This window comes from Maribacter sp. IgM3_T14_3, from assembly GCF_049603095.1.
Classification (GTDB): Bacteria; Bacteroidota; Bacteroidia; order Flavobacteriales; family Flavobacteriaceae; genus Maribacter.
Window position 1 is genome coordinate 2909996 of the sequence record NZ_CP187138.1, and the last position, 461373, is coordinate 3371368.

Below are 461373 nucleotides of genomic sequence, written 5' to 3' on the forward strand. Positions count from 1 at the left end.
TAGGATTTAATCCCGTAAAAGAGTAGTGTGCCCAGAACATAGGACCAACGGGTGAAGCGTCACTTTCATAATGATCTAAAACAGTAGGTAGCCCGTAAAAAGTAGTGTCTTTTGCGATTGCTCCATCTCTAGCCCAACCTTGATCATAAACTTCTTTGGAAATAGGATGCGTTGGAGATGCCGCTGCCAGAATGTACATGATTAAAGCTTCATTGTAACCGCCAACTGGGAAATTCATATCCCACTCATATTCTGGAGACCAGTGCCAATACAATACATTTTCGCCTTTTGTATACCAATTCCATTCTACTTCTTCCCATAGTTTTTGTATATGTTGCGCTAAGGCTTGCTCTCGATCATTTCCGTCCTTGAAGTATTCTTTGACGGTCAATAATCCTTCAATAAGAAAAGCGGTTTCTACAAGGTCTCCACCATTATCTTTTTTACTGAATGGCGTCATTTTACCATCAGGTGTAAGCCAGTGTGGCCACGCACCATGAAAACGATCGGCATTTTCAAGAAAAGCTACTGCTTTTTCAAGTCTTTCAAGACCCATTTCGCGTGTAATAAAATCTCTTTCAATACCTACTAAAATTGCCATGACACCAAAGCCTGATCCACCAATGGTAATTATATTTTTTTCGTGAGTTGGGTAAATATCATCTAAATGAATTCTTTCTCGTGCCAGACCAGATGTAGGTTCGGCACCTTCCCAGAAATAATTAAACGTTTGTTTTTGAACGGAATCCAACAATTGTTCATCCGTAATTCTAATTCTTTCTACATTCTCGCTTTGGTCTCTAAGTTTGGACTTAGAGGATTGACCATTACAACCAACTAACAAAGTCGCAATGGTCATTGAAATTAAAAATAACCTCATAAAAATCTACTACATTAACTGAATTAAACTAAACTATTATTGTGCTTAAATACCTGCTTGTCTTATATCTTGTATTTCTTGTTGGCTCAAAGCTTTATTGTATAACCTAAGCTCATCTATGAAACTCAAATCAAAACCATGACCCCATTCTGTAAATCGTGGGGCACCTGAACCGATGGATAAAATATCGCACCCTGTCCAATCTACTCCCGTAAAATCGCCTTGTGATACAATTTCACCATCAAAATAGACGACACATTCAGTACCTGAGATGGTAAATGCCAAGTGTACCCATTCTGTAGCAGTAGGGTCTAACGCAGCTGCATCGCCACCATCGAACCAAGATTCACCTTCGCCATTACCTACATTCAATTTGAATACCTGTCGTGTGGCGTCACCTTCCCTAAAGAATCGGAATCCGTTGATACGTTTGTTCTGTACATCAGGATACCCAGCATTATCAAAATCTTCAGGACCCATTACTAAAATGGAACCTCTTGTTGGGTCTGCATTCAATTTATACCATAAAGTGGCACTGAATTCCTCTGTGGTAAGCGCTCCGGATTCATTCGTTGGAAATGTCAGATAAGAATCTGTTGCACCGGCATAGGCATTATCGCCTTCTACACTTTCACCGGCATAACCTGGTGTACCTACAACGGTAGCGTTAATGTTTCTAAAACGTTCGTTGTAACTGCCGTCAAAAGGCATATAAAACATTTCACCGTCAAAAGTAGGAGGGTATGAAGAAACGAATTCGCCTGAATCGTCAGCCATTATTTGTTGAACTTCTTCTTGAGAAATTGATCTGTTAAAAATACGAAGTTCGTCCATTAAGCTTTCATCTGACAAATGGCCCCATGCTGTAAAATTAGGTGCGCCCGACATGATGGAAAGTACATTAACATCTGTCCAATCAATACCAGTAAAATCACCTTCTTTAGCGATTTGCCCGTCTATATAAACTACCGCTTCAGAACCAGAAATGGTAAATGCGAAGTTTACCCATTCTCCAGTAGTAGGATCTACATCTGCAGCCTCGCCACCATCGAACCAAGTACCATCTGCACCAGTACCTGCATTCAGCTTAAAGCGTTGCATACCATTTGCATTTTCACGGAAAAATCTAAATCCTTTAGAAAGGTCATTGTCTGCGCCGTCAATCAATGGCGGACTCAAGGTCAATACACCGGCACGGTCTGGGGTGCTGTTTATTTTCATCCAGAAAATTGCACTGAATTCGGCATTTTTAAAACGCTCGGAATCTAATGTCAAATACGTATCGGTAGCACCTTGGTACGAGCCATCGCCTGCAATATTATCTTCGCTTATGGACGGACTTCCAAATTCTTCAGCTTCTTCAAAACTGATCAAATCAACATACGCACCATCAAAAGGCATGTATAAAATTTCACCTGGGTATTTAGAAACATAGGCAGGTTCTTTTGTAAAGTTGACCATACCGTTCGTTGTTTTACCATCTAGGTCAGTTGCGCTAACGGTTAGTACATGTTCACCATCTGCAAGTTGGTCGTAAACCAAATCATCTACTACCAATCTTCTGTAATCCAAAAAATCAGCATAGCTTTTGATAGTACTTCCATCTAAAGCAACATTAACCGAAGCCAACTCAATATCATCTTGAGCTTCAAATTTTATGGTAATGGTTGCTAGTTCTTCATTCACTTTTACTGCTAAACCTTCTGTAGGTGAAGTAATGGTGATACTAGGAGCCGTTTCATCTGCACCAGGGTCAACTTCAGTAAGTGAGTCGATACCGTCTTCGCAGGCAACCAAAAGAAAGGCAGCCAACAAAAAAGTAATTATGTTTTTAAAATGTTTCATTGTAGTTCGTTTTTAGTTAGCTATTTCACCCAATATTGGAAACTCGTCGATCTGATCTTGATGGTAGGTTACAAAAGCCTTGTCTTCGGTAAATGTTCTACCATCAAAACTTAATTCATCGTATCTACCCAACCTAACCATATCAAAAAAGCGTTTTCCCCATTCCATTGAAAGCTCGGCATATTTTTCATCTACGATCTGGTCAAGTGTTACGCCGCTTAAAGGTGCCATATTTGCCCTTGTGCGTACTTGGTTTACGGCTTCATCTGCTGTCATTACAGAATTATTGGCACCTTGCACCAATGCTTCGGCGTACATCAACAAAGTTTCTGAGTAACGAAAGACAATATTATTCTTATTACTACCATATTCGGTACGACCGGGTATTAGTTGATTTGTTGGTAAATAGTGCTTGCCGCTTGAAAATATAGACCGCACGGTAGATGTATTTTCATCACCATCTCTTGTAGTTGGTGTTACAAATGATGGTAGCGTTTCTGCAGTGTAGGCAGTTGTAGTTATTAAGCTGTCAATACCTTTTTGGCTAAAGAAAACAGAAGTTTCTAAACGCTCGGTTTCACCTCTGTCAAGCATAAATTCAACATATTTTAAGCTAGGCTCAAAAAATCCCCATCCATTACTGGAGCCATCAACTTCTGGATTCCATGAGTTGGGACCATAAGGAGCATATAAATGACTAACCCTGTCGCCTTCACCATTTCCGAAATCAGAGTATTGAAATTCGAATAAGTTTTCATCGCTAAGTTTACCCGGAGTTTTAAATAGCTCATAATAGTCAGGAAACAACGTGAATTTACCCGAAGCAATAATTTCACCTGCAGCGTCTGCAACGGCTTGGTAATTCTCCAATTCTTGATTAGCTTCCGCCTTTATCATCAAAGCAGTGTATTTAGTTACTCCGCCAGGTAAATCTGTACGTTCGTTTGGTCTTAGGTCAAGTAAGAATGGTATTGCTTCATCCATCTGATCAGAAATGTGTTGCATTACTTCATCTTTACTTGGTACCGATGTTACATCTGCAAAATCATTAAGATTTGATGAAGTAGGAATAAATACCGAACCATATACCTGTGATAATTGAAATAGTAACACAGCTCTCAACACTTTTGCTTCTGCGATATATTGATTACCCAAGGCGATACCTTCATCATCTGCAAACTCCATATATCTTTCTATCTGTTCCATACCCGTATGGGCACCAATGATATCTCCGTAATAGGTTTCCCATAAGGTTCTAGAACCAAAGAAGGAGTTGTCGTATACATAGCGATCTTGATTTTTTAGACCTTGTTGGTCACCCGCAGCATTAACATCATCACCTCTTGTTGCAACCACTAAAGGCTGTTCCCAACCTCTATCGGCTACAGATTGATATACACCAATCAAGGATAAAATCATATCATCTGTCTGAGAGAAATCTGTTCCTCCTGCAAAATTATTGTTCAATTCTGGTTGGTCCAAATCGTCTGAACAACCAATAAGTATAGTGCCTAGAAAGGCTAAAAGCACTGTTAGTTTGTTAACTTTTATATAATCCATAGCTGTATTTTTAAATTTTAATATTTACACCAACTGTGTACACACCTGGTATTGGATAGGTTTGGGTATCTCTACCATCGGAAACTTCGGGTGTAAAACCGTTGTAGTTGAAGAATGTCAACGGACGTTCTGCAGTGATGTAGAACCTAATATCAGGATTGAATTTTCCATTTAACTTAGGTAGCGTATACCCTAAGGTTACATTCTGTAGTCTAACAAAATCTCCTTTTTCAACAAAGAAGCTGCTTAAGAACTGGTTGCTCCAAGGGTTTCTAATACCTCTGGCAGATGGGTAGCTGTTTGTACTACCGGCACCGTTCCATCTATTTACTGCAAAATCCCTATCAATATTGGCATCTGGAGTCTGACGGATAGCAAAACGCTTTTGGTTTGCGATTACATTTCCACCTTGCCCAATTACATTTAGATTAAAATCCCACGCCTTATAATTCATTCCTAGGTTAAACCCGAAAGAATAAGTGGGAAGGTAAGAACCGAGATCCACTCTATCTTGGGCGTCAATTACCATATCCCCATTTTGATCTACAAACTTTAAATCGCCAGGGGCAACGGTCAGTCCGTCTGCAATGGCAGCTTGTGCAGCAGGGTCAGATTGAATTTCTTCATCAGTTTGGTATACTCCGTCAACTTTTAATCCGAAGAACGGACTAATAGTACCACCTACAACCGTACGTTGTGCAGTGTCACCGCCGGAAGTAAGATTCTCCTGCCCCGCTAAATCAAGTACCTCATTATCTAAAGTAGAGAAGTTACCACCTACACTAAAGCTAAAATTATCGGATACTTTCTGATTCCAATTGGCTACAATTTCAAAACCGGAGTTTCTAATAACACCAACATTTTGTCTAGTTTCACCAGGAACCAATAATCTAGATACCGGTATTACGGCGTCACGAGTTTCTCGAACATAGTAGTCAGAATCTATGGTTAATTTATTATCGAATAACCTAGCAGTTAAACCTACGTTGGTTTCTGCAGTTACTTCCCATTTTAGGGCTTCAAAATCACTACTGGTTACAAGACCAGGATAACGAACATCGCCAAATACACCATCAACCGCATCAGACGTAATTCCGCCAGTACTAGAGTCTACATTGGCATTACCCAGTTCACCCCAGCTAGCTCTAAGCTTTAAAAAGTCTATAACGTTGCTGTTCTCTAAAAATGATTCCTCAGAAACTACCCAGCCCACACCAACAGTTGGGAAATAACCCCATTTTTCTTGGTATTTACTAGTGCCATCAGCTCTAAATGTACCATAAAGAAGGTATTTACTGTCAAAATTATAAGCAATACGACCAAAATAAGAGAAGAAGTATTGTCTAACACCGTCATCACCAACACCATCTACATCAATTGAATTTGCAAGGTCCAAGAAATAAGATTCATCACCAATTCCTGGTCCGTTAGGAAAATTAAGACCTTTAGCTTCTAATTGTTCATAAGAGCGATCCCTATAGGAAGTACCTACCAATGCAGTTAGATTGTGTTTGCCGTAACTATCATTATAGGTTAAAGTGTTATCCCAAGTTTGCTCAGAAAATGTTGCATTTCTTTTTACCAATTCTGCATTTTCCCTAAAAGCGTTACCATTACCGAAAAAATAAGGTAAACGTACTTCTCTCGTTTCAGTGGTTTCGAAATTGTGGTAAAAAGCAGTTTTTAGTGTTAATTTATCCGGAACTAATTGGTAGTTTAAATCTACCGTGGTTAAGGTGTTTCTAATCTTGTCTCTGTTTTCGGTATTCTCCATTACAGGAAACGGATTCTGTGTGCCTCTATAACCCAAATCTTGTGCGTTAGCATAAGGTCTAGGATATGCTTCTGTTTTTGAAGGGTCAAGAACAGGCATTGTAGGGGTAGCATAATATGCCAATGCAAAGGCGGTGCTTTCTGGTCTGTATGTTGTTCCGTTACTGAAAAGTGTTGAAACTCCAATATTTAAACGATCGGTAATATCTACATTGATTTTAGATCGGATGTTGAATCGCTCGTAATCATTTTTCATATTTAAGATACCTTCTTGCTCAAAGTAGTTTAAACCTAAAGAATATGTTACAGATTCCGTACCTCCGGCAACACCTATACTATGGTTTTGCTGTAATGCGTGACGCAAAATAAGATCGTACCAATCTGTATTTACATCTGGTACATTAGGGTTGATTCTGCTTCTACCATAACGCTGAATAGCATTTTCTATAGATTGGGCCTCTGCATCAGAACCAGATTCTCTTGCAAGAGTTGCAAACTGTTCTGAATTAGATAGTTTAACAACGTTTTGCGCTATCTGTACACCTTGGTAACCATTATAGGTGATTTCTGGTTTCTGGTTTATTTTACCAGATTTGGTTTCTATCAGTACCACACCGTTTGCGGCACGAACACCATAAATTGCTGAAGCTGACGCATCTTTAAGTACAGAGATGGTTTCTATGTCTTCCGTATTTAAAAAATCGATATCATCGAAGAAAGTACCATCCACTACGTATAGTGGGTTAGAGGCACCGCCCACATAAGAGCCGATACCACGAACACGAATTGTTGGTCCCGTACCCGGTGCACCGCTACTCACTACTTGGAGTCCCGCTACTTTACCTTGTAATGATTGCATGGCGGCACTAGTAGGAGTTCTAGTGATATCCTCAGTTTTAATAGTAGCAATAGATCCCGTAAGATCCGCTTTTTTCTGAGTACCATAACCAACGACTACAACCTCGTCTAAAGCTTGAGAATCTTCAGATAAAGATATATCCATTGTTGTTTGCCCGTTTACAGCGATTTCTTGAGTAGAATAACCGATGTAGCTAATTACAAGTGTACCATTGTTAGGGACATTGTTTAGTGCATATAAACCGTCAAAATCAGTTTGGGTTCCTGTTGTAGTACCTTTTACTATGATACTAGCACCTGGTAATGGCTGCCCATTATCGTCGGTAACAGTTCCCGAAACGGAAATCTCATTTTGCGCAAAAACCGCCAAATGGGTCATTAAAATGCAGAATGTTAAAAATTTGATTCCTATTTTCATAATCATTTAAAAATTGAGTTGTAAAATTATCAAGTTGTTAATTTCAGTAGCAAGTTATTAAAACAACCAACCGTTAAATTTTATTGAACTACATAAAAAGTACATCATAAGTGTTTATAGCTTGTAAAGCTTTAAATACAGGGTTTTGCAGTAGTGGTTATGTTAATTAAAAAGTAAAAATTAACGTAGTGATGTAGTAGTGATGTAGATAATTAACGTATTTTTAATATGTGAAGTAGTATTAAAAACGGAAAAAGCCTGCTCTATTTAAATTTAATGAGATAGTTAGATAGGTTTTGAGAGCTATCAATGTTCAATTTTTTACGAAGACGGTACCTATGTATTTCTACGCCTCTTATTGAAATACCCATTAATGGAGCAATCTCTTTTGTAGCATGATTCATTTTAAGATATGCACTTAACCGTAAATCTTTTGGGGTGAGTTTTGGGTATTTCTTTAAAAGATTTTCAAAAAAGTCTTCATGCAATTCTTTAAAACTTACTTCAAAATATTTCCAGTCTTGATCTTCGTTCAAGGAACTATCTAATTTTTTAGAAAGGGTTTTAAACCGCTGTTTATTGGAAAATGAATCTTGATTTGAGGCAATTAGGTCTTTTAGTTCAATAATTAGTTCATTTTTCTTAGCCACGCTCATTGTGGTACGCGCTAGTTCAGTTTGTTTTCTTTTAATTTCTTTCTCTAATTTCTCTTTCTCAATAATTGCTAAACGTTCTTCTTGCTCTCGTTGTAATTTTATTTTTAAGAGGTTGTGTTTTTTGGTTAATTTTTGTCTGTTATACCATCTTACTAGCAGAATACTTGCAATAATTAATAGGATATACCCCAATAGACTCCAATTAGAAAAATACCAAGGACGTAGTATTTCAAACTCAATAGTTTTAGATTTTGATAAATCATTACCTATGCTTACTGTGTGTACTTCTAATGAATAAGTTCCAAAAGGAAGGTTTTGAAGATTGATTGTGCCGTTACTTAGGAAACCAGATTGTTCTATTTTCCCAGAAAGTTCATAGTAGTAGGTGTACTGTTTATAGCTACCTGCAGAAACGTCTATTCTAATATTTTTAGACTTATTGAAAGCTATTTTAGTTTCTTTCTTATTTAGAATATGGGTTTCTTTATCATCTTTAAAGGAGCTTAATCTAGGTACTGGTAATTCAACATTTTTTAATTCTTCCTCAAATTTGTGAAGATTAAGTTTTCCGAAGCCATCGGTAAGTGTGAAGTAAAATATAGAATCATTGTAATTAACAATTGTTTCGGTTTCTAAAGCTAATCTTTTTCTAAGCTGAGCTTCATCTAATGTAAAGTGACTAGAATCAAGATTGGTATGGATAATTTTCTTTTGATTGTCACTATCAAAGAACCAGTAGTTGGTATCATCGTAATTCACTAGTTCCATATTCTTATAATCTTCAAATTCCTTGAATTCTAAGATTAAATGTGATATAGGGTCATATTTATACCAATTGCCCTCACTTGACAGTATGATTTGGTTTTTAATATTGTACAATTTAATATTGTAGGTATTGGGAATCTCACCTGTTTTTATTTCTTTAAGCTCTAAAACTTTGTTGTGTAAGTCATTCATTTTAATTTTGAAAAGACCTTTATAAGGATGAGCGGCCCAAATGGTATTTGCATTTTCAAAGCAAAGTTGTTTTACAGGGAAGTTAATGCCTGTTACTCGGCTGGTTTGCCAATTTCCATATGCATCCTTTTTATAATTTGCCAAACCTGTGTAGGTACCTTGAATATAAATGGATTGGGTTTCAGGAACTTTTACTATTTGGTAGCCACCAGAAATATCGGATACTTTATTTAGAACACCATTTTTTAAAATGAAGGTTCCTGTATTGTGTCCACAAAAGAGATCCCCTTCTATAATTTGCAAATCCCAAACATGACCTTGAGAGCCTGGTACAAACTTTAATTCGTTGTCTTTAAAATAATAAATACCCGTGTTACTGCCTAAAAAGATATCGCCTTCATAATCCACCATGTCATAAACCGTACCTAAAATGCCAGAATGTTCTGTATAATAGGTAATAAAATTGTTAAGTTGAATTTTATCTATACCGTTGTCCAAACCTAACCATAGTTGCTGTTTAAATTGAAGCATAGATAACACTGTATTATTTTGTATCCCTAATTCCTTGTTCAGGTTTTGAAAGGTATTCGAACTAATATTATAAGTGTATACTCCGTTTTTAATAGTGCCAAATGCAAGGGTGTTTTTGTCTAGCGATAAAACCTTATTTAATTGATGTTCTTTTAACTCATTATTAATTGAATCGTCTAATGGCTCTACTTGTCCGTTCTTAAGTAAAAAGCATCCACTAAGTTTGGTGCCAATAATTAAATTCTCTCCAAAAGCAACCATATCAACTATGGTCTTTCCTTCTAAAATTTCTTGTGATTCAAAAGGGGTAAGCTCATTGTTTTTAATCGAAAATAACCTTTGCTGCTCACCTGCCACAATGATTTGGTTTTTATACCTTGCAATATTGGTAACAACAAAAAGAGTGTTTAAAACTGTAATTTTATTATTATTATAAATATACACAGTTGAAAAAGATCTAAATATTATGGAATCTTCTAATTGAATCAATTGCCAAAACTCTTCATTTGTAAATTTGTGATTTTCGATTAAGTGTGTTAAAGAGGTGTACTCTAACGAGCCAAAATAATTCATTTCCCAAAAACCGAATTCTTCATAAGAACCGGTAAATATTTTACCATCCGCAAAGGCTACAGAACGAATTATGGTTTTGTTGGGTAGTTTGTTTAGTGTCCAGGTTTCTCCGTTAAAATGGAGCAGTCCAATATTATTGGCAACATAAAGTTCACCGTTATCGTCTATAGCTATTCCCCAGTTTTTGCTTGCAGCATTATATTCATAACTACTGTAATTCTGTATAGGAGGAGACAAGTTTTGCCCTATAATCCATTGTGGGAAAACAAAGAAGATGATTATTAAGAATAAACCTGATTTCATTTTTTGAATAGGTATATTAATTTTACTTTCATGATAAAGATAGTTGAATCATACGGCTGGCAAAACTCTGAACCTAGAATACAAGTTTTGTATGTATATATTATTTTAACGAAGTATCATTTATTTGAACTTTAAATCAATAATCTTTTAACAATTCTTTGTGATTTTTTCTTATTAAATCCCAAACTGTTTTAGCTTTCAATTCTGATAGTTGAATTTGGATGCCATTTAGAGTACCTGTTTCTAAATTATGTTTTTCTAAATCTTTAACCTCTTGGTTAGATAGAATTCCATCATCACGCAATTTTCCTAATATCGCTGGGTAAGTATAGTATTATTTTCTTTTCCATCCTTTATTTGAACTTTGATAACGGTTAGTATATGGTTTGTTGCGTGTTTAAATAGCTAATTTAATTAATAAAACCTAAAAGATAATTGAGTTCTATTTTTCTTAATTAAACTAAAACTAGCAATAAATTATATACTTTGTGTGTGCCCAGCATGGGCATCTTTAAACTATTAGAAAGATAGTTTATTCATCTAGAGGGTGCAAGTCCCTTATGGGCAGGGGTAACGCCTTGAACCATTAGTAAGCTGCAAGGTTGCTAGTTGTGAGACTAGGACTGAAGGAAGCAGGACTACAAAACTCGGTACTGACGAACAGAAACCGTATACGAGGCATAATTACTTGGGTAAGCAATCACATCATTGTTACGCCCTAAAGAGTACAAAAATGGTAGTTATGTAGATACGGCAGGGATCGAGAGAAAGAAGATGTTCTTACCTGGGGAGGTCTCTACAACCACGAGTTTGGTTATGTAGAGAAGTCAGCAGAAGTCATAGTAGCTAGAGGCTGATACTTTAGTGAAGGACAGAACGATAATTGTTTTTAATGAACAAAGGAGTTGTTTTATGTTACGGATAGTTTTCTAGTAAAATAGCAGCCTTTGATTAAGCGAGACAGCAAATCAAATTAGTAGTATTGATTAAACAAGTAACAAGTAAAAAGAATCTAAACGACGCCTATGCGCGAGTGTATCGCAACAAGGGATCTGCAGGTGTGGATAAAGTTCACATTAATGAGTTAAAATCTACACTACAGGGCTACGCAAAGCAGTATATCTCACAAATAGAAAGAAAGACCTATCAGGTGTCTCCTATACTAGGCGTTGAAATCCCCAAGAGCAATGGTAAGAAACGATTACTCGGTATTCCTACGGTTGTTGACAGAGTGTTTCAACAGGCATTACACCAAGTACTGCAACCTATATTTGAGCCATGTTTTCAATCGCACAGTTACGGATTCAGACCACAGCGTAATGCGCATCAAGCCATTGCACAAAGTCTTTTAAATGTCAACTCGGGTTTTCAGCATATAGTAGATATAGATTTAAAGAGTTTCTTTGATGAAGTAGAACACTATATACTTTTAGAGTTGATAGACAAAAAGGTGAAGTGCAAAGCCACGATGCGGCTATTGCGTTCATTTCTTAGAGCGCCTATACTAATTAACGGTAAGCTACAAAAGCGAAGAAAAGGCGTCCCGCAAGGTTCTCCTTTAAGTCCGCTTCTTTCTAATATCCTACTCAATGAGTTAGATAAAGAATTAGAGAAACGTGGGCATCGCTATGTAAGATATGCTGACGATTTCAGTATTTATGTTCAAAGTAAAATGGCTGCAAAACGGGTAGGTAATGGTATCTACAAGTTTCTGCGAGACAAACTCCACCTTCCTATAAACAGAGCGAAGAGCGGTGTTCGAAAACCTTTAGACTTCCAAGTATTAGGATATGGCTTTGTGCCAACGTATAAGAAAGGAGAGAAAGGGAAATACCAACTTGTGGTAAAAGCGTCCAAATGGGTAGGGTTTAGGTCTAAACTTAAATATCTAACCAAGAAAACGATTCCCGTAAGCTTTGACGAGCGCATCAATCTGTTAATACGTGGTTGGATAAATTACTTTAAAGCTGCATCCATTCAAGCAAAGCTTAAAAAGCTGGAAGAATGGCTAAGAAACCGATTGCGGTACTGTATATGGCACCATTGGAAGAAACCAGAACGGAAGCGGAAAAACCTAATCCGTTTAGGTGTAAACCAAAACACCGCCTATGCTTGGAGTCGCACAAGAATGGGAGGATGGGCAGTAGCTCAAAGCCCTATTTTAGGGACTACAATTACCATTAAAAGGTTAAAAATGAGAGGGTATGTTAGTTTAATAGAATACTACAAACGAGATGTATAATTATTGAACCGCCGTATACGAGACCCGTATGTACGGTGGTGTGAGAGGCGCAATCCGTTCCTAATTAGGGGCGGAGCCGTCTACTCGATTAGCACACGTTTTACTTTATATTATAACTATAAGCATAGAATTCTTCATCTTTTGTGAATCCGATTCTTTCATATATTTTTTGAGCAGTATAATTATCTTTTGCAGTTCCTAAATCGACCCTTATAGCGCCAACTTTTTTAGCTAATTCAAAAGTTTTATTTATTAGTTTTTCAGCAATTCCTTTTTTTCGATATTCCGACTTAACAAATAAATCGTTTAACGTAATAGTTTTTCCAAGCGATACTGAACTAAATGAGTAATAATTTAACACAAAACCTAATGAAACATTTTCGGAATTTAGTGCTAGATATATTGTAGCTTCATTGTTTTCAATTCTCTTTTTTAAATAATCGTTGTACTTAATTTTATTGGCAGGTTTCTTATAAAAAATCATATACTGATTAAAAAGTTCCGTTACAATATCTAATTGTTCAATATTAGCTTCAACTATTTTTATATCCATTCTGTTTTTCTTTGAGTCAATTCTGATTTTTGATTATCTCCTGTATTAATTGTATTTGCAGGTTCAAATAGCATAACTTGAACTTCGTTTTTAACTACAGGTCTATGTTCAATACCTCTAGGTATAATTATAAATTCACCTTCTTTTATCTTTTCTTTCATAAACCCCAAATTTTATATTTAGCGGACTTAGTAAATATTCACAGATTTTTCGTTTTAACTGAAATGCCTGATGTTTTTTATATATTGCAATTATCTCGTTTTTTATTCACTTAATAAGTTGAGAATTTAAAATTAATTAGGTTCATAACCTTCAACTATAGTTACCCAACCTTCTGTAATATCTTGCCTTAGTTCTTTCACATCTTTACTGCTTTCTTCATAGTACCATTTGTTTGCGAAATTGAGATTGTCAAATTCATATATTACGATATGATTTAGCTTAGACGAACCTTCAATAGGTTTCACAATATTAGCAACTATAACTTTCTGGTTATACTTTGATCTCTTATCAGAAGCCTTAGATAGTTTAGATAATTTGCCAATTTTGTCTTGATTTGTGATGTTGTAATTAAATATTATATATGCTGGCATATAGCTTTATTTTTATAGATTTTTTTTGTTGATTTTGAGTTAATTAAGATGGTTTTTATTTTGGGCTTTGTTTTTAAATCTTTGTTAAGAGACATAGTTTATACAAGTTAAAGATTAAGGTTTACACTAAATGAGTTTCTGACCTTGTAACTTGTTATTTATTTCTACTATAAAGGCTAAATTTTATATTTAGTGGACTTTTTTAATATACAAAGACCTTTTGATATTAGAACGAACGCCCTATGTTTTTTATACATCTTAAGTTAGCATTCCAGAAAATTATTTTTTATTGAATTTACTAAAATACATATACCAATTCCATTCCCAAGTTTTTCCATTATCCGCTGAAAAGGCTTGGCTCCAAATAGGGTTTTCTTTATCTCTTACATCCCAACGAAAGACAACAAATATTTCTTTACCATTAAAATTGTCTTTTGTAAAAAAATGAGCAATATCGTTTTCAAAAGAGCCAAAAACTCCTGGCTGTAATATACCTTCATTAGAGTCAGCCCAATAGATGCACCATAATCTTGTTTTGGGATTAAAAAGCCTTACAGACATTCCTTCGAATGGCTTACCATCAAAAGTAGCAAGGTAATTGTCAATGTTACCAATTCCATTTAATATTTTATACATTTCTTGAGAGGATTCAAACTCAACCCATTCGGTGCAAGCTTCTAATTTTGTTTTTAATTTTCGGTTATGAAGTTTCCATTTACCTTCATAAAAATCAAAATCGTGTTCAGAAGAAGTTGAAGAAGCCGTGATTATTAACTCTCCTTTTTGGTCAAATTGTAACTCTGGTATTTTTAATGTTTCATCTTGATTCATATTATTTTGTGCATTAAGAATAGTAAAATTTATCAATGAAATTATGATTAAGAAGTATCTCATTATTTAATATTTAAATTAAGAAGAATTGTTTTTATTTCTTTGTTAAAAGGAATTACTATATCAATAGAATTTTCAATGCATGAAATAATTGATTCTCTTGGTCCTAATTTCCATTCATCACTTCCGTAAAAGGAATCTTGACTTATTTTTTTTTCTTCTATATTGTGATAATGACGCACAAGGAAATAGCTATCTTGATTTGTAATAGAATTTCCATAAGCCAAAACACAGATATTCCAGCGTTTATGCATAGGTATTGATTTTTCATTGATAATTTCATGAAATAATTTTCCTGAATTTTCTTTTAAATGATACGTGCGAATCTCAATTATTCCCTTCTTTATATTTTTCATTATACAAATGTAGAATCAAGGAATGACAACCCTATGTCAGTGAAAAATAATTATTTTAAAAAATAGTCATATACTCTTGAATAGAATAGGAATGTTCCTTTTTGAATGGAAAAGAAGTGAGTTTTAAATGCAAAATTTGATTTAATTTAAAATCTCGATAATCTTTGCGAAGCCAGCACCAAGCAATTAGATGCCATTGATTAGTGTAAAAAATGATACCGATTGGTTCTATTTCTCTTTGTGTTTTCTTTTTATTATTATCGGTGTATTCTATTTTTAAAATTAATTTTTCAATAATTGCCTTTTGTATAGTAGATAAATAATCATTTTCTTTTTGCTCATTTTCTGGATTATATATCTCTACTTTATTTGAAAAATTTTGAAATTTTTCAAAATCATTACTTTTCAATACAGATTTAATTTTTTTAATAGCCGAATCAGAATTTTTTGTTATTGATTTATCTGTAAATTTATGTGCAAGGGTTTGAAGTAGTAATAACGCATTAGCTTCCTCAATAGTAAATAACAATGGAGGAAGAAAATAACCTTGCATAATATAATAACCTTTATTAGGTTCAAGAATAACAGGAATACCTATCTCATTTAATGCTTTTATGTCTCTATAGATAGTACGAATACTCAAATTATATTTATCGGATAATTGCTCTGCACTTACAAATTTCTTGTATTGCATTGTCCATAAAATACTCATTAATCTGTCTATTCGATTCATTTTTTTCTTTAGGTTTTTTGAATTTGCGTATCGGTCATCAAACTAGCAGCCATTTGTTAGTAATTGGTTCTTCAGAGACTGGTTTTCTTTTAGGAAACCCCGTTGCTTAATAGACATATGCCATCTAACACATATACAAAAGTAAATTATGCTTTTTAGCAACAATGTTGTGGCCAGTTTTTATTAGTTTTAATATTTTATGAATTCCATCAAACTACCGTCAGGATCTCTAAAATAAAAACTTACACCTTCTCCTTTAACACCAAACCTTTTCACGGGTCCAACTTAGATTTCAATTGAATATTCTTTTAAATGCTTTTTTAGCTTTTCGATTGATTTTTTCCAGATAAAGCATAAATCACTTCCTCCTGGCATTACTTTAATTCTTGCAACTGGCGTTCCGTTAATATTTGGTCCGTGACAATTCAATTGAGTTTCACCAAATCTATATAAAAAACCATTTCCAATAGGCATTATTTCTGCACCCAATACTTTTGAATAAAATTCATTAGAACGTTCCCAGTGTGAAACGTTTATTAAACAATGGTCTAATTTAATATCTTTCATATTCTAATTTATAAATGTTACTTGCTATTTTTTAATACCTTATTTATTTTTCCTATTAAAAACCAATGAATTATCCATAAGATTAAGCCAACAAATCCTGAAATTTGCCCTGCCATATTTGGAATTAATGAAAAGATTTGAGCTACAGACCAACCGATTCCTAATGTCAAACCAAAATCTCCAAATTTCTTTAGATTTTCGTTTGATTTCATTTCATTTTTCAAAGAATTTGAAATGTCTATTATAATAAAAAAATCTTCAATGAAATTGAAAGGAATTAAATACATATACCAAACACTTTTAGGTTTTCGTGTCCTGTTTTCAATTTTTATCAAGTTAAGGGTTGTTTGTAAAGATTTACAATAAAATGCTATTGCTGTAAAAAAAATTATAATTAAGATTATACTTGGAATCAATCCTAAATTTTCAAATTCACTTAGTCCTCCAGGGATTTGACCTTTTTCAAAATAAGGATTTATTGCTATTAATAGCAATAAAGCTGTTATTACTATTTTTATTATTACGTTCATTATATGTATTTATTTGTTAAATATTGTTGTTTCGTTTTTAAGCTTAAAGGGTTAGGATTTGTCACGTAATCTATTGTAATTCCATCTATGGTGGCTAATAAAATTTCAGCTTCATTATGCGAATTTTCTCTAAATTCATTTTCCAACAAGGTGGAAAATAGATTTACCAATTCATTTTTTTGATTGTCAAGTAATGCAATAACTTTAGAAGGAGTTTGCGGATGGATTACTAATAGCAGGCATAGTCTTATAATTCCTGTATTGCTTTGAAGGCTAGCAAAAAAGGAATTGAAAAAAGTGTTAAAATTTAGTTCTTGAATTTCCATCATTTCTGATGTCATTTTCGTAATAGTGTTTTCAATGGTGACGGTTAATAACTCTTCTTTATTCTTAAAATGGGTATAGGTTAATCCTTTTGATACACCTGCTTGTTTTGCAATTTTATCTATTGACGTTTCGGTATATCCATTCTTTGCAAAAAGAGTTAATGCTGAGAGTAATATTTTTTCTTTGTTATTCATATGACTGACTGTTCAGTCACAAATGTAATAATTTTTATTTAAAAAAGGATTTTAATCGGAAAAAGCGCTGAATTCAAGGTTCTAACGCAACAAACGTTGCTTTTTTTTAAGTTAGTCTAAGCTACAAATTTCAGTTCAAAATCCATTATTTCTTTAGGAGTTTTGTAGCCTATAATTTTTCGAGGTCTGTTATTGAGTTTTTCTTGAATAAGAAGGAGTTTGTTTTCATTAATTTCATTGAAGTCCGTTCCTTTTGGGAGAAACCTTCTTATGAGTCCATTTGTATTTTCATTTGTACCTCTTTCCCATGAAGAATAGGGGTGAGCAAAATAAATTTTCATACCTGTTTTTTGAGTTATAATTTCATGTCTAGCCATTTCAGTTCCGTTGTCGTAAGTCATAGATTTTTTAAATAAGGGATTGAGTTGATTTAATTTTTCGGAGAACATTTTAGCCACTTCATTAGCGTTTTTAGCTTTTAATTTGATGATTAATGTGTATCTGGATTTGCGTTCGACTATGGTTCCGATAGCAGATTTGTGATTTTTCCCAATCACTAGATCACCTTCCCAATGACCAACTTCTTGTCTTAGTTCAATGTGCTTAGGTCTACTGTCAATACTGACTTGATTAAGTATTTTACTACCTGTGTTACGTCTTTTTTTAGGTTTTCTACGTCTTGATTTATGGCGGACTAATAATTGGATTAGTTTTTTATTTAAACGCGCTTGAGTTTGTAAATAAATGAATCTATAAATGGACTCATGAGAAATAGACATAATAGAATCGTTAGGGTATTTATCTTTTAATCTACCTGAAATTTGTTCAGGAGTCCAATCATTAAGTAATCCTTTAAACATATAAAATCGGAGTTTTTTATGGGTTGATATTTTATCCGTATTTCTTTTATTTAGGTAATCATCTTTAGCATTCCAGTGGGCTAAATCAGCGCTGTATTTATCGGTTTTATTCTCTACCCATTTGTTGACTTCTCTAGAGATTGTTGAGCGAGATCTTTTGAGTGTTTTAGCAATGTATGCTTTGGTCTTATTTTCATTTAAAAGCGTCTCAATTTGGACTCTTTCTTTAAGGGTAAGTCTAGTGTTTTTTTTACGTACCATAATAACAAATCTATTAATTTAGATTTGTTGCGTTGAGTTCTTGAGTACGCAAATAGTCATTTTTAATCTCGACTAACGTCAAATTTAGTTATTGAAAATCAGGATGTTGAAAAATCGAGATCTTCTGGTTTTATGTCAAATTTATTGATTTGTTTTTTAATTCTTTTGACGAGTCCCATTTTTCTTTTTTGATCTAGGAATAAATAGTCAGTAGGTGGTTGATAGGCTTGTTTTTTTGTGACCATATTCCAAATGATAACAGCCAGTTTTCTAGCGGTTGCACTCACGGCTACTTGTCTTCCTTTTTTGAAAGCGATTTTTCTAAAGAAATTGGATAAATGAGTGTCTTTTAGATTTCCGATTGCATTTGCAGCTTGCCTGAGTGCTGTTTTTATTCGATTACTTCCTTTTGGTGTGCGATGACTTAATACTTTTCCTCCAGATATTTTATTATTCGGTGCAAGTCGCATCCAAGAGGTGAAATGTTTTGCAGTAGGGAATTTATTAAATCCTTCAGAACCAATTTCGCTAATTATAGTGAGTACTGTTGCGTGGCTTAGACCTTCTATTTGCATTAGGTCTATGCCTCCAAAATATTGAAAAGCCAATTGGTTTAACTCAATTTTTGGGGCATTTTTATTTATGCGCTTATAAGGTTTTGCTTTGGTTTTTAGTTTTTTTTTAATCGGGTCAAGATTGATTTGTTTTTTAAGGAACCTGTCAATTTGTTTATCACAATCTGCTATTTTCTTTTGATAAAATTGGTAGCTTTCAAATTCTTGTTTGAGTCCAAAAAGAAAGTCCTGTCTGTTATTGCCTTTTAGAGCCTTGGCAATTTCTTCTTCTGATTTTCGACAATTATAGTGCCTGTGTTTCGCTAAAGAATTTGGGTCTAAATTTCCTTTGCAGATGTCTTCAATAATTTTCAGCCCGGTAAGCCCACATACATCCTTTACTACTACGTCTAAACGCATATTAAGTAGTTTTAGGTACTTCTGCATTTTGTTGGAAGCTTCGGCAGCTAATTGTAACCAGTTTGTTCTTTGTCTGCAATAGGTTCTTAGGATTTCCGTAGTTTCATCTGGTAAAAAGCTGCTACTCAATAGTCCAAGAGCGTGTAGTTTTTGTATCCATCGTGCATCTTTTACGTCAGTTTTTTTGCCTTTGGCATTTTTAGTAAATTTTCCATTGGCAAGAATAATGTCAAATCCATTTTTAGCGAGTTCAGCATATAAGTTCTGCCAGTAACTTCCAGTAGATTCCATAGCAACAGAGTTGATGCCATTCCCTAAAAGCCAATTACAGATGTCCTGAAGGTCTTCTGCATACACTCCAAATTCTTTTACATCACTGAGGTCTTGTCCAATGGCGACAAAGTGACTTCTACTTCCCACATCAATTCCAGCACAGTGAAGATTGATGATGTCCAGTTCCATTTTTTTGTTCATACCAAAATTATTTAGGTTTATAAAAATGGCTCAAAAGAAGTACTGTATAAATTCTAAAATATCTCGATCGGACTTGCATAAGATGCAGTACCACTGGAATTATCACATCAAACTCAACCTAAAGGCAAGAATGATAGTACTTCAATCAGAATGTTGACCGAGTTTACCCAAAAGGTAACACCAGTTGAAAAATCGACCTTGTAGTGAGCCTATATAAAAATAAAAAAAAGATAGGATTTTGCGATTCGTTAGCTCGAGGAATTAATCGGATTCTGATGTGGGGAATGTTTGCTAACGGTTTTGTGTCGAGTAGACAAGGGGAATTTCACCCCAAGCCTCTCACAGAACCGTACGTGATAGTCTCCCATCATACGGCTCTTCTTATTCAATTTAATACCTTTAATTGGAATATCCAACGTGCCAATGGTAAAACAGACTCGGATATTGCTTCCGAACCGTGTCCAACCATTTGTAGGCTTTGGTTAGATTGTTCCTATACCGTTTGTAGCGATATCTTGCCCATCTTACCAGTTTTATACGTAATATATAAAACACTTTGGACAAGCTATAGCCTCGGTATTTGCCAAAGTAACGAATCCACCCTCGAAGTTTTGGATTCAAGTGATGTGCAATGCCAACAATACTGTCGCATCGCATTCTTGGGATTTCCATTTTCCTGATCTGCTCAAATAACCGTGATCTTGACTGGATACTGATTGCGCAATCAAATCCTAAGAACAGCCTGCCTGTTTTCTTCGATTTTGAAGTGCGTGGCTGAAAAGTATAGCCCAAAAAGTCAAATTGGACTCTTTGGTACTTTTGTTGCCTTCTAAAATCCTTACAATACACAATCTTCGTTTTATCGGGATGTAATGTCAATCCACAATTCCCCACCCTTTCTTTAATTTGCTGTAAGCTTTGCTCTGCTTGACTTTGTGTCCAGCAATGAATGATTATATCATCCGCATAACGTACAAATTCAATGGAAGGACTAGATCTCCCAAGCCAAACATCTAAGGTGTAATGTAGAAAAAGATTAGCCAATAGTGGGCTGATCACCCCACCTTGCGGTGTGCCGTTGGTTCTTGCTATAATTTCACCTTTTCGGTTTTGTAGTGGAGCTTTGAGCCATCTTTCAATGTATCTCAGCACCCACTTTTCTTCCACGTGTTTGCCCAGCGCTTTAAGCAGCTTTTCATGGTCAATGTCATCAAAGAAATTCTTGATGTCCAAGTCGATCACCCAATCATATTTCCAACAGTTTTTACGAACCTGCTCGAGTGCTTGATGGGCACTACGTTTTGGTCGGTAACCATAGGATTGTGGGTGAAAGATCTTTTCCAGCCTTTCCTCTATTTGATTCTTTATAACCGTTTGAGCTACTCTGTCGCTAATGGTAGGAATCCCCAATTGACGGACGGAACCGTTTTTCTTTGGGATTTCGACTTGAAGGACCGGTGGCGGGAAGTAACTGCCCGATGCTAGGCGGTTCCAGACTTTGTATAGGTGTCGATGTCTTTGTAGGTCATACTGCGACATACTCAGATCATCTACTCCTGCACTCTTTCCTTTACGCTTTACCTGAAGGTAAGCTTCCCAGACCATTTCTTTGGTAATTGGTAATGATTTTGTCTTCTCAAATTCAATCATCCTCTTGCGAGTTGTAAAAATTGATAAAACTGAATAAGTCAGTCCCTTCGCTCCATTTCCATTACAGAAAATTCATAGCTACTACAGACTGATCCGTCCCTGCACCAAGCATCGCTATTCTGCCTCTAGTTTGTGCTATTGTACATTTCGCTTCACATCTTGACACAGGTTCCCGAGTTCCGTAAATAAGCCCGAATAATGGTCATGCCTCCTAAATGACGCCTGCCGCCCAGCCAATAAGCAGATGACCGCCGGACTTGTAATGTTTGTCATACTTCAAACACTTTTGACAGAAGGTTGCACTTTCTCGACACTTCATCAGAGGTTTATTTGCATTCATCTCCATTATTCATACCTGACCAGCTCTTGGCATAGCCTTTTCCATAACGCTCAATACCTTGGCTCTTTACCAAAGCACCTTATGGTGGTTTGATGCTCTCCCCTGCAGGACAACATCGGTGGGTCGGTTCCACCATCTTATAAACAGTTGCGTAACGATTTTCAGCCGTTCGTTACTCTCGGCACACATAAGAATAGTAGCGGATTTTGAAACGCTAACTTTTCGGTTAAACACAGACCTTTTTTATATTTACTTACTTTCGTTTTAGCGATTAAACCGCTATTATTTTTATACATTGTGTGTACCCAGCATGGGCATCTTTTGATTTACTGAAAGGTAAATAATTAATCTAGAGGGTGCAAGTCCCTTATGGGCAGGGGTAACGCCCTGAACCATTAGTAAGCTGAAAGGTTGCTAGTTGTGAGACTAGGACTGAAGGAAGCAGGACTACAAAACTCGGTACTGACGAACAGAAACCGTATATGAGGCATAATTAATTGGGTAAGCAACCACATCATTGTTACGCCCTAAAGAGTACAAAAATGGTAGTTATGTAGATACGGCAGGGATCGAGAGAAAGAAGATGTTCTTACCTGGGGAGGTCTCTACAACCACGAGTTTGGTTATGTAGAGAAGTCAGCAGAAGTCATAGTACTCACGAGAAACGAGTTGCAGCATATCTGCATAGGTCTCACAAGTGAGGAAGGACTGAAAGTAATCCTTTCTGAAATGCCAGATGGAGCATTAATTTTCGTTATTGGGTGACCGATTCCCTAGAAAATTTGTAGCCATTTGATAAAGTAAGAAATAGTTTTGATTGGTGTAAAGAGCAATTGGAAAGATGGGTTACTAACCGCCGTATACGAGACCCGTATGTACGGTGGTGCGAGAGGCGCACTCCGTTCCTAATTAGGGGCGGAGCCGTCTACTCGATGTGTGCTGTGTAAGCTAAAATAAAGATGGAGGTAGGTCCTCCGATGAGGGTTTTTAGGAAAACTCATCAAACCACTTTTATGATGCATCTGAGGCAACAAATATGTATGAAGCGATAGAAGAAAAGGCTATATAAAAAATAGTCAGGTAAGAATAGAAGAGATGAGCGAAAGCGAACCTTTCGAAGAAGTGGCGAAAAGACCAGTCGTTGTCAAAACTTGGTTTATATCGAGGAATCAGGGATAAGTATAGCGGCAACCTAATTACTGGCTATACGGCAACCGTCATAAAGGAGGCATGACTTCTATTCAGGCTTTATTGTGGAACCACAGGAAGCTTATATACTATGCTAAAAGGAAAACACAAGCAGGAAATGCCTGTAAGTTGATTACTGATGAGTATATAGGTGGCGGATGAAGTTGTAGTAGTGTTGAAACTTCTGTAATGGAGGTGGAGCGAAGGACTTTAGTTATACCGTTATTATTTAAGAACAACTTAAAAATTAAGGATGATTTTTAAAGAACAAACAAAGTCGGTGCCCATTACCAAAGAGATGGTGTGGGAATCTTACAAGAAGGTAAAAAGTAATGGAGGGAGTGCAGGTATAGACCAGCAAAGTCTATCAGATTTCGATAGGGTACGTTCGAAAGAACTGTACAAGTTATGGAACAGACTGGCCTCAGGAAGTTATTTTGCACCAGCAGTAAAACGGGTTACTATACCCAAAGGGAGGAAGACCCGCCCTTTGGGTATTCCAACGGTGAGCGATAGGATAGCTCAACAAGTGATAAAGGCATATCTCGAGCCAAGGCTGGAATCCATATTTTCAGAAAACTCTTATGGATACCGCCCTAACAGAAGTGCACATACAGCGATTGAAATTGTACGTCTAAACGTACTACGATACAGCTGGGTGATAGATTTAGATATACAAGAATTCTTTGAGAATGTAGACCATAGCCTTCTTATGAAAGCTTTAGAGCGACATGTTTCAGAGAAATGGGTGTTGCTTTACATCAGACGGTGGCTGGAAGCACCAGTAAAACTTGAAGATGGAACGCTTAAAATGTCCAAGGGAAAAGGAACCCCTCAAGGAGGGGTAATCAGTCCATTGCTATCTAATCTCTATATGCATTACTGTGTAGATAAATGGTTAGAGAAAAACTACCCATTGTTAAAGATGGTGCGTTATGCTGATGACTTGATAGTTCATTGCAGAAGCCATGAGGAAGCTGTTCATACCCTAGCAGCACTAAAATCACGTCTGAGGGAATGCGGTTTGACTGCACATCCTGAAAAGACCAAAATAGTGTACTGCAAGAAAGATGGTAGAAATCTCAAAGGGTATCCTGTACAGTTTGATTTTCTGGGATTCAGTTTTCAGCCTATCAGGTTCAGATTGAAAAAGGGCGGAAGCTTTCTACAGTTTGACTGTAAAATGAGCCGAAAGTCCAAGATTCGAATCACGGGAGAACTCCGTAAGCTTGCTTTTCATAATAAAACACAACGCGCAATACAGGATTTAGCAAATCTGCTAAACCCAAAGATTCGAGGTTGGATTTGGTATTATGGAAAGATAAGTCGGAGGAGCTTGCAGCCCGTATTCTATTACCTGCACAATCGTATGATCAGATGGATATTGAACAAGTACAAAAGGTTCAAAGGAAGCAAGATCAAAGCCGTAAGATGGCTTAGGTTTATTACAAAGTCATATCCAAACATGTTCTATCATTGGGAACTGGGGTACAAACTAGTCTAAACTATTTAGGCTTTACCGACTGTATAACAAGAGCCGTATGAATCGAGAGGTTCACGTACGGTTCTGTGAGAGGTTTAGGGGTGAAATTCCCCTTTACCTACTCGACTGTATGCAGTTTTATTTTATTCCTTTTTTTTTAAGAAGTCTCCATCAATGATTAATAATTTAACTCCGTCTTTCGCAATTGAACGATGAGAACTTAATTCATCAGAAACGACATAAGTCATTCCTTTTGTCAAAATTACTCTTTCTCCATTTTTTAGTTCACTAATAAAAGTTCCTTCTAAACATTGCACAATATGTCCTTTTTCACACCAATGATCAGCAAAGTAATCTTTAGAATACTCAACAATCCGAATCCGTAATCCATTAAATTGAGTCGTTTGCCAATATGCAATTCCAGTTTCTCCTTTATGTTCAGTTTTGGGGATTTTATTCCAATCAATTGATTGGAAAGGAATGTTTTTATTAATCATTTCGTTTTACCTTTTTATATTTTTGAATACTTCTCGTCAATTGCATACAACGGTCTTGTGGTCGAGTAGACAAGGGGAATTTCACCCCAAGCCTCTCACAGAACCGTACGTGATAGTCTCCCATCATACGGCTCTTCTGACTTGATACACAAAGATAGCTCATCCTCTTTCAAGTTGGCAGGTTGTGTATTAAACCAGCTCATCCCTTTGCTCCATTTCCATTACAGAAACTTCATCACTACTACGAATGAGTCCGCCACTACATATACTTTTGGTATTCTACCTCTAGGTTGTGCCTATTGTGTATTTCCCTTAGCACGTATATGCAGCTTCCCAAGTTCCATAACTAAGCCCGAATAAAGTTCTTGCCACCTGAATGACGCCAGCCCCACAGAAAATAAATAGGTTACCCCTGTGATTAATGTTCTTTCAAACACTAGTTTTAACTCCGTATCATACTTCGTAGCTTTTGACTGGATGTACCTACTTCTCGACACCTCTTCAGTGGTTCACTTTCGTTCAACTCCTTTATTCATACCTGCCAACCTCGTGGGTTGGATTCTCCTAAACGCTCAGTACCAAGGCTGTTAACCAAAGCACCTTTAGGTGGTTTAGAGCCATCGCCTATACAACGACTCTGATGGATCTACCATCATCTTAATTACAGCATGCAGCACAGTTTATTACCATGACTGCTTCTTGGCACACTATGAAACGTAGCGTATAAATAAACGCTAACTTTTCGGATTTAACACGAGCCGAATTTTTTATTTTTATGTTTAATTTTCTTTTTTAAATATAACCAAATAAAAAATTTGGCGTACTTTGTAAATATACAAAAACCTCTCGGAAAGCCTATAATAGCTATGTTTTATACACGTCTTAAGTTTGATTCTCAGTAAATTGTTTATATAATTAGAAAGAACAAAAGAGAGAATTAAGGTTACTATATACGGTGAAGCTTCAGACTTCGACAACATTGATAATCCTCTCTCTTTTACTACTTAAATCACGTTCAGTTCTGTGAGACTTTAGATCTCGTTTTCAAGTTGTTGTGAGCAGAAGTAGCCGGTTCTTTCATAAAACATTTCTTATGAATAAATATAAAGAAACTTTTGGAGTTGACATTAGTAAAGATGTCTTTGATGTACATGGTAGTAACAAAGGTCACGACCAGTATAAGAACGATGAAACGGGGTTCAAGAAATACCTTAAGGAATTACCCAAAGGTTCATTGGTCGTTATGGAAGCTACCGGTTATTATCATTACAGACTTGCACAGTTTCTTTACAAAAATGGAGTAATAGTTTCAGTAGTAAACCCATTATCTATAAAGCGGTTCATTCAAATGAAACTTGCCAAGGTAAAAACGGACAAGAGCGATGCCAAGGCTATATGTGAGTATGCCCTTATCAACGAGGTTCCTATTTACAATGCTTTGACGGATACCCAGAGTGAGTGTCTACAGTTGTTCCGGTTATTGGATACCTATTTAAAGCAACGAACGGCAACCAAGAACAAGATACATGGTGAAGCAGTTTTAGGTATACCCTCAAAGTTTGTTTATCGTTCCTTGATACGTAACAAGAAACAGCTCAATAAAGAGGTAGCCGCTATCGAATCAAAGATTTTGTCATTGGTGAAAGAGGATCAACAAGAACAATTGACCTTATTGATGTCAATACCAGGTATAGGGCAGAAGACCGCCTTGTTCCTGATAGTTGTAACGGATGGTTTTAGCAAATTCGAAACAGCATCACAGCTTTGTAGTTACGTTGGTATTACCCCAACGATACGAGAGTCTGGGAGCAGTGTAAGAGGTCGTGCGCGAATAAGTAAGGTCGGCAATAGAAAGCTTCGTAATCTACTGTTTCTATGTTCTTTTAATGCGTGTAAACACAACAAGGCTTGCAAGGAAGTTTATGAGCGAATCGTGAACAAGGGTAAGAGCAAGAAATTGGCATTGATAGCAGTTGCTAACAAACTACTCAAACAGTCTTTTGCTATTGCAAAATCTGGTAGACCATATGATGAAACTTACGTTTCCATACTGCCAAGATAAATAGAAGATAGATTGAATAAAAAAAGCTCAAAGAATCTGTTTTTTGAATCTATGAGCGTGGAATAATAATGTCTCAAATTAAGGAAGAATTTGTTTGTTTTTTACCTCAGTTCTTTGTTATGTGCTGGCTTTTATTTTTTCTTGATTTTCGATATAGTCTTTCCGATAGATTTTGTCGGTTTGTCCATATCATTTATAGCAAAGTCAATCGCTTCTTGAATTAATGAACTCACTCTGGGGTTTCTGTAATCATTTCGTTTCTTAACATCAATATGTCTTATTAATTTTCCTGTTCCAGTCAACAATTGGTTAGGGTCTTTTAAAAGTGTTCCTTTATTAAATCCCAAATTGAAGTGATTCGTATAAATTGGCAACATACAAAATGCGTCCGATAGCTTTTCAGAGATTGAAAAAACTGCTGTCAATGCGTGAGTATGATACAGGAGTTCGTTACAGTGAGGGTATAACTCCAAAATATATTGTCGCAAATCGATAAACAACTCTATTACTTCTTGGTCTTTTAAGTCCAAAAAGAGTTGAAAGTCTGGATGAATTGGGCGTGAGTTTTTCATCTTGCTGAATTGTCGTATTGCATTCCACAAATCAAGTTTCCTTCTGTATCTAAAAACTTGGCAATCCAACCAACATATGGAATAGGTGTTTTTGGCATTAATATTTTTCCGCCATTGTTTTTTACCTTTTCGATTATATCGTCAATATTTTCAACTCCAAAAGAGCATTCCAAGCCAATAATTTTTTCGGGAACTGGTGAATATTTTCTTGATTGCAAAGCTCCAATTAATTCTCCGTTTTCGGTCTTGTCGGCTTTGATTTGCAAAAAGTCGTTTTGACCATAAGAATTGAAACCCCAATCAAAAACTCCATCATAAAAACTCTTTGCTCTTTCGATGTCGTCAATATGAATCGCAAAATGTGTCAATTTGTTTTTCATATCCTTGATTTTAATTGTTACTGTGTCGTTTTTTTTAGATCCATTGTTATGTGCTGGCTTTTTTTATTTAACCATTTTCCTTTTCAAATTCTTCTATTTCTCTGTAAAATTCAATGGCTTTTTCAACGGATTTTCCGCCTGAACCTGCTATTAAAATTCTAAACCATTTTTTATTTAAGTTTTCGGGTTTGTGATTTTTATACAACCAAAAGGAAAAATAAACAAAACTACCTGTTAGGATTATTTGAAAGATAATATAAGGTAATCCTACGTTTTGTGGAAACCAATTGTCACTCAAATAAAATGTTGTAAAAAAGGGAAATTGTAAACACATAATTTTAGCGTGGTCAATTATGGAAAGTTGAAGTTTTGATAATTGCTTCTGAATTTCCATTATGCTACCATCGTAATTTATATTTTTTGTCCAAGCAAGATGTTTAATATAGTCTGCAAACCCTTTTATATTTATCAAAGCGATTGCTGAAACTGAAACAATAAAATAATTACTTGCCGAAGAATAATTTGAAATAGCATAAAACAAGGCGTAGCCTAAGATGAGAAGATAAAATACAAAAGCTACTATTCCTGCCGTTTTTAATTTAACCAAGCCGTTTAAAGTAGATTCTGCCTTTCTGCCAATAGTCTCTTTTAAAAGTAATTTATTAATTGTCAATGTTTTTTCTATTTTGACATTTTGCTCTTTCCAAATATTTATAAGTTCTATATTTTCCATTTTATTGAATTTTAAGTTGATTGAATTCCTTTTTTAGTATGCTTTTAATTCTGCCAATTTTAGTTGCAACATTGGTTTCTGTAATTCCGATGATTTCTGAAATTTCCTTGTAACTTTTTTCTTCGAGGTATAGCAACATTAGGGCTTTGTTCAAATCATTTAATTCTGAAATTATATGATTCAATATTCCCAAGTTGGTTTCTTTTTCATCAGATATTTCTTTGTCGGAAAAATCGAAAATATCTGTTGTAATCGGGTTTGAAATCCGTTTTCTACTGCTTTCTTTCCTGTAGAACGAAATAGCTACATTCAAGGAAATTCGGTATATCCATGTTGAACATTTAAATTTTTCGTTGTAGCTGTCAAATGATTTCCACAATTGCAAAATAATTTCTTGAACGAGGTCTTTTCTGTCTTCATTGTTCCGACAATATGAGTTTGCCACTTTAAATAGAATACCTTTATTGTTCTCAACAATAACAAGAAAATTGGCTGTTCTATTTTTGTCCATCATTCGGTTTGTGCGTTTGAGAACCTAATTTTAATACATAGGTTGTACTGTCTGTCTTTATTGGGGCTTTTGGTTCTGCACTATAATAATTTCTCGTTATTGAAATGCTACAACCTGTTGCGAGTATTGTAAAAGCTGTAACGACAACGATAATTAATCTGATGTTTTTGTGTTCCATTTTAGTTAGATTTTATTAAGAAGTATTCGTCTTTTCTTAATTATTCGCACAATGGTTCTCAAAATCACACTTTTTTGAAGAAATTATTTTCAGTCAAGAATTCAGCTCAAACTTTTAGTGAAGTTCAGAGAAGAAGGTTGATGTTATTCCTGAAGGATTTTCTACCGCTTGCACATAACGTGATTGTGTCGAGTAGACAAGGGGAATTTCACCCCGAGCCTCTCACAGAACCGTACGTGATAGTCTCCCATCATACGGCTCTTCTAACTTAACTTTCAAAGATAGCTCATCCTCTTTCAAGTTGGCAAATTGTACGTTAAATTAGCTAATCCCTTCGCTCCAGTTTCATTACAAAACTTTCATTACTACTACGGATTAGTCCGCCCCTATACCAAGCATTGCTATTCTGCCTCTAGTTTGCGCTATTGTACATTTCGCTTCACATCTTGACACAGGTTCCCGAGTTCCGTAAATAAGCCCGAATAATGGTCATGCCTCCTAAATGACGCCTGCCGCCCAGCCAATAAGCAGATGACCGCCGGACTTGTAATGTTTGTCATACTTCAAACACTTTTGACAGAAGGTTGCACTTTCTCGACACTTCATCAGAGGTTCATTTGCATTCATCTCCATTATTCATACCTGACCACGCTCTTGACGCAGCCTTTTCCATAACGCTCAATACCTTGGCTCTTTACCAAAGCACCTTATGGGGGTTTGATGCTCTCTCCTGCAAGACAACATCAGTGGGTCGGTTCCACCATCTTATAAACAGTTCGCAATGAAATATATCAGCCGTTCATTGCTTTCTCGGCACACGTATGGTTAGTTGCGTGGTTAAGCACCTAATTTAGCAAATAAATAACAGATAGAAAATTCCAGCGGAATTTTCGTAAGTCGGCAGTGACCTAGCAATTAATTATACACGTCGTTGTGCCACGTTTTTTAATATTTAACATCCATTGTAAAACCAAGCCCCATACCTTTAAGTACCTTTTTCATTTTTGCTTCTTTTGAACTACGTTCGTAAGTTCCTCCTGTTAATAATCCTACAGAAATTATCAATGCTTCTGTTGGTTTTACTTCGCCCTCACTATCAATCCATTCTAGTGTTGCTATAACATCTTCTGAAAGTACAATATCATAATCTCGTAAATCAGTTGAAATCATACCAGTTTGTTTAGGTTCAACAGATATTAAAATATTCTTTTTTATGATATTTTCAGTAGGTTTACCATTTTCTATTCTGTACATATTTAATCTAAATATCGCTTTTGCACTAAACCTATTGTATGAGATATGGAAATTAAAAGACTCAACAATTATTGGGTTTCGTCCTGAGTTCATTCGTATACCCATTTCCTTCCCTAATTGTTCATAATAAAAAACATGACCAATAAAGGTTGATTTTGTTTTATTACCTAAAACTTTTCTTTTCCAATTTTTAGCAGTTACTACAACTTCGTTTAATTCAGATATTTCCTCATCTAAATTTATAAGAATTTCATCTTTCTTGTTTAAAAGGTTTTTAACCGTGAAAGTTTTTGCCTTATATCCAATCATTGAAATTCTAATTGTGTCATTTATGTTTGATTCAGATATTTTAAATTCAAATAAACCATTCTTATTGCTAACAGTACCAACTCCTTTATTTAATATTCCAATATTTACATAGTCGAGCTGTTCTTTCGTTTTTGAGTCCTGAACTATGCCAGAAACAATAAGTTCTTTAGGTTTTTCAGTACTGTATTTATAAGGCTCATCAGTTATATCTTTATTTTCCAAAAGTTGCTTATAAAACGTATCAAATCCATTTACTTGTTTTAAGTGCTTTTTATAAAATAACACTGTACTTTCCATTATTTCGTTAGAGATTTTAATTTGTTCTTCGTTAGTTTTTAGTGCCCAAGCAATACTACCAAAATCTGCATGTTTACTATTCAGAAAGCGAAGGTATCGTTTTGAGGAATTAACCTTTTTAAAGTAATGATATTCTCCAGTTGGGATGAATTCATCTAGTCTATCTCCTGCTTCGATATGGAAAAAAGATGCAGTTATCTTTTCAGGATTTATAACATTTGCATCATATATTTTCGTGAGAAAATCATCATCCTCATCTGTATCTCCGTAATAAAAAGTATCAGAACCATCTAAAGAGACCATGGCTTTAAATTCAGGATGATTATCTAGCATAATAACGCCACTCATGCTTCCCCAACTTAATCCAAGAAGTCCAATGTTATTGAAATCAATATTAAGTTCATTTTCAGCGTTTAATGTTTTTAGAGCAAATTCTGCGTCATAGACCTGTTCCATAGTATTGGCTAAACCATTGGTCATATCGCCAGGATAGATGCCTATTGAGGAAATAGATACCACTATAAATCCATTTTCGGCTAAGCGTTCTAATAAACGAAAGTTTTCCCAACCCATACCATTATAGCCTGCCATGTATATCACTAAAGGAAATTTCCCATTGGCAGGTTCTATTTTTTCAAAGCTACTAGTCTTAACTTTTAATAAACGCTGACCATCTTTAGCTTCTACTCCAAAACTAGAAGCTAAATAAAGTATTAATTCGTCTGAATATCCTGTGTAATCATTCTCATTTTGATATTTATTAGCTCTTTCTTCGTGCAGTCTGAATAAATCCTCAAAGCGTAATTGTGTATTTGATTTCTCATTTGAAGGATACCAAATATCCAAGTCGAGTGGTCGGTAATGAAGTTTGTCGGTTTCGGTCGTATTTGGTTTGTAAACTCTTGATGAATCTACTAATTCTATTGTTTTAAATCCAGCGTGATAGGTTGTTTGTCCATAGTTAATTCCAAAAATTAGAAGAGTTGCAATTATAGTGAATTTGATTTTTTTCATAAATTGAGATGGATATTGAAGTCAAACGTATAATAATTTGATGAAAAAAAAGTTAATTAAATCTATAGTTCAAGTTAAATTAAACACAAAATAAGTCAGCCTATTTCAGGACGATGCGGTTTTTTGTCAAATGTGGCACAACGTCGCGGCGTCGAGTAGACAAGGGGAATTTCACCCCAAGCCTCTCACAGAACCGTACGTGATAGTCTCCCATCATACGGCTCTTGTTATACAAATCTAAATTAACGTTTTCACTTTGTATATCCCATTTTCCAATGGTAAAATAGATTAGGAAACTGTTCCTGAATTCTAAAGAACCATTTGTATGCAAGTTTTATACTAGTCTTATAACGTTTATACCTTTTTCTTGCCCATTTCACTAAACGATTGTTTAATAGTTTGAAGACTCCGTGTAGCATAGACTTCCTGAATTTCGCGTAGTAATTGATCCATCCCCTAATCATGGGATTGAGGATTTTGGCAATACCTACGATACTATTAGAGGTCATTCTATGCACTTTAAGTTCTGCTAACTTAGCTGCAATACGTTTTCTCGAACTTATACTAATGCTACAATCGAAGCCTAGAAATAGCCCACTTCGCTTTTTAGATTTGGAAGTTCTAGGTTGAAAAGAATAGCCTAGAAAATCAAATTTAACGTTGTGGTATTTTCCTTTTCTACGATAGTCCTTACAGTACACAATTTTGGTCTTTTCTGGATGTAACTCCAAACCTATTCGGTGCATTCTGTTTTGGATAGCCTTTAGTGTTCGTTCAGCATGTTTTTGACTTTTACAGTTTACGATAACATCGTCGGCATAACGTGTGTAACTTACTGTTCTGTCAGTCTGTTCTAACCATCTGTCAAAACCGTAATGTAGAAAGAGATTCGACAATAAGGGGCTTATAACACCACCCTGCGGAGTTCCTTTTCCTTGTTTTACGAGCAGTTTTCCAGATTTGGTCATTACTGGGCATGCCAGCCAACGTGCTATATAGAATTTGACCCATCTTTCGGGTACATGTCTCTCTATAGCAAGCATCAGTTTGTCATGATTGATGTTATCAAAGAAACCTTTAATGTCCAGATCGATTACCCAGTCTGTTTTCCAGCAGTTTTTCCTGACCTGTTCAAGTGCTTGATGCGCACTCTTTTTAGGTCTGTAACCAAATGAATTTTGACTGAAATTCTTTCTCTAAACGAGGTTCTAAAAACCTCTTGACCACCATTTGTCCAATTCGGTCACCTACAGTAGGTATTCCCAGTTTTCGGACTTTCCCGTCCTTTTTGGGGATCTCCACTTCTTTGACCGGAGGGGGGAAATAGCTTCCCGATGCCATACGGTTCCAAAGCTTATACAGGTTTCCGGACAGGTCGGTATCAAATTGTTCGATACTGACCAAGTCTATACCCGCGCTTCCTTTGTTGGCTCGCACTCTCTTGTAAGCTTGCCATATCATGGCTTTGCTTATAGGTATTGATTTTGTTTCATCGCATAAAGTCATCCTCGAATAGTGAGTTGTTAAATGTAATGCAACTGTATAACCTAACCCCTTTGCTCCATTCCCATTACAGAAACTTCAACGCTACTACGGGTTGGTCCGTCCCTGAAAATAACTTTGGTATTCTACCTCTAGGTTGATCCTATTGTGTATTTCCCTTAGCATTTATAGTCAGGTTCCCGAGTTCCGTAACTAAGCCTGGATAAAATTCATGCCCCCTGAATGACGCCTGCCGTATAGCCAATAAATAGGTAATCGCTATACTCTTTAACTCCGTATCATACTTCGTAGCTTTTGACAGGGTGTACCTACTTCTCGACACCTCAAAAGGGGTTCACTTTCGTTCATCTCTTTTATCAATACCTGACCAGTTCTTGACTAGCCGTTTCCTAAACGCTCAATACCATTGATCTTAACAACAGCACCTTTAGGTGGTTTAACGCCTTCTCCTATAAGACGACATTGGTGGGTCGGTTCCACCATCTTAATTACAGTTCACAACGAGTAATTTGCCGCTCGTTGCTTGCTCGGCACACTATGGTTAGTACGGGAATTATAATTACTGAATTTCCGATTAAGCACTTAGCCAAAACTTTTTATTTTGTTTTACCTTTTCATTTTAAAGCCAAATCAAAAAGATTTGGCGGACTTGGTTATAATTACAGAACTTTGGATTAAGCACCAAAACCCGTATTAATTATAGCCATTGTGCCTGTTGCACAAGTTAGGAAAAAATCGGGTTGTGATCATTGCCAATAGGGAGAACGATCGTAACTTTAGGTATGCAGGGAAAAAAGGAGTACCAGGAAAAGCTTTTTGCACAATTTCAACTGAGCGAACGCATCCCCAAGAACAATTTTTACAGGCGTTTGAAAGGCGTCCTGGATTTGGAATTTCTTTATATGCTTACCCGTCCCTATTATGGTGAGAGCGACCAGAAGAGCATCGACCCCGTAGTGTTCTTCAAGTTATGTCTGGTAGGCTACTTGGAGAACATCATCAGCGACCGTAAGCTTATCGACCATTGTTCCATGCGCTTGGATATTCTATATTTCATAGGCTACGATATCGACGAGGAGCTGCCATGGCATTCTACCATAAGCCGTACCCGCCAACTTTACCCGGAGTCGGTATTCGAGGAAGTGTTCACCAAAGTCCTTGCCATGTGTGTCGAGAAGGGGATGGTCGCGGGTCATACCCAGGCGATCGACAGTGCGCCCGTGAAAGCGAACGCTTCTATGGATACCTTGGAGCTCAAGGTGCCGGAAGATGAACTTGACGAGCACCTTAGAAAGGTACGTGCCCTTAGTTCGATGGATAGAGAAGTGCCCCACCGTAAGAGTAAAGGCGACAGGTCGGATAAAGGACAACGAAGTGTTACCGCCAACGATAATGAGCTCTCCGCGATAAAAGGACGCAACAAGAAGTGGGCGAAGGACCAGGACCAAAGGCCTGGTGCCGGCAACAAGGGAGCCAAGTATACCAGTAACAAAACACATTACAGCCCTACCGACCCCGATGCCAGGATAAGCGTAAAGCCGGGCAAGGCAAGAAAGCTGAACTACCTTAGCCAGTTGAGTGTAGATACGGCACATCATGTGATAACGGATATTAGAGCGTACCATGCCGATGGCAAGGACAACCAGCAATTACAGGATATAGTACAACGCTTACAGAGGCGGCTATGGCAACAAGGCTTCGTTTTTGAAAACTGCGTAGCCGATACGGGCTATAGTAGCGGGGAGAATTATGCATTTTTAGAAAACCAGGGGTTAAAGAGTTTCATTCCTCCCCACGGTACTTACAAAGGCGGGCCAACAGACTTCATTTATAATGAAACAGCAGATCATTATATATGCCCAAAGGGCAAGGTTATTCCCTTTACCAAGGAATTTTTAGATTACCGCACTAAGACCAAGAAGAAAGAGTATCGTGCTAGAAAACAGGTTTGTATCGATTGCCCAATGCGTAGCGGTTGCCTAGGTAAAAGCGCACAAGAGAAGAAGTTCAGTGTCACGTATTATAGAGCTGAGTATCAGAGAAACATAGTCAGGGTCAACAGTAAACAAGGCAGGTATATGAAGGGCAAACGCCAGAGCACGGTAGAACCGGTATTTGGCACCTTGACCCAGTTCATGGGCATGCGCAAGATAAATACCATCGGGATCAAACAGGCGAACAAGGTAATGCACCTATCGGCCATTGCCTATAATCTGAAAAAGTACCTGAAATTCGACCAAAAACTTGTGGAAAGTGGGGTAGGAACACCCGCTTTTGCAACACTTGTCAAAAGTGCCATTAAATTGCTGTTCGGTCCTTCTTTAAACCGTCCAAAATTAGCTTTCCCTTTCTGAGCGAACAAAAAAAAGCCCCGTAAAGAGGCTTGTATAAATCCGTTTCTTTTAGGAATTAATGACTTGTGCAACGGTTACCATTGTTAGCATTAGTGATTTTCGTTCTGCTTGGCACGTTTTGCTTGCGTTCAGATTGGTTGTATTCATAAACTAGCTAAGAAGTCCATCTGCGCAACCATTGCGTTTGAGTATATTCCATCTTCTTTTAGCTTAATCAATCTACGTTAATCTGTATCACTTCATCACAATCGTCATCTTCACATAAGATTAAATCATTTATTGTTAGATTATCAACTTCAATTCCGCTGCAGCATTCACGCTCAATGAAAGTTGATGAAATTTCCATATTGAATTCTTGATTATTTATTCTTATTGTAATTGGGTCGTTCTCGTACAAGTAGATGATTACTTCGTTGCTAAAAGTATTGATGCTATAATCGGCATTTTCGTTATTCTGGATTATTTCAATTTCTGTATTGGGTTCAATTTCAAAAATGTTCTCGCCGTTTTCAAAAAAAGTCAACTTAACATCGTCCCCGCCAAAACAATCAATAAGGGAACAATCTATTCCGCTATTTTGATTATTCGAACAAGATGAAACTAAAGTTAAAATCAATAAGTAGAGAATATTTTTTTTCATCATTAATGCTAACGTTCAGTAGTCGAGTAGACAAGGGGAATTTCACCCCAAGCCTCTCACAGAACCGTACGTGATAGTCTCCCATCATACGGCTCTTCTGACTTGATACACAAAGATAGCTCATCCTCTTTCAAGTTGGCAGGTTGTGTATTAAACCAGCTCATCCCTTTGCTCCATTTCCATTACAGAAACTTCATCACTACTACGAATGAGTCCGCCACTACATATACTTTTGGTATTCTACCTCTAGGTTGTGCCTATTGTGTATTTCCCTTAGCACGTATATGCAGCTTCCCAAGTTCCATAACTAAGCCCGAATAAAGTTCTTGCCACCTGAATGACGCCAGCCCCACAGAAAATAAATAGGTTACCCCTGTGATTAATGTTCTTTCAAACACTAGTTTTAACTCCGTATCATACTTCGTAGCTTTTGACTGGATGTACCTACTTCTCGACACCTCTTCAGTGGTTCACTTTCGTTCAACTCCTTTATTCATACCTGCCAACCTCGTGGGTTGGATTCTCCTAAACGCTCAGTACCAAGGCTGTTAACCAAAGCACCTTTAGGTGGTTTAGAGCCATCGCCTATACAACGACTCTGATGGATCTACCATCATCTTAATTACAGCATGCAGCACAGTTTATTACCATGACTGCTTCTTGGCACACTAAGAAACGTAGGGCAGGTGATAAGCACTTTCGTTTCGGTTTATTACTTAGCTAAATATAAATATTTTGCTTTTATCTTTTTGTTCTAAATGCCAAATATTTATATTTAGCGGACTTTGTAAATAAACACAGACCTTTCGATTAAGCCACAAATGCCCTATGTTTTTTATACACTGTTGAACTAATCCTCGTGCCTCGGAAGCTTTTAGTTTGATTATAAAAATACATTATCTTAATGAGTTCATTAAAATCTTAGCATGATGTATTTAAAAAAAGTCAAAGACGATTTTAGAGGTCGCCTTATCAGAAGTCCCCAGATTTAAAGAACTAGCCCTTACTTTAGAAAAGAGTTTTGCCATTAATGGTAAAGCTATCAGTACACTGCGCAACTACCTGCGCTGTCTTGCACACCTGGCCATTTATTACAAATGTAGTCCAGAGGCCCTTAATGAGGAGCAAATAAACGACTATCTCTACCATTGCCAGAACCTGCACAAGACCCCTTCGGAGAGCTTTTTTAAACATACCATCTATGGGCTTCGTGCTGCCTATAAGGTTATGGGGATGGATAAAAAACGCATCAGACTTCCACAGATAAAAAGACAGAAAGACCTTCCTTTGGTACTTAACAAAAAAGAGGTTCGTGAATTATTAAAGGCTCCCAAATACTTAAAACATCGTTTGATATTAGCGATGCTCTACGGCTGTGGTCTGCGCAGCTATGAACTCTGTAATCTCTTACAAGCAGATATAGATTTTGATAGAAAGACTGTGTTTGTGAAAAAACAAAAAGGAAAGGTAGACCGTTATCTTCCCTTGAGTCCCCACCTTGCCCGTGGCCTGAAAACGTATTTCAGGACAGAAAACCCCGTAAAATATGTTTTCAATAGTCAGGTTACCAAAGACGGGGAGGCAGGCCCTCTTACCACAAGGGGCATCCAATGGGTTATCAAGGAATGCCGCTCTAAAGTAAACACCCAAAAGAAATTTACCGCACATACCCTTCGCCATTCCTATGCGACCCACTTACTGGAAGATGGGATGAATATCATGAGTCTAAAGGAACTGCTAGGCCACGCTCATATTGAAACTACCATTGTGTATTTACAGGTGTCCAATATGGGTAGCTCTATGAAGTTTAGTCCACTAGATACTTTATTTACACCCTAGTGCATCCTACATATAAGGTGGCAGATGTGCTGAATTTAGAAGTAGACCATCTGCAGGATATTACTCATAATAGTTGGAACGCGCGAGGGCTGCACGCCATACGTAAATGTCGTACTAAAGCCCTTGGCGGACATTTAGACTGGTGTATGGAGTGTAACAAGCTGCATTTACAATTTAATTCTTGTCGCAACAGGCATTGTCCTACCTGCCAAGGTCATAAGCAGCAAGAGTGGATAGCAGCCAGATCGCAAGAGCTTCTTGCTGTGCCCTATTTTCATGTAGTCTTCACATTACCAGACAGTCTTAATCCTGTGGCACTGCGCAACCCTCAGGTATTGTATAAGATTTTGTTTGATACCGTTTGGGAAACACTCACTGCCTTTGGGAACAATCCCAAGCATCTGGGCGCAAAATTGGGTATGATAGCTGTCTTGCACACCTGGGGACAGAATTTACAATTGCACCCACATTTACATTGCATAGTACCCAAGGGAGGGGTCTCAAAAGCTGGGTTTTGGAAAAAGGGAAAAGGGAAGGATAATTTTCTGTTTTCGGTAAAAGCAATAAGCAAAAAATACCGAGGACTTTTTGTGGCAAAATTACGCAAGGCATTACCAGAATTACCGCAATCCTTATATGATACACTATTCAAAAACGAGTGGGTGGTCTATGCCAAGCCTCCTTTTTGAAGGCCGGAACATGTCATTGAATATTTGGGTAGGTACACGCATAAAATAGCGATTAGCAACCACCGAATATTGAATATCAATAATGAAAAAAGCGAAGTAACTTTTAGCTTAAAAGACTATCGTAAAGGTGGCCAAAAAACAACAATGACCCTCACGAACAAGGAATTTATACGGCGTTTTCAACTCCATATACTCCCTAAAGGATTTACCCGAATACGCCATTATGGGTTTTTGAGTAGTAGTTGGAAAAAGGAGAAACTAACGCTCTTACAACTGCAAGTAGCGGATAAGGATTTATTACATATTGAAACACTTGTAAGACCAGAGAAATCGCTGCACAGGATTTGCCCTAGCTGTAAAAAAGGGGAATTAATCACCCTTTTAACCTTTGATAGCCGTGGCCCACCACAGGATTACCAAAAGACCATAAAACGTAAACTATTGAAATTCAATGTGTAAGAATGGTGCTGAAAAGTGCCCTAGCATACTACTGCCCAAAACGAAGGAAAAACAGGTAAAACCACGCAAATACTCAAAAGGAGTATGGGTTTTACAGCAAAAATTTCTTCATTATGTGGTTTTCTGCAAAAAAGAAAACTGTAGCACCATATAACAATGACCTGCTTCCTTGCCAAGGTCTAGACAAACTTCACGAATTACCCCTTATTTACAAACCCCGGATCAGTCAACAAGTCATATAGCGCTAGCCTATCGGCGCGCCATATGCTTAGTTATTAGCCATTGTTTTAATTATTTTTTTTCTGATGAAATGAATTTGTAAACTAATCCTGCCAAAGCTGCACCCACAATTGGAGCAACCCAAAACAACCATAATTGACCCATTGCATGTGCTTCAGCAAAAATCGCGACTGCTGTACTTCTTGCTGGGTTTACAGATGTATTAGTTACAGGAATACTAATCAGGTGAATTAATGTTAAAGCTAAACCAATTGCCATTCCTCCAAAACCTGGAGAAGCATTCTTGTGAGTTGCACCAAGAATTACGATTAAGAACATAAATGTCATAACGGTTTCTGTTACTAGTGCTCCTATCACACCAAAGTTTACTCCATATACATTGGCATCATAAAAGTTTGTTGCAAAAGCACCAGGTGCTGACCCAACTCCAGAAAAATCGGCTGAGCTACTAATTATTAAGTATAAAATAGCCGCCCCCAAAGCTCCTCCTAATACTTGAGAACCAATGTAAGGCAGTAAATCTTTCTTGTCAAATCTTCCACCAATCCATAATCCTACAGATACTGCCGGGTTAAAATGACCTCCAGAAATGTGTCCTAAAGCATAGGCTCCTGTCAATACTGTAAGTCCAAAAGCAAGAGATACTCCTACAAGTCCTATTCCTATATCAGGAACTCCTGCAGCTAAAACTGCACTTCCACATCCTCCTAATACTAACCACATTGTACCGATAAATTCTGCTACTAATTTTTTCATAATTTTCTATTTAGTTTTAATTGTTTATGTATTTATATTGTTTGTTTTTTAATAATGGCTAACGTTCAGTATAAGAAATCGTAGGGCAGTTAATAAGCACTTACGTTTCGGTTTATTACTTAGCTAAATATAAATATTTTGCTTTTATCTTTTCTTTTATAAATGCCATATTTTATATTTAGCGGACTTTGTAAATACTCACAGACCTTTCGGCAAGCACAAACGCCCTATGTTTTTTATACATTGTTATTAGCTACCGTATTTTTCTATCAGTTTTGGTAATTTTCCTTTCAAGAATTCAATCTGTTGTTCAATTCCATTTGGTGTATCGTGATTGTGGGTTGTAACAATAATCAGTTCTTTATTTGGAATCATAATTATAAATTGTCCGCCATAACCCATTCCGTAATCAACTTTATTTCCTCTAAATTCAGATTTGTACCAACAAAACCCATGCTTGGAATTTTGTAAACCCCATTCTGTTTTAGATTTTTCATTTTCATCAAATAATTTTTGAATCCATTTCTCTGATACTATTTGCTCTCCATTCCAAACACCATTTTTTTCTAATAGTTGACCTATTTTCATTAAATCAATTGGTTTCATTTTAAGACCAAGTCCGCTACCATCATAATACCCTTTATTCCTTTTTTGCCAATCCACTAGGTTTGTATTCAAGGGTTGGAATAGAACTTCATTTGCAAATTCCAAAGTTGTCTTTCCTGTGGTTTTACTTATAATTACTGATAATAAATGTGTAGCTCCAGAATTGTAATTATAATTTTCGCCAGGTTCATTTTCCAAATCCTTTTTTAGAACAAAAGAAACAGGGTCTTCGCTATTCAGCCAATCCTCGTGTTCTAAATACCCTTTCCAAGATAGACCAGATGTTTGATTTAAGATGTGCCTAATTGTAATAGCTTTCTTTTTATTGTCCGCTAAATTTTTAAACTCGTTCGGGAAATACTTTTCTATGGGTTCATCTACGCTCTTAATGTATTCTTTGTCAATTGCTATACCAATAAGAATGCTAATAATTCCCTTTGTCAAAGATTGAACATCACAAAGACTATCATTCGTTTTTCCATTATAATATTCTTGAAAGACAATTGTTCCATTTTTAGAAATCAGAGTAGAGAATATGTTATCTTCTTTTGGCAAGATTTCTTCAGATAATTCTGTTTCTTTAGATTTCTCTTGTTTGATTTCTTTGCAGGAAATAACTCCAAATATTAGGGTTATTAATAAAAAATGAAGCTTGTTCTTTGTTGTCATTCAGTTATTTGTTTATATGGTAGCTAACGGTCTTGTGTCGAGTAGACAAGGGGAATTTCACCCCGAGCCTCTCACAGAACCGTACGTGATAGTCTCCCATCATACGGCTCTTCTAACTTAACTTTCAAAGATAGCTCATCCTCTTTCAAGTTGGCAAATTGTACGTTAAATTAGCTAATCCCTTCGCTCCAGTTTCATTACAAAACTTTCATTACTACTACGGATTAGTCCGCCCCTATACCAAGCATTGCTATTCTGCCTCTAGTTTGCGCTATTGTGCATTTCACTTTGCATCTTAGTACAGGTTCCCGAGTTCCGTAAATAAGCCCGAATAATGGTCATGCCTCCTAAATGACGCCTGCCGCCCAGCCAATAAGCAGATGACCGCCGGACTTGTAATGTTTGTCATACTTCAAACACTTTTGACAGAAGGTTGCACTTTCTCGACACTTCATCAGAGGTTCATTTGCATTCATCTCCATTATTCATACCTGACCACGCTCTTGACGCAGCCTTTTCCATAACGCTCAATACCTTGGCTCTTTACCAAAGCACCTTATGGGGGTTTGATGCTCTCTCCTGCAAGACAACATCAGTGGGTCGGTTCCACCATCTTATAAACAGTTCGCAATGAAATATATCAGCCGTTCATTGCTTTCTCGGCACACATATGAAAAGTAGCGGATTTCTAGCACTAACTTTTCGGTTTATAACTGACCTTTATTTTTATTATTTATCTTTTGTTTAAGCACTAAAATCGCTATTTTTTATATACGTGTTAAACGACCATCTTCTTTCAGCTTTTCAACTAAAGCGTCTGACTCCGCATACCGCTCTAATGATTTTAAACTTTGCGCATAATGATACAAATCATCTGAGTTCATTTGATCGCCTTGCAATTGATATAATTTCTCATACCAACCCGCTGCAGTCGAATAATCGGCATTCTTATAATTCGCTTGTGCCAGATTTTTGTAGATTTCATCTTCTGTGAAACCCTTCTTTACAAGTTCTTCGTACGAACTAATGGCATCTGCGTATTCGAATTGATTAAATCGGTCGCTGGCCTTTGTCATCTCTTTTTCTTGGGCAGCAGCGCAGAAAGTGATACTCGCACAAGAAATGGTTATTATGGTTTTATAAATACTATTCATTATGGTTAGGTTTTAAAAGAATCTTGGTGCTATTATATTTTTATATCTTGATTTGAATTCATAACGTAACATAAATTCGAAAGATCCATCGTTAAAGGAGGTATTACCCAATTCCGTGGTTTCCTTATCATACGCTAAGCCTAACATAAATTGATCTGAAATCTGAAAGCCAACAAGTGCGCTTAGGGCTGCATCCCATCTATAGGCTACTCCTAAGGTGACTTTCTCCCGTAACATAAAATTCGCTGATAGATCTATTTGAAGTGGTGCTCCACTTACTGCTTTTAACAACCCAGCAGGCTTAAACTTTAAATTCGGGTTCAAATCAAACACGTAACCCGTAATCAAATAAATATTCAAGCGCTCTTGGGCCAATGAACTACTTGTTCCTGAAGTATCGAAGTGCTCTGTCTCTAAAAAATTAGGAACAGATAAGCCCGCATAGAACTTCTCCGTATGATAATAAACTCCTGCTCCGAAATTAGGAGAGAACTTCTTGTCAATATTAGACAAGCCAAAAGTACCTGCTTCATTACTATAATTCTGCAACTGATTAAAATCAATATTCAGCAAGTGCCCTCCAGCTTTTAAACCAAAGGATAACTTACCCGTATCTGAAGTTGGTATCGTATAAGAAAAAGCTGCATCAAAATACGTATCTTGATTCGTGCCATTACCAATCTCATCATTAACAATCGACAGACCAAGACCTACTCTTCTTGAAACTGGTGAATGCACATTTAAAGTCTGAGTCGTTGGTGCACCATCTAAACCTACCCATTGCGAGCGATGTAAACCAGTGATGCTTAAAACACCCCTCGAACCAGCGTAAGCCGGATTTACCGAAACTGTATTATACATATATTGCGTGTACTGCGCATCTTGCTGGGCCATTAGGCCTCCGAAAGAGGCCATTAGCAACAATACTGTTATTCTTATATTTTTCATGTCTTTAATTGTATTGGGGGATTGGTTAATGCTTATCGGTTAATGTATAAGTAGCCATTCTTAGTTCTACCTTCTTGATCGTTACTATACTCGATGATATAGAAGTAGATACCTACTGGTAGCTCCTTATTCTGTTGAATGGTTACTCTACCATTTGAGATTCCTCGGAACGCCCTGCTCGCATTGTCATAACCTTGCGTCTCGAAGACCAATATGCCCCAACGGTTGTATACCTTGACCGTGTTATCAGGGTAAGATTCTATATTATTAATCTTAAACACACCATCATTGATTCCCGGACCGATAAGATCGCTTTCGATCTCAATATCACACACAACACCTGCTGGTGGGGTACCGCCGATTGCACTACAAGGCTCTAACGGATTCGTACCATCAATTATTTCCTGACCATCGGAAATTCCGTCACCATCGGTGTCTTCGTTTTTGGGGTCGGTGCCTAAATCAGCTTCCTCCTGATTGGTTAAGCCATCTTGGTCGCAATCGCTCGAACTAAGTGGCGTTCCTCCAATTGAATCACAATCATCTAATGGGTTTGTATTATCTATAAATTCTTGCCCATCAAAAATACCGTCGCCATCAGAATCAGGATCATTAGGGTCTGTTCCTAAAGTAAGCTCTTCATCATTAGTCAATCCATCTTGATCACAATCACTTGTTCCAAGTGGCGTACCACCTAAAGCATCACAATCGTCTAAAGGATCTGTGCCATCAATTATCTCCTGACCATTACTTATTCCATCACCGTCACAGTCTAAGGATAACCAGCCAGCACTTGCTGTTGCGTCTTGATTGGTAACGACCAAACTACACTCATCCAATGGATCCGTTCCGTCAGTAACTTCCTGACCGTTGGTTACCCCATCGCCATCACAGTCAGCAGCGTTCCAGGCAGCACTTTGGTGCTACACTTGCACTTGCCAGTACGAAAGAACAAGGGTCTTGTCCGTCGGTTCCATCCGTTGCTTCTACGTTATTCGGCACACCATCACCATCACAATCACTTGTTGAGGTTACGGTCTCACTTATACTTGCAGTTAGGTAAGAACAATCATCCAATGGATCCGTTCCGTCAGTAACTTCCTGACCGTTGGTTACCCCATCGCCATCACAATCAGCAGCGTTCCAGGCAGCACTTGGTGCTACACTTGCACTTGCCAGTACGAAAGAACAAGGGTCTTGTCCGTCGGTTCCATCCGTTGCTTCTACGTTATTCGGCACACCATCACCATCACAATCACTTGTTGAGGTTACGGTCTCACTTATACTTGCAGTTAGGTAAGAACAATCATCCAATGGATCCGTTCCGTCAGTAACTTCCTGACCGTTGGTTACCCCATCACCATCACAATCAGCAGCGTTCCAGGCAGCACTTGGTGCTACACTTGCACTTGCCAGTACGAAAGAACAAGGGTCTTGTCCGTCGGTTCCATCCGTTGCTTCTACGTTATTCGGTACACCATCACCATCACAATCACTTGTTGAGGTTACGGTCTCACTTATACTTGCAGTTAGGTAAGAACAATCATCCAATGGATCCGTTCCGTCAGTAACTTCCTGACCATTGGTTACCCCATCGCCATCACAGTCAGCAGCGTTCGGGCAGCATTTGGTGCTACACTTGCACTTGCCAGTACGAAAGAACAAGGGTCTTGTCCGTCGGTTCCATCCGTTGCTTCTACGTTATTCGGCACACCATCACCATCACAATCACTTGTTGAGGTTACGGTCTCACTTATACTTGCAGTTAGGTAAGAACAATCATCCAATGGATCCGTTCCGTCAGTAACTTCCTGACCGTTGGTTACCCCATCGCCATCACAATCAGCAGCGTTCCAGGCAGCACTTGGTGCTACACTTGCACTTGCCAGTACGAAAGAACAAGGGTCTTGTCCGTCGGTTCCATCCGTTGCTTCTACGTTATTCGGCACACCATCACCATCACAATCACTTGTTGAGGTTACGGTCTCACTTATACTTGCAGTTAGGTAAGAACAATCATCCAATGGATTCGTTCCGTCAAATTGTGCAATCATCCAATGTCCGTTCCGTGTCAGTAACTTCCTGACCGTTGGTTACCCCATCGCCATCACAGTCAGCAGCGTTCCAGGCAGCACTTGGTGCTACACTTGCACTTGCCAGTACGAAAGAACAAGGGTCTTGTCCGTCGGTTCCATCCGTTGCTTCTACGTTATTCGGCACACCATCACCATCACAATCACTTGTTGAGGTTACGGTCTCACTTATACTTGCAGTTAGGTAAGAACAATCATCCAATGGATCCGTTCCGTCAGTAACTTCCTGACCGTTGGTTACCCCATCGCCATCACAGTCAGCAGCGTTCCAGGCAGCACTTGGTGCTACACTTGCACTTGCCAGTACGAAAGAACAAGGGTCTTGTCCGTCGGTTCCATCCGTTGCTTCTACGTTATTCGGCACACCATCACCATCACAATCACTTGTTGAGGTTACGGTCTCACTTATACTTGCAGTTAGGTAAGAACAATCATCAATGGATCCGTTCCCTTCGACCGTTGGTTACCCCATCGCCATCACAGTCAGCAGCGTTCCAGGCAGCATCATTGTCCGTCGGTTCCATCCGTTGCTTCTACGTTATTCCACATCACCATCACAATCACTTGTTGAGGTTACGGTCTCACTTATACTTGCAGCAATCATCCAATGGATCGTTCCGTCAGTAACTTCCTGACCGTTGGTTACCCCATCGTCACGAAAGAACGTTCGCAGGGTACACTTGCACTTGCCAGTACGAAAGAACAAGGGTCTTGTCGGTTCCATCCGTTGCTTCTACGTTATTCGGCACACCATCACCATCACAATCACTTGTTGAGGTTACGGTCTCACTTATACTTGCAGTTAGGTAAGAACAATCATCCAATGGATCCGTTCCGTCAGTAACTTCCTGACCGTTGGTTACCCCATCGCCATCACAGTCAGCAGCGTTCCAAAGCATTTGGTGCTACACTTGCACTTGCCAGTACGAAAGAACAAGGGTCTTGTCCGTCGGTTCCATCCGTTGCTTCTACGTTATTCGGCACACCATCACCATCACAATCACTTGTTGAGGTTACGGTCTCACTTATACTTGCAGTTAGGTAAGAACAATCATCCACCGTCAGTAACTTCCTGACCGTTGGTTACCCCATCGCCATCACAATCAGCAGCGTTCCAGGCAGCACTTGGTGCTACACTTGCACTTGCCAGTACGAAAGAACAAGGGTCTTGTCCGTCGGTTCCATCCGTTGCTTCTACGTTATTCGGCACACCATCACCATCACAATCACTTGTTGAGGTTACGGTCTCACTTATACTTGCAGTTAGGTAAGAACAATCATCCAATGGATCCGTTCCGTCACTTCCTGACCGTTGGTTACCCCATCGCCATCACAGTCAGCAGCGTTCCAGGCAGCACTTGGTGCTACACTTGCACTTGCCAGTACGAAAGAACAAGGGTCTTGTCCGTCGGTTCCATCCGTTGCTTCTACGTTATTCGGCACACCATCACCATCACAATCACTTGTTGAGGTTACGGTCTCACTTATACTTGCAGTTAGGTAAGAACAATCATCCAATGGATCCGTTCCGTCAGTAACTTCCTGACCGTTGGTTACCCCATCGCCATCACAGTCAGCAGCGTTCCAGGCAGTCACTTGCCAGTACGAAAGAACAGGGTTTGTCCGTCGGTTCCATCCGTTGCTTCTACGTTATTCGGCACACCATCACATCTCACTTGTTGGTTACGGTCTCACTTGCCAGTACGAAAGAACAATGGGTCCGTTGTCCGTCGGTTCCATCAGCAGCGTTTGCTTTGCCACGTTATTCGGTCATCACGTTATCACCATCACACAATCACTTGTTGAGGTTACGGTCTCACTTATACTTGCAGTTAGGTAAGAACAATCATCCAATGGATCCGTTCCGTCAGTAACTTCCTGACCGTTGGTTACCCCATCGCCATCACAGTCAGCAGCGTTCCAGGCAGCATTTGGTGCTACACTTGCACTTGCCAGTACGAAAGAACAAGGGTCTTGTCCGTCGGTTCCATCCGTTGCTTCTACGTTATTCGGCACACCATCACCATCACAATCACTTGTTGAGGTTACGGTCTCACTTATACTTGCAGTTAGGTAAGAACAATCATCCAATGGATCCGTTCCGTCAGTAACTTCCTGACCGTTGGTTACCCCATCGCCATCACAATCAGCAGCGTTCCAGGCAGCACTTGGTGCTACACTTGCACTTGCCAGTACGAAAGAACAAGGGTCTTGTCCGTCGGTTCCATCCGTTGCTTCTACGTTATTCGGCACACCATCACCATCACAATCACTTGTTGAGGTTACGGTCTCACTTATACTTGCAGTTAGGTAAGAACAATCATCCAATGGATCCGTTCCGTCAGTAACTTCCTGACCGTTGGTTACCCCATCGCCATCACAGTCAGCAGCGTTCCAGGCAGCACTTGGTGCTACACTTGCACTTGCCAGTACGAAAGAACAAGGGTCTTGTCCGTCGGTTCCATCCGTTGCTTCTACGTTATTCGGCACACCATCACCATCACAATCACTTGTTGAGGTTACGGTCTCACTTATACTTGCAGTTAGGTAAGAACAATCATCCAATGGATCCGTTCCGTCAGTAACTTCCTGACCATTGGTTACCCCATCGCCATCACAGTCAGCAGCGTTCCAGGCAGCACTTGGTGTTGCATCTTGGTTTGCCACTATTAAACTACAGGCATTCGTTGAGTCTGTACCATCAATCAATTCTTGTGCGTGCGTAACTCCATCACCATCACAATCAGTAGTCGCTTGTGGTATCCAGTTTGGATCAGCACTTGGCTGACACGGATCTGAAGGAAAAGTGTCTAGTGCATCACAAATATTATCACCATCACTATCGGTACAGGCTGGAGTGGTTATCTCTAATGTTGCTGTTGCGCAAACTGTACCATTACAAACCTTATAGTCAATCGTAACTGTTGAGTTATTTTCCGCTGCTGTAGGTGTATAAGTTATTTCACCCGTTGCTGGGTTAATTGAAATTGTGCCCGTCGCAGTTCCTGTTCCTTCATCGGTTAAGCTAATACCAGCACCTGGAATAAAATCATCATTGAACAACACATTGGCTGTTTTTGGCACGCCTACATCTGCTGTAGTCGCATCATCAACTGCCGTTGCTACCGTTGGATTTGGATCTGTAGTATCAGGGTTACCATCATCATCATCATCTTGATCACAACCATCTGGTACGCCATCGGCATCGTTATCTAAAGTATCATCAAAACCTTCGCAGATATCCGCGGAGTTGATTACGCCATCGCCGTCACAATCACTTGTGCCTAGTGGCGTTCCGCCTATTGAAAAACAATCATTTAAGGGGTCTGTACCATCGGTGTTTACTTCTTGGCCGTCATTGATGCCATCACCATCGGTATCGGCAACTGCAGGATCTGTACCCAAGGCAGTTTCTTCATCAACGGTTAAACCATCGGCATCACAGTCACTAGAACCTGATGCTGCCCAAAGGGAATCTGTATCAGGAGCGCAAGGGTCCGAAACTGCACTATCACAGCCATCTGGAATACCATCGCCATCGGTATCTAAAGGCTGTACATCGTCATTAAGTCCGTTTGCATCTACATCTGGACCATTATCTACGGTACCATCATTGTTAGTATCTGCGTCAAAAACATTATTTAGTCCGTCTGCATCTGCGTCAGCACCATTATCAACAGCACCATCACCGTTCACATCTACATCTGCCCCGTCAACAATACCATCACTATCAATATCACAGTTAGCATCGTCTGGGTCTAAATCGTCTGGTAACCCATCACCATCGGCATCTGCTAAGTTATCTATGGTATCGTACTCGTCTATAATACCATCGCCGTCAGAATCTGTGGCACCTGCATTACTAGGGTGGTCTATATCTTGATTGTCGTTTACACCATCACCATCACTATCTGTTCCATTATTTGGAGTGCCGTCGCCGTCTGGGTCTGCATCTGCGCCATCTGGTACACCATCACCATCGGTATCTGGGTTGTTTGGGTTTGGATCTAGGGCATCGGGTAGACCGTCACCATCACTATCTATACTATCATCTACAGGATCGTTTACATCTGGTATACCGTCTCCATCAGAATCCGGTAAGGTTTCTGGGGTACCTGTACAGTCTGATTCATCGTCCCCGTCAAAAAGGTCGTTGATACCGTCACCGTCACAATCACCACCATTATCAAGGATGCCATCACCATTTACATCGGCATCTGCACCATCTGGGATGCCATCACCATCGGTGTCGGTATTTTCATCGTTAGGGTCACAATCATTCGGAAGTCCATCTAGGTCATCATCTTCAAAAACATAAGAAAACTGACTGGAAAAGGATTGGCAAAAAGCCACATCTATTAAAGCCGAGTAGGTACCCGATTTTGTAGGAATGAAAGTATCTTGGTTAGCTCCTACAATCTCTACCCCATCTCTGTACCATGTTACATTAGATGGTGGTACACTACTTATCACAGAGAGTTCATCAAAGCAATAATCTTGGTAGGGGTTGGCCTCTAAGTAAGGTGCGTTTCCGAAACCAGAGAAGTAACCCCCAAAGCCCGCATTTCCCGAGCCACCAAAGATACTTACCGCTAGAGGTCCTGTACTCTCTATAGTGTAGTTACCATCAGTATCTATGGGAATTCGGTAGGTTGCCCATATGTTACTGCCTGTAACAGCTTGCTCGGAAATAGCTGTAACGGTACCATTTATAGACAAGGCAGCCCCTGCTATAGTGGTAATCATAAAACTAGAATTTGCATAAGAAGTGCCAGCTATGACCCTTGGGCTAGAAAGTTCGTCTAGCACATTACTATTAAAACAGGATAGTGGTGGCACAAAATTTAATCCATCTGTATTCCCACCAGAAGCTCCTTTTAGTGAATGATGTATGTATGTAGCAGTATTTGTTTGTATATACATATTCCCATTGACACTAAATTCAGTACCAGGAATGGTAAGATAATCGCCATTGTTAACGGTGCCGTATAGCGTTCCATTAACGGTAACTTGGGTGCCATCTGCAGTACCCGTAACGAATACCTTTTCCGTAGTCCCTCCGTTTCCTTGAATAATAACGTATTCTGTACCTAACAAAGCTATAGGTACTAATTGGTCAATACCAAGGTCCAAACCAGAAGTGGTCGTGTAGTGTGAACCACCTGTGGTTACTGCAATAGGTTTAGAAGCGGTAACATCTGCGCCTAAAAACCCTACTCTGTTTATGGCACTAATATTAGCGTTTGCAGCTAAAACATAACTTTCACCTTCATTTAAGGTAATTTGTAAGCTATCGTCTGTAATTCCGCTAGTGTTTGTGCCCAAGCTAAAAACCGTAGCAGGGTCATAATCTGTAATATCGACGACGGTACCATCTTCGGTAGCCATGATGCAAAGAATGCCATTGGCCTTGTCATCAGAAGATATATTCTCTGGACCAGCCCATTTAAAATGCGTTCCTAAAGCAGATTCTGCCTTAGAGGTTAAACTAGCCCCTTGAGAACCACTTTGTACTTTAAAATTTACATGGAAGTCATTCGTAGATACAAATTTTAAGCCTGCTGTGGTGAGCACCGTACCTAAATCGCTTGCAGGAATTGCAGAAACCCCATTATCATTGGTAGCGAGACTTAGAACATACGGAGAACCCTTGCTAAATTCATATTCCCCAGGAGTACCATTGTTACCTGCTCCGTAAGCAGTACCCGAACCATCTGTTATGGTTACGGTTATGGTTCCTGTTTCTGCGGTAGATAAGTGGACTTCTTGGTTTTGCCACCAATTGGTGTTATAAGCTCCGCCATACATTGGAGGTAGATAGTGGGTTTTGCCTAATTGTGCGCTTGTAATTTGCGTACCAAAAAGAACTAATGAAAATAGTAAAAACTGAAACAATTTATTTTTAAAACAGAAAGACTGTTTTGGGAATTGGGAGAATTTTGATGAAATCATAATGGTATGTATTTAAATTATCCATATTGCCGTGAAGCAGTATGTTTGTAAGAAATCACGTATTGTAAGTCCAATTATTCTAATCCCTTAAAACTAATTATTGAGTTTGTTCACAATGTTTTTTTGACGTATTTCTACAATGCAAATATTTTTAAATTTGTTTTCAAAATCCAAAAAAATGTTGTAAAGTACTTAAAAGTGTAGACGAATTAACTTACTTTTGTGGCTAATCGTGTGCTCTGTTAAAGTTATTTATTTATATATATAATAGAATATTAACAAGAATTAGCTTATGAATAACACTCTTTAAGTTGCTCATGTAGGATAAGGGGGTTTTTGGTAACTCGCTCGATAAGCACTTTGTAAACGAATTAGAAACTTAGTCTAAAAACTAAATTAGGTGTAAACCCCAATGAAAAACGAGTTAGCTCTCGTAATTCTGTAGTTACATTCCCTTCGTCATCAAAATCATTCATAAGTTCAAATTCTTTTCTGAGTTCATTTTGCCTTCCGTACACATTTAACAAGGACACACCCAATCGCCAATTTATCTTACTTTCCTTTTTGTTTTGATTGAAATCGTAAAGCGCAGAAACATCTAACCGATGGTAATTTTTTAAACGTTGATTGTTTAGCGTTTCAAAAGTAATTTCTACAGCATCGTTTTCTATTCGTGTACTAGCGGCCGTAAAGGGTATTCCAGTTCTGAAATTGGATCCCATTGAAAGTTGGAAATCGTTATGAGTAAAAGGTTGAGACCAAGTTAAAGAATTGGTTATATCATTATTGCCTTTAAAACTTTTGCCTTCATTTAAATAATCGAATACAAAATCAGTTTTCGAATAAGTGTAGCTTAACGGGAGAAGATCACCACTCAGAGATTGTGAATGTTTTACACTGTTGTAAATAAGTAATATGGCAAGCTTATTTTAAAAAATTAATTATGGCATCCAAAGCTTCATCTGCATTTTTATGTATAAAATTACCTTGATAACCAATGGTTGTGCTAAGATGGGTGTGCCTATATAATTTCTGCAACATTTGCGGTGAAACCTTATCGCCAGCAATATTTCCAAAACTATGACGGGCAATATGATTGGTGATTTTTTTGTCGATTTCTGCAAGATTAGCAATCGTCGTCAGATTAGAATTAAGTCTCTTAATCGAGGTTTTAATCCTTGAATAGATTGCTCTAGAGTCTTTTGTAGGCACTGTTTTAAGCTCAGGAAAAATATAATCAGTGTTAGTTTTTTTTTCCTTAATATAGTACGATAAAATAGTAACTACTGGTTCTGGGATTTTTAAGGAATCTGCCTTTTTATTTTTACTCATTTGATAATACAGTCTGTTGTCAACAATATCACTCCATCGCATTCTTAAAACATCTTAAATCCGTATACCTGCAAGGTAGAATGAGAATAGGAATACGTTTCTAGTGTGCCACTCAGAAGTTCTTTGGTCCAAATCAAGCTCCTCGATTTTACGAATTTCATTCTCATCCAATCCTATTTTAATCGTTTGTGGGTATTTGATTTTTATTTTGTCTCGTCCAAAGGGATAGAACTTCCTATCTACTATTTTTTTACTAATAGCATTATTATAGAAAAGTCTTATCATGACGAACACGTTCATGATTGACCGTTCGGATAATCCAGAAGTGGTGTGAAGATAGATTTTAAGTTTTTTCAATAAATTTTCGTCAATATCTTCAAACTCTAAGTTGCGATTTTTTGCAAATTCCTTAATTCTGTTAATCTTACTTCTGTCAGAAATGGCTCTATTGTAGTTGTTGGCCTCAAATAAATCTTTGACGTGTTCATCTGCAAGTTCGAAAAATGATTGCCTTTTAGTATTTGTTCGGATCGAATCGATTATTTGTTTTGCCGTATAATTCTGTTTCGAAGTTTCCATTTCAAAAATGATATCTTCAATTTCATCATATTTCTTTCTGATCAGTCTATTCAATTGCTTATGCCTCGAATGAGAAACTTTTAATTTTCCTCCCTGTTCATCCCAAAATTTGGGTTCTATTTTTTGTCCTAAATAGTAGTAACTTCTTTTTCGGTTTACTGTCAAACGTAAAGCTAGTCTATAATCTCTCTTGCCGGTCGAATCTGTTTTTGAATGAAGAACTGTTTTTAAAGTTGCCATAGTTGAACCATTTTTCATAAAGATAAACATTCGGGGTAACACATGGGTAACACATTTTACGATATCAAATAGATTTAAACAACACTATGTAAATTTTTAAGTGTCTATAAATCAATTATTTAATAAGATATGGTTCGTTTTGGTTTAGTTTGATATATATAAAGTCTGAACTTAGGATCTAGTGCCGCAAGGTGTGAGAGTTCGAGTCTCTCCGCCTGTACAACGAGAAGCCTCTTGAGAAATCAAGGGGCTTTTTTTATGGAGAATTTTTATTAAATGTTATTTTACGGAGAGATGAGAAGTTTATCCTGAGCGTAGTCGAAGGGAGTCTCTCCGCCTGTACAACGAGAAGCCTCTTGAGAAATCAAGGGGCTTTTTTTATGGGGTAAATTTGATCAACCCTCGACTTTACTAAATAATACACCCATTATTCCTTAGCCTTGTAAGTTTTCTTTATTATTTACTTCTAATGCAATGGTAATGCTAACAGTATAGAAATAACATAATATGGGCTTTGAAAAAGTAACATTTACAAATTCAGAAGGAAAACAACTTGATGCAAGGTTGGAAATACCCAATAATCAAGAGGCACACAGTTATGCGATTTTTGCGCATTGTTTTACCTGTAATAAAAACTTTTCTGCTGTTCGTAATATCTCAAGAGCATTAGTAAATAAAGGTATTGCTGTGCTTCGGTTCGATTTTACTGGTTTAGGTGGAAGTGAAGGTGAATTTGAAGAAACTAATTTTTCATCCAATGTTTCAGATTTAATACACGCTGCGAAATTTTTAAAAGATAAGTATAAGGCTCCATCTTTATTGGTAGGGCATTCATTGGGTGGTGCAGCCGTTATTTTTGCGGCTGCTGAATTAGATTCTGTCATGGCTGTTGCAACTGTTGGGGCACCATCTTCTCCATCTCATGTACAGCATTTATTCAAGTCTAGTGTAGAGGAAATTAAGGAAACAGGTAAAGCCGTGGTTAATATTGGGGGTAGAGATTTTACCATTAATAAAGATTTTATAGATTATATTGAGTCTAAACCTTTGGAGTCTGTACTTAAGAACATGAGAAAACCTTTCTTGGTTATTCATTCGCCACAAGATGCAATAGTGGGTATCGAAAATGCGAAAGAATTATACAGCTATGCGCACCACCCAAAGAGTTTTGTGTCTATAGATAAGGCAGATCATTTATTGATGAATAGTGCAGATTCTACTTATGTGGGTAATGTAATATCTGGTTGGGCAGAACGTTATTTAAATATTCCGAAGAAAGAGGTTTTAAAGACTTCTCATCAAGTGGCGGTAAGCATAGGTAATGAAGGCTTTACTTCTGAAATTGTTTCGGGTAATCATTTGTTAATAGCTGATGAGCCAATAGATTTTGGCGGAAATGATTTCGGGCCATCACCCTATGACTATTTGGCTTCTGGTTTAGGTGCTTGTACGGCAATGACCTTAAGAATGTATGCGACCCGTAAAAAGTGGGATTTACAAAAAGTAATTGTGCATGTAGATCATGGGAAAGAACATGCGGCAGACTCAGAAAATGTTTCTTCTGAGGGGAAAAAAATTGATACTTTTAAAAGAGAAATAGAAATATTCGGAAATTTAGATGATAAACAGCGGCAAAGGTTGTTAGAAATAGCAGATAAATGTCCCGTTCATAAAACGCTTTCTGAAGGCGCTTTAATTAGTACAGAATTAGTATAAGACGATTTAAAAATTAAAACTATGAAACAAGCAATTTGGAACGATAAAGTAATTGCAGAAAGTGATGCAACTGTTGTAATTGAAGGGAATCATTATTTTCCGCCGAACGATATTAAAAAAGAGTTTTTTAAAAGTACAGAAACGCATACTATGTGCCCCTGGAAAGGAGTTGCTTCATATTACGATGTAGAAGTAAATGGCAAAGTAAATAAAGATGCGGCATGGTATTACCCAGAAGTTTCAGAATTAGCAAAGGGTATTAAAGGATATGTTGCTTTTTGGAAAGGTGTTGAAGTGAAATAGCATATCAATTATAGATTTAAAAAGGGTCAGCTATTAACTGACCCTTTTTTTGTGTTTATTAATGATATGATAATCTATCTAAAATTCTTTGATAGTTTTAAACCAAGTTTATCTATACCTATAACAAAATTAATACTCGCATTAAATACCTTATATTTAAATCCAACAAATTTTGATGTTCTATAAATGATATTGAAATCTTTATTTACTTTATTTTTTCTTTTTACCCTTAGTCTTTCGGCACAAGAGCTACCACCTATTCAAAATTATACCTCAATAGAATATAACGCAGGTAATCAGAATTGGGGAATAGGTCAATCTGAAAATCAAACTTTATATATTGCTAATAATGGTGGTTTACTAGAATTTAATGGCACATCTTGGCGGTTGTATCAGGCTCCGTTCGGAACACCTGTTAAATCTGTAGTTTCTATAAAAGATAAGGTGTATACCGGTAGTTATATGGAGTTCGGTTACTGGAGTAGCAATCAATCTGGTATTTTAAACTACAACTCTCTCTCATCAAAATTGCCAATCCCACTTATTGAAGATGAAGATTTTTGGAATATTACTGCATATAAAGATTGGGTGCTGTTTCAATCTTTAGATAGAATATATATTTATAATTCTAACTCCGATTCTTTTGAGATTATAGAAGCAAAAACTACAAGCGCAAAAATCTTTGAAATACGGGGTAAAATATTTTTTCAAATAAAAAATGAAGGGTTTTTCACTCTCGAAAATGGTAAACCAGTTTTAGTATCAGATAATGCTATTTTTCTTAATGTTGTTATCGTTGGGGCATATTCTTTGGGTGATAGAATGCTAGTAATAACTGATCAAGGAGAGTTCTATTATTTAAATGAGGGCAATGTTGAAAAATGGAATATCGCCGCAGATGTTAATTTATTTTCAACAAAAATATACAGCAGCTTACTTTTAGACGATGGTTCATTTGTATTAGGAACAATTTCAAAAGGTATTTATCATTTTAATAAAAATGGGGATTTAATAAGGCATATTAATCAAGAAAAGGGACTGAGCAATAATACAGTATTATCCATATATCAAGATTTTGACCATAATCTTTGGCTTGGGTTGGACAATGGATTAAGCGTATTGAATTTAGATTCTCCATTTAAAGAGTACACTGACCATTTGGGCGCAGTAGGTGTAGTCTATACCGCTAAAAAAATGGCTGGTAAATTATATTTAGGAACAAATCAAGGATTGTTTCTTAAAAACAATGCTGGTGATACAGATTTTAAATTGGTAGCGGGTACAGAGGGACAGGTGTGGATGTTGAAAGAGATTGATGATACTTTATTCTGTGGTCATCATAATGGCACTTATGTAATCGAGGATGATAAAGCTACCAACATTTCAAAATATCCAGGTACATGGGATATTCAACCTTTAAAATCAAATAAAGAACTTTTGATTCAAGGTAATTATGAGGGCCTAAGTGTGCTAGAACGAAAAAATGGTACTTGGAATTATAGAAATAATATTGAAGGATTCGACAGCTCTAGTAGGTTTTTTGAATTTGTAGACGACCACCAAGTGCTAATAAATCACGATTTCAAGGGAATTTTTGATCTTACCTTAGACAGTGCTTACACTAAGGTTTTGAATATGAATCAAATTGAATCTAAAGGTATCGGTTCGAGCTTATTAAAGTATCATGACGATATTGTTTATGCCACTATTAATGGAGTGTTTAAATACTTGCCTAAAGAACGCACTTTCAAAAATGATTTATTACTCACTACCAATTTTTTCACCGCTAATGATAGCATCGTTGGTATACTTCAATCTACCAATAGTGCAGAAAGGCTATGGGGCTTTGCAAATGATAATATTATAAGCTTATCTACAGGACTTTTAAGTGAAAAACCATTAAGAACGGAGGTTTCAATTCCGAAATTTTTTAGACGCAGTATGGGCGTTCTAGGTTTTGAATCTGTTGTCCATTTAGAAAATGAACTTTATTTAATTGGTATGTCAAATGGTTATGTCACTTTAGATTTAGGTAAAATTACACAAAGGGAATATCAAATCGGTTTAAACGATGTGTCAATAAAATCATACGATACACCTAAAGTATCTGTTATGCTGCAAAATGATGACGAGTTTGAATATTCTCAAAATAATTTAGGCTTTAATTATAACGTTATTGAATACGATAAGTATACAGAGGTTTATTATCAATATAGGTTAGATGGGCTTTATGGTGATTGGAGTAATTGGTCTACCTCTACTGAGATTTCTTTTGATAATTTACCTTATGGTAATTATGATTTTCAGGTAAGGGGAAAAGTTGGTAATGAACTTACAAGTAATATAGAAACGTATAGTTTTATAATTCAACGACCTTGGTATATTTCATATTTGGCAATTATAAGTTATATAATTTTAGGTGTTTTACTTTCAATTCTGATTCATAGAATTTATAAAAATTATTATAAAAAACAGCAAGCACAACTTATAAAGGATAATAGCAAACGTTTAAAGCGTAAAAAGTTAAAAAATCAGAGAAAGATAGTTCAGATAAAAAATGATCAATTACAGGAGCTTATAGATAGTAAAAACAGAGAATTAGCAATCTCTACGATGAGTATTATTAAGAAGAATGAATTTTTAAATGCTATTAAAGACAAGTTAAAGTCTAGTGGTGGTATTCCAGAAATAAAAGCAGTTATTAAAACAATCGATAGAAATATTAATAATGTTGACGATTGGAAGTTTTTTGAGAATGCATTTAATAATGCAGATAAAGATTTTTTGAAAAAGGTAAGAGATAAGCATCCAGAATTATCAGCAAATGATTTGCGATTATGTGCATACCTGAGATTAAATCTATCTTCTAAAGAAATTGCTCCACTTTTAAATATTTCGGTAAGAAGTGTAGAAGTGAAAAGATATCGTCTACGTAAAAAAATGAATCTTTCTCGTGAAGCTGGTTTAACCGACTATATCATTAACCTTTAAGTTCCACTACACCTATTTCATTTACCACAACATTACCACAACATTCTTAAATTTTAACACTAGTTAATAAATTGCAGTCCGTTATTAATACATTTAGGCAACGCCTATATTTTATTACGATAATCTCTTTTATTGTATCATATTTTTGAATTGTATGTTTTTTGTAGGGGTAATAATTTAGAAATTCACAATGTTCTGATTTATATTGCAATAACGATTATTCTTATCAGAACACAACAAAGAGAATGTGTAATGTTAAGGGTGGTTTCTAAATCAAATAATTAACTCTAACAAAAAATTAAAGTATGAAAAAATTAAAGTACATCATGGTATCGCTATTTGCAGTTTTAATGAGCTGTGATGGAGATGACATCGATATTCCAGCATCGGTACTACCTTCTAATCTTACGGTAAGTGCTCAAAATATGGGTGGTGGTCTCGTAAATTTTACGGCATCTGCTACAAATGCAAATTATTATCATTTTGATTTTGGTGATGGTACTTCTGCATTAGATACTTCTGGTGAAGCATCAAAAACTTATGATATGATTGGTGACAATACTTATACCGTTACTGTAACTGCTGGTTCTACCGAAGGAAAGAAAATTTCAGAGACTTTAGATGTATCTGTATCTATTGCCTTTTCTGATCCTGAAACGGTTGCATTTTTAACCAACGATAGTTCTAAAACTTGGTTTTTGGCGGCAGCACAACCCGGGCATTTAGGATTAGGTCCTGCAAGAGAAGGTATTGATGGTGATTGGTGGTACCCAAAATGGTATTCAGCTTCAGCATTTGAAAAGTGTGGGTCTGATGACTCTGATTGTTTATGTGATGATGAACTTACATTTTCTGTAGATGCTACAGGTGTATTATCTTATACATTGGATAATATGGGGCAAACTTATTTTAATGTAGGACATAAAGCAGTCGTAGGCGGTGCTGCGGATACTGATTTCTGTTATGATTTTGATACTACTGGGTCAAAGTCGGTAGTTCTTTCAGAAGTTGCAGGGAATGTGCCTGAAGATCAAACTACGGGAATTCAAATGAGTTTTTCAGATGGTGGATTCATGGGGTATTATGTAGGATCATCTACGTATGAAATACTTTCTATTAGCGATACCGAATTATATGTTAGAACTTATGATACTGAAAATGCTGATTTGGCATGGTATCATAAATTTATCGCTACAGCAGCTGTTGAGGGTGGCGATGAAAGTTTAGAAACCATTTATACCAACTTAGTTTGGTCAGATGAGTTTGATGTTGACGGTGCTCCAAACCCTGCTAATTGGGGTTATGATCTTGGCGCTGGTGGCTGGGGTAACGGTGAGGCACAAGAGTATACTGATGCTGCTGATAATGTTATTGTAGAAGATGGAGTATTGAAAATTACTGCTAGAGGTTCTGGTGCAGTTGGTGGAGCTGTTCATTATTATGATGATATTACTTTGGTTGCTTCTGGTGGAGAAACTTTATCGGTACAGGATTTTGAAAGTACCGCACCGGTGTTTACAGATTTTGGTGGTGCTTCAACTGCTGTAATTGATAACCCTGATGCATCGGGTGTGAATACTTCTGGTACAGTAGCAGAATCAACAAAGAATAGTGGAGCCGAAGTATGGGCAGGTTCATTCTTTGATATCGCCGCTCCTTTAGATTTAGCAACATATTCAAGTATGGCTATTAATACTTGGTCTCCTGCAACAGGTGCCGTTGTTAGATTAAAAATTGAAAATCAAGCAAATTCAGATGAATTTTTCGAAGTAGACGCAACTACATCAGTAGCAGAATCTTGGGAGACATTATCTTTTGACCTTAGTGGTGCTCCGGCATTTAATTACGATAGAGTGGTGCTTTTCTTTGATTTCGGAGTAAGTCCTTCAGGAGGTGCAGCATATACGTCTGCTAGAATCAAATCTGAGAATCTATTTGAGTTTGCATATGGTAGAGTTGAAATAAGAGCTAAACTGCCGTCAGCAGGTGGTACATGGCCTGCATTATGGGCATTAGGAGCTAATTTCGATGAAGTTGGATGGCCTGCAACTGGTGAAATTGATATTATGGAGCACGTTGGTAATAATAACAATACGGTAAGTAGTGCTTTGCATTATCCTGGTAACTCTGGTGGTAATGCGGTTGTAGGCACAACACCAGTTGAAACTGCCACTTCTGAATTCCATAACTATACAGTTGAATGGACACCTGACAGCATCAAGTTTGTTGTAGATGATCAACTGATTCATAATAGTTTTGTGAACAATGCTACTACCCCATTTAATAGTGATTTCTTCTTGATTATGAATGTGGCAATGGGCGGTACACTTGGTGGTGCTATAGACCCAGCATTTACAGAAGATACCATGGAAGTGGATTATGTAAGGGTTTACCAATAAAATAGTTATAGATTAAAAAGAAGCCGTCAAATTTATTTTTGACGGCTTCTTTTGTTTATAGCATATAATGTTAGTAGTAAAATAATTTACTGAACTGGAGTTAATTGTGATGTAAGAGAAGATTTAAGTTAATTCAGCATAGAAACTTGACAATATCCATGTTTTGCACATATCTACTTTAGATAACCTTTGCATTATATAATTGTTAATTATTTAAAGAATGAAAAATAGTAAGGTCTATCCAACTATATGGCAAACAATGCCATTTTCACTTGATGTTCTGGATATTTGGAAAAGAAGGAAAAAGGCAAAATCAAGATTAATCAAGTGATTATATTTAATGATGTAATCGTATAACTTTATAAAATGAAAAATGCCCCTTTTAAAAGGGGCATTTTTTTGAAGTAATTTTTTTCAATAAGGGTTTGGTATTAAAAGGTTAGACAATCCCTATTAGGGCTAAAAAAGCTCCTACTACAACTACTGCTAAAAATGCATGCATTGCAATAACAAGCACGGATAGATAAGTTTCTACTCCGGTTTTAAATGATAAATCGTTCATAACATTACCTACTTTAAAGTTACACTACTAAAGTTAGTTGAATTGGGCAACATTTCAATACAAAATGTTGTATAAATTTACAAATACGATGTAAAACCTTACAAATTTGTGGTTTGAGGTAGTGCCTAAATGTAATTCACCCATAAAAATGGCAACTCGTCGATTTCGATTTGTTGCAAATTCTACTAGTTAACGAATGTAATCTTGTTTTTAAAGTATGTTATTGATTCGAATTATATAATCACCCCAAGCCAATCTGCTATACCTGCCAATGGTACCGCTAAAAGTATTACGACTAAACAGGTAATCATTAATTTAAGAAATCCGTTGAGTATTTTAACTCCTGGTGTTAGTTCTCTTTCCATAATCTTTGTTCTATTGTTCTGTACTCAATATAGGTTTATCTAGTATAAATAACTGTTGTATAGGCTTGTAAAATCGATTAACGTAAGTAAAACTCCTGTGTACAGTATAATTAACGAATGTTAATAGGTATAAAATGTCGTTGAAAAATATGAGAAATAGAGTGTGGGTAGATAAATTACTAAGTGTAGAGTTTATCCAATTACTGAATTAAGTACGGTCATTATACGGTCTGTGGCACCAGATTTATTTTTGATATATCCGGTATTTATGTGTCCGGTTTTTACTCTAAAATCATCATTGGTAAAACAATTATTAGTGACTTCTGTAAACTCATTGGTGTTTTCAATAGAAATAACACCTTTTAGATCAACTAATTCTTCCACTTCTGCAAATCCGTGATATTTCGGACCAATGATTACCGGTATGCCGAAAACTGCTGGCTCTAAGGTATTGTGCAGACCTGTCGAAAAGCCGCCGCCAACATAAGCCATATCTGCATAGCTGTAAATTTTGGTTAAAAGCCCAATGGTGTCAATAATTAGCACTTCGCTATCTTCTACATCACTATTCTCGAGCGTTGTAAAACGTACAACCTTCTTGTCTAAAGATTGAATTATTTCTTGAATATGATTGTCCTTAATAGTATGTGGTGCGATAACAAATTTAATAGGGTAGGTGGTCTTATTAATATACTCTATAATCAACTTCTCATCTTCAGGCCAAGTACTACCCGCAACCAGACAAAACTTACCATCTTTAAAACGTGTCATGAAATCTAATTCGTTGTTGCGTTCTACAATTTCATTTACCCTATCAAAACGAGTGTCACCCGCAATGGTAACATTGGTATGTCCAACGGAATTTAATAGTGTTTTTGATTTTTCATTCTGCACAAAAAAATGTGAGAACTTATTAAGTGATCGACGCATAAAAGCACCATACCATTTAAAGTAAATTTGGTTTTCTTTAAATAATACTGAAATTAAAAAGGTCGGGATACTAGATTTTTTTAAGGCAGATAAATAGTTAGGCCAAATTTCGTACTTTATAAAAATGGCAATATCCGGGTGTGCGGCTGTCAAAAAGGAATTTACTTTGCTCTTCGTATCCATAGGTAGGTAACAGATAACATCAGCTATTTTACTGTTCTTTTTCACTTCATAACCAGAAGGAGAAAAAAAGGTTAGGACTATTTTATACGAAGGATAATCAATTTTTATTTTTTCTAAAACGGGTAATCCTTGCTCGTATTCACCTAATGAGGCTGCATGAATCCAAATAACGTTGTCATCTATTGAAACAGATTTTTTAATTAAGGAGATTGTCTCTTTCCTGCCATTTACAAATAGCGAGAGTTTAGAATTCACCAATGCCAATACCTTTAAAATAGTAGATGCGCATATGACGATAAGGTTATAAAGAAAGTACAAACTGATGCTTTTGGGCTAAATTACGTTTCTTTCCATAAAATTAGTGTCGCCCGTTTCGTATTTTTGTATGACTTCATGTAATTACAACAGATGAAAAAGATACAAATGGTAGACCTTGGCGGTCAATACCAAGAAATTAAAGAACAAGTAAATTCTTCTATAGCTCAAATATTAGAAACCTCGGCATATATAAATGGTCCTGAAGTTCATGCTTTTCAAAAAGAACTAGAAGATTATCTTCAAGTTAAGCATGTTATACCATGTGCTAATGGTACCGATGCTTTGCAAATTGCAATGATGGGTTTGGGTTTAAAGCCAGGCGATGAAGTTATTACTGCAGATTTTACTTTTGCTGCAACAGTAGAGGTTATTGCGTTGTTACAGTTGACTCCGGTTTTGGTAGATGTTTATCCAGATACTTTCAATATTAATATTGAAGCTATAGAAAAAGCGATAACTCCAAAAACAAAAGCAATTGTACCGGTTCATCTTTTCGGCCAATGCGCCAATATGGATGCTATACTTGACCTGGCTAAAAAACACGATTTGTTTGTTATTGAAGATAATGCTCAGGCAATAGGGGCTAAATATTTATCAAAAGATGGTACAAAGCATATGGCAGGTAGTATGGGGCATGTTGGTGCTACGTCATTTTTTCCTTCTAAAAATTTAGGATGTTATGGTGATGGTGGTGCAATTTTCACCAATGATGATGATTTGGCACATACCTTACGTGGGATTGTTAATCATGGTATGTACGAGCGTTATCATCATGACGTGGTTGGTGTAAATTCTAGACTAGATTCTATACAGGCTGCAGTTTTACGTGCAAAACTACCTAAGTTAGATGGTTATTGTGAGGCAAGAAGAAATGCTGCAAGGGCATATTCTAAAGCTTTTGAGGGGCAAGAACATATTATGACTCCTGTAACGGTTAATAATTGTCAAGGTATTTGCGATGTGTGCGATTGTCATGTCTTTCATCAATATACATTGAGAATCACAAATGGAAAAAGAGACGAACTAGGACAATTTTTAGCTAAAAATGAAGTTCCTTTTGGTGTCTACTATCCAATTCCGTTGCATAAACAAAAAGCTTATGTAGATGACCGTTACAATGAAGCTGATTTTCCTGTAACGAATCAATTAGTCAAAGAGGTGTTGTCTTTACCTATGCATACAGAATTAGATGAAGAACAGATTAACTATATAACGGAGTTAATTATCGGATTTGTTAACGGGTAGTGATGTAGTTTTTTAAATTTGGTAACGTACAAACAGCATTATAAATGAAAGTATTAGTAACAGGCGGATTAGGTTTTATCGGTTCTCACACAGTAGTGGAGCTTCAAAACAAAGGGTTCGAAGTAATCATTATAGATGATTGCTCTAACTCTGACGAAAATGTGCTTGAAGGCATAAAAGCTATTACAGGTAAGAAACCGCTTTACGAGAAGATAGATTTAAAAGAGAAGCATAAGGTAGAAGACTTTTTTCAACGCTATCAAGATGTTGTTGGTGTTATACACTTTGCAGCTTCTAAGGCAGTTGGTGAAAGTGTTGAAAAGCCATTGCTGTACTATGAGAACAATATTGGTACGCTAGTTTATATTTTAAAAGAGCTCTGTAAAAAGAACAAGGCTAGTTTTATTTTTAGTTCTTCTTGCACAGTATATGGACAAGCAGATAAAATGCCGATTACCGAAGATGCACCTATTAAAGTTGCTGAGTCGCCTTATGGTAATACCAAACAGATGGGCGAAGAGATCATTGCAGATACCTGTAAAGTAACGCCTAGTTTAAATGCAATTGCATTACGTTATTTTAACCCTATGGGTGCACACCCGAGTGGTGAAATTGGTGAATTGCCAATAGGTGTACCTCAGAATTTGGTGCCATTTATTACTCAGACCGGTATCGGACTCAGAAATCAATTATCTGTTTTTGGTGATGATTATCCTACGCCAGATGGTACCTGTATTAGAGATTATATTTATGTGGTAGATTTAGCCAAAGCTCACGTAATAGCATTAGAGCGTTTATTGGGCGGTAAAAACGAATCTAATTATGAGGTATTTAATGTTGGTACAGGTACTGGTAGCTCTGTGCTAGAAGCTATACATAGTTTTGAAAAAGTATCTGGCAGAAAATTAAACTATAAAATAGTTGATAGAAGACCTGGTGATATTACAACTGCTTATGCCGATACTACTAAAGCCAATAAAGTGTTAGGCTGGAAAGCAGAATATACTTTAGAAGAAGCCATGAATTACGCGTGGATCTGGGAACAGAAAATACGTGACTGATTTTTTCAGGTTTAACGATATAAATAAGGGGAAATATAGCTATATTTCCCCTTATTCAATTTAAAGACCACCTCTTATGAAAAAATCATTATTTCTTCTTATGCTTCTGTCTTTTTCAGTAGTCACAGCTCAAAATACATACCTTCAGTGCGGTAAAATTGTAGATGTTGAATCGGGTAAAATAATGTCTGAGAAAACAATCATTATTTCAGGTAATAAGATTACAGAAATTAAAAATGGTTATGTAGCTGGTGGTGAGAAAGATCAGGTCGTAGATTTAAAATCTAAGACCGTTTTGCCAGGTTTTATAGATATGCATGTTCATATTGAAAGCGAATCTAGTCCGTCAAGATATTTAGAGGCATTTACTATGAACGAAGCTGATATTGCATTTGAATCGACGGTATATGCCAAAAGAACATTAATGGCAGGCTTCACAACTGTACGTGATTTAGGTGGATCGGGAGTGAATATTGCCCTGAAGAAAGCAATTAATAAAGGTACTGTAGTTGGTCCACGTATTTTTACAGCCGGTAAAGCACTTGCAACTACAGGTGGTCATGCAGATCCAACTAACGGTAGAAGTAGTGAGTTAATGGGTGATCCAGGACCAAAAGACGGAGTGGTTAATTCTCCTGAAGATGGTAGAAAAGCTGTTCGTCAACGTTATAAAGAAGGCGCAGATGTTATTAAAATAACGGCTACTGGTGGTGTATTAAGTGTTGCGAAGAATGGTCAGAATCCTCAATTTACGATTGAAGAAATAAAAGCTATTACTGAAACAGCTAATGATTATGGTATGCTTACTGCAGCTCATGCCCATGGTGATGAAGGTATGCAAAGAGCAATTTTAGGAGGAATCAAAACTATTGAGCATGGTACATTGATGTCAGAGGAAACAATGGAACTAATGATAAAGCATAATACCTTTATGGTGCCTACAATATCTGCAGGTCAAGAAGCGGCTAGATTGGCAAAAATACCGAACTACTTACCACCGGTAGTAGCTAAGAAAGCGTTAGAAATCGGACCTAAATTAAATGCTACATTCGCAAAGGCGTATAAAAAAGGGGTAAGTATCGCTTTTGGTACTGATTCTGGGGTATCACCTCACGGAGATAATGCGAAAGAGTTTATTTATATGCACAAAGCAGGCATGCCAATAATAGAGGCTTTGCGCTCTGCTACAATTACCAATGCGATGCTTTTGGGTGAAAAGGAATTAGGTCAAATTAAAGAAGGGTACATAGCTGATATTGTTGCTGTAAATGAAAACCCTTTAGATAATGTAGAAACGCTTATCGATGTTGTTTTTGTAATGAAAGAGGGTGTAGTGTACAAACAATAGTATACAATAAGAGGATGTTATTTTTTAAGGATAAATCAATTGCATGAAGTTGAATGTTGACAATAGTGAGCAATTGATGCAAGTAGTGAAAAGTGATTTGCTATTTGATAAGCTAGTACAGCAGGTCGAGAAAGATTTTGATCTTGCAAATGTTTCATTGAAAATACCTGATGCATTAGAGTATACAGCTTTTATTGCACTAGTTCGTGAGAAGGTGTATTATTTAATGATGGAACATTTTGCTGACTATCTAAATTTAATGTACATCATAGATATTCCAGAAATTGAATTTCAGAATATTGAAATCACCGATACTGTTGACGTGGCTGACCAGGTAACATTATTAATATTGAAAAGAGAGTATAAAAAGGTATGGTACCGTAATCGATTTTAATAATGCTCTTTTATACTTTTATGTACACTCCTCTTTTATCCATAATATAACCAACAAGCCAGCAGGTAAACATAATCCATAAGGCAAATAGCAGTGAGCCAAAATAATCGCCTGCTGAAGCAATGAATATGTTATCTGCTGTCCAATTATAAGCGTTTGTGCCTTTCATAGTTATCTCTGCCAAACTGATGATGAACAGTTCTGATAATAAGTAAATGAATAGCGTGTTTCTGCCAAACACTTCAAAGAAATAAGTCCATTTTCCGGGTTTAGACATATCTAATAGATAGATTAAAACAGCTATTATAAAAATGTCAATACCGCTAGTCAATAGTACAAATGAACTCGACCAAAGTTTTTTGTTGAAAGGGAATATTATATCCCAAGCAAAACCGGCAATTATCAAAATACCGGCTGCCATAATAAGTTTAGCAATAGTCTCAAAATTTTGCCCATTCTTTTGAATAAATTTACCTGTAAAATAGCCTGCGATTACATTTACAATCGAAGGTAATGTGCTTAACAATCCTTCTGGGTCAAAAGCTATGCCGCCATTACCATGATACATATGATCTGCACCGATAAGAAATTTATCAAGTTTTAATACTGCATTGCCTGTCAAGGTTAAGTCGCCGTATACTACTAGTATAATATGATAAGCTACTAAAGCTAAAGCGCTAAAAATTAGAACAGATTTGGTTTTAAAATAATGAAGAAGAATTGATGCAAACAAGTAACACAGGGCAATGCGCTGTAATACTCCGAAAATTCTAGTTTCGGCAATCGGCTTAAGTCCGCCATCTTCAAAAAACGGAAACCAGTACATTAAAAATCCTAATAAGAAAATAATCGAAAAACGTTTAAAGACCTTTTTTAAAAATACCCCACTGCCTTCGCTTTGGTATTTTTTCATACTAAAACTCATGGCATTACCGACAACAAATAAAAATGTTGGGAAAACTAAATCAGTTAGTGTAAATCCGTTCCAAACGGCATGTTTTAAAATTCCAAAACTAGTATCTCCATTTCCGGGGGAGTTCACAATAATCATTAGAGCGACATCCATCCCTCTAAAGACATCTAATGAAAGAAATCTATTTTTTAATTTAATCATGCTGGTTGGTTTGGTATAGAGAAAGGTAGTAAAATTTAGAAATAGACACGTACAAATGGCATTATTGAATTGCCATAAATACTTTTGTTGTCATTATACAAAAGGTCGTACCGTAGACCTAGGGTTACATTTCTAGTGCTATAACCCGCCCCTATAAAAAATGCTGGCAGCCAATAATTGTCTTCTATATTAATAGTTTGGGTGGCAAGAGTTCTATTAATTCTAAGTTGTTCAAATTCGGCTGATAATTGAATTTGTGGTATGGGGTTAAATAGGGAAAGTACACTACCGCCGTATGCTAAGAATTTATCGTCAGCAAATTTTGCATAATTCAAACTTAAACTTGCGCCTGTAGCAAATTTCTCATTAAATTGATAGATAGCGCTTGGCGAAATGGAGCCATTGAAACCATTATTTGTGAAACCTAAGCCAATACTTCCGCCAAATCTTACGTTATTCCAAAAATCAGAAGCATTATTTGAAGATTGAGCGAATGAAAGAGTAACAGTAAGTGTTGCTAGCCCTGTTAAAATTAGTTTTTTTAAGCTCATATGATAATTTTGTTTTAAAGTTTCATTTTTTTCAATAATACATGGCATTCTATCGTTAGATATTGTAAATGTTGTATTTTTGTTAGAAATTTATTCTAAAGATACAGAAAGTAATTCATGGATAAATATTCCTTTTTAAATACCGCTCATACCTCTTTTTTTTCAGAGTTATACGATAAGTATTTAGTGAATCCGGATAGTGTAGAGCCAAGTTGGAGAGCCTTTTTTCAAGGATTTGACTTTGGTATGGAGAGTTCATTAGATGAACTTGAAATTGATGAGAATCGAACTACAGTTTTAGTAAACGGCAATAAAAGTGAAATGCCAGAATCTCTACAGAAAGAGTTTCAGGTAATTCGTTTAATTGATGGTTATAGAAGCCGAGGACACTTATTTACGAAAACAAATCCGGTACGTGAGCGAAGACATTATGAACCTTCATTAGAAATTGAAAATTTTGGACTTTTAACGTCTGATCTTGAAACAGTATTTAATGCCGGTGATATAATTGGTATAGGTCCAAGTTCCCTTAAAGAGATTGTTAGACATTTACAAAGTATCTATTGCGATGCTATTGGTGTAGAATATATGTTTATTCGAAAGCCAGAACGTGTTAAATGGATTCAAGATTGGATCAATGTCAACGATAATCACCCGAACTATGATGCCGACCGTAAAAAACATATTCTTAAGAAGCTAAATCATGCGATCTCTTTTGAATCTTTTCTACATACTAAATATGTAGGTCAAAAAAGGTTTTCATTAGAAGGTAACGAATCGTTGATTCCGGCTCTAGATGTAATTGTAGAACGCGCAGCTGAAATGGGCGTTAAGCAATTTGTTATGGGTATGGCGCACCGTGGTAGGTTAAATGTACTTACCAATATATTCGGTAAATCTGCGAAAGACATATTTAGCGAGTTCGACGGTAAAGATTACGAACAAGAGATTTTTGATGGTGACGTTAAATATCACTTAGGTTGGACGTCTGATAGAAAGTCTGATAACGGTAATAAGATTAAAATGAATATCGCTCCCAATCCTTCTCACTTAGAGACGGTTGGTGCAGTGGTTGAAGGTATTGCAAGAGCAAAGCAAGATGCTCATTATCAAGATGATTTTTCAAAAGTATTACCTATAGTAGTACATGGCGATGCTGCTATTGCAGGTCAAGGTTTGGTATATGAACTTGTTCAAATGGCAGGTCTTGATGGCTATAAAACTGGCGGTACCATACATATTGTAGTAAACAACCAAATAGGTTTTACTACAAACTATTTAGATGCTAGAACATCTACCTATTGTACCGATGTTGCCAAGGTTACTTTGAGTCCGGTATTACATGTAAATGCAGATGATGCCGAGGCAGTAGTGCACGCATCTCTTTTTGCGTTAGAATATAGAATGCGTTTTTCTAGCGATGTGTTTATTGACTTGTTAGGTTATAGAAAATATGGGCATAATGAAGGTGATGAGCCAAGATTTACGCAGCCTAAATTATACAAGGCTATCGCCAAACACAAGAACCCAAGAGATATTTATGCTGAAAGGTTAATCAAAGAAGGTGTTATAGATGACACCTATGTTGGGCTACTAGAAAAACAGTATAAAGACTCACTTGAAGAGAAATTAGAAGATTCACGAAAAGAAGATAAAACTGTAATTACCCCGTTCATGGCAGATGAATGGAAAGGTTTTGACAATGTTCGTGAGTGGGAAATGATGGAGCCTGTAAATACCACATTTGCTAAAGCCAAATTAGATAAGATTGCCAAAGTAATAACTGCGTTGCCTAAGGGTAAAAAGTTTTTGCGTAAAGTTGAGAAATTGGTCAATGATCGCTACAATATGTATTTTGAAGCCGATAATCTTGACTGGGCAATGGGAGAGCTTTTAGCATATGGTGCCTTATTGGAAGAAGGTTTTGCCGTTCGTATGTCTGGACAAGATGTGGAACGTGGTACTTTCTCTCACCGTCATGCGGTTATGAAAGTTGAAGAAAGTGAAGAAGAAGTTATTTTGTTGAATCAGTTATCTGAACAGCAAGCAAAATTTCAAATCTATAACTCACTTTTATCAGAATATGGTGTTGTTGGTTTCGATTATGGTTACGCTATGGCGAGCCCTAATACCTTAACTATTTGGGAAGCACAATTTGGCGATTTCAGTAATGGAGCGCAAATTATGATCGACCAATATATTTCGGCAGCCGAAGATAAATGGAAGCTTCAGAACGGATTGGTAATGTTATTGCCACATGGTTATGAAGGTCAAGGTGCTGAGCACTCTTCTGCTAGAATGGAGCGTTACTTACAATTATGTGCAAAAGATAATATGTACATCGCAGATGTAACTACACCTGCACAAATGTTTCATATTCTTCGTAGACAAATGAAGGCGAATTTTAGAAAGCCATTAATCATCTTTACACCGAAGAGTTTATTAAGACACCCAAAGGCTGTATCTAAAATATCAGATTTAACCAATGGAGGTTTCCAAGAAGTTATAGATGATGAAAGTGCAGATCCTAAAAAAGTAAAAAGTTTAGTATTCTGTACAGGTAAATTCTATTATGATCTTTTAGCTGTTCAAGAAGAGCAAAAAAGAGATGATGTTGCCCTGGTTAGGGTAGAACAATTATTTCCGGTGCCTGAAGAGAAAATGAAGGCGGCAATGGCGAAATATAAGAATGCAGATGATATCGTATGGGCACAAGAAGAACCTAGAAATATGGGTGCTTGGAGTCATATGTTGATGCATTTTAGTGAAATTCAGAAATTCAGGGTTGCATCTAGACGTTTTTATGCGGCACCTGCAGCTGGTAGTTCTGTTCGATCTAAAGCACGTCACCAACAAGTTATCGATTACGTCTTTGATAAAACAAAAGACAACATGTCAAAACCAAAAAATAAATAACATATCAAATTATAGAAAGAATGATTCTAGAAATGAAGGTCCCATCGCCGGGAGAGTCTATCACAGAGGTGGAAATAGCGGAATGGTTAGTTGAAGATGGGGATTATGTAGAAAAAGATCAGGCAATTGCCGAAGTAGATTCTGATAAAGCTACTTTAGAGTTGCCTGCAGAAGCTAGTGGTATTATTACATTAAAAGCAGAAGTAGGCGATGCCGTTGCGGTAGGTGCTGTAGTGTGTTTAATTGATACTAGTGCGACTAAACCAGGTGGGTCAGATGATGCGCCAGCTGCTGCTAAAGAAGAAGTTGCAAGCGCCAAAAAGGAAGTTGTTGCTGAAAAAGCGCCACAACCTGCAAAAGCTAAAGAAACGTATGCGTCTGGTGTACCTTCGCCAGCTGCAAAGAAAATATTAGATGAAAAAGGTATTGATAGTAATGCTATTTCAGGTTCTGGTCGCGATGGTAGAATTACCAAAGAAGATGCGGTAAGTGCTGTGCCTTCAATGGGGTCACCAACCGGGGGCAATCGTGGGGAGTCTCGCTCAAAACTATCGATGTTGCGTAGAAAAGTTGCTGAAAGATTAGTTTCTGCAAAGAACGAAACGGCAATGTTAACCACTTTTAACGAAGTGGATATGAGTGCCATTTTCGCTCTTAGAAATAAGTATAAAGATGATTTCAAGAATAAGCACGGTGTAGGTCTTGGCTTTATGTCTTTCTTTACAAAAGCGGTAGTTAGAGCTTTAGAGATGTATCCAGCTGTTAATTCTATGATTGACGGTAAAGAAATGGTTTCTTATGATTTCTGTGATATTAGTATTGCAGTATCTGGACCAAAGGGATTAATGGTACCTGTAATAAGAAATGCTGAAAACTTAACCTTTAGAGGTGTTGAAGCTGAGGTAAAAAGATTGGCGATTAGAGCTCGTGAAGGTGAAATTACTGTTGATGAAATGACAGGTGGTACTTTTACTATTACCAATGGTGGTGTATTCGGTTCTATGTTGTCTACACCAATTATCAATCCGCCTCAGAGCGCAATCTTAGGTATGCATAATATAGTTGACAGACCGATTGCTCGTGACGGAGCTATTGCAATTGCACCTATAATGTATGTTGCTGTTTCTTATGACCACAGAATTATTGATGGTAAAGAATCTGTAGGTTTCTTGGTAGCCATCAAAGAAGCTTTAGAAAATCCTGAAGAGTTGTTGATGGATAATAATATTAAGAAAGCTTTAGAGATGTAATTTTTCTTAAGATTTATATATAAAGTAAAGCGTTGGTTAATCTCAACGCTTTTTCTTTTTTAAATAAATACATTTCTTATTGTAATCTATAATCGCTTTTGATTTTTTTAAAATATCAGCGCCAATAATACCATCGACGGGTTCGGCTTTGTGTGCGGTAAGTGCTTCATTAACATGTTTTAGATCGAAAAGAACTATTTCAAGTTTTTTATATTTCCAAGAGTTTAGTTCGATCTTGTTTTTTTTCGACACAAGAGTTTCCATATTCGTTGCCCCAGCTCCTGCAGCCTTTATTAAAGACTCTTCAGATATTAATTTAAAATGGTCAATTCGATCAATACCTACACAGGTATTAGAAGCGCCAGTATCTAATATAAATCTACCGGGTACTGAATTTATCTCTGCATATATTTCAAAATGGTCGGTAGCTGTCAATACCAAAGGGATGCGAACGTAATCTTTATCCTTCAAAAACTTTTTGAGGGTATTCATAATTCATTTTTTTCAAAGATAAGTCTATTTTTGCGGCATGATAATAACCGATACGCATACCCATTTATATAGTGAAGCTTTCGATGAAGACCGAAAAGAAACAATTCAAAAAGCAATCAATTTAGGCGTAGAAAGATTTTTTATTCCTGCCATCGATTCTACCTATACCGAACGCATGTTAGCTTTAGAGAAAAATTTTCCTGGGCATATGTTTTTAATGACGGGCTTGCATCCCACGCATGTGAAAGAAAATTTTGGAGAAGAATTGGCGCACGTTGAAGAAATGTTGGGTAAGCATACCTATTATGCAATAGGTGAGATTGGTATTGATTTGTATTGGGAGAAGAAGTATTTAAATGAGCAGCAATTAGCTTTTAGAACGCAGATACAACTCGCAAAAAAAAATAAATTACCAATAGTTATTCATTGCCGCGATGCTTTCGATGAAGTTTTTGAAATCTTGGAAGAGGAAAAAGGAGATGATTTAAGAGGGATTTTTCATTGCTTTACAGGTACCTTAGAGCAGGCTAAAAAAGCTATAGGCTATAATTTGAAGTTAGGCATTGGGGGAGTGGTTACTTTTAAAAATGGTAAAATCGATACCTTTTTAAATGAAATCGACTTAAACCATATTGTGTTAGAAACAGATTCACCATATTTGGCGCCTACACCTTATAGAGGTAAAAGAAATGAAAGCGCCTATATTATTAATGTTCTTGAGAAGTTGGCAGATATTCATGGGGTCTCAAATGAACAGATCGCTTTAGAGACGACAAAGAACTCGAAAGAAGTTTTTGGTATATAGTAATGAGTTTAAATAGGAAGTTTTGAGCATAGAAAAGAAAAATATATTACTGATATATACCGGTGGTACTATAGGTATGATGAAAGATTATACCTCGGGTGCCTTAAAAGCTTTTGATTTTACTCAGTTATCGAAAAATATACCAGAACTAAATCAATTGGACTGTACTATATCTAGTTTTTCGTTTGATGAGCCCATTGATTCTTCGAATATGAACTCAACACATTGGGTTTCTATTGCTGATATTATTGCTGAAAGATATAGTGATTATGACGGTTTTGTGGTATTACATGGTAGCGATACTATGAGTTATACGGCATCAGCCTTAAGTTTTTTACTTGAAAATCTTTCGAAACCTGTCATATTAACTGGTTCGCAATTGCCAATAGGAGATTTAAGAACAGATGCTAAAGAAAATTTAATTACTGCTATACAAATTGCCGCTTTACATAAAAAAGGGAAGCCGGTTATACAAGAGGTCGGACTTTATTTTGAATATAAATTGTACCGAGGAAATAGAACTACTAAAATAAATGCAGAGCATTTTCAAGCTTTTGCCTCTTTAAATTATCCTCATTTGATAGAATCTGGAGTGCATTTGACAATTTTTAAGGAGTATTTATTGCCTCAAAAAAGAAAATTAACGTTAAAATCTCATCGAAATATGGATGATAATGTGGCAATTTTAAAAATTTTTCCAGGAATTAACAGAAATATTATTGATGCAATTTTAAATGCAGCCGATTTAAAAGCGCTCGTTTTGGAGACGTATGGTTCAGGAAATGCGCCGATGGAAGAATGGTTTTTAGAGAAATTAAATAATGCCATAAATAAAGGAATACATATTATTAATGTAACTCAGTGTTCTGGTGGTGCCGTTATGATGGGGCACTATGAAACAAGTTCCAGGCTTAAGAAAATGCAAGTGATTAATGGTAAGGATATTACAACTGAGGCTGCCATTACTAAGGCAATGTACTTGCTCGGTAGCGGTGTGTCGCATGAGCTATTTAAAACAGTTTTTGAAACTTCGTTAAGAGGAGAAATGCTATAAATTTAACAGCATTTTAATTTCGATAACTAAGATTTTTTTTGTTATTTGCCCACCCTTAAAAAGGGTAACTTAGAGAGGTGGCCGAGTGGTCGAAGGCGCACGCCTGGAAAGTGTGTATACCCCAAAAGGGTATCGAGGGTTCGAATCCCTTCCTCTCTGCAAGTAAGTTTTACTTTTTTTATATTGTTTTTTTTTTATCTTTAACCCTATTAACTAACTAATTTAAGTTCGAAAAAATGAAAAAATTATTCCCAAGCCTAGCAATTGCTGGGGCATTTGTAGCAGGTACAAATATGGCAAGCGCTAAAGTAGCCGCAGTAGCTTTATTACTTCAAGACGCAACTCCAGAAGCAGAGAGAGGTTTTACTCAACTATTAAAAGAAATGTTTATTACTGGTGGTGCCGGCTTTATGGGTATCGTTCTTTTATGTTTGATTCTTGGTCTTGCAGTTGCAATTGAAAGAATTATCTATTTAAACATGGCAAGTACTAATACTGCTAAGTTGAAACAACAAGTTGAAGACGCATTGGCATCTGGTGGTGTTGAAGCTGCAAAAGAAGTTTGTAGAAATACAAAAGGTCCTGTTGCTTCTATTTACTATCAAGGTTTAGATAGAGCTGGTGAGAGCATCGAATCTGCTGAAAAAGCGGTAGTTGCATATGGTGGTGTTCAAATGGGTCAATTAGAAAAAAACGTTTCTTGGTTGTCTTTATTTATCGCTATTGCTCCAATGCTTGGGTTCATGGGTACGGTAATCGGTATGATTGCGGCCTTCCAAAAGATTGCTGCTGTTGGTAACTTAAGTGCATCTCTTATTGCAGGTGATATTCAGGTAGCATTATTAACAACTGTATTCGGTCTTATTACGGCTATTATACTTCAAATTTTTTATAACTATATCATCGCTAAAATTGATAGCATCGTTAATGATATGGAAGACTCTTCGATTACTTTAATCGATATGTTGGTAGATCACAAAAAATAAGTATCACTTTTAATACCTAAAAATTATGCAAAAAATTATTAAAATAGCATTAATTGCTATAGGTGTATTAAGTGCTATACTATGGTATTTATTGCCAAGTTCAGATATGCCGGCAGCTGAGGCTGCTTCAAGTGGAGCTTTGAACACAATGTTTATTATTACTTATCTTTTATTAGGGATAGCTGTTGTAGTAAGTTTAGTGTTTACTCTAAAAAACTTATTTGCAAACCCACAGGGTCTTAAAAAGACTTTGTTCGTAGTAGGAGGTTTTTTATTGGTAGTTGGAATTTCTTATGTCTTAGCAAGCGGAACGGATGTTGATCCAGAGTTTGCAGCTATGACGGATGAGAGTACAGTTAAGAATATTGGTATGGGATTAAATGTGTTTTTTATCCTTACTATAATCGCTGTTCTTTCTTTAGTAATACCATCTGTTAAAAATATGTTTAGTAAATAATAAAATAAAAAACTATGGCTAGAAGAGCAGGAGCACCAGAAGTTAGTGCGGGTTCAATGGCGGACATAGCTTTCCTTTTACTTATCTTTTTCTTGGTAACAACTACTATTGAAACTGATGCAGGATTGGATCGTATGCTTCCACCAATGGAGCCACCAACTGAAGCGCCACCAATCATTAAAGAAAAGAACATCTTTACGGTAAATATTAACCGTAACGGTCAGTTGTTAGTTGAAAACGAAATTCTATCAATTAACGATTTGCGTGAAAAAGCGATGGCCTTTTTAGATAATGGAGGAGCGGCTTCAGGTAGCCCAGATTATTGCAGTTATTGTAAAGGTAAGCGTAACGCCGATTCTTCTGATAATCCGACTAAGGCAATTATCTCTTTGAAAAATGATCGTGAAACTAAGTACAGTACTTACATTACAGTTCAGAATGAATTGGTAGGGGCTTATAACGATCTTAGAAATAGAGAGGCTAAAAGATTATACGGTAAAGATTATGTTGCGATGGAAGCCGAGTATTTGAATCCTGAAACTGAAGATTCTGTTAAAGAGGAGTTGAAAGATAAGGTAACAAGAATACAAGGTTTGTTTCCACAGAAATTATCTGAGGCTGAAACTTCAAGTGAATAATTAATAAATTAAAAGTAACACTATGTCAAAATTTGCAAAGAAAAAAGATGGAGAGGTACCAGCGGTATCAACAGCTTCCCTTCCTGACATTGTATTTATGCTTTTGTTTTTCTTTATGACGGTAACCGTTATGAAAGATAGTTCCTTGAAAGTTGAAAACGTACTTCCGAACGCTAGTGAAGTAAAGAAATTGGAAAAGAAGGATCGTGTTATCTATATTTATGTTGGTAAGCCAACTAAAGAATATGAGAAAACTTTTGGTACAGAACCAAAGATTCAATTGAACGATAAATTCGCTAGTCCGTCAGAAGTCGGTGATTATATTTTGATGGAAAGAGCTAAAAAGCCTCAAGAAATTCAAAATGTATTGACCACAGCGCTTAAGGTTGATAAGAACGCTAATATGGGATTGATATCCGATATTAAACAAGAGTTAAGAAAAGTAAACGCTTTAAAGGTAAATTATACTACCTATGAAGGTGATGCTTTCAATAATCTACAATAGTTAGTTAAGTAGAATATTACATTTTCAAAACGCTTCAAATTTATTTGAAGCGTTTTTTATTTCATTAACTTTACTTTATGCGTTTTGTAATTCTATTTCTTTTAATCATATTTCAGTCTAATGCTCAAGTAGCAACTGACAGTATTAGTGATACACGTTACTTTGAAGATCAGTTCTACTTAGGTCTTTCATATAATTTTATATTGAATCATCCCGAGGGCTCTAACCAACGTAATTTATCATACGGTCTACAAGCTGGGGTTATTAAAGATATCCCCTTAAATACTACTGGAACTAAAGCTATAGGTATTGGTGCTGGTTTAGCTTTAAATAGTTATTATTCAAACTTAGTTGCCGATATTTCTGGTGATGATATTTCTTATAGTATAAACGATGATATAACTAGAAGTAAATTAGAGACACATCTAGTAGAGTTTCCTTTAGAGTTTAGATGGCGAAATTCTACTGCAGAAGATTATAAATTCTGGCGCGTATATGGTGGTATTAAAGCTGCTTATGTTTTAGGTGCTAGGTCAAAATACGACTTAGGTGATATTAGTGAAGGATTCAAAAATACAGACCTAACTAAATTTCAATACGGGCTTACCTTAAGTTTTGGTTATAATACTTTTAATCTTCATGCATACTATGCGCTAACCGAACTGTTTAACGGTAAGGCTTCTGTCAATGGTGAAGTTCTTCAATACAGACCTTTACGAATAGGTCTTATTTTTTACATATTATAGCCAGAATCTAACTGTTAGCAACTGCGATAATATGCCTATAAAAAGTCCCACAACAAGTTCCATTGGAGTGTGAGCCTTCAGATTTAATCTTGCACTTATAATGCCCCCCGTAAATAGTATAAATACGCTTATCGCAATTATAAGGTTTATTTCAAAATGAATACTTAGGTTAATTAGGTACATAAGCAGCCCGCTTACCCCTACTGCATGTAAACTAGTTTTAAAATTTAATAATACCAGTAAAATACACGCAATAGTGGCACCTAAGAGTCCTGTAAAGTAAAAATAGAGCTCACTTACATAATTGTTCGGAATAACCTTATATAAGATTAGTAGAAGTATAGAAGCGTGTATATATAAAGGGTATTTTCTTTCTTTGACGGTTTCTAGCGAGATGGAATGTACCAATCCCAAGTTTTTTAATATTAGAAATGTTACAATTGGTATAATAACGGTCAATATAAAAATGGGTAAAATACTGGCGCTTTGTATTTCTAATGGCGTATATTTTGGCGTAATTAGAAAGTAGGCGACCGTACCGCCAATAGGCATAAAAAGTGGGTGTAATAAATAAGAGATGAAATTAGAGAAAACCTTCATTAGATTTCTTTTCTCATACGTGCAACCGGTATATTTAACTGCTCTCTATACTTTGCTACGGTTCTTCTAGCAATAGGATATCCTTTTTCTTTTAAAATAGCCGCAAGTTTATCATCGGTAAGTGGCTTCTTTTTTGTCTCGTTCTGTATAACAGTCTCTAAAATCTTCTTTATTTCTTTTGTCGAGACATCTTCACCTTGTTCGTTTTTCATCGATTCTGAGAAATACTCTTTTATCAACTTTGTGCCGTAAGGTGTATCTACATATTTACTATTTGCCACCCTAGATACGGTTGAAACATCCATACCTATTTCATCAGCTATATCTTTCAGGATCATAGGGCGTAAATTACGCTCATCACCAGTTAAAAAATATTCTTTTTGATATTGCATTATAGAGTTCATTGTAATGAACAATGTTTGCTGGCGTTGTCTTATGGCATCTATAAACCACTTTGCAGCATCTAATTTCTGCTTAATGAACATGACAGTATCTTTTTGAGATTTAGATTTGTCTTTGGCTTCTTTGTAGCCTTTAAGCATATTGCTATATTCTCTAGATACATGCAGTTCTGGTGCATTTCTGCCGTTCAGGGTTAGTTCTAGTTCTCCCTCGGTAATTCTAATAGCGAAATCGGGCACCACATGTTCTGTCATTCTGTTGTTGCCAGAATAAGAACCACCTGGTTTCGGGTTCAATCTCTCTATTTCGCCAATAGCGTTTTTTAATTCTGCTTCGGTAATATTGTGTTTTTGAATTAACTTTTGATAATGCTTTTTGGTAAAGTGTTCGAAAGACTTCTTAAGTATTTCGGTCGCAAGTTCTATGCTTGGTGTAATATCTTTTCGCTCTAATTGAATAATTAAACACTCTTCTAAGGATCGAGCTCCGACCCCAGGTGGATCTAAATCTTGAACGATAGATAGTATTTTGGTAATAGTAGCTTCATCTGTATACACGTTTTGGGTAAATGCCAAATCGTCCATAATATCTGTAATTGGTCTACGGATGTAGCCACTTTCGTCTACACTGCCAACAAGAAACTCGGCGATATTCCACTCATCATCGGTAAGATAAAACGTGTTCAGTTGATTTATTAAATATTGATTAAAAGAAATACCTGCGGCATAAGGCACGCTTTTTTCTTCATCATCTGAACTATAGTTATTTGCCTTGGTACGGTAATCAGGTATTTCGTCATCACTTAAATAATCATCAATATTGATGTCTTCGGTATTGATGGTTTCATTATCTGATGCGTCATCGTAAACATCATCATAGTCGTCAGAAGTGGTTTCTAAATCTTCTTTACCGGTCTCTAAAGCCGGATTCTCCTCTAATTCTTGTTTCAGACGTTGTTCAAATGCCTGCGTGGGCAATTGAATCAGCTTCATCAATTGAATTTGCTGTGGAGATAACTTTTGAGATAATTTAAATGATAGGTGTTGTTTCAGCATTAGTTTATTCTAGTACTTGTAAAAGTAACTAAATCCGCTTAGAATTCGGCATTCTGTGGTGTTCTTGGAAACGGAATTACATCTCTAATGTTACCCATGCCAGTTGCAAAAAGAACTAAACGTTCAAAACCTAGTCCAAACCCACTATGTTCTGCAGTACCAAACTTTCTTAAATCTAAGTACCACCATAATTCCTTTTCGTCGATACCCAATTCTTTGATTTTCTCTTTTAAGACATCTAATCGCTCTTCTCTTTGAGAACCACCAACGATTTCGCCAATACCAGGAAATAAAATGTCCATAGCCCTAACAGTTTTACCATCTTCATTTAAACGCATATAGAACGCTTTAATTTTCGCAGGATAATCAAATAAGATTACCGGACATTTAAAATGCTTTTCTACTAGGTAACGCTCGTGCTCACTTTGTAAATCGGTACCCCATTCTTCAATAGGGTAGGTGAATTGCTTCTTTTTATTAGGCTTGCAATTTTTAAGAATTTCAATGGCCTCGGTATAGCTAACTCTTTTAAAGTTGTTGTCTACTACAAATTTTAATTTTTCGATCAACGCCATATCGCTGCGTTGTGCCTGTGGCTTGCTTTTCTCTTCGTCCAATAATCTATTTTCTAAAAACTCTAGATCTTCTTGACAATGGGTCAATGTATATGAAATAACATTTTTAATGAAATCTTCTGCCAGATCCATGTTCGCATCTAAATCGAAGAAAGCCATTTCTGGCTCTATCATCCAAAATTCTGCTAAATGTCTAGAGGTGTTAGAATTCTCGGCTCTAAATGTTGGTCCGAATGTATATACTTTACCTAATGCCATAGCATAAGCTTCAGCCTCCAACTGACCAGACACGGTAAGGTTTGTCTCTTTTCCGAAGAAATCTTCTTTATAATTTACATGACCATCTTCTGTCAATGGCGGATTTTTTTCATCTAACGTAGTAACGCGAAACATTTCGCCTGCACCCTCAGCATCAGACCCAGTGATAATAGGTGCATGAAAATAGTTGAATCCGTTTTCTCTAAAATAGTTATGAATGGCAAAAGATAGGGTAGACCTAACCCGCATAATTGCTGCAAATGTGTTCGTTCTAATTCTTAAATGTGCCTTTTCTCTTAAGAACTCTAAAGAGTGTTTCTTTGGTTGAATAGGATATTCTTCTGGGTCTGCAACACCCAATACTTCTAAAGCACTAACTTGTATTTCTACAGATTGTCCGTGTCCTTGACTTTCAACAAGTGTACCGGTAACTTTTAGAGCGGCACCTGTGTTTACTTTCTTTAATAATTCTTCATCGAAATTTTCAAAATCAACCACGCATTGAATAGTGCCTAAAGTTGAACCATCATTAAGAGCAATAAATCTGTTGCTTCTAAAAGTACGTACCCAACCTTTAATAGTTATTTCTTGTAGTAAGTTTTTACTTGCTAGTAATTCTTTTATTGTAGCTAAACGCATGATGTTGAATTGAAAATTAAAGTCCCAAAGATAGGATTTTGTTAAAAAATAATGAGCTTATAAAGCTATATAAACAAGGCAAAATGATTTTAATTAGTTGTTATTTTCATCTTGTGGTAAAATGTCTATTTGTGGCTTTTTTAGTGTTTGTTTGTTTGCAATACTTTTTTCTAATGATAAAAGTAACGATGGCAATAAAATTAAGTTGGCCAACATTGCTAGCAATAATGTAGCAGAAACTAAAGAACCTAAGGCTACTGTACCACCAAAATTAGATATTACAAATACAGAGAAACCGAAAAATAAAACGATAGAGGTGTAGAACATACTAACCCCTGTTTCTCTTAGGGCATTATATACTGATTTTTCTATGCGCCAGTTATTTGCAGTGAGTTCTTGCCTATACTTAGCGAGAAAGTGTATGGTGTCATCGACCGATATCCCAAAGGCAATGCTAAATACCAAAATAGTAGAAGGTTTAATGGGCACGCCTACAAACCCCATAATACCTGCCGTAATAACTAACGGTAGTAAATTTGGTATGAGTGAAATAATGATCATTCTAAAAGACCTGAATAAATACGCCATGAACAAAGCAATTAATGCGATTGCCAATGCAAGTGACATAATTAGGTTTTTTACTAGATACTTGGTCCCTTTTAAGAATAACAAGGCACTACCCGTCATGTAAACGGTATAACGTTCGGCAGGAAATATTTTATCGATGTTCTCTAGTAAACGAGTCTCGATTTCTTCCATTCGGCTGGTGTTAACATCTCGCATGAAAGTGGTTATTCTTGCAGTTTGCCCTGTGCTATCAACAAAAGCTTTTAGCAAATCTCCATTATCAGATGATTTACGTGCAACATCCATTATAAAAGTATTCTCTTGACTGGTAGGTAATTGGTAGTATTTAGGAATACCATTGTAAAACGCCTGCTTTGAATACTTTACTAAATTAACTACAGATACCGGAGTAGAAAGTTCGGGAATCTCTTCTATGACCTCACTAAACTGATTCATGCGTTTAAGCGTTGCAGGTTTTAAAACACCTTTCGGAGTTTTAGTGTCTACAACTATTTCAACAGGCATAATACCTTTAAATTCTTTTTCAAAGAATCGAATATCATGAAAGAAATCAGCATTTTTAGGCATGTCTTCTATAGGGCTTCCTGAAATTCTTATTTGGTAGATACCAATGATGCTAATAACCAATAATGAAATTGAAACTATATAAACGGTAATTCTTCGGTGTCGTACAATTCGTTCCATCCAAAGAACAAAAGCATCGATCCACTTTTTGTTCAAATGCTTTAAATGCTTTGTTTTTGGCAGTGGCATAAAGCTATATATAATAGGGATAATCAGTAGTGACAAAACAAAAATTCCAATAATATTTATTGAGGCCACAATACCAAATTCTTTTAAAAGGGTACTATCGGTAATAATAAATGTAGCAAAACCTGAAGCAGTAGTAATATTTGTCATCAAGGTGGCATTCCCAATTTTAGAAATTACACGTTGTAGAGAAAGTGCTTGATTACCATGTTTTTTGACCTCTTGCTGATATTTATTAATTAAGAATATACAGTTTGGTATACCGATAACAATTATTAAAGGTGGAATCAATGCAGTTAATACAGTAATCTCGTATTGCAGTAATCCGAGTAAACCAAAAGCCCACATAACTCCAATAATAACCACACACATTGAAATGAACGTTGCTCGTACACTTCTAAAGAAAAAGAAGAAAATTAATGACGTCACCCCTAGGGCAGCTAATATAAATTTACCGATCTCATCAATAATGTTTTGAGAGTTCATCGTTCTCACATAGGGCATGCCAGATATGTGAACATCTAAATTGGTTTCGTCCTCAAAATTTTCAATAAGTTTATTTACATCTTGTAGAATAAAGTCTTTTCTTACCGCAGTATTAACTATGTCCTTGTCTAAATTGACTATAGTACGTATAGTTTTACTTTCTTTATTATAAATAATATTATCGTAAAAAGGGAGGTTGTTAAATAAATGGTTGGTAATGCTATCTATTTCCTTTTTTGTTTTTAGCTCTCCATTTATTAAGGGGCGCATTTTAAACTGTTGTAACTCATTGTCTTTGACCAATTCTTTAAGATTATCGGTCGAAATAACGAATTCTACTTCAGGAAAAGCCGCAAGTTGCTTGCTCAGCTTGTTCCAACGATTAAAATTTGCAGGTGTAAATAAGGCGCTATCATGTATTGCAAATACTACGGCATTACCTTCTTCGCCAAATTTGCTAAGAAAATCTTGGTATTGCTGATTTACGGGGTGGTCGTCTGGTAGCAAGTTTGTTTGCGAGCTCGAAAATCGCATGTATTGCCATTGCCAGCCCATGAAAATGGTGAAACCGGCAATCAATAGTAAAATTAAGATTCTATTGCGGAGAATTATGTTTGCCGTTTTAGGCCAAAATCCTTTCGTAAGTTTAGCTACCATAACTGTTTTTGCAGGCGTCAAAGGTAACTATTAGCTACATCTGTTCCTAAATTGAAAAGTTTAAATTTTTACAATAAAATAAAGCTACCGTATAGGGTAGCTTTACTTAGGTGTTTTTGACTTAAGTTACTTATATTTTCATGATCTCTGCTTCTTTTTTCATCAAAAAGTCATCGATTTTTTTAGTAAAAGCATCGGTTAGAACTTGTACATCTGCAGTGGCATTCTTTTGAAGGTCTTCAGAGATATCCAAATCTTTTATTTCTTTATTTGCATCTTGTCTTGCACTACGTACACCAACTTTTGCATGTTCAGATTCTGCCTTTGCCTGTTTGGTAAGTTGAATTCTGCGTTCTTCTGTTAGTGGTGGTACGTTGATGATGATCATATCACCATTGTTCATAGGGTTAAAACCTAGATTGGCATTCATAATCGCTTTTTCAATTTCTTGAAGCATGTTCTTTTCCCATGGTTGAACAGAAATCGTTCTACCGTCTGGTGTGTTCACATTGGCGACCTGAGATAATGGTGTTTGCGACCCATAATAGTCAACCATAACAGATGACAACATTGCAGGGCTGGCTTTACCGGCCCTAATTTTTAAAAATTCACGTTCTAAATGCGCTATAGCGGCATCCATGCCTTCTTTTGTAGCGTCTAAAACAAATTGTACTTCTTCGTTCATATAATAAGTATATAGCTATCGCAATATCATAAACTATACCGAAAGTTATACGTTTACGGTCGTACCAATAGTTTGGCCGTCAACAATTTTCAGTAAGTTTCCTTTTTTGTTCATATCAAAAACTACTATAGGTAGTTCGTTTTCTTGACTTAAGGTAAAAGCCGTAGTGTCCATAACTTTTAACCCTTTTGTAAGTACTTCTTGAAAAGATATCGTGTCAAATTTCGTTGCACTTTTGTCTTTTTCTGGGTCTGCAGTATAAATACCATCAACGCGTGTACCTTTGAGAATTACATCAGCTTCAATCTCAATAGCTCTTAAAACCGCTGCGGAATCGGTAGTGAAATAAGGGTTACCTGTACCACCGCCAAAAATTACTACTCTACCTTTCTCCAAATGCCTCATTGCACGTCTTCGAATAAAAGGCTCTGCAACTTCGTTGATTTTGATTGCAGATTGCAATCTTGTTTGTACACCGTTCATTTCTAATGCACTTTGTAATGCCAAGCCGTTTATAACTGTAGCCAGCATTCCCATATGATCGCCTTGTACTCTGTCCATACCTGTTGCGGCACCAGCTAATCCTCTAAAGATGTTTCCGCCGCCAATTACTATGGCAACCTCAATTCCTTTTTCTACTACTTCTTTTATCTCTTCAGCATATTCGTTTAGACGGTTAGAATCTATACCGTATTGCTTTTCGCCCATTAAGGCTTCACCGCTTAATTTAAGAAGAATTCTTTTGTAGTGCATCTAAATATTTATTTGCCACCAAAAATAATGAAAATATTTGATGGGCGTGGTCAAATTTTAAACAAGCAAAACATAATTCTATAAGTTTGGGTGGTGACATATTATCTATCTTTGGTAACCATTATTTTTAAATATGTGCATATGAGGTTTTTTATGAAAAAAAATGTATTAGTTATTGCTACTGCTTTGATATTAAGTGCCTGTGGTGCAGGTAAGGCTTTAGTTTCAGTTGAGAATGTGCCGATAGTTGCGGCTATAGATTTGGTGAATGTAGTAGATGATAGAGTTCAGGTCGATTTGAACCCTGGGGCTTTTAATACATCTACTGTTATTTTTAGTATTCCGAAGACAGTGCCCGGAACCTATAGTTCTGATAATTACGGAAAGTATATTCAAGATTTTAAGGCTCTTGATTATAAAGGAAATCCGCTACAGTTTACAAAAATTGATGAGAATTCTTGGAGTATTACCAATGGAACTCAACTTGATAAAGTTCAGTATTGGGTAAATGATACGTATGATACCGAGAATGAAGTTGATGATGCAGTATTTTCTCCTGCAGGTACAAATATTGCCGTCGGTAGTAATTTTATGCTTAATCTACACGGATTCGTTGGTTATTTTGATGGATTTAAAGAAGTGCCTTATTCAATTCTGATAAAAAAACCTGTAGATTTAATTTCGACAACCACACTTTCTAAAGTACCAAATAGAAAACCAGATCCTCTGTGGGATGGTTTTGTAGCTAAGCGTTATTTTGAGGTCATCGATAACCCAATTATGTATGCGAAGCCGAATACTGAGACTTTTGAGATTAATGGAATAACGGTAACGTTAAGTCTTTTTTCTCCGAATAATGTGTACAAGGCTGCTGATTTGAAAGAAAAAATGGTGTCTATGATGGGTGCTCAAAAAAAGTTTTTGGGTGATGTTGATAGTACAAAAGAATACAACATATTATTATATCTGTCTGATGTTAATATACCAGATGCTCAAGGTTTCGGTGCATTAGAACATCATACTTCTACTGTTGTAGTGTTGCCAGAAGCAATGGATGTTGGTCGTCTTGAACAAGCAATGGTAGATGTGGTATCACACGAATTTTTTCATATTGTAACACCGTTATCGGTGCATTCAAAAGAGATTCAATATTTCGATTTCAATAATCCAAAAATGTCTGAACATTTATGGATGTATGAGGGTACAACAGAATATTTTGCGAACCTTTTTCAAATTCAACAGGGTCTTATTTCTGAAGAAGAATTTTATGAGCGTATGCTTACCAAAATAAATAATTCTTTATTCTATGATGATAGTATGTCATTTACGGTAATGAGCAAGAATATATTGGATCAGCCTTATGAGCCAAATTACGCTAATGTATATGAGAAAGGTGCGCTCATTAATATGTGTGTCGATATCATATTACAAGAAAAAAGTAATGGCGAAAAAAGTATGCTTTGGCTAATGAAAGAATTGTCAAAGAAATATGGGACCGATGTACCTTTTGAAGATAATTCTTTGTTCAATGAAATAGTTGCAATGACCTACCCAGAAGTGGGTGAGTTTTTTAATACACACGTAATAGGTGAAACTCCAATTGATTATAAAGAGTATTTTAAAAAGGTTGGTTTAGCAATACAAGATGTAGAAGAACCTACCGGATACTTTTTTGACGGACAAGTACCTTATATGGATGTTGATGTACAAAACGATAGTGTAGTCTATATTAGAAAGAATATAGAGTTAAATTCATTTTTCAATAATTTAAAATTGAAGGGTGGTGATATTTTTAGGGTGATTAATGGGCAAGAGATAAACTTAGAAAGTTTGCGCCCAGTTATAGGTGAAAGCTTTGGGTGGACACCAGAAACACCAATTACTATGACTGTAGAAAGAGATGGTGAAATGATTTCAGTTGAAGGTACTGTTGGTCAGCCTGTAAAAAAGGTTAAGAAAATAGTAGCTTTAGAAGGTGTAAACGAAGCAACTGATAAGTTGCGCAATGCCTGGTTGAAGAATTAGAGTTATTCTTTAATTTATAACAATAAAAAAACCGTCTACTTTTTACAGTAAGACGGTTTTTTATTGAGTTAGTTGAATTGTAATTAACCTAATGCAACTCTTTTGAAACCAACAACCTCTAAGCTAGAGTCTACTGACTTTACGTATTGAGCAACACTTTGTTTGCTGTCTTTAATGAAATCTTGGTTAACCAAGGTATTATCTTTAAAGAAGCGATTTAATTTACCTTTAGCAATATTATCAAGCATTGCTTCTGGCTTACCTTCTTGACGTAATACATCTTTTGCAATTTCGATCTCTTTGTCAATAATCGATTGGTCTACACCAGCTTCGTTTAAAGCGACAGGGTTCATTGCAGCAGCTTGCATAGAAACATCTTTAGCAACTTCATCAGCACCGGCTACGGCAGCTGAAAGTCCTGTTAGAACAGCTATTTTATTTCCTGCGTGAATATATGATCCAACGAAAGGAGCGCTTAATGTTTCATAACCACCTATTTCGATTTTCTCACCAATAACACCAGTTTGCTCAGTAAGTTTTTCTTGAACTGTCATTCCTTTGTATTCAGCAGCTAAGAATGCATCTTTAGAATCAAAGTTGATTGCTAGGTCTGCTAATTCTGTAGCTAGTGTTACAAAAGTTTCGTTTTTAGCAACGAAATCTGTTTCACAGTTCAAAGAGATAATAACACCTTTAGTGTTATCGCTATTTACTTTTGCGATTGCTGCACCTTCAGAAGAATCTCTGTCGGCTCTTTTTGCTGCAACTTTTTGACCTTTTTTACGAAGAACTTCGATTGCAATTTCAAAATCACCATCAGCCTCAACTAATGCGTTTTTGCAATCCATCATTCCTGCACCAGTAGTCTTTCTTAATCTGTTAACTTCTGCGGCTGTAATCTTTGCCATTTTATTTTACTTTTAGTATACCTGTTTTACGAGGTTGTTCTTAGATTTATTTTAAAACTGTAGTATCTTATTCTACACCACCTTTGGTGTTGTCTTGCCACTCTTTAAGCTCGTCCCATTTACCATCTGCAGCCATTTTAGCTTGCTTTGGCCATGATGTTGGATCTAAATGTGACATTCTAGAACTTGCTTCAGTTAAGATTTCTTTAATCTTATCAGCATCTCCTTTAGAAAGGTCAGCGAAAGTAGCGATACCTGCAGCAACTAAGGCTTCAGCAGCTTTTGGTCCGATACCTTCAACTTTTGTTAAATCGTCAGCTTTTACATCTTTAGCAACAGCTTCCTTGGTAGCTTCAACATTTACTTCAACGTTTGGTACATTAGCAACCATTGGTGCTGGTTTAGTATCAACTTTCGCTGGAGTTGGTTCTGGCTTTTCAGCTGTTAATTTTTTCTTTGGAGCTTTATCTTTTTTCTCTGATTTACCTTCTGGCGCATCACCTTTTTCAGCCTTACGATCAGCAAGACCTTCAGCAACTGCGTTGGTAACCTCTGTCATAATGATGTCAATAGACTTAGAAGCATCATCATTAGAAGGTATAAGGTAATCTACATCTCTAGGGTCACAGTTGGTATCTACCATTGCGAAAATAGGAATGTTTAATTTTTGAGCTTCTTTAACTGCAATGTGCTCTCTCATTGTATCAACGATGAACAATGCACCTGGTAAACGTGTCATTTCAGAAATAGAACCTAAGTTCTTTTCTAATTTTGCACGTAAACGGTCAACTTGTAATCTTTCTTTTTTAGAAAGGGTAAGGAAGGTACCGTCTTTTTTCATACGATCGATAGAAGCCATTTTCTTAACAGCTTTACGAATAGTAACGAAGTTTGTTAACATACCACCTGGCCATCTTTCTGTGATGTAAGGCATGTTTACTGCTGCTGCTTTTTCAGCAACGATATCTTTTGCTTGTTTTTTGGTAGCTACGAAAAGTATCTTTCTACCTGATGCTGCAATTTTGCTAAGAGCCTCATTGGTCTCGTCTAATTTTGCAACTGTTTTGTAAAGGTTGATTACGTGAATACCATTACGCTCCATGTAGATGTAAGGAGCCATGTTCGGATTCCACTTTCTTGTTAGGTGACCAAAATGTACACCTGCTTCTAATAATTGTTTTACTTCGACTCTCGCCATTTTAAATTTAGTTTACGTTCTTATGAATTAGCAATGATAAAGTGGTATTTGCATAAGCAAAAGCCTTCATCATTTAGATGCTAAACTAATCTTACCCTTAATTTTAAGTGATTAAAGGATTTTTAATTGTCCCCAAAAGGACTTTCAATGAACTTGTTAATACTCTGGATTTTCCAGTTTGATAAAATATAAAAATAGGCACCCAAAAAGGGTGCCTGATAATCTTGTAACTCGAATTAACGTTTCGAGAATTGGAATTTTTTACGTGCTTTCTTCTGACCGAATTTCTTACGTTCAACCATTCTTGGATCTCTAGTTAAAAGACCTTCTGGCTTCAAGATAATTCTGTTCTCAGCATCAATCTCACACATTGCTCTAGATAAAGCAAGACGAATAGCCTCTGCTTGACCAGTAATACCACCACCGTAAACATTTACTTTTACGTTGTAAGTATCTAAGCTTTCAGTTAATGTGAAAGGTTGTTTTACTTTATATTGAAGTGTTGCAGTTGGAAAGTATACACTTAAATCTTTATTGTTAATAGTGATGTCACCATTACCATCAGAAAGATAAACTCTCGCTACAGCGGTCTTTCTACGACCAATTTTATGAATTACTTCCATCTTATTTAATATCTTTTAAATTAACAACAGTAGGCTTTTGAGCTTCCTGACCGTGCGCTGTACCTGCGTAAACTTTTAGGTTTCTGAAAAGTTCAGCACCTAATCTGTTTTTTGGTAACATACCTTTGATCGCTTTTTCAAGAATACCTTCTGGATTTTTATCCAATAATTGTTTTACGGTAGTAGAACGTTGACCACCTGGGTAGCCAGTATATCTCAAGTAGGTTTTATCAGACCACTTGTTTCCAGAAAGAACAATTTTCTCTGCGTTGATAATAACAACATTATCACCACAATCTACGTGAGGGGTGAAACTTGGTTTATGCTTTCCTCTTAACAAATAGGCGACTTTAGAAGCCATGCGTCCTAATGTTTCTCCTTCGGCATCTACCAATAACCACTCTTTGTTGACAGTTGTTCTGTTGGCCGAAACGGTCTTATAACTTAATGTATCCACTACTGCTATTTTTAACTATTATTTTAATCAATCCCTAGAAAGGGGCTGCAAATCTACGATTATTAACTTGAATTGCAAATACTTGTTTCTTTATTTTTTACATTTTTTAAATAAATGTAATTTCCAACTGCGTAATGTAAATAGAGATACTGTTAAACTTATCGCTTTTATTGGTATTTCTGTAACAATACTATTTTTTTGCCGTCCCTTCATTTATAAAACAATCAATCGAACAGCGAACTATTATGAATAAATACTTGATCAATAGTATCTTATTTCTTTTGTTAACCACTACTGCAATTGCTCAAAAAGACTCGGTAAAGGTACAAAGGGAATATAATACCGTGCAACTTTCGGTTGGGGAAGAAATTACTATTGACGGTCTTCTGTCTGAGATTAGTTGGGATAATGTGGCTTGGCAAGATGATTTTACTGTTTTTGAACCAAATAATGGCGAAAAAGCAAGTCAACGCACAAAATTTAAAATAACCTATGATGCGAAGTTTTTATATGTGGGTATTCGTTGTTTCGATAGTATACCCGAGAAAATAGAACAACGACTTGCTCGTAGAGATAATTTTTCTGGCGATTGGATAGAAGTTAATATTGACAGTTACAATGATAAGCGCACAGGTTTTTCTTTTAATGTTTCAGCAGCGGGCGTAAAGGGTGATGAATTTATTTCTCAGAATGGTGATTTTTGGGATGCCAGCTGGAACCCAATTTGGTACACTGCCACCAATATCGATGAAGAAGGATGGACCGCAGAAATGAAAATTCCGTTTAGTCAATTAAAGTTTGGTGCTGCTGAAGAACAATTATGGGGACTTCAAATTCATAGACGATATTTTAGAGGCGAAGAACGCTCTATTTGGCAGCCCATTTCTTTAGAAGCGCCGGGTTGGGTTAGTGAATTTGGTAAGTTAACAGGTTTAAAGAATATTGAGCCTCAAAAACAATTAGAGATTCAGCCGTTTGTAGTAAATCAGTTCGATAAGTACCCTGCTCAAGAAGGTAACCCTTTTCGAGATGGTAAAGATTATATTTTAAATGCAGGTTTAGATGCTAAAATAGGATTGACGAATGACTTAACATTGGATTTAACGGTAAATCCAGATTTCGGACAGGTTGATGCTGATCCGGGAGCAATCGCTTTAGACGGATTTCAAATATTTTTCGAAGAACGAAGACCATTTTTTATTGAAAACAAAAATATATTCGACTACGAGTTTGCCGATGGTAACGACAATGTTTTTTATAGTAGACGAATAGGTAGAAGTCCGCAAGGGTTTGCCGATGTTACGCAAGACGAGTTTGTTGATCAACCGACCAATTCTACCATTCTGGGCGCCGCAAAATTTTCTGGTAAAACAAAGAACGGATGGTCTTTGGGGCTGTTAGAAAGTATTACTGGTAAAATGTACGCAGATATTGAAGATATTACTGGTAACAAAAGATCAGAAATAGTAGAGCCGTTAACCAACTATATAGTGGGTAGAGTGCAAAAAGATTTTAATGAACGTAATTCTTTTGTTGGCGGAATATTTACTGCTACCAATAGAAATTTACCCGAAAATCTTGAGTTTTTAAGAAGTGGAGCGTATACCGGTGGTTTAGACTTTAAGCATAATTGGAAGAATAGAAATTATTATGTTGAAGGTAATGTGGTCGGTAGCCACGTTACAGGTAGTGAAGAAGCAATAACGAGAACACAAACTAGCATCACTCATTTATTTCAAAGAGTAGATGCTGGTCATGTTTCTGTTAATACTGATAGAACATCATTAACAGGTACTGGTGGCAAAATAGAAATAGGTAAAGCTGGTGGTGGAAATTGGAGATACGATGGCGGGGTCATTTGGCGATCACCCGAGTTGGAACTGAACGATATCGGATTTTTAAGACAGGCAGATGAAATAAAACAAACCGCATCTTTAAGTAGACTATTTATAAAACCTACTAATTTTTATCGTAAAGCCAATATAGAATTAAGTCAAAATTCTACTTATGATTTTGAGGGTAATTACAATAGAATACAATATCAGTTTGAAGGCTTTATAAATTATAAAAATAATTGGTGGACAGAAGTAGGTGCTGCCCATAAGCCTCGTATATTTTCAAATACGGTACTTCGTGGCGGACCACGATGGCGCTGGTCAGACGAGAATTTTGCGTATCTATTTTTTGGTTCTGATAGTAGAAAGAAATTAAGTTTTACCTTAGGTTATGTAAATAGTCAGGCAGCCGAAAATAACTTCTCGTTAGCGCGTTATGTCTTTAGATTATACTATCAACCTTTTGATGCTTTTAACCTGTCTATTTCTTCAGAGTTTGAAGAGAATCCGAATAAGACACAGTATGTTACCGAAACTAGTTTTAATGGCGATGCGAGATATATTACCGGTAATATTGATCAAAAAACGTTCAGTACATCCATCCGTTTTAATTATAGTATAAACCCGAATTTATCTATTCAGTATTATGGCGAACCATTTATTTCCGGAGGTACATATACCGATTTTAATTATGTAAATAATCCTATTGCAGAGAAACTGAATGAACGAGTAAGCTTATTTTCAGATAATCAAATTTCGCAATCTGCTAGTACTGATAATTATTTGATTGATGAGGATTTTGATGGTACTGTCGATTATCAGATTGATAATCCGGATTTTTCATATGTTCAATTTAGATCGAACTTAGTTTTAAGATGGGAATATGTGCCTGGGTCAGAAATCTTTTTGGTTTGGTCGCAAGGTGTAGTAGGGGCAGGTAGCCCTAGTGAAACATTAGGTAGAAATTTAGATCAACAAATTTTGGGTCAGAAGAAAGATAATACGTTTTTATTGAAAGCAACGTATCGGTTTATACTGTAAGTACTTGTTTTTTAAAGATCACTGTTTGATTAGAAATGAAATAATAAGTTGATTTGTTCGTTTTTATGGGTGTACAACAAAAAAACTAAAACAATGTATAAACATATTTTACTTAGTCTAGCAATGGCATTCGCCTTAGTATCTTGTAGCTCAGACAAAGAAGATTCCACATCTGAAGACGAAATTAATAGCACTGCTATTTTAGGCACTTGGGTTGCTACTGAACTTATAATCGATAATGAAACCGCTAGTGATGACGTTAAGTTTGGGAAACAAATTTTAGATTTCCTATCTAATAAAGAGTGCTATATTATTACATTACAATTTAATGAGGATCTAAGTGCTACAGCTTCTAATTCTGCTAATTATGTAGAAGTTAATGCTACAGCAGATGGTTTAGATATACCTTGCCCAACAGAGACAGATACAAATGAAAGTACCTATGTCTTTGACGGAAAAACCGTAACTACGATAGATGAAAATGGCGAAGAGTTAGTCATTGGCGTAACCATTGAAGGAAATGTTATGACTGTTGATGCAGCAGATCTTGATATTCCTAATTTCTCTGAAGACGGACAATTGATTTTTGTGAAGCGATAAACAAGCTTAAATTATATTCAAAGAATTGACCCTTGCATTTATTGTGAGGGTTTTTTATTGCTTATAAAATTTAGCTTTTACATTTTGATGTTCTGATTGTATGGTAATCATGTAAAGCCCTTTTTCGAGATTGAAAACGGGAATGTTAAGCGAGTTTCTTTTAATGTCCCATTGGTGGTAGATAATTTGGGTTCCGTAGCTATCTCTAATGCTAATAGCGGCATTCGAATCATTTTTGAGTCCTAAGACATTAATGACATTCGTTGCAGGGTTAGGAAACAATTTTATGGTACTTTCCGCATCTTGGGCAAACAACTGCGTTGCGCTAAAGATGATAAAAAGTGATATGATAAAAAGACGTTTCATAAAATATAGCGTACCTCATAGTAGAAGTACGCTATATGCTAACGTTCGTAAAATACCTTTTCGTCTTTTTTTAAATAAACTTTAACAAAGCTTGAATTAATGCGCAACCAACCAGTTATCGCCAACCCCTACTTCAACATCTAAAGGAACTGCAATTTTATATGCATTTTCCATTTCAGATTTAATGAGTGTTTGTAATTCTTCTAATTCTGGTTTGTAGATATCGAATACCAATTCATCATGTACTTGTAAAAGCATTTTAGACTTGTAATTGCCTTCTTCTAGTTTGTTATGAATATTGATCATGGCGATTTTTATGATATCTGCAGCACTACCTTGAATAGGTGCGTTTACGGCATTTCGCTCGGCAGCGCCACGAACTATGGCGTTACTTCCGTTGATGTCTTTTAAATATCTTCTTCTGCCTAAAACAGTTTGTACATAGCCATTATCACGAGCAAAATCTACTTGCTCGCTCATGTAATTTCTTAATTTAGGGTAGGTCTTATAATACGTATCTATTAGCTCTTTTGCTTCTGAGCGTGATAAGTCTGTTTGGTTACTTAGGCCAAAAGCAGAAACACCATAGATAATACCAAAGTTTACGGTCTTGGCATTACTACGTTGTTCTCTAGTTACTTTTTCTAACGGAACATTAAATACTTTTGATGCCGTAGAGGCGTGAATATCCTCTCCATTTTTGAAAGCTTCTATCATGGTAGTTTCTTCACTTAACGCTGCAATAATACGCAGCTCTATTTGCGAATAATCTGCCGCTAACAAAGTGTAATTTTCATCTCTTGGTATAAAAGCTTTTCTTACTTGTCGACCGCGTTCTGTTCTAATGGGTATGTTCTGTAAGTTAGGGTTATTACTACTTAAACGACCTGTTGCGGCAACTGTTTGCATATAATCTGTATGTACTCTGCCAGTAGTTGGTTCTACCTGTTCAGGTAATGCATCTACGTATGTACTTTTTAATTTTGCAAGACCTCTATAGTCCAATACATTCTGAATGATCTCGTGATCTTTAGCTAAATACGATAACACATCTTCCGCGGTGGAGTACTGACCAGTTTTTGTCTTTTTAGGCTTGGCTACTAATTTTAGTTTGTCAAAAAGTATTTCGCCTAATTGCTTGGGTGAACCTATGTTGAATTCCTCACCCGCCACTTCGTAGATTTTCTTTTCTAGATTGGCGATATCAGTGTTTAAATCTTCTGAAAGTGAATTTAAGAATTCTTCATCCAAATTAATACCTTCTAGCTCCATGTCTGCCAATACACGTAATAACGGAATTTCAATATCTTGAAATAACTTTTCTGTATTTGCCTGTTTTAATTCTGGTCTAAAATGTTGCGCAAGTTGATAGGTGATATCTGCATCTTCCACCGCATATTCCGTTTGTTTTTCTAACGGAACATCGCGCATGTTCAATTGATTCTTGCCTTTTTTACCTATAAGTTCTGTGATGGAAACGGGAGTATAATTTAAATACGTCTCTGCTAACACATCCATATTATGACGCATATCTGGATTAATTAGATAGTGTGCCAACATGGTATCGAACAAAGGTCCTTTTACATCAATGTTGTATTTGTCTAAAACTTTAATATCATACTTGAGGTTTTGACCTATTTTTTCAATTTGCTCTGCTTCAAAGAATGGGCGTAGCTCTTCTAAAAGTGATTGTACTTCTTCTTTCTTGTCTGTAAAGGGAATGTAATATCCTTTTGTAGCTTCCCAAGAAAAAGCAATACCAACTAATTCTGCTGTCAAAGGATCTAAACCTGTAGTTTCGGTGTCAAAACAAACAGAGGTTTGCTGCATTAAGCTTTTAAGAAATAACTTCAATGCCATACCTGGTGCTACACTTTGGTACGAGTGTGCTACATCGGCAATGGTCTGCCGGCTCGAGTAGTCTTTTACCGTAGCTCCAGAATCTGCGGGACTCCCAAATAAAGAGAACTGACCAGATCCTGCATCTTGAATTTCTTTTTTTGCCACAGGTGCACTTGGGGTTTGTGCTGGGGTTTCTTCAACTTCTGAAGAGAATAATTTTATAAACTGATCTTTTAATCTTCTAAACTCAAGTTCTTCGAAAATTTTCTGAACTTCTTCGGCATTCGGTTCAGACAATTCATAATCGCTGGCGTTAAATGTAACATCGACATCTAAACAAATTGTCGCCAGTTTTTTAGATAGAAGTCCCAACTCTTTATTGGCTTCTACCTTTTCTCGCATTTTACCTTTAAGCTTATCGGTATTTGCAAAGAGATTTTCCATGGAATCAAAATCTTCAATAAATTTCTTTGCTGTTTTGTCACCAACGCCTGGTAATCCAGGGATGTTATCACTAGCATCGCCCATCATGCCTAGATAGTCAATAACCTGCTCAGGCCTTACCACTCCAAAACGTTTTTGAATTTCAGGAATACCCCATATTTCAATTCCGTTACCCATTCTTGCTGGGCGGTACATAAAAATGTTTTCAGAAACCAATTGTCCAAAATCCTTATCTGGCGTAACCATAAAAACTTTGTACTCTTCTTTCTCCGCTTGTTTCGCTAAAGTACCGATAATGTCATCTGCTTCCCATCCTTCTTTGACGACTACAGGTATATGCATCGCCTTTAATATATCTTGTATATAAGGTATTGCTATACGAATGGCATCGGGAGTTTCGGATCTGTTGGCTTTATATTCTGGGAAGAGATCAGTACGTTCTGCACTTCCACCTTTATCAAAACAAACGGCTAAATGGTCGGGTTTTTCACGACGAATAACATCGAATAAAGAATTCATGAACCCCATAATCGCTGAGGTATCCATGCCTTGAGAATTTATTCTTGGGTTTTTTATAAGTGCGTAGTAACCACGAAAAATTAGTGCGTATGCATCTAGCAAAAAGAGTCTTTTTTGATCTGCCATTTTTAAATATTGATTGTAAAAGGTTAAAAGTACAAATTGATACGGAAACATTAAGCGAGATTGCCTTATTGCTTAGAAGTATTGTTATTCAAATTTATTTTTCAGGAGATTCATAATCCCCATATATTCTAAAATATTTATAAACGTAATAATCAATACTTTCATCTTGGTCGTTTTCAAATTCTTTGTACCTTATTTCAAGATTACCTCTATCTATAAGGTTTACTTCAAAGAGTTCCATAATCAATTCAGAATTGTCAGATGTATTTGTGAGTTTAAAAATAACCTTGTTCCCTGGCATTACTTTCCACTCTCCATTATGGCTAGTTTTTGCATCAATTTCACAGAAATCAGTTCCCCCAGAATTATTTTCGATTTCATAATAATCTTCAAAGTATAGACTGCCATCTTCGAAAAGAATAAATTCTGTTTGACTTTCACATATCCCAGTTGATAAATATTCATCTGAAGAACCATCCTTGAAAAAAACAATTCTTTTAGATCCGACCCATTTTCCAGCTATCTGCTCAGAAAAAGTATACTCTTCTTCAATAGTGCATCCAGAAAATAAAATCAACATAGCGGCTAGAAATGAATAAACTATTTTCATTATAAGTATTTTAGAAATGGTTTGAGGAATAATAATCAGCTTCTTTTTCCTGAAGTAGATCATAATAATTAACCCTGAATAGTGTCTGTATGTTATATAATCCTCCATTTAAAGGGGCATTCAAATCTGTATAAAAGACTTTATTGTATTGTTTAAAAAAATTACTGTTTTCTTCTAACCTTTTAATAGGCTCTTTAAGATAGGCATTGATAAAAAATGCACTGGTATATTGATAAACATGAATAATTTCATGTGCAATAACCGCTTCTATATCAATATTGATATTACGTTTAAATTGGATGGTATTAAATAACGCAGAACCGTAAGTTTCTAGTTCGTTAAATTCTTGTGGGTTTATACTTTTAAAAATGAAATGTCCTGAATATAATGTTCTTTTAAAATGAAATTTTGAGGTTGCAAATCCATATGCATTACCGTAAAGTGCAAAGGGTAAAATTCTATAGCGCAGTTTTTTTTCTCGCTTAAAATCATATTCCAGATAATTAAAGCCGAAATCCATGTGCCATCGTTCCCAAAAGTTTCGGTTCGAAGCTGCGTTATAAATAATAGAGTTGCCTGCAGAATTCAAAATTTTAGAGGGCCATAAATAGGCGTAGTTATCAGTTCTATGAAATTGCCTTACCAATCTTTTGCTTTCAAAGGTTAAATAACCTCCTAAAGCACCTTGATACATACCTTTGAGAAAAACCTTGGAACCCTTCTCATCAGATTTCTTATTGATCAATGCTCCAACGCCGCCTATGATAGCTTTTGAGCCTATATTGTAAAAAGCTGCTTGTGAATCGTTTCTTTGTGGATATAAATATCCTGAAATCAATAAAATTATAATTATCCTCATGGTTGGTTTTGAGGAAAAGCAGAAATCAAAAACTACGCCATTTGTAAGATTTTTAATAAAAGTTTTTAACTTTTTAAATAACTACCTGATGGGTTGTTGATGTGACCTTCTTTAGTGTAGGTTCTATAACTGAATCCTGGGTGAATACAGTAGCCGCCAGTTTCTCCTTTTTTATTGATTGCGATAAACCCAATTTGAAAATCTTGTTTGTCCTTATTTTTTGCGATGATGCGTTTTACCCCTTCTTCACATGCTTCTTGTGGCGATTTGCCTTGTCGCATTAATTCAACAATTAAGAAACTTCCAACGGTTCTAACCACTTCTTCGCCAACGCCTGTTGCTGTAGCTCCACCAACTTCATTGTCAACGAAAAGTCCGGCACCAATAATAGGCGAATCGCCAACTCTACCAGCCATTTTATATGCCATTCCGCTAGTGGTACAAGCACCTGCAATATCTCCATCGGCATCGATTGCTAGCATACCAATAGTATCGTGATTTTCAATGTTTATGATAGGCTTATACTGCGATGTTTTTTTCCACTCTTCCCAAGCTTGTTTTGATTCTTTAGTTAACAGATTTGTTTTCTCAAAACCCTGCTCGTATGCAAATTGTTCGGCTCCTTTGCCTGCTAGCATTACATGTGGAGTTTCCTCCATCACTTTTCTGGCAACCGAAATTGGGTTTGCTATATTTTGCATGGCAAGTACAGCGCCACAATTGCCATCTTTGTCCATAATACAGGCGTCTAAAGTAACATTGCCATCTCTATCTGGTCTGCCGCCATTACCAACTGTACTGTTGTTTAAATCGTTTTCTTCGACCATAACACCTTGGTGAACGGCATCAAGAGCATTGCCGCCTTTTTCTAAAACTTCCCATGCTTTGGCAGTCGCATTTCCAAAATCCCATGTGCAAATTGCTATCGGTATAATACCAGCTTTGCTGCTTATTTTTTCTGTAGTTTCATCTTTGAATGAAGCTAATAATGGTACCGATACTATACCTGCAGCTGCGGTAGTAGAATTTCTTAGAAACTTTCTTCTTTTCATGGGTTTGGTTCTTTACTTTTAATGACCTTAAATATAGCAATATGATAGTAGAAGTTTGTGCTAATTCTTTAGAATCTGCCTTGGTTGCCGAACGTGCTGGTGCAGACCGTATTGAGTTATGTTTAGAATTGGCAGTAGGCGGATTAACTCCTTCTTACGGATTGTTGAAGGCTGTGAAAGAACAGGTAACTATTCCGGTTCATGTGTTGATTAGACCACGTAGCGGAGATTTTACTTATACGATTAATGAATTGAATATCATGCTTTCTGATATTGAATTATGTGTTGAATTGGGTTTTGATGGAATTGTATCGGGAGTTCTTTTGAATGATTTTTCTTTGGATGTTGTACAAACCCAAAAGCTGAAGACTGCGGCTGGCAATTTAAAATTCACCTTTCATAGGGCGTTCGATTGGATTTTGAATCCGTCGGAAGCTTTAGAACAACTTGAAGCAATGCAAGTAGATTATATATTATCATCTGGTCAACAGAAATCTGCTCCGCTAGGTATTGATTTCTTATCCGAATTAAAAAGTAAAACCAAGACTGTTCAAATTATGCCTGGTTCAGGTGTTAATGCCAGCAATGTTGCCAGTTTTAAAGAAATGGGTTTTAGTGCGGTTCATTTATCTGGTACAGCTATGATGCAAACATTGGCTAAGAAACCGTTAATTTCTATGAATTCAGAAGGCTTTTTAAGTGATGATCATATTGCCGTAACGCAATTAAAAAATATTAAGGAAGTGATTGCCGAGGTTAAATAAAATGCAAATGAGCACGCATACCGCTGTTATACAGATATCTTTGTTAAAAATTATTTCATGATACGTTGGGTTCTTTTTGTTATAGCTTATGTTGCTTTAAGTTTTTATGTGCTTCAAGCCTTAAAAACAATTACTAAACAACCGTGGTGGTCTTGGATCTATATTGCAATCTCTCTGGTTGTCATGATCAATTTTATATATCAATTCTCTATTGGTGAAGAAACAGGTCGTGTTTTAAGTATACCTAAAAGTTATGCTTTCGGGTTTTTGTTGACCATGTTGACTTTCAATATCATCACCATTATTTTCTTGTTTTCTGAAGATATGTATCGCCTTATTTCTGGTTTGTATCAAAAATTATTTGGAGAAGAAAAGCAATTCGGATTACCTGCTAGAAGACGATTTTTAAGTTTAATAGCTTTAGGTATTGCTGCCGTACCTTTTGGGGCACTACTATACGGAATGTACAAAGGGAAATATAATTTCAAAGTCTTGAAATACGATTTAGAGTTCGATGATCTTCCCGATAGTTTTGATGGGTATAGAATCACTCAAATTTCAGATATACACAGCGGTAGTTTTGATGATAGAAAGATGATAGAATATGGTGTTGACTTAATCAATAAGCAAAAAAGTGATGTTTTGTTGTTTACTGGTGATATGGTCAATAATATGACTTCTGAAATGTTGCCTTGGGCAGATTTGTTCAGTACCCTCGAAGCTAAAGATGGAAAGTTTTCAGTTTTAGGAAATCATGATTACGGTGACTACATCCCTTGGGATACAGAAGAACTAAAACATCAGAATTTAGAAGACCTAAAAACGTTGCAAAAAGAAATGGGTTTTGATCTGCTGCTTAATGAGCATAGGTACTTGCAAAAAGGAGATGATAAAATTGCATTGGTTGGAGTTGAGAATTGGGGTAAAGGCGGATTCAAAAAAGCCGGTGATCTTAAAAAAGCGGCTTCAAAGATTAATGCCGATGATTTTAAAATATTAATGAGCCATGATCCATCGCACTGGGAAATGGAAGTGATTCAAGATGCCTATCATTATCATTTAACCTTAAGCGGTCATACACACGGTATGCAGTTTGGTATCGAAATACCTGGGTGGATTAAGTGGAGCCCTGTAAAATGGAGATATCCTTATTGGGCAGGTATCTATAAAGAAATGGGTCAATTTATTAATGTAAACAGAGGTTTCGGATTTTTAGGATACCCGGGCAGAGTAGGAATTTGGCCTGAAATCACCGTAATAACACTCAAGAAAAAGGCGTTAACATGATTTTAACCCTTTTACACAATTACAATTGGGTTGCTAGGAGTAGTATTTTAACAATTTTTATTACATTTGGCTAACATAGAAAAGCATTTTATATGTCCAAATTTGGTGAGCTAATAGATTTAAAGGTACCCGTTCTTCTGGATTTTTATGCAGAGTGGAACGAACAGTCGACCGCAATGCATCCAGTACTAAGAGATGTGGCTGCAGCTTTAGGTGATAGAGGTAAGGTAATTAAGATTGATGTGGACAAGAATAAAGAGCTTTCTCAAGCTTTGCGAGTTAAAGGTCTACCTACGCTTATGATTTATAAAAAAGGTGAAATGGTATGGCGCCAAAGTGGTGAGCAAGATGCTAATACTCTTATTGGTATTCTTAAAGAATACATCTAAACTTCAGTTATTTTTAAAATAAAAAAAGCTTTGAGTGCAAACTCAAAGCTTTTTCTTGTGCCTTATTTTAAATAACGACTATTATTCTATGATGTCTGTTTTGGTGTTGTCTGGTAAAATAGAATCAGATACCGGCATAGTGTCTATCATATCTGGGTCAGCCTGTAATGCATCTTCTGGCATGCCCATATCATCTTCATCTTTATAGAAGTGTTGAAATTTATCGATGTACTCGTTAAATATTAGCGTTTCTTTCTCTGCAATATCTTCGCTATCATTAGTGATAATGATGTCTATATTACGTCTGTAAGCCTCCATGTCTGCAATAATATCATCAATATTGCTGTATTGTTCATCTAAACTTGTAGAAGCATAATATTCTAATCGCTCTTGATACTTCTTTTTAAGTTTTTCGAACAATGCACGTGCTTTTTGACTTTCACCAACCTTATAATAACCATCTATAAATGGTTCTATTAAAGTGTAATACCCAAATTTATCAACAGGCATATTTGTTAATGATATTTCAATAATATCTTTCGCCTTGTCGATTTTGTTCTCCTTGATCAATTGTTCTGTTAAACGAGCCAAGTTACCTCTGAAAGACACACTCTGTATACGTGTTTGTGTATCGTGGTAAATATCGCCGCCAGCGTTACCCCAATCCCATCCTTTTACGATGTCGTACATTAGATCGGTATCGATACGGCCTAGTTCAAAAGCGTTTGGTCTTTCTGTACGAATAGGTACTAGTTTGTAGGCTAAACCATCTAATTGTAGGTAATCTTTCATCCAAAGGTATTCAGCATCGTCAAAACTACCGCCTGAGAAGTATAATGGACGTTTCCAGTCATTGTTCGCTAGAATGTCAAGCATCATCATACTCTTTTTCGTAATTGCACCTGGTAGCTCAATATCTATGTACTCTACTATAAGATCGGCGTCTTTTTCTTTCACCAAACCGCTGCTTAAAACATTTTGCTTGTTTACAGGCACCCTAATTTTATTGGTAGGATAGTAGACCATATTTTGAATCTCTTCTGGGTACTGACTTAAATCGGCACCATTCTGTTCAAGTAGATATTTATATTTTGTTCTAGGTTTGTCACTATCGATCCAATTGATAAAATCTTTAATTGGCCACCTGTTTTCAGTAATACCTTGGTGATACAGTACATCTCTTGAGCCCCATCTATATTTTACATGCGAAATCTGTGAAGGTATCGGCGCACTTTCATATGCGGCAACCTTCATTTGATCTACATACCAATCTGTTTCAAAAAGACTGGTACATACTATACGTACATCTGTTCTGTAGTTTTCAATTTCTTGTGCATACCAAATAGGGAAAGTATCATTATCGCCAATAGTAAATAAGATAGCGCCTGCATCTTTTTGGCAAGAGTCTAAATATGCTTTTGCAGATGAATTTGCAGTGAATCTGCCAGATCTATCATGGTCGTCCCAGTTTTGAACCGCCATTACCGTTGGTACAGCTAATAGGGTAATTACAACCACTGCCGGAGCCAATATTTTAGGAGTAATCCAATCTTTAAAGCTATCGTAAAGTCCGTACACTCCTAAGCCTATCCAAAGAGCAAATATGTAGAACGATCCAACTAATGAATAATCACGCTCGCGAGGTTGAAAAATTCCCGGATTGGTATAAAATTGAATAGCTAAACCTGTAAAAAGAAAGAAAATCAATAATACCCAAAACTGTTTTTTGTCTTTTGAAAGTTGAAAAACGATGCCGATGATACCTAAAATAAGAGGTAAGAAGAAATAGGTATTTCTTCCTGGATTATTTTGTATGTCGCTTGGTAGGTTTTCTTGACTGCCTAATCGCATACTGTCAATTGCATTTATGCCGCTTAGCCAGTTTCCATTTTCATTATATCGACCTTGAACGTCATTTTGCTTGCCAACAAAATTCCACATAAAGTAGCGTAAGTACATATAGTTGAATTGAAATTCTACCATGTATTTAACGTTGTCCCATAAGGTCGGTGGCTGTACTTCTATATACTCATCGAAACGCTTTAAAAAGCTGATGTATTGATCTGCTCCAATTTCACCATTTGCAAACCCTGTTTTCACCTGTTCTGCAGCTTGTCTTAATTCTTGATTCGGCTGAGTAATTTTAAAATCTAAAGCGCCAAAATAGCGCATGTAGTTCTCTGCGTTTTGCGAACTCCACATTCTAGGTAATAGACCTTGGTGTTTTGGATTAGGACCTTGAACGGCATCAACATATTTATTTACAATAATATATTTACCAAGTGTATAATCTTTCTCATACTTTGGCTTACCGTCTTGTTTTTCACCTGCCTCGGCAAACATATCTGAATAATACGTACCATATACCGGGCTATCAACACCAGGGTATTGTTCCCTGTTATAATATGCTAAAAGTGCACGTGCATCTTCTGGATTGTTCTCGTTGATAACAACTTTCGCATTTGCTCTAATTGGCAGCATTAACCATGACGAAAAGCCTAAGAATAAAAACATCAAACACAAAACAATTGTATTGCCGGTTCTATAATTATTTTTGCGAGTATAGTTTAAACCGAAGTAAAAAGTAGCGATAAACACCAGACCAATAATTATGGATCCAGAGTTAAATGGTAGACCTATACTATTAATAAAAAATACTTCACCCCAACCGAAAAGTTGAAGAATATAGGTAAGTGAAAATTTATAGACCAGCATTAAAATTGCAATAACAATAATATTCGCTAGTAAAAAGTTCTTTACAGTTGTCTTTTTGTAGGTTTTAAAGTAGTATAATAATCCGATTGATGGTATGGCTAAAAAGCCCATAAATTGAATGCCAAAGGTTAGACCAACTACGAAAGAGATCAATACGATCCATCTATTGCCGCGCGGGTCATCTAGATTATCGGTCCATTTTAAGCCCATCCAAAGTAATAAAGCCATTATAAAACTCGCCATGGCATACACTTCTGTTTCTACGGCATTGAACCAAAAACTATCAGAATAGGTAAATGCAAGCGAGCCGACTAAAGCACTACCGAAAACTGCAATTGCCTTACTATTTGTAAACGGACCATCTTTATCGATTAATTTTCTGGTGATGTTCGTAATCGTCCAGAACATAAATAAAATGGTAAATGCACTTGAAACTCCAGATACAAGGTTGACCATCATGGCTACCTGACTAGGTTCTAGAGCGAACATGGCAAAGAATGCACCTATCATTTGTAGTAGAGGTGCTCCTGGTGGGTGACCCACTTGAAGCTTGGCAGCTGTTGCTATATACTCCCCTGCATCCCAAAAACTATTGGTTGGTTCAACGGTAATATAGTATGTAATAAGTGCTATGAAAAATACGGACCATCCTAATATGGTGTCCCACTTGTGGTAGTTCTTTGAAAACATGAAGCTTGGGTTAAACCTAAGTGGCGAATTTACTAATTAATATAGAAAGGAATGAACTATTTTTATAAACCTTTAACATGGGTAAAGAAGATTTTTTTCATTTTTACTTTAAAAAATGTTTGGTGAAACAAAACTTTGTTTTAAATTTGCAGCCTCTTAAAAAGGTATTGGCCCATGGTGTAATGGTAACACTTCGGTTTTTGGTACCGTCATTCAAGGTTCGAGTCCTTGTGGGCCAACTAAGAGAACAAAAAAAATCCTGATATCATTTTGATATCGGGATTTTTGTTTTTATGACCTATGTCATTTTAAAAGTCTTTTTAATATTAGTTCTTTGCCATACATACGTAGGTAAAGACTTAATGTGAAGAAATGGTTAATTGTGCGTAAGTATTTTTGTACATTTAAACCGATAACGTTACAAATTCATCGGAAAAGAAACCATTTCGATTATGTTATTATTTACTTTAGTACCCTAAATAACTTAACCCTATGAAACTCTCTCCAAAAGTTTTAAAGATTTTATTAGTCGTTGTTTTACTAGGCTTTGGCATAGGATTCTATATGCAGGATCTAAAACACGAAGAAAGCACTGCTCATGCCTATAGGGCAAATCGCTATAATTTAGATCGCTTCAATAAAATCATGGAGTATAACAACAAAATGAATTCAACTAATTGGAGGGTGTTAAAAGATAGTATCGACCAACAATTAGATACTTTGATGATTCTTCGCTTTCGTAAAGAAGTGGATAGCTTAGGTGATTTAGAGCCTCAAGCGCATAGTGATCAGGTTGAGATGCAGGCTTCTTTTTTACCTCAATAAATTATTCACTTATTTGGCCATGCTATTTGGCTATAACTTAGAGATATTTTAAATACTGTCTTCAGCATTATTCTGTGGTGGTTTTTCGTTTTCTTGTTCTAATAGTTCTTGGGATTCGGATTCTCTAAGGGCATCTTCTGCTAAATTTCTTTCAGTGATCTCTTCGTCTATTTCGTCAAGCATAGTTCCCATTTTGCGTTTGTCTCGAATCATTGCCCATGTCATTACTAAGCTGGTGGCAATAATTACAAATAATAGAATGCCCGAGTCAAAACCTTCAATTTGTGCTTCCATTGGTATTGCGTAGAATAATAATACCGTTATTAATCCTCTTGGTGCTATAAATAATTGCGGAAGCATATCTTTACCAACAAAAACAATTAGTACTAAAAAGCGTATAATGTAGATAGAGGCTATAATCAGTAAGCTGACAATGGCTACGTTAATGCTTAGTAGTGATGACAATATAATAGTAATCCCAAAAATTACAAAGAAGAAAGTGCGTACTACAAATGCTGTTTCTAGGGTAACAATGTGCAGTTCATGATAGATTTGTTGCATCCGTTCTTTCTCTAAAAATATTTTAGTTTTTCCGGGGAAGAACAGATTTACATTTTTTACAATTAAACCAAAAACAAGAATAATGATTAAAGATGATAGGTGCATTTTCTTGCCAATGGCGTATAGTAAAAGCAAAACAGAAATAAGTAGGAATAATTTAGCTTGACTTTTTATGCGTTGAAAAACGAGTATGATAGCGTAACTGGCGACCAATGCGATTACAATGGTTATAATTATATTAATTCCGAAACCAGCTGCACCGGTGTCTTCTGTAGGGTTCAATTTGCCAGTTAAAAAGTAGAACATCATTATGCCCATAATGTCTGAAAAGGTACTCTCGTAGATATGGAATTCTTTTTTCTCTTCGCTCAGTCCGCCTACGCTAGGTATAATTATAGCGCTAGATAATATGGATAACGGTGTAGCGTAAAGCCAAGCAGATTGCATGGTCATATTGGGTATAAATTGATAAAGTATTAAAGCGGCTATGTATGCAGAAGCTACAAGTCCTATTAGTGCGATGGCCATAGATTTAAGTATTGGCCATAATTTTTCTCTTTTCAGTTCAAGTTCTAAGGCGGCTTCTAAAACAATCATTATAAGACCTACCGTTCCTAATATTTCTAAAGAACCCTTAAAGTCGGGTATTTCTGGTATAAAGAATTCGAGTCCGATTTTAATAAGTATACCTAAAACAATAAGCATGAGTACGGCAGGTATGTTAGTCTTTTTAGATATGCCGTTAAAGAAAAAAGATAGCACAACTATTAAAGAGGCTCCTATAATAAGGTTGTAAGATGAAAGAATTTCCATTATGTAGTTTTTGGTTGGTGTTTGGATAAAAATAAGATAATTTTTAAAATAGGTTGTTTTTTCTTTCGCTACTATTTTATTTGATTCTTTTAATAGTGAATGAATTAGGTGTAAATAGGCTATTGTAGGAAATTAAAATTGTTGTATATTTGCAAAGCTGAAAGGATATAAAAGTATTCATGAGGGGACAATTAGTCCCCTCTTTTATTACTTATTATTTATGCTAAAGGAAAAAGTAAAAGAATTATTGGAACAAGGTCTTCAAGAAGACCCCTCTCTATTTTTAATCGAATTCGCAATGGGTGCTGATAATGGCATTCATGTTGTAATAGACGGTGACCAGGGGGTTACGGTTAACGATTGTATAAAAATAAGTAGGGCTATTGAAAATAATATAAATCGTGAAGAGTACGATTTTTCTCTTGAGGTAGCATCCGCTGGTGCAGCAGCGCCATTGGTAATGCCGCGTCAATATTTAAAGAATATTGGCAGAAAGCTTGAAGTTCGTACGAACGATGATAAGTTTGAGGGAGATTTGACCGAAGTAAAAGATGACTCTATTATTTTAGAGTGGAAAGCCAGAGTACCTAAACCCGTAGGAAAAGGTAAGGTAACGGTTCAGAAAAAAGAAGAAGTAAATTTTTCAGATATTATTAAAGCGAAAGTTGTATTAAAATTTTAATTGTAATTACCAATGGAGAATATTGCGTTAATTGAATCTTTCTCAGAGTTTAAGGACGATAAGTTCATAGATAGGGTGACATTGATGGCCATTTTGGAAGATGTTTTTAGAAATGCGCTGAAAAAGAAGTTTGGTTCAGATGATAACTTCGATATAATTATCAACCCAGATAAAGGGGATTTAGAAATTTGGAGGAACCGTATTGTTGTTAACGATGGTGAGGTCGAAGAGCCAAATGAAGAAATTTCATTAACTGCAGCTCGTAAAATTGAGCCAGATTTTGAAGTTGGTGAAGATGTGTCTGAAGAAGTTAAATTGATCGATCTTGGAAGAAGGGCTATTTTGGCATTACGTCAAAATCTTATTTCTAAGATTCATGAGCATGATAATACAACGATATATAAGCACTTTAAAGATTTAGAGGGCGAGATTTATACGGCAGAGGTACATCATATTCGTCATAAGGCGATTATTTTGTTAGATGACGAGGGTAACGAGATTATTTTACCAAAAGACAGACAAATACCTTCTGATTTTTTCAGAAAAGGAGATAATGTAAGAGGTATTATTGAAAGTGTAGAATTGAAAGGTGCAAAACCTACCATTATAATGTCTAGAAGTTCACCTAAATTCTTGGAGCAATTATTCTTTCAAGAAATTCCAGAGGTTTTCGATGGTTTAATTACTGTTAAGAAAGTAGTAAGAATACCAGGTGAAAAGGCTAAGGTTGCTGTAGACTCTTATGATGATCGTATTGATCCAGTTGGTGCCTGTGTGGGTATGAAAGGATCAAGAATTCATGGTATTGTTCGTGAATTAGGTAATGAAAATATCGATGTTATTAATTGGACGGCTAACCCACAATTGTTAGTGACCAGAGCATTGAGTCCTGCAAGAGTTTCTTCGGTTAAGTTAAACGAAGAGAAGAAAACGGCACAAGTTTACTTAAAGCCTGAAGAGGTGTCTAAGGCAATTGGTAGAGGTGGGCACAATATTAGATTAGCTGGTCAATTGACTGGTTATGAGATAGATGTATTCCGTGAAGGAGTCGAGGAAGATGTTGAATTAACAGAATTCTCTGATGAAATAGATGCTTGGATTATTGAAGAATTCAAGAAGATCGGTTTTGATACCGCTCGTAGCGTCTTAGAACAAGATGTTGCCGATTTGGTGAAACGTACAGATTTAGAAGAGGAAACAATTTTAGAAGTTGTGCGTATCCTAAAAGAAGAATTAGAAGATTAGCTATATATTAGCACTTAAATAAAAGAACGGGAATCAGTATTTATGGCAGACAATGCGAAAATAAGGCTTAATAAAGTTCTTCGTGAACTTAATATTTCCTTGGATAGGGCAGTGGATTTTCTTAACGGAAAAGGACATGATGTGGAAGCGAGGCCTACCACAAAAATTTCCGATGATGTTTATCAGGTTTTGCTTGACGAATTCCAGACGGATAAGAGTAAAAAAGTGGCATCAAAGGAAGTTGGTGAGGAGAAACGTAAGGAAAAAGAGGCAATTCGAGTTCGATTAGAAAAAGAACAAGAAGATCGTCGCTTGTCCCGTGAGCGAAGAAACTCTGAAACTGATGATAAAACTTTGGTTAGTAAAGTTGAACTTGCCGGACCTAAAATGGTGGGTAAAATTGACCTGAATCCTAAGAAAAAGGTTGAAGAAGCTCCTGTTAAGGAAACTCCGAAAGTAGAGGTAAAGGCAGTGCCTACGGTTGAAGAAAAAACTGCTCCTGTAGTAGAGATTAAAGAAACCCGAAAGGTTGTTTTACCAGGTCCAAAGATAATATCTCAAGGGGTTAAAAAGCCTGAGGTATCTAAAGAGCAGCCAAAAGCTGAGACTCCGAAAGTAGAGGCGCCAAAAGCTGAGGAAGTTAAAAAGGTAGAGGTTAAAGCTGAAAAGCCTAAAGAACCTGTAGTAGAAGTTGCTCCTGAACCAGAAGCACCGACAACTATAGAAACTCAATACAAAAAGTTGACTGGTCCTAAAATTGCTGGTGAGAAAATCGATCTTAGCAAGTTTGAGAAGCCTAAGAAAAAGAAAGAAGAGAAAAAACCGGCCGATAAAGCTGGTATTGATCGTAAAAAGAGACGTAGAAGAATTGTAACTAAGAATCCTTCAGGTCCTGGGCAAACTAGAGGTCCGGGTTCGGGTACTGGTTCAGCTCCTCGTACTGGTAATGCGGTTGATAGAAATAAAGGTAGAGGAAGATTTGCACCAGTTGCAAAGGTTGAGCCTACTGAAGAAGATGTACAAAAACAAGTACGTGAAACCCTAGAGAAACTGCAAGGTAAATCAAAGAAGGGTAAGGGTGCTAAGTATAGAAGAAGCAAAAGAGATCAACACCGTGAGCAAACAGAAAAAGATCTTGAGCAACAAGAATTAGAGAACAAGGTTCTTAAAGTAACTGAGTTCGTTACTGCAACTGAAGTTGCAACGATGATGGGTGTTTCTACTACAGAGATTATTTCTGCCTGTATGTCTTTAGGTATTATGGTAACTATGAATCAGCGTTTAGATGCTGAAACATTGTCTATCGTTGCTGAAGAATTTGGTTATGAGGTAGATTTCGTTACTGCAGATATTGAAGAAAGTATCGTTGAAGAGAAAGATGCTCCTGAAGATTTAAAACATAGAGCTCCTATTGTAACGGTAATGGGTCACGTGGATCATGGTAAAACATCTTTATTGGATTACATTCGTGAAGAAAATGTTATTGCAGGTGAAAGTGGTGGTATTACACAGCACATTGGTGCATACGGTGTTACTTTAGAAAAAGGAGAGCGGATCGCTTTCTTAGATACACCTGGTCACGAGGCGTTTACCGCGATGCGAGCTAGGGGAGCTCAAGTTACCGATATTGCAATTATTGTAGTTGCTGCCGATGATGATATTATGCCGCAAACGAAAGAGGCAATTAGCCATGCGCAAGCTGCTGGTGTGCCAATTATATTTGCGATAAATAAAATTGATAAGTCTACAGCTAACCCCGATAAGATTAAAGAAGGTTTAGCTCAAATGAACTTGTTAGTAGAAGATTGGGGTGGTAAAATACAATCACACGATATTTCTGCCAAAACTGGTTTAGGTGTAAAAGAGTTATTAGAAAAAGTATTGCTTGAGGCTGAGTTGTTAGAGTTAAAAGCAAATCCTAATAAAAAAGCTACAGGTACGGTTGTAGAAGCTTTCTTAGATAAAGGTAAAGGATATGTTTCTACTGTTTTAGTACAGTCTGGAACACTTAAAATTGGAGATTATGTATTGGCTGGTACCACTAGTGGTAAGATTAAGGCAATGCAAGATGAAAGAGGTAATATCGTAAAAGAAGCCGGACCGTCTACGCCAATATCTATATTAGGTCTTGATGGTGCTTCACAAGCTGGTGATAAGTTCTACGTTTTAGAAGATGAACGTGAGGCTAAGCAAATTGCTTCAAGAAGATCTCAATTACAACGTGAGCAGTCTGTTAGAACGCAACGTCATATTACACTTGATGAAATCGGACGTAGAATCGCCTTGGGTGATTTCAAAGAACTTAACATTATTCTTAAAGGTGATGTTGATGGTTCTGTTGAAGCGCTTACAGATTCTTTCCAGAAATTATCTACCGATGAAATTCAAGTAAATATTATTCATAAAGCAGTTGGTCCTATTACAGAATCAGATGTCCTGTTAGCTTCTGCTTCAGATGCAGTTATTATTGGTTTTAATGTAAGACCAATGGGTAATGCTAAAGCGATTGCTGAGAAAGAGGAAATTGATATACGTATGTATTCTATTATATATGCTGCGATTAATGATCTTAAAGATGCAATGGAAGGTATGTTGTCTCCTGAAATGAAAGAAGAGATTTCTGGTACAGCTGAGATAAGAGAAACATTCAAGATTTCCAAAATTGGTACTATTGCAGGTTGTATGGTTACTAGTGGAAAAATCTTTAGAAATTCTAATATTCGATTAATACGTGATGGTGTTGTAATATACACTGGTACATTATCTTCATTGAAACGATTTAAAGATGATGTTAGAGAAGTTGCAAAAGGATATGACTGTGGACTTCAAGTTAAAAACTACAATGATATCATTGAAGGTGATATTGTAGAGGCTTTCCAAGAAGTTGCTGTAAAGAAGAAGTTAAAATCTAAATAGATTCTAAAAGGTGATATTTATATCCCTCATGAAAATAAGCAAAAAAAAATCGACCTATTTGGTCGATTTTTTTGGTTTTAATAACATAGCGTCAGGGTACTTTATTCTTACCTCTTTAAACTTTCGTTCTGCATCTAATTTAGAAGTAAACCTACCTACTCTAACTCTGTATGTTGGTGAGTCGAAATCTATTTTCGAAGACAAATCAGGAAAATCCTCTTCTACATTTGCTTTTATGGCTTGTGCTTTAGCGTAGTTTCCGAAACCAACCTGTATTCTGTAATATTCATTATTGCTTAGAGAAGATTTATAGATTTCTAGCAATTGGTCAATTTTCGGGTTTTGTTCAATGTTAACATTTGCACCTTGCGCATAGCTAAAGTGAGCAAAACAAGCAAAAACTACGATGGTACTTAGAATTTTCATAACCTATTTTTAATTTTATTTCCGTTACACACAAAGGTAATTTATTAAGGATCAAACAAATAAATCAGGGTCTATTTAGAATATTTCTAAATTGTAAATTATAGATACATTAACATTTTGCGAATAAAGTCTATGTCGTATTTTTGTATTCGATTTAGGCATTTGGTGGATTATAATTGGTTTCATCTATGACCAAAATCATGCCAAGATTCCGATAGAAATATTCGATATATGAAAAAGGTTCCAAACCGAAATCAGTTTTCTAAAATTTTAGGTTTATCCCTAATAGCTTTTTTGCTTTTTGTAAGTCCGTTAACAGCGCAGGATGAACCTGCTGCCGAAGCTGCAACTACTGAGGTAGCGGCTGGTGCAGGAGACGCTAAAAATGGTAAGGCATTGTTTAATCAGAACTGTGCTGCCTGTCATGCGTTGAATCGTAAGATGACCGGGCCTGCATTAGAAAATGTAGAAAGTAGGCTAAGTGAAGATGAAGGCTTAGGTAAAGAATGGTTGTACGCTTGGATTAAGAATAGTCCTGGTGTTATTAAATCAGGAGATGCTTATGCTAACAAAATTTATGCAGAGTACAACCAGGCTGCAATGACAGCTTTTCCAACGTTAACTAATAGTGATATTGACGATATATTAGCGTATACCGCTGCTGCTCCGGCTGCTGCACCTGCCGCTGTTGCAGGTGATGTTCAGACTGCTGCTACAACTGGTGGTTCTGCTGGTGTTTCTAACGAAATCATTTTAGGTGCTTTGGTGCTTGTATTCGGTTTGTTGGTGGTTATGTTGTTGTTAGTGAATAAAACTTTACAAAGTATAGCTCAGGCAAACGGTATTGTTGTTGAGAAAGACAAAGCGGCAAAAAGAACTCCAATTTGGAAAGCTTTTGCACAAAATCAATTTTTGGTTTTGGTAACTGCAATCGTCTTATTGTTAGGTAGTGCTTATTTTGCTTATGGTTGGATGATGCAAGTTGGTGTTGACCAAGGTTACGCGCCTATTCAACCAATTCATTACTCACATAAAATTCATGCAGGTGATAATAAGATCGAGTGTAAGTACTGTCACTCTTCGGCAAGAGTTTCTAAGCATTCAGGTATTCCGTCTCTAAACGTATGTATGAATTGTCATAAATCAATTTATGAGTATACCGGTAATCCAGAAGGTCCTTCGCAAGAAGATTTGGAAAATGGTTATACTAACGAATTCTATACAGGTGAGATTAAGAAATTATACAAGGCAGTTGGTTGGGACGAAGAAGGTCAGAAATATACTGGCGAAAGTCAACCTGTAGAATGGGTTAGGATTCATAACCTTCCTGATTTTGCTTATTTCAATCACTCTCAGCACGTTTCTGTTGCGGGTGTTGAATGTCAAACTTGTCACGGTCCTGTAGAAGAAATGGAAATTATGTATCAATACTCTCCATTAACAATGGGGTGGTGTATTGACTGTCATAGAGAAACAAACGTGAAAGTTGAAGGTAACGAGTATTACGAGAAAATTCATGCTGAGCTATCTAAGAAGTACGGTGTAGAGAATTTAACAGCTGCTCAATTGGGTGGACTGGAATGTGGTAAATGTCACTATTAATAATAATTTAAAGAAGCTAATTACAGATAATACGTATGGCATCAAACAAAAAATATTGGAAGAACGAGGCGGAGTTAAATCCTAACGATTCCATTGTTGAGGCGCTAAAGCAGAACGAATTTGTAGAGCAGATTCCTGTGGATGATTTCTTGGGTGACAAGGAAACTTTGTCTAATACAAGTACAAATCGTAGAGATTTCTTGAAGTATGTTGGGTTTAGTACCGCAGCAGCTTCATTGGCAGCATGTGAAGGTCCGGTTGTAAAATCGATTCCTTATGTGGTATTGCCAGAAAATATAGTGCCTGGTGTTGCTAATTATTATGCAACAACTATTGCTAACGGATTTGATTTTGCAAGTATCTTAATCAAAACACGTGAAGGTCGTCCTATTAAAGTTGAGAATAATACCTTGGCTAAAATTGGTGGTTCGGCAAATGCAAGGGTTCAAGGTTCTGTTCTTTCGTTATATGATAGTACAAGATTACAAGGGCCAATGGCTAATGGTGAACCTGTTGAATGGGATGTGTTGAATGCAGCGGTAAAAGCTAAAATGGGTGGACTTAAGGGTTCGGCTAAAAAAATAGCTGTACTGACGCAAACATATGCAAGTCCGTCTACTGATAGGCTTATGGCTGATTTGGTAGCGGCTAACGAAAATGTTGTTCATGTTACTTATGACGCAATTTCTGAAGATGCTGCTTTAACGGCATTCGAAAATAAATATGGTGAGCGTGCTTTAGCGGATTATGATTTCGAAAAAGCGGGTCTTATAGTTTCTTTTGGAGCTGACTTTATTGCCGATTGGCAAGGAGGTGGTTACGATGCAGGATATTCTAGAGGTCGTGTACCAAAGAATGGCAAAATGTCAAGACACTTGCAGTTAGAGGCGAATATGTCTTTAACCGGTGCAAATGCAGATAAGCGTGTGGCTATGAAGCCAAGTGCTCAAAAGGTTGTTCTGGCTAAATTATATGGGAAACTAATGGGTACTTCAGTGGGTGGTAACACTTCTGAGTATGATGTGTTGGTTGATTCTATAGCTACAGAAATAAAGAAAGCGGGTTCAAGTGCAGTTGTTGTAACTGGTTTAGATGATGTTAATGCTCAAGCTGTTGTTTTAGCAATTAACAAAATGTTAGCTAGTAAGGCATTCGATGTTGCTGCGCCTAAATATATAAGAAAAGGTAATGTTAAAGCGGTTAATGCTTTAATTGCCGATATGAAAGCAGGTAGAGTTGGTGCTTTGTTAATGGATGGGGTAAATCCTGTGTATTCTTTGCCAAATGCTGCAGATTTCAAAGAAGGGTTGTCTAAAGTAGATCTTACCGTAGCATTTTCTACGAACTGGAACGAAACTACAGAAGCTGTTCAGTACGTAGGTTCTACGAATCACTACCTGGAATCTTGGGGTGATATTGAAATTAAAAAGGGGCATTATAGTTTAATGCAACCTACTATTAAAGAATTATTTGATACAAAGCAGTTCCAAACAGTAGTTTTAGAATTACTAGGAAGCGAGCAAACGTATTACGATTATATAAAAGATACTTGGTCAAGCGCTGTTTTAAATGGAGCTAGTTGGAATCAAGCATTACAAGACGGTGTTTTCAGTTCAGACACTATGGTAGTTAACGCTGAGGGTACTGCTCAGAATGTAGTGGCTGCAGAGCTTGAGCCTACCGAAGTTGTATCGAATACTTCAATGGCTTCGGCTGTTCGTAGTTTGGCAAATACGACTAGTGATGGAATGGAGCTTACCTTGTATTCAAAAGTTGGTATGGGTGATGGACAGCAAGCAAGTAACCCTTGGTTGCAAGAATTCCCCGATCCAATTTCAAGAGTATCTTGGGATAACTATGTAACTATTTCTAAAGCAGATGCCGTTGAGTTAGGTGTAGAGAACGTAAATGTTGCTAATGGCGGTATGGACGGTAGCTATGTGAAACTTACAGTTAATGGTGTTAGTTTAGAGAAGGTTCCGGTTGTAGTTCAACCAGGTCAAGCAAAAGGTACTGTAGGTCTTTCTTTTGGTTACGGTAAGAAGGTAGGATTGAAAGAGGATATGCAAACTGGGGTTAACGCCTTTGCTTTGTATGATGGTTTCAATGCTAATCAATCTGTAAGTGTAGAAAAAGTTGCAGGTAACCATGAGTTTGCTTGTATTCAATTACATAAAACCCTAATGGGTAGAGGAGATATTATTAAGGAAACTACCTTAGAGATATTCAATACTAAAAATCATGCTGAGTGGAATGAGGTTCCTATGGTTTCTTTAGATCACCAAGAGGTTCCTGCGACATCTGTTGATTTGTGGGACAGCTTTGATCGTACCATCGGGCATCATTTTAATATGTCGATCGATTTGAATGCTTGTACCGGTTGTGGTTCATGTGTTATCGCTTGTCATGCTGAAAATAACGTACCAGTTGTTGGTAAGGCAGAAGTTAGAAAATCAAGAGATATGCACTGGTTGCGTATCGATAGATATTATTCTTCAGAAGAAACTTTTGAAGGTGATAATGAGAAGAAAGATGGTTTTGATGGCTTATTTGGTGATGCTGGTTCATTAGGCGGTTTTGGGGAGTTAGAAGATCCTTCCGCGAATCCTCAAGTTGCTTTTCAACCTGTAATGTGTCAACACTGTAACCATGCACCTTGTGAAACTGTTTGTCCAGTAGCGGCAACATCACATGGTAGACAAGGTCAGAATCAAATGGCTTATAACAGATGTGTAGGTACAAGATATTGTGCAAACAACTGTCCATATAAAGTGCGTAGATTTAACTGGTTCTTGTATAATAACAATGATGAGTTCGATTTCCATATGAATAACGATTTGGGTAAAATGGTATTGAATCCAGATGTAAATGTTCGTTCTAGAGGTGTTATCGAGAAATGTTCTATGTGTATTCAAAAAACACAAAAAACTATTCTTGATGCTAAAAGAGATGGGCGTGTTATTGTTGACGGAGAATTCCAAACAGCTTGTTCTTCTGCATGTAGTAATGGAGCCATTGTATTTGGTGATATTAATGATGAGAAGAGTAAAGTAGCAGAATTAAAAGCGAATGACCGTATGTACCACTTATTGGAACATGTAGGTACTCAACCAAATGTTTTCTATCACGTTAAGGTTAGAAACACCAACGAAGCATAAACAATAGAAGAAAGTAATTATAACAAAAGTCTATGGCGTCGCATTACGAAGCACCTATACGTAAACCCCTAGTTATTGGAAATAAAGGCTACCACGATGTAACTGTGGATATTGCCGCTCCAGTAGAAGGCAGAGCAAACAAGCACTGGTGGATAGTTTTTTCCATTGCCTTAGTGGCATTTCTTTGGGGAGTAGGTTGTATTATTTATACGGTCTCTACCGGTATCGGTACTTGGGGTCTTAACAAAACTGTTAACTGGGCATGGGATATTACCAACTTCGTTTGGTGGGTAGGTATCGGCCACGCTGGTACACTTATCTCAGCTGTATTATTATTGTTCCGTCAAAAATGGAGAATGGCAATTAACCGTTCTGCAGAAGCGATGACAATTTTCTCGGTAGTTCAAGCAGGTTTGTTTCCGATTATTCACATGGGTCGTCCTTGGTTAGCCTACTGGGTACTGCCAATTCCGAATCAATTTGGTTCTTTGTGGGTAAACTTTAACTCACCGCTTCTTTGGGATGTATTTGCGATATCAACGTATTTATCGGTTTCATTGGTATTCTGGTGGACGGGGTTACTTCCTGATTTTGCAATGATTCGTGATAGAGCTGTGTTACCTTTTCAAAAGAAAATATATAGCTTATTAAGTTTTGGTTGGAGTGGTCGTGCTAAAGATTGGCAACGATTTGAAGAGGTATCTTTGGTACTTGCAGGTCTTGCAACGCCATTGGTATTATCGGTACACACCATTGTATCTTTTGACTTTGCTACTTCGGTAATTCCAGGTTGGCATACAACTATCTTTCCACCATATTTCGTTGCAGGGGCTATCTTCTCTGGTTTCGCGATGGTGAACACATTATTGATTATAATGAGAAAGGTGTGTCATTTAGAGAACTATATCACTGTACAGCATATAGAATTAATGAACATCGTTATCATGCTTACAGGTTCTATTGTAGGTTGTGCCTATATTACAGAGTTGTTCATGGCTTGGTATTCTGGTGTTGAATATGAGCAATATGCATTCTTGAACAGAGCAACCGGACCTTACTGGTGGGCATATTGGTCAATGATGACTTGCAACGTATTCTCTCCACAGTTCATGTGGTTCAAAAAACTAAGAACTAGTATCATGTTCTCTTTCTTTATTTCTATTGTTGTAAACATAGGAATGTGGTTCGAAAGATTCGTGATTATCGTAACCTCTTTACATAGAGATTACCTTCCATCTTCTTGGACAATGTTCTCGCCAACATTTGTTGATATCGGTATCTTTATTGGTACTATAGGTTTCTTCTTTGTATTGTTCTTACTATATGCTAGAACATTTCCTGTAATTGCTCAGGCGGAAGTCAAGTCTATCTTGAAGGCATCAGGTGAAAAGTATAAGACATTAAGAGATTCTGGTAAACCGATGTATCAAATTACAAAGTTAAAGGCAGAAGTTAGAGAGTCGATTACCGACGATGTTTTAATGGGTGAAGTAGTTCCTACTGTTGGAGATAAAATAGGAGTGTCAGATTTATTAAGTGCAGTAGGTACTTTTGATGCAACTACACAAGTAGCAGATAATTTGAAGAAAGTAAAAGGTATCGGACCTCAAATGGAAGCTACCTTAAATGAAATAGGAATTTACACTTTTGCTCAAGTTGCTAGAATGACAGAGAGTGAATACAACTTGTTAGATTCTATTACCGGTTCTTTTCCAGGAAGAGCACAACGTGATGACTGGGCAGGACAAGCAGCAATTTTATTAAATAACAAAAGATAAATATGGCATCTAAAGTTATACACGCTTTTTACGATGATGATGATGTGCTAATGCTTGCCGTTAAAAGGGTCAAAGCAGCAAAGCTTCATATTGAAGAGGTATATTGTCCTTTTCCTGTACACGGGTTAGACAAAGCAATGGGGTTAGCTCCAACTAGATTAGCGATAACTGCATTTTTATATGGTTGTGTAGGTATTACTGTGGCAACTGTTATGATGAACTATATCATGATAGAAGATTGGCCTCAAGACATTGGTGGTAAACCAAGCTTTAGCTACCTTGAGAACATGCCGGCATTTGTGCCTATTATGTTCGAATTAACGGTTTTCTTCGCAGCTCACTTAATGGTGATTACGTTCTACTTAAGAAGTAGATTATGGCCATTTAAAGAAGCAGAGAATCCAGATGTAAGAACCACGGATGATCATTTTTTAATGGAGATTGAGATCCATGACAACGAGCAAGAATTAAGGGATTTATTAATCGATACTGGTGCAGTAGAAATTAATGTTTCAGAAAAAAACAGTCATTAAATATGAACAGTTTTAAGAAATTAGCAATACTATTCGGTTTAGCGATCGTAGTGACTTCATGTCAGAGTAAAGGTTCTCGTAACTATCAATACATGCCTAATATGTATGAGTCAGTTGGTTATGAAACTTATGGTGAGGCAGATTTTTTGCCTAATCAATCAGAGGCTATGTTGCCACCTGCGAATACTATTAATAGAGGATGGTTGCCTTACGAAATCGAGAATTCACCAGAAGGTAAAGAATTGTCAAGATTACAATTCAGTCCTTTAGATTCAATGAATGTTGAAAAGAACATGGCAAAAGGTGGACAGTTATATACTATTTACTGTGCAATTTGCCACGGTGATAAAGGTGACGGGCAAGGTACACTTGTAAAAAGGGAAAAGATTTTAGGAGTTCCTAGTTACGCTGACCCAGTAAGAAACGTGACCGTAGGATCTACATATTACACAATCCATTACGGATTGAATTCCATGGGTTCTTATGCATCTCAAATGAATACAGAAGAGATGTGGCAAGTATCTGAATATGTAATGAAACTGAAACAAGATTTAACCAAATAATAGGTAAACAATACTATGTATACGTTTTCAAATAGACTTAAAATAGCTTCCATTGTTCTAATGATTGTTGGTGCATTAGGAATCATTGGCGGATTTGTTATGGCTCCTGGAACTATAGCAGAGGCAAAAGAAATGGTAGCAAGTCATGACGAAGGTCATGGTGATGCCCATGCAGCTGAAGCTGAACATGCAACTAAAGAAGATGATCATGCTGTTGCTGAAACACATGGTGAAGATCACGATTCTTCTCATGATCAGCATTTGTTAGATCAATTAAAGAACAGACCTTGGGCGGCATTATATGTTGCGGCGTTCTTCTTTTTTATGATATCATTAGGGGTATTGGCGTTTTACGCTATACAACGTGCTGCACAAGCAGGTTGGTCTCCATTGTTGTTCAGAGTAATGGAAGGTATTACCGCTTACTTGGTTCCTGGTGGAATTATTGTATTCGTAATATTGCTTCTTTCAGTTCTTCACATGAATCATTTGTTCATTTGGATGGATGAAAGTGTAGTGGCACATGATGCATTACTTAAAGGTAAAGCGGGATATTTGAATCCTACGTTCTTTTTAATAAGAGCAGCTATATTTTTAGCAGGTTGGATCGGTTATAGAGAATACTCTAGAAAATTATCAATAGCTCAAGATGCTTCTGATGATGATTCAAACTTTAAATTGAACTTTAGAATATCAGCTGGTTTCTTAGTATTCTATCTGATATCTGAGTCTATCATGTCTTGGGATTGGATTATGAGTGTAGAGCCACATTGGTTCAGTACATTGTTTGGATGGTATATCTTTGCAAGTATGTTCGTATCAGGTATTACGGTTATTGCAATGGTAACTATCTATTTGAAATCTAAAGGTCATTTGCCAGACGTTAACAACAGCCATATTCATGATTTAGCTAAATTCATGTTCGGTATTAGTATCTTTTGGACATACCTATGGTTCTCTCAATTTATGCTAATTTGGTATTCTAACATACCTGAAGAAGTTACGTATTACGTAACTAGAATTGCAGACTATAGATTGCCTTTCTTTGGCATGGTAGCTATGAACTTCTTGTTCCCAGTTCTATTATTAATGAATAGTGACTACAAGAGAATCAATTGGTTCGTAATTTTAACAGGTATTGTAATTCTTGCAGGTCACTATATGGATATTTTTAATGCTATAATGCCATCTACGGTTGGTAAGAATTGGTATATCGGTATTCCTGAAATAGGTTCTGTATTGTTTTTTGCAGGCTTATTTATATTTTGGATTTTTAGAGCGATTTCAACACAACCGCTACAACCAAAAAGAAATCCTTTTATTGAAGAAAGTAGACACTTTCATTACTAGTAACTAAGTAAAGTATAACATTTATATATACAATGACGACATTATTAACTTTAGCTGTACTTTTTCTTGTAGCCATTGCCATTTGGCAATTGACTAAAATATTCGAATTATCTCAGCTTAAAACTGAACAGCACCAAATAGCATCGGATAGCGATAATAAGAATAACGGATACATGTTATTCGCATTCTTGGTATTCATATACGCAATTACAATTTTTAGTTTCTGGCAGTACGGTAAATTTTTATTACCTGAAGCTGGATCTGCGCATGGTGAGGAGTATGATAGTTTGATGTTGGTGTCAATGGTTATTATATTTATAGTACAGACACTGACACAGGCATTACTACACTACTTCGGTTATAAGTATTCTGGTAAAAAAGGTCAGAAAGCTTTGTTTTATGCTGATAATGACCGTTTAGAGTTTATCTGGACCATTATTCCTGTAATTGTTTTAGCTGGTTTGATTCTATGGGGATTATATACGTGGACAACCATTATGGATGTCAATGATGAAGATGATCCTTTAATCGTAGAGCTTTACGCACAACAATTTAAATGGACTGCTAGATACGGTGGCGGAGATAATGTTTTAGGTGGTGCGAACGTAAGAATGATCGATATCGATAAAGCAAATATTTTAGGTTTAGATGAAGCTGATACCTATGGTCATGACGATGTTATTGTAAATGAGTTACATTTACCAGTTGGTAGAAAAGTGAACTTTAAAATGCGTTCTCAAGATGTATTGCACTCAGCTTATATGCCACACTTTAGAGCACAGATGAACTGTGTTCCAGGTATGATTACTGAGTTTTCATTTACTCCTATATACACGACAGAGGAAATGAGAATGAATGAAGATGTAGTAGACAAGGTGAAAAGAACGAATAAGATACGAGCAGAGAAAGCTGTTAGTACTGGAGAGGCAATTGACCCTTGGGAATTTGATTATATCTTACTTTGCAATAAGATTTGTGGTAAATCTCATTACAATATGCAAATGAAGATAATTGTAGAAACTGAAGAAGAGTATAATGAATGGATGAAAGGTCAATCAACATTTGCTGAGACGGTAATGAAAGATGAGGCCAGCCCTGCATTCAATACTGTAGATGCAGTTTCAATAGGAGAGTAATTTTTATTCTCAATTAGACAAAGCTATAATAAGAAAATTAATAAAAACCAGATTACGATTATGTCAGCAACAGCACATGCACATGTAGATGATCATGCACACGACGATCATGGACATCATCATAAAGAAACTTTTGTAACGAAGTATATCTTTAGCCAAGATCATAAAATGATCGGAAAACAATACTTTATTTTAGGTGTATTGGTTATGGGATTCATCGGTATTGCAATGTCTTTATTATTTAGAATGCAATTGGCTTGGCCAGGTGAGGCTTTTCCAATATTTGAAGCTCTTTTAGGAAAATGGGCGCCAGGTGGGGTTATGGATGCTGATGTTTATTTAGCATTGGTAACTATGCACGGTACCATTATGGTATTCTTTGTTCTTACCGCTGGTTTAAGTGGTACGTTCAGTAACTTATTGATTCCATTACAGATTGGTGCTCGAGATATGGCATCAGGCTTCTTGAACATGGTTTCCTTTTGGTTATTTGCATTAGCTTCTTTAATTATGATTACATCATTATTTGTAGAAGCAGGACCGGCAGCAGCTGGTTGGACGATTTATCCTCCATTAAGTGCACTACCAATGGCACAACCAGGTTCTGGTTTAGGTATGACTTTATGGTTAAGTTCAATGGCAATATTTATTGCTTCATCTCTTTTAGGGTCTTTGAACTATATTGTAACGGTTATTAACTTAAGAACTAAAGGAATGTCTATGACAAGATTGCCATTAACAATTTGGGCTTTCTTTGTAACGGCGATTATAGGTGTTGTATCTTTCCCGGTTCTATTATCTGCAGCATTATTATTGATTATGGATAGAAGTTTTGGTACTTCTTTCTTCCTTTCTGATATATTTATTCAAGGTGAGGTATTACATTATCAAGGTGGTTCTCCGGTTTTATACGAGCACCTGTTTTGGTTCTTAGGGCATCCTGAAGTTTATATCGTGATTTTACCTGCAATGGGATTAGTATCTGAGATTATGGCTACTAGTGCACGTAAACCAATTTTTGGTTACCGTGCTATGATTGCTTCTATATTGGCAATTGCTTTTCTTTCAACCATTGTTTGGGGTCACCATATGTTTATTTCTGGTATGAATCCATTTTTAGGATCTGTATTTACATTTACAACTTTGTTAATTGCGATACCTTCAGCGGTAAAGGCATTTAACTGGATAACAACGCTATGGAAAGGTAATTTACAGTTAAATCCTGCCATGTTGTTTTCCATAGGTTTTGTTTCCACTTTTATTACTGGTGGTTTAACAGGAATTATATTAGGTGATAGTACCTTAGATATTAACGTACATGATACATACTTTGTAATTGCTCACTTCCACTTAGTAATGGGTATTTCAGCACTATATGGTTTATTTGCAGGTGTATACCATTGGTTTCCTGTAATGTTCGAAGGAAAGCTATTGAATAAGAACTTAGGTTATGTCCATTTTTGGGTAACTGCAGTTTGTGCGTATGGTGTATTCTTCCCAATGCATTTTGTCGGTATGGCAGGTGTACCTAGAAGATATTATGAAAATACTGCTTTTCCAATGTTTGACGAACTTACAGATATACAAGTATTAATGACAGTATTTGCTATCATTGCAGGTGCTGCTCAATTAATCTTCGTCGCAAACTTTATCTACAGTGTATTCTATGGTAAGGTAGGTCCTGTTAACCCATGGAAATCTAATACATTAGAATGGACAGCTGAACAAAAGCATATTCACGGAAACTGGGCAGGTGCTATTCCTGAAGTTCATAGATGGTCTTATGATTATAGTAAAGTGGATGAGAATGGAGAGTATTACATTCCAGGTCAAGATTATATTCCTCAACATATTCCATTACAGGAAAACGAAGAAGAAATGAGCCATTAAAAGTTCATGATTTATATAAAAGCCCAACTAGGAATAGTTGGGCTTTTTTTTGCAATCTTCTTAAGATATTACTAAGTTGTTTTATTATTACATAAAATTAAATACCTTCAATTTTTTAAATAGAAGTTTAGATTATGAAAAAGTTCGCCCTACTTATTATTGTATTGATTATATCATCTAGTGCATATTCGCAACGTAAACCCAAAATAAAGGGTAATAAAAATGTGGTTGAAGTACGTGAGGATTTATAGCCTTTCAGCGCTATTGAATTGGTTGATGATCTAGATATTGTTATTCAAAAATCAACTAATGATGGCTATGCATTAGAAGTGGATGATAACCTAATAGATGTTCTAAAATTTAATATTGATGATGGTGTTTTGAAAATTTCATCATTCTATAATATCACATCGAAGAAAAAACTAGAAATAACCATTTTCTTTCAAGAGCTAAGTAGTATTAAAATGCTAAATGGTAAAATTAGTATGAAAGACGTTATTTCTACTGATAGGCTAATAGTGCAAACTTTTGGTACATCTAGATTAGAATTAAACGCAACTGCAGACATTATGGATATTACGATGGAAGAAATAAGTTCAGGTGATTTTAATTTAGCCAGTGACTCTTTAAATATCACGTTGAAAGATAGAATAGATGTAAAATTATATACCACTGGTGCTAGCAATAATATTTATATGTATAAAAATGCATCTGCCAAAATGGAAGGTACAGCCGATTTTTTAATGGCAAAACTATATGGTAATAGTTCTCTAAAGGCATCTGATCTTCAAGCTAACGATGTTTTGTTGGTTACTGAAGATGCACCAGATGTAGAAGTTAGGGCATTAAATACATTACAACTAAGTTCTAAGGGTGGTACTAGAACCAAGCTATATGGTGAGCCACAGATTACCATTTTAGATTTTCTAGATACCTCGCGATTAGAAAAAGAGCGGAACTAATTTGTTATAGGTGCGGTCATTAAGTGGTCTGGTATTCCGAAACCATCGACTAGGCTATCTAAATGCGGCCTCAGTTCTGTACATAAACGCTCCACACGTTGTCGTATCGCTTTTGACTTTGTTCCACTAATGTAGCCTTGTTCTAAATACCACGAAGCATCTTTCCTTATTTCTTGAAGTGCATATAGTGTACCTAGTTTTTCAAATAGTTCTTTATACTCTGGGTCGGTAATTGTGTTTGTATGCGCTATAAAAGACTTATATGCCAACTCTGCGCTATAAGCCTTGCCAAGTGTCATTAAATGGGTCTGAACCTTTAAGAATGCTTGATAAGAGGGTATTCCTTTTTTGATATATCCTCTAATACGCATGGCAATCGTATAAGTCAATCTTTTTGTTCTGTGCTCAAAGGCATGAATATGAAATTTAGGATTGTACAAATGGTCTTTGTCTGTCTTATTGGTATATAGCGGATTTATGGTAGAAAGCTTGTCGCTCAATTGCGAACTCAATAATTTTAAAACAGTTGAAAAGCCTGCACTGTTGAATTCAGCTTTAAAATCTGAAAGTACACCTTTGGCAGCTAACTGCAGTAAAACGTTATTATCGCCTTCAAACGTGGTGAATATATCTACATCGCCTTTTAAATCTGCAATTCTGTTTTCTAAAAGATAACCTTTGCCGCCACAGGCTTCACGGCATTCTTGAATAGTATCGTTTGCATACCAAGTAATGATAGATTTTAAACCAGCTACTTGTGTTTCTATCTGTCTTTTGTCTGGTAGCGTTTCATCGCAATAAAGTGCCATCATTTTATCTAATGTTACATGATAAACGTATGCACTGGCAACTAGAGGTGTTAATCGTAATTGATGTGATGGGTAATCCATCAATAGATCTTCTTGTATTTTTACACTGTCATTGAATTGCCTTCTTTTTAAAGCATGCTTAATAGCTACTGTTAAAGCATATTTCGCCCCGCCTAAACCTGCTCTAGCAACACATATTCTACCACCTACTAAAGTGCCCAGCATGGTAAAGAATCGTTTATTCGGGTTTTTAATTTCTGAATAGTATTCTCCATTACCTAAAATTGTACCATACTTATTTAGCAAATTTTCTTTTGGTACCTCAACTTGGTTAAACCAAATCTTACCATTATCAACGCCGTTCAGTCCGAGCTTATAGCCGTTATCTTCGACTTTTATACCCGGTAGTAATTCATGTTGTTCATTTCTAAGAGGAACAAGAATTGCATGAACTCCTTCATTTTTTCCATTGATAATGAGTTGGGCAAAAACAGACGCCATTTTAGAATGTATAGCATTGCCGATATATTCTTTGTTGTCATTTTTTCCAGGAGTATGTATGACAATAGTTTCAGTTTTCTTATTGTAAGTTGCTGTAGTTTTTATTCCGCGTACATTGGATCCGTGTCCGGTTTCTGTCATAGCAAAGCATCCTAATAGTTCTGCTTTTCCTGTTGCGGTTAAATAGTGGTCATGGTGTTTTTTGGTGCCCAGTTTTTGAATACTTCCTCCAAACAACCCAAATTGTACACCGAATTTTATAGCTAAACTCCCGTCTACCCACATCATATTTTCGAAAATGGTAGCATAACCCTCCATGTCATTAGTACCGCCATAGTCGTTTGGGTAAGCCATTGCACCATAACCTTTATCCGCTAGAAATTCTACTTGTTTTAGTACATGATTTCTAAACTCTTCTTTGTTACGTCGAACTTCCCATGAAAATATAGGGTCATTTAAAACTGACCTGAAAGAATCTATAACTTTAGCATGTTCACCTTTTAAAATTGAGTCTATAGCTTGCGCCGAATATTGAGAAGATTTTTTTTCTAAATCGATATGAACCTCAAATAAATGATTGTAATGATTGGGTTGAATGCCTAGGTTTATTTCAATCTTTTTAATTTGATCATTGAACAAGATGTTATTATGATAATGCGATGCTACTTTTTGGCTGAATGCGGTTAGCGGATATGTTTCATGTTCTACCAACTTTACATTGCTATTAATGATCAACTGTTTCCAAAACTTAAACAACTCGTTCTTTGGCGGATTTTTGACATTCATCCACCCTTTAAGTTGTTTTTTATCATCATTCGATAAGGTGCTATCTTCAGAAATGGCATTATCAACCACATTTATTTCTGATGCCGACAGCAGGTCATCTGACCATATAATATAAAAGACCGGAATATATTGTAAAACCTGTGCAGTGTAATTTTCTTTTGTCATGCTATGAAATTACAAATTTTAGTTAGAATACTCATGAGATTTTAATGCTTCATTTAAGTAGATATATAAATTTAATTACCTGATATGTTAGCTGTAAAGTTATCTCGTGTTTGTCTATCTTTGTTAGTGTATGAACGAGTATTTAGACCCATCTGCTGATGGTTTCTCTAATGAGGAACTGGACATTGAAAGAGCATTAAGACCCATAAATTTTGACGATTTTACGGGTCAAGAACAGGTGCTTGAAAACCTTAAGGTTTTTGTTGAAGCTGCAAATAGAAGAGGTGAGGCGTTGGATCATACCTTGTTTCATGGCCCCCCGGGTTTGGGGAAGACCACCTTGGCAAATATTCTTGCCAATGAGCTTGGTGTAGGTATAAAGATTACTTCTGGACCTGTTTTGGATAAACCCGGCGATTTAGCCGGATTATTAACCAACTTAGACGAGCGAGATGTTTTGTTTATTGATGAGATACACCGATTAAGCCCAATTGTAGAAGAATATTTGTATTCTGCAATGGAAGATTATAAGATTGATATTATGATAGAGTCTGGCCCAAATGCCAGGTCTGTGCAGATTAATTTGAATCCGTTTACTTTGATTGGTGCCACCACCCGTTCTGGATTATTGACTGCGCCTATGCGTGCTCGATTTGGTATTCAAAGTAGGTTGCAATATTATTCTACCGAATTACTTTCTACCATTGTTGAGCGTAGTGCAGAAATTTTACGCGTGCCTATTTCTCAAGATGCAGCCATAGAAATTGCTGGTAGAAGTAGAGGTACGCCTAGAATATGTAATGCGCTATTAAGAAGAGTACGTGATTTCGCAGAAATTAAGGGTAATGGGTCGATTGATATGGAAATTTCAAAATTCAGCTTAAAGGCATTGAATGTAGATGCACATGGGCTAGATGAAATGGACAACAAAATTCTAACGACTATTATTGATAAATTTAAAGGTGGTCCTGTCGGCATTAGTACCTTGGCAACAGCTGTATCTGAAAGTGCAGAAACTATTGAAGAAGTTTATGAGCCCTTTTTAATTCAGCAAGGGTTTATTATGAGAACTCCTCGTGGTCGTGAAGTAACCGAATTGGCTTACAAACACTTAGGAAGGATAAAAGGAGGAATTCAACCCGGCTTATTTTGAGTATAGACATAAAATCTAAATGGACAAATAGTATTAAAACCGAAGCTAAACGCCTCGGTTTTTTATCATGCGGTATATCCAAAGCAGATTTTTTAGAGGTAGAAGCTCCTCGTTTAGAAAAGTGGTTGAATAATAATATGAATGGCGAAATGAGCTATATGGCGAATCATTTCGATAAAAGATTAGACCCGAGATTATTAGTTGAAGGTTCGAAATCTGTAATTTCTCTACTATTAAATTACTATCCGGAGGAAACCCAAATTGATGATTCTTACAAGATTTCTAAATACGCATACGGTCAAGATTATCATCATATTATAAAAACTAAATTAAGACAGTTACAAGAATTTATTACCGAAGAAATTGGCGAAGTCGATGGTCGTGCTTTTGTAGATTCTGCCCCGGTTTTAGATAAGGCTTGGGCGGCGAAAAGTGGCTTAGGGTGGGTCGGTAAAAATAGCAATCTACTAACACAACAAGTGGGTTCTTTTTACTTTATAGCTGAGCTAATAGTTGATTTAGAACTCGAATATGACCATGCAGTAACCGATCATTGTGGTACTTGTACCGCTTGTATAGATGCCTGCCCAACTCAGGCAATTGTTGATCCTTACGTGGTTGATGGTAGTAAGTGCATTTCTTATTTTACGATTGAATTAAAAAATGAATTGCCCAATGAGATGAAGGGCTCTTTTGATGATTGGATGTTCGGCTGCGATGTTTGCCAAGATGTGTGCCCTTGGAATCGCTTTTCGAAACCTCATAGTGAACCGTTATTTAACCCTAATCCAGAATTGCTCAGTATGACCAAAAAAGACTGGGAAGAAATAACGGTTGATGTCTTTCAAAAAGTATTTAAGAAATCTGCAGTGAAGAGAACTAAGTTCGACGGACTCGCAAGAAATATTGAATTTCTGAAATAATTGAATCTTCTCAATCGTTTTCGTTCGTTTTTCTGAATACTAATGTGTTAGAACAGCCCTAATTATATTATATTGGTAGTCGCTCAATATTATGTTTTTCGAAATAATAACATGTGTTTTGTGAGAATCTATTAAAATGTATCACCAATTAAATAACAGATCCCGTTCATGAAGTTCAATAAACCAAGTCTTAGTTTCTGGCAGATATTTAATATGAATGTTGGTTTTTTAGGAATCCAATATAGTTTTGGATTGCAGCAAACCGCCATTAACCCTATTTTTTTATATCTAGGTGCACCTGAAGATATGCTTCCTATTTTAAACATCGCTGGTCCGATAACTGGGTTAATTGTTCAGCCAATAATTGGAGCTATTTCAGATAAAACATGGTCAGAACGTTGGGGTAGAAGAAAGCCTTTTTTCTTAATTGGGGCGATTTTGGGTAGTTTATGTTTGTTCGCTTTCCCAACCAGTCCCGTTTTATGGTTTGCAGTTGGCTTACTATGGATTCTTGATGTGGGTAACAACATGGCAATGGAGCCTTATAGAGCATTTGTAGGAGATAAACTTCCTGAGAAACAATTAAGTTTAGGCTATCAAATGCAAAGCTTATTCGTAGGTGCAGGTATACTTTTAGCAAATGGATCTATAGTACTATTTCAATATTTATTTGGCGGAGAATCGGTAGAAGTTGCGGGTACTATACCTACTTGGTTGTATTATTCATTTTATATTGGTGCAATTCTCTCGATAACTACCATCCTGTGGTCTGTATTAAAAACATCAGAAATACCGCCTAGTTCACAAGAGCTTGTTGGAATTAATGCCGCGAAAGCCAAACCCTTGGCAGAGCGTATTGCATTGCCATTTAAAGAAATAGCAGAAGCGATAAGTGACATGCCGAAATTTTTATGGAAGCTAGGCGCGGTTTACTTGTTTCAATGGTATGCATTATTTATCTATTGGCAGTATACGACCCCTTTGTTTAAATTGACAATGGGTTATTCTACCGGCGAGGCAGCTTCGCAGTCTGCTCAAATGAGTTTGACCTATAACATTGTTACCATGGTCGTTGCTTTGGCATTGGTGCCTTTATCACTTAAGTATGGAGGTAAAAAAATATATGCGCTGAGTTTGCTGGGTACTGCAATATCACTATTTATAATACCTTTTATTTCTGATCCTATAATGGTTTTAATACCTATGGTTCTCTTTGGTGTTGGTTGGGCAGCTATGATGGGTATACCATATACCATGGTTTCTAAAGTGGTGCCGCAAGATAGACGTGGTGTATACATGGGTATTTTGAATATGATGATTGTTATTCCAATGGGTATTGAGACACTAACATTCGGACCAATCTATAAATATCTACTAGGCGGTAACGCCATTAATGCAATGTTATTTGCGGGTGCATTCTTCGCTATCGCTGCATTTTTTGCAATGCGTTTGAATGTTTCTAGTAATGAAGAGGTAGTTGATTTATAATGGTATAATCTTCTTTGAGATGGTTGTAACAGAGCAATTTATTTTGTTTATATAAATAGTGTTCCTCTTAATGCTTTCTTATAGATTACCTTTAAATTTGTTTTTTTAAAATAGAAGAGTATGAGCAATGAAAAGCTAAGAAGGGAAGCACTTATTTATCATGCAAAACCACAGCCTGGTAAGATAAAAATTGTACCCACTAAACCATATAGTACACAACGTGATCTTGCTTTGGCTTACTCGCCTGGTGTGGCAGAGCCATGTTTAGAAATAGCGAAGGATAAAGAAAACGTATACAAATACACCTCTAAAGGTAATTTAGTTGCCATTATTTCTAATGGTACGGCAGTATTAGGCTTGGGTAACATCGGTCCGGAGGCATCAAAACCTGTAATGGAAGGTAAAGGTCTTCTTTTTAAGATTTTTGCCGATATCGATGGTATTGACATTGAAATCGATACGGAAGATGTAGATAAGTTTGTTGAAACTGTAAAGATGATTGCGCCAACATTCGGTGGTATTAATCTTGAAGATATAAAGGCTCCTGAAGCCTTTGAAATCGAGCGTAGGTTAAAAGAGGAATTAGATATTCCTGTAATGCATGATGATCAACACGGTACGGCGATAATTTCTGCCGCTGCTTTGTTAAATGCATTAGAGATTTCTAAAAAGAAAATGGAAGATGTACGCATCGTTATTAGTGGCGCGGGCGCTGCAGCGGTTTCATGTACTAAATTATATAAAGCATTTGGGGCAAAGGCAGAGAATATAGTCATGCTTGATAGTAAAGGTGTTATTAGAAAAGATGCCGATAATTTATCGCCTGCCAAAATAGAATTTGCTACCGATAGAAAAATTGATACGTTAGATGAAGCCATGGTCGATGCCGATGTATTCGTTGGTCTGTCTATCGCAAATGTGGTAACTCCGAGTATGTTACTTTCCATGGCCGAAAACCCTATCGTTTTTGCAATGGCAAATCCTGATCCAGAAATAGCATACGATTTAGCGGTCGCTACCAGAAAAGATATTATAATGGCAACGGGAAGATCTGATCATCCTAACCAAGTAAATAATGTACTTGGTTTTCCATTTATATTTAGGGGTGCTTTAGATGTAAGGGCTACAGCAATTAATGAGCCTATGAAAATGGCAGCTGTAAAAGCTTTGGCAGATCTAACAAGACAGCCTGTACCTGAGCAAGTGAATATAGCTTATGGCGAAACGAGATTGACTTTTGGTAAAGATTATATTATACCAAAACCTTTTGATCAGCGATTAATATACGAAATACCACCTGCTGTGGCTAAAGCTGCAATGGATAGTGGTGTTGCGAAGATGCCAATTGAAGATTGGGATAAATATAGAGAAGAACTTATGCTTCGTTCAGGTAACGATAACAAAGTTGTTCGATTATTGCATAGTAGAGCACGAAGTAATGCAAAGAGAATAGTATTTGCCGAGGCCGATCATTTAGATGTTTTGAAAGCGGCACAAATAGTTCACGAAGAGGGTATTGCTATTCCTATTCTTTTGGGTAGAAAAGATATTATTCTTGAATTGAAAAAAGAGCTGGAATTCGATGCCGATCTTGTTATCATCGATCCTATCTCTGAGGAGTTCGATGAGCGCCATATTCGTTACGCTACTAAATATTGGGAAAGTCGTAAGAGAAGCGGCGTAACATTTTACAGTTCAAAAATAAAAATGCGCGAGCGTAATTATTTTGGTGCCATGATGGTTCTTGAAGGTGATGCAGACGGAATGATCTCTGGTTACTCAAGAGCTTACCCTACTGTCGTAAAACCAATTTTAGAAGTAATCGGTAGAGCAGCGGGTGTGAAAAAAGTAGCGACCGTAAATATTATGATTACCGATAGAGGTCCGTTATTTTTAGCGGATACTTCAATAAATATTGAGCCTAATGCAGAAGAGTTGGCAGATATTGCTCAAATGACTGCAAATGTTGCTTCGAACTTTGGGTTTAACCCAGTTTTAGCGATGTTAAGCTATGCAAATTTTGGTTCATCAACGCATCCTAATGCAAGAAAGGTAAGAGAAGCTGTTCGTATTTTGCATGAAACAAAGCCCGATTTAGTGGTCGATGGTGAAATACAAACAGATTTCGCTTTGAACAAAGAATTGCATCAAAGTAAATTTCCATTTTCAAAACTTGCAGGAAAAACGGTAAATACATTGATTTTTCCTAATTTAGAATCTGCCAACATCACGTATAAATTGCTTAAAGAGCTGAACAAATCAGATTCTATTGGTCCTATCATGGTAGGGTTAAGAAAGGCTGTTCATATTATGCAATTAGGTGCTAGTGTTGACGAAATAGTAAACATGGCGGCTGTAGCTGTAATTGATGCCCAAGAGCGCGAAAAGCGTAAAAAGGCGAAAGGTTCGATATAAAATTTAATTAAATAATAACTCAATTAGGGAAATTGGTAGACATACTTCTTTCCCTTTTTAATTTTAAAAAATCATGATACATCACTTAAGAGGAAAACTAGTAGAGAAAAACCCAACTCATGTTATTATCGAATGTGGTGGTGTGGGCTATTTTGTAAATATTTCTTTGAATACTTTTTCGAAGCTGCCAGAACAAGAAAATATTTCTGTTTTTACGCACCTACAAGTGAAAGAAGATTCGCACACATTGTTTGGTTTTGTTGAAAAATCTGAACGTGAAATATTCCGATTATTACTATCTGTTTCGGGCATTGGATCAAGTATAGCCAGAACCATGCTTTCTTCTATGTCTCCGTCTCAAGTAAGAGACGCCATTGCTAACGGAGATGTGGCAACAATACAAGCCGTAAAAGGTATCGGGGCGAAAACAGCACAACGTGTAATTTTGGATCTTAGAGACAAAGTCTTAAAAGTTTACGATATAGACGAACTTTCACTAAGTATAAACAATACAAATAAAGATGAAGCGTTATCTGCTTTAGAAGTTCTAGGCTTCGCACGTAAACAATCAGAGAGGGTTGTCGATAAAGTGCTTAGTCAAGATGCTTCCTTAAGTGTCGAGAATATAATTAAACTCGCGCTCAAAAATTTGTAATAAGTTTGAAAAACGGGGCAACTAAATTTCTTAATATTTTTTTAAAGCACATACTTCTATTCTGTATGTTTTTTGGTTCCATAACATTTGTTGTGGCACAAGACACAGAAGAGCAGGAAATTGATTCTGTAAAAACAGGTTTCGATCTGGGGAGGATTCTTATTAAGAATCCAGAAAGTATTGTTTCAAAGTATATTTATGACCCTAAACTTGATCGTTATATCTATAATGAGAGTGTCGGCGATTTTAATATCGGTTATCCTGTAATTCTTACACCAGATCAATACTTTAAATTGGTTAGGGAAGAAGGTATAAAATCTTATTTCAAAGAAAAATCTGATGCTTATTCGGGTAAGAAAGAAGGTAGTGAAGAAGCTCGTAAAAACTTACTTCCAAATTTCTATGTCAATAATGATTTCTTTTCTACCATTTTTGGTGGTAATACTATTGAGATAATACCGCAAGGATCTGTTGCAATGGATCTTGGTGTTATTTGGCAGAAGAATGATAATCCTTCTTTATCACCAAGAAACAGAACGAATCTTTCTTTTGATTTTGATCAACGTATTAGCCTTAGTATGTTAGGTCAAATAGGGGAGCGTTTGCAGGTGACTGCCAATTATGATACCGAAGCAACTTTCGATTTTCAGAATATTGTAAAGTTAGATTACACACCTACCGAAGATGATATTATTCAATCTATTGAAGTAGGTAATGTAAATATGCCTCTTAATAGTTCGCTGATTCAAGGTGCACAGAGTTTATTCGGTGTTAAAACGAAATTGCAATTTGGTAAAACCTCTGTAACAGCTGTTTTTTCTGAGCAACGTTCGCAAAATAATACAGTAGTGGCACAAGGTGGTGGTACGTTAAATGAGTTCTCATTAACTGCTTTGGATTATGATGAAAACAGACACTTTTTCTTAGCACAGTATTTTAGAGATAACTACGACGCAGCACTTTCTTCTTATCCTTATATACAGAGTCAGGTACAAATTACCCGTATAGAAGTTTGGATTACGAACAGATCGCAACAAACATTGAATGTACGTAACGTTGTGGCTATTCAAGATTTAGGGGAATCAGATATTACGAAGACTAGGGTTGGTCAAAGTAATGGTAGCGGTGGCGGATTCTTTAATGGTCCTGCAGATTTAAGACCTAGAAACAATGCCAATGATTATGACCCGGCATTAATACTGACCAATAATGGTGCGTTAAATGACAATATTAGAGAAATTGCAACTGTAGAAAGCGGATTCAATGCCAATAGTTTTGCTGGTGGATATAGCCCTAACCAAGGTTTTGATTATGCGTATTTAGAAAATGCAAGAAAATTAGAGCAGGGTAGAGATTTCGATTTCAATACACAACTAGGGTATATCTCTTTAAACCAACGTTTAAGTAATGATGAGGTTTTAGGTGTTGCTTACCAGTATACATTTCAAGGCCAGGTATACCAAGTTGGTGAATTTGCCAATGGCGGTATAGAGGCAACAACGGTTACGCAGACTGTAAATACGGTAATAGAAAATAACACCCTGATTCTTAAACTTCTTAAAAGTAATATTACCAATATCACGGATCCTATTTGGGATTTGATGATGAAGAATATTTATGCAACCGGTGCCTATAGTTTAAGTCAAGAGGATTTTAAAATGAATATTCTATATTCTGATCCTACACCTAGAAACTATATTACACCAATAGTAGAAGGTCCTGGGTCTGGTTGGCCCGAAGGTTTAGAAGAAAGTATTCTTCTAAATGTCTTTAATCTCGATAGATTAAATGTTTATAATGATATACAACCTGGTGGTGACGGCTTCTTCGATTTTATTAGTGGTCAAACAATAGATGTACAGAATGGTCGTATCATCTTTACCAAAGTAGAGCCTTTTGGTGAATTTTTATATGAAAAACTACAAAATGGTAACAGCGGTCAGTATAATGTTACCTCTGGTTATAATGCCAACCAAGAGCAATATGTGTTTAGAGATATGTATTCTTTGACTAAAACAGCGGCACTTCAAGATCCCGAAAAAAATAAATTCATATTAAAAGGTTCTTATAAATCTGAAGGTAGTAATGGTATATCTATTGGTGCTTTTAACGTGCCCCAAGGTTCGGTTACGGTTACTGCAAATGGTAGAACATTGCAAGAGGGTATCGATTATACGGTAAACTATCAGTCGGGTACGGTGCAAATATTAGATCCAAGTTTAGAGGCTTCCAACGTGCCTATCAATATATCGGTAGAAAACAATGCGGTATTCGGACAACAAACACGTCGTTTTACAGGGGTAAATGTAGAACATCAATTTAATGAGAAATTTGTTTTAGGTGGTACATTATTAAACCTGAACGAAAGACCATTAACGCAAAAATCTACTTACGGGGTAGAATCTGTAAACAATACTATATTCGGGTTAAATACGAACTTTTCTACCGAGGTACCTTTCTTAACTCGTATGGTAAACAAGTTGCCAAATATTGATACTGACGTGCCTTCGAATATTTCTATTAGGGCAGAAATGGCTGCTTTAATACCTAGTTCACCTAAAAATGCTGATTTCGAGGGTGAGACTACAACATATTTAGATGATTTTGAAGGAGCACAGGCACTTATAGATATTAGAGCTTCCCTTGGGTGGTCTCTTGCTAGTATGCCTTTAGAATTCGGGAATAATGATCAGCCTTTTGGTAGTTCGCCAGAAGATTTGAATAACCTATTAAATGGTTATGGTAGAGCAAAACTATCTTGGTATACAATTGATCCAATTTTCTATACCAATCAAAGACCATCTACCGTAAGTGATGATGATCTTTCGACCAATGCAACACGTAGGGTATATATTGATGAGGTTTTTCCTGAGACCGATGTTGCTCAAGGGCAAACACAGGTACAGTCTACTTTAGATATGGTGTATTATCCAACCACTAAAGGTCCGTATAACAACAATCCTGATTTTCAAACGCAAGCACCGAACGATAAGTGGGGTGGTATGATGCGTTCTTTGAGCAGTACAGATTTTGAACAGAGTAATGTTGAATTCGTTCAGTTTTGGGTAATGGATCCTTATGTTGACGGTATTGCAAATGGTGCTGGTGAACTGGTTCTTAACTTGGGTAATATATCTGAAGATATTTTGCGCGATGGTAAAAAACAATATGAAAACGGATTGCCAGGGGTAAATAGTAACGATTTCGTTGCTCCAACTTCTTGGGGTGAGGTGCCAGCAACACAATCATTGGTATATGCTTTTGATGCAGACGAAAATAATAGAGGTTTACAAGATATTGGTTTTGATGGGTTAGATGATATTCGCGAAGCTGATGTGTATACCAATAACGGTGGTGATGACCCTGCATTAGATAACTATGGCTATTACCTAAATAGAGAAGGTAGTATTCTAGAGCGATATATAGACTTTAATAATCCTCAAGGTAACTCGCCTGTTTCTGTTACCAATACAGATAGAGGTTCTACAACATTACCAGATGTAGAAGATGTAGATAGAGATTTAACGATGAATACGGTGAACAGTTATTACGAGTACCGTATCTCTATTAAACCGAATACAACTATTAATGATCAGTATGTAACCGATATTATTGAAGGGACCGCTAGTGGGGAACCAAGAATATTGAATGGTGATGAAGTTAATTACAGATGGATTCAGTATAAAATTCCATTAAGTGATTTTACCGATGCCGTTGGTGGTATTACAGATTTTAGGTCTATAAGCTTTATGAGAATGTATATGACAGGGTTCAATAGCCCAACCATTCTACGTTTTGCAACTTTAGATTTGGTAAGGGGAGATTGGCGTACGTATACAAATACCTTACAAGATAAAAACATCGATAGTGACCCTTCTGATGATGGTACTACATTAGATGTAAATACCGTAAACATTGAAGAAAACAGTAGTAGAACTCCAATACCTTATGTACTGCCTCCTGGTGTTTTAAGAGAGCAATTGAACAATAATAATACAATCATTCGCCAGAACGAGCAATCTCTTTCTTTAACAGTCTCCAATTTGGAGTCTGAAGATTCGCGAGGGGTATTCAAAAATTTAAACGTAGATATACGTCAGTATGAGAAATTGAAAATGTTCATACATGCCGAAAAGATTATAGATAGCGATTATGCCGATACCTCTACACCATTAGTTGGTTTCTTGCGTATGGGTACAGATTTTACCCAAAACTACTATCAAATAGAATTACCATTAGAGTTTACGCCTTTTACCGCTGTAACTGAAGAGGAGGTATGGCCAGAAAATAATGAGATGAATATTGCGCTTAGCGATTTGACCAAGGTTAAATCGCAATGGATCGCCGATGGCGACTTAAGCGATGTGCGTTTCTTTGAAATTGATAACGGAGAAGTGATTCCGGTTGGTGAGTTCGATGTTCGTTCTCCTGGTAGAATTCGTATTGGTATTAAGGGTAACCCATCTTTAGGTAGTATTCGTACTATGATGGTGGGTGTAAAAAACCAAGATATATTGCCGGCACGTGGTGAGGTTTGGTTCAATGAACTTCGTCTTGCAGGTTTAGATAATAATGGTGGCTGGGCGGCAATTGCCGCGATTGATGGTAATATTGCAGATTTTGCGAATTTTAGTGCAACTGGTAGCAAAAGTACATCTGGTTTTGGGTCTATAGATCAAATGCCAAACGAGCGTGCCCGTGAAGATGCTATTTCTTACGATGTGGTTACCAATGTTAATGTTGGTCAATTGCTTCCTAAAAAATGGGGTATTCAGTTACCTGTCAATTACGGAATTTCAGAACAAATGATTACTCCCGAGTTTGATCCCGTATATGATGATTTAAAGTTAGAGGATCGAATAGCGGCCGAAGATACCCAAGAAGGTAAAGATGATGTTTTAGAGCAAGCTGAAGATTATACCAAGAGAACCAGTATTAACTTAATTGGTGTACGTAAAGATCGTGGCGAAGAGGCTGATGCTAATTTTTATGATATAGAAAACTTTACATTTAACTATAGCTATAACGAAACCGATCATCGCGATTTTGAGATTGCAGAGTTAAAAGAACAGAGTATAAATACAGGTTTTGTGTATAACCATAGTTTCGACCCTGTCGAGTTTGCTCCTTTTGCTAAAAAAGATTCCCTCTTTACAGGCAAGTACTGGAAATGGCTAAAAGATTTAAACTTAAACTTATTGCCATCTAATATCGGTGTTACCTCTAATATTAATAGACAGTTCAATGCGCAACGTTTTAGAGATGTGTATACAGATGGTGAAGACAGAATTCAATTGCCAGAATTACAGCAACGTAATTATTTATTCAACTGGCAATATGCGGTAAATTATAACCTGACCAAATCGCTTCGATTAAATCTTACAGGCTCGAATAATAATATTGTTAGAAATTACCTGAACGAAGATGAGCCATTAGAGTCGATAGATAGAATAAGAAATGAACTAGGTATGTGGGACGGCTTCTTTGATGTTGGTGAACCTAATAGACATTCTCAACAAATGCAGTTGAATTATGAAGTGCCTTTTTCTAAAATTCCTGCTTTAGATTTTATTAGTACACAGTATTCTTATACCAGTAATTTCGATTGGCAAAGAGGTGGTGATGCATTGTTTGAAGTAGCTGGTGAATATATCAATACCGTACAGAATGCAAATACGCATACAATAACGTCGTCTTTGACCATGCAGAAGTTCTATGATTTAATCGGACTTAAAAAGAGAGAAGCGCCAAAAGCAAAAAGCTCAGGACCGATTAGAAGAGATAAAGCAGGTGTGCCAACTGAAGATGAAGAAAAAATAAAAGGGAAGACCAGCGACTTGTTCAATACCGTTGTAGATATCGTTACTATGGTAAAGAGATTAAACTTGAACTATAGCGAGAATAATGGTACGGTGTTACCAGGGTATACACAATCTGTTGGTTTTATAGGTACCACTAAACCTACTGTTGGCTTCTTGTTCGGTAGTCAGGCAGATGTGCGTTTCGAAGCGGCTAGAAATGGTTGGCTTACAGGTTTCGAGCAGTTTAATGAGCAATTCATCCAAAGAACAAATAAACAATTGAATATTACCGCTACGGCACAACCTACAAAAGATATTACCATCGATTTGGTGGCTGATAGGCAGTATTCAGATAGTTATCAAGAGAATTTCAATGTAGTTGATCAAGAGTACAACTTACAGTTGGGTAACAATTATGGTAGTTTTAGTATTTCTACTATGATGATAGGTACCGCTTTCGGTAAGAGCGATGAATTTGATTCTAGTACTTTTCAAGAGTTTAAAGACAATAGAATTACGATTGCGAATAGAATAGCGGTAGAGCAAGGTATACCTGTAGATGCAAATGGAGAATTTCCAGAAGGGTACGGTAAAACACAACAAAGTGTTTTGTTACCGGCATTCTTTTCAGCGTATACAGGGCAAGATGCTGAACGTGTAAATTTAGATACGTTTAGAGATATTCCAATACCGAACTGGAGTATTAAGTATACCGGTCTTATGAAGAGTAAGTGGTTTAAAAAGAAATTCAAACGTTTTTCTTTAAGTCACGGTTATCGTGCATCATATAGTATTAACTCGTACCAAACGAATTTAGAGAAGGTGCAATTGATTAATGATGGTCAAGCTCCTATTAATGCAGAGAATCTTGATATTTTACCAGATTTAATTTTGAACAACGTGGTACTGACAGATGAGTTCAATCCGCTTATACGTGTAGATTTTGAAATGATCAATTCGGTAAGTGTATTGGCAGAGGTTAGAACAGATAGAGCATTATCATTAAGTTTTGATAATGATTTAATGACTGAAATTAATGGTAAGGAGTATACTGTTGGTTTAGGGTACCGTTTTAAAGATGTTAAATTTGTAACCAATATTGGTGGTAACAAAACCAGATTGAAAGGTGATTTAAACTTAAAAGCTGATGTTACCTTACGAGATAATATTACTATAATTAGAAATCTAGACATTAATAACAACCAAATAACATCTGGTCAAAATCTAATGTCATTGAAGTTTACTGCAGATTATGCGTTGAGCAAGAGCTTAAATGCGTTGTTCTTTTACGATCATTCGTTCTCTCAGTTTGCTGTTTCAACAGCATTTCCGCAAACAACTATTAATGCTGGGTTTACTATACGCTACAATTTCGGTAATTAAATTGGCCATTTACTTAAGAATAAATCGTTACTTTCTGCACACATTTAAACAAAACATAACATTGGTAAATATTTTGATAACCTAAGTTGAAAACTTTACATTTGCCGAAGTAAAAATTAATAAACGATTATAATGAATATACCAGCTGAATTAAAATATACAAAAGACCATGAATGGGTTAAGATTGAGGGTGATATTGCTATCGTAGGTATTACAGATTTCGCACAAGGTGAATTAGGTGATATTGTTTACGTTGAAGTAGATACCCTAGATGAAACTTTAGATCGTGAAGCTATTTTTGGTACGGTAGAGGCAGTAAAAACTGTTTCTGATTTATTCTCTCCTTTATCCGGCGAAATAGTTGAGTTCAATGAAGCGTTAGAAGATGAGCCAGAAAAAGTAAATTCTGATCCTTATGGAGACGGTTGGATGGTAAAAATAAAATTTAGCGATGCTAGCGAATTAGAAGATTTGTTGAGCGATGCTGCATACAAAGGGATTATTGGTGGTTAAAAACACTATTTATAAAGTACTTTTCATAAGCTGGATGATGTTTGTAACATTTTTCAGCTTATTTTCTTTGTCGGGTGTTGAGACCTCAGGTATTGATATACCGCATATAGACAAAGCGGTTCATTTTACCTTTTATTTCGGTGTAGTGGTACTCGGGTACTTGACGCTTTCTAAGCGAAATAGTACTATTAAGGGCAGGTCTAAGTTATTGTGGTACATGGTTTTGTTTGCCGTATGTTACGGCATAATAATTGAAATATTACAACATGTGGCAACTACAGATAGGCATGGTGATCCGTTAGATGCATTGGCGAATTCTACCGGTGCTCTTGTAGGAATGTTAGCCGTAAGAATTTTATTTTTTCGGATACCTGCATTAAAATGAAAATTTTAGTTGCAATTTTAAGGATTATTTAGTTAAATTAGCAATCACTAAATTGAATATATATGGAACCTAAAAAGAATCCAAAGGCGGATTTAACAAAGAACAGTAGTCTTTATTTCGTTATCGGTTTGTTCGCAGTAATGCTATTTACTTATGTAGCATTTGAGTGGAAAACGTATGATGAAGCAAATGATTATGATATTTCTATGAATGTGGATGATCTTTTAGATGAAGAGGTTCCAATGACCGAACAGATAAAAACACCGCCACCACCGCCACCACCAGCTGCACCTGAAATTATTGAGGTTGTTGAAGATGAAGAAGAGGTTGAAGAAACGGTAATTGAGTCTACTGAAACGAGTCAAGAAGAAGAAATCGTTGAGGTTGAAGATATTGCTGTCGACGAAATTGAAGAGGACGTAGATGTACCTTTCGCAGTTATTGAAGATGTACCTGTTTTTCCAGGTTGTGAAAGTGCACCAGATAAAAGAGCATGTTTTAACGAAATGATTCAAAAGCACATTGGTAAAAACTTCCGTTATCCAGAAATCGCTCAAGAAATGGGTGTTCAAGGTAGAGTAAGTGTTATGTTCGTTATACAGAAAGATGGTAGTATCGGTAACGTTAGAATGCGTGGTCCAGATAAGAACTTAGAAGCTGAAGCTGCTAGAATTATCAATAAGTTACCAAAAATGACTCCTGGTAAGCAGAGAGGTAGAGCGGTACGTGTTCCTTTTAGTATTCCAATTAACTTTAAATTACAATAGTATTTATTTACTGTTTAAATTATATAGAAAAAATCCTGAGCATATTGCTCAGGATTTTTTTTTGCCATAAACCTACGAACTCATCGATCCTTGATTTTTTGATGATTACTTTGAAAATGTCTTTTACGGTTATCAGTTTTTTAATTGTTCGCTATTTCTTTCAAGTCATTTAGTTCGCATTGTTAATACTTAAAATATTCTTTTTTCATTCTATTAGAAATAAAGCTTTAAGGTTGCAGAAATATGGTAGGGGGGTTATCTTTGTAGACCTATTTAAAAATTATGAAAACGGCTGTTGGTTCGACAAAAAGTAATGCTCTTGCATTAATATTTGCCGATTTTAAGGAGATTACCAAAGCTAGATTGGCTATTAGTGTCGTTTTTTCTTCCATCGCAGGTTATTTTTTAGGTGCTTACGAAATACAATGGTTTCAAGTTTTGCTGTTGGCTTTTGGTGGGTACTGTATGGTAGGTGCCAGTAATGCATATAATCAGGTCATAGAAAAAGATTTAGATGCATTAATGAAGCGGACTAAGAATAGACCTATCCCTACTGGTCGTATGTCCGTAAATACAGCAATGATTCTTGCTATTGTACTAACATTGATCGGTATATTTTCTCTATATCTTTTAAACCCTAAAACGGCAATGTTTGGGGCGATTTCCATATTTCTTTACACCAGTGTGTATACGCCTTTAAAAACAATTACCCCATTAGCGGTATTTGTTGGTGCCATACCCGGTGCCATACCTTTTATGTTAGGTTGGGTCGCTGCTACCGATGATTTCGGTATTGAGCCTGGTACCTTGTTTATGATTCAATTTTTCTGGCAGTTTCCGCATTTTTGGGCACTAGGGTGGATGTTAGATGATGATTATAGAAGCGGCGGATTTAAAATGTTGCCAACTGGTAAAAAAGATGGGGCGACCGTGTTGCAGATAATAATGTATACCATTTGGATGATGGCAGTATCTGTAATTCCTGTTTTTGGTATTACGGGTAGATTGCAACTTTCTATAGTTGCTGCGGTCATTATCTTTTTGATGGGGGCGGTAATGCTTGGTTTTGCTTTTCAATTATATAGAAAAAGAGATAATGTATCGGCAAGAAAGTTAATGTTGGCAAGTGTTACTTATATTACACTTATGCAAATAGTTTACGTAATAGATAAATTTTTAGCTTAATTATGGATTTAACACAAGGTACGGATCAGGAGAAAAATGCTAGGGCAAAAAAGATGATGCTTTGGTTTGGTATTATTAGCTTACTGATGGGTTTTGCAGGGTGGACAAGTGCTTACATTGTAAGTAGCTCAAGAGAAGACTGGTCTAGCGACATTACGCTACCAAATTCCTTTTTGTATAGTACGATAGTTATCATTATTAGTAGTCTTAGCTATATGATGGCAAAAAAGGCAATTCGAGAAGGAGAAAATTCTAGTGGTACTAAATGGCTGTTGGTAACGTTAGGTTTAGGAGTACTTTTTATATTTCTGCAATTTTCTGGTTTTTCTCAATTGGTGGCCGAAGGGTACTACTTTACCGGACCTACAAGTAGTATAAAAGTATCTTATGTATTTTTGATTGCAATGGTGCATGTGGTGCATGTTATTGCGGGTATGATATCTTTATTGGTGGTATTGTACAATCAAAACAAAGGAAAATATAGTAAAGAGAACTATTTAGGTGTTACCTTAGGGGCAACATTTTGGCATTTCTTAGATTTATTATGGGTCTATTTGGTGTTATTTATGTTCTTTGTGAAATAAAAAGTGTATCAAAATTAGTTTTGAGTCAAATTGCGTTTTTAAATAGTTCAAAAAAATGTAAATTTGCTAAAGTTTTATTAAAACGATAATTAGTATATGAATTCTACGGTGACTACGGGAACGGAAACAAGCGTATGGGGTGGTGGCAATCAGCCTCTAGGAGCAAGCTACGGCAAATTAATGATGTGGTTTTTCCTTGTATCGGATGCGTTAACTTTCTCTGGATTTTTAGCAGCATACGGCTTTTCAAGATTTAAATTTATTGAAACATGGCCAATAGCGGACGAAGTGTTTACACACGTTCCTTTCTTTCATGGAAATTACCCCATGATTTATGTTGCACTGATGACTTTTGTTTTGATTATGTCATCTGTAACTATGGTGTTAGCAGTTGATGCTGGTCATAAAATGAAACAGAATGCGGTAACATGGTACATGTTCGCTACTGTAATAGGAGGTATAATCTTTGTTGGTTCTCAAGCTTGGGAATGGGGTACTTTTATTAAAGGTGACCATGGTGCTTTAGAAACTAAAGGTGGTAGAATATTACAATTCGTAAAAGCTGATACAGGTGAGAGAGCTTCATTAGCAGATTTTGCGGCTTCTATACCAGATGATAGAGTTATACACGAAAGAAAGAACGGACTTTGGTTTTTTCAAGAGCCGACATTAACTAGTGTTTCACTAACAGAGGTTGTTGAAGGGTTTAAAGCTGATTCTAATATTTTGATTAGAACTGAACAAATCAACGAAGAAGGTGAAAAAACACTTTTAGATAGAAAGGCTTCTTTGGCAAAATTGGCAGAAGCAACACAAGTTGTAGAAGGCGCTAACTTGATTCATAATGAATATGGAAGTAGACTTTTTGCTGACTTCTTTTTCTTTATTACAGGTTTTCACGGTTTCCACGTATTCTCGGGTGTAGTAATTAATATTATCATTTTCTTTAATGTTGTTATTGGTACTTATGAGAGAAGAGGTCATTATGAAATGGTTGAGAAGGTCGGATTGTACTGGCACTTTGTAGATTTAGTTTGGGTATTTGTATTTACCTTCTTCTACTTAGTATAACCCAATAAGAAAAAACAGTAGTACTGAAAATAGAATTTTAGATTAAAGTAAAATGGCAGACGGACATAAATTAGAAATTTTTAGAGGACTTGTAAAGTTCAAATCTAACACACAGAAAATCTGGGGAGTATTAGCTTTTTTAACCTTGATAACTGCAGTAGAAGTAGTATTAGGTATTATTAAGCCAGCATCTTTGACCGATACTTTTGTATTGGGTATGAAATTGATCAACTGGATTTTCATTATTTTAACTTTGGTTAAAGCGTATTATATTGCTTGGGATTTTATGCACTTACGTGATGAGAAGTCTGCTTTAAGAAGAGCTATAGTATGGACACCAATATTTTTGGTTATCTATCTAGTATTTATTCTTCTTGTAGAGGCAGATTATATCTATAATGTTTATAAAGATGGCTTTGTAAGTTGGAATTTCTAAGTTATAATTAACAGTATTAAAAGACGGTTTTATAACCGTCTTTTTTATTTTTGTATAGTTTGTATTTTAATAGTTATTTCTGTTGAGACTTTTTAAAATGTTTCAATAACTAGTCTACTTGATTTATGAAAAAGACCTTCGTACTTGTTGTTTTATTTGTGCTACCTATTGTGGCATATTTATTCTTTGCTTCTGGGGTTACAAATTTTGGTAAGCTGTCTGAACTGACTAAAAATGTTCAAGAATTAGATTTTTCTAATCAAACCAAGTTCAAAGGCAATATTACCGTATTAGGCTTTTTAGGGTCTGATGTGGAAGGTAGAAAAGGAAATGCGTTTAATTTAAATCAAAAGATATATAAACGCTTCTACGAGTTTAAAGACTTCCAATTTGTAATGGTTGTTGCTAATGATACCGAAGGTGAAGTTGAGGCACTTAAAGCAGAACTGGCTACACTAGCAGATAACGATAAATGGAATTTCGTATATGCTAACGATACTCAAATAAAGGATCTTTTTAATAGCTTAAAAACTGATCTGGTATTAGATGAGAATAACAGCACTCCCTATGTTTTTATAATAGATAAGGATCGAACACTTAGAGGTAGGTCAGATGATGAAGATGATGGTACTAAATATGGTTTCAATTCTAATTCTATTTCTGATTTGAATAATAAAATGATAGATGACACAAAAATCGTATTGGCAGAATACAGGCTCGCTTTAAAAAAGAATAATGCTGATCAATCTAAATAATGAATAAAAAATATACATATGTTTGGGTTTCTTTAATTGTTCTAATTTTTGGCATTATTGTAGTACCAAGAATAGTAGAAAGATTGTCTTCGGGATCAGTGGTTGAAAATGACCGTTTAAATGTTTCAGGTAAAAAAGTCGATGATAAACTTGGGTATATTTTATTAGATGGCAAGCGAAGAAAAGTACCTGCTTTTGAATTTATAAATCAAGATAGTGTCGTTGTATCCGATAAAGATTATTTAGGTAAGGTGTATGTGGTAGATTTCTTTTTCACCAGATGCCCAAGTATCTGTCCGGTAATGACAACGAACCTAGTTGACGTACAAAAGCATTTTAACGATGCTGATGATTTTGCAATAGCATCATTTAGTATTACCCCAGATTTTGATACACCTCAAGTGCTAAGAAGCTATAAAGAGAAATATAAGATTAAAGATGAAAACTGGAATTTAATGACAGGTGATCATGCAGGTGTATATGAATTGGCAAACGCAGGTTTCAATATTTTTGCAGCAGAAATGCCAGATGTTCCTGGTGGCTTTGAACATTCAGGTTTGTTTGCCCTAGTAGATAAAGATGGTTACTTACGTTCAAGAAAAGATGAGTTTGGTAACCCTATAGTATATTACCGAGGAGCTATTCTAGAAGAAAAAGGAGTAAATGATCACGGTGAAACAGAAGAAATTAGTATCCTAAAAGATGATATTAAGAAATTGTTAGACGAATAAGATATTAGTATGCAAGGGAGTGTAAAAGACGAGAAAAAGTTTAATAGATTAATTGCGGTTGTTTCTATTATTATACCAATAGTGGTAGCAATCCTCTTTGGTGTTAAGTTGCCTAATGTAGCCCCTCTTTCATTTTTACCCCCGATTTATGCTACAATAAATGGAATTACGGCAGTACTATTGTTGGTAGCTGTTTGGGCTATTAAAAATGGCAATCAAAAGTTGCATCAAAATGTAATGACTACGAACATAGCATTGTCATTATTATTTCTAATCATGTATATAGCCTATCACATGACATCAGATTCTACGAGTTATGGTGGTGAGGGTGCAATTAGATATGTTTACTATTTTATTTTAATTACTCATATCGTATTGTCTATTGCTTTAATTCCTTTAGTGCTTAGAACATATGCTATGGCATATTTAAAGAAATTTGAAGATCACATGGCATTGGCAAAATATACTTTTCCTGTATGGTTATATGTTGCCGTTACCGGTGTTGTAGTGTATTTAATGATATCTCCGTACTATGCATACTAAACATGTTTTCTTATTAGTAGTAGTTTTGTTTCTATTGATTCCTTTAGATGCTGAAGCGCAATGCGCAATGTGTAGAGCGGTTTTGGAAAGTGAATCTTCTGGTAAAGCCGCAGAAGGCATTAATAATGGTATCGTTTACCTAATGGCAGTACCATATGTATTGGTTGCAGGTCTCTTCTATTTTATCTACAAAAAGATGAGGGCTTAGGTTTTTTTATATTTTTTTATCAAATAGTGTAACAATCTGGCATTTGGTTAGTCTTATGATTGTGTGATACTTGTATCGCATTCATCAATCAATCAAGTAAACTAATCAATCAATCATATGTTCGACTTAGAACGTTGGCAAGAAATTTTCGATACTATTCGTAAGAATAAATTACGAACATTTCTTACCGGACTTTCCGTTGCTTCAGGTATTTTTATTCTAGTTATTTTATTGGGTTTTGGTCAAGGCATGCAAAATGGCATAGCCAAAGAGTTCGAACAAGATGCAGCTACTAGTGTTTGGGTGTGGCCAGGTGTTACTACAATAGAATATAAGGGTATGAACCCTGGTAGACCTATTCAATTTCGTAATGAGAATTACGATATGGCGGCTACCTTATTCGAAGACCAAATAGAGAATAAATCTCCAAGATTATTTGTTAGAGATGTATTCGTAAACTACGGTAGTGAGTCTTTAGCTTATAACGTTCAGGGAGTTTCTAATCAGTTTCAATTCATTGAAAATGAGTTTATGACCTTGGGTCGTTTTCTAAATCAGCAAGATGTAGCTTCTAAGGCTAAAGTGGCAATCATCAGTAATAAGATTAATCGTGAAGTATTTGCAGAACTAGAAAGTCCTGTAGGGGAGTTTTTAGACCTGTCTGGCATTCCTTTTAAAATTGTTGGTGTCTATGGTGATATTGGAGGCGAACGTGAAGAAGACCGTATTTATATTCCTGTAAGTACCGCGCAACAGGTTTTTAATGACGCAGATCACCTAAATAATTTATCCTATACGTTACCGGCAGTAGAAGACTTCGAAACTGCCGTGGCGCAATCCATCAAATTTAAACGTGAACTTCAATCATATTTGCAAAAAGCACATACGGTATCACCTGAAGATACAAGTGCAATTCAAGTATATAACCCTATGGAAGAGGCTAAACGCTTCTATTCTTTAATGGGTGGTATTAAATTCTTCTTTTGGTTTGTTGGGGTTTGTACTATAATCGCTGGTATTGTTGGCGTAAGTAATATCATGTTGATTGTGGTTAAAGAACGCACGAGAGAAATAGGTATACGAAAAGCACTTGGTGCTAAGCCATGGTCAATTGTGGGTATGATTCTACATGAAGCAATTTTTATAACGGCAATTGCAGGTTTTACGGGGCTCATTTTAAGTATGGGCCTGTTGGAAATTGTGGGTCCGCATGTGGAGGTAGATTATGTATTAAATCCCTCTGTAAATTTCAATGTTGCCTTAACTACTGTATTTGTATTGATTTTCGCAGGAGCTGTTGCGGGATTTTTCCCGGCGTGGCGAGCGGCTAAGATTCATGTAATAGAGGCGTTAAAAGACGAATAGTAAACTAACGAAAAAGTGTAACTAATTAAGATAGTACCATGTTCAATAGAGACCGTTGGAAAGAAATCTTAGAAGTATTGTCTAGCAATGTATTTAGAACATTGGCTACATCTTTTGGGGTGGGTTGGGGTATTTTTATTCTAATTATACTACTTGCTGCAGGTAAAGGTTTAGAAAATGGCATTCGTGCAGATTTTGGCGATATCGCTACCAATACCATGTTCATGTGGTCACGAAATACGACCATGCCATATAAAGGGTTGCCAAAAGGAAGGCGCTTTAGTTTTAAGATAGAAGATGTACAATCTATAAAAGATAATATACCTAATTTAAGATTCATCTCTCCCCGAAATCAATTAGGCGGATTCGGTGGTGGTAATAATGTGGTTCGCGGATTAAAAACTGGAGCTTTCAATGTCTACGGAGATTATCCAGAAATCATACGGCAAGAACCCATGACCATTACTTCTGGTAGGTTTGTAAATCATAATGATATTCAAGATAAAAGAAAAATTGCAGTTATCGGTGTGGGTGTACGAAATGAACTTTATGATAGAGGAGAAAAAGTACTAGGAACCTATATTAAAATTCAGGGAGTCAATTTTATGGTGGTAGGTACATACCAAAAGAAAGATAGTGGTGGTGGAGAAGAAGGTCAGAAAGAAATTTATGTTCCATTTACCGCTTTTTCTCAGGCTTTTAATATGGGTAACGATGTCGGGTGGATGGCGATTACCGCACTAGATGGTAGTTCTATTTCTAATCTCAAAGAAAAAATTGTAAATGTCGTTAAGGAGAATAGAAAAATTCACCCCGATGATAAACGCGCTGTTGGGTATTTTGATTTGTATGAACAGTATAATCGTGTAGAAAGTTTGTTCGGTGCATTACGTTGGGTAGCTTATTTTGTAGGTGTGCTGGTGCTACTATCCGGTATAATTGGAGTCAGTAATATTATGCTGATTGTCATAAAAGAACGAACAAAAGAAATCGGAATTCGTAGGGCTTTGGGCGAAGCGCCATGGTCTATTAAAAAACAAATCTTAATGGAGTCGATTTTCCTAACAATCATATCGGGAATGATTGGCATTGTTTTCGGTGCGGCATTTATATATGGCGTCAATGCCGTGCTCGACTCCGTTGGGCCTGTAGATATGTTTGTAAACCCTAGTGTAAGTTTGGGTGTAGTAGTCAGTGCCCTGGTCATTTTAATATTTTCCGGATTGTTAGCGGGCTTCATACCTGCGCAAAGTGCCATCAAAATACGACCAATTGAAGCTTTAAGAACAGAATAATAGTATCATCAAAATATAACCAATCAAAAAATGAAAAAGTCAACAACAATTATCATCCTGCTAACTATAGTACTAGCCTTTGGTGGATCTATGTTTTATTTGTATTCAAAAAATGCAGAAGACCCAGTGGTATATGAAACAGAAGAACCTTCTAAACAGACCATTATTAAAAAAACCATGGCTACGGGCAGTATTCTTCCGTTAGAGGAAGTACTAATTAAACCGAATATATCGGGAGTGATAGAGAAGATTTTCGTAGAAGGTGGCGATTATGTAAAGTCTGGCGATCTGCTGTGTACCATTAAAGTAGTACCTAATTTAAGTGCCTTAAATGATGCCAGAAATAATATTAATGAATCAAAAATTAACTTAGACAATCAATTGCGTAATTTAGAACGTCAAAAAGGATTGTTCTCAAAAGGGGTAATTTCTAAAGTAGATTTAGAGCGAGCTCAATTAAGCTATGACCAATCAAAGCAATCTTACGCTGCTGCTAATAAAAGATATGATATTGTAAAAACGGGTACGACGGCTGGTTTTGGTAATGCCGCAAATACACAAATTAGGGCAACGGTTAGTGGTATGGTACTAGAAGTGCCTGTAGAAGTGGGTAATCAAGTTATCGAAAGTAATAACTTTAATGAAGGTACTACCATTGCAGCTATTGCAGATGTTGATAAAATGATTTTTGAAGGTAAGGTAGATGAGTCCGAAGTTGGGAAAATTAAAGAGAATCTGCCTTTAGAAATTACTGTTGGTGCCATAGAAGATAAAGTGTTCGATGCTGTTTTGGACTATATAGCTCCGAAAGGGAATGAAGAAAATGGCGCGATACAGTTTGAAATTAAGGGGACACTTAAAAAACAAGATTCGGTATTCATTAGAGCAGGTTTAAGTGCTAACGCATCTATAATTTTAGCCCGTGCAGATAATGTTTTAGCAGTAAAAGAAGCTTTGGTACAGTTCGATGATAAAACTAAAAATCCATTTGTAGAAATTGCTACAGGTAATCAACAATTTGAAAGAAGAGATATTGAGTTAGGTATTAGCGATGGTATTTTTGTTCAAGTAACTTCTGGCATAAAAGAGGGCGAAAAAATTAAGGTTTGGAACGAGGTAAAACCAGACGAGCTTGCTGATAACGAATAAAGTAAAATAAATAATAAAATTCATGTAACAAATTATACACGGTTTAGTCTAATGGATAGACAGTGTAAAAATTGTTCAAAATAACAACCAACATGATTGAAATTAAAGATCTTCATAAGTCCTATAAAATGGGCAAAAATTCCCTTCACGTTCTTAAAGGAATAAATTTTAATGTGGAAGAAGGCGAATTGGTAGCCATTATGGGCTCTTCTGGTTCGGGTAAATCTACCTTACTGAATATTTTAGGTATGTTAGATGAGTTAGATGAAGGTTCTTATACACTAGACGGAGTGGCTATCAAGAATTTAAATGAAACTAAGGCTGCACAATATCGTAATAAGTTTTTAGGATTTATTTTTCAATCTTTCAACCTTATCAATTATAAAAGTGCTGCAGAGAATGTTGCATTGCCACTTTACTATCAGAAAGTACCAAGAAAAGAACGTCAAGAAAAGGCTTTAAAATATTTAACACAAGTAGGGTTGAAAGAATGGGCAAATCATTTGCCTAGTGAACTTTCTGGTGGTCAAAAACAAAGGGTTGCTATAGCAAGGGCTATGGCGGCAGAACCAAAAGTGTTATTGGCAGATGAACCAACAGGTGCATTAGATAGTACAACATCTTACGAGGTAATGGACCTTATTCAAAAAATTAATGACCAAGGCAATACCATATTAATTGTAACACATGAACCAGATATCGCCGATATGTGTAAACGTATTGTGCATTTAAAAGATGGAGTTATTATAGAGGACAAGAAAATTGAACAAGTAAGAGCTTCAAAATATGTTTAGTAGAGATAATTGGAGAGAAATTTTTCAGACTATTCAAAAGAACAAGTTAAGAACATTCTTATCTGGTTTTACGGTAGCTCTGGGAATTTTAATTTTTGTGGTCTTATTTGGTTTTGGAAATGGTCTAATCAATACGTTTCAATTATTTTTTGAAGATGATGCACAAAATATAATTACCTTTTTTCCAGGTCAAACCACTAAACCTTATAAAGGGTATAAATCTGGTCGGCAGATAGAATTTGACAGATCAGATTTAGCTGATATAGAAAAAAACTTTCCAATGTTTTTGGAGTATGTTACCCCAAGAATAGGGCGAACTTACCTTACCAAATATAAAAATGAATCTAACAATTACTCCACACGGGGGGTTGCACCTTCTCATCAGTTTGCTGAGAAAACCATAATCATGAAAGGTAGGTATCTAGATAAATTAGATATTCTAAAAAAAACTAAAACTGCCGTAATTGGTAGGTTAGTTGAAAAAGATTTATTTGGTCAAGAAGATGCAATTGGTAATTATATAGATGTTGGGGGTAGTGTATTTAAAGTTGTCGGGGTTTATCAAGATGATGGCGGTGATGATGAGGAACGAAGAATTTATGTACCCTATACCACACTACAACTCATCGAGAAAAATAATGATAAAGTAGATCAGATAATTGTAGCTTTTAAACCAGAATTGGGCTATTCGGGTGCAATGGCATTAGAAAAAAGTCTTTCTACGTTTTTTAAAGAAAAGAAATATATAAACCCGAATGATCAGAACGGTATTTTTATACGAAACGTTGCTGAAGGCTTAAAGCAGACCCAACAATTGGCAAGGGTTCTTCAGTTGATAGTTGCTTTTGTGGCATTTGGGACTATTATAGCAGGTATTATTGGTATTAGTAACATTATGGTTTTTGTGGTAAAAGAACGAACCAAAGAATTGGGAATTAGAAAAGCACTTGGGGCTACACCAAAATCTGTAATTAGTACCATACTTTTAGAATCTATATTTATAACCACCATCTCTGGTGTTTTAGGAATGTTAATTGGTATCGCAATTTTGAGTTCCTTAGATAAAACTTTAGAAGATTTTTTTATTACCGATCCATACATAGATATGCCGGTAGCAATCTTTGCAACCCTTGTACTGATTATTTTTGGTGGTGTGGCAGGTTACATTCCTGCAAAGAGAGCAGCACGTATTAAACCTATTGTAGCACTAAGAGACGAATAATATGGGATTTTTATTTGATAGAAATACATGGCAAGAGATTTTTGGTTCTATTAGCAAGAATAGAACTAGAACGATAATTACCATAATTGGTGTTCTTTGGGGAATATTTATATACATAGCGCTTTCTGGTGCTGCCAAAGGGTTAGATAACGGGTTTGATAAAGTTTTTAAAACAGTAGCTGTTAATAGTATGTTCGTTTGGGCTCAAAGTACTAGTATGCCGTATGATGGTTTTAAAACAGGTAGACCGCTTCAACTAAAATTAGAAGATGTGCAAACCATACAAAATAGAATACCTGAAGTTCAATATATAGCGCCAAGAATTACACAGGGCGATTTTGGTTCAGAACCAGTATATACTGTTCGTGGACAAAAATCTGGTAGTTATATTTTAAATGGCGATTATCCTATTTATACCAAAATATCTACAAAGAAAATTTATGATGGTGGTAGATTTATTAATCAAGAAGATATCGATCAATCTAGAAAAGTAATTGTAATAGGTGAACGTGTGGAGCAAGAACTATATACGAAAGACGAAGACCCTGTGGGCACTTGGATCAGAGTTGGTAGTGTTTATTTTCAGGTGATCGGTGTTCATAAACTTGCACAAGGGGTCAGTTTTGATTCTGATACGGCTATGTTTATTCCTTTTACAACTTATCAAAAATTATATAATTCAGGTGATAATATTGGGTACATGTGTATTGCTGCATATGATAATGTAGATGTAGTACAAGTAGAAAAAGATATTAAAACACTGCTTAAAAATATACATAGAGTTGATCCCGAAGATGAACGCGCATTTGGATCATTTAATTTAGGTGCGGCTTTTTCTAAAATTATGGGTTTTGCCGATGGACTAACATTTATGTCTCTTGTAGTGGGTATTGCTACAATATTGGCGGGAGTTATTGGTATTGGCAACATCTTACTTATTTCAGTAAAAGAACGTACAAAAGAATTAGGGGTAAGACGAGCTCTTGGTGCAACACCGGCTGAAGTTAGAAATCAGATTGTAATGGAGTCAGTTTTTTTAACGCTCATTGCGGGTATATTAGGTGTCATTTTAGGTGCTGGATTTTTAGCTATTATAAATTCATTCACTAAAGATGTAGACTTCCCATATACTAACCCTACCGTCCCAATACCTTATGTCATAGGGGCATTAGTGATTATGGTGGTTTTGGGTACTTTAATCGGATTGATTCCTGCACAAAGGGCAGTTAGTATAAGACCTATTGAAGCTTTAAGAGAAGAATAATTAAGAACAATAACCAAATATTAAACGATAAACAACTATTAAAATGAACAAATTTGTAAAATATGCATTAATAGCTCTAGTAGTTCTTGGGGCTTTGTGGGCTGCAGTATTTTTTATTAAAAGTAACAGCAAATCATCAATTACCTATGAAACATCTAACCCTTTCATTTCTAATATTGAGAAGAAGACTGTTGCTACAGGTAAATTAATACCAGAAGATGAAATTGAGATTAAACCACAAATATCAGGAATTATTGAAAAAATTTATCTTGAAGAAGGGGTAGAAGTTAAAGCTGGCGATTTAATTGCAGTGATAAAGGTTGTTCCGAACGAACAAACATTAAATCAAGCAAAAGGCAGGGTGAATAGTGCCAACATATCTCTTAGTAATGTTAAGATAGAATTCGATAGAAACAAGACCCTTTTTGATAAAGGTGTTATTTCTAGTCAAAACTTTAATGATTTAAAGTTGCGTTTCGATCAGGCACAGCAAGAATTGCAAAATGCACAAGCAGATTATCAAATTGTTAGAGTAGGTTCGGCAGGTGGTTCTACAAGTGCAAATACCAATATTAGGGCTACGGTTGATGGAACTATTCTTGAAATTCCTGTAGAAGTAGGTGATCAGGTAATTCAAAGTAACACCTTTAATGATGGTACTACAATTGCTACAATTGCAGATTTGAGTAAAATGATATTTGAAGGTAAAGTAGACGAGGGCGAAGTTGGAAAATTAAAAGTAGGCGCACCTTTGAAAATTAATTTAGGCGCCATTGAAGGCAAAGAATTAAATGCAAAATTAAGATTTATAGCCCCAAAAGGTGTAGAAGAAACTGGAGCTGTACAATTCAAAATTGAAGGTGATGTAGAGAATAGCGAAGATATTTTTATTCGTGCAGGTTATAGCGCAAATGCTTCTTTAGTTTTAGAAAAGAAAGATAGTGTTCTAGTTATCTCAGAAGCCTTATTACAGTTTGATAGACAAACCGATAAGCCTTATGTTGAAGTAGCAGTAGGGTCTGTAGAAGATCAAAAATTTGAACGTAAGGATATTGAAATAGGAATTTCTGACGGAATTAATGTAGAGATTATTTCTGGCTTGACAAAAGAGGATAATGTTAAACAATGGAATAAAACTGAGCCTGTTAAGAAGGGAGAAGATGAAGGCGAAGAAAAAGAATCAGTAGAGTAAAAAGTCAATCAAAATACAAATCAAAACAATCAAAAAATGAAATTTAAAATCACAGGATTACTCATGATGTTTTCTGTTGTAGTAGGGATGGCCCAACAAAAGAAATGGAATTTACAAGAGTGTGTGACTTATGCTGTAGAGAACAATCTAACAATAGAACAATTGGAATTGGATTTAGCCTCGGTCAAAATAGATAAATCAGACGCGCTCGGCGCATTTTTACCTAATTTGAATTTAAGTTCTGGAGTTTCTGAAAGGTCAGGATTAGTTGTTGATCCAAATAGTAATGCAAATGTTTCTGGAACTATATTTTCTGTTACTCCCGGTATTACCACTGGCGTTACACTTTTTGATGGTCTACGAAATATCCATAGATTGAACAGAGCTAAATTAAATACTATCGCAAGTCAGTATCGTTTGGATGATTTGAAAGATGATATTCGACTTAGCGTGGCTAATTCATATTTGCAAGTACTATCTAATAAAGAGGCATTAGAGGTAGCTAAAGCGCAATATGCGGTAACTGAACAGGATTTGAAAAGAACAAAAGAATTAGTGGATTCTGGTGTAGTGCCCAGAGGAGATTTATTAGAGATACAGGCTACAGCAGCGACTCAAGAACAACAAATAGTTAATAATGAAGGTCTAATTTTAATATCTAAGATTAGTTTGGCTCAGATTCTACAAATAACGGATTATGATAATTTTGATATAGCAGATGAAGAGTTTAATATTCCTCTTTCAGATATTCTAAATAACTCGGCAAAGGATATTTTTTTTAAAGCTTTAGAGTTTAGGAACGATATTAAGGTTTCAGAATCTAATGTCGCTATTGCGGAAAAAGACAAACAAATTGCTAAAGGAGCACTTTATCCTACTATTAATGCTTTTTTTAATTATAATACGTTTTATACTAATCAATTTGGTCCAGTGGCAGACCCGGATAATCCAGGACAATTTTTGTTTGACCCTAATAATCAAGGAAACCTTCTCTTAACTAGGGAATCAATTACTAATCAATTTTATCTTAATGATGGTATTTCTTACGGTTTTCAAATTAATGTACCAGTCTTTAACGGGTTCAGTGTAAAGAATGATATGAAACGTGCAGCGATTAATTTAGAAAGTTCAAAGCTTCAATTAGAACAAGATAAGCTTGCCTTAGAGGCAGAAATACAGCAAGCATATGTCAATGTATCTACCTTTTTGAAATCATATGAAGCAGCTGAAAAAACTTTGGAAGCTAGAACTTTGGCTTTTGAGTATTCAAAAGAGCGGTTTGATGTAGGTTTAATGAACGCTTTTGAATACAGTCAGGCTCAATCTAGGATTGATAATGCAAAGGCAGATGTTATTAGAACAAAATATGATTATATTTTTAGATTAAAAATATTAGAATTCTATTTCGGTATTCCTATTTCTTTGGAATAGATAAGAATCTTAATGAAAAAGCCTGTAACATTTTTATGTGTACAGGCTTTTTCATTTTATAGTAAGTAATACCTTTGCAATATGGGTGTACTATTAAATCTAGAAACCTCATCAACAAATTGTTCGGTGTGTGTTGCTAAAGACGGCGAAATTCTTTCAATGAGAGAATTGAATTCGGCTAACTATTCTCATGCCGAAAAATTGCATGTGTTCATTGAGGAAGTGATGACAGAAGCTTCTTTAAAAATGGAAGATTTAGAAGCTGTGGCGGTCAGTAAAGGCCCTGGCTCTTATACTGGGCTTCGAATTGGTGTTTCGGCGGCAAAAGGCTTGTGCTATGCATTAGGCATCCCTTTGATATCTGTTTCCACATTAAAAAGTATGGCATCCCAAGTTAAAATTGAGAATAACGAAGTATTGATACCTGTACTAGACGCTAGACGTATGGAAGTGTATTCGTCGGTTTTTGATGCTGAACTCAATGAAGTAAGAGAAACAAAAGCTGAAATTATTGATGAGCATTCTTTTCAAGAGCATATCAAATCTAAACATATTCACTTTTTAGGTAGCGGTGCAGAGAAGATTAAAGAATTATTTTCATTAGACACGATAACTTATCACTGTGAAGTAGTGCCTTCCGCTAAAGAAATGGCTTCTATTTCAGCAGATAAATTTAAAATGTCTGATTTTGAAGATGTAGCTTATTTTGAGCCGTATTATTTGAAGGATTTTGTGTTACAGACTAAGAAGTCAAAAGCATAAAATTGATATAAATTGAAAAAGCCCTTGAGTTATCAAGGGCTTTTTATATACTATAAATCGAAAATTAATTTTTCATTTGTGTAATCACTCTTTGTGGGAACGGTATTTCAATACCTGCAGCATCAAACCTATATTTAATTTCTTCCATCACATAGAAATGTGCCGCCCAAAAATCACCATTATTTGCCCAAAAACGTAGGGTTAGGTTTACTGAACTGTCCCCTAATTCACCAACATATACTTCAGGAGCTGGTGTTTTATGAATTGTTTCGCGATCATTACATATTGCCAAAAGAATTTCTTTTGCTTCTTTAATATTAGAGTTGTAACCGATGCCTACATCAATTTTGTCTCTTCTCGTATCTTGAGCATTATAGTTCGTAATGGTATTATTAGAAAGTTGGCCATTTGGTATTATTGCTAGTTGATTACCGAATGTAGTTAGCTTTGTAGTGAAAATCGAAATTTCTTTTACTGTTCCATCAACACCTTGAGCAGAAATAAAATCGCCTATTTTAAAGGGTTTGAATAATAGTATAAGAACGCCCCCAGCAAAATTAGCAAGAGAGCCTTGTAGAGCTAAACCAATAGCCAAACCAGCAGAAGCTAAAATTGCAACTAAAGAACTTGTTTGAACCCCTAATTGGGTAATCACCAATATAAAAAGTATTATTTTTAAACCTATACTTATAAAGCTTTGTAAAAATGTTTCTAGCGCTAAATCATAATCTTTATTTGCGAAAAATTTACGAATCATTTTATTTATGAAACGTATGACATAGGTACCTGCTATTAATAGAAATATGGCCCACAATATACTAGGTAGTACATCCCAAAGCCAAGCTATAGCATTATCTGCATGTTCTTGCAGGTTCATTATTTTATCTAACATAATTTATTTTTTTTAAAACAGCCAACTTAACCAAATAACCTATGTGCTGTAAAAAATTGAGAGGCTAAACAATCGTTAAATAATAGGGGAAACAAGGTCTAAAGCTTTATTAGGTTCTTCAACCGGCATTTGACAGCTCCCATGATTACAAACATAGATGAGCGTCTTGTTCATTACATACCTATTCATCAATAAAGGTAAGTTGCTAGTTTTAGCATTTGATGCAGCAAATATAACATTTGGAAGATAGTTCTTCATTAGCGTTTTGCATATGGGTTTAAAATTTTCACCGATAGAGACCACTTCGAAGAATTTTTGATCCATTAGTAGCGAAAGATGAAGCCAGTTTGCATGATTTTGAGGATTTTTAATGATGGATGGTTTCATCGTTTTCATCATTTTATTCAATCGAACTTCGAAATTATCTTCTGGAAAATATTTAGATAGTTTATGAAGATTATGAGCCATTATCGAATTGGAAGCCGGAATTACATTATCGGCAACTTCTAATGTTTTTCTAATAAGCCCATCTTCATTATTAGAGGTGAAAAAGAATAATCCGGTTTCGGTATCTGAGAAATGTTCGATAACATAATTGGCTAATTGTAAACTATGATTAAGCCATTGTTCATCAAAAGATATCTCATAAAGTCCTAAAAATGCATCAATAACCGAGGCATAATCCTCTAAAAAGCCGTGAATTGTGCGTTTACCATTTTTATAGTTGCGAAATAGACCGCCATCTTCGGCAATCATATGTTCTAGAATGAAATTCGCGTTGTTTAGAGCTAATTCTAAATAGGTTTCATTCTCTAAATATTTATAGGCATCAGTAAGTCCTTTTAACGCCAAACCGTTCCATGACGTTAGTATTTTGTCATCTAATCTTGGTTTGTTTCTTTTCTCTCTCTCATCTTTCAATAATGAAAGACATTTAGAGATTATTTGCTGTAACTCCAATTTTGTAATAGAATGATTCATGGCAATGTCTAATGCGTCAGAATCTCTTATTAGAACATAATTATCTTCTTCCCAATACCCATAAGAGTTAATGCTGAAGTAATCTCTAAAAATCGGGTAATCGTCTTTTAACAATTGCTTTAGCTGAACTTCTTGCCAAACATAAAAGGCACCTTCTACTAACTTGTTATCATTTGTTAAACTATCTGCATCTAAAGAAGAATAGAATCCGTTGCTTTTATCTAAGAGCTCTTCTTGAAGAAATCTTATACTTTTCTCAACAACATTCTTGTAAAGTTCATTTTTTGTAGCAGCATAAGCATTAGCATATAAACTAATTAATAACCCATTGTCATAGAGCATTTTTTCGAAATGGGGTACATGCCATTTCGTGTCTACAGAATATCTAGAAAAACCTCCACCGACATGATCAAATATGCCTCCCCACGCCATTCTTTTTAATGTGGTGTTTACATATTCTGCTACGTTATTGTCTTGTTTAGTATGAGAATAATGTAATAGGAAGTTAAGGTTTGTGGGCATCATGAATTTTGGTGCGCGCTTATATCCTCCTAAAAAAGTGTCAAAATATTTGGTCCAATCATTGACCATTAACTCAATTTCAGCGACTTGTATATATTCTTGATTATCACTTGAGTTTACAGCATTAATTTCTTTTAAACCGCTTGCCATATTTTCTGCATAACCAATAATCTTATTAGGGTCATCAACATATAGTTGTTGAAGTTGATTCAAAACTTGTATCCATTCTTGTTTTTTAACGAAGGTTGCACCCCAGAAAGGTCTGCCATCGGGCAATGCAAGAATATTTAATGGCCAGCCACCACTGCCTGTCATCATTTGTAGGGCATCCATGTAAATATGATCAATATCTGGTCGCTCTTCCCTGTCAACTTTAATATTTATAAAATGGGCGTTCATAGTTTCGGCGACTTCTTCATCTTCAAAACACTCGTGTTCCATAACATGGCACCAATGACAAGCAGCATACCCAATACTTATTAGTATTAGCTTTTTCTCGTCTTTTGCTTGTTGTAAAACTTCGTCATGCCAAGCTTCCCAATGTACAGGGTTGTGTGCATGTTGTAGTAAATAGGGACTACTTTCTTTAATTAGATTATTAGTGTGCTTTTGTGGGGTTGACATCGAATGTTTTTAGTTTTAAGTACAAAAAAAAGCGCCTTAATGGCGCTTTTAATCCTTTTAGGTGATGGTTATTTCACTTCGAAAGTGATTTTCACGTTCACTCTATAATTCTTGATTTTTCCATCTTCAACGGTAGCACTTTGCTCGTTGATATAAACCGACTTAATATTTTTTACTGATTTAGATGCTTCAGATACTGCTTTTTTAGCTGCGTCTTCCCATCCATTATCAGAATTTGCTAATATTTCGATTACTTTTAAAACTGCCATAATTAATGATTTTTAGATTTACCGTAAGTTACAAAAATTGGAGGCAAACTTTAATTCATTTCAATTATTAATTAACCGTTTAGCGCGACAACTTCATTTACTTTATCTCCCATCATATTTTTCAGCATCGTTTCAATACCGTTTTTCAAAGTGAATGTTGATGATGGGCAACCACTACAAGCTCCTTGTAAAATTACATTTACAGTTTTGCTTTCTGCATCGTATGATTGAAACATAATGTTACCACCATCGCTAGCCACCGCAGGTTTTACATATTCTTCTAAAATATCAACTATTTCTTGAGAGGTTTCATCAAGCGCTATTGTGCTCTCTGCCGATACAGTTTCAGAAACCTGCGCTTCTGCGCCTATTGCTTTTGCATTGTCAGCAACAATCTGCTTGCCATCTGCGATGAAATTTCTGATTACTTCGCGTAATTCAATATTGATATCTTCCCAGTCGGCAACTTCATATTTAGATACAGAAACGTAGTTTTCGTCTATAAATACTTGTTTTACGAACGGAAACTGAAATAGCTCCATCGCTAGTTTAGAATCTCTTGCCTCATCAATATTTTTGAACTCGAAGGCCGATGCTACAATTTTCTTGCTGGCAACAAATTTCATGGTAGATGGGTTCGGTGTAACCTCTGCGTAAACTGTTACAGGTACAGGCTTATCCATGTCTTCTTCTATAACGATAGGCTCCCCTGAATTCAAATACTCAACTAGTTGTTGTGCAACTTCATCTTTCACATCTTCCCACTGAACTATGTCATAACGTTCTAGTCCTATAAAATCACCAGAAATATATACCGTTTTGATAAAAGGCAGGTAGAATAATTGCTGCGCTAAAGGTGAGTTTTTAGCCTCATCAATATTCTTGAATTCGTAATTCTTACGTTGAACTAATATGTGATTAGTTTCGAACTTTAATATATTTGGGTTATTGGTCTTAACGACCGTAATCGAATACTCTTTCATTTCATCAAAAATTTTACACAAAAATACAAAGGAAATCTTAGTTTAGCAGCACATAATAATGTTCAGGTTAACTCGTTATAAACTTTATAGTATCGAAACTAAACCTAGTTTTAACATCCCAAGATGAAATACAACTTTTTACTGATATTGATTTTTCTTTTTATAGGTTCAAAATCTTCGGCCCAAGAGGGAATTCCCGTGTATTTTGATTATTTGTCAGATAACTACTATTTGGTTTTTCCATCTATGGCTGGTATTGGCGAAGGAGGGAAGGTTAGGGCTACGGCTAGAAAACAATGGTTCGATGTAGATGATGCGCCGAGTTTGCAAACTATTAATGCACATTTTAGATTAGGCGATTCGCCTAGTGGTATTGGTGCTATCATATTTAATGACGCTAATGGTTACCACTCTCAAACAGGGTTAAAGTTAACATACGCCCACCATTTAAGAATGGGTAGTAATGATGTTAGGGTGCTAAACCAATTATCATTTGGACTAAGTGCAACTCTCTTGCAAAGTAGTTTAGATGAAACTGAATTTAGATCAGCTACACCCGATCCTGCAGTATCAGGAATTAAATTAAGTTCTTCATATACAAATGTAGATATTGGTTTATCGTATAATTATCAAGAATTTTATACGCACTTTGCAGTTACAAATGCATTGACAGGCAGCAAAAGAAATGTTTATTATAGAGATAGACAAGATAATCCTGATCAATTGGTAATCGATAATATTAGACGTTTTTTAATCTCTACAGGATACGTTTTTGGAAAAAGTGAGTGGCAATTTGAACCATCTGTTCTTTTTCAATTAACAGAGTTTACTAAAGAAAAAACTCTTGATATGAATGCTAAAGTATATAGAGATGTAGATTTTGGTCGTGTTTGGGGAGGTATTTCTTATAGAAGAAGTTTTGACGGAGTACAATTTCAAGACAATGGTACTTTTGGAGAACAACGTTTGCAATTAATTACGCCAATAGTGGGGGCGAACATTAATAACTTTATGGTTTCTTATAATTATTCATACCAAATGGGCGATATTCGATTTGATAATGGAGGGTTTCATCAAATAACTCTTGGTTATGACTTCGGGCAAACTGGTCGTAAATATGACTGTTACTGCCCAGCAGCGAATTAATAAGACACTATCCCATTAACTGTGTAAGTTAAAAATAACAGGGGTTGGACTTTTATCTAAAGTCTGACCCTTTTTTCATAGATCGTCAGGAACTGATTTAGGATTATGCCCCAGTTCCTTACAGGCATCGACCACTTTTTGGTGGCCTCCCTTACCGCCAAATATACGGATTTCATCACGGCATCGTCCGTCGGGAAGGACAGCTTGTTCTTGGTGTACTTCCTGATCTTGCCGTTCAGGTTCTCGATAAGGTTGGTGGTATAGATTATTTTCCTGATCTCGATGGGGAACTCGAAGAACACGGTAAGCTCGTCCCAGTTGTCCCTCCAGCTTTTGACGGCATAGGAGTACTTCCCTTCCCATTTGTCCGCAAAGTCCTTTAGGGCGGCCTTCGCCGCAGCTTGTGTAGGTGCGTTGTAGATAAGTTTCATATCTGTTGTAAAGGCTTTTTTGTCCTTCCAGACAACGTACCTACAGGCATTCCTTATTTGATGCACCACACATATCTGGGTCTTGGATTCGGGGAACACGTTCTTGATGGTCTGGGTGAACCCGTTCAGATTATCGGTTGCGGTTATCAGGATGTCCTCGGTGCCACGGGCGCGTATATCGGTCAGTACGCTCATCCAAAAAGCGGCGGACTCGTTCTTGCCCAACCAAAGCCCAAGGACCTCTTTCTTACCGTCCCTGCGCAATCCTACCGCGATATAGACCGTTTTGTTGATGACCTTCGAGTTCTCGCGTACCTTGAACACGATCCCGTCCATCCAGACGATAAGGTATATCGGTTCCAATGGCCTGTTCTGCCAAGCGACGATGTCCCCGGAGATCTTGTCGGTTATCCTCGATATGGTGGATGTGGAGATATCGAAGTTGTAGACCTCCCGTATCTGCTCTTCGATATCGCTGTTGCTCATTCCCTTGGCATAGAGCGATACGATCACGTTCTCGATACCGTCGACCATATTACCGCGCTTGGGCACGATCATGGGGTTGAAACTGGCATCCCTGTCCCTTGGCACCGCGATCCTTGATTCCCCGAAGGAGGTACGGACTTTTTTGGTCGAATGGCCGTTACGTGTGTTCCCGTTCCTGGCCTTTCCATGTTTGTCATAATCGAGGTGGCCGTCAAGCTCGCCTTCCAGCATCTTCTCGATACCACGTTTTTGGAGTTCTTTCAGAAAACCGTTCAGCTCGTCACCGGTCTTGAACTGTTTTAAGAACTCATCGTTGAATAATTCCTCTTTCTTCATAATGGTGTGAAAATTTAAAGTTAAAAAAATAGCGGGGGCATGCCCCCGCTATTTTTTTATTTACACACTTTATGAGATAGTCCTATTAATAAAAAGGTCTGCTTATTTATAAGCAGACCTTTTTAATTTTACTCCCAACTATAATTTTTAGTTTTAGCTTGTTTTTTTATTGCTTTAATCATAGCATTTTCAAGCTCTCCCGATTTTTCATCTTTTTGATGTTCAGAAATATAGGCTAGTCTTTTCTTGTTATACTCTTGTATATCTTTTTGAATCTCTTCTCTTTCATTCTTTTTTGATTCAACGTAAGATTTTATCTCTTTTTCATTTCTACCCTTTAGCTCTTCTGGTAATTCGTCAATCTCCACAGAGCTGATTTCAAAATCTGCATCATCGTAGGCATCCACCAAATCCCACTTTTTATTATTGTAAAGTCTTGAGCTTTTGCTGACTGCTCTTTTTACAGCAACGGCTTCTTCCATCTCTAATGCATTACTATCTTGTACTTCTTGTGCGATATATTTTGATTTACCCATCGACCCGTAAGAAACGTATGTTTTGTTTAATCTTGAATTTAGTTTAATTATGATTTCATCATAGGGTGTAGTAATATGTACTACTTCTTTATTGTGGTCTATTGCCATATATTCACCGCCCGTTAACGATGCTCCGTTCTTCCAGTCGGTACTAATGCCTAGTTCATAGTTTCCGCAGAAAATAGTATTTACTACTACGTCCTTTTCATTGGCATTTGCTAATGCAGTTCTGTAATTATATCTGCCTTGATTAAATGGTTCGTTACCGGCAATGAAAATCATACGTAGTAAATCTGGGTTTTTATTCCAGGGTAATTGGTGTAAAGAGGTCTGCAGTACTTTGCCGCAATATTCTTCTCCGCCATTTGTGGTCAAAGAAAATAGCTTTTCTGAAATCTCATCTAAATCACTACTAAAACCTAATACTTGTTGAATGTATCCTTCATTTGCAGAGAGGTTGTCATTACCATACTGGTATAATGCAATTTGTAAATTAGGTCTTGTGTCATTACCACATTTAGCATAGCTAAACTCGTTTACAATATCCCATAATTGAGATTTGGCTTGGTTTATTAATCCGTCCATGCTATTGCTAGTATCTAATAACAATGCTATTTGTACGGTGTTCGATTCTTTTGGTTCAGTTGGTTCAGTAGCTTGGGCAATTAGTTCAATGGTTTTTTTCTTTTCTTTAGTATTGCAGGCAAAAGCCGTAGTTAAGGTTAGAAGTGCTATGCCGAATGATGCAAGTTGTTTAATCGTTTTCATCGTTTTTTGTTTTAAATTCATTGCTAAACTAAAAGCAAAGTATTTCTCTGTAAAGCGAGAATGAGCGAACTGGTCTTTTCACTTAGTAAAGTGGCATGCAGAGTTTGTAAACCCATGAAATGGTTGTTTAGTGCAGGGTGTTTTAAGTAATACGCATTTTTTAGTGCCACAATAATCAGCTAAGTTTACCGTAGTAATAGCAGATGAAAAATTATAGTATCTATATAGTAATATGTTTTCTTTTGGGATGGAATTTCCTTCTGTCTCAATCGCAAAATGATGCCCTAAAATTTAAATTAAAAGGTAGGGTAGAGGTCAGAAATTCGGGGAAACCTATTTCTGGAGTTTCCATTTCTAATCAGATGGGAAATTTTGTAATTACAAACGGATTAGGCGAATTCGAGATTAGAACCAGAATTGGTGATCAACTTGTAATAGAACATGAGGATATTGAAACGCTACGTTACGATGTAGAGAAAAATGATGATGTTTTAATCTTGGTAGAAGATTTTGAGACTTCTTCCATGAGCAGCCGATCAAAATCGTTGCCAGATATAGCTGTCAAACATCAACAATTATTAGACTCTGCTGAAGAATATAAGGGCCAAGATATTGAACGAAGTATTGATTTAGTGACGCAGTCAATTTCAATTTTAGGTAAAAGAGGGCGCAAGAAAGAGTTGGCAAGGTCGCTTTCAAAACTTGGTGAAATATATCAATATCATAAACAATTAGATCTCGCAATTGATAATTATGAAGATGCTTTAGACAATAATAAAACCATTTCAACATCATTATTGCTGGGTAAAGCATATAATCTAACTTTTAGATATGAAGAAACTTTAGAACTGTTGAATCCGTTATTGGAAATAAAGTCCATGCCGCCAAACCAAAGTTCCGTATTATATGAGTTGTTAGGTGATGCTAATAAAGGTGAAGGTAAAACACAATTAGCCTTAGACTTGTACAATAGAGGTTTGTTGATAGCAGATAAAAATCAGATCACATCAAAAATGATCGATTTAAATTCTAAAATCGCAGATACCTATTCTCTGGGAAATCAGAATATGGAGGCTGAAGCTTATTATGATAGTTCATTAGAATTAGCAAATCAATCCGAACCGAAAAGAGCATTACAGGAAAAGGAAAAGGTGGCTGATTTTTATAACACCAAAAATAGATTCAATGAAGAAATTACTATGCGTAAAAGTAGTCTTCAAGAATTAAAAAAACTTAATTCGCCTAATGCAGGTATAAAAAAATTAGAACTTGGCGATACTATAACTTCGCAACGAATAAATTATAAGATAGCGAACGCTTATATTTCTCAAGATAAATATAATGAGGCTATACCGTTTTTAGAAAAAAGTATAATCGAAGCAAATTCTGATGACGACTTAGTGGTTCAGAAAGACGCTACTAGAAAATTGTCTGAAGTATATAAGGTAAAAGGCGATTTCACCAAAGCATTAGATACCTATCAAACTTATGTTGCGCTGGTAGATTCATTGTATGTACGCAAAGAACAAGAGATTTCTAGGGCAAACCGTTTCAATAGGGAAATTGCAAATGCGCAAAATAGGCTTACGGGTTTAGAGCAAGAAAGAGAATTATCGCAAAGTAAATATGATTTAGCTCTTACCGAGCAAGAGTTGGTACAAGAGAGTAATAAACGACAACAGTTGGTAATTTATTCACTCATATTCGGACTCTTATTAACCTTACTGGCGGCTTTTTTCTTTTATCGAAGTAATCAACAACAAAAACTGGCAAATAACCTTTTGGCGCTAAAATCTTTGAGGTCGCAGATGAATCCGCATTTTATATTCAATGCGTTGAATTCTGTAAATAACTTCATTTCGAAAAACGATGAACGTAGTGCTAATAGGTATTTAAGTAATTTTTCAACTTTAATGCGTTCTGTACTAGAGAATTCCGAAGAAGATTTTATTCCGTTAGAAAAAGAGTTACAACAATTAGAGCTTTATATCAATTTAGAACACTCTCGTTTCGAAGATAAGTTCGATTACTCAATTGAGGTAGATGAAAAGGTACAAGTGTCTAAATTTCAAATTCCACCAATGTTATTGCAGCCCTATATTGAAAATGCTATTTGGCACGGTTTACGTTATCGAGATGATAAGGGTGAATTGTTGGTTACCGTCAAAGAAAATAGTGCAGATTCTATAATTATATCTATTACAGATAATGGAATCGGCCGAAAGAAATCCGCAGAAATTAAAACCCAAAATCAAAGAAAACAAAAATCTAAAGGTATGGGCATTATTAAAAAGCGTGTTGCTATTTTAAATGATATGTATACCGATAAGGTGCATATTAAAATTTCGGACCTGCAAGCAGATGGTACAGGTACAAAAGTGCTATTTATTTTAAAAAGAGAAAAATGAGCTTAAGAGCAATTTTAGTAGAAGATGAAGCTAATAGCAGAGAGATTTTAAGAAATTATATCTCTAAATACTGCCCTAGTGTAACTTTGTTGGGTGAAGCATCATCTATCAAAGAGGCTTTAGTTTTAATTGAGAATAATGTTTTAGACTTGGTGTTTCTTGATGTTGAAATGCCGTTCGGTAATGCTTTTGATCTACTTGATCAATTACCAGACAGAACTTTTGAAACCGTTTTTGTTACCGCTTATGATCACTATGCAAAAGATGCCTTAAATAATCATGCAGCATATTATTTGACAAAACCGATAAATATCGATGAGTTGATTAATGCCGTAGAATATGTTAGCGGAGTTCGTGAGAAAGAAGCAAGTTTAGAAGGTGAGGTATTAAGTACTAAATATAAAGGGGTAGAGGGTAAGTTGACCTTGCCACAGCAAGACGGATTCCAAATTTTGAACGTTGCAGAAATATTATACTGTAAGGCAGATGATAATTATACCGAAATATATTTATTGAACAAGAAAATATTGGTTAGTAAAACCTTGAAGTATTTTGAAGATGCACTTATTGATTTTCCCTTTGCTCGAGTGCACAAATCGTACCTTGTAAATGTAAACGAAGTGGTCAAGTATTGCAAGGGTAAAGGCGGTAGCGTAGTAATGTCTAACGGAAAAGAGGTGATGGTATCTGCATCAAAAAAGAAAGATTTTCTATCGTATTTTAATTAAAAAAATTACAATGATAAAAGCAGTTAGAGGTAAAGAACCCATTATTGGTGACGATTGTTTTATTGCAGAAAATGCAACGATTGTCGGTGAAGTAAGCATGGGTAAGCAATGTAGTGTGTGGTTCAATGCTGTGCTACGTGGCGATGTTCATTTTATAAAAATGGGCGATAAAGTAAATATACAAGATGGTGCGGTTATTCATTGTACCTATTTAAAATCACCAACAACTATAGGTAATAATGTATCAATCGGTCATAATGCTATTGTGCATGGGTGTACTATTCATGATAATGTATTGGTTGGTATGGGTAGCATCATTATGGATGACTGTATTGTGGAAAGCAATAGTATTATTGCAGCTGGGGCAGTGTTAACAAAAGGTACACATGTACCATCAGGAAGTATTTTTGCCGGTATGCCTGCTAAAAAAATAAAAGATATAAGTCCCGAATTAAGTTCTGGTGAAATCAATAGAATTGCCGAAGCTTATACCATGTATTCCGGTTGGTTTAAAGAAACTGAGTAAATGCAAATAATCATTTACATATAGCAATCTATCTAAAATACGTACTTTTGTGCCATCAAAATTAAAAGTTATGAACGCATATGTTTTTCCTGGGCAAGGTGCTCAATTCGTCGGAATGGGTTTAGATCTATATGATAAATACCATATTGCAAAAGAGTTGTTTCTTAAAGCAAACGATATATTGGGCTTTGATATTACAGAGGTGATGTTCAAAGGTACTGCCGAAGGTTTGAAAGAAACTAAGGTAACTCAACCAGCTATATTTCTTCACTCTGTTATTTTGAGTAAAGTAATGGGAGATTCGTTTAAACCAGATATGGTTGCGGGTCATTCATTAGGAGAGTTTTCTGCACTTGTTGCAAATAACACTCTTAGTTTTGAAGACGGATTGAGATTAGTTTCGAAACGAGCTTTGGCAATGCAAAAAGCTTGTGAACTGAAACCATCGACAATGGCAGCAGTTTTAGGATTGGAAGATGCCGTTGTGGAAAAAGTATGTGCAGAAATTACTGGTATCGTGGTTGCAGCAAATTATAACTGTCCGGGTCAATTGGTGATTTCTGGTGAGATATCAGCAGTTGAAGAAGCTTGTGAAAAATTAAAAGAAGCAGGTGCAAAACGAGCATTAATGTTACCTGTGGGTGGAGCTTTCCATTCGCCGTTAATGGAGCCTGCCAGAGAAGAATTAGCTGCGGCCATAGCTAATACTACATTTTCGACACCTAGTTGTCCAATTTATCAAAATGTACCAACAACGGCAGTAAATAGTGCAGAAGAAATTAAAAAGAACTTAATGTTGCAATTGACTGCACCTGTAAAATGGACACAGAGTGTTCAACAAATGGTGAAGGACGGAGCTACTATTTTTACTGAAATTGGCCCTGGTAAGGTATTGCAAGGGTTAGTGAGAAAAATTGAGCCATCGGTAACTACGCAGTCCCCAGAGCTAACAGACTAATCATTTTTTCTTTAATAGTACCATTTAACCTATAAATCTTTTTTTCAACTGTTTCTGAGCGGTTTACCTTGATTTTTTTGTAATATTGAGACTCTCATTTTTGGTTATGGATTTAGAACATCCTCCAGCCTTATTGTTGGGAATGATAAAGAATGCTATGAAAATAAGAGTATATAATAGTTTTTTGACTTCTAATAGTAGTAGAGGCTTAAAGAGATTCCTTTTTGTTTTTGGATTCCTTTTTCTAGGTGCTTTTTCGCAAAGTGTTTCTGCTCAAAACGTTACTATTGAAAAAATCAACGATGCTCTTGAAGAGAGCGAAGTATCTGGTAGTTTTCGAATTAATGTTATTAATCCGGGATTTGGTGCCGGTAGTGTTACAGTTAAGTATAATGTATTATTAACTAGTACAGCCACTTCAAATATCGATTATCAAGAGTTAGATGAAGAAATTGATATAACTTATAATTTTGTTGGGGTTGGTAGTGCAACTGTAAATATTGTAGTTGATGATGATGGACTCGTTGAAGGTGAAGAAACTATTAATATCGAATTAGTTGAAGATGAACCTAACTATTTTATAGGAGTAGATAGCGAGGTTACCATTAATATTGAGGACAATGATTTTGGTGAAGTTTCCGTAATAGCGAATAGACCAGAAACTACCGAAGGTGCTTCTGGAGCTGCTAATTATGGCAGGTTTAGACTAGAATTGAGCGAACCAAATAATACAGGCGCTAATATTGTGGTTGGTTATACCTTGTCAGGTACTGCGGGTTTGGGAACCGGTCAAGATTACACAATTTCTGGAAATGCAACTTTTGTCGACGGAGCTGATGTTTCAAATATTAATATTATACCTAATGATGATGACTTCGTTGAGGTTACTGAATCGGTTATTATCGTTCTGGATGATGTAAATAGCGATTCGTATACAATAGGTGCGCCTGACACAGATACTGTTACCATTATAGACAATGATATTTTTGAAGCTTCTATTGAATCTACAATTGCGACGGCCAGAGAAAATCCTTTAACTGTAGGTGTTTTTACCGTTGAAGTAGATAAGATCAATGCAACCGGAGCAGCTATTGAAATTGAATATACGGTTAGTGGTACAGCAGATGAGGGAGATGATTTTTCCGCTCTATCAGGTACGGTTGTTATTGAAGAAGGTGAAAGTACAGGTGTTATTACACTTACACCAATTAATGATACCGATATTGAAAGTAACGAAACGGTAGTATTAACTTTGGTAAATGGTCCTGATTATACGGTTGGCGGTCCAGATAGCGCTACGGTGATAATTGTAAGTGAAGATGCCAATGTTGCCCAAATTACGGCATCTGATGGTACGGCAGCTGAAAGTAATAATGCTGTTTCTCCTGGGGAATTTACGGTTAGTTTAAGTGCTCCAAATAATACAACAGGTCCAATTATAGTAAACTATGTAGTTAGTGGTACTGCAGGTAATGGTGTTGATTATACAGCTATTAATGCTAATGCTGTTAGTATTCCTGTTGGAGTACAACAAGTTGAAATTGATATTCTACCAATTAATGATGCAATTCAAGAAGGGGCTGAAACTGTTATAATTACTTTGGCTACAGGTACAGGCTATATTTTAGGTTCGTTAACTACACGTACTGCAACTGTTCAAATTAATGATAATGATCAAGCGACATTAACAATCTCTAATGCTTCTCTAAATGAAGATGATCCGGATGGTGAAATGGAATTTGATGTGGTTCTTGATTTGGCAGTTGTTGGTGGTACGACCGTTACGTATTCTTTCATCGATGGTACAGCAATAAATGGTACTGATTATACTGGTACGAATGGTTCGTTGACATTTACAGGTACTGCGAATGAAACAAGTACCATTATAGTGCCTATTAATAACGATGCTATTTTAGAAAATACAGAAACGTTTACAGTACAGTTAGGGTTACCTACCAATAATGTACAACGTGCAAATGGTGGTACAGCCACTGGTACTATTCAAGATGATGATAATTGCGTTGCTGCACCAACCTTAGATGCTACTGTTTCTAATATTTATTGCGTAGAAACGGCGGGTGGCGATTTTTCTGCAAATTTATTTGATTTTACAAGTAGTGCAGCTCCTGCAGGAACTGTTTTAACATGGAGTAGGGTTTCTAACCCATTAAATACAAATTCTCATTTAACTGTTGCCGAAGCTCAAGATGTAAGTCTGCCCGCGTCTTATTATGGCTTTTTCTATGATGCAGCCAATAATTGCGCAAGTGGTACTATAGAAGTTCAAATTGTTAGAAATGTATTGCCACAGTTGGTTACAATTAATGACAATGAACGCTGTGGTCCGGGTACGTTGCTTTTAAGTGTAGTTCCAACTGACGGTGCTTCTATTAATTGGTACGATTCTTTAGACGCCGTGACACCTGTAGCAATGGGTGAAACCTATACTACTCCTTCTTTAAACGCTACAGCTACGTATTATGTAGAAGCGACCGAGAATGAATGTACTACCGAAAGACAACCGGTTGTTGCGAGAATAGGTTCTCAGGCAACTACAGGAACAGCGCAGAACGGATCAATTTGTAATGTTGCTGCTAACGGATTAACGAGCATTGATTTAGATACAAGACTGGTGGGCGCGGATCCTGGGGTTTGGGTATTTATTTCTGGTCCGCAAAACGATGTAACGATTAGTTCTACCAATGTGGTGCAATTCGAAGGATTTGCTTCTGGTGCCTATATTTTTAGATTTACAACAACAAATTCTACTGCGCCATGTGTAAACCCTACCATAGACGTAACCATAAATGTTAGTGACTGCGAATCTGATGATGATAATGACGGACTTCTAGGTGGTCAAGAGGTAACATTGGGTACGGATCCTAATAATCCTGACACAGATGGTGATGGTATTGAAGATGGTGATGAGGTTGGTGATGATATTGCAAATCCATTAGATGAAGACGGAGACGGAATTATCGATGCACTAGATTCTAACACTGCAGATACCGATAATGACGGAGTAAATGATCAGCAAGATCCTGCAAATACTAATGCATGTATACCTAATAGATTTAATGGTAATTGTGATACTGATGGCGACGGAATTTCAGATTTAGATGAGCAAACAAATGGTTCTGACCCTGATGATCCTTGTGATCCTGTGGCATCCCCAAATTGCGATGATCCAATTGATTTAGAAGTGTTGAAGTCTGTTGATAATATTGATGCCTTGATTGGTGATACCATCATATTTAAAATTTTGGTTACCAACTTATCCGATAGAACGGCAAGAGCTATTGTTGTTGGTGATCTTTTAGAATTAGGTTTTGATTTTGTTTCTTCAGATGCTCCAGATTCTACCGATTATGATGCGGTATCCGGTAATTGGAGTATAGCAGAACTTGCAGCAGGTATTTCCTTAGAACTTTCTATTACAGTAATTGTAGCAGAACAAGGGCCTTATACTAACACTGCTGTACTACTAGAATCTATTCCATCAGATAATAATGCTGAGAATGACGAAGCAACCGTTGTGCTAAATACAGAAGCACCAGAGGGTGTCGATCTTAAGATTGAGAAAGAAGCTCGCCCAGATAAGGCATTGGTAGGTGATGAGGTAGAATTTATTATTCGTGTTACCAATATTTCTGAATTTGATACGGTAACCGATATAGTTGTCAATGATTTGATCCTGATTGAAAATGGATTTGAATTTGTTTCTGCGGAGTCCGATTTTGGTGGTACGTATGATGAAGCTTCTGGTAATTGGAATATCCCTGCTTTGAATAGAGAAGAAACGGCTACGTTGAGAATTAGAGCTAGAGTTCCTGCAATGGGTACGTATACCAACACTGCAAATATTGTTCGGTCTACGCCAAGAGATGGTAATACTGAAAATAATGAAGCAACCGTAACCGTAGAGGTGATTCAGAAAAGTCCTGCGGATCCAGGTTTTCTGTTCAATCAGTTCTCGCCAAACGGTAATAATCAGAATGAGGTTCTTCGTATAAATAGAACTTTGACTAATCCAGATACCGGTGCACAGATAGAAGTTAATTTACAATACAAAATTAAAATTTACGATCGTTACGGAAATCTTGTTTTTGAAACTGAAAAAGTAAATGATGGTGATGTTTGGGATGGTACTTATAAAGGAAAAGAATCGCCAAAAGGGACTTATTTTTATATCATGAATTATAGTGTTAATAATCAACCTACAGTATTGGATAAAGGTTGGATACAGCTTATTAGATAAAATAAATTATGGATTATAACTTTAATAAATCGAGTTATACTATTGCTTTAGTACTATTTTCTCTGTTAAGCTTTAATGCATTTTCACAGAAAGAACCGCAGTACACCCAGTACATGTATAATATTGGTAGTTTTAACCCAGCGTATGTTGGTACAGTAGAAAACCCTGAATTCTCAGGATTGTATAGAGCTCAGTGGATCGATATACCAGGCGCGCCTAGAACTTTTCGCTTTGGTGCAAACTTGCCTTTTAAAAATGAAAAAGTAGGTTTAGGTATCAATATTGTAAATGATGAATTGGGTCCTGCTACTCAGACCTATGCCGATATTTCTTATTCTTATCAGATAATGGTTTCCGATGAAACAAAATTGTCCTTTGGTATTGATGCCGGTGGATCTTTTTTAAATGTTGATTTTTCAAAAGGAACGTTTGAGAATCCGGGTGAGAACCTAAGTGATGAAATGTTAAGCAAATTCTACCCAACGGTAGGGGCAGGTGCATTCTTATATTCTGAAGATTGGTACTTTGGTGCTTCGGTACCTAATTTTTTAACCGAAGGGGTATATAATGGTGAAGTAGCATCTATCGTAGAAGATAAGCTTCAATTCAATTTTATTGGGGGCTATGTTTTTGAGCTTTCAGAAAACTTAAAATTTAAACCTGCATTTTTAGTGAACACGATTTCTGGTTCACCAGTGAATGTTAACTTATCTAGTAATTTTCTAATTTCTGATGTGGTTACAGCAGGGGTTTCCTATCGTTTAGATAATGCTTTTAGTGGTTTGGCAGGTTTTCAGATTTCTAATACGTTGTTCGCAGGGTATTCATATGATTACAATACAAACTTACTTGGCGAATTCAATAACGGATCACATGAAATTATACTTAAGTTTTACTTAGGTAGAAAAGGACCTTCAAAATCTAAAGGTAGTAGTGATAAAAATGCAAAAGGTAAACCAAAACAAGTTGATTCACCTCGATTCTTTTAAAGTGAACTAAAATGAGATTTAAAATAATCATAGTATTACTAGTTTTTGTACCATTTCTAAGTACGGCCCAAGACAAAAAATCTAAAGCCGATAATCTTTTTTATGGGTATCAATACGAAAAGGCGATAGAAGCATATAAAAGCGAAATGCAAAAAGATTCGTTAACTAATCATCAGTTATTGAATCTTGCAGATTCTTATTTTAGTACAGGAAGTTATGATAGTGCTTCTGAGCTTTATTTAGAAGTAAATAAGAACGACACCATAATGTCTGTCAACAGATTCAATAAAATGTTGCAGAGTCTTTCTAAGAACTCAGAAAGAGATAGGGTAAAGACTTTTCTAAGGTCTAAAGCCGATAAGTTATCTCCTGAACTTTTAGAAAATGCAGAGTTTAACTATAGCTTATTAGAAATTCCTTCTAGTGTAGATAATAGTATAAGAGATTTGGGTGTAAATAGTGCTCAAGGCGATTTTTCACCGGCTTTTTATAAAAATGGTATACTCTTTAGTAGTAGTAGAGGTCGAAATACTAAGAATGTATATGAACCAACTGGCGAGTCGTATTTAGATATCTACTTCGCAAGATTAGGTTCTGATAATACTTTGGTTGATGTTGAAGCATTTAAAGAAATACCAGCGACTGATTTTCATAAATCTACTCCGTACTACTCAGAAAAATTGACCACTTTCTTTTACATTTTATCGAATACGGAAAATGGAGAACTGAGGTATGATGATAATGGTAAAAATGCATTGGCTATTGGTACTATTTCTGAGAGTGGTCGATTTAGATTTATATTAAAAGATTTAAGTACCTCTTTTTATTATCCTTATTTCGATGATAAAACAGAACGATTATATTTCGCTGCAAATTTTGACGATAGCTATGGTGGTACAGATTTATATTATGTTTATACCAATAGTGGTCAAATAATGTCTGCTCCTATTAATTTAGGGCCTAGAATAAACTCGCCGGGTAATGAGATTGCCCCATATATATTTGATGGTAGTTTGTATTTTTCTTCGGATATTTTTTACGGACTTGGTGGTATGGATGTTTATAAATCGAACATGTTGCCTAATGATTCATTTACCATACCGGTAAATCTTGGTGACGGAATTAATTCAACAGCAGATGACTTCGGATTCATTATCCAGAATGCTGAGAATACAGGTTTGTCTGGTTATTTGGCATCTAATAGAAAAGGTGGAAAAGGCGGTGATGACCTTTATGGTTTCGACCTTAAAAATGCCCCGGGCTTAAAAACATTTGCAGTAGGCGGTAAAGTTGTTAATCTGAAAACAAAGGCAGGTTTAAAAGGAGCTCAAGTTAGATTATTGAGTCAGCAAGGTGATGTTATTAAAGAAATCAGGTCTGGAAATGACGGTAGCTTTAGAATTGAAATACCATGGATGTCTCAAGTGACCATACAGGCTATGAGTGATGGATATTCTATATTTTCAACGACATACTCAGAAGAAGGTATGGAAGAAATTCAAAACTCTGCCTATAACATGGGGTTGGCACGAATGGAAGATTTAATTACAATACGCGAAGATAAGAATGTGTTGAAGCTAGAAAAGTTTTATTTTGACAAAGGTAAATCTGTTATGAACGCTCAAGTGGAGACTGAATTGAAAAAGGTGGTAGATGCTGTAGTGCGTTTTCCTCAAATGAGAATCAGAATTCAATCGCATACCGATAGTAGAGGTAGTAATTCTAGTAATAAAAAATTATCACAAGAAAGAGCTGATGTTATTAAAAACTATCTTTTAAAGAACGGGTTAACTTCAAATAACATTATAGAGGCAACTGGTTACGGCGAAGAAATGATTGTGAATAATTGTACTAACGGAGCATATTGTTTAGATTTTCTGCATAAACAAAATGAACGAATATTATTTGTGGTAGAATAATAGTCGTCTTCTTAAATATTAGAAGATAATAATATAGAAATAGTACAAGGCGAAGCATGATAGAAATATGATGCCTGCATAAGTCAATAGTTTTAATCTTTTACCAGGTCGAAATTCAGGGTCTAGGTCATTGCTGGTCACATTTTTCAAATTCATATAGCCTATAATAGGTGCTACTACAAAAGAAACAAATGTTGCCAAAGCGACCAAGTTGCCCATGTTAGCACTAAAAGCGGCAATGACTATAAAATTAATTAGCGTTAAAGCGAAAACGCCCGCTGCATATGCTGTTTTTGTTCGATACCACTTACTTTTAGGTTTTAATAAAGAGATAATATCTAAGCTTACCCTTGCTAGTGCATCATGTGCGGTCATACAAGTACTGAACATAGTGGCGAATGCCGAAATGGCTATGAACAGATATGCCCATGATCCAATATGTTCGGTAAATAATCGAACTACTTGATCTGCAAAACTTACGGCATTATTACTTAATTGTATATTGGTACCGTATAAAGTAAACCATCCAATAATCATAAAAAATATGGCTAGTATTGCGGTTATCGTGTAGCCTATATTAAATTCTTGTAACGATTCTTTTAAGCTCGGTTTTTCTTGACTCTTCCATTTTTCAATACTCCATAAACTGATCCAACTTGAAGCTTCGACACTGGTGGGCATCCATCCTATCAATCCAATTAAAAAAAGTATTCCTACTTCGTTAAAAATTGGCAAAGGTTCAAAATCCACTATATGATTAACAGGTCCTTTTGCTAATACCAATATGGTGGTAATCAACAATGCGAAAAAGAGGATTGCGACTACGAACTTTAGACTTATTTCAAGAAATTTATATTTCCCGAAAATTAGAAGAACGCTGATTAATAAAAATAAACTTAGTGCAACCAAGGCTATAGATTCGTGTCCGATACCGAATAGATTGATAAAAAGCCCTGCTGTAACGGTGTATAATGCCGCTAGAATCGTGAATGTTGTAATGAAACTAATAACTGCGTAAAACCATAAATAGCCTTTACCGCGGTTTAAATAGCCTTCTATAAGGGTTTTGTTGGTGACGTTGGTATATCGCACGCCAAATTCGAAGAACGGGTACTTTAGAACGTTAGCTAAAATTATAGGAATAACCATTAACCATCCATATTGGGCACCTGCTTTTGTAGATAAAACAAGATGAGATGTACCTATGGCCATACTCGCAAACAAAAGGCCTGGACCTAAGTTTTTTAGTATTGTTTTCATACAGCGTTTTACAATTGGTTTGGTTGATTGTCTTAAATGTAGTCTATTTAAATATAGCGCCGTAATACGCCTATTTTATTTCTATAGTTGCACCGTAAAATTTTGGTTGGGTATTCAATATCATATCTATAAATACCTTTACACGCGCTAAGTACTCTCTTATCTGAACTTTTAGACCTTGACTGGCAGAAACGTCTTCAGCATTAAAACCTATAGCTTTTAACCCTTTTTGTTCTGCTATGTAGATTGCCCTCTCATTATGGAATTTTTGAGAAATTACCGTTACGTTATTTAGTCCGAAAATAAACTTTGCCCTGAACATACTATCTAAAGTTCTGAACCCTGCATAATCTAAGAAAATAACTTCTTCTGGTATACCGGCTTTGATAAGATCCTTTTTAAAGGTATTTGGCTCATTATAATAAATACTGCCGTTATCGCCGCTAACTAAAATGAATTTGATCTTTCCGGCATTATAAAGCTCCTTAGTGGCGTTTATTCTATAGGTGTAATATGGATTAGGCGAGCCGTTCGTTAATCTATTAGAAGTACCTAAAACAAGACCGACTCTGTTGGCAGGTATTAACGATATATCTGAATAGGTTTTGTCATCTGTTGTGCTTGAAATAATACTATTACAGACAAAAATGATTAGAATTAACGCTAATAGCAGAATGCCAGATATTTTGAATATTTTTTTTAGCATGCATTTGTAATGATAACTAAAGTTAATAAATAACTTAAGATTTCGATTTGAAAAGTAGATAAAATAAAAAACCCTTGAAAATCTTACGATTAACAAGGGTTTTAGTACTCGAGGCGGGACTTGAACCCGCACGCCCCAAAGAGCACAGGATTTTAAGTCCGGCGTGTCTACCAATTCCACCACTCGAGCATACTTGGCTTTGAAAAAAAATGTTGACCGGCAACATTTTCTGAGCGAAAAACGGGATTCGAACCCGCGACCTCCACCTTGGCAAGGTGATGCTCTACCCCTGAGCTACTTTCGCAAATTTTTTAAGAACGTGCATCTCTTAAAAGATGCGGGTGCAAATTTAAAACAATTCTGTAAAAACCAAAGTAAAAATTGACAAAAGAATTAAAAATATTATGATGTTGCCTTTTTGTCCTTGGTTAACAGCCTTTTAATCTCATTTAATTTCATCAATGCTTCTACCGGAGTTAGGGTATCGATGTCTAAATTCGTGATTTCTTCCTTTATTTCTTCTAATAATGGGTCATCTAAATTGAAAAAACTCAATTGCAATTCGTCAGAATTACTTTTAAGCTTGTCTCCCATATCTTCATTAACATGCTTATTTTCCAACTTTTTCAAAATCTTATTAGCTTTCTGAATTACTTGTTGGGGCATACCTGCCATTTTAGCTACGTGTATACCAAAACTATGTTCACTACCGCCAGGAACCAATTTTCGTAGAAACAGAACAGTATCCTTTAGCTCTTTTATAGCGACATTATAGTTCTTAATACGATTAAAAGTATTGGTCATTTCATTAAGCTCATGGTAATGGGTGGCGAACATCGTTTTCGCTCTTGCCGGGTGCTCATGTAGATACTCAGAAATTGCCCAAGCAATAGATATACCATCATACGTACTAGTGCCACGACCTATTTCATCTAAAAGCACAAGACTTCTCTCAGATAGGTTATTTAGAATAGAAGCTGTTTCGTTCATTTCTACCATAAAAGTAGATTCGCCCATTGAAATATTGTCACTAGCACCAACACGGGTAAATATTTTATCCACTACACCAATTTTAGCCGATTCTGCGGGTACAAAACTTCCCATTTGTGCAAGAAGTACGATTAATGCCGTTTGTCTCAATAAGGCAGATTTACCACTCATATTCGGACCGGTAATCATTATAAATTGTTGGTTCGATCTGTCTAACTGTAAATCGTTGGCTATATATTGTTCACCTAACGGCAATTGTTTTTCAATTACCGGGTGCCTACCGTCTTTTATTTCTAAATCTGTAGAATCATTTAGGGTAGGGCAGTTATATGCATTTTCTTTCGCTAGTTGTGCAAAACCACATAAACAGTCTAATTGTGCTATTAGATATGCGTTATTCTGAACAGGAGCAATGTATTCTTGCATCCATACCACCAATTGAGAGAATAATTGTTGCTCTAAAGTTGAAATGCGGTCTTCTGCTCCTAGAATTTTTGCTTCGTATTCTTTAAGTTCTTCAGTAATATATCGTTCTGCATTTACCAAAGTTTGCTTACGCGTCCATGTTTCAGGTACTTTATCTTTATGGGTGTTTCTAACTTCTATATAATAACCGAAGACATTATTTGAGGCTATTTTAAGGGAGGTAATGCCAGTTGCGGCAGTTTCCCTTTCAAGCATTTTATTTAAATAGTTTTTTCCTGAAGTGGCTAATCCTCTAAGCTCGTCTAATTCTTCAGAAAAGCCTTTTGCTATAGTGCTTCCTTTTAAAATATTTACAGGTGCTTCTTCGTTAAGCATCTCTTTGATCTTGGCACGTAATAAATCGCAAGATTGTATTTGATCACCTGTTAAAGCTAACGATTCGACTTTAGAAGAAGTCGCTAATTGTTTTATTGGTATTAGAGCTTCTACAGAGTTTTTTAACTGTACAACTTCTTTCGGGTTTACCTTGCCCGTGGCTACTTTAGAGATTAAACGCTCTAAATCGCCCATTTGCTTTATATGATGCTGAAACTTTTCTAAAACTACTTCTTCATCATGTAAGAAAGAAACAATTTGTTGCCTTCTTTTAATTTTCTCTAAATTTTTAAGTGGTAAGGCAAGCCATCTTTTGATCATTCGCCCACCCATGGGTGAGATGGTTTTATCGATAACATCTAAAAGTGTCACCGCATTTACATTTGTTGATTGATAAAGTTCTAAGTTTTTAATGGTGAACCTGTCCATCCATATGTAATCATCTTCAGCAATACGTTGTAATTTTGAGATATGCTGTAGTTGTCGATGTTGGGTTTCGCCTAAATAATGTAAAACTACCCCCGATGCAATTATACCGCATGTTAAATGGTCAACGCCAAAACCCTTTAGCGTGTTTGTATTAAAGTGCGATTTAAGATTTTCTAGCGCATAATCTTCTTGAAAAACCCAATCTTCTAGATAGAACAGGTGATAGTTTTTGCCGAATACCTCTAAGAATTCTTTTTTATGTGCTTTGGATATTAAAATCTCGTTGGGCGAGAAATTCTGTAACAGTTTATCAATCTGTTCTTCATTTCCTTCTGAGGTTAAAAACTCACCAGTTGAAATATCAACAAACGCAATTCCTATTTTTTTTCTTCCGAAGTGCACGGCACAAAGAAAATTATTGGTCTTAGAGTTTAAAATATCGTCATTCATTGCCACACCGGGTGTAACCAATTCGGTAACCCCTCTTTTGACAATTGTTTTCGTTTGTTTGGGGTCTTCTAACTGATCACAAATAGCAACTCGCTGACCTGCTTTTACCAACTTGGGTAAATAGGTGTTTATTGAATGATGCGGAAAACCAGCTAGTTCGGTTCGCTCGCCACCATTATTTCTATTCGTTAGAATAATGCCTAATATGCGTGAAGCCTTTACTGCATCTTCACCAAAAGTTTCATAAAAATCGCCCACTCTAAAAAGTAATAACGCATCAGGATACTTGGTCTTGATGGTATTATACTGCTTCATTAAAGGGGTTACCTTTTTTGTCTTGCTTTTATCCGCCACTTTATCTTTATCTCATTAATTTTGCACCTTCACGAAAGTATGGTTTTATCGCTTGAATTTTAATAATTGTTGATATTTGAGGATAAGTTTATAACCATTCAAATTTTTGAAATTGAAGAGTAAAAGATGAGAAAATTAAGAAATGAGGAGTTAGATAGAATTGATGTGGAAGGCTATAAGCTTGCTGGTAAATCTCCCATTATTATTGTTCTGGATAATATTCGAAGTTTAAATAATATTGGATCTGTTTTCAGAACAGCCGATGCTTTTTTAGTTGAAAAAATATACCTGTGCGGCATTACTGCTAGACCTCCTCATAAAGATATTCATAAAACGGCACTTGGTGCTACCGATAGTGTTGACTGGGAACATGTTGAGGATACGATGGAGTTGGTCGATAGGTTAAAAAAAGATGGTTGCCATGTTGTTTCTGTTGAACAAGCTGAAAAGGCGACGCAACTAAATAATTACCATCCTGACAAAGATAAAAAGCAAGTATTCATTTTTGGGAACGAGGTCAAGGGCGTTGCACAAAATGTCGTTAGCACAAGTGATGAGGTTTTAGAAATACCGCAGTTCGGCACCAAACATTCATTAAATATTTCGGTAAGTGTTGGAGTCGTAATTTGGGATTGCTGGAGTAAAATTAACGCATAAAAAAACCTGGTCGTAGACCAGGTTTTTTAGTATAGTTTGAGTTAGTTAGTTGCACGAATGCCTGCACAATAAAAGATTTTCTTTTCATTTACACAAGAAATAATACGAATTATATTATTATAAGTTGGCTAAGGCAAAGTCTTCAATCTTGCTTAAAATAGTTTCATAATCACGTTCGTGAGTCACAAAATCTAACTCGCTTACATCTATAATGAGCTGATTTTCTTTAGGGTAGGTTCTTAAGAAATCAAAATAACCACGGTTAATTTTCTCTAGATAGGTCAGTTCTATATTCTGTTCATAATCTCTGCCACGTTGCTTTATTTGTTGTAGCAACCTTTCTGTTGTTTGATACAGGTAAACGTATATCTTGGGCTTTTTAACTTCTTTGTACATAAAATTAAAAACCTTTCTATATAGGTCGAATTCATTCTGTTGCAGAGTAACCTTCGCGAAAATCAACGATTTGTATATGTCGTAATCACTAACCATAAAACTTTTAAAAAGATCTAGTTGATTGGTATCTTCGGTAAATTGTTGATACCGGTCTGCTAAGAATGACATCTCTAGCGGGAAAGCGTAGCGAGCTTGATCCTCATAAAAGTTAGGTAAAAACGGATTCTCGGCAAATCGTTCTAATATTATCTTGGCATTAAAGTCTTCAGAAATTTTAGTTGCCAATGTGGTTTTACCAGCTCCAATATTTCCCTCTATTGCGACATATTCTAAACTGGCAAAAAAGGTGTGGCGATTTTTGAATAATCTTCTGACCTGTTTTGTAATAGTGCTTTTATCTTTACATTCCTGTAATAGATTTCTAGTGTCTTTATTAAAAATTGGGTGGTAAAACTGTGGAGTAATATCTGCAAGTGGTTTCAAGATGAACTTTCTCTCTTGCATTTTAGGGTGTGGCACCGTTAAAGCTGCAGTGTTAATAATATCCTTTTCGTAATAAATGATATCAATGTCAAGTGTTCTGCTTTGATAACTTTCACTCTCTTTTCTTTCTCTGCCAAAATCAGTTTCTATGGCTAATAATTTAACAAGTAATTCTTCGGGCGAGAGAAGAGTTTGTAATTCTAAACATGCATTTAGAAAATCTTCTCCGTCAAATCCCCATGCAGGAGTTTCGTATATAGCCGAAACCTGCCTTATTTCGCCGGTGGCATTGCCGATTTCGAAAATTGCTTTCTGTAGTAATAATAAGCGATTGCCTAAATTACTGCCAATAGATAAAAATGCTGTTTTGTATACTCCCATAATAATAGGACAAAATAACTAAAACATATTCACATTACTTATCTTTGTTCACTATTTAAAATAAAGATTTAAATGAATTTTTTAAGAAATTTTCTTGCCTCTATTTTAGGTTCCTTGTTTGCATTCGGAATCTTATTTGTAATGTTTTTAATTTTTGTTAGCCTTGTTAGTAGTAGCGAAGATGGTGTGGCTGTAAAAGATAATTCTATTTTAGAATTGCAATTACAAAGGCCAATTTCAGATTATACAGGTAATGATGAGTTAGATCCTTTTGCCGGTATTTTTCAAGAATCTCAGGGTTTAGACGAAATTTTACAGGCTATTGAAGTAGCAAAGAATGATGATCGTATTAAAGGTATTAGTATCAATAATAATTTCATAGTTGCTGGTTTGGCTCAAACTCAAGAAATTAGAAAAGAATTAGAAAACTTTAAATCTGAAGGTAAATTTATTTACGCTTACGCAGATTTTTTCATGCAGCGCGATTACTATTTGGCCAGTGTGGCAGATTCTGTATTTATTAACCCCGTTGGTGTGTTAGATTTCAAAGGTTTGTCTACCGAGGTACTTTATTATAAAGAACTTCAAGAGAAATCTGGAATTAAAATGGAGGTAATTCGACATGGAAAATACAAAAGTGCGGTAGAACCGTATTTAGAGAATAATATGAGCGAGGCGAATAGAAGCCAATTAACTTCTTTGCTGCAGTCTCTTTGGAATTCTATGGTCGTTGATATTTCAAAAACAAGATCGATTTCTGAATCTGATTTAAATGTTATAGCAGATACCTTAGGTGGTAGAACTCCGAAATTCGCAAAACAATCAGGGTTGATCGATGATGTTATTTTTTACGATGAGTACGAGAGCAAATTAGCAAGTGCGCTAAAGATTAAAAAAGATGACGAAATTAATTACAGCAATTTAGATGACTATGTAAAGTATTCGAAAAAGAAGACTTTAAAATCTGGAGATGATAAAATAGCGGTTATTTTTGCCCAAGGTGAAATTTTTTATGGTGAAGGTGGTCCGAATATTATTGGGCAAGGTATTATTAACGAAGCTTTAATTAAAGCTCGTGATGATGAAAAAGTGAAAGCAATTGTATTGCGTGTAAACTCACCCGGTGGTAGTGCTTTAACCTCAGATATTATTTGGAGAGAAGTTGCACTTGCCAAGAAAGTGAAGCCAGTAATTGTATCAATGGGTAACGTTGCAGCTTCTGGCGGATACTATATAGCCGCAGGTGCCGATAAAATTTTTGCTGAGCCTACAACCATAACTGGTTCTATTGGTGTCTTCGGTACAGTACCAAATATGACAGAACTGGCAGATAATATTGGTATTAATGCAGAACAAGTGGGTACTAATAAAAATGCAATCGAATATTCATTATTTGAACCAATGCAAGAAAGTTTTAAAAATCAAATTCAAGAGAGTATTGAAGAAACATATCAAACATTTCTTCAACGGGTATCTGAAGGTAGAAATATGACCATGGCACAAGTTGATAGTGTTGCCCAAGGTAGGGTGTGGAGTGGTACTGAAGCTTTAGAAGTTGGTTTGGTAGATGAATTGGGTAATTTAGATGATGCTATAGAAGCTGCAGCTAAGCTTGCCTCTTTAAGCTCTTATGGGGTTAAAAAATTCCCGAAATACAAAAGCGGATTCGAGCGTTTTATGGAAGATTTAGAAGGTGTCAGTATTCAGATTAAAGAGAATGTGTTAAAGCAGGAAATTGGCGACGAGGCTTATAAAGTGCTTAAAGAACTTCAATCTTTCAAACAACAAAAAGGTATACAGGCTAGAATGCCTTTTGCATTAGACATTAAATAATTTTATGACCTTAAAGGACAGAAATCTAGCACAACGTATTTATTTGTATCTAGGGGCTTTATTTATAACTTCTCTAGTAGTTTCTAACCTCATATTTCAAAAGTTTTTTTATTGGAATCCCTTCGGGGATTTCACTGTTTTTGGGGTTTCGCTTTTTGAAGTATCCGTAGGTATTTTGCCTTATCCCATAACTTTTTTAATAACTGATCTCATATCAGAGATTTATGGTAGAAAGATGGCAAACCAAATTGTTACTGCCGGTATTTTTGCTTCTTTCTTTTCTATGGGCATTATTTTATTGGCAGAAGTTGCTCCTGCAATTCCTTCTTCACCTATAAATGATGAAACTTTTACACATGTTTTTGCCTTGTCGCCAATAGCCGTTTTAGCTTCTATGATGGCATATTTACTGGCGCAATATGTAGATGTAGCTATATATCATTTCTGGAAAAAATTGACCAAAGGCAAGTATTTATGGTTGCGTAATAATTTTTCTACATTTCTATCACAATTTCTAGATACGTTTACCGTTGTGGGGTTGTTATGTGTCTTCAAAGTATTACCGTGGGATCTTTTTTTCGGACTCGTAGTTAGCGGATTTATTTTTAAGATTTTTATAGCATTTTTTGACACCCCTTTTCTCTATTTCTTCGTATATATTATGAGAAAGCGTTTTAACCTAAAGCCAAATGAAGAATTGGACTTAGATGTTTTAGAGTAATAGCATTAATAAACTGTATAAAAATATACGATGGGTAAGAAAATTTTAAAAATTGTTGGAGTACTTCTATTATTAATCATTGTCGTAATTGTTGCGGCACCTTTTTTCTTAGAGGCTAAAATTGGCGATATAATTAAAAATAATGTCAATAATAATGTGAATGCTACGCTAGATTTTTCTGAAGCAAATTTAAGTTTGGTACGAAGTTTTCCGAATGCAGAGGTGAATTTTAAAGATGTAGTTTTAATAAATAAGGCTCCTTTTGAGGGTGATACCTTGTTTAAAGCAGCTAATTTAGATTTGACCATGGGTATCATGCAATTGTTTAAAGGTACTGGTGATGCTATTGCCATTAACAATATAAATTTAGATGGAGCTTTGGTCAATATTGTTGTTGATAAAGAAGAAAATGCTAATTACGATATCGCCATGGCTTCAGAAACTGCAACAGCTGTTGAAGAGCCAAGTACAACCGACGGATTTGCTTTTGACCTACAGTCTTATGAAATAACGAACTCAAGAATTTACTATACCGACTATTCTACAGGTATAACTTTTAAGTTAGATGATTTTCAGCATAAAGGAACTGGAGATTTATCATTGGCTACTTCAGAATTAGATACACATACCGATGCATTTATTTCTTTAGAAATGGATAGTGTAAACTATCTAAACAAGAATAAAATAAAATTAGACGCGCTTATTGGTATCGATTTAAATGAAAATAAATACTCTTTTTTAAAGAATGAAGCTTTGCTTAACCAACTGCCATTGGTATTCGATGGTTTTGTGAAACTAAATGAAACTAATCAAGAAGTAGATTTAACCTTTAAAACGCCCTCGTCAGATTTTAAAAACTTCTTAGGGGTAATTCCTGAAATTTATTCTAAAGATATTGCAACCGTAAGTACTACAGGCGATTTTGTTGTTAATGGTAATTTTAACGGTATTGTTGATGACACTCATATTCCGAAATTTAATATTGAGATTAAATCTGATAATGCTTCTTTCAAATATCCAGATTTACCGAAAGCGGTTCGTAATGTGTTTTTTGATATTCAATTGAATAATAAGACTGGTATTACAGAAGATACTTATGTCGATATTAATAAGGCTTCTTTTATGATTGATGAAGATAAGTTCAACCTTACTTCGCATATTACAGAGCTTATGGGTAATACAAAGGTAAAAGCACATATTGATGGTGCTATGAACTTGGCAAATATCTCAAAAGCTTACCCTGTGCCTGCAGAGTATAATTTAAAAGGGCTGTTAAAAGCAGATATTACGACTGCTTTTGATATGGCATCCGTTGAAAAACAACAATATGAGAAAACAAATACTACCGGGGATTTAAGTGTAACCAATTTTGAATATAATTCAAATGAATTGGCAAACCCAATTAAGTTCAATACCGCCAAATTAACTTTTAATCCAAAGACTGTTACCTTAAATCAATTAAACGGTACAACAGGTACGACCGATTTTGATGCAATAGGTACTATTAATAACCTTTTAGGTTTTATGTTCAATGATGAAAAGGTAGAGGGTAATTTCAACCTTAAATCGAATTCTTTTGCTTTAAGTGATTTTATGGTTGCTGAAGCAGAAGTACCTGCAACTACAAATGAGAGTAAGTCCACTTCTGGTGGAGTCGTACAAGAAGAAAAAATTAAAATTCCATCTTTTTTAGATGCGACCATTAATGCAGATGCGAAAAAAGTATTGTATGATGATATCGTATTAAGTGATGTTAAAGGGGTTTTAAAGATTAAAGATGAAACCGCTACCTTAAGCAATATGACCGCGGGTATGTTTGGGGGTAAAATCTCATTTAATGGCGACGTGTCTACGAAAAATGAGATACCTACTTTTAATATGAAGTTAGATTTAAATCAACTTGGTATTCAAGAAACATTTGCTTCTGTTGATTTGTTCAAGACCATTGCGCCTATTGCTAAGATGTTGAATGGTAAATTAACTTCAGACATTTCTTTGTCAGGTAATTTAACTGACGATTTAATGCCAAATCTTTTATCATTGAGCGGAGACATGTTTGCTGATATTATGACTGAAGAAGTGAATACCGAAGCTTCGCCGGTGTTGAACTCATTAGTGTCGAAATTGAATTTTATAGATCTTAAACAGCTAAATTTAAAGGACCTTAAGACATCTTTATCTTTTAAAGATGGTATTGTAGTAGTTAAACCTTTTACTATAAATTATAAGGAAATAGCAATTAACGTTGATGGTAACCATTCTTTTGATCAGAAATTAAATTATAAAGCTACTTTACAAGTGCCTGCCAAATATTTAGGGTCAGATATTACCAAGTTAATTGCTAAGATTGATGATCCTTCTTTGGCTGATTTAACGATACCTGTTATCGCTAATATTGGCGGTTTATATAATAGTCCAACAGTTACTACTGATATGACTTCAGGCGTAAAGCAATTAACGACAAAGCTTATTGAGGTTGAAAAGCAAAAGCTTATAGCAAAAGGAACCGATAAAGCAAAAGATTTAATTGGTGGTTTAATAAGTGGTAATAAAACAACGACAGATTCTACCAGTCAAAAATCGACTGACACTAAAACAGCTGCAAAAGATATTTTAGGCGGAATTTTAGCTACCAAAAAGGACACCACATCTACTGCGGTCAAAAAAGATTCTATTCCTGTTAAGACTGATAAAGAAGCGGTTAAAGAAAAGGCAAAAGATATTTTAGGAGGATTTTTAGGAAAGAAGAAGAAAGATTCTACTAACTAATGGTTAATCCTACATAATAGCCTTCACTGCCTCTTACGTTAAAGACGGTATTATCTTCAAAGATGAGGTATTGCCCTTTTATACCTTTTAACTTACCCTCAAAGGTTGGTGTTTTGCTAAGATTTAAACTTTTTACTTTCGTAGGATATTGTAATACCGGAAATTCTAATTCGGTTTCTGAATTAGTTGCTAGAAAATAGGGTAATGCCTCTTCGGGTAAATATTGTTTTAATTTATCTCGCCATTCTTGAAGATTCTCGTCAACAACGGTATTGGTAAGCATGGTGCGCCAATTTGTTTTATCACCTACATGGTCTTTTAGGGCAACTTCAGTTATACCTGCTAAATACCTATTTGGTACTTCGACAATTTCAATGGCTTCATGAGCACCCTGGTCAATCCACCTTGTTGGTATTTGTCCTTTTCTGGTGACACCCACTTTTACATTGCTTGAATTAGCCAAGTATACAATATGTGGTTGCAATTGTACTTTTTTTTCATACGCTAAATCTCGGTCTTCTTGGTCTAAGTGCGCTTTACTTAATTCTGGGCGCATGATCCAATCTCCGGCAGATGGTATTTCAAAAAAGCAGGTTCTGCAAAATCCTTGTCTATAAATAGGTCGGTCATTACCGCAGTTTAGGCATTGATGCTTAATGAAATTTATTTTTACATTTTTGTCCAAAACTTGATTAACATTCAAAAAATCTGATTCGAACAACATGTAATATTGAATCGGACTTCCTATTTCTGTCTGCATTTTTCTAAGTACTCCCTCGTATTGCATGTAATTTCGGCTTATTGAATGTTCAATTTGAAAATGATAGTAAGATGCGCTACTTTTAGCAATACAAAGATACCTATAAATGCCAATTACCCTATTTAATTCAATTGCCTCTTGGTTACTGAAAAAACGTTTTCATCAAATCGAACTTTTTTTAAAATACCCTGAAGAGGTTCAAGAAGAGGTTTTATTGCAATTGCTTGAATTTGCTGAAGACACTGAAATTGGTAGAACCTATGATTTTGATTCGATAGGTTCATATGCAGATTTTAAAGAACGCTTACCTATAGTTTCTTATGAAGAAATTCAGCCTATAATTGAACGTACTAGAAAAGGGGAGCAAAATTTATTTTGGCCTACTAAAGTAAAATTGTTCGCTAAAAGTAGTGGCACTACAGATGCGAAAAGTAAGTTTATACCTGTTAGCGGAGAGGCCTTAGAAGATTGTCATTACAAATCCAGCAAAGATTTATTGTGCCTGTATTTAAATAATAATGAAAATTCACAATTATTTACCGGTAAAAGTTTGCGTTTAGGTGGTAGTAAAGAGCTGTACGAGGATAATGGGTCGTTATTTGGTGACTTATCTGCAATTCTTATAGATAACATGCCTTTGTGGGCAGAGTACAGTAGCACGCCTAGTAATAAGGTTTCTTTAATGAGCGAGTGGGAAAGTAAGCTTATGGCTATCATTCATGAAAGTGTTCAAGAAAATGTAACTAGTTTGGCAGGCGTACCGTCTTGGATGTTGGTGTTAATGAACAAAGTTCTTGAAGAAACGGGCAATGAGAATCTGTTTCAAGTTTGGGAAAATTTAGAAGTGTACTTTCACGGCGGAGTGAATTTTAGTCCTTATAAAGAGCAATACAAAAAAATATTACCGAATAGTAATTTCAGATACTACGAAATTTACAATGCCTCTGAAGGCTTTTTTGCTATTCAAGACAGAAATGGTGCCGATGATTTGCTTTTGATGTTGGACTACGGAATTTTCTATGAGTTTATCCCTATGGATGTTTATGGTGCACTAAATGAAGAGGCGATTGCTTTATGGGATGTTGAGTTGGGTGTAAATTACGCTATAGTAATTACTACAAATTCAGGATTATGGAGGTATAGAATAGGGGATACCGTTCGTTTTACTTCTAAAAGTCCATACCGTATTAAGGTAACTGGGCGTACCAAACATCATATTAATGTTTTTGGTGAAGAATTGATTATCGAAAATGCAGAAGAGGCATTAAAAATAGCCTGTGCAAAAACGGGAGCTGAAATTATAGATTATACTGCCGGACCTGTTTTTATGGTGGGTAAAGAAAAAGGTGCCCATGAGTGGATTATGGAATTTAGAACCTTGCCGCAAGACTTTAGTGCCTTTGTAGAGATTTTTGACAATGCCTTAAAATCTCTTAATTCAGATTATGAAGCCAAAAGGTTAAATAATATTACACTGAATTCACCTTTGGTACACATAGCACGAGAGAACTTGTTCTATGATTGGTTGAAGTTAAATGATAAGCTTGGTGGGCAGCATAAAATTCCTAGATTGTCAAATAAGAGAGATTATTTAGAAGAACTTTTACGAATAAACAAGTAATTATCTCTATTCACACCAATTATTACCCTAATCACAACAATTTTACATATTTCCTCATTACTTGCCATACATTTGCCTTAGTTAAGGTGGCTTTTGCCTTACAACATAATTGTAGCTTTTTTAGTTCTATTAAGTATCAATATTAGGGACTACAACGATATTTTTAACCCGCTAAACAATTAAATGGTTGTAAGTGCAGTTATTATTTCAACTTGCTGAAGCAAAACTTAACCAAACTATAAATACTATTATTATGGCAGACAAATTAGTGATCGTTTCCGATATGTGGGGCGCTAAGAAAGGTTTATGGATTACTTCATATTTAGGGTATCTACAACAGTATTTCGACATTACTTTTTACGATAGTCAACAACTGGCAAATCTAGATATTCTCATTCAAACTGAAGAGAATGTACACAATGCCTTTATAGAAGGTGGTACGGATACTGCTGCTTCACATTTATTAAAAAAAGAAACAGAAGCTTGTTATTATCTTGCTTTTAGCACAGGCGCTACCATTGTTTGGGAAGCTGCCAAGAGAGGTTTACCCGTTAAGTCTTTATATGGCGTATCTCCTACGAGAATACGTAGAAATAACGACCGACCTAATGTACCTTTTCAATTGGTGTACGGAGCTAATGATGAGTTTAAACCAAGTGATGAATGGGCAGATAAATTAGGGATAGATATGGAAGTATTACCTAATTACGGACATACATTATACACCGATGAGAAAATCATTCAGAAGGTATGTATGGATCTATTACAAGAAGTAACACAAATTACACCACAGATTAAAAAAGTGGTTTGAAATACATAAAAGTATAAAGCATAAAAAAAGCGAAGATGTAAATCTTCGCTTTTTTTATATTCAATTATTTGCTGAGGTATTATGAAACAGCCTTTAGCTTTTTAATGGTATCGTGTGATAACATTTCTTCGGCATAAGGTTTTGTTACTTTAAAGTTTTCATCACCTGTACTTGGCATTTCGAACATTGCGTCAGTAAAAATGGCCTCGCACAAAGATCTTAAACCTCTAGCTCCAAGTTTATACTCTATTGCTTTCTCTACGATATAATCTAAAGCTTGATCTGTAATGGTGAAAGTAATATCATCCATTGCAAACAACTTTTCGTATTGTTTTATAATCGCATTCTTGGGCTCGGTTAAAATAGCTCTTAATGTCTTTTTGTCTAACGGATTCATGTGCGTAAGAACAGGAAGTCTACCAATAATTTCAGGTATAAGTCCGAAATCTTTCAAATCTCTTGGTATGATGTATTGTAATAAATTACTATCATCTAAAAAGCTATCAGATTTTGAAGCACTATAACCAACAGCTTGCATATTCAAACGTTTTGTAATAGCACGTTCGATACCATCAAAAGCTCCACCGGCAATAAATAAGATATTTTCGGTATTTACTTCGATGAATTTTTGATCTGGGTGCTTTCTTCCACCTTTAGGTGGAACATTCACAACTGTACCTTCCAATAATTTTAAAAGACCTTGTTGAACACCTTCTCCAGATACATCTCTTGTAATAGAAGGATTATCGCCTTTACGCGCAATTTTATCGATTTCATCAATAAAAACGATACCTCTTTCTGCTTTTTCTAGATTGTAATCTGCTGCTTGTAAAAGACGTGTAAGAATACTTTCTACATCTTCACCAACATAACCAGCTTCGGTCAATACTGTCGCATCAACAATGGCCAATGGGACATTAAGTAATTTAGCAATGGTTTTTGCCATAAGGGTTTTACCGGTACCGGTTTGCCCAACCATTATAATGTTACTTTTTTGAATTTCTATATCATCTTCTTTTGAAGAAGGTTGTAGTAACCTTTTATAGTGGTTGTAAACAGCTACAGACATTACCTTTTTAGTACGATCTTGCCCTATGATAAAAGTGTCTAAAAATTCCTTTATTTCTTGGGGTTTTTTTAGAACAAGTTCAGAAGAAAGATCGTTGGTCTTTGTCTGTTTTGACTCTTCGGCAACTATACCGTGAGCTTGCTCAATACAGCGATCACAAATATGGGCATCAAGACCAGCAATCAATAAATTGGTTTCTGGTTTTTTTCTACCGCAAAATGAACACTCTAAATTTTCCTTTGCCATTATCTATCTTCTCTATTCTATTCCTTAACGATCAAAAATCGTTTTTGGTTTAAAAATCATTAATTTATTTGATTCAATTAGTCGGATTTACTTCTTTTCCCTTACCAAAATTTCATCAATCATACCGTATTTAAGAGCTTCATCGGCCTTCATCCAGTAATCACGGTCACTATCGTCACGAACTTTTTCAATATCACTACCAGAGTGTTCTGCTATAATTTGATATAGTTCTTCTTTCAATTTCAATATCTCTCTAGCAGTAATTTCAATATCACTAGCTTGCCCTTGAGCACCGCCCATTGGTTGGTGGATCATAACACGAGAGTGTTGCAGACCGCTACGTTTTCCTTTTTCACCTGCGCATAAAAGTACTGCACCCATAGAAGCTGCCATACCTGTACAAATAGTTGCAACATCTGGTGTAATGAACTGCATAGTATCATAAATACCTAAACCTGCGTATACACTACCACCTGGTGAGTTGATGTAAATTTGAATATCTTTTTTAGCGTCAACACTTGCTAAAAACAATAATTGTGCTTGAATAATGTTGGCTACTTGGTCATTAATACCAGTACCCATAAAAATGATGCGATCCATCATTAAACGCGAATAAACGTCCATTGCAACAATATTCATAGAACGCTCTTCAATAATGTTTGGCGTCATGTTCGTTGGGTACATGCTGCTCATTATAGAATCGTAATAAGTGCTGCTAATGCCTTGATCGTTTATAGCGAAATTCTTGAATTCTTTTCCGTAATCCATAAATTGTATGTCTATATTTTAGAGTAAAAAAAGGTGCCGAAAATTTTATTTCCGGCACCGTAAAGATACTTAATTTATTGTTTGGAATTTATCCGTAAACTTCTTTCACGAAATTTTCATAGGTAACTTCCTTTGTATTAAGATTCGCTTTTTCTTTGTAAAGATTCAATAATTTCTGACTCATCAATTGTTCTGAAAGTCTTTTCACTTCATCTTGGTTACCAAGAACACGCGCTGCTATATTGTCTAACTCTTCTTCTTTTGGATCCAATTGACCAAATTGAGCCATTTGCGAACGAATAAATCCTTTAGAGAATTCTTTCAATTCATCGAACTGAACTTGTAACTCGTTTTCACGAATTATTTTACCTTCAATAAGTTGGTAACGTAAACCTTTTTCAGATTTAGCATATTCTTCAACAGCTTGCTCTTCAGATAAAGGCTCTTCACCTGTCATTTGAATCCACTTGGTTAAGAAACCGGTTGGTAATTCAAATTTGGTGTTGTCAATGAAATATTCGGTTACGTCGTTCAATAATTTTTGATCGGACTGTTGTTCGAATTGCTTTTCAGAATCTTCTTTGATACGTTCTTTTAATTCCTTTTCAGATTTTACGCTGTCAGGGCCAAAAAGTTTATCGAACAATTCTTGATTTAATTCAGCAGCTTCTCTTTCGTTAATTTCAGAAATAGTGAAAGTAACTTCGGTATCTAAAGATTCAGCTTTTTGTTTATCAATGCCTAAAGCACTTGATAACAAATAATCTTCATTAAATAGACCTTTTGTTTGTAAGGTAACAACATCACCAACTTTCTTGCCTTTCAACGCATCTAAAGCTTTTTTACTTTTCAACTTATCAGTTTCAAGCATGGTTTTGTTATCGATTTCTTCAGCCTCGTTAGTGAAAGTACCACTTACTTCATCATTCTTGCTAACGACATCTTTACTTACAAGTTTACCATATTGCTTTTGAATACGCTCAACTTGCTCGTCGATCATTTTCTTATCTGCAACTATTTTGTACTGGGTAATGGCATTTTTAGTTTTCAATGAAACTTCAAAATTAGGTGCTAAACCTAATTCGAATTCAAAAGCCAATTCCTCTTTATCCCAATCAAAATTATCTTGTTGTTTTGGTAAAGGGTTACCAAGAACATCTAATTTTTCTTCGGTTAAATATTTGTTTAGATTGTCTTGCAACAATTTATTTACTTCATCAACCAATACAGCTTTACCATATTGCTTTTTTATAAGGCCCATAGGAACTTGACCTTTTCTAAAGCCAGGAATATTAGCTTGTTTTCTATAATCCTTTAAAATGGTATCTACCTTATCTTGGTAATCTTCTTTTGTGATAGCAACTTTAACTACTGCATTTAAATCGTCTATCTGCTCTTTCGTAATATTCATTCCTTAATATCTATTTGCATGTATAAAATGGGATGCAAAAATACTATATTTTGCAAAGTCAACCAATTTTTTAAAGTATTGAATTTCAAATCACAAGCAACTACGACTTGTCATCTTTTAGTAGTGTAAAAAAGATTGATTGTAAAAACGATAGCAAGAGGCTAAAAATCAATGCCCACCAAATGTTTCCGACCGAAAAACCATCAATAAGTTTATCTGCTAAAAGTATGATAATCGCATTAATAATCAATAGAAAAAGACCAAAGGTAATTACGGTTACAGGCAGTGTTAGAATAACTAATATTGGTTTAACCAATAGATTTAAAAGACTTAATACTACAGCTACGATAACGGCGGTCGTAAAACCATCTACAGATACGTTTGGTAATATATTTGCCAATATGATAACGGCAACGGCGCTTAAAAGGATTCTTAAAATTAGTTTCATGAGTTTTGGTTTTAAATTATTATAGTTATTTATGCTTGGTTTAGAAAGGTAAGTGATTTTTCAAAAAATTGATCAGGGTTTTCAGCATGTAACCAATGACCCGCATTATCTATGGTTTCTACTGTTGCCTTTGGAAAATGTCTACGAATGATTTCTGCATCATTTTTGGTAACATATTCAGATTTATCTCCTCTTAAAAATAATGTAGGTCCGTCGTAGCTATCGGTGCTATTGATATTGTCGCCAATTTCTTCCATCTTTTCACTTAAAACTTCTAAGTTAAATTTGAAACACAATTTTTTATTTTCATCTCTATCAAGATTTTTCAATAAAAACTGACGTATACCTGGGTTTGAGATGTGTTTTTTTAACTGTTGGTCGGCATCATTACGAGATTTTAAATTAGAGGTATCTATAGCGTTTAAACCATTAATAATATCTTGATGATGTGGTGGGTAATATTTTGGAGCGATATCTGCGACGAGCAATCTATTGACTCGCTCAGGGTATGTGCATGCAAATTGCATTGCCGTTTTTCCGCCCATAGAATGACCTATTAAAGCGGTACTTGTAATATCGTGTTCGTCTAGGTAGTTAAGAAGGTCGTCCGCTAAAATATCATAATTAAAATCTGGAGAATGAAAACTTTTACCATGATTTCTTTGGTCGATTAAGTGGACACAATATCCATTTTCTGCATATAAAGTTCCTAAAGTTTTCCAATTGTCGAGCATCCCTAGAAATCCGTGTAAAATACACAACGGTTTGCCTTCGCCTAAAATTACCGAATGTAAAATTTGCTTCATTTTAATCTGTGTAAATACATGTTTACTACATTGTCTAAACCTAAATAAAGCGCCTCGCTAATAAGTGCATGGCCGATAGATACCTCTAATAAATTAGGTATGTTTTTAGCAAAATATTCAATATTATCTAAGCTTAAATCATGACCGGCGTTAATGCCAATACCTAATTCATTAGCTTTTTGGGCAGCTATAATAAAAGGTTTTATTGCTTCTTCTTTATTTTTCTCGTAATCGGCGGCGTAACTTTCAGTGTATAATTCTATTCTATCTGCGCCCACTGCTTTTGCACCTTCAATCATTGTTGGGTCTGGATCAACAAATATTGATGTGCGAATACCAGCGTCTTTAAAGGTTTTGATAACATCGGTTAAAAAATCTTTATACTTTATAGTATTCCAACCAGCATTTGAGGTAATGGCATCTACAGAATCGGGAACCAATGTTACCTGCTCAGGGGTAACCTCTAGAACTAGTGCTATAAATTTAGGAACAGGATTACCCTCGATATTAAATTCTGTCTTCACCGTTTTTTTTAAATCTCTGGCATCTTGGTATCTAATATGGCGTTCGTCTGGCCTTGGGTGTATTGTGATGCCTTGTGCGCCAAAGCCCTCTAAATCGTTTGCAACTTTAAGCAAATCTGGAACATTGCCACCACGGGCATTTCTGAGAGTTGCAATTTTGTTCACGTTAACGCTAAGTTTTGTCATTATGTCTTATTTACCTTTTAAGAGCTTCAAAAATACGAATAAGGCACGCCTTTTGATATTATTAATTGTTATTTTGCGTTATATATAGGCTTATGGATATTCAAGAACATATCATTACAAATTTACCGGTATTCGATATTAAAGATACCACTGAAAAAGTTGTAGAATTTTTTCAAGACTCTACCTATTCTCATGTGGCTATTTTAGACGACGGACGGTTTTTAGGACTTTTTTCTGAAAATGATGCAGACGGATTACAACCGGATGCTAAAATCGATGAATTTAGATATGAACTGCAAAGTTTTTTTGTGCGTCGAGATACCAATTGGTTAGATGTTTTAGAGGTATTTGCACGTAATGAAGCCAATCTTTTGCCTGTTTTAAATGAAAAAGAAGAGGTTACTGGCTATTACTGCCTTACGGATATTGTATCTGTCTTTATAGATATGCCTTTTTTTACTGATCCAGGTAGTATTTTGGTTGTTGCAACCGGAGTCAAAGACTATTCGTTTAGCCAGATTGCCCAAATAGTTGAAAGTAATAACGCTAAGCTTTATGGTGGTTTTATTTCTGACACCCAAAATGATATTATTCAAGTGACCCTAAAGATTACTGCGAATAATTATAATAAGGTAGTGCAGACTTTTAGACGATATAACTATAATATTATATTCGGAAATAGCGACGATGAGTTTCTTGAAGATTTAAAGAACCGGTCAGACTATTTAGAGAAATATCTTAATGTTTAATATGAAAGTAGCTATATACGGTCAAACATATCAAGATAATGCTATTGAATATCTTATCGAATTATTAGATGAGTTAAGTAAGGTCTCTGCCGAAGTTTATATTGAAAAAGATTTTTACGATTTATATAGAACGAACAATACAGCTCAGACATTTCCTGTGTTTACTATTGACGAAGGTTTAAATGCATCTTTCGATATGTTCGTTAGTTTTGGTGGCGATGGTACTATATTAAGGGCTACTACTTTTGTTAAAGATTTAGGTATTCCTATTGTTGGTGTAAATACCGGTAGGTTAGGTTTTCTTTCCACCTTCAAAAAAGAAGATGTTAGAAAAGTAGTTCAAGAGTTTAAGCAAGGTGCATATACTGTTGTTGAACGTAGTTTAGTTCAGTTAAATACAAAAGAGCTTGATGTAGAATTCGGAGATCTTAATTTTGCATTGAACGAAATTACCGTTAGTAGAAAAGATACCACTTCTATGATAACGGTCGAGACTTATTTAAATAATGAATACCTAACCTCTTATTGGGCAGATGGTCTAATTATTTCGACGCCAACAGGTTCTACTGGCTACTCATTAAGTTGTGGTGGCCCGGTAATTGTGCCAACGGCAAAATCATTAGTATTAACACCTATAGCTCCGCATAACTTAAACGCGAGGCCTCTGGTAATTTCAGATGATACCGTAATTCGATTAAAGGTGTCTGGTAGAGAAGAAAACCACTTGGTTTCTTTAGATTCAAGAATAGCATCATTAGAAAATGGTGAAGAAATAACCATTAGTAAAGCTCCTTTTACTATCAAAATGATAGAATATACTTCAGAAAGTTTTTTAAAGACCCTTAGGAATAAGCTGCTTTGGGGTGAGGATAGGCGAAATTGAGCCCACTTTAAAACAATAATTGTCCTTAATCACTGTTTATCTTTTGAGAACATAAAAATTATTGCTTTTTCAATATTCAATATGATATCTGCGATAATTATAAAATCTATTTTATGCGTTACATAACGTTATTAGTATTACTTTTTTCACTTTCAGGTTTGCAGGCGCAGACGTATGAAGTGGGTATTTTTGCGGGTGGTGCCAATACTATTAGTGATGTTGGTAAAACAGATTATCTTTTGCCGTCTAATATTGCTTTTGGCGGATTGTTTAAATGGAACATAAGCAAGAGGTATGCATGGCGTGGTAGTTTAACCTATGGTAAATTTACTGCCGATGATACTAAATCTAATTCTACAGCAAGACAACAAAGAGGGTATGTAGTAGATAATTCTATTTTAGAAGGTTCTGTTGGTCTAGAATTTAACTTTGTAGAATATAATTTACATAAACTCGGGCCAGCTTTTACTCCTTATTTATATACAGGTCTTACGTATTTTAGATATGATTATCAATACTTTAATGGTGGTCTTCTTCAAGATATCAATCAAAAAGAAGGTAGTTTTGCAGTACCAATGACCGTAGGTTTTAAATATCGTATCAATCAGTTTCTTATTTTTGGGGGCGAAATTGGTGCTAGATATACCTTTACAGATAACCTAGATGGTAGTAATCCTGAAGGTTCTAACTTTGAAGAATTTCAATTCGGTAATATTTTTAGTGATGACTGGTATGTTTTTTCTGGTTTAACACTAACTTATACCTTTGGTAGAAAGCCTTGTATGGATTGTTTTGAGTAAATTTTAAGATGAGTGATATAAACGATATTGACAAACTGAATGTACCAAAGCACCTTGCTATTATCATGGATGGTAACGGTAGGTGGGCAAAAGAACGTGGTAAACTAAGAGTTTTTGGTCACGAACATGGTGTAAAAACTGTCAGAATTATTGTTGAACAATGCGTTCAGCTAAAGATCGATTACCTAACATTATATACGTTTTCTACAGAAAATTGGAACAGACCAAAGATAGAAGTGCAAACTCTTATGCGCTTATTGGTGTCTTCATTAAAGAAAGAACTTAAAACTTTTAACAAAAACAACATTCGTTTAAATACCATCGGTAACATAGATGCACTGCCTTCTAAGGCTTATAAAGAGTTGGTCGAAGTAATGGATCAAACTAAGCAAAACACAGGCATGACGTTGACTTTAGCTTTGAGTTATGGTGCACGCGAAGAGCTGCAGTCTATGGTGAAAGAGATAAGCGCCAAAGTTAAAAATAATATAATTTCAATTGAAAACATTGACCAAGAAATTATTAATAGCCATCTTTACACGCACGATTTACCAGACGTAGACTTGCTTATCCGTACTAGTGGAGAACATCGGATCAGCAATTTTCTATTATGGCAAATAGCGTATGCAGAGTTATATTTTATTGATGTATATTGGCCTGATTTTAGAGAGCACCACTTGGTGGAAGCCATAAAAAATTACCAGAACAGAGAACGAAGATTTGGAAAAACAAGCGAACAACTCACTTAAAGATATGGCCAGGTTCATATCCTTGAACCACTTTTTAACTACCCTTTTATTTTTAACCACCTTTTTTGCCGCCGCACAGGATGCTTCCTATGAGGACGGCAAAAGCTATATTTTAGGAGGATTAGATGTTACGGGGCTACAAAGCTATAATGAACAAACCGTTAAAACGTATACCGGTCTTAGAGTAGGGCAACCTATTACTTTGCCAGGAGAGCAAATTAGCGAGGTTATTAAGAAATTATGGGGTCTTGAGCTTTTTAGCGAGATCGAGTTTTTTATAACTAACATAGAAGAAAATACCGTTTTCCTAGAACTTAATATTATAGAAAGGCCAACTTTAACTAATGTAAAATTTTACGGTGTTAAAAAAGGTAAAATCGAAGGATTAATTAAGGATACTGATCTTAAGAAAGGAAAGAAGATTACCGAAAGTTTAATTTCTAATTCTAAGAACTACATAGCCAATAAATATAAGAAGCAAGGGTATTTAAATGCCGATGTAACCATTGCAACATCTAAAGACACTACCGATACCAATACTCAAAGTATGGTGGTAAATGTCAATAAAGGTGATAAGGTTAAAATTCGTGACATTATTTTTGAAGGTAACGAGCAGTTAGCCGACAAGAAGTTACGCAAGGCTTTAAAGAGCACAAAGCAGAAGAAATTTGGTCGTTTCTGGAAAAAATCTAAATACATTCAAGAAGATTACGAAGAGGATCTTGGGTTATTGGTTGATAAATTCGCCGAAAATGGGTACCGAGATGCAAGGGTAATATCTGATTCTATTATTAAGGTTGATGAAAATAATATCGATATTAAAATTAAAGTTGAAGAAGGTGATAAGTACTATTTTGGTAATATCGACTTTGTAGGTAATACAGTATACACCGACCGTCAATTAAATCAAGTTCTGGGTATTAAAAAAGGTGATACTTATAATGGAGTTTTACTGCGCGAAAGAATTGCAGATAACTCTAAGCCAGATCCAACTGATGTTACAAGCCTTTATCAAAATAACGGATACTTATTTTCAACGATTAATCCAGTAGAGATTTCAGCTGCTAATGATACTATTGATTTTGAAATAAGAATTATAGAAGGTAAAGAAACGTTCTTAGATCACGTTACCGTTTCTGGTAACGATAAAACGAATGACCATGTTATCTATCGTGAACTTCGTACAAGACCAGGTCAAAAGTATAATAAAGCTGATATTATCAGAACTATTAGAGAATTGGGTCAGCTTGGCTTTTTCGATGCCGAACAAATAACACCAGATGTGTTAAATGCAAACCCTAATGAAGGTACTGTTGACTTAGCATGGAATTTGGTAGAATCTGGATCTAGTCAAATAGAATTACAAGGTGGTTATGGTGGCGGTGGCTTCATCGGTACATTAGGGTTGTCTTTTAGTAACTTCTCTATACAGAATTTATTTAAAGGTGAAAAGTACAAGCCTGTGCCTATGGGTGATGGTCAAACCTTTGCACTTCGTTTACAGGCAAGTCGTACCTACAGGGTATACAGCTTAAATTTTGCTGAGCCATGGTTAGGGGGTAAAAAGCCAGTACGTTTTAACTTAAGTATGTCTAGAACACAGCAGTTTAATGCTACTTATGGCAATAATGGTAACATTGAGGTCGATAAAGATCAGCAATTTTCTATAACAGGTATTACAGCTGGTTTGGCAAAACGTGTACAATGGCCAGATGATTTCTTTACCATATCTCATTCACTGAGTTACCAATTGTATGATTTTAGAAATTACAACATCGGTCTATTTAACTTTGGTGACGGTAAGGCCAATTCTGTAGCATATACTTTCGGTATTTCAAGAAGTTCTCAAGGGCCTAGTCGTATTTTTCCGATGTCTGGATCGACATTTGAATTGTCTGCTAAATTTACACCGCCTTGGTCGTTATTCAGTAATAAAGATTTTAGAGCATTAAAAAATAGATCTGAAGAACTAGAGCTAGAGAAAAATACTGTTGGTCTTAGTGCAACTGATCAAGCTGAATTATCATCTATCGATCAAGAACGTTTTAGGTTATTGGAATATTATAAAGTAAAATTTAAAGGAGATTGGTATACTACGTTAGTAGATAAATTGGTGTTGAAAACAAATGCTGAATTTGGCTTTTTAGGCAGCTATAATAGTGCTGTTGGTAATGTGCCTTTCGAAAGATTTTATGTGGGTGGTGACGGTTTAGGTAATTTTACATTAGATGGTAGAGATGTCGTACAACTTAGAGGGTATGACAACCAGTCTATTACACCATATTCAAATGATTCTAATACACCAGATGGTGCATTAATTTACAATAAATTCTCATTAGAATTACGTTACCCATTAACATTGAAGCCTTCGGCATCTATTTACGGACTGGCATTTTTAGAGGGTGGTAATTCGTTCAACAATTTTCAGGACTTTAATCCGTTTGAATTAAAACGATCGGCCGGTGTGGGGCTGCGAATCTTTATGCCAGCATTTGGTTTGTTGGGTATTGATTTTGGTTACGGATTCGATGAGGATCTAAGACCACAATCTGCTGGGCAAGGTCCAAGCGGATGGCAAACACACTTCATTATTGGTCAACAGTTTTAATTTTCATTGAATTATTAAAATCGTGCTTAGTGCTAATCCTTTAATTTTAAAAGATTTAGTAATTTTGGCACGATATTTTCTATAGGATTAAACGACATTAACAATGAGTACAAAAACAAAAGTTCTATTAGTAGTTTCGGTCATCTTCATGACAATACAGGGTTTTGCCCAAAGAGGGGTAAGAATGGCCTACGTAGATATGGAGTACATTTTACAGAATGTAGATGAGTACAGAGAAGCGACCGAACAGTTAGAAACTAAAGTACAACGTTGGAAGGTCGAAGTAGAGCAGAAGCAAAGTGTGGTGGAGCAAATGAAGAAAGATTTAATGGCAGAAAAAGTGCTATTGACTCCAGAGCTAATTGCTGAGCGCGAAGAGGAGATTCAAATTTTAGAGCGAGAAATGATCGAGTATCAACAAGATCGTTTCGGGCCACAGGGAGATTTAGTGTTGCAGAAGCGAAGGCTAATACAGCCAATTCAAGATCAAGTGTTCAATGAAGTACAATCAATTGGCGCGAATAAAAAGTATGATTTTATTTTTGATAAATCTGCGGATGTTGTAATGTTGTATTCTGAAAAAAGACATGATATCAGTGATTTGGTATTAAGAGGTATTGCTAGGACAAGAAAAACTAGCAAACCAACTAAAAAATCAGAAGATCTTAGTAGATTAGATGATTTTGAAGGCGAAGAGGAAGAAGAGGTTAGTGAGGCATTACAGGATCGTTTAGATAAAGCGGCCCAAGCAGCAGAAACTAGAGAGAAAAGTGCGGCCGACACGAAAGCCGAACAACTGAAATTGCGAGAAGAGCGCAAAAAAGCGTACGAAGAGAGAAGAAAGAAATTGTTAGAGGAGCGCGATGCTAAGAAGCAAGAAAAATTAAAAGAGAGAAATAGCGATACCGAAAAAGATGATAATAACGGTACTATTTAAATAGGTTTAACGACCATAAAATTAACACTCAATTAGAATTAAAATTACACTCATGAAACAAGTAAAACAAATTGCGGTAGCCTTATTGTTGTTCGTAGCAACAACAAGTTTTGTAAATGCCCAAAGTAAGGTAGCTCATATAGACGTTACTCAATTATTATCTGCAATGCCAGAAATGAAATCTGCAGAAGCTGAACTTAAGAAATTGCAAGAAACTTATAATGCAGATATCGAAGGTTCAATGACAGAGTTGCGTAACAAGTACACACAGTACCAAAACGAAGCAGCCTCTAAGTCTAAAGAAGAGAACGAAAAAAGAGCTATAGAGTTACAAGGCTACGAAAAGAATATTGGTGAGGCTCAACAAAGAGCTCAACAAGAATTTCAAAAGAAGCAAGGCGAGTTATTCGCTCCTATTTCTGAAAAAGCTAAAGCGGCTATTGAAAAAGTTGCAGCTGCACAAGGTTTTGACTACGTTATCGATGCGCAAGCGGGTGGTGGTCTAATCGTAGCAAAAGGTAAAGACCTTTTAGCTGATGTTAAAAAACAATTAGGTTTCTAATTAGAGAACTAATACAATAAAATAAAAGCCATCTATATGATGGCTTTTTTTATGCTTTGATTTTTCTCTTAATATTTGTCCAACGTAGATTTTTAATGAACTTACCTTCTTCTTCTGTTACTAGATAAGCAGTGTTATTTTGGGCGGCTTGTATATAACCCATGATATTGTTCCAAAATGAATTTATGGATCTGTTTTTCATTGCCATTTTCATAGAGGCAATACAGGTGATTATGAATCCATAACGCATAGTGTACATTGCTTTACCTTGTAACTTCTTTGCTTTGGCATTATATGCTTTTCCTGTGGGTCTTAAATGTTTTACTTTAAGTGTTGCATCTGTTTGTAATGAATAGCCGTAAAACTGAGCTAAGAGCTCATCTACCGTATCCCATCCCATTGCGTTCTTCAATCCTCCTATTGCCTTAAAACAAGCTTTAGAATAGGCTTTGATGGCGCCTCTAACATGATCTTTATCCATTGGGTGATTTAAAATCCATTCTTTGGCATTATTCTGTTCGTAGATGAATCCACCACAGATGCCTAAAATTTGATTTTTTTCGAAGTGCTGACTAATAACATCAAAGTAATTAGATGGTAAAATAATATCGGCATCTAATTTTACAATAAAATCATAGTTGTCGTCTAACAATTCAAGTCCCTTGTTAAACGCATTAATAACTTTACTGCCGGGCATGTGCTGTGTAGACGAAGTAGTGTTTACCTTTTGAAACAGGTTACTCATTGTACAGTATTGATCTATGATGTTTTCTGTGCGATCCGTAGAATTATCATTAACTAGAATAACCTGTTTTGCAGCTAATGTCTGCAGTAAAATAGAGTCTAAGGTGCTATTTAAAAAAGCCTCTTCGTTATGTATAGGAATAACTATATAGTAATTCATATGAATTATAGTCTCTTATTTTTTGGTAGCGTATACAATATAATACCTTGGAGTGAATAATCGTAGAAAAGGCCTAAATCCTATTTTTTTGACAGGATGTGCCCATTTCTGAGAATCTTGAATTTCCCAGCCGGCTTTCTCCAACAACCAATCGAACTGCCAATCTTCAAATTCATGGTAATGTCTATCCCATTTATCGGTTTTACTTCTGTAAGCAGGGGAAAACCATAATTTTAGCGGGATACTGGCAACTAATTTAGTAGCCTTGGTGTTAGATAATAAGTTTAGCGGAGCTAAAAGATGTTCAAAAATTTCGAATGCAGTAATTACTTCAGCGTTAGTATTACTTACTGTGCTATAATTGATATCTAAATCTTCACCTTCAGTATTCGCTACAGAATAACCGTCTGCTTTCATTATTTTGGCGAATGGATTATCGACACCTAAATCTAAAATAGATTCGTCGGTGGTAATATGTTTGCGTAAAAAATGAAGTGTATGCTTATATCGTTTGTTCGGAAAGCTGTTTTCGTACATGTTTAGATTCTGTATACCATTGCATTGACGTTCATTCCGGCGCCAACACTAGCAAAGATAACAACATCTCCCTTTTTAATTTCCTGATTTTCTAATTTACCGTTTTTTACAAGGTCGTATAAAGTGGGTATGGTCGCAACAGAGCTATTGCCTAACTTTGAAATACTCATTGGCATAACACCTTCAGGCATTTCTTTACCGTAAATTTTGTAGAAGCGTTTTACGATTGCCTCATCCATTTTTTCATTGGCTTGGTGAATAAATATTTTTTTCACCTCGTCAATGCTAATACCACTATTGTCTAGACATGATGCCATCGCCGCAGGTACATTGGTTACCGCAAATTCATATATTTTTCTACCATGCATTTTAATGTAGAATTTCTTTTTGTCATCGTCCTTATCATAGGTTTCTCCGAAAAACAGAAAATTAGCTTCATCGTTTGCGTAAGTAGCAGATTCGTGTGCTATTATTTCGCCACCATCATCAGATTTTTCCACTACCGCAGCACCTGCGCCATCAGAATATATCATAGAATCACGGTCGAAATCATCTACTATTCTTGATAGGGTTTCAGCACCAATGACCAAGCATTTTTTTGCAATACCACTCTTAATAAAAGCATTGGCTTGTATCATACCTTCGAGCCAACCTGGGCAGCCAAAGATTAAATCGTAAGCAACACATTTCGGATTTTTTATCTGTAATTGGTGTTTTACTCTAGTAGCTAAACTGGGTAGGGTATCGCCTTGAATATACCCCTCTTTTAAGTCTCCAAAATTATGAGCTACAATTATATAATCTAAAGTTTCTTTATCTATCTGTGCATTTTCAATTGCCTTTTCTGCAGCAAAAAAAGCCAAGTTAGATGTGGTGTATTTTTGAGGAGCATATCGTCTTTCTTCTATACCGGTTATGGCTTTAAACTTCTCAATAATGACTTCATTATTGTGTTTAAAAGTAGTACCGTCTAGATTTAAAAAATTATGATTATTGAAATCTTCATTGGAAACTTTTAATTCAGGTATATAGCTTCCTGTTCCCGTAATTGATATGCTCATTTTAAATAATTGAATTGTAACCGAAATTTAAGCAAATTGTTAAAATATAATATGCATGCATAGTAAAATTTACGATGCTCAATGAAGATTGTTGAAAGTAAGCTTAATTAAAAAAGCCTCTTCGATTTCTCGAAAAGGCTTACCAGTATAGGTTTAGAGCGTTTATTCAGCTTCCATATACGCCTCGATTGGAGCGCACGTGCAAATTAAATTACGGTCTCCATAAGCATCGTCAACTCTACGTACCGATGGCCAAAATTTGTTTTCGGCAATGTATGGTAATGGAAAAGTTGCTTTTTGTCTTGAATATGGGAACTGCCAATCATCTGTTGTAGCCATTTCTAAAGTATGCGGAGCATTTTTAAGTACGTTATTCGGCTCATCGGCATTAGATTCATCTATCTCTGCACGAATAGATACCATAGCTTCACAGAATCTATTTAATTCTGCTAAATTTTCACTTTCAGTAGGTTCTATCATCACCGTTCCTGCAACAGGAAAAGATACCGTTGGTGCGTGAAAACCATAGTCCATCAGTCGTTTGGCAATATCGGTCACCTCAATACCATTTTGTTTAAATGGTCTACAGTCTAAGATCATTTCGTGGGCTGCTCTACCTTTTTCACCTGTATATAAAACATCGAACTTACCTTCAAGTTTATGCTTAATATAATTGGCGTTCAGTATGGCAATTTTCGTAGAATGTGTTAAGCCATATTCACCTAACATTTTAATATATCCGTACGAGATAAGGCATACCAACGAGCTTCCCCATGGTGCTGCTGAAATAGCGGTTATGGCATCTTTGCCGCCGGTTTTTATTACTGGATTGCTAGGTAGAAATGGTACAAGTTGTGGTGCAACACAAATCGGTCCCACACCCGGTCCGCCACCTCCATGTGGTATAGCGAATGTTTTATGTAAGTTTAGGTGACAAACGTCTGCACCAATAGTAGCTGGGTTCGTTAAGCCAACTTGTGCGTTCATGTTTGCACCATCCATGTAAACTTGACCACCGTGATCATGAATTAATTTTGTAATCTGCTTTATCGATGATTCGAATACGCCATGTGTAGATGGGTATGTGATCATCAATGCAGCTAAGTTTTCTGAATGTAATATTGCTTTCTCTTCAAGATCAGCAACATCGATATTTCCTTTCTCATCTGTTTTGGTAACTACAACTTTCATACCTGCCATTACAGCTGATGCTGGGTTGGTACCGTGTGCAGATGAAGGAATTAAGCATATGTTTCTATGAGATTCACCTCTAGATTCATGGTATGCTCTAATAACCATTAACCCTGCATATTCACCTTGCGCTCCAGAATTTGGTTGTAACGAAGTATCTGCAAAACCTGTAATGATTGAAAGGTCTTTTGCCAATTCGCGTAAAATAATTTGATAGCCTTCTGCTTGTTCAACTGGTACAAATGGATGAATATTTCCCCAGTTCGATGAGCTTAATGGCAACATTTCACTTGCGGCATTTAATTTCATAGTACAGCTACCTAAAGAAATCATGCTGTGGTTTAAAGCTAAATCTTTACGCTCCAACTTTTTAATATAACGCATTAACTCTGTCTCTGAATGGTAAGAGTTAAATACCTTATTTTCCATGAAAGCACTAGTACGCTTATTATTTTCAGGTATTGAAGTTGAGTTCAATAAACTGCTAACCTCAGATGCAGTTTTGCCAAGTGCTTCGGCGAAAATTGAAATAATCTGATTTAAGTCTTCTAATGATGTAGCTTCGTTAATAGCTATTGAAATAGTTTCATTATCTACATAGTAGAAATTAACTTCATTCGCTTCTGCAATTGGGCGTACTTTACCTGAATCTGCTTTTACCGTTATAGTATCGAAATAGGCAGTATTTAGTTGGTATAACCCTAAATTTTCAAGAGCATCTGCCAAAGTGACGGCCGTGGCATGAATTTTAGTTGCGATATAGGTAAGACCTTTTGGACCGTGGTATACGCCATACATACCTGCCATTACAGCCAATAAAACTTGAGCTGTACAAATGTTAGAGGTTGCCTTGTCTCTTTTAATATGTTGTTCTCTGGTCTGCAATGCCATACGTAATGCAGGTTTGCCATCGGTGTCTCTTGTAAGACCGATTATTCTACCAGGTATACTTCTTTTATATTCATCTTTATTGGCAAAGAAAGCCGCATGCGGACCACCATAACCCAACGGAATACCAAAACGTTGGGTAGTACCAACAACTACATCTACACCGAAATCGCCCGGTGGAGTCAATAAAACCAAACTCATGATATCAGCGGCTACCGCAACTTTAATATCATTTTCTTTTGCTTTAGCGACAAAATTAGAGTAGTCGTATACTTGTCCATATTTGCCCGGGTATTGTAATAAAATACCGTAAAAATCAGTACTAAAGTCAAACTCTTCATGATTGCCAATTACCAACTCTATACCTAATGGAATAGAACGGGTTTTTAAAAGGGATAATGTTTGTGGTAATATTTCTTCTGACACAAAGAATTTTACAACATCGTTCTTTTTTTGATCTCGACTTCTTACATCAAAAAGCATCGTCATTGCCTCGGCTGCTGCTGTACTTTCGTCAAGTAGCGAAGCATTGGCCAATTCCATACCTGTTAAATCAGCAACTATGGTTTGGAAATTTAATAGCGCTTCTAGTCTGCCTTGTGCTATTTCTGCTTGATACGGAGTATAGGCGGTATACCACCCCGGATTTTCAAGAATATTTCTTTTAATTACCGAAGGGGTCAAACTTTCATGATAACCTAAACCAATATAGGTTCTAAAAACTTTATTCTTTTTAGATAAAGCCTCGGTGTGTGCAAGAAATTTATGCTCACTCATAGGCGCATCTAATTTCAAAGGCTGCTTTAGGCGAATATGATCCGGTATGGTCTCACTAATTAGTTGTTCCAAATTTTCAACACCGACAGTGTTGAACATGGTATTTAAATCTTCTTCCCTAATGCCGATATGGCGCAGAGCAAACACGTCAGTCTTCATAGATACTAATTGTTATATAATGTGTAAAATTACCACTTTTATGTGTTTAAATTAGGGTTGTAACTTGCTCAACTGTTTAAAGTTTTTAACCAAAACAAAAGGTTATAAACACTTTAGCTACTTTTGTTTAATGAGCTTAATCAACAAGATATTTGATTTTTACCTCGATGCCAGTATTCACGTTGCCTTGGCTATCTTTAGTTTGGTACATGTAACTGCACTTACCTTAAACATAAGTGTGCCTCTTGAGCTTTATTTTTTTATTTTTTTCGGGTCGATAAGCTGTTATAATTTTGTAAAATTCGGAGTTGAGGCCGAGAAATATATTCTTGTAGCCAATTCCTATCAAAAAAATATACAATTTTTTAGTTTTGGATGTCTTCTTGTTGCAGGTTATCAGTTGTTTTTTCTGTCTGAAAGAGTATTTGTCGGATTATTGATTTTAGCAGCTATAACCGGATTGTATGCGTTACCTGTTTTGCCGAAGAATAAGAATTTTAGAAGCTTTAGCGGATTGAAAATATTAATTGTTGCCGCAGTTTGGGCAGGTACAACGGTAATTTTACCGGCAATATCTCAATTAGATACTATCTCTTGGAATGTGAAGGTAGAAACTTTTCAACGTTTTCTTTTTGTACTGATACTATTGGTGCCTTTCGAAATACGAGATCTGAAATATGATAATGCCGCATTGAAAACATTACCACAACGAGTAGGGGTAAAAGGAGCGAAAATGATTGGGTACGGGTGGACAATTCTATTTTACTTAATCACCTTTCTGAAAACAGATTTGGATCGTACTCATATTTTAGTTAAAACAATTCTGTTTTTAGTTTTATTACTACTGATTTATAAGACGGAATTAAACCAAAAGAAATATTTTTCATCTTTTTGGGTAGAGGCAATTCCTTTGCTTTGGTGGTTGCTTTTTATAGTAAGTAAAAAGTATATTATTTTGCTTTAGAAAAAGTTTCTTTCATTTTTTTCTTTTCCTCATCAGACAAAACAGCAAGTCTTGCTTGATTGCAAAGTGATGTTAACTTCGTATTGTCTTTGCTGTGCTTTGCACAGGTTTTACAGATAAGTAAGTGAAACTTTAATTTCATTTTTTCCCAACCCGAAGCTTCTTTGTATTGCGCTTTGTCGCATATATTCGCCGCTTTTTCACATGAAATCATCATAACTAAAACCAATTTTGATTTAAACAACCCATTAAGCCTGTTCTGGCTCTATGTATCATTACCCAGAGGTTAGACGCATTTATTCCTAATGCATTACAAATATCTTCAGTTTCCATGCCTTCAATAGTTTTCATGGTAAAAACCTGAGCTTGCTTTTTAGGTAATTTTGATATGCAGTTTTGAATCGCAAGGCCTAATTCTTCATTTTCAAGAGCGTCATTTTCAAAATTGCTATTCGGATCGGCAATACGCTCTTCTAACCAATCACCTTCAGCGTCTGTTTGCGAACTGTAACTCATGCGAACCTCTGCCTTGCCTTTTTTTGAATTTATTTTTCGGTAGTGATCAATAACTTTGCGTTTTAATATCGCTATTAACCAAGTGCGTTCTGCCGCATCGCCTTTGAAATTTTTTGCAGATTTTAATCCCGCTATAAAAGTATCTTGAACAAGATCTTTCGCGATTTCTACATCACTTACTCTTGTTACGGCGTAATTGAAGAGGTAGTCTGCATAGAGATCCACCCATTTATCAGGATTTAGGCTGTTTGTTTCCATTTTATAATCTGGTCTTCAAAAGTAATTTAATTTTGTGTATTATGATTACTTTTGAATGTAAACACTTATGTCATGAAGAATATACTTTTTTTTGTTTTGATACTTAGCTCACATTTTGTTTTGGCGCAAATAGAATCGCAACCAATTGTTGAATTTGAAGGCTTCGATGAAACAAAAGAAATATTACTTGATGTAAGAACACCAGAAGAATTTGCTGCAGGCTGTATTAATGGTGCTTTAAATATGAATTGGCTGTCAAACGAGTTCAACCAACAAGTCGCAACACTAGATAAAGCCAAAAAGATTTATGTCTATTGTAAAAAAGGAGGTAGAAGCCTAAAGTCTCAAGCAAGATTGCTCGAACTCGGATTTAAAAATGTAGTGGATTTAGAAGGTGGGTATGATGCATATTCGACTAAAAAATAATTTAGAATAGCATTTTGTTCCCACTATTAATTATTATTCATTACCAATTCTGCTAGAATTTTTGTCAATTGAGGTTCTCGTATAGGTTTAATAATATAATCTGAAACCTCTTTTATATTTTTGGTCTTTTCAAAATCTACTAGATCCACTGAAGATGATAAGATGTAAATGGTTATTTTCTTAACAACTTCGGGTATTATTTTAGTGTATTCATCCATAAATCTATACCCGTCCATTACCGGCATATTTACATCAAGAAAAATGACATCTGGTAATTTGTCAAGATTGTCTAAATTTTCATTAAAAAAAGTCATTGCTTCGGCACCATCTGTAAATGGCATTATATTACCGACAGATTTATGTGCCTCTAATGTGTGAAGTATCGTGTATTGAAACACTTCATCATCATCTATTATGCAAACATTAATACTTTTGTCCATCTATTTATTAATTTAAGGTGATGAAAAATGTGGTACCTACATTAACTTCACTTTTCGCCGAAATTGAGCCGTTCATTGCAACTATTTGTGCTTTGGTTAAAAATAAACCAACCCCTTTTGCATCGGGGTGTTTATGAAATACTTTATTAAGTCCGAATAATTTATCTCCGTAATTTTCCATATCGATACCTAATCCGTTATCCTTAAACTCTAAAGTAGTTTTTCCATTTACCACATCAGAAATTATTAAAATTTCGGGTGCTCTATCGAGTGCTTTATATTTTAAAGAATTACTAATTAGATTTAGAAATATACTTTCCAAATATATGGGGTTATACATTACGTTTTTCATTTTAGAAAAATCAAATTTTATAATGGCACCTGTATTCATTATTTCGGCAGCTAGAATCTCTTTTGTTTTGTTTAAGGTTTGTTCGAAATAGAGGTTTACTTTAATCTCGCCAGCGTTGTGTTTAATAGTTATGGTTTCGATCAAAGTATTTAGTGTCTCTGTTAAATGATTTATTACAATTTCAAATTTTGTAAAAATTTCTACTTTTTTACTTTCGCTCTCTGAATTTTTAAATAAACCAAGCAAAGCATTTAAATTACTAACAGGAGACCTTAAATTATGAGATGTAATATGATTAAATTCTGCTAATTGTTTATTTTTAGAAGTCAAAATGATTGTTGATTCTTCTAAATTTTTATTTGCTTTTATTATTTTTTGCTGAGCTTCGACCTGTTCAGTAATATCTTGACTTGATCCAATAAGCTCAACAACATCACCGGCTTCATTGAGTAATACGGCGCCAATAATTTCTATAGTTCTTATGCTACCGTTGTCTTTGATTATTCTATGTTGAAATTTATCAAAGTTTTTCGTGTCAAGAATTTTTTCACTTTCAGAAATGACCTTGTCTCTGTCATCGGGGTGTACCCTATCTAAATAAGTTTTAAAATCGGAGGGAGTATCCTCGTCGAAATCTAAAATTTTCAATAAGTTTGAGGACATTTCCATTTTGTCGTTCACAATATCCCATTTCCAATGACCAAGACTGGATAGTTGCTCGGCAAAATTTAAAAGTTGGTTTTTTTCTATTAAATCTTGTTCTCTTCTAATGCGATCTGTAACGTCTTGTGCGGTACCTATCATTTCTAATATATTTCCTTGTCGGTCTATTATGACTTCTGATAAAAGCTCTATAGAACGAATGTTTCCATTTGTTAAAACAATTCGGAATGACAGTATAGATTTGTTGGTTTTAGTTTTAACTATGGCTTCTATTTCTTTTTTTATTCTATGAGAATCATCTGGATGTAATCTTGATAAAAATAAATCCATATCTACAGGTAAGCCTTGTTCTATGTCATAAATCTTGTACAGATTGTCTGACCAATTAGATACGCCTGTGTTGGGGTTCCATTGCCAAGACCCCATTAGTGCCATTTCTTCGGTAAAAGATAGTAATTGATTTTTTTCTTTAATTAGTTGTTCTGCTTTTACCCGGCTGGTAATGTCTTGACTTGTGCCTTTAAATACGATAATATTACCTTCTTGATCGGTAATAGCTTCACCTATAACCTCTACTGTTTTTATGATTCCGTCATCGAATGGTATACGGAATTGTATTTTGTCAAACTTCTTATCAATAAAAAATTGATTTTTTAATTCTTGTACGGCATTAATATCTTCTGGGTGAATACGAGAAAGTATGGTTTCTATATGTAATGAACAGCCAATTTCAAATCCATAAATTCTGTAATGGTTATCTGACCATTTAATTTCTTCAGTTTGTGGGTTCCACTGCCAAGAACCAATATTCGCTATTTTTTCGGCAAAATTGAATTGATCATTCTTTTGTAATAATTCTAATTCTTTTCTTTTTACCTCAGTTATATCTTGGCAAGTGCCAGACATTTTTAAAACTTCACCTTGGTTATTTCGAACTATTTGGCCTACAGTTTTAATAGTTTTTACACTACCATCGTTTAATTGAATTTTATAGGTTGATTCAGGGAATTTACCAGTTAACATGGCGTTTTCTAGACTAGAAACTACTCTTTCTCTATCTTCATTATGTATATAGCTAATGTAAGTTTCAAAAGTTAAGTCGGCATTTTTGTCATGACCGTATATAGCGTGTAAATTATCTGACCAATACACTTTGTTTGTAGGTGTGTCCCATTGCCAGTACCCGATCATGGCCATTTTTTCGGCAAAGTTTAGCTGTTGATTTTTTTTGATAAGGTCAAACTCTCTCGATTCATTTTCTGTAATATCGAGGCATGTTCCCAGTAATTCTTGCGAACCATCATTTGCGTTTATCGTTACCTTACCGATAATTTGAATAATTCTTACAGAGTTATCGCGATGAATTATTCTATGGGTAAAATCATAGAATTTGTGGTCAATAATAGATTGGTCTATTTTTTCTTTTACAAATGCTTTGTCATCTGAGTGAATTTTATTGAAATAAGTACTAAAAGATAGTTTGTCGGTTTTTGGTTGGTCGAACATTTGAAAAAGGTTTTCTGACCAAAAAATATCATTCGTTCCGGGTTTATATCTCCAGTGCCCGATAGTTGTAAGATGCTCGGTAAAATTAAGCAGTTGGTTTTTTTCTATTAATTCTTTTTCGATTTTTATTCTGTAAGATATATCGCGTGCCGTACCTATTAGTTCTCTCTCATTACTAATTTTATTTGACACCTGATCTGCAGTTATCTCTAGTGTTCTAATATTGCCTTTTCTTGTAATAAGTCGGTGTGTGAAGGTTTGCTTTATGCCATTTTTTTGTACACATTTCAAAGCCTCATCAACATGTAATTTGTCTTCTGGGTGTATTCGAGCGTAAAGAATTTCGAAACTCATTGGTTCACCATATTCGAAATCTGTAATCTTGTAAAGATTGTCTGACCATTTAAACGCTCCTGTTTTCGGATTCAATTGCCACGTGCCTGCTTCGTTACTGTTTTCGGTTAATTCTAATTGTTGATTTTTTTGAATAAGCTGTTGGTCTCTCTTTTTGCTTTCTGTAGTATCTTGGCAGGTGCCCATTATTGTTATGACCTCGCCATGCACATCGGTTATAACCTCTCCAATAGATTTCATGTTTTTGATCGTGCCATCTTTTAAAACAATGCGATAATTTGAATCAGGAAAATGCTTTCTTTTTAAGGCTAGGTCAAATTTTGTAGCTATTTTTTCTTTATCCTCTTCATGAACATATTCTAAAAATGTATCGAATGACAAAGGACTTTCTTTATTGCGTTTTAGAATATGGTAAAAATTATCTGACCAGGTCAGCGTGTCTAAATTTATATCCCATTTCCAAGAGCCGGAATTTGCTAGTTTTTCTGCAAATTCTAATTGCTTTTTTAATATGTAAGTATCTGTTTTTTTGTTATTAGTGTTGGTGATATCGGTTATGAAACCATGTAAGCTTGTGCATTTATCATCACTTTTAATAGCGTGTGTTGCTACGTGTAGAAAACGAGAATTTCCTTTTCTGGTCAACACTTCATATTCAACTTCAAATGAAACTCCGTTTAATAAAGCCTGTGTGTGTGCTTTTAAAAGATTTTCTTTAAGAGTACCTTCTTTGCAATTTCCGTAGATATTATCTGTATCGGGTATATAGGTTTTTTGTACTTGATGAATTTCTTTCAGTACATCGTTCCAATATAGCTTATTACAATCTACTTCAAATTTGAATATACCCATATGATTATTGCTGTTGATGGAGGCATCAACTTGGTCTATTTGAAGAAGAGTGTTCTCTTTACTCATTTCATTCAAGAGTTTACTAATTAAAATGTGAAAACAAAACGGGGGAGGTTTTGAATATAAAACGATATTGTGGCTAATTAGCTACAATATAATTAATAAATATTTGATTAGTAGAAGGTTCGTAAGTTAATTGAATTCTAAAGTCAGTTGAACCAATGACGATACCTTTAAAATTTATTGAATCTAAACACTAATAATCAAGCTGACTTTAGGCATGGTCATATGAGGATTATTTTAATTAGTGAACCGTTTTTTGAATCTAAATGCCTGATGATTATGGTGTGACAGATAAGAACGATTTCTAACTAAAATTAAAGCTGTCAATAATATCTATTCTTTTTCTATTAGAATAGGATTGATTTTCTTTTTAAAGTATTTATCTCCTAATAATTGAACTATGAAAATAAGCACAAAAATTACTCGTGCAGTTATTGGTAATAATGGTGCTAGTATGGCTGCTAAACTCCAAATAACAACTGCATTTAATGCCCTAAATTTTAACCATTTACCTATGGTTGGTGTCATGTCTTTATAACCTATCCCTTTCTTTATAATTTCTCTTACCAGTAAATAATTCAGTAAACCTAAAACTATTAGGTTGCAGCAATAAAATACAAAAGGCGCGGTACCAAAAAAGTCGATTACATAAATAGCAGTTGAAAAGGGAAGAAAAACAACACTTAACAGTAGAGCTATATTCAACCATATAATTTTTTCGGTAATTTCTTTGACATACCTAAAAATACGTAGGTGACTTACCCAATATATGGCAATAACCATAAAGCTAACAAAGAAGCCAATAAAATTAGGAATACGATCAGATAAAATAACTAGGAAGTCTTTTTTATAAATCGTTTCTACACTGGGTACATCTATTTCAAGAACTAATAGGGTCATTGCTATAGAGAAAACAGCATCGCAGAATGACGATACTCTCTTTTTGTCGTAAATAAATTTATGCATATAAAATATTGAGCAATCAATTTAAATAAAACTTATTTAAAATGATTGCTCAACGAGGTTATATTTATTTAGAGTTTCTAAATCAACCCTGCTCTTTCTAGCAATGCCTCAACCTTTGGTTCTGCTCCTCTAAATCTTTTGTAAAGTGTCATTGGGTTTTCGGTACCACCTTGCGACAATACATTGTCCTTAAATTTAGTAGCAACTTCTTTATTGAAAATACCTTCTTCTTTAAAGTAAGCAAATGCATCAGCATCTAGTACTTCAGCCCATTTGTAACTGTAGTAGCCAGATGAATATCCTCCTTGAAAAATATGAGAGAACGCAGTGCTCATACACGTATCCGGTGTTTCTGGGTAAAGGCTTGTATCTTTAAAAGCTTCATCTTCATGTGCTTTTACATTGGTAATGCCTGTAGGGTCAACACCGTGCCAAGACATATCTAACAATCCGAAGCTTAATTGACGTAATGTCTGCATCCCTTCTTGAAAAGTGGCAGATTCTTTTATTTTTTCAACCAGCTCCATAGGTATGGTTTCTCCAGTTGCATAATGTTTTGCAAATAATTCTAATGCTTCTTTTTCGTAACACCAGTTTTCTAAAACCTGACTCGGTAATTCTACGAAATCCCAAAAAACAGATGTTCCAGATAGGCTAGGGTAGGTGGTGTTTGCCAGCATGCCATGTAAACCATGACCAAATTCATGAAACAACGTAGTAACCTCGTTAAAAGTTAGTAATGATGGTTTGCTTTTCGTTGACGGTGTAAAGTTGCACACGTTCGATATATGGGGACGCACATTTTCGCCATTTCCCTTCCATTGCGATTTGTAAGATGTCATCCATGCGCCACCTCGTTTACCTGCTCTTGGGTGAAAATCGGCATAAAAAAGTGATACGAAATTTTTATCGGCATCGTAAACCTTATACGTTTTAACCTCGTCATGGTATTTTTCAATGTCATGTACTTCTTCGAACTGCAAATCGAATAAGTTTTCTGCTACTTTGAAAACACCGTTTATAACATTTTCTAATTTGAAATAGGGCTTCAGCTTCTCGTCATCTAAATTGAATAACTCTTGCTTCAGTTTTTCAGAGTAGTAACTGCTGTCCCATTTTTCTAAACGGTCGATATTATCTAGTTTTTTTGCAAAATCTTCTAATTGCTTAAACTCACGCTCTGCAGCAGGTTTGGCTTTCGAAAGCAATTCGTTTAAAAATGAATGTACTTTTTCTGGAGTCTCTGCCATGCGCTCTTCAAGAACAAAATTAGCGTGTGTTTTGTAGCCTAATAAATTGGCTCTTTCAAAACGTAATTTTGCAATTTCAAGAACATTTTTTTGATTGTCTAATTCGTCATTATGAAATGCTCTACTACCGAACGCCATTGAAAGTTCTTTTCTTAACTCTCTGTTTTTGGCATATTTCATAAACGGAATATAGCTTGGGTAATCTAACGTGATCATCCAACCATCTTCTTTACCTTTTGAAATTGCCAACTGTGCTGCAGCTTCCTTTTCACCTTCTGGTAATCCGTCTAAATCAGCTTCATCCGTTAGGTGCAATTGATATTTATTGGTTTCAGCAAGTACATTCTCGCCGAACGTCAATTTCAACTTGGCAAGCTTGGCATCTATAACTCTTAAGCGAGTTTTCTTCTCTTCGGATAAATTAGCACCGTTTCTACTAAAGCTCTTGTATTTTTTATCTAGTAATGTTTTTTGTTCCACCGTAAGGTCTAAAGAATCCTTTTGGTCATAAATAGCTTTTACTCTTTTGAATAATGCTTCGTTTAATGTAATATCATTTCCGAATTCTGATAATAACGGAGAAACCTCTTGCGCTATTTTCTGAATCTCCTCATTTGTTTCGGCGGAATTCAGGTTGAAAAATACACTTGATATTCTGTCCAATTGCTGACCAGAAAATTCTAATGCTTCTAATGTATTTTCAAATGTCGGAGCATCTGTATTTTCTGTAATGGCATCTATTTCTGCTCTTGCATCTTCTATAGATTGTAAAAATGCAGGCTTAAAATGCTTATTTTTTATTTGTGAAAACGGAGCGGTATCGAAAGGGGATAATAATGGATTCATATTTCAAGTTCAAGTTCAAGGGGTCAAATTTAAGACCACACAAATAAATTAAAATTCGTTGTATTAACTTTTTATTGTTTACCGTTCACAGCCTTTGCGCCATCGATAACTTTTTGTTTTAAACCTTCTTTGTAAAGAATAATTTTATCTAAAACACATTTATCCGAACTACCAATAATCTGTGCAGCTAAAATTCCCGCGTTTTTTGCGCCATTTAGCGCAACAGTAGCAACCGGTACACCACCGGGCATTTGAAGAATAGAAAGAATAGAATCCCAGCCATCGATAGAATTGCTGCTTTTTACAGGAACTCCGATTACAGGTAACGGAGACATAGAAGCAACCATACCAGGCAAATGTGCGGCACCACCAGCACCTGCGATAATAACAGAATAGCCGTTAGTGTGTGCATTTTTACTAAAATCGAATAATTTTTCTGGTGTTCTATGGGCAGATACAATATCTACATCGACCTCTATATCAAATCCTCTTAAAATATCTATGGCATCTTGCATTACGGGCATGTCACTTGTACTACCCATTACTACGGCTACTTTACTCATGTTTTTTATTTTGAAATCACTTGAATTGTTTCCTTTACTTTTTCGGCAATTGCTCTTGCTTTTGCTAAATCATTGTTTACTATGGTAACATGACCCATTTTACGAAACGGTCTTGTTTGTGCTTTTCCGTAAATATGCGGAGTAACACTTTCCATGGCTAAAATCTCTTCAATATTTTTATAAACTACATCACCTGTATGGCCTTCTGCACCTACTAAATTTACCATTACACCTGCTACTTTGCTATCGGTGTTTCCTAAAGGTAAACCTAGAATACTGCGAATGTGTTGTTCAAATTGATTGGTGTAGCTGGCTTCAATACTGTAGTGCCCACTGTTATGTGGTCTTGGTGCTACTTCGTTTACCAATATTTTATCATCTACTGTCTGAAACATTTCGACAGCCAACAAACCTGTGAGTCCGATTTTCTCAGCAACTTTCAATGCCAATGAGCGTGCTTTTTCAGCTACTTTTTCATCAATACGAGCAGGGCAAATAACATACTCTACTTGATTTGCTTCTGGGTGAAATTCCATCTCTACCACTGGGTATGTTTTAATTTCACCTTCAGCATTTCTAGAAACAATAACCGCTAGTTCATTTTTAAACGGAATCATAGTTTCGGTAATACATTCTCCTGCAGGTAATCCTTTCAAATCGGCTAAACTACGAACAACTTTAACTCCTTGTCCGTCATACCCAAATCGAGCTACTTTCCACACAAATGGAAATTGTAATCCTCCGTTTTCAATACTATCTTCAATTTCACTCAAGTAGGCAAAGCGCTGAAAATCTGCAGTAGGTATTTCGTTATCTACATAAAACAATTTCTGTTTTGCCTTATTTTGAATAATGCGTAATGCTTTTGGTTGCGGGTATACTTTTACACCTTCATCCTCTAATTTTTCTAAAGCATCAAGATTTACATTTTCTATCTCTATGGTTAGTACATCTACGTCTTTACCAAAATTGTATACCGTATCAAAATCTAATAGACTGCCTTGTACAAATTCATTACACGACATTCTACTTGGTGCTTCAGAAGAAGCATCTAATACTTTAGTGTAAATATCCCATTTTCGGGTTTCGTACAACATCATTTTACCGAGTTGACCACCACCTAAAATGCCTAATTTAAAACCTGAAGAAAAATAATCCATATAATTGTTGCTTTTGGCAGTTGAGAAAACGCCTTAAGTACAACAAAAATACGGTTAAATCTTAGAAACCAATTCCTTTCTAATCAAAAACACAAGGCAATACCTTATCTTTGCAAACCTTGATAATTTATGAAAATTGATACAAATTCACGACAAGTTTTTTAAACCTTATCTAAGCGAATCTGAAATTTTACAGGCCGTAAAAACGGTTGCCGATAAAATTGCCGAAGATTACAAAGATGAGACACCCATTTTTGTTGGTGTGTTGAACGGGTCATTCATGTTCATTTCAGATTTAATGAAAGCCTATGAGCACCCTTGCGAAGTTTCTTTTGTAAGACTTAGCTCTTACCAAGGCTTAACATCTACGGGCATTGTAGAGACATTGTTAGATGTGCCAGAAAATATTGAAGGGCGTAGTGTTATTATTTTAGAAGATATTATTGATACAGGGCGTACCTTGCAGAAATTGGTGCATTTATTTTCTAAAACCAAGGTGAAAGAATTTAAAATAGCCAGTCTTTTTTATAAGCCAGATGTATATAAAGGCGAATACGCAATTGACTATTTTGGCTTGGCAATACCCGATAATTTTATTGTTGGTTATGGTCTAGATTATAAAGAACAAGGAAGAAATTTAAAAGAAGTATACCAACTAAACCAGAAACATATGATTAATCTTGTACTCTTTGGTAAGCCAGGAGCCGGCAAGGGCACGCAAGCAGAATTCCTAAAAGAAAAATATAATTTGAAGCATATTTCTACCGGAGATGTTTTTAGATTCAATATCAAAAACGGAACGGATTTAGGAACTTTAGCCAAGTCATATATTGATAAAGGTGATTTGGTGCCAGATGAGGTGACCATTAAAATGTTACAAGAAGAGGTGGAGAAAAACCCTGATGCAGACGGATTCATTTTTGACGGTTTCCCAAGAACTGCAGCACAAGCCGAAGCTCTTGATAATTTTTTGGAGTCTAAAGACATGAAAATCAATGCTACCATTGCATTAGAAGCCAACGATGAAGTGTTATTGGAGCGTCTATTAGAACGTGGTAAAGTTAGTGGTCGTAGTGATGATCAAGATGTTGCCAAAATTAGAAACCGTTTTGAAGAGTATAATGTAAAAACTACCCCTGTTAAGGAGTTTTACGAATCTCAAGATAAGTTCTATAGTGTGGACGGAATCGGGACTTTAGCTGAAATTACCGAGCGTTTAACAAAGGTGATAGAAGATTTAGAGTAAAGAATTTCTAAACCGATAATAGAACATACCTATGCCAGACGAAGTAATAAGACCTAAAGATGGTTTAAAAAGTTGCATGCTTACGGTAGGGGTTGCTATTTTGACATTTATAATCATAGCCATAGTATATCTAATTTATGTTTTTTACATAGATGACTCTTTAGATTTTGGCTTATAGAAGAACCACTAGCAATATTCATATATTCGTAAATAATGTGCTAGCTGTACACTCCAAATAATGGGTGTATCGAATAATTAAAAGTATACCATGACAGAAGGCAATTTTGTAGATTATGTAAAGGTGGGTTTGACTTCTGGTAAAGGAGGCAAGGGATCTGTGCATTTGCACCGAGAAAAATTTATTACCAAAGGCGGACCTGATGGTGGTGATGGTGGTCGTGGCGGACATATAATTGTTCGTGGTAACGAAAATCTTTGGACCTTGATCAACTTTAAATACACCAAACATTTTAAAGCCGGTCATGGTGAGCACGGTAGTAAAAGCCGAAGTACAGGGGCAGATGGAGAAGATGTTTATTTAGATGTCCCGTTAGGTACCGTTGTTAAAGATTTTGAAACCAAAGATGTGCTTTTTGAAATTACAGAACATGGCGAAGAGAAAATTCTACTGAAAGGCGGTATGGGTGGTCGTGGTAACTGGCATTTTAGAACAGCAACAAACCAAACACCAAGATATGCACAACCTGGTATGGACGGTCTTGAAGGTGAGTTTCTTTTAGAGCTTAAAGTATTAGCAGACGTTGGTTTGGTAGGTTTTCCTAATGCAGGTAAGTCGACTTTGTTATCGGTGATAACTTCTGCAAAACCTAAAATTGCAGATTACGAGTTTACAACCTTAAAACCTAACTTAGGTATTGTAGAATACCGCGATTTCAAGAGTTTCGTAATGGCAGATATACCTGGTATTATAGAAGGTGCTGCTGAAGGTAAAGGTTTAGGTCATTACTTTTTAAGACATATTGAGCGTAACGCCAATTTGTTGTTCTTGATTCCTGCAGATAGTAAAGACATCAGCAAAGAGTATGAGATTCTACTTGATGAGTTAAGAAGGTATAATCCAGAATTGTTAGATAAGGAACGCCTTATCTGTATCTCAAAAAGCGATATGCTAGATGATGAATTAATGGATGAAATGAGAGAAGAACTTAATAAAGATTTAAATGGTACTCCGTTTATGTTTATATCATCTGTAGCACAAATGGGTATCGTAGAATTGAAAGATAAGCTTTGGGCAATGCTTAACGCTTAATCGAATACCTTCATAAAATAGTATCTTACTCTTTTATTTTCTTTAATTTTAAGGAAAGTCAATATCATGAGAATCTTTTTTTTTAGTGTTGTACTACTAGTTTTAACTTCTTGCGGATCTGCGAGGGTTAATTATGATTACGATAATCAGACCGATTTTACGGCATATGCTACCTATAACTATTTTGGTGATATGGAAACTGGTCTAAGTGAATTGGACGAGAAAAGATTAATGGATGCCTTAGATGCTACCTTGGGCGAAAAAGGATACCAATTTGCTGAAGAGCCAGATATTTTTATCAATATAAAAAGCGCCGTATTTAAATCGCAACCAGCAAATAATGTTGGTGTCGGACTCGGTGGTGGAAATGGTGGTATCGGCGGTGGAGTATCTATCGGTATACCTGTTGGCAGACCAAAAATGACCAGAGAACTACAAATCGATTTTGTTGATTCTAATAAAGATATGCTGATTTGGCAAGCCGTTAGCGAAAGTCCGTTTCGTGAGGGTGATACACCTCAAGAAAAATCAGAAAAACTACAGGTGGTTGTCGATAAGATATTCAGCAAGTATCCACCAGAATAACCCTATTTTACCTTAATAACATAAGTAGCAATCAGTTGGTCTTCGACTGAAATATGAACGTCGTACAGCCCTTTCTTTTCAAAATTTTGTACTAAGCTAATATTACCTTCTTTCTTTATAATATTCGGATTCCCATTTTTTTGACTCCCACCTTTGTTCAGCAATAGCTGTATATTTCCAGTAAATTCTTTTGGTACTTTTAGTGTAAAGGTTACCGATGCTCCTTTTTGAATATTATTATGCATTGCAACTGGGGCAATAGGAATTATCGGTGCTAAAAAAGCTTCTTTGTAAATGACTGGTCCCGCAATAAAAGCATCTAGATTTTCCTTTTTTATAGGTTGACTTCCTTCTTTTTGTATTGGAAAATGATTTTTTGCAAATAATTTTGGATCAGCTAAAAAATAGCCATCGAAATAGTCTTGCTGAAAAAACGGAGTGCCATTAACAACTATAGTTTCTCCGGCAGACCAAGTAGCATCGCACAGATACCACTTATCATTTATCTGAACCCTATTCCAAGAATGGTTGGGTTCGCTATCCTCTTTTAAAAGTAAGGTAGGTGTACGTCCGTAGCCATCGATAATTTCACATGTAAACCCTGCAAGATTTGCCATTTCTTTAACTAAGTATGCATAACCGGTACAGGCGGTTTTTCGATCTTCTAATAAACTTTTAAACACTTTAGGTGTAATGCTTGTATTCCAATCTAAGTAGGCTTGCCTGTCTTTGGCAAGCCTTTTTCTCTTGTTACTTATTTTTAAATAAGAAGAATAATCATTGGCAATGTTTGAGCTTATCCACGTGTATATTGCCCTAAATTTTTCTACATCGGTCTCTAATGCTACTGTCAAATTATGGGTAAGAAAGGGTAAGTTTTTTAAGCTGGCATCTTTATAGTAATGAGCTACGCTATCTGCCTTTTTAAAATCTATATGATTAAAATCTGCGCGCTGGGCAAAACTTAATAACGAAAATGAGAGGAAAAAAGTTAATATGAAAATTCTCATTATTTAAAAATATCTCCAATCTTTTGAAAAATATTTCTTTTGCTTTGGTAGGTTCCGCCAATCACTATATCACCCATCATTACCATATCGTATTCATCAAATGTAATATTGATATCGATGTTGGCTCTACCATTTGCAACGACTTTGTAGGTTTTAGTTTCGTAACCTATAAAACTAAGTACTAGAATGTCATTCTCTTCTAGTTGTTGAGGAAATTCAAATTTACCGTCAAAATCTGTCTGTGTACCTACTGTAGTTCCTATCAATACTACATTGACGCCAGGTAATGGCTCATTGTTTTCATCAACTATAGTACCTGTTACGGTGTGTTTTTCTTGTATAGTTTCAACATACGAAATATCACCCATAATATCTGTAGATACAACTTCAATAGGTGGCGCTATACTTGCTGTTTCTTGACCTTTAACTTCAGTAGCGCATAGGGCTAGAAGAGAAAAACTCATCATTGCAATTCCTTTATGTAACATAGAATTATTCATAGTCTGTAAAGAGTTGGTTTCATATGTTTTTAGTTGCGATGCCTTGAACATTCCGCAGGCTTTCTTATTGCCTTGACTCAAATAATTTATAAGTTCATTATCAGAAAAATTGGTAAAATCAATTACCTCTTTTTCACAACTTTGGCAAAAACCTCCTTTTTCGGTTTTACTAAAATTAGTGAATTTTTCTTTGCATGGTTCTTTTATGTCAATTGTTAATGTGCTTTTCATAATATGGTTATTTTATTAGTACACCTCTAATGTAAAATGGAATGGGGTCTTTTAAAATCTATAATGAGTAAAGCGATACTTTCAATGAGTTAACATGGTATTCTTAAGTTTTTTAACCAGTTTTTAGTGAGTAAACAACTCAATTTCAAATGTTAATGTTCTAAATTGATGGTGAAATAAATGATCTGAAAATAAAATCCTGTTATTTTTGTAACAAAACTCAAAACGAACGTCATATAGTCTGACACGTTAAAAACTAACTCACACAAAATGAAAAAGATTTATTTTCTAGCTGCCGGACTGGTAGCCTTAGCTTCTTGTAAAGAGGAAGCGAAACCTACTGCTGAAGTAGAAACAATACCTGGTATCGTTCTAGCGAATATGGATACTACTCAAAACCCAAAGTCAGATTTTTATAACTATGTGAACGGAAACTGGATGAAGTTTACCGAAATTCCTGATGATAGAACTAGCTGGGGTGGTTTCAGTGTACTTCGTAAATCTACTGACGACGATGTTTTAAAAATATTAGCTACTGCAAAAGAAAGTGGTAACTACGCTGCAGATACCGATCAAGCGAAAGCTTTGGCGATTTTTGATACTAAGTTAGATTCTGCTGCTAGAAATAAAGCGGGTATTACTCCTTTAACGTCAGCCTTTGAAGCAATTGCTTCTGTAAAGAATTTAAGTGATTTACAAACGGTATTGGCAACTAATGCAGCTGTATCCTCTCCATTCTTAAACATTGGTGCAGGTGCAGATTTAAATAACAGTAGCATGAATGCTGTGTATTTAGGTGCTAACGGACTAGGATTGCCTGATCGTGATTTCTACTTAGATGAAGATGAGAAATCTGTTGAAATACGTGAAGAGTACAAAAAACACGTATCTAAAATGTTACAGAAATTAGGTGATTCTGAAGCTGATGCAACGAAAGCTGCAGATAAAATTTTGGCTTTAGAAACGCAATTGGCTGAGCCACGTTTAAATAAAGTGGAGCGTAGAGATGCTAGAAACTACAATAACCCTAGAACTATTGCTGAGGTAGATAAAATGATGTCTACTATAGACATGAAAAAACTTATCGCTGATTTAGGGATCACTAAAAAGTTTGATACACTTTTGGTTACTCAATTAAGATATACTGAAGCTTTAGACAAGTTTTTGAAAACGACACCGATTGAAGATATCAAAACTTTGGTAAGATGGGATACCTTTAATAGTGCTGCCGGAAAATTAACTACTGAAATTGAAACTGCAGATTGGGAATTTTATAGCAAATACCTTAGAGGTGCAAAAGAACAACGTGCTGCAGACGAGCGTGCATTGGCAACGGTAAACGGTACTGTTGGTGAGGCTTTAGGTCAATTGTATGTAGATGCTAAGTTTCCACCAGAAGCTAAGGCTAAAGCTGAATTAATGATTGCGAATGTAATCGATGCTTTTAAAGAACGTATTTCTGTTTTAGATTGGATGAGCGATTCTACAAAAACAAAAGCAATTGAAAAGTTAGATAAATTTACTGTGAAGATTGCTTACCCAGATAAATGGGAAGATTATTCTACTATGGAAGTTTCTGCAGACAAGTCGTACTTCGAGAATATGACTGCTGTTAACAAATGGGGAGAGTTAAAGAACTATTCAGAAATTGGAGAACCTGTTGATAAAACAGAATGGGGAATGTCTCCACAGACCGTAAATGCTTATTTCAATCCGTTGAACAACGAGATTGTTTTTCCTGCTGCAATCTTACAACCACCTTTCTATAACTATACTGCTGATGAGGCTGTAAATTATGGAGGAATTGGTGCTGTTATCGGTCATGAGATTTCTCATGCTTTTGATGATAGCGGTTCTCGTTTCGATGCTGATGGAAATCTTAAAAACTGGTGGACAGATGCTGATTTAGCAGCTTTTACTGAAAGAGCTGATGCTTTAGCGGTACAGTATGATAGCGTAATGGTTTTACCAGAAGTTTATGTAAACGGTAAATTCACTTTAGGTGAGAATATAGGTGACTTAGGTGGATTGCTAGGTGCTTATGACGGACTTCAGAAATACTACGCTGAAAACGGTCGTCCTGAAGATATCGATGGTTTTACTGCTGAGCAACGTTTCTTTATGTCTTGGGCTACAGTTTGGAGAACGAAGAGTAGAGATGAGGCTTTAAGAACTCAGATCAAAACTGATCCACACTCTCCTGGTATGGTAAGAGCAACACAACCTTTATTAAATATTCAAGAGTTTTACGATGCTTTTGATATTAAAGAAGGCGATGCTATGTATTTAGCTCCTGAAAAGAGAGTTAGTATTTGGTAAATTATTTTTTAGTAAAAGATAAAAGGGTGCTACATTGTAGCGCCCTTTTTTTGTGTTTTAGCTCGTCTTTGCGAGGAGTTTTTTCACGACGTGGCAATCTGTCTGTTAGGAGTGATGGGTGAGTTTTTAGTCAGCCAATAAGCAGATTACTTCACTTTGTTCGTAATGACATTCAGTATTTTCTAACTCGTCTTTGCGAGGAGCTTTTTGCGACGAAGCAATCTGTCTGTTATTAGTAACATGGGAGTTTATTTAGCCCATAAACAGATTACTTCACTTCATTCGTAATTGAATTAATTTTCCACCGTTACACGAACCCCTTCACTATGACTACTAAACTCTGGTGCATACATACTTTGTATGGTAGTAATGCCATTACTGAAATCTCCGGCATTATTTACACGTACATCATATTCAAACACATAAACTCCTTTTGGTAAATAGTCAAAGAAGAAATTGGTACTAGCATCTTTAGTGCTTTCGTAATATCCTAAGCCGTCTTGCCATTTGTATCTTGAAATTACGTTTACAGGTTCAAAACCTGCTGCTCGCATATCTTTCATGTGTAAAAATTCCATATCTCGGTCGGATCTCAGTTCAATTCTAATCTTAACCAAGTCGCCCACTTTTAAATTGGTATTATCGGTTACTTCAGAAATCACTTCACCAGAATCAGTATTCTTTTTCAAAAAGATTTTTTTCTTCAATTTCAACGGAGTCTCGGCACTTGTAATTTTATCTAAGTCTTCAAAATACTGCCAGTACAAAGCTCCCCAAGCAATTCCTTTACCTTTTTTGCTAATTTGTACCTCACCCATTTTTGGTTGAATTTCAGCAGTGTTCCAAGAGGTTTTAAAGTAGCCTGTTCCTGCTTCTATCTTTACATCTTCTAGTTTAGAAGCATCAATTTTTTCTCCACCAATTAAAACTTCTACGGCGTCTGTAACCGATAACCACTCACTACCTTGTAATAGTAAAGCATAAACTGCTTCGGTAGTTGCCTTTGTAGTGCTCCATTGATTGGTCTGCTTATTTTTTAGTAACCATATTTTAAGATTATCCACCGTCTCAATATCCGCAGGGCGAATTTCAGAGAAAGCTTCAATTAGCAAAGCTTGTGTTTCTATAGGTGCTTGATACCAAAACCATGAGCTGGTATTACTTTTCCAGTACATGCCCAATTCATCGCTGGTAATACTATTCTCTTCTAACGCACGTAGAATTTTGGCAGATGTTTTTATATCATCTTTTCTGTTTAGAATTAATGCTAACATTCCCTGTGTATACAAACCTCTTTTTGTCCAATATTTCTGAGATTGCTTTAAATAATACGCGGTTATCTCATCTACTTTCTTAGAGGTTTTAATTTCTGGAAAAAGACTACGCATATATAAATAATGAACCTGATTCGCACTTAAATGATTATCGTTAATATTTGATGTGCGTTTCTTCATTTGCTCGTATTCTTTCACAAACTCAGCATCTAAATATGAAATTGCATTTTCAATCATTTTAGATTTAGAGTTGAACGAATTTGATAAATTATCAGCTTTTGTAGATTCTAAAGAGATTAATTTGTTCAAATGCCCCATTCCCGAAATAATATGTTGGGTAATGTATCTATTGTCTGGACCACCATTGAACCATGACCAAGCTCCACTTGAATTCTGATTTTGAGCCAGCTTGTTTAAAGCTGTTTGTTGCTCGTTTTTCATCTTGTTCAAATTGAATAACAAACCGATTCTTTTCTTTTGTTCGGTTTCAGATTGTGCATCGCGCAACCATGGCGTTTCTTGAATTAATAGCGATTTTAATTCTTCGTTCTTTTCTAGGTTGCTTAGTAGGGCATCTGAATTTGCCCATTGATTAAACACTTCGCGAATTCTAGGGTTACTGTTCGCAATATGACTAGCCAAGGTGTTTGCGTAATACCTTGAGAATGTCTGCTCGTTACAATCGTACGGGTACTCCATTAAGTAGGGTAATGCCTGTACTGCGTACCAAGCTGGGTTAGATGTCATTTCTAAAGTTAGCTTATGGTGCTTCAGCGTAGTCGATGAGGTATTACTTAACTTATTTAAAGTAAACGTCTTGGTCTGGTTGCTACGAATCCACATAGGTAATGTTTCCGTTACCAAAGTTCTGTTTGATAATACAGGCAGCATGTTTTGTTCGCCATCAGAGAAATCACTTGCTTTCGCAATAATTTTATATTGAACCGATTGCAACCCTTCCGGAATGTTCAATTTCCATGATACTTGGGTATTCCCCATAGCATCAACTTCAAAAGATGATGTATCTGGTGCATTGGAAACAGCTAACAATTCTTTTGAAATATCTGTGCCGGTTACCGCATCTGTCAACTCTAATTTAGCCTGACCGGAAAGTAGTTTTTCAGTAAGGTTAGAAATTTTAGTACTAATTATAATCTCATCACCCTCACGTAAAAACCGTGGTGCATTTGGTGTCACCATCAATTCTTTTTGGGTTACCGTAGATAGATTTGTTATCGTGCTTTCCAAATTTTTGGTATGTGCCAAAAGTTGCAAATTCCAACGTGTCAATGCTTCGGGAGTAGTGAAATTGAAACTTATATTTCCTTCTTTATCGGTCTGTAATTTCGGAAAGAAAAAAGCGGTTTCCTGTAAATTTTTACGAATGCTAACCGAACCAAAATCTTCGCTATCCATCTCTTGTTCTAATTCTGTTGGTTCTGCACTTTCAACAGCACTTGATAATTCATTTTCTTTTTTAACAGTGCCATAGCCAACGGTAACGACCTCATCTAGGAGGGCATCATCTGCCATCATTGATTTTCTCATGGGTGCAGAACCATAGCTAATAGCTCGCGATTCATAGAAGTTACCTCGTGACATAAAATCTAACCCGAACGAATCGAAAGAATCAAATCTTAGACTTGGGTAGCTCATGTCTATATAATTCGAAAATGTATAGAAGCTGCTGGTGGAAAAGCTGTCATGAGCACTTGTTCTAATTCGCGAATAGTAATATGGTCTGTTTAGCGGATAAAAGCTCCAAGAATGAGGGCTGAACTGGTCTAAAGAGGCATCGTACATACTTGTCAATAACTCAGCGCTTACTTTTTCACCTTTAGGACCTTTGACCTTAAAAGACCAAGTTTCATCAACACCAGGCGCTATTTTGTCTCTAAAGCTCATAGTTTCTATTTTCAAATCGCTAGAAGGGTAGGGAACATGTACGTTCATGGTATGCTCATTAAAATGATTGGCGAATGCATAGCTGTAGGTTATGGCAAAGCCACCTAAATCATCTTTGGAAACAGGTAGTGTTATCGTTTTAGAATTATCGTTTAGCGTAATTACCTTTTCTTCAAATATCTTCTGGTCTTTTTCAATAATTATTGTGATATTCAAATTTTTTGCACTAGAAAAAAAGGTGATTTGTGCCTTGTCGCCAATTGCATAATGTTCCTTATCCGTTTTTACGTAAAGTAATTGATTATCGGCTAGGGTTTGCTCATCGCCCGTAATTGAAAAGACGGCAATATCCTTTACTGCTTGTCCAAATTTATCTTTTGAGAAGAGTTCCATTCTATATTTCCCCGACTCCCAATTTTTGATTTTCCCAAAACTGATTTCATTAGAATTTTCAGTGTCAAATTTAGATTGCCAAACCATTTTGCCTTTCTGCCAATTAGAAGAGTTGTCTTCATTTTTAAAAGCTTCATGCGGATATAACTTTTTAAATTCTTCTTTTGAAAAACCGGAATAGTCAGGTGCTGACCAAGGTCTTGGTCTAAGAACATAATCAGGTGCCTGAAGTTTGTATAATTTTACTTCACCCGTGGCAAAAACAGATTGTCCGTTTAAATTTTTGCTGGTAATGTTAAAACTTGCGTTTTTCTGGGTCTTGTCTACAGCATCGGGTACTAGCAATCTTACGTCTAATGCGTGATAGCCAACGTTGACAGTGGTTGTAGTACTGCGTGTTTCTCCATTGATATCGGTTACATCTGCCGTAACTTCATAATTAAATGTGGGCAAGTTCTCTTTTTCAATACTATTGTCAGGAATAGCCTTAAAGGTAATTTTATAATTTCCTGCTGCATCCGTAATAGTTTCTCCCTGCACAATTTCTTGTGAAGTACCATTAAAAAAAGGCTTGATCCAGTAATACCATCTAGGTACACTTACTACTCTTTTTACGCGGTACACTACTTTCGCGTCAGATATAGTACTACCTGCATAGGCTGTTGCTTTACCGGTTACGGTTATGCTATCGTTTACTTTAAAAGTATCTGTAACAGGTTCAAAATTAGTTTCAAATTTTGGTCGTTTATACTCTTCAACTGAAATAGATGCGTATCCATTTAAGTTCAACTCGTCCGATTTGGCACGAATAGAAAATTGCCCTGTTAGTCCGGAATTTGGTAGTATAAATTCACCCGAAATAGAACCATAATCATTTGTAGTCAATGAAAGTGTTTTAATTTCTTGTCCGTTTACATCGCTTAGGGTTACATCAATATTCGTTTTTTCCAATACTTTAGATATGCCTTGATCTTGACTAATGGCAATACCCTTAAAATAAACAGGCTGCCCTGGTCTGTAGATAATTCGGTCTGTAAATAGAAAGCATGAGTAGTTGATTTGTTCATTGTTTTGAGCATAATTTCGGTTAACGTAATATTCGCCAAAATGGGCTTTGTCACTTTTAGTCTTAACCGTAATGTTAATGTTGTTCCAGTTTTCTTTACTTTTTTCAATGGTTATAAAACCTGTTTTATCTGTAGTGTAAGATGCTCGTTTTAGTGCGTCTTTATAGTTTTTTCTAAAACTTAAAATAACCTCTGCACCCGTAATTGGTTTGCCGCTGTTTCGGTCTATGATCTGGTATTGTTGCTGTCTGTTGGTTTCAGATTCAATAACGGCCACATCTGTTGCCTGTATGGTAGTATAACTGAATACATCTATTTTTTCATCATTAGATTCAGCGGTTAAAATATAACTTCCGTTTTCTAGTGCCGGCACTATAATTTCTGTGCTGTGCGATTGATAATCATTCTCGGTCTTTAACTGTGCAGACCACGTTTTAGCAATAGGAAGATTTTCAATAAACGATTTCTTTTTATTATCTGGGTATATTTCTTCTAGTTTTGATAGTTGATTTTGAGTGATTTTATATGCATGTAGATGTAAACTTTCAACGTTCTTGTATTGAACCAAAAGTTTACTGATCGTATTTTTGGGAATGTGTTTTTCAGTAGTTAACTGCACGCTGTGGTCTTGAATCTTTGCTTTCAAAACCTCGCTTTTTTGTGCACCTAAACTATTAGGAAATCTTGCTATTACATCATCTAAAAGTGCAATGGCATCTTTCAATTTCCATTGATATGCCGCGTCGCCTAAAGATGTATAATTGTGTGCTTTTTGCTGATGCTGTAGTGCAATTTCAAAGGTGTATAAACCGGATAACGGACTATGCTTTATGTTTTCAGATGAATTTTTAAGTACTTCTAAGTATAAATCGTCCTTATTGGCAAATGTCGCGTTTTGATGAATAAAACGTAATCGCTCTATATCTACCAATACTAACGGACTTATATCTGGGTTGCCAAAATGAAATGCTACGAGTTGTTGGTATATTTCAAGTGCTCTAGATTGTAATGACAGGTTTTGTCTATCATCAAAAGTCAGAAAACTAACAGTGTATGCTTCGCATAGAATAGCTTCGTTGTCAATCTCAAAAGAATCTACAGGTTTGTTGATGCTATTTTCGCTTGTCGTGTAAAATTGTAAAGCGGTATGTGCAAGAACGTCAAATAATGTAGGTCTGTACTTTCTGTTTTCTTCATTCTTTTCTAGAATTGCATCAAAATCTGAAATAGCAAGTTGGTGTGTAGTGCCAGCGTTTTCTAAGGATGCGGTAAAATGAGAATCTATTTCTTTAAATAACGTATCTAAATCCCAGGTTCTAAAATCTACCGAATCAACCTTAATAGCTGTCTTGGTTCTATTATTAAATCGATACCTATTTTGCTGGTAGTATTGCCAGTATAAGTTTGCTAAATGACTATGGAGAATATTTTTTGTGGCACCATCTGCAGTTGCTATTTCAGATTTGAAATCATTAACGATTTTTAATTTAGAATCTTCTTCAAGTTTATTGATAAAACCAGATTTGTATAGTAGAGCTTTTATAGTCTGTACCTCATTATTTTCATTTTTCGCCTTTTTAAATATGGCTTCCGTTTGCTTTAATGCAGATTTGGAAAGGTTCCCGTTTTCAAAATTCTCAACCTGTTTCCAAAGTTGGTCGTAAGAATTGTTCTGTTGGGCGCTACCAAATTGTACGGACATAAATAGGATTAGAATTAGATATAGATTTTTCATCATAGTAAAATTACAATACAAAACTGTGCCAAGGTAATTTTAAATGCAATGAAAAATGAGTGAAACATACTTTTGGGTTAGGCTTATAGGTTTGTTTCACTTTAATCGTATCATTTTTGTTGGGAATTGCTTTTTTAAATCATGGAAGGTTTATGTTGCTGTTATTTAGGTATTTACAAATCTGTATCTTTAATTTAACATCTTTATAATAATTATTTACAATGCAGTTAACCCCAACTTTACATTGATCTTCTTGTTTTGATACTTAAAACCAAACTGTATTAAAATGAAAAATGTATTACGACCTTTTTATGTAGCAATTCTTGGAATTTCAATTTTATGTACCTCTTGTGCCGATGATGGTATAGATGGAATGGACGGTGTTGATGGAGTGGACGGTGTAGATGGCGCCGATGGTGCTGACGGGGCTGACGGAGCCGATGGCATGGATGCCGAATTTCCAATAACTATTGATCAGCTTACCTTTTCTAAAATAGGAACGTTTACCAATGGTAATGACGAAGCATTTGCAGAAATATCTGCTTTTGATGCCGTTACCAACAAATTATTCATAGTAAATCCTGAAGAGGATGAAATTTCAGTACTAGATTTGACAGATGCTACAAAACCCGTAAAAGGTGCTTCCATCGCTTTAGCGGGAAGTCCGAACTCTGTTGCGGTGCATAATGGCATTTTAGCAATTGCTGTTGAAAATAGCGATAAACAATTAGACGGTACTGTTGATACCTATGACACTGATACGCAAATTCTAATCAAATCTTATGTAGCAGGAGCGTTACCTGATATGGTTGCTTTTTCACCTGATGGGGAATATATTGTTGCTGCCAACGAAGGCGAGCCAAATGATGATTATACGGTGGATCCAGAAGGTTCAATAACGGTTATTGAAGTGGCTACGGAAACCGCAACGCAGATTTCGTTTGCCGGACAGATGAATCCTGGTAACGGATTTAGAGTATTTGGTAATAACGGTGCTTCTACTTTTGTACAAGATGTGGAGCCGGAATATGTTACTATTTCTGATGATTCTAGTACTGCATATATAGGTTTACAGGAGAATAACGGAATGGCAATAGTTGATCTTACCTCAAAAACCATCACCGGTTTGGTAGGCTTGGGAACAAAGAATCATAATGTTTCCGGTAACGAAATAGATGCATCTAATGAAGATGGAATTGCAGGAAATCTAAAAAACTGGAATGTTTTAGGTTTTTATATGCCGGATGCCATAGACTATTTCACAGCTAATGGAAACGGTTTTATTGTTTCTGCCAATGAAGGTGATTCTAGGGACTATAACGGTTATTCTGAAGAGGTGCGGGTTAAGGATTTGGATTTAGACCCTGCTTTTTATCCTGATTTTGAAGCATTGCAAGAAGATGAAAATTTAGGTCGATTAAAAACGACAACTGCAAACGGAGATGAAGATAATGACGGATTATATGAGCAAATCTATTCGTACGGTGCGCGCTCTTTTTCAATTTGGGATACTAACGGCCAATTGGTGTATGATTCGGGTTCTGAGATAGCACGAAGAACATTGGCTTTGGGACCATCTATATTTAATCAAGATGAAGGCGAAGTAGATGGCAGATCAGATGATAAAGGTGCTGAGCCAGAATCTGTAAAGGCTTTGAAGGTTGGTGAAGAGACGTTATTGTTCGTAGGATTGGAAAGAACAAGTGGAATATTGGCTTACAATGTAACCAACCCTTATAACCCAGTTTTTGTTACTTGGATATATGATGCAGAAGATATTTCACCAGAAGGGTTAATTGTTGTGGATAAGGATGATAGTCCTACAGGAAATTATTTAATGATCGCAACCCATGAAGTATCTAGTACAATAGCTATATACGAGATGAAATAACTCAGTAAAAACTTAATTAAAAATAATAAACATGAAACGCCAAATAGTAATATTTGGCGTTTTTTCTTTTAATACTATCGTTTTACTTAAAAAAAGCTTCTTATATAATCTAATTTAGTATTGACAGCTATTCCAGTAAGCTACCAAGAACTACCTTCTGTAGTATTTAGAACAGTAGTTGCTTCCGCAGAAATAGTAATATTATTTTCTGAAAGCTTAATATTGTCCTCCCATTTACTATCAACATCACTAGTCTTACATGATATGAACATGAGGAGAAAAAATGAAATAATCGCTAAAAGTTTACTCATTCCAATGGCATTATAATTTTCGCCTTTTATTTGCCCATTAATCGCTTTCCATTAATGCCTATGTGCGTTTTCTTCTTATTTAAAAAACAGAAAGAAGTAGTGACTTCAGTACCGTCGTCGTAAATAAACCTAGCTGCATAACCTGATAGGTAATATCTACCGCCCGATTTTTTATTTGAAGATGTAGATCCCCTAACATCACCAGTTGCATTAGCAAACCCTGTTTTGGAATGTGAAAAGCGACCATTAGGTTTAAAACACCAAGAGCTAGCGTTACCAACAGTACTACCACCGCCATAACCACTGTAGCTAGAAGAGGTGATATTGCCATAGCAACCATTAAGTTTTAAGTCTTTAGAAGCGGGTTCGGTGAGCCAATCGCTAGCTTCTTCAAATTGCGCTTGGTCATGTTCTTTTAATTCTAACTCGTTATTGCGCATTCGCCACTGTCCCCAACTTTTCGGATTTTTTCTTTTAGATGCCGTAACACCTTCAGAAAAAGTGTATACTATATCACTCGTAAACGTTCCATCTTTAAATAGGGCTATGACATCACTAGTGGTGCCCACCATACCAGTAGATTGCATTCCTGTTCCCAGTAGGCCTCTAATTTCCAATAACCCTTCGGGGGCGTTGCCTGGTGACAATGAGGCTTCGGATATTTCATTGATAGCGGCTTCTTTTGAAGTGGTTTGTGTCGTTTTAGCAGGTACTTGGTTATTAGCTATTTTGTTTGAAGTGGTTTCGGTAGTTTGTTTAGTTACCATATCGGCTTTTATGTCAACCAAAAGTGCGTCTAATCTAGTGCCATATTTAAGAACGGTAATAAGATCGTTCGATGTTATAAGTCTAAGAAAGAAATTACGACCATCTTTTAGTTTACCACCCTGGTAGGCGACTTGCATGGTAACACCTTTGTTGTCTTTGTAGCTATTGGTAATACCGTAATCTTCTTTTTCAGGTTTTACTAACCAATTTTTAAGAGGTTCTCCTAATTCCTTTTGTTTCTCTTTTGCAGTTTCAAGCACCCAAGTTTTTAGATCTTCATTCGGAGCTTCTGTAGGCCCGTAGGTGTAAACGTCAAACGTTTTGCCGCTTTTTAAATCAGTAGGTGTATAAATTTTAATATCTTCTTGTATAGTTGTATTCCATTTAGATTGGGCAGATATCACGCTACAATAAATTAAAGAGATACAGAAGACGAATAGTTTTATAGTTTTCATGGTTAGTTGAAATTTTAAACAGCTTAATCAAGTCTTAAAAATAATTGAAAACGAATGGCTTAACTACAATTAAATATTATTTTAAGGATAACTCTAATCACGTAGTAAAATAAAATTGGTCAGGATATTATGTATGGCTATTCTTTTTTAATTTACGGTAACGGTCAATTAAAGAATATCATTATCAAGGTACATCGATAAAATACTTTTCAGTCAATGGTTCATCTTGCCAAAAGGCAAGCTCAAAGGTCCAGTATGGGTTGTCTTCATATAGCAGATGGTAATCGCCCCAAGTATATTGAAAAGCATAGCTTCTTTGTTTCTTTTCGCTATACATATTACCGAAAAGATATATGGTAGAGGAGCCGCTTACCCAATTGGAGTGTATTTCAATTTTATCTATGATAACCTCTGTACCTGTAGGTATTTTGGTAACAGTCTCTAAGTCAGATTCCATACCAAAACTATTGCCATCTTCTAAATGATAGCTATAGTTTTCATTTCTAGGTAAATCATAATTTAAAATTAGGGTTGGTCTTTTCGTAGTTAATTTTTGGTTTATAATCTCTGTAAATGGTTTTTCACTAGATATATCTCTGTATTTAGGTCTGGTAAGTATATAGAACAATAGGGCAACGGTGCCTATGACCAGAACTAAAAATATACCGCAACGAATTGCTATCTTTTTCATTTTCTATTTAGAAATTCTTTGGCTATTATTTTAGAAATCTTAATAGGTTTCGAATTCAGAAAAGAGTTCGTCTTTAAGACTACTCCATTCTTCTTTTATTATGCTATAATAAACATCGGTTCTACTTTCGCCATTTGATGCAATGTAATTATTTCTAAAAACCCCTTCTTTTTGCGCGCCAAGTTTTTCGATTGCTTTTAATGATCTTAAGTTAGCTTTGTCAGCACTAAACTGTATTCTTCTAAATCCGATTTTTTCAAACCCATATTTCAATAATTCGTATTTACAGGCTTTATTTATACCTGTACCTTGAAATTCGGTTCCGTACCAAGTCCAGCCAATTTCACATTTTTGGCTCGCGGTATTCAGGTTGCCGTATCTGGTGCTTCCTGCAACTTTATTGGTTAGTTTGTCAATAACTAGAAAAGGATAGCACAAACCATTGTTTTTATCTTTAATGGTTTTATTGATGTAATTTTCAAACCCTTGTTCGTTATTTATACTTATACCCATGAATTCCCAGATTTCTTTATCGAAAATTATTTCTTTGAGTTCTTGATTTCGTTTATCCTCAAAAGGGAGTAAGAGTACACGATCGTTTTCAAGTTGAATTTTTGTTTTTAATAGTTTCGGTTTCATTTTTAATTAGTTGCAATGTTTTGCTATAATTGGCAAGTTAGTAGAAAGCACTGAATTTTCAAGTTTGTTCTGATGCCTATTATTTTCGTGTTTTAACTTAATTGGTTTAAAATCTAAACTTAAGAATTAAAGATTTTTGTAACTAACACCTAACTTTTGTAGCATACTGAAATCTCCGTTTGACAAACTAGTTGCTGCACAATCGTTTTATTTGTATCCTTAAAATACAGTTGAAAATGGCAAATACTAATTATTTAAATAGCTATAGTGATCTTAAAAGTCCGCCATCAATAGGCATATTTATACCAGTAATATAAGCGGCTTTATCAGATGCTAAAAATGCAGCTAAATAACCATATTCTTTTGGGTCGCCAATACGCTGTACTGCCACTCTCGATTCCATTTCTTTTCTAACCTGACTGGCTTCAATGCCTAATTGTTCGGCTTTTTTTGCATTGAGTTGCGTAATACGGTCGGTATCAAAATAACCGGTGAGCACGTTATTTACTGTAATATTATGTTTGCCAACATCTGTAGCTAATGATTTGGCCCAAGTGACTACGGCAGCTCTAATAGAGTTAGATAGTGCCAAGTATGATAATGGTTCTTTTACAGAGACCGAAGCTACATTAATAATACGTCCCCAATTATTTTCTGTCATAGACTGCAAAGCCAATTCTGTAGTGAACACCACTGTTTTAAAAAGTAGGTCAAATGCTTGTTGGTAATCGTTTACTTTTTTTTCTAGGGCATTACCAGCAGCGGGACCTTGGGTATTATTCACAAGAATATCGACACTGTTGTTTTCAAAGTATTTGGAAATAACCTTTTTGTAGTCATTAAAATTATTAAAATCTACCGCTAGGTATTGATGTTGTTGTCCCTGGTCTGTAGGCAAGTCATTTACGATGTTGTGTAATTTCTCTTCGCTGTGCGACATTAAAGTTACACTGGCACCGCTTTCTGCCAATTGCTGTGCTATTGCTTTACCAATACCACCGCTACTACCGCCAACTAATGCTTTCTTATTTTTTAAAGATATATTCATTTCTCAAATTTGTTTTAAATAGGATAACTGAGCGTAGCCGAAGTTAACGACCAACCAACTTCTACCGATATTCTTCTCTTGTTGGGCTAAATACATCTAATAATTTACAAGGGGTCAGGGCAACACCACTGTGTTTTTTATGCGCGGCAATTATTACGATATCGCCTGGGCTGTATACTTTGGTAGTGCCATCTAGTGTAAATTCAAAATCACCCTCCATCACATGCATTATCTGCTCGTTCATGTGATCATGTTCGGGTACTATGGCGCCTTTTTCTACATCCCAAAATGCCATACTCATGTTTTCAGAATGTACCAATTTGCCATGTAAACCGGGCATAATTTCTTTTGATGGTATGTTGGATAGATTCAAGTTCATCGATTGTTTATTTTTAAACTAAAGATACTCGAATCTATCGCAAACGTAAAGTAGTTGTGCTTAAAGTGCGCTTTTAAATTTGGTTTTTGGTATGCGGTTAGTCAACATAATCCCACCCGACAACTACAAACTCACAGCGTCTGTTCCACTCATGATCCTCCTCAGAACAGGCTTCTTCTGTAGCGCAAACAAATAAAGGTTTAGATTCACCGTAGCCTTTAGATATTATTCTGCCCGTTGCTATTCCGTTTTTAACTAAAAACTCCTTTGCCGAGTCGGCTCGTTTTTGCGATAAATTTTTGTTGTAGCCATTATTACCCCTAATATCGGTATGTGTGCCGATTTCTATAATCATACCTGGGTTCTTTTTCATGATTTCGATTACGGTCTGTAAACGTTCGCGCGATTCTCTTCTTAGATACCAAAGGCTATAATCGAAATGTATTTCTTCGGTCTGTATTACTGTTCTATCTTCTTCTTTTACAAGTGCATTTTCGGTCTGTATGGCATCTTCAACTTTCTTTGCCAATGCTTTTTCTGCCTTTGCTTTTTCGGCTATGCGCTGTTGAGTTAAACGTGCTGCTTCTTCAATACCTTGTTTTTCTGCTAACAGTGCCGCTTTTTTAGCTGCCTCTAACTTTTTAGCAGTTATCTGTTCTGTACGTAGCTTTTCGGCTTTTTGCTTTTCTTGTAATGCAAGTGCTGCTGTTTTTTGTTTTTCTAGGATGGAATATAGGTCCATAGAAGCATCATGTTCGGCATTTCTTTCTTTTGTACTGCGGATGTTCTTGGCATTACCTTCATAACCTTCTTTTTCTGCTTTTACTTCGTAGGATGCTTCACAGACAATATCAAAGTCAAACACGCCATTTTCTTTAGTAATGCATGTTGATATTACCTCGTTTTCTGCATTTAGTAATGTCACTTTTGCAAAGGCTAATGGTAGGGTAGTGGTACGATCTGTTATAATACCGGTAATAAATTGTTCACAATCTTCAATTGATAACTCTTTGGTTACGCTAAAGCTATATATATCATCACTTCCCTTACCAGATGGTCTGTTACTTGCAAAATAACCCGATGCATTATCAGTATTTAATACATACGAGAAATCATCATACCCACTGTTAACTGGTAACCCTAAATTATCTGGATGCTGAAAAGTGCCATTCTTATTTTTAGAAATAAAGACATCTAAAAGTCCGAAACCTGGGTGTCCGTTCGATGAGAAATAAAGAGAATTATTTGAAGATATAAAAGGGAATTGCTCCTTCTTGTCTGTATTAATTACACTACCTAAATTAACAGGAGTGCTAAATGTATTATCGGCTTGCAGGCTTGTTTCATAAATGTCAAAAGAACCGAATCCGCCAGGTCTATCCGAAGAAAAATATAATTTTGTACCATCAGCATTTAAAGCAGGGTGCTCATTAGAATAATCGTCGCTATTGAATGAGAGCTCGGTAATATTCTTCCATTCGCCATCAACTAAACTAGCGCTGTAAATCTTTAAATTAGACACCTTTTGATCATCGGTTTTACGCTTACCATGGTTATAGTTGTTACGGGTAAAGTACATGGTGTTTCCGTTGGGTGAAACCGTAAAAGAGCCTTCGTGCAATTTTGTATTAATAGTATTTGATAAGCTAACGCTAATACTATCGCCCAGTTGTTCTTGATCTATTGGGTGTGTGTAAATATCTAGATACTGCTGATTGTTCCACCGGTATGTTTTCGAAGCTGATTTTTTATGTGCTGCGGTGTACCAAATGGCCTCACCAACCTGCATTGCCCCAAATTCTGATGTAGTCGTATTCAGGTTACTATTTGCAATTGCGAAACGATCACCAATTGCTTTTACATTTTCTAGGTATATACTTTCTTCTTTCAATTGTTGCAATAGCGCCGTATTACCTTCTTTGGTGTAATAATCAAAAAATACCTGTGCGGCTTCATCATATTCACCAATGGCTTTTAAAGACTGGTTTAGCTTAAAATAATATTGCTCATCTACCGTATCGCCATAATTGGAAATAAGGTAGCGATACCAACGTGCCGAAGCTTTTAGATCAAAAGTATGGTAATAGCTGTCTGCCAAGTTTTTTACGACCAGACTGCTTTTGTTGCTAGGTAATGCCGCTTCGTACAAAGCAATGGCATCTGCATAATATCTCTTTTCAAATAGGTCGTTGGCACGTTTTAAGTCTTGTGACCAAGCAGATTGAAAAATGCCTAATAATAGGATGATATAAATATGTAAGTTTTTCATTTTAGTAGAATCTAGGAGATTTATCATAGCCTTTTTTGAGTCCCCAAAGGTCTAGGTTGAACAGCACGAAAATTTCATGTGATCCATTGTTGAATGCGCCTAAATTAGACAAGGTGTAATCATAAGCATACCCAATTCGTACAGAAGGTATAACCGCAATATTGAACATTGCATTAACAGAATCATCTAACCTATACGAGACACCACCTTCAAAACGATTGTTGAATAAGGCGTTGAAAGAGACATCTGCAGTAATTGGTGCGCCCGATACCATTTTGGTTAATACAGACGGCTTTAGTTTCAGGTTAGGATTAATGTCAAATACATAACCCGCCATACCAAAAAGGTGAATAGCTTCTGACCCAATACGGTTTAGACCATCTCTATTTTCTAAATGTTTAGAAGTCAATAAATTTGGAATGGACAAACCTGCGTAAAATTTATCTCTATTATAAAATGCACCAATACCTACATTTGGGAAGGTGTTATTCATATTTTCATTAAAAGCAGGGTCATTTTGAACCTCTGGTAGTCTGAATCCGTTAAAATTAGTCTCGAACGTGGTGATACCTCCTTTTAGACCTAAACTCAAATTACTTTGTTCATCTAGCTTAAGTATATAGGCGAAATCGACATAAATGTTATTTTCTTTCAACGAACCATCGCCAATATCATCTGATATAATAGATGCCCCCATTTCAATTTTTTCTGATAACGGAGTATGGGCGAAAAAGGTCAGCGTTTTTGGTGCACCCACGGCATTTTCCCATTGGGTTCTGTATAGCGTACCAAAATTAAGCATGCCAGGTTCATTGGTTGTGTAAGCAGGGTTGACCACATTCATGTTATACATATACTGCGTATACTGCGGGTCTTGCTGTGCCTGTGTTTTTAAAAGGAACAAAAGCATAACTATGCAAATACCCCAAGGTGTGTTTGTTAATTTCTTGTGCATGGGTTATCTGTTTAAGTATAAGCGACCTTGAATAGGTTCTGAATTGCCTTTGTTATAATTGATAATATAGAAGTAGACTCCGTTTGGTGCCGTAGATGATCCTTTTCTACCGTCCCAAGCGGGGTTGGTTTTGTCACCTGTAAATAAAGTTGTGCCGTATCTGTTCAAAATCTCTAAAGTGAAATTTGGGAATATGGTTTCTATATTAGGAATGAAAAATGTATCGTTTCTGCCATCGGCATTTGGTGAGAACCCGTCGGGTATGAAAAAGTCATAATTTTCGGGATCACAATTGCTGAAATCTACAGTTACAGGAACACGTGTTGCAGAAGAACATCCGGTAACGGAATTATAATTTTCAGCATAATACGTAGTATCTGTAACTAAAGGGATATCATCTGTAAGCGCTGTGCCGCCAGTTTCTGTTGTAAACCAGAATACTTCATTATCTGTTTCGTTTTCTAATGCTCTTAATGCTACAACCGTAGGGTCATCTAAACCACAAACCGACAACATATCTGAAGATAACGCTGATGGTGCCACAGTAATTACGGTCGGCGTAATTTCTAATCGTTCAGTGCTTGTACAACCTCCATTATTTGTAGCAGCAAAATAAGTTTGACCATCTACTAGAATTGTAGCATTGTCTAAAGCAGTACCGCCAGAGAGTGCACTAAACCATGAAACCGAACTGCCTGCAATTGTATTTACACTAATATTCGACAATGTCGGATTCGTTTCTGCACAGAATAACGGAGTACTATTATCACTTGTAGGCGCATCAGGATTACTAAAATTGACCGTTATTTGAACACGTTCAGTACCTTCGCAATTGGTAAGTGGGTCGCTATTGGTTACAAAATAATCTTCACCGTCTATCAGAACAGTAGAAATCGGTAGAATATTAGTGTCTGTATCAGTATCGTAAAATAAGATATCGCCTTCTGCGGTAACATTAATATCCATCAATGTGGGTGCTTCACTAAAATCACTCAAACAAAAGGTTTGGTCGGCATCGGCTACAGGAGCTTCTGGCACTCCGCCTCTTGAGAAATTTTCGCTCTCTTCAAACTCAAAATCTAATCGGCAGGGTGTGGTATCATTTTGAATGCTTCGAACACTAGCGGTATAATTACCTATAGGTAAAGCATCTACATCTATTTGATTTTCCGCTGTACCGCCTGTAAAATTTATAGTATTGGTGGTAAGCACGGTATTAGAACCTAATTCAGTAACATCATAAGTAATAGTATAGGTGCCATCTGGCAGTATAGGTGCATCAACAAGCACATCTATCTGTGTGGCATCGCAATTGTTGTCTATAATCAAATCTAACTGAATAGCTTCCGGTAACGGGGTTACCGTAAAAGAATCTGCTAATGGACAGCTTGTGGCATAAATACCTGTTAGTGTTGTTCTAATGTTGTATTCGCCATCTGAATTAAAATTACTTGAAGGTATTATAAACGAAGCATTACCATTGGTAAATTCAAGCTCGAGCAAATCTGAATGTATAATACTGCCATCAGGATTTCTTAACGTATAGGTCATTGAAAAATTGCCAGTGGCGAAATTTCCATCCACATCAAGAATATCAATGATTTGAATCGTATTTGCTGTCTGTATACATATATCTTGCGCAGTAATATCTGAACTGGTTACCAAAAAGGTGGTAGGCGGTACAACAACTCTAGGGCAAACATCTCGTGGTGGGGTAACGCTTCTTATCCCAATTACTTCTAAGGTTACTTCTTCATTTAAGGGTACCAAACCTTGGTCAATTACAAAGCTTCCATTTCCGTCATTTAATGTCGTTGGTGCTTCATCTAAAGAATTATTGACAAGATATTGTACTATAAATTGGCCATTATGCAAAAGAGTATCGTCATAATCTATATCAACTACATATGCTGACCCAACACAGATATCAACGGTGTCAATTGTTCCATTTAGTATAGGCAATATTCGTATGCTTACTTCAGAAATTCTTTTTTCACAAACTGGGTGACTAGGGAAAACGGTATAATTAAAGGTGAAATCTGCATACCCGAAATTGTCATACATTTCTTGAATGTTAATGACCGAATCGTTGAGGTCGCTTAATTGGTTCGTTCCATTTTCTGTCCAAGTTCCATTGGGGTCTTCACCTTGCAATTGTTCACTAAGGTCAAATGCAGTATAGCCCGATAAATCATCGCCAGCACAAAAGATCAGTGCGGGAGCCCTACCTGCGTTTGGCGGTGGGTGCACCTCTAAAATTACTGTAGAAGTCCTACCTGAACAAGTATCTACATCAGGTACGGTGTACGTAAAAGTATATATACCGGGTCCTGCTTGTAGGGCATTAAAAAAATTATCATTTAATTGACCGGTAAAGGTACTTGAGTCTTCTTCCCAAAGTCCATTGAAATCTTGAACTTTTCCATCTACATTACTCCCTAGAAAACCATGTAGGTTGACGTTAGGGTCATCTCCGCAGGCATTTGCGCTACCATCAATATTATCTTCACCGGGGTAACCACCTAAAGTTATGTTTACGGTAGCAGTTTCGTTACAATCGGTGTTTGTGTATACAAAAGAGTGCGTACCATAGTTATTAATACGCCATAAATCTACAATACCGGTACTTTGGTTTAATGCGTAGAAATTTTCTGGGTTCGTGGTTGACCATGATCCACCAGCAGTAGGTGTGCCATTTAAGCGTGGGAATAATGCAAAATTACGATTAGCATCATCTGCATCTTTTTCACAGACTATAATGTTAGCATCATTACCTGCGCATTGTGCTTCGGCTAAGTTTGAAAAACCGAGTAAAAAAAGCACAACGGCAAAGAACTTAAGTTTTAATTTATTCATTAATAGGGGGTTGGTTGTTGAATATATGAATAGGGAATAAAGGTATTTCCCTTAATATTTGTAGGAAATTATATGTTGTGAAAGTATCATTATGTAGGGTGAATACTATTAAATGTGATGGAGAGTGTTAAAAATTAACGTATTTCGTCGATGATATTACCTTTTTTATGGGAATTTACTAGGTTCTAGTTTTGTAGGAATTCCATAATAATACTTGCACAATACGTATCTTTGCCACCTAAATTTTAGGAATGCAAATACATTTTATAGCAATAGGAGGAAGTGCCATGCACAATTTAGCGTTGGCTCTAGAATACAAAGGATATGTTATTACTGGTAGTGACGATGTCATTTTTGAACCTTCTAAGTCTAGATTAGCAGCAAAAGGATTACTACCCGAAGAGTTTGGCTGGTTTTCTGATAAAATTACTAGTGATCTAGATGCTATTGTATTAGGTATGCACGCCAAAGCAGATAATCCAGAATTGTTGAAGGCGCAAGAACTAGGGATTACAATCTATTCTTATCCTGAGTTTTTATATGAGCAATCTAAAAATAAAACCCGTGTAGTTATTGGTGGTAGCCATGGTAAAACAACCATTACTTCAATGATACTTCATGTGCTTAACTTTCATGATATAGAGGTTGATTATATGGTAGGTGCACAATTAGACGGTTTTGATAGAATGGTGCACCTTACCGAGGATAATGATTTTATCGTGCTAGAAGGCGATGAGTACTTATCGTCACCGATAGACCGCAGACCTAAATTTCATTTATACCAACCTAATATTGCCTTGTTAAGCGGTATAGCTTGGGATCATATTAACGTATTCCCGACTTTTGAGAATTACGTAGAGCAGTTTAAAATATTCGTTGATAGTATCGTTAACGGTGGTTCTATAACTTATAATATAGAAGACGAAACCGTAAAAGAAATCGTTGAAGCCTCTATAAATGCCATTAGAAAATTACCGTATACTACACCTGAATATAGTGTTGAAGACGGAGAAACGCTGTTGGAAACGAATGAGGGACCGATGCCTATTGAAGTATTCGGAAAACATAACCTAAGTAATTTGGCAGGCGCAAAATGGATTTGCCAAAACATGGGTGTTGATGAAGATGATTTCTATGAAGCTATTGCCACATTTAAAGGAGCATCTAAACGTTTAGAGAAAATAGCAGAGGGTAATTCAAGTATCGCCTATAAAGATTTTGCGCACTCCCCAAGTAAAGTTGCTGCTACTACAAAAGCTGTGAAAGAGCAATACCCAAATAGAAAACTGATTGCCTGTTTAGAGTTGCATACATACAGCAGTTTTAATCCGGAATTTTTAAAGGAATATAAAGGTGCTTTAGATGCTGCTGATGAAGCAGTTATTTTCTTCTTACCAGAATCTGTGGCAATTAAGAAGTTAGAAGCCGTTACTCCCGAACAAATTTCAGAAGCTTTTCAAAGAAAAGACTTAAAGATTTTTACCGATGCAGCTTCCTTTCATGAATACTTGGAAAGTCAGCCTTACGATAATACTACATTGTTACTTATGAGTTCAGGTAATTATGGCGGATTCGATGTGAAGAGATTTCAAGAGTTGATGGGTTAAGTTGGAAGTACAGTATTAAGTACAAAGTAATAAGTATTAAGTAAAAAGTACTAGATACAAAGTTGGGTTAGAGAAAATAGATAATAGAGTTAAGAGTACTACGTAATGAGTACAAAGTATTAAGTAAAAAGTACTAAGTATTTTGGAGCTTGAACTTGAACTTGATTTTGAACTTGAACTTAAATTTGTTTTTTTCAACAACCAACTAAACGCCGAATTGCTTTAAATGATGATCTAAATGTTTGTATTGCATTTGTCCCCATTGCTCTTTAGTAAACGGTCCGAATGCAGGGTGCGGATACCATTCTTCGCGATCACGAACCGCATAAAAATCATTCACCAAAGTTTTTAGGGTGTCGTGTTCAGTGCTAAAGACTTTATCTTCTTTAGTTTTTAGCTGAGGTGCGGTAGGTAAATTTTTACGCCATGGTTTATCATTATATAACGACTTTTTAAAGAACGTTTTTACGAACCAATTGCCTTTAGAAGTATTGGGTGTATTCTTAATAGCTAATTTCAAGGGGTACTGGCAATGCCAAACCATTTGCCCAACGGTCATTTTTCCCCAACCTTTTTCAGAGGTTTCTGAAAGTTGCTCAATTCTACCTTTAATTTCTTGGTATGCCTCTTCGTTTAAAATCGATTTCATGGTTGGTTTTTTAATTGATGTATAAATTTACCATAAAATAATTTGTTCTGTATCTTTAGCCAATGCACGATAAACCAAATTCGTTATCTATTAAAAATTGGTCAGATGATGATAAGCCAAGAGAAAAGTTAGTACACAAAGGTCGTTCGGTATTATCTGATGCTGAATTGATTGCTATTTTAATAGGTTCGGGTAGTAGAGCAGAAAGTGCGGTTGAACTGTCTAAACGTATTTTGGCATCTGTAGATAACAACCTGAACGAATTAGGTCGACTTTCTATAAAACAGTTAATGACCTTTAAGGGTATTGGCGAAGCAAAAGCAGTAAGCATAGCAGCTGCTTTAGAAGTAGGTAGAAGAAGAAGGGGGGAAGATGCCGCCAAAATTGAAAAAATAGGAAGTAGTAAAGATGTATACGAGATTTTACAACCGCTGTTGGGCGACTTGGAACATGAAGAATTCTGGATTCTCTTTCTTAACAACTCCAACAAAGTACTACATAAAGCACAGTTGAGTAAAGGTGGTATTACCGGTACTTTGGTAGATGTGCGTATTGTGATGAAACAAGCGTTAGAGCTTGGTTCGGTGGCAATTATTTTGGCCCATAATCACCCATCTGGTACATTAAGACCTAGTGCTGCAGACAAACAGATTACACAAAAGATAAAAATTGCTAGTGAAACTTTAGATATTAAAGTGTTGGATCATTTGATCATTACCCAAAAAAGTTACTATAGCTTTGCAGATGAAAAAATTCTATAGATGTTATTGATTTATACACATAAAATCACACCACGTCTTACCTATATCATGAGGCATATCTTCGTGAATATATTGGGTATAGAACTTGATTTTACCACTAAGGTAGAGGAGTTTATAAAACATACCGGACCAAAAATAACCTATACAAAACAACCACTACAGAACGAATTTTTTGTTCGTAGTAACGAATTGCTTTTTGAGCAGGGCATTAACGATATTGAATTAAATATTGCGGTGTGGGAAGATGTACCTTGCTTTTTTCAAGCAGGGGAGCGTAGTAATTTGCCGTTTGATATTTTTGCCGCTAGTTTTTTTCTTCTTTCAAGGTATGAAGAGTACTTACCGCATGTAAAGGATATTCACGGTAGATTTTCTCCGAAAGATAGTATCGCTTTCCAAAACGGATTCCTTCAAAAACCCGTTGTAGATATTTGGGCTCTTAAATTATTGGATGCGCTAAAAGAGCGTTTTCCAGATTTAGAGCATAAGGGTAAAACATATGATTTTGTATCGGTAATTGATGTAGCAACGTCTCACTGCTATGCAAATAGAGGAGTAGTTCGCGGCTTGGTAGGAATGCTGATGGATATAGGGACATTCAAATTTAAAAGAGTTGTAGATAGAATAGCAGTAGGTTTAAATAGACAGAAAGATCCTTATGATAATTATGCCGAATTAATTGCCCTGCACAAAAACTACAATGTAAAATGTAATTTTTTCTTTCAGTTTGCAGATTACTCCAAGTATGATAAAAATGTATCTACCAACAGTATTAAATTTAAGTCGCTTATAAAATATGTAGCAGATTATGTGCCGGTATCATTGGCAGCTAGCTATAGTTCATTTTCTGATCTAGAGCTTTTAAAGAAAGAGAAAGCCAATTTAGAAGTGGTTATCAATAGACCTGTAAACAATTCTAAAATGCGATATAATAGGGTCGATGTGCCACAAACCTACCGTAATCTTATTGCCGCAGAATTTACCAATGATTATACCATGGGCTATACTTTTGAGCTTGGGTTTAGAGCGGGCACGTGCACTACGTTTCAATTTTACGATATACCGTTAGAAGTAAAGCAGCCTATAAAAGTGCATCCGTTTGCGATTCATGATATATCGTTGTCAAAAATTAAAAAAGATCAAGATGTCTTTCGTCAAATTCAGCTCATAACGAACGAGGTTAAAAAGGTGAATGGAACCCTGATCGCGATGTTTTCAAACGAGGTGTTGGGCAACAACGAAGATCGAGATTGGATGGGTTTATATACTGAAATAATAAAGCAACAACATGTTTAAAGATAAAGTTACCGATGTATTTTTTGATTTGGATCATACCCTGTGGGATTTTGATAAAAACTCGGCACTTACTTTTCAAAAAATATTTGATGATCAAAAATTAGACATAGCGCTACCTGATTTTTTAGAGGTGTATATGCCTGCCAATTTAAAATTCTGGAAATTGTTTCGTGAAGAAAAAATCACAAAAATTGAGTTAAGATATCAGCGGTTAAAATCTGTTTTTGATACTATGGGGTATCCTGCATCCGATGATTTAATAAACCTGTTATCCGAAGAATATATAAATCACTTATCCTCATTTAACACCCTTTTTCCTAATACTATCGAGGTTTTAGATTATCTGCAGCCTAAATACAAGCTCCATATTATTACCAATGGTTTTCAAGAAGTTCAAGACAAGAAACTCAGAAACTCTGGTATTCATAACTATTTTGATCAGATTATAGACTCGGAGATGGCGGGCGTGAAAAAACCCAATCCGATAATTTTTAACTTGGCATTGAGTAGAGCTGGCGCACTACCTGAAAAGTCATTAATGATCGGCGATAGTTTAGAGGCAGATATCATGGGAGCCAAATCTGTAGGTCTACACACCATACACTTTAATGCCCACAAGGAAGAAACCCATACAGTAGCACCTATTATTTATGATTTACAAGAAATAAAATCGCTTTTATAGAGTTACTACTACTATAGATTAATGCTTTTGCATTTAAATTCTAAAGTGGCGATGAAAGGGGTACGTATTCTATGTTTATTATTGTTCGGTTTTCTACTGGTAACTTCTTGTTCTGAGAGTCAAGATTTTGACCAAATAGATGCTTTGGCGGTTGCGCCAACTTTAGAAACCAGTATTTTTTACGTTAAAGCTCAAGAGAGTTTGATTAATAGGGTATCGGGACTAAGTTTTTACACCCAAGAATTTAATTTTGATGCTTTTGAAGAGCCTTTTTTTACCAAAAGAGTTATATCTGGCGTCATTAGTTATGAGTTAGAAAATACGACCAGCAAACCAATAGAAATTAGGCTTGAATTTTTAGATGAGGCCGAGAATATTTTAGATACCGAAGTTTTTAGTATGGATGCCGCACCCACGTCGGTCTTAATGCGAGATGTGGCTTATGGACCAACAGGTAAAAGTCTCGATATTATAAAAATAACTTCTAAAATTAGATTAACAGCCATTAATCTTGGCGATAATAGTAGTGAGTCTAATTTGGTAGATCCTTCAATAGTGCTTCGTTCTAGCGCAAAATTCACATTAGAATTGCGATGAGATTATTCCGTTGCCTTTTTATTATTAGTATGCTGTTTACTTTGGGTCTTAAGGCTCAGAATAAGCAAATACTTTATGATTTTAATGAAATACCGCAATCTCTTTCTGTAAACCCCGGTGTAGAATCTGATTTTAAATGGTATGCAGGTGTGCCTTTATTATCTGGTATCTCTGGGTATGGTGGTTCTAATGCTATATCTATTAATGATATTTTCGCCAATGACGGGGTAGATATTAATATAAAATTTAGGGAGCGGGCTTTAGATGTGCTTACACCTAAAGATGAGTTGAGTGCTAATATTCAAATGGAATATTTAAGTGGCGGATTCAGAAGTGAGAATCCGAATATATTCTACTCCTTTGGGGGGTATATAGAGTTTGATAATATAGGCTACTGGCCGCAAGATTATGCATATCTTTTATATGACGGTAATGCAGATCAATTGGGTAGAAGTTACGATTTGGGCGATTTAAAAGTTCGTGGCTCTTTGGTGAATGTTATTCATTTCGGTGTCAACAAAAAAATTGACCGAAATCTAACTATTGGTGCAAGAGCCAAATTATATTCAGCCATAGCAGATTATAGTTCTTCTGATAATAACGGGCATTTGCGTAATGTAGAAGGTCAAAATAACATCATCGCTAGTAATCTGAATGCTGATTTACTTTTACGCACATCTGGACTTCGAAGTTTAAGAAATGCCAATAATGATGATGCTATTGCAAATGAAATTCTGAGTAGGGCGCTTTTTGGTGGTGATCTTGGTTTAGGTCTGGATCTTGGTTTTACCTATCACTTATCTGAACGTACTACTGTAACGGGTAGTTTATTGGACCTAGGATTTATCTATCATTCTGGAGATACAAAAAGTTACAGCTTAAAAGGGAACACAACAGTTGAAGGTATCGAAATAGATATCTTAAATAATTTCGCGAACCTCGATAGAGATTTTTGGCAAGATCTGGTAGATGAGGTCGAAGCTGAATTGCCTTTTGAAACCGACACGAATAGCTATATTTCTTTTAGACCGACAAAACTGTATGCATCATTAAGAAACGATTTTGGTGAGCCCGTTGGTAATGGTGGGTCGCAAAATTGCGATTGTACAGCCGGTTCTTCTGGCGGTGGCGAATTGCGTACCAAGTATCGAAACTCTATTGGCGGTCAACTTTACATGATCAATCGGCCAAGAGGCCCGCAAATGGCACTCACCGGATTTTATACTCGCAGAATAGGAAATATTTTGGCACTTAAAGGTACTTATACGGTCGATAAATTTTCTTATACTAATGTAGGTCTAGGAATGAACTTACAAGCCGGTCCTGTTAATTTATACATGATGGCAGATAACTTGCTGTCTTATAATAATATCGCAGCAAGTAACTATGTATCATTTCAATTCGGATTGAACATTATATCGTGGGGGCGCAATAAGTAACATAGCTTCTTCGTAGCTTTTTATTTTTTTGGCATGCTTTTTTCATATATTACCGTGAATTTAAAATTTACAACGTTTTGAAAACAGTTATCGCACTTCTATTTACATTTATAGGATATTCTACTTTTGCCCAAACTAATTTAGATGATTACAAGTATGTCATCGTTCCAAAAAAGTTTGATGCATTCAAGAATATGAACGAATATCAGACTAGTACATTGGTGAAGCATCTTTTTACTGGAAAAGGATTTAATACCGTGTATGATGATCAATTGCCAGAAGATTTAAAATTTAATAGATGCTTAGGTATTATAGCTGATTTGCAAGATGACAGTAGTATGTTTTCTACCAAGACCATTATCAACCTAAAAGATTGTAATGATAAAATTGTTTTCAGTACCATGCAGGGTGTGAGTAAAGAGAAAGAATATAAGGCAGCCTATAATGAAACAATTAGAGAGTCTATGCGCTCATTTAATGATATGAGTTATAGCTATAAAGCTAAAAACGAAAAGAGTGAAGCCGTTACCGTTAATTTTAGAAATGACGTTAAAAAGCTTGATGTGTCAAAAGCCGATAAAATTCTACAAGCAGAAAAGGCAACGGAAGAAGTAAATGTAAAAAGAGAGCCAACCATAATTTCTGAAGAAACGGAGAAAACGCAGTATTATAAAGACAATACCCCGGTTGAATCGAATATTAAGAAAACAGAAATCGAAAAACCTGCGTTTAAAAGTTTAGAGCCTAAAAAGCCAAGTACAAAAGACATTTGGTATGCGCAAGCAACTGATAATGGATTTCAGTTGGTAGATAGTTCGCCTAAGGTTAGAATGAATTTATTAAAAAGCTCAGCTGACAATGTCTTTATGGCTACAACCGATACCAAAAATGGTATGGTGTACCAAAAAGATGGTAACTGGGTCTTTGAATATTATGAGAATGATAAATTGGTTCAAGAAGAACTAAATATCAAATTCTAAAAATCATATTTTGCTTTCCACCTGTTTTTTAGAAAATCGCTAAGGGCTTTTTCTCTGGCATTATTGCCAGGTTTATAAAATGCAGTTCCTTTTATTTCATCGGGTAAAAATTCGGCATCTACAAAGTTGTTCTGATAATCATGGGCATATTTATATTCTTGTCCGTATCCCAGATCCTTCATTAGTTTAGTAGGTGCATTTCGTAAAGGTAATGGTACGGTAAGGTTTCCGGTTTGTTTTACAGCTTGTTGCGCTTTACCGATTGCCATATAACTTGCGTTACTTTTTGCAGAGGTTGCAAGGTAAATTGCACATTGACTTAACACTATTCGCGCTTCGGGGTAACCAATAGCGGTAACCGCTTGAAAAGTAGTATTTGCCATTACCAAAGCTGTCGGGTTTGCCAAACCGATATCTTCAGATGCAGAAATAAGCATTCTACGGGCAATGAATTTTACATCTTCACCACCTTCGATCATTCGTGCCAACCAATATACGGCTCCGTTAGGGTCGCTACCTCTAATAGATTTTATAAAAGCCGATATAATATCATAATGTTGCTCGCCTGTTTTATCATACAACACCGTATTCTTCTGAACTTTAGATAACACCAATTCATTGGTAATAACGATAGTTTCGCCTGCTTCGGAATTTACGACTAGCTCAAAAATATTAAGTAATTTTCTGCCATCACCGCCAGATAAACGAAGTAAAGCTTCCGTTTCTTTAAGTTCAATTATTTTAGACTTAAGCAATGTGTCTTTCTCCATTGCCCTTTTTATGAGGTTCTCTAAATCTTCTTTTCCGAAGGCATTTAAAACATAAACTTGACACCGAGAGAGTAGTGCGGGTATAACCTCAAAACTTGGGTTTTCTGTGGTGGCACCAATTAACGTCACCCACCCTTTTTCAACCGCAGCCAAAAGAGAATCTTGTTGAGATTTACTGAAACGGTGAATTTCATCAATAAATAAAATGGGATTTTTGGCAGTGAATAATCCACCAGCTTGTTTTGCTTTATCGATGACGTCTCTTATATCTTTAACACCACTATTAATAGCACTTAAAATATAAAAAGGTCTTTTGCTTTGCTCGGCAATAATGTTAGCTAAAGTGGTTTTTCCTGTACCTGGAGGTCCCCAAAGTATTAAAGAAGGAATAATGCCCCTTTTAATTTGATGCGTTAATGAGCCCTTTTCACCCACCAAATGGTGTTGGCTAATATACTCATCTAATGTTTTAGGGCGTACGCGTTCTGCTAAAGGTTCGTTCATAGGACAAAAGTATACTAAACTTAAATGAGAATAAAAAAGTAGTGTGCCAATTGATTGTTAAGTAAGGTTTAGAATGACAATATGACCAATTTGTAAACGTTGGTAGTATAATTGTTATTCAAAAACAAAATCGAACGCATGTCTGAAATGGCACATTATAAATTTTCTAACAAAGTAATTGCTATTCCATTATTAGCAATGATTTTGATATGGGGCGTGTATTGGCTAGAAATAGCTATGGGTGTCAATTTTAACGAGATGGGAGTAATGCCCAGAACGGCGCTTGGCTTACGTGGGGTTGTATTGAGTCCGTTCATTCATGGATCATTAGAGCACTTATATAACAATGCGATCTCTTTAGCAATTCTACTCGCCGCCTTGTGGTATTTTTATAGAGATGTTGCGTGGAAGGTGGTTTTATATGGAATACTGTTATCAGGATTTTTAACATGGATGATTGGTCGTACATCTTACCACATTGGTGCAAGCGGACTCATTTATGTTCTAGCAAGCTTTATTTTTTTCAAGGGGATATTTAGCTCTTACTTTAGATTGGTAGCCTTGTCACTGATTGTTGTTTTTATATACGGTAGCATGCTCTGGTATATATTCCCTGTAAAAGAAGGAATGTCGTGGGAAGGACATTTAGGTGGCTTCTTAACCGGATTGTTTTTAGCTAAGATTGTAAAAGCACGCATACCACCAACGAAGAAATATGAATGGGAAAAAGAAGGTTTTAATGAGGATGATGACCTTTTTCTGAGACACTTTGACGAAAACGGAAACTTTAGGGAATTATCCACGGAGCAAGATATCGATGAAGATAATAGTTTAAAAATTAACTACATCTTTAAAGAAAATTCTGAAAATGAATCTAAAATGTAATGTTGAATTACAAACGTTGGCGAACTGCTTCGTATAAGAATACAGCACAAGCAACCGATACGTTCAATGATTCTATTTCTCCAAGTAGCGGTAATTTCGCTCTATAATCAGAAGCTTTCAAAATAGAAGGTGTAATACCACGATCTTCAGCCCCCATTACAATTGCAATAGAATCGGTAAAGGGTACATCATACACAGAATCATCTGTTTTTTCAGTAGCCGATACAATTTTAATACCCGATGCCTGTAAATAGAAAACGGCATCTTTTAAATGATCAACCTTTGCAATCGGCACTCTATATGCGGCACCAGCTGAAGTTTTAATGGTATCTGCCGTTACAGGGGCGGCACCTTTTTTTTGAACAATGATACCATCGACACCAGTACATTCGGCAGTTCTAATGATAGCCCCAAAATTACGTACATCAGATAATTGATCAAGTAATAAGAATAAAGCCGGACCTTCTTTTTCATTCGCTTTCTCAACTAAATCTTCAAGTGTGTGAAATTCGATAGGGGAGATGTTGGCAACAGCACCTTGATGGTTACTTTTGGTAAGCCTATTTAATTTTTCAATAGGTACATAGACCATATTGATCTCATTACGACGCAACAAACTTTCCAGTTCCTTCATAAGATCTCCTTTAAGACCTTTTTGTAGAAATACCTTATCTATCTCCTCATTTGAATTGACAGCTTCTATAATGGCTCTTAAGCCATAAATTTGAGTGGTTTTTTGCATGGGGTAAAGGTAAATAAAAACCGCCCAACATTTGTTGGGCGGTTTTAAATATTAAGATTATTAAACAAGATTTATTCTTCCATTAAATTAAATATAACTGATAAGTCATTCTTATTGGTTAAATCAATATCATTTGATTCAATGTAATCTTTAATGTTATCAGTTTGTTTTTTAGGTAATATTTTTAAAAATTTAGATTGCTTCGTAGGAATTTCGCTAATGATATTATTATCGCTTTTTCCATAATAATATTCGGTATAACCTGAAAATTTACTTGAAATCGCCGTAACCATAGAATTTTCTGCCGGTTTACCCTCTTTAAATTTTACAAAATACCTTTCGTATAATTTATAGGTATCACCTTCGTAAAATAATTTTAAGTAACCTTCTTCAGTTTTTTTGTTCTGCGTTTGCATAAATCTATAAACGTAACTTTCATCATTGGCGGCTAATGTTACTTTTGGGTGTTTTATTAGCGCTTGTATTTTTTCTTCAGATAAGTCTGTTTTTTTTAATTCAATTTCTTGATTATAGGCATTGAACCGATAATAAAAATCACCTAAGAACTCTCCATCATAAAGAACTTTTGCATTTTTATACTCTTTATTTTCAAATGGCGATCCAATTGTTTCTCCTAAATCATATTTTATTTCAGAACTACTATTTCTAATCTTCTGAAACAATTCTTGCATCATCGGAGTTTTCTTTTGAAAATTAGAATAAATGTTGCTTTCTGCTGAAGTTCCGGCTCCCGGTGCCTCACCAAATACTTGTGCACTACCTATAAATACGCCAAAAAGTATTAAAAGTTGAAATAGAATAATTTTTTTCATAACTATAGAGTATTTAAGAATTCAAAAGTTTGAGTTAAATCATCTTCGTTACCTAAGTTAATGTTTTTTTCCTGAATGAAAGTTTTAAGTTGCTCTCGTACTTCTTTTTCAAATTGTTTTAAGAATTTACCATTTTGTGACGGAAGGAAATCTATTCTATTAACACCTTCTTGTTGAAAGTAATATTCTTCAAAGTGAGCAAATCTACTTGGTATATCTGATACCATAGAATTGGCTGCAGCTTTTCCTTCAGCGTATTTAACGGCTAACCTGTGATAAAGCTTGTATTTTTTTCCGTCATAAATAAGAGAAAGATAACCGTTCTTAGTTTCATTTTTTTTATCTATGTAAGTGGTGAAACGTAATTCTTTATTTAAGTATTTTACTCTTACTTCTTTATCTGCATAAAGTTGTTTTGGCTCTTCTTCGGCAGATGAAGTTTTTTTAATTTCTATTATACTGTTTAGGGCATTATATCGAACATAATACTGGCCTTGAGATTCTTCACCGTAATACAATGAGCTTTTTATAAAATTTGGAGTCGAGTACGGGGATCCTACGACTTCGCCCAGATCTTTTTGTTGTTGATTATTTCTTAGATCCATCATTACCAAATTTAACATAGGACTACCACCTCTGGCATTGCTAAACATATCAGCTTCCGAGGTTGGGGCTGTACTTAAATTTTGCGATTGACAAATTTGACAAAATAATAATACAGTAATCGTTAAAAAAAAATTCTTCATTGTCATTGATATTGGTTCATGAAATTTACTTATAAGTTGGGAACTTTTTTATGATTTTTTACTAATTAATAGGATGGAATATTATAAAGTATATAATATTTAAGTCAATTATTTATCAAAATATATTTTAGATATAATTATTGTAGTAGATCTAAAATTGCAGGATCATCTATGCTGAAACTATAAGCTCTCCAATAAAATCCATCTCCCTGCATCTTCCAAACTACTTCTTTGGTTTGGGTAACTTCCCAAAGTCCAAAATCTCCTTCAGAAATTAAAACATTTCCATTGGGTAATTTTACTGCACCAGATACCTTTGGTGAGTATAATTCAGGGTCAGTAAATTGCCAAATAATTTCAGGTTCATTATTTGTATTAGGTTCTAAAGTAAATTCATTTGGTAATCTTATTTCGTAGACTGTAGATTGATTTAGTTCGGCGCCATTAGAGTAGATAAGCATTTTTCCTTCATCCTCGCCATCTAATAAATTAGGAAAATGATTATTATTAAATAACCTTTCTCCAATTAGATTTTTGTAAGCTGTAGGGTTTCCAAATCTGTAGATTAAATCTCCCCCTTTATTGTATGCCCCGCCACTATTTGAAGATGCTTCAAGGGTAGTAGTGCTATGATCTATAACCCAAACCTCACTATAAAAATTTACGCTTAAGTAAATGATATCTTTGTTAGGGTCGTATGATATACCATTTGCGTGTGAAATGTCTCCACTTTCAAGCTGTGTGTAGTTGATGTCAATTAATTGTGGATTTTCATTTACTGCTCCATAATTTTCTTTCGTATCATCGAAATCTTGTATTAAATGATCCCACATATGCCATTCCCATATTATTTCATTTGTATTTGGATTTACCTCTATGATACCGTCTGGATATAATGTTATATCCATTTGATATCCGAATTCTGTAGATTCTTCCTTTGATTTTTTTTCCCAGGTTTGAATTAAAACATTTCCGTTTGGAAGCATTTCAGCATCGTGATGTAAAATATAATCATCTGTTGAGTGAATGAAACTCCAGTCAACAGTACCATTTTTCTGTATAAGTTCAATTTTGCCACCAAATCCACCTAAAAGTATTTTTGGGTCGTCAGATTCAACCATGGTTAACAATTTGCCATTTGGTAAAAGTTCGCAGTCATTACCCAGGTCTCCACCATTTAAATTCCATTGATGCAATACATTTGCGTTTTTATCCATCAAAAAAACAAAATTATTTCCTGCATCATTTACTAGTATGTAGTTTTCGTCGACTAAATCTTTATTAAAAAAATCTACCGTACCCGCAGAATCACCTATCGGGTTAGGATTATCGGTATCGACAATTTCTTCTTCTTCTTCTTCTTCTTCTTCTTCAACTTTTTCTATGTCTAAAATTTCCTCTTCAATTGGCACAACATTCTTGTCATTAGTACATGACCAAAATATGATAAGAGTTAAAAAAAGAATATGTTTTATGTTCATTATATTATCAATTATTGACCTACTAATATAAATAAAAAAGGCCACTATACAGTGGCCTTTTGAATTCAATAAAAATTAAACGTTAGTTATTCGCAAACCTTTAATTCTACTTCCCTTGCTACAGCTGGTGCTGCATTATCTCTAGGGAATGGACCACCAATGGCTGCCTTTTGTCCATTAGGATCTATTATTTCATAGACATGCTCATCTTCCCAAGCACCGTTTGTATAGGTTACTACTAATGATGTAGCACCTGTAGGTACTGTGAAAGTACCAGTAGCTGAATCACCAGTTTCAACTGTAAATGTTTGGGTTTCCCCATCATTTATAGTTACTGATAAGAAAGCTCCATCCCAACCATCACCATATAAATCGGTCATGTTAATAGTGTACTCTCCGGCAAATGGTGCATCGGCATTTAATTGAACACATTCAGATGTAACAATAGAGTAAAAATACTCAGTGTCATTTTCATCTGTAGTAACTATTCTACCATCAGTAGTAATAATTTCATAGCGCAATTGTATGTCATCTCCAACAGATAAATCGGTAAGAGCAACATTGTCACCTAATAATTCAGCAATAGTATAATCTAGTTCTAAAGTTCTAGCTCCTTCTTCTAAGGTTAAATCAGCAATTTCGAAAGTATCGAATAAAGCCTCTGCCTCAGTTAAGTTAGTACCATCTTCACCAATTGTTAAATCTCTAAGAGTACGGTAGATGTTCAATGTTTGTAGTAAACTACCTTCACTGTCATCATCTATTGAAATAGAAACTTCGTAATCTTCGTTAATAGCACCTTCAGAAAGATCAATTTCATCGGAAGTGTTAACCTCATAATCAAACTCGATACCATCATCTATAAGCAAAGAATATGCGAACGGAGAAGAGAAGAAGGATCCACCGGTTACAGTTCCTGCTGCATCAGCAGCTTTAAAAGACCTGCCATCCGTGAAAAACAATTCTAAATTAATTGCAATATTATCTCCAGGTAAAACGGATTCAATATCAACGCCCAATGTAGCTAAAGCTTCCTCCATAGTATATGCAAAATCAGCTGCTGGCAAACCTCTATCATTAATAGTGAAATCGCTTGCCGCTAAAGTGGCAAATGCAACACCTAACGTGGTGTCGTCTGCTAATTCCTTGTTGTTATCAACGAAGTCTACCGTTATGTCTACTCTATCGATCAGTTCACCGTTATTTTCATCCTGCTCCTCAATATTTACAGAAAACGTGTTTTCTGTTCTAAACATGTCAAAGGAACCATCAGAATCTATAGTCCGAAGCACGGCTCCAGAGGTAAAGGTTTCTAACACGTCATCTATCACCTTGTTATCACTCTCACAAGAAACTGCAAGTGCCAAACAGGTTATAGCTATTGTATATAAATTTATTTTTTTCATTATCTCGAATTTTAGAATTAGTTAGCAACTGGAAAAGTTGGAAATGCTGGATTTGTATCCCAAAATACTTGTTCGGCAACACCTGGCTTTTGAACTATAAATTGATTAGCACTCGCAGCACTTGCAGGGTAGAAGAAAGATCTAATAAAAGCTCCTGGATCCGGCTCTAAATTTGGTTCTAAATCCGTTGGATATCCAGTTCTTCTGTAAAAATTAAACCCATCATGTCCATTACCTTTTAAGGATATAAGGAATTGATCAGCTATTACGTTCCACTTTTCTTCTTCACTTTCAGCGTCATCAAACTCAGTACCGACTAAGAGAACAAAAGTTGAAATATCTGCTGCGGTAGGTCCTACTGATAAGTCAGCATTTGGATCAAGTGAACCAAAAGTGCTTACTTTGTCAATAGACTTTTGTACTCCTGAAATCAAGAATGGTTTTGCTGATTCGATATCAGTATTTGCTAATACTTCTGCTCTCCAGAAATCTACTGTAGAAGATAATAGCATAGGTGTAATACCTGCACCTCCACCACCTGAACCAAGTGAAATTTCTCCAAAGCTGTCGTCATCATATTGACCAGCGTCTGGATATACTCCCGGAGCTGTTTTCAAAAGACCATCTGGAGGTCCACCTGCATCGTCACCGTGATTTCTACCCCAATATCCGTTAGGAAGTGAACAGTAAGCATAACCACCGGCAATATAATGTGCAGGTGCTGTAGTTAATGAACAAGCTATAGTTTCTTCGTTTGGTGCAACTCCAGGAGCACCTGGTACGGTTGCATTTTGTCTATAAAAATAGAATCTAATTCTAGGGTCATTAGAGTTCTGCATAATATCCATCAACCAAATAGACTGATAATCACCAGCACCTTGATCTGTATAATTCTGACCGTAACCAGGATGACGTGTATCTGGCTGAACAGCGTTAGTTCCCCAAGTAAATTGAAAATCTTCTGAAGCATCTTGAATATAATTTCCAGAGGAAATAATACTGTTAAAAGCTGCAGTATTCCCAAGATTTAGATATATACGTAATTTAAGGGTATTACAAGCCTTGATCCATGCAGTTGCATCTCCATCATAGTAAAAATCAATTGCTGGATCTGACGTAGACGTTCTTCCGAAATTGGCAATAGCTTCATCCAAAAGAGTTAAAGAAGCAGAATAAATATCTGCACCCGGATCTAGTTTTGGATTTAGTATGTCTGGAGCTTGAAATGCCTCTGAGTAAGGAACATCACCAAAATAATCAACAAGAAGTGTCATGGTGTATGCTTCCATTAGCTGTCCCATACCTATATGATAGAATAATTCTGCCTCTTCGGCCAAAACATTCATGTCTCGAATGTTTTTAATTGTTTCTTGATATGCTCTTTCCCAAGCGGTATCAAAATTTGACGGAGAATAAGCACTTTGGTAAATTCTAGTACCCATTTGCTCCATTCTAACAACTTCTGAGCCATCCTCACCTAATTCTTCAACTACTTCTGCAAATCTTTGCTGAGCAGCGTTCAAATAAAAGTCGGGATCTGCCTGATTTGGGATCAGTGCGTTTGGATTTTCTGTCAAACCCAGTTCTGTTGTTTCACAGGAGTTAAATAGTGCTCCAGTGGCAAAAACAACAGCGATGTATTTAATTATTTTTTTCATCATCAATAATTTTTTTTAATTAAAATGTTGCTTTAACACTAAATCCATATCTTTTAGAACTAGGACCGTTCAGGTAGTCAAATCCAGTACCGTTACCAACACCAACACCTGCTACGTTAGGGTCGAAATTAGTTCCGTCTGGAATGTTAATGGCATTATACCATAAGTTAAACCCAGAAAGTGTAAAGCTTAGACTTCCAAATGGAGTTTTATCCAAAAATTTAGAAGGTAAAGAATATCCTAATGATACCTCTTGTAATCTAATTACTGAGGCATCATAGATACCTAATTCATCTGGACCAAATAAAATGTTATCAAAATAGAAGGTAGAGTTGTTGATTTGTTGTGTGTTGGCACTACCGTCTGCTAGTACACCTGGTAAAATGAAAGTGTTTTCACGATCTACGGTATCCGTAGTCAAACCACGTCCTAATAGGGTAGAAACAGTTCTACTATATATATCACCACCTTGTGTGTAATTTAATAAGAAATTAAATGAAAAGTTTTTGAATTGCATTGAATTACTAATGTTTAAAGACCAATCTGCATTAGGGTTTCCTATTACAAAAGTTCCTTCTTCTTCAACATAATTACCAGCATCATTGATTAAAAATTCTCCGCTTTCAGAACGTTGAATTCTACTACCAACGATTACACCTAATTGCTCTCCAACGATTGCTGCGTTTCCTCTATTCGTAAATCCAGAATATACAACAATATCGGTGTCAGTTCCTAAGTCTGTTACTTCAGAGTCATTGGTGGTCCAATTGGCATTTATATTCCAATTGAATCCTCCCTCTTGTTCTGATCTAAAAAGTGCAAGGTTTGCATCCAATTCAACACCATTGGATTTTATTTCTCCAATGTTAGTCTGTGTATCTGTAAAACCGGTTGACGGATCTAAAGGTCTATTAATAATCAAATCTGTTGTTGTTCTGTCGTAATAGGAAACATCTAAAGATAATCTGTTATTAAAAAATCTAGATTCTATACCTACTTCGATTTCAGATAGTAATTCTGGTTTTAACAATGGATTACCTAAGTCATCTGCACTAGTATTAGCAACTACATCTTGACCTGATCCATCTTGAAAAAATTGAGTATCTAGATCTAGAGTAGAGGCTACAGGATATTCCGTAGGAAAGTTTGCTGATGTACCATATCCAGCTCTTAATTTAATATAATTAATTCCGTTTTGACTTTGTAAGCCTGGAAATATCTTCGTTGGTATGATTGATACACTTGCACTTGGATAAAAGATTGAGTTATTTTCGCTTGAAAGGTTTGAAACATAATCATTTCTACCAGAAAGTGTTAAGTATACCATTCTATCATAATCAAAATCTAATTGACCGTATAAACCAACTATATTTCTTTCCGTAGAAAATTGAATTTCATCTTGTAGACCGAAGTTAAAGTGTCTTAATACTCCGAATACATTTTGTCCAGAACTAGCAACTCCATTTTGGTCAAATACTTCCCTTCTTGAGGTTGCACCTGTGTTAAAGGAAAAACCTACTTTTTCTGAAAGTTCATATTGCCCGGTCAGAATAAGGTTGTGGTCTAGTATGGTGTTCGTATTGTTCCAAGTTTGTAATATACCACTCTGTGTAGCAACACTACCGCCTACACCACCTTTATTCTGAGAATTGATATTGTTTTCAGAATATACATCTAAACCAAATCTATAAATAAGATTTAAGTTGTCATTAATGTCATATGCTAAAGCAGCATTACCAAATACACGATTTGTTACTTGTTGAGTTACTGCATTTGCAACGGTCCATAATGGATGTTGGATACTGTTGTTCTGTCTGTAATATACACTACTACCATCTACAGGGCTCTCAAAAGGTAAGCCTTGAATATCAATACTTCGCGGTGTATACCATAAGTTTGCAAAAATAGATGAACCATCACCAAATACGCTGTTACCAGTACTTGCAGCAACCGGAGGCGATTTAAAGTTAGTGTTAGAAAAGTTCATAGTACCAGAAACAGTAAATTTATTAGATAGAATAGCTCTACCTCCTAAACCTAAAGTATATCTTTTTAAGTTGTTACCAGGTGTAAATCCTTCATCATCTAAATGACCAAAATTGGCATTATATGAAATTTTGCTATCATCTGATGAACCATTAAAGTTTACAGAATTTGACTTTACAACCCCAGTTCTAAAGAATTTCTCAACACTGTTATAAGGTTTCCAATCATAACGCGCTCCTTGTAATTCAGGAAAAGCTGCTTGAATTGCAGAGGTTGACGTAGAATATGGATGTGCTAAAGTTCCGTTTTCATCTATCGCAGATTGATTTCCCCATCCGGAAATACCACCTTCATTAAAACTTGGTCCCCAGTTACTAAAGAACCAACCAAAAGCTTGATCGAAACCATTACCGTACTCATCTTGGTAATCCGGTAAGGATGCAATTTCATTAAAGAATAAAGAACTACTAACTGTAATTTCATTCTTTTTAACACCACCTGTTCCAGGCGCACCGTTTTTTGTTGTAATCAATATTACACCATTACGACCAGCTGTACCATATAATGTTGCGGCAGCAAGACCTTTTAATACATTTACACTAGCGATGTTGTTAGGATCCAAGTCCAAGAATCTACTTGATCCGTTGTTACCGTCAACAAAACTATTGTCATCACCATTACGTGCCTGTCCATTTGTTCCACTGTCAAAAGGAACACCATCAACAATAAATAGGGGTTGGTTACTACCACTGAAACTACTTAATCCTCTAATTACGATACTAGTACCAGAACCAGAAAGACCACTTTGAGATGTAATGTTTACCCCAGAAGCCTTACCTGTTAAGATTCTACCAACGTCACCTTCTGCTCGTTGTTCAAGTTGCTCTTTGTCAACTTCTGCCACGGCATATCCTAAGGCTTGTTTTTCCTTTTTAATACCTTGTGCAGTAACAACAACTTCCTCCAATGCCTGAGCATCTTCTTGCATTACTACATTAACAGTGCTTGATGCGCCAACTGCTTGGCGAACTGCTTTTTGTCCAATGTAGGTAAATAATAATGTTTGACCTTGAGAGGCCGAAATACTAAAGTTACCATCAAAATCTGATTGTGTACCGGTTGTGGTACCCTCGACTACAATGTTAACTCCGGGCAAAGGAAGCCCTGCCTGATCAGTAACCGTACCGGATACTGTTTTTTGTTGTGCAAAAGAAATATGCACAACTAACGCTAGTAGTAGCGTTAACAATCCATTTAGTTTTGTTCTCATTTTTAAATTATTTGAATTAGCTAGCAGCAAACATCACAATAATGTGTTAATAAAGCAAGAGAATTTTAATAAAACTTTAAGAAGATGTTATAAAATCAGAAGTTACAGATAAAACACGATCCATATTTAAAGTTATATAATTCGACAGGTATTTTTTTATCATATTCGCAATTCTGTCGAATATATCAGAAAAAGCTGCTATTTATTCAATTTTAATCCTATCTGGGTTTATATATTATTTGCAATATTTTTAAGGGTAAATTAACAATCGTTAATACATGTTAATTTTTGTTGAATTAAAAAAAAATGAAAATAAATACAACTTGGTTTGAAAGTTAGTGAAATATTACTACATTTGCCGACCCTTAAAGTAGGGGTAATTTTATATATTATTATAGTATGCCAACAATATCACAATTAGTACGAATAGGAAGAGAGACGATTACTAAGAAGAGTAAATCGGCTGCTTTGGATTCGTGTCCTCAAAGAAGGGGTGTTTGTACACGTGTTTATACTACCACGCCAAAGAAACCAAATTCAGCTATGAGAAAAGTAGCAAGGGTTAGGTTAACTAACGGTAAGGAAGTAAATGCTTACATTCCGGGAGAGGGTCACAATCTTCAAGAGCACTCGATAGTATTAGTAAGAGGCGGAAGAGTTAAAGATTTACCAGGAGTAAGGTATCATATTGTACGTGGTGCATTGGACACAGCAGGTGTGGCCGGTAGAACACAACGTAGATCTAAATATGGTGCAAAACGCCCTAAGAATTAATTAAACTTGTTTAAAAGGAAGTAATGAGAAAAAGACAGGCAAAGAAAAGACCACTTTTACCAGATCCAAGATTTAACGATCAATTGGTGACACGTTTCGTCAATATGATGATGTGGGATGGTAAAAAATCAGTTGCTTTTGGTGTTTTTTACGATGCAATAGATATCGTAGATGCAAAGAAGACTGATGAAGAGAAGACGGCTTTAGAACTTTGGAAAGATGCATTAAGTAATGTTATGCCGCACGTAGAAGTTAGAAGTAGAAGAGTTGGTGGTGCAACATTTCAAATTCCAATGCAGATTAGACCAGACCGTAAAATATCAACAGCCATGAAGTGGTTGATTAGTTATGCAAGAAAGCGTAACGAAAAAGGTATGGCTCAAAGGTTGGCAGGAGAAATTTTAGCAGCAGCTAAAGAAGAAGGTGCAGCAGTTAAGAAAAGAACTGATACGCACAAGATGGCTGAAGCAAACAAAGCATTCTCTCACTTTAGATTCTAATCGGAAATGGCAAGAGATTTAAGATATACAAGAAATATAGGTATTGCAGCTCACATTGATGCTGGTAAAACCACGACTACCGAACGTATTCTTTTTTATACAGGAGTTAGTCATAAGATAGGTGAGGTTCATGATGGCGCTGCTACGATGGACTGGATGGAGCAGGAGCAAGAAAGAGGTATTACAATTACTTCTGCTGCTACTACATGTGAATGGAAATTTCCTAAAGAAAATGGTGAGCCAACTGCTGAGGCAATGGATTATCATTTTAATATTATTGATACCCCTGGACACGTTGATTTTACTGTAGAGGTAAATCGTTCTTTACGTGTTTTAGATGGTTTGGTCTTTTTGTTTAGTGCTGTTGATGGTGTTGAGCCTCAATCGGAAACTAACTGGAGATTAGCTGATAATTATAAAGTTCCAAGAATTGGATTTGTGAACAAGATGGATCGTCAAGGTTCTAACTTTCTTATGGTTTGTAAGCAAGTTAAAGAAATGCTTGGTTCAAATGCAGTTCCAATAGTGCTTCCGATTGGCGATGAGTCTGATTTTAGAGGTATTGTTGATTTAGCAAAAAATAGAGCTATTGTATGGCATGAAGAGGGCTTTGGTGCTACTTTTGATGTTATTGATATCCCTGAAGATATGAAGGCTGAAGTAAGGGAGTATAGAGCTGCCTTGATTGAAGCTGTTGCTGAGTACGATGAAAATTTGATGGAGAAATTCTTCGAAGATGAAGATTCTATTACAGAAGATGAAGTACATGCTGCACTAAGATCTGCTGTTATGGATCGTGCAATCATACCTATGATTTGTGGTTCTTCGTTTAAAAATAAAGGTGTTCAGTTTTTATTGGATGCTGTTTGTAGATACTTACCTTCTCCGATGGATAAGGAAGCTATAGAAGGGACTAATCCTGATACAGGTGCTGTTGAAAGACGTAAGCCTAGTGTAAAGGAGCCTTTTGCAGCGTTAGCTTTTAAAATTGCTACTGATCCTTTCGTGGGAAGATTAGCTTTTTTCAGAACTTATTCTGGTCGTTTAGATGCGGGTTCTTATATATTGAATAACCGTTCAGGTAAAAAAGAACGTATTTCACGTATTTATCAAATGCATTCTAATAAACAAAATGCTATCGATTATATCGAAGCAGGTGATATTGGTGCGGCTGTAGGTTTTAAGGATATCAAGACGGGTGATACTATGTCTGATGAGAAGCATCCGATTGTTTTAGAGAGTATGAACTTTCCAGAACCTGTAATTGGTATTGCTGTTGAGCCTAAAACTAAAGCTGATGTAGATAAGTTAGGAATGGCTTTATCTAAATTAGCAGAAGAGGATCCAACTTTTCAAGTGAAAACAGATGAAGCTTCAGGTCAGACTATTATATCTGGAATGGGTGAGTTACACTTAGATATTATTGTTGACCGTTTAAGAAGAGAATTTAAAGTAGAGGTTAATCAAGGTGAGCCTCAAGTAGAATACAAAGAAGCATTAACTAAAACAGCTTCACATAGAGAAACTTATAAAAAGCAATCTGGTGGACGTGGTAAGTTTGGTGATATTGTATTCGAAATGGGACCTGCTGATGAAGATTTCGAGGGTGAAGGACTTCAGTTTGTTGATCAGATAAAAGGTGGTCGTATTCCTAAAGAATTTATTCCATCTGTTGAGAAAGGTTTTGCTTCGGCAATGCAAAATGGACCTTTAGCTGGTTATGAAATGGATTCTATGAAGGTGATACTTAAAGATGGTTCTTTCCATGCTGTGGATTCTGATGCACTTTCGTTTGAGTTAGCTGCAAAAATGGGTTACAAAGCTGCGGGTAAAGCTGCTGGTGCTGTAATTATGGAGCCAATTATGAAGTTAGAGGTTATTACTCCAGAAGAAAACATGGGTGATATCGTTGGAGATTTAAACAGACGTAGAGGAACTATTGGTAACATGAGCGATAGAGCTGGTGCAAAAGTTGTTAAAGGTACTGTGCCATTATCTGAAATGTTCGGATATGTTACATCTCTTAGAACATTATCTTCAGGTCGAGCTACTTCAACAATGGAATTTTCACATTATGCAGAGACACCTTCCAATATTTCAGCGGAAGTTATCAAAGCAGCAAAAGGTATAACAGCTTAAATTTAGGACATGAGTCAGAAAATTAGAATAAAACTAAAATCTTACGATCACAATTTAGTAGATAAGTCTGCCGAGAAGATTGTAAAAACGGTAAAGACTACCGGTGCTGTTGTAACAGGGCCAATTCCTTTGCCGACACATAAAAAGATATTTACGGTTTTACGTTCACCTCACGTGAATAAGAAATCAAGAGAGCAGTTCCAATTAAGTTCTTATAAGAGATTATTGGATATTTATAGCTCTTCATCTAAAACTATTGATGCGCTTATGAAGTTAGAACTTCCAAGTGGTGTCGAAGTTGAGATAAAAGTATAAGTAAATGTCTATCCCATTTATGGGTTAGACTACATGTCCTAAGCCGCGTGCGAGGGAAAAACGGAAAAAATAATTTAGGGTTAAATTATTTTGACCCTATTTTTTTACAAAGAATTTAATAAGTAATAATTAATATAAATAAGTATGTCTGGGTTAATAGGAAAGAAAGTAGGCATGACCAGTATTTTTGACGAGAATGGAAAAAACATTCCATGTACCGTTATCGAAGCTGGACCATGTGTAGTTACCCAAGTCAGAACCATTGAGGTCGACGGGTATAGTGCCCTTCAACTTGGTTTCGATGACAAGGCAGAAAGTCGTGCTATTAAGGCTGAATTAGGCCATTTTAAAAAAGCAGGTTCTTCTCCCAAGAAAAAAGTCATTGAATTCCGAGATTTTGAAGGTGAATTTAAATTAGGTGACACCGTAGGTGTTGATGTTTTTGTTGAAGGTCAGTTCGTAGATGTTGTTGGAACATCTAAGGGTAAAGGTTTTCAAGGTGTTGTTAAACGCCACGGATTCGCTGGGGTTGGTCAAGCAACTCACGGTCAGCATAACAGACTTAGAGCTCCAGGTTCTATTGGTGCTGCATCATATCCTGCTAGAGTATTTAAGGGTATGAAAATGGCCGGTAGAATGGGTACTGATCGTGTAACGGTTCAGAACCTTAGGATTTTAAAAGTAGTTCCAGAAAAGAATCTTTTAGTAGTAAAAGGTTGTGTTCCGGGCCATAAGAATGCTTATGTAACTATACAAAGGTAGATGTAATGAAGATAGCAGTTTTAGATATTAAAGGAAAAGACACAGGTAGAAAGGCAAACCTTTCTGATGATGTTTTCGCTATAGAGCCTAATGATCACGCAGTTTACCTAGATGTTAAGCAATATTTGGCTCATCAAAGACAGGGAACGCACAAAGCTAAAGAAAGAGCTGAGATCGCTGGTAGTACGAGAAAAATTAAAAAACAAAAAGGTACTGGTACTGCGAGAGCAGGTAGTATTAAATCACCAATATTTAGAGGTGGTGGTAGAATATTCGGTCCAAGACCTAAGGATTATACCCAGAAGTTAAATAAAAACTTGAAGCGTTTGGCAAGAAAATCTGCACTTTCTTTAAAGACTAAAGAAAATGCAATTTTAGTAGTTGAAGACTTCGATTTTGATACTCCAAAAACTAAAGATTTTATTAATGTTTTGAAGACGTTAGGTCTTGAGAATAAAAAGTCTTTAATAGTGTTGGGTGATTCAAATAAAGGTGTATATTTGTCTTCGCGTAATTTTAAAGGCTCAGAAGTTATAACTAACTCAGAATTAAGTACTTACAAAATTCTACATGCTAATAGTGTGGTATTGTTAGAGAGCTCTTTAGAAGGAATTGAATCGAACTTAAATAAACAATAATATCATGAGTGTGTTAATAAAACCAATTATAACGGAAAAAATGACTGCTGATAGCGAGTTGAATAACCGTTATGGATTCGTGGTTAACCCTAAGGCTAACAAGTTGCAGATTAAAGATGCGGTTGAAGCTACTTATGGTGTTTCTGTGAAGAAGGTTCGTACAATGAATTACGGTCCTTCAAGAAAATCCAGATATACAAAAACTGGTGTACAACATGGTAAAACAAATGCTATTAAAAAAGCAATTGTTGATGTGGTAGAAGGTGATATTATCGATTTTTACAGTAATCTATAAAGACAAGAAATGTCAGTTAGAAAATTAAAACCAATCACTCCAGGACAGCGTTTTAGAGTAGTAAATGGATTTGACGCCATTACTGCTGATAAGCCGGAGAAAAGCTTGCTTGCTCCGTTAAAAAAGTCGGGAGGTAGAAACAGTCAAGGAAAGATGACCATACGCCAAAAAGGTGGAGGTCATAAAAGAAGGTATCGTGTAATAGATTTTAAGAGAGATAAGCAAGATGTGCTTGCTACTGTTAAAACTATCGAATACGATCCAAATAGAACTGCATTTATTGCTCTTTTGGAGTATGCAGATGGTGAAAAGCGTTATGTAGTCGCTCAAAATGGTTTACAGGTTGATCAGCAGGTTTCTTCTGGTTCAGCTGTTGCCCCAGAGATCGGTAATGCAATGCCATTGAGTGAGATTCCTTTAGGAACTATAATTTCATGTATTGAGTTGAGGCCTGGTCAAGGTGCTGTTATGGCGCGTAGTGCTGGTACTTTTGCTCAACTTATGGCAAAAGATGGTAAGTTCGTTACTGTTAAAATGCCATCTGGTGAAACAAGATTAATTCTTTCAGGTTGTATGGCAACTATTGGGGCTATGTCTAATTCAGATCATCAATTATTGGTATCAGGTAAAGCTGGTAGAAGTAGATGGTTAGGTAGAAGACCAAGAACTAGACCGGTAGCGATGAACCCTGTCGATCACCCAATGGGTGGTGGTGAAGGTAGAGCTTCGGGTGGTCATCCAAGATCGAGAAACGGTATACCTGCTAAAGGATACAGAACTCGTTCTAAGACCAAGAGCACCAACAAGTATATAATAGAACGTAGAAAGAAATAAAAAAGTAGAAAGAAATGGCACGTTCACTAAAAAAAGGACCTTACGTTCACTACAGCTTGGAGAAGAAGATCCAACAAAGTGTATCATCCGGTAAAAAAGCGGTAATTAAAACCTGGTCTAGAGCTTCTATGATAACTCCTGATTTTGTTGGGATGACAATAGCGGTTCATAACGGAAAACAATTTGTACCTGTTTTTGTAACAGAAAACATGGTAGGACATAAACTAGGGGAATTCTCACCAACAAGATCTTTTAGAGGTCATGTTGGAGCGAAAAACAAAGGAAAAAAGTAAGCTATGGGAGTTCGTAAAAAACAGATGGCCGAAAGAATTAAGGCTGATAAGAAGAAGGTAGCTTTCGCAAAATTGAATAACTGTCCTACTTCACCTAGAAAGATGCGTTTAGTTGCTGATTTAATTCGTGGTGTAAAAGTAGAACAAGCTTTAGCTATTTTAAGGTTCAACCCTAAAGAAGCTTCTAGAAAGTTAGAGAAGTTGTTACTTTCAGCTTTAGCAAACTGGCAGGCAAAAAATGAAGATGCAAGTTTAGAAGATGCTGATTTAATTGTAGCTGAGATTAGAGTTGATGGTGGTGCAATGCTTAAAAGATTGCGTCCTGCTCCACAAGGTAGAGCACATAGAATTAGAAAACGTTCAAACCATGTTACTTTGGTTTTGGGGTCAAAAAATATAACAGAAAACTAGGATGGGACAGAAAACAAATCCAATAGGAAATCGTCTAGGAATCATTAGAGGTTGGGAATCTAACTGGTATGGTGGTAACGATTACGGAGATAAATTGGCTGAGGATGATAAAATACGTAAGTATATTCATGCCAGACTTTCTAAAGCTAGTGTTTCAAGAGTTATAATTGAACGTACTCTTAAATTAATCACTGTAACTGTAACTACTGCAAGACCTGGTATTATTATCGGTAAAGGTGGTCAGGAAGTTGATAAGTTAAAAGAAGAGTTGAAGAAAATCACCGGTAAGGAGGTTCAAATCAATATTTTTGAAATAAAAAGACCTGAGCTTGATGCGAATTTAGTAGCTGCAAGTGTTGCTCGTCAAATAGAAAGTAGAATTTCTTTTAGAAGAGCAATAAAAATGGCAATCGCCGCTGCAATGCGTATGAATGCTGAAGGAATTAAGATTCAGATCTCTGGTAGATTGAACGGTGCTGAAATGGCACGTTCAGAATCATATAAAGATGGTAGAATTCCATTATCTACCTTTAGGGCAGATATTGATTATGCTTTACAGGAAGCTCAAACAACATATGGTAAACTTGGTATAAAAGTTTGGATTATGAAAGGTGAGGTATACGGTAAAAGAGATTTATCACCATTAGTAGGAATGGAAAAGGATTCTGCTAAAGGCGGTAAGCAAGAAGGTGGAAGAAAACAACGTCGTAGAAAGTAATTTTTTAAAGAACTAAAGTAATGTTACAACCGAAAAGAACGAAGTTCCGTAAAATGCAGAAAGGCCGTATGAAAGGTCTTGCTGGTAGAGGACACCAACTTTCAAATGGTATGTTCGGTATAAAGAATGTTGATGATGCTACATTTTTGACTTCACGCCAAATAGAAGCTGCTCGTATTGCTGCTACTAGATTTATGAAGAGAGAAGGTCAATTGTGGATTAAAATATTTCCAGATAAGCCGATTACCAAAAAGCCATTAGAAGTACGTATGGGTAAAGGTAAAGGTGCACCAGAATATTTTGTAGCTGTGGTTAAACCAGGTAGAATAATGTTCGAAGTGGCCGGAGTTCCTATGGAAGTAGCAAAAGAAGCTTTAAGATTAGCGGCTCAAAAACTTCCTGTTAAAACAAAATTCATTGTAGCTCGAGATTACGAGGGCGGAAATTAAACGTAAGGAATAATGAAAAAACAAGAGATTAAAGAAATGTCTGTAGAAGGACTTACGGGGAAATTTGCCGAGTATAAGAAGCAACATGCAGATTTGAAAATGGCACATTTTGTAACTCCGTTAGAAAATCCACTTCAGATTAGAAAAGTAAGGAGAACGGTAGCAAGATTAGCCACTGAATTAACTAATAGGGAAAACCAATAATTGGTGGGCTTTATGGAAAAAAGAAACTTAAGAAAAGAGAGAGTAGGAGTTGTCACTAGTAATAAAATGGAGAAATCTATTGTTATTGCAGAAGTGAAAAGAGTAAAACATCCTATGTACGGTAAATTCGTTTTGAAGACAAAGAAGTATGTTGCACATGACGAAAAGAACGATTGTAACATTGGTGATACTGTGAAGATCATGGAAACTCGTCCTATGAGTAAAACCAAATGTTGGAGATTAGTAGAAATCTTAGAAAGAGCTAAATAAGTTATGTTACAGCAAGAATCTAGACTAAAAGTAGCGGATAACACAGGAGCAAAGGAAGTTTTAACTATCCGTGTTCTTGGTGGTACCAAAAGAAGATATGCTTCAATAGGTGACAAAATTGTTGTTACTGTTAAAGAGGCAACTCCAAACGGAGGTATCAAGAAAGGTGCGGTTTCAACTGCTGTTGTAGTTCGTACAAAGAAAGAGGTTAGAAGACCTGATGGGTCTTATATAAGATTTGATGACAACGCTTGTGTTTTATTGAATCCTGCCGGAGAAATGAGAGGAACTCGTGTTTTTGGACCTGTAGCAAGAGAGCTTAGGGATAAGCAGTTCATGAAGATTGTATCATTGGCCCCAGAGGTATTATAATATAACGGACAAGATGAAAAAGTTAAAAATCAAAACAGGAGATACGGTAAGAATTACTGCTGGTGACCATAAAGGTACCGAAGGTAAAGTGATGCGTGTGGATCTTGAGAAAAATAAAGCCATCGTTGAAGGTGCCAATATGGTATCTAAACATGAGAAGCCTAGTGCTAAAAACCCTCAGGGTGGTATTGTAAAAAAAGAAGCTTTAATCCATATTTCTAACTTAGGTTTAATCGACAGCAAGTCTGGCGAAGTAACGAGAGTAGGTTACGAAATGAAGGATGGTAAAAAAGTTAGGGTTTCCAAAAAATCCAATGAAGTAATTTAGTTATGGCATACGTTGCAAGATTAAAGAAAGAGTATAAGGAGCGAATAGTAGCTGCCCTTACCGAAGAGTTTGGTTACAGTAATGTAATGCAGGTTCCTAAGTTAGAGAAGATAGTAATGAGTAGAGGTGTAGGAGCTGCTGTTGCTGACAAGAAACTTATTGACCATGCAATAGATGAAATGACTATGATAACGGGTCAAAAAGCCGTTGCTACAATGTCTAAAAAGGATGTTGCTGCCTTTAAATTAAGAAAAGGTATGCCAATTGGTGCGAAAGTTACCTTGAGAGGTGAGCGTATGTACGAATTTTTAGATCGTTTGGTTACTTCTGCATTACCACGAGTTAGAGATTTTCAAGGGATCAAAGCTACAGGTTTTGATGGTCGTGGAAATTATAACCTTGGTGTAACAGAGCAAATTATTTTTCCTGAAGTTAATATTGATAAAATCAATAGAATTAACGGTATGGATATTACATTTGTAACTTCTGCAGAAACAGACAAAGAAGCAAAATCATTATTAACAGAATTAGGTTTACCTTTTAAAAAGAATTAGTATGGCTAAGGAATCAATGAAAGCCCGTGAGAGAAAAAGGGAAAGAACTGTAGCAGTTTATGCTGAGAGACGTAAAGCTTTGAAAGAAGCTGGAGACTATGAGGCGTTACAGAGATTACCTAAAAATGCATCTCCGGTACGTTTACATAATAGATGTAAATTAACTGGAAGACCTAAAGGTTACATGAGAACTTTTGGTATTTCAAGGGTGAAGTTCAGAGAGATGGCCAATGCCGGTTTAATACCAGGTGTTAGGAAAGCTAGCTGGTAAGATTAGAATTATTAATGGATTCAGGTTTAGCTTAATTGCTGAAAACCGTTTCCGAATTATATACATATGGTAACAGATACTATTGCAGACTACCTAACGAGAGTTAGAAACGCGAGTAGAGCGGGACATAGGGTTGTTGAAATTCCTGCGTCGAATCTAAAAAAAGAAATTACTAAAATATTATTCGATCAAGGATATATTTTAAGTTACAAGTTCGAAGAGAGCAAAGTACAAGGGACTATTAAAATAGCTTTGAAGTACGATAAGGTTACAAAAGAACCTGTCATCAAGAAAATACAGCGTATCAGTAAGCCTGGACTTAGAAAGTATGCAGGTAACGAAGATTTACCTCGTGTTTTGAATGGTTTAGGTGTTGCAATTGTTTCTACATCTCACGGTGTAATGACAAGTAAGCAAGCAAAGGCAGAAAAAGTTGGTGGTGAAGTTTTGTGCTACGTTTATTAATTGATTAAAGATTTAGAAAATGTCTAGAATAGGTAATAATCCAGTCGCAATTCCTGAAGGAGTTACAGTTGAAATCAACGACAATATCATTTCTGTTAAAGGAAAGTTAGGTGAGTTGGTTCAAGAGTTCTCAGGAGTTTTGATTAAAGTAGAAGACGGTGAGGTTTTTGTAACAAGACCTTCAGATTCTAAGGAGCACAAAGCAAAGCACGGTTTATATAGATCACTAATCGTTAATATGGTTGAAGGTGTTTCTAAAGGTTGGGCTAAAGAGTTAGAGTTGGTAGGTGTAGGTTATAGAGCAAGTAATCAAGGTCAAAAACTTGATTTAGCTTTAGGTTTTTCTCACAATATTGTTTTCGATATTGCCCCAGAGGTAAAGGTAGAAACAGTTTCTGATAAAGGTAAGAACCCTATTGTCAAGCTTACTTCACATGACAAACAATTAGTTGGTCATGTTGCAGCAAAGATTAGATCTTTCCGTAGTCCTGAGCCTTACAAAGGGAAAGGAATTAAGTTTGTAGGTGAAATATTAAGAAGAAAAGCTGGTAAGTCAGCTTAATAAAGGATATTATGGGATTATCAAAAACACAAAGAAAATTAAGAATCCGACGTAGAATACGTAAGGTTTCTTCTGGAACTGCAGCTAAACCAAGATTATCTGTATTTAGAAGTAACAGCGAAATATACGCTCAAGTTATAGACGACGTTAACGGAGTCACTTTAGTATCCGCTTCTTCAAGAGATAAGGATATCGCAAAAGTAAAAGGAAATAAAACCGAGATTGCTGCTTTGGTTGGTAAAACAATCGCTGAGAAATCTGTAAAAGCTGGCTTAGAAAAAGTAGCTTTTGATAGAGGAGGTAATTTGTATCATGGAAGAGTAAAATCTTTAGCTGATGGTGCAAGAGAAGCAGGACTAAAATTCTAATATACTAGTATGTTCCAAAAATATAAAAACGTAGAAACTGTTAAGCCAGGTGGTTTAGACTTAAAAGATAAATTAGTTGGTATTCAACGTGTAACCAAGGTAACAAAAGGTGGTAGAGCATTCGGTTTTTCTGCAATTGTTGTTGTTGGCGATGAGAATGGTGTTGTAGGTCACGGTTTAGGTAAATCAAAAGAAGTTGCAACGGCTATCGCTAAAGCAATTGAAGATGGTAAAAAGAACTTGGTACGTATTCCTTTAAATAAGGGTACTCTACCTCACGAGCAAAAAGGTAAATTTGGTGGAGCTAGGGTTTATATCCAGCCTGCATCTCATGGTACCGGTGTAATTGCTGGTGGTGCTGTAAGATCTGTATTAGAGTCTGTAGGTGTACATGATGTATTATCTAAATCTCAAGGATCATCAAATCCACATAACGTTGTAAAAGCAACATTCGATGCTTTGCTACAACTTAGAGATGCAAAGACTATTGCTACACAAAGAGGTGTTTCTTTAGAAAAAGTATTTAAAGGTTAAGAGGAAAATTATGGCAAAGATTAAAGTTACACAGAGAAAAAGTGGAATTAAGAAACCTCAAAATCAAAAAAGAACTTTAGAGGCTCTTGGTTTAAAAAGAATTGGTCAGGTTGTTGAACACGATGATACACCGAACATTCTTGGAATGATAAATAAAGTTAAACATTTAGTTTCCACAGAGGAAGCTTAAATATTAGAATAAAATGGGTTTACATAATCTACAGCCTGCAGAAGGTTCAGTTAATAGAGACGGAAAACGCCTTGGAAGAGGTCAGGGTTCTGGAAAAGGAGGAACAGCTGCAAGAGGTCATAAAGGAGCAAAATCAAGATCTGGTTATTCTAAGAAAATTGGTTTTGAAGGTGGTCAAATGCCTTTGCAACGTCGTGTACCTAAGTTTGGTTTTACGAATATTAATCGTAAAGATTACCAAGGTATCAATTTAGAAAAATTGCAAGAACTTGTTGATAATAAGATTTTAACTAACGAGGTTTCGTTAGATCTTTTGATCGAGAATGGTTTAGTTGGTAAAAATGATTTAGTGAAAATTTTAGGAAATGGTGAATTAAAAGAACCTCTAAAAATTTCAGTACATAAATTTACAGCATCTGCCAAAGCAGCTATTGAGGCAGCGGGTGGTGAAGCAATAAGTTTGTAAGCATAAACGAGAGCATGAAGAATTTTATTGATACAATATCCAATATTTGGAAGATAGAAGAGCTAAGAAATAGAATTCTTATTACTTTGGGTCTTTTGTTAGTTTATCGTTTTGGTTGTCAAATTGTACTTCCGGGTATTGATTCGACACAATTAGGTGGACTGACAGATAGTACTGATCAAGGTATATTTGGTCTTTTAAATGCATTCACAGGAGGGGCTTTTGCTAATGCTTCTGTTTTTGCTTTGGGTATCATGCCCTATATTTCAGCTTCTATTGTAGTTCAGTTGATGGGTATAGCAATACCTTATCTTCAGAAATTACAAAAAGAAGGAGAAAGTGGTCGTAAGACGATTAATCAAATTACTAGATGGTTAACCATCGGTATTTGTATTGTTCAAGCTCCTGCATACTTATACGGTTTAGAAGCATTCGGTGTTAGAGATAGTGCATTTTTATTAGGTAAAGGATTAGATTTTATGGTTCCTGCTGTTATTATATTAGTAACAGGTACTGTATTTGCCATGTGGTTAGGCGAAAAGATTACTGATAAAGGTATTGGTAATGGTATTTCATTGTTGATTATGATTGGTATCATCGCAACAATGCCACAGTCTTTTGTTCAAGAATTTATTTCAAGAACAACTGATAACAATGGTGGTTTAATGTTTATTTTAATAGAAGTAATCATTTGGTTCTTGGTTATTTTGGCCTGTATACTATTAGTAATGGCTACAAGACAAATACCTGTGCAATATGCAAGACGTACAGCTTCTGGTGGATATGAAAAGAACATAATGGGTTCTAGACAATATATTCCTTTAAAGTTAAATGCTTCTGGAGTAATGCCTATAATCTTTGCACAAGCAATTATGTTCGTGCCAGGTTTAATCGGAGGTGCTTTTGATGATACTGCCTTTGGACAGTGGATGCAAGTACAGTTCAGTGATATTTTTGGATGGGCATATAACTTGCTATTCGCAATATTGATTATAATCTTTACATATTTTTATACCGCTATTACTGTTCCTACAAATAAAATGGCAGATGACCTTAAAAGAAGTGGTGGATTTATTCCAGGAATACGTCCTGGTAAAGAAACTGGAGATTATTTAGATAAGATTATGTCTTTAATAACGTTACCTGGATCTATTTTCTTAGCTTTGCTGGCTATTTTACCTGCGATAGTTGTTAAGTTAATGGATGTTCAAGCTGGTTGGGCTTTATTTTATGGTGGTACTTCCCTATTAATTATGGTGGGTGTAGCTATTGATACGGTACAACAGGTTAACTCATATTTATTGAACAGACATTATGATGGATTAATGAAAACGGGTAAAAATAGAAAAGTAGCATAATTTATGGCTAAACAGGCAGCAATAGAACAAGATGGGTCTATTATCGAAGCATTATCTAATGCAATGTTTCGTGTAGAATTGGAGAATGGACATGTGGTAACAGCGCATATATCAGGTAAGATGCGTATGCACTATATTAAACTATTACCTGGAGATAAGGTTAAATTGGAGATGAGTCCGTATGACCTTACAAAAGCAAGAATTACATATAGATACTAAGATACAAGATGAAAGTAAGAGCATCAGTTAAGAAGAGAAGTGCCGACTGCAAGATTGTTCGCAGAAAAGGCAGGTTGTACGTAATCAACAAAAAGAATCCTAGATTTAAACAAAGACAAGGGTAATTATGGCAAGAATCGCAGGTATAGATATACCAAAACAAAAGAGAGGCGTAATCGCCTTAACCTACATTTTTGGAATTGGAAGAAGTAGGTCGCAAGAAATATTGAGTAAAGCCCAAGTTAGCGAAGATACTAAGGTTTCTGATTGGAATGATGATGAAATAGGTCGTATTAGAGAAGCTGTTTCTGAATTTGTAATCGAAGGTGAGTTACGTTCGGAAACTCAGTTGAACATTAAGCGTTTAATGGATATTGGCTGTTATAGAGGTATTCGTCATAGATCAGGTTTGCCCTTAAGAGGTCAACGTACTAAGAACAACTCTAGAACTAGAAAAGGAAAGCGTAAAACAGTTGCTAACAAGAAGAAAGCAACTAAATAATAATTAGGTATGGCAAAGGCAAGTACTAAAGTTACCAAGAAACGTAAAGTTATAGTTGATTCTGTTGGTGAGGCCCACATAAGTGCATCTTTCAACAACATCATCATCTCTTTGACTAATAAAAAAGGAGATGTTATCTCTTGGTCGTCTGCTGGTAAATTAGGTTTCAGAGGTTCTAAGAAAAATACACCGTATGCTGCGCAAGTAGCTGCTGAAGATTGTTCTAAAGTAGCTCATGAAGCAGGTTTAAGAAAAGTTAAGGTTTATGTAAAAGGTCCAGGTAATGGTAGAGAATCTGCTATTAGATCCTTACATAATGCCGGTATCGAAGTAACAGAAATTATTGATGTTACTCCAATGCCTCATAACGGATGTAGACCTCCTAAGAGAAGAAGAGTTTAATTAATTACTAATATATTTCACCGAAAGTGTAGTTACGATTATCGAAGGATAAGCCTTAATTCATAGTCTCACTTTCAAATTAAAAGAAAATGGCAAGATATACAGGACCAAAATCAAAAATCGCCCGTAAATTTGGCGAAGCAATTTTCGGAGATGACAAATCTTTCGAAAAAAAGAATTACCCTCCAGGACAACACGGAAATAACAGAAGAAGAGGTAAAAAATCTGAGTACTCTGTTCAATTAATGGAGAAGCAAAAAGCTAAATATACTTATGGTATTTTAGAAAAGCAATTCAGAAACTTATTCCAGACTGCTAAGAGAAAAGAAGGTGTTGCTGGTGAGATTTTACTTCAATTATGTGAATCTCGTCTAGATAACGTGGTTTTCAGAATGGGAATTTCTCCTACTAGAAGCGGTGCAAGACAATTAGTATCTCACAGACACATTACGGTTAACGGTGAGTTGGTAAACATACCTTCTTATTCATTAAAAGCAGGAGATGTTGTTGGTGTTAGAGAAAAATCTAAGTCATTACAAACTATACAGGATTCATTGACTGCAAGTAGCGCAGTTTATGAGTGGATTTCATGGAATAGCGAAAAGAAGGAAGGTACTTATGTTACTATTCCAGAAAGAATGCAAATTCCTGAAAATATCAAAGAACAATTAATCGTGGAGTTATACTCTAAATAAACAACACCGATCCAATTATGGCATTATTTAATTTTCAGAAACCCGATAAAGTAATAATGATCGATTCCTCTGATTTCGAAGGGAAGTTCGAATTTCGCCCTTTGGAACCTGGTTATGGATTAACTGTTGGGAATGCATTAAGACGAGTATTGCTTTCTTCTTTAGAAGGTCATGCAATTACTTCTGTTAGGATAGATAAAGTAGAGCATGAATTCTCTATGATACCTGGCGTTGTTGAAGATGTAACAGAGATTATATTAAACTTGAAACAAGTTCGTTTCAAGAAGCAAATAGAAGATTCTGAGGCTGAAGTTGTTTCAATTTCTGTAAGCGGAAAGAATCAATTGACTGCTGGTGATTTTCAAAAGTTCATTTCTGGATATCAAGTATTGAATCCTGATTTAGTAATTTGTAACATGGATGCTAAAGTTAGTATCAATATGGAAATTACTATTGAAAAAGGGAGAGGTTATGTTCCTGCAGAGGAAAATAAAAAGTCTGGTGCACCATTAGGTACAATAGCTGTCGATTCTATTTTTACACCTATTAAAAATGTAAAGTATAGTATCGAAAACTTTCGTGTAGAGCAAAAAACCGATTATGAAAAATTAGTTTTTGAAATCTCTTCAGATGGTTCTATTCATCCTAAAGATGCCTTAACTGAAGCTGCCAAAGTTCTTATTCATCACTTCATGTTATTCTCTGATGAGCGTATTACATTAGAAGCTGATGAAATAGCTCAGACAGAGACTTACGATGAGGAGTCATTACACATGAGACAATTATTGAAAACTAAATTAGTTGATATGGATCTTTCGGTTCGTGCGCTAAATTGCTTAAAAGCAGCTGAAGTTGATACTTTGGGAGATTTAGTTTCTTTTAATAAGAATGACTTAATGAAGTTTAGAAACTTCGGTAAAAAATCTTTAACTGAACTTGAAGAACTTGTAATTAACAAGGGATTAAGTTTTGGTATGGATTTATCAAAATACAAATTAGATAAAGATTAAATAATCATATTTTGCTCCTCGTTCTATCGAGTTTGGTAGCAAGATGATAAAATTAAAAGATGAGACACGGTAAAAAAATTAATCACTTAGGTAGAAAAACAGCTCACAGAAAAGCAATGTTAGCAAACATGGCTTGTTCTTTGATCGAACACAAAAGAATCAACACTACGGTAGCTAAAGCGAAAGCTTTGAAACAATTTATTGAGCCTTTGATTACAAAATCAAAAGCTGAGAATAATGTAAGTGCTGAAAAAGGTACTCATAACAGACGTATCGTTTTTAAGAATCTTCGTGATAAATATGCAGTAACTGAATTATTCAGTGTTGTTTCTGAGAAAGTTGCTGATAGACCAGGTGGTTATACTAGAATAATCAAGTTAGGAAATCGTTTAGGAGATAACGCTGATATGGCGATGATCGAATTAGTTGATTTTAACGAGCTATACAATGCTGGTAAGCCTAAAAAGAAATCTACTAGAAGAAGTAGAAGATCTGGTGGTGATGCTGAAGTTGTTTCTGCAGAGAAAGAAACTAAAGTTGAAGAAGCTCAAACTGAAACTGAAGCTAAGACAGATGATTCTAAGGAATAAAATTGTCGATAAATATTAATAATGAAAAAGGATAAGCTTTCTAGCTTATCCTTTTTTTATGTTTTTTTGTGAACGAAATAAATTATAAAACTAAAATGAAATATCAGGCAAAGAGAAAGGCAATTATTTTACTTGCAGACGGTACAATCTTTCATGGTAAATCTGTTGGAGACAAAGAAGGAACAGCTTTTGGTGAGGTATGTTTTAATACAGGTATGACCGGTTATCAAGAAATATTTACAGATCCATCTTATTTCGGACAAATTATGGTTACTACTAATGCGCATATAGGTAACTACGGGGTAAATATAGACGAAGTCGAATCTGAGTCTATTAAGATTTCAGGCTTGGTTTGTAAAAACTTTAGCTATGAATACTCAAGACCGTTGGCAGATGATAGCTTACTAGGTTTTTTAAATAAAAATGAATTGTTCGCTATCTCTGATGTTGATACACGTGCATTGGTTAGTTATATTAGAGATAATGGTGCAATGAATGCTGTAATATCTACAGACATTGATAATATAGATGATTTAAAAAAACGTTTAAGTTCAGTGCCTAGTATGGAAGGTTTAGAATTAGCTTCTAAGGTGTCGACAAAAGAACCATATTTTGTTGGCGATGAAGATGCAACTTTTAAAATAGCAGCACTAGATATTGGTATTAAAAAGAACATTTTGCGTAACCTAGTTAAGCGTGGTGCTTATGTAAAAGTTTTTCCTTACAATACTAGTTTTGAAGATATGTCAGCTTGGAACCCAGATGCCTTCTTTATTTCTAATGGTCCCGGTGATCCAGAACCATTAGTTGATGCCATTGCTGCCGTTAAAAAAATGATACAAACAGATAAACCGTTATTCGGTATTTGTTTAGGTCATCAAGTATTGGCTTTGGCAAATGGGGTTTCTACTTATAAGATGCACAATGGTCATAGAGGTATAAATCATCCGATTTTAAATTTAATTACTGGTAAAGGTGAAATTACTTCACAGAATCATGGTTTTGCAATTAATAGAGAAGAGACAGAAGCTAATTCGAATTTGGAAATTACTCATACGCATCTAAATGATAAAACAGTTGCTGGTATTCGAATGAAAAATAAAGATGTGTTTTCAGTTCAATATCACCCAGAAGCAAGTCCGGGTCCACATGATGCAGATTATCTTTTTGATGATTTTTTTAAATTAATTGAGAATTGTTCAAAACATAACGAAATAGTTTAAATAAACATTAATTAATTGGCAAATGTAGGGGGCGAATAAGCTAGTTAAATGCATGCTTTTGTATCTTTACTTTTTAAACAAACAACTAAAAAAAGAGTATAAATGAGTATTATATTAAATGTTCACGCAAGGCAAATTTTTGATTCTAGAGGGAATCCAACAGTTGAAGTAGATGTGGTTACTGAAAACGGAGTAATGGGAAGAGCAGCTGTTCCTTCTGGAGCTTCTACAGGTGAGCATGAGGCGGTTGAGCTTCGCGACGGTGGTAAGGCTTTTATGGGTAAAGGTGTTACACAGGCCGTTGACAATGTTAATAATATTATTGCAGAAGAGATATTAGGAATGAACGTTTTTGATCAAAACCTTTTGGATCAAACAATGATCGATTTAGATGGTACGCCAAATAAATCGAAACTAGGAGCAAATGCTATTTTAGGGGTGTCATTAGCCGCTGCTAAAGCTGCTGCCAATGAATTAGGACTTTCTCTTTTTAGATATATCGGTGGGGTAAGTGCTAATACGCTTCCTGTACCAATGATGAATATTATTAACGGTGGTTCACACTCAGATGCTCCTATCGCATTTCAAGAATTCATGGTAATGCCTGTTAAAGCAAAAAGCTTTTCGCATGCAATGCAAATGGGTACTGAAATTTTTCATCACTTGAAAAAAGTGTTACATGATCGCGGTCTTAGTACAGCTGTAGGTGATGAAGGTGGTTTTGCACCAAATCTTGCAGGTGGTACTGAAGATGCATTAGATACGATTGCAAAAGCTGTTAAAAATGCAGGATATACTTTAGGTGATGACGTAATGATCGCTTTAGATTGTGCCGCAGCAGAATTTTATGTTGATGGTAAATACGACTATACCAAATTTGAAGGAGAATCTGGTGTTATTAGAACTTCTGAAGAGCAGGCTCAATATTTAGCAGATTTAAGTGCTAAATACCCAATTATCTCTATCGAAGATGGTATGGATGAAAACGACTGGGATGGCTGGAAATCTTTGACCGATAAAATCGGAGATAAAGTTCAATTAGTTGGTGATGATTTATTCGTAACAAACGTTGAGCGTCTATCTACTGGTATCGAAAGAGGAATTGCAAATTCAATTTTAATTAAGGTAAATCAAATTGGTACATTGACAGAAACAATTGCTGCGGTAAACATGGCTAAAAATGCTGGTTATACATCTGTAATGTCTCATCGTTCTGGTGAAACTGAAGATAATACTATTGCTGATTTGGCTGTAGCTTTGAATACAGGTCAAATTAAAACAGGATCGGCTTCTAGATCAGATCGTATGGCAAAATACAACCAATTACTTCGTATTGAAGAAGAGTTGGGTAGTACAGCTTATTATCCTCAAGAAAAAGCCTTTAAATTAGGATAATTTTTTTAAAGATTATATAATTAAGCCTTTCTCTAGAGAAAGGCTTTTTTTTTTGGCGTACTTCAAAACTTTAACTACCTTTTGAGAATAAACCACTAATAATACCTCTTTGTTAGCGTATGAATAATTTTCTTTTTGTTTCCGCAGAGAACGATGCTATTCCAGATTGTAAAGCAGGTGGAATGGGTGATGTCGTTAGAGATGTGCCTAGAGAGATATCGAAACGAGGAGATAAAGCTCACGTGGTGGTACCCGCCTATTCAAGATTACATAAAAACGGAATTTTTAAGACTAAACTTGAATTTAGTCTTAGAGGTATGCCTTATACAGCAGAATTATATGAAGTAGTACCAAAAAAGGTAAATAAGAATATTACACATTATGTAATTCATCATCCTGAAATAATGGAAGGTGGTATTGCGCATATATATCATGATGACCCTACTGAGCCATTTTTTAACGATTTTGTAAAATTTATAATTTTCTGTACTGCTACGGCAGAGGCTATTAAGGTTGGTGCTTTCGGCGATTTGGATATTGTGCATATGCATGACTGGCATTCTGCAGCACTGTTGTTTATAAAAACATTTCATCCGAATTATCAAGATTTAAAGAAGATGAGATACGTATATACGATACACAATCTAGCTATACAGGGTATTCGCCCTTTTTATAATAATTACGCATCTGTAAGTCATTGGTTTCCAGAAGTTCAATTAGACCATAAAGCCTTGATGGATCCTCGTTATCAAGATTGTATTAATTTAATGGCGGTAGGTATTCGTTTTGCCGATGCAGTTCATACGGTTTCTCCATCTTACAAAGAAGATGTTCTTTTGCCAAGTAGAAGACCTGAATTTATTGGAGGTGAAAGTTTGGAAAATGATTTGATCAAGGCAGATAATGAAGGACGCCTTTTTGGGATACTTAATGCCAGTAATTACGATAATATTAGAGTTGCTGAAAAAGGTCTGTTGTATAGAAATACCGTCAAAGCTCTTTTTAGATGGCTACAGGATACATCAAAAAAATACAAAGCAGATTTTCTTGCACATACCGGTGAGAAAATTATGCAATATGTTGGTAACAAACCAAAATTTATTGTGTCGAGTGTCGCAAGATTAACCGAACAGAAATTTTACTTTCTAAAGCGTTCTCCTGAAGCTTTTGAGCAAATGCTAGCCAGGTTAGATGAAATAGAAGGTATTTTCATTTTATTAGGTACGGGCGATCCCGATTATGAAGATTTCTTTCGTCATATGAGCTATCAGCACAAGAATTTTGTTTTTACGAACGGACAGTCTGAAGATTTAATCGATTCTATGTATTTAGAAACAGATTTATATTTTATGCCGAGTTTGTTCGAACCGTGCGGTATTAGTCAAATGCTAGCCATGAGAAATGGTAACCCTTGCTTGGTGCATCATACAGGCGGACTAAAAGATACTGTTGAGCATTTACATACCGGTTTTGCTTTTAGCGGTAATACTTATGATGAGCAAATTAGTAATATGGTAAAAAGTTTCGATGAGGCTTTGACTATTTGGGAACATGATAAAGACACTTGGAAAAAGATTAAAGCGAATGCAAAAAAGGCTCGTTTTACCTGGGAAAAATCATTAGATGAATATTATACTTCACTTTATCTGTTGTAATGAAAGCTATTCATAGAACTTATTGTTAATTTTACCCAAAACAGATTTTTGAAATTGGTAAACCACTCTTGTTTTGTTAACTTTACGAGAAGTATTTAAAACGTAAAAATTAAAAATGTCAGACAAAGCTATTTTAGAATATAATGGTGAAAAATATGAGTTTCCTGTTATTAAAGGAACCGAAAACGAACTTGCAATTGATATCGCTACTTTGCGTTCGGTTACCAATGGAATTATAACTATTGATCCAGGGTATAAAAATACAGGGTCATGTGAAAGTGCTATTACTTTTTTAGATGGTGAGAAAGGAATTTTGCGTTACAGAGGATATTCAATTGAAGAGTTAGCTGAGAAAGCAGATTTCTTAGAGGTTGCTTATGCATTGATTTTTGGTGAATTGCCAAATGCAAAAGAACTAGCGAAATTTCATAAAGACATTAAAGATGAATCTCATGTAGATGAAGAGATGAAAAAGATTTTGGACGGTTTTCCAAAGTCTGCACACCCAATGGGAGTTTTGTCTTCTTTAACTAGTGCATTAATAGCATTTAATCCGTCGACAGTAGATGTAAGTTCTGACGATGCTATGTACCATTCGATTGTGCGTATTCTAGCTAAATTTCCAGTTCTTGTAGCTTGGACATTGCGTAAAAAGAAAGGTCTTCCATTAGATTATGGTGACGATAGTTTAGGGTATGTAGAGAACATTCATAAAATGATGTTTAAGCGTCCTAATCAAGAGTATAAGCAGAACAAACTAATTATCGAAGCTTTAGATAAATTATTGATTTTGCATGCAGATCATGAGCAAAACTGTTCTACGAGTACCGTACGTATCGTAGGGTCTTCTCATGCTGGTTTGTTTGCATCTTTATCAGCAGGTATTTCTGCGCTTTGGGGTCCATTACACGGTGGTGCTAACCAAGCTGTTTTAGAAATGCTTGAAGCTATCGAAGCAGATGGTGGCGATACTAAAAAGTACATGGCGAAAGCTAAAGATAAATCAGATCCTTTTAGATTAATGGGCTTCGGTCATAGAGTTTATAAGAACTTCGATCCACGTGCTAAGATTATTAAAAAAGCCGCCGATGAAGTATTGGCAGATTTAGGTATCGATGATCCAATTCTTGCAATTGCAAAAGGTTTAGAGAAAGAAGCACTTGAGGATCAATACTTTGTTGACAGAAAATTATATCCAAATGTAGATTTCTATTCTGGCATTATCTATAGAGCTTTAGGTATACCAACAGAAATGTTTACAGTAATGTTCGCTTTAGGTAGATTACCAGGGTGGATTGCACAATGGAGAGAAATGAGATTGAACGGCGAGCCTATTGGTAGACCAAGACAAGTTTATGTTGGTAAAAATTTAAGACCTTTTGTCGAACTGGACAAGAGGTAGATTGCTACCGTTATCAAAAAAACAAAAAGCTCTTTTAATTTTAAAGGGGCTTTTTTTTGTGCCATTTTTTAATTCATTTTAAAATATAAATATATGTTGCAGTTAAATATTAACGATGAAGTTTCAAGGTTAAAAGCTGTCGTATTAGGAATCGCTAAAAGCTCTGGACCAACACCTACCGTTGAAGAGGCTTATGACCCAAAATCATTAGAACATATTAAAGCGGGTACGTATCCGGTTGAAGAAGATATGGTCGCTGAGATGGAGGGTTTTAGAAAAGTATTCGAGAAATATGATGTTAAGGTTTTTAGACCAGAGGTTCTCGAAGACTGTAATCAAATATTTACTAGAGATATTGCATTTGTTATTGAAAATAAGCTCATCAAAGCGAACATACTACCTGATCGCGAACAAGAGGTCGAAGCGATTTTGCATGTTTTGGATAAAATTGATGATGAAAATATTCTAACACCGCCAGATGACGTTCATGTTGAAGGTGGAGATGTAATGCCGTGGAACGATTATATTTTTGTTGGCACCTATACCGCTCCCGACTATTCTTCCTATATAACTGCACGAACTAATAAAGCTGCCGTAACATATTTAACGAAACAATTTCCGCATAAGACGATTAAGTCATTCGAATTAAGAAAGTCTAATACGGTCGCACAAGAGAATGCATTGCATTTAGATTGTTGTTTTCAACCTTTAGGTAAAGGGAAAGCTATTTTGCACAAAAACGGATTCTTGGTAGAAGACGAATACCAATGGTTGGTAGACTTTTTTGGTAAAGAAAATGTATTTGAAATAGATGCCAATGAAATGTACCATATGTATAGTAACGTCTTTTCTATTTCACCAGATGTCGTAGTGTCTGAACGTAATTTTACACGTCTTAACAATTGGCTGCGTCAACAGGGTTTTACGGTAGAAGAAATTGCGTACGCCGAAATATCAAAACAAGAAGGTTTATTACGCTGTAGTACCTTACCACTCATAAGAGAATAATTTAAAAAACTATAAAGAGAAATTTAATTATTACCCCGATATGCAAATAACAAATACTATACTCATGATTCGCCCGGTGTCGTTTAGAATGAACGAGCAGACCGCTGTCAATAACTACTTTATGGAAGATATTGATATGAAGAATCAAGAAATTAATCAAAAAGCTCAAGATGAGTTTGATGCCTTTGTAACCGTATTAAAGAATAAGGGAGTTCATGTTATCGTTGTTCAAGATACTAATGAACCAGACACTCCGGATAGTGTTTTTCCTAATAATTGGGTTTCATTTCACTCAAACGGAACTGTTGGTGTTTATCCGATGTTTGCCGAAAATAGAAGAAATGAAAGAAGAGATGATATTTTCGAGATATTAGAACAAAGCGGTTTTAAGATCAATGATGTTATAGATTATACTTCTGCTGAAGACGAAGGATTATATCTTGAAGGTACGGGTAGTATTTTATTAGATAGGGTAAATAAAAAAGCATATTGCGCTTTGTCTGAGCGCGCAGATGAAGAGTTGTTTATAGAATTTTGTGAAGATTTTGATTTCTTCCCGGTGATATTTACTGCAAATCAGTCGGTTGATGGTAAAAGACTTCCTATTTATCATACCAATGTAATGATGGCCTTGGCTGAAAATTTCGTAGTTATTTGTCCTGCTACGATCGATGATAAGAAAGAACGTAAAAATGTGTTAGACCATCTTAAGAACGATGGTAAAGAAATTATAACTATCACTGAGCAACAAATGCATCATTTTGCAGGTAATATGTTGCAAGTATTAGGATCTGATGATAAGAGATATATGGTTATGAGTTCTGCTGCATACCACAGTTTATCGCCTGAGCAGATTGCCCAAATAGAAAATCACTGTGCAATTTTACATAGCTCATTACAAACTATCGAAACTTGTGGTGGTGGTAGTGCTCGCTGTATGATGGCAGAAGTTTTTCTTCCAAAGAGCTAAAAAAGGGTTCGGAGATATTCTAATTTTAAAATTGAATGGGTTAAATAAATAGTATACTTTGATTACCTTCATAGCTATCGTATTTTAATTTTTATACATTTTAATAAATAGTATGAAGCAAAAGCCAGTCTATACTTTTTTAATCTTAATGGTAATTGGAGTTTTTCTCGTATTTGCAGGTTCTCCAAAAATATCTGATTATGAGATCGTTGAAGTGGAAAATACTGTTGAAGTAACTTCTGATGATTCTTATAATAAGATGATGGATGTACTTACCCATCAACGTTGTATGAATTGTCACCCCAGTGATCACATACCAAAACAGGGCGATGCTAGTCATCCGCATCATTTTGGTATGGCCAGAGGTGAAGATGATCATGGCTTTGAAGCAACGAGCTGTAATACATGTCATCAATCGGAAAATAATTTGAATTCGGGTGTTCCTGGTGCTCCTCATTGGGCATTGGCACCAGCTTCAATGGCTTGGGAAGGACTCACTCGCGAACAAATAGCAGAACGTTTACTTGATAAAAGTACGAATGGCAATCGAAGTCATCAAGAACTTATTGAGCATATGACCGAAGATGATTTAGTGCTTTGGGCATGGGAGCCGGGCGTGGATGCTGATGGTAAGCCAAGAACTATACCACCAGTTTCAAAAGAGGACTTTAAGAAAGCTGTTGAAAACTGGTTTGCTGACGGAGCAATAATCCCTTCTAAATAATAAAACCTTATGGAAATTTCCTTGACTGTAAACGGTATTTTAAAAATCGTAGATATAGCAGATGAAAACACCCCTTTACTTTGGGTCGTTAGAGATACTTTAGATTTAAAAGGTACAAAGTTTGGATGCGGAAAAGCGGCTTGTGGAGCATGTACCTTACTTGTAGATGATGAAGCGGTGCGTTCTTGTTCTTATCCTGTAAAATTTGCGGAAGGAAAAAAAGTGACTACAATAGAAGGGTTAGGAGATAGAGAAAATCCGCACCCAGTTCAACAAGCATGGATAGAGGAAATTGTACCGCAATGTGGCTATTGTCAACCAGGTTTTATGATGGCAACGGCTGCCTTATTAAACAAAGTGCCTAAACCAACAGATGAAGATATTGATAAGAATATTATAAATGTATGTCGTTGTGGTACCTATTACAGAATGCGAAAAGCCATACATAAAGCGGCGGAGTTGCAAGCAGAGAAGGTAATTAATGAATCTAAAGAGGTGTAATCGATGGCTGATAAAGAAAAAGATTCAAAGAAAGTGTCTAGAAGAAAATTTTTGGTCAAAGGCGGATTAGGAACCATAGGTGTGGTAGCTATTGGTGCCTACTTATTTAGAAGTCCTATTCGACGTCAAATTTTAGGTGTGGTTAATTCACTTGAAGCGCCTTATCTAGATAATATTGACCAACCTATGATTTGGTTCGAAGTAACCTCTGATAATAATATCTTGTTGCATTCACCCAAAATGGAAATGGGGCAGGGCACATTTACAGGTATTGCCCAAATGGCTGCTGAAGAACTGTCGGTATCTATGAATCAGATTCGGGTAGTACATGCAGCTTCATCAACTGGAAATGTAGATAGTTTTGCCACTGGAGGCAGTACTTCTATATCTGGACTGTGGAAACCGCTTAGAGAACTTTCTGCCATGCTTCGGGTAATGCTTTTAAAAGAAGCTGCTCTTAAAATGAATGTAGATATCGATCAGCTTTCTGTCGTAGATGGCGTTATATCTGGCAACGAAAAAACATTGACTTATGCTCAGGCGGCAGAGGGAGTTGAGAATTGGGAAGTGCCAGATGTTCCTGTATTAAAAGATGCTAAAGATTATAAATATATAGGTCAACCAATTGCTAGAGTTGATTTGGATTCAAAAGTATACGGCGATCCGATTTTTGGGATGGATGCAGAAATGCCCGGTATGCTTTATGGTGCAGTGGTAAGAGCTTCTAAAATAGGCTCAACATTTATCAGTGCAGATACCAAAGCAGCAGAGAGTATGCCCGGTGTAGTTAAGATTGTGGTAGAAGACGATTTTGTTGGTGTAGTGGCAAACTCTATGATTGAAGCGGAGAAGGCAAAAGATGCTATCATTGTTACTTGGGATAGTTATGATAACCTAAATACCGATGCAATCGTAAAAATGATGACTGTCGGTAACGGAAAGTCTTCGGTGATACAAAAAAACGGAGACTCTTTTGATGACCAAGATGAAGTAGTTACTTTAGAATTTAGAAGTCCTATAGGGGCGCATGCTCAAATAGAACCAAATGGTGTTGTTGCTTTTGTGGATGGAGACACTGCGACCATAAAAATATCGACTCAAGTTGTGGGTCTTACTAGAAAAGAGGTTGCAAAGCGTTTAGATTTAGATGTAGAAAAAGTCAATGTAATACCTACATATTTAGGTGGTGGTTTTGGCAGAAGATTGCATACGCCACATGCTGTTCAAGCTGCAATTATGTCTAAAGCTGTCGGTAAACCTGTGAAGTATTTCTTTAGTAGAAAAGAAGAATTTCAACATGATATGTTTCGACCGCCAACACATCATGTTATTAAAGGAAAATTAAATACGGAGGGCTATTTAGACGGACTAGAACATCAATTCGTGAGTGGTGATGTTGCCACCGATTCTGCCTTAATACCTAATGCGCTTACTAACTTTTTGGGTGCAGATGTTGGTGCCATTCGTGGCGGATTCATTCAATACACTGCTATACCTAATTTTAAAGCGGAGTGCTGGCATGTTGAGTTGCCTTTTGCTACCAGTTGGTGGCGTAGTTTGGGGTTGTTGGCTAATACGTTCGCCATGGAAAGTTTTATTGATGAAATGGCCCTAAAAGCAAATATGAATGCAGTCGATTTTAGATTGCATCAAATAGCAGATGAACCAATTGACATTCGTTTAAAAAATGTAATCAAAGCCGCTGCCGAAAAAGCCAATTATAGCGAAGAAGTAAAAGAAGGTCGTGCTATGGGTTTTGCAGCTTCTATAGATGCGAATACGCCCTGCGCACAGGTAGTAGAAGTTTCAATTGTTGATAATGAAATTGTGGTTCATAAAGTAACCGTTGCCATGGATCCAGGTCTAGCCGTTAATCCTGATCAGATTAGGGCACAATGCGAAGGTTGTGTAATTATGGGGATGAGTGCCGTGCTTTATGAGCAAATGTTTGTAGAAGATGGGGAATTAACTCCGACCATATACGGACCATACCAAATGGCTTTAATGAAAAATGCACCAAAAGAAATTGATGTAGTTTTATTGCAAGGTAAAGACACACCAGGTGCAGTAGGGGAGCCGCCTCTAGGACCAATTGGAGCTGCAATCGCAAATGCCGTTAGACGCTTAACAGGAGAACGCTTAACTGAGTTGCCTTTAAAGCTTTCAAAGAAGGCTTAACAGAAGTTCTGGTTATTGATTAGCATTTTTCTGATCAGCGATGTTTTTAATCATTCCGCCAAAAATGAAGTAGTGGAGCGGTACTATACTGTACCAGTATAACCTACCTCGTAAACCACGCGGTCTAAACGTTGCGGTTTGATGTAGCACATTGTCTTCATCAATTTTAAACTCTAACCAAGCTTCGCCTGGTAGTTTCATTTCGGCAAATAGCAGTAGTCGTTTCGCTTTTTTATCAGCTAATAGTACCCGCCAAAAATCTAATGAATCACCAGCGAATATTTTGTTAGGATGTGTTCTTCCGCGCCTTAAACCAACTCCGCCAGAAAGCTTGTCCAAAAATCCGCGTATTTTCCAAAGCCAGTTGCCGTAATACCATCCGGTTTCACCGCCAATGCTCCAAATGCGTTCTAAAACTTCCTCGGGATTCGAAATTTTCACTTGTTTATAATCCTTCAGTACTCCAAATTTCGGGACTTGTATATGCTTTTCAAGATTATCGACAAATCTTCCGCTGATCATACTGTCCTTCCAGCTACTTATTACTAAGTTCTGCTCAATTTTTTTGAAAGCTAAATCAATAGCTTCTTTGTAGGTGTGGGGAGTAATGCCAAGAATATCTTGTAATCGAGTGTCTTTTGCGACTACTTCAATCTTCATACTATCCACCAGATTCAATGCTAGTTTGTATGATGTTGAGGTTACAAAATATAACCAATACGAAGACAGTTTTGGGGTCATTACGGGTACGGTCCATATCCAGTTTTTGAAACCCCTTACTTCTGCATATCTATGTAGCATTTCTTTATAGGTCATTACATTAGGGCCTGCAATGTCGAAAGAATCGTTATACGTTTTTTCATTCCCTAATACACCTGTTAGAAATGTAATAACATCACGTATGGCAATAGGTTGCGTTTTTGTCAATACCCATTTCGGCGTAACCATCACAGGTAATTTTTCACACAAATCACGAATAATTTCAAAAGAAGAACTACCAGATCCTACAATGATACCTGCTCTTAAAACCGTTAATTTGAAGGCACCTTGATATAAAATATCTTCTACATTTTTTCTAGATTGTAAATGTTTAGAAAGATTGTTGTCATTTACAATTCCGCTTAAATAAATTACTTGTTGAATTTGAGTGTCGGCAACATATTTATTGAAATTTTCTGCCGTTTTCGCCTCCATTTCATCAAAATCTTGTATCGACGAACTCATGGAGTGAATTAGAAAATAGGCGGCATCAATATCTTTGGGTACTACATTTTTTTTTGGTTCTTCTAGAAAGTCAATTTCAATGACATCTATTTGTTGTCTGGTTTCTTTATCTACAGAAAGTCTGGTTTCATCACGTACGGCACAAACTATCTCATGCCCCATTTCTAAAAGTTGCGGTAAAAGACGCATACCTATATAACCATTGGCACCTGTAAGTAATATTTTCATAAGTCTTCTATAGCGGTTGGTGCATTATCAGCTTTAAAGCCCAATAGTTTTTTAAAGAATTTCTGTACTGCTTTGGTGTCAGACTCAACTTTAATAAAATGATGGTCTCTATAAATGGAATAAACAGATGCTTCTCCTTTATAAAGGGTGAGTTTATAGTAGGGTATAATCAAAGCATAGCTTTCTAGCAAAGAGCGAAAACCGACAATAATACCTTTAGGTCTCATTTCTATATTACAGATATCTCTGTTATTATCTAAAATCAATAGATTTCTAATTTCTACACTAGTATTGGTAATAATGAGTTTTGGAGAGCCAATGCCGCCCAATGTCCATCGTTCTTTTAATGTAAAAGGCTTACCAACTTCTTCATTTATTTTTCTGGTAACCTCTTTATTATTGTAAGATACATTTACAAGCATGCGTATTTGATTGTTGTGTTTTTATTAAAGTTAGCGAGAAGGCGAATGAATGCCGCATCTGTTTACCTTAAAAGCCTAAAAAATGATTAGTTTTGCAGCCTTAATTAAACGTTTTGGTGAATATTCAAGAGGTACTATCAGATAAAGTAAAAGAAGCGGTTCAATCTATCTTTGACAAGCAATTGCCAAACGTAGAATTTCAACCTACGCGTAAAGATTTTGAAGGCGATGTCACTATTGTGGTTTTCCCAATGTTGCACGTGGTAAAGGGGAATCCGGTTCAAATTGGTGAGCAAATTGGTGCATACTTAGAGGAGCATGTAGATCCTGTTGCAGGCTTTAATGTTATTAAAGGCTTTTTAAATATTGTTATCAATGATGGTTTCTATTTAGATTTTTTCAATTCAATTTCTTCAGTGGAGAATTTCGGATTTATAAAGGAGTCTGAGGATGCGGTTATGGTGGAGTATTCTTCGCCAAATACCAATAAGCCATTGCACTTAGGTCATATTCGTAATAACTTATTAGGATATTCTGTTGCTGAAATTTTAAAGGCATCAGGTAAAAAAGTGTACAAGACCCAGATTATTAATGATCGTGGAATTCACATTTGTAAAAGTATGGTCGCTTGGCAAAAGTTCGGAAACGGAGAAACGCCAGAGTCGACAGGTCTTAAGGGCGATAAGCTAGTTGGTAATTATTACGTTGCTTTTGATAAAGCGTACAAAGAACAAATTGCAACGTTAGTAGCTGAGGGTACTGACTTGAAAGTAGCAGAAAAAGAAGCCCCTATTTTGCAGGAAGCTCAAGAAATGCTTTTAAAATGGGAGGCTGGAGATGCCGATACCGTTAATCTTTGGAAAACCATGAACGGATGGGTGTACAAAGGTTTTGAGGTTACTTATAAGAATTTAGGGGTTGATTTTGATAACCTATACTATGAAAGTGATACCTACCTTTTAGGTAAAGATGTGGTTGCTGAGGGATTAAAAAAAGGTGTTTTCTTTAAAAAGGAAGATGGTAGTGTTTGGATAGATTTGACCGAAGACGGATTAGATGAGAAGATTGTTCTTCGTTCAGATGGTACTGCGGTCTACATGACCCAAGATATTGGTACTGCGATACAACGTGTAAAAGATCACCCAGATGTAAATGGTATGGTGTACACTGTTGGTAATGAGCAAGATTATCATTTTAAAGTATTGTTCTTAATACTACAGAAACTCGGCTTTTCTTGGTCTAACAAATTGCATCACCTTAGTTATGGTATGGTAGATTTGCCTAGTGGAAAAATGAAAAGTAGAGAAGGTACTGTTGTAGATGCCGATGATCTTATGGCAGATATGACACAAACTGCCGCTAAAATTTCTGAAGAGTTAGGTAAGCTTGAAGATTATAATGAAACCGAAAAGCAGTCGCTTTATAAAATGATTGGTTTAGGTGCTTTAAAATACTACATATTAAAAGTAGATCCTAAAAAACGAATTTTGTTCGACCCTGAAGAATCTGTAGATTTTCAAGGGAACACAGGTCCGTTTATTCAATATACCTACGCACGTATTCAGTCTATCTTGAGAAAGGCAGAAAGTATGGGTATCGATATTTCTAAGGATGCCAAGGTTACAGAGTTACACGCGAAAGAAAAGGAATTGATCAAACAACTTCAAATCTTCCCAGATATCATTCAATTAGCTGCGGAGAATTATAGTCCGGCATTGATTGCGAATTACACCTATGATTTGGTGAAGGAATTTAATTCGTTCTACCAGCAAGTTTCTATACTAGGGGAGTCTGATGATGAGAAGAAAGTTTTACGTGTTCAGTTATCTAAGAAAGTAGCTGAAGTAATACAAGATGCATTTAGATTGTTAGGTGTTGAAGTGCCTGAACGTATGTAAAAAAAAAGATCGCCGAAGCGATCTTTTTCATAGCAACTATAATTATTAACCAACTAAAATATGTTGCTAATGTGTTATAAAGTTTTTTTTGCGGCAACTGCTGCACTATAAACAACAAGACCAAAACCTATTTTATTTATAGCATCACCAATGTTGTAAATAACATCCATATTAAGACCTATATTTCCAAGACCTTCATACCAACCAGGTGTACCTGCCATGTAACCCAGTGGATAAATTGCCCATCCTACAAGTACAAACCAACATAAAGTTTTGTGTGCGGTTAGTACGGCCCCACCTGCTTGCTCTGCCAATTTTTTTGCAGAACCAAACCAAATTTCATATACAATATAAAAGTAGGCAAGACCTGAAATCAATCCCCAAACAGCCGGACCACTGCCTGTGTTGTAAACTGCCTCTCCAAAGTATCCTGTTACTAACATTACTACTGAAGCTAAAATTAGTTTCCAGAGTAGTGATTTTTTAGCGCCAGCTACTTTAAGAATTAAATAGAACTCTACACACATTAGTGGTACAGTTAATGTCCAGTCAACATATCTAAAGAAAGTTGGTGACTCTCCAAAAGCCTCCCAGTAATCTCTCATATAAAAATAATGTACTGCGGCAATAAACGTAATGATACCAGAAACTAAGATTGATGTTCTCCATTTAGAATCAAATTGATTTAATGAAAGAAAAAAGAAAGCAGATGCAGCCATCATGGCCATAGATCCAATAAAAAAGGTAAAACCTACATAATCATCTGGTGCCATTTTGGAAACCAGAGAAATTGAAGTAATAAAATGTTCCATAGTTCAAGTTTTTATAAATTGTTTAAGTAAATTTACAAAAAGTTAAACGTTATTTGGTTAACAAAAATGTTAAAATATTGAACAAAATAAAAAATAAGCATACTGATTTTATCAAGTTAGAAAGCATAACTATCGTAGCCACGTTCTTTTCATTGTGGTTGGCGGTTATTTTTGAAGACATGATAGAGCATGTTATGGCCTATATTTTTATTCTTTCTTTTGGAATTTTACATGGTGCAAATGACCTTACTCTGCTTCAAAGGACTGAAAGCAAAAAGAAATTAACTCGAAATTACTTGAAGATTCTTTTGTATTATGTAGTTTTTGTGTTTGGCAGTATATTTATTTTTTATTTGTTGCCAAGCTTAGCATTAATTGTATTTGTGCTTTTTAGTGGTTATCATTTTGGAGAACAACATTTTATTTCTAAGACCATTCAGGCATCCTTTAAAATTAGTGCCCTTTATTTTACGTATGGAACTTTTATTCTTTTTCTCCTCTTTAGTTCAAATTATATAGCAACAGCTGAGATTATTAAAAACATAATAGGTTATTCTGTTTCTACATCTGTATTTGAAATTGGATTACTTATTAGTGGTGTAAGTACATTGGCTTTTAGTATCATCTTAATATTGAAGAAAGAATTGAAAATTAACCCGATAAAGGAGCTGTTTTTTATAGTAATATTTTTTGTGGTTTTTAAAACAGCCTCTTTGTTATGGGGTTTTACTATATATTTTATCCTATGGCATTCCATTCCCTCCCTTTATGACCAGATATTCTTTTTGCATGGTCATATTAATAAAAGGTCATTCCGCTCATTTGTGGTAACATCATTACCATATTGGTTAATTTCTGTTGCGGGACTACTTTTCTTGCTATTTATATTTAGAGATAATTTTGAAAAGTCTTTAGCTTTCTTTTTCTCTTTTCTGGCCGCTATAACCTTTCCTCATGTATTGGTGATTAAAAAGTTGAATCAAAATCAAAACTGAATTCTAAAACTAGCATTGGGCGTAATACCTAATGATAAGCGTTCAATAGTTTCAATGGTATTATCATCTTGCAACCTGTAATATGTGTTTAGGGTATTTTCTCTATTCGTGAAGTTTAATACCGATATGCCAAAAATAGCATTCATTTTATCGCCCATTTTTAAAGTGTAATTTGCTGAAGCATCTGCCCTAAAGTATTCGGGTAGTCTACTGCTATTAGGTTCTTCGTAATTTATTTCGGTTGGAAAAACGGTATCATTAATAGGGGTGTTCTCATTAGGTTGTGTAAAGGGTTTTCCTGATTTGTAATTTAAGCCGATACCTAATTTAAGGTCTCCGACGGTATAGTTTCCTGCAAGAGTGATAGCATGCCTAACATCTAAATTGTTAGGAAAAGTAGTCGGTACTAAAACATCAAACGTATAATCGTTTTTATTGTAGGTGTAGCTAAGCCATGCGCTATAGTCGTTATTCTTTGTATTGATTAAAAACTCTGCTCCTTTAATTGCATATGAGCCAATCTCGCCATTAAATTGATTCTGATTTTGGAAACCTTGCGTGTATACATTTATACCGTTTACTTCTTTGTAAAAAGCATCTATACCTAAATATAATTTATTGGTGTCATAATTGAAACCAATAGATCCCTGTTTGCTTTTGGTGATGGGTAAGGCATCGCCGTCAGAGAGTATCCAACGTCTTTTTTCTATACCTAAAAAGTTCTGTTCTAAGTCAATAATCTGATTGGTGACCTGACTTTTATATTCGCCTAATACTTCTGTTCTAAAATTTGGTAATAGTTCATAGCTGATATTAATGCGAGGTTCAAAAATGTATTCTTGAAATGTATCTAGGTTTTCTATATAGTTTAATCGACCTCCAATGAACCCAGTTAATTTCTCATCTTCTGAGCTATAGGCGATTTCGCTGAATAATCCGTGTTTTCGAATTACACCTTTTATATTACTTGCAAATGGTGGTTGATTAACATTGGTGGTGTTTTCAATTCCTGTTTCGGTAAATTCATAACCGTTCATCCAATTTAAATGCTTACCTAATTTGTAATAGGTGGTGAGTTTTATATTCGATTCTTTTACTAGATTATTTTGCTTTAATTGCTGTGATTCATTATTGGAGATGGATAAGGCATCCAAATCATACTGCGTATAATAAAAACTTAATTGAGACGAAAAATTATCTGTCCATTCACTTTGTAATTCAGCACCAATAGAAAAATTATCCTGATTCAAATTACTTCTATTTGGAGCTAGAGTATCATTTTCTGTTTCTATATAATTGAGATTATTGCTCATATTTATTAAGCTGACACTTGCATTATGGTACGGATTGATTTCATACATAAACTTCGTTGTGAAATCATAGAAATAGAATTCACTCTCACTATTTACTTCGGTATCTTGAAATGCTTTTTCTGAAAATTTAGTGTACGTGGGTGTGTTTAAGAAATCGGTATATGATCGGCGGGCAGAAACTTGTAATGCCATGTTATCTTGAATGGGAATTTCCCCAAAAATATCTCCCGAAATCAAACTGAATCCGGCTCCACCGGTAATGTTCAATGGTAATTCATCTGTGGTGTGCATGCTCAAAGTTCCGCTAATACCATCGCTATACATGGCAGATGTACCATTTTTGATGATGGTCATTTTTTCTGTTACATACGGATTGAATGCTGATATTAACCCAAAAAAATGTCCGGTTTGGTACATTTTTATTCCGTCCCAAAGAATAAGATTCTGGTCGTTAGTTCCGCCTCGTATGTTGATATCAGATACGGTTTCATCAACACTTTTAATTCCCGGTAAAGCTTGTACCGTTTGTAGAATGTCTGGTTCGCTAACTCCGGGTAAGATTCCGAATTCTGAGGGATTCAATTCTATACTTGCGTTATTAAGTTTTTGAAGTCCCGTGGTTAGAAATTGAGTAACTACGACTTCCTCTAATTCTTGATAGCTGAGCGCCATAGCAATCGATTTACATTCTTTAGTTTTTGCAAGCTCTTTCGCTTCAATGAAAATGGGCTTGTAGCCAAGGTGTTTAATATGTACTAATGAATTTACGGGAACATTTTCAAAACTGAATGAACCATTGTCATCTGTAACTCCCGATAGAGTAGATTCATAGATTTCAACTGTGGCGCCTGGTATATTATTTTCTTGAAAATTATCTAGCACGAAACCACAGATAGAAATCGTGGTAATTTTTGTTAAGGTGTAGTAGCGATTGCTTAGTTTGTCGATAGTAATTCCGGTTACATTTCGTATTTCAACCAGAATCGAATCAAGAGAATTAGATATAGGTTTTGAGATGTAAACCGATTCAATATCGGTATCGGCATAAGAGAATTTTACCTCAAATTTAGATTCTAGTTCAGATAAGAAATCGCGAAGTGCCGTACTGTCTTTTATTGTGGTTTGGGCGTAACTAGCCCCACTGAATATCAGTAATAAAAATAGGCTGATAAGAAATTTAAGGTGCTTCTTCGGCATAGAATAGCACTTTGTTTTCCTCTAAGGTATATTTAATTTTTAAAGGAGCGCTAATGCTTTTTAGGGCAAGTTCTAAATTCTCGTTAGTAAATGAACCTGTAAAAAGCTGGGTAGTATCGATATCATTAGTAGCTACCTCAATATTGTACTGTCTTTGTAATTCGTCCATTACGTAATGTAATGGTATACTGGTAAAAGAACTTTCTTTCGTTAACCAAGACGGACCACCATTAACAATAGTTTTAGAGATGGTGCTGTTTCCTGCAATTGTCATTAAAGAATTTCCGGCAGGTAACTTGGTTTCTTCACCATTAACGGTAACACTGACCAAGCCTTCAAAACAGGTGACCTCAAAAAAGTTTTCTCTAGATTCTACATTAAATTGCGTGCCTAATACTGTAACTAAGCCCTGAGATGTTTCTACAGTGAATTTTTTTCCTTTTGCTACTCTAAAATAGGCTTCACCCTTAAGGTCAACATTTCTATTGGTGTCCCATTTATTCTTGCTAAAAGCTAAATCAGATTCGGCATTCAGTATTACTTCTGAAGTATCTGGCAAAGTGATGAATTTGTTCTCAGCATATTCCGTAGAAAAAGATTCGTTTAATGAGCTTAAATAAAAGAACGACCCAGCAAGTAATATCGCCACTACAGCAGCAACACGAAGAAACTTCTTGAATGGTGATAAGATAAATACCTTGGTTTCTTCTATGACCTTATTTTGATCAATAGATTCCCATGCTTTATCCATATCAAATTCAGGAGATTCTAGCCGAGCGGAAGAATCTTTGATTTTCTGATAAGTTTCATAAGCTTCCGACTTTTTGAACTCCACCAACTCGGCTTCTGTCAATTCATCATTAAGCCATTTTGCTAAGTAATTGTCTTGCATATTTTTAGCTTTGTATTAGTATAACAACTATGTAGAGGAATACCCTACTTATTTATTTTTGTATTAAGTATTAAGGTGGTCGGTAATGAGTACTAAGTACTAAGTAAAAAGTATTAAGTAGTTGTGTTGTTTGATTGAAATGTAAAAAGTTTTTTCACTAACTCACTAACTCACTAACTCACTAACTCACTAACCTATATTCCATCAATTTGCTCTCGTAAACTTTTCAGAGCCAAATGCATCCTTTTTTCTATTGCTTTAACGCTTACGCCTTCCATTTCTGCTATTTCGGCATATTTTTTTCCGTCTATCCTATTCAATAAAAAAGTAGTGCGTTGGTTTTCTGGTAGACTGTTCAATGCATTATCTAATTTTTCTTTGAACTGATTTTCCTCCATGATAAACTCCGGAGATTCATTGGTGGTCTTTAAAGTAGCATCGGCATATTTTAACCGAACCTTTTCTGCCTTAATTACATTAAGGTACAGATTATTGGCAACCGTATATAAATATGATTTTGCTTTTTCTGGTGCTACCTTGGCGCAATTCTCCCATAGCTTTTCAAATGCCTCTTGTACGGCATCGTTTGCTTTTTCTTCATTCCCAAATTTGTAATAAATATAATTGAAGATAGTTTTAGACGTTTCGTTAAAAACCCTTTTATAAACCCGCTCTTCGCATACATTTAGTTGTTGGTCCGCTTTCAATAGATTGCTTTTCATCAAAGATATTTGAAAAAAATTAAAAAGAAGGTAGGGTATTTTTAAAGTCGGTTGTTTTAGAAGCATAATAACAAACAATACCAAGTCATTATGAAAAAATATTTCAAATATGCAATGTACGTTAGCCTACTAACAATTGCATTAAGCTTTACTGCTTGTCAAGATGAGATTGAAGAAATTAATAATGGGGAAGAGCCAACTGCAATTACAGCAAATTCTTCTACAGCAGATTTAATTAAACGTACCAGTTCTAACGATGGTTCTTGCGATAATATCGTAGATGGCACTAGTTGTTTTCAAATCAATTTTCCGTATACGGTTGAAGTTAATGGCGTAACAATTACTATCGATTCTGAAGAAGATATTGAGCAAATAGAAGAAATTTTTGATAGTATAGATGATGATGAAAATATTCTAGATATCATTTTTCCTATAACGATTACTGCAGGTGACTTCTCTGAAATCACTATCAACGGGTTAGATGAGTTACGTTTATTAGCTGCAGATTGTAAAGAAGGCGGCGAAGATGATGATATAGAATGCATAGATTTTGTATACCCTATGACGATGTTCACTTTTAATGTCAACTTAGAGCAGACTAATACTGTTGAGGTGGCTAGTGATCGCGAGTTGCGTTTGTTTTTCAAAGATTTAGGCGATGATAATTTAATAAGTTTTGATTTTCCTGTGACTTTACAATTGTCTGACGAAACTACTATCGTAGTAGAGAGTAATGAAGAATTAGCAATTGCTATTGAGAATGCTAAAGACGATTGTGATGAAGATGACGACGATGATTACAATGATGATGATTTTGATGAAGATGAATTCAAAGAAGAATTAATAGAGTGTATGTGGTTCGTAACAGAGTTTAAAAGAAACGATATTGACCAGACTCCGCAATACGTAAACTACATTTTAAACTTTAAAGAAGACGGTACGGTTAGTACAGGTTTTAACGGTGCAACTGTAATTGAGGGTACTTGGAGTACAACAGTTGGCGATGATGGTGCAAAACTTACCATGGAATTTGAAAATTCTACCGATTTCAACTTAGAATGGAATGTCTACGATTTAGGAGATGATAAAATCAAGTTATATAGTGGCGATAGTGACCGAGTAGTTATGAAGCAATTTTGTGATGAAGATTTACAGCCGGTAACTGTAGAAAGCATTACAGAAACATTGAGCGATTGTTCATGGGTCATTAAAAGATTGAAAAATAACGGTGATCAAATTAATGGATTACTAGGTAGTGAACTGGAATTTCAAGCAGAAGGTGTTCTTACCCTTACTAATGATGCTATAGTTTCTGAAGGTACTTGGGTAGTGACTACCAATCAGCAAGGTAGATGGGTGGTAGCCATGACAATGAGCGACGAGCCAACGGTAAGTTTTGATTGGTTATTGACAGATTTAAAAGAGGGAATCGTAAAATTCAATGTTGAAGAGGAATTCTATGAATTGGTGATCGTTAAAAAATGTATGGACGATAACGATGAAGAAGAAGATATCACCTTCATTAAAAGCTTATTTAATAATACGGAATGGGATATCGCTTACTTCGCAGAAAATGAAGATGAGTCTACTGAGCTATTTGCAGATGTAAAATTATACTTAGAAAATGACGGCACTTTAGAGGTTAGAAATTTAAACGGAGAAGTTTATAGCAATGGCATGTGGTTTGTATATAGAAATACATTTAGCGGTAAGTTAGAAATGATTATTTCTTTTGAAACAGGTAGTAATTATGAGCCATTAGCAAATGATTATCTGATTCTAGAGATAGAAGAAAAGAGAATTGAGCTTAAACATGAAAACGATACGGGTTTATATGACCATTTAGTTTTAGAAAGAGAATAAAAGTAAAACATCCAGAAATATACCGCCAACAGTAAAGAGTTGGGCCTCGTTGGCGGTATTGATGGAAGTTTTAACCTAGCAGTTTATGAAAATGTAATACCTTTTTTGCCCCACAATTAAGTTTAGAGCATCCATTTTATAATGGGTGCTCTTTTGTTTTGTTTATTTTATGGTACTTGCTACTGAATTTACGTTGAGATTATTAAATTTGTAACCCCTTAAAAAAGAAAAGAATGTTCGATAATTTAAGCGATAAGCTAGATAAAGCTTTACATGTACTAAAAGGTCATGGTCAGATTACAGAAATTAATGTTGCAGAGACTACCAAAGAAGTACGCCGAGCCTTATTGGATGCGGATGTTAACTTTAAAATAGCCAAAGAATTTACCAATAGGGTAAAAGAAAAGGCATTGGGGCAAGATGTTTTGACCACGTTACAACCTGGTCAGTTAATGGTCAAGATTGTAAAAGATGAATTAACTCAATTAATGGGTGGTGAATCTGAAGGTATTAATCTATCTGGCAATCCGTCTATTATTTTAATGTCAGGTTTGCAAGGTTCTGGTAAGACTACCTTTTCTGGTAAGCTTGCGAATTTCCTAAAAACTAAAAAATCTAAAAAACCATTATTGGTTGCCTGTGATGTTTATCGCCCAGCGGCAATAGATCAGTTACATGTAGTTGGTGATCAAATTGGTGTTCCTGTTTATTCCGACAGAGAAAATACAGATCCGGTTTCGATTGCTCAAGCAGGTATTGCAAAGGCAAAGGCAGAAGGTTTTAATGTAGTTATTATTGATACCGCTGGTCGTTTAGCTGTTGATGAGAAGATGATGGCAGAGATATCTGACATTCATAAAGCAATTCAACCACAAGAAACATTGTTCGTTGTAGATTCTATGACGGGTCAAGATGCTGTAAATACAGCGAAAGCTTTTAATGATATCTTGAATTTCGATGGGGTTATCTTAACCAAATTAGATGGTGATACCCGTGGTGGTGCCGCAATATCTATTAAATCGGTTGTTGATAAGCCAATTAAATTTATTGGTACTGGTGAAAAGATGGAAGCTATCGATATCTTCTATCCGTCACGTATGGCAGACCGTATCTTGGGTATGGGTGATGTTATTTCACTTGTAGAAAGAGCACAAGAGCAGTTCGATGAAGAGGAAGCTAGAAAGATTCAAAAGAAGATTGCAAAAAATAAATTCGGATTCGATGATTTCCTGAGCCAAATTCAGCAAATCAAGAAGATGGGTAATATGAAAGACCTTATGGGGATGATTCCTGGTGCAGGAAAAGCCTTAAAAGGTTTAGATATTGATGATGATGCGTTTAAGCATATCGAAGCGATTATTTATTCTATGACTCCCGATGAGCGTTCTACACCATCTAAATTAAATGCGAGTAGAAAAAAACGTATTGCAAAAGGTGCGGGTAGAGAGGTTCAAGAAATTAATCAGCTTTTAAAACAGTTCGATCAAATGAGCAAGATGATGAAAATGATGCAAGGCGGCGGCGGTAAGAAGATGATGCAGATGATGGGCGCCATGAAAGGGATGAAATAACAACCAAACAATAGAACTTAAAAAGAAGCGGACATGGAAATATTGGATGGTAAAAAAGTATCCAACGAAATAAAAGAAGAAATCAAGGCTGAGGTTGCCAAGATGCGAGAACGTGGTGAGAAAGTACCACATTTGGCAGCAATTATAGTTGGTAACGATGGCGCCAGTTTAACTTACGTAGGTAGTAAAGTGCGTTCTTGCGAGCGTATCGGTTTTGAGTCTACTCTAATTCAAATGCCTAGTACCACTTCTGAGCAAGAATTATTGAAGAAGATTAAAGAACTAAACCTTGATGATGATATCGACGGCTTTATAGTTCAGTTACCATTGCCAGAACAAATAGATACCCAAAAGGTTATTATGGCCGTGGATCCAGATAAGGATGTTGACGGATTTCACCCTACCAACTTCGGTAAAATGGCTTTGGATATGAGTACGTTCATACCTGCTACTCCGTTCGGTATTCTTGAATTATTGGAGCGTTATAAGGTAGATACAAAAGGTAAACATACCGTAGTAATTGGTCGTAGCCATATTGTGGGTAGACCAATGAGTATTCTAATGGGTAGAAAAGGATGGCCAGGTAATTCGACCGTAACACTTACCCATAGTCACACTAAAAATATTACACAGATTATTTCTCAAGCAGACATTGTAATCTCTGCATTAGGGGTTCCAAAATTCTTGAAAGCAGAAATGGTAAAAGATGATGCTGTAGTAATTGATGTGGGTATTACTAGAGTGCCAGACGAGACTAAAGAAAAAGGATATTATATTACTGGTGATGTTGACTTTGAAAATGTAAGCAAAAAAGCATCGTTCATAACTCCCGTACCTGGTGGGGTTGGTCCTATGACTATTGCAATGTTGTTGAAAAATACATTGCTAGCTCGTGAGAGACATAGAAGTAGAAACTAGTTTTTTATATAATTTATAAAATGAGCCTTGCAATACTATTGTGAGGCTTTTTTTATGCCGATAAATTCTTGATGGTTACTCCGGTTTCAGTAGTGTCATTCGGTGTTAAAATGTCAATATCATTACTATCATCATAATCGCAACTTGCTAGTATTGTTATCGAAACTCCGATTAATAAGGTGTATAATAATTTTTTCATAGCATTGGTTTTTGTGGGCTAGTAAGAAAGTCTGTGTACATAAAACGTTGAAATTATAGTCTTGGTATTTGATGTGAATAGAGAATACTGTACCTTTTGTAAAACATTTATAATGATGAGAAAAATTCTTTTGGTTTTAGTGGTCATAGTTTTTGTAATAGGGTGTACAGAACCTCCAAAATTAGAGCGTAAGTTTACCATAAATGTGAGTTATTCGGCTGAGGTAGATTCTTTAGCAAAAGATGGTCGATTGCTGCTTATGCTTTCTTCCGACGATAGCGATGAACCAAGGTTTCAAATTAATGACGGACTCAATACGCAACTGATTTTCGGTATGAATGTCGAGAACTGGGCTAAAGATTCTGTGTTGACTTTCGATGAAACTGTATTCGGTTATCCGTACGAAAGTTTAAAAGATGTTCCGCCAGGGGAATATAATGTACAGGCTCTTTTAAACGTGTATGAAACATTCAACCTATCTACCGGTCATACCGTAAAGTTGCCTATGGATAATGGCGAGGGACAACAATGGCAAAAATCACCAGGTAATTTATATAGTAAGCCTTTTAAAATAAGAGTTGCCAGTAATGGCTTCGAAAATGTGTCGGTCGATTTGGATCAGGTGATTCCGCCAATTGAAGAACCAGAAGATACGGAGTGGATTAAGCATGTTAAGGTGAAGTCAGAAAAGCTTTCTGAGTTTTGGGGTCGCGATATTTTCTTAGGAGCTCATGTATTGCTGCCAAAGGGATTCGAAGAACATCTGGAAGCTAAGTACCCTTTAATGGTATTTCACGGCCATTTTCCTTCAGACTTTGGCGGATTCAGAACTACGCCTCCAGATCCTAAAATGAAACCAGAGTATTCAGAACGATTTAGTTTAGAAGGTTATAATGTAATAGAACAGCAAGAAGCTTATGATTTTTATAAGCGTTGGAACGAACCAGATTTCCCTCGTTTTATCATTATTGAAATTCAGCATCCTACACCATATTATGATGATTCTTATGCCGTAAACTCAGCTAATCAAGGTCCGTATGGCGATGCTATTACTTATGAGCTAATCCCTGAAATAGAAAAACAGTTCAGAGGAATGGGCGAGGGGTGGTCTCGTTTTCTTTATGGTGGATCAACCGGTGGTTGGGAAGCTTTGGCGGTGCAAGTTAAATATCCTGAGGAATACAATGGATGTTTTGCGGCTTGCCCCGATCCTATAGATTTTAGAGCATATACCTTAACCAATATCTATGATGATGAAAATGCATATTATTATAAGAGTGAACACAAAACTTTAGAAGTACCATCGCATCGTAATTACTTAGGGCAAATTCAATCAACCTTAAGACAGGGCAATCATTTAGAATTGGTGTTGGGTGATAAATCGAGATCAGGTCAACAATGGGATATTTGGGAAGCAACCTATTCTCCGCAAGGTAAAGATGGATATCCGCAGCGGATTTGGGATAAAAAGACTGGCGATATCAACCCTAAGGTAGCTGAATATTGGAAAGTGAATTTCGATTTAAGATATATTCTAGAACGCGATTGGGATAAGTTGGGTGATAATCTAAAAGGGAAAATTCATATCTATTGTGGCGATATGGATAACTACTATCTAAACAATGCCGTGTACTTAATGGAGGATTTCTTGGAAAGTACTACAGAACCTTATTATGAAGGAGAGGTTTTATATGGCGATAGGGCAGAACACTGTTGGAACGGAGATCCGGATCAACCCAACGCCATTACTCGTTTAAGATATAACAGCATGTATGTGCCCAAAATTATGGAACGTATAGAGAAAAGTGCACCAAAAGGGGCAGATTTGACAAGTTGGAGATATAAATAAGACACAAGGTTTAGACATGAAATACAGAAGATTCGGACGTACAGATTGGCAAGTAAGTGAAGTAGGATACGGAATGTGGGGAATGGCTGGTTGGACGGCTTGTGACGATGTTCAATCTGCAAAATCGTTGGACTTAGCTGTTGATAACGGAGTCAATTTCTTTGATACCGCTTGGGGTTATGGTGAAGGCCATAGTGAGGAGTTGCTTGGGCAGTTGGTAAAGAGACATCCTTCGAAGAAAATATATACAGCAAGTAAAATTCCGCCAAAAAACTTTCAATGGCCTGCGAAACCAGAATATGCTTTTGAGGACTCTTATCCGACAGAACATATTATGGAATACACCCATAAGACTCTAAAGAATTTAGGTTTGGAGCAACTAGACCTCATGCAATTTCATACATGGGATGACGGTTGGAGTGATAGGGAAGAATGGCAACGCGCTATTGAAGATTTGAAGACTTCAGGTAAAGTAGCTGCAATGGGAATTAGTATGAACCGTTGGGAGCCAGAAAATGGTATAAAAGCTCTAAAAACAGGATTGTTAGACGCTGTACAGGTAATTTATAACATATTCGATCAAGCACCAGTAGATAATTTGTTTCCGCTTTGCAAAGAGCTAGATATTGCAACCATTGCGCGTGTACCTTTTGATGAAGGAACATTGACGGGAACAATGACGAAAGAAACTACGTTCCCCGAAGGCGATTGGCGTGGCACTTATTTTGTACCTGAGAATTTGATTTCTTCGGTAGAACATGCGGATGCCCTAAGGCCATTAATTCCTGAGGGAATGACCATGGCAGAAATGGTACTTCGTTTTATTTTAATGAACGATAATGTTGGTACTACCATACCTGGTATGCGTAAACAGCGAAATGTATTGGCAAATACAGCCACTAGTGATGGTCAATTGCTATCTAATGAATTGTATGAAGAATTAAAAAAGCACCGTTGGGATAGAGTGCCGACTTCTTGGTCGCAGTAGATAGTTAATTTAAGTTGATAATTTCTTTCTTTAACAATTTAAAAACAACGCTATCCTTTTGTTGAGATAATAGCCAATTATCAATTACGGTCTTAAAAACAGCATCTTTTTCAATCAAATATCCAAAATCGAAAGAATTGAAAGGTTGGTTGGGGTTAACAGCCTCCAGTTCTTTGTGAATTTGTTCTTGCATAAGCGTTTCTACTGCATCGGTTACCATAACATCAGCTTCACCGTCCACTAATTTTTGAAAAATATCTAAATTGTTATCGTTGAGTATGAGTCTAGCCTTTGGGAAATTTGCTCTAGCAAAAGCTTCATTGGTGCCGCCAGGATTAAAAATAACTCTTACGTTTTGTTTATTGATTTTTTCAATGCTATTATAATTAAGTGAGTTTTCATCTCTTGTAATAGCTGCCTTTCCACTAGATAAAACGGGTATACTAAAAAATGCCTTTGTCTGTCGTTCTGGAGTAATGGTTATACCACTCATTCCAATATCAAATTTACCATTCCTTAAATCTTCCATTAATGTTGGCCAGCTAGTCTCAATAAATGCTACTTCTAAGTCAAGAGATTTAGCTAAAGTCTTAGCCATTTCTATGTCTAAGCCTGCATAGAATTTATTGGAATCGATTTTATAAGAAAAAGGCATAAAATCTCCCGTAGTACCAACTCTAAGAGTGTCTCTATCCTTAATAGTTTTTAATGTAGAGATTTTACTATCAGTGAATGAATCAGAATGTTTTACAATCTTTGGTCCACAACTTATGGTTAACGAAGTTGTAATCAATAAAAGAAAACTATTTAATAAGTAATTATAGGTCTTTAACATTTGTAAAGTCTATTTCGCAAACAACTGCCCCATATCTTTGAAAGCTTTAAACTCTAAAGCATTACCTGCTGGGTCATAGAAAAACATGGTAGCTTGTTCGCCAACTTTACCTGCAAAACGAACATATGGTTCAATGACGAACTTTACACCTTTTGATTTCAGCTCCTCTGAAAAGCTTTGAAATACATCCCAAGGTAAAACTACTCCGTAATGTGGTACGGGAACATCATGACCATCTACAGGATTATGGTGAACGCTTTCTGTCTCAGATTTAGGTTTGTAATGGATCACTAATTGATGTCCGAATAAATTGAAATCTACCCAGTGGTCACTACTACGACCTTCTTCGCAATTTAAGATATCTCTATAAAAAGTTCTGCATTCCGCTAAGTTATGAACGGGAATGGCAATGTGGAAAGGTGTTACATTTTGCATAATCAGTTATTTCTTAAGGCTGAAATTAACTCTTTTTTGCTCATTTTGGAACGTCCGTTAATACCAATTTCTTTAGCTTGGTCATAAAGCTCTTTTTTAGTTCTTTCTTCATAGGTAGAAGCTTTACCGCCTTTCTTTCCTGCATCTTTAGTATTTGCAATACGTGCAGCTTTTTCTTTACTGTATCCTTTGTCTACTAAAGCTTCGTATTGCTCTTCGTTCTGTATTTGTGGTATGTTGTTTGATTTTGCCATTTTTATATTAAATTTAAATAAAAAGTGACTTTTGGGTGTGCTGTATACAATCGGAAATTATCCTTCTAAAAAAGAAACAATCTTTTCATTTACCCCATCTTGGTGCATAGAATGTCCTAAACCTTCTGTGCTTACCAATTCACTTCCTTTCCAATGTTTATGAACATCGACCGAAGCGTGATATGGAGCGATCATATCGAACCTGTCATGGAAAAGTAATCCTTTTTTCTGGTTACTTTCAACAAATTTTGAGCTAGAAAATTCTTTGACCGTAAACTTGAATTTATCGTACACTAAATTTTCTAATTCGTTTAAAACTTTACTATTAAAGCCTAACAAGTTCTTGTAGTGCGTCAGTATTTCATGAAACTCTGATGGTGAACCTATCGTTACTATTTTTTCTAAAGTTTTGTTTGGGTGTAGAGACTCATTATACAAAGCAGTCATGCCACCCATAGAATGCCCTATAAGCACTGTTGGTTGGTATTTGGTTAATACGTGCTGTAACGTTTCGGCATAAAGCGGCACATGTAGCATATCGCCAGAAGAATACCCATGTGCAGGTGCATCAAAGGCAATAATATTATAGTCTGCTTCTTGTAATTTTTCTATGAGTTTATGCCAACGCCAAGTATTACTTTCCCAACCGTGTACAAGTAAAACAGTTTCTTTGTTACCGGGCCAGTTGTAAACTTGAATTTCATTTGCCTCTAATGATAACACCTCTAATTTGGCTTGATCTAAAAATGCCTTTTGATTTGGTAGTACACGACCTTTTCTGACCTTTATAAAAACTAAAAAAGCCTTGTGGGCGGCTTTTTTTGGAGCAAACCATACAAGGAAGTTAAAATAGAATCCGATTAATTTAGGGATAAGCTTTTGAAGGTATACTGGCACTTGATAAAAATTTTAAATGTATAAAAGTTATCCGAAGAATAACAAATAGGTTGGTTTTGAAAATATCAATCCCAACCCACCATCATGTATTTTACTTTTGCAGTATCTGGTATTTGTACCTCTTCAATTTTGTTATTGGCATTATACCTAAGGCTTTCTGGTAGCTCTTTTTTATCTATTGTGAAATATAAATCGCTGTCTTTTAATAGAATCACCACATTGTTCATAGATGTAATGATCTTTTTAATAGGATAGTTTTCTCGTATTTCTTTAAAAGTACTTTCTTTAGAAATGCCCTTATCCGTCACGAATCTGTCATCATTAATTATCACATTCTGTATGGTAGCGATGCTATCGTTATTCGGCGTTAAGGTCAATAGTAAAGCACCACCTCTTTCGTAAATTTTTATTTTACTGGCGCCATTGCCGAAATTTAGCTTGACGGTATCTTGAACTACCGAGTCTTTTTCGAAAATTAATTCAATATCACGTGCTAAACTTTGCTTGGATAATCTGCCAACTTGATCACCAGATATTTCAAAGTCTGTATTCTTCTCATCGGTGCAGTTTACAAGTAAACCACAGCAGAAAATTAATAAAAGGGTATATCTAAAATTCATATGCTATCTCATCACTTTTTTTAATACACCAAGTACACCTCTTATGAAAGTGGCACTTGTTAATACTTTTAATACCGGATTCTGTCTTGTGCTTGTTCTGGTAGATGTTCTTCTCGAAGCGGCAGGTTTGTCCTTTTCTTGCTCTGCCAATTTTTCTGCTTTCTCGATCTTTTCGTTCAAGATTTCATAAGCACTTTCTCGATCTATAACCTCACCATACTTTTTAACCAATGATGATCTGTCATTGACTTCCTTCAACTCTTTATCTGTCAAAACATCCATACGGCTCATTGGTGCACGTAACAATGTCGCCGCAAGCGGAGTAGGTCGGCCTTTTTCATCTAACGCAGATATCAAAGCCTCACCAATACCTAAAGAAGTAAGTACTTCTTTCGTATCATAATACTCAGATTCTGGGTAATTCTCTGCTGTCAATTTAATTGCTTTTCTATCCCTAGCAGTAAATGCCCTTAACGCATGTTGCACTTTTAAACCTAACTGAGATAATACATCGTTTGGTACATCTGTTGGGTTTTGGGTTACAAAATACAAACCAATACCTTTTGAACGTATCAGTTTAACAATACTTTCTATTTGATCTAATAATGCTTTTGAAGCTTCTTTGAAAATAAGATGTGCTTCGTCTATAAATAAGATTAATTCTGGTTTGTCGCTATCTCCTTGTTCTGGGAAGGTGTCATATATTTCTGCCAGTAAACTCAACATAAACGTAGAGAATAACTTGGGTCTATCTTGAATATCGGTTAGGCGTAGAATGCTAATATAGCCTCTGCCTTGCTCGTCGATACGGGTAAGGTCATTTACATCAAATGACTTTTCGCCGAAAAACAATTCTGCACCTTGCTGCTCTAACTCAATAATTTTTCTAAGAATGGTACCGGTCGAACTTGTAGAGATACGGCCATATTCTTTTGTGAATTCTGCCTTGCCAGCTCCAGTAGCATATTGCAATACCTTTTTAAAATCTTTTAAATCTAGCAATGGCATTTTTTGATCATCGCAGTATTTAAATACTACGGCAACAATACCTGATTGCGTTTCAGAAAGGTCCAAAATACGGGATAGTAATACAGGTCCGAATTCAGATACCGTGGCTCTCAACTTAACACCATCTTGCTCTGATAACGAAAGTATTTCTACAGGAAAGCCACTTGCTTTCCATGGGAAACCAATTTTGGCGTGACGTTCGTCTATTTTTGCGTGACCTGCACTCGGTTGTGCCAATCCGCTTAAATCTCCTTTTAAATCCATCAACATTACAGGAATACCTTTTTCAGATAAATTCTCTGCAAGCACTTGTAATGTTTTTGTTTTACCAGTACCCGTAGCACCTGCAATAAGTCCGTGCCTGTTTAAAGTTTTTAACGGAATTTTTACGAATGCATTAGTAACAGCTTCACCATTTAGCATAGCTGCGCCCATATTAATGTAATCGCCTTTCGTGGCATATCCCTTTTCTATGTGGTCAAAAAAATCTTCGGTACCGGCCATTTTATATATTTTCGATAAAAATAGGGGATTTTTAACCAAACCAAAAGATAAGACCAGTCTTAAATATCACGACTTTTTAACATTTAATGTGCGAACAGTACTAGCCTGAGTACAGAATTTACCGATATATACTTCGTGTAGAATTTGTCAACTAAAACGTATCTTTGCCGAATGAAAAATGAGGAGGTACTTGAGAAAGTGAATAGAGGGGTGTATTTACCCTTAATGGAAGAGTTTTACACCATACAAGGTGAGGGATTTCATAAAGGAACCGCAGCTTACTTTATTCGTGTTGGCGGGTGTGATGTTGGTTGCCATTGGTGCGATGTAAAAGAGAGCTGGAATGCAGAAACGCATCCACCTACTGCCATCGAACAAATTGTTGATAATGCTGCCAAATATTCTGATACTATTGTTATTACTGGCGGAGAACCTTTAATGTGGGATATGAACCCGATTACAAAGGCCTTAAAGGAAAAAGGACTAAAAACACATATAGAAACTTCTGGTGCCTACACGCTTTCTGGCGATTGGGATTGGATCTGTCTTTCACCTAAGAAGAATAAATTACCTGAAGGTCGCATTTACGACGAGGCCCATGAGCTTAAAGTCATTGTTTTTAACAAGCACGATTTAATTTTTGCCGAAGAACAAGCTGCTAAAACCAACGCGAATTGCATTTTATACCTGCAGCCAGAATGGAGTGTTAGAGATAAAGTTGTGCCTATGATTGTAGCGTATGTAATGAAAAACCCTAAATGGAAAGTGTCATTGCAAACGCACAAGTATTTGAATATTCCTTAATCCGAATTAGTTTCAATTACGCCCTCCATTAGCTTGAATATCTAAAAGGCATTCCGGATCAAGACCTACTGTAGCGACACCTTTTGCCGTGTTTTGTTGTAAAAGTTTTAGAACTGTTGCGCCAGAAAGTGTACACCCAGAATTTACGCCGTCTTCATATTGAGCAAGAGCATTTGATTGTAAAGATTTACCGGTAGACCCACCAAATTGTAATTCTGCACGCATAAGGCATCCAGTTTGGTTGCAATGGTTATCACTTACTAATTGTCCGTCTTCATTTTCAGATTCAGATTCATGATCGTTTACCATATCAGAACCTAAATTCACTAAACCAAATAGGTGTCCGAATTCATGATTTAAAGTAGTGGTTTCTACATCTGCTTCACTTATAGAAGAACTTAAACCGGCTAATTCTCTTACGGTAACTTCGTGTATCACCATAGAGGTATTGCGATAAACTGCACCTAATGTAACTAAGCCATCTTCAAGATCATCGCCCTCTGCAGGTGCATCTGCAAAGTAAATATAGATAGCTAACGTGCTACCTGTATTAAATACCGTTCTATTTTTGGTTTCTAAATCTGCAATTTCTTGTAAGGTAAGTTCGTCTTCTGACGGACTAGATAATTCGTTATATACCAATTCAATTTCCTCTTTTAGCGTGTGTGCTTTTAGATAGTCGGTAAATTGTGTCATAGAAGCATCCGTTGGTTTAAAACCGGCAACGTATGCTATTTCTATTAAAAGTTTATCAAAAGTATCGTTAGAAAGTATATCGTTGGCAGAATCTCCTGTCGCCAGTAAATTGGCACTTTTATCTACTTTGGTTTCTGTAGTATCACCGTCAGAATCTGAAGAGCTTTTAGAGCACGAAACTGCAAATGTTAAAATACCTACAAGCAATAAACTTTTAAACTTATTCATAATATCATTTTGTACAAATAGGATAACGAAAAAAAAGTGTCGCTATTACTTCATATGCGTCAATCTTGCTAAATAGTCGTAATGTTCGCCTTCCATTACAAGCTCACATGTTAAATTACTATAATTTGCCGCTCTTTGTAACGTGTTATAGTCTACATATAACCAGGGGAAAGATGCACTTTTCTCCTTTTTATATTCCATTTCAAAGCTTACTTCACCGTAGTAATTAACGTTATCCGGTATCCAATACCCGCCATCTTCGTCATCTTCGAACATGTAAATAATGTCGCTTGAGTCTAATAGAATTTGTCCTCCTTCTTTTAAAAGCGATATTAATTTAGAGAAGAACGGTTCTAATCCGGCTAGCGTTCCTGCCAAGCCGACACCGTTCATTAAAATTAGAATCGTATCGAATTGCTCACCTTCATATTTTAGTAGTTCGGAGTGTACAGTGTTTTTGAGTCCGCGTAATGTACTGACTTCAATAGCACCTTTAGAAGCATCAAGCCCAATAACCGAAAGGCCTTTTTCTTGTAAATACAGTCCATGGCTACCAGCACCACAGCCAACATCTAGCACGTTGCCGTTACATAATTGCAAAGCTTTTTGCTCTAGCTCGGGCATTTCTTTAAAACTCCTGAACATATAGGGTATAGGCAAAACATCATCTTCAAGTAGAGATGAATACGTGGTAATATCTTCAGTATAGTTTCCGTTCTGATAATCTAAAAGTGCCGTACCTAAAATGTCGTTGTTCAAAATTCTTGTATTTCTAGTTGCAAAAGTCTCGATTTTTGGTACTACTTCGCTAGTTTTGGGGAATTAATTTTGCACATGGAAGAGGTTTTACGGGAATTGCCACAAAAGGCAAATGAAAAACATAACGAGAATAAAAAGTTCTTTGTCAAGCTTCGAAAGAAGCCGCCGAAGAATTTGGACTATATCATGCAAGAGCTTCATAAGGAGGAATTTAAACGCACCGATTGTTTAACCTGCGCCAATTGTTGTAAAACAACAGGGCCTCTTTTTACCAATGCAGACGTAGAGCGTATTGCAAAGTCGTTTCGAATGAAACCCCAGAAATTCATCGAAACCTATTTACGGGTCGATGAAGAAAATGATTTTGTTCTGCAGCAAACGCCCTGTACTTTTTTAGGAACGGATAACTACTGTTCTATCTATGATGTACGCCCAAAAGCATGTCGGGAGTTCCCACATACAGATCGAAAGAAGTTTCAGCAAATAAGTAACTTAACCCTTAAAAATGTAGCTATTTGCCCAGCTGCTTATAATATAGTGGAGGAAATGAAGAAGTTGATTAAGTAATTAGAAAAATAAAGAGAATTTTATATTGGAAGTCCTAAATAATAATCCAAGAGTAAAATGTTACAAATGTATGCGGCCTTCGAGCACTTGTATTTGTAAACATATTAGTACTATCAAGACTAAAACGCGTTTCATTATTTTGATGCACCCTAAAGAGTACAAGAAAGAAAAAAATGGAACGGGGTATATGACGAATCTTCAACTTGAGAATTCAGAAATTATAGTTGGTGTAGATTTTAGCGATAATGAACGTGTAAATGAAATATTGAATAATGAAGAAATTGGTTCATTCTTACTCTATCCTGGTAGAGAAAGTTTTAATTTATCTCAGAGAAATGGTTCTGAAATGCATAGTTTTTTAGGTACAGGCGCAAACATCTTCATTCTCGATGGTACATGGCCCTGCGCACGTAAAATGCTCAAGCTAAGTACGAACTTGCAAAAATTAAATAGAGTTAGTTTTGATAATAGTATAGAATCTAAATTCATTATCAAGCAACAACCCGAAGCACTTTGCCTTAGCACGATTGAGTCTGTCTATACAGTTTTAAATTTATTGAAGAAAGGCGGGGTAGAACAATGCGATACCACGGACTTCCTAATCCCTTTTGAAAAAATGATAGCCCATCAACTTGACTATATTTTAAACCCAAACAATAAAAACTATAGTTCAACCACAAAGAGAGATATTGGACCGAAGACGATGTATTGGGATAAAAGAGAAAGAAATGTTGTTTTTGAGTTAGAATAGAACGAAATGAAATCAAAATTTATACTATCAATATTCCTTTCAATTTTAATAGGACTCTATATCGCATTCCATCTGACTTTGTTTTCAGGCATGAATCCATTTTTAGATACAATTTGTTTGGTATTTGCGATATCAATTTTGATATGGAATCTAGTATTAATTTTTAAAAATTCCAGTAAACGAATTAGTTTTGTTAAACTATCGGTGTTGATTCTAGTATTATTATTAGCTTTTTATAAAGCAAAAACAGAGTTAAATTCACTTGTGGAGGAAGTTCCAAGAATTTACAATAATAGAAATTCAGAAGAAGAGTAATATCTAAGAGTTAATCAAATTATAAACGGACTTTTGGCTAAGATATCATGTGCTACTGTATTTTTATAAAAATCAAAATGAATTTATTATTCCTAAAGTATTATGAAACATCTGTCTATTTTTCTGATTTTAATAATCCTTAGCTGCAAGAACGACGCTAAGAAAGAAATAGTAAGAGAAAATGGTATTGACGCATCTGTCTATGAAATGTGGAATAACTATACCGAATCTAACCCTCAAGCTAACAAAGAAGAGTTGCCAGAATCTTGGTTTTTTCATGATAATAAAGAAGATGCCGAAAGATTGGCGGCGTTGACAGTAAACGGAAAAAAGACCGCTACTACTTCAGGATTGTATAAATGGTACGTTGAAGCAGAAGCTGATTTGCCGCTAATTGGTACAAATCATATTATAACGGATTTTGATGGTAAAGCACAAGCTATTATTGAAATTACAAAGGTTGACACGATACCTTTCAATCAACTTTCAGAAACTTTAGCGGCTTTAGATATGGGAACTGACAAAGAGCCTCTTCAAAAATGGAGAAAAGCGCACTGGGATTTTTTTCAAAGTGTAATGGTTGAAAACGGAGAAGAACCAACCGAAGATATGCTGATCGTTTTTGAAAGATTTAAAACAGTTTGGAGGAAATAATTATATTTTCGGAAGCCAAGAATTTGTAAAGAACATCAAAACAATCGAAATCGGACCAGTATCTTATTGGCTGAAAATCAGTGATCATCTGCCCATAATCTGTGAGTTTTAGTAAATATTCAAGGGTTAAATTTTTAAAAAGGGATTCTTGAAAAGTACATATATAAGGTATTAAATCAACAAAAGTTTATTATATTGGGTGATTAGCTGCGAATATATTAGAATTCACATTTATTTATTGAAGATACATTAGTTAGATTTTTAAAATATTTTTTGCGGCTCATAACTTTAACGACTCCCTCATTTAATGGAACAACTTATAACATATTTCGAATCAATCCCTGCAGCTCACAGATCACTGATTTTAGTTGGCGGAATCACATTTTTTTGGATACTAGAAGGTATCGTGCCGTTATTTAATGGGAGCTATAATAAATGGAAGCATTCTCTGCCTAACTTCTTTTTTACACTGACTACGATAGTTATCAATTTTCCGTTGGCATTTTTATTATTAAAAACTTCTGATTGGGCAGTTGCCAATGATTTTGGAATTATTAATTGGTTACCAGAAATGCCGTTATGGGCATATGTGTTTTTAGGTGTAGCGTTGCTAGATTTAATTGGGGCTTATACGGCTCATTTAGTAGAGCACAAAGTAAAACCATTGTGGATGGTGCATTTGGTACATCACACGGATCATAATGTAGATACGACCACTGCGAACAGACATCACCCTTTAGAAAGTATCATTCGCTATATATTTACTTTAGTAGGTGTTTTTGTAGTTGGTGCACCGGTAGGCATTATTATGTTGTACCAAAGTCTTTCGGTAGTATTGTCTCAGTTCAATCATGCGAATATTAAACTACCAAAGGGTGTGGATAAGGCTTTAAGTTATGTGCTGATTTCTCCTGATATGCATAAAGTGCATCACCATTATGTATTGCCTTATACAGATAGTAATTATGGGAATATCTTCTCTTGGTGGGATCGTATATTTGGTACGTATATGCATTTAGATAGAGAGAAAATTATCTACGGTGTAGACACTTTTCCTGATGAGGTTGCTAATGGTCAAATTAGCTCTTTGTTGAAATATCCATTTGTTGGGTATAGAAAACCAACGACTGATATTACGGGTGAACAGCCTTTAGTAAAGTAAATACTTCGCTCTAATTTTTTTGAACTTTTCAATGTCTTCTTGCCAAGTCGCTTTTATTTCGGCATTGGTGGCGCCGGCTATAATTTGTTTTTGAAGTCTGTTATTACCTGCATGTTTGGTAAAACCACTAGTGATAAAGAATTTACTTTTATCGACCGAATTGGTATAAGCATCTATAATGTAATCCATAGTAATCTGGTTCATGCGCTCAGTTTTTGAAAGGTCTTTTCCGTAGCACAATTTCCCTTCTTCCTTTGGGTATTTAGAACCGAAATTTGGCTCAGGAGTATAGGTGAAATCATATACTTTCGAATCTAAAAATGATGCTCCGTAGCGTTGAAACTGAAACTCCGTCCCACGACCTGCATTAATGTTGGTGCCTTCAAACATTCCTAAACTTGGGTATAGCGTAATAGAAGTGTCATTTGGTAAGTTTGGTGAAGGTCGAATTGGTAGACTATAAAACATATCATGCGTCCAGTTTTCTAAAGGGATCACGGTTAAATCTGCTTTTTTATCTCCTTCTAACCATAGTTCATCATTGATCATGTTGGCATATTCACCAATGGTCATTCCGTATACTAAAGGAATTTCAGTCATCCCAAGAAAAGAAGTATGTGCGGCTTCCATCGTTGGTCCGTCTACATAATGTCCGTTCGGGTTTGGTCTATCTAACACTAGAACAGGAATTCCTTTTTCGGCACAAGCTTCCATAACCAACTGCATAGTCGAGATATAGGTGTAAAAACGAACGCCCACATCTTGTATATCGAATAGCACCAAATCTAAACCTTCTAATTGCTCTTGACTTGGTTTTCTGTTTTTACCGTGTAATGATATTAAATCTAGTCCTGTTTTAATGTCTTTACTATTGTTTACGTGTTCACCTGCATCAAAATTCCCTCTAAATCCGTGTTCTGGTGCAAATACGTGCTTAATATCTACATCCAAAGAAAGTAGGCTATCTACCAAATGTGTATGCCCGTCAGACTTAAAAATAACACTGGTTTGGTTGGCGACAATAGCGATTCTTTTTCCTTTTAAAAATGGTACATATGCTTCCGTTCGGTTAGCGGCGACAACAATTTCTTTTGCTTCTTGCTCAATTTGTGGTTCATCTTTTTGTGATGTGGTAATGGCTTGTTCTTTAGTTTCGTTTCCGCAGGTAGCCAATACCAAAAACCATAATAAAACTGTACTTTTGAAATTGGATAAAAATAACATCATTTGAATCTAGAATATTTTATCGCCAAACGGCTTATAAAGGGTAAGGAGCATAAAATTAGTATATCTGCACCGATAATAAAAATAGCCATTGCAGCAATTGCAATAGGGGTGATTATGATGTTGGTAGCCATTGCTACGGGACTGGGATTAAAAGAGAAAATACGTGAGAAAATAACGGCTTTCAACGGTCATGTACAAATCTATAATTACGATAATAATAATTCTGAAGTTTCTGTGGTGCCCGTGAGTACGGAGCAAGAGTTTTATCCGGAATTCAACATGGTTGATGGCATTGTGCACATACAAGCTGTGGCGACCAAGGCAGGTATTATTAGAACCGAAGAAACTTTTGAGGGTATTATTGCCAAAGGTGTGGGCAAGGAATATAATTGGGATCCGTTCGATGAGTTTTTAATTGACGGTGTTTTGCCTGATTATTCGGGAGAGCTAAATTCTGATGTGCTTATTTCGAGAATAATGTCAAATCGTTTGAACTTAAAAGTGGGAGATTCTTTCTTTACCTTTTTTCTACGGGATGATGCAGCTGATAAAATACCTAACCAAAGAAAATTCACCATCACCGGAATCTACGATAGCGGTTTCGAGGAAATTGACGGACTATATATTTTTACAGACATACGCCACATTCAGCGTATGAATAAATGGAAAGATACCGAGATAGGTAATTTTGAGGTATTCTTAGAGAGTTTTGATGATATTGACGAGAAAAATATAGAGATAAGGTCAAAAACATTTTCCACACTAGATAATAGAACTATTAAAGATAAGTATTACAAAATCTTTGAGTGGATAGGCTTGTTCGATTTTAATATAGCCCTTATCATTGGCATCATGATCATTGTTGGTGGTATAAATATGATTACCGCATTACTCGTTTTAATATTAGAGCGTACGCCAATGATCGGTATTTTAAAAGCATTGGGTACAAACAACTGGAGTATAAGAAAAGTCTTTTTATATAACGCGGCTTACCTTATTGTTGTTGGTTTATTTTGGGGTAACCTTATAGGGCTTGGTATTATTTTTATTCAAGAGAAGTTTCGAGTTTTTAAATTCCCGAACCCAAAAGAATACTATATTGAGTACATACCTGTAAGTATAGACCTGTGGACTATTCTTCTTTTAAACGCGGGTGTGTTGCTGCTTTGTTTGTTGATGCTTTTGATCCCGTCATATATTATTACTAGAATAACACCCGTTAAAGCTATTCGATTCGAGTAGTTTGTTTTTGAATAGCTTATTCCAAATTTAATCTTAGGTTAAACCCCTTTTTGGTAAATTTGATGTAAAACAGACCACATGCATCAAAAACTACTACTTACCCTAATTGCTGTGCTTTTATTGACCGGCGTCAATGCACAGAAACTTTCAAAGAACGAGAAGAAGGTTGTAAAATCTATAGAGCAAAATAATGCCGAGGCTATTTCATTTCTAGAAAAAGTCGTGAATATTAATAGCGGCACCTTAAATCTTAAAGGTGTTGAAATGGTAGGTCAAGAATTTGCTTCTGCTTTCACCGATATAGGTTTTGAAAGTACTTGGATACCTATGCCCGAAGAAATGAATAGGGCGGGACATTTGTTTGCAGAAATTAAAGGGACCAAGGGCAAGAAGTTATTACTTATTGGTCATCTAGATACGGTGTTTGAAGAAGATAGTCCGTTTCAAACTTTTGAGATGGTGAACGATTCTATTGCACATGCACCAGGTGGTAATGATATGAAAGGTGGTGATGTTATTGTGCTGTATGCATTAAAAGCACTACAACAAAACGGATTGTTAGATGATGCTCAAATAATTGTTGCCTTTACGGGTGATGAAGAAAGCACGGGTAGTCCGCTAGAAAAAAGTAGACACGATTTAATTGAAACTGCCAAAAGAAGTGACATAGGTTTAGGCTTTGAGACCTCCACCGGATTCAATTATGCAACTGTTGCCAGAAGAGGTTCTTCAGGTTGGAAAGTTGAGGTAGAGGGTAAAAGAGCACACTCATCTGGTATATTTAGTGAAGATACAGGTGCAGGAGCTATTTTTGAAATGTCAAGAATATTAAATGGATTCTATACCGATGTAAGAGGAGAAGATTTATTGACATTCAATCCGGGGACATTGATTGGGGGTACTTTTGTAGAGTTTGATGAAATGACCAGTAAGGGAACCGTGTTTGGTAAGACCAATGTAGTGGCGCAGAAAGCAGAAGTCCGAGGTGGATTACGATTTATATCCGAAGAACAAAAAGAACGTGCACGGGAAAACATGAGAACCGTAGTGGCGAATAATTTACCACATACATCGGCAAAAGTAACTTTTAAAGATAGTTATCCAGCAATGCAACCTACAGATGGTAATAAGGCATTGTTGACGAAATTGAACGAAGTAAGTTTAGATTTAAAGCAAGGTGAAGTGCTAGCATATGATCCAGGTAAAAGAGGTGCGGCGGATACTTCTTTTGTAGCGCAATATGTAGATTGTTTGGACGGATTGGGGACTATGGGTAATGCCGCCCACACTCCCGAAGAAACCGTTAATTTGAATACTATAGAAGCACTAACGAAAAGGACAGCATTATTAATTTATAGATTGATAAATGAGTAATATAACAACATTAGAAGTAGGAGATCAACAGGTTGAAATTGAAGCTGGAGAGCTGGTAGGGTACCAAGTTTCTGGTCATGAGTTTATGCATCAAAAGGGAAACCCTGGGTGGCGCAGTGTAGATACTGAAATGTTTCCGTTGATCGGACCAACAAATGAGGCAGATTTTAAAGTGAAAACCCCTAAAGGTTTTGCAACTCAAGATCAGCACGGTCTATTACGTGAAATGAATTATAGGTTGATAGAAAACTCAACAAGCAAAGCCGTGTTTTCTAAAAAATATACAGAAAATACCGAGGTTTTAAATTCAAAATATCCTAATAAATCTACCGCAGAGAAACTGAGCTGGCCTTACGATTTTGAGTTTGTAAAGTCGTTTGAATTAATAGACAATTCATTGGTGGTTACCTTTTCAATTTCTGGAGAAGAGGGCATGCCTTTTATGTTGGGTTATCACCCTGCGTTTATGTTGCATAGCGATAATGCTATTATTTCTGCCGGAGAACAAAATATTACCATACCAGAGGTTATGGAAGTTGGTAGTAGAGCATTGCAAGTGCCAAATACCGATGTAATCACTTTAAAAGATGAGAAATCACTTCAAATAACATCTGAAGGATTTAGTCATTTTATGCTTTGGACGGAGGTGCCAAATATGGTCTGTATAGAGCCGATTACTTTTTATCCGTATGCGGTAGAACAAGATAATTTGGCAGAAGGCTTTATGGTATTAAAGAAGGAGCCTGCAATTTTTACAGTGGCGTTAAAACCGCTATAGTTTAAAATTCATCGCTAAAGAATAGTGTATGTGTTATGATGTTAAAACCAGTTTAGAGGCGCAGTTAAAAAGGGCAAAGAGAAGTCAAGATTTAAAGGCAATCGACGAGATTGTTGAAAAATTGGGACCATTGACCGATTTACCGCTTCACCATGCATCGGGCTTTTCACATCCTGAGGTATTAATATATACGAATGATGATCCGTTTTATCCTATTGTAGCTACTTGGGGGTTGATTCCCCATTGGGTAAATAGTGTTGAACAACAAAAGAAAATTTGGAACAGTACTTTGAACGCTAGGGTAGAAACCATTTTCGAGAAACCTGCTTTTAGAGATGCTGCCAATGAAAAACGTTGCATACTTTATGTTGATGGCTTTTACGAGCATCACCATTATAACGATAACACGTATCCGTTTTTTATCCACCGAAAAAATAATGAACCTTTAGCGTTAGCTGCATTATGGTCTGAATGGATACATCCTAAAAATGGCGGTACTATCAATTCATTTTCAATTGTAACTACAGTCGGTAATGACATGATGGCTAAAATTCATAACAACCCGAAACTGAAAGAACCACGAATGCCTTTAATGTTGGGTGATGATATGGAAGACGAGTGGCTAACTTCATCTGCAGATTTTGAGAAAGAATTAAAAGGTCTGCTGAGCTCAAATAATAATGTGGCATTGCAAGCACATACGGTGGGCAAACTGCGTGGTAAAAGTTATGCAGGAAATATAGAATCGATTACTGAAGAAGTCGTGTATAAAGAACTAGAACCAGAAGAACTTGATTTTTAAGCAATGGCTTATAGTGAGTATTTAGCAGATAGGGTTCGACCTCGTTTAAAAGGAAAGGGCGAATTGGAGGAGAAGAAAATGATGGGCGGACTCATATTTATGGTCATTACTAAAATGTGCATTGGTGTTATGTACGATAAGAAAAGCGAAGAAGATAAGTTAATGGTGCGTGTTGGTAAATTGAATTATGAAGAACTACTAAACAAACCGGGTAGCAGACCAATGGACTTTACTGGCAAACCGATTCGTGGTTTTTTATTTGTAGGTCCCGATGGATTCGACACTGAAGATGATCTTGATTTCTGGGTAGAAAAAGCGTTGGAATTCAACAGACTTTTGAATCCATAATGTAATGGTTGTAAAATCTGATTCTATGCCCTTTGAAATGATTAAATTTACGGTGTGAAAAACATTTTCCCTTTTTTGGAATGGGTTTCTACCTATAAAAAAGCTTACTTCATAAAAGATTTGTTGGCTGGTCTAACCGTTGGTATCGTTTTGGTGCCACAAGGTATGGCGTATGCAATGATTGCAGGATTGCCACCAGTTCATGGTTTGTATGCTTCTTTATTTCCTTTACTTACCTATGCACTTTTAGGAACCTCGCGAAAAATTGCCGTAGGGCCTGTTGCGATGGATTCGTTATTGGTTGCTGTAGGTTTGGGAACATTGGCAATTACTGGTGTAGAAAATTACATTATAATGGTCGTGTTGCTTACCCTAATGGTGGGTTGCATTCAGTTTTTGCTAGGTGTATTGCGAATGGGTTTTTTGGTCAATTTTCTTTCCAAGCCCGTTATTAGTGGTTTTACATCCGCGGCAGCGATTATTATTGTGTTAAGTCAGCTGAAACATTTATTAGGTGTTTCTGTGCCAGGCAGCAATAAAATCTATGAAACTATTTTTAATATCTTTTATAAACTGGGCGAAATCAATTGGGTAGATTTCAGCATAGGTCTGGTGGGTATAGTACTGTTACTTGGTTTTAAAAAATGGAATAGAAATATACCCGGTATTCTAATTATTGTGGTACTCGGTATTGTTGCGGTATACCTGTTTCAGTTAAACGTATTTGGTATTAAACTGGTGGGTAGCGTGCCATGCGGTCTGCCAATTTTTGTGTTACCAACAATCGATATAGAAAATATGAAACAATTAGCGCCTATAGCGATTGCTTTGGCATTGGTGGGGTATTTAGAGGCTATCTCTATTGGCAAGGCGATTGAAGATAGAACGGGTGAAGATACTATTCAGGCAAATCAAGAATTAATAGCGATTGGATCTTCAAATATTGTTGGGTCTTTCTTTCAAGGTTACCCGGTTACCGCAAGTTTTTCTAGATCGGCAATTAGTTATGATGCCGGTACCAAAACAAATCTATCGTCTATTTTCAGTGTCATCTTGGTGGTGCTGACCTTGCTGTTTTTAACCCCATTATTTCAATATTTACCCAATGCTATATTGGCGAGTATTATTATGGTGTCTGTCGTAAAACTTATAGATATAGCTTACTTTAAGCATTTATGGCTTAATAGAAAAGATGAGTTTTTCGTAATGTTGATTACCTTTATTATCACCTTGTTCATTGGTATTACCCAAGGTATTTTAATTGGTGTGCTGTGTTCTTTATTATTAATGGTGTATAGAACATCTAAACCACATTTTGTAGAGATAGGTAACATTGGTAATTCTGACTATTATAAAAATGTAATTCGTTTTGCAGATGAGGTTGTGGTGCGCAATGATTTATTAATAGTGCGCTTCGATTCGCAATTGTACTTTGGTAATTCAGCCTATTTTAAAAAGCAGTTATTAAAACATATTAGGGCTAAAGGACCGCAGTTAAAAGGTATAATTTTGAACGCAGAGGCTATAAATTATATAGATGCTACCGCGGCTGATATGCTTACGAAATTGATACATGATATTCGAGATAGGGGACTTCAGTTCTACATTGCAGGTGCTATCGGACCTACACGAGATATCATTTTTAATACCGGAATCATTAAAGAATTGCAACGGGAGTTTTTATTTGTGAAAACGAAAGAAGCGGTTAATTTCTTTGACGACCCAAATGAGATTTCATTATTGGCTGCAAAAGTAGCTTATGAAAATAGTAGAATGGCCAAATCTAAAAGAGGCCTAAATTAAATAAAACCTGTACCTTAAGGTGAAGAGGTTTTTGAACATTAAAATAGTATCGTATGAATATAGAACAGATATATACAGGTTGTTTGGCTCAGGGAGCATATTACATTGAGAGTGATGGTGAGGTAGCAATAATTGACCCATTGAGAGAGGTGAGTCCGTATATTAAAAGGGCTGAAAACGACAATGCAAAGATCAAGTATATATTTGAAACTCACTTTCATGCAGATTTTGTTAGTGGGCATGTAACGCTATCTAAAGAAACCGGTGCGCCTATTATTTACGGTCCTACGGCAAACCCTGTTTTCGATGCAATCATCGCCAAAGACGGACAAGAATTTAAATTAGGTAAGATTACATTTAAGGTGTTACATACACCAGGTCATACGATGGAAAGTACCACTTACTTATTACGCGATGAAAATGGTAAAGACCATGCAATTTTCTCAGGAGACACCTTGTTTTTAGGTGATGTAGGTAGACCAGATTTAGCTCAGAAATCTGCTGATATGACTCAAGAACAATTGGCAGGTACTTTGTTTGATAGTTTGCGTACTAAAATTATGCCGTTGGCAGATGATGTTATTGTATATCCGGCTCATGGTGCGGGATCTGCTTGTGGTAAGAATATGATGAAGGAAACGGTTGATACCTTGGGTAATCAGAAGAATATGAATTATGCTCTTAGGGCAGATATGACCAAAGAAGAGTTTGTAAAAGAAGTAACCGATGGTCTGTTGCCACCACCTAAATATTTTCCTTTGAACGTAAAGATGAATAAGGAAGGGTATGAAGATATTGGTGATGTACTTGATCGTGGTAATGTTGAATTGTCTCCCAACGAATTTGAAAAAGCAGCGAACGATACTGAAGCTTTGGTATTAGATGTAAGACATCAAGATGAATTTGTGAAAGGTCATGTGCCGAGATCAATATTTATCGGACTTAATGGTGATTTTGCTCCGTGGGTGGGCGATTTAATTGCCGATACCAAACAGCCTTTATTATTGGTGATACCAGAAGGAAAGGAAGAAGAGGCAATCACTAGATTATCACGTGTTGGTTTTGATTCTGCTATCGGATATTTAAAAGGAGGTATTGAAGCTTGGCAAGCCGCAGGTAAAGAGATTGATCAAATAACATCTATATCATCAACTGAAGCTAAAACCTTAATTGATAAAGGAAATGTTGGTATTTTCGATGTTCGTAAAGATGGCGAATACTTAAGCGAGCACTTGGTAGGTGCAGTACACACGCCGCTGAGTGAGTTGAATAAGCATTTATCAAAGTTTCCTGAGAAAGGAGAATTTTTAGTGCATTGTGCTGGCGGATACCGTTCTGTAATAGCTTCGTCTATTTTAAAGAGTCGTGGCATTCACAATCTTATTGATGTAAAAGGTGGATACGGAGCACTTAAAAATGAAGATTTAAAGAAGACAGATTATGTTTGTCCAACAACGTTGTAAAAATGACGGTTTCGTTTACAATTAGTTTAGTATATTTAATAGATTCTAATTAGAGCTATGTTAAAAAATTTTATAGAGCGAGTTGGCATAATGAATATTATGATGCTGTTAGTTGTAATTTCTATAATTGTCGTCTCGGAGGTTCTCTTTTTATCAGGTAAGAAACTCGATGCTATTTTTATAGCTTTTTGGGCACCGACCATTCTTGGTTTTATGAACTACTTAAAATATAAAAAATAGTGGAATTCGTCCTAATTTATTCAATTGTAGTATCCATCATATTTATGGTGTGGTTACTCTTTATAATTAGGATGTATAAGAAAATGAATGAATAAAACTGCCAATGTCTTTAAATAGAAATGGCTGATTCAGGATTTTTTCTCAAATAACTTTCAACAATACGCTGGGTTTCCAGCGTATTTTTTTGTGGTGTAATAAACATCTCAAGGTCCTCAATTTGCGCTATAGCAACATCGGTAGGGGCAAAGCCATAGCCAGCATAGTTATTTTCTCTGATAACCACAAATCCATTTTCATCCATAGTTCTGCCATTGGTTTTAATGACAAGGGTAGCTTCAACTTCTTTGATACTCTGTAAGGCATCAATAACCCGTTGGTTGTATGCTGCTACCATTTCTAAATCAGAGCAAATACCAATACATTGTTTGATTTTATAATGCGAGCATACAGTCACATTCTCTTGCAGATGGCAATACTTAGGGCAAAGCTCGAAAGTGCTGCATAGGGTTTCTAAATACTGTCTGGCCTCGGTCGGACTATAACAAATAGCAACCGGATTCGGAGTCATCTTTATTTTATTAAAAGCAAGATGTATAATGCCGTTTCGGTCTTCGTAGGTGAAAATACCATATTGTTGAATAGACCTTTTTTGTGCACTATTATATTTAGGGTAATGGTGTTTAATTTCGGCAGATTCTTTCAGTAAGGCAATAAGCTCATTACCGGTTTCTTCAAAATCTAACGAAGTAGTTTCTGCACAGAGGGTAATTTCCTTTGTTTTTTTATCGTAAAAATGACCTAGGACTCTTTTTTTAATATTCTTGGCTTTACCTACATAAATGATTTTACCTTTTTTGTCTTTAAAGTAATATACGCCAGCAGTGGTCGGTAGTTTTAGATATTCTTCTTTTGGCAATCCAGGTGGTAAAGTAGCTTCTTGAGAATTTGAATTCAAGAATTGTTTAAAAACGGAATCCGCATTTTCGGCTCTCAGTAATTTATGAAATAAAAGAACCGTAGCATGTGCGTCGCCTCTCGCTCGGTGACGATCTGTTAAAGGTATGCCCAAGGCAGCCGTTAATTTTCCTAAACTATAAGAGTTGTAGCCAGGCAATAACTTTCTTGATAAACGAACCGTACATAGTTTCTTTCTAGAGAAATCATGACCCAATAGTTTAAACTCATTTTTGATGACATTATAATCGAAATTGACACTATGGGCTACAAAAATGGTGTCTTTGGTAATTTCTATAATCTGCGGAATGAGTTCTTCTAATAACGGGGCATTACGAACCATATCATCGTCAATGCCAGTGAGTCCGGTAATGAATGCAGGAATCGGACATTCCGGATTCACCAAAGAAGTGAACTCATCTACAATCTCGTGACCATCATATTTAAAAATGGAAATTTCGGTAATTCTGTTACCCTTTATGCCGTTTCCGGTAGTTTCTATGTCAATTATTGTATACAAAAAGTGAAGAATGAATTTAGAACTGCAAAGTTAGCAGAAAATGCATTATCATTTTATTTACGGCGAAGTATATCGAGATAATATGGAGAACGTAATTGAGCTAGATAGAAGTACTGCCGATTGCATAAAAAATGCGTCGCCGAATATGTATTTCGAAAAGATTTTTAAAAAAATAAGTGCTCGAGATAAGAACTGATGGAAAGTTAAAAGATATTCGCTCATTTAAAATTTTAAAACTAGCACTATGAAAGAAATAGTGTCACTTTAAAATTCAAAGCGTATTGGTAGATATTAAATAGTATAGAAGCTAAAAGTACTAGTTACTTTCTTTTGCCTTTTCAAGGTTGATAGTAGCTACACCTAAATTAATAGTGTTCAATGAGCTAGTTGAAATTGATTTCTCAGTGTTATCACGTACAACATATTCTGATACAAGGTCGTAATCTTTACCGCAAGAAGATAAACTTAAAAGAAAAAGAACGGCTGCTACAGGGACGAAAAAGGCTTTGGTAGTATTAAATTTCATGTAATTGGTGGTAAAAATTATCTCGCTATTTTATTAGCGCATTTCGAAAATATTTAAACTTTATTCATTAACGATGAAAAGTTCGTTTTATTCGATGAAATGCACACGAATGTTATTAACACCCATTGTTGATAACATAAATCGATACAATTATTAGCATATCAACTTATATCGTATGTGACTTTAGCTAAATTTTTTTATTAAAAAAGCAAAATAAATAACCCATTCATTTTCATTACTGAAAATTTTCCCCTGATCTTGATCATTAATTGCCATGAATGACTTAGACTAAAAAAATTCATTGTTTTAAATAGGTTGTTAGTTTTAGAGAATGCTCTTTTATTGTATAGTTTAACCATTAAATAAAGTTCAGATTCGGTTTGTTCGTTCGTATTTTGTCCTAGCGATTTAATATGTCGTTCTGGGAATCTTACCAATAGTTTCAACTTATACTTTGTCTTTGAGTAATACATGGTATCTGAATCTGACCATTTGTGTGAAAGCCAGATTTGTAAAACAATTAATTCACTTTACTTACATCGTATATCTTGCCCAAAACTATGGGGAGATATACAGCAAGAACATACCTAGAAGTGGGTAAATTGAATTTATTATAAATGAGGAAGTAATTATAATTGGCAAAAGGTCCAGGGGAAATTGAATTTCGCTGAGGTATTTTTAGAAAACAAGGAATTTAAAGTTAGCTTGATGTTTAGGTAAACTTGAACTTAAGAAATGAATGCATCTTTGCATCGAGTTTAGAGTTCGTTTTGAGTTAGTAGAATTACCGATGCATCTTTATATGTGTATCGGTTTTTTTATACAAGAAATTAATCGTGTTGTATGGTGTTTAGGAATGTACGTGTTAGAACTGAACCTTTATCTCTTTAATTCTTAAAATCTGAACCCTTAATAAATTCTGGAAGATTTGAACAATACGCTCCTGGTTTTCTTCAGGAATGCGCCCACCTATAATCCAGTTTTTCTTAATGAACTTTACACTTTCTAAATTAAACTCTGACTTTAAAAGTAGTAGAGCTTCATCGCGAGTTTCGTCGTTCATTTTACTGAACATTTGTTTTATATTTTCGGTCATTATTGGTCTTGGTAGTTTCCAAAAATAATTAAAATAGTGTTTCCATCAGTTAAAAGATTTCAATAGATATGAGCAAGTTGATAACACTGTCGATTATTAGAATCTCATAGATATCTGTGGAGTGATTATTTTGGTGTCTTAACCGATAAAAAAAAAGGTATTTTATGCTAATTTTAATAGCTGTTGTAGTCTTCTGTATCTGAATACATTGTTCTATGAATTTTGACAATAATTGAAGAGTAGTACTATTACTTATAGTTCTTCGAGTTTAATATTAACGGTTAGTTAGTTTTATTGAAAAAGAATCACCCTTTTTCTAAATAGTTATTTCTAATCGTATTGATGTCCATTGCGTGATTTTTTTTGAACATCTTTCAAATAATCCTCATTTTTTCTAATTTATTGTTTAGAAATGATGGTGACTGTTGTTATCTAGGCGTTTTACTTCGTATTTAGATGATATAAAAATCAGCTTTTTCTGCTAAAAATTAGTTTTCTTTGAAAATATTTTGTAAGTTTTATCTTGTTAAATGAATTAACATTATTTTAAAGTATAATGTAGTATCAAAAAATGAATTGCTATGAAAGTTGACACAGTTTGTATTATAGACGACGACCCCATTTGTGTTTATGGCACTAAAATTCTTTTGAATCACAATAATTTTGTGAGTGCTAATATTCTAGTGTATGAAGATGGTTATGAAGCTTTAACGAATTTAACTTCTCTTTTGAAAAGTGGGCAGAGAATGCCCGATATTATTCTACTAGATTTAAATATGCCAGTTATGAACGGATGGCAGTTTTTAGATAAATTTCAAAAATTAATCTTTGGTAACAAGCCTCAGGTTTTTATTGTGAGTTCGCATTTTGATGCTTCTGAAATTGAAAAAGGTAGGAGTTATGAATTGGTTCGCGATTTTATTTCGAAACCTTTAGTTTCACAAAACCTTAAAGATATTATATCTATGAGTAAAATAGCAGTCTAAACAGAACGAATCATTTAAAAGTAAAAAACCACCCTAAAGGTTATTTTTATTAGTAGATCCGGAGGATTACCTTACGGTGTTCCCAACTAGCTCACGTTCTGTAAATGCAATTGGCTGTCCAAAAAAATGGCCAGACGCTTTAAAACAACAAAGTCCGATCAAGTAAACTTGTCGGACTTTATATGTTCTAAAGCGCAAACCAATTGCGCTTAATCGTGGAGCCGGAGACGACCTTGCGTTGATAAAAGGTCTAGTAGACCTTTTTAGCATGGTGCGAGCTGACGTGCTGGCTTTCGAATCCCGCAGGTGTAACGAAAAAAACCACCCTAAAGGTGGTTTTTATTTGTGGAGCCGGAGGGTCTAGAACCTTTATCTTTAAACGACTATATATAGGGGTTTTGAGAGCTTAAGGTATTTGTACTCACCGAATAGGTGACTTTTTAACAATCCAAACAGATTTTTCGCTGTAAATAATTAAAAATTGTGCCCAGATTTGCTTGTGTACAGTTAAACTAATGGTCCATTTTGGCACTAAAAATTATAAGAGTTGACAGTAATTGGTTATGATATCTACCATTCACCACCTTTTTGTTTTAAAGGAAAATGCAGTGATTAATCAAACTGCACTTAAATGGATTACTCATCTATGCCTAGTAGAACTTTAGAGTCCTACTATTTTCGATTTTTACAAACAGTTTGAGTCCCATAAAAGGTCAATTAACGATACTACTAAAAGAGACCACGGAGAGGACACCCTCAAAAAAGGTATTTTCTATTTTAGAAATGGTACTGTAAAACGGCCGTTTTATGACTCACAAATTTCTAGAATACCACCAAGATTTGATAGTGAATTTTAGAAAACATCCAAAAAATAACAGCCGACACCCAAGTTGTTGAATCTACCAACTTTAGATGCCGACTGTCTGAACTAACTCAATATTTATTCAAGAAATCACTAAATTATCATTATAAATCGTGTATAATTTTTGCCTAAAAACTAACAGCCGACACCCAAGTTGTTGAACCTACAACTTTAGATGCCGTCTGAACTAACTCAAAATTCATATAACTAATTAGAGCAAAAATTCAAACCATTACACGTTAAAATCTAATCCCATTGTTTTATTGGCGTGCTTAAACCTTGATATATACAAATTTCACCGCTTGCATTGAAATTACGACCAATGTCTTTAGCATCTCCAGAAATGAAAAAATGTATTCCGTTACCGCGAATACCGGTTACCAAACCTTTTTCAGTATACATTGAAAGATACCCGTTTTCAGAACTAATATCATTTCCTTTAAGTACAAAAAAATGCTCACCAGTATTATGTATCGGCAAGTTACTACCTATGTCTTCATGCCCTTCTGTTAGTTCTGCAGCTGAAACTTTCACCTTACTCTGGGCTACATTATTCCGCTCAGAGTAATATTTAAACGCAAACACAAAATTATTTTGGGGAATGCCATTACCCTCGTTAACAACGGTAGCATTGTCATATACGTAGCTGTCATTATTTTGGGCGTATTGAATAGATTCATCATATTGGTTGTCATTGCTTCCTACTAACGAAACTTCTGTAATAGTAGATCTTAAGGTTTTATATTCATCCTCCTGAATTTGTATCCATTCGCCCAGAGAAGCGGCTTCATACGCAGCTTTAGATTCAGGTGTTTTCAAAAAATACCCGATATCATCAATATCGTTAACATCTATTTGTAGAGATAAAACTTCTGATTCAGTTCCGTTAGAGGCTTCTATTTCTCCCGTAATCATTGTATTTGTTTCATAATCAAATGCAAAGGGGTTAGCTACTTCAAGTTTTCCTGAAGTCTCTCTTAATATTAGGGCATCATTCACCGATACTGATATAAACTTAAATGTTATATCACCATCTAATTGAGATTCAGCAGTAGTCAGTAAAGTTCCTGACCTAACATATTCATCTGCACTTGCAGCTACATCGGCAGAGTTAACTTCATCATCATCATTTTCGTCTTTACTACAAGAGACACAAAAAGTCATGGTTGCTATTAATAATAATACGAATTTAGTCCTTGCTTTTATTGGCATATTTCAATATTTAATTTGTTTAATAAATTTAGTTTCTATCTTATGACTCTTTATGCTTGTGTTAAACCAAAAACAATTGGCTTAAATCTAATTCATGGAGCTAATGTCATACACTATTCTTTTGTGCACAAAGCCCTATGATTAGAAAGCATATCTTCTATTTTGGTCACGACCGTTATCTACCTAAGTACCACTAGCTTGTTCATTATCAATTAATTGTCCAACAAAAGTCCGAGCTTCAGAGCTACCTATTGTGGCAGAAAGTGCACCATTTTCCGTAATATGTCCGTTGATATCCGCAGAATCTGAAGTGAATGAGGAGGTTGCCGTACCTGTGACTTTTCCTGTAGCACTTACATTAACTGTCCAAATACCCCGGTCGTCACCAGAATAGGTGCCACTCCAGTTGCCAACAAAGCTGGCATCAATTTCTTCTCCGTCTTCATCTTTAGTACAAGAGGTATTGAAAAAAAATAACATTAATACTGGTAAAAAGATTAGTTTTTTCATTGTTTTAGTTTTTAAAATTAGTTTCATTTTAGTTTAGTTGCCTTGAAAGGCTTTCAATATTCTTTTGTGCGTTTGCATAAGCATTTCTGGCCTTGGCAAGGTTCTCTTCTGTTGGATTCTGTAATACCTCAGTCAAATATGGTAAATCAGAAAAATTAAAAAGGTTACTATTCAAATCATGTTCTTTCATTAGGGTATTGACCATGTTAATAGCCTCTTGAGCAGTGGCATCTTCCTTTAATCCATATTTTGATGCTATCGTCTGTTTCATTGTAGGTGCTTTGGTAATGCCGTGGATATTGGAAATTTTCACGCCATTAACATCGAAAAAGTTAGGTTGGTAATTTGGGTTCACTTGCACCAATGCAGTCTGCATTTGATTGATAACTACTTGCATTGCCGTTACCTGTTGGGTAAGGTCATTACTGTTTATACCTACTGCAGTATTTACATAACTGTACAATTCGTTGCCATTGTAGTCAGTCCAAGAAACACCAATGATTCGTTGATAATCATTAATTTTCATCTCTTCCACAGCAACAGCTATGGCCATTCCATCACCATTACCAGATGGCAGAATGTAATCCCCTTTACTAACTTCACCAATTACTTTTACGGGCACTTGTCCCAGAAATGCAATCTGCTTATAGTATTTCTTTTGCTCATCTTTAGGCATTGCTCCTGATACAATAGGACTTTTAGAAACTACCATATAGTGATCTGCATCGATAAAGCTCTTGGAGATTACGCCACCCTTAACACCTACTACATCTCCAAAACTCAAAGGTTCATTTTCATCATTCTTTTGCAACCATTCGGCATAATCGGCACCACCCGATTCAAAAGCCACCCCTTTGTTTAATTCATTGTAACCCAAATACAGAGCCAGTTGGGTTCCCTGAATAAAAACATCGTAAAGCGACCATACAAAATCATCGCAATCTGCATCTACTCCCGGTAACCAAGTACCAAAACAGGCACCGTTCCAAAGTAGCTGAAAAGTAGAGTTAACGATATCCGTGGCCTGAATGAGAAAATTTAGGGAATAATCGTTATTAAAATAAGTATCCAAAGCATCTGGAAAATCCGTTGGATAGTCATTCCGATCGATATCTTCCTCTTCGTCACCTTCTTCTGGTTCATCATCTTCTGTAGGTTCAAATCCAAGAAGAATAGCACTTATTGATGCAAAATCAAAAGATGCTTGATTGGGCTGAAAACCTTCAATACGTCCAATTGGCTCATCATTAGCGTTCCAAAAAGACATGAAATTATCTTTTCTTCCTGGGGTATTTTCATTGAGTTGAATTGCCATGCCATGAGAACTACCAGTTAATAGTAACGGATATGCCCCCAGTCTTTCTTGGTTCGTATCTGTCATTGTCGTTTCGATAACCATCCTGTCTTGAAATTCTGATTGACCTTGCACTTGTAGCTGTTGCAGTCTTGTATCTTGTTCTACATTCACATCACCTGTAAACCAAGCTGTTCTTTGGTTGTTTACATTCAGTCCATTATTTAAATCAGTAATACCATCAGCAATTAAATTACGATGTCTAACATAAGGCACATAGCTTAACGATTGACTGCTAAAAGGGCTAAAATTATTTCCGCCTTCTAAATCAATCGCAACTTCAAGCGTTTTAGGTCCATCCCAGTTAATCAGATTAAAGCTGCCAAATCCTTGACCTGTAGGTATTCCTTCACCAATCATAAGATTGATAACTCCATAATCATCAGTTTGGGTGTTTTGAGTTTCTTGATAATCCGTATCACCAAAACTATTCAAGATGGTAAATCGAACATTCAATTCTTGATTAGGAATGTTATTGGATGGAACATCTATTCCTGGAATTTCATCAGGATTATTGTCCACTAGTACGGCTTGATAAGAAATGCCTTCCGTCTGAGCCAAGGCAATTTCGCAAACAAGACAGAATAGAAAGGATAAAAAGGTTATTTTTTTCATTTTAAAAATTATTGAAGGCACAATTACATCCTGGAAGTTGTATTACAATTCCAATTCCGATATTATGCATGTTAATACTTAGTTTTTCATTGTCTTCAGGACTGGAGTTCACTAATGAATATGTACGTCCGAAACTATAATTCAAAGAAATTGCTGCTTTATTTGATATGGGGTATTGTACCCCTAATGCCATACGAGGCACTAGCAACAAATTGCTGAATTCATCTTCACCAATCAAATCAAATACCTGATTGTTAAGTGTTTGTGACCCTCTAACCAAATATTCAAGAGACACAGTAGGCTTAACAAAAAATTGAAAAGATTTTGATTGTGCAAAAGAATAGGACAATCCTGTTTGAATACCAGCATAGGTAATATCCCATTCAAAATAATTATCAAGCAATGCATCACTGGCAACAGCACCATAATTCGTAAGTACACCACCAATAATGATATTTATTTTATCTCCAGAAAGCTGAACTTGATATCCAACATTTAAATGAGATGCATTTTTAGATTGCAAATTTTCTAATGTTCCACCCGCTGAGTTCTGATAATCAAAGCTTGAAATGGTTTGTCCAATTTCGGCATATAAAAGTTGTGCTTCTACCAAGTTAAATGTCAAAAATGTAAGGACACATACTAGCCATTTCAAAACTTTAATAATTGAGTAACTCGTTGTTGCCCCCCAGCACTCAACCTCATAAAATAAGAGCCTTGTGAAAGGTTCATTAAGGGTATAGAAACTTGAGTCGTTTCCTCAAATGAGTCGGTCAAGACCAGTCGACCAGAAATATCAAAAAGTTGCATATTTATTTCTCCCTCTAACCCATTCTTCAGATTTACGATGACTCCGTTTACAAAGGGGTTTGGGTATACTACAATCTCAAGATTATTTGGGTCGCCACCCAAAACAATAGCGGGTAAGGGCTGCACAAAACCTTGTCTAAGTTCATTTTCATTTGCCTTAAAGGTGTTGATAACACCTGACTGACCTATACTTTGAAGTAAAAAATAAGAACTAGTACTAGTTTGCACTATCTTACTATTTCCGGCTGAGGATAAAGTTTGGCGTTTTAATGACTGCGAATTAACCAAATGAACTGTGATTAAAACCAGTAAAAGTAGTAGTTTTTTCATAGGCTTATAGATTAACAGATTAAGGAACATAAGTTTATCTTACGTTCAATTTTCTCATGAAAGTCAATAAGCGACCAATGCCAAGTTGTTGAATCTACAACTTTAGGCACTAGCCGCCTTTAACTAAACTAAAGCCTAGTAATACTGTATGTTAATTCAACTTCCTCATTAGGTGAATCAGAAAAAATTAATTTATATTCTTGAGTTCCGGTAATTAAACTTAGCGAGAATGTACTTGATTCTTCGCCTAAAGCTGTTGTAAAACCTACCCCTCCATCATCTTCTCTTAACTTCCCTTCAACAATAACACTGCTTTCCTCCAAATCGGCTGAACTAATTGTAAAGGTTGTCTCACCTCCTACAGGTGTATCACTTTCGTCAACGTCTAAACTAACTGTCTGATCTACTGTCCTAGACCACAAGATTACTGTTTCGTCCGTTGTGCCCATTACTAGCGAAGTAGAAATATCACCGAATACTTCTATGGCACCGTTAGCTTCACCATCTTCAGTTAATCGCATCTTAATCAATTCTATCTTAAAGGATATATCTTCCAAGGCTATATCTTCCTCTGCTTCTGGTATTTCTTCGTCGTCTTTACTACAAGACATTGCAGTTATGGCTAGTAAGCCCATAAAAATTGATTTTAATAAAACCGTTTTAATCGTTTGTACTGTTTTCATAATTTATTTGTTTTTAATGATTCAACACCTCAAAACTAGATGCAAAACAAGCCCTCAACTAATTTTAAGTATAGACAAAGTATGGACAGGTTAAATAGATTTTAACACATTCGATTATGGACATCCCAAATATCAAAAATTGAATAAAATTCTTGAAACACCTTTAAAATATATAGCTAAGGAGTTTAATAATAATATTTCTATTGAAAATAAACATGGACTTTTTATAGACAACAGGGTTTTTATGTTCAAATCAATAGTTGAGAACGATAGATATATTGTCTATCTTGAAAATCATTAAAACAGTATCTGACGAAAAAAAATATCTCCTCTTAATAAGGAAACTGATTTGTCGTCTTTCTCTAACTACTTATAAAATAAAAGTCGGCACCCAGTTGTTATTTTGAATAAATCTTAAAGAGAGCAGTCATGAAACTACTTTTAAATATAGTAATATGTACAGTACTGGCAGCGAATGTCTATTGTCAAGAAACCAAAAAAATAGATAGCATAAAGTATACTTTGAGCGCTACAAAAGATGTTACAAAAAGGCTTTACCTACATCATGAATTGTTCGAACTACTTAAAGATAGCGATAAGAATAGTGCAAAATTACATATAGATAGTCTACTTACCCTTGCCTATAAAATTGACAATAACTATTTCATTGCTAGAGGCAATATCGGCTTAGGATATTACCACTACATAAATTCAAATTTCATCGAATCAGAAAAAGAAACCACGAAGGGCATTTACATACTTGATTCATTGAATCAAAAAGAACACCTGCCATATGCCCTTAACCAACTAGGTATAACACAAAAATATTTAGGAAAGTTTGAAGAGGCCCTTTTAAATCATCAGAAATCAGCAGATATTAATATGGAAATAAAAGGACAACCAATTGATTTAGCTAGAAGTTATTTGAATATGGGCAACGTTCTGGCCGAGGTAAGAAATTTTGAATCTTCAACTGAAAACTATAAAAAGGCTGAAAAAATTAGTATTGACAATAACCTATATGACTTTTTAGCTAAGGTATGGGGGAATATTGCTGCCAATTATATGGACGTTAAAGAATACGAAAAGGCCCTAGAATTCCATAATAAGGGTCTGAAATTAATGGAAGAAAACCCTAGTGTGGCGCTGACAAGGACATATAACAATATCGGTGTTGTTTACGACCAGTTGAGTGATTTTAAAACAGCCAAAGAATACTACCAAAAAGCTTTAAAAACCTCCGATAAATATGGAGAACCACAATTGACAGGTCTTATTATAAGGAATTTGGGTGAAATCTACTTTGCCGAGCAAAATTACCCCAAAGCTCTGGAAAATATTGAAAAGTCAATTATGATTGCCAAAGAGTCAAAGAACAGTGTTAGACTCATTCGCGGTTATATGAAAATGGCTGAGGTACATGCCGCCTTAGGAAATTATAAGAACGCCTATGAGTATGATCGAATGTATGCAGATTTAAAAGATAGTATTAGGGGCTTAGACGTTAGGGAGCGAATAAACAATTTAGAAATTAAATACCAAACCGAAAAAAAAGAAATAGAAATTGCCTTACAAGAAGAGGAAATCAACACCTTAAATGAAAAATCAAAAGTTGATAAACTTACCAAAGGCCTTTATGCCGGAGGTATGGCTTCTGCACTTGCCTTGTTTGGGTTATCGGTTTTTGGTTACCGTCAACGCATCAAAAAAAACCAAATTGCCCGCGAAAAACAAGATGAAATCTACAAACAAGAAATTGCATATAAAAAGAAAGAGCTCACTTCGCAAACCCTTCACCTCGTACAGAAGAATACGTTTATTCAAGAACTGATGGAAAATTTTGAGAATATCAAAAACTCTCCTGAAAAATTTAAAATGGAGTTTCGGCGTATTGTAATGCTTCTAAAGAAAGAGAATGCCTCTGATAAGGACTGGGAAGTCTTTAAAACCTACTTCGCCGAGGTTCACAATGACTTTGACCAAAAGCTAAAAACACTCTATGCCGATATCTCCGAGAAAGAAATACGCCTAGCAGCCTTTTTACGAATGAATTTAACAACCAAAGAGATTGCAGCCACCTTGAATGTTTTACCTGAAAGTATTTTAACCTCTAAATACCGTTTAAAAAAGAAACTGAATCTTGATAAGGAAACTGATTTAACCACTTTCTTAAGTTCTTTATAAAAAGTAAGTTTTCTTTACCTATGACCTTTACTAAATGAACATAAATTCTAGCCCATTTCTGTGTTTGTATATTGGCCGATAAAAAGAACCTTTTTTTGGACAATACAATTAAACTATTTTGAGATGACTAGCTTTTTGCCTTTGAACTATCCTTATTTTCTTGATAATTAAATTTTCAATTGTTGATAACTCAAAATTCTTTCATTTTTAATAAAAATCTAATTGTATCATTTGAATCGTTTTGAAACCAAATGAAATCATTTATATTATATGTGGTTCTATTTGTATCGATTTGACGTAAGTTATTGTTTTCCAATATTTTGTGAATAAAAATTTAAACTTTGTCGAGCTTCGGTATCTCCTTCCTATTAACTTTATCCAAAGAATTCCCTAAGGGAAAACAAAAGCGCTTTTGTTCATTTATTAATCTTAAAAAAGAAACAAATGGACATTATTTTATTGTTCGAACGGCTAGATCGTTTGGAAAGGCTATTGACGGCCAATAAAGAGGTACTAACCTTCGAGGAGACCTGTGAGTATACCGGAATATCAAGGAGCTACCTGTACAAACTTACCGCTGCGGGCAACATCCCGCACTCCAAGCCCAACGGAAAACTGATTTTCTTCGAAAAAAGGAAGCTTAACAATTGGTTGCTTCAAAATAGTAGAACCCCTACATCTGTATTTAGCGGAGCGGTTTTGGGTTGCGACCATAAAAACAAAGGATAATGACCTCGTCTGATAATGGCGAACAGCTTTACCAAGTAAAGGACGCAAAGAAAAAGACCGTTTACGACTACACGATGGAATATCTGGAGGGTAGGTACGACATCTCCTATAACGAGATATCGCATGACTTCCAGATAGCCTTTAAAGCCTCCAAACAATGGGAGTATCTGAACCTGAATTCGCTGATTATTGAATTGGCAAAAGCGGGTATAGATATTCCCAACGGGAAGTTGGAAACCCTTATCCGTTCGGAATGTATTCCCAAATGTAACCCCATAAAGGAATATTTTGAAAGCCTTCCAAAATGGGATGGGGAGAATCATATCCTTAAACTAGCTTCCTATGTGCCGACCTATGAAAAAGAGGCGTTCAACTATCATTTTGAAAAATGGCTAGTGCGTACCATTAAATGTGCTTTGGAAAAGAATTATTTTAACAAGCAGGCCTTTGTGCTTTCGCATCAAGGCCAGAACTCGGGCAAGTCCACGTGGTGCCGTTTTCTTTGTCCACCGGAACTAGCCGAATATATGGCCGAGGATATCAGCAATGATAAGGACGCACGGATACAATTATGTAGAAATTTCCTTTATAATCTGGATGAACTGGCCGTGCTTTCCAAAAAGGATGTCAACGCGCTGAAATCATTTTTCTCCAAGACCTTTATCAATGAAAGGCTACCCTATGACAAAAAGAATACCACCCTCCCCAGGATATGTTCATTTATCGGGTCTACCAATATGGCCTCCTTTCTTAATGATGAAACAGGCTCCGTGCGTTGGTTATGCTTTGAGCTAAAAGGGAAAATCGATTTCGGGTATTCCAAGGAAGTGGATATTGACGGGGTATGGTCACAGGCATACCATCTGGCCTATACCGAAGCAAACTACAATCCCGAACTATCTATAAAGGACATTCAGGAGAACGAGGAGCGAAACAAGAAATACACCAAGTTGACCACGGAAGAGGAACTGGTCTCAAAGTATTTTGAAAAGTCGGACGACTTGAAGGATTTCGTCACCGCTTCGGATGTATTGGTCCAGCTGAGCTGCCTGAACCTTCGCCTGAACCAGATAAACTTGGGACGGGCATTGTCGGGTTTCAACTTTCAAAGGGTAAAACATCCAAAGCGACAGGTGTACGGTTATCTGGCAAAACCAGTCTTCGTGGACAGCCCTTGGCAAATGGAATTTTCGAAGAAACAGGAATAGTACCTACCTAGTTACCTAAAAGATGGAAAAGTCAATAATAACAGGAAATAACTCTAGGTAGGTTCTTTAACCCCTTCTTACCTAAGTATTACCTACCCTACCTAACAAGATAACATAGGTAAGCACAAAAACCAATCCCACCTAGATAAAAACCCCCATAATCATTGGGTTAGGTAGGAAGGTAACCGAAATTGAATAAAAAGAAGCTGATGAAAAGAAAAAGAACAAAAAGACTATCGTGCGAAAGAGCCCGAGCTTTTCCCATCGAAAGGGCGCTGGCAAAACTAGGGCACTTTCCTGCTAAAACAACCCCCAAAGAAGCTTGGTTCCTGAGTCCGTTCCGCTCAGAAACCCAAGCCTCTTTCAAGGTATGTAAGAAACGTAATAGATGGTACGATCATGGAGCAGGAAAAGGCGGGAACGTAATCGACCTAATTTGCCAAATCAACAGATTTTCGGTCAAGGATACATTGCTGTTTTTAAGTTATGATGAACCTCTTTTTTCTTTTCAGCAGCAATCGATTTTTGAGAAGGAAGAATCAAAAGATGAAAAGGTCATCATCACCAATGTCAAGCCGATATCACATACCGCATTGTTGGGCTATATCAAATCAAGGAACGTTCAAATTTTCATAGCCAAAAGCTATTGTAAGGAAGTCCATTACACGTTCAAGGGAAAACCATATTTCGCCATCGGTCTACAGAACGAATTCGGTGGATGGGAGCTGCGTAACAAGTACCTGAAGAACTGTACCTCGCCCAAGGATATCACAATTATCGGAAACGGGTACGATAATCTTACAGTAACCGAGGGCATGTTCGATTTGTTGTCCATTCTTGTCTACAGACCGGAATTGCGACAAAAAAGTGATTTTTTAGTGATGAATTCCACGGTTTTTATTGAAAAAACAATATCGATTTTAAAGGGGTATTCCAGTATAGAACTCTATCTGGACAACGATTACAACGGGAGGTCGATTACCGAAAGACTACTGAAATATGGTGGTGCGAAGGATATGTCGTTCATCTATAAAGGTCATAAGGACATGAATCAATGGCTGATGGAAAATGCTAAAAAGGGACTTGGTCAGGAAGCGCGAGATGTGTCTTTGTTGCCACAAAAACAAACTCGCTTTACTCCCGGCGGTCGCAAAGTGACTGAAAAATGAAAAGGACCTATATCAAATTCCGGTGTTCCATCTACGAGAAAAAGCTACTGAAAAAGAGAGCGGAACGGGCAGGTATATCCCTTTCCGAATATTGTCGAAGTTCCGCTTTTGGTAATTCGGTCATCGAACGGTTGACCGGGGAACAATTGGCCCATTATAAAATGCTAATAAAATACAAAAGCAATTTTACGCGTATCGGAAATATGTTCAAAAGACATAACCCGAAACTGGCAAGTGAGGTCGAGAAACTGGCAGAGGAAATCCGAACGCACCTTTATAATTTCAAAAATGTAACGAAATGATAGGTAAGGGAACTTCGATAGCACATACCGGGACAAGTATCGAATACGGCTGGAACCAGGAGAAAGATGCAGAAATCGTCTTTAGCCGACATCTGGCGGGAACTGACCCCCAACAAATAACGGAAGAGTTCAAACTGATACAGGAACAGAATACCCGTTGCCAAAAAAACACCCTGAGCTTCATTCTCAGCCCGGTAGCCGAGGAGGGTAAAAACCTTTCCAAGGAACGGTTAGGGGAAGTCGCTCAAAGATTTGTCAAGCAAATGCAATTGAAGGAGAATCAGGCCATCGCTTTTGTCCATCGGGACAAGGCACATACCCATGTGCACCTTTACATGAACCGTATCGGTTTCGATGGAAAGGCTTATAACGACAGTTTTATTGGAAAACGAAGCCAATTGGCAGCAGAGAATGTGGCCAAGGAAATGGGGTTGACCACGGTAAAGGAAGTACAACTGGAAAAAGAACTGGGCACTACAAAAGTCAGGTTCCAAATAAAGAATATCCATCAGAAAGTAATGGAGACTGAAAGACCTAAAACCTTGGACTCGTATATAAAGGCTATGCAAGAAAGAAACGTAGAAGTTATTCCGAGCATCAATAAAGGGAACAAACTACAGGGATTTCGGTTCCAATACCAAGGCCATAACTTCAAGGCAAGTGAGGTACACCGTTCCATGTCCGGAGGAAGAATAATGGCGCAGCTTTCTCAAAATAATGGTATAACTAAGCCAATAAAGTTAGGGAAGACTATCAATTTACTTGGAAAAACTATGGAAATGAGTACCAATCTTGTCACAAGTATCGCCAAGAACATCATCAAGAAAACAATCAAAAGGGCAATTGACACTGGAATCGGATATTAAAAACAAGAAGATATGGGATACAAAAAACTGGATGAAGTAATGGAACTACTAAGCGATGAGTTGGACGGGTTCAACAAGTCTATAGTTAGACTGGAAAGGTTGACCGACAATGTGGAAAACATCAAAATAATACCTGATACCTCCGAAATTGAAAGGATACTCCGAGAACATGTGAATTCTGAGAAGACCAAAAATTCAAAGCTTCATGAATCCGTTCAAGATATAAGGAGTCAGATGTTAAAGGCAAAATTAGTTCCAAAAATACAGTTATGGCTCCACTATTCGATTTGGTTTATTTCCTTACTCATCGTAGGTTATTTGACTGTACAAGTCTTCCGAATTGGGGGAATTCAAGAAAAGGCATTTGCGAAGGGAGAGCAAGAAGTAATCTCCAATCTAAAAGGATATTTTGACCAATATCCAGAACATTACGAATCATACCAGAAATGGATAAAGAAAAAAGATAGTGTTCCAAATCAAAAGTAGAATGCGCCCTATGGAATTTTTGCTTGACGCTTATCTACCTGAACGCTACAAAAATCCCACAGGATCCATGCGCAGGTAAGTTATGGTAAGATTTGGGGGGAACTGGATTCCTTCAACCTGCATTAGTTTAAAAGAAAACTAAGATTTATTAAGTTTTTTGGTTCGCTTCGTGTCCATGTCTAGCAACTTTTCCTTTAAGATATCCATGTCATAAGCTACTTTTTTGCTTATAATCTTTGCATAATGTTGGGTGGTCCGCAAATTTTTGTGGCCTAACATTTTGCCAACGGTCTCGATTGGCACACCGTTGGAAAGAGTAATAGTGGTTGCAAAGGTATGCCGCGCTAAGTGGGTAGTAAGATTCTTCTTAATACCGCAGAGGTCCGCGATTTCTTTTAGATAGGCGTTAGATTTTTGGTTGCTCAAAACAGGAAGTACACACTCTTCATTGATAACTCTGGGATGGTCTTTATACTTATCTAAGATACCCTCAGCAGTCAATAGAAGTGGAATATCCAGTTTCGATTTGGTTTTGGTGCGCTCCGCCTGTATCCATAGACTGCCATCGATATGACGAACGATGTTATCTTGATTCAATTTTTGCACATCAACGTAGGCAAGTCCTGTATAGCAACAAAAAACAAACATGTCACGAACTATATTTAAACGATCGCCATCGATTTCTTTTTCTTGTAAGCCTTGCAGTTCCTCTTTGGAAAGAAAATCCCGTTCTACGATTTTAAATTGAACTTTGTAGTTGTAGAATGGGTCTTTTGAAATCCAGTCATTGGCCACGGCCATTCGGATTATCTTTTTGAAGTTGTTGACATATTTCAAAGCCGAATTATGATTACAGGCCTTGGTAACTTTTAGAAAGTACTCAAAGCCTTTGATAAATTTTAAATTGACATCACGCACTGGAATATCGCTCTGGCTGTATTCAGTCTTTAAGAATTCGTGGACATGTTTTTTGGTGGTATGATATCGCTTCCAGGTGCCAAGTGCAAATTCAACTCCAACCAACTTTTCCATTTGTTGGTTATGTTCCTCAAAAAGTTGTATTAACATTTTAGTTTTTTCTCCTTTACCAAAGTAAAGATTTTTTATGTCCGAAGAATTAAAGGGTCTGCCTTCGTCCACAAGAAGACCATGAATCTTGTTTATTTTATGTCTAACAACATCTAAATACGAATTTAATTCGTTTGTTTCTAGACTTGTTCCACGCATTTTTCCTGTCTTAGCATTCCATTTTTCTGGCTCTATTTTGCGGGAAATACTTAGTTCATTACGTTGTCCATTAACGGTCAAACGCAAGTATATAGGTACTTTCACGTCTTTTTCAAAATGTTTTCCCTTGAGGTAAAATAATTGAGAGAAAGAATGGTTCATTTTTGATATCTTTTTTAACAAAAATAAAGGTACAAAAAAGGAAAACACCATTTTCATAATTAACATTATATCAGTTAATTACAAGGAAATCGGTGAGTGTTTTATAATAAAAAAAGTACTCACCGAATAGGTCACATAAAATACGGTTTCATAACGATTCATTTGATACCGTAAAAAATAAAAACCCCTGATAATCATATGATTAAGGGGTTTTTGAATAGTTTTGATACTATTCTAGTGGAGCCGGAGGGATTCGAACCCTCGTCCAAACAAGCAATTAAAATGCTTTCTACATGTTTAGAATCTGATTGATTTTCGATGCGTACCTGACCAGAAACCGCCTAATACACACTTATCTTCTTAAGGTTTTGGTGGTGTCGCCAAAGTGAGCGGACACCCTTATGTTGACTTTTCTGGTGCTCCTATAAGAATCGCCATCAACAAGGGCTATTCAGGAACATCTCGCTTCCCTACCTGGTAGGGACGAGGCTAAATCCTACTGTAATTCGGATTAAGCGGCAAGAGCGTAATTATTTTCGCCAATTAAAAGTGTGAAAAATGAGATTAACGAGCTGTTTCCCAGCGCTCGACATGCTTACATTCCAACTGGTCTCGCTGTCAAAACCGGTCGGCCCCAATATGTAAAAGAACTTCCTAATCTAAATAATAGCGGCATCAATTCAATTGCCTTCAACTATTAAATAGTGGGCAGCAAAGCTAACAAAACTTTACGATCCCATATAATTTTTATTTTGACCGAAGCCAAGTGTTTCTAATTGTATAATTTAGTGCAATATTTATACCAAACCCATATGAAGTTCGGAATCATCAGAGAACGTAAGAATCCGCCAGATAAGCGTGTTGTTCTATCTCCAAAAGCATGTCAAAAAGTCTTAAAAGCGCATTTTAAGGCTGAAATCATAGTTGAGCCATCACCAATTAGGGCATATGCCGATGATGCCTATACGGCCATCGGGGTGACAGTTGCCGATGAGATGAATGCTTGTGAAGTGTTACTAGGTGTTAAAGAGGTGCCGATAGATGACCTAATTCCGAATAAAAAATACTTTTTCTTTTCACATACCATTAAAAAGCAGCCTTACAATAGAGATTTGCTTCGTGCTATTTTAGAAAAGAATATTGAAATGTACGATCATGAGGTAATTACCAACAAGCAAGAACAGCGTGTTGTTGCCTTTGGTAGATACGCGGGTATCGTTGGTGCCTATAACGGATTTCGTGCATACGGACTCAAATTTGACTTGTTCCAATTGCCAAAAGCTAACGATTTAGAAGATCAAGAAGCGTTGATAAGCGAACTCAAAAAATTAAGATTACCTGCTATTAAAGTGCTGCTTACCGGTAGAGGTAGAGTAGGTAATGGCGCTCGTGAGATGCTTGACGGTATGGGAATGAGAAGGGTGAACGTTGCCGAATACTTAGAGGAGACATTCAATGAACCTGTATATTGCCAAATAGACGCTGGTGAGTATAACAAGCGTAAAGACGGAGTTCGTGGTACTAAAGCCGACTTTTTTGCAAACCCACAGGAATATAAATCTAACTTTTTCAGATTTGCTAAGGTGAGTGATTTCTATATTGCGGGTCATTATTTTGGTCAAGGGTCTCCATATCTTTTTACCCGTGAGGATGCCAAGCACGAAGATTTCAAAATAAAAGTTGTTGCCGATGTCAGTTGTGATATTGACGGACCAGTTGCCTCTACCATTCGCCCTTCAACGATTGCAGATCCAATTTACGGGTATCTCGCCGAATCGGAATCTGAAATCGATTTTAAGAACTCTGATGCCATCGCAGTTATGGCCGTTGATAATTTGCCATGCGAATTACCAAGAGATGCCAGCGAAGGTTTTGGTGAGGCTTTTATAAAGAATGTGATCCCTGCTTTTTTCAATGGTGATAAGGATGGCGTTCTAGAAAGAGCGAGAATGACGCAAAACGGGAAGCTGACCGAACGCTATGCATACTTGCAAGATTATGTTGATGGTAAAGAATAAGTAGATGTTTCATATTAATTTATAGGCTGTTTTGATAGCAATCGTTTTTTGATCTCTAAGCTGGTTACGGTAAGTATACCTAGGGTGTACGCTAATAAATCTTGTATACTAAAATAGTTTCCGAAGATTAAGTTTGCCCATTTAGAATGTTCTAGTTCGAAATAACTAAGCATATTTGTTAGTTGTAAAAATTCGATGGCGTATGCTATTACCAAGGTTACAATACCGATAGTAATCTCATTTGCCTTCACGAAAGATTTAAAAAAGAAAAACATGAGAATGACTACCAAGTAGTCACCGAAAGTGTGTCTAATAAATCCGGATTTTAAGAATATTGTAATCAAGATTTCGATTCCTAGCAGTACTAAAAAGTATATAAAATAGATACGGTTGAATTTGAATTTCATTTGTTGGACATTTATGCGTTTGTTAAATAGATATAAAGCATACTTACGGGGTAATTTATAATCAGTAATATGAGCGCCATGGTATGCTCTTGTATATCTTTCGAATACCTAAGTACATTTATCAAAATTATAATCAATGCTATGCAGGTAATGATGATATAGCTGAGATATAGCATAATACCTATAACTGTAGTAATTTTAGTTTCTGGTATTAAGGCAATACACAGTAGTAAAGTTGAGACTAGAAAATACAATGAAACTATCCACACAATTCTACGGTTCCATTTATGTTTAAATAAAGCCATTATTGCGTATCGGTTTTAGCTAGTTGGGCAAACGTATATTCTTGCCATGTTTTTTCTGATTGTAAGGTGATGTATTCTTCGTGTTTTTCTTGAATACTAATCTTTAAATCATAATTAACTTCTTTCTCTTTAGCATAGTTATATAACTGAATGCTATTAGTATCCCCTAAATCGATGAGGTAATGAATATCAGGATTTTCAAGTGTACTTAAATTAAAATACGTAATTGTTTTATCCCACGGCACTGCAGCGCTTAGTACTAAGAATGCGAACATTGTGGCGATATTGGTACGTACTAAATAGATGAAACTTTTTACTTCCGCCACTTTAATATAGGCTGTAATTAATCCGGTAAGGGTGAGTAGCAAGTATACGAATACACCAATGCGTTTGTAGGTAAGACCTAATTCTTCAACATACGTGAGGTTCTTATAAGATGTAAAAACGATTAGTATACTATTTAGAGTGATCCAAATGTAGGTAAGCGTTTTTATTTGCGTATTCTCTTTATAAAAATTGAGGTTTCCTCTAAAGAAATAAAGAATTAATATAATGGCTAGTACTATCGAAAACATAAGTGCATACACACCTTGGTGAACAGATGCCGAATATTCTGCATTAGAAATATCGGTTTTTTGGAATAGGTAAATACCATCTGTTACTAAAAAGAATACCAGTAAAAAATTAAGGGCGATAAATATAAATGAGCCTAAAGTATGCTCACTTTCAAGTTGCTTTTTTTGACCTATTATTTCTATTTCGGTCGGAGTCTCCAATTCGTTTTTCTGAGATGCATCAACTGCTATTAATTCTTGTGCATCTAAAGGACGTAAAATGTTTAGAAATATAACATACCCCAAAAATGTGAAGAATACCCAAGGGAAACTTATAAAGTCAAAAGAGATTTGGTCTACCAGATTTTCAAAAACAGGATTCGCATTCTTATAAAGCGTGGCAAATAAGATTAATAGAACACAAGCGAAGAAGCCACCTTTTAAACGGTTCATCAGTTTTGGCGAAGTTTCTTTCTTCACAATTTTTTCTTCTACCGAATTTTGTCTTTGAATGAAATTTGCAATTGCCGCAACCAATAAATTGGTAAAGCCAAGTAACCACGAAAGGTATAAAGATGTTTTGCTTGAAATGGACTTGCCTACAAATACCATTAATGCCATGAAATGAACAAATATGGTAAACCCTGTCGGGTTAATGAGTATAAATATGGAAGTAATAATATAGGTAAGTGCATAGCCCCAAGACATGGTTCTAGTTTCTTTTAAGGTAGAAACAAGTGCCACTACTAAAATGGATATAAGAAATAGATTTAGACCGAAGCTTTTGCTGTAGAATAGTAAACTGAAGGCTAATGCAGATAAGATTGATTTTATATGAACGTTCATAATATGGTGTATTTAGAAGGTTATTAGTGATTTGATTTTTATGATTATTAATAAGAGATAGTAACCAAGAATGAGGTGCACTGTCTTACGGGAGTTTGAAATTTTAGATGATTCTAGTATCATGTTTCTATGGAATTAAAAATGTAGACTTTATTCGTTGGATGGGTTGATGCAGCAGTTTCTGAAAATTTAATTGATGAAAGGGTAGTGCAGATTTTCCACAGTTATATTTCGATATAAAGAACTTCCAATACTCCGGATACAGCATAGTGCCTATTAATATGACGGTAAATAGGTAAAGACTTCTTTTTCCATTTCCCATTAAATAGAACTGCATGCTTATTTCTTCGGGAACCGTAGTTCCCGTGTTCGTGAGTACATGAAATACATCATGACTCTCTAGTTTTTCTTGCAACTGAAAGCTGTTGGCAATAAGAAATACACCCATGTGATAGCCTAAAGAATTGCTCGAATACTCTTTTAACTCTTCAGCATTATATTGCCAAGCTTCATTTTTCTTGAAGTATTGATAGGGTGCTACACTCCAATCATATAATTTTTCTAAAATGGCTGCTCTCATTATCTCTTATTTTAAAAGTACTTTGAATTTCAAAGTAAAATGATAAAAAAATATACTACTTACCTATTAGTTTTTCTAAAGCATTAATATGCTTCTTAAACTCTGCTTTGCCAAGCGGAGTGGCAGAATAGCGTGTGTTTGGTTTTCTGCCTATAAATTGCTTTTCCACTTTTATGTATTCTTCCTTTTCAAGTGCTTTGGTGTGGCTGGCTAAATTACCATCGGTGGCACCTAAAAGTTCTTTTAGCATTTTAAAATCAGCATAATCGTTCACCATTAGAATAGACATAATGCCCAAACGTATTCGGTGGTCAAAAGCTTTGTTTATGTTGTCAATTAAACTCATATATCTATAGCTGGGCTGATCTTAATTTCTGTCGTACTTATAATACATTAATGCGCCATATAAAATGTGGCAAACGCCAAACCCTAAAGCCCAAAAATACAATCCATATCCTATAAATTGTGTACTAACTAGTCCTATTCCTATAAAAACCAACCCCATATATCGAACATCGCCCATGGTGTACTTGCTAGCATTTACACAAGCTAGCCCATAAAAAATGAGGGTAGCAGGTGCCACAAGACCAGCTATGCCTTGTTGCATCAATACCAAGCAGAACAGTCCGCCAACTACTAACGGAATAGCGAAATTGAATACTAGTCGCTTGCTAGTACTGTCCCAAATTTTCTCTCCACTTTTTTTAGATTTTTTCAAGGTCATTATAAAACCGGTAATTACTGCTGCTACCAAAACGGCAATAGCAATTAAAGTTAAATCGCTAACAGTATCTGATCCCCAAAGTGACGAAGACCTACCAGAAAAGTTTTCATAATTGGCAGCTGAGGTATCTTTTAGCTTAACATAAGCAAAGCCAGCTCCGATCAAAGCATAGATCCCTGCAAGTACGCCTGAGAGTCCGCTTAATGAAATAAACCGTGAAGAACGATTCATTAAATTCTTGATTTCGGTAATATCGTTTAGATACTTATTTGTCTCCATATTAAAGTACTTTGAAATACAAAGTTAAATTAAACATTTGATTATTCAACAAAACTGAAGAAAAAAAAGTAAGCGAAGATGCTTTATTGTAAGCTTAGAAAGAGGAAGATGATTAAATTTTATTACGTATTAATTTCTTTTGAACTTAATGTTTTAAGGAGGTTTCCTGTTTTGGCCAGAAATATTGTAATAAAAATTCTATGGAGAATACATATGTGCACATCAACAATAAAAATGGATGATAAAATCAGAAATCTGCGTAGAATTTCCATCAGTAATTTATATAAAAACGGACTGTATATCTAATAATAGAGTAGGTGTATAGCCTTTTTAAAGCGCTTAATTAATTAAAGAAACACCAATACCAAATGTGGTTTGTCGATGGTTGTAATCAATGAGCGTTTCGCCGTAGCCATCGAACAATTGAAAATGACCGTTGAAGTTTTCGAAAATAGGAAAAGACCAGTTGAGCTGTAAACTCCCGCGACTTTTATCTCCCAAATTCAATGAGTGTCTTGCAATTGCTCTAAAACGCTGTCTACCCCAGTCATACGTAATATCAGCTTCACCACGCCCTATATAATCAGATATATTTTCGTTGTCATCAATCTTGCTCCCTATACGTATCCAAGGTTTTAGCATTACCTGCCAGTTTCCTTTCTCGAATGCTGCATGGAAAGCAATACGGTTCCAGCTTCTAGAAATTGGGTCTGACTGTCCGTTAGATTCATGAATTATAGCGGCTCCGATCATTTTAGTCTCAAACCCCAATATCGGAAACTTAACAGGAAAGTTTGCGATTATTTCAGGTTGATAGTTCAATTCTCGAAATGGTCTTGAACGCTCTGTATTATAAATTTGCCAGTATGCGGTCTGCGAATAGCCCATCCATAAATCCATACGACCATCGAACATACCGTGAAATATTTTGGTTTTTAGACTGATTTGAAATTTTGACTCTACAGCGTTTAAACTACTAGGTTCATCTAAAACTTTCTCTGAATTTTCTGCCTGTGGAAATTCATTAGGGTTGGTAGAGAATTTTGCGGCGGTTATATATATAGGTTTGTAAGAGGTAAGAATAAATGTACCACGTTGGTGCTCATCATCGAGCTCCCATAATTCACTTAAGCTTTTACTATTGTTGAAATACCAATTGTGGTCATGGTCTTCTTGAGCGAAAGCCTTGAAATTTGACAAAACTAAAATGAAGGTGATTACAAAACCGATAGTTAATGAATGCCTGCCCATATGCTTGAATTAAGCGGCAAAAATAGTCATTACCCTATAAAAGTCTATAATTATCTTCTTCCTCTCAAATATGGTTTAAGTACCCAAAAAGATATCCAGATATAAGCTCCAAAGCCAATGATCCATAACCAAGCGTTCCAAAGTAAGAGCGATTTAAATATACATTGCATAAGTAATTGGGGTCTGGCAATAATATCCCATGAATTAAATCGAAGAAAACGACCAAGAAAAATTCCGAAACCACTTAACAAAGAAACGCCCAATAACATCATATTGGCGAGAAAAGGGTGATTGTGTTTCCGTAAATAAGAGAATACATCCATCATCGATAACACACCCAATAATAAACCGCTAAGGGCAAATATGAACAGCATGAGCATATCTAGCCAAATTGTTGCTGCAGAGTTGTCTAAATGTATGAGGTCTGTGATGATATACGGACTGTTAGGTAAAAACAGAACCCATAAAAAGAATAGTGAATACCTTAAAATTTTTGATTGCCCTAGGCGAACATTTGCCATCAACTGTCTTGATACAAAAAGGGGAATGGCAGCCAAAAATAAATTCCAGAACATGAATAGAAAATCTGTGGTGCCAGAAATATAGATTCTGTAAGCAAGTAAAACAGCTGCTAAGCCGGTTAATTGTATAATTCTATTTTGAAATATAGAATTTCTAGTGGCAATTAAATTCATGAGAATGAGCGATTTGGGGTCTAAGCAATAACGAGCCCGTAGTAATAATATTGTAAGAAAATTCCTTATTTTAAAAATTATGGATACGTATGAATTCGGATTTTGTTCTACGGATAGAACTATCTATTTGTGTATTTTTATGACCATGAAACCAGCAGAGAACTACATTTTCAATCAACCAGAACCGTATAGAGGTATTCTGATGCATTTGCAAATGATGATTGAAACGACTTTGCCAAAGGTAGAATTGAAGTTTAAATGGAATATTCCCTGTTTTTATATCGGTAAATCTCCCATCTGTTATTTGAATGCCTCGCACAAAAAGCAGTTTGTAGATATTGCTTTTTGGAACTCTGCGCACCTTACAAAACATTTGAACGTACTAATTTCTGAAAATAGAAAAGTAGTACGTTCTTTGCGTTATAGTACCCTTGAAGATATCGATAACGATATTTTAGTTGATGTATTAAATGACGCTTATGCTGTTCGTCAAAACGGATTTTATAAGCGGAAGGATTAAAATAATAGTATAATTTTAGCTTGATAGATGTCTTGTTCAAAAACAACCGCTAAGTTTATTATTCCTTTTACAACCATTTTAATTTATTTCTGACTTGTGTTTTTACATCCAAATATTCTGCAGGGACATTGCCGAATTCTAATGTTTTTATCTTTTTTAAATTGGTAATCTCCTGAGAAGGTATGTTCAATGATGAATCAAATCTTTTGAGTTGTTTTAATTGTAACAATGGTTTTAATGAAGCATCTAGAACTTTAGTGTTCATTAAAGATAAATATTTCAGGTTCTTCAGCTTTTCAATCGGTTTTAAATTCTTTATTTCTTGAGTAGACCACATACTCCCTTCTATGGCAAGTCCTTCTAGTTTCAAGCATTTAGAAATCGGTTCAAATCCATTGATTTTTTTAATGTGCTCAAGTTCTAATGTTATCAAAGAATTCATATCTGCTAAGCGCGCGATACTTTCAATTTGTGAAGAACTACCAAGATGAAAATGCTTTAATGATTTTAATTTTACAATTTTATCGATGTTTTTTATGCCGCTCCATTTAATCCAGATGCCCTCTAGATTTGGCATTTCACAAACTGCTTCAAAAGTTTTTTGGTTTACTTTAGAAGTAAACCAAATGTATTTTACTTTTGTTAGTTCAGGTAGGTAATCACACCATTTTTTAACTAACTGAGTTTGTTGGTAAGCGCTTAGATATGACTGTTGTGTAATATCTAAGTTTAATCTATCACCACCTTTATACTCATCTACTTTTGTAATTTTTTTAGGAGGCCATTCTTTTTCTGGATTAAAATGCCAAAACCCTCTGACTATATCTTCTTCGGTCATTATAAAATTTGCTGATAGAAATAATTTGACTAAAACTCATTAACAACAGCTCTCAACGCCACTAAATCTGTCAATAGTTTCTTCATCAATCCTAAATCTAACATGTTGGCTCCGTCGCTTTTTGCATTGGCGCAATCGAAATGTGTTTCTATGAAGAGTCCGTCAACACCTGCAGCAACACCTGCACGTGCCATAGTACTAATTAATGCTGGTCTACCACCTGTTACACCAGATGTTTGATTCGGCTGTTGTAACGAATGTGTAACATCTAAAACTACAGGTGCATATTGTTTCATGGTAGGTACACCTCTAAAATCTACGATCATATCTTGATAGCCGAACATTGTACCACGATCGGTAATAATTGCTTGTTGGTTTCCGGTCTCCGTAACTTTATTAACGGCGTGTTTCATACTCTCAGGACTCATAAATTGTCCTTTCTTGATGTTTACCGTTTTTCCTATTTGTGCAGCGGCAACAACTAAATCTGTCTGGCGTGCTAAAAATGCAGGTATTTGAAGTACATCTACATACTCGGCAGCCATAACTGCATCTTGCTCAGTATGTATATCGGTAACTGTTGGTACTTTGAATGTTTCAGAAACTTTACGTAGAATTTTTAATGCCTTTTCATCTCCAATACCTGTGAACGAATCTAAACGACTACGGTTTGCTTTCTTGAAACTACCCTTAAATACATAAGGTATTTTAAGCTCATCGGTTATGGTAATAATATGCTCTGCAATACGCATCGCCATATCTTCACCTTCAATGGCGCAAGGTCCAGAAAGTAGAAAGAAATTATTGCTGTCGGTATGTTTTATTTGGGGTATAAGAGATAAGTTCATTCGTCGAATATTTTTAAACAAAGATACTATTTTAAGAAGCTTACTGTTCTATTAAGATAAGATTGTCGAAACCCCAAATCGAAATGAAAATCAAACCGTGTCTAATTTTATTTTCGCTAGTATTTTTTACGTGCAATGTCAATGCTCAGTTTGGTAAAAATTGTGAGCTTAGGCAGGTGAAGATCAATCTAATTAATCCCGGTATTGAATACGAAATGGCTTTGGGCACCAATACTACCCTTGATATCAAAGCAGGTATTCAAGTTGCTTTAGATCCTTTGTTGCCAGATGTGTATAGAGAATTCGGAGTTTTTCCCGCAATAGCTGGGCAATATCGCTACTATTATAATTTTGAAAAGCGTCAGCGCAATAGAAAACAGATTTATGGTAACTCGGCAAATTATGTGGCGCCAGCGGTAGCAGTATTTTTTCCTAGTTCTCGAACAATTGCTAATGAGAATGTAGAGGGGGCTTTCGGTTATGCCGGTTTGGTGACAGGTATACAACGTAGTTTCGATTCTGGTTTCAACTTTTCTGTAGATGTAGGCGCAGCGTATTATGACGGACAATTTGAAGGCGGAATTTACCCGGTAGCGAACTTAAGTATTGGCTTCATTATTAGTGAAAAACGCTGGTGTGTAGGTCGTTAATTCCGTAAGTATTTTCTTAATATTTCATTAAATCAGATGGTTACCTTTTTATAAACATGTAGTTTTAAATGCAACTTCAATCTAACTATATGAAAAAAATTACGCTGATTTTTTTATTCTTATCTATTACGACAGCACACGCTCAGATTAGGGATTTTTCTGAAAAAGGTAACGGACTCGTCAACCTAGAGCGTCATCAATTTACAATTAATCTACTTGGTCCTGGTATTAGATATGAGTTGGGCTTATTTAAAAATGTAAGTGCATCAACCAGTTTTACTCCAGCATTTGCAAGATACCAAGAAGGCTATGCTTTAGGTTTTGCTTGGCATACCAGAATAAGATATTACCATAATTTTCAAGAGCGTTTAGATGTCAATAAGAATACGGTAGGTAATTCTGCAAATTACTTTGGTCCTGCACGCAGCATTTTCTGGGAACCTGTTCAGTTTTCTGATAATATATCTGACGGAAATAGTAACTATGCCTTTGCTTTCTATGGCGGAGTGTATGGGGTGCAACGTACCAATAGAAAGGGGTTTAATTTTAATGGGGAAATTGGTTATGGTTATTTTAGGGGTGACGGTCTGGATAACGGTCATGGTTTTATGGTAAACTTAAATTTTGGATGGGTAGCAACAAAAAGAAAATCTACAAAACCGGTTTTTGATTAAACTGGTCTGATGTTTGATATACATCCCAAATAAAACCAAACCAACTAAAATCATGAAAAAAATCACCCTTCTTTCAGCAATTCTTATGTTTTCTTTTTCCCTCTTTGCACAAAATGGTAGACAAGTAGAAGACGGACTCTTTAAAGCTAATTTGTTGGCGCCAGGGGTATCATACGAACTGGGTGTTGGTTCTAAAACAACATTAAACTTAGAGGCGTTTTTAGGTTTTGAACTTAATGGAGGGTCAGGTAGAGATACCAATTTCGGACTATATCCTGGTGTAGGAGCAGATGTTAGGCAGTACATCAATTTTGATAGAAGGCTTAGAAAAGGTAAAAATACATCTGGTAATACCGGTAACTACATTAGTTTTTTAAATCATTTACAATTTGGCAAGCCCATTATTGGTAATCTTGAATATGCATCAGACTACTTCTATAATACTGCGTTAGTGTATGGTTTACAGCGTACTTATAAAAAAGGATTCTATTTTGGACTGGCTTTCGGTCCGGCTATATTTGTAGATGAATTTAATACAGATGCGGGTATTTTAATTGATGCTAGACTAGGTTGGGTTATTGGGGGTAGAAAAAAGTAAGATTTGTATTATGGAACTCTCTCAAAATCAATAAGATAAAAATAACATAAGTTTAAGTGCAGCTATCATTATTTAAAGTATCTTTGCACGCTTAAATAAGACCTTATGTCCACTACTACAAAAAATATTGCGATCATTGCGCACGTTGACCACGGTAAGACCACCTTGGTAGACAAAATAATGTACCACTGTAGCTTGTTTCGTGAAAACGAGAATACAGGTGATTTAATTTTGGATAATAACGATTTGGAAAGAGAACGTGGTATTACCATTACTTCCAAAAACGTTTCCGTTATATATAAGGATACTAAAATAAATATTATCGATACTCCTGGTCACGCCGATTTCGGTGGTGAAGTTGAGCGTGTATTGAATATGGCAGATGGTGTTTTATTATTGGTTGATGCCTTTGAAGGGCCTATGCCACAAACACGTTTCGTACTTCAAAAAGCTATCGACCTAGGTTTAAAGCCTTGTTTGGTAATCAATAAAGTTGATAAAGAAAACTGTACTCCAGAAGAAGTACATGAAAAAGTTTTCGATCTTATGTTCGAATTAGGTGCTGAAGAGTGGCAGTTAGATTTCCCTACAGTTTACGGTTCTGCTAAGAACAACTGGATGAGCGATGATTGGAAAAACGAAACTACCAATATTGAGCCATTATTAGATATGGTTATTGAGCATATTCCTGTTTTCGAACCAAAAGAAGGGAATACTCAAATGTTGATCACTTCTTTAGATTTCTCTTCATTTACCGGTAGAATTGCTATTGGTAGATTGCAAAGAGGTTCTTTAAAAGAAGGACAACAAATTTCTTTGGTAAAACGCGATGGTAGTATCGTGAAATCTAAAATCAAGGAGCTTTATGTTTTCGAAGGTCTAGGTCGTAAAAAGGTTGAGTCTGTTGAAACAGGTGATATCTGTGCTTTAGTTGGTGTTGAAGGTTTCGAAATTGGTGATACTGTTGCTGATTTAGAAAATCCTGAAGCATTAAAGACAATTACTATCGATGAGCCTACAATGAGTATGTTGTTTACTATTAACGACAGCCCGTTTTTTGGTCAAGATGGTAAATTTGTTACTTCTAGACATATTAAAGATCGTTTGGCCAGAGAATTAGAAAAGAACCTTGCTTTACGTGTAAACCCAACTGACAGTGCTGATAAGTTTTTAGTATTTGGTCGTGGTGTATTACACCTTTCGGTTCTTATTGAAACAATGAGACGCGAAGGTTATGAAATGCAAATTGGTCAGCCACAAGTAATCATTAAAGAAATTGATGGTGTAAAATGTGAGCCTATCGAGCATTTAACAATTGATTTACCTGAAGAAGTTTCTGGTAGAGCTGTTGAAATGGTATCTATCCGTAAAGGTGAAATGACTAAAATGGAGGCAAAGGGTAACCGTATGTTATGTGAATTCCAAATTCCATCACGTGGTATTATTGGTCTTCGTAACCAATTATTAACCGCTACTGCTGGTGAGGCGATTATGGCACACCGTTTCTTAGAGTATCAACCAATGAAAGGTGATATTCCTCAAAGACAGAATGGTTCTTTAGTCTCTATGGAAAGAGGAAAAGCAATTCCTTATTCTATTGATAAATTACAAGATCGTGGTAAGTTCTTCGTTGATCCAGGAGAAGATATTTACGAAGGTCAAGTTATCGGTGAAAACTCTCGTGGAGATGATATGACCGTTAATATTACAAAGACTAAAAAAATGTCTAACGTTCGTTCTTCTGGTGCTGATGATAAAGCTAAAATTGTTCCAGCAATTAAGTTTTCTTTAGAAGAGGCATTAGAATACATTCAAAAAGATGAGTATGTTGAGGTTACTCCAAAACATTTACGTTTACGTAAAATCTATTTGACCGAAAATGAACGTAAGAGAAATAAAATAGCATAAATAGTAGAGCCCCTTTTAAGGGGCTTTTTTATGCCTTATAGAATTTTAGCCACCTAATAGGGTGGCTTTTTTGATTCTCATGCTCAAGTATTGATTTATGACTCTCTACGTATTTTGAATTTCAGCGATGTAAATGGTGTATATGCGCCTTATGGTTAAGAAAAATGCAATAAATTAAGGTAGATTTTCCTACTTCGTTAATAATATAGCTATCCTTCGTTTTTCTTCGTTTCTACATCGATTTTTATTTAATTTAAAGTGGAATTTAAACGCAACTCAAACGAACACTATTATGCAACTAAAAGGTAAAAATGTACTTATTACGGGTGGTACTCGTGGTATCGGAAAATGTATGGTTCAAGAACTTATAAATGGCGGAGTTACCAATATTGCCGTTATTGCTCGCGATAAACAGAACCTAAAACAACTCTCAGAAGAATATCCAGAGGTAACATTCATTAGAATTGCAGGTGATGTAGCCAATATTGAAGTTTTACAAGACGTTGCTGCACGTATAGAAGATAAATGGGGACATTTAGATATCTTAATAAATAATGCGGGTATCGTAGCTGCAGGTCCTTTAGAGGACATTCAAGATGAAGACCTGTATGATCAAGTTGCTGTTAACCTTACGGCAGTAATGCTATTGACCAAATATTGTATTCCATTAATGAAATTTTCTGAAGATGCATATATTTTGAATATTTCATCGGGATTAGGATTAATAGGGATGCCATTTTATGCGGTTTATGGTAGCACAAAAGCAGCTATTCGTCAGTTCTCAGATTCTATGCGTAGAGAATTGGCACCTTTTAAAGTGTCGGTTACCTGTGCCTTTCCCACTGCTACAGATACTGAAATGATGCAAAAATTTAAGGGTAGAAAGATGGATGCGCCAGAGTATGTTGCCCAACGTTCATTAGAAGGATTATTTAATAAAGAGATTCAAGTTATTTTTGGTGGTGATGACCGACTTAAAGAAAATACCTTAAATTTTGAAGCACCGGCAGAGTTAGATAAGGTGGTGGCAGAAAATTATGAGGAACGTAAAATGGCTAGTTTAGATCATAAAGCCGTGTGATCAAAATTAGGAAATCAACCAAACGGCACACAACTATGAAATTACTTTACAAATTTTCACTTTTATCACTATTTGCAGTTATTATATCCTGTAAAGAAACCCCTAAATCGGTAACTGAACCCGCTAAAGAAGTGGTTGCAGAATCTACTGTAATTGAAATACCTGAATCTTGGGTGTCTTCAAGAGTTGCAAAAACAAAAGAAAGACTAGATACTACAGAAGCAGGAAAAGTTATTTGGAACGCAATGGAAGCCCATGGTGGATTGGATACTTGGTTCGCAAACGGTCCAATTTCATTTCGTTTCAATTACCAACCTCTAGATGGTAAAACGGCTAGAGATAGTTACCAAACCGTAGATACGTGGAGCAACAGATCTGTGCATACAAGTGCTGCAGATAGTTCTGCGAAATTTGGTTGGACGGGTGAACAAGCTTGGGTAAAAGCTAAAGATAGTACGGCATTTGCATACGACACTAAATTTTGGGCGCTAACACCATTATGGTTTGTTGGTCATCCGTTTGTTTTAAGTGGGGAAGGGGTAAACCTAGAGTTGCTCGATGCCGAGAAATTTAAAGGTCAAGATTATAATGTGGTTAAAGTAACCTTTGATGCCGAAACAGGTGATGCTCCAGATGATTACTATATTTTATATGTAAATAAAGACACAAGCAAAATAGCGGTTATGAGGTACATCGTTTCATACCCTGAGTACTTTAAAGATGGTGGTCACGCTCCAGAAAAGTTTACCGAATTTATTGGCGAACAAGTGGTAGATGGTATTACTATGCCAGGCGGATTTAAAACGTACTGGACGGTGAAAAATAATCAACCGGGAGATTATATTACTAAAATTGATTTCACCAATGTATCTTTCGAAAAAGAATTGCCTAAAGACTTTTTTGATGCTCCTGCAGATTCGAAGATTCTAGAATAGTATTTTATAAATTATTAGGATAAAAAAAATCCCAAAGTTCTCTTTGGGATTTTTCTATCCTGTACTATAAGGATTTGGAGCCTTTTTTATTTTTTTACTTTGTATTGAGAGGCGACCGCAGCACCTATAATACCGGCATGATTTTGAAGCTCTGCCGCGACAACTTTAGTTTCTATATTAATCTTAGATTTAAACTCTTCAAAATCTTTTGATGCACCACCGCCAATAATAATTAAGTCTGGTGAAACGATCAATTCTACATATTCTAAAAAAGTATTAAATCTTTTTCCCCATTTTTTATACGATAGGCCTTCGCGATCTTTTGCCGATCCTGCTGCCCACTTTTCTATTTTTGAGTATTTCTTATAAGGTATCTGGCCTAATTCAAAATTAGGGATTAATCTACCATCTAAAAAGGCACCACTACCTAAACCGGTACCAATGGTAATCATAACAACAAAACCTTTTTCTCCTTTACCAATACCATAATTCATGGTTGCATAACCTGCAGCATCTGCATCATTGATTACGGTGAAATCTAAACCGGTTTTCTTTTCTAGCAATTCCTCGACATTTACGCCTAGCCAGCTTTTATGAAGATTTCCGGTTGCTTTGCAAACTCCGTTTTTTATAATTGTTGGAAAACCACAGCCCACTTTACCTTTATAGTCGAAATGGGTAACAATCTGAGCAATTACATCGGCCATTGCGTCTGGTGTTCTTGGTATGGGAGTCACTATTCTAAAACGTTCAGAGAGCATTTCTCCGGTTTCCGAATTAACTAACGCTCCTTTAATTCCAGAACCACCTACATCAATACCTAGTAAAGTCATTTTATATTTTATTATGGATTACAAAGAAACGAAAAAGAATCGGCTCTTTGAAGTGCGATTATTATTGTTCGATTTTCACTTTAATGACCATTCATTTTTGGGTATAAAAAAAGGACCTAACTAGGTCCTTTCTGTTTTTTACATTGGCATTAGCAATTCGACTATCGTGCTAACTTGAATTTCTTCATCGTCTTCGTCTAGTTCAGACTCAACAATGAATGTGATGGTAAATTGTTTACCAACAAATTTTTGACTGTTTAAATCGAATTCATTCGCAACATCATCTGTTATGTTGTTGAACTCTGCAGTGCTGCCTTCATTATCAGAAAAAACATATGCGCCATTAATATAACCTTCATACGTTCCGTTCATAGTGCTGGTATCTTTACCAAAGGTTGTCAATGAAGAAATTGCAACGAACAATACTATTAAAATTGATTTCATTTTTTTTGCTTGTTAAGTTAAGTATAGATTTTTTTTGTCCAATTTTCAAATCTGCTTTTTAGGTTTGAAAAGTTCTTGCAAATGAAATCTAATTAGTTGAATAACGATTTATTTTATCATTTTATTATGAATCTTTTTTTAAATCTTAAATCGTTGTAAGTCAGTCTTGTATTTTTTATTTATGGTGTTAAAATAATTTGTCTTTAACCGTGTATAATAGTGTAATTACATACTACCTTTGGTAAATAATCTAATATTATACAATTGAAGAACAGTAAATTAAAATCCTTTTTCGGTATACTTTTTACCGCGTTTTTTGCATTTATACATACCTCTCAAGCGCAATCACCAATAGCTGCAGATCAAATCGAATCTCTAGTTATAAAGTATAAGAGCGATATACGTGGACCATATAAAGACATTAGATGGTTCTGTACCGATGGTAGTATTCGTCAGCCTAAAGACCCTTGTCCAGAAAATATAGGTCCTGGGGTTCAGCATGCCCGTTATAAAGATGAAGTGGTTGCATTAGGTAAGAGCAATCATATTTATTTAGGTCAGATTTTGGCTTACACATCAATAGATGAACTTTGGGATACCGACCATAACCATTCTCGTCTAAAACAATATCAGTTAGATAAATATTTGAGATTGGTCGATGACGGATGGATCAATCAAAAAGGACAGTTTTATAGAGGTTCTGTTCAGGTAGAAGACGAAGAAGCTTGGGGAATCAATTTCTATAAATCAATTTTATCAAAGGATGCTGTAGTTGCCGATAACTTCTATTTTATCCGCCAATCATTAAAAGATATTCCGCATAACGGCGATGATAATGTAGCGCAGTTAATGAGAAGCGAATCGAAAGTAGTCTCAGATTTATATACTCCGTTTATGGATTTGAGAACAAAAATTCATGTCAGCCCGAAAAGTCAGATATTCAAAAAGTAATCGATTTTAAAGCTAAGAATCAGAAATCGCTAACTACCGATTTGAATAAAAAGTTAGACGGACTAGTAGTTACCATGCAAACTTTCTTTACGCCGGTAGATGTTCAGGCATTGCTGAACAAATCAAAATTAATAAAGGGAACAACACTAGGCGATAAGGTGCAATCATTTGTAAACGGCAGGTCGAATAATGAAGCGCCTTCCTACTCAGTAAATGAAACGGCACAGTTACTTTTAGAAATCAGAGAAGAACTGCTTACAGAAAAGCGGCCTTTAGCACGATTACAATTACTTGATATTTCTTTAAAATTAGAAGAGCTGTTATTTCAAAATGCGCCTAATTGGGAACCTACAACGGTAAGCGAACAGTTAGAGAAAATATGTGCTTTAACAACGGCATCGGTTGGCGCAGGATATATAGAACTGTGGGAATGGGAGCAGGTTGCTGGTACTCTTAGTAAGTTCAATCAAGATCAATTGAGCTTAGCAGAATTAACGCAAGTATTAGAAACGGCAAGAGCAGCAGTAGAATGGAGTGCAGCCATGGTAAAAGCAAATTACCAAGAAGTAGTAAATACGTATACCACATTTGAACCAAAATCGTATGCCTTTATTGATGATAGAATTAGAGGTTCGGTAGCATTACATTTAGGGCAAAGCGTTGGTGAGTTGGGTGATTTTATTTCTAAAGAATCTGCCTTGACCAATAAAGTGATGGATGTTGCTGACCAAAGTGCGTTCAGGGGCTTGAACCCTGGGTATGCTTTTGGCGAGTTGGTTGTTGTTGATGGTTCATCTGAAGATATTGAAGTGTCGGCAGATAAAATTTATATTTTTCAACGCTCACCGTCAGACTTAAAACCTGTTGCGGGTATTGCTACGGTGGCTGAAGGTAATATGGTGTCGCACGTGCAATTATTGGCACGTAATTTAGGGATACCAAATGCCGCACTATCTGATCAGAATTTACAGAGTCTAAAGAAATATAATGGCGAGCGTGTATTTTATGCGGTTTCTAATAAAGGTAATGTAATCTTGAAACCAGAATCTCAGATGACGGATCAAGAACGCGGACTATTTGTGAAAAAAGAACGTAATACCTATAAGATCGAGGTGCCTGTTGAAAAGATTCAATTGGGCAATACCGATGTTTTGAACATGCGCGATGTTGATGCTAGCGATTCGGGAGCTTTATGCGGACCAAAAGCTGCCAACCTAGGTCAGTTGAAAAAGATGTTTCCTGAGCAGGTAGTTGAGGGATTGGTGATTCCGTTCGGAATTTTCAGAGATCACATGGATCAGCAAATGCCTGGCGAGAGTAGTTCGTATTGGGAATATTTGAATGCCATGTTCAAAGAAGCCGAGCGTATGCGAAATGCAGATGTACCAGAGCCTGAAGTTGAGAATTATCAATTACGACAATTAGAAACCTTAAGAGGTGCTATCAAAAAAATGCCGTTGAAAGAAGATTTTATGAATCAGCTTGAAAGCAAATTCAAATCTGTTCTTGGGTCGGACTTCGGAAAAATTCCCGTGTTCTTGCGTAGCGATACCAATATGGAGGATTTAAAGGAGTTTACTGGTGCAGGATTAAACTTGACACTTTTTAATGTGTTAGATAAAGAGAAAGTTTTAGAAGGTATAAAAGATGTGTGGGCTTCACCATATACCGAACGTAGCTTTAAATGGAGACAAGTGTATTTGTTGAATCCTGAGAATGTTTTTCCTTCTATTTTGGTGATACCAAGTGTAGATGTAGATTACTCGGGCGTATTAATAACCAAGGGTATCAATTCTGGTAATGATAAAGATTTAACAGTTGCTTTTAGTAGAGGTGCAGGTGGTGCCGTAGATGGTCAGTCCGCAGAAACCTATACTATATATGATAGTAATGGCTATCGTTTATTGGCGCCGGCACGCGAGCCAATGTATAACACCTTACCTGCAACTGGCGGTACTGGTAAAAAGGCAGCTACGTTTCAGAATAGGGTAGTGAATGAAAAGAACATGGTCGAAATTAAGACTTTGGCGAAAACTATTCGTGAAACCTTGCCTAAAGAAACGAATTCAGATTATGAAGGTGCTTATGATGTAGAGCTTGGTTTTAAAGAAGATAAATTATGGTTGTTTCAAATTAGACCATTTGTTGAGAATAAAAAAGCGTTGAGTTCTGGGTATCTAGAATCTATTACTCCGAAAATTAATACAGAGAAAGAAATCTCGTTAAACACAAAATTGTAATATGAAAAAGATCTATTTGTTTTTAATTGCTTCATTGTTTCTTGTTTTTACTGGGTGTGATTTAGATGACGACGATGGGGTTGATGAAGAACTGCCGGCGATAACCACTGCAGGATTAAATACCTTTGGATGTCTTATTAATTGACAAGTGTATGTGCCGAAAAAAGGGAGCTTTTGTCTAGACTGTGCAAATACCCCAAAATTGCAATTGACTTATGGTGAAATTTTTGAAGGGTATCGATTTGCTTTGTGGTCTCATAATGATATAGATGGATATGTCTCTATGACATTGGAACTATATAATGGTTTAGAGCCTTTAACCGAAGGTAAATATTCCCTTTCACAAACTATATTAGAAGGTAACGATATTCCCATTGCTAATGCTTCTTGTTGGATTAATAAAAAAATTAGCGGCGCAATAATTGAGTCAGAATTTTACTCTAATGAAAACATTGGTGGAGTTCTGGAAATCATTAAAATTGATGAAGAAAAAAAGTTTATATCTGGGACTTTTTATTTTTCAGCTGTGGATGGCAATGGTCGATTCGTTAATATAACCGATGGTCGATTTGATGTTACATATAAGAGTTTTTAAGAATTAGTATTGATATGATTATGAAGAAAATTATAGTATTGTTAATTGTTGTGTTAAGTGCATCTGCGTTTACAACATACAAATATTACCCAATTGACGGTTACGAGCGCACAGGTATTAAACGTTTAAAGCGTTTAGAGATGATAAAAAACGGAGAGATCAAAGATGCATCTGCATTGCCTGCCGGAGCAATGAAATCGTACAGCGATATTCAATTGAACTTGCTATCAAGAAAGAATGATAGCGCAATGGGATTGATGCAGGTGAACGAAGATTTTCAGAAAGAAATCAGTGCACTTTTCCGCGGATTGGATAAAAGTTATTCCTTAACGGTCTTGGATATTTCTGACCCAGAACATGTTCGTTATGCCGAACGAAATGAAACGGCAGGCTATCAGCCAGGTAGTGTTGGTAAATTGGCTGTCTTATTAGGATTATTTAGGCAGTTAGAAAAAATTTACCCGGATTCATTCGAGAAAAGAACGGAGCTGCTAAAAAATAAATCTGTAAAAGCAGGAATATGGGGCTTAACAGATGAACATACTATTCCTATCTATAATATTGAAAAGAATACGTTGGTGAAACGTCAAGTAATTGCCAGCGATGTGTTCACTTTATACGAATGGGCAGATCACATGTTGTCGGTGAGTAACAATGGTGCTGCAAGTATTGTATGGAGAGAGGTATTATTAATGGCTGCATTCGGAGAGAAATATCCCGACTTAACTCAAGAAGAAACGGATGCCTATTTTAAAGAGACGCCAAGAAAAGACTTGACCGATTTAAGTAATGATGTGGTCAATTTGCCACTGCGCGATTTAGGTATTACTTCAGACGAGTGGAGGTTGGGTAGTTTCTTCACTAGAGGTCCAAATACTTATGTTGGTGATAAAGGTGGTAGTATTGGTTCTCCGCAAGGATTAATGAAATTCTTGGTGCAGTTAGAGCAAGGTAAAGTAGTCGATGAAGATTCTAGTTTAGAAATGAAGCGATTAATGTATATGACCGATCGTAGAATTCGTTACGCACAATCGCCAGTTTTGAAAGAAGCGGCAGTGTATTTTAAATCGGGCTCCTTGTACAAATGCGATAGAAGCAAAGGTGAAGCTTGTGGAAAATATATGGGTAACGTCACCAATTTTATGAACTCTGTTATCATTGTTGAGCATCCAGATAATTGTAGGTATATGGTGGTGTTAATGACGAACGTACTTCGTAAAAATTCTGCAAGTGATCATATGTATTTAGCGGGTAATATTGATAAAATTATTAGAAAGGGGTAAATTATTAGTGGCAAAGATGTAGGTGTTTAGATGTGGGTAGTCTTGATTAAATATTATAATTAAGACTGAAACTTCGCCTGCAACTCTTCTACAATAGATTCTACATTTTTATTTTTATCTACCCTATCTAGAACAACAGCTGAATTTTGGCGCTCCTTGCAATTCTTAATGGCACAACGCTCGCATGTAACGCCCACTTTTTGAGACTTTAATTTTGGGTCGTTTAAAAATTTGATTTTGCGTTCTAGTTGTTTATTCATGAGCAAACCTATACTAATACTTCTGTACTGATTGTCCTTAAACGGATCTTTTGTTGCAGAAGAGAAAACAATATAGCTATTGTCATCGCCATCATACTCAGATATTTGGCAATCAAATTCATGGTCTTTCTGGCTCATTTTAATATCGTTCAAAACTTTTAACGACACCCAACGTCGGCAGTAGTGCTCGTTGGTTTCATTAGCTCTAGGCGAATGTTGATGAGATAGGTGCAGCTCTTTTTTAAGATGGTATTTTGTACTACCTAATCGATGGGTAAAACGGAGAAAGAATAAGTTCTGTATGTTGAAGGAGTTCGGTAAAATATTAGTTAGTCGTTGATAAACAGATTCAGGAGAGGCGTTGAAACCGTTAATGAGTGCTAAGAATTTATTAGGATCAAAAGTCTCTTCTGAAAACACCTCTTCAATTTTAGGGACAAGACGAGTTTTAGGTATAACAAGTGCACCGGCAAAATACGACGCATAAAAATTATTTAAAACTTGGTCGAAATTTTCAAATTTTATCCAAGGAAAAGAATATAACCTATCAGTATAAGCTAAAAAGTTATAGGCAATTTCTTTTGCATAGATGAAAGTGCGCTGTGGCTCGTTAATATCGGCAGAGAGCAACAATATTTTGGTTTCAGGAACAAATAGCGATCTTAAATTTTCTAAGGCCTCATATTTTTTTATTTCCCCATTATTAATTGTGTATCCATATTCTTCTGTTAATATTTCTTCCAAATCTTTTGAAGAGAGTGTTTTGTTTAGATCTAAATGGTAGGCTTTGGCAAATTTTAAAACTTGCTGCTCTATATCTTCAAAATAATTATTGTTCGCTTCTTGGTAAGAGCGTAAAGAGGCAAGATAAAAGCTTTCTCTACTAAAACTATAGTGCTGTGCTATTTCTATAATGGTACTTATAAAGGCATTGACTTTTGCTGGTGCCGTAGCAACAATGTCTATTAGGTCGCTCTCTTTTATGCCAAATAATTCAAGAGGAATCTCTTTTAAAATTTTTGAGCGTAGTAAATCTCCTATAGGTGCCAGATTTTTATCCAACTTTAAAGACACCATTTGGTCGTACGGCACATCTAATTTTTCTGACAGTAAAATGATTTTATCTGGCTTCGGATATTTTTTTCCTTTTTCAATTTCGTTCAAATACGATTTTGAAAGTCCACATATTTTAGATAATCCAAATAAAGACAGATTCTTGTCGGTTCGTATTTGCTTCAGTTTTAGACCGAAAATAAGTTTAATATATTCTTGTTCCATAATATGTTTTAAAGATACTACATTTTGCGGACAACATAAAAAAAGTGTATTTTATCTACTTAGCGAACGTTCGCTTGTTTTTTAAAGTATTTTATTTTATCATTGTGTCAACAAAAACTTTTTACAATGGAAAACACGATTTTAAAACATTCGAAAATTCAGTTCGCTAATCAGGTAGATCATTACTATCCTGAGATTCTAACAGACAGTGCTTTAGAGTTTCTTACAGCACTACATGAGAAATTTAACACCAAAAGATTAGAGCTACTTAAAAACCGTGAAGTACAGCAAGAAGTCTTTGATAGTGGTAAGTATCCACACTTTCCTATAGAGACTAAATCTATTAGGGATGGAGTCTGGACTGCAGGAAACATACCAGAAGATTTACAAGATAGGCGTGTTGAAATTACTGGACCGGTAGATCGAAAGATGATTATTAATGCACTTAATTCGGGTGCCAAAACATTTATGGCAGACCTAGAGGACAGTAATTCGCCAAGTTGGAAAAATAGTATTGAAGGGCAGCAGAATTTAATGGATGCCAATACAAAGACCATTAGTTTAATTGATACTAAAAAGGGAAAGTCATACAGGTTAAATGAAAAAACAGCGGTGCTTTTGGTACGACCAAGAGGTTTGCATCTAAACGAAAGACACTTACTAATAAATGAGGAGGAAGCTTCTGGAAGTTTGGTAGATTTTGGCCTGTATGTTTTTCATAATACCAAAACAATGATGGAAAATGGAACAGCGCCCTATTTCTATTTGCCAAAATTAGAGCACTATACAGAAGCCCGTTGGTGGAACGAAGTTTTTGAATTTGCACAAGACTATTTGCAGGTACCTCTTGGTACGTTTAAAGCGACGGTATTGGTTGAAACAATTACAGCGAGTTTTCAATTAGACGAAATCATTTTTGAACTAAAAAATCATATCGTTGGGCTAAACTGCGGTCGTTGGGACTATATATTTTCATATATCAAAAAATTTAGAAATCACACGGGTTTTGTAGTTCCTAATAGAGATCAGGTGACCATGACCTCTCCGTTTATGGATGCTTACTCAAAATTGGTTATTCAAAGATGTCACAAGCGTGGCATACTTGCTATTGGCGGTATGGCAGCACAAATTCCTATTAAGAATGACGAAAGAGCGAATGCAGAAGCTTTTGAAAAAGTAAGAAAAGATAAAGAGCGCGAGGTGGTAAATGGTCATGATGGCACCTGGGTAGCGCACCCTGCTTTGGTTGAGGTTGCAATGGTCGAATTTAATAAACATATGCCTACGCCCAATCAAATGCATGTAATGCGAGAAGACGTAAAGGTGACAGAGCAAGATTTAGTAGAAATACCAAGAGGTACTATTACTGAAGACGGAATTAGAAAAAATATTAATGTGGGTATTTTGTATACAGAGGCTTGGTTGCGGGGGCATGGAGCAGTAGCACTTTACAACTTAATGGAAGATGCCGCTACGGCAGAAATTTCTAGGACCCAGGTATGGCAGTGGTTGAAGAATGAAGTTATTCTTGCAGATGGGCGCCAATTGAATAAAGGTCTGTATATGGAAATATTCGATGATGAAGTAGAAAAACTAATTACCGAAGTTGGTGAAGATAATATGAAGAACACCAAATTTGAATTGGCGATACAACTGTTCGATCAGTTGGTGGTTACAGATAAATTTGAAGAGTTCTTAACATTACCTGCCTATAAATTCATTTAAATAAAACGATCCTGCCATTGCGGCAACAATGAACAGGATCTCATTATCAATAATAAATAACGTATTTCAAAATTATGAAAAATTTAGAACAAAGTAAGTACAGTTCGGCATTAGAGACTGTAAGAAACCTAAAGCAAAAGTACGGGACAACTTGGAACGATATCAACCCAGAAAATGCTGCTAGAATGGTCGCGCAAAATCGTTTCAAAACCGGATTGGATATTGCAAAATATACTGCAGCTATTATGCGAAAAGATATGGCGGAGTATGATGCAGATTCTTCGAACTACACACAGTCTTTAGGTTGCTGGCATGGTTTTGTGGCGCAGCAAAAAATGATTGCCGTTAAAAAGCACCATAAAACTACGAGTAAAAAATACCTCTACCTTTCTGGATGGATGGTGGCGGCTTTGCGGTCTGAATTCGGACCGTTGCCTGATCAATCGATGCATGAAAAAACTGCCGTTTCTAGTTTAATCGCAGAAATCTATGATTTTTTACGCCAGGCAGATGCTATTGAATTGAACGATTTGTTCAGAAGATTGCAGAAGGGTGAAGATGTTCAGGACCAGATCGATAATTATGAAACACATATCGTACCTATCATAGCAGATATTGATGCCGGTTTCGGTAATGAAGAGGCTACTTATTTATTGGCAAAGAAAATGATACAGGCAGGTGCGTGTGCGATTCAAATAGAAAATCAGGTTTCAGATGCTAAACAATGTGGGCACCAAGACGGCAAGGTTACCGTACCGCATGAAGATTTTGTAGCCAAGCTGAATGCTGTTAGATATGCTTTTATTGAGCTAGGTATCGATGACGGGGTAATCGTAGCTAGAACTGATTCTGAAGGGGCAGGTTTAACTCAGAAATTACCGGTAAGTCAAGTACCTGGTGATTTGGCATCGCAATATTTGGCATTCGTTGAGGCAGAGGAAATTGATATAACAGATGCTCGTGAAGACGATGTTCTTCTAAAAAGAGATGGTAAATTGGTTCGCCCAATTAGATTACCAAACGGCCTATACAAATTTAGAAATGGTACTAATATAGATAGGGTGGTATTAGATTGTATTACCAGTTTGCAAAATGGTGCTGACTTATTGTGGATTGAAACCCCAACACCAAACGTGAAACAAATTGCCCATATGGTGAATAGAATTAGATCGGTGGTACCAAATGCCAAATTAGTATATAACAACTCTCCTTCGTTCAACTGGACTTTAAATTTCAGAGGTCAGGCGTATGATGAAATGCTTGCCGAAGGCGAGAATATGACGGAGTACGATAGAAATAATTTAATGTCAGAAGATTATGATGACACTGAATTATCATTTCGCGCAGATAAAAAAATTAAAACGTTTCAGGTTGATGGAGCAAGAGATGCTGGTATTTTTCATCACTTAATTACATTACCGACCTATCATACCACAGCTTTGCATATGAGCGACCTAACCAAAGGTTATTTTGGCGAAGAAAGCATGTTGGCTTATGTAAAAGGAGTACAAAGACAAGAAATTCGTAAAGGCGTTTCTTGTGTTAAGCACCAACGAATGGCCGGATCTGACCTAGGTGATGATCATAAATCTTTCTTTGCTGGTGAAAAAGCACTAAAAGCGGGTGGTGAGAAGAATACTTCAAATCAATTCGATGCCGGATCCAGCAAGAAAAAGATTCAAAAAGAAGTAGGCGTATTATCTTAACATAGTAACTTATTCTTTTTGATGTATCTTAAATGAGCTGGCCTACGGGTTGGCTCATTTTATTTATTCTGAGGTGTAAATTGCCAAAGCAAAGTTAAAAGTTTTTTTATATCAAAGCACTTGCTTAGTTTTGTAGTGTAATTAGTAATAATGGCACGTAAAAAGCAATATAACGAAACTGAAGTCATTGATAAGGCCATGCGCTTGTTCTGGCGTAATGGCTATGAAAGCACATCGGTTCGTATGTTGGAAAAAGAAATGGGTATTAACCAGTTCTCTATTTATGCCAGCTTTAAAAATAAAGAAGGTGTATTCTTAGAAAGTATTAAACTTTATAATACTCAAATCAAAGCCATCACCAATACCTTAGAAAAATCTAATAATGGGGTAGAAGGTATTAAAGAGTATTTTTTTGACTTTCTAGATTTTTCTAGAGAAGGTGCAATTTTCAAAGGATGTTTGGTTACCAATACGGTAAACGAAATTAAAGAAGATTCGAGTCCGGTTATTATGGCGGCGTTGAAACGTTTTTCTTCAAATATTAGAGAACTATTTGTAAGGAACCTAAAACAAGACGACTCAAGGGATGTAAAAGAAACAGAAGCACAAGCTGACTATTTAATGAACGCTCTTTTAGGTCTGTCAATTTCATCAAAAGTATTTAAAGAGGAACAGTTAAAAGGCATTATTAGGATTACATTTTTACACTTGTAGCATTTTTTTTAATCAATAACTAAGCAGTTGCTTAGATTTAACATAAATATAATAATTAATAGAAATAATAAGATTATGACAACTTTAAAAGTACACGACATAGAATCTGCACCAAAAGGTAGCAAAGCATTATTAGAGAACTCTCAAAAATCATTTGGTATGATTCCTGGTTTGCATGGTGTGTTGGCTTCTTCTTCAAAATTATTAGAAGCGTATCAAACACTACATCAGTTATTTACTGAAACTTCATTCGATAATGATGAGTTAACGGTAGTGTGGCAAACAATCAATGTTGAACACGCGTGTCATTATTGCGTGCCGGCACATACAGGTATTGCTAAAATGATGAAGGTTGATGATGCCATTACAGATGCTTTACGTAACGAAACTCCGTTAGCAGACGCAAAATTAGAAGCTTTAAGAACGATGACATTAACTATAGTGCGTAACCGCGGTAATGTAACAAAAGAAGATTTAGATGCTTTTTACACAGCTGGTTATGGTGAAGCTCAGGTATTAGAAATTATTTTAGGATTATCTCAAAAGGTAATTAGTAACTATACAAATCATATTGCAAATACACCGGTCGATGCAGCTTTTCAAAAGTTTGCATGGTCTAAATAATTGAGGTTTCATTTTCCCCCAGAAACCACATGTTAATTGTGTAATGTAAGCCTTCTGTATATTCGGAAGGTTTACTATTAATTTAAATAATAAATTATGATAAAAGTATCAGTAATGTATCCGAATATTGAAGGTGTAAAATTCGATGTTGACTATTACAAAAATAAGCATTTGCCAATGGTATCTAAATTGGTAGGCAGTGCAATAAAAGATATGGAACTTGACTTGGGAGTTGGTGGAAGAGCAACAGGTGAGGCTGCGCCTTATGTTGCTATTGTACACTTAAAATTTGACGATGTAGCTTCTTTTCAGGCTTCATTTGGTAAGCATGCAGCGACATTTGCAGATGATGTAAAGAATTATAGTAATGTACAAGGTGAGATTCAAATTAGTGAGTTGGTGACATTTTAGAATTATGAAAAAGAAATTAAAAATAGATATTGTATCTGATGTTGTTTGTCCTTGGTGTGCAATTGGCTACAAGAGATTAGAAAAAGCAATTGACGAACTAGGTATTCAAGATCAAGTAGAGATTGAATGGCAACCTTTTGAATTGAATCCGGGTATGCCACTAGAAGGTCAGAATATTACTGAGCATATTACCGAAAAATATGGTTCAACTATAGAACAGCAGAAAGAGTCGCGTGAGAACATGACCGATATCGGTGAAGAGTTAGGATTCAAATTCGACTATTTTGATGAGATGCGTATGTCGAACACTTTCGACGCTCATGTGTTATTGGAGTATGCAAAAGATTTTGGGAAACAAACGGAACTAAAATTACGCTTAATGACTTCATTTTTTGGAGAAAGAAAAGATGTGTCTGATAGAGAGGTCTTAAAACAAGCGCTATTAGAAGTGGGTTTAAATGCAGAGGTAGCATTGTTGAAATTGGATAATGTAGAAGCCCGTCAGGAAGTAAGGAATAGACAGGGGCAATGGAAGAATATGGGTGTAAACTCCGTACCAACTATTTTATTTAACATGAAAAGTGCCATAACAGGAGCCCAACCCGTAGCTAGTTTTAAACAAGTACTTTCTGAATTGATCGCTGAATAGAAAATTAAAAATGCAGGTTATGAGTAAAGCAGATAAAATTAAAGGTGAACTAGATGTATTGTTAGATATAAAACGCCAAGAAGCTGCAGCGAAATTTACCGAAGAGAAAAAGCAGATATATGCTGAGGGTATTTCAAGTGTTGCCGCATCGGGAGTTTTAGAAAACGCATTGAATGTCAATAGCAAAGCACCTAACTTCACGTTGAAAAATACGTTGGGTAATTGGTTTTCATTATATGAGGAACTGAAAAACGCTCCAGTTGTTTTAACATGGTACAGAGGTGGTTGGTGTCCGTATTGTAACATTACACTGCACTATTTACAAGAAAAACTTCCTGAAATTAAAAAAACAGGTGCTACATTAATTGCTATTACACCAGAATTGCCAGATAATTCTTTATCTACTTCAGAGAAAAATAAACTTGAATTTACGGTGTTGAGCGATGTGGGTAATGTGGTTGGTAAAGAATATGGCGTAGTGTATACATTGACCAATCAGGTAGCTTCTATTTATGAAGAAGGATTTGGGTTAAGTGAAGTAAATGGAGATGATAGTAATGAACTGCCGTTGGCAGCGACTTATGTAATTGATACTGATGCTGTTATTCAATATGCCTTTTTAGATGCTGATTATACCGAAAGAGCAGAAGTGACGGATATCTTAGAGGCATTACATAAGCTGAAATAAATTAATATTTGACCACCAATACTGTTAACCATGAAAAGAGATAGAATCATTTATTACATCGCTACAGGTATTTTTAGCTTGGTGATATTATTTTCCGCAGGCATGTACTTTTTTAATCACGAATTTATAAAAGGAGCCTTTTCGAGTTTGGGCTATCCAACATATTTAATTTATCCGTACGCTACGGCAAAGTTGGTTGGTTTATTTGCTATTTGGAATCCGAAATTTCATGTGATTAAAGAGTGGGCATATTCCGCATTTTTCTTTGCGATTACCTTAGCCTTTTTTGCACATATATTGATAAGCGATGGAGAGCAGATGGCTGCGGTAATTGCTTGGGTGGCATTGGTAGTTTCCTATATTTTTAGTAAAAGGATATAGCTGTTTTAAAAAAAATAGTACGTTGTTCTTGGTTAATTAAAGTACAGTTGCGCTAAAAGTATCACCCTGAGAAATATCACCAGTATCAAACCCTTTTTTAAACCATCTAATACGTTGTTCTGAAGTGCCATGTGTAAAAGAGTCAGGTACAACTTTTCCAGTTGATTGTCTTTGTAAGCGATCATCGCCAATAGCATTTGCAGCATTTAAGGCTTCTTCAAGATCACCTTTTTCCATCATTTGCGTCATGCTTTGTGAACGATTTGCCCAAACGCCGGCAAAGAAATCCGCTTGTAGCTCTAAACGAACAGAGTATTTGTTAAATTCTTTTTCGCTTAATTGTCCCCTGAGCCTATCGACTTTGGTGGTTATTCCCATTAGTTTTTGAACATGATGACCAACTTCATGTGCAATGACATAAGCTTGCGCAAAATCGCCCGGTGCATTCATTTGTTGTTCCATATCTTGAAAAAAACTTAAGTCAAGATATAATTTTTCGTCACCAGGACAGTAAAAAGGACCTGTTGCACTCGAGGCTGAGCCGCAAGCAGACGATACATAACCTGTAAAAAGAACCAAAGTAGGCTCGCGGTAATCATCTAAAAGGTTATTCCATACATCTTCGGTACTGGCAAGAATAGTTGCACTAAATTCAGCCTGCTGATTTTCTTTCGCAGTACCTTGATACGATTCTGTAGAAACAGTCTGACTGTTGCCACCTAAAAAGTTACTTATTAAGCTTAACGGGTTGTTACCGGTTATGAATGAAAATGCTAAGAAGAGTCCCGCGATAATCAAGCCGGTTTTGGAAAATAGCATTTTGATTATTGGAGCAAGTAGAGTAGGGTTAAAACCACTAAAACTCTTTCTAGAACTAGATTGACCTCTTTGATCATCTACATTTGAACTTTGACGCCTACCTTGCCATTTCATAGTATTTTTAATTTAAAAATTAGTATTTAATTTTGAAAGCCTTTCATTTTTCATTCTCTACAGCACTAAATGATTGATATTCAAATTACACCGCTAACCATTTATTTTCAAAGCTTAAATTAGTTTTAGAATTAGTTGTAACATATTATTTAAATTGTTTACCAAACGATTTTTAGAATCTTTAACTAAATCAATATGTTAGCTAGGTTTATCAGGCTTATTATAGTTAGTGCCTCTGTTAAATATGTTTTAATAATTCCGCAATAAAATTACAAAATCTACTTTTTGTAAAGTGCTCAAATAAAATTATAACTAACCAGATAGGTAGTGCATGCAATTAATTTAAATATCATTTAAATCGCAGTCGACTTTGTTAGAGAATTGGTTGGCCTTATTTTAAAATTAGATTAGTAAAGTATACATAAAGCACTTCTTAAAATATATGTGCATACCATATAAGCATAATGTATAGAATGAATTTTTTTTATGAATAACCTTCGTAAAAATCAATTTCAATGAAATTCAGGGTCAATTTATTTTTGGATATAGATAATAAGGTTGGTCGTTTAATAGTAAAATTGCATATAATTGGACTGCATGTGTTGTAATAATAATGGTTAGTGTTCTTATGTGCAGTTTAATGACTAAGGGGCTTACTAATTTAAGTCCCTTTTGTATTTGTACTTATTTAGGATTGACATACTAGACTAAAAGAGTCTGTAATTATTACGAGAACATAACGTACATATTGATAATTTAATGGAGTAAACATTTAAAAATTTAACCCTGTGAGAATTTTCTAAGACGTAATTCAATTTTATCTAAATAAAATAAAACCAACCACCAAAAATGTAATTATGAATTTAAGTAATAAATTAAAATTAAAATTGTTCTTACGAGTTTTTGCAGTACTCGCAATAGTGTTGACCATTTTTCCATTTATAGCAGTTGATCACTGGACAGTTAGGGTTTTTGACTTTCCACATCTTCAATTAACTGTTTTAACCATGTTGGCACTATTACTTTATTTTTTCAGATTTAATTTAAAAAGCAAAGTCGACATTCTTTTCGTTATCGCCCTGGCCGGTTGTTTTGTATTTCAAATGGCTAAAGTATATCCATATACCACATTTGCAAAAAAGGAAATTTTCGAAAGTAGCCCCGAAAGTAAACCCACATTCCATATTTATACAGCGAATGTGTTACAGAAAAATGATAATAAAGTTTCTGTTGTAAATGAAGCTAAAAAATTTGATGCAGATATTTTATTATTTACCGAAACCGATAAAAAATGGCAACAAGCATTTTCAAAGTCTTTAAGCAAAGATTATTTATATAAGGTGGAGGTTCCTTTAAGTAATACCTATGGCATGCTCCTTTATTCCAAATTAGAACTTTTAGAACCCAGCGTAAGATATTTAGTAGAAGACACTATACCCTCTATACATTCAAAAATTATTTTGAAATCTAAAGATACTATTCAGTTGTTCGCCATACATCCTGCACCACCAACCCCACAACATAATCCAACTTCAGTTGATAGAGATGCTGAGATGATGAAAATTGCAAAGCTTACAAGAGAATCGAAATATCCTGTCATTGTTATGGGAGATTTTAATGATGTAGCTTGGTCAGAGACTACAGAGCTATTTCAGAAAGTTAGCGGATTATTAGATTTGCGAAAGGGAAGAGGATTTTTTAGTACGTACAATGCAAAGAGTTGGATTATGCGTTGGCCTCTAGACCATATTTTTTCATCTCCCGATTTTAGGATTCTAGATGTTAAACTCGGGGATAATAATGGCTCTGATCATTTTCCATTTTACACCAAATTTAGTTTTGAACCACAGTTGGCAAAAGAGCAAATGATGCCAGCACCAACAGAAGAAGAATTAAACACGGCATATGAACAAATAGAAAAGGAAAATGAAGAGCCAAAGAAATAAAATTTTTATAGTTTAATTAAGACCAATAATCTTGATTAAAGAATAGTTTATTTTTTTTTATAAACCTGAACATATTAATTCAGCTTATGAGTGTCATTGGTAGTACCTATTACCTTATAATTTGAGCAAACAAAGTGAAATACAAAAACAGTAGAATTTAATATGGATATAACTAAAACGCATAAAAATATCAGACCAAAAGTATTGTTTTTTGATGTCAACGAAACACTTTTAGATCTTACTAAAGTTAAAAAAGAAGTAGGCAAAGCATTAGGCGGAAGAGAAGATTTACTTTCTCTTTGGTTTACAACAATGTTGCAGTATTCATTAGTGACTTCGGCTAGTGGTCAATACAAGCCATTCGGTCATATTGGTGCTGCCGCATTGCAAATGGTAGCTGCGAATCTTGATATTTCTCTTACGGAAGAAAAGGCACGTACCATTGTTTCAGGGGCTATGGGAAATTTACCTGCACACCCAGAAGTTAAAGAAGCACTTTCACAATTGAAAAATGCCGGATACAAATTAGTAGCCTTCACCAATTCATCTAAAGACGGATTAAAAAAGCAATTTGAAAATGCCGGATTGACCGAGTATTTTGATGAAATGCTAAGCGTAGAACCAACGGGAAAATTCAAACCCTTTACGGATACTTACGCATGGGGAGCAAAACAAATGGGTTTGGAACTAGAAGAGTGTATGCTCATTGCAGCCCATGGCTGGGATGTTGCTGGAGCACTTTGGGCAGGTTGGCGAGCAGCGTTTATAGGTAGACCTGGTCAACAAGAATATCCGTTGGCGCCCAAAACAGAAATTATAGTATCTGACCTTAAAAAAGCTGCAGATATTTTAGAGACCTTTAGCTAGAAATTTCGACCATTTCATTTTCAAATTAAAAGCATCTAAGAATATGTATCTTTGCTTTACCATTAACTAAAGAAAGTATTACATGTTTAAAAGAACACTATTTGTTGCCCTAATTGCACTTACCCTAACTTCTTGTTGGAAAGATAAAAGTCCGGAAGATCTTATTCGCTTAAAAGACAAATTCAAGTCTCAAGTAGACGATTTTGAGAATAAGAAAGAGACCGCTAATAAAAATGTAAACAGAGGTCTAGAATCTTTGAATGCCTTAAAAAGCGCTTTAGAAGACACCAAAAATGAAGATAAAGAATTCGCCAAGGTATATGGAGATTGGGAAAAAGTAGATCGTCGTGTTAATAACTTGAATAAGGAGTACGAAGATTTAAAAGAGAAAGCTTCCAATCTTTTTACAGCAATGGAAACACAGACCAATAGCCTAAGTGATGAAAAGAGTAAAAAAACACTCTTGGGCGCTATAGAAAAGGCGCGTACCAAATACAACGCAACTTTAGCGAATACTTCTACGGCTATAGAAAAATTAAGGTTGTTGCATGGCGATGCCGTTGAGGTCGTAAAAGCGTTAGAAGTGGCTGCTGCCCTTAACTCTTTCGATAATATCAATGATCAAATGAAAAGCATAGAAGGTCGTGTAGACGGTATCATGCAAGAGTTGAATGTTGCCGTTGTAGAGAGTAAAAAACTCTACGAGAAGAAAATCACCGAATTAGGGGAAGAATAGTTTAGATTTTTAATTTTTCCTAGAAGAAAGCCAGTATGTGTTCATACTGGCTTTTTTTTGTCATGTTCATTCTTCAGAATAGACAATTATTTACGCAACAAATTAGATTCCAGTGCGTTAAATATTTTAAGCCTTTCTAAAGAGTAAATTCCATGATACATAGATTAATTTATATAGGTATTCTATCTGTACTTTTAAGCTGTCAATCAGATGATTCTATCTCAACTGATTCTAATGAGCCAAACCCGACAGAAGCCGCTACTTATTTTCCGCCTATTAATACAAATGACTGGGAAAGTGTATCACCTTCAGAATTGAATTGGAATGTAGATAAACTTGCAGAATTAGAAGATTTTCTTATTGCCGATGATACAAAATCTTTTATGGTATTGGTCGATGGTAAGATTGTTGTAGAAGAATATTATAACGACCATACGGTTAACGATACTTGGCAGTGGAATAGTGCCGGAAAAACTTTGGTAACGGCTACCACTGGTATTGCGCAACAAAACGGATTGATAGATATAGATAATAAGGTGTCTGATTATATTGGTACCGAGTGGACAAGTACTGCAATAGAGCAAGAAAATTTAATTACCGTAAAGAGTTTGTTGACAATGACCTCTGGTCTAGACGACGAACCTCAATTGGTAATCAAAGCGAATTTGGTTTCGCTTGCCGATGCGGGTACACGCTGGGCTTATGGTAACGTATTTCAACGACTTATGAATGTAGTCGAAGATGCCAGTGGAACCGAATTTGAAACTTATTTCAATACCGAATTAGCTGCTAAAATAGGTATGGATGGATTCTGGAATAGCGGATTTATCTATCGCATATACCATAGTAATACAAGAAGTATGGCAAGATTTGGATTACTTGCTTCACATTATGGAAATTGGGACGGAGATCAAATTGTAGATGAAGATTTCTTTTTGGAAAGCACAACAACTTCTCAAGATATAAACCTGGCTTATGGCTATTTATGGTGGTTAAATGGAAAAAGTGACTTCATGTTACCATCTACGCAAACAGAATTTCCGGGATCTCTTATTCCGAATGCACCAACAGATATGATTGCAGCTTTAGGTAAAGATGAACAGCGCATCTACATTGTACCTAGTGAGAATTTGGTAATTATAAGAATGGGTGAGGCTACGGGATCTGAAGAAAATTTTGCATTATCATCTTTTGACAATGTTTTTTGGGAGAAATTTAATGAGGTAATTAATTAGAAAAAAAATGAACTAAGAGATATCTTTTTGTCTTTTAAAAGACTTTTGAAAATCAACGAATCTTCATTAATAAATTATAGAAAGCCGATATTTTAAATATTGGCTTTTTTTTTATGTATCACCTTAAATTTAAGGTAGTTATAGACTAAGTTAATGTGTGTATTTTTTAATCAATTATTGTGTTGTTATTCAAATAACTATGTAGGTTGACTTTGAATGAAAATTGTATCTTTCTTAGTCATAACGTCAATTGCACTTATTTGTGTGTAGTGCTTCATTAAAACCAACCACATCAATGATAAAATTCTTTAGAAAAATCAGACAAAAAATGTTAACTGAAAATAAATTCAGTAAATATCTGCTTTATGCTGTTGGAGAAATAATACTTGTTGTTATTGGTATATTAATAGCTTTACAGATTAATAATAACAATAATTACAACGAACAAAGAAGTCTAGAGAGAGAGTATTTATTATCTATTGAAACAGAATTTAAAAATAACTTGAATATAATAAATGCTTCTATTCAAGAAAATGAGCAACGTATAGTGTCACTTGAATATCTATTGAATTTATTTGACAAAAATGTGCTTGATACAGTCAGTAGTCAGAGAATTTCTCAAAAGTTCGCTCCTATTTTCGGTAGTTCAATTAGCTATATACCTGCAACAGGAGTTTTAGAAGATATCATTAGTTCAGGTAAGCTCAATATTCTTTTAAATAAAAGTTTAAGACAAAACATAGCTTCTTTTAATAGCTCATTGGATTATTTAAACATTCAGTTAAATGCAATGGATTTCACAGAAGAAAATTTACGTACTATTTTTTATAAAAAAGGAAGTACACGAAAACTCGTTATGGATATAGGGTATATGGATTTTGATTTCCAGTCAATTTCCGAAAATATAGATAACAAACGATTATTCGAATCAGCTGAATTTGAAAATTATCTTTTAGCTTACTATCTATCGGCTAAAGTAACGAATGGACCAAAGTTATTTGGACGTGTAAAGACTGAAATAGAGACCATTATAAAAGAAATTGAGCAAGAGCTTGAAAAATAACGAAAGCACAACAAAGAACATAGGTGAAAACCAACAACCAAATTCTTCTCTAACCTGAGACAATAACCTTTTAGGCTAAGAGAATCTATAACTTTAACTCTCTCTATTCTTCTTGCTGAATATACTAGCAATATGATGCGAATCATGCTTAAGTAGTATTAAAACAATTGTTCAATTTTGGACTTAACTCTAGGTAGTTACAAGTTTACCGCAGCTCATTTTCCTCGAAAAATTCGCGCACGATAACTCGCAACCATTCTTACGTGTGCCGAGAAAGCAATGAACGGCTGATATATTTCATTGCGAACTGTTTATATGATGGTGGAACCGACCCACCGATGTTGTCCTGCAGGGGAGAGCATCAAACCCCCATAAGGTGCTTTGGTAAAGAGCCAAGGTATTGAGCGTTATGGAAAAGGCTGCGTCAAGAGCGTGGTCAGGTATGGATAAAGGAGATGAATGCAAATGAACCTCTGATGAAGTGTCGAGAAAGTGCAACATCATGTCAAAAGTGTTTGAAGTATGACAAACATTATAAGTTTAGCGGTTACCTGTTTACTGGCTAAGCGGCAGGCGTCATTTAGGAGGCATGACCTTTATTCGGGCTTATTTACGGAACTCGGGAACCTGTACTAAGATGCAAAGTGAAATGCACAATAGCGCAAACTAGAGGCAGAATAGCAATGCTTGGTATAGGGGCGGACTAATCCGTAGTAGTAATGAAAGTTTTGTAATGAAACTGGAGCGAAGGGATTAGCTAATTTAACGTACAGTTTGCCAACTTGAAAGAGGATGAGCTATCTTTGAAAGTTAAGTTAGAAGAGCCGTATGATGGGAGACTATCACGTACGGTTCTGTGAGAGGCTCGGGGTGAAATTCCCCTTGTCTACTCGACACACAAACGTTAGCATTTATTTGAGCAAATTTTATCTCGAAAATTGTAACGAATAGATTCTTTTTTACACCAATAAGAAGTAAAATTCTTCTCTTTCATGAATATTGGAAAAATTTTTAAAATTATTGGATATGTTTTTTTCGGAATTGGAGTGCTAGTAAGAATAGGCTCTCGACTTTCTGATGGAGAAATGTCTGAAATTCTATCGGACTATCAATTTCTAAAATTCATTGGATTTATATTTTGGGTAATTGGGTTCGCCATAAACGAAATTGCAAAAAAAAGAAATAATGACAACGTTGGGAATAGTGAATTAGATAACCCATCAATAAAAGAATAGGACATGAACAAAAAAGTTAGTTCTATAGCAACATTTACAATAGGGGCTATAAGTTTATTGTTTACCATAGCATTGTTGTTCAACGGTCGCATACTTATTGGGATATTTGCAGGAATTACAAGTATTCAACTCCTAAGGCTTGGGTTACGTAAAAAAAACAAATGCAACAAAGGATTGAGATAACCGACAACCAAATTCTTAATCCGATATACTACTATTCAAAGCCTAAAGAATCTAAAATCAGATTCTTTGAGCTTTTTTTTATTAAATTATCTTGTATCTGGCAGCCACTTAATCACTCTCCTCTATTATCTCTTTGATTTATATTATTATAGTATCTTCAAACTGAGAACTAAACTATCGATTTCAATCGTCACAATTAATGGAAATAAGAAGACAAAATTGAAAAAAGAAAAAATTATAGACTTCGGTATTTTAGTATTACGCTGGTATTTAATTTTCTATATGATAAAATACGGGTGGAGTAAGGTGACGTTAAGTCAATTTGGAGTTTACGATGCATCAATTTTAGACCAACCTATTAAGGATATTGGCAGTTTTTATGTAACCTGGCATCTTTTTGGAAGAAGTACATTTTTCAATATCTCAACTGGAGTTTTAGAGATTATTGGCGGAATATTACTGATTTTCAACAGAACTGTTTTAATTGGCACCTTATTAGTTTTATCAATATTGGCTCAAATTTTAATAATTGACATAGCATTTACAACTGGTGTTCATGGATTTGCACTTCCAATCAGAATTGGTGGAATGATTTTAGCTGACTTACTAATTCTTTTTTACTACAAAGACAAAGTCATAATTGCCTTGCAAAGTCTTACAAATGAAGTGTCAACAAAATTTAAATACAAATGGTGGGTATTTCTGATTTTACCCGTAATCGGATTTTTAATGGATTTCGTTTTTGGTATACTTACATATCCTATTAAAACTTTTTTGAATTGGATTGTGAATTAAAAACAAATGTTAACTATGGTAACCGTGTTATAATCTTTTAATGAAAAATAATTACTATCGATACAAGCCTCTGTAAGGGGCTTTTTTTATGCAATGTAGAAGTTGAACGTGAATTTTCTGTATAATAGAAAAGTGTATTTCACGAAGAGCATCGTACTTAAAAAAGTTAACATCTAAACGGCAGCATTTCATTGATTCTATATTTTTTTTTAGCCAGTTTAACAGGTACAATATAGTAGAACAATTGCTCAATTTTATACTTTACTACAGGTCGTTGCAAGTTTACAACGTTAACTTTTCTTTGAAAATTCCTCGCAAATAAACCTGACATTTGATATAAATACGAGCTAATATTATTTCTATAGAACAACTTTTTGTAAACATTTAAGATTACTTTTTTCTATAAATGTAAATATATGTGATTACTTTTTTATATTTTTGTAATGTTATATGTTTACATTTATAATGTTTTGTAAACTTAAATATTTACATAAATGAGAAATAAGCAGAAACTTTTAATAGATCAGTTAGACCAAAAACTTCTATCATTCTCTGAAACAAGAAAGGTTGTGGTTCCACAGCGCGGATGGGTAAATACCATTCGTACAGCTCTCAACATGACAATGGCACAACTTGGCACTAAATTAAATATAACAAGACAAGGTGTAAATAGAATTGAGGAAAGTGAAGCAAACGGAACAATAACACTCAATTCGTTAAAAGCTGTAGCCAATGCAATGAACTTAAAATTAGTTTATGCCCTTGTTCCCGTAAATGGTACCATCAATGATTTACTTCAAAGAAAAGCAGAAGAACTAGCTAGAAGAATTGTCTTAAGAACCAATCAGAACATGAAATTGGAAGATCAAGGAATTGGAGATGAAAAACTAGCTAAAAATATAATTGAGCTTGCTGATGAAATAAAGCGAGAAATGAAAAAATCATTATGGGATTAGAATTCAATTATAAAGAAGGTCAAACACCATTAGACGAAGAAGAAAAAGAAGGACTTAAAATAAATTCGATTACTACTCAAGGAGAACTAGATGAATTTGAGCAATTGAATATAGAAAAAGCAGTCGAATGGACTATTCATAAAAAAATAAAACCTGAAATAATCTTAACAGAAAAGTTTGTAAAAGACTTACATAAAAAAATGTATGGTGATGTATGGAAATGGGCAGGCGAATTCAGAATGACCGAGAAGAACATAGGAATTCAGTGGACACAAATTGGAATTGAATTGAAAAATTTAATTGAGGACACTAAATATTGGATTGAAAACAAAATTTTTTTACCTGAAGAAATAGCTATAAGATTTAAACACCGTTTAGTATCGATTCATTGTTTTCCGAATGGTAATGGAAGACACTCTAGAATGATGGCTGACATTATTATGGAATCAATATTTCAGAATAAAATATTTTCTTGGCATCAATCGAATATGGTAAAAGCTAACGAAACAAGAAATGAATATATAAAAGCTTTAAGAGAAGCTGATAACGGTGATTGTGCTACATTAATTGAATTCGCAAAAAACTAAACCGAGATGAAAATTAACAAATTCTTCTCTAACCTAAGACACTACTATTCAAAATCTCAAAGAATCTAAAATCAGATTCTTTGAGCTTTTTTTATTTTAATAGGACTATCTCATAAAGTGTGTAAATAAAAAAATAGCGGGGGCATGCCCCCGCTATTTTTTTAACTTTAAATTTTCACACCATTATGAAGAAAGAGGAATTATTCAACGATGAGTTCTTAAAACAGTTCAAGACCGGTGACGAGCTGAACGGTTTTCTGAAAGAACTCCAAAAACGTGGTATCGAGAAGATGCTGGAAGGCGAGCTTGACGGCCACCTCGATTATGACAAACATGGAAAGGCCAGGAACGGGAACACACGTAACGGCCATTCGACCAAAAAAGTCCGTACCTCCTTCGGGGAATCAAGGATCGCGGTGCCAAGGGACAGGGATGCCAGTTTCAACCCCATGATCGTGCCCAAGCGCGGTAATATGGTCGACGGTATCGAGAACGTGATCGTATCGCTCTATGCCAAGGGAATGAGCAACAGCGATATCGAAGAGCAGATACGGGAGGTCTACAACTTCGATATCTCCACATCCACCATATCGAGGATAACCGACAAGATCTCCGGGGACATCGTCGCTTGGCAGAACAGGCCATTGGAACCGATATACCTTATCGTCTGGATGGACGGGATCGTGTTCAAGGTACGCGAGAACTCGAAGGTCATCAACAAAACGGTCTATATCGCGGTAGGATTGCGCAGGGACGGTAAGAAAGAGGTCCTTGGGCTTTGGTTGGGCAAGAACGAGTCCGCCGCTTTTTGGATGAGCGTACTGACCGATATACGCGCCCGTGGCACCGAGGACATCCTGATAACCGCAACCGATAATCTGAACGGGTTCACCCAGACCATCAAGAACGTGTTCCCCGAATCCAAGACCCAGATATGTGTGGTGCATCAAATAAGGAATGCCTGTAGGTACGTTGTCTGGAAGGACAAAAAAGCCTTTACAACAGATATGAAACTTATCTACAACGCACCTACACAAGCTGCGGCGAAGGCCGCCCTAAAGGACTTTGCGGACAAATGGGAAGGGAAGTACTCCTATGCCGTCAAAAGCTGGAGGGACAACTGGGACGAGCTTACCGTGTTCTTCGAGTTCCCCATCGAGATCAGGAAAATAATCTATACCACCAACCTTATCGAGAACCTGAACGGCAAGATCAGGAAGTACACCAAGAACAAGCTGTCCTTCCCGACGGACGATGCCGTGATGAAATCCGTATATTTGGCGGTAAGGGAGGCCACCAAAAAGTGGTCGATGCCTGTAAGGAACTGGGGCATAATCCTAAATCAGTTCCTGACGATCTATGAAAAAAGGGTCAGACTTTAGATAAAAGTCCAACCCCTGTTATTTTTAACTTACACAGTTAATGGGATAGTGTCTATTTAATTTACTTCATGTCTATCTTGGCAATTTGAAAATTTAAGATTCATTATCTGGTATTTAATAATCTTGCATCTAACCTCACCTCTAATTCTCTCTCCTTATTTTGCATCTTTGGGTTATATAATTATGGTATCTTCAAACTAAGAACTAGCTCAACCTTTGTTAACAAATTGAATTACAGTAAAATGGATACAAACCTAATCGATATAATTTATTTTGTCTTACCACTAGCGCTAATGGGATTAGTGGTAAAGTATGCTTTCCATATAGATGTTAGTATTTTACTGCCATCAGTAGTTATGCTACTACTTTTTGTAATACTAACAATTTGTTCTCCATTTACTCCCAAGAAAATGGAAACAGAGTTATTTACAATATTTTGTGTACTTCAATTAGTTGCTTTGATCGGCGGTATTTTATTAATGGCAAGACAAGAAATATTGTGGAAACACTTTTTTGTTTCTCTGCCTTTTCAGCTTATTTATTGGGTTCTGCTTTTTTATTATGGTGGCTTACAGTTTACACATAAATTTCAACTTTGAATACTTTGATGATGAACAAAACTTAAATGGGTTTTAGAACGCCAAGAAGAACTGAGTTAAAAAAATAGTTCTTTCTTAATCTAAAACAACATTATTCTTGGCTTCAATTTCTGCCGGTATATCTTTTGCAGGCTAGTGTAAATCACAACAAAACATATTCAAATACGTTGTGTTTTATACTTAATAACATCTATGAAATTAAAATGCACTTTATTTTTTCTAATTATATCACTTAATTCATTTGCTCAAAATAACAATTATTTGTCGTGGGAGAAAAAAGCAGCAATTGATATTTCTCTACAGCCGGAATATGGGAATGTTGTAAAAACTGAAGAGCAAATAGAGTCAGATAACAAATTCAGGAAAGAAATTTTAGAACATTACAAAGGGGACACCATAGCTGCGAGTAAAAAAATGAATAAGCTGGCTTTTACTTATCTATATGATAAAGGTGATTTTGTTACTGCAATGCGAAGATTCAATCAAGCTAATATGTTGAATTCAAAGAATGCGGATGCTTACTATGGTTTCGGAGCAATTTATTTTAATCTTGGTGCGCTTGACAAGGCTAGAGAGCAGTATGAGAAAGGTTTGGTGATAAATCCGAAGCATACCAAAATTTTAACAGATTATGGAACTACTTATTTAGGTGACTACTATCAACGTTTAGAAACGGGAGCATCAAATGCGAATCAACCGCTGATAACGGCAAATGAGTTTCTAGAAAAATCGCTAAAGTATGATGGTAGCGATTCAAATACCATCTATAAGCTCTCTATTATTAAAATGTATCTCGGTGATTGTAAAAAGGCAAAAGGTTTACTTAAGAAAGCTAAGAAAATGAATAATCCTAATGTAACAGAGGCTTATGAAAACGAACTTAGTGAAAAGTGTAATAGTTAAATATTTACAATCAATGAAAATCATCACAAGCCTTATTCTAATTTTATTCATGCAAACAGCTTCAGTTTGTTATGCACAGCAAACGCAAGAAAAAAATCCTAAAATGTCGAAAGAGGTTACAGAGATACTTAAATTGGTTAAAGATGCTATTGTAGCATCAGCCTTAAATTCAATTGACGGTACTATAAGTCTTGAGAATTTTACATCAGCTACGGTATTGTCAAATGGCGAGGAAGTATATGTTTCGTTTAGAAATCAATATAAATACATTCCTATAAATACGATCTATTATTTTGATGTTGGGGTAAATATTACTACACAAACGACATATAATAACTCCGTAGCAAATCCTTACAATTATTCCACTGAACGAACGATTCCCTATTTTAAATTAACAGAAGATATCAAAAAGCATATCGATTTTGTAAAACAAGCGATTGGTAATTTAGATGGATTTGAAGAAGATATAATTATTCGTGAGAATGAAGATTTTTATGCTATTGAAGTAGTATCAGAAACTCAAGAATCTAGTTATAAAATCAAAAAAAACACAGGAGAAATATATGATGAATTTCACGCGCATCTTGAACCAATTCCTTTTGATGTTGATGACTCTGAAGAATTTAAAGAGGTTATCTTTTCGGAAATTGAAGATTAAAAGAAGTTATTATAACTCTTAAATTCTTTTCTTCCTCCCTTTTATTTTACAGATTATAAGCAGTGCTATCTTTTACAGAATTCAATACAAATGAACTATGTATGGTAGAGATACCATCGATGATAGATAGTTTTTTATTCATAAATTCATGAAACTCCGCGATATCATCTAAAGCGATTTTCAATAAATAATCGAAATTACCAGATACTTGATGGCATTCCATAATATCGGGTAGTAGCAATATTTGCTCTTTAAAACTGTCTGCCAATTTCTTCTGTTGTTTCGATAAGGTTACTTGGCAATAGGCGATTAATTTTTTTTCAATTTTCGTTCTATCTAGTAAGGCAACATAGGCTTTAATAATTTTCTGCTGTTCTAGCTTTCTAATTCTTTCGTAGGTAGGCGTAACGCTCAACCCTACTTTAGCCGCAATTTCTTTAGTATTTTGCTTCGCATTTTCTTGAAGTTGCATCAATATTTTACCATCAATCGAATCCATACCAGTTTATTTTTCTTTTATTTAAATCAATAATGAGCTTAACAGTTATCTGAAACTGTTAAATTAAGTATATCAGTTCAATATTCTGTATTTAGTTTATATAAAGTAATTTATTATTAGTAATTGTAATTTTACAGTATTAAAATACGTGTACTTAAATAAGCGAATATGAATAACGAACAACAGATAGATGAGCTGTTAACCAAACTAATTCAAGAGAAAGATAGAGTTATAGGTTACCCAGTTGCAAAAGATTTTGATTATTCCAGATTATACGAGTTTTTAAAGCATCCTATAAATAACGTAGGTGATCCTTATGAGGATAATACGTATAAGGTGCAAACACATGAAATGGAGCGTGAAGTGGTCGATTTCTTTGCAAAATTATACAGAGCAGATCCCAATGATTTCTGGGGGTATGTAACAAATGGTGGGTCTGAAAGTAACTTGTACGGCTTGTATTTGGCAAGAGAATCTCATCCAAAGGCAATGGTATATTTTTCAGAATCTACACATTACAGTGTAAAAAAAAATATTCATTTATTGAACTTACCAAGTATTACGATTAGGGCGCAAGAGAATGGTGAGCTAGATTATGATGATTTAGAGAATACCTTGCAATTGAACAGAGATAAACCGGCTATTATTCTAACCACATTTGGTACTACGATGACCGAGGCGAAGGATGATGTTTCTAAGGTGAAAAGAATTTTAAAGAAATTGGCTATTCAAAATCACTATATACATTGCGATGCTGCTTTGGCGGGTTCTTACGGTCCTTTTATAGAACCTCGTATTCCGTTCGATTTTCAAGATGGAGCAGATAGTATTTCTATCAGCGGTCATAAATTTATAGGTTCTCCGTTTCCTTCAGGTGTTATTATCGCAAAACGCTCGTTACGAGATCGAATAGCAAGGGGTATTTCATATATCGGTTCATTAGACATTACCATTACAGGATCTAGAAACGGACATAGTCCGTTGTTTCTGTGGTACGCCATAAAGAAAATGGGCGTAAAAGGTTTAGAAGAGCGGTACCGTCATAGTTTAGAAACTGCCGAGTATTGTAAGCAAGAGCTTCTGAAAATAGGCATCAACGCATGGAAGAATGAAGGGGCGATTACCGTTGTGTTGCCTAAAGTTGCAGATGCCATTAAAAAGAAATGGCAGTTAGCGACCGATGATATTACGCATGTAATTTGTATGCCTAATGTTACAAAGGATCAGATAGATGAGTTTATTCAAAACATAGTAGAAGAGCAGAAGAAAGGTGCTCAAAAAGAACAAGATGCATTGGCACTTCAAGATTAAATACAAAGGTTATAATTTAAAAAATCCCCATTACGATGACAATCGTAATGGGGATTTTCTTTTGATTGAACTTCGAATTCTTCACTACACTATTCTCGCAGATCGTTGGTAATATTTCAGTAGATGAAATAGTTATCCAAATTCATTTTCATATTTATTTGAAAATTTGAATCTGATCATATCAAAATGAGGTATATTCATTCATTGAAATTTTAATGATCGGTAATACCCCCCTTTTAAACCTATTACTAAAAATGGCAAGCTTATTTTCTAGAGAGACCATGATGAAGTTAAAGTCCCTTATTGGTTCTACAAAAACCTATATTGTTCTATTGGTATTGGCGATTGCCTTGTTACTGTACACTGTTAGCGTGGGGTACAAGCAAGTAAATAGACTTCATAAAACAGGGGATCTTGTTTCTCACACACTAGAGGTACAGCGTACCATTGTAGAACTTTCTTCTAAATTTTTGGAGGTAGAAGCCATTCAACTTAAAAAACTTTTTGAAGCCGAAGAGAGTAATCTTTCCGCTATTGTGGTAACAGAAATGGGTCAGTCATTAGATAGGCTGAATACACTTACTACAGACAACGATGCACAACAAGAACGTGTTAAGGCATTACAACTTTTACATGATAGAATTAAGGTTGAAATAGATACTACCACCATTGTTGATGCTACTAAAGCGCCTGATAGTTTAGAAGTAAAAGATAGTATTATTATTCATTATAACGGTTTGCGCTATAAGCGTCATCAGCGGATTTCGAAAATTGTGGCGGAGTCTCAGGTCATAAAAGATAGAATGCTCGCTGAAGAGAACTATTTAATGGTTTCGCGTAAAGAAGAATATACCTCGCAATCGTTCTTAACGCCAATGTCATCTTTATTAGTTGCGCTAACGGCATTGGGCATCTTTTTAATCGGTTTTATAAGTATATACAAGCAGAAAGGTGAAATTCAAGAAGTAAATAGTCAGGTTTTTATTCAGAATCAAAAATTACAAGAAACAGAAGAGTTTTTAAAAGGTGTCTACAAAAGTTCGAACAATGTTATTAGCCATTTCGAACCTATACTAGATGCACAGAAGAACATTGTCGATTTTCAATTTAGGTATACCTCTAATGCCATAGAGAAAGTAACAGGATCAGAACAAGATGATATTATTGGCAGTTCTTTGTTAGAGATGTACCCAATGGTTTTGGAGAATGGACTTTTTGCTTTAATGAAAGAATGCTATGTAAGCGGCGATATTCAAGAGCATGAAAGTGTGTATACGTTCGAGGGTGAAAAAAAATACATTTTTAATACCATTGTAAAATCTGCTAACGGAATTACAAATACCGCTTGGGATACTACAAAGGTTAAAGAGGCAGAAAAAAATCTTCAAAAACTGAACGAAGATTTAAGCCTTCAGAACACCATTTTTAAAGAAGCAGAAAACGTAGCGGGTGTTGGTAGTTTTATTTGGTATTTAGATGATGGTACCGCAACGGTTTCTGATAATTTTTATAGAATTCTTGGGTTCGAACCCGATAGTTTTGAGGTGACTTTTAACTCTTATAAAGAATTTGTTCACCCAGATGATATTTGCATTTTCGAATCTTTAAGTGCTAATGATATAGAAAAAGGGGCATCTACCGTTTTTGCATATCGTGTCTTTACAAAAGAAAAAAGCATAAAACATTTAGATTTAAAAGGCAAATATGTTGAAATAGATAACAGACCGGTATCGGTGGGTATTGTACAAGATATTACCGGTCGTGTAGAAAAAGATAGGGCGCTTATAGATAGTTATGAGAAATTAAAGCATAGTAATGAAGAGCTAGAATCTTTTAATAGAGTGGCAAGTCACGATCTACAAGAGCCTTTGCGTAAAATTCAAATGTTTATTTCTCGAATAGAAGACGAAGGTGAAAAAAGCATGCCCGCTGGTATTCAAAATTATTTTGGCAAAATAAAATCCGGCACTTTTAGAATGCGAGAATTGATACAGAACTTACTTTCGTATTCGCAAATAGATAAAATAAATTCAAAATTTGAGAGTGTTACTTTGAATGAAACTATTCTAAAAATCGAAGATGAACTATCGCAGCTGATCAAAGAAACGAATACCTCTATTTCATACGAGAATTTGCCTGTTATTCAAGGCATCCCTTTTAAAATAGAGCAATTATGTACAAACCTGATCAGTAATTCTATCAAGTATGGCAAAAGTAATGTAGCTCCCAAAATAATCATTAGCTCTAAAAAAGTGCGTAATTCAGAAATTGAAGAAAACTTCAGCAAGAATTCGGAGTACTATTACAAAATATCGTTTATTGATAATGGTATTGGGTTTGAGCCCGAGTTTGCTAGTAATATTTTTGAGGTCTTTCAAAGGTTACATTCAAAAAACGAATATTCTGGTACAGGCATCGGACTCTCTATTTGTAAAAAGATAGTTGAAAAACATAATGGTTATATTCATGCCATTGGTAAGAAAGACCAAGGTTCTACCTTTATTATTTATTTGCCTGTCAACTAAATTCTTCAACTTCTATTTTTGAAGTTATATTTATAGATTCAATACCAATCACTTCAGCCATGAACAAACTCGAAATACAAACAGACCGATTAACATTAAGGCTGATTGTGAATACAGATGTAGAAGTTATTCATCGCTTACATTGCTTACCAGAAACTGACGAATTTAATACCCTTGGTATCCCTGAAAATGTGCAAGAAACCCATGAGGTCATAACCCCTTGGATAGAAGCCAATAATGTACCTAATATCAGAAATTATACCTTTGCCATTCAGCATAAAACGAATAATGAATTTATTGGTTTATTCGGATTAAGACTTGGTCCCAAAAAATATAACAGGGCAGAGGTTTGGTATAAATTACATCTTGATTATTGGAGCAAAGGTTACGCAACAGAATCTTTAAAAGCGGTTTTGAACTACGGATTCGATGTGCTTAAACTACATCGAATAGAAGCAGGTTGTGCTGTAGACAACATAGGATCTGCAAAAGTGATGGAAAAAGTAGGGATGAAACAAGAAGGTCGCAAGCGGAAAATTCTCCCACTGCAATCCGGATGGTCAGATAGTTTTGAATACGCCATACTTGAAACCGATTTGCGTAGTTAATTCCTAGGTATTATTATTTCTATCTAACAATAGAACGAATAGGATCGGTAGGGACGATATATAAACGCATAAAAGAAAATATTTCTAACAATCTGTTATAAATTTTAGCAAAAGGTGAATACCTTAGTTTACGAGGTTCATAGTATAACAGTATTAAATTTAACAAGTTAACAACGTTTTCATCTTATTAGTACCAATTAGGTAATACTAATCACTTGCTAGGTGCGTTAATGAATCTTATACTATTACAAATGGTATTTTTAACGTTATGTCCAAATTTGGATATTAAATTTGCACAACTTTTAAAACACCTGAATAGTAGTTATTTGTATTAGAAGTTGAAAAAGAAGATAGTTATAATTGAAAAAGACTTTATGGTCCATAAAAATGCTGAGGAAAAAAGATTAGCCGTTGAGGATAATTATAAAAACTGGAAAAGATGGGGTCCTTATTTGGCAGAACGCCAATGGGGTACGGTAAGGGAAGATTATAGTCCCGAAGGCCATGCATGGAGTTTTGTTGGTCATGACAAAGCACGTAGTAATGCCTATAGATGGGGAGAGGAAGGTATTGGCGGATTCTGCGATTCTAGAGAAATTCTATGTCTAGCACCTGCTTTCTGGAACGGAAAAGATTCCATTTTAAAAGAACGCCTGTTCGGGTTAACCAATGATGAAGGTAACCATGGTGAAGATGTAAAAGAACTTTATTTTCATCAGGTATCAACGCCTACACATTCGTACGCCAAATATTTGTATAAATATCCGCATAAAAAATTTCCATATGCCGAGCTGGTAAAAAAGAATAAAAGTAGAAGTCGTGAGGAAGCAGAATTTGAAATTTTAGATACCAAAGCTTTTGCCAATAACACCTATTTCGACTGTTTTATTGAATATGCCAAAGAAGATGTTGGTGATATTTTAATGAAAGTGACAGTTATAAATAGAGGACCGAGAGCTGCGAATATTCACGTACTTCCGCATTTATGGTTTCGTAATTTCTGGAAGCATAATAATAGGTTCGAACGGCCTGAAATGAAATCTATTTCAGGTAATTCGGTGCAATCTCGTAGCACACGAAATGGGCGTTACTATTTTTATCATGAAAATGGTGATCAACTATTCTGTGAAAACGAAACCAACAACCAACGTATTTACGGCGTGCCTAATGAGGTAGAATATGTAAAAGATGGTATCAATGATCACGTAATCGATGGGCAACCTTCGGTGAATCCTGATAAAAAAGGATCAAAATTCGCCGTTTGGCATAAACTCCGCCTAAAATCTGGAGAAGAAAAAACAATAAAAGTCCGCCTTAGTAAAAGAAAACTTGCCGACCCTTGGGGTAGTTTCGATGCTATTTTTGAAAAACGAATTCAAGAGTGTGAGGAGTTTTATGGGAAATTCTTAAAAAAAGAATTACCGGTTCAACAGCAAGAAATAGCTAAAAAAGCCTTTTCTGGTTTACTTTGGACGAAGCAGTTCTATTACTACGATGTATATAAATGGCTATTTGGCGGCCCAGGTGAAGCAAAGCCATACAGAACAGATTCTAGAAATGTACATTGGGAGCATTTGACCAATCGTCATGTTATCTCCATGCCCGATAAATGGGAATACCCTTGGTATGCTGCATGGGATCTTGCTTTTCATATGGCATCATTCGTAGAAATTGATCCTTATTTTGCCAAAGAGCAACTACTGTTAGTGCTTAAGGAGAGTTATATGCACCCTAATGGACAAATACCTGCCTACGAATGGAATTTTAGTGACGTGAACCCACCTGTGCATTCTTGGGCAGTGTGGACGGTTTATGAAAAAGACAAAAAACGCAACGGCAAGGGAGATTTTAATTTTCTTGAAAAAGCCTATCAGAAATTACTGGTGAACTTTACCTGGTGGGTAAACCAAAAGGATAAAAGCGGAACGAACCTTTTTGAAGGCGGATTCTTAGGCTTAGATAATATCGGAGTTTTTGATCGTAACCACATGCCCGAAGGTATTACCCGTATGCAACAAGCAGATGCTACCAGTTGGATGGCAATGTTTACCTTGAATATGTTACGTATGTCATTAGAAATGGCAACCATTAACCCTAATTATGAGGATAGTGTTGCCAAATTTTTTAGACATTTCTTGAATATTGCTTGGGCAATGCACCATATTGGTCAAAAAGATATTTCGCTATGGGACGATGAAGATAATTTCTACTATGATGTAGTCGAAATGTCGAACGGCAAAACCGACCGATTAAAAGTGAGATCATTGGTTGGTATAATACCCATGTTCGCAGTGGAGATTATTCATAAAGATTTATTTGATGAACTGAAAAATTTTAAAGTTCGAGCAGCAGAAATTGTACGTACGCGACCAGATTTGGCGTCTTTAATTTCAAATATTGAAGAATTTAATTCAGAAGGTAATTATCTATTCTCCATTATGCGTGGCTTTCGATTAGAGAAATTGTTAGCTCGTTTATTAGATGAAAAAGAATTCTTATCCGATTATGGTATTCGTTCACTTTCTAAATATCATGAAAAGCACCCCTATGTATTTCAGCATAACGGGCATCACCAAATTCAGTACGAATCTGGCGAGAGCCGTTCTAATATGTTCGGTGGTAATTCTAACTGGCGCGGACCAATTTGGTTGCCCTTGAATTATATGATCGTACAGTCGCTACGTAAATATTTCTTGTATTATGGTAAGGAATATGTATATGAGTTTCCGACAGGATCAGGTAAAAAAATGAACTTGAACGAGATTGCAAATGAGATTTCTAAGCGATTGATCAAATTGTTTGAACCCGATGCCGAAGGTAAATATGTGTATCATTCAGATGATGACCAACACGTATTTACAAAGAACGAGCATTTTAAAAAGGAACATTTCTTCTATGAGTTTTTTGATGGTGATTCTGGTAAAGGGCTAGGGGCGTCGCACCAAACGGGATGGACAGCTTTAGTCGCGAATTTAATTATGGAATTGGAGCAGAATAGTTAACCAATATTCTTTATTATATTCTAAACTCAAATAAGGTATTTTATCTACCTCGTTTGAGTTTTTTTTGCTTTATACTTCAGCAGATATAGCTTGTTGTGCTTCTAAAGCAAAACTCCTAATTTTAGGATCTTCATCATTTAGATGGCTTTCGATAATACTTAAATATCGGGGTTCTTTTTGTTGCGTTATTAGGTATAAGACCGCAAGTTTAATTTTAAGGTCGTTACTTTGTAATAGCAATTTAAAGCATTCTAGTTCTGTCGGTATTTTGTGTTTGATTTTTTGAAGTTCTTCTTCAGATGAAATATCTAATGCAGACTCTTCAATAATTGGTAACAGTTTACGCTTTAATTCTCCCGTCAATAGATTGTCTAAAAATTCGATGGCATTATGCTGCGCTTCTTGTTTCTCGCTCAATAAACCTTCGTACGCAATAGCTACATCTTTTTGCTGGTAGCGTAACCCTAACAGTTTAAAAATACGTTCTAGTCCCGAATCTAAACGGCGTTCCAATAATTCTAACAAACTGGTTCTTGCATCTCGTTCTGCATCGCCGATTTCTTTCTTCGATTTGTTTCTATTTCGGTACGATATAATAATTTGGGTATGCATTGATGACAAGGTCTGATGATGCAATTTACATTCATCAAAAATCACCGACACCACTTTATAGCGATTGAATTTTAACTGCGGATGCGTTGCCCGTATGGCGCTCAGTGCCCGAATAACTTCTAAGCGAACCGTAAGGTCATTGTCTGTCAATATGGCCAATAAATGATGCACAGCATCTTTAGAATGAAAAGATTGCATGGCAGCAGGTATAAATCGTAGTACAGATAAAGGTTGCAAGCGTTCCTGTACATTTTTGCGCAACACGGGTAAAATCTGTTGTCCGTACAGTTTAAACCCTTCTAGAACAGTAGGTCTGTAATTTTTTTGCCCCAAAAACGGAATGATATGTTGCGCCATGGCAGGGTCTGTTGCGGTGCCGATTGCCTTTATCGTTGTCATCACTACTTCTTCATTATCATGTTTTAAAAAGGCAACAAGTTTGTTATAGAAAATGGGCATATTCGCCACACCTAATATTTCGATAACCACTTCTACGTAGGATAGGTCTTTCTCGTTGGTTTCAATATTCTTTAGCGCCGCAGAAATGCGGTCTAGTAACGCGTAACTTAGTTTTAAAGAATAATTATTTTTTGCGGCTCTCGCCAAGCAGTACAATGCTGCTATGGCAATTCGCTCATTTGAATGTTCTAAATAAGCATCGAATACATACGATTTGTCTTTATGCGCGAAACTTAATACATAAGCCAATGTTGCAATGGTCAATTCTCGATCTTCGATCTTTAATAATTCAGAGACCTCGGCAGACATACTTTTAGAGTTTAAAAAGTACAAGTTCTGTATGGCCGATAATTTTACTTTATTGCTCGGGTGTTCTAACAATAATTCCACATCATCTGCAAATCGTTTGTCATTGATCTCCATCAATTTGTCAAGCATGAAAAGTATTTGCTCTTCGCTACCATTTTTAAATACGGTGCGCATGCCAGATACTATAGATACTTTTGAATGGGAGATTTTTTTAGTCTTCTTACCTCTATCTGTCAACACCTCTAAATTGGTTCTAAAGGTTTTGTAGTACTCAATTCTAACTTTATAGATAAAGTACAACCATAGACATACCAAGGCGATAATTAAAATACCAATGTAGAATGACGGTAGGTCTAGACCACGCACTACGAATATTAAAAGGCATCCCGCAACACCAGTGGCTAAACTATCTACAACAACGTCGATGAAAGATTTTGTCCTGTTTTTTAGATCGAAGGGTAATGGTAGGGTCAATAATTCCGAAGCACTTTTATGTATAGATTGTTTTAGTATACCATCCATCGCCTTAATAACCACTACGGCAGAAAGTTCGGGTAATAGAAGAAACAAAACACTTCCGCCGAAAATACCAATGGGTAATAGAAGAAGCGAAAAACCAACGCCCCAAATACCCACAATTCTATGGGTAAAGAATAGCTGTATAACAAGCGATAACAAGTTAAATGTCGAAAACCAAAAAGCAAAAAAGGCAGTAAGGTCATCGGCATCGGTTATGGCCGAAGATGCAAAATCACTAAATAGATAATCTACCAATTTGGCAACGACCACACTCACCGCAACAATACTCGCTATATAGGTAAAATGCTTAGATTTTAAAATAAGTTTTATGGGTGGTTCTGAAATATTGGTAGCCGACTTATGTTTTTTTACGCTACCATTTTTCAGTACTCTTATGTTCCAAATTTTTCTCAGTAATGGTATGCAGAAGAATAAGAGCAGTGCGGCAACGAACATTAAATTTTCATTACCAATAAGTGGTGCTAGAATAGAGGTGAGGTATCCGCCGAAAATACCACCGATAATGGCACCTGATCCAATAAAGCCGAAAAGTCGTTTTGCTTCTCTTATATTGAAGACCAAGTTTGCCAATACCCAAAATTGCGATGCAGACAATACGGCATAAATAGCCACCCAGATATAAAAAAAATACAATAGCACGCCACTCACGACATCTATGGAAAGCAGTATGCCCAAGCCTATTAATATAATAATAGAACTTATAATAGTAACCTCGATTACTTTTTTGAGCTGAAATTTTGCGACCGCTTTTGAATAGAAATAAGAAGTCGCAATTGCCGTAATTGCTACCAATAAAAAGGCAAATGGTAATTGTTCTATACCTAATTCTGAAAGAAATAGGGCATTGACCGTGGGCTTTATAATGAGTAGAACGGCAATGACCAAAAAAATGTAGGCGAGCATCCAAAGAGAAACTTTGAACTCGCCTTCACGTACATCGAATATTTTTTTAATGAGTCTTTCTACCATCAAGAAATGGAAATCTGTATTCCAAGACCTAAAGTACAGGCTTTTTTAGCACCTTTTCAATTGGTTTCACTAAATCTCTAATAATTTGTTCACCATTGGCATCATCGATCAATGCTACTAAAATATATCTTCTGTTGCTATCTTCGCCCCAAACCAATATAGAATCGGAGTGGTAGGTGCGCCAAGAACCTGATTTTCTGAACAATCTGGCGTTTGGTGCAATCTTATCTAACGTATTTACGAATTTATGGTGCAACTCTGGATCTTCCATAATATCCAACATTTGTTTCGAACGTTTTTGGTTCACTAGCTTACCGTTCGCCAATAAATAATAATACCTACAAACTTGTGTTACCGTTGCAGCGTGACTTAGATTTTTAAGTGGCTCGCGATTGGTGTCACCACCACCGCCGTAACGTTTACCAACCCAGAGTCCGCCTCCTTTTTGCTCGTCATAAAAGGCATATTTAGGGTCTGTCATTACCGATTCAAGCTTTTCATAGCCTACACGGTCTATCATTCTGGTAGATGCGGCATTGTCAGATTTACTGATCATTAGGCGCATATCTTTTTTAACTTCTGCGGTTTCTTTTAATTCACCTTTCTCAATAGCATCCATAGCTGCTAAAAGAATAGCTATTTTGGGTAAACTTGCGGCATACATCATATGATTGCCGTTTACACGCGCGAAACGAACTTGCTCTGGGTTGCTGAGGTCAACAAGACCTACCGCCATTTTCTTTTGTATAATAAGGTCGTTCCATTCTGGGTGAGATGCCAATTCATCACGTAAATTGGTTTGCAGTGAACTATCTAATAATTTTTGCAAAGGTTTGATCTTCGCATTATCTATGCGAATAGGCAATTCATTTTGCGCAAAAATGTTTACGCAAAATAAGATAGAAAAAAGAAAAAAGACTGGGGTAGATCTCATTGATTTTTGTGTTTTTAAAAATGTAGTCAAAATTAGGTTATGCACAGATTAGTAAAATGTTAATTTTTGCTATTTGTAACTATTTAAATAACCTAACAAATACGCCTTGTCGTCATATATAGCGTAAAATTCTATGTTAATTTTTTAAATATTTTCACAGAGGTCAGTAGTTAGTTACGCATTAATTTAGTTTGATAAATTATATCTGAGTTGATCATTTTAGTAACTAGATTATTAAATATAGTCGCTTTAGCTTGTGACCTGTTGATTCTAAAACAAAATTCATTAAAATATCTATTTAGATTGTGTTCGCTCACCCACGAGTATGTAGTTCTGATCCAAGATTTAACCTGATGAATCATTGTATGTAACGCTTTGAAATTTAGTCCTCCATTGCTCTTTATTTGAGTGATGTCGTAAGCCTTTGAAATAGGTCGATATCCTCGCCACTCATCTGTAACTACTTTTGCATCACGACTGATATGGTTTACAAAAATATACTGTAGAGACTGTGCCGAGAAGTCTTCTATTTTCATAGCGTACATCCTTTTTACTTTTCCATCTTTTGTGAGCTGTACAGCAGTGATAGCCTTCTTTTTCTTGCCTGAATAACTTCTTCCTGTCTTGCCTGGATCTTTACCACCGATAACAAATTCATCTACGTGAACATCTCCGTCCATAGGATTATTGCCACTTGAAGACATAGCTTCACGAACCTTCATCATAAAAAGTCTAGCGGTCTTTTCAGTAACTAACGCACAGCCATATAACTAGCTGAGAGACTCTTAGTTGTAGTAGCCATTTCAAAACAAATAAAAAAAGCCTTTCTAACACCAAACTTGACCTTGTGAAAAAGTGTGTTTGCAGTAGCAGATTCGGTGTGACCACAAATATTACATTGCCTCCCAAAATCCTTGCGAGACTGATATCTAGAATGGTCACATTTAAGACATTTAAAAGCAGTTTTTGACTTGATAAATGATAGATATTCTTTACAATCTCCATCTGATTTGAAGCGATCAGAGAACTCTAGAAGATTTTGACCCTTGAAAATATCCATAAATAGTTATTTTTATTGACATACAAGATAAGTAATTAACTACTGACCTCCGTATTTTCATATTATATACTACCTATGCGTGCCTTTTTTTTAGTATAAAGTTTACGAAACTATAAAAGGATTATTAATTTAATTACTGTACCTTAAAAAATGGAATATAACATAGCTTATGAATCTTAAAGACGGCGTAAAAACTGCTGAGAATAAAGTGTCTGCAGAGGCACGTAAACTTAGCGATATGGTTAAAGATACAAGTAAATCTTTAGTAGATCGCTTAGAGTGTTTCGAAGATATTATAAGTTTAGAAGTGGGCGATACGGGTTTGCACCGCGCCAAAACGTTAGAACGTGAGTTCAATGTGCGTCAACTTTACCTCAAATATGAAGGCGACAACCCTACGGGAACGCAAAAGGATCGTATTGCCTTTGCACAACTTTACGATGCCCTGCGTCGCGAATTTTCTGTTGTAAGTTTAGCTACATGTGGTAATTACGGTGTGGCAATGGCTCTGGCATCTGATCTGGCGGGTATTGATTGTAAAATATATATTCCAGAATGTTACCATACCGATCGTGTGGTTGAAATGGAAAGCTTGGGTGCAGAGATTATTCGTATTCCTGGTAGTTATGAAGATGTGGTTACCGAGAGTTCGAAATTGGCAGCAGAACATGGTTGGTACGATGCCAACCCTGGTGGTGCCAACACTCCGTTACAAATATCGGCCTATGCTCAAATAGCTCAAGAAATTTTCGAAGATTTAGGCGATGCGCCAAAATACTGTGCGGTACCTGTTTCTAACGGAACATTGTTTGCCGGCATTTATCGCGGATTCGTAAATCTGTATAAAAGAGGAAAAACTTCTCGTATACCTAAAATGATTGCCGCATCATCATCTCACAAGAACCCGATCGTGGAGTCTTTTTTATTAGGATTAGATCATTGTAAGGATTTGAATCCGGCAGCAATTAAGGAAACGAAGTACAATGAACCTCTAATTAATTGGCATAGTTTCGATGGGGAAGAGGCATTATATGCTTTGCAAGAATCGGAAGGTGAAGCTTTTAATATCAGTGATAAAAAATTGAAAGAGATGACTTCTCTTTTATATAAAAAGGAAGGATTTCGAATTTTACCGGCATCGACAGCGGGTTTAATCGGACTTCTACAATTAGACGAAAAAATGAATTTTGAGCCTGACCGCTTCGTGGCAGTGCTCACAGCAAAAAATTAAATAAATAGATGAAAAAAGTTATTGACGGTAAGGCACTTGTATATTGTGAGGGAGCATTTAATACTCCGAATGGTAAAACAGCCCATGGGCTGGTTCGCTTTACCGAGCGTTACGAAGTAGTAGGTGTTTTAGATGAAAAATATGCGGGCAGAGATGCCGGTGATGTGTTAGATGGTAGGCCAAACGGTATTCCTGTTTATAAAGATTTAGCGTCTGCCATTGTTGCCTTGACTGCGAGTCAGAATTTGCCAACCTACTTGGTAATCGGTCTTGCGCCAGATGGTGGTAGATTGCCAAAAGTAGCGAAAGCGACCATTAAAGCAGCTTTACAACATGGTTGGAACGTTGATAGTGGTTTGCATGATTTCTTGACCAATGATCCTGAACTTGTGGCTTTGGCCAAAGAGAAGAATGTTAAGATTAGAGATATTAGAAAGACGCCCGATCGTGACCAATTGCACTTTTTTACAGGTGATATTGAAAAAGTTGACTGCTTAAAATTAGCGGTTTTAGGAACGGATTCTGCCTTAGGCAAACGGACTACTGCTTGGATTTTGGTACATGCATTTCGTAATGCGGGTAAAAAAGCAGAAATGATCGGAACCGGACAAACAGGATGGATGCAAGGTGCTAAATATAGTATGGTGATGGATAGCTGCATTAACGATTTCGTTTCAGGTGAAATCGAACATGCCGTAGTAAGTGCCTATACTAATGAAGACCCAGATGTGATTGTTATTGAAGGTCAAGGGAGTTTAATGAACCCTGCTTACCCTGGCGGATTTGAAATTCTTGCAGCCGGTAGACCAGACTATGTAATTCTACAACATGCACCAAAAAGATTAGAGTACGACGGATTCCCTGGGTATAAAATGCACTCTTTAGCAGAGCAAATTAATGCGATTCAGGTAATTTCTGCTAAGCAAGTTATTGCGATTACCGTGAATCATGAAGACATGGAAAAAAGTGAAATACTTGATGTTTGTAAGGCTATTACCTTAGAAACTAAGCTACCTGCTTTTGATGTGTTAGAATACGGCGCAGATGATTTAATCGCACTTTTAATGGAGAAAATTAAATGAGAATAACTAATATTTCTTTTGAGCGTTTAGATCTTAAACTATCTGACCCCTATACTATTGCTTACGAAACGATCGACCGTACCAGTAATTTTATTTTAAAGGTTGAAACAGATACTAGAATTGTTGGTTATGGTTGTGCAGCACCTGATCCTGTGGTTACCAATGAATCGCCAGGTGATGTTACCCAAGCTATAAAGAATATTATTATTCCTTATTTGTTGGGTAAAGATCCTTTTACTTACGCGTTATTGTTATTAGAATTAAAAGAGCTATTGGGCAAAAGATCATCGGCATTGGCAATGGTTGATTTAGCCTTGTTCGACATTATGTCTAAAAAAGCTGAGGTGCCTTTATACAAGTTTTTAGGCGGTTTTCGTGATCACATTGCTACCAGTATTACTATTGGTATTATGGGTATCGATGATACGTTGTCGTATGCCAGTGAATATGTGAAACAAGGTTTTACCATCTTGAAAATTAAAGGTGGTTCTAATCTTGAAGAAGATATTGCTAAAATGAGATTGATTCATGAAAAGTATCCTAATATCGAATTACGTTTCGATGGTAATCAAGGCTACTCGGTAAAAGAATCTGTAGATTTTGTAAAAGCTACAGCTGCTATAGGTATTGAAATATTTGAACAACCTACAAAAGTAGAAGCAGAAGAGCGACTGGGCGAAGTAACCGATTTGGTAAGCATACCCGTAATGGCAGATGAGAGCTTAAAAACATTGACCGATGCTTTTCGCTTAGCACAGAACGAGCGTGTAGATATGGTGAATATTAAGCTACAGAAAGTAGGTGGTATTTGGGTCGGTATGCATATCAACTCCGTGGCAAAGGCGGCTAAATTAGATGCCATGGTAGGTTGTATAGATGAATGCGGATTGGGTATTGCTGCAGGATTGCATTTTGCACTTTCTAGACCGAATATTGTGTATGCCGATTTAGACGGACATTTAGATATTATTGATGATCCTTATCATTCTATATTTAGATTGGAAAAGGGAATTTTATACCCTACCGAAGAATACGGTTTAGGTTTTTCTGATGCTAACTTTTAATTATTTGCCATGTATTTAACGCTACTCGCTGTTTTTGTTGTTGGATATTTTTTTATTGCATTAGAACACACCGTCAAAATTGATAAGGCCGCCACGGCTTTACTAACAGGTACCTTGTGTTGGGTTATTTATATTCTGGGTCGAGATGTGTTTATTGCCGATATGCCAGGTGATGAATCTATACATTTTGTAACTGAAAGTCTACGAGAGAATTTAGGCGAAATTGCAGAAATTTTATTTTTTCTATTAGGTGCAATGACCATTGTCGAAATTATCGATGCCCATGAAGGGTTTTCTGTAATTACCGATAGGATCACGACCACTAATCGTGTGAAGTTATTGTGGATCTTGTGTCTATTGACCTTCTTTCTATCTGCAGCATTAGATAACCTTACAACGGCAATTGTAATGTCTGCCTTACTTCGTAAGCTCATACATGAAAAGAGAGATTTGTGGATGTTCGCGGGACTCTTAATTATTGCCGCCAACGCAGGTGGGGCATGGTCACCTATTGGCGACGTCACCACTATTATGCTCTGGATCGGTGGTCAGGTAACCGCCATGCATATTATTAAAGAAATATTCTTACCAAGTTTGGTGTGTTTGTTAGTGCCTTTGACAATTATGTCATTTAGATTTAAGGGCGATATCGCTAAATCTACAGAAATTGATGATGAGTACTCTCACGGATTTGAGGTGAGTAATTTTGATAAAAATCTAGTATTTTCTATAGGTATTGGTGCGTTATTATTCGTGCCAATATTTAAAACTATTACCCACTTACCACCATTTATGGGGGTATTGTTAGGGTTGAGTATCGTTTGGATAACCACCGAAATTTTACACAGAAACAAGACTGTCGAAGAGAAGAAAACTTTAGCAATTTCTAATGTATTAAGAAGAATAGACACACCTAGTATTTTATTCTTTTTAGGGATATTGGTTGCTGTTGGGGCACTACAGTCCGCTGGGCATTTAGCCGACATGTCACGCTAGTTAGATGCTAATTTTGATAGCATCTATGCGGTTAACTCGATCATAGGGGTTTTGTCTTCTATTGTAGATAACGTTCCATTGGTTGCAGGTACTATGGGTATGTATAGTTTAGAAACCTATCCGCCAGATTCTGATTTCTGGGAACTACTCGCTTTTTGCGCAGGTACAGGCGGGAGTATTCTTATTATTGGATCAGCAGCAGGTGTTGCCATAATGGGCATCCTTAAAATTGATTTTATGTGGTACCTAAAGAATATATCGCTGCTGGCGTTTATTGGCTACGTTGCCGGTATCTTAACTTTTATGATAGTGAATTAGAACTATTTTTCGTCTAGCTGTTCAATTAGGTTGGCGACTAAGGCCGTCCAACCTGTTTGATGAGCTGCACCTAAACCACGACCGTTTTCTCCGTGAAAATACTCGTAGAATAAAATCAAATCCTTAAAATTAGGATCTTGGTAATATTTCTCGTAGTTCTTGTTGATCGCACGATTGCCATTGGCATCTTTCTCGAACATCTTTATAAGACGCTTGCTTAATTCATCGCTAACCTGTTTTAAATTTAGCAGTTTTGTGCTTCCCGTTGGGTATTCAAAAAGAAAATCATTGCCATCATACCATTGGTATTCTCGCAATGCTTGAATAAATAGGTAGTTCATGGGCATCCAAATAGGACCGCGCCAGTTAGAGTTACCTCCAAATAACGAAACGGTAGATTCTGCAGGTTCATAATCAATAGAATAATCTATACCATCAATATGAATTTGATAAGCTTTCTCATGTATTTTAGATAATGATCGAATGCCATATTCACTCAAAAATTCTTTCTCATCTAAGAGTGCAGTAACTAATTTTTGCATTCTGTCTTTTGGTACTAATGATAGAAGTAAATCACCATTTTCTTCATACTGCTGTATCACTTCATATTTTAAATTCTCTGCACGGTACTTTTTAAACCAAAGAACACTTGCCTTAAATTTTGGGAATTTATCTAGTACACTTTTCTTAATGGTAAGTACAGCTGCCAATGCCAACATACCGGCTATAGATCGAACTTTTATAGTAGTCGATTGCCCGTCAGGTAAAATTAAACGGTCATAGAAGAAACCTTCGGCATCGTCCCAAGTGTTGGCTTTATCGGTATCCATTTTGTTCAACGCTTCTGCAATGAATATAAAGTGACCGAAATACTTCGTCGCCATATCTTCATAAGAATCGTCATGTTCAGCAATTCGCAAGCTGATTTCAAGCATATTCAAGCTGTACATCGCCATCCAAGCGGTACCATCTACTTGATCTAATATACCACCACCGGGTACACCATGGCTGCGATCGAAAACTCCGATATTATCAAGTCCTAAAAATCCACCTTGAAAAACATTATTATCATTTCTATCTAAACGATTTACCCACCAGTTAAAGTTGAGCGATAGTTTATTGAACATTCGTTTTAAGAACTTAATATCTGGTACGCCGGTAATAGATTTATCGGTACCATATATTTTTAGTGTCGCCCATGCCTGTACTGGCGGATTCACATCACTAAAATTCCATTCGTAAGCAGGTATCTGTCCGTTAGGCGACATGTACCATTCTTTTGTAAACAATAGTAATTGGTCTTTGGCAAACTCTGGATCAATAGAAGCGAACGACGCGCAGTGAAAAGCAGAATCCCATGCAGCATACCAAGGATATTCCCAGGCATCTGGCATCGAAAGTATATCGTGATTTCGTAATGTTTTCCAATGGCTATTACGGCCATCTAATCTTTCTTTTGGCGGCGGAGTGGTTTTATAGTCACCTTCTAGCCATTTTTCAACTTCGTAGTTATAGTATTGCTTCGTCCAAAGTAAACCGGCAAAAGCTTGTTTTAAAATTGCTTTATGGTCTTCTGTCGCTTTTGGGGCGATGTTGTTATAAAAGACATCACATTCTTTTCGTCTCTTTTTGAATATGGAATCGAAGTCTGCAAAAGGTGTATCAATAGTTTCTTCGGTTAGTCGAAGCTGAAAAGTTTTTGATTCGCCACCATCTAAAATCACTTGATAGAGCGGCGCAAATTTAGTACCCGAGTTATTTTTTGTCGCTAAATCGAAATCATTGTTACATACTGCGGTGTGGAACAAATCTTTCTTGAACGGATGGTCATTTTTTTCTTTATAAACCTTCTCTCTGTTGGTTTCGTTTTCGGTGAATAATAACTTTTCTGCAGGCTGAAAATAGAAATTGTATTTGCCCACATAAGGGTGGTCAATAAATACAGAAGTGTCTTTGCCCTTTTTAATGGTGCTCATTACCGGTTTTCTGGACATTTTTTTAAATGTCCAATGATTACGAATTACCAGTTGCGGCAATAAAGTTATGGGTGCCGGTTTTGAATTTCTGTTGGTAATGGTAATCTGAATAAGAATATCGGTTTCGTCAGCTTTTGAATATTCTGTGCTAACATCGAAATAGGTATTATCATCAAAAATACCAGTATCTAATAACTCGAATTCCAGCTCTTTCCGATTTCGTTTTTGATTTTCGTCAATCAGTTGATTGTACGGATATTCTTTTTGAGAATACTTGTACAAATACTTCATGTAGGAGTGCGACGGAGTATTCTCTAAATAGTAATACAGCTCTTTTACATCTTCACCATGATTACCCTGCGGACCTGTTAACCCAAAAAGGCGCTCTTTTAATATAGGATCTTTCCCGTTCCATAAACCGATGCTAAAACACATGTTGCAGTAACGATCGCTAATACCTGCAATACCATCTTCGCCCCAACGAAAAGTACGACTTCTGGCATGGTCATGCGGAAAATAGTTCCAAGCATCGCCACCTGCACTATAATCTTCACGTACCGTACCCCATTGCCGTTCACTTAAATAGGGACCCCATTTTAACCAGTCTTTTTCTTTGGTATGTTGTTGGGCCAAACGGTCTTTTTCAGGGTTTTTCATTGAAGGTTTTTTTGGAGGTACGTTTTGCGCTAAGCCGTGTGCGCAGTGATACTATTATTATAAAAATGTCTTAGTTGAAATTTACTTTTTATTTAGCCAAAAGCCAAAAGCCAAAAGCCAAAAGTCAAAAACCAAAAGCAATGTAAAGCCAAGAGCTATTTTAACTTACTCACATCAATCTTAAAAAGTTCAGCGGCATTTTTCCAGAGGATCAATTCTTTCTTTTCGTCAGTTAAATCTAATTGGTCCATGAATTTCAAGTACGATTTCATGTTAGAAATAGGCCAGTCCGTTCCATAAAGAAGATATCGTGGGTCACCAGCATAGGTAATCATTTCTTCTATTTCCTTTTTCATGTAGCGTTCAAACTTATCGGAGAAATCACCTAAAACCAATCCTGATATATCTGCGTAAACGTTTTTGTTTTTGTAGACGACCTCCATACAATCTTTGATCCACGGGTTACCCACATGGCAAATAACGATTTTTAACTCTGGATAATCAACCGCCAAATCATCGATATGAATAGGGTGGGAGTATTTTATTTTTCCGGTAGGGGCATAGGTGTCGCCAGAATGAAACATTACAGGCACATCATACTCAATTGCCATTTCATACATTAGTTTAAATCGAATATCATTCGGATAAAATGGCTCGTAACCAGGGTAGAATTTTAAGCCTTTAATGAATCCTTTTTCAAGGTAATCGCTAATCTCAATAACATCTTTATGGTTGTAATGTAAATAGCTAATACCCGATACCACGCCCAAATTGTCGTATCCTTTTACCGCTTCTACCACCTGTTTGGTACTCGGTCTGTGTTCATTGACTTTGTACGAGGTAAGCACCAGAGAATAATCAATATTATTTGCTGCCATATTATCAGAAAGCTTATCTAAACTTTCATTTAATGATACTACTCTATCTTCGTGGTAATTGTTAATGTGGGTGTGTACGTCTATGATCATGTGTAATTAATTAGTGTTCATTTTATAGAGTCAAATTGATTGGCGTATTTTAATTTCTTATTTTTTATATCGTAGATACCATAAATACTATCGGTTGAATTTTTAGTTGTATAAAATTCTAATAAAAGATTTCCTTTTTTCAATTGATACCATTTTATCGGCTTGTTTGAAATTTTTATTAAATTTTCGCCGTTTACATCTGAAAGGTATATTGCAGTTTCATCTTGTTCGTTTATTATTCCATTTCGATTTGAATCTTCTTCAGCTAAAGAATATAAAATACCTTTAGTTTCAAGGGTGTTAGCTTCTTCTACTAAAATCATATAAAATATTAAACCGTTTTTATTCAGTAATTTTCCAATTGTAGTACAGTCACTGTTTAAAAATATAATGTTGCTAGTTTCGCTGCCTACCATATTAGGTGGGTAAATAATGTATTGCCCTTCTGAGTCAAGCATCCGGTCTAGACCATAGACCTTGGGAATATAAAAATAATTTGTATTTGAAATAATTAAAGGTTCGGATTCTTGGCCATTCCATTTTATTTCTTCCGCTTCAACCCAATCATCAATATTGTCATTATTTATAATATTATTTGGTGTTGATTGATTTGAAATATAAGGGATTAATACAATTATCGAAACAATTAAAGAAAAAGTTACTATGTAAATTATATCTCTTCTTCGTTTTATTTTAAAATCACTTCTTATTCTATTTATGACAGATTGAGCTTTTTCTTTAGAAACTTTTTTAAATATCGCTTTTTGAACGTTGTCTGAGTCTGAATAGATTGAATCTCTGTTGGTTCCTTTAAATTTTTGGCGTTTTGATGCTTTTAAAGCTCGATTTTGCTTTATTCTATTTATTGCATCAATAATGTGTCCGGCTGAACTCAATAGTAGAATAGAATGTTAAATTAACTAGTTTTAAGATACGTCAACAAAATTAAACCGCCCTTTGCACTACCTCAAACACCTTATTGGCATCGCACTTAATGGTTTTAGAAGGAAATTTTAAAATCAAAGCATAATCGTGGGTTGCCATTAGTATGGTTCTGCCAGCTTTATTAATTTCTTGCAATACTTTCATGACCTCTACACTGGTTTGTGGATCAAGGTTTCCGGTAGGCTCATCGGCAATAATTAGTTCTGGATCATTTAATAATGCACGTGCAATGGCAATACGTTGTTGTTCACCACCAGAAAGTTCATGTGGAAATTTAAATCCCTTGGTTTTCATACCTACCTTTTCAAGTACATTAGAAACCTGGGTATCCATTTTTGCCTTATCCGTCCAACCAGTAGCTTTCAGTACAAAAAACATATTTTGGTTGATATTTCGGTCAGGTAGCAGCTTAAAATCTTGAAAAACAATACCTAATTTTCTACGTAAAAACGGAATGTCACTTTCCTTTAAAGTTTTAAGATTGAATTCACCAACATGACCTTCACCTTTTTGCAAGGGTAGATCACCATATAGGGTTTTCATGAAGCTACTTTTGCCGCTTCCGGTCTTGCCGATAAGGTAAACGAATTCGCCTTTTGCAATTTTTAAACTCACTTCACTCAGCACCAAGCTCTCTTTTTGAAAAATAGAGGCATCCTTAAGTTCTAAAACAATCTCTTCCATAACGCAAATGTTGATATAAAAGTAATAAGTTCCATTTGATATTAGAGAACCCTTTTTCAAAATCTTTTCTTTTGTATGAGTATTATACATACTTAGGTACAATTTTTGCCGTTATCACATGTGATAACGGTAATTCTAAATAGTTACAGAACACTATGCTTAAACAAATCACCGCTTTTATTCCATTGGTATTCGGTTTGGTCGCTTTGACCACAGCCCAAGAGTCTAAGATCTATACCCACGAACAGAAAGCATTTCAAGACGCGCTCGCGCTTTACAACAACGAACAATATCAAGCGGCACAGACCATTTTTGATAAGGTCAAAGTGTCTACAAAAGATGAGGAGACCGCTGCCAATAGTGCTTACTACGCTGCAAATGCGGCAGTACGCCTAAACCAAATGGGTGCAGACCGTTTGATGGAAGATTTTGTGGAAAAATACCCGACTTCTACCAAGCGTAATTCTGCCTTTGCCGATGTGGCAGAGTACTACTTTCAAACAGGTAAATATCCGTATGCATTAAAATGGTACGATAAGGTAGATCAAAAGTCGCTTTCTCGTGGCGAGATGGATAAGTTTAACTTCAATTATGGCTACTCTTTATTCTCATCACGTAAAACAAAAGAAGCAGAAAAGTACCTTGAAAAGGTAACGACTTCGCAGATTTACGGATCTCAGGCAAAATATTACTTAGGCTATATTTCATATCAAGAAGATGATTATGAAACGGCAAACCAACGTTTTGATCAAATTACAGATCAAGATCTGTTAGAAGAGAAATTGAGCTACTATCAAGCAGACATGAATTTTAAGTTGGGCAAATTCGATGAGGCAATTGCTTTGGCGAAAAAACAACTGCCTAAAGCGGATCGCAAAGAGGTTTCTGAATTGAACAAAATCATAGGGGAGAGTTATTTTAACTTAAAGCAATATGAAAATGCGATTCCGTATTTAACAGAATACAACGGTAAGGGTGGTAAATGGAGTAATACCGATTATTATTACTTAGGATATGCCTATTATAAAGGTGGCGATTATGCCAATGCCATTGCCCAATTCAATAAAATTATTGGAGGTACCAATAGCGTTGCACAAAATGCATATTATCATTTGGCAGAATGTTATTTGAAGTTGGATAAAAAGCAGGAAGCTTTAAATGCTTTCCGTAATGCTTCTCAAATGGACTATAGCGCCGAGATACAGAAAGATGCATTTTTGAATTATGCGCGTTTAAGTTACGAAGTCGGTAACGCCTATGAGCCAGTACCACAAGTAATTACCAATTATTTGAAAACATACCCAAAAGACACGCACCAAGATGAGATGCAGACTTTGCTGGTAGATTCATACATAACGTCAAAGAATTTCGCCGGAGCGATGAAGTTGCTTGAAGAGAATAAAAACTACGCAAGTAAATCGGTCTATCAAAAAGTGGCCTATTACAGAGGTATCGAGCTTTTTATGGAAGGTGATTATAATGCCGCTTCAGAGAATTTTGGCAAATCGTTGGGCAGTGCAGAAGATATGCTATTCAAAGCAAGAGCCAATTATTGGAAAGCGGAATCAGATTACCTGTCTAATCGCTTTGCCGAAGCTGTAAAAGGGTATACCGCATTTAAGAGTAATACATCGGCAAAAAATACAGAAATGTATGCAGATATTGATTACAACTTGGCATACGGGTATTTTAAACAGAAAGATTATAACAATGCCATTACCTTTTTCAACGCATTTACTGCCAACGGCAATGCAGAAGTAGAGAAGTTACATGATGGTTTGCTAAGGTTAGGTGATAGCTATTACGCAACCAGTAAATACTGGCCAGCTATCGAAACGTATAACAAAGCATTGGCATTAACAGGACCAGAGAAAGATTATGCATTCTACCAAAAAGCAATGAGCTATGGTTATGTGGATAGAGGTGCGAGCAAAATAGAAAACTTAGAAGAATTTGTAAACCAATACCCAAGATCAAGTTTTAAAGATGATGCTTTATTTGAATTAGGAAATACCTATGTTTCCCAAGGGCAAGAAAATAAAGGTCTCGAAGGTTACGATCGTTTAATCAGTGAGTATAGAGGTAGTTCATTGGTGCCACAAGCATTAATGAGACAGGGATTGGTAAATTATAATGCTGCTAGAAACGAAGCAGCTTTGGCTAAGTTTAAAACGGTTGTTCGCGATTTTCCAAAAACACAAGAGGCGATACAGGCGGTTGCCACGGCAAAATTGGTCTATGTAGATATGGGTAAGGTAAACGAATATGCAGAGTGGGTTCGCACGCTCGATTTTGTTGAGGTTACCGATGCTGAATTGGACAACGCCACTTTCGATGCTGCCCAAAAGCAGAATTTAGAAGGTAATGTTGATGCCGCGATTAAAGGATATAAAAATTACGTTCAACAATTCCCGACTGGGTTACATGCGGTCGATGCTAATTTTAGTTTAGCACAATTGTACTTTGGAAAAGGAGAAAAAGAATCGGCTTTACCATATTACAAGTATGTTGCCGATAGAAGCACTAGCGAATATGCAGAACAAGCATTAACGCGTGTTTGTGAGGTGTATATTTCTAAAGATGATTACGGTATTGCTTTACCATATTTGTTAAAATTAGAGAGTCAGGCGAACATTCAGCAGAACAGAACTTTTGCGCGCTCTAACTTAATGAAAGGGTATTACGGACAAAAGAATTATCCGAAGACCATAGAATACGCCGATAAGGTATTGGCAACTTCAAATATTGACAACAGAATTAAGAGCGATGCGCATATTATGATCGCTAGGTCGGCTATTGCAACTAATGATGAGGCTAAAGCGAAATCGGCATATGCACAGGTGTTACAAATTGCATCGGGCGCTACGGCTGCAGAAGCATTATACTATAACGCCTATTTTGAGCATAAAGAGGGGTCTTACGAGAACTCTAATATTGCTGTGCAAAAATTGGCTAAAGATTATGCGGCTTATAAAGAATGGGGTGGTAAAGGTTTAGTGTTGATGGCTAAAAACTATTATGCATTAAATGATGCTTACCAGGCAACATACATACTAGAAAGTGTAACTACCAATTTTAGTCAATACCCAGAAATTGTTGCAGAGGCAAGAACAGAGCTTGCAATCATTAAATCGAAAGAGGCGAAAAGTAACTCATCGGTTAATCCTAATTAAGAAATTCACGTACACCAGAAAAAGAACACCTATGTACAACAAAGATATATTTGCGCTTATATTTTTAACACTTGGCTTTCAGGTCGTTTTTGCTCAAGAAGAGGAAAAAGATTTGGGTACAGAAACCGTAACGGTTACTAAAGCATACACGCCAACTGTTTCAGATGCTTTTAAAATTAAGTCGGTTCCGAATATGAACGATTCTATCGTCTTACAGAAGAAACCTATTAACTATAGTATTTTTTCGGTACCTGTGGCATCTACATTTACACCGAACAAAGGCACGGCATCTAAGGTAGAAAGGCTGCCGCCACCAGTATTGTATAATTCGTATGCCTCTTTAGGCGCTGGATCTTATGGTAATGTGTTAGGTGAATTTTATACTAGTAGAACCATTAATAGAGATGAGAATTTTGATATTGGTTTTAACCATTTGTCTTCTCGTGGTGGTATTAATGGTGTAGAACTGAACGATACATTTTATGATACCAAATTAGATGCATCTTACGCGAAACGTGATCGAGATTTAGATTGGGGAGCTGCAATTGGGCTACAGCATCAATTATATAATTGGTACGGAGTAGAACCAGGTAGGTTTAGCGAAACGGAATTAAGCGGAATTAACGAACGCCAAAATTACTATATGGGCGAAGTAGGTGGTCATATTAATATAGAAGACGCTTACTTTAAAAGAGTCGATTTAAAATATCGTAGATTTTTTGATGCATTAAGCTCTGGTGAGAATAGAATTATTTTCAATTCAGGATTTGAGTTTCCTTTGAATGAAGAAGCTTTAAATGTTAAAGTAAAAGCTGATTATGTAGGGGGTAGTTTTACCAATAATTGGGGCGATGCCTCGGTAAATACTGTGCCAATTAATTATAGCCAATTACAAGCGGGTATTAATCCGTCTTTAAAAATGCTTCGTGATGACCTTTCATTAAACCTAGGCGTAAATTTAGTGTACGGTATGGATTTAGAGAATAGCGAAAGTAATTTTTATATCTACCCAGCGGTAACGGCATCTTATAGATTGTTAGATGAATCTGTAATTGCCTACGGGGGAGTAACAGGGGAATTGAAACAAAATTCTTATTACGATTATGTAGAGGCTAATCCGTTTGTGTCACCGACTTTGAACATAGCGCCGACCGATAGTCAATACAATGCCTATGTAGGTTTTAAAGGTCAGTTATTACCAAATTTGAGCTATAATCTAAAAGGTTCGTACGCTGCAGAGAATAGGAAGCCACTGTTTATATTGAATTCTGTGAACGATTCGCGAAGCGATTCTAACGGGTATTACCTAGGAAATTCGTTTCAAGTATTTTATGATGATATCAAGACCTTGGGTATTTTCGGAGAATTGAATATTGATGTAAACCGTAATTTTACTTTAGGTGTAAATGCTGAAATTTATGATTATAGTACCGAAACCGGTAACCCAGCGTGGAACTTGCCAAATTTAAAAGGATCACTGTTCATGGATTACCAAATAGGTGAAAAGTGGTATGCAGGTGTTAACCTATTTTATGTGGGTGAGCGAGAAGATTTCTTACCAACGGGTGTTCAAGCGGTTCCGGGTAATGGAATTCCTGCAACAATCATTACGTTAGACGGATTTTTCGATGCCAATGCGCATATCGGGTACCGCTACACAGATCAATGGTCTTTCTTTATAAAGGGAGCTAACCTTTCTAATAACGATTACCAACGTTGGGCAAATTTTCAAGTGCAAGGTATTCAAGTTTTAGGAGGCGCAACGTATAAGTTCGATTTCTAGAATACAGCTTAAACATATTTAAAATGCCCAAGTATTAGTTTCCTCTAATACTTGGGCATTTTTTTGGATTCTAATTTTAACATTTAAATCCAAACCCTCTTTAGTTTACTTCGTAGGTATGGTCGGTTCAACTAATTAAACCCAGAATATACTATGAGAAAATCTATAATTTATTTAGCAATTTTAGCGGGAGCATTATTTTTTGCCTCGTGTAGTGACGACGATGATGCCATGGTAGATGGTACGCCAGTAGCCACTTGTGATGACGGAGAGATGAATGGTGACGAGACCGGCATTGACTGTGGTGGTTCTATGTGCGAGCCATGCGGAGAAGGTATGACGGTTTTAGGTCGTCGAACAGATCTTTTTGTAACCAATAACGAAAACGGAAGTATTTCTAGATACAGTATAACCGGCGATTCTTTAGTTACCTTAATGACATCGACTACCGCTGCTGAAGGTATTTATTATGATGCCACCGCAGATGTAGTTTACCAAGCTTCTAGAAGTGCACTACAATTAGAAGCTTTCTCTAATGTAAGTACTGTAGTAAATGGAGCTGAAGTTTTAGCAGCCTTTACAGGTTCTGCAGATTTGGAGAGTCCGAGAGAATTAGCGGTAAACGGCAGTTCTTTTGTTGTCGCCGATAATGGTGCGAACAAATTCTTCGTGTATGATAACACAGGAAGCGGATTTACACTTACCAGTACAGTTGAGGTTCCTTTCCCAGTTTGGGGTATTACTTTTAAAGGCGATGATTTATATGCTGTAGTTGATACAACAGGAGATTTAGCGGTGTATTATGATTTTCTTTCTAACGCTGTAAACGGCATTTTAAGACCATCAAAAAGAGTAACTATTGAAGGTATTGTAAGAACACATGGTATTACTTATGATGGTGCTGATGATGTTATGGTATTGACCGATATCGGTGATGCTGCAGATGCAAATACCGATGGTGGTTTTCACATTATTTCTGATTTCTCTTCTAAATTCGATTCGTTGTCAGACGGCGAATTATTACCGATCGGTATGCAAGTAAGAGTCGCAGGTTCTTCGACCTTAATGGGTAACCCTATTGATGTTGCTTATGATTCTGAAACCAATACGGTGTATGTTTCTGAAATAGGAAACGGAAAAGTATTAGGATTCACTTCTATCGGTTCTGGTGGAAACTTAACTCCGTCTTTCAATAAAGATTTAGCAATGGCTTCATCTATTCAATTTAGTAGTGATGAAACCGATGGTAATACAGGCGATTCTAGCGATGCCAGAGCAACTAGACTTTATGTAACAAGCACTGCAAATGGTAATGTTAGTGTATACAATGGTACGGGAGTTTTGACGAAAACCATAGCTACAGGTTCAGATGCCACAGAAGGTATTTACTATAACGCAATGAACGATGCCTTAATACAAGCTTCTAGATCAGGTATGGCATTAGAATACTACGGTAGTTTCGCTGCTGTTACAGATTTAGCGAATATCGTTGCTGATTTTGCTGGTGGTGCCGAATTGGCTAGCCCTCGCGAGATTGCTGTTTTTGGTAACAAGGTGGTAGTTTCAAGTAATACAGAAAATAAGTTTTACGTATATGAATACAATGGTTCTAGCTTTAGTTTGTTAAATACTTTTGATGCTGGCTTTAACACATGGGGAATCACCTTTATGGGTAACACGTTATTAGCTGTTGTAGATTCTACAAGTGATTTGGCTGTGTATGATAATTTCTTAACTGCCTTTTCTGCGGATGGTGCGATTACACCAACTAAAAGAATTACAGTTGATGGTATTGTAAGAACTCATGGTATCGATTATAGCGAGGCAGATGACGTATTGGTAATGACCGATATAGGTGATGCTGCAGATGCAAATACGGATGGCGGCTTTCAAGTGACTCAAGATTTTGCTGGTAAATTGGCTGCTTTAGATAATGGCGGAACTTTAGCACTTTCTGATCAAACAAGAGTTGCGGGTTCATTGACCGAAATGGGTAACCCTATTGATGTAGCATATGACCACAAAACAAAAACAGTATTTATTGCAGAAATTGGTAATGGTAAAGTTCTAGCCTTTTCAGATGCATTGAATGCAAACGGTAACGTAGCACCAGCAATTAGTAATGATTTAATGTCTGCTGCTTCATTATACTTATATAACAACTAAAAAGATTAAGTTTAGGTTAGATTGTTTGGAGACAAAAATCCTTTCTCAGTAATGAGGAGGGATTTTTGCATTTAGGTCAGTAATACATTTTTATAAGTTTTCTGTACTTTAGAGATTCTGTATAAAGCACATGTCTACTAGAATATCACATTTTGGAACCTTAATTATAATGATACTCAGTATGCCTTATTTTGCAATTGGTCAAAATTTGGTACGTAACCCTAGCTTTGAGAAATTTATTGATTGCCCCGAAAAACTTGGTAATCTTGAAAATGATGTAATTGATTGGAACATGCCTACACTGGGCTCTACCGATTATTTCAACGGTTGTAGTATTGCCATGGGTACACCCGAGAATTTCAATGGCAAGCAACCTGCAGATTTCGGGGTGGGGTATGTTGGTTTCTACATGTACGCACCCAACGATTATCGAGAATATATTCAAGCAAGACTGAGTTCAACATTGAAAAAAGGTGAACGTTACGCTGTTTCATTCTATGTAAGTTTGGCAGAACGGTCAGATTTCGCGGTGAAAGAATTTGGCATCCGGTTTGCTGAGTTTCCGGTTGCTGTAGAAACTACCAAGGTGTTATCTGGTTTGCATTTCTCTAAGATGAAAGGTCAAATATCCGAAGAATTGGAAATATCCTATTCCAAATATTATTCCGATGAAATCAAATGGGTGAAACTGACCACAGAGTTTGAAGCCACTGGTACGGAAAATTACATGATCATCGGAAATTTTAAAAACAACAAACGGACACAGAAATATCAAACTAAAAGAAAAATCACCAAAGGTTCTTATTATTATTTGGATATGGTTTCAGTATCGAATGTAAAGTCAACATATCAAAACTCAGAGGTTATAGCACTTAAAGAATATAAATTGGATAGTGTGCACATATTTAAAAATGTCTATTTCAATTCTAATAAATCTAAAATAAGAGGGGACCACCAGCAAGAAATGGAGTCGCTGCTTTCTTATTTAAAAATGAATTTAAAAATAAATATTCAAATATTTGGGCATACCGATAGTGTTGGGTCAGATTCTTTTAATAATCGATTGTCTGCACGGCGAGCTTCAGAAGTGGTTGCTTATTTAACTGAAAACGGAATTCAAAAAAATAGAATTGCCGCTCAAGGCTTTGGTAGTTCAAAACCGATTTCTAGGAACAAAACAGAAGCCGGTAGATTTCTCAACCGGCGTGTAGAATTTATTTTAAGTAAAGCCGATTAGTAATCAGAATACTCGGTAGGGTATAGCAAATCTATATCTGCATGGCTAACCGTGTTCACGTATTTATCCATCACAGAAATTTCTTTCCATTTATCAGAATCAACAAAGTCTTTCCAAAGAGCATCACGTTTTTCCATATTCGTAAAAGTGGTCATATACATGAGGTTGGGCATTTTATCACCAGAGATGACATCGGCATAGAAAACGGCATTGAACCCTAAACTTTTAAATAGCTCTACTTCGCCACCTTCATTGAACATGTCTACCTTTCTATTGTACATGGCTTCTGTTGGGCCTTCGTAACTTCGTAACTCATACACTCTGTCAGCGCGTTCACCTTCTACTTCGCTAGGTTTCATTTTAGGCATATCTGGGAAAGCACGTAACAATATAGAACTTATTCTTTCATATGGTTTTTTATCATGTGTGGCATGTATATATGCAGCGCCAGCCGAAAGATGGGTTTTGTCTACCGCCAACATTGCTTCTAGCTTATCAAATTCAGCCAAAGATTGAAACGGGATCAATACATAAATTTTATCACTGACCTTAAACTTGTTTGGTCTCCCCTTAAAAACGCCTATATTTTCAATACCCATTCTTTTTAAGGCAGGCATGTAGGCATCTTTTAAATAGTCATCGACCATTTTTTCTTGGGTGTCATTTTTTATAGTGTATGTTTTTAGTTCGTAGTATTCTTTTTCTTGAGCATAACTAGAAAAAGAAGTAATTACCGCTAAAAAAATCAGTAGTAACGGAAGAGGAAATTTATTCTTCATGTGTTCTTATTTTTTTTCAATGAACAAGTTAATGATAAAATAAGTGGATGCTATACTTTACTTGTTCGCTTGTAAAATTTCGAGGGAATACACCTTTTAAAAAAACATGAATTAATACTTTTTGCAGGCAATTTATATTGAAGATTTAAAATGATTTATTTCACTCGAACACCGTTTATTCAGTCCAAGTTTTTTGTTCATTAGTTCTATAAAAGCTGATAATCGACAGTAAAAAAATCATTTTTAACTTTATCGGTTAACATCTTGCTATTCAAGTAGAAATCAAATTACCTTTACATAAAACACTACAAAATGGATTTGAATTTAGCAGTATTAATAGATGGCGATAATATACCATCTGCCTATGTAAAGGAAATGATGGAGGAGATTGCTAAATATGGTAACCCTACCATAAAACGTATTTATGGAGATTGGACCAACCCGCGTTTAGGGAAATGGAAAAATGTACTGCTTGAAAATGCCATTACACCTATTCAGCAATACGGGTATACACAAGGTAAAAATGCAACCGATTCTGCCATGATTATCGATGCTATGGATGTTTTGTATGCTGGCAAGGTTAACGGATTCTGTATTGTTAGTAGTGATAGCGATTTCACACGTTTAGCTACACGATTAAGAGAAGCAGGTATGCAGGTATTTGGTATTGGTGAACGTAAAACTCCTAATCCGTTTATTGTAGCTTGTGATAAATTCATTTATATAGAAATTCTTAAGGGTAGATCAGAAGAAGAAACTTCAGATGCTACAGACAAAACTCCGGCAGAAAAGAATACGGTCGATAAGATTACGCCTAAAGCATTACGTTTTATTTCAACGACTATCGATGATGTTGCCGATGATGATGGTTGGGCTTTTTTGGGCGATGTTGGTAGCTTATTACAAAAGAAACAACCTAATTTCGATTCTCGTAATTACGGATTTCAAAAACTGACTCCACTAATCAATTCCATTCCTCATTTCGAGATTGAAAGAAGAGAAGATTCTAAGGGGCGTAAAAAACTGATTTACGTAAAAATTAAGGAGAAGGCGAATTCCAAATCCAAAAAGTAAACGGTTTCTAAAATTCCGTATAATAGACTTCATTCCATAGTATCAGTTTTTGTATTTTTCAGTACAAATTCTAATACTATGATTCGTACACTTTGGCTTTTATTATTCGTTGCTGTTATTACTTCATGTAAAGAATCTTCAAAAGAAGAACAGATCGCCACAACGAAACCTATTGCTGAGGTTTTTACTGAGTTTTATGAGTTTAAGAAAAGCATCAACCCCATAGAGGCTACTAAAGCTGGCTTTTCAGAATATAATGATACTATAGCCGATTACATTTCTGATGATTATATTTTACATCTAAAAGATCGATACTCTTATTTTTTAGATGAATTAAGTAAATACGATTCCACGAACGTTAGTGCAGCAGATTATACGAGCATGCGCGTTATGCAGTGGGATTGTACTGTGAAGTTAGAAGGTGTAATGAACCCCATAGTAACGGTTGCTTCCCCAATCTACGATTTGCCAAGTTTTGAGTTAATGCCACTTTTTCAAATACAATCTTTGCATTTATATGTTGCCCAGTTAGCAGGTGGCACAAGTGTACAGCCGTTTAAGAGCATTGAAGCTTATAATAATTGGTTAAGTAGGTTAGAAGATTATTTAATGTTCTTAGATACGTCTATTGAGAAGATGAAAATAGGTATGGACAAAGGTGTAGTGTTACCAAAAGTACTAACCTTAAAAATGCTACCACAGATTCAATCGTTTATAGATGTTCCGCTTGAAGAAAATCTGTTTTACCAGCCGATAATGAATTTCCCCGATGGCTTGTCTGATGTTGATATGGATATTCTTCAAAGTAATTATGAAGATCTTATTCAAGAAAAACTGACGCCTAAATATGTAGAATTAAATCAATTCTTGACCGAGGGGTATTTACCGGCTTGTAGAGATACAGAAGGACTATTAGACCTGCCAAATGGAAAAGAAACGTATCAATATTTAATAAAATTGCATACGACTACTAACATGACCGCAGATGAAATTCATGAATTGGGCTTGTCTGAAGTGGCTCGTATTTCTAAAGAAATGGAAGCAGTTAAAAATGAAATAGGGTTTAAAGGAGACTTGAAATCATTCTTTAATTCTCTACGTAATAAAAAAGAACTGATGCCTTTTTCAAAACCAGAAGAAGTAATTGAAAGTTTTAATGTTATTAATGAACGTATTGCTTTACGAATAGATTCTTTATTTGCGTTAACACCCAAAGCAGGTTTTAATGTGCGTAGAACCGAAGCATTTAGAGAAGCATCGGCAAGTGCAGAATATGTACCAGGGTCGAAAGATGGGTCTAGAGCGGGAATTTTCTATGTTCCGATTCCTGATGTGAAGAGTTATAACATGGTGCATGATGAAGCTTTGTTTTTGCATGAAGCTATACCTGGGCATCACTTTCAATTAAGTCTACAGCAAGAGAATAAGAATCTTCCTGAGTTTTTACATCCTGAAAGTATGGGTGTTTTTGTAGAAGGATGGGCGTTATATGCAGAATCTTTAGGAAAAGAATTGGGAATTTACACAGATCCATACCAATATTTTGGAATGTTGAGTATGGAGATGCATAGAGCAATTCGCCTAGTAGTAGACACAGGTATTCATGCAAAAGGTTGGAGCAGAGAAAAAGCGATTCAATACTCTTTAGATAACGAGGCAGAATCTGAAGAAAGTATAATTGCTGAAATAGAGCGTTATATGGCAACCCCAGGTCAAGCGCTATCGTATAAAATTGGTCAGTTAAAAATTCGAGAACTAAGAACGCAGGCAGAAAAAGCCTTAGGTGATAAATTTGATATTAGAGAATTTCATAGTCAAATTTTAGACTCAGGTAGTTTACCTTTGGTACTATTAGAAGAAAAAATAACGAGTTGGATTGTAGCGAAAAAGAAATTATAGTAGTAAAAACCTTACAATTTGTAAAATAATTTTATCTTAGTATCGTTACTAATGCATATAAAACAATACTTTATAAAATGAGCACTAACCATGTTTTAATAAAAATTGTCTTATTTACAAATGTTCTATTTATGAATTCGTTTATCGAAAATCGTTCGATAAATTCATCATATGATGTAGTAGAACAGGAGCAAATAATTGATGAAAATCCTGTTTTGGGTGTTTGGGAATTTTTAATGCCTGAGGCTGATGCACCTTATAGAAAGGGGCGAATATTTATTTCAAAACCAAATGATGACTACCAAGTTGTAATTAGCTTAAAAACGGGGTCATTAAATGGTCAAGATATAAAGGTTGATAATAATCGCATCAATTTTAATATTAATAAAGAAGGTATAGATCGTATTTCTTTTGTTCTTGAAGTAGAAGGAGATAAGATGATTGGAGAATCTTATTCTGAAAGTGGCTCAAACGAAGTTTTAGCTAAGCGACAAATACCTGTAGAATAAAGATTTAAATCTTTCCAAAAAAATACTTAGTTTTCAGTAATTATTTAAAAAGGCACTTATAGCCTTGTTTGACAATTTTACTAACTAACTATTTTTTGTTTTGAAAAAACTACTTCCAATTTTACTCGTATTATTATCTGGTTGCGAACTCATGAAAGAGAAAGTCGACCTTGTAATCGTAAATGCCAAAGTCTATACTGTAGATGATTCTTTTTCTGAAGCGCAGGCTTTTGCAGTTCAAGATGGTAAATTTATTGCTGTAGGTACTACAGATGAAATTCGTGATAAATATACTTCAGACCAATTAATTGATGCCGATGGTAGAGCTATTACCCCTGGTTTAATAGATGCACATTGCCATTTTTACGGATTAGGACTTACCCAGCAAATAGTAGATTTAGTTGGGACTACAAGTTTTGAAGAGGTATTGGAGCGCGTAAGAGCTTTTCATACTGCCAACCCAAAGTCTTTTGTTAGAGGTAGAGGTTGGGATCAGAATGATTGGGAAGTAAAAGAATTTCCGACAAAAGCACAATTAGATACTATTTTTCCTGATATACCGGTAGCTTTAGAGCGCGTAGATGGTCATGCATATTTGGTGAATCAGAAAGCTTTGGATATGGCTGGTATCGACTGGAGCACTAAGGTTGAAGGTGGTGAAATTGTAAAAAAATGGGAAAATGGCTATTCTGGTATTACAGGTATTTTAGTCGATAACCCAATGTCACTTATAGATAGTATAATGCCAGCACCATCTCTAGATGATAAAATTAGGGCGTTAAAAGATGCAGAAAGAATTAGCCTGAACCACGGATTAACAACCGTAAATGATGCAGGGTTAGATAGAAGTACTATTGAGCTAATCGATAGCTTACAGCAGGCAGGTGAATTATCTATTAGAATTTACGCCATGGTGAGCAACAATAAAGAAGATGTAGATTACTTTATAAATAAAGGACCTATAAAAACAGATCGATTGAATGTGCGATCGGTAAAAGTATATGGCGACGGAGCATTAGGTTCTAGAGGAGCTGCTTTAAAAGAAGAATATAGTGACTTGCCAGGGCATTTCGGGGCTATGATTACTCCCGTTGCAGATATTGAAGCTTTGGCTAAAAAACTGGCGAATTCAGAATATCAAATGAATACACATGCTATTGGCGACTCCGCTAATATTGCCGTATTAAGAGCTTATAAAAATGTGCTACAAGGTAAATCTGATAGACGCTGGAAAATTGAACATGCCCAAGTATTGACCGAGGGTGATTTCGATTATTTTGAAGATGGTATTATCCCGTCAGTACAACCTACACACGCAACAAGCGATATGTATTGGGCAGAAGATCGTTTAGGGGATAGAGTAAAAGGGGCTTATGCCTACAAAACATTATTAAAGAAAGCAGGGACAATTGCACTAGGCACCGATTTTCCGGTGGAAGATGTGAGTCCGTTTTTGACATTCTATGCAGCAGTAGCGAGACAAGATACAAGCGGATACCCAAAAGGAGGTTTTCAAATGGAAGAGGCTTTGTCTAGAGAAGAAACCTTAAAAGGAATGACCATTTGGGCAGCGTACTCTAATTTTGAAGAAAACGAAAAAGGAAGTATAGAACCAGGTAAGGTCGCTGATTTTGTCATTTATGATAAAGATATGATGACAGTACCAGTCGAAGAAATACCGACAATCCGTGCAGAGCAGACTTTTGTAAACGGCGTAGTTCGATAAAAGAAAAAAGGTCAAAAAAAAGCCTCGGTCATTGACCGAGGCTTTTTTTAATATGTTGTGTTTCGAGTTACATAGTAATTGGAACTGCAACTCTTGTTTTGTCCCAACCCATTACTAGTTGAGTACCACCGTTAAGATCTTTGAAGGCGATTGAAAATTCTTCAAGAGACGCAGCATCAGTTCCATTAGGTACCGTTACGCGAGCCACATCAGAAGCTTCGTCATAGAAATAAGAACCCCATTGGTTCAATTTTTTGTTCAAGATAACTGTCCACTCATCAGCACCAGGTATAGTGAATAAAGAATAGGTTCCGGCTTTAACAGCTTTACCTCCGAACATAACATCTTTGTAAAATGTAATTTCAGGAGCTTCGTTAGCACCAGTTCTCCATACTTTTCCTGTTGGAGCTAATTCTTCCATAGAACGACCTTTTAATTGTGGTCTTCCGTAAATAATACGAACTGCCTTTTCAGATACTTTGTAATCTGTAGGGTAAGCAGCCATATCCATAGGGCTTTTGTCGATTCCAGAAAAGTCTTGAGCCGATACCGAAGTCGTTAAAACTAAGGCGAACATTAGTGTTGCAAGTGTAAATACTTTTTTCATAATCATTGTTTTGGTTTTCTAGGTCATAAAACTAAGCAGTTCCTTACAGTACTATTACTAAAAGGTAGTTAAATTTTTGATTGTTACATTTCATCACGTTTTAAACATGAATTAGATGCTATATATGTCAAATAGAATATGAAACACATTTTATGATTATAATTTGTAAGCAGAATGTACATATGTGTTTGTTAATTGAAACAATAAAATGATATTTGTATTCGAATTGATATAATAATTAGATTATGTGTGGAATAGTATGTGCATTTGATGTTAAGGAAAGTACTGAGGTACTTAGACCTCAACTTTTAGAAATGTCGAAGAAAATAAGACATAGAGGTCCAGATTGGAGTGGTATCTATGCAGATGATAAAGCCATATTGGCGCATGAGCGTTTGGCTATTGTAGATCCAGCTTCTGGTAAACAACCATTATTGAGTCCGAATGGTAAATTGGTATTAGCGGCCAATGGTGAAATATATAATCATAGAGAATTACGTAAGCAGTTTGAAGGTAGATACGATTTTAAGACGGAGTCTGACTGTGAAGTAATATTGGCTTTGTACCAAGAAAAAGGAGTTGATTTCTTAGATGAGATGAACGGTATTTTCGGTTTTACTATTTATGATGCTGAAAAAGATGAATATTTTATAGCACGTGATCATATGGGTATTATTCCATTATACATAGGGTGGGATAAAAACGGAACGTTCTATGTGGCATCAGAATTGAAAGCTTTAGAAGGTACGTGTACTAAAATAGAATTATTTCCTCCAGGTCATTATTTACATAGTTCTGATGGCCAATTCAAAAAATGGTATTCTAGAGATTGGATGGAGTATGATGCGGTTAAAGATAACGCTACCAGTATACAAGAAATTAAAGTAGCATTAGAAGCTGCAGTTCACAGACAGTTAATGTCTGATGTACCTTATGGTGTATTGTTATCAGGCGGTTTAGATTCTTCAGTAACATCTGCTATCGCTAAAAAATACGCTCAGAAAAGAATCGAAAGTGGCGATACTACCGATGCTTGGTACCCACAACTACATAGTTTCTCTGTTGGTTTAGAAGGATCACCAGATTTGGCAGCGGCTAAAAAAGTTGCTGATCATATAGGTACCATACACCACGAGATCAAGTTTACTATACAAGAAGGTTTAGATGCTATTAAAGATGTTATTTATAACATAGAAACGTATGATATTACCACAATCCGTTCTTCTACGCCTATGTATTTAATGGCAAGAGTAATCAAATCGATGGGTATTAAAATGGTATTGTCTGGTGAAGGAGCAGATGAGCTGTTCGGAGGTTACTTGTATTTTCATAAAGCCCCAAATGCACAAGAGTTTCATGAAGAAACTGTACGTAAATTAAATAAGTTGCATATGTACGATTGTTTAAGAGCTAATAAAAGTTTAGCTGCTTGGGGAATTGAAGGACGTGTACCATTTTTAGATAAAGAATTTATGGATGTTGCTATGCGCATCAACCCTAAAGATAAAATGATCAACGGCGAACGTATGGAAAAATGGGTAGTTCGTAAGGCGTTTGAAGATATGATTCCGGAAAGTGTAGCTTGGAGACAAAAAGAACAATTTAGTGATGGAGTTGGGTATAGTTGGATCGATACCTTAAAAGAATTGGTAAACAACGAGATTACCGACGAGCAAATAAAGAATGCGGCGTTCCGTTTTCCTATCAATACACCATTAAACAAAGAAGAGTATTATTATAGAACAATATTTGAAGGGCATTTTCCTAGTGATGCTGCAGCATTGAGCGTACCGCAAGAAGCAAGTGTAGCTTGTAGTACAGCTATAGCTTTAGAATGGGATGAGGCATTTAAGAATATGAATGACCCTTCTGGTAGAGCAATTGCTAATGTACACAGTGAAGCATACGTTAAACAATAGGGTTTGAATTAGTCATTTTATCTATTGTAAAAACCCCGTCTATAAAATAGACGGGGTTACTTTTTTTAAATTTTAGATAAACTATAAATCGTTTATCATTTTCTTTAATTTCTCTTTAGACTCTCCGGTCTTTTCTTGAATTCTACCTAATAACTCATCAGATTTACCTTCAGCGTATGTTAGGTCGTCATCTGTAAGGTCTGCATATTGTTGTTTAAGCTTCCCTTTTGCTATATTCCATTTCCCTTTAAATTGATCTTCATTCATGATATATTGTTTTAAGATTATATAGCTAAGTTAAAAGTCATATGTAAATGAAATCTTAATAAAAGCTAGAATTCATCGATAGCGCACACATTGCTTTTAATGCAGTTAATTCTACCCTGCAAATGTTAAGAATGTTCTAATAAATAGTCTGTTTTTGAGAAATTGGGACTGCAAGTAGATGACTTTTTAAATTTACTTTCGGCAAATATTTTAACCAAAAAGGAGCAATTGAATTTGGTATTAAATGAAATGGGGTATCAATTGTTATGCCTATTTTACATTTTTAGGTAAATCTCCTAATTTTCCACAATCATTGTTGATAACTTACGCTATGCAATTGCTAGAAAGACTATATTTCATGGGGTATTGCGTATATTTGTAAGATTGCAAAATTTGAAGTAAAACAACCTTAATTTTATGAGCGAAGAAGCAAATAAGAAAAATTACTCGGCAGATAGTATTCAGGCTTTAGAGGGTATGGAGCACGTACGTATGCGTCCATCCATGTATATAGGTGATGTTGGGGTCCGTGGTTTGCACCATTTGGTATATGAAGTAGTCGATAACTCAATTGATGAGGCTATGGGTGGGCATTGCGACACCATAAGCGTAATTATAAACGAAGATAATTCTGTAACTACCAGAGATAATGGTAGGGGTATTCCTGTCGATCTTCACAAGAAAGAAGGTGTGTCTGCCCTACAGGTTGTAATGACCAAAATTGGTGCGGGTGGTAAGTTCGATAAAGATTCTTATAAAGTTTCTGGGGGTCTTCACGGTGTAGGTGTTTCTTGTGTCAACGCACTTTCGGATCATTTATCTGCAAAGGTATTTAAAGATGGTGTTATTTGGCAGCAAGAATACTCTAGAGGTAAGGCACTTTATCCTGTTAAACGCATTGGTGAAACTACGGAAAGAGGTACTGAGGTAACTTTTCATCCAGATGAAACCATATTTCAACAAACAATAGAATATAGCTACGAAACTTTAGCAAATAGAATGCGTGAGCTTTCCTTTTTGAATAAAGGGGTGACCATTACTATTACCGATTTGCGTCAAAAAGACGAAAAAGGTGAATTTGTTGGTGAAACATTCGTTTCTACCGAAGGTCTAAAAGAATTTGTTAAATTCTTAGACGGTAATCGTGAATCTTTGATAAAAGAGGTGATTTCTATGGAAGGGGAGAAGAACGACATCCCTGTTGAAGTAGCAATGATTTATAATACAAGTTATACAGAGAATCTTCATTCTTATGTAAACAATATTAACACTCACGAAGGTGGTACGCATTTATCTGGATTTAGAAGAGGTTTAACCTCAACTTTAAAGAAATATGCCGATGCTTCAGGTATGTTGGATAAATTGAAGTTCGAAATACAAGGTGATGATTTCCGTGAAGGTTTAACGGCTATTGTTTCTGTAAAAGTACAAGAGCCCCAGTTCGAAGGTCAAACGAAAACAAAATTAGGTAACCGCGAGGTTTCTGCAGCTGTTAGTCAGGCAGTTTCAGAAATGTTAACGAATTATCTTGAAGAGCATCCAGACGATGCTAAAATTATCGTTCAAAAAGTAATACTTGCCGCTCAAGCTAGACATGCAGCTTCTAAAGCGCGTGAAATGGTTCAGCGTAAGAATGTAATGAGCGGTGGTGGTTTACCTGGTAAACTATCAGATTGTTCAGAACAGGATCCTGAAAAATGTGAAATTTTTCTTGTCGAGGGTGATTCGGCAGGTGGTACAGCCAAAATGGGTCGTGACCGTAATTTTCAAGCTATTCTGCCATTAAGAGGTAAGATATTGAACGTTGAAAAAGCCATGCAGCACAAGGTTTTTGAAAACGAGGAAATCAAGAATATGTATACTGCTTTGGGTGTTACCATAGGTACCGAAGAAGATAGTAAGGCATTAAATATTTCTAAATTAAGATATCATAAGGTAGTCATCATGTGTGATGCCGATGTCGATGGTAGTCATATTGAAACATTAATCTTAACCTTCTTCTTCAGATACATGAGGGAGCTTGTAGAAAGCGGTCATGTTTATATCGCTACTCCGCCTTTATACTTAGTTAAAAAAGGTCAGAGAAAGCAATATGCATGGAGTGATAAAGAGCGTGATGAAATTGCTGATAGCTACAGTGGTGGTGTTAGTATTCAACGATACAAAGGTCTTGGGGAAATGAACGCTTCGCAATTGTGGGATACTACAATGAATCCTGAATTTAGAACTTTAAGACAAATTATTATTGAAAACGCAACCGAAACAGATCGTGTTTTCTCAATGCTTATGGGCGATGAAGTACCGCCTAGAAGAGAATTTATTGAGAAAAATGCTGTTTATGCGAACATTGACACATAGAAAATACTATTTACACAACAAAAACCTGCGCCTACAGCGCAGGTTTTTTAGTTTTAGGTAAAATTAGAAATATGAAAAATCTATTGACTACCATTTTTATTGGTACGTGCTTGACAGCTTCTGCTCAAGCAGATTTTAATAATGTGCTTTCGGCAGGTGTTGAAGATGCAGAAACATTTACCACAGATTATATGGCTCCGCTTTCTGAAAGTGTAGTTTATAGCATGTCTACTGGCTGGTATAATACCGCAGATGCAAAACCTCTAGGCGGATTTGAAATTTCGATTATAGGTAATATTACAGGATTTAAGAATAAAGAGGATAAGAAGACTTTTATCTTGGACCCTAACGATTATCAAAATTTAGATTTTGTGGATAACCCCGGTGTGGCAAGAGCGGTTTCAACTGCTTTAGGCGATATTTCTGGTACAGAAGTGTTTGTAGAAGGCGAGGTTTTGGGAGTAACGGTACGTGAGACTTTTGAATTGCCATCAGGACTATCTGGTGAAGGTGTCGATTTTGTGCCTTCAGGTTATGTGCAGGCAAGTGTGGGTTTGTTTAAGGGTACAGAGGTAAAGGCAAGATTTCTGCCAAAAATAGCTTACGAAGATGCGTCAATCGGTTTGTTCGGTGTTGGTATACAACACGATTTTACCAAATTATTACCTGCAGATAAAATTTTACCTGTGGCTATTTCTGCTGTAATAGGCTACACCAATATTAACGGTGATTACGATTTAACTGAGGCAAATTTAATAGACGGAGAAAATCAAAGAATAGAGGCAGAGATTAGCAGTTGGGTATTTGGTGCCGTAGTATCTACAAAATTGCCTATTATTAATTTTTATGGAGGTGTTAATTATATTACCGGTAAATCGGTTACAGATGTATTAGGTACGTATAGAGTAACTGGTGGTCCTTTTGCTTCTGAGACATATGAAGATCCTTTCTCTATTACCAAAAAGGTAAGCGGAGTGACAGGAACCATAGGTACCAAACTTAAGTTAGGTTTCTTTAGATTGAATGCTGAATACAATTTAGGAGAGTTTAATACCGCTACAGTGGGTATTAACTTTGGGTTTAGATAAGAATATCTTTTAATAAGATAAAGTCCGATTGATCAGTTAAGATTCAATCGGACTTTTTTGTGCTTTAAATAAGCGTAGGTAACTGTAATAAAAATCTTTTCAATTGTTATTAGGGAACGACAATGGGTATAAAAAAGACTGCCCAGATCCCTCCGGACAGCCTTTTTCCCATGGCCCTGTTAAAATCATTTATTCCCTTATTGCCAATGTTTCACCATCTTTCTTTAGAAGATAGAATCCATCTTCAGTAGCTTTAATGGTAATTACATTGTTGGGCTTGCCTTCAAGACCTTTATACTCTACAGTATAAATATCGTCTTGCTTGGACCAGTTGAAATCTGTTTTTAAGGTAATGGTATTGCCGTCAATTTCATGGTATCTTCCTAAGAACACGTCATTGAAAATCCATTCTTTACGTACGGTTTGTTTAGCAGAATTTTCTGTTGTAATAGTATTAGATTGAGACCATATCCCAATAATGGGGTCGGTATTCTGTTCTATTCTAGAACAGTTTGCAAGAAACACTATGGCGCATATCGCCAACAAAGAGAGGAACTTCTTAGTCATAAGTAGGTTAATTTAATTTTGGATTTGGGATCCACAGTATTTAACGTGACTAATAATGGGTTATTACTTTAATTCGATGTATGGTAACTAATTCACGATATCTTCGTTAAAGCGCAATTTTTTTTAACAATGTCTGCATTTCATCGACGTTTTTAAGGCTTTTTCAAAGTAATTAAATCAATACTTCAATAGCATAATTTGTCAATAAATACCTATTTTTGGATTGAAAATTCAATACACATAAGGTGGGTGTTCCATTTTATATATAATAATTCATAAAATAAGAATAAATGAAAGTTACAGTTGTAGGTGCTGGTGCAGTAGGTGCTAGTTGTGCAGAGTACATTGCCATTAAAGATTTTGCATCAGAAGTGGTTATTTTAGATATTAAAGAAGGTTATGCTGAAGGTAAGGCTATGGATCTGATGCAGACTGCATCATTGATGGGGTTTGATACTAAGATTTCAGGTAGTACAAATGATTATGCCAAAACTGCTGATAGCCATATTGCTGTAATTACTTCTGGTATTCCAAGAAAACCAGGAATGACTAGAGAAGAATTAATAGGTATAAATGCTGGTATCGTAAAAACGGTATCAAGCAACCTTTTAAAGCATTCACCAAATGTTATCATTATAGTAGTAAGTAACCCAATGGATACGATGACGTATTTGGTACATAAAACTACTGGTATTCCTAAAAATAGAATTATTGGTATGGGTGGTGCTTTAGATAGCGCTCGTTTTAAGTACCGTTTAGCAGAAGCTATGGAAGCTCCTATTTCTGATATCGACGGTATGGTAATCGGTGGTCATAGTGATACTGGTATGGTGCCATTAACATCTCACGCAACTAGAAACAGTATTCGTGTTTCAGAATTCTTGTCTGAAGATAGATTACAACAAGTGGCAGATGATACTAAAGTAGGTGGTGCCACATTAACTAAACTATTAGGTACTAGCGCTTGGTACGCGCCAGGTGCGGCAGTTTCTTCTATGGTTCAGGCTATTGCTTGTGATCAAAAGAAAATGTTTCCATGTTCAACGATGTTAGATGGTGAATACGGATTAAAAGATATCTGTATCGGTGTACCGGTAATTTTAGGGAAAAATGGTATCGAAAAGATTATTGATATTCCTCTAAGTGATGCCGAAAAAGCTAAAATGAAAGAAAGTGCCGAAGGTGTTACTAAAACAAACGGACTTTTAGAGCTGTAATTCATACACGCATAAATATAAGAGAAGCCTTTATAGTTGAACTATAAAGGCTTTCTTATTATAATAAGGTAAGCATTAGAATCATATATTGTAAAAATTATACCACCTAGAATAATCTTTCTTTTTATATTTGCCGCATGAATGCAAAATGGTGCGTAAGTACTTTATTTATTATTCTAGCCTTATTGGGGCTATGTCAAGAGCAAAAGAAAGCTTCTAATCAACAAATTTTATTACAATTTGCAGATGTAGAATTAGCTTCAGAAACTGCTCATGATGAAATTTTGGCGGTTATTACCAAGAAACTAGAAGTCTTAGGTGTTGATGCTGTTCAAATTATTGAAAATGATGGTAGGCAATTAAGCATCCGTTATTATAGTGATGTTGATGCTGATAGTGTTAAGAAGTTTCTTTCTCAAGAAAACCAGCTATCATTAGCGAATGAAGAAGAACTTCCGTCAGATTATCCAAAAGAACAATTACCAGAGAAATATAATTTAGTAGTATCAGACCTTCATCAGCAAGCTGAAAATGGTGTTACCATAAAAGCAACGCTCGTTTTACCTCAAAAGCATGATGCTAAAACGTTTTCTAATCCGGTAGTTTTGCCGTTTAGTGAAAACATACTTTTTGAGCAAGATGCAATTGTAGATACCGCTTATAAGATCAATAGAACTATTGCAATAGCAATAGATAATACTTCACGAACAATACCAGAAGTAAGGGCAGGCCCTTATGTATATGGGAATAGCTAATTCCATTCAAAAATATTTCTAAGCAACGTATCTACTATACGTAGACGTTATTTGCCTTAGATTTTAAAAATATTCAAAATAATAATCAACATAAATTAAATTATTACAAATGCAAAACAAGGGACTTATAAAGCTTTTTGCTTTATTATTTGGGTTAGTTAGTATTTACCAGCTATCCTATACTTTCATTACAAGTAAAGTAGAGAAAGAAGCGAATAATTTCGCTACGAGCCGTATATCTGAATCAGAAGAAGGTTATGTAGCAAAAAGAGAATTGGTGGCGGCAAGCTATCTTGATTCTATTGGGAGCAATCCAATTTTTGGCTTTACCGATTATAATGAAGCTAAAAAGAAAGAACTGAACAAAGGTCTTGACCTTGAAGGTGGTATCAACGTTACATTGCAAATCTCTATTAAGGATATCCTGAAAGGATTAGCGAATAACACCAAAAGTCCAGTTTTCAACAAGGCTTTAGCTGATGCAGATGCTGCTTCTAAAAATAGTGATGATACGTATATCGATTTGTTCTTTGAGGCTTTCGATAAAATAAAAGGGGAAACTAAACTAGCTTCACCAGATATCTTCGCTAATAAAGGTCTTAGTGATGAAATCAACTTTCAAATGTCTGATGATGAGGTTAAGCCTATTATCAATAGAAAAATAGATGAGTCTATTGTTTCTGCTTTTGAGGTATTAAGAGAACGTATCGATGGTTTTGGTGTTACACAACCTAACATACAAAGAGTAGGTAATTCAGGTCGTATTTTAGTTGAATTGCCAGGTGCTAGAGATATCGCTCGTGCACAAGACTTACTATCAAGCACTGCTCAATTAGAATTTTGGGAAACGTACAAGCAGAGCAATACAAGCTTTAGTACCTTCCTTATTCAAGCAAATGAGAAATTAAAAACGATTGTTGAGGTTAAGCAACCAGAACAAATTAAAGCAGAGACTGAGTTAGATTCTTTATTATCTGATGTTTCTGCTGATTCTTTAGATTTAGCTACACAAGTAAATCCGCTATACGAATTGTTAATTCCTGCTAACCCAGGTAGCAACGCCATGTTTCGTGCAGCTATTAAAGATACGGCTACAATTGGTGCTTATTTAAGAATGCCAGAAATTAGAAGATTATTGCCTGCTGATATCCAGTTTACCAAGTTTGTATGGGAAAGACCATCGGCTGAAGAAACTGAAGTTATCGATTTATATGCTTTAAAATCTAACCGCGATGGTACGCCTAGAATTAGTGGTGATGTAGTAAGTGATGCAAGAGCCGATTTCGATCAGTTCAGCAAGCCTGCTGTTTCTATGACCATGAATACTAAAGGTGCTAAAGAATGGGAAAAATTAACTGGTGATGCTTATACAAACCAGACTGGTATTGCGATTGTTTTAGATAATAAGGTGTATACTGCTCCTGGTGTTTCTTCAGGTCCTATATCTGGTGGTCGTTCAGAAATTACGGGTGACTTTACAGTAAACGAAACAAAAGATATTTCTAACGTGCTTAGAGCTGGTAAACTTCCTGCTTCTGCAGAAATCATTGCATCAGAAATTGTTGGTCCGTCATTAGGTCAAGAAGCTATTGATAGTGGTTTTATGTCATTCTTAATTGCTTTTGTTATTGTTCTTTTATGGATGATTAGTTATTATGGTAAAGCAGGTGTATTTGCTGATATCGCATTAATGTTGAACATCTTATTGATATTTGGTGTCTTAACTAGTTTAAATGCGGTGTTAACTTTACCTGGTATTGCCGGTATCGTTTTAACACTGGGTATGTCGGTTGATGCCAACGTACTGATTTTTGAACGTATTAAAGAGGAATTAGCAAAAGGTAAGGGCAAGAGTCAAGCTGTTGCTGATGGTTTTGGTAATGCATTGTCTTCTATTTTAGATGCGAACATTACTACAGGTTTAACGGCGATTATCCTATTCATATTTGGTTCAGGTCCAATAAAAGGTTTCGCAACTACATTACTTATCGGTATTGTAACATCTTTATTTACTGCAATATTCATTACACGTTTGTTAATTGATTGGTATGTTGGAGGAAAAGGTAGAAGCTTAGATTTCTCAACAGGTATCACGAAAAACCTTTTTAAAGGTATCAATGTTGATTTCTTAGCGAAAAGAAAGATTGCTTATGTAATATCCGGAATTTTAATTTCCGTAGGGCTAGCATCGTTGTTCTTTGGTCCAGGCTTACAACAGGGGGTAGATTTCGTAGGGGGTCGTTCTTATACGGTTCGTTTTGAGCAACCTGTTAATCCTTCGGAAATATCTTCAGAATTAAATACTGTATTTGGTAGCGGCACTAATGTGAAGACTTATGGTGAATCTAACCAAGTAAGGATTACAACACCTTATAAGGTAGATGTTGAAGGTATCGAAGTAGATACTGAAATTCAAGATAAATTATACACCTCGCTTCAAAAGTACTTGCCAGATGGTATATCTAAAGATGCTTTTGTACTTGGAGGTATAGATGATGAGACTTTTGGTATTATGAAATCTTCAAAGGTTGGTCCTACTATTGCAGATGATATTAAAAATAATGCTTTCCTGGCTATTTTAGGGTCATTACTTGTAGTATTCGTTTATATCTTATTAAGATTTAGAAGATGGCAATTCTCATTGGGTGCTGTAACTGCAGTATTCCATGATGTATTGATCGTACTTGGTGTATTCTCAATATTCGGTAAACTAATGCCTTTTAGCATGGAAATTGATCAAGCATTTATTGCTGCGATACTAACCGTAATTGGGTACTCGTTGAATGATACTGTGGTTGTGTTTGACCGTATTCGTGAGACTTTGACAGAACGTGGCTGGAAAGGCGGTTCTAACATCAACTATGCGATTAACAGTACACTAAGTAGAACGTTGAATACTTCATTAACTACCTTGGTAGTATTATTGGCTATTTTCATATTTGGTGGAGAGTCATTAAGAGGATTCATGTTCGCAATGATCGTAGGTGTTGTTGTGGGTACATATTCATCTGTATTTATTGCAACTCCTGTAATGTTCGATGCATTGAGCAAGAAAATTACTTCTGGCGGGGTAGTTAAAGAAGAGTAGATAATACAACTAACTCAAATAGAGAAAGCCGTTCAGCAATGAACGGCTTTTTTGTTTTAAAAAGGTTTACGATTATTTAATAATTCCCGATGAACCATTTGCACTGGGTATAAGGTCTAAAATCCGTTCTGGTTGTAGACCTTTTTCTTTTCTATGCGAAACGAATATTATAGCAGTATCAGTTTCTTTTGCAAACTTATTTACTAACGAAACCAAAAGCGCAGCAGAATCATCGTCCATACCTGCAGTAGGCTCATCTAAAATTAAAATAGGTGGTCTTTTGACCATGGCACGTGCTGTCATTACCAATCGTTGTTGACCTGTTGAAAGGGTATTGAAATATCTATTTTTAATAGGATAAAGATCTAATAAGAGTAACCATTGTTTAATGATTCTCTTTTGCAACTCTGTCGGGATGGTATAAAGCCCTACGGAATCATTTAAACCAGAAATGAGCATATGCTCTATAGAATGTCTGCCATTGAACTTAAGCGTCATTGCAGGGGCATAGTAGCCTATTTTCTGTTTTATATCCCAAACGCTCTCTCCACTACCTTTTTTATTACCGAATAAATAAATTTCTTGACCGTATGCTTTCGGGTTGTCTCCAAATATCATAGAAAGCATAGTTGATTTACCGCTTCCGTTGGCGCCCGATAATTGCCAAAAATCACCTTTTTTCACGGTCCAATTAATAGCATTTAATATTTTTTTACTTCCGTAGGATATACTGACGTTTTTAAAATCGATTAGCGGAGATTCAATATTTGAGTATGTCGTGATGGATTGCGGAATACGTACTGCATTGAAAGTGCTAGTTATGTTATTATCATTTGAAGATGTATTCTTGACGATGGTGAACATATTCTTATTTAGCCTGCCATAACAATTTATGAACGATAACGTGTCTGACTTGCGACTTGCTAATTGAATAAATGAAATGTGTTTAGAGTGATCTTTTAGTATCGTTTTTAATTCTTCTTGAAAAGCGATATCTAAATTATCAAAAGGGTTATCTAGAATAACATAATCGGGATTTTCTTTCAGCAAGTAATGTAGTAGGGCTCTTTTTTGCTCTCCACTAGACATAGTTTCTAGCGCTTGATGATCAGAACTAATGATTTTTTTATCATGCTTATCTTCTTCATCAATTAATTCTTCTAAGGTGAAAGCAGAAAAAAACCTTCCAATTTTATGTTTGTAATCTTGAAGCTCTTGAGGTAATTGCCCTTTCTGAATATCTTTCAAGAAGCCTTTTTTATCAGAATTGTTATCTAAATAAATTACCCAATGTTTCATGATGCACTTATTCTAAAAATATGAACTGTATTGTTGTGGTAGGTGGTTGTAAAATCTAAAAACATACCATTTTTTAATGCTGTTTTCTGCGAAGGAATATTGTCAACTTGTATGATAGAAATTAAACTGGTTGCCCATTTTTTTGCAAAAGCTACTTGTTTACATTTTTGGGCTGCTTCAAACGCAAAACCTTGCCGCCAGTACTTTGGGAGTATTGAATAGCCTATTTCCAATTCTTTTTTACCATCTACTTCTTGAATTAATAGACCGCAAAGGCCCACTAAAGTATTAGTGCCTTTTAAGTACAATGCATTCATGCCGCCCAAGTTGTCATTATAGCGCTCGAATATTCTGTAGAATTGTTGTTGGCAGGCTTCTTTTGGGTCTGATGGTAACCCTGACCAGAATTGGCTGCTTAATGGTTCTTCATGAAAAGGTAGCCAGCTCTCAAAATCTGATGGTTGTACTTTTTTAAAAAGCAATCGTTCAGATTCTTCGTTAAATAATACGTATTCTGGCATTAGGTTGCTATAAAATATAAAAAGCAGGTAATCTATTTTCTGGTAAAGCTAATGCTGTCGCCAATAGATAGCCCCAATTCTTGTGATAAACCTCCATTAACTTCTAAAACATATTTAATGGGTACCAATGAAGAAAGCCCAGATTCGTTTAGTGGCTGTGCATTTTCTTGAAAACTAGCAATCTTCAAATCTTCTTTTATGTAAATAATATCTAATGGAAATTCTGTATTCTTCATGTAAAAAGAATGCATTCTCTCATCAGGAAAAATGAATAGCATACCTTGATTATTATCCATACCCTTTCGGTACATGAGTCCGGTTTGGGTCTCGTAATCAGTTTCTGCAAATTCAATATTGAATTTGGTTTTTACAGTGTCACTTGAATTTAAAAAGATAGATAAGTCTCCTTCATGAGTGAAATCTATACTTTGTGTAGCGATAGTTTTTTTGGACTCTTCTTTACAAGAAAAGCATAGCAGTGCTACAACCATTAAAATAACCGAATTTTTATATATCGTCTTCAATATTAGGCAGTTTTAGTTTTTCTGAACATGAAATAGAATCCGACTAATATGAAAGGTATACTCAACCATTGACCGGTTGATAGTAACCCTAAAGATTCTTCGAATCCGCCTTGGCTTTTCTTTACGAATTCTACTAAGAAACGAACAGTCCATAGTAACACAAAAAATAGTCCGAATAAATACCCTGGTTTGTTCTTTTTGTCAGTTTTCCAGTATAGGAAGTAAAGTAAAACAAATATTAAAATATAGCCTACCCCTTCGTATAATTGTGCCGGGTGACGGTAAGGAATCTCAGCTAAATATTGAGAAAATTGCGGATTGTTCTCAATTGCGGCATATGCGGCATTTAAAGTTTTTTCTTGTGTAATGCCCAATGCTTTTGATGGATGCAAGTCGTCTGAATCCCGTATGAATTTGGTAGCGAATATGAAATTTTCATCTACAATTTTACCATTGATTTCAGAATTGAAAAAGTTTCCTAAACGTACACAAAAACAACCAATAGCAACAGGTATTACCATTCGATCAAATATCCAGAGCATTTTAAATTCAGGGAATTTTCTAGTGTATAAATATGTACCGATAATAATACCGATTGTGGCACCGTGACTAGCTAAACCTGTGAAACCTGTAAATTCATAGCCGTTTATTAATCCGAATAATAAATTACCTGAATCACTTTCGCGAACGGGAATTAATATTTCTACAAGATGGTTAGAGTAGTAAGCCCAATCATAAAAGAAAACATGCCCTAATCTGGCACCTAACATGGTGCTTAAAACCGTGTATATGAAAAGGGAGTCTAGTTGCTCGACAGATTTTTTCTCGTTGAGGAATATCTTTTTCATGATAAACCAACCTAAAGCAAAGGCGGTTATCCAAAGAAGATTGTAGTACTTTATTTGTATGAATCCGATGTTGAAAAGAGTCTCGTTCGGATTCCAAGTAATTCCTAAAAAATGCATGTGTTGAATTTTGAAAGGCTAAGATAATAAAATAGAAATCTCCCTAGGCTTTAGAAATGGAAAATCGGTTTTGCATTCGTTAAAAGAGAGGGTTGAGTGAATGGAAATTAGAGAATAGAAAACAGAGAATAGAATAGAGAAGATAGATATGAGATAAAAGAGATGAGAATTGAGAAAAGAGAAAAAATGAATGGGAATAGAAATGTGAAGTTTAGGATAAACAAAGGTCTTGAGTTACTATATTATAAATTTTTTATTCAAGAAATCTTCTTATTTGTGTTTTGACTTGAACTTGAACTTGAACTTGAATTTGAGTTTTGAACTTGAACTTTATTTAGGGAACGGGATCATACCCTTTTCCACCCCAAGGGTTGCAACTGAAAATACGTTTGGTCGCCATCCACCCACCTTTAAATAAACCGTGTTTTTTTAATGCTTCTAAGGTGTATTGAGAACAGGTAGGGGAGTATCTACATGTAGCGGGAGTATATGGGGATATTGCCACCTGGTAAAAACGGACTAGAAATACAAAAGGGGCTATAAGTATTTTTTTTATTGAGATGTTCACAGGTATAAATTAATATCACAAATTTACTACAAAACTAGTAACGGTTGAAAATAACAAGTCCCGATGAAAAACATCAGGACTTGCATCTATTACTTATTATTTCTAAGCTCCAATTCTTATCGGTTCTAGATGTTCTGCTTCATCTTCAGAATACAATCTAGATTTGATTAAAAATCGAACGCCCATGGGTATTTCTAATGAAAAACTTGAACCTATACCTGGCGTAACATCAATGGTAAGTTGAGTGTGTTTCCAATATTCAAATTGGTCTCGCGACATATGAAAGTCACAACCCTCAATACTGCCTAGGCAAACGTCATTGTCATCGAGCATTAATTCACCTTTTTCAAAGCACATTGGCGCAGAGCCATCGCAACAACCACCACTTTGGTGAAACATGAGTTCGCCATGTTTCTCTTTAAGTTCTGTAATTACTGCAGCTGCTTTTTCGGTGACTATTACTCGCTTAGTTTTCATATAATATATAGTTATTAAAAGAATCCCATTTTTTTCTTATCGTAAGAGATAAGCATGTTTTTTGTTTGACGATAATGAGCCAACATCATTTTGTGGTTTTCTCTACCGATACCTGATTTTTTGTATCCGCCGAAAGGAGCGTGTGCAGGATATAAGTGATAACAGTTTACCCAAACTCTACCTGCTTTTATAGCTCTAGAAATTTGATATGCTTGGTGAGTATCTCTTGTCCAAACGCCGGCACCTAAACCATACAAAGTATCGTTAGCAATTTCTATAGCTTCAGCCTCATCTTTGAAAGTTGTAACACAAAGCACGGGACCAAAAATCTCCTCTTGAAAAACACGCATCTTATTATGTCCTTTTAAAATCGTCGGCTGTACATAGTAGCCACCTTCTAAACCTTCATTATATGCTTGCTCGCCACCAGTAAGAATTTCACAACCTTCTTCTTTACCTATTTGTATGTAGTTTAGAATTTTTTCAAATTGGTCGTTAGAAGCTTGAGCTCCCATCATAGTGTTAGGGTCTAAAGGATGCCCCATCTTAATTGCCTTGGTACGTTCGATTACTCGTTCTATAAACTTGTCATAAATACTTTCTTGAACTAACATACGTGACGGACAAGTACAAACTTCGCCTTGGTTTAAAGCGAACATATTAGCACCCTCTAAACACTTGTCGAAGAATTCATCATCCGCATCCATAATGCTTTCAAAGAATACATTCGGAGATTTACCGCCAAGTTCTAATGTAACGGGAGTAATATTTTTAGATGCATACTGCATAATTAATTGCCCGGTGGTAGTTTCACCTGTAAAGGCAATTTTGTCTATTCTTGGGCTAGATGCCAATGGTTTGCCTGCTTCTGCACCAAATCCGTTAACCACATTAAGAACACCATCTGGTAGAATACCTTCAATGATTTCCATTAATATTAGAATTGCAACAGGAGTTTGTTCTGCAGGCTTAAGTACTACACAGTTACCTGCTGCCAATGCTGGCGCCAATTTCCACGTAGCCATTAATAATGGAAAGTTCCATGGTATAATTTGACCTACGACGCCTAAGGGTTCTGTTATATTTAATGCAACTGTATTAGAATCTAATTCACTGACCGATCCTTCTTCTGCTCTAATGACTCCTGCAAAATATCTAAAGTGATCTACGGCCAAAGGTAAATCTGCAGCTCTGGTTTCTCGAATTGCTTTACCATTATCCCAAGTTTCAGCTCTTGCCAATACTTCTAAATTTTGCTCTATTTTATCGGCGATTTTTAAAAGCATATTACTTCTTTCCGTTGCAGAAGAAGCATTCCAAGATTTTGCGGCCACCCATGCGGCATCAATTGCCAAGTCTATATCTTCTGCTGTGGATCGAGGTATTTTGGTGAATGATTTGCCATCTACTGGTGAGATATTGTCAAAATATTCTCCTTTACTAGGCGCAAGCCATTTTCCACCAATGAAGTTTTCATATTGGTTTTTGAACTTGGGTTTTTGAAGTACGTCTTTTTCTACAGTTGCTGTTGTGCTCATAATATATGATTTAAGTTAATAATAGAAGTCTAATCGTTATAGGTCTGCTAATTCGATATTCTAAATGTACTTCTCACGTATTCAATTCATCTGACGCATTCTATGAATAGTGTGAACTATTCTATCATTTAATGTTATTATGATTTTTTTAAGTATAATTTTTTGTAAATTCCTTAAAATAAATTGAAAAACACTGTGATTCATTTAGCTGAAAATTTCTTAAAAGGGAGACGTTTAGAGACCATGGTTGAAAACCAAACCTCTTACACGATGAATAATGCTGCAATGCATGTTTTTGAAACTCATGAGCAAGCAGCTAGTGTTCTTTTAAAATTTGAACAACCTGTTTTGGCGAGTATGATTCAAGGAAAGAAGATTATGCACTTGCGCGATTATGAATCTTTTGATTTTTTACCAGGCGAGTCTTTGGTTTTACCCGCTAATGAAGGAATGTGCATTGATTTTCCTGAAGCAATGGCAAAGAACCCAACTAGGTGTTTGGCAATGGCTATTTCTGAGGATAAAATAAACAAGGTATTGCAATTCATGAATGAGAATATGCCCAAAAGTAATAAGGATGCATGGGGATTAATGGACTACAATTTTCATTTTGTAAATGACAGAGGTATATATCAAATTATACAACGGCTTTTATTCTTGTTTTCTGAAGAGCACCCCTCTAAGGATCTATTTGTAGATAATATGTTGCGTGAACTGATTATTAGAATTCTACAGACGAACGAACGAAAAATTTATAGTAATGCTACTTTGTCTATTAAAAAAGAAACTAGGCTGACAGAAGTTATACGTTACATTAGAGATAATGTGCATAAGTCATTAACTGTAGATGCGCTTAGTAAGATAGCTTGTATGAGTCCGTCACATTTTTATAGAACTTTTAAACTAGAGCTAGGTATCTCTCCTGTTGAGTTCATAAATAATGAGCGAATAAAGCTAGCAGTTGGTTTACTACAAGATCCTAAACGAAGTATTAAAGATGTGTATCTCGATTGCGGATTTGAAAGTAGATCTTACTTTAATAGAGTTTTCAAAACAAGGCAACAGATAGCTCCTGGTGAATACCAGTCTAAAATTCAAAAATCTAGATTTTTAGATTAAACTTAAAGGCTATACGTAGTACCTTCTTTACCGTCTTTTAATTGAATACCTAGTGCTGCTAATTGATCACGTATTTGATCAGATGTGGCAAAATCTTTATTTTCCCTTGCTGATTTTCGTAATTCGATCAATAACTCTACAACACCACCTAGCTTTTCGGTATCGGCATCAGAACTACTTTTGTTCTCCAAGCCTAAAACATCAAAAACAAAGCTGTGTATGGTGTTCTCCAATTCTAATTTGTCTTCTTCGGTAATAGATTCAGTACCTTCTTTGATAAGGTTGATGTGCTTAACGGCATCAAACAGTTTTGCAATTAAGATAGGCGAATTAAAATCATCGTTCATGGCTGCATAGCAAGATGTTTTCCAAGCTGCAACATCAAAATCGGTAGTCTTACCGGTATTTAAAGATTTAAGTGAATTGATAGCCTCCATCAATTTATTGAATCCTTTTTCAGATGCTAGTAAAGCATCATTACTTATATCTAAAATACTGGTGTAATGTGCCTGCATCATAAAGAAACGCACCATAGAAGGTGAGAAGGGTTTGCTAAGAATCTCGTTTTCACCAGAAAATATCTCACCAGGCAGAATACTATTACCAGTAGATTTCGCCATTTTTCTTCCATTCAAGGTCAGCATATTGGCATGTAACCAATAGTTTACAGGACTTTGACCATTGCAAGCTTCAGCCTGAGCTATTTCACATTCATGGTGTGGGAATTTAAGATCCATTCCGCCTCCGTGAATATCGAATGTCTCGCCTAAATACTTTGTGCTCATCGCAGTACATTCTAAATGCCACCCTGGGAAACCGTCGCCCCATGGCGAAGGCCACCTCATGATATGTTGTGGTTCAGCTTTTTTCCATAAAGCGAAATCTTGCGGATTATGCTTGTCATCTTGAGCGGCAAGATCACGGGTGTTAGCGATCATATCTTCAAGCTTACGACCACTTAGTTTACCGTACTCATGTTCTTCGTTGAACTTAGCGACGTCAAAATATACAGAACCATTGGTTTCATAGGCAAATCCTTTTTCAAGAATATCCTTAATAATTTCAATCTGTTCTATAATATGTCCGGTAGCTGTGGGCTCTATACTTGGAGGTAGAAAATTGAATTTCTCTAAAATATTATGAAAATCTACAGTATATCGCTGAACAACCTCCATCGGTTCTAGCTTTTCTAATCGTGCTTTTTTAGCAATTTTATCTTCGCCATCTTCCGCATCATCAACTAAGTGACCGGCATCTGTAATATTACGAACATAACGCACTTTATAACCTAGGTGTTTAAAGTATCTGAAAATCATATCAAAAGACATGAAAGTTCTACAGTTTCCTAAATGTACATTGCTATACACTGTTGGTCCACAAACATACATGCCTATGTGGCCTTCATTTATGGGTTTGAAAACTTCTTTTTTTCCTGATAAGGAATTGTATACTTTAATTTCCTGGTTTTCGTACAATTGCATGAAGCTATATGCTATTAAAAATGGGTATCTAGGTTTAGGTAATTTAAGAACTCGCGGCGTACTAATTCTTCTTTAAATTTACCGCCATATTCTGCTGTTACGGTACTACTATCAATATCGCGAATTCCTCTAGAATTTACACAAAGGTGTTTTGCATCAATAACACAAGCAACATCTTCAGTACCTAAAGCTTTTTGTAATTCTCTAACGATTTGAATGTTTAAACGCTCTTGAACTTGTGGACGTTTAGCGTAATAGTCTACAATACGATTCATCTTAGAAAGGCCGACCACGGTACCATTAGAAATGTAAGCAACGTGTGCACGACCAACTATTGGTAGAAAGTGATGTTCGCAGGTAGAGTAAAGAGTGATATTCTTTTCAACCAACATTTCACCATACTTGTACTTATTGTCAAAAGTAGAAGCTTTAGGTTTTTTAGCAGGGCTTAAGCCACCGAATATTTCGTTTACATACATTTTAGCAACTCGGTTAGGAGTTCCTTTTAGGCTATCGTCGGTTAAGTCTAAACCTAAGGTTAGCATAATTTCGCGAACATTTTCACGAATGCGTTCAATCTTTTCGGCATCATCCAAATCAAAGGCATCTGAACGTAAAGGAGTATCTTCTGATGTAGAAATGTGATCATTTCCTAATTCATCAAATTGATCTTCCAGTGTATCCTCAATTTTCATTTTATCTATCTTTTAGAAGCTGCAAAGATATACAATATGTGCCACTTTATGACTAATTGCGGGCATTACACAACATAAATTAGCCATAACGTTAAGGTCTAGTTAATTTTAATTTTTCAAATGAGAAGGCCTCTATGACCAAGTATGGTGTATCTATTTTAGTATTTTGCTTTTTTAGCATCTTTACCTGTTTTGCACAGGTGTCGGCAGATTGCGCCAATGCGGTTCCTATTTGCTATAATACTCCTGTAAATGGTGGTACTAATGGTTATGGTATTGACGATTTCAACGGCGCTTCTATTTCTGGTTGTATTACGCAGGGTAGTGGTACTATCGAAACAAATTCTGCTTGGTATAAATTTAAGACTGGTGAAATAGGTCAGTTAGGTTTTAATATCGGATTTGATACTACAGAAGACTGGGATTTTGCTTTGTATAGAACAAGCGATTGCAGCACACTGGGTGAGCCTGTTCGCTGTAATTATTTCGATAATTCTGATGATAGTAGTTTCATAGGAGTGGGGGAGGATCCTACAGGTATAGACAATATACAATATGATGATTGGTTAGATGTTGAACCGGGAGAGGAATATCTACTCATGATCAACAATTTTAGTAACAACAATTCAGGATTCTCTATTCAATTTTCAGGTAACATATTTGTCGAGTTTCCAAACTCTGCTTTAGATTGTGATATAATAGATAATTTATTAGGTCCGCCAGTAATAGCATGCGATAACGATACTGTGGTTTTAGATGCAACTACCGTAGATGCCTTAGATTATGAATGGTACTTAGATGCTGGCACAGGTTATCAACGCATACCCGGTGAAAGTGACCCAGAACTTTCTATTGCCGTTTCTGGTATGTATCGTGTGTTGGTAGTAAGACCTTTAGGTAATAATTTAATCAGTGAGACCCAAGTGGCTTATGCTCCTTCTCCTGAAACCTTTTCTTTAGAAGATGAAACTGCATGTTTAGATGGTACGGCCATTGATTTTAATACCAAAGATGCCGAGGCATTAGGTGCTCAAAGTCCGCTAGATTTTAGGGTGTCATATCATGAAAGTTTTGAAGATGCTTTTGATGGTGCCAACGCGCTTTCAAAAGAATTTATACCTGCACAGGTTTTGCAAACTAAATATGTAAGAACGACATCAATAGAAAACTCAATGTGTTTTGATGCTTCTGAAACTTTTGATATCAATGGTATCGAATTACCTATTTTGGATTTTGATACAGAAGTTTTTATCTGTGGTGATGAACCTGTTGTAACAATAGGGCAACGTATACCCGATGCTAATTTTACATATGAATGGAGTTCAGGGCAAACCTCTTCTCTTATTACAGTTGCGGAGCCAGGTGTATACACCTTGTCTGTGACTAATATTCAAGGATTAATACAATGTATAACTGTTAGGTCGGTTACTGTTGTTTTTTCTAGTCCGCCAATAATATCTGATGTTACTGTAGAATATGAAGACGACGCTTCGAATGTGGTCAATGTTTTCTTAGAAGAGAATGGAGATTTTGAATTTCAAGTTGATAATGAAACACCTCAAGATAGCGGGGTATTTAATAATTTATTCCCTGGTGAGCATACTATCACAGTTCGTGATGTAAATGGATGTGGTTCTGATTCTAGAGATATCGTAGTGGTCGGTTTTCCAAAGTTCTTTACACCCAATGGAGATAATGTAAATGATGCTTGGAAAGTTGATGGATTGTCAGCCTTAGATAATCCGGTAATTACTATTTATGATAGGTATGGTAAATTACTTTATCAAATAGTTGAAAATTCAACTGGCTGGAACGGTTCTTTTAATGGAGCTCTTTTACCTGAATCAGACTACTGGTTTAAGCTTACCTACACTAATTCTTTAGGGGAAAATACAAAGGCATCCTATATTAATAATCATTTTACATTAAAGCGTTAACACTGTTGTTTAGGCTTAATTAGTGTATTTTATCGATTAAACGCAAGAATCTTCGATGTAAGATACTAAAGCAGGTCATGTGTA

Annotated in this window: 410 protein-coding genes, 4 tRNA genes, 1 other RNA gene and 4 pseudogenes (1 of these 419 running past the window's edge); 235 read left to right on the plus strand and 184 right to left on the minus strand. The window is 35.9% G+C overall.

The features are described from left to right. From ACPF9A_RS12980 to ACPF9A_RS13000, 5 genes are all read right to left on the minus strand, one after another. A protein-coding gene (locus ACPF9A_RS12980) for a glucoamylase family protein (RefSeq protein WP_423997541.1) crosses the window boundary here: on the minus strand, nucleotides 1-880 show its 5' portion. 479 nt of this gene lie to the left of the window's left edge; only the first 880 of its 1359 coding nucleotides appear in the window; the start codon lies at nucleotides 878-880; its stop codon lies beyond the left edge, outside the window. Between the two features lie 45 nt (nucleotides 881-925). Then, entirely contained in the window at nucleotides 926-2725 is a 1800-nt protein-coding gene (locus ACPF9A_RS12985) for a LamG-like jellyroll fold domain-containing protein (RefSeq protein ID WP_423997542.1), read from the minus strand. A gap of 12 nt (nucleotides 2726-2737) precedes the next feature. Then, nucleotides 2738-4285 (minus strand): RagB/SusD family nutrient uptake outer membrane protein, encoded by a 1548-nt coding sequence (locus ACPF9A_RS12990; RefSeq protein ID WP_423997544.1) that lies wholly within the window; start codon nucleotides 4283-4285, stop codon nucleotides 2738-2740. Between the two features lie 10 nt (nucleotides 4286-4295). Then, nucleotides 4296-7334, minus strand: coding sequence for a SusC/RagA family TonB-linked outer membrane protein (locus ACPF9A_RS12995; protein WP_423997546.1), 3039 nt, complete (start codon nucleotides 7332-7334; stop codon nucleotides 4296-4298). A gap of 263 nt (nucleotides 7335-7597) precedes the next feature. Then, the gene (locus ACPF9A_RS13000; RefSeq protein WP_423997548.1) at nucleotides 7598-10354 is read right to left on the minus strand and encodes a LuxR C-terminal-related transcriptional regulator; all 2757 of its coding nucleotides are present in this window, start codon (nucleotides 10352-10354) and stop codon (nucleotides 7598-7600) included. A 982-nt stretch (nucleotides 10355-11336) separates the two neighbouring features. On the opposite strand from ACPF9A_RS13000, the gene ltrA (ACPF9A_RS13005) reads away from it, so the two are divergent. Continuing rightward, a complete protein-coding gene (ltrA, locus tag ACPF9A_RS13005; RefSeq protein WP_423997550.1) occupies nucleotides 11337-12596 on the plus strand; it encodes a group II intron reverse transcriptase/maturase in 1260 nt (419 codons plus the stop codon). A gap of 100 nt (nucleotides 12597-12696) precedes the next feature. On the opposite strand, the gene ACPF9A_RS13010 is transcribed toward ltrA (ACPF9A_RS13005), so the two are convergent. The 12 genes from ACPF9A_RS13010 to ltrA (ACPF9A_RS13065) all read right to left on the minus strand — a co-directional run bounded on the left by ACPF9A_RS13010 (nucleotide 12697) and on the right by ltrA (ACPF9A_RS13065) (nucleotide 21559). Beyond that, nucleotides 12697-13149, minus strand: a complete 453-nt coding sequence (locus tag ACPF9A_RS13010) for a GNAT family N-acetyltransferase (RefSeq protein WP_423997552.1) — start codon at nucleotides 13147-13149, stop codon at nucleotides 12697-12699. Next, nucleotides 13140-13310, minus strand: a complete 171-nt coding sequence (locus tag ACPF9A_RS13015) for a hypothetical protein (protein WP_423997554.1) — start codon at nucleotides 13308-13310, stop codon at nucleotides 13140-13142. The genes ACPF9A_RS13010 and ACPF9A_RS13015 overlap by 10 nt, the downstream gene beginning before the upstream one ends. Before the next feature lie 132 nt (nucleotides 13311-13442). Then, nucleotides 13443-13742, minus strand: a complete 300-nt coding sequence (locus ACPF9A_RS13020; RefSeq protein WP_423997556.1) for a DUF1330 domain-containing protein — start codon at nucleotides 13740-13742, stop codon at nucleotides 13443-13445. Nucleotides 13743-14021: 279 nt separating this feature from the next. After that, on the minus strand, nucleotides 14022-14636 hold the full coding sequence (locus tag ACPF9A_RS13025; protein ID WP_423997558.1) for a hypothetical protein: 615 nt from the start codon (nucleotides 14634-14636) through the stop codon (nucleotides 14022-14024). After that, entirely contained in the window at nucleotides 14636-14989 is a 354-nt protein-coding gene (locus ACPF9A_RS13030) for a hypothetical protein (RefSeq protein ID WP_423997560.1), read from the minus strand. Before ACPF9A_RS13030 ends, ACPF9A_RS13025 begins: the two co-directional genes overlap by 1 nt. A 55-nt stretch (nucleotides 14990-15044) precedes the next feature. After that, on the minus strand, nucleotides 15045-15722 hold the full coding sequence (locus ACPF9A_RS13035; protein WP_423997562.1) for a helix-turn-helix transcriptional regulator: 678 nt from the start codon (nucleotides 15720-15722) through the stop codon (nucleotides 15045-15047). 285 nt (nucleotides 15723-16007) lie between these two features. Further along, the gene (locus tag ACPF9A_RS13040) at nucleotides 16008-16289 is read right to left on the minus strand and encodes a VOC family protein (RefSeq protein ID WP_423997564.1); all 282 of its coding nucleotides are present in this window, start codon (nucleotides 16287-16289) and stop codon (nucleotides 16008-16010) included. A 17-nt stretch (nucleotides 16290-16306) separates the two neighbouring features. Then, nucleotides 16307-16819 (minus strand): hypothetical protein, encoded by a 513-nt coding sequence (locus tag ACPF9A_RS13045; RefSeq protein WP_423997566.1) that lies wholly within the window; start codon nucleotides 16817-16819, stop codon nucleotides 16307-16309. Beyond that, nucleotides 16819-17340, minus strand: a complete 522-nt coding sequence (locus ACPF9A_RS13050; protein WP_423997568.1) for a TetR/AcrR family transcriptional regulator — start codon at nucleotides 17338-17340, stop codon at nucleotides 16819-16821. The genes ACPF9A_RS13045 and ACPF9A_RS13050 overlap by 1 nt, the downstream gene beginning before the upstream one ends. A gap of 116 nt (nucleotides 17341-17456) precedes the next feature. After that, nucleotides 17457-18461 carry an IS30 family transposase gene (locus ACPF9A_RS13055; RefSeq protein ID WP_423997570.1) on the minus strand — a complete coding sequence of 335 codons (1005 nt, stop codon included), beginning with the start codon at nucleotides 18459-18461 and terminating at the stop codon, nucleotides 17457-17459. A gap of 98 nt (nucleotides 18462-18559) precedes the next feature. Beyond that, nucleotides 18560-19909: an IS110 family transposase gene (locus tag ACPF9A_RS13060; protein ID WP_423997572.1), complete on the minus strand. Its 1350-nt coding sequence runs from the start codon at nucleotides 19907-19909 to the stop codon at nucleotides 18560-18562. 399 nt (nucleotides 19910-20308) lie between these two features. Next, complete coding sequence (gene ltrA, locus ACPF9A_RS13065) at nucleotides 20309-21559, minus strand: group II intron reverse transcriptase/maturase (RefSeq protein WP_423997574.1); 1251 nt, start codon at nucleotides 21557-21559, stop codon at nucleotides 20309-20311. 1781 nt (nucleotides 21560-23340) lie between these two features. Here ltrA (ACPF9A_RS13065) and ltrA (ACPF9A_RS13070) point away from each other — a divergent pair. Further along, complete coding sequence (ltrA, locus tag ACPF9A_RS13070; protein ID WP_423997575.1) at nucleotides 23341-24591, plus strand: group II intron reverse transcriptase/maturase; 1251 nt, start codon at nucleotides 23341-23343, stop codon at nucleotides 24589-24591. 122 nt (nucleotides 24592-24713) lie between these two features. On the opposite strand, the gene ACPF9A_RS13075 is transcribed toward ltrA (ACPF9A_RS13070), so the two are convergent. Continuing rightward, nucleotides 24714-25067 carry a DHCW motif cupin fold protein gene (locus tag ACPF9A_RS13075; RefSeq protein ID WP_423997577.1) on the minus strand — a complete coding sequence of 118 codons (354 nt, stop codon included), beginning with the start codon at nucleotides 25065-25067 and terminating at the stop codon, nucleotides 24714-24716. A gap of 1093 nt (nucleotides 25068-26160) precedes the next feature. On the opposite strand from ACPF9A_RS13075, the gene ACPF9A_RS13080 reads away from it, so the two are divergent. After that, entirely contained in the window at nucleotides 26161-27129 is a 969-nt protein-coding gene (locus ACPF9A_RS13080; protein ID WP_423997094.1) for an IS110 family transposase, read from the plus strand. 131 nt (nucleotides 27130-27260) lie between these two features. Here ACPF9A_RS13080 and ACPF9A_RS13085 read toward each other — a convergent pair whose 3' ends face one another. The 9 genes and pseudogenes from ACPF9A_RS13085 to ACPF9A_RS13125 all read right to left on the minus strand — a co-directional run bounded on the left by ACPF9A_RS13085 (nucleotide 27261) and on the right by ACPF9A_RS13125 (nucleotide 33838). Beyond that, complete coding sequence (locus ACPF9A_RS13085; RefSeq protein ID WP_423997579.1) at nucleotides 27261-27701, minus strand: DUF1801 domain-containing protein; 441 nt, start codon at nucleotides 27699-27701, stop codon at nucleotides 27261-27263. Further along, nucleotides 27698-28081: a VOC family protein gene (locus tag ACPF9A_RS13090; RefSeq protein WP_423997580.1), complete on the minus strand. Its 384-nt coding sequence runs from the start codon at nucleotides 28079-28081 to the stop codon at nucleotides 27698-27700. Before ACPF9A_RS13090 ends, ACPF9A_RS13085 begins: the two co-directional genes overlap by 4 nt. A gap of 67 nt (nucleotides 28082-28148) precedes the next feature. Further along, nucleotides 28149-28814, minus strand: a complete 666-nt coding sequence (locus ACPF9A_RS13095; protein WP_423997582.1) for a hypothetical protein — start codon at nucleotides 28812-28814, stop codon at nucleotides 28149-28151. A gap of 1 nt (nucleotide 28815) precedes the next feature. Next, a complete protein-coding gene (locus tag ACPF9A_RS13100) occupies nucleotides 28816-29328 on the minus strand; it encodes an RNA polymerase sigma factor (protein ID WP_423997584.1) in 513 nt (170 codons plus the stop codon). Then, the gene (locus tag ACPF9A_RS13105) at nucleotides 29312-29503 is read right to left on the minus strand and encodes a hypothetical protein (RefSeq protein WP_132796044.1); all 192 of its coding nucleotides are present in this window, start codon (nucleotides 29501-29503) and stop codon (nucleotides 29312-29314) included. Before ACPF9A_RS13105 ends, ACPF9A_RS13100 begins: the two co-directional genes overlap by 17 nt. Before the next feature lie 945 nt (nucleotides 29504-30448). Continuing rightward, nucleotides 30449-32377, minus strand: a complete 1929-nt coding sequence (locus ACPF9A_RS13110) for a carboxypeptidase-like regulatory domain-containing protein (protein WP_423997587.1) — start codon at nucleotides 32375-32377, stop codon at nucleotides 30449-30451. A 251-nt stretch (nucleotides 32378-32628) separates the two neighbouring features. Next, complete coding sequence (locus tag ACPF9A_RS13115; RefSeq protein WP_424004475.1) at nucleotides 32629-32886, minus strand: group II intron maturase-specific domain-containing protein; 258 nt, start codon at nucleotides 32884-32886, stop codon at nucleotides 32629-32631. Between the two features lie 183 nt (nucleotides 32887-33069). Continuing rightward, nucleotides 33070-33510 (minus strand): annotated as a pseudogene (locus ACPF9A_RS13120) (reverse transcriptase domain-containing protein); the annotation flags it as partial. Nucleotides 33511-33532: 22 nt separating this feature from the next. Further along, on the minus strand, nucleotides 33533-33838 hold the full coding sequence (locus tag ACPF9A_RS13125; RefSeq protein ID WP_423997589.1) for a hypothetical protein: 306 nt from the start codon (nucleotides 33836-33838) through the stop codon (nucleotides 33533-33535). Nucleotides 33839-34662: 824 nt separating this feature from the next. Between ACPF9A_RS13125 and ACPF9A_RS13130 the strand changes: the two genes are divergently transcribed. Continuing rightward, nucleotides 34663-36234: an IS1182 family transposase gene (locus ACPF9A_RS13130; protein WP_423997591.1), complete on the plus strand. Its 1572-nt coding sequence runs from the start codon at nucleotides 34663-34665 to the stop codon at nucleotides 36232-36234. Nucleotides 36235-36448: 214 nt separating this feature from the next. On the opposite strand, the gene ACPF9A_RS13135 is transcribed toward ACPF9A_RS13130, so the two are convergent. Then, nucleotides 36449-36877 carry a hypothetical protein gene (locus ACPF9A_RS13135; RefSeq protein WP_423997593.1) on the minus strand — a complete coding sequence of 143 codons (429 nt, stop codon included), beginning with the start codon at nucleotides 36875-36877 and terminating at the stop codon, nucleotides 36449-36451. A 1230-nt stretch (nucleotides 36878-38107) separates the two neighbouring features. Between ACPF9A_RS13135 and ACPF9A_RS13140 the strand changes: the two genes are divergently transcribed. Beyond that, entirely contained in the window at nucleotides 38108-38713 is a 606-nt protein-coding gene (locus ACPF9A_RS13140) for a tyrosine-type recombinase/integrase (protein ID WP_423997595.1), read from the plus strand. Then, nucleotides 38713-39861: pseudogene (locus ACPF9A_RS13145) on the plus strand (IS91 family transposase). Before ACPF9A_RS13140 ends, ACPF9A_RS13145 begins: the two are co-directional and overlap by 1 nt. Before the next feature lie 291 nt (nucleotides 39862-40152). Here ACPF9A_RS13145 and aqpZ read toward each other — a convergent pair. The 17 genes and pseudogenes from aqpZ to ACPF9A_RS13230 form a co-directional block, all read right to left on the minus strand. Then, nucleotides 40153-40857 (minus strand): aquaporin Z, encoded by a 705-nt coding sequence (gene aqpZ / locus ACPF9A_RS13150; protein WP_423997597.1) that lies wholly within the window; start codon nucleotides 40855-40857, stop codon nucleotides 40153-40155. 249 nt (nucleotides 40858-41106) lie between these two features. Further along, entirely contained in the window at nucleotides 41107-42132 is a 1026-nt protein-coding gene (locus ACPF9A_RS13155; RefSeq protein WP_423997599.1) for a serine hydrolase domain-containing protein, read from the minus strand. A gap of 767 nt (nucleotides 42133-42899) precedes the next feature. Next, nucleotides 42900-43286 carry a tetratricopeptide repeat protein gene (locus tag ACPF9A_RS13160; RefSeq protein WP_423997601.1) on the minus strand — a complete coding sequence of 129 codons (387 nt, stop codon included), beginning with the start codon at nucleotides 43284-43286 and terminating at the stop codon, nucleotides 42900-42902. A 12-nt stretch (nucleotides 43287-43298) separates the two neighbouring features. Continuing rightward, nucleotides 43299-44234, minus strand: a complete 936-nt coding sequence (locus ACPF9A_RS13165) for a PorP/SprF family type IX secretion system membrane protein (RefSeq protein WP_423997603.1) — start codon at nucleotides 44232-44234, stop codon at nucleotides 43299-43301. Nucleotides 44235-44266: 32 nt separating this feature from the next. Continuing rightward, a complete protein-coding gene (locus tag ACPF9A_RS13170; protein WP_424004477.1) occupies nucleotides 44267-44569 on the minus strand; it encodes a gliding motility-associated C-terminal domain-containing protein in 303 nt (100 codons plus the stop codon). Nucleotides 44570-44611: 42 nt separating this feature from the next. Further along, nucleotides 44612-45127 (minus strand): annotated as a pseudogene (locus ACPF9A_RS13175) (hypothetical protein); the annotation flags it as partial. Between the two features lies 1 nt (nucleotide 45128). Further along, entirely contained in the window at nucleotides 45129-45899 is a 771-nt protein-coding gene (locus ACPF9A_RS13180; protein ID WP_423997605.1) for a hypothetical protein, read from the minus strand. Beyond that, the gene (locus ACPF9A_RS13185; RefSeq protein ID WP_423997607.1) at nucleotides 45821-46288 is read right to left on the minus strand and encodes a thrombospondin type 3 repeat-containing protein; all 468 of its coding nucleotides are present in this window, start codon (nucleotides 46286-46288) and stop codon (nucleotides 45821-45823) included. The genes ACPF9A_RS13180 and ACPF9A_RS13185 overlap by 79 nt, the downstream gene beginning before the upstream one ends. Then, a complete protein-coding gene (locus tag ACPF9A_RS13190; protein WP_424004479.1) occupies nucleotides 46272-46766 on the minus strand; it encodes a hypothetical protein in 495 nt (164 codons plus the stop codon). The genes ACPF9A_RS13185 and ACPF9A_RS13190 overlap by 17 nt, the downstream gene beginning before the upstream one ends. 214 nt (nucleotides 46767-46980) lie before the next feature. Then, nucleotides 46981-47226: a thrombospondin type 3 repeat-containing protein gene (locus tag ACPF9A_RS13195; protein ID WP_423997609.1), complete on the minus strand. Its 246-nt coding sequence runs from the start codon at nucleotides 47224-47226 to the stop codon at nucleotides 46981-46983. Beyond that, the gene (locus tag ACPF9A_RS13200; RefSeq protein WP_423997611.1) at nucleotides 47207-47386 is read right to left on the minus strand and encodes a hypothetical protein; all 180 of its coding nucleotides are present in this window, start codon (nucleotides 47384-47386) and stop codon (nucleotides 47207-47209) included. The genes ACPF9A_RS13195 and ACPF9A_RS13200 overlap by 20 nt, the downstream gene beginning before the upstream one ends. Next, nucleotides 47379-47612: a hypothetical protein gene (locus ACPF9A_RS13205; RefSeq protein ID WP_423997613.1), complete on the minus strand. Its 234-nt coding sequence runs from the start codon at nucleotides 47610-47612 to the stop codon at nucleotides 47379-47381. Before ACPF9A_RS13205 ends, ACPF9A_RS13200 begins: the two co-directional genes overlap by 8 nt. Then, a complete protein-coding gene (locus ACPF9A_RS13210) occupies nucleotides 47591-47923 on the minus strand; it encodes a hypothetical protein (protein ID WP_423997615.1) in 333 nt (110 codons plus the stop codon). The genes ACPF9A_RS13205 and ACPF9A_RS13210 overlap by 22 nt, the downstream gene beginning before the upstream one ends. A gap of 177 nt (nucleotides 47924-48100) precedes the next feature. Next, complete coding sequence (locus ACPF9A_RS13215; RefSeq protein WP_423997617.1) at nucleotides 48101-52279, minus strand: hypothetical protein; 4179 nt, start codon at nucleotides 52277-52279, stop codon at nucleotides 48101-48103. 371 nt (nucleotides 52280-52650) lie between these two features. After that, complete coding sequence (locus ACPF9A_RS13220; protein ID WP_423997619.1) at nucleotides 52651-53001, minus strand: hypothetical protein; 351 nt, start codon at nucleotides 52999-53001, stop codon at nucleotides 52651-52653. 202 nt (nucleotides 53002-53203) lie between these two features. Beyond that, nucleotides 53204-53653 (minus strand): tyrosine-type recombinase/integrase, encoded by a 450-nt coding sequence (locus ACPF9A_RS13225; RefSeq protein ID WP_423997621.1) that lies wholly within the window; start codon nucleotides 53651-53653, stop codon nucleotides 53204-53206. 12 nt (nucleotides 53654-53665) lie between these two features. Continuing rightward, nucleotides 53666-54430, minus strand: coding sequence for a phage integrase SAM-like domain and Arm DNA-binding domain-containing protein (locus ACPF9A_RS13230; RefSeq protein ID WP_423997623.1), 765 nt, complete (start codon nucleotides 54428-54430; stop codon nucleotides 53666-53668). A gap of 507 nt (nucleotides 54431-54937) precedes the next feature. Between ACPF9A_RS13230 and ACPF9A_RS13235 the strand changes: the two genes are divergently transcribed. The 4 genes from ACPF9A_RS13235 (at nucleotide 54938) to ACPF9A_RS13250 (ending at nucleotide 61839) form a co-directional block, all read left to right on the plus strand. Further along, nucleotides 54938-56146: an alpha/beta fold hydrolase gene (locus ACPF9A_RS13235; protein ID WP_423997625.1), complete on the plus strand. Its 1209-nt coding sequence runs from the start codon at nucleotides 54938-54940 to the stop codon at nucleotides 56144-56146. A gap of 21 nt (nucleotides 56147-56167) precedes the next feature. Continuing rightward, nucleotides 56168-56449 carry a DUF427 domain-containing protein gene (locus tag ACPF9A_RS13240; RefSeq protein WP_423997627.1) on the plus strand — a complete coding sequence of 94 codons (282 nt, stop codon included), beginning with the start codon at nucleotides 56168-56170 and terminating at the stop codon, nucleotides 56447-56449. A gap of 186 nt (nucleotides 56450-56635) precedes the next feature. Further along, the gene (locus ACPF9A_RS13245; RefSeq protein ID WP_423997629.1) at nucleotides 56636-59440 is read left to right on the plus strand and encodes a triple tyrosine motif-containing protein; all 2805 of its coding nucleotides are present in this window, start codon (nucleotides 56636-56638) and stop codon (nucleotides 59438-59440) included. Nucleotides 59441-59745: 305 nt separating this feature from the next. Continuing rightward, a complete protein-coding gene (locus ACPF9A_RS13250; protein WP_423997630.1) occupies nucleotides 59746-61839 on the plus strand; it encodes a glycoside hydrolase family 16 protein in 2094 nt (697 codons plus the stop codon). 439 nt (nucleotides 61840-62278) lie between these two features. Here ACPF9A_RS13250 and ACPF9A_RS13255 read toward each other — a convergent pair whose 3' ends face one another. From ACPF9A_RS13255 to ACPF9A_RS13265, 3 genes are all read right to left on the minus strand, one after another. Continuing rightward, the gene (locus tag ACPF9A_RS13255) at nucleotides 62279-62401 is read right to left on the minus strand and encodes a hypothetical protein (protein ID WP_279586542.1); all 123 of its coding nucleotides are present in this window, start codon (nucleotides 62399-62401) and stop codon (nucleotides 62279-62281) included. A gap of 233 nt (nucleotides 62402-62634) precedes the next feature. Continuing rightward, nucleotides 62635-62766, minus strand: a complete 132-nt coding sequence (locus tag ACPF9A_RS13260; protein ID WP_423997632.1) for a hypothetical protein — start codon at nucleotides 62764-62766, stop codon at nucleotides 62635-62637. A gap of 192 nt (nucleotides 62767-62958) precedes the next feature. After that, nucleotides 62959-64197 carry a 3-deoxy-D-manno-octulosonic acid transferase gene (locus tag ACPF9A_RS13265; RefSeq protein WP_423997634.1) on the minus strand — a complete coding sequence of 413 codons (1239 nt, stop codon included), beginning with the start codon at nucleotides 64195-64197 and terminating at the stop codon, nucleotides 62959-62961. Between the two features lie 90 nt (nucleotides 64198-64287). Between ACPF9A_RS13265 and ACPF9A_RS13270 the strand changes: the two genes are divergently transcribed. From ACPF9A_RS13270 to ACPF9A_RS13285, 4 genes are all read left to right on the plus strand, one after another. Then, nucleotides 64288-65442, plus strand: a complete 1155-nt coding sequence (locus ACPF9A_RS13270) for a DegT/DnrJ/EryC1/StrS family aminotransferase (RefSeq protein WP_423997636.1) — start codon at nucleotides 64288-64290, stop codon at nucleotides 65440-65442. Between the two features lie 44 nt (nucleotides 65443-65486). Further along, on the plus strand, nucleotides 65487-66503 hold the full coding sequence (gene galE, locus ACPF9A_RS13275; protein ID WP_423997638.1) for a UDP-glucose 4-epimerase GalE: 1017 nt from the start codon (nucleotides 65487-65489) through the stop codon (nucleotides 66501-66503). 76 nt (nucleotides 66504-66579) lie between these two features. Beyond that, nucleotides 66580-67851 (plus strand): amidohydrolase family protein, encoded by a 1272-nt coding sequence (locus ACPF9A_RS13280; protein ID WP_423997640.1) that lies wholly within the window; start codon nucleotides 66580-66582, stop codon nucleotides 67849-67851. A gap of 43 nt (nucleotides 67852-67894) precedes the next feature. Next, on the plus strand, nucleotides 67895-68245 hold the full coding sequence (locus ACPF9A_RS13285; RefSeq protein ID WP_423997642.1) for a hypothetical protein: 351 nt from the start codon (nucleotides 67895-67897) through the stop codon (nucleotides 68243-68245). A gap of 10 nt (nucleotides 68246-68255) precedes the next feature. Here ACPF9A_RS13285 and ACPF9A_RS13290 read toward each other — a convergent pair whose 3' ends face one another. Further along, the gene (locus tag ACPF9A_RS13290) at nucleotides 68256-69359 is read right to left on the minus strand and encodes an acyltransferase family protein (protein ID WP_423997644.1); all 1104 of its coding nucleotides are present in this window, start codon (nucleotides 69357-69359) and stop codon (nucleotides 68256-68258) included. A 35-nt stretch (nucleotides 69360-69394) separates the two neighbouring features. Then, nucleotides 69395-69910, minus strand: a complete 516-nt coding sequence (locus ACPF9A_RS13295) for an alpha-ketoglutarate decarboxylase (RefSeq protein ID WP_423997646.1) — start codon at nucleotides 69908-69910, stop codon at nucleotides 69395-69397. Nucleotides 69911-70027: 117 nt separating this feature from the next. Here ACPF9A_RS13295 and ACPF9A_RS13300 point away from each other — a divergent pair, with 117 nt between their 5' ends. Together ACPF9A_RS13300 and odhB are read left to right on the plus strand one after the other, a co-directional pair. Beyond that, entirely contained in the window at nucleotides 70028-72826 is a 2799-nt protein-coding gene (locus tag ACPF9A_RS13300; protein WP_423997648.1) for a 2-oxoglutarate dehydrogenase E1 component, read from the plus strand. A gap of 20 nt (nucleotides 72827-72846) precedes the next feature. Beyond that, nucleotides 72847-74076, plus strand: coding sequence for a 2-oxoglutarate dehydrogenase complex dihydrolipoyllysine-residue succinyltransferase (gene odhB / locus ACPF9A_RS13305; protein WP_423997650.1), 1230 nt, complete (start codon nucleotides 72847-72849; stop codon nucleotides 74074-74076). Between the two features lie 42 nt (nucleotides 74077-74118). Here odhB and ACPF9A_RS13310 read toward each other — a convergent pair whose 3' ends face one another. After that, entirely contained in the window at nucleotides 74119-74568 is a 450-nt protein-coding gene (locus ACPF9A_RS13310; protein WP_423997652.1) for a retropepsin-like aspartic protease, read from the minus strand. A 37-nt stretch (nucleotides 74569-74605) separates the two neighbouring features. Here ACPF9A_RS13310 and ACPF9A_RS13315 point away from each other — a divergent pair, with 37 nt between their 5' ends. The 8 genes from ACPF9A_RS13315 (at nucleotide 74606) to ACPF9A_RS13350 (ending at nucleotide 79759) form a co-directional block, all read left to right on the plus strand. After that, the gene (locus ACPF9A_RS13315; RefSeq protein WP_423997654.1) at nucleotides 74606-75373 is read left to right on the plus strand and encodes a TatD family hydrolase; all 768 of its coding nucleotides are present in this window, start codon (nucleotides 74606-74608) and stop codon (nucleotides 75371-75373) included. 22 nt (nucleotides 75374-75395) lie between these two features. Next, entirely contained in the window at nucleotides 75396-76427 is a 1032-nt protein-coding gene (locus tag ACPF9A_RS13320) for an asparaginase (protein ID WP_423997656.1), read from the plus strand. Nucleotides 76428-76498: 71 nt separating this feature from the next. Beyond that, a tRNA-Ser gene (locus ACPF9A_RS13325) sits at nucleotides 76499-76586 on the plus strand. Between the two features lie 77 nt (nucleotides 76587-76663). Then, nucleotides 76664-77413, plus strand: coding sequence for a MotA/TolQ/ExbB proton channel family protein (locus tag ACPF9A_RS13330; RefSeq protein WP_303598943.1), 750 nt, complete (start codon nucleotides 76664-76666; stop codon nucleotides 77411-77413). Nucleotides 77414-77438: 25 nt separating this feature from the next. Further along, nucleotides 77439-77870, plus strand: a complete 432-nt coding sequence (locus ACPF9A_RS13335; protein WP_303598942.1) for a hypothetical protein — start codon at nucleotides 77439-77441, stop codon at nucleotides 77868-77870. A 14-nt stretch (nucleotides 77871-77884) separates the two neighbouring features. After that, nucleotides 77885-78508, plus strand: a complete 624-nt coding sequence (locus tag ACPF9A_RS13340) for an ExbD/TolR family protein (protein WP_423997659.1) — start codon at nucleotides 77885-77887, stop codon at nucleotides 78506-78508. A gap of 22 nt (nucleotides 78509-78530) precedes the next feature. After that, a complete protein-coding gene (locus tag ACPF9A_RS13345; RefSeq protein WP_133686269.1) occupies nucleotides 78531-79013 on the plus strand; it encodes an ExbD/TolR family protein in 483 nt (160 codons plus the stop codon). A gap of 77 nt (nucleotides 79014-79090) precedes the next feature. Beyond that, complete coding sequence (locus tag ACPF9A_RS13350; protein WP_423997661.1) at nucleotides 79091-79759, plus strand: porin family protein; 669 nt, start codon at nucleotides 79091-79093, stop codon at nucleotides 79757-79759. Here the strand turns inward: ACPF9A_RS13350 and ACPF9A_RS13355 are convergent. From ACPF9A_RS13355 to pyrH, 6 genes are all read right to left on the minus strand, one after another. Continuing rightward, a complete protein-coding gene (locus ACPF9A_RS13355) occupies nucleotides 79754-80359 on the minus strand; it encodes a hypothetical protein (protein ID WP_423997663.1) in 606 nt (201 codons plus the stop codon). The genes ACPF9A_RS13350 and ACPF9A_RS13355 overlap by 6 nt on opposite strands. Beyond that, the gene (rpoN, locus tag ACPF9A_RS13360) at nucleotides 80359-81816 is read right to left on the minus strand and encodes an RNA polymerase factor sigma-54 (protein ID WP_423997665.1); all 1458 of its coding nucleotides are present in this window, start codon (nucleotides 81814-81816) and stop codon (nucleotides 80359-80361) included. The genes ACPF9A_RS13355 and rpoN overlap by 1 nt, the downstream gene beginning before the upstream one ends. Nucleotides 81817-81854: 38 nt before the next feature. Then, the gene (asnS, locus tag ACPF9A_RS13365; protein WP_423997667.1) at nucleotides 81855-83288 is read right to left on the minus strand and encodes an asparagine--tRNA ligase; all 1434 of its coding nucleotides are present in this window, start codon (nucleotides 83286-83288) and stop codon (nucleotides 81855-81857) included. A gap of 93 nt (nucleotides 83289-83381) precedes the next feature. Beyond that, on the minus strand, nucleotides 83382-85769 hold the full coding sequence (locus tag ACPF9A_RS13370; RefSeq protein WP_423997669.1) for an efflux RND transporter permease subunit: 2388 nt from the start codon (nucleotides 85767-85769) through the stop codon (nucleotides 83382-83384). A 130-nt stretch (nucleotides 85770-85899) separates the two neighbouring features. Beyond that, the gene (gene frr, locus ACPF9A_RS13375) at nucleotides 85900-86454 is read right to left on the minus strand and encodes a ribosome recycling factor (protein WP_133686275.1); all 555 of its coding nucleotides are present in this window, start codon (nucleotides 86452-86454) and stop codon (nucleotides 85900-85902) included. Nucleotides 86455-86499: 45 nt separating this feature from the next. Next, nucleotides 86500-87207, minus strand: coding sequence for a UMP kinase (gene pyrH, locus ACPF9A_RS13380; protein WP_423997671.1), 708 nt, complete (start codon nucleotides 87205-87207; stop codon nucleotides 86500-86502). Between the two features lie 153 nt (nucleotides 87208-87360). On the opposite strand from pyrH, the gene ACPF9A_RS13385 reads away from it, so the two are divergent. Further along, nucleotides 87361-89232, plus strand: a complete 1872-nt coding sequence (locus tag ACPF9A_RS13385; protein ID WP_423997673.1) for a peptidase M61 — start codon at nucleotides 87361-87363, stop codon at nucleotides 89230-89232. Between the two features lie 83 nt (nucleotides 89233-89315). On the opposite strand, the gene tsf is transcribed toward ACPF9A_RS13385, so the two are convergent. The 4 genes from tsf to rplM form a co-directional block, all read right to left on the minus strand. After that, nucleotides 89316-90140 carry a translation elongation factor Ts gene (gene tsf, locus ACPF9A_RS13390; RefSeq protein WP_423997675.1) on the minus strand — a complete coding sequence of 275 codons (825 nt, stop codon included), beginning with the start codon at nucleotides 90138-90140 and terminating at the stop codon, nucleotides 89316-89318. Nucleotides 90141-90207: 67 nt separating this feature from the next. Then, on the minus strand, nucleotides 90208-91338 hold the full coding sequence (gene rpsB, locus ACPF9A_RS13395) for a 30S ribosomal protein S2 (RefSeq protein WP_423997677.1): 1131 nt from the start codon (nucleotides 91336-91338) through the stop codon (nucleotides 90208-90210). Between the two features lie 236 nt (nucleotides 91339-91574). After that, the gene (gene rpsI, locus ACPF9A_RS13400; protein WP_291793191.1) at nucleotides 91575-91961 is read right to left on the minus strand and encodes a 30S ribosomal protein S9; all 387 of its coding nucleotides are present in this window, start codon (nucleotides 91959-91961) and stop codon (nucleotides 91575-91577) included. A gap of 1 nt (nucleotide 91962) precedes the next feature. After that, entirely contained in the window at nucleotides 91963-92418 is a 456-nt protein-coding gene (gene rplM / locus ACPF9A_RS13405; RefSeq protein WP_423997680.1) for a 50S ribosomal protein L13, read from the minus strand. Nucleotides 92419-92663: 245 nt separating this feature from the next. Here rplM and ACPF9A_RS13410 point away from each other — a divergent pair, with 245 nt between their 5' ends. Then, the gene (locus ACPF9A_RS13410) at nucleotides 92664-95294 is read left to right on the plus strand and encodes a DUF5916 domain-containing protein (protein WP_423997682.1); all 2631 of its coding nucleotides are present in this window, start codon (nucleotides 92664-92666) and stop codon (nucleotides 95292-95294) included. A 93-nt stretch (nucleotides 95295-95387) separates the two neighbouring features. Then, nucleotides 95388-95894: a hypothetical protein gene (locus tag ACPF9A_RS13415; RefSeq protein ID WP_423997684.1), complete on the plus strand. Its 507-nt coding sequence runs from the start codon at nucleotides 95388-95390 to the stop codon at nucleotides 95892-95894. 54 nt (nucleotides 95895-95948) lie between these two features. On the opposite strand, the gene ACPF9A_RS13420 is transcribed toward ACPF9A_RS13415, so the two are convergent. The 5 genes from ACPF9A_RS13420 to ACPF9A_RS13440 form a co-directional block, all read right to left on the minus strand. After that, nucleotides 95949-96260, minus strand: coding sequence for a T9SS type A sorting domain-containing protein (locus ACPF9A_RS13420; RefSeq protein ID WP_423997686.1), 312 nt, complete (start codon nucleotides 96258-96260; stop codon nucleotides 95949-95951). A gap of 96 nt (nucleotides 96261-96356) precedes the next feature. Further along, nucleotides 96357-99191, minus strand: coding sequence for a DNA polymerase I (gene polA / locus ACPF9A_RS13425; RefSeq protein ID WP_423997688.1), 2835 nt, complete (start codon nucleotides 99189-99191; stop codon nucleotides 96357-96359). A gap of 94 nt (nucleotides 99192-99285) precedes the next feature. Then, on the minus strand, nucleotides 99286-99801 hold the full coding sequence (locus ACPF9A_RS13430) for a hypothetical protein (protein ID WP_423997690.1): 516 nt from the start codon (nucleotides 99799-99801) through the stop codon (nucleotides 99286-99288). Between the two features lie 10 nt (nucleotides 99802-99811). Further along, nucleotides 99812-100660 (minus strand): hypothetical protein, encoded by an 849-nt coding sequence (locus tag ACPF9A_RS13435; RefSeq protein ID WP_423997692.1) that lies wholly within the window; start codon nucleotides 100658-100660, stop codon nucleotides 99812-99814. Nucleotides 100661-100725: 65 nt separating this feature from the next. Continuing rightward, nucleotides 100726-101712 (minus strand): isoaspartyl peptidase/L-asparaginase family protein, encoded by a 987-nt coding sequence (locus ACPF9A_RS13440; RefSeq protein ID WP_423997694.1) that lies wholly within the window; start codon nucleotides 101710-101712, stop codon nucleotides 100726-100728. Between the two features lie 41 nt (nucleotides 101713-101753). Between ACPF9A_RS13440 and ACPF9A_RS13445 the strand changes: the two genes are divergently transcribed. The 3 genes from ACPF9A_RS13445 (at nucleotide 101754) to ACPF9A_RS13455 (ending at nucleotide 104152) form a co-directional block, all read left to right on the plus strand. Then, nucleotides 101754-102476: a copper homeostasis protein CutC gene (locus ACPF9A_RS13445; protein ID WP_423997696.1), complete on the plus strand. Its 723-nt coding sequence runs from the start codon at nucleotides 101754-101756 to the stop codon at nucleotides 102474-102476. Between the two features lie 57 nt (nucleotides 102477-102533). Further along, nucleotides 102534-103763, plus strand: coding sequence for a metallophosphoesterase (locus ACPF9A_RS13450; protein WP_423997698.1), 1230 nt, complete (start codon nucleotides 102534-102536; stop codon nucleotides 103761-103763). A 92-nt stretch (nucleotides 103764-103855) separates the two neighbouring features. After that, nucleotides 103856-104152 carry a thioredoxin family protein gene (locus ACPF9A_RS13455; RefSeq protein WP_423997699.1) on the plus strand — a complete coding sequence of 99 codons (297 nt, stop codon included), beginning with the start codon at nucleotides 103856-103858 and terminating at the stop codon, nucleotides 104150-104152. Between the two features lie 81 nt (nucleotides 104153-104233). On the opposite strand, the gene ACPF9A_RS13460 is transcribed toward ACPF9A_RS13455, so the two are convergent. Beyond that, the gene (locus ACPF9A_RS13460) at nucleotides 104234-107557 is read right to left on the minus strand and encodes a DUF2723 domain-containing protein (RefSeq protein WP_423997701.1); all 3324 of its coding nucleotides are present in this window, start codon (nucleotides 107555-107557) and stop codon (nucleotides 104234-104236) included. A gap of 168 nt (nucleotides 107558-107725) precedes the next feature. Between ACPF9A_RS13460 and ACPF9A_RS13465 the strand changes: the two genes are divergently transcribed. Further along, a tRNA-Gln gene (locus tag ACPF9A_RS13465) sits at nucleotides 107726-107796 on the plus strand. Between the two features lie 253 nt (nucleotides 107797-108049). Beyond that, nucleotides 108050-108382, plus strand: coding sequence for a hypothetical protein (locus tag ACPF9A_RS13470; protein ID WP_423997703.1), 333 nt, complete (start codon nucleotides 108050-108052; stop codon nucleotides 108380-108382). Nucleotides 108383-108430: 48 nt separating this feature from the next. Here ACPF9A_RS13470 and ACPF9A_RS13475 read toward each other — a convergent pair whose 3' ends face one another. After that, nucleotides 108431-109756 carry a cation:proton antiporter gene (locus ACPF9A_RS13475; RefSeq protein WP_423997705.1) on the minus strand — a complete coding sequence of 442 codons (1326 nt, stop codon included), beginning with the start codon at nucleotides 109754-109756 and terminating at the stop codon, nucleotides 108431-108433. A gap of 220 nt (nucleotides 109757-109976) precedes the next feature. Between ACPF9A_RS13475 and rimP the strand changes: the two genes are divergently transcribed. The 3 genes from rimP to infB are packed head-to-tail and all read left to right on the plus strand — an operon-like array spanning nucleotide 109977 to nucleotide 114599. After that, nucleotides 109977-110438 carry a ribosome assembly cofactor RimP gene (rimP, locus tag ACPF9A_RS13480; RefSeq protein ID WP_423997707.1) on the plus strand — a complete coding sequence of 154 codons (462 nt, stop codon included), beginning with the start codon at nucleotides 109977-109979 and terminating at the stop codon, nucleotides 110436-110438. A 12-nt stretch (nucleotides 110439-110450) separates the two neighbouring features. Beyond that, complete coding sequence (nusA, locus tag ACPF9A_RS13485; RefSeq protein ID WP_423997709.1) at nucleotides 110451-111683, plus strand: transcription termination factor NusA; 1233 nt, start codon at nucleotides 110451-110453, stop codon at nucleotides 111681-111683. Between the two features lie 42 nt (nucleotides 111684-111725). Beyond that, nucleotides 111726-114599, plus strand: coding sequence for a translation initiation factor IF-2 (gene infB, locus ACPF9A_RS13490; protein WP_423997711.1), 2874 nt, complete (start codon nucleotides 111726-111728; stop codon nucleotides 114597-114599). Nucleotides 114600-114653: 54 nt separating this feature from the next. On the opposite strand, the gene ACPF9A_RS13495 is transcribed toward infB, so the two are convergent. Beyond that, on the minus strand, nucleotides 114654-115025 hold the full coding sequence (locus ACPF9A_RS13495) for an SPOR domain-containing protein (protein WP_423997713.1): 372 nt from the start codon (nucleotides 115023-115025) through the stop codon (nucleotides 114654-114656). 231 nt (nucleotides 115026-115256) lie between these two features. Between ACPF9A_RS13495 and ACPF9A_RS13500 the strand changes: the two genes are divergently transcribed. The 9 genes from ACPF9A_RS13500 to ACPF9A_RS13540 all read left to right on the plus strand — a co-directional run bounded on the left by ACPF9A_RS13500 (nucleotide 115257) and on the right by ACPF9A_RS13540 (nucleotide 127997). After that, the gene (locus tag ACPF9A_RS13500) at nucleotides 115257-116627 is read left to right on the plus strand and encodes a c-type cytochrome (protein ID WP_423997715.1); all 1371 of its coding nucleotides are present in this window, start codon (nucleotides 115257-115259) and stop codon (nucleotides 116625-116627) included. 35 nt (nucleotides 116628-116662) lie between these two features. Further along, a complete protein-coding gene (locus ACPF9A_RS13505; protein ID WP_423997717.1) occupies nucleotides 116663-119785 on the plus strand; it encodes a TAT-variant-translocated molybdopterin oxidoreductase in 3123 nt (1040 codons plus the stop codon). A 32-nt stretch (nucleotides 119786-119817) separates the two neighbouring features. Next, nucleotides 119818-121563, plus strand: a complete 1746-nt coding sequence (gene nrfD, locus ACPF9A_RS13510; RefSeq protein WP_423997719.1) for an NrfD/PsrC family molybdoenzyme membrane anchor subunit — start codon at nucleotides 119818-119820, stop codon at nucleotides 121561-121563. Nucleotides 121564-121565: 2 nt separating this feature from the next. Next, the gene (locus ACPF9A_RS13515; RefSeq protein WP_423997721.1) at nucleotides 121566-122096 is read left to right on the plus strand and encodes a DUF3341 domain-containing protein; all 531 of its coding nucleotides are present in this window, start codon (nucleotides 121566-121568) and stop codon (nucleotides 122094-122096) included. A 2-nt stretch (nucleotides 122097-122098) separates the two neighbouring features. Then, nucleotides 122099-122659, plus strand: a complete 561-nt coding sequence (locus ACPF9A_RS13520; RefSeq protein ID WP_423997723.1) for a c-type cytochrome — start codon at nucleotides 122099-122101, stop codon at nucleotides 122657-122659. A 15-nt stretch (nucleotides 122660-122674) separates the two neighbouring features. Further along, complete coding sequence (locus ACPF9A_RS13525) at nucleotides 122675-124009, plus strand: quinol:cytochrome C oxidoreductase (protein WP_423997725.1); 1335 nt, start codon at nucleotides 122675-122677, stop codon at nucleotides 124007-124009. Nucleotides 124010-124041: 32 nt separating this feature from the next. Then, complete coding sequence (locus ACPF9A_RS13530; RefSeq protein WP_423997727.1) at nucleotides 124042-125145, plus strand: cytochrome c oxidase subunit II; 1104 nt, start codon at nucleotides 124042-124044, stop codon at nucleotides 125143-125145. Nucleotides 125146-125205: 60 nt separating this feature from the next. Continuing rightward, entirely contained in the window at nucleotides 125206-127035 is a 1830-nt protein-coding gene (locus tag ACPF9A_RS13535; protein ID WP_423997729.1) for a cytochrome c oxidase subunit I, read from the plus strand. Between the two features lie 263 nt (nucleotides 127036-127298). Further along, the gene (locus ACPF9A_RS13540; RefSeq protein WP_424004481.1) at nucleotides 127299-127997 is read left to right on the plus strand and encodes a GIN domain-containing protein; all 699 of its coding nucleotides are present in this window, start codon (nucleotides 127299-127301) and stop codon (nucleotides 127995-127997) included. Here ACPF9A_RS13540 and ACPF9A_RS13545 read toward each other — a convergent pair. Next, nucleotides 127994-130258 carry an acyl-CoA dehydrogenase gene (locus ACPF9A_RS13545; RefSeq protein WP_423997731.1) on the minus strand — a complete coding sequence of 755 codons (2265 nt, stop codon included), beginning with the start codon at nucleotides 130256-130258 and terminating at the stop codon, nucleotides 127994-127996. The genes ACPF9A_RS13540 and ACPF9A_RS13545 overlap by 4 nt on opposite strands. A 130-nt stretch (nucleotides 130259-130388) precedes the next feature. Here ACPF9A_RS13545 and ruvB point away from each other — a divergent pair, with 130 nt between their 5' ends. The 26 genes from ruvB to tsaB all read left to right on the plus strand — a co-directional run bounded on the left by ruvB (nucleotide 130389) and on the right by tsaB (nucleotide 161728). Next, nucleotides 130389-131411, plus strand: a complete 1023-nt coding sequence (ruvB, locus tag ACPF9A_RS13550; protein WP_423997733.1) for a Holliday junction branch migration DNA helicase RuvB — start codon at nucleotides 130389-130391, stop codon at nucleotides 131409-131411. Between the two features lie 2 nt (nucleotides 131412-131413). Beyond that, nucleotides 131414-132334, plus strand: coding sequence for a tRNA epoxyqueuosine(34) reductase QueG (queG, locus tag ACPF9A_RS13555; RefSeq protein WP_424004483.1), 921 nt, complete (start codon nucleotides 131414-131416; stop codon nucleotides 132332-132334). A gap of 168 nt (nucleotides 132335-132502) precedes the next feature. Next, nucleotides 132503-133822 (plus strand): MFS transporter, encoded by a 1320-nt coding sequence (locus ACPF9A_RS13560; protein ID WP_423997735.1) that lies wholly within the window; start codon nucleotides 132503-132505, stop codon nucleotides 133820-133822. 120 nt (nucleotides 133823-133942) lie between these two features. After that, complete coding sequence (locus tag ACPF9A_RS13565) at nucleotides 133943-136237, plus strand: NADP-dependent malic enzyme (protein WP_423997737.1); 2295 nt, start codon at nucleotides 133943-133945, stop codon at nucleotides 136235-136237. A gap of 73 nt (nucleotides 136238-136310) precedes the next feature. Next, nucleotides 136311-136892, plus strand: a complete 582-nt coding sequence (gene ruvA / locus ACPF9A_RS13570) for a Holliday junction branch migration protein RuvA (RefSeq protein WP_423997739.1) — start codon at nucleotides 136311-136313, stop codon at nucleotides 136890-136892. Between the two features lie 5 nt (nucleotides 136893-136897). Further along, a complete protein-coding gene (sprA, locus tag ACPF9A_RS13575) occupies nucleotides 136898-144076 on the plus strand; it encodes a cell surface protein SprA (protein ID WP_423997741.1) in 7179 nt (2392 codons plus the stop codon). A gap of 132 nt (nucleotides 144077-144208) precedes the next feature. Beyond that, entirely contained in the window at nucleotides 144209-144589 is a 381-nt protein-coding gene (gene gcvH / locus ACPF9A_RS13580; RefSeq protein ID WP_423997743.1) for a glycine cleavage system protein GcvH, read from the plus strand. Beyond that, on the plus strand, nucleotides 144558-144974 hold the full coding sequence (locus tag ACPF9A_RS13585) for a VanZ family protein (RefSeq protein WP_423997745.1): 417 nt from the start codon (nucleotides 144558-144560) through the stop codon (nucleotides 144972-144974). Before gcvH ends, ACPF9A_RS13585 begins: the two co-directional genes overlap by 32 nt. A 62-nt stretch (nucleotides 144975-145036) precedes the next feature. Next, nucleotides 145037-145741, plus strand: a complete 705-nt coding sequence (locus ACPF9A_RS13590; protein WP_423997747.1) for an energy transducer TonB — start codon at nucleotides 145037-145039, stop codon at nucleotides 145739-145741. 282 nt (nucleotides 145742-146023) lie between these two features. Then, nucleotides 146024-146926, plus strand: coding sequence for a heme o synthase (gene cyoE, locus ACPF9A_RS13595; RefSeq protein WP_423997749.1), 903 nt, complete (start codon nucleotides 146024-146026; stop codon nucleotides 146924-146926). A gap of 2 nt (nucleotides 146927-146928) precedes the next feature. Further along, nucleotides 146929-147510: a cytochrome c oxidase subunit 3 gene (locus ACPF9A_RS13600; protein WP_423997752.1), complete on the plus strand. Its 582-nt coding sequence runs from the start codon at nucleotides 146929-146931 to the stop codon at nucleotides 147508-147510. A 96-nt stretch (nucleotides 147511-147606) separates the two neighbouring features. Continuing rightward, nucleotides 147607-148581, plus strand: a complete 975-nt coding sequence (locus ACPF9A_RS13605) for a cytochrome c oxidase subunit 3 (protein WP_423997754.1) — start codon at nucleotides 147607-147609, stop codon at nucleotides 148579-148581. Nucleotides 148582-148633: 52 nt separating this feature from the next. Continuing rightward, nucleotides 148634-149017, plus strand: coding sequence for a cytochrome C oxidase subunit IV family protein (locus ACPF9A_RS13610; protein ID WP_423997756.1), 384 nt, complete (start codon nucleotides 148634-148636; stop codon nucleotides 149015-149017). Nucleotides 149018-149142: 125 nt separating this feature from the next. Next, on the plus strand, nucleotides 149143-149772 hold the full coding sequence (locus tag ACPF9A_RS13615) for a hypothetical protein (RefSeq protein ID WP_423997758.1): 630 nt from the start codon (nucleotides 149143-149145) through the stop codon (nucleotides 149770-149772). Next, the gene (locus ACPF9A_RS13620; RefSeq protein ID WP_423997760.1) at nucleotides 149772-150503 is read left to right on the plus strand and encodes an SCO family protein; all 732 of its coding nucleotides are present in this window, start codon (nucleotides 149772-149774) and stop codon (nucleotides 150501-150503) included. Before ACPF9A_RS13615 ends, ACPF9A_RS13620 begins: the two co-directional genes overlap by 1 nt. A gap of 9 nt (nucleotides 150504-150512) precedes the next feature. Further along, entirely contained in the window at nucleotides 150513-151046 is a 534-nt protein-coding gene (locus ACPF9A_RS13625) for a DUF420 domain-containing protein (RefSeq protein ID WP_423997762.1), read from the plus strand. Next, nucleotides 151036-151254, plus strand: coding sequence for a hypothetical protein (locus ACPF9A_RS13630; RefSeq protein ID WP_423997764.1), 219 nt, complete (start codon nucleotides 151036-151038; stop codon nucleotides 151252-151254). Before ACPF9A_RS13625 ends, ACPF9A_RS13630 begins: the two co-directional genes overlap by 11 nt. 117 nt (nucleotides 151255-151371) lie before the next feature. Further along, entirely contained in the window at nucleotides 151372-152619 is a 1248-nt protein-coding gene (locus ACPF9A_RS13635; protein ID WP_423997766.1) for an ABC transporter permease, read from the plus strand. Between the two features lie 38 nt (nucleotides 152620-152657). Then, nucleotides 152658-153914 (plus strand): ABC transporter permease, encoded by a 1257-nt coding sequence (locus ACPF9A_RS13640; protein ID WP_423997768.1) that lies wholly within the window; start codon nucleotides 152658-152660, stop codon nucleotides 153912-153914. Nucleotides 153915-153944: 30 nt separating this feature from the next. Next, a complete protein-coding gene (locus tag ACPF9A_RS13645; RefSeq protein WP_423997770.1) occupies nucleotides 153945-155063 on the plus strand; it encodes an efflux RND transporter periplasmic adaptor subunit in 1119 nt (372 codons plus the stop codon). A 92-nt stretch (nucleotides 155064-155155) separates the two neighbouring features. Beyond that, nucleotides 155156-155857, plus strand: a complete 702-nt coding sequence (locus ACPF9A_RS13650; RefSeq protein ID WP_423997772.1) for an ABC transporter ATP-binding protein — start codon at nucleotides 155156-155158, stop codon at nucleotides 155855-155857. After that, a complete protein-coding gene (locus ACPF9A_RS13655; RefSeq protein WP_423997774.1) occupies nucleotides 155850-157079 on the plus strand; it encodes an ABC transporter permease in 1230 nt (409 codons plus the stop codon). Before ACPF9A_RS13650 ends, ACPF9A_RS13655 begins: the two co-directional genes overlap by 8 nt. 1 nt (nucleotide 157080) lies before the next feature. Beyond that, entirely contained in the window at nucleotides 157081-158343 is a 1263-nt protein-coding gene (locus ACPF9A_RS13660; RefSeq protein ID WP_423997777.1) for an ABC transporter permease, read from the plus strand. Between the two features lie 43 nt (nucleotides 158344-158386). Then, a complete protein-coding gene (locus ACPF9A_RS13665) occupies nucleotides 158387-159535 on the plus strand; it encodes an efflux RND transporter periplasmic adaptor subunit (protein ID WP_423997779.1) in 1149 nt (382 codons plus the stop codon). Between the two features lie 36 nt (nucleotides 159536-159571). Beyond that, the gene (locus ACPF9A_RS13670) at nucleotides 159572-160966 is read left to right on the plus strand and encodes a TolC family protein (protein ID WP_423997781.1); all 1395 of its coding nucleotides are present in this window, start codon (nucleotides 159572-159574) and stop codon (nucleotides 160964-160966) included. A gap of 81 nt (nucleotides 160967-161047) precedes the next feature. Then, on the plus strand, nucleotides 161048-161728 hold the full coding sequence (tsaB, locus tag ACPF9A_RS13675) for a tRNA (adenosine(37)-N6)-threonylcarbamoyltransferase complex dimerization subunit type 1 TsaB (protein WP_423997783.1): 681 nt from the start codon (nucleotides 161048-161050) through the stop codon (nucleotides 161726-161728). 64 nt (nucleotides 161729-161792) lie between these two features. On the opposite strand, the gene ACPF9A_RS13680 is transcribed toward tsaB, so the two are convergent. The 4 genes from ACPF9A_RS13680 to ACPF9A_RS13695 form a co-directional block, all read right to left on the minus strand. Then, a complete protein-coding gene (locus tag ACPF9A_RS13680; RefSeq protein ID WP_423997785.1) occupies nucleotides 161793-162620 on the minus strand; it encodes a mechanosensitive ion channel family protein in 828 nt (275 codons plus the stop codon). A gap of 75 nt (nucleotides 162621-162695) precedes the next feature. After that, nucleotides 162696-164747, minus strand: a complete 2052-nt coding sequence (locus ACPF9A_RS13685) for a thioredoxin domain-containing protein (RefSeq protein ID WP_423997787.1) — start codon at nucleotides 164745-164747, stop codon at nucleotides 162696-162698. A gap of 68 nt (nucleotides 164748-164815) precedes the next feature. Continuing rightward, a complete protein-coding gene (locus ACPF9A_RS13690) occupies nucleotides 164816-165016 on the minus strand; it encodes a dodecin family protein (RefSeq protein ID WP_027064938.1) in 201 nt (66 codons plus the stop codon). Between the two features lie 71 nt (nucleotides 165017-165087). Continuing rightward, entirely contained in the window at nucleotides 165088-165999 is a 912-nt protein-coding gene (locus ACPF9A_RS13695; RefSeq protein ID WP_423997790.1) for a NifU family protein, read from the minus strand. 123 nt (nucleotides 166000-166122) lie between these two features. On the opposite strand from ACPF9A_RS13695, the gene ACPF9A_RS13700 reads away from it, so the two are divergent. Further along, complete coding sequence (locus ACPF9A_RS13700; protein ID WP_423997791.1) at nucleotides 166123-167145, plus strand: PorP/SprF family type IX secretion system membrane protein; 1023 nt, start codon at nucleotides 166123-166125, stop codon at nucleotides 167143-167145. Nucleotides 167146-167201: 56 nt separating this feature from the next. On the opposite strand, the gene ACPF9A_RS13705 is transcribed toward ACPF9A_RS13700, so the two are convergent. Both ACPF9A_RS13705 and ACPF9A_RS13710 read right to left on the minus strand, forming a co-directional pair. Continuing rightward, entirely contained in the window at nucleotides 167202-168398 is a 1197-nt protein-coding gene (locus ACPF9A_RS13705; RefSeq protein ID WP_423997793.1) for an IS256 family transposase, read from the minus strand. A 128-nt stretch (nucleotides 168399-168526) separates the two neighbouring features. Continuing rightward, complete coding sequence (locus ACPF9A_RS13710) at nucleotides 168527-169702, minus strand: vWA domain-containing protein (protein WP_423997795.1); 1176 nt, start codon at nucleotides 169700-169702, stop codon at nucleotides 168527-168529. Between the two features lie 242 nt (nucleotides 169703-169944). Here ACPF9A_RS13710 and ACPF9A_RS13715 point away from each other — a divergent pair, with 242 nt between their 5' ends. From ACPF9A_RS13715 to ACPF9A_RS13745, 7 genes are all read left to right on the plus strand, one after another. Beyond that, a complete protein-coding gene (locus ACPF9A_RS13715; RefSeq protein WP_423997797.1) occupies nucleotides 169945-172110 on the plus strand; it encodes a histidine kinase in 2166 nt (721 codons plus the stop codon). Beyond that, on the plus strand, nucleotides 172107-172838 hold the full coding sequence (locus tag ACPF9A_RS13720; protein WP_423997799.1) for a LytR/AlgR family response regulator transcription factor: 732 nt from the start codon (nucleotides 172107-172109) through the stop codon (nucleotides 172836-172838). Before ACPF9A_RS13715 ends, ACPF9A_RS13720 begins: the two co-directional genes overlap by 4 nt. 10 nt (nucleotides 172839-172848) lie before the next feature. Beyond that, nucleotides 172849-173364: a gamma carbonic anhydrase family protein gene (locus tag ACPF9A_RS13725; protein ID WP_423997801.1), complete on the plus strand. Its 516-nt coding sequence runs from the start codon at nucleotides 172849-172851 to the stop codon at nucleotides 173362-173364. A gap of 70 nt (nucleotides 173365-173434) precedes the next feature. Continuing rightward, a complete protein-coding gene (fabD, locus tag ACPF9A_RS13730) occupies nucleotides 173435-174322 on the plus strand; it encodes an ACP S-malonyltransferase (RefSeq protein WP_423997803.1) in 888 nt (295 codons plus the stop codon). A 106-nt stretch (nucleotides 174323-174428) separates the two neighbouring features. After that, a complete protein-coding gene (locus ACPF9A_RS13735; RefSeq protein WP_423997805.1) occupies nucleotides 174429-178580 on the plus strand; it encodes a Calx-beta domain-containing protein in 4152 nt (1383 codons plus the stop codon). An 8-nt stretch (nucleotides 178581-178588) separates the two neighbouring features. After that, nucleotides 178589-179569: a PorP/SprF family type IX secretion system membrane protein gene (locus ACPF9A_RS13740; protein WP_423997807.1), complete on the plus strand. Its 981-nt coding sequence runs from the start codon at nucleotides 178589-178591 to the stop codon at nucleotides 179567-179569. An 11-nt stretch (nucleotides 179570-179580) separates the two neighbouring features. Further along, complete coding sequence (locus ACPF9A_RS13745; RefSeq protein WP_423997809.1) at nucleotides 179581-181488, plus strand: OmpA family protein; 1908 nt, start codon at nucleotides 179581-179583, stop codon at nucleotides 181486-181488. A gap of 18 nt (nucleotides 181489-181506) precedes the next feature. Here the strand turns inward: ACPF9A_RS13745 and ACPF9A_RS13750 are convergent, their stop codons facing one another. The 5 genes from ACPF9A_RS13750 to mutS form a co-directional block, all read right to left on the minus strand. Beyond that, nucleotides 181507-182748, minus strand: coding sequence for an NRAMP family divalent metal transporter (locus tag ACPF9A_RS13750; RefSeq protein WP_423997811.1), 1242 nt, complete (start codon nucleotides 182746-182748; stop codon nucleotides 181507-181509). A 70-nt stretch (nucleotides 182749-182818) separates the two neighbouring features. Continuing rightward, nucleotides 182819-183454, minus strand: a complete 636-nt coding sequence (locus ACPF9A_RS13755) for a SanA/YdcF family protein (RefSeq protein WP_423997813.1) — start codon at nucleotides 183452-183454, stop codon at nucleotides 182819-182821. A gap of 105 nt (nucleotides 183455-183559) precedes the next feature. Beyond that, nucleotides 183560-183643: transfer RNA gene (locus tag ACPF9A_RS13760), tRNA-Leu, on the minus strand. A 43-nt stretch (nucleotides 183644-183686) separates the two neighbouring features. Continuing rightward, nucleotides 183687-183758 (minus strand) — tRNA-Gly (locus tag ACPF9A_RS13765). 98 nt (nucleotides 183759-183856) lie between these two features. Next, nucleotides 183857-186439 carry a DNA mismatch repair protein MutS gene (mutS, locus tag ACPF9A_RS13770; RefSeq protein WP_423997815.1) on the minus strand — a complete coding sequence of 861 codons (2583 nt, stop codon included), beginning with the start codon at nucleotides 186437-186439 and terminating at the stop codon, nucleotides 183857-183859. 165 nt (nucleotides 186440-186604) lie between these two features. Between mutS and ACPF9A_RS13775 the strand changes: the two genes are divergently transcribed. Then, entirely contained in the window at nucleotides 186605-187135 is a 531-nt protein-coding gene (locus tag ACPF9A_RS13775) for an RNA methyltransferase (RefSeq protein ID WP_423997817.1), read from the plus strand. 117 nt (nucleotides 187136-187252) lie between these two features. On the opposite strand, the gene folK is transcribed toward ACPF9A_RS13775, so the two are convergent. Next, complete coding sequence (gene folK / locus ACPF9A_RS13780) at nucleotides 187253-188395, minus strand: 2-amino-4-hydroxy-6-hydroxymethyldihydropteridine diphosphokinase (protein WP_423997819.1); 1143 nt, start codon at nucleotides 188393-188395, stop codon at nucleotides 187253-187255. A 72-nt stretch (nucleotides 188396-188467) separates the two neighbouring features. Here folK and sppA point away from each other — a divergent pair, with 72 nt between their 5' ends. The 3 genes from sppA to ACPF9A_RS13795 are packed head-to-tail and all read left to right on the plus strand — an operon-like array spanning nucleotide 188468 to nucleotide 193718. Then, nucleotides 188468-190228 (plus strand): signal peptide peptidase SppA, encoded by a 1761-nt coding sequence (gene sppA, locus ACPF9A_RS13785; RefSeq protein ID WP_423997821.1) that lies wholly within the window; start codon nucleotides 188468-188470, stop codon nucleotides 190226-190228. A 4-nt stretch (nucleotides 190229-190232) separates the two neighbouring features. Then, the gene (locus tag ACPF9A_RS13790) at nucleotides 190233-190949 is read left to right on the plus strand and encodes a queuosine precursor transporter (protein WP_423997823.1); all 717 of its coding nucleotides are present in this window, start codon (nucleotides 190233-190235) and stop codon (nucleotides 190947-190949) included. Between the two features lie 30 nt (nucleotides 190950-190979). Continuing rightward, a complete protein-coding gene (locus ACPF9A_RS13795) occupies nucleotides 190980-193718 on the plus strand; it encodes an AsmA-like C-terminal region-containing protein (protein WP_423997825.1) in 2739 nt (912 codons plus the stop codon). Here the strand turns inward: ACPF9A_RS13795 and ACPF9A_RS13800 are convergent. Continuing rightward, complete coding sequence (locus tag ACPF9A_RS13800; RefSeq protein ID WP_423997827.1) at nucleotides 193711-194505, minus strand: DUF2797 domain-containing protein; 795 nt, start codon at nucleotides 194503-194505, stop codon at nucleotides 193711-193713. The two genes, ACPF9A_RS13795 and ACPF9A_RS13800, sit on opposite strands and share 8 nt — an antisense overlap. 79 nt (nucleotides 194506-194584) lie before the next feature. Here ACPF9A_RS13800 and ACPF9A_RS13805 point away from each other — a divergent pair, with 79 nt between their 5' ends. Beyond that, nucleotides 194585-196099: a GH3 auxin-responsive promoter family protein gene (locus ACPF9A_RS13805; RefSeq protein ID WP_423997829.1), complete on the plus strand. Its 1515-nt coding sequence runs from the start codon at nucleotides 194585-194587 to the stop codon at nucleotides 196097-196099. A gap of 253 nt (nucleotides 196100-196352) precedes the next feature. Beyond that, nucleotides 196353-196910, plus strand: coding sequence for a hypothetical protein (locus ACPF9A_RS13810; protein ID WP_423997831.1), 558 nt, complete (start codon nucleotides 196353-196355; stop codon nucleotides 196908-196910). A gap of 79 nt (nucleotides 196911-196989) precedes the next feature. On the opposite strand, the gene clpX is transcribed toward ACPF9A_RS13810, so the two are convergent. The 6 genes from clpX to ACPF9A_RS13840 form a co-directional block, all read right to left on the minus strand. Beyond that, nucleotides 196990-198225 carry an ATP-dependent Clp protease ATP-binding subunit ClpX gene (gene clpX, locus ACPF9A_RS13815; protein WP_423997833.1) on the minus strand — a complete coding sequence of 412 codons (1236 nt, stop codon included), beginning with the start codon at nucleotides 198223-198225 and terminating at the stop codon, nucleotides 196990-196992. 87 nt (nucleotides 198226-198312) lie between these two features. Next, complete coding sequence (gene clpP / locus ACPF9A_RS13820) at nucleotides 198313-198993, minus strand: ATP-dependent Clp endopeptidase proteolytic subunit ClpP (RefSeq protein WP_423997835.1); 681 nt, start codon at nucleotides 198991-198993, stop codon at nucleotides 198313-198315. An 88-nt stretch (nucleotides 198994-199081) separates the two neighbouring features. After that, nucleotides 199082-200404 (minus strand): trigger factor, encoded by a 1323-nt coding sequence (gene tig / locus ACPF9A_RS13825; RefSeq protein ID WP_423997837.1) that lies wholly within the window; start codon nucleotides 200402-200404, stop codon nucleotides 199082-199084. A gap of 100 nt (nucleotides 200405-200504) precedes the next feature. Continuing rightward, nucleotides 200505-200852, minus strand: a complete 348-nt coding sequence (locus tag ACPF9A_RS13830; RefSeq protein WP_423997839.1) for a phage holin family protein — start codon at nucleotides 200850-200852, stop codon at nucleotides 200505-200507. A gap of 29 nt (nucleotides 200853-200881) precedes the next feature. Then, nucleotides 200882-201658, minus strand: a complete 777-nt coding sequence (locus tag ACPF9A_RS13835; protein ID WP_423997841.1) for an alpha/beta fold hydrolase — start codon at nucleotides 201656-201658, stop codon at nucleotides 200882-200884. Continuing rightward, nucleotides 201655-202368 (minus strand): pyridoxine 5'-phosphate synthase, encoded by a 714-nt coding sequence (locus tag ACPF9A_RS13840; protein ID WP_423997843.1) that lies wholly within the window; start codon nucleotides 202366-202368, stop codon nucleotides 201655-201657. The genes ACPF9A_RS13835 and ACPF9A_RS13840 overlap by 4 nt, the downstream gene beginning before the upstream one ends. 92 nt (nucleotides 202369-202460) lie before the next feature. On the opposite strand from ACPF9A_RS13840, the gene ACPF9A_RS13845 reads away from it, so the two are divergent. The 7 genes from ACPF9A_RS13845 to ACPF9A_RS13875 all read left to right on the plus strand — a co-directional run bounded on the left by ACPF9A_RS13845 (nucleotide 202461) and on the right by ACPF9A_RS13875 (nucleotide 209656). Next, nucleotides 202461-203117, plus strand: coding sequence for a CBS domain-containing protein (locus ACPF9A_RS13845; protein ID WP_423997845.1), 657 nt, complete (start codon nucleotides 202461-202463; stop codon nucleotides 203115-203117). A 1-nt stretch (nucleotide 203118) separates the two neighbouring features. Beyond that, a complete protein-coding gene (locus ACPF9A_RS13850; RefSeq protein ID WP_423997847.1) occupies nucleotides 203119-204000 on the plus strand; it encodes an NAD kinase in 882 nt (293 codons plus the stop codon). A gap of 113 nt (nucleotides 204001-204113) precedes the next feature. Next, nucleotides 204114-204800: a DUF6089 family protein gene (locus tag ACPF9A_RS13855; RefSeq protein ID WP_423997849.1), complete on the plus strand. Its 687-nt coding sequence runs from the start codon at nucleotides 204114-204116 to the stop codon at nucleotides 204798-204800. 8 nt (nucleotides 204801-204808) lie between these two features. Then, a complete protein-coding gene (locus ACPF9A_RS13860; protein WP_423997851.1) occupies nucleotides 204809-205549 on the plus strand; it encodes an isoprenyl transferase in 741 nt (246 codons plus the stop codon). A 4-nt stretch (nucleotides 205550-205553) separates the two neighbouring features. Next, on the plus strand, nucleotides 205554-208157 hold the full coding sequence (locus ACPF9A_RS13865; RefSeq protein ID WP_424004485.1) for a BamA/OMP85 family outer membrane protein: 2604 nt from the start codon (nucleotides 205554-205556) through the stop codon (nucleotides 208155-208157). Nucleotides 208158-208260: 103 nt separating this feature from the next. Then, complete coding sequence (locus ACPF9A_RS13870) at nucleotides 208261-209094, plus strand: OmpH family outer membrane protein (RefSeq protein WP_423997853.1); 834 nt, start codon at nucleotides 208261-208263, stop codon at nucleotides 209092-209094. Nucleotides 209095-209146: 52 nt separating this feature from the next. Beyond that, nucleotides 209147-209656: an OmpH family outer membrane protein gene (locus ACPF9A_RS13875; RefSeq protein ID WP_423997855.1), complete on the plus strand. Its 510-nt coding sequence runs from the start codon at nucleotides 209147-209149 to the stop codon at nucleotides 209654-209656. A gap of 49 nt (nucleotides 209657-209705) precedes the next feature. Here ACPF9A_RS13875 and ACPF9A_RS13880 read toward each other — a convergent pair whose 3' ends face one another. The 4 genes from ACPF9A_RS13880 to gcvP form a co-directional block, all read right to left on the minus strand. Continuing rightward, entirely contained in the window at nucleotides 209706-210560 is an 855-nt protein-coding gene (locus tag ACPF9A_RS13880; protein ID WP_423997857.1) for a glycosyltransferase family 2 protein, read from the minus strand. A gap of 15 nt (nucleotides 210561-210575) precedes the next feature. After that, the gene (locus tag ACPF9A_RS13885; protein ID WP_423997859.1) at nucleotides 210576-211097 is read right to left on the minus strand and encodes a methyltransferase; all 522 of its coding nucleotides are present in this window, start codon (nucleotides 211095-211097) and stop codon (nucleotides 210576-210578) included. Nucleotides 211098-211099: 2 nt separating this feature from the next. Beyond that, nucleotides 211100-212158 (minus strand): 3-oxoacyl-ACP synthase III family protein, encoded by a 1059-nt coding sequence (locus ACPF9A_RS13890; protein ID WP_423997861.1) that lies wholly within the window; start codon nucleotides 212156-212158, stop codon nucleotides 211100-211102. A 162-nt stretch (nucleotides 212159-212320) separates the two neighbouring features. After that, nucleotides 212321-215173 (minus strand): aminomethyl-transferring glycine dehydrogenase, encoded by a 2853-nt coding sequence (gene gcvP, locus ACPF9A_RS13895; protein WP_423997863.1) that lies wholly within the window; start codon nucleotides 215171-215173, stop codon nucleotides 212321-212323. A 130-nt stretch (nucleotides 215174-215303) separates the two neighbouring features. Here gcvP and ACPF9A_RS13900 point away from each other — a divergent pair, with 130 nt between their 5' ends. Beyond that, nucleotides 215304-216137 carry a hypothetical protein gene (locus ACPF9A_RS13900; protein ID WP_423997865.1) on the plus strand — a complete coding sequence of 278 codons (834 nt, stop codon included), beginning with the start codon at nucleotides 215304-215306 and terminating at the stop codon, nucleotides 216135-216137. Here the strand turns inward: ACPF9A_RS13900 and ACPF9A_RS13905 are convergent. Both ACPF9A_RS13905 and ACPF9A_RS13910 read right to left on the minus strand, forming a co-directional pair. Continuing rightward, complete coding sequence (locus ACPF9A_RS13905) at nucleotides 216124-216354, minus strand: hypothetical protein (RefSeq protein ID WP_423997867.1); 231 nt, start codon at nucleotides 216352-216354, stop codon at nucleotides 216124-216126. The genes ACPF9A_RS13900 and ACPF9A_RS13905 overlap by 14 nt on opposite strands. A gap of 2 nt (nucleotides 216355-216356) precedes the next feature. Further along, on the minus strand, nucleotides 216357-216911 hold the full coding sequence (locus ACPF9A_RS13910) for a sigma-70 family RNA polymerase sigma factor (protein ID WP_423997869.1): 555 nt from the start codon (nucleotides 216909-216911) through the stop codon (nucleotides 216357-216359). Between the two features lie 72 nt (nucleotides 216912-216983). On the opposite strand from ACPF9A_RS13910, the gene ACPF9A_RS13915 reads away from it, so the two are divergent. Then, entirely contained in the window at nucleotides 216984-217337 is a 354-nt protein-coding gene (locus tag ACPF9A_RS13915) for a rhodanese-like domain-containing protein (protein ID WP_423997871.1), read from the plus strand. A gap of 26 nt (nucleotides 217338-217363) precedes the next feature. Here ACPF9A_RS13915 and ACPF9A_RS13920 read toward each other — a convergent pair whose 3' ends face one another. From ACPF9A_RS13920 to ACPF9A_RS13945, 6 genes are all read right to left on the minus strand, one after another. Further along, nucleotides 217364-217777: a response regulator gene (locus ACPF9A_RS13920; RefSeq protein WP_423997873.1), complete on the minus strand. Its 414-nt coding sequence runs from the start codon at nucleotides 217775-217777 to the stop codon at nucleotides 217364-217366. Between the two features lie 7 nt (nucleotides 217778-217784). After that, a complete protein-coding gene (locus tag ACPF9A_RS13925; RefSeq protein WP_423997875.1) occupies nucleotides 217785-221570 on the minus strand; it encodes a PAS domain-containing protein in 3786 nt (1261 codons plus the stop codon). A gap of 330 nt (nucleotides 221571-221900) precedes the next feature. Continuing rightward, the gene (locus ACPF9A_RS13930; RefSeq protein ID WP_423997877.1) at nucleotides 221901-222533 is read right to left on the minus strand and encodes a TMEM175 family protein; all 633 of its coding nucleotides are present in this window, start codon (nucleotides 222531-222533) and stop codon (nucleotides 221901-221903) included. A 77-nt stretch (nucleotides 222534-222610) separates the two neighbouring features. Continuing rightward, the gene (locus ACPF9A_RS13935) at nucleotides 222611-224629 is read right to left on the minus strand and encodes a M3 family metallopeptidase (RefSeq protein WP_423997879.1); all 2019 of its coding nucleotides are present in this window, start codon (nucleotides 224627-224629) and stop codon (nucleotides 222611-222613) included. Between the two features lie 71 nt (nucleotides 224630-224700). Further along, nucleotides 224701-225192, minus strand: coding sequence for a 5-(carboxyamino)imidazole ribonucleotide mutase (gene purE / locus ACPF9A_RS13940; protein ID WP_423997881.1), 492 nt, complete (start codon nucleotides 225190-225192; stop codon nucleotides 224701-224703). A gap of 5 nt (nucleotides 225193-225197) precedes the next feature. Then, nucleotides 225198-226352, minus strand: coding sequence for a 5-(carboxyamino)imidazole ribonucleotide synthase (locus tag ACPF9A_RS13945; protein WP_423997883.1), 1155 nt, complete (start codon nucleotides 226350-226352; stop codon nucleotides 225198-225200). 136 nt (nucleotides 226353-226488) lie between these two features. Between ACPF9A_RS13945 and ACPF9A_RS13950 the strand changes: the two genes are divergently transcribed. The 4 genes from ACPF9A_RS13950 to ACPF9A_RS13965 all read left to right on the plus strand — a co-directional run bounded on the left by ACPF9A_RS13950 (nucleotide 226489) and on the right by ACPF9A_RS13965 (nucleotide 229453). After that, nucleotides 226489-227598, plus strand: coding sequence for an adenylate kinase (locus tag ACPF9A_RS13950; RefSeq protein WP_423997885.1), 1110 nt, complete (start codon nucleotides 226489-226491; stop codon nucleotides 227596-227598). Nucleotides 227599-227629: 31 nt separating this feature from the next. Continuing rightward, nucleotides 227630-227776: a hypothetical protein gene (locus tag ACPF9A_RS13955; protein ID WP_423997887.1), complete on the plus strand. Its 147-nt coding sequence runs from the start codon at nucleotides 227630-227632 to the stop codon at nucleotides 227774-227776. Nucleotides 227777-227866: 90 nt separating this feature from the next. Next, nucleotides 227867-228868, plus strand: coding sequence for a GTPase ObgE (obgE, locus tag ACPF9A_RS13960; RefSeq protein ID WP_133686411.1), 1002 nt, complete (start codon nucleotides 227867-227869; stop codon nucleotides 228866-228868). Between the two features lie 66 nt (nucleotides 228869-228934). Beyond that, nucleotides 228935-229453: a DUF4136 domain-containing protein gene (locus tag ACPF9A_RS13965; protein WP_423997889.1), complete on the plus strand. Its 519-nt coding sequence runs from the start codon at nucleotides 228935-228937 to the stop codon at nucleotides 229451-229453. Between the two features lie 2 nt (nucleotides 229454-229455). On the opposite strand, the gene ACPF9A_RS13970 is transcribed toward ACPF9A_RS13965, so the two are convergent. Then, on the minus strand, nucleotides 229456-230463 hold the full coding sequence (locus ACPF9A_RS13970; RefSeq protein WP_423997891.1) for a transglutaminase domain-containing protein: 1008 nt from the start codon (nucleotides 230461-230463) through the stop codon (nucleotides 229456-229458). Continuing rightward, entirely contained in the window at nucleotides 230463-231194 is a 732-nt protein-coding gene (locus tag ACPF9A_RS13975; RefSeq protein ID WP_423997893.1) for a carboxypeptidase-like regulatory domain-containing protein, read from the minus strand. The genes ACPF9A_RS13970 and ACPF9A_RS13975 overlap by 1 nt, the downstream gene beginning before the upstream one ends. A 270-nt stretch (nucleotides 231195-231464) precedes the next feature. Here ACPF9A_RS13975 and ACPF9A_RS13980 point away from each other — a divergent pair, with 270 nt between their 5' ends. After that, nucleotides 231465-233513, plus strand: a complete 2049-nt coding sequence (locus ACPF9A_RS13980; protein ID WP_423997895.1) for a M13 family metallopeptidase — start codon at nucleotides 231465-231467, stop codon at nucleotides 233511-233513. A 293-nt stretch (nucleotides 233514-233806) separates the two neighbouring features. Here the strand turns inward: ACPF9A_RS13980 and ACPF9A_RS13985 are convergent, their stop codons facing one another. Further along, nucleotides 233807-239854: an alpha-2-macroglobulin family protein gene (locus ACPF9A_RS13985; RefSeq protein WP_423997897.1), complete on the minus strand. Its 6048-nt coding sequence runs from the start codon at nucleotides 239852-239854 to the stop codon at nucleotides 233807-233809. Nucleotides 239855-240173: 319 nt separating this feature from the next. Between ACPF9A_RS13985 and ACPF9A_RS13990 the strand changes: the two genes are divergently transcribed. After that, a complete protein-coding gene (locus ACPF9A_RS13990) occupies nucleotides 240174-241778 on the plus strand; it encodes a choice-of-anchor I family protein (protein WP_423997899.1) in 1605 nt (534 codons plus the stop codon). Between the two features lie 140 nt (nucleotides 241779-241918). Here the strand turns inward: ACPF9A_RS13990 and ACPF9A_RS13995 are convergent, their stop codons facing one another. The 9 genes from ACPF9A_RS13995 to ACPF9A_RS14035 all read right to left on the minus strand — a co-directional run bounded on the left by ACPF9A_RS13995 (nucleotide 241919) and on the right by ACPF9A_RS14035 (nucleotide 252149). Continuing rightward, nucleotides 241919-242089, minus strand: a complete 171-nt coding sequence (locus tag ACPF9A_RS13995) for a hypothetical protein (protein ID WP_423997901.1) — start codon at nucleotides 242087-242089, stop codon at nucleotides 241919-241921. Between the two features lie 26 nt (nucleotides 242090-242115). Next, a complete protein-coding gene (locus ACPF9A_RS14000; protein ID WP_423997903.1) occupies nucleotides 242116-243312 on the minus strand; it encodes a hypothetical protein in 1197 nt (398 codons plus the stop codon). 184 nt (nucleotides 243313-243496) lie between these two features. Further along, nucleotides 243497-244003, minus strand: coding sequence for a hypothetical protein (locus ACPF9A_RS14005; RefSeq protein ID WP_423997905.1), 507 nt, complete (start codon nucleotides 244001-244003; stop codon nucleotides 243497-243499). 39 nt (nucleotides 244004-244042) lie between these two features. Further along, on the minus strand, nucleotides 244043-244642 hold the full coding sequence (locus ACPF9A_RS14010; RefSeq protein WP_423997907.1) for a GNAT family N-acetyltransferase: 600 nt from the start codon (nucleotides 244640-244642) through the stop codon (nucleotides 244043-244045). Nucleotides 244643-244904: 262 nt separating this feature from the next. Further along, on the minus strand, nucleotides 244905-245690 hold the full coding sequence (locus tag ACPF9A_RS14015) for an SDR family oxidoreductase (RefSeq protein ID WP_423997909.1): 786 nt from the start codon (nucleotides 245688-245690) through the stop codon (nucleotides 244905-244907). Nucleotides 245691-245751: 61 nt separating this feature from the next. Beyond that, complete coding sequence (locus tag ACPF9A_RS14020) at nucleotides 245752-246069, minus strand: cupin domain-containing protein (RefSeq protein WP_423997911.1); 318 nt, start codon at nucleotides 246067-246069, stop codon at nucleotides 245752-245754. 97 nt (nucleotides 246070-246166) lie between these two features. Further along, nucleotides 246167-248338 (minus strand): OmpA family protein, encoded by a 2172-nt coding sequence (locus tag ACPF9A_RS14025; RefSeq protein WP_423997913.1) that lies wholly within the window; start codon nucleotides 248336-248338, stop codon nucleotides 246167-246169. Nucleotide 248339: 1 nt separating this feature from the next. Next, complete coding sequence (locus ACPF9A_RS14030; protein WP_423997915.1) at nucleotides 248340-249293, minus strand: PorP/SprF family type IX secretion system membrane protein; 954 nt, start codon at nucleotides 249291-249293, stop codon at nucleotides 248340-248342. Between the two features lie 3 nt (nucleotides 249294-249296). After that, complete coding sequence (locus tag ACPF9A_RS14035) at nucleotides 249297-252149, minus strand: gliding motility-associated C-terminal domain-containing protein (protein WP_423997917.1); 2853 nt, start codon at nucleotides 252147-252149, stop codon at nucleotides 249297-249299. 251 nt (nucleotides 252150-252400) lie between these two features. Between ACPF9A_RS14035 and ACPF9A_RS14040 the strand changes: the two genes are divergently transcribed. After that, nucleotides 252401-253756, plus strand: coding sequence for a UDP-N-acetylmuramate--L-alanine ligase (locus tag ACPF9A_RS14040; RefSeq protein WP_423997919.1), 1356 nt, complete (start codon nucleotides 252401-252403; stop codon nucleotides 253754-253756). 205 nt (nucleotides 253757-253961) lie between these two features. On the opposite strand, the gene ACPF9A_RS14045 is transcribed toward ACPF9A_RS14040, so the two are convergent. After that, on the minus strand, nucleotides 253962-254405 hold the full coding sequence (locus ACPF9A_RS14045; RefSeq protein ID WP_423997921.1) for a DUF1569 domain-containing protein: 444 nt from the start codon (nucleotides 254403-254405) through the stop codon (nucleotides 253962-253964). A gap of 62 nt (nucleotides 254406-254467) precedes the next feature. Here ACPF9A_RS14045 and radC point away from each other — a divergent pair, with 62 nt between their 5' ends. From radC to ACPF9A_RS14075, 6 genes are all read left to right on the plus strand, one after another. Continuing rightward, nucleotides 254468-255166: a RadC family protein gene (gene radC, locus ACPF9A_RS14050; RefSeq protein ID WP_423997923.1), complete on the plus strand. Its 699-nt coding sequence runs from the start codon at nucleotides 254468-254470 to the stop codon at nucleotides 255164-255166. Between the two features lie 48 nt (nucleotides 255167-255214). Next, nucleotides 255215-256462, plus strand: coding sequence for a polysaccharide deacetylase family protein (locus ACPF9A_RS14055; protein WP_423997925.1), 1248 nt, complete (start codon nucleotides 255215-255217; stop codon nucleotides 256460-256462). Next, the gene (locus tag ACPF9A_RS14060) at nucleotides 256455-257144 is read left to right on the plus strand and encodes a YjjG family noncanonical pyrimidine nucleotidase (protein ID WP_423997927.1); all 690 of its coding nucleotides are present in this window, start codon (nucleotides 256455-256457) and stop codon (nucleotides 257142-257144) included. The genes ACPF9A_RS14055 and ACPF9A_RS14060 overlap by 8 nt, the downstream gene beginning before the upstream one ends. A 21-nt stretch (nucleotides 257145-257165) precedes the next feature. Next, nucleotides 257166-257741 (plus strand): hypothetical protein, encoded by a 576-nt coding sequence (locus tag ACPF9A_RS14065; protein ID WP_423997929.1) that lies wholly within the window; start codon nucleotides 257166-257168, stop codon nucleotides 257739-257741. Beyond that, on the plus strand, nucleotides 257738-259180 hold the full coding sequence (locus ACPF9A_RS14070; RefSeq protein WP_423997931.1) for a DUF5723 family protein: 1443 nt from the start codon (nucleotides 257738-257740) through the stop codon (nucleotides 259178-259180). The genes ACPF9A_RS14065 and ACPF9A_RS14070 overlap by 4 nt, the downstream gene beginning before the upstream one ends. Before the next feature lie 77 nt (nucleotides 259181-259257). Next, nucleotides 259258-260160 (plus strand): hypothetical protein, encoded by a 903-nt coding sequence (locus ACPF9A_RS14075; RefSeq protein WP_423997933.1) that lies wholly within the window; start codon nucleotides 259258-259260, stop codon nucleotides 260158-260160. Here the strand turns inward: ACPF9A_RS14075 and ACPF9A_RS14080 are convergent. Then, nucleotides 260157-261434: a replication-associated recombination protein A gene (locus tag ACPF9A_RS14080; protein ID WP_423997935.1), complete on the minus strand. Its 1278-nt coding sequence runs from the start codon at nucleotides 261432-261434 to the stop codon at nucleotides 260157-260159. The two genes, ACPF9A_RS14075 and ACPF9A_RS14080, sit on opposite strands and share 4 nt — an antisense overlap. A 147-nt stretch (nucleotides 261435-261581) precedes the next feature. Between ACPF9A_RS14080 and ACPF9A_RS14085 the strand changes: the two genes are divergently transcribed. After that, nucleotides 261582-262319 carry a rhomboid family intramembrane serine protease gene (locus tag ACPF9A_RS14085; RefSeq protein WP_423997937.1) on the plus strand — a complete coding sequence of 246 codons (738 nt, stop codon included), beginning with the start codon at nucleotides 261582-261584 and terminating at the stop codon, nucleotides 262317-262319. Between the two features lie 7 nt (nucleotides 262320-262326). Here the strand turns inward: ACPF9A_RS14085 and rlmB are convergent, their stop codons facing one another. From rlmB to ACPF9A_RS14120, 7 genes are all read right to left on the minus strand, one after another. Next, nucleotides 262327-263061 carry a 23S rRNA (guanosine(2251)-2'-O)-methyltransferase RlmB gene (rlmB, locus tag ACPF9A_RS14090; protein ID WP_423997939.1) on the minus strand — a complete coding sequence of 245 codons (735 nt, stop codon included), beginning with the start codon at nucleotides 263059-263061 and terminating at the stop codon, nucleotides 262327-262329. A gap of 71 nt (nucleotides 263062-263132) precedes the next feature. Next, nucleotides 263133-263894 carry a hypothetical protein gene (locus ACPF9A_RS14095; RefSeq protein ID WP_423997941.1) on the minus strand — a complete coding sequence of 254 codons (762 nt, stop codon included), beginning with the start codon at nucleotides 263892-263894 and terminating at the stop codon, nucleotides 263133-263135. Between the two features lie 2 nt (nucleotides 263895-263896). Beyond that, the gene (locus tag ACPF9A_RS14100; RefSeq protein ID WP_423997943.1) at nucleotides 263897-264640 is read right to left on the minus strand and encodes a hypothetical protein; all 744 of its coding nucleotides are present in this window, start codon (nucleotides 264638-264640) and stop codon (nucleotides 263897-263899) included. 137 nt (nucleotides 264641-264777) lie between these two features. After that, nucleotides 264778-266121, minus strand: a complete 1344-nt coding sequence (locus tag ACPF9A_RS14105) for an aryl-sulfate sulfotransferase (RefSeq protein ID WP_423997945.1) — start codon at nucleotides 266119-266121, stop codon at nucleotides 264778-264780. An 86-nt stretch (nucleotides 266122-266207) separates the two neighbouring features. Next, the gene (locus tag ACPF9A_RS14110; protein WP_423997947.1) at nucleotides 266208-267527 is read right to left on the minus strand and encodes a hypothetical protein; all 1320 of its coding nucleotides are present in this window, start codon (nucleotides 267525-267527) and stop codon (nucleotides 266208-266210) included. Between the two features lie 17 nt (nucleotides 267528-267544). Then, entirely contained in the window at nucleotides 267545-269188 is a 1644-nt protein-coding gene (locus ACPF9A_RS14115) for a SusD/RagB family nutrient-binding outer membrane lipoprotein (protein ID WP_423997949.1), read from the minus strand. Nucleotides 269189-269204: 16 nt separating this feature from the next. Then, nucleotides 269205-272441 (minus strand): SusC/RagA family TonB-linked outer membrane protein, encoded by a 3237-nt coding sequence (locus tag ACPF9A_RS14120; RefSeq protein ID WP_423997951.1) that lies wholly within the window; start codon nucleotides 272439-272441, stop codon nucleotides 269205-269207. A gap of 399 nt (nucleotides 272442-272840) precedes the next feature. Between ACPF9A_RS14120 and rpsL the strand changes: the two genes are divergently transcribed. From rpsL to ACPF9A_RS14325, 41 genes are all read left to right on the plus strand, one after another. Continuing rightward, nucleotides 272841-273215 (plus strand): 30S ribosomal protein S12, encoded by a 375-nt coding sequence (rpsL, locus tag ACPF9A_RS14125; RefSeq protein WP_027064832.1) that lies wholly within the window; start codon nucleotides 272841-272843, stop codon nucleotides 273213-273215. Between the two features lie 23 nt (nucleotides 273216-273238). Further along, on the plus strand, nucleotides 273239-273715 hold the full coding sequence (gene rpsG, locus ACPF9A_RS14130; protein WP_133686477.1) for a 30S ribosomal protein S7: 477 nt from the start codon (nucleotides 273239-273241) through the stop codon (nucleotides 273713-273715). Nucleotides 273716-273721: 6 nt separating this feature from the next. Then, nucleotides 273722-275854, plus strand: a complete 2133-nt coding sequence (gene fusA / locus ACPF9A_RS14135) for an elongation factor G (RefSeq protein ID WP_423997954.1) — start codon at nucleotides 273722-273724, stop codon at nucleotides 275852-275854. Between the two features lie 9 nt (nucleotides 275855-275863). Beyond that, a complete protein-coding gene (gene rpsJ, locus ACPF9A_RS14140; RefSeq protein ID WP_007094989.1) occupies nucleotides 275864-276169 on the plus strand; it encodes a 30S ribosomal protein S10 in 306 nt (101 codons plus the stop codon). A 144-nt stretch (nucleotides 276170-276313) separates the two neighbouring features. Continuing rightward, nucleotides 276314-276931 (plus strand): 50S ribosomal protein L3, encoded by a 618-nt coding sequence (gene rplC / locus ACPF9A_RS14145; RefSeq protein ID WP_423997959.1) that lies wholly within the window; start codon nucleotides 276314-276316, stop codon nucleotides 276929-276931. Between the two features lie 5 nt (nucleotides 276932-276936). Then, a complete protein-coding gene (gene rplD, locus ACPF9A_RS14150) occupies nucleotides 276937-277569 on the plus strand; it encodes a 50S ribosomal protein L4 (protein ID WP_133686480.1) in 633 nt (210 codons plus the stop codon). A 4-nt stretch (nucleotides 277570-277573) separates the two neighbouring features. Beyond that, nucleotides 277574-277864: a 50S ribosomal protein L23 gene (rplW, locus tag ACPF9A_RS14155; RefSeq protein ID WP_027064827.1), complete on the plus strand. Its 291-nt coding sequence runs from the start codon at nucleotides 277574-277576 to the stop codon at nucleotides 277862-277864. 9 nt (nucleotides 277865-277873) lie between these two features. Continuing rightward, the gene (rplB, locus tag ACPF9A_RS14160; RefSeq protein ID WP_133686481.1) at nucleotides 277874-278698 is read left to right on the plus strand and encodes a 50S ribosomal protein L2; all 825 of its coding nucleotides are present in this window, start codon (nucleotides 277874-277876) and stop codon (nucleotides 278696-278698) included. A 14-nt stretch (nucleotides 278699-278712) separates the two neighbouring features. Further along, nucleotides 278713-278991, plus strand: coding sequence for a 30S ribosomal protein S19 (gene rpsS / locus ACPF9A_RS14165; RefSeq protein WP_133686482.1), 279 nt, complete (start codon nucleotides 278713-278715; stop codon nucleotides 278989-278991). A gap of 3 nt (nucleotides 278992-278994) precedes the next feature. Beyond that, nucleotides 278995-279402, plus strand: a complete 408-nt coding sequence (gene rplV, locus ACPF9A_RS14170; protein ID WP_423997962.1) for a 50S ribosomal protein L22 — start codon at nucleotides 278995-278997, stop codon at nucleotides 279400-279402. A gap of 1 nt (nucleotide 279403) precedes the next feature. Next, nucleotides 279404-280120, plus strand: coding sequence for a 30S ribosomal protein S3 (gene rpsC / locus ACPF9A_RS14175; protein WP_133686484.1), 717 nt, complete (start codon nucleotides 279404-279406; stop codon nucleotides 280118-280120). A gap of 20 nt (nucleotides 280121-280140) precedes the next feature. Next, on the plus strand, nucleotides 280141-280569 hold the full coding sequence (rplP, locus tag ACPF9A_RS14180) for a 50S ribosomal protein L16 (RefSeq protein WP_027064822.1): 429 nt from the start codon (nucleotides 280141-280143) through the stop codon (nucleotides 280567-280569). A 12-nt stretch (nucleotides 280570-280581) separates the two neighbouring features. Then, a complete protein-coding gene (rpmC, locus tag ACPF9A_RS14185; protein WP_423997965.1) occupies nucleotides 280582-280773 on the plus strand; it encodes a 50S ribosomal protein L29 in 192 nt (63 codons plus the stop codon). Between the two features lie 12 nt (nucleotides 280774-280785). Then, complete coding sequence (rpsQ, locus tag ACPF9A_RS14190; protein ID WP_027064820.1) at nucleotides 280786-281043, plus strand: 30S ribosomal protein S17; 258 nt, start codon at nucleotides 280786-280788, stop codon at nucleotides 281041-281043. Nucleotides 281044-281046: 3 nt separating this feature from the next. Beyond that, complete coding sequence (gene rplN / locus ACPF9A_RS14195) at nucleotides 281047-281415, plus strand: 50S ribosomal protein L14 (RefSeq protein WP_027064819.1); 369 nt, start codon at nucleotides 281047-281049, stop codon at nucleotides 281413-281415. A 13-nt stretch (nucleotides 281416-281428) separates the two neighbouring features. After that, nucleotides 281429-281743, plus strand: a complete 315-nt coding sequence (rplX, locus tag ACPF9A_RS14200) for a 50S ribosomal protein L24 (protein ID WP_133686485.1) — start codon at nucleotides 281429-281431, stop codon at nucleotides 281741-281743. A gap of 2 nt (nucleotides 281744-281745) precedes the next feature. Then, on the plus strand, nucleotides 281746-282297 hold the full coding sequence (rplE, locus tag ACPF9A_RS14205) for a 50S ribosomal protein L5 (protein ID WP_133686486.1): 552 nt from the start codon (nucleotides 281746-281748) through the stop codon (nucleotides 282295-282297). A gap of 1 nt (nucleotide 282298) precedes the next feature. Beyond that, complete coding sequence (gene rpsN, locus ACPF9A_RS14210) at nucleotides 282299-282568, plus strand: 30S ribosomal protein S14 (RefSeq protein ID WP_423997969.1); 270 nt, start codon at nucleotides 282299-282301, stop codon at nucleotides 282566-282568. Between the two features lie 66 nt (nucleotides 282569-282634). Continuing rightward, a complete protein-coding gene (rpsH, locus tag ACPF9A_RS14215) occupies nucleotides 282635-283033 on the plus strand; it encodes a 30S ribosomal protein S8 (RefSeq protein ID WP_133686488.1) in 399 nt (132 codons plus the stop codon). A gap of 19 nt (nucleotides 283034-283052) precedes the next feature. Next, nucleotides 283053-283595 (plus strand): 50S ribosomal protein L6, encoded by a 543-nt coding sequence (gene rplF / locus ACPF9A_RS14220; RefSeq protein ID WP_423997971.1) that lies wholly within the window; start codon nucleotides 283053-283055, stop codon nucleotides 283593-283595. A gap of 11 nt (nucleotides 283596-283606) precedes the next feature. Continuing rightward, entirely contained in the window at nucleotides 283607-283963 is a 357-nt protein-coding gene (gene rplR / locus ACPF9A_RS14225) for a 50S ribosomal protein L18 (protein WP_423997973.1), read from the plus strand. A gap of 9 nt (nucleotides 283964-283972) precedes the next feature. After that, nucleotides 283973-284497, plus strand: coding sequence for a 30S ribosomal protein S5 (gene rpsE / locus ACPF9A_RS14230; RefSeq protein ID WP_058103817.1), 525 nt, complete (start codon nucleotides 283973-283975; stop codon nucleotides 284495-284497). A gap of 10 nt (nucleotides 284498-284507) precedes the next feature. Next, complete coding sequence (gene rpmD, locus ACPF9A_RS14235) at nucleotides 284508-284687, plus strand: 50S ribosomal protein L30 (protein WP_133686491.1); 180 nt, start codon at nucleotides 284508-284510, stop codon at nucleotides 284685-284687. Between the two features lie 13 nt (nucleotides 284688-284700). Continuing rightward, complete coding sequence (gene rplO / locus ACPF9A_RS14240) at nucleotides 284701-285153, plus strand: 50S ribosomal protein L15 (protein WP_423997976.1); 453 nt, start codon at nucleotides 284701-284703, stop codon at nucleotides 285151-285153. Between the two features lie 14 nt (nucleotides 285154-285167). Continuing rightward, on the plus strand, nucleotides 285168-286511 hold the full coding sequence (gene secY, locus ACPF9A_RS14245) for a preprotein translocase subunit SecY (protein ID WP_133686493.1): 1344 nt from the start codon (nucleotides 285168-285170) through the stop codon (nucleotides 286509-286511). 3 nt (nucleotides 286512-286514) lie between these two features. Continuing rightward, nucleotides 286515-286730, plus strand: a complete 216-nt coding sequence (gene infA / locus ACPF9A_RS14250) for a translation initiation factor IF-1 (protein ID WP_013305172.1) — start codon at nucleotides 286515-286517, stop codon at nucleotides 286728-286730. An 8-nt stretch (nucleotides 286731-286738) separates the two neighbouring features. Beyond that, a complete protein-coding gene (gene ykgO / locus ACPF9A_RS14255; protein WP_013305171.1) occupies nucleotides 286739-286855 on the plus strand; it encodes a type B 50S ribosomal protein L36 in 117 nt (38 codons plus the stop codon). 2 nt (nucleotides 286856-286857) lie between these two features. Then, nucleotides 286858-287232: a 30S ribosomal protein S13 gene (rpsM, locus tag ACPF9A_RS14260; protein ID WP_133672059.1), complete on the plus strand. Its 375-nt coding sequence runs from the start codon at nucleotides 286858-286860 to the stop codon at nucleotides 287230-287232. 9 nt (nucleotides 287233-287241) lie between these two features. Beyond that, entirely contained in the window at nucleotides 287242-287634 is a 393-nt protein-coding gene (rpsK, locus tag ACPF9A_RS14265; RefSeq protein ID WP_027064807.1) for a 30S ribosomal protein S11, read from the plus strand. 89 nt (nucleotides 287635-287723) lie between these two features. Next, nucleotides 287724-288329 (plus strand): 30S ribosomal protein S4, encoded by a 606-nt coding sequence (gene rpsD / locus ACPF9A_RS14270; protein WP_423997983.1) that lies wholly within the window; start codon nucleotides 287724-287726, stop codon nucleotides 288327-288329. A 17-nt stretch (nucleotides 288330-288346) separates the two neighbouring features. Further along, a complete protein-coding gene (locus ACPF9A_RS14275; RefSeq protein ID WP_423997985.1) occupies nucleotides 288347-289339 on the plus strand; it encodes a DNA-directed RNA polymerase subunit alpha in 993 nt (330 codons plus the stop codon). Nucleotides 289340-289398: 59 nt separating this feature from the next. Next, entirely contained in the window at nucleotides 289399-289929 is a 531-nt protein-coding gene (rplQ, locus tag ACPF9A_RS14280) for a 50S ribosomal protein L17 (protein WP_133686496.1), read from the plus strand. Nucleotides 289930-290024: 95 nt separating this feature from the next. Then, nucleotides 290025-291152: a glutamine-hydrolyzing carbamoyl-phosphate synthase small subunit gene (gene carA, locus ACPF9A_RS14285; RefSeq protein WP_423997987.1), complete on the plus strand. Its 1128-nt coding sequence runs from the start codon at nucleotides 290025-290027 to the stop codon at nucleotides 291150-291152. Nucleotides 291153-291254: 102 nt separating this feature from the next. Continuing rightward, complete coding sequence (gene eno, locus ACPF9A_RS14290) at nucleotides 291255-292547, plus strand: phosphopyruvate hydratase (RefSeq protein WP_423997989.1); 1293 nt, start codon at nucleotides 291255-291257, stop codon at nucleotides 292545-292547. 119 nt (nucleotides 292548-292666) lie between these two features. Further along, nucleotides 292667-294202, plus strand: a complete 1536-nt coding sequence (locus ACPF9A_RS14295; RefSeq protein WP_423997991.1) for a glycogen synthase — start codon at nucleotides 292667-292669, stop codon at nucleotides 294200-294202. Nucleotides 294203-294317: 115 nt separating this feature from the next. Beyond that, on the plus strand, nucleotides 294318-295604 hold the full coding sequence (locus ACPF9A_RS14300) for a citrate synthase (protein ID WP_423997993.1): 1287 nt from the start codon (nucleotides 294318-294320) through the stop codon (nucleotides 295602-295604). Between the two features lie 93 nt (nucleotides 295605-295697). Further along, nucleotides 295698-296612 carry a dimethylarginine dimethylaminohydrolase family protein gene (locus ACPF9A_RS14305; protein WP_423997995.1) on the plus strand — a complete coding sequence of 305 codons (915 nt, stop codon included), beginning with the start codon at nucleotides 295698-295700 and terminating at the stop codon, nucleotides 296610-296612. A gap of 40 nt (nucleotides 296613-296652) precedes the next feature. Continuing rightward, nucleotides 296653-297582 (plus strand): citrulline utilization hydrolase CtlX, encoded by a 930-nt coding sequence (gene ctlX, locus ACPF9A_RS14310; protein WP_423997997.1) that lies wholly within the window; start codon nucleotides 296653-296655, stop codon nucleotides 297580-297582. A gap of 112 nt (nucleotides 297583-297694) precedes the next feature. Continuing rightward, on the plus strand, nucleotides 297695-298306 hold the full coding sequence (locus ACPF9A_RS14315) for a hypothetical protein (protein WP_423997999.1): 612 nt from the start codon (nucleotides 297695-297697) through the stop codon (nucleotides 298304-298306). A 9-nt stretch (nucleotides 298307-298315) separates the two neighbouring features. Further along, nucleotides 298316-298807: a (2Fe-2S)-binding protein gene (locus ACPF9A_RS14320; protein ID WP_423998001.1), complete on the plus strand. Its 492-nt coding sequence runs from the start codon at nucleotides 298316-298318 to the stop codon at nucleotides 298805-298807. Nucleotides 298808-298810: 3 nt separating this feature from the next. Next, complete coding sequence (locus tag ACPF9A_RS14325) at nucleotides 298811-300985, plus strand: molybdopterin cofactor-binding domain-containing protein (RefSeq protein ID WP_423998003.1); 2175 nt, start codon at nucleotides 298811-298813, stop codon at nucleotides 300983-300985. Nucleotides 300986-300997: 12 nt separating this feature from the next. On the opposite strand, the gene ACPF9A_RS14330 is transcribed toward ACPF9A_RS14325, so the two are convergent. Together ACPF9A_RS14330 and ACPF9A_RS14335 are read right to left on the minus strand one after the other, a co-directional pair. Continuing rightward, nucleotides 300998-302437: an SDR family oxidoreductase gene (locus tag ACPF9A_RS14330; RefSeq protein ID WP_423998005.1), complete on the minus strand. Its 1440-nt coding sequence runs from the start codon at nucleotides 302435-302437 to the stop codon at nucleotides 300998-301000. Next, nucleotides 302434-302859 (minus strand): hypothetical protein, encoded by a 426-nt coding sequence (locus tag ACPF9A_RS14335; protein ID WP_423998007.1) that lies wholly within the window; start codon nucleotides 302857-302859, stop codon nucleotides 302434-302436. The genes ACPF9A_RS14330 and ACPF9A_RS14335 overlap by 4 nt, the downstream gene beginning before the upstream one ends. 116 nt (nucleotides 302860-302975) lie before the next feature. On the opposite strand from ACPF9A_RS14335, the gene argS reads away from it, so the two are divergent. Continuing rightward, nucleotides 302976-304757, plus strand: a complete 1782-nt coding sequence (argS, locus tag ACPF9A_RS14340) for an arginine--tRNA ligase (RefSeq protein ID WP_423998009.1) — start codon at nucleotides 302976-302978, stop codon at nucleotides 304755-304757. A gap of 74 nt (nucleotides 304758-304831) precedes the next feature. On the opposite strand, the gene ACPF9A_RS14345 is transcribed toward argS, so the two are convergent. Beyond that, complete coding sequence (locus ACPF9A_RS14345) at nucleotides 304832-305569, minus strand: bacteriorhodopsin-like (protein WP_423998010.1); 738 nt, start codon at nucleotides 305567-305569, stop codon at nucleotides 304832-304834. A gap of 77 nt (nucleotides 305570-305646) precedes the next feature. On the opposite strand from ACPF9A_RS14345, the gene ACPF9A_RS14350 reads away from it, so the two are divergent. Then, a complete protein-coding gene (locus ACPF9A_RS14350; RefSeq protein ID WP_423998012.1) occupies nucleotides 305647-306564 on the plus strand; it encodes a Brp/Blh family beta-carotene 15,15'-dioxygenase in 918 nt (305 codons plus the stop codon). Here ACPF9A_RS14350 and ACPF9A_RS14355 read toward each other — a convergent pair. The 3 genes from ACPF9A_RS14355 to ACPF9A_RS14365 form a co-directional block, all read right to left on the minus strand. Beyond that, the gene (locus tag ACPF9A_RS14355; protein ID WP_423998014.1) at nucleotides 306555-309074 is read right to left on the minus strand and encodes a TonB-dependent receptor; all 2520 of its coding nucleotides are present in this window, start codon (nucleotides 309072-309074) and stop codon (nucleotides 306555-306557) included. The two genes, ACPF9A_RS14350 and ACPF9A_RS14355, sit on opposite strands and share 10 nt — an antisense overlap. Further along, the gene (locus ACPF9A_RS14360) at nucleotides 309055-309966 is read right to left on the minus strand and encodes a FecR family protein (RefSeq protein WP_423998016.1); all 912 of its coding nucleotides are present in this window, start codon (nucleotides 309964-309966) and stop codon (nucleotides 309055-309057) included. The genes ACPF9A_RS14355 and ACPF9A_RS14360 overlap by 20 nt, the downstream gene beginning before the upstream one ends. Before the next feature lie 194 nt (nucleotides 309967-310160). Further along, a complete protein-coding gene (locus ACPF9A_RS14365) occupies nucleotides 310161-310688 on the minus strand; it encodes an RNA polymerase sigma factor (protein WP_423998018.1) in 528 nt (175 codons plus the stop codon). A gap of 90 nt (nucleotides 310689-310778) precedes the next feature. On the opposite strand from ACPF9A_RS14365, the gene ACPF9A_RS14370 reads away from it, so the two are divergent. The 3 genes from ACPF9A_RS14370 to ACPF9A_RS14380 all read left to right on the plus strand — a co-directional run bounded on the left by ACPF9A_RS14370 (nucleotide 310779) and on the right by ACPF9A_RS14380 (nucleotide 315040). Next, nucleotides 310779-312551: a hypothetical protein gene (locus tag ACPF9A_RS14370; RefSeq protein WP_423998020.1), complete on the plus strand. Its 1773-nt coding sequence runs from the start codon at nucleotides 310779-310781 to the stop codon at nucleotides 312549-312551. Nucleotides 312552-312784: 233 nt separating this feature from the next. Beyond that, nucleotides 312785-314122 carry a signal recognition particle protein gene (gene ffh / locus ACPF9A_RS14375; protein ID WP_423998022.1) on the plus strand — a complete coding sequence of 446 codons (1338 nt, stop codon included), beginning with the start codon at nucleotides 312785-312787 and terminating at the stop codon, nucleotides 314120-314122. Nucleotides 314123-314155: 33 nt separating this feature from the next. Beyond that, nucleotides 314156-315040, plus strand: a complete 885-nt coding sequence (locus ACPF9A_RS14380) for a bifunctional 5,10-methylenetetrahydrofolate dehydrogenase/5,10-methenyltetrahydrofolate cyclohydrolase (RefSeq protein WP_423998024.1) — start codon at nucleotides 314156-314158, stop codon at nucleotides 315038-315040. A gap of 52 nt (nucleotides 315041-315092) precedes the next feature. Here ACPF9A_RS14380 and ACPF9A_RS14385 read toward each other — a convergent pair whose 3' ends face one another. Next, the gene (locus ACPF9A_RS14385) at nucleotides 315093-315239 is read right to left on the minus strand and encodes a hypothetical protein (protein ID WP_423998026.1); all 147 of its coding nucleotides are present in this window, start codon (nucleotides 315237-315239) and stop codon (nucleotides 315093-315095) included. A gap of 112 nt (nucleotides 315240-315351) precedes the next feature. Here ACPF9A_RS14385 and ACPF9A_RS14390 point away from each other — a divergent pair, with 112 nt between their 5' ends. Further along, the gene (locus ACPF9A_RS14390; protein ID WP_423998028.1) at nucleotides 315352-317088 is read left to right on the plus strand and encodes an alpha/beta hydrolase-fold protein; all 1737 of its coding nucleotides are present in this window, start codon (nucleotides 315352-315354) and stop codon (nucleotides 317086-317088) included. Between the two features lie 16 nt (nucleotides 317089-317104). Continuing rightward, the gene (locus ACPF9A_RS14395; protein ID WP_423998030.1) at nucleotides 317105-318076 is read left to right on the plus strand and encodes an aldo/keto reductase; all 972 of its coding nucleotides are present in this window, start codon (nucleotides 317105-317107) and stop codon (nucleotides 318074-318076) included. A gap of 4 nt (nucleotides 318077-318080) precedes the next feature. On the opposite strand, the gene ACPF9A_RS14400 is transcribed toward ACPF9A_RS14395, so the two are convergent. The 6 genes from ACPF9A_RS14400 to ACPF9A_RS14425 form a co-directional block, all read right to left on the minus strand. Beyond that, nucleotides 318081-318911 (minus strand): transporter substrate-binding domain-containing protein, encoded by an 831-nt coding sequence (locus ACPF9A_RS14400; protein WP_423998032.1) that lies wholly within the window; start codon nucleotides 318909-318911, stop codon nucleotides 318081-318083. A 9-nt stretch (nucleotides 318912-318920) separates the two neighbouring features. After that, nucleotides 318921-319346, minus strand: coding sequence for a VOC family protein (locus tag ACPF9A_RS14405; protein WP_299320990.1), 426 nt, complete (start codon nucleotides 319344-319346; stop codon nucleotides 318921-318923). Nucleotides 319347-319348: 2 nt separating this feature from the next. Continuing rightward, on the minus strand, nucleotides 319349-319600 hold the full coding sequence (locus ACPF9A_RS14410; RefSeq protein ID WP_423998034.1) for a DUF7218 family protein: 252 nt from the start codon (nucleotides 319598-319600) through the stop codon (nucleotides 319349-319351). Between the two features lie 57 nt (nucleotides 319601-319657). Continuing rightward, nucleotides 319658-320497 carry an alpha/beta fold hydrolase gene (locus tag ACPF9A_RS14415; protein WP_423998036.1) on the minus strand — a complete coding sequence of 280 codons (840 nt, stop codon included), beginning with the start codon at nucleotides 320495-320497 and terminating at the stop codon, nucleotides 319658-319660. 65 nt (nucleotides 320498-320562) lie between these two features. Then, nucleotides 320563-321117: a hypothetical protein gene (locus ACPF9A_RS14420; RefSeq protein WP_423998038.1), complete on the minus strand. Its 555-nt coding sequence runs from the start codon at nucleotides 321115-321117 to the stop codon at nucleotides 320563-320565. 3 nt (nucleotides 321118-321120) lie between these two features. After that, the gene (locus ACPF9A_RS14425; RefSeq protein WP_423998039.1) at nucleotides 321121-322629 is read right to left on the minus strand and encodes a helicase HerA-like domain-containing protein; all 1509 of its coding nucleotides are present in this window, start codon (nucleotides 322627-322629) and stop codon (nucleotides 321121-321123) included. Between the two features lie 171 nt (nucleotides 322630-322800). Here ACPF9A_RS14425 and ACPF9A_RS14430 point away from each other — a divergent pair, with 171 nt between their 5' ends. Next, a complete protein-coding gene (locus ACPF9A_RS14430) occupies nucleotides 322801-323433 on the plus strand; it encodes a 7-carboxy-7-deazaguanine synthase QueE (protein WP_423998041.1) in 633 nt (210 codons plus the stop codon). 12 nt (nucleotides 323434-323445) lie between these two features. Here the strand turns inward: ACPF9A_RS14430 and ACPF9A_RS14435 are convergent, their stop codons facing one another. Together ACPF9A_RS14435 and ACPF9A_RS14440 are read right to left on the minus strand one after the other, a co-directional pair. Continuing rightward, nucleotides 323446-324357, minus strand: a complete 912-nt coding sequence (locus ACPF9A_RS14435; RefSeq protein ID WP_423998043.1) for a hypothetical protein — start codon at nucleotides 324355-324357, stop codon at nucleotides 323446-323448. Between the two features lie 45 nt (nucleotides 324358-324402). After that, entirely contained in the window at nucleotides 324403-325116 is a 714-nt protein-coding gene (locus ACPF9A_RS14440; protein ID WP_423998045.1) for a class I SAM-dependent methyltransferase, read from the minus strand. A 75-nt stretch (nucleotides 325117-325191) separates the two neighbouring features. Here ACPF9A_RS14440 and ACPF9A_RS14445 point away from each other — a divergent pair, with 75 nt between their 5' ends. From ACPF9A_RS14445 to ACPF9A_RS14460, 4 genes are all read left to right on the plus strand, one after another. Further along, nucleotides 325192-325683, plus strand: a complete 492-nt coding sequence (locus tag ACPF9A_RS14445; RefSeq protein ID WP_423998047.1) for a YkgJ family cysteine cluster protein — start codon at nucleotides 325192-325194, stop codon at nucleotides 325681-325683. A 25-nt stretch (nucleotides 325684-325708) separates the two neighbouring features. After that, complete coding sequence (locus tag ACPF9A_RS14450; RefSeq protein WP_423998049.1) at nucleotides 325709-326434, plus strand: tRNA-uridine aminocarboxypropyltransferase; 726 nt, start codon at nucleotides 325709-325711, stop codon at nucleotides 326432-326434. 417 nt (nucleotides 326435-326851) lie between these two features. Beyond that, nucleotides 326852-327403, plus strand: a complete 552-nt coding sequence (locus tag ACPF9A_RS14455) for an ASCH domain-containing protein (RefSeq protein ID WP_423998051.1) — start codon at nucleotides 326852-326854, stop codon at nucleotides 327401-327403. 307 nt (nucleotides 327404-327710) lie between these two features. Beyond that, nucleotides 327711-328565, plus strand: coding sequence for a sterol desaturase family protein (locus ACPF9A_RS14460; RefSeq protein ID WP_423998053.1), 855 nt, complete (start codon nucleotides 327711-327713; stop codon nucleotides 328563-328565). Here the strand turns inward: ACPF9A_RS14460 and ACPF9A_RS14465 are convergent. Beyond that, nucleotides 328554-329789 carry an exo-beta-N-acetylmuramidase NamZ family protein gene (locus ACPF9A_RS14465; RefSeq protein ID WP_424004487.1) on the minus strand — a complete coding sequence of 412 codons (1236 nt, stop codon included), beginning with the start codon at nucleotides 329787-329789 and terminating at the stop codon, nucleotides 328554-328556. The two genes, ACPF9A_RS14460 and ACPF9A_RS14465, sit on opposite strands and share 12 nt — an antisense overlap. Before the next feature lie 3 nt (nucleotides 329790-329792). Between ACPF9A_RS14465 and ACPF9A_RS14470 the strand changes: the two genes are divergently transcribed. The 7 genes from ACPF9A_RS14470 (at nucleotide 329793) to ACPF9A_RS14500 (ending at nucleotide 337602) form a co-directional block, all read left to right on the plus strand. Continuing rightward, a complete protein-coding gene (locus ACPF9A_RS14470) occupies nucleotides 329793-331034 on the plus strand; it encodes an ABC transporter permease (RefSeq protein ID WP_423998054.1) in 1242 nt (413 codons plus the stop codon). A gap of 78 nt (nucleotides 331035-331112) precedes the next feature. Further along, nucleotides 331113-332408 (plus strand): M20/M25/M40 family metallo-hydrolase, encoded by a 1296-nt coding sequence (locus ACPF9A_RS14475; protein ID WP_423998056.1) that lies wholly within the window; start codon nucleotides 331113-331115, stop codon nucleotides 332406-332408. Continuing rightward, nucleotides 332401-333186, plus strand: coding sequence for an aldose 1-epimerase (locus tag ACPF9A_RS14480; RefSeq protein ID WP_423998058.1), 786 nt, complete (start codon nucleotides 332401-332403; stop codon nucleotides 333184-333186). Before ACPF9A_RS14475 ends, ACPF9A_RS14480 begins: the two co-directional genes overlap by 8 nt. A 28-nt stretch (nucleotides 333187-333214) precedes the next feature. Beyond that, nucleotides 333215-333988: an SOS response-associated peptidase gene (locus ACPF9A_RS14485; protein ID WP_423998060.1), complete on the plus strand. Its 774-nt coding sequence runs from the start codon at nucleotides 333215-333217 to the stop codon at nucleotides 333986-333988. A 3-nt stretch (nucleotides 333989-333991) separates the two neighbouring features. Next, nucleotides 333992-334336, plus strand: a complete 345-nt coding sequence (locus ACPF9A_RS14490) for a TfoX/Sxy family protein (RefSeq protein WP_423998062.1) — start codon at nucleotides 333992-333994, stop codon at nucleotides 334334-334336. Nucleotides 334337-334390: 54 nt separating this feature from the next. Next, nucleotides 334391-336139 (plus strand): SulP family inorganic anion transporter, encoded by a 1749-nt coding sequence (locus tag ACPF9A_RS14495; RefSeq protein WP_423998064.1) that lies wholly within the window; start codon nucleotides 334391-334393, stop codon nucleotides 336137-336139. Between the two features lie 53 nt (nucleotides 336140-336192). Beyond that, nucleotides 336193-337602 (plus strand): MBL fold metallo-hydrolase, encoded by a 1410-nt coding sequence (locus tag ACPF9A_RS14500; RefSeq protein ID WP_423998066.1) that lies wholly within the window; start codon nucleotides 336193-336195, stop codon nucleotides 337600-337602. Nucleotides 337603-337951: 349 nt separating this feature from the next. Here ACPF9A_RS14500 and ACPF9A_RS14505 read toward each other — a convergent pair whose 3' ends face one another. Beyond that, on the minus strand, nucleotides 337952-339316 hold the full coding sequence (locus tag ACPF9A_RS14505; RefSeq protein ID WP_423998068.1) for an exonuclease domain-containing protein: 1365 nt from the start codon (nucleotides 339314-339316) through the stop codon (nucleotides 337952-337954). Nucleotides 339317-339356: 40 nt separating this feature from the next. On the opposite strand from ACPF9A_RS14505, the gene ACPF9A_RS14510 reads away from it, so the two are divergent. Further along, on the plus strand, nucleotides 339357-339512 hold the full coding sequence (locus ACPF9A_RS14510; protein ID WP_423998070.1) for a hypothetical protein: 156 nt from the start codon (nucleotides 339357-339359) through the stop codon (nucleotides 339510-339512). A gap of 120 nt (nucleotides 339513-339632) precedes the next feature. Here ACPF9A_RS14510 and ACPF9A_RS14515 read toward each other — a convergent pair whose 3' ends face one another. Both ACPF9A_RS14515 and ACPF9A_RS14520 read right to left on the minus strand, forming a co-directional pair. Further along, entirely contained in the window at nucleotides 339633-339842 is a 210-nt protein-coding gene (locus ACPF9A_RS14515) for a hypothetical protein (protein ID WP_423998072.1), read from the minus strand. 865 nt (nucleotides 339843-340707) lie between these two features. Beyond that, nucleotides 340708-340938 (minus strand): hypothetical protein, encoded by a 231-nt coding sequence (locus ACPF9A_RS14520; protein WP_423998074.1) that lies wholly within the window; start codon nucleotides 340936-340938, stop codon nucleotides 340708-340710. 581 nt (nucleotides 340939-341519) lie between these two features. On the opposite strand from ACPF9A_RS14520, the gene ACPF9A_RS14525 reads away from it, so the two are divergent. After that, on the plus strand, nucleotides 341520-341924 hold the full coding sequence (locus tag ACPF9A_RS14525; RefSeq protein WP_423998076.1) for a response regulator: 405 nt from the start codon (nucleotides 341520-341522) through the stop codon (nucleotides 341922-341924). 1108 nt (nucleotides 341925-343032) lie between these two features. Here the strand turns inward: ACPF9A_RS14525 and ACPF9A_RS14530 are convergent. The 6 genes from ACPF9A_RS14530 to ACPF9A_RS14555 all read right to left on the minus strand — a co-directional run bounded on the left by ACPF9A_RS14530 (nucleotide 343033) and on the right by ACPF9A_RS14555 (nucleotide 348300). After that, on the minus strand, nucleotides 343033-343998 hold the full coding sequence (locus tag ACPF9A_RS14530; RefSeq protein WP_423998078.1) for a hypothetical protein: 966 nt from the start codon (nucleotides 343996-343998) through the stop codon (nucleotides 343033-343035). Between the two features lie 183 nt (nucleotides 343999-344181). Next, entirely contained in the window at nucleotides 344182-344508 is a 327-nt protein-coding gene (locus ACPF9A_RS14535) for a hypothetical protein (RefSeq protein WP_423998080.1), read from the minus strand. Between the two features lie 28 nt (nucleotides 344509-344536). Continuing rightward, nucleotides 344537-346477, minus strand: a complete 1941-nt coding sequence (locus tag ACPF9A_RS14540; protein WP_423998082.1) for a hypothetical protein — start codon at nucleotides 346475-346477, stop codon at nucleotides 344537-344539. A 1-nt stretch (nucleotide 346478) separates the two neighbouring features. After that, nucleotides 346479-347090 carry a hypothetical protein gene (locus ACPF9A_RS14545; protein WP_423998084.1) on the minus strand — a complete coding sequence of 204 codons (612 nt, stop codon included), beginning with the start codon at nucleotides 347088-347090 and terminating at the stop codon, nucleotides 346479-346481. A 38-nt stretch (nucleotides 347091-347128) separates the two neighbouring features. Beyond that, nucleotides 347129-347617 (minus strand): T9SS type A sorting domain-containing protein, encoded by a 489-nt coding sequence (locus ACPF9A_RS14550; RefSeq protein ID WP_423998086.1) that lies wholly within the window; start codon nucleotides 347615-347617, stop codon nucleotides 347129-347131. Between the two features lie 128 nt (nucleotides 347618-347745). Then, entirely contained in the window at nucleotides 347746-348300 is a 555-nt protein-coding gene (locus ACPF9A_RS14555; protein WP_423998088.1) for a hypothetical protein, read from the minus strand. A gap of 429 nt (nucleotides 348301-348729) precedes the next feature. Between ACPF9A_RS14555 and ACPF9A_RS14560 the strand changes: the two genes are divergently transcribed. The 7 genes from ACPF9A_RS14560 (at nucleotide 348730) to ACPF9A_RS14590 (ending at nucleotide 355244) form a co-directional block, all read left to right on the plus strand. Further along, nucleotides 348730-350484 (plus strand): tetratricopeptide repeat protein, encoded by a 1755-nt coding sequence (locus tag ACPF9A_RS14560; protein ID WP_423998090.1) that lies wholly within the window; start codon nucleotides 348730-348732, stop codon nucleotides 350482-350484. 444 nt (nucleotides 350485-350928) lie between these two features. Further along, nucleotides 350929-351213, plus strand: coding sequence for a helix-turn-helix transcriptional regulator (locus ACPF9A_RS14565; RefSeq protein WP_423998092.1), 285 nt, complete (start codon nucleotides 350929-350931; stop codon nucleotides 351211-351213). After that, nucleotides 351213-352421 carry a VapE domain-containing protein gene (locus tag ACPF9A_RS14570; RefSeq protein ID WP_423998094.1) on the plus strand — a complete coding sequence of 403 codons (1209 nt, stop codon included), beginning with the start codon at nucleotides 351213-351215 and terminating at the stop codon, nucleotides 352419-352421. Before ACPF9A_RS14565 ends, ACPF9A_RS14570 begins: the two co-directional genes overlap by 1 nt. Nucleotides 352422-352630: 209 nt before the next feature. Further along, nucleotides 352631-353590, plus strand: a complete 960-nt coding sequence (locus ACPF9A_RS14575; RefSeq protein WP_423998096.1) for a toprim domain-containing protein — start codon at nucleotides 352631-352633, stop codon at nucleotides 353588-353590. Next, nucleotides 353587-353892: a mobilization protein MbpA gene (gene mbpA, locus ACPF9A_RS14580; RefSeq protein WP_423998098.1), complete on the plus strand. Its 306-nt coding sequence runs from the start codon at nucleotides 353587-353589 to the stop codon at nucleotides 353890-353892. Before ACPF9A_RS14575 ends, mbpA begins: the two co-directional genes overlap by 4 nt. Next, the gene (locus ACPF9A_RS14585; RefSeq protein ID WP_423998100.1) at nucleotides 353889-354758 is read left to right on the plus strand and encodes a relaxase/mobilization nuclease domain-containing protein; all 870 of its coding nucleotides are present in this window, start codon (nucleotides 353889-353891) and stop codon (nucleotides 354756-354758) included. The genes mbpA and ACPF9A_RS14585 overlap by 4 nt, the downstream gene beginning before the upstream one ends. Before the next feature lie 12 nt (nucleotides 354759-354770). Continuing rightward, complete coding sequence (locus tag ACPF9A_RS14590) at nucleotides 354771-355244, plus strand: DUF6730 family protein (RefSeq protein ID WP_423998102.1); 474 nt, start codon at nucleotides 354771-354773, stop codon at nucleotides 355242-355244. Between the two features lie 138 nt (nucleotides 355245-355382). Here the strand turns inward: ACPF9A_RS14590 and ACPF9A_RS14595 are convergent, their stop codons facing one another. Continuing rightward, nucleotides 355383-356633, minus strand: a complete 1251-nt coding sequence (locus ACPF9A_RS14595; RefSeq protein ID WP_423998104.1) for a site-specific integrase — start codon at nucleotides 356631-356633, stop codon at nucleotides 355383-355385. A 235-nt stretch (nucleotides 356634-356868) separates the two neighbouring features. Continuing rightward, nucleotides 356869-357269: a transfer-messenger RNA gene (ssrA, locus tag ACPF9A_RS14600) on the minus strand. Nucleotides 357270-357445: 176 nt separating this feature from the next. Between ssrA and ACPF9A_RS14605 the strand changes: the two genes are divergently transcribed. Then, nucleotides 357446-358651, plus strand: coding sequence for an NAD(P)-dependent oxidoreductase (locus ACPF9A_RS14605; RefSeq protein WP_423998106.1), 1206 nt, complete (start codon nucleotides 357446-357448; stop codon nucleotides 358649-358651). 14 nt (nucleotides 358652-358665) lie between these two features. On the opposite strand, the gene ACPF9A_RS14610 is transcribed toward ACPF9A_RS14605, so the two are convergent. From ACPF9A_RS14610 to ACPF9A_RS14645, 8 genes are all read right to left on the minus strand, one after another. Then, nucleotides 358666-359058: a DUF2809 domain-containing protein gene (locus ACPF9A_RS14610; protein ID WP_423998108.1), complete on the minus strand. Its 393-nt coding sequence runs from the start codon at nucleotides 359056-359058 to the stop codon at nucleotides 358666-358668. Nucleotides 359059-359069: 11 nt separating this feature from the next. Next, entirely contained in the window at nucleotides 359070-359363 is a 294-nt protein-coding gene (locus ACPF9A_RS14615) for a hypothetical protein (protein WP_423998110.1), read from the minus strand. Beyond that, on the minus strand, nucleotides 359363-360763 hold the full coding sequence (locus ACPF9A_RS14620; RefSeq protein WP_423998112.1) for a DUF4173 domain-containing protein: 1401 nt from the start codon (nucleotides 360761-360763) through the stop codon (nucleotides 359363-359365). The genes ACPF9A_RS14615 and ACPF9A_RS14620 overlap by 1 nt, the downstream gene beginning before the upstream one ends. 127 nt (nucleotides 360764-360890) lie before the next feature. After that, nucleotides 360891-361343 (minus strand): Coq4 family protein, encoded by a 453-nt coding sequence (locus ACPF9A_RS14625; RefSeq protein WP_423998114.1) that lies wholly within the window; start codon nucleotides 361341-361343, stop codon nucleotides 360891-360893. Nucleotides 361344-361398: 55 nt separating this feature from the next. Then, nucleotides 361399-361689, minus strand: coding sequence for a winged helix-turn-helix domain-containing protein (locus ACPF9A_RS14630; protein WP_324023561.1), 291 nt, complete (start codon nucleotides 361687-361689; stop codon nucleotides 361399-361401). A 21-nt stretch (nucleotides 361690-361710) separates the two neighbouring features. Further along, nucleotides 361711-362346 (minus strand): hypothetical protein, encoded by a 636-nt coding sequence (locus ACPF9A_RS14635; protein ID WP_423998117.1) that lies wholly within the window; start codon nucleotides 362344-362346, stop codon nucleotides 361711-361713. A 339-nt stretch (nucleotides 362347-362685) separates the two neighbouring features. Beyond that, nucleotides 362686-363597 (minus strand): phospholipase A, encoded by a 912-nt coding sequence (locus ACPF9A_RS14640; protein ID WP_423998119.1) that lies wholly within the window; start codon nucleotides 363595-363597, stop codon nucleotides 362686-362688. A 50-nt stretch (nucleotides 363598-363647) separates the two neighbouring features. Continuing rightward, nucleotides 363648-364292 (minus strand): DUF1361 domain-containing protein, encoded by a 645-nt coding sequence (locus ACPF9A_RS14645; RefSeq protein ID WP_423998121.1) that lies wholly within the window; start codon nucleotides 364290-364292, stop codon nucleotides 363648-363650. A gap of 79 nt (nucleotides 364293-364371) precedes the next feature. On the opposite strand from ACPF9A_RS14645, the gene ACPF9A_RS14650 reads away from it, so the two are divergent. After that, the gene (locus tag ACPF9A_RS14650) at nucleotides 364372-364812 is read left to right on the plus strand and encodes a DUF1801 domain-containing protein (protein WP_423998123.1); all 441 of its coding nucleotides are present in this window, start codon (nucleotides 364372-364374) and stop codon (nucleotides 364810-364812) included. A gap of 67 nt (nucleotides 364813-364879) precedes the next feature. On the opposite strand, the gene ACPF9A_RS14655 is transcribed toward ACPF9A_RS14650, so the two are convergent. Beyond that, nucleotides 364880-365650 (minus strand): hypothetical protein, encoded by a 771-nt coding sequence (locus ACPF9A_RS14655; RefSeq protein WP_423998125.1) that lies wholly within the window; start codon nucleotides 365648-365650, stop codon nucleotides 364880-364882. A 29-nt stretch (nucleotides 365651-365679) separates the two neighbouring features. Then, nucleotides 365680-366498, minus strand: a complete 819-nt coding sequence (kdsA, locus tag ACPF9A_RS14660; RefSeq protein ID WP_423998127.1) for a 3-deoxy-8-phosphooctulonate synthase — start codon at nucleotides 366496-366498, stop codon at nucleotides 365680-365682. A gap of 176 nt (nucleotides 366499-366674) precedes the next feature. Here kdsA and ACPF9A_RS14665 point away from each other — a divergent pair, with 176 nt between their 5' ends. The 6 genes from ACPF9A_RS14665 to ACPF9A_RS14690 all read left to right on the plus strand — a co-directional run bounded on the left by ACPF9A_RS14665 (nucleotide 366675) and on the right by ACPF9A_RS14690 (nucleotide 372344). Continuing rightward, nucleotides 366675-367148, plus strand: coding sequence for a hypothetical protein (locus ACPF9A_RS14665; protein ID WP_423998129.1), 474 nt, complete (start codon nucleotides 366675-366677; stop codon nucleotides 367146-367148). A gap of 89 nt (nucleotides 367149-367237) precedes the next feature. Beyond that, nucleotides 367238-367822, plus strand: a complete 585-nt coding sequence (locus tag ACPF9A_RS14670) for a hypothetical protein (protein WP_423998131.1) — start codon at nucleotides 367238-367240, stop codon at nucleotides 367820-367822. 52 nt (nucleotides 367823-367874) lie between these two features. Beyond that, nucleotides 367875-368420, plus strand: coding sequence for a hypothetical protein (locus ACPF9A_RS14675; RefSeq protein WP_423998132.1), 546 nt, complete (start codon nucleotides 367875-367877; stop codon nucleotides 368418-368420). Between the two features lie 105 nt (nucleotides 368421-368525). Next, entirely contained in the window at nucleotides 368526-370328 is a 1803-nt protein-coding gene (gene typA / locus ACPF9A_RS14680) for a translational GTPase TypA (RefSeq protein WP_423998134.1), read from the plus strand. 292 nt (nucleotides 370329-370620) lie between these two features. After that, nucleotides 370621-371409 (plus strand): SDR family NAD(P)-dependent oxidoreductase, encoded by a 789-nt coding sequence (locus ACPF9A_RS14685; protein ID WP_423998136.1) that lies wholly within the window; start codon nucleotides 370621-370623, stop codon nucleotides 371407-371409. Between the two features lie 35 nt (nucleotides 371410-371444). Next, nucleotides 371445-372344, plus strand: coding sequence for a DUF6503 family protein (locus ACPF9A_RS14690; RefSeq protein ID WP_423998138.1), 900 nt, complete (start codon nucleotides 371445-371447; stop codon nucleotides 372342-372344). Between the two features lie 86 nt (nucleotides 372345-372430). Here the strand turns inward: ACPF9A_RS14690 and ppgK are convergent, their stop codons facing one another. Continuing rightward, a complete protein-coding gene (ppgK, locus tag ACPF9A_RS14695) occupies nucleotides 372431-373177 on the minus strand; it encodes a polyphosphate--glucose phosphotransferase (protein WP_423998140.1) in 747 nt (248 codons plus the stop codon). A 138-nt stretch (nucleotides 373178-373315) separates the two neighbouring features. Beyond that, nucleotides 373316-373621: a hypothetical protein gene (locus ACPF9A_RS14700; RefSeq protein WP_423998142.1), complete on the minus strand. Its 306-nt coding sequence runs from the start codon at nucleotides 373619-373621 to the stop codon at nucleotides 373316-373318. 264 nt (nucleotides 373622-373885) lie between these two features. Here ACPF9A_RS14700 and ACPF9A_RS14705 point away from each other — a divergent pair, with 264 nt between their 5' ends. The 5 genes from ACPF9A_RS14705 to ACPF9A_RS14725 are packed head-to-tail and all read left to right on the plus strand — an operon-like array spanning nucleotide 373886 to nucleotide 378690. After that, nucleotides 373886-374572, plus strand: a complete 687-nt coding sequence (locus ACPF9A_RS14705) for a hypothetical protein (RefSeq protein ID WP_423998144.1) — start codon at nucleotides 373886-373888, stop codon at nucleotides 374570-374572. Nucleotides 374573-374613: 41 nt separating this feature from the next. Beyond that, nucleotides 374614-376812: a PEP/pyruvate-binding domain-containing protein gene (locus ACPF9A_RS14710; protein WP_423998146.1), complete on the plus strand. Its 2199-nt coding sequence runs from the start codon at nucleotides 374614-374616 to the stop codon at nucleotides 376810-376812. A 1-nt stretch (nucleotide 376813) separates the two neighbouring features. Continuing rightward, the gene (locus ACPF9A_RS14715) at nucleotides 376814-376957 is read left to right on the plus strand and encodes a hypothetical protein (protein ID WP_423998148.1); all 144 of its coding nucleotides are present in this window, start codon (nucleotides 376814-376816) and stop codon (nucleotides 376955-376957) included. 57 nt (nucleotides 376958-377014) lie between these two features. After that, nucleotides 377015-377407: a hypothetical protein gene (locus ACPF9A_RS14720; RefSeq protein WP_423998150.1), complete on the plus strand. Its 393-nt coding sequence runs from the start codon at nucleotides 377015-377017 to the stop codon at nucleotides 377405-377407. 20 nt (nucleotides 377408-377427) lie between these two features. After that, a complete protein-coding gene (locus ACPF9A_RS14725) occupies nucleotides 377428-378690 on the plus strand; it encodes a serine hydrolase (protein WP_423998152.1) in 1263 nt (420 codons plus the stop codon). A 59-nt stretch (nucleotides 378691-378749) separates the two neighbouring features. On the opposite strand, the gene ACPF9A_RS14730 is transcribed toward ACPF9A_RS14725, so the two are convergent. Further along, nucleotides 378750-380228: a helix-turn-helix domain-containing protein gene (locus ACPF9A_RS14730; protein WP_423998153.1), complete on the minus strand. Its 1479-nt coding sequence runs from the start codon at nucleotides 380226-380228 to the stop codon at nucleotides 378750-378752. A 126-nt stretch (nucleotides 380229-380354) separates the two neighbouring features. On the opposite strand from ACPF9A_RS14730, the gene aceB reads away from it, so the two are divergent. The 8 genes from aceB to ACPF9A_RS14770 all read left to right on the plus strand — a co-directional run bounded on the left by aceB (nucleotide 380355) and on the right by ACPF9A_RS14770 (nucleotide 387126). Beyond that, the gene (gene aceB, locus ACPF9A_RS14735) at nucleotides 380355-381953 is read left to right on the plus strand and encodes a malate synthase A (RefSeq protein WP_423998155.1); all 1599 of its coding nucleotides are present in this window, start codon (nucleotides 380355-380357) and stop codon (nucleotides 381951-381953) included. A gap of 74 nt (nucleotides 381954-382027) precedes the next feature. Beyond that, nucleotides 382028-383659, plus strand: a complete 1632-nt coding sequence (locus ACPF9A_RS14740) for an isocitrate lyase (protein ID WP_423998157.1) — start codon at nucleotides 382028-382030, stop codon at nucleotides 383657-383659. A 150-nt stretch (nucleotides 383660-383809) separates the two neighbouring features. Further along, nucleotides 383810-384373, plus strand: a complete 564-nt coding sequence (locus ACPF9A_RS14745) for a TetR/AcrR family transcriptional regulator (RefSeq protein ID WP_423998159.1) — start codon at nucleotides 383810-383812, stop codon at nucleotides 384371-384373. A gap of 75 nt (nucleotides 384374-384448) precedes the next feature. Further along, complete coding sequence (locus ACPF9A_RS14750) at nucleotides 384449-384997, plus strand: carboxymuconolactone decarboxylase family protein (RefSeq protein WP_423998161.1); 549 nt, start codon at nucleotides 384449-384451, stop codon at nucleotides 384995-384997. 96 nt (nucleotides 384998-385093) lie between these two features. Beyond that, a complete protein-coding gene (locus ACPF9A_RS14755; RefSeq protein WP_423998163.1) occupies nucleotides 385094-385408 on the plus strand; it encodes an EthD family reductase in 315 nt (104 codons plus the stop codon). 4 nt (nucleotides 385409-385412) lie between these two features. After that, nucleotides 385413-386057, plus strand: a complete 645-nt coding sequence (locus ACPF9A_RS14760) for a DsbA family oxidoreductase (protein WP_423998165.1) — start codon at nucleotides 385413-385415, stop codon at nucleotides 386055-386057. A gap of 19 nt (nucleotides 386058-386076) precedes the next feature. Beyond that, a complete protein-coding gene (locus ACPF9A_RS14765; RefSeq protein ID WP_423998167.1) occupies nucleotides 386077-386745 on the plus strand; it encodes a peroxiredoxin-like family protein in 669 nt (222 codons plus the stop codon). A 30-nt stretch (nucleotides 386746-386775) separates the two neighbouring features. Continuing rightward, complete coding sequence (locus tag ACPF9A_RS14770) at nucleotides 386776-387126, plus strand: DoxX family protein (protein ID WP_423998169.1); 351 nt, start codon at nucleotides 386776-386778, stop codon at nucleotides 387124-387126. A 36-nt stretch (nucleotides 387127-387162) separates the two neighbouring features. Here ACPF9A_RS14770 and ypfJ read toward each other — a convergent pair whose 3' ends face one another. Further along, the gene (gene ypfJ / locus ACPF9A_RS14775; protein ID WP_423998171.1) at nucleotides 387163-388059 is read right to left on the minus strand and encodes a KPN_02809 family neutral zinc metallopeptidase; all 897 of its coding nucleotides are present in this window, start codon (nucleotides 388057-388059) and stop codon (nucleotides 387163-387165) included. 857 nt (nucleotides 388060-388916) lie between these two features. Here ypfJ and ACPF9A_RS14780 point away from each other — a divergent pair. From ACPF9A_RS14780 to ACPF9A_RS14840, 13 genes are all read left to right on the plus strand, one after another. After that, a complete protein-coding gene (locus ACPF9A_RS14780; protein WP_423998173.1) occupies nucleotides 388917-390005 on the plus strand; it encodes an endonuclease/exonuclease/phosphatase family protein in 1089 nt (362 codons plus the stop codon). 162 nt (nucleotides 390006-390167) lie between these two features. Then, complete coding sequence (locus tag ACPF9A_RS14785) at nucleotides 390168-390872, plus strand: haloacid dehalogenase type II (protein WP_423998175.1); 705 nt, start codon at nucleotides 390168-390170, stop codon at nucleotides 390870-390872. Between the two features lie 82 nt (nucleotides 390873-390954). Continuing rightward, nucleotides 390955-391608, plus strand: coding sequence for a hypothetical protein (locus tag ACPF9A_RS14790; RefSeq protein ID WP_423998177.1), 654 nt, complete (start codon nucleotides 390955-390957; stop codon nucleotides 391606-391608). Between the two features lie 152 nt (nucleotides 391609-391760). Beyond that, nucleotides 391761-392843 (plus strand): serine hydrolase domain-containing protein, encoded by a 1083-nt coding sequence (locus ACPF9A_RS14795; protein ID WP_423998179.1) that lies wholly within the window; start codon nucleotides 391761-391763, stop codon nucleotides 392841-392843. Between the two features lie 295 nt (nucleotides 392844-393138). Continuing rightward, the gene (locus ACPF9A_RS14800) at nucleotides 393139-393906 is read left to right on the plus strand and encodes a DUF6090 family protein (protein WP_423998181.1); all 768 of its coding nucleotides are present in this window, start codon (nucleotides 393139-393141) and stop codon (nucleotides 393904-393906) included. A gap of 992 nt (nucleotides 393907-394898) precedes the next feature. After that, a complete protein-coding gene (locus tag ACPF9A_RS14805; RefSeq protein ID WP_423998183.1) occupies nucleotides 394899-395141 on the plus strand; it encodes a hypothetical protein in 243 nt (80 codons plus the stop codon). 402 nt (nucleotides 395142-395543) lie between these two features. Then, a complete protein-coding gene (locus ACPF9A_RS14810; RefSeq protein ID WP_423998185.1) occupies nucleotides 395544-396119 on the plus strand; it encodes a DoxX family membrane protein in 576 nt (191 codons plus the stop codon). A gap of 494 nt (nucleotides 396120-396613) precedes the next feature. Further along, entirely contained in the window at nucleotides 396614-397075 is a 462-nt protein-coding gene (locus tag ACPF9A_RS14815) for a mobile mystery protein A (RefSeq protein ID WP_423998187.1), read from the plus strand. Then, complete coding sequence (locus ACPF9A_RS14820; protein WP_423998189.1) at nucleotides 397066-397662, plus strand: mobile mystery protein B; 597 nt, start codon at nucleotides 397066-397068, stop codon at nucleotides 397660-397662. Before ACPF9A_RS14815 ends, ACPF9A_RS14820 begins: the two co-directional genes overlap by 10 nt. A gap of 185 nt (nucleotides 397663-397847) precedes the next feature. Continuing rightward, nucleotides 397848-399044 (plus strand): IS256 family transposase, encoded by a 1197-nt coding sequence (locus tag ACPF9A_RS14825; protein WP_423997793.1) that lies wholly within the window; start codon nucleotides 397848-397850, stop codon nucleotides 399042-399044. Nucleotides 399045-399286: 242 nt separating this feature from the next. Continuing rightward, the gene (locus ACPF9A_RS14830; RefSeq protein WP_423998190.1) at nucleotides 399287-399643 is read left to right on the plus strand and encodes a hypothetical protein; all 357 of its coding nucleotides are present in this window, start codon (nucleotides 399287-399289) and stop codon (nucleotides 399641-399643) included. Between the two features lie 192 nt (nucleotides 399644-399835). Next, complete coding sequence (locus ACPF9A_RS14835) at nucleotides 399836-400546, plus strand: tetratricopeptide repeat protein (protein WP_423998192.1); 711 nt, start codon at nucleotides 399836-399838, stop codon at nucleotides 400544-400546. A 13-nt stretch (nucleotides 400547-400559) separates the two neighbouring features. Further along, nucleotides 400560-401204 (plus strand): hypothetical protein, encoded by a 645-nt coding sequence (locus ACPF9A_RS14840; RefSeq protein ID WP_423998193.1) that lies wholly within the window; start codon nucleotides 400560-400562, stop codon nucleotides 401202-401204. A gap of 46 nt (nucleotides 401205-401250) precedes the next feature. Here the strand turns inward: ACPF9A_RS14840 and ACPF9A_RS14845 are convergent, their stop codons facing one another. Continuing rightward, nucleotides 401251-401703, minus strand: coding sequence for an Lrp/AsnC family transcriptional regulator (locus ACPF9A_RS14845; protein ID WP_423998195.1), 453 nt, complete (start codon nucleotides 401701-401703; stop codon nucleotides 401251-401253). 168 nt (nucleotides 401704-401871) lie between these two features. Between ACPF9A_RS14845 and ACPF9A_RS14850 the strand changes: the two genes are divergently transcribed. The 4 genes from ACPF9A_RS14850 (at nucleotide 401872) to ACPF9A_RS14865 (ending at nucleotide 409149) form a co-directional block, all read left to right on the plus strand. Further along, a complete protein-coding gene (locus tag ACPF9A_RS14850; protein WP_423998196.1) occupies nucleotides 401872-403014 on the plus strand; it encodes a histidine decarboxylase in 1143 nt (380 codons plus the stop codon). A 254-nt stretch (nucleotides 403015-403268) separates the two neighbouring features. Beyond that, nucleotides 403269-405539, plus strand: coding sequence for an ATP-binding protein (locus tag ACPF9A_RS14855; RefSeq protein ID WP_423998198.1), 2271 nt, complete (start codon nucleotides 403269-403271; stop codon nucleotides 405537-405539). Nucleotides 405540-405598: 59 nt separating this feature from the next. Then, nucleotides 405599-406147: a GNAT family N-acetyltransferase gene (locus tag ACPF9A_RS14860; protein WP_423998200.1), complete on the plus strand. Its 549-nt coding sequence runs from the start codon at nucleotides 405599-405601 to the stop codon at nucleotides 406145-406147. Nucleotides 406148-406521: 374 nt separating this feature from the next. Further along, nucleotides 406522-409149: an MGH1-like glycoside hydrolase domain-containing protein gene (locus ACPF9A_RS14865; RefSeq protein WP_423998202.1), complete on the plus strand. Its 2628-nt coding sequence runs from the start codon at nucleotides 406522-406524 to the stop codon at nucleotides 409147-409149. Nucleotides 409150-409218: 69 nt separating this feature from the next. On the opposite strand, the gene ACPF9A_RS14870 is transcribed toward ACPF9A_RS14865, so the two are convergent. The 3 genes and pseudogenes from ACPF9A_RS14870 to ACPF9A_RS14880 form a co-directional block, all read right to left on the minus strand. Next, on the minus strand, nucleotides 409219-412038 hold the full coding sequence (locus ACPF9A_RS14870; RefSeq protein WP_423998204.1) for a hypothetical protein: 2820 nt from the start codon (nucleotides 412036-412038) through the stop codon (nucleotides 409219-409221). Between the two features lie 28 nt (nucleotides 412039-412066). Next, nucleotides 412067-412972, minus strand: a complete 906-nt coding sequence (locus tag ACPF9A_RS14875) for a serine hydrolase (RefSeq protein ID WP_423998206.1) — start codon at nucleotides 412970-412972, stop codon at nucleotides 412067-412069. 170 nt (nucleotides 412973-413142) lie between these two features. Next, a pseudogene (locus ACPF9A_RS14880) lies at nucleotides 413143-414032 on the minus strand (IS1595 family transposase). A 169-nt stretch (nucleotides 414033-414201) separates the two neighbouring features. Between ACPF9A_RS14880 and ACPF9A_RS14885 the strand changes: the two are divergent. From ACPF9A_RS14885 to ACPF9A_RS14905, 5 genes are read left to right on the plus strand one after another with little or no spacing between them, the layout of a single operon-like run. Further along, on the plus strand, nucleotides 414202-415263 hold the full coding sequence (locus ACPF9A_RS14885; RefSeq protein WP_423998208.1) for a pyridoxal-phosphate dependent enzyme: 1062 nt from the start codon (nucleotides 414202-414204) through the stop codon (nucleotides 415261-415263). 8 nt (nucleotides 415264-415271) lie between these two features. Then, complete coding sequence (locus ACPF9A_RS14890; protein WP_423998210.1) at nucleotides 415272-416345, plus strand: DUF1611 domain-containing protein; 1074 nt, start codon at nucleotides 415272-415274, stop codon at nucleotides 416343-416345. Then, nucleotides 416342-417409: a mandelate racemase/muconate lactonizing enzyme family protein gene (locus tag ACPF9A_RS14895; protein ID WP_423998212.1), complete on the plus strand. Its 1068-nt coding sequence runs from the start codon at nucleotides 416342-416344 to the stop codon at nucleotides 417407-417409. Before ACPF9A_RS14890 ends, ACPF9A_RS14895 begins: the two co-directional genes overlap by 4 nt. 9 nt (nucleotides 417410-417418) lie before the next feature. Continuing rightward, entirely contained in the window at nucleotides 417419-418405 is a 987-nt protein-coding gene (gene nhaD, locus ACPF9A_RS14900) for a sodium:proton antiporter NhaD (protein ID WP_423998214.1), read from the plus strand. 51 nt (nucleotides 418406-418456) lie between these two features. Further along, nucleotides 418457-418723 (plus strand): hypothetical protein, encoded by a 267-nt coding sequence (locus ACPF9A_RS14905; RefSeq protein WP_423998216.1) that lies wholly within the window; start codon nucleotides 418457-418459, stop codon nucleotides 418721-418723. A 2-nt stretch (nucleotides 418724-418725) separates the two neighbouring features. Here the strand turns inward: ACPF9A_RS14905 and ACPF9A_RS14910 are convergent, their stop codons facing one another. From ACPF9A_RS14910 to ACPF9A_RS14925, 4 genes are all read right to left on the minus strand, one after another. Further along, nucleotides 418726-421356, minus strand: coding sequence for an MGH1-like glycoside hydrolase domain-containing protein (locus ACPF9A_RS14910; protein WP_423998218.1), 2631 nt, complete (start codon nucleotides 421354-421356; stop codon nucleotides 418726-418728). A gap of 155 nt (nucleotides 421357-421511) precedes the next feature. Further along, a complete protein-coding gene (locus ACPF9A_RS14915) occupies nucleotides 421512-422324 on the minus strand; it encodes an amidohydrolase family protein (RefSeq protein ID WP_423998220.1) in 813 nt (270 codons plus the stop codon). A gap of 17 nt (nucleotides 422325-422341) precedes the next feature. Next, the gene (locus ACPF9A_RS14920; RefSeq protein WP_423998222.1) at nucleotides 422342-423220 is read right to left on the minus strand and encodes a hypothetical protein; all 879 of its coding nucleotides are present in this window, start codon (nucleotides 423218-423220) and stop codon (nucleotides 422342-422344) included. Nucleotides 423221-423269: 49 nt separating this feature from the next. After that, nucleotides 423270-423953: a cell division ATP-binding protein FtsE gene (locus ACPF9A_RS14925; protein ID WP_423998224.1), complete on the minus strand. Its 684-nt coding sequence runs from the start codon at nucleotides 423951-423953 to the stop codon at nucleotides 423270-423272. A gap of 155 nt (nucleotides 423954-424108) precedes the next feature. On the opposite strand from ACPF9A_RS14925, the gene ACPF9A_RS14930 reads away from it, so the two are divergent. From ACPF9A_RS14930 to ACPF9A_RS14945, 4 genes are all read left to right on the plus strand, one after another. After that, nucleotides 424109-427126 carry a tetratricopeptide repeat protein gene (locus ACPF9A_RS14930; protein ID WP_423998226.1) on the plus strand — a complete coding sequence of 1006 codons (3018 nt, stop codon included), beginning with the start codon at nucleotides 424109-424111 and terminating at the stop codon, nucleotides 427124-427126. Nucleotides 427127-427157: 31 nt separating this feature from the next. Then, nucleotides 427158-428909 (plus strand): TonB-dependent receptor, encoded by a 1752-nt coding sequence (locus tag ACPF9A_RS14935; RefSeq protein ID WP_423998228.1) that lies wholly within the window; start codon nucleotides 427158-427160, stop codon nucleotides 428907-428909. A 153-nt stretch (nucleotides 428910-429062) separates the two neighbouring features. Beyond that, nucleotides 429063-431075, plus strand: coding sequence for a hypothetical protein (locus ACPF9A_RS14940; protein ID WP_423998230.1), 2013 nt, complete (start codon nucleotides 429063-429065; stop codon nucleotides 431073-431075). A 130-nt stretch (nucleotides 431076-431205) separates the two neighbouring features. Next, nucleotides 431206-432312: an OmpA family protein gene (locus ACPF9A_RS14945; RefSeq protein ID WP_423998232.1), complete on the plus strand. Its 1107-nt coding sequence runs from the start codon at nucleotides 431206-431208 to the stop codon at nucleotides 432310-432312. On the opposite strand, the gene ACPF9A_RS14950 is transcribed toward ACPF9A_RS14945, so the two are convergent. Continuing rightward, entirely contained in the window at nucleotides 432309-433091 is a 783-nt protein-coding gene (locus ACPF9A_RS14950; RefSeq protein ID WP_423998234.1) for an NIPSNAP family protein, read from the minus strand. The two genes, ACPF9A_RS14945 and ACPF9A_RS14950, sit on opposite strands and share 4 nt — an antisense overlap. 312 nt (nucleotides 433092-433403) lie before the next feature. Between ACPF9A_RS14950 and ACPF9A_RS14955 the strand changes: the two genes are divergently transcribed. The 4 genes from ACPF9A_RS14955 (at nucleotide 433404) to ACPF9A_RS14970 (ending at nucleotide 438299) form a co-directional block, all read left to right on the plus strand. Then, complete coding sequence (locus ACPF9A_RS14955) at nucleotides 433404-434165, plus strand: NYN domain-containing protein (RefSeq protein ID WP_073242809.1); 762 nt, start codon at nucleotides 433404-433406, stop codon at nucleotides 434163-434165. A 78-nt stretch (nucleotides 434166-434243) separates the two neighbouring features. Then, complete coding sequence (locus ACPF9A_RS14960; RefSeq protein ID WP_423998236.1) at nucleotides 434244-436064, plus strand: DUF885 domain-containing protein; 1821 nt, start codon at nucleotides 434244-434246, stop codon at nucleotides 436062-436064. A 77-nt stretch (nucleotides 436065-436141) separates the two neighbouring features. After that, a complete protein-coding gene (locus ACPF9A_RS14965) occupies nucleotides 436142-436573 on the plus strand; it encodes a hypothetical protein (RefSeq protein ID WP_423998237.1) in 432 nt (143 codons plus the stop codon). Between the two features lie 100 nt (nucleotides 436574-436673). Further along, on the plus strand, nucleotides 436674-438299 hold the full coding sequence (locus ACPF9A_RS14970) for an amidohydrolase (protein WP_423998238.1): 1626 nt from the start codon (nucleotides 436674-436676) through the stop codon (nucleotides 438297-438299). A gap of 67 nt (nucleotides 438300-438366) precedes the next feature. On the opposite strand, the gene ACPF9A_RS14975 is transcribed toward ACPF9A_RS14970, so the two are convergent. Further along, a complete protein-coding gene (locus ACPF9A_RS14975; protein WP_423998239.1) occupies nucleotides 438367-438906 on the minus strand; it encodes a DUF2911 domain-containing protein in 540 nt (179 codons plus the stop codon). 245 nt (nucleotides 438907-439151) lie between these two features. On the opposite strand from ACPF9A_RS14975, the gene asnB reads away from it, so the two are divergent. Further along, entirely contained in the window at nucleotides 439152-440825 is a 1674-nt protein-coding gene (gene asnB / locus ACPF9A_RS14980) for an asparagine synthase B (RefSeq protein WP_423998240.1), read from the plus strand. Nucleotides 440826-440906: 81 nt separating this feature from the next. On the opposite strand, the gene ACPF9A_RS14985 is transcribed toward asnB, so the two are convergent. Beyond that, on the minus strand, nucleotides 440907-441092 hold the full coding sequence (locus ACPF9A_RS14985) for a CsbD family protein (RefSeq protein ID WP_299796683.1): 186 nt from the start codon (nucleotides 441090-441092) through the stop codon (nucleotides 440907-440909). A 417-nt stretch (nucleotides 441093-441509) separates the two neighbouring features. Here ACPF9A_RS14985 and gyrB point away from each other — a divergent pair, with 417 nt between their 5' ends. Beyond that, nucleotides 441510-443450, plus strand: coding sequence for a DNA topoisomerase (ATP-hydrolyzing) subunit B (gyrB, locus tag ACPF9A_RS14990; protein ID WP_423998241.1), 1941 nt, complete (start codon nucleotides 441510-441512; stop codon nucleotides 443448-443450). A gap of 71 nt (nucleotides 443451-443521) precedes the next feature. Next, nucleotides 443522-444538 (plus strand): DUF6588 family protein, encoded by a 1017-nt coding sequence (locus ACPF9A_RS14995; RefSeq protein ID WP_423998242.1) that lies wholly within the window; start codon nucleotides 443522-443524, stop codon nucleotides 444536-444538. A 189-nt stretch (nucleotides 444539-444727) separates the two neighbouring features. Here the strand turns inward: ACPF9A_RS14995 and ACPF9A_RS15000 are convergent, their stop codons facing one another. Next, complete coding sequence (locus tag ACPF9A_RS15000; protein ID WP_423998243.1) at nucleotides 444728-445105, minus strand: hypothetical protein; 378 nt, start codon at nucleotides 445103-445105, stop codon at nucleotides 444728-444730. A 290-nt stretch (nucleotides 445106-445395) separates the two neighbouring features. Between ACPF9A_RS15000 and ACPF9A_RS15005 the strand changes: the two genes are divergently transcribed. The 3 genes from ACPF9A_RS15005 to secDF all read left to right on the plus strand — a co-directional run bounded on the left by ACPF9A_RS15005 (nucleotide 445396) and on the right by secDF (nucleotide 450165). After that, entirely contained in the window at nucleotides 445396-446322 is a 927-nt protein-coding gene (locus ACPF9A_RS15005; RefSeq protein WP_423998244.1) for a malate dehydrogenase, read from the plus strand. A gap of 137 nt (nucleotides 446323-446459) precedes the next feature. Continuing rightward, nucleotides 446460-447077, plus strand: coding sequence for a hypothetical protein (locus ACPF9A_RS15010; RefSeq protein WP_423998245.1), 618 nt, complete (start codon nucleotides 446460-446462; stop codon nucleotides 447075-447077). A 109-nt stretch (nucleotides 447078-447186) separates the two neighbouring features. Next, nucleotides 447187-450165 (plus strand): protein translocase subunit SecDF, encoded by a 2979-nt coding sequence (secDF, locus tag ACPF9A_RS15015; protein WP_423998247.1) that lies wholly within the window; start codon nucleotides 447187-447189, stop codon nucleotides 450163-450165. A 72-nt stretch (nucleotides 450166-450237) separates the two neighbouring features. Here the strand turns inward: secDF and ACPF9A_RS15020 are convergent, their stop codons facing one another. The 7 genes from ACPF9A_RS15020 to exaC all read right to left on the minus strand — a co-directional run bounded on the left by ACPF9A_RS15020 (nucleotide 450238) and on the right by exaC (nucleotide 456057). Then, nucleotides 450238-451464: an ATP-binding cassette domain-containing protein gene (locus tag ACPF9A_RS15020; RefSeq protein ID WP_423998249.1), complete on the minus strand. Its 1227-nt coding sequence runs from the start codon at nucleotides 451462-451464 to the stop codon at nucleotides 450238-450240. Beyond that, nucleotides 451461-451985 (minus strand): GNAT family N-acetyltransferase, encoded by a 525-nt coding sequence (locus tag ACPF9A_RS15025; RefSeq protein ID WP_423998251.1) that lies wholly within the window; start codon nucleotides 451983-451985, stop codon nucleotides 451461-451463. Before ACPF9A_RS15025 ends, ACPF9A_RS15020 begins: the two co-directional genes overlap by 4 nt. Before the next feature lie 32 nt (nucleotides 451986-452017). Next, nucleotides 452018-452509 carry a DUF192 domain-containing protein gene (locus tag ACPF9A_RS15030; RefSeq protein WP_423998253.1) on the minus strand — a complete coding sequence of 164 codons (492 nt, stop codon included), beginning with the start codon at nucleotides 452507-452509 and terminating at the stop codon, nucleotides 452018-452020. 2 nt (nucleotides 452510-452511) lie between these two features. Then, nucleotides 452512-453474, minus strand: coding sequence for a prolipoprotein diacylglyceryl transferase (lgt, locus tag ACPF9A_RS15035; protein ID WP_423998254.1), 963 nt, complete (start codon nucleotides 453472-453474; stop codon nucleotides 452512-452514). 334 nt (nucleotides 453475-453808) lie between these two features. After that, nucleotides 453809-454030 carry a membrane protein insertion efficiency factor YidD gene (gene yidD / locus ACPF9A_RS15040; protein ID WP_299799031.1) on the minus strand — a complete coding sequence of 74 codons (222 nt, stop codon included), beginning with the start codon at nucleotides 454028-454030 and terminating at the stop codon, nucleotides 453809-453811. A 114-nt stretch (nucleotides 454031-454144) separates the two neighbouring features. Then, nucleotides 454145-454519 carry a DUF779 domain-containing protein gene (locus tag ACPF9A_RS15045; protein WP_423998255.1) on the minus strand — a complete coding sequence of 125 codons (375 nt, stop codon included), beginning with the start codon at nucleotides 454517-454519 and terminating at the stop codon, nucleotides 454145-454147. Nucleotides 454520-454533: 14 nt separating this feature from the next. After that, on the minus strand, nucleotides 454534-456057 hold the full coding sequence (gene exaC, locus ACPF9A_RS15050) for an acetaldehyde dehydrogenase ExaC (RefSeq protein WP_423998257.1): 1524 nt from the start codon (nucleotides 456055-456057) through the stop codon (nucleotides 454534-454536). A gap of 183 nt (nucleotides 456058-456240) precedes the next feature. Here exaC and ACPF9A_RS15055 point away from each other — a divergent pair, with 183 nt between their 5' ends. After that, nucleotides 456241-457176 carry an AraC family transcriptional regulator gene (locus ACPF9A_RS15055; RefSeq protein ID WP_423998259.1) on the plus strand — a complete coding sequence of 312 codons (936 nt, stop codon included), beginning with the start codon at nucleotides 456241-456243 and terminating at the stop codon, nucleotides 457174-457176. A gap of 2 nt (nucleotides 457177-457178) precedes the next feature. On the opposite strand, the gene cysS is transcribed toward ACPF9A_RS15055, so the two are convergent. After that, nucleotides 457179-458657, minus strand: coding sequence for a cysteine--tRNA ligase (gene cysS / locus ACPF9A_RS15060; protein WP_423998260.1), 1479 nt, complete (start codon nucleotides 458655-458657; stop codon nucleotides 457179-457181). Between the two features lie 14 nt (nucleotides 458658-458671). Further along, nucleotides 458672-459352, minus strand: a complete 681-nt coding sequence (folE, locus tag ACPF9A_RS15065) for a GTP cyclohydrolase I FolE (protein ID WP_299320715.1) — start codon at nucleotides 459350-459352, stop codon at nucleotides 458672-458674. Between the two features lie 134 nt (nucleotides 459353-459486). Here folE and ACPF9A_RS15070 point away from each other — a divergent pair, with 134 nt between their 5' ends. Further along, the gene (locus ACPF9A_RS15070; RefSeq protein ID WP_423998262.1) at nucleotides 459487-461289 is read left to right on the plus strand and encodes a T9SS type B sorting domain-containing protein; all 1803 of its coding nucleotides are present in this window, start codon (nucleotides 459487-459489) and stop codon (nucleotides 461287-461289) included. The last annotated feature ends 84 nt before the right edge of the window (nucleotides 461290-461373 follow it).

Coding starts and splice junctions, on each gene's coding strand:
- ACPF9A_RS12985 (WP_423997542.1), bottom strand. CDS start 2,725: ATGAAACATTTTAAAAACATAATTACTTTTTTGTTGGCTGCCTTTCTT.
- ACPF9A_RS12990 (WP_423997544.1), bottom strand. CDS start 4,285: ATGGATTATATAAAAGTTAACAAACTAACAGTGCTTTTAGCCTTTCTA.
- ACPF9A_RS12995 (WP_423997546.1), bottom strand. CDS start 7,334: ATGAAAATAGGAATCAAATTTTTAACATTCTGCATTTTAATGACCCAT.
- ACPF9A_RS13000 (WP_423997548.1), bottom strand. CDS start 10,354: ATGAAATCAGGTTTATTCTTAATAATCATCTTCTTTGTTTTCCCACAA.
- ACPF9A_RS13010 (WP_423997552.1), bottom strand. CDS start 13,149: ATGGATATAAAAATAGTTGAAGCTAATATTGAACAATTAGATATTGTA.
- ACPF9A_RS13015 (WP_423997554.1), bottom strand. CDS start 13,310: ATGAAAGAAAAGATAAAAGAAGGTGAATTTATAATTATACCTAGAGGT.
- ACPF9A_RS13020 (WP_423997556.1), bottom strand. CDS start 13,742: ATGCCAGCATATATAATATTTAATTACAACATCACAAATCAAGACAAA.
- ACPF9A_RS13025 (WP_423997558.1), bottom strand. CDS start 14,636: ATGAGATACTTCTTAATCATAATTTCATTGATAAATTTTACTATTCTT.
- ACPF9A_RS13030 (WP_423997560.1), bottom strand. CDS start 14,989: ATGAAAAATATAAAGAAGGGAATAATTGAGATTCGCACGTATCATTTA.
- ACPF9A_RS13035 (WP_423997562.1), bottom strand. CDS start 15,722: ATGAATCGAATAGACAGATTAATGAGTATTTTATGGACAATGCAATAC.
- ACPF9A_RS13040 (WP_423997564.1), bottom strand. CDS start 16,289: ATGAAAGATATTAAATTAGACCATTGTTTAATAAACGTTTCACACTGG.
- ACPF9A_RS13045 (WP_423997566.1), bottom strand. CDS start 16,819: ATGAACGTAATAATAAAAATAGTAATAACAGCTTTATTGCTATTAATA.
- ACPF9A_RS13050 (WP_423997568.1), bottom strand. CDS start 17,340: ATGAATAACAAAGAAAAAATATTACTCTCAGCATTAACTCTTTTTGCA.
- ACPF9A_RS13055 (WP_423997570.1), bottom strand. CDS start 18,461: ATGGTACGTAAAAAAAACACTAGACTTACCCTTAAAGAAAGAGTCCAA.
- ACPF9A_RS13060 (WP_423997572.1), bottom strand. CDS start 19,909: ATGAACAAAAAAATGGAACTGGACATCATCAATCTTCACTGTGCTGGA.
- ltrA (WP_423997574.1), bottom strand. CDS start 21,559: ATGATTGAATTTGAGAAGACAAAATCATTACCAATTACCAAAGAAATG.
- ltrA (WP_423997575.1), top strand. CDS start 23,341: ATGATTTTTAAAGAACAAACAAAGTCGGTGCCCATTACCAAAGAGATG.
- ACPF9A_RS13075 (WP_423997577.1), bottom strand. CDS start 25,067: ATGATTAATAAAAACATTCCTTTCCAATCAATTGATTGGAATAAAATC.
- ACPF9A_RS13080 (WP_423997094.1), top strand. CDS start 26,161: ATGAATAAATATAAAGAAACTTTTGGAGTTGACATTAGTAAAGATGTC.
- ACPF9A_RS13085 (WP_423997579.1), bottom strand. CDS start 27,701: ATGAAAAACTCACGCCCAATTCATCCAGACTTTCAACTCTTTTTGGAC.
- ACPF9A_RS13090 (WP_423997580.1), bottom strand. CDS start 28,081: ATGAAAAACAAATTGACACATTTTGCGATTCATATTGACGACATCGAA.
- ACPF9A_RS13095 (WP_423997582.1), bottom strand. CDS start 28,814: ATGGAAAATATAGAACTTATAAATATTTGGAAAGAGCAAAATGTCAAA.
- ACPF9A_RS13100 (WP_423997584.1), bottom strand. CDS start 29,328: ATGATGGACAAAAATAGAACAGCCAATTTTCTTGTTATTGTTGAGAAC.
- ACPF9A_RS13105 (WP_132796044.1), bottom strand. CDS start 29,503: ATGGAACACAAAAACATCAGATTAATTATCGTTGTCGTTACAGCTTTT.
- ACPF9A_RS13110 (WP_423997587.1), bottom strand. CDS start 32,377: ATGAAAAAAATCAAATTCACTATAATTGCAACTCTTCTAATTTTTGGA.
- ACPF9A_RS13115 (WP_424004475.1), bottom strand. CDS start 32,886: ATGACCTCTAATAGTATCGTAGGTATTGCCAAAATCCTCAATCCCATG.
- ACPF9A_RS13125 (WP_423997589.1), bottom strand. CDS start 33,838: ATGATATGGCAAGCTTACAAGAGAGTGCGAGCCAACAAAGGAAGCGCG.
- ACPF9A_RS13130 (WP_423997591.1), top strand. CDS start 34,663: ATGCAGGGAAAAAAGGAGTACCAGGAAAAGCTTTTTGCACAATTTCAA.
- ACPF9A_RS13135 (WP_423997593.1), bottom strand. CDS start 36,877: ATGATGAAAAAAAATATTCTCTACTTATTGATTTTAACTTTAGTTTCA.
- ACPF9A_RS13140 (WP_423997595.1), top strand. CDS start 38,108: ATGGATAAAAAACGCATCAGACTTCCACAGATAAAAAGACAGAAAGAC.
- aqpZ (WP_423997597.1), bottom strand. CDS start 40,857: ATGAAAAAATTAGTAGCAGAATTTATCGGTACAATGTGGTTAGTATTA.
- ACPF9A_RS13155 (WP_423997599.1), bottom strand. CDS start 42,132: ATGACAACAAAGAACAAGCTTCATTTTTTATTAATAACCCTAATATTT.
- ACPF9A_RS13160 (WP_423997601.1), bottom strand. CDS start 43,286: ATGAATAGTATTTATAAAACCATAATAACCATTTCTTGTGCGAGTATC.
- ACPF9A_RS13165 (WP_423997603.1), bottom strand. CDS start 44,234: ATGAAAAATATAAGAATAACAGTATTGTTGCTAATGGCCTCTTTCGGA.
- ACPF9A_RS13185 (WP_423997607.1), bottom strand. CDS start 46,288: ATGATTGCACAATTTGACGGAACGAATCCATTGGATGATTGTTCTTAC.
- ACPF9A_RS13195 (WP_423997609.1), bottom strand. CDS start 47,226: ATGCTTTGGAACGCTGCTGACTGTGATGGCGATGGGGTAACCAACGGT.
- ACPF9A_RS13215 (WP_423997617.1), bottom strand. CDS start 52,279: ATGATTTCATCAAAATTCTCCCAATTCCCAAAACAGTCTTTCTGTTTT.
- ACPF9A_RS13220 (WP_423997619.1), bottom strand. CDS start 53,001: ATGGGATCCAATTTCAGAACTGGAATACCCTTTACGGCCGCTAGTACA.
- ACPF9A_RS13225 (WP_423997621.1), bottom strand. CDS start 53,653: ATGCGATGGAGTGATATTGTTGACAACAGACTGTATTATCAAATGAGT.
- ACPF9A_RS13230 (WP_423997623.1), bottom strand. CDS start 54,430: ATGGCAACTTTAAAAACAGTTCTTCATTCAAAAACAGATTCGACCGGC.
- ACPF9A_RS13235 (WP_423997625.1), top strand. CDS start 54,938: ATGGGCTTTGAAAAAGTAACATTTACAAATTCAGAAGGAAAACAACTT.
- ACPF9A_RS13240 (WP_423997627.1), top strand. CDS start 56,168: ATGAAACAAGCAATTTGGAACGATAAAGTAATTGCAGAAAGTGATGCA.
- ACPF9A_RS13245 (WP_423997629.1), top strand. CDS start 56,636: ATGATATTGAAATCTTTATTTACTTTATTTTTTCTTTTTACCCTTAGT.
- ACPF9A_RS13250 (WP_423997630.1), top strand. CDS start 59,746: ATGAAAAAATTAAAGTACATCATGGTATCGCTATTTGCAGTTTTAATG.
- ACPF9A_RS13255 (WP_279586542.1), bottom strand. CDS start 62,401: ATGAACGATTTATCATTTAAAACCGGAGTAGAAACTTATCTATCCGTG.
- ACPF9A_RS13260 (WP_423997632.1), bottom strand. CDS start 62,766: ATGGAAAGAGAACTAACACCAGGAGTTAAAATACTCAACGGATTTCTT.
- ACPF9A_RS13270 (WP_423997636.1), top strand. CDS start 64,288: ATGAAAAAGATACAAATGGTAGACCTTGGCGGTCAATACCAAGAAATT.
- galE (WP_423997638.1), top strand. CDS start 65,487: ATGAAAGTATTAGTAACAGGCGGATTAGGTTTTATCGGTTCTCACACA.
- ACPF9A_RS13280 (WP_423997640.1), top strand. CDS start 66,580: ATGAAAAAATCATTATTTCTTCTTATGCTTCTGTCTTTTTCAGTAGTC.
- ACPF9A_RS13285 (WP_423997642.1), top strand. CDS start 67,895: ATGAAGTTGAATGTTGACAATAGTGAGCAATTGATGCAAGTAGTGAAA.
- ACPF9A_RS13290 (WP_423997644.1), bottom strand. CDS start 69,359: ATGATTAAATTAAAAAATAGATTTCTTTCATTAGATGTCTTTAGAGGG.
- ACPF9A_RS13295 (WP_423997646.1), bottom strand. CDS start 69,910: ATGAGCTTAAAAAAACTAATTTTAACAGGGCTAGCAACACTTACTGTT.
- ACPF9A_RS13300 (WP_423997648.1), top strand. CDS start 70,028: ATGGATAAATATTCCTTTTTAAATACCGCTCATACCTCTTTTTTTTCA.
- odhB (WP_423997650.1), top strand. CDS start 72,847: ATGATTCTAGAAATGAAGGTCCCATCGCCGGGAGAGTCTATCACAGAG.
- ACPF9A_RS13310 (WP_423997652.1), bottom strand. CDS start 74,568: ATGAATACCCTCAAAAAGTTTTTGAAGGATAAAGATTACGTTCGCATC.
- ACPF9A_RS13315 (WP_423997654.1), top strand. CDS start 74,606: ATGATAATAACCGATACGCATACCCATTTATATAGTGAAGCTTTCGAT.
- ACPF9A_RS13330 (WP_303598943.1), top strand. CDS start 76,664: ATGAAAAAATTATTCCCAAGCCTAGCAATTGCTGGGGCATTTGTAGCA.
- ACPF9A_RS13335 (WP_303598942.1), top strand. CDS start 77,439: ATGCAAAAAATTATTAAAATAGCATTAATTGCTATAGGTGTATTAAGT.
- ACPF9A_RS13340 (WP_423997659.1), top strand. CDS start 77,885: ATGGCTAGAAGAGCAGGAGCACCAGAAGTTAGTGCGGGTTCAATGGCG.
- ACPF9A_RS13345 (WP_133686269.1), top strand. CDS start 78,531: ATGTCAAAATTTGCAAAGAAAAAAGATGGAGAGGTACCAGCGGTATCA.
- ACPF9A_RS13350 (WP_423997661.1), top strand. CDS start 79,091: ATGCGTTTTGTAATTCTATTTCTTTTAATCATATTTCAGTCTAATGCT.
- ACPF9A_RS13355 (WP_423997663.1), bottom strand. CDS start 80,359: ATGAAGGTTTTCTCTAATTTCATCTCTTATTTATTACACCCACTTTTT.
- rpoN (WP_423997665.1), bottom strand. CDS start 81,816: ATGCTGAAACAACACCTATCATTTAAATTATCTCAAAAGTTATCTCCA.
- asnS (WP_423997667.1), bottom strand. CDS start 83,288: ATGCGTTTAGCTACAATAAAAGAATTACTAGCAAGTAAAAACTTACTA.
- ACPF9A_RS13370 (WP_423997669.1), bottom strand. CDS start 85,769: ATGGTAGCTAAACTTACGAAAGGATTTTGGCCTAAAACGGCAAACATA.
- frr (WP_133686275.1), bottom strand. CDS start 86,454: ATGAACGAAGAAGTACAATTTGTTTTAGACGCTACAAAAGAAGGCATG.
- pyrH (WP_423997671.1), bottom strand. CDS start 87,207: ATGCACTACAAAAGAATTCTTCTTAAATTAAGCGGTGAAGCCTTAATG.
- ACPF9A_RS13385 (WP_423997673.1), top strand. CDS start 87,361: ATGAAAAAAAATGTATTAGTTATTGCTACTGCTTTGATATTAAGTGCC.
- tsf (WP_423997675.1), bottom strand. CDS start 90,140: ATGGCAAAGATTACAGCCGCAGAAGTTAACAGATTAAGAAAGACTACT.
- rpsB (WP_423997677.1), bottom strand. CDS start 91,338: ATGGCGAGAGTCGAAGTAAAACAATTATTAGAAGCAGGTGTACATTTT.
- rpsI (WP_291793191.1), bottom strand. CDS start 91,961: ATGGAAGTAATTCATAAAATTGGTCGTAGAAAGACCGCTGTAGCGAGA.
- ACPF9A_RS13410 (WP_423997682.1), top strand. CDS start 92,664: ATGAATAAATACTTGATCAATAGTATCTTATTTCTTTTGTTAACCACT.
- ACPF9A_RS13415 (WP_423997684.1), top strand. CDS start 95,388: ATGTATAAACATATTTTACTTAGTCTAGCAATGGCATTCGCCTTAGTA.
- ACPF9A_RS13420 (WP_423997686.1), bottom strand. CDS start 96,260: ATGAAACGTCTTTTTATCATATCACTTTTTATCATCTTTAGCGCAACG.
- polA (WP_423997688.1), bottom strand. CDS start 99,191: ATGGCAGATCAAAAAAGACTCTTTTTGCTAGATGCATACGCACTAATT.
- ACPF9A_RS13430 (WP_423997690.1), bottom strand. CDS start 99,801: ATGAAAATAGTTTATTCATTTCTAGCCGCTATGTTGATTTTATTTTCT.
- ACPF9A_RS13435 (WP_423997692.1), bottom strand. CDS start 100,660: ATGAGGATAATTATAATTTTATTGATTTCAGGATATTTATATCCACAA.
- ACPF9A_RS13440 (WP_423997694.1), bottom strand. CDS start 101,712: ATGAAAAGAAGAAAGTTTCTAAGAAATTCTACTACCGCAGCTGCAGGT.
- ACPF9A_RS13445 (WP_423997696.1), top strand. CDS start 101,754: ATGATAGTAGAAGTTTGTGCTAATTCTTTAGAATCTGCCTTGGTTGCC.
- ACPF9A_RS13450 (WP_423997698.1), top strand. CDS start 102,534: ATGATACGTTGGGTTCTTTTTGTTATAGCTTATGTTGCTTTAAGTTTT.
- ACPF9A_RS13455 (WP_423997699.1), top strand. CDS start 103,856: ATGTCCAAATTTGGTGAGCTAATAGATTTAAAGGTACCCGTTCTTCTG.
- ACPF9A_RS13460 (WP_423997701.1), bottom strand. CDS start 107,557: ATGTTTTCAAAGAACTACCACAAGTGGGACACCATATTAGGATGGTCC.
- ACPF9A_RS13470 (WP_423997703.1), top strand. CDS start 108,050: ATGAAACTCTCTCCAAAAGTTTTAAAGATTTTATTAGTCGTTGTTTTA.
- ACPF9A_RS13475 (WP_423997705.1), bottom strand. CDS start 109,756: ATGGAAATTCTTTCATCTTACAACCTTATTATAGGAGCCTCTTTAATA.
- rimP (WP_423997707.1), top strand. CDS start 109,977: ATGCTAAAGGAAAAAGTAAAAGAATTATTGGAACAAGGTCTTCAAGAA.
- nusA (WP_423997709.1), top strand. CDS start 110,451: ATGGAGAATATTGCGTTAATTGAATCTTTCTCAGAGTTTAAGGACGAT.
- infB (WP_423997711.1), top strand. CDS start 111,726: ATGGCAGACAATGCGAAAATAAGGCTTAATAAAGTTCTTCGTGAACTT.
- ACPF9A_RS13495 (WP_423997713.1), bottom strand. CDS start 115,025: ATGAAAATTCTAAGTACCATCGTAGTTTTTGCTTGTTTTGCTCACTTT.
- ACPF9A_RS13500 (WP_423997715.1), top strand. CDS start 115,257: ATGAAAAAGGTTCCAAACCGAAATCAGTTTTCTAAAATTTTAGGTTTA.
- ACPF9A_RS13505 (WP_423997717.1), top strand. CDS start 116,663: ATGGCATCAAACAAAAAATATTGGAAGAACGAGGCGGAGTTAAATCCT.
- nrfD (WP_423997719.1), top strand. CDS start 119,818: ATGGCGTCGCATTACGAAGCACCTATACGTAAACCCCTAGTTATTGGA.
- ACPF9A_RS13515 (WP_423997721.1), top strand. CDS start 121,566: ATGGCATCTAAAGTTATACACGCTTTTTACGATGATGATGATGTGCTA.
- ACPF9A_RS13520 (WP_423997723.1), top strand. CDS start 122,099: ATGAACAGTTTTAAGAAATTAGCAATACTATTCGGTTTAGCGATCGTA.
- ACPF9A_RS13525 (WP_423997725.1), top strand. CDS start 122,675: ATGTATACGTTTTCAAATAGACTTAAAATAGCTTCCATTGTTCTAATG.
- ACPF9A_RS13530 (WP_423997727.1), top strand. CDS start 124,042: ATGACGACATTATTAACTTTAGCTGTACTTTTTCTTGTAGCCATTGCC.
- ACPF9A_RS13535 (WP_423997729.1), top strand. CDS start 125,206: ATGTCAGCAACAGCACATGCACATGTAGATGATCATGCACACGACGAT.
- ACPF9A_RS13545 (WP_423997731.1), bottom strand. CDS start 130,258: ATGACAAAAGAAAATTACACTGCACAGGTTTTACAATATATTCCGGTC.
- ruvB (WP_423997733.1), top strand. CDS start 130,389: ATGAACGAGTATTTAGACCCATCTGCTGATGGTTTCTCTAATGAGGAA.
- ACPF9A_RS13560 (WP_423997735.1), top strand. CDS start 132,503: ATGAAGTTCAATAAACCAAGTCTTAGTTTCTGGCAGATATTTAATATG.
- ACPF9A_RS13565 (WP_423997737.1), top strand. CDS start 133,943: ATGAGCAATGAAAAGCTAAGAAGGGAAGCACTTATTTATCATGCAAAA.
- ruvA (WP_423997739.1), top strand. CDS start 136,311: ATGATACATCACTTAAGAGGAAAACTAGTAGAGAAAAACCCAACTCAT.
- gcvH (WP_423997743.1), top strand. CDS start 144,209: ATGAATATACCAGCTGAATTAAAATATACAAAAGACCATGAATGGGTT.
- ACPF9A_RS13585 (WP_423997745.1), top strand. CDS start 144,558: ATGCTGCATACAAAGGGATTATTGGTGGTTAAAAACACTATTTATAAA.
- ACPF9A_RS13590 (WP_423997747.1), top strand. CDS start 145,037: ATGGAACCTAAAAAGAATCCAAAGGCGGATTTAACAAAGAACAGTAGT.
- cyoE (WP_423997749.1), top strand. CDS start 146,024: ATGAAAACGGCTGTTGGTTCGACAAAAAGTAATGCTCTTGCATTAATA.
- ACPF9A_RS13600 (WP_423997752.1), top strand. CDS start 146,929: ATGGATTTAACACAAGGTACGGATCAGGAGAAAAATGCTAGGGCAAAA.
- ACPF9A_RS13605 (WP_423997754.1), top strand. CDS start 147,607: ATGAATTCTACGGTGACTACGGGAACGGAAACAAGCGTATGGGGTGGT.
- ACPF9A_RS13610 (WP_423997756.1), top strand. CDS start 148,634: ATGGCAGACGGACATAAATTAGAAATTTTTAGAGGACTTGTAAAGTTC.
- ACPF9A_RS13615 (WP_423997758.1), top strand. CDS start 149,143: ATGAAAAAGACCTTCGTACTTGTTGTTTTATTTGTGCTACCTATTGTG.
- ACPF9A_RS13620 (WP_423997760.1), top strand. CDS start 149,772: ATGAATAAAAAATATACATATGTTTGGGTTTCTTTAATTGTTCTAATT.
- ACPF9A_RS13625 (WP_423997762.1), top strand. CDS start 150,513: ATGCAAGGGAGTGTAAAAGACGAGAAAAAGTTTAATAGATTAATTGCG.
- ACPF9A_RS13630 (WP_423997764.1), top strand. CDS start 151,036: ATGCATACTAAACATGTTTTCTTATTAGTAGTAGTTTTGTTTCTATTG.
- ACPF9A_RS13635 (WP_423997766.1), top strand. CDS start 151,372: ATGTTCGACTTAGAACGTTGGCAAGAAATTTTCGATACTATTCGTAAG.
- ACPF9A_RS13640 (WP_423997768.1), top strand. CDS start 152,658: ATGTTCAATAGAGACCGTTGGAAAGAAATCTTAGAAGTATTGTCTAGC.
- ACPF9A_RS13645 (WP_423997770.1), top strand. CDS start 153,945: ATGAAAAAGTCAACAACAATTATCATCCTGCTAACTATAGTACTAGCC.
- ACPF9A_RS13650 (WP_423997772.1), top strand. CDS start 155,156: ATGATTGAAATTAAAGATCTTCATAAGTCCTATAAAATGGGCAAAAAT.
- ACPF9A_RS13655 (WP_423997774.1), top strand. CDS start 155,850: ATGTTTAGTAGAGATAATTGGAGAGAAATTTTTCAGACTATTCAAAAG.
- ACPF9A_RS13660 (WP_423997777.1), top strand. CDS start 157,081: ATGGGATTTTTATTTGATAGAAATACATGGCAAGAGATTTTTGGTTCT.
- ACPF9A_RS13665 (WP_423997779.1), top strand. CDS start 158,387: ATGAACAAATTTGTAAAATATGCATTAATAGCTCTAGTAGTTCTTGGG.
- ACPF9A_RS13670 (WP_423997781.1), top strand. CDS start 159,572: ATGAAATTTAAAATCACAGGATTACTCATGATGTTTTCTGTTGTAGTA.
- tsaB (WP_423997783.1), top strand. CDS start 161,048: ATGGGTGTACTATTAAATCTAGAAACCTCATCAACAAATTGTTCGGTG.
- ACPF9A_RS13680 (WP_423997785.1), bottom strand. CDS start 162,620: ATGTTAGATAAAATAATGAACCTGCAAGAACATGCAGATAATGCTATA.
- ACPF9A_RS13685 (WP_423997787.1), bottom strand. CDS start 164,747: ATGTCAACCCCACAAAAGCACACTAATAATCTAATTAAAGAAAGTAGT.
- ACPF9A_RS13690 (WP_027064938.1), bottom strand. CDS start 165,016: ATGGCAGTTTTAAAAGTAATCGAAATATTAGCAAATTCTGATAATGGA.
- ACPF9A_RS13695 (WP_423997790.1), bottom strand. CDS start 165,999: ATGAAAGAGTATTCGATTACGGTCGTTAAGACCAATAACCCAAATATA.
- ACPF9A_RS13700 (WP_423997791.1), top strand. CDS start 166,123: ATGAAATACAACTTTTTACTGATATTGATTTTTCTTTTTATAGGTTCA.
- ACPF9A_RS13705 (WP_423997793.1), bottom strand. CDS start 168,398: ATGAAGAAAGAGGAATTATTCAACGATGAGTTCTTAAAACAGTTCAAG.
- ACPF9A_RS13710 (WP_423997795.1), bottom strand. CDS start 169,702: ATGAAAACGATTAAACAACTTGCATCATTCGGCATAGCACTTCTAACC.
- ACPF9A_RS13720 (WP_423997799.1), top strand. CDS start 172,107: ATGAGCTTAAGAGCAATTTTAGTAGAAGATGAAGCTAATAGCAGAGAG.
- ACPF9A_RS13725 (WP_423997801.1), top strand. CDS start 172,849: ATGATAAAAGCAGTTAGAGGTAAAGAACCCATTATTGGTGACGATTGT.
- fabD (WP_423997803.1), top strand. CDS start 173,435: ATGAACGCATATGTTTTTCCTGGGCAAGGTGCTCAATTCGTCGGAATG.
- ACPF9A_RS13735 (WP_423997805.1), top strand. CDS start 174,429: ATGGATTTAGAACATCCTCCAGCCTTATTGTTGGGAATGATAAAGAAT.
- ACPF9A_RS13740 (WP_423997807.1), top strand. CDS start 178,589: ATGGATTATAACTTTAATAAATCGAGTTATACTATTGCTTTAGTACTA.
- ACPF9A_RS13745 (WP_423997809.1), top strand. CDS start 179,581: ATGAGATTTAAAATAATCATAGTATTACTAGTTTTTGTACCATTTCTA.
- ACPF9A_RS13750 (WP_423997811.1), bottom strand. CDS start 182,748: ATGAAAACAATACTAAAAAACTTAGGTCCAGGCCTTTTGTTTGCGAGT.
- ACPF9A_RS13755 (WP_423997813.1), bottom strand. CDS start 183,454: ATGCTAAAAAAAATATTCAAAATATCTGGCATTCTGCTATTAGCGTTA.
- mutS (WP_423997815.1), bottom strand. CDS start 186,439: ATGAAGCAGTATAATACCATCAAGACCAAGTATCCTGATGCGTTATTA.
- ACPF9A_RS13775 (WP_423997817.1), top strand. CDS start 186,605: ATGAGAAAATTAAGAAATGAGGAGTTAGATAGAATTGATGTGGAAGGC.
- folK (WP_423997819.1), bottom strand. CDS start 188,395: ATGGGAGTATACAAAACAGCATTTTTATCTATTGGCAGTAATTTAGGC.
- sppA (WP_423997821.1), top strand. CDS start 188,468: ATGAATTTTTTAAGAAATTTTCTTGCCTCTATTTTAGGTTCCTTGTTT.
- ACPF9A_RS13790 (WP_423997823.1), top strand. CDS start 190,233: ATGACCTTAAAGGACAGAAATCTAGCACAACGTATTTATTTGTATCTA.
- ACPF9A_RS13795 (WP_423997825.1), top strand. CDS start 190,980: ATGGGTAAGAAAATTTTAAAAATTGTTGGAGTACTTCTATTATTAATC.
- ACPF9A_RS13800 (WP_423997827.1), bottom strand. CDS start 194,505: ATGCAATACGAGGGAGTACTTAGAAAAATGCAGACAGAAATAGGAAGT.
- ACPF9A_RS13805 (WP_423997829.1), top strand. CDS start 194,585: ATGCCAATTACCCTATTTAATTCAATTGCCTCTTGGTTACTGAAAAAA.
- ACPF9A_RS13810 (WP_423997831.1), top strand. CDS start 196,353: ATGGCAGACAAATTAGTGATCGTTTCCGATATGTGGGGCGCTAAGAAA.
- clpX (WP_423997833.1), bottom strand. CDS start 198,225: ATGGCAAAGGAAAATTTAGAGTGTTCATTTTGCGGTAGAAAAAAACCA.
- clpP (WP_423997835.1), bottom strand. CDS start 198,993: ATGGATTACGGAAAAGAATTCAAGAATTTCGCTATAAACGATCAAGGC.
- tig (WP_423997837.1), bottom strand. CDS start 200,404: ATGAATATTACGAAAGAGCAGATAGACGATTTAAATGCAGTAGTTAAA.
- ACPF9A_RS13830 (WP_423997839.1), bottom strand. CDS start 200,852: ATGAAACTAATTTTAAGAATCCTTTTAAGCGCCGTTGCCGTTATCATA.
- ACPF9A_RS13835 (WP_423997841.1), bottom strand. CDS start 201,658: ATGAAGCAAATTTTACATTCGGTAATTTTAGGCGAAGGCAAACCGTTG.
- ACPF9A_RS13840 (WP_423997843.1), bottom strand. CDS start 202,368: ATGACAAAACTTAGCGTTAACGTGAACAAAATTGCAACTCTCAGAAAT.
- ACPF9A_RS13845 (WP_423997845.1), top strand. CDS start 202,461: ATGGATATTCAAGAACATATCATTACAAATTTACCGGTATTCGATATT.
- ACPF9A_RS13850 (WP_423997847.1), top strand. CDS start 203,119: ATGAAAGTAGCTATATACGGTCAAACATATCAAGATAATGCTATTGAA.
- ACPF9A_RS13855 (WP_423997849.1), top strand. CDS start 204,114: ATGCGTTACATAACGTTATTAGTATTACTTTTTTCACTTTCAGGTTTG.
- ACPF9A_RS13860 (WP_423997851.1), top strand. CDS start 204,809: ATGAGTGATATAAACGATATTGACAAACTGAATGTACCAAAGCACCTT.
- ACPF9A_RS13865 (WP_424004485.1), top strand. CDS start 205,554: ATGGCCAGGTTCATATCCTTGAACCACTTTTTAACTACCCTTTTATTT.
- ACPF9A_RS13870 (WP_423997853.1), top strand. CDS start 208,261: ATGAGTACAAAAACAAAAGTTCTATTAGTAGTTTCGGTCATCTTCATG.
- ACPF9A_RS13875 (WP_423997855.1), top strand. CDS start 209,147: ATGAAACAAGTAAAACAAATTGCGGTAGCCTTATTGTTGTTCGTAGCA.
- ACPF9A_RS13880 (WP_423997857.1), bottom strand. CDS start 210,560: ATGAATTACTATATAGTTATTCCTATACATAACGAAGAGGCTTTTTTA.
- ACPF9A_RS13885 (WP_423997859.1), bottom strand. CDS start 211,097: ATGTACGAAAACAGCTTTCCGAACAAACGATATAAGCATACACTTCAT.
- ACPF9A_RS13890 (WP_423997861.1), bottom strand. CDS start 212,158: ATGAGCATATCAATTACGGGAACAGGAAGCTATATACCTGAATTAAAA.
- gcvP (WP_423997863.1), bottom strand. CDS start 215,173: ATGAAGACTGACGTGTTTGCTCTGCGCCATATCGGCATTAGGGAAGAA.
- ACPF9A_RS13900 (WP_423997865.1), top strand. CDS start 215,304: ATGAGCTTAATCAACAAGATATTTGATTTTTACCTCGATGCCAGTATT.
- ACPF9A_RS13905 (WP_423997867.1), bottom strand. CDS start 216,354: ATGATGATTTCATGTGAAAAAGCGGCGAATATATGCGACAAAGCGCAA.
- ACPF9A_RS13910 (WP_423997869.1), bottom strand. CDS start 216,911: ATGGAAACAAACAGCCTAAATCCTGATAAATGGGTGGATCTCTATGCA.
- ACPF9A_RS13915 (WP_423997871.1), top strand. CDS start 216,984: ATGAAGAATATACTTTTTTTTGTTTTGATACTTAGCTCACATTTTGTT.
- ACPF9A_RS13920 (WP_423997873.1), bottom strand. CDS start 217,777: ATGGACAAAAGTATTAATGTTTGCATAATAGATGATGATGAAGTGTTT.
- ACPF9A_RS13925 (WP_423997875.1), bottom strand. CDS start 221,570: ATGAGTAAAGAGAACACTCTTCTTCAAATAGACCAAGTTGATGCCTCC.
- ACPF9A_RS13930 (WP_423997877.1), bottom strand. CDS start 222,533: ATGCATAAATTTATTTACGACAAAAAGAGAGTATCGTCATTCTGCGAT.
- ACPF9A_RS13935 (WP_423997879.1), bottom strand. CDS start 224,629: ATGAATCCATTATTATCCCCTTTCGATACCGCTCCGTTTTCACAAATA.
- purE (WP_423997881.1), bottom strand. CDS start 225,192: ATGAGTAAAGTAGCCGTAGTAATGGGTAGTACAAGTGACATGCCCGTA.
- ACPF9A_RS13945 (WP_423997883.1), bottom strand. CDS start 226,352: ATGGATTATTTTTCTTCAGGTTTTAAATTAGGCATTTTAGGTGGTGGT.
- ACPF9A_RS13955 (WP_423997887.1), top strand. CDS start 227,630: ATGCCAGACGAAGTAATAAGACCTAAAGATGGTTTAAAAAGTTGCATG.
- obgE (WP_133686411.1), top strand. CDS start 227,867: ATGACAGAAGGCAATTTTGTAGATTATGTAAAGGTGGGTTTGACTTCT.
- ACPF9A_RS13965 (WP_423997889.1), top strand. CDS start 228,935: ATGAGAATCTTTTTTTTTAGTGTTGTACTACTAGTTTTAACTTCTTGC.
- ACPF9A_RS13970 (WP_423997891.1), bottom strand. CDS start 230,463: ATGAGAATTTTCATATTAACTTTTTTCCTCTCATTTTCGTTATTAAGT.
- ACPF9A_RS13975 (WP_423997893.1), bottom strand. CDS start 231,194: ATGAAAAGCACATTAACAATTGACATAAAAGAACCATGCAAAGAAAAA.
- ACPF9A_RS13980 (WP_423997895.1), top strand. CDS start 231,465: ATGAAAAAGATTTATTTTCTAGCTGCCGGACTGGTAGCCTTAGCTTCT.
- ACPF9A_RS13985 (WP_423997897.1), bottom strand. CDS start 239,854: ATGTCCGTACAATTTGGTAGCGCCCAACAGAACAATTCTTACGACCAA.
- ACPF9A_RS13990 (WP_423997899.1), top strand. CDS start 240,174: ATGAAAAATGTATTACGACCTTTTTATGTAGCAATTCTTGGAATTTCA.
- ACPF9A_RS13995 (WP_423997901.1), bottom strand. CDS start 242,089: ATGAGTAAACTTTTAGCGATTATTTCATTTTTTCTCCTCATGTTCATA.
- ACPF9A_RS14000 (WP_423997903.1), bottom strand. CDS start 243,312: ATGAAAACTATAAAACTATTCGTCTTCTGTATCTCTTTAATTTATTGT.
- ACPF9A_RS14005 (WP_423997905.1), bottom strand. CDS start 244,003: ATGAAAAAGATAGCAATTCGTTGCGGTATATTTTTAGTTCTGGTCATA.
- ACPF9A_RS14010 (WP_423997907.1), bottom strand. CDS start 244,642: ATGAAACCGAAACTATTAAAAACAAAAATTCAACTTGAAAACGATCGT.
- ACPF9A_RS14015 (WP_423997909.1), bottom strand. CDS start 245,690: ATGAATATATCTTTAAAAAATAAGAAAGCATTAGTTGGCGGTAGTAGC.
- ACPF9A_RS14020 (WP_423997911.1), bottom strand. CDS start 246,069: ATGAACTTGAATCTATCCAACATACCATCAAAAGAAATTATGCCCGGT.
- ACPF9A_RS14025 (WP_423997913.1), bottom strand. CDS start 248,338: ATGAAAAACTTACATATTTATATCATCCTATTATTAGGCATTTTTCAA.
- ACPF9A_RS14030 (WP_423997915.1), bottom strand. CDS start 249,293: ATGCACAAGAAATTAACAAACACACCTTGGGGTATTTGCATAGTTATG.
- ACPF9A_RS14035 (WP_423997917.1), bottom strand. CDS start 252,149: ATGAATAAATTAAAACTTAAGTTCTTTGCCGTTGTGCTTTTTTTACTC.
- ACPF9A_RS14040 (WP_423997919.1), top strand. CDS start 252,401: ATGCAAATACATTTTATAGCAATAGGAGGAAGTGCCATGCACAATTTA.
- ACPF9A_RS14045 (WP_423997921.1), bottom strand. CDS start 254,405: ATGAAATCGATTTTAAACGAAGAGGCATACCAAGAAATTAAAGGTAGA.
- radC (WP_423997923.1), top strand. CDS start 254,468: ATGCACGATAAACCAAATTCGTTATCTATTAAAAATTGGTCAGATGAT.
- ACPF9A_RS14055 (WP_423997925.1), top strand. CDS start 255,215: ATGAGGCATATCTTCGTGAATATATTGGGTATAGAACTTGATTTTACC.
- ACPF9A_RS14060 (WP_423997927.1), top strand. CDS start 256,455: ATGTTTAAAGATAAAGTTACCGATGTATTTTTTGATTTGGATCATACC.
- ACPF9A_RS14065 (WP_423997929.1), top strand. CDS start 257,166: ATGCTTTTGCATTTAAATTCTAAAGTGGCGATGAAAGGGGTACGTATT.
- ACPF9A_RS14070 (WP_423997931.1), top strand. CDS start 257,738: ATGAGATTATTCCGTTGCCTTTTTATTATTAGTATGCTGTTTACTTTG.
- ACPF9A_RS14080 (WP_423997935.1), bottom strand. CDS start 261,434: ATGAACGAACCTTTAGCAGAACGCGTACGCCCTAAAACATTAGATGAG.
- ACPF9A_RS14085 (WP_423997937.1), top strand. CDS start 261,582: ATGGCACATTATAAATTTTCTAACAAAGTAATTGCTATTCCATTATTA.
- rlmB (WP_423997939.1), bottom strand. CDS start 263,061: ATGCAAAAAACCACTCAAATTTATGGCTTAAGAGCCATTATAGAAGCT.
- ACPF9A_RS14095 (WP_423997941.1), bottom strand. CDS start 263,894: ATGAAAAAAATTATTCTATTTCAACTTTTAATACTTTTTGGCGTATTT.
- ACPF9A_RS14100 (WP_423997943.1), bottom strand. CDS start 264,640: ATGAAGAATTTTTTTTTAACGATTACTGTATTATTATTTTGTCAAATT.
- ACPF9A_RS14105 (WP_423997945.1), bottom strand. CDS start 266,121: ATGAACATAAAACATATTCTTTTTTTAACTCTTATCATATTTTGGTCA.
- ACPF9A_RS14110 (WP_423997947.1), bottom strand. CDS start 267,527: ATGAAAAAAATAAATTTATATACAATAGCTATAACCTGTTTGGCACTT.
- ACPF9A_RS14115 (WP_423997949.1), bottom strand. CDS start 269,188: ATGATGAAAAAAATAATTAAATACATCGCTGTTGTTTTTGCCACTGGA.
- ACPF9A_RS14120 (WP_423997951.1), bottom strand. CDS start 272,441: ATGAGAACAAAACTAAATGGATTGTTAACGCTACTACTAGCGTTAGTT.
- rpsL (WP_027064832.1), top strand. CDS start 272,841: ATGCCAACAATATCACAATTAGTACGAATAGGAAGAGAGACGATTACT.
- rpsG (WP_133686477.1), top strand. CDS start 273,239: ATGAGAAAAAGACAGGCAAAGAAAAGACCACTTTTACCAGATCCAAGA.
- fusA (WP_423997954.1), top strand. CDS start 273,722: ATGGCAAGAGATTTAAGATATACAAGAAATATAGGTATTGCAGCTCAC.
- rpsJ (WP_007094989.1), top strand. CDS start 275,864: ATGAGTCAGAAAATTAGAATAAAACTAAAATCTTACGATCACAATTTA.
- rplC (WP_423997959.1), top strand. CDS start 276,314: ATGTCTGGGTTAATAGGAAAGAAAGTAGGCATGACCAGTATTTTTGAC.
- rplD (WP_133686480.1), top strand. CDS start 276,937: ATGAAGATAGCAGTTTTAGATATTAAAGGAAAAGACACAGGTAGAAAG.
- rplW (WP_027064827.1), top strand. CDS start 277,574: ATGAGTGTGTTAATAAAACCAATTATAACGGAAAAAATGACTGCTGAT.
- rplB (WP_133686481.1), top strand. CDS start 277,874: ATGTCAGTTAGAAAATTAAAACCAATCACTCCAGGACAGCGTTTTAGA.
- rpsS (WP_133686482.1), top strand. CDS start 278,713: ATGGCACGTTCACTAAAAAAAGGACCTTACGTTCACTACAGCTTGGAG.
- rplV (WP_423997962.1), top strand. CDS start 278,995: ATGGGAGTTCGTAAAAAACAGATGGCCGAAAGAATTAAGGCTGATAAG.
- rpsC (WP_133686484.1), top strand. CDS start 279,404: ATGGGACAGAAAACAAATCCAATAGGAAATCGTCTAGGAATCATTAGA.
- rplP (WP_027064822.1), top strand. CDS start 280,141: ATGTTACAACCGAAAAGAACGAAGTTCCGTAAAATGCAGAAAGGCCGT.
- rpmC (WP_423997965.1), top strand. CDS start 280,582: ATGAAAAAACAAGAGATTAAAGAAATGTCTGTAGAAGGACTTACGGGG.
- rpsQ (WP_027064820.1), top strand. CDS start 280,786: ATGGAAAAAAGAAACTTAAGAAAAGAGAGAGTAGGAGTTGTCACTAGT.
- rplN (WP_027064819.1), top strand. CDS start 281,047: ATGTTACAGCAAGAATCTAGACTAAAAGTAGCGGATAACACAGGAGCA.
- rplX (WP_133686485.1), top strand. CDS start 281,429: ATGAAAAAGTTAAAAATCAAAACAGGAGATACGGTAAGAATTACTGCT.
- rplE (WP_133686486.1), top strand. CDS start 281,746: ATGGCATACGTTGCAAGATTAAAGAAAGAGTATAAGGAGCGAATAGTA.
- rpsN (WP_423997969.1), top strand. CDS start 282,299: ATGGCTAAGGAATCAATGAAAGCCCGTGAGAGAAAAAGGGAAAGAACT.
- rpsH (WP_133686488.1), top strand. CDS start 282,635: ATGGTAACAGATACTATTGCAGACTACCTAACGAGAGTTAGAAACGCG.
- rplF (WP_423997971.1), top strand. CDS start 283,053: ATGTCTAGAATAGGTAATAATCCAGTCGCAATTCCTGAAGGAGTTACA.
- rplR (WP_423997973.1), top strand. CDS start 283,607: ATGGGATTATCAAAAACACAAAGAAAATTAAGAATCCGACGTAGAATA.
- rpsE (WP_058103817.1), top strand. CDS start 283,973: ATGTTCCAAAAATATAAAAACGTAGAAACTGTTAAGCCAGGTGGTTTA.
- rpmD (WP_133686491.1), top strand. CDS start 284,508: ATGGCAAAGATTAAAGTTACACAGAGAAAAAGTGGAATTAAGAAACCT.
- rplO (WP_423997976.1), top strand. CDS start 284,701: ATGGGTTTACATAATCTACAGCCTGCAGAAGGTTCAGTTAATAGAGAC.
- secY (WP_133686493.1), top strand. CDS start 285,168: ATGAAGAATTTTATTGATACAATATCCAATATTTGGAAGATAGAAGAG.
- infA (WP_013305172.1), top strand. CDS start 286,515: ATGGCTAAACAGGCAGCAATAGAACAAGATGGGTCTATTATCGAAGCA.
- ykgO (WP_013305171.1), top strand. CDS start 286,739: ATGAAAGTAAGAGCATCAGTTAAGAAGAGAAGTGCCGACTGCAAGATT.
- rpsM (WP_133672059.1), top strand. CDS start 286,858: ATGGCAAGAATCGCAGGTATAGATATACCAAAACAAAAGAGAGGCGTA.
- rpsK (WP_027064807.1), top strand. CDS start 287,242: ATGGCAAAGGCAAGTACTAAAGTTACCAAGAAACGTAAAGTTATAGTT.
- rpsD (WP_423997983.1), top strand. CDS start 287,724: ATGGCAAGATATACAGGACCAAAATCAAAAATCGCCCGTAAATTTGGC.
- ACPF9A_RS14275 (WP_423997985.1), top strand. CDS start 288,347: ATGGCATTATTTAATTTTCAGAAACCCGATAAAGTAATAATGATCGAT.
- rplQ (WP_133686496.1), top strand. CDS start 289,399: ATGAGACACGGTAAAAAAATTAATCACTTAGGTAGAAAAACAGCTCAC.
- carA (WP_423997987.1), top strand. CDS start 290,025: ATGAAATATCAGGCAAAGAGAAAGGCAATTATTTTACTTGCAGACGGT.
- eno (WP_423997989.1), top strand. CDS start 291,255: ATGAGTATTATATTAAATGTTCACGCAAGGCAAATTTTTGATTCTAGA.
- ACPF9A_RS14295 (WP_423997991.1), top strand. CDS start 292,667: ATGAATAATTTTCTTTTTGTTTCCGCAGAGAACGATGCTATTCCAGAT.
- ACPF9A_RS14300 (WP_423997993.1), top strand. CDS start 294,318: ATGTCAGACAAAGCTATTTTAGAATATAATGGTGAAAAATATGAGTTT.
- ACPF9A_RS14305 (WP_423997995.1), top strand. CDS start 295,698: ATGTTGCAGTTAAATATTAACGATGAAGTTTCAAGGTTAAAAGCTGTC.
- ctlX (WP_423997997.1), top strand. CDS start 296,653: ATGCAAATAACAAATACTATACTCATGATTCGCCCGGTGTCGTTTAGA.
- ACPF9A_RS14315 (WP_423997999.1), top strand. CDS start 297,695: ATGAAGCAAAAGCCAGTCTATACTTTTTTAATCTTAATGGTAATTGGA.
- ACPF9A_RS14320 (WP_423998001.1), top strand. CDS start 298,316: ATGGAAATTTCCTTGACTGTAAACGGTATTTTAAAAATCGTAGATATA.
- ACPF9A_RS14325 (WP_423998003.1), top strand. CDS start 298,811: ATGGCTGATAAAGAAAAAGATTCAAAGAAAGTGTCTAGAAGAAAATTT.
- ACPF9A_RS14330 (WP_423998005.1), bottom strand. CDS start 302,437: ATGAAAATATTACTTACAGGTGCCAATGGTTATATAGGTATGCGTCTT.
- ACPF9A_RS14335 (WP_423998007.1), bottom strand. CDS start 302,859: ATGCTTGTAAATGTATCTTACAATAATAAAGAGGTTACCAGAAAAATA.
- ACPF9A_RS14345 (WP_423998010.1), bottom strand. CDS start 305,569: ATGGAACATTTTATTACTTCAATTTCTCTGGTTTCCAAAATGGCACCA.
- ACPF9A_RS14355 (WP_423998014.1), bottom strand. CDS start 309,074: ATGCCGAAGAAGCACCTTAAATTTCTTATCAGCCTATTTTTATTACTG.
- ACPF9A_RS14360 (WP_423998016.1), bottom strand. CDS start 309,966: ATGCAAGACAATTACTTAGCAAAATGGCTTAATGATGAATTGACAGAA.
- ACPF9A_RS14365 (WP_423998018.1), bottom strand. CDS start 310,688: ATGAAAAGCAATCTATTGAAAGCGGACCAACAACTAAATGTATGCGAA.
- ACPF9A_RS14370 (WP_423998020.1), top strand. CDS start 310,779: ATGAAAAAATATTTCAAATATGCAATGTACGTTAGCCTACTAACAATT.
- ffh (WP_423998022.1), top strand. CDS start 312,785: ATGTTCGATAATTTAAGCGATAAGCTAGATAAAGCTTTACATGTACTA.
- ACPF9A_RS14380 (WP_423998024.1), top strand. CDS start 314,156: ATGGAAATATTGGATGGTAAAAAAGTATCCAACGAAATAAAAGAAGAA.
- ACPF9A_RS14385 (WP_423998026.1), bottom strand. CDS start 315,239: ATGAAAAAATTATTATACACCTTATTAATCGGAGTTTCGATAACAATA.
- ACPF9A_RS14390 (WP_423998028.1), top strand. CDS start 315,352: ATGATGAGAAAAATTCTTTTGGTTTTAGTGGTCATAGTTTTTGTAATA.
- ACPF9A_RS14395 (WP_423998030.1), top strand. CDS start 317,105: ATGAAATACAGAAGATTCGGACGTACAGATTGGCAAGTAAGTGAAGTA.
- ACPF9A_RS14400 (WP_423998032.1), bottom strand. CDS start 318,911: ATGTTAAAGACCTATAATTACTTATTAAATAGTTTTCTTTTATTGATT.
- ACPF9A_RS14405 (WP_299320990.1), bottom strand. CDS start 319,346: ATGCAAAATGTAACACCTTTCCACATTGCCATTCCCGTTCATAACTTA.
- ACPF9A_RS14410 (WP_423998034.1), bottom strand. CDS start 319,600: ATGGCAAAATCAAACAACATACCACAAATACAGAACGAAGAGCAATAC.
- ACPF9A_RS14420 (WP_423998038.1), bottom strand. CDS start 321,117: ATGAATTTTAGATATACCCTTTTATTAATTTTCTGCTGTGGTTTACTT.
- ACPF9A_RS14425 (WP_423998039.1), bottom strand. CDS start 322,629: ATGGCCGGTACCGAAGATTTTTTTGACCACATAGAAAAGGGATATGCC.
- ACPF9A_RS14430 (WP_423998041.1), top strand. CDS start 322,801: ATGAAAAATGAGGAGGTACTTGAGAAAGTGAATAGAGGGGTGTATTTA.
- ACPF9A_RS14435 (WP_423998043.1), bottom strand. CDS start 324,357: ATGAATAAGTTTAAAAGTTTATTGCTTGTAGGTATTTTAACATTTGCA.
- ACPF9A_RS14445 (WP_423998047.1), top strand. CDS start 325,192: ATGGAAGAGGTTTTACGGGAATTGCCACAAAAGGCAAATGAAAAACAT.
- ACPF9A_RS14455 (WP_423998051.1), top strand. CDS start 326,852: ATGAAACATCTGTCTATTTTTCTGATTTTAATAATCCTTAGCTGCAAG.
- ACPF9A_RS14460 (WP_423998053.1), top strand. CDS start 327,711: ATGGAACAACTTATAACATATTTCGAATCAATCCCTGCAGCTCACAGA.
- ACPF9A_RS14465 (WP_424004487.1), bottom strand. CDS start 329,789: ATGTTATTTTTATCCAATTTCAAAAGTACAGTTTTATTATGGTTTTTG.
- ACPF9A_RS14475 (WP_423998056.1), top strand. CDS start 331,113: ATGCATCAAAAACTACTACTTACCCTAATTGCTGTGCTTTTATTGACC.
- ACPF9A_RS14480 (WP_423998058.1), top strand. CDS start 332,401: ATGAGTAATATAACAACATTAGAAGTAGGAGATCAACAGGTTGAAATT.
- ACPF9A_RS14485 (WP_423998060.1), top strand. CDS start 333,215: ATGTGTTATGATGTTAAAACCAGTTTAGAGGCGCAGTTAAAAAGGGCA.
- ACPF9A_RS14490 (WP_423998062.1), top strand. CDS start 333,992: ATGGCTTATAGTGAGTATTTAGCAGATAGGGTTCGACCTCGTTTAAAA.
- ACPF9A_RS14500 (WP_423998066.1), top strand. CDS start 336,193: ATGAATATAGAACAGATATATACAGGTTGTTTGGCTCAGGGAGCATAT.
- ACPF9A_RS14510 (WP_423998070.1), top strand. CDS start 339,357: ATGCATTATCATTTTATTTACGGCGAAGTATATCGAGATAATATGGAG.
- ACPF9A_RS14515 (WP_423998072.1), bottom strand. CDS start 339,842: ATGAAATTTAATACTACCAAAGCCTTTTTCGTCCCTGTAGCAGCCGTT.
- ACPF9A_RS14520 (WP_423998074.1), bottom strand. CDS start 340,938: ATGACCGAAAATATAAAACAAATGTTCAGTAAAATGAACGACGAAACT.
- ACPF9A_RS14525 (WP_423998076.1), top strand. CDS start 341,520: ATGAAAGTTGACACAGTTTGTATTATAGACGACGACCCCATTTGTGTT.
- ACPF9A_RS14530 (WP_423998078.1), bottom strand. CDS start 343,998: ATGCCAATAAAAGCAAGGACTAAATTCGTATTATTATTAATAGCAACC.
- ACPF9A_RS14535 (WP_423998080.1), bottom strand. CDS start 344,508: ATGAAAAAACTAATCTTTTTACCAGTATTAATGTTATTTTTTTTCAAT.
- ACPF9A_RS14540 (WP_423998082.1), bottom strand. CDS start 346,477: ATGAAAAAAATAACCTTTTTATCCTTTCTATTCTGTCTTGTTTGCGAA.
- ACPF9A_RS14550 (WP_423998086.1), bottom strand. CDS start 347,617: ATGAAAAAACTACTACTTTTACTGGTTTTAATCACAGTTCATTTGGTT.
- ACPF9A_RS14555 (WP_423998088.1), bottom strand. CDS start 348,300: ATGAAAACAGTACAAACGATTAAAACGGTTTTATTAAAATCAATTTTT.
- ACPF9A_RS14560 (WP_423998090.1), top strand. CDS start 348,730: ATGAAACTACTTTTAAATATAGTAATATGTACAGTACTGGCAGCGAAT.
- ACPF9A_RS14565 (WP_423998092.1), top strand. CDS start 350,929: ATGGACATTATTTTATTGTTCGAACGGCTAGATCGTTTGGAAAGGCTA.
- ACPF9A_RS14570 (WP_423998094.1), top strand. CDS start 351,213: ATGACCTCGTCTGATAATGGCGAACAGCTTTACCAAGTAAAGGACGCA.
- ACPF9A_RS14575 (WP_423998096.1), top strand. CDS start 352,631: ATGAAAAGAAAAAGAACAAAAAGACTATCGTGCGAAAGAGCCCGAGCT.
- mbpA (WP_423998098.1), top strand. CDS start 353,587: ATGAAAAGGACCTATATCAAATTCCGGTGTTCCATCTACGAGAAAAAG.
- ACPF9A_RS14585 (WP_423998100.1), top strand. CDS start 353,889: ATGATAGGTAAGGGAACTTCGATAGCACATACCGGGACAAGTATCGAA.
- ACPF9A_RS14590 (WP_423998102.1), top strand. CDS start 354,771: ATGGGATACAAAAAACTGGATGAAGTAATGGAACTACTAAGCGATGAG.
- ACPF9A_RS14595 (WP_423998104.1), bottom strand. CDS start 356,633: ATGAACCATTCTTTCTCTCAATTATTTTACCTCAAGGGAAAACATTTT.
- ACPF9A_RS14605 (WP_423998106.1), top strand. CDS start 357,446: ATGAAGTTCGGAATCATCAGAGAACGTAAGAATCCGCCAGATAAGCGT.
- ACPF9A_RS14610 (WP_423998108.1), bottom strand. CDS start 359,058: ATGAAATTCAAATTCAACCGTATCTATTTTATATACTTTTTAGTACTG.
- ACPF9A_RS14615 (WP_423998110.1), bottom strand. CDS start 359,363: ATGGCTTTATTTAAACATAAATGGAACCGTAGAATTGTGTGGATAGTT.
- ACPF9A_RS14620 (WP_423998112.1), bottom strand. CDS start 360,763: ATGAACGTTCATATAAAATCAATCTTATCTGCATTAGCCTTCAGTTTA.
- ACPF9A_RS14625 (WP_423998114.1), bottom strand. CDS start 361,343: ATGAGAGCAGCCATTTTAGAAAAATTATATGATTGGAGTGTAGCACCC.
- ACPF9A_RS14630 (WP_324023561.1), bottom strand. CDS start 361,689: ATGAGTTTAATTGACAACATAAACAAAGCTTTTGACCACCGAATACGT.
- ACPF9A_RS14635 (WP_423998117.1), bottom strand. CDS start 362,346: ATGGAGACAAATAAGTATCTAAACGATATTACCGAAATCAAGAATTTA.
- ACPF9A_RS14640 (WP_423998119.1), bottom strand. CDS start 363,597: ATGGGCAGGCATTCATTAACTATCGGTTTTGTAATCACCTTCATTTTA.
- ACPF9A_RS14645 (WP_423998121.1), bottom strand. CDS start 364,292: ATGAATTTAATTGCCACTAGAAATTCTATATTTCAAAATAGAATTATA.
- ACPF9A_RS14650 (WP_423998123.1), top strand. CDS start 364,372: ATGGATACGTATGAATTCGGATTTTGTTCTACGGATAGAACTATCTAT.
- ACPF9A_RS14655 (WP_423998125.1), bottom strand. CDS start 365,650: ATGACCGAAGAAGATATAGTCAGAGGGTTTTGGCATTTTAATCCAGAA.
- kdsA (WP_423998127.1), bottom strand. CDS start 366,498: ATGAACTTATCTCTTATACCCCAAATAAAACATACCGACAGCAATAAT.
- ACPF9A_RS14670 (WP_423998131.1), top strand. CDS start 367,238: ATGAAAAAAATTACGCTGATTTTTTTATTCTTATCTATTACGACAGCA.
- ACPF9A_RS14675 (WP_423998132.1), top strand. CDS start 367,875: ATGAAAAAAATCACCCTTCTTTCAGCAATTCTTATGTTTTCTTTTTCC.
- typA (WP_423998134.1), top strand. CDS start 368,526: ATGTCCACTACTACAAAAAATATTGCGATCATTGCGCACGTTGACCAC.
- ACPF9A_RS14685 (WP_423998136.1), top strand. CDS start 370,621: ATGCAACTAAAAGGTAAAAATGTACTTATTACGGGTGGTACTCGTGGT.
- ACPF9A_RS14690 (WP_423998138.1), top strand. CDS start 371,445: ATGAAATTACTTTACAAATTTTCACTTTTATCACTATTTGCAGTTATT.
- ppgK (WP_423998140.1), bottom strand. CDS start 373,177: ATGACTTTACTAGGTATTGATGTAGGTGGTTCTGGAATTAAAGGAGCG.
- ACPF9A_RS14700 (WP_423998142.1), bottom strand. CDS start 373,621: ATGAAATCAATTTTAATAGTATTGTTCGTTGCAATTTCTTCATTGACA.
- ACPF9A_RS14715 (WP_423998148.1), top strand. CDS start 376,814: ATGAAAAAGATCTATTTGTTTTTAATTGCTTCATTGTTTCTTGTTTTT.
- ACPF9A_RS14725 (WP_423998152.1), top strand. CDS start 377,428: ATGAAGAAAATTATAGTATTGTTAATTGTTGTGTTAAGTGCATCTGCG.
- ACPF9A_RS14730 (WP_423998153.1), bottom strand. CDS start 380,228: ATGGAACAAGAATATATTAAACTTATTTTCGGTCTAAAACTGAAGCAA.
- aceB (WP_423998155.1), top strand. CDS start 380,355: ATGGAAAACACGATTTTAAAACATTCGAAAATTCAGTTCGCTAATCAG.
- ACPF9A_RS14740 (WP_423998157.1), top strand. CDS start 382,028: ATGAAAAATTTAGAACAAAGTAAGTACAGTTCGGCATTAGAGACTGTA.
- ACPF9A_RS14745 (WP_423998159.1), top strand. CDS start 383,810: ATGGCACGTAAAAAGCAATATAACGAAACTGAAGTCATTGATAAGGCC.
- ACPF9A_RS14750 (WP_423998161.1), top strand. CDS start 384,449: ATGACAACTTTAAAAGTACACGACATAGAATCTGCACCAAAAGGTAGC.
- ACPF9A_RS14755 (WP_423998163.1), top strand. CDS start 385,094: ATGATAAAAGTATCAGTAATGTATCCGAATATTGAAGGTGTAAAATTC.
- ACPF9A_RS14760 (WP_423998165.1), top strand. CDS start 385,413: ATGAAAAAGAAATTAAAAATAGATATTGTATCTGATGTTGTTTGTCCT.
- ACPF9A_RS14765 (WP_423998167.1), top strand. CDS start 386,077: ATGAGTAAAGCAGATAAAATTAAAGGTGAACTAGATGTATTGTTAGAT.
- ACPF9A_RS14770 (WP_423998169.1), top strand. CDS start 386,776: ATGAAAAGAGATAGAATCATTTATTACATCGCTACAGGTATTTTTAGC.
- ypfJ (WP_423998171.1), bottom strand. CDS start 388,059: ATGAAATGGCAAGGTAGGCGTCAAAGTTCAAATGTAGATGATCAAAGA.
- ACPF9A_RS14780 (WP_423998173.1), top strand. CDS start 388,917: ATGAATTTAAGTAATAAATTAAAATTAAAATTGTTCTTACGAGTTTTT.
- ACPF9A_RS14785 (WP_423998175.1), top strand. CDS start 390,168: ATGGATATAACTAAAACGCATAAAAATATCAGACCAAAAGTATTGTTT.
- ACPF9A_RS14790 (WP_423998177.1), top strand. CDS start 390,955: ATGTTTAAAAGAACACTATTTGTTGCCCTAATTGCACTTACCCTAACT.
- ACPF9A_RS14795 (WP_423998179.1), top strand. CDS start 391,761: ATGATACATAGATTAATTTATATAGGTATTCTATCTGTACTTTTAAGC.
- ACPF9A_RS14800 (WP_423998181.1), top strand. CDS start 393,139: ATGATAAAATTCTTTAGAAAAATCAGACAAAAAATGTTAACTGAAAAT.
- ACPF9A_RS14805 (WP_423998183.1), top strand. CDS start 394,899: ATGAATATTGGAAAAATTTTTAAAATTATTGGATATGTTTTTTTCGGA.
- ACPF9A_RS14815 (WP_423998187.1), top strand. CDS start 396,614: ATGAGAAATAAGCAGAAACTTTTAATAGATCAGTTAGACCAAAAACTT.
- ACPF9A_RS14820 (WP_423998189.1), top strand. CDS start 397,066: ATGGGATTAGAATTCAATTATAAAGAAGGTCAAACACCATTAGACGAA.
- ACPF9A_RS14825 (WP_423997793.1), top strand. CDS start 397,848: ATGAAGAAAGAGGAATTATTCAACGATGAGTTCTTAAAACAGTTCAAG.
- ACPF9A_RS14830 (WP_423998190.1), top strand. CDS start 399,287: ATGGATACAAACCTAATCGATATAATTTATTTTGTCTTACCACTAGCG.
- ACPF9A_RS14835 (WP_423998192.1), top strand. CDS start 399,836: ATGAAATTAAAATGCACTTTATTTTTTCTAATTATATCACTTAATTCA.
- ACPF9A_RS14840 (WP_423998193.1), top strand. CDS start 400,560: ATGAAAATCATCACAAGCCTTATTCTAATTTTATTCATGCAAACAGCT.
- ACPF9A_RS14845 (WP_423998195.1), bottom strand. CDS start 401,703: ATGGATTCGATTGATGGTAAAATATTGATGCAACTTCAAGAAAATGCG.
- ACPF9A_RS14850 (WP_423998196.1), top strand. CDS start 401,872: ATGAATAACGAACAACAGATAGATGAGCTGTTAACCAAACTAATTCAA.
- ACPF9A_RS14855 (WP_423998198.1), top strand. CDS start 403,269: ATGGCAAGCTTATTTTCTAGAGAGACCATGATGAAGTTAAAGTCCCTT.
- ACPF9A_RS14860 (WP_423998200.1), top strand. CDS start 405,599: ATGAACAAACTCGAAATACAAACAGACCGATTAACATTAAGGCTGATT.
- ACPF9A_RS14865 (WP_423998202.1), top strand. CDS start 406,522: ATGGTCCATAAAAATGCTGAGGAAAAAAGATTAGCCGTTGAGGATAAT.
- ACPF9A_RS14870 (WP_423998204.1), bottom strand. CDS start 412,038: ATGGTAGAAAGACTCATTAAAAAAATATTCGATGTACGTGAAGGCGAG.
- ACPF9A_RS14875 (WP_423998206.1), bottom strand. CDS start 412,972: ATGAGATCTACCCCAGTCTTTTTTCTTTTTTCTATCTTATTTTGCGTA.
- ACPF9A_RS14885 (WP_423998208.1), top strand. CDS start 414,202: ATGAATCTTAAAGACGGCGTAAAAACTGCTGAGAATAAAGTGTCTGCA.
- ACPF9A_RS14890 (WP_423998210.1), top strand. CDS start 415,272: ATGAAAAAAGTTATTGACGGTAAGGCACTTGTATATTGTGAGGGAGCA.
- ACPF9A_RS14895 (WP_423998212.1), top strand. CDS start 416,342: ATGAGAATAACTAATATTTCTTTTGAGCGTTTAGATCTTAAACTATCT.
- nhaD (WP_423998214.1), top strand. CDS start 417,419: ATGTATTTAACGCTACTCGCTGTTTTTGTTGTTGGATATTTTTTTATT.
- ACPF9A_RS14910 (WP_423998218.1), bottom strand. CDS start 421,356: ATGAAAAACCCTGAAAAAGACCGTTTGGCCCAACAACATACCAAAGAA.
- ACPF9A_RS14915 (WP_423998220.1), bottom strand. CDS start 422,324: ATGATCATAGACGTACACACCCACATTAACAATTACCACGAAGATAGA.
- ACPF9A_RS14925 (WP_423998224.1), bottom strand. CDS start 423,953: ATGGAAGAGATTGTTTTAGAACTTAAGGATGCCTCTATTTTTCAAAAA.
- ACPF9A_RS14930 (WP_423998226.1), top strand. CDS start 424,109: ATGCTTAAACAAATCACCGCTTTTATTCCATTGGTATTCGGTTTGGTC.
- ACPF9A_RS14935 (WP_423998228.1), top strand. CDS start 427,158: ATGTACAACAAAGATATATTTGCGCTTATATTTTTAACACTTGGCTTT.
- ACPF9A_RS14940 (WP_423998230.1), top strand. CDS start 429,063: ATGAGAAAATCTATAATTTATTTAGCAATTTTAGCGGGAGCATTATTT.
- ACPF9A_RS14945 (WP_423998232.1), top strand. CDS start 431,206: ATGTCTACTAGAATATCACATTTTGGAACCTTAATTATAATGATACTC.
- ACPF9A_RS14950 (WP_423998234.1), bottom strand. CDS start 433,091: ATGAAGAATAAATTTCCTCTTCCGTTACTACTGATTTTTTTAGCGGTA.
- ACPF9A_RS14955 (WP_073242809.1), top strand. CDS start 433,404: ATGGATTTGAATTTAGCAGTATTAATAGATGGCGATAATATACCATCT.
- ACPF9A_RS14960 (WP_423998236.1), top strand. CDS start 434,244: ATGATTCGTACACTTTGGCTTTTATTATTCGTTGCTGTTATTACTTCA.
- ACPF9A_RS14965 (WP_423998237.1), top strand. CDS start 436,142: ATGAGCACTAACCATGTTTTAATAAAAATTGTCTTATTTACAAATGTT.
- ACPF9A_RS14975 (WP_423998239.1), bottom strand. CDS start 438,906: ATGAAAAAAGTATTTACACTTGCAACACTAATGTTCGCCTTAGTTTTA.
- asnB (WP_423998240.1), top strand. CDS start 439,152: ATGTGTGGAATAGTATGTGCATTTGATGTTAAGGAAAGTACTGAGGTA.
- ACPF9A_RS14985 (WP_299796683.1), bottom strand. CDS start 441,092: ATGAATGAAGATCAATTTAAAGGGAAATGGAATATAGCAAAAGGGAAG.
- gyrB (WP_423998241.1), top strand. CDS start 441,510: ATGAGCGAAGAAGCAAATAAGAAAAATTACTCGGCAGATAGTATTCAG.
- ACPF9A_RS14995 (WP_423998242.1), top strand. CDS start 443,522: ATGAAAAATCTATTGACTACCATTTTTATTGGTACGTGCTTGACAGCT.
- ACPF9A_RS15000 (WP_423998243.1), bottom strand. CDS start 445,105: ATGACTAAGAAGTTCCTCTCTTTGTTGGCGATATGCGCCATAGTGTTT.
- ACPF9A_RS15005 (WP_423998244.1), top strand. CDS start 445,396: ATGAAAGTTACAGTTGTAGGTGCTGGTGCAGTAGGTGCTAGTTGTGCA.
- ACPF9A_RS15010 (WP_423998245.1), top strand. CDS start 446,460: ATGAATGCAAAATGGTGCGTAAGTACTTTATTTATTATTCTAGCCTTA.
- secDF (WP_423998247.1), top strand. CDS start 447,187: ATGCAAAACAAGGGACTTATAAAGCTTTTTGCTTTATTATTTGGGTTA.
- ACPF9A_RS15020 (WP_423998249.1), bottom strand. CDS start 451,464: ATGAAACATTGGGTAATTTATTTAGATAACAATTCTGATAAAAAAGGC.
- ACPF9A_RS15025 (WP_423998251.1), bottom strand. CDS start 451,985: ATGCCAGAATACGTATTATTTAACGAAGAATCTGAACGATTGCTTTTT.
- lgt (WP_423998254.1), bottom strand. CDS start 453,474: ATGCATTTTTTAGGAATTACTTGGAATCCGAACGAGACTCTTTTCAAC.
- ACPF9A_RS15045 (WP_423998255.1), bottom strand. CDS start 454,519: ATGAAAACTAAGCGAGTAATAGTCACCGAAAAAGCAGCTGCAGTAATT.
- exaC (WP_423998257.1), bottom strand. CDS start 456,057: ATGAGCACAACAGCAACTGTAGAAAAAGACGTACTTCAAAAACCCAAG.
- cysS (WP_423998260.1), bottom strand. CDS start 458,657: ATGCAATTGTACGAAAACCAGGAAATTAAAGTATACAATTCCTTATCA.
- folE (WP_299320715.1), bottom strand. CDS start 459,352: ATGAAAATTGAGGATACACTGGAAGATCAATTTGATGAATTAGGAAAT.
- ACPF9A_RS15070 (WP_423998262.1), top strand. CDS start 459,487: ATGACCAAGTATGGTGTATCTATTTTAGTATTTTGCTTTTTTAGCATC.